The organism is Rhodoferax fermentans (assembly GCF_002017865.1).
Taxonomy (GTDB): Bacteria; Pseudomonadota; Gammaproteobacteria; order Burkholderiales; family Burkholderiaceae_C; genus Rhodoferax; species Rhodoferax fermentans.
The window spans coordinates 2279088-2740460 of the sequence record NZ_MTJN01000002.1; the positions used below are offsets into that span (position 1 = coordinate 2279088).

General features: G+C 59.7%; 422 protein-coding genes, 2 tRNA genes, 1 pseudogene and 2 riboswitches (1 of these 427 cut by a window edge). Of the genes and pseudogenes, 202 read left to right on the forward strand and 223 right to left on the reverse strand.

Translation table 11 applies throughout. The features are described from left to right. Positions 1–262: the 3' end of an efflux RND transporter permease subunit gene (locus RF819_RS10755; RefSeq protein ID WP_078364987.1), read on the forward strand. It extends 2849 nt beyond the left edge of the window; 262 of the gene's 3111 nt are visible here — the last part of the coding sequence; its start codon lies off the left edge, out of view; it ends in the stop codon at positions 260–262. A 106-nt stretch (positions 263–368) separates the two neighbouring features. On the opposite strand, the gene RF819_RS10760 is transcribed toward RF819_RS10755, so the two are convergent. Continuing rightward, the gene (locus RF819_RS10760) at positions 369–3983 is read right to left on the reverse strand and encodes an EAL domain-containing protein (RefSeq protein ID WP_078364988.1); all 3615 of its coding nucleotides are present in this window, start codon (positions 3981–3983) and stop codon (positions 369–371) included. Positions 3984–4145: 162 nt separating this feature from the next. Continuing rightward, positions 4146–6641 (reverse strand): sensor domain-containing protein, encoded by a 2496-nt coding sequence (locus RF819_RS10765; protein ID WP_078364989.1) that lies wholly within the window; start codon positions 6639–6641, stop codon positions 4146–4148. A gap of 341 nt (positions 6642–6982) precedes the next feature. Between RF819_RS10765 and RF819_RS10770 the strand changes: the two genes are divergently transcribed. From RF819_RS10770 to RF819_RS10795, 6 genes are all read left to right on the forward strand, one after another. Beyond that, complete coding sequence (locus RF819_RS10770) at positions 6983–7954, forward strand: HlyD family secretion protein (protein WP_078364990.1); 972 nt, start codon at positions 6983–6985, stop codon at positions 7952–7954. Between the two features lie 6 nt (positions 7955–7960). Then, positions 7961–10774: a ribosome-associated ATPase/putative transporter RbbA gene (gene rbbA, locus RF819_RS10775; RefSeq protein WP_078364991.1), complete on the forward strand. Its 2814-nt coding sequence runs from the start codon at positions 7961–7963 to the stop codon at positions 10772–10774. A gap of 2 nt (positions 10775–10776) precedes the next feature. Continuing rightward, positions 10777–11922: an ABC transporter permease gene (locus RF819_RS10780; protein WP_078366895.1), complete on the forward strand. Its 1146-nt coding sequence runs from the start codon at positions 10777–10779 to the stop codon at positions 11920–11922. A gap of 208 nt (positions 11923–12130) precedes the next feature. Beyond that, positions 12131–13117, forward strand: a complete 987-nt coding sequence (locus tag RF819_RS10785; protein WP_078364992.1) for a sensor domain-containing diguanylate cyclase — start codon at positions 12131–12133, stop codon at positions 13115–13117. Positions 13118–13172: 55 nt separating this feature from the next. Continuing rightward, positions 13173–14486, forward strand: coding sequence for a sensor domain-containing diguanylate cyclase (locus tag RF819_RS10790; RefSeq protein ID WP_078364993.1), 1314 nt, complete (start codon positions 13173–13175; stop codon positions 14484–14486). Positions 14487–14545: 59 nt separating this feature from the next. Next, entirely contained in the window at positions 14546–15835 is a 1290-nt protein-coding gene (locus tag RF819_RS10795; protein WP_078366896.1) for an amidohydrolase family protein, read from the forward strand. A 45-nt stretch (positions 15836–15880) separates the two neighbouring features. Here RF819_RS10795 and RF819_RS10800 read toward each other — a convergent pair whose 3' ends face one another. Further along, positions 15881–17518 carry an NAD-dependent malic enzyme gene (locus tag RF819_RS10800; RefSeq protein WP_143541674.1) on the reverse strand — a complete coding sequence of 546 codons (1638 nt, stop codon included), beginning with the start codon at positions 17516–17518 and terminating at the stop codon, positions 15881–15883. Between the two features lie 140 nt (positions 17519–17658). Beyond that, positions 17659–18174, reverse strand: a complete 516-nt coding sequence (locus RF819_RS10805) for a hemerythrin domain-containing protein (RefSeq protein WP_078364995.1) — start codon at positions 18172–18174, stop codon at positions 17659–17661. A gap of 218 nt (positions 18175–18392) precedes the next feature. Here RF819_RS10805 and RF819_RS10810 point away from each other — a divergent pair, with 218 nt between their 5' ends. The 6 genes from RF819_RS10810 to RF819_RS10835 all read left to right on the forward strand — a co-directional run bounded on the left by RF819_RS10810 (position 18393) and on the right by RF819_RS10835 (position 25556). After that, positions 18393–20234: an FAD-dependent oxidoreductase gene (locus tag RF819_RS10810; RefSeq protein ID WP_078366897.1), complete on the forward strand. Its 1842-nt coding sequence runs from the start codon at positions 18393–18395 to the stop codon at positions 20232–20234. Continuing rightward, entirely contained in the window at positions 20231–22045 is a 1815-nt protein-coding gene (locus tag RF819_RS10815) for a 2-oxoacid:acceptor oxidoreductase subunit alpha (RefSeq protein ID WP_078364996.1), read from the forward strand. Before RF819_RS10810 ends, RF819_RS10815 begins: the two co-directional genes overlap by 4 nt. Beyond that, complete coding sequence (locus RF819_RS10820) at positions 22042–23097, forward strand: 2-oxoacid:ferredoxin oxidoreductase subunit beta (protein ID WP_078364997.1); 1056 nt, start codon at positions 22042–22044, stop codon at positions 23095–23097. Before RF819_RS10815 ends, RF819_RS10820 begins: the two co-directional genes overlap by 4 nt. Before the next feature lie 67 nt (positions 23098–23164). After that, complete coding sequence (locus tag RF819_RS10825) at positions 23165–23608, forward strand: CBS domain-containing protein (RefSeq protein ID WP_078364998.1); 444 nt, start codon at positions 23165–23167, stop codon at positions 23606–23608. Positions 23609–23868: 260 nt separating this feature from the next. Next, positions 23869–24168: a helix-turn-helix domain-containing protein gene (locus tag RF819_RS10830; RefSeq protein WP_244899897.1), complete on the forward strand. Its 300-nt coding sequence runs from the start codon at positions 23869–23871 to the stop codon at positions 24166–24168. Further along, a complete protein-coding gene (locus tag RF819_RS10835; protein ID WP_242473053.1) occupies positions 24165–25556 on the forward strand; it encodes a type II toxin-antitoxin system HipA family toxin in 1392 nt (463 codons plus the stop codon). The genes RF819_RS10830 and RF819_RS10835 overlap by 4 nt, the downstream gene beginning before the upstream one ends. Positions 25557–25947: 391 nt before the next feature. Here RF819_RS10835 and RF819_RS10840 read toward each other — a convergent pair whose 3' ends face one another. Beyond that, positions 25948–28248 carry an AAA family ATPase gene (locus RF819_RS10840; protein ID WP_143541675.1) on the reverse strand — a complete coding sequence of 767 codons (2301 nt, stop codon included), beginning with the start codon at positions 28246–28248 and terminating at the stop codon, positions 25948–25950. Positions 28249–28369: 121 nt separating this feature from the next. Further along, positions 28370–29338 (reverse strand): IS5 family transposase, encoded by a 969-nt coding sequence (locus tag RF819_RS10845; protein ID WP_078366726.1) that lies wholly within the window; start codon positions 29336–29338, stop codon positions 28370–28372. A gap of 612 nt (positions 29339–29950) precedes the next feature. On the opposite strand from RF819_RS10845, the gene RF819_RS10850 reads away from it, so the two are divergent. From RF819_RS10850 to mnmC2, 5 genes are all read left to right on the forward strand, one after another. Then, on the forward strand, positions 29951–30997 hold the full coding sequence (locus RF819_RS10850) for a methionine ABC transporter ATP-binding protein (RefSeq protein ID WP_078365000.1): 1047 nt from the start codon (positions 29951–29953) through the stop codon (positions 30995–30997). Beyond that, positions 30990–31655 carry a methionine ABC transporter permease gene (locus RF819_RS10855; RefSeq protein WP_078365001.1) on the forward strand — a complete coding sequence of 222 codons (666 nt, stop codon included), beginning with the start codon at positions 30990–30992 and terminating at the stop codon, positions 31653–31655. Before RF819_RS10850 ends, RF819_RS10855 begins: the two co-directional genes overlap by 8 nt. 137 nt (positions 31656–31792) lie before the next feature. Further along, a complete protein-coding gene (locus RF819_RS10860; RefSeq protein ID WP_078365002.1) occupies positions 31793–32590 on the forward strand; it encodes a MetQ/NlpA family ABC transporter substrate-binding protein in 798 nt (265 codons plus the stop codon). Between the two features lie 65 nt (positions 32591–32655). After that, entirely contained in the window at positions 32656–33951 is a 1296-nt protein-coding gene (locus tag RF819_RS10865; RefSeq protein WP_078365003.1) for an O-acetylhomoserine aminocarboxypropyltransferase/cysteine synthase family protein, read from the forward strand. Positions 33952–34046: 95 nt separating this feature from the next. Beyond that, a complete protein-coding gene (mnmC2, locus tag RF819_RS10870) occupies positions 34047–34778 on the forward strand; it encodes a tRNA (5-methylaminomethyl-2-thiouridine)(34)-methyltransferase MnmC2 (RefSeq protein WP_078366899.1) in 732 nt (243 codons plus the stop codon). Here the strand turns inward: mnmC2 and ccoG are convergent. Further along, on the reverse strand, positions 34763–36205 hold the full coding sequence (gene ccoG / locus RF819_RS10875; protein WP_078365004.1) for a cytochrome c oxidase accessory protein CcoG: 1443 nt from the start codon (positions 36203–36205) through the stop codon (positions 34763–34765). The genes mnmC2 and ccoG overlap by 16 nt on opposite strands. Before the next feature lie 74 nt (positions 36206–36279). On the opposite strand from ccoG, the gene RF819_RS10880 reads away from it, so the two are divergent. Then, a complete protein-coding gene (locus RF819_RS10880) occupies positions 36280–37698 on the forward strand; it encodes an aminotransferase-like domain-containing protein (RefSeq protein WP_078365005.1) in 1419 nt (472 codons plus the stop codon). Between the two features lie 191 nt (positions 37699–37889). On the opposite strand, the gene RF819_RS10885 is transcribed toward RF819_RS10880, so the two are convergent. Together RF819_RS10885 and RF819_RS10890 are read right to left on the reverse strand one after the other, a co-directional pair. Further along, positions 37890–38402, reverse strand: a complete 513-nt coding sequence (locus tag RF819_RS10885) for a DUF6803 family protein (RefSeq protein ID WP_143541825.1) — start codon at positions 38400–38402, stop codon at positions 37890–37892. Positions 38403–38484: 82 nt separating this feature from the next. Next, entirely contained in the window at positions 38485–38853 is a 369-nt protein-coding gene (locus tag RF819_RS10890) for a hypothetical protein (RefSeq protein WP_078365007.1), read from the reverse strand. 180 nt (positions 38854–39033) lie between these two features. On the opposite strand from RF819_RS10890, the gene RF819_RS10895 reads away from it, so the two are divergent. The 5 genes from RF819_RS10895 (at position 39034) to RF819_RS10915 (ending at position 43774) form a co-directional block, all read left to right on the forward strand. Continuing rightward, a complete protein-coding gene (locus tag RF819_RS10895; RefSeq protein WP_078365008.1) occupies positions 39034–39591 on the forward strand; it encodes an RBBP9/YdeN family alpha/beta hydrolase in 558 nt (185 codons plus the stop codon). Positions 39592–39641: 50 nt separating this feature from the next. Beyond that, a complete protein-coding gene (locus tag RF819_RS10900) occupies positions 39642–40643 on the forward strand; it encodes a sulfate ABC transporter substrate-binding protein (RefSeq protein WP_078365009.1) in 1002 nt (333 codons plus the stop codon). Between the two features lie 108 nt (positions 40644–40751). Next, positions 40752–41633 carry a sulfate ABC transporter permease subunit CysT gene (cysT, locus tag RF819_RS10905; protein WP_078365010.1) on the forward strand — a complete coding sequence of 294 codons (882 nt, stop codon included), beginning with the start codon at positions 40752–40754 and terminating at the stop codon, positions 41631–41633. After that, on the forward strand, positions 41630–42514 hold the full coding sequence (cysW, locus tag RF819_RS10910; protein WP_078365011.1) for a sulfate ABC transporter permease subunit CysW: 885 nt from the start codon (positions 41630–41632) through the stop codon (positions 42512–42514). The genes cysT and cysW overlap by 4 nt, the downstream gene beginning before the upstream one ends. A gap of 141 nt (positions 42515–42655) precedes the next feature. Then, positions 42656–43774 carry a sulfate/molybdate ABC transporter ATP-binding protein gene (locus tag RF819_RS10915; protein WP_078365012.1) on the forward strand — a complete coding sequence of 373 codons (1119 nt, stop codon included), beginning with the start codon at positions 42656–42658 and terminating at the stop codon, positions 43772–43774. Here the strand turns inward: RF819_RS10915 and RF819_RS10920 are convergent. The 7 genes from RF819_RS10920 to RF819_RS10950 all read right to left on the reverse strand — a co-directional run bounded on the left by RF819_RS10920 (position 43771) and on the right by RF819_RS10950 (position 52409). Beyond that, a complete protein-coding gene (locus RF819_RS10920; RefSeq protein WP_078365013.1) occupies positions 43771–44145 on the reverse strand; it encodes a thioredoxin family protein in 375 nt (124 codons plus the stop codon). The genes RF819_RS10915 and RF819_RS10920 overlap by 4 nt on opposite strands. 24 nt (positions 44146–44169) lie before the next feature. Next, positions 44170–46584 carry a putative bifunctional diguanylate cyclase/phosphodiesterase gene (locus RF819_RS10925; RefSeq protein ID WP_078365014.1) on the reverse strand — a complete coding sequence of 805 codons (2415 nt, stop codon included), beginning with the start codon at positions 46582–46584 and terminating at the stop codon, positions 44170–44172. Next, on the reverse strand, positions 46581–47006 hold the full coding sequence (locus tag RF819_RS10930) for a hypothetical protein (protein ID WP_078365015.1): 426 nt from the start codon (positions 47004–47006) through the stop codon (positions 46581–46583). The genes RF819_RS10925 and RF819_RS10930 overlap by 4 nt, the downstream gene beginning before the upstream one ends. Positions 47007–47012: 6 nt before the next feature. Next, positions 47013–48284 carry a hypothetical protein gene (locus RF819_RS10935; RefSeq protein WP_078365016.1) on the reverse strand — a complete coding sequence of 424 codons (1272 nt, stop codon included), beginning with the start codon at positions 48282–48284 and terminating at the stop codon, positions 47013–47015. Between the two features lie 197 nt (positions 48285–48481). Beyond that, the gene (locus RF819_RS10940) at positions 48482–49591 is read right to left on the reverse strand and encodes a 6-phosphofructokinase (RefSeq protein WP_078365017.1); all 1110 of its coding nucleotides are present in this window, start codon (positions 49589–49591) and stop codon (positions 48482–48484) included. Positions 49592–49758: 167 nt separating this feature from the next. Next, positions 49759–50388 carry a response regulator transcription factor gene (locus RF819_RS10945; protein WP_078365018.1) on the reverse strand — a complete coding sequence of 210 codons (630 nt, stop codon included), beginning with the start codon at positions 50386–50388 and terminating at the stop codon, positions 49759–49761. Beyond that, positions 50385–52409: a two-component system sensor histidine kinase NtrB gene (locus RF819_RS10950; protein ID WP_158081263.1), complete on the reverse strand. Its 2025-nt coding sequence runs from the start codon at positions 52407–52409 to the stop codon at positions 50385–50387. Before RF819_RS10950 ends, RF819_RS10945 begins: the two co-directional genes overlap by 4 nt. Positions 52410–52431: 22 nt before the next feature. Between RF819_RS10950 and RF819_RS10955 the strand changes: the two genes are divergently transcribed. The 4 genes from RF819_RS10955 (at position 52432) to RF819_RS10970 (ending at position 56624) form a co-directional block, all read left to right on the forward strand. Further along, entirely contained in the window at positions 52432–53466 is a 1035-nt protein-coding gene (locus RF819_RS10955) for a TRAP transporter substrate-binding protein (protein WP_078365020.1), read from the forward strand. Between the two features lie 118 nt (positions 53467–53584). Beyond that, positions 53585–54580 carry a TRAP transporter substrate-binding protein gene (locus tag RF819_RS10960; protein ID WP_078365021.1) on the forward strand — a complete coding sequence of 332 codons (996 nt, stop codon included), beginning with the start codon at positions 53585–53587 and terminating at the stop codon, positions 54578–54580. Positions 54581–54630: 50 nt separating this feature from the next. Continuing rightward, a complete protein-coding gene (locus tag RF819_RS10965) occupies positions 54631–55344 on the forward strand; it encodes a TRAP transporter small permease (protein WP_078365022.1) in 714 nt (237 codons plus the stop codon). After that, on the forward strand, positions 55341–56624 hold the full coding sequence (locus RF819_RS10970; protein ID WP_078365023.1) for a TRAP transporter large permease: 1284 nt from the start codon (positions 55341–55343) through the stop codon (positions 56622–56624). Before RF819_RS10965 ends, RF819_RS10970 begins: the two co-directional genes overlap by 4 nt. Positions 56625–56730: 106 nt before the next feature. On the opposite strand, the gene RF819_RS10975 is transcribed toward RF819_RS10970, so the two are convergent. The 4 genes from RF819_RS10975 to RF819_RS10990 all read right to left on the reverse strand — a co-directional run bounded on the left by RF819_RS10975 (position 56731) and on the right by RF819_RS10990 (position 59926). Next, positions 56731–57369, reverse strand: a complete 639-nt coding sequence (locus RF819_RS10975) for an MBL fold metallo-hydrolase (protein WP_078365024.1) — start codon at positions 57367–57369, stop codon at positions 56731–56733. Positions 57370–57429: 60 nt separating this feature from the next. Next, positions 57430–58065: a LysE family translocator gene (locus RF819_RS10980; RefSeq protein ID WP_078365025.1), complete on the reverse strand. Its 636-nt coding sequence runs from the start codon at positions 58063–58065 to the stop codon at positions 57430–57432. 100 nt (positions 58066–58165) lie between these two features. Then, on the reverse strand, positions 58166–58987 hold the full coding sequence (locus tag RF819_RS10985) for an AraC family transcriptional regulator (RefSeq protein ID WP_078365026.1): 822 nt from the start codon (positions 58985–58987) through the stop codon (positions 58166–58168). Between the two features lie 6 nt (positions 58988–58993). After that, positions 58994–59926, reverse strand: coding sequence for a LysR family transcriptional regulator (locus RF819_RS10990; RefSeq protein WP_078365027.1), 933 nt, complete (start codon positions 59924–59926; stop codon positions 58994–58996). A 203-nt stretch (positions 59927–60129) separates the two neighbouring features. Here RF819_RS10990 and RF819_RS10995 point away from each other — a divergent pair, with 203 nt between their 5' ends. From RF819_RS10995 to RF819_RS11015, 5 genes are all read left to right on the forward strand, one after another. Further along, positions 60130–60570, forward strand: a complete 441-nt coding sequence (locus tag RF819_RS10995; RefSeq protein ID WP_158081264.1) for a DUF4148 domain-containing protein — start codon at positions 60130–60132, stop codon at positions 60568–60570. Positions 60571–60752: 182 nt separating this feature from the next. Further along, a complete protein-coding gene (locus RF819_RS11000) occupies positions 60753–61364 on the forward strand; it encodes an FMN-dependent NADH-azoreductase (RefSeq protein ID WP_078365029.1) in 612 nt (203 codons plus the stop codon). Positions 61365–61422: 58 nt separating this feature from the next. Then, complete coding sequence (locus RF819_RS11005; RefSeq protein WP_158081265.1) at positions 61423–61950, forward strand: disulfide bond formation protein B; 528 nt, start codon at positions 61423–61425, stop codon at positions 61948–61950. Between the two features lie 136 nt (positions 61951–62086). Continuing rightward, positions 62087–62302 (forward strand): hypothetical protein, encoded by a 216-nt coding sequence (locus RF819_RS21510; protein WP_078365031.1) that lies wholly within the window; start codon positions 62087–62089, stop codon positions 62300–62302. A 165-nt stretch (positions 62303–62467) separates the two neighbouring features. Next, entirely contained in the window at positions 62468–63346 is an 879-nt protein-coding gene (locus tag RF819_RS11015; protein WP_078365032.1) for a tetratricopeptide repeat protein, read from the forward strand. A 15-nt stretch (positions 63347–63361) separates the two neighbouring features. Here the strand turns inward: RF819_RS11015 and RF819_RS11020 are convergent, their stop codons facing one another. Further along, the gene (locus RF819_RS11020; protein WP_078365033.1) at positions 63362–63634 is read right to left on the reverse strand and encodes a hypothetical protein; all 273 of its coding nucleotides are present in this window, start codon (positions 63632–63634) and stop codon (positions 63362–63364) included. Between the two features lie 131 nt (positions 63635–63765). Further along, complete coding sequence (locus RF819_RS11025; protein WP_242472670.1) at positions 63766–64797, reverse strand: LacI family DNA-binding transcriptional regulator; 1032 nt, start codon at positions 64795–64797, stop codon at positions 63766–63768. Positions 64798–64977: 180 nt separating this feature from the next. Here RF819_RS11025 and ptsP point away from each other — a divergent pair, with 180 nt between their 5' ends. The 3 genes from ptsP to RF819_RS11040 are packed head-to-tail and all read left to right on the forward strand — an operon-like array spanning position 64978 to position 70239. Beyond that, positions 64978–67461, forward strand: a complete 2484-nt coding sequence (ptsP, locus tag RF819_RS11030) for a phosphoenolpyruvate--protein phosphotransferase (protein ID WP_078366900.1) — start codon at positions 64978–64980, stop codon at positions 67459–67461. Next, positions 67458–68438 (forward strand): 1-phosphofructokinase, encoded by a 981-nt coding sequence (gene pfkB / locus RF819_RS11035; protein ID WP_200223946.1) that lies wholly within the window; start codon positions 67458–67460, stop codon positions 68436–68438. Before ptsP ends, pfkB begins: the two co-directional genes overlap by 4 nt. Positions 68439–68481: 43 nt before the next feature. Further along, a complete protein-coding gene (locus tag RF819_RS11040) occupies positions 68482–70239 on the forward strand; it encodes a PTS fructose-like transporter subunit IIB (protein ID WP_078365036.1) in 1758 nt (585 codons plus the stop codon). Between the two features lie 83 nt (positions 70240–70322). Here the strand turns inward: RF819_RS11040 and RF819_RS11045 are convergent, their stop codons facing one another. Continuing rightward, the gene (locus RF819_RS11045; protein WP_078365037.1) at positions 70323–70628 is read right to left on the reverse strand and encodes a single stranded DNA-binding domain-containing protein; all 306 of its coding nucleotides are present in this window, start codon (positions 70626–70628) and stop codon (positions 70323–70325) included. A gap of 107 nt (positions 70629–70735) precedes the next feature. On the opposite strand from RF819_RS11045, the gene RF819_RS11050 reads away from it, so the two are divergent. After that, positions 70736–71158, forward strand: a complete 423-nt coding sequence (locus tag RF819_RS11050) for a hotdog fold thioesterase (protein WP_078365038.1) — start codon at positions 70736–70738, stop codon at positions 71156–71158. 119 nt (positions 71159–71277) lie between these two features. On the opposite strand, the gene katG is transcribed toward RF819_RS11050, so the two are convergent. The 4 genes from katG to RF819_RS11070 form a co-directional block, all read right to left on the reverse strand. Continuing rightward, positions 71278–73452: a catalase/peroxidase HPI gene (gene katG, locus RF819_RS11055; protein WP_078365039.1), complete on the reverse strand. Its 2175-nt coding sequence runs from the start codon at positions 73450–73452 to the stop codon at positions 71278–71280. Positions 73453–73582: 130 nt separating this feature from the next. Then, positions 73583–74701, reverse strand: a complete 1119-nt coding sequence (locus tag RF819_RS11060; protein ID WP_078365040.1) for a PQQ-dependent sugar dehydrogenase — start codon at positions 74699–74701, stop codon at positions 73583–73585. Between the two features lie 150 nt (positions 74702–74851). Beyond that, positions 74852–75688, reverse strand: a complete 837-nt coding sequence (locus tag RF819_RS11065) for a GGDEF domain-containing protein (RefSeq protein ID WP_078365041.1) — start codon at positions 75686–75688, stop codon at positions 74852–74854. Positions 75689–75805: 117 nt separating this feature from the next. Next, positions 75806–76687 carry a YihY/virulence factor BrkB family protein gene (locus RF819_RS11070; RefSeq protein WP_338109551.1) on the reverse strand — a complete coding sequence of 294 codons (882 nt, stop codon included), beginning with the start codon at positions 76685–76687 and terminating at the stop codon, positions 75806–75808. 217 nt (positions 76688–76904) lie between these two features. On the opposite strand from RF819_RS11070, the gene RF819_RS11075 reads away from it, so the two are divergent. The 3 genes from RF819_RS11075 to RF819_RS11085 all read left to right on the forward strand — a co-directional run bounded on the left by RF819_RS11075 (position 76905) and on the right by RF819_RS11085 (position 80012). Continuing rightward, entirely contained in the window at positions 76905–78008 is a 1104-nt protein-coding gene (locus tag RF819_RS11075; RefSeq protein ID WP_244899899.1) for an ABC transporter substrate-binding protein, read from the forward strand. A gap of 300 nt (positions 78009–78308) precedes the next feature. Beyond that, the gene (locus RF819_RS11080; RefSeq protein WP_078365042.1) at positions 78309–78764 is read left to right on the forward strand and encodes a plastocyanin/azurin family copper-binding protein; all 456 of its coding nucleotides are present in this window, start codon (positions 78309–78311) and stop codon (positions 78762–78764) included. A 3-nt stretch (positions 78765–78767) separates the two neighbouring features. Further along, a complete protein-coding gene (locus tag RF819_RS11085) occupies positions 78768–80012 on the forward strand; it encodes an MFS transporter (RefSeq protein WP_078365043.1) in 1245 nt (414 codons plus the stop codon). Positions 80013–80045: 33 nt separating this feature from the next. Here RF819_RS11085 and RF819_RS11090 read toward each other — a convergent pair whose 3' ends face one another. The 4 genes from RF819_RS11090 to RF819_RS11110 form a co-directional block, all read right to left on the reverse strand. Continuing rightward, positions 80046–81302, reverse strand: coding sequence for a Zn-dependent hydrolase (locus RF819_RS11090; RefSeq protein ID WP_078365044.1), 1257 nt, complete (start codon positions 81300–81302; stop codon positions 80046–80048). A 756-nt stretch (positions 81303–82058) separates the two neighbouring features. Continuing rightward, positions 82059–83501: a dihydropyrimidinase gene (gene hydA, locus RF819_RS11100; protein ID WP_078365046.1), complete on the reverse strand. Its 1443-nt coding sequence runs from the start codon at positions 83499–83501 to the stop codon at positions 82059–82061. A 101-nt stretch (positions 83502–83602) separates the two neighbouring features. Beyond that, positions 83603–84910 carry an NAD-dependent dihydropyrimidine dehydrogenase subunit PreA gene (gene preA, locus RF819_RS11105; RefSeq protein ID WP_078365047.1) on the reverse strand — a complete coding sequence of 436 codons (1308 nt, stop codon included), beginning with the start codon at positions 84908–84910 and terminating at the stop codon, positions 83603–83605. A 101-nt stretch (positions 84911–85011) separates the two neighbouring features. Beyond that, positions 85012–86367, reverse strand: coding sequence for an NAD(P)-dependent oxidoreductase (locus tag RF819_RS11110; RefSeq protein WP_244899900.1), 1356 nt, complete (start codon positions 86365–86367; stop codon positions 85012–85014). Positions 86368–86534: 167 nt separating this feature from the next. Here RF819_RS11110 and RF819_RS11115 point away from each other — a divergent pair, with 167 nt between their 5' ends. Both RF819_RS11115 and RF819_RS11120 read left to right on the forward strand, forming a co-directional pair. After that, positions 86535–87020 (forward strand): acyl-CoA thioesterase, encoded by a 486-nt coding sequence (locus RF819_RS11115; RefSeq protein ID WP_078365049.1) that lies wholly within the window; start codon positions 86535–86537, stop codon positions 87018–87020. A gap of 182 nt (positions 87021–87202) precedes the next feature. Beyond that, positions 87203–87490: a hypothetical protein gene (locus tag RF819_RS11120; RefSeq protein ID WP_078365050.1), complete on the forward strand. Its 288-nt coding sequence runs from the start codon at positions 87203–87205 to the stop codon at positions 87488–87490. Between the two features lie 8 nt (positions 87491–87498). Here RF819_RS11120 and RF819_RS21315 read toward each other — a convergent pair whose 3' ends face one another. Further along, positions 87499–87666, reverse strand: a complete 168-nt coding sequence (locus RF819_RS21315) for a hypothetical protein (protein ID WP_158081266.1) — start codon at positions 87664–87666, stop codon at positions 87499–87501. A 115-nt stretch (positions 87667–87781) separates the two neighbouring features. Here RF819_RS21315 and gcvA point away from each other — a divergent pair, with 115 nt between their 5' ends. Then, positions 87782–88732 carry a transcriptional regulator GcvA gene (gene gcvA, locus RF819_RS11125; RefSeq protein WP_078365051.1) on the forward strand — a complete coding sequence of 317 codons (951 nt, stop codon included), beginning with the start codon at positions 87782–87784 and terminating at the stop codon, positions 88730–88732. Between the two features lie 12 nt (positions 88733–88744). Here gcvA and RF819_RS11130 read toward each other — a convergent pair whose 3' ends face one another. The 8 genes from RF819_RS11130 to RF819_RS11165 form a co-directional block, all read right to left on the reverse strand. Continuing rightward, the gene (locus RF819_RS11130) at positions 88745–89332 is read right to left on the reverse strand and encodes an HD domain-containing protein (RefSeq protein WP_078365052.1); all 588 of its coding nucleotides are present in this window, start codon (positions 89330–89332) and stop codon (positions 88745–88747) included. A gap of 140 nt (positions 89333–89472) precedes the next feature. Then, positions 89473–90387 carry an SMP-30/gluconolactonase/LRE family protein gene (locus tag RF819_RS11135; protein WP_078365053.1) on the reverse strand — a complete coding sequence of 305 codons (915 nt, stop codon included), beginning with the start codon at positions 90385–90387 and terminating at the stop codon, positions 89473–89475. Between the two features lie 27 nt (positions 90388–90414). Next, the gene (locus tag RF819_RS11140; protein ID WP_078365054.1) at positions 90415–91929 is read right to left on the reverse strand and encodes a tripartite tricarboxylate transporter permease; all 1515 of its coding nucleotides are present in this window, start codon (positions 91927–91929) and stop codon (positions 90415–90417) included. A 27-nt stretch (positions 91930–91956) separates the two neighbouring features. Further along, positions 91957–92478 (reverse strand): tripartite tricarboxylate transporter TctB family protein, encoded by a 522-nt coding sequence (locus RF819_RS11145; protein ID WP_158081267.1) that lies wholly within the window; start codon positions 92476–92478, stop codon positions 91957–91959. Positions 92479–92601: 123 nt separating this feature from the next. Continuing rightward, positions 92602–93570, reverse strand: coding sequence for a tripartite tricarboxylate transporter substrate binding protein (locus RF819_RS11150; protein WP_078365056.1), 969 nt, complete (start codon positions 93568–93570; stop codon positions 92602–92604). A 78-nt stretch (positions 93571–93648) separates the two neighbouring features. Continuing rightward, on the reverse strand, positions 93649–94296 hold the full coding sequence (locus RF819_RS11155) for a 2-dehydro-3-deoxy-6-phosphogalactonate aldolase (RefSeq protein ID WP_078366903.1): 648 nt from the start codon (positions 94294–94296) through the stop codon (positions 93649–93651). 9 nt (positions 94297–94305) lie between these two features. Next, positions 94306–95307: a 2-dehydro-3-deoxygalactonokinase gene (locus RF819_RS11160; RefSeq protein ID WP_078365057.1), complete on the reverse strand. Its 1002-nt coding sequence runs from the start codon at positions 95305–95307 to the stop codon at positions 94306–94308. Further along, complete coding sequence (locus RF819_RS11165) at positions 95304–96125, reverse strand: IclR family transcriptional regulator (RefSeq protein ID WP_078365058.1); 822 nt, start codon at positions 96123–96125, stop codon at positions 95304–95306. The genes RF819_RS11160 and RF819_RS11165 overlap by 4 nt, the downstream gene beginning before the upstream one ends. A gap of 157 nt (positions 96126–96282) precedes the next feature. Here RF819_RS11165 and RF819_RS11170 point away from each other — a divergent pair, with 157 nt between their 5' ends. Beyond that, positions 96283–97059, forward strand: a complete 777-nt coding sequence (locus tag RF819_RS11170) for an SDR family NAD(P)-dependent oxidoreductase (protein ID WP_078365059.1) — start codon at positions 96283–96285, stop codon at positions 97057–97059. A gap of 84 nt (positions 97060–97143) precedes the next feature. Here the strand turns inward: RF819_RS11170 and aroD are convergent, their stop codons facing one another. The 6 genes from aroD to RF819_RS11200 form a co-directional block, all read right to left on the reverse strand. Beyond that, entirely contained in the window at positions 97144–97932 is a 789-nt protein-coding gene (gene aroD / locus RF819_RS11175) for a type I 3-dehydroquinate dehydratase (RefSeq protein ID WP_078365060.1), read from the reverse strand. Between the two features lie 212 nt (positions 97933–98144). Next, positions 98145–98798 carry a TetR/AcrR family transcriptional regulator gene (locus RF819_RS11180; RefSeq protein ID WP_078365061.1) on the reverse strand — a complete coding sequence of 218 codons (654 nt, stop codon included), beginning with the start codon at positions 98796–98798 and terminating at the stop codon, positions 98145–98147. Positions 98799–98862: 64 nt separating this feature from the next. Further along, positions 98863–99879 carry an ABC transporter substrate-binding protein gene (locus RF819_RS11185; protein WP_078365062.1) on the reverse strand — a complete coding sequence of 339 codons (1017 nt, stop codon included), beginning with the start codon at positions 99877–99879 and terminating at the stop codon, positions 98863–98865. 31 nt (positions 99880–99910) lie between these two features. Continuing rightward, positions 99911–100870: an ABC transporter permease gene (locus RF819_RS11190; protein WP_078365063.1), complete on the reverse strand. Its 960-nt coding sequence runs from the start codon at positions 100868–100870 to the stop codon at positions 99911–99913. Next, positions 100867–101763, reverse strand: a complete 897-nt coding sequence (locus tag RF819_RS11195) for an ABC transporter permease (protein ID WP_078365064.1) — start codon at positions 101761–101763, stop codon at positions 100867–100869. Before RF819_RS11195 ends, RF819_RS11190 begins: the two co-directional genes overlap by 4 nt. Next, entirely contained in the window at positions 101756–102583 is an 828-nt protein-coding gene (locus RF819_RS11200; RefSeq protein ID WP_078365065.1) for an ABC transporter ATP-binding protein, read from the reverse strand. The genes RF819_RS11195 and RF819_RS11200 overlap by 8 nt, the downstream gene beginning before the upstream one ends. 213 nt (positions 102584–102796) lie before the next feature. Here RF819_RS11200 and RF819_RS11205 point away from each other — a divergent pair, with 213 nt between their 5' ends. Further along, complete coding sequence (locus RF819_RS11205; protein WP_078366904.1) at positions 102797–103267, forward strand: methyltransferase family protein; 471 nt, start codon at positions 102797–102799, stop codon at positions 103265–103267. Between the two features lie 37 nt (positions 103268–103304). On the opposite strand, the gene RF819_RS21320 is transcribed toward RF819_RS11205, so the two are convergent. From RF819_RS21320 to RF819_RS11250, 10 genes are all read right to left on the reverse strand, one after another. Then, on the reverse strand, positions 103305–103472 hold the full coding sequence (locus RF819_RS21320; protein ID WP_158081268.1) for a hypothetical protein: 168 nt from the start codon (positions 103470–103472) through the stop codon (positions 103305–103307). 13 nt (positions 103473–103485) lie between these two features. Then, positions 103486–105183, reverse strand: coding sequence for a hypothetical protein (locus RF819_RS11210; RefSeq protein ID WP_143541677.1), 1698 nt, complete (start codon positions 105181–105183; stop codon positions 103486–103488). 91 nt (positions 105184–105274) lie between these two features. Continuing rightward, a complete protein-coding gene (locus RF819_RS11215) occupies positions 105275–106846 on the reverse strand; it encodes a DHA2 family efflux MFS transporter permease subunit (protein WP_078365067.1) in 1572 nt (523 codons plus the stop codon). A 28-nt stretch (positions 106847–106874) separates the two neighbouring features. Further along, entirely contained in the window at positions 106875–108110 is a 1236-nt protein-coding gene (locus RF819_RS11220) for an HlyD/EmrA/EmrK family protein (protein WP_078365068.1), read from the reverse strand. Between the two features lie 95 nt (positions 108111–108205). Continuing rightward, the gene (locus RF819_RS11225) at positions 108206–109633 is read right to left on the reverse strand and encodes an efflux transporter outer membrane subunit (protein WP_078365069.1); all 1428 of its coding nucleotides are present in this window, start codon (positions 109631–109633) and stop codon (positions 108206–108208) included. Then, positions 109620–110165 carry a MarR family winged helix-turn-helix transcriptional regulator gene (locus RF819_RS11230; RefSeq protein ID WP_078365070.1) on the reverse strand — a complete coding sequence of 182 codons (546 nt, stop codon included), beginning with the start codon at positions 110163–110165 and terminating at the stop codon, positions 109620–109622. Before RF819_RS11230 ends, RF819_RS11225 begins: the two co-directional genes overlap by 14 nt. A gap of 111 nt (positions 110166–110276) precedes the next feature. Next, on the reverse strand, positions 110277–111410 hold the full coding sequence (locus tag RF819_RS11235; protein WP_078365071.1) for an aminotransferase class V-fold PLP-dependent enzyme: 1134 nt from the start codon (positions 111408–111410) through the stop codon (positions 110277–110279). Positions 111411–111481: 71 nt separating this feature from the next. After that, positions 111482–111787, reverse strand: a complete 306-nt coding sequence (locus RF819_RS11240; RefSeq protein ID WP_078365072.1) for a hypothetical protein — start codon at positions 111785–111787, stop codon at positions 111482–111484. Between the two features lie 38 nt (positions 111788–111825). Next, a complete protein-coding gene (locus RF819_RS11245) occupies positions 111826–114135 on the reverse strand; it encodes a S8 family peptidase (RefSeq protein WP_078365073.1) in 2310 nt (769 codons plus the stop codon). Positions 114136–114206: 71 nt separating this feature from the next. Further along, a riboswitch (cyclic di-GMP riboswitch) is annotated at positions 114207–114299 on the reverse strand. 164 nt (positions 114300–114463) lie between these two features. Continuing rightward, complete coding sequence (locus RF819_RS11250; protein ID WP_078366905.1) at positions 114464–115402, reverse strand: LysR substrate-binding domain-containing protein; 939 nt, start codon at positions 115400–115402, stop codon at positions 114464–114466. Between the two features lie 272 nt (positions 115403–115674). Here RF819_RS11250 and RF819_RS11255 point away from each other — a divergent pair, with 272 nt between their 5' ends. From RF819_RS11255 to RF819_RS11270, 4 genes are all read left to right on the forward strand, one after another. Beyond that, on the forward strand, positions 115675–116868 hold the full coding sequence (locus tag RF819_RS11255; protein WP_078365074.1) for an acyl-CoA dehydrogenase: 1194 nt from the start codon (positions 115675–115677) through the stop codon (positions 116866–116868). Positions 116869–117354: 486 nt separating this feature from the next. Continuing rightward, entirely contained in the window at positions 117355–118620 is a 1266-nt protein-coding gene (locus tag RF819_RS11260) for a CaiB/BaiF CoA transferase family protein (RefSeq protein WP_078365075.1), read from the forward strand. Positions 118621–118648: 28 nt separating this feature from the next. Beyond that, on the forward strand, positions 118649–119149 hold the full coding sequence (locus RF819_RS11265; RefSeq protein WP_078365076.1) for a GNAT family N-acetyltransferase: 501 nt from the start codon (positions 118649–118651) through the stop codon (positions 119147–119149). 130 nt (positions 119150–119279) lie between these two features. After that, entirely contained in the window at positions 119280–120134 is an 855-nt protein-coding gene (locus RF819_RS11270) for a BRO-N domain-containing protein (protein WP_078365077.1), read from the forward strand. A gap of 74 nt (positions 120135–120208) precedes the next feature. Here the strand turns inward: RF819_RS11270 and RF819_RS11275 are convergent, their stop codons facing one another. Continuing rightward, positions 120209–121069, reverse strand: coding sequence for a PAS domain-containing protein (locus RF819_RS11275; protein WP_158081269.1), 861 nt, complete (start codon positions 121067–121069; stop codon positions 120209–120211). A gap of 217 nt (positions 121070–121286) precedes the next feature. Here RF819_RS11275 and RF819_RS11280 point away from each other — a divergent pair, with 217 nt between their 5' ends. From RF819_RS11280 to RF819_RS11290, 3 genes are read left to right on the forward strand one after another with little or no spacing between them, the layout of a single operon-like run. After that, a complete protein-coding gene (locus RF819_RS11280; protein WP_078365079.1) occupies positions 121287–121868 on the forward strand; it encodes a cytochrome b in 582 nt (193 codons plus the stop codon). A gap of 47 nt (positions 121869–121915) precedes the next feature. Continuing rightward, a complete protein-coding gene (locus tag RF819_RS11285) occupies positions 121916–122488 on the forward strand; it encodes a YceI family protein (RefSeq protein WP_078365080.1) in 573 nt (190 codons plus the stop codon). Between the two features lie 44 nt (positions 122489–122532). Then, positions 122533–123108, forward strand: coding sequence for a YceI family protein (locus RF819_RS11290; RefSeq protein WP_078365081.1), 576 nt, complete (start codon positions 122533–122535; stop codon positions 123106–123108). A gap of 99 nt (positions 123109–123207) precedes the next feature. Here the strand turns inward: RF819_RS11290 and hemG are convergent, their stop codons facing one another. The 4 genes from hemG to RF819_RS11310 all read right to left on the reverse strand — a co-directional run bounded on the left by hemG (position 123208) and on the right by RF819_RS11310 (position 127976). Then, the gene (gene hemG / locus RF819_RS11295) at positions 123208–123756 is read right to left on the reverse strand and encodes a menaquinone-dependent protoporphyrinogen IX dehydrogenase (protein ID WP_078365082.1); all 549 of its coding nucleotides are present in this window, start codon (positions 123754–123756) and stop codon (positions 123208–123210) included. A 72-nt stretch (positions 123757–123828) separates the two neighbouring features. Continuing rightward, the gene (gene fusA, locus RF819_RS11300) at positions 123829–125883 is read right to left on the reverse strand and encodes an elongation factor G (RefSeq protein ID WP_078365083.1); all 2055 of its coding nucleotides are present in this window, start codon (positions 125881–125883) and stop codon (positions 123829–123831) included. Positions 125884–125984: 101 nt separating this feature from the next. After that, positions 125985–127337 (reverse strand): HD-GYP domain-containing protein, encoded by a 1353-nt coding sequence (locus RF819_RS11305; RefSeq protein WP_078365084.1) that lies wholly within the window; start codon positions 127335–127337, stop codon positions 125985–125987. 114 nt (positions 127338–127451) lie between these two features. Further along, on the reverse strand, positions 127452–127976 hold the full coding sequence (locus RF819_RS11310) for a flavin reductase family protein (RefSeq protein ID WP_078365085.1): 525 nt from the start codon (positions 127974–127976) through the stop codon (positions 127452–127454). Between the two features lie 84 nt (positions 127977–128060). Here RF819_RS11310 and RF819_RS11315 point away from each other — a divergent pair, with 84 nt between their 5' ends. After that, positions 128061–128921 (forward strand): M14 family zinc carboxypeptidase, encoded by an 861-nt coding sequence (locus RF819_RS11315; RefSeq protein ID WP_078365086.1) that lies wholly within the window; start codon positions 128061–128063, stop codon positions 128919–128921. Between the two features lie 161 nt (positions 128922–129082). Here the strand turns inward: RF819_RS11315 and RF819_RS11320 are convergent, their stop codons facing one another. Further along, positions 129083–130420 (reverse strand): chloride channel protein, encoded by a 1338-nt coding sequence (locus RF819_RS11320; RefSeq protein ID WP_078365087.1) that lies wholly within the window; start codon positions 130418–130420, stop codon positions 129083–129085. Between the two features lie 154 nt (positions 130421–130574). Between RF819_RS11320 and RF819_RS11325 the strand changes: the two genes are divergently transcribed. Together RF819_RS11325 and RF819_RS11330 are read left to right on the forward strand one after the other, a co-directional pair. Then, positions 130575–131327, forward strand: coding sequence for a 4-hydroxy-tetrahydrodipicolinate reductase (locus tag RF819_RS11325; protein WP_078365088.1), 753 nt, complete (start codon positions 130575–130577; stop codon positions 131325–131327). Positions 131328–131411: 84 nt separating this feature from the next. After that, entirely contained in the window at positions 131412–131900 is a 489-nt protein-coding gene (locus tag RF819_RS11330; protein ID WP_078365089.1) for a MarR family winged helix-turn-helix transcriptional regulator, read from the forward strand. Between the two features lie 56 nt (positions 131901–131956). Here the strand turns inward: RF819_RS11330 and RF819_RS11335 are convergent, their stop codons facing one another. From RF819_RS11335 to RF819_RS11405, 16 genes are all read right to left on the reverse strand, one after another. Further along, complete coding sequence (locus RF819_RS11335; RefSeq protein WP_078365090.1) at positions 131957–133930, reverse strand: ATP-binding cassette domain-containing protein; 1974 nt, start codon at positions 133928–133930, stop codon at positions 131957–131959. A gap of 28 nt (positions 133931–133958) precedes the next feature. Then, complete coding sequence (locus tag RF819_RS11340; protein ID WP_078366906.1) at positions 133959–135044, reverse strand: nucleotidyltransferase domain-containing protein; 1086 nt, start codon at positions 135042–135044, stop codon at positions 133959–133961. An 11-nt stretch (positions 135045–135055) separates the two neighbouring features. Beyond that, positions 135056–135919, reverse strand: coding sequence for an HprK-related kinase A (locus RF819_RS11345; protein WP_200223940.1), 864 nt, complete (start codon positions 135917–135919; stop codon positions 135056–135058). A gap of 13 nt (positions 135920–135932) precedes the next feature. Next, positions 135933–136247: a hypothetical protein gene (locus RF819_RS11350; protein ID WP_143541679.1), complete on the reverse strand. Its 315-nt coding sequence runs from the start codon at positions 136245–136247 to the stop codon at positions 135933–135935. Between the two features lie 4 nt (positions 136248–136251). Further along, positions 136252–136884, reverse strand: a complete 633-nt coding sequence (locus tag RF819_RS21015) for a hypothetical protein (RefSeq protein WP_143541680.1) — start codon at positions 136882–136884, stop codon at positions 136252–136254. A 143-nt stretch (positions 136885–137027) separates the two neighbouring features. After that, positions 137028–139802 carry an XrtA/PEP-CTERM system TPR-repeat protein PrsT gene (gene prsT / locus RF819_RS11355; protein ID WP_078365093.1) on the reverse strand — a complete coding sequence of 925 codons (2775 nt, stop codon included), beginning with the start codon at positions 139800–139802 and terminating at the stop codon, positions 137028–137030. Between the two features lie 37 nt (positions 139803–139839). Next, entirely contained in the window at positions 139840–141198 is a 1359-nt protein-coding gene (gene prsR / locus RF819_RS11360; protein ID WP_078365094.1) for a PEP-CTERM-box response regulator transcription factor, read from the reverse strand. Continuing rightward, entirely contained in the window at positions 141195–143303 is a 2109-nt protein-coding gene (gene prsK, locus RF819_RS11365; protein WP_078365095.1) for an XrtA/PEP-CTERM system histidine kinase PrsK, read from the reverse strand. The genes prsR and prsK overlap by 4 nt, the downstream gene beginning before the upstream one ends. A 13-nt stretch (positions 143304–143316) precedes the next feature. Further along, on the reverse strand, positions 143317–144687 hold the full coding sequence (locus RF819_RS11370; protein ID WP_078365096.1) for a TIGR03013 family XrtA/PEP-CTERM system glycosyltransferase: 1371 nt from the start codon (positions 144685–144687) through the stop codon (positions 143317–143319). A gap of 71 nt (positions 144688–144758) precedes the next feature. After that, on the reverse strand, positions 144759–146081 hold the full coding sequence (locus RF819_RS11375; protein ID WP_078365097.1) for a UDP-glucose dehydrogenase family protein: 1323 nt from the start codon (positions 146079–146081) through the stop codon (positions 144759–144761). Positions 146082–146135: 54 nt separating this feature from the next. Further along, positions 146136–148061, reverse strand: coding sequence for a hypothetical protein (locus RF819_RS11380; protein ID WP_143541681.1), 1926 nt, complete (start codon positions 148059–148061; stop codon positions 146136–146138). Between the two features lie 51 nt (positions 148062–148112). Further along, on the reverse strand, positions 148113–149369 hold the full coding sequence (locus RF819_RS11385; protein WP_244899901.1) for a pyridoxal-dependent decarboxylase, exosortase A system-associated: 1257 nt from the start codon (positions 149367–149369) through the stop codon (positions 148113–148115). Then, entirely contained in the window at positions 149366–151000 is a 1635-nt protein-coding gene (locus tag RF819_RS11390) for an acyl-CoA ligase (AMP-forming), exosortase A system-associated (protein WP_078365099.1), read from the reverse strand. Before RF819_RS11390 ends, RF819_RS11385 begins: the two co-directional genes overlap by 4 nt. Positions 151001–151054: 54 nt before the next feature. Beyond that, positions 151055–151912: a hydrolase 1, exosortase A system-associated gene (locus RF819_RS11395; protein WP_242472668.1), complete on the reverse strand. Its 858-nt coding sequence runs from the start codon at positions 151910–151912 to the stop codon at positions 151055–151057. Beyond that, positions 151909–152754 (reverse strand): hydrolase 2, exosortase A system-associated, encoded by an 846-nt coding sequence (locus RF819_RS11400; RefSeq protein ID WP_078365100.1) that lies wholly within the window; start codon positions 152752–152754, stop codon positions 151909–151911. The genes RF819_RS11395 and RF819_RS11400 overlap by 4 nt, the downstream gene beginning before the upstream one ends. A gap of 15 nt (positions 152755–152769) precedes the next feature. After that, the gene (locus RF819_RS11405) at positions 152770–153021 is read right to left on the reverse strand and encodes an acyl carrier protein (RefSeq protein ID WP_078365101.1); all 252 of its coding nucleotides are present in this window, start codon (positions 153019–153021) and stop codon (positions 152770–152772) included. Between the two features lie 116 nt (positions 153022–153137). Between RF819_RS11405 and RF819_RS11410 the strand changes: the two genes are divergently transcribed. Then, positions 153138–154250 (forward strand): GNAT family N-acetyltransferase, encoded by a 1113-nt coding sequence (locus tag RF819_RS11410; protein WP_158081270.1) that lies wholly within the window; start codon positions 153138–153140, stop codon positions 154248–154250. A gap of 9 nt (positions 154251–154259) precedes the next feature. Further along, on the forward strand, positions 154260–155147 hold the full coding sequence (locus tag RF819_RS21910) for a lytic transglycosylase domain-containing protein (protein WP_078365103.1): 888 nt from the start codon (positions 154260–154262) through the stop codon (positions 155145–155147). An 83-nt stretch (positions 155148–155230) separates the two neighbouring features. Here the strand turns inward: RF819_RS21910 and RF819_RS11420 are convergent, their stop codons facing one another. Next, the gene (locus RF819_RS11420; protein ID WP_078365104.1) at positions 155231–156514 is read right to left on the reverse strand and encodes a hypothetical protein; all 1284 of its coding nucleotides are present in this window, start codon (positions 156512–156514) and stop codon (positions 155231–155233) included. Positions 156515–156516: 2 nt separating this feature from the next. Continuing rightward, positions 156517–157302 (reverse strand): outer membrane lipoprotein-sorting protein, encoded by a 786-nt coding sequence (locus RF819_RS11425; RefSeq protein ID WP_078365105.1) that lies wholly within the window; start codon positions 157300–157302, stop codon positions 156517–156519. Between the two features lie 141 nt (positions 157303–157443). On the opposite strand from RF819_RS11425, the gene RF819_RS11430 reads away from it, so the two are divergent. Beyond that, the gene (locus RF819_RS11430; RefSeq protein ID WP_078365106.1) at positions 157444–157899 is read left to right on the forward strand and encodes a low molecular weight protein-tyrosine-phosphatase; all 456 of its coding nucleotides are present in this window, start codon (positions 157444–157446) and stop codon (positions 157897–157899) included. Here RF819_RS11430 and RF819_RS11435 read toward each other — a convergent pair whose 3' ends face one another. Next, positions 157900–158907, reverse strand: a complete 1008-nt coding sequence (locus RF819_RS11435) for an NAD-dependent epimerase (RefSeq protein ID WP_078365107.1) — start codon at positions 158905–158907, stop codon at positions 157900–157902. A gap of 10 nt (positions 158908–158917) precedes the next feature. After that, positions 158918–159259, reverse strand: coding sequence for a PilZ domain-containing protein (locus tag RF819_RS11440; RefSeq protein WP_158081271.1), 342 nt, complete (start codon positions 159257–159259; stop codon positions 158918–158920). 259 nt (positions 159260–159518) lie between these two features. Between RF819_RS11440 and RF819_RS11445 the strand changes: the two genes are divergently transcribed. Continuing rightward, the gene (locus RF819_RS11445) at positions 159519–160817 is read left to right on the forward strand and encodes a GNAT family N-acetyltransferase (protein WP_078365109.1); all 1299 of its coding nucleotides are present in this window, start codon (positions 159519–159521) and stop codon (positions 160815–160817) included. 20 nt (positions 160818–160837) lie between these two features. Here the strand turns inward: RF819_RS11445 and RF819_RS11450 are convergent, their stop codons facing one another. Next, positions 160838–161629: a S1 family peptidase gene (locus tag RF819_RS11450; RefSeq protein WP_078366909.1), complete on the reverse strand. Its 792-nt coding sequence runs from the start codon at positions 161627–161629 to the stop codon at positions 160838–160840. A gap of 112 nt (positions 161630–161741) precedes the next feature. Between RF819_RS11450 and prsT (RF819_RS11455) the strand changes: the two genes are divergently transcribed. Together prsT (RF819_RS11455) and xdp1 are read left to right on the forward strand one after the other, a co-directional pair. Then, positions 161742–164624: an XrtA/PEP-CTERM system TPR-repeat protein PrsT gene (gene prsT, locus RF819_RS11455; protein WP_158081272.1), complete on the forward strand. Its 2883-nt coding sequence runs from the start codon at positions 161742–161744 to the stop codon at positions 164622–164624. Positions 164625–164813: 189 nt separating this feature from the next. Beyond that, complete coding sequence (xdp1, locus tag RF819_RS11460) at positions 164814–165626, forward strand: exosortase-dependent surface protein XDP1 (RefSeq protein ID WP_078365111.1); 813 nt, start codon at positions 164814–164816, stop codon at positions 165624–165626. 103 nt (positions 165627–165729) lie between these two features. Here the strand turns inward: xdp1 and ald are convergent, their stop codons facing one another. Continuing rightward, positions 165730–166842 carry an alanine dehydrogenase gene (gene ald, locus RF819_RS11465; RefSeq protein ID WP_078365112.1) on the reverse strand — a complete coding sequence of 371 codons (1113 nt, stop codon included), beginning with the start codon at positions 166840–166842 and terminating at the stop codon, positions 165730–165732. A 152-nt stretch (positions 166843–166994) separates the two neighbouring features. After that, on the reverse strand, positions 166995–169601 hold the full coding sequence (locus tag RF819_RS11470; RefSeq protein ID WP_078365113.1) for a hypothetical protein: 2607 nt from the start codon (positions 169599–169601) through the stop codon (positions 166995–166997). A 60-nt stretch (positions 169602–169661) separates the two neighbouring features. Between RF819_RS11470 and RF819_RS11475 the strand changes: the two genes are divergently transcribed. Then, the gene (locus RF819_RS11475) at positions 169662–171131 is read left to right on the forward strand and encodes a right-handed parallel beta-helix repeat-containing protein (protein WP_158081273.1); all 1470 of its coding nucleotides are present in this window, start codon (positions 169662–169664) and stop codon (positions 171129–171131) included. Positions 171132–171162: 31 nt separating this feature from the next. Here the strand turns inward: RF819_RS11475 and RF819_RS11480 are convergent, their stop codons facing one another. Beyond that, positions 171163–171927 (reverse strand): FkbM family methyltransferase, encoded by a 765-nt coding sequence (locus RF819_RS11480; protein WP_078365115.1) that lies wholly within the window; start codon positions 171925–171927, stop codon positions 171163–171165. A gap of 186 nt (positions 171928–172113) precedes the next feature. Here RF819_RS11480 and RF819_RS11485 point away from each other — a divergent pair, with 186 nt between their 5' ends. Further along, positions 172114–173100 (forward strand): glycosyltransferase family 2 protein, encoded by a 987-nt coding sequence (locus RF819_RS11485; RefSeq protein ID WP_078366910.1) that lies wholly within the window; start codon positions 172114–172116, stop codon positions 173098–173100. Continuing rightward, entirely contained in the window at positions 173063–174790 is a 1728-nt protein-coding gene (locus tag RF819_RS11490) for an arsenate reductase/protein-tyrosine-phosphatase family protein (protein ID WP_078365116.1), read from the forward strand. Before RF819_RS11485 ends, RF819_RS11490 begins: the two co-directional genes overlap by 38 nt. Before the next feature lie 12 nt (positions 174791–174802). Here the strand turns inward: RF819_RS11490 and RF819_RS11495 are convergent, their stop codons facing one another. The 35 genes from RF819_RS11495 to RF819_RS11645 form a co-directional block, all read right to left on the reverse strand. After that, positions 174803–176278 (reverse strand): oligosaccharide flippase family protein, encoded by a 1476-nt coding sequence (locus RF819_RS11495; RefSeq protein ID WP_078365117.1) that lies wholly within the window; start codon positions 176276–176278, stop codon positions 174803–174805. Positions 176279–176304: 26 nt separating this feature from the next. Then, on the reverse strand, positions 176305–177465 hold the full coding sequence (locus RF819_RS21025) for a hypothetical protein (protein ID WP_143541684.1): 1161 nt from the start codon (positions 177463–177465) through the stop codon (positions 176305–176307). Between the two features lie 40 nt (positions 177466–177505). Beyond that, a complete protein-coding gene (locus RF819_RS11500; protein ID WP_078366911.1) occupies positions 177506–178525 on the reverse strand; it encodes a polysaccharide deacetylase family protein in 1020 nt (339 codons plus the stop codon). Next, complete coding sequence (locus tag RF819_RS11505; protein ID WP_158081274.1) at positions 178506–179801, reverse strand: putative O-glycosylation ligase, exosortase A system-associated; 1296 nt, start codon at positions 179799–179801, stop codon at positions 178506–178508. The genes RF819_RS11500 and RF819_RS11505 overlap by 20 nt, the downstream gene beginning before the upstream one ends. Beyond that, a complete protein-coding gene (locus tag RF819_RS21325) occupies positions 179794–179970 on the reverse strand; it encodes a hypothetical protein (protein WP_158081275.1) in 177 nt (58 codons plus the stop codon). The genes RF819_RS11505 and RF819_RS21325 overlap by 8 nt, the downstream gene beginning before the upstream one ends. Continuing rightward, positions 179963–180427: a hypothetical protein gene (locus RF819_RS11510; protein WP_078365119.1), complete on the reverse strand. Its 465-nt coding sequence runs from the start codon at positions 180425–180427 to the stop codon at positions 179963–179965. Before RF819_RS11510 ends, RF819_RS21325 begins: the two co-directional genes overlap by 8 nt. Before the next feature lie 256 nt (positions 180428–180683). Continuing rightward, the gene (locus tag RF819_RS11515) at positions 180684–182249 is read right to left on the reverse strand and encodes a glycosyltransferase family protein (protein ID WP_078365120.1); all 1566 of its coding nucleotides are present in this window, start codon (positions 182247–182249) and stop codon (positions 180684–180686) included. Further along, the gene (locus tag RF819_RS11520; protein WP_078366912.1) at positions 182246–183193 is read right to left on the reverse strand and encodes a glycosyltransferase family 2 protein; all 948 of its coding nucleotides are present in this window, start codon (positions 183191–183193) and stop codon (positions 182246–182248) included. Before RF819_RS11520 ends, RF819_RS11515 begins: the two co-directional genes overlap by 4 nt. Before the next feature lie 10 nt (positions 183194–183203). Beyond that, entirely contained in the window at positions 183204–183650 is a 447-nt protein-coding gene (locus tag RF819_RS11525; RefSeq protein WP_078365121.1) for a GtrA family protein, read from the reverse strand. Next, positions 183647–184498 carry a glycosyltransferase gene (locus RF819_RS11530; RefSeq protein WP_078365122.1) on the reverse strand — a complete coding sequence of 284 codons (852 nt, stop codon included), beginning with the start codon at positions 184496–184498 and terminating at the stop codon, positions 183647–183649. Before RF819_RS11530 ends, RF819_RS11525 begins: the two co-directional genes overlap by 4 nt. A gap of 167 nt (positions 184499–184665) precedes the next feature. Further along, positions 184666–185841, reverse strand: a complete 1176-nt coding sequence (locus RF819_RS21030) for a hypothetical protein (protein WP_143541685.1) — start codon at positions 185839–185841, stop codon at positions 184666–184668. Between the two features lies 1 nt (position 185842). Next, positions 185843–186595: an SDR family NAD(P)-dependent oxidoreductase gene (locus RF819_RS11535; RefSeq protein ID WP_078365123.1), complete on the reverse strand. Its 753-nt coding sequence runs from the start codon at positions 186593–186595 to the stop codon at positions 185843–185845. Between the two features lies 1 nt (position 186596). Next, complete coding sequence (locus RF819_RS11540; RefSeq protein ID WP_078365124.1) at positions 186597–187892, reverse strand: FAD-binding oxidoreductase; 1296 nt, start codon at positions 187890–187892, stop codon at positions 186597–186599. Continuing rightward, on the reverse strand, positions 187889–188320 hold the full coding sequence (locus tag RF819_RS11545; RefSeq protein WP_078365125.1) for a GtrA family protein: 432 nt from the start codon (positions 188318–188320) through the stop codon (positions 187889–187891). Before RF819_RS11545 ends, RF819_RS11540 begins: the two co-directional genes overlap by 4 nt. Then, entirely contained in the window at positions 188307–189899 is a 1593-nt protein-coding gene (locus tag RF819_RS21035) for a hypothetical protein (protein WP_143541686.1), read from the reverse strand. Before RF819_RS21035 ends, RF819_RS11545 begins: the two co-directional genes overlap by 14 nt. Before the next feature lie 137 nt (positions 189900–190036). Further along, positions 190037–191461, reverse strand: a complete 1425-nt coding sequence (locus tag RF819_RS11550; RefSeq protein ID WP_078365126.1) for a UbiA family prenyltransferase — start codon at positions 191459–191461, stop codon at positions 190037–190039. A 247-nt stretch (positions 191462–191708) separates the two neighbouring features. Continuing rightward, positions 191709–192800 (reverse strand): glycosyltransferase, encoded by a 1092-nt coding sequence (locus RF819_RS11555; protein ID WP_158081276.1) that lies wholly within the window; start codon positions 192798–192800, stop codon positions 191709–191711. 61 nt (positions 192801–192861) lie between these two features. Beyond that, positions 192862–194964, reverse strand: a complete 2103-nt coding sequence (locus tag RF819_RS11560) for an NAD-dependent epimerase/dehydratase family protein (protein ID WP_078365128.1) — start codon at positions 194962–194964, stop codon at positions 192862–192864. Between the two features lie 111 nt (positions 194965–195075). Beyond that, positions 195076–196287: a glycosyltransferase family 4 protein gene (locus RF819_RS11565; RefSeq protein ID WP_078365129.1), complete on the reverse strand. Its 1212-nt coding sequence runs from the start codon at positions 196285–196287 to the stop codon at positions 195076–195078. An 11-nt stretch (positions 196288–196298) separates the two neighbouring features. Continuing rightward, on the reverse strand, positions 196299–197459 hold the full coding sequence (locus tag RF819_RS11570; RefSeq protein ID WP_078365130.1) for a glycosyltransferase family 4 protein: 1161 nt from the start codon (positions 197457–197459) through the stop codon (positions 196299–196301). Between the two features lie 36 nt (positions 197460–197495). After that, a complete protein-coding gene (locus tag RF819_RS11575; RefSeq protein WP_078365131.1) occupies positions 197496–198446 on the reverse strand; it encodes a glycosyltransferase family 2 protein in 951 nt (316 codons plus the stop codon). Further along, complete coding sequence (locus RF819_RS11580) at positions 198436–199257, reverse strand: glycosyltransferase family 25 protein (protein ID WP_158081277.1); 822 nt, start codon at positions 199255–199257, stop codon at positions 198436–198438. Before RF819_RS11580 ends, RF819_RS11575 begins: the two co-directional genes overlap by 11 nt. Positions 199258–199281: 24 nt before the next feature. Beyond that, positions 199282–200751, reverse strand: coding sequence for an oligosaccharide flippase family protein (locus RF819_RS11585; RefSeq protein ID WP_078365133.1), 1470 nt, complete (start codon positions 200749–200751; stop codon positions 199282–199284). Further along, entirely contained in the window at positions 200729–201700 is a 972-nt protein-coding gene (locus RF819_RS11590) for a hypothetical protein (RefSeq protein ID WP_078365134.1), read from the reverse strand. Before RF819_RS11590 ends, RF819_RS11585 begins: the two co-directional genes overlap by 23 nt. A gap of 69 nt (positions 201701–201769) precedes the next feature. Further along, positions 201770–203677, reverse strand: coding sequence for an XrtA/PEP-CTERM system amidotransferase (locus tag RF819_RS11595; protein WP_078365135.1), 1908 nt, complete (start codon positions 203675–203677; stop codon positions 201770–201772). A gap of 8 nt (positions 203678–203685) precedes the next feature. After that, the gene (xrtA, locus tag RF819_RS11600) at positions 203686–205275 is read right to left on the reverse strand and encodes an exosortase A (RefSeq protein ID WP_078365136.1); all 1590 of its coding nucleotides are present in this window, start codon (positions 205273–205275) and stop codon (positions 203686–203688) included. Beyond that, on the reverse strand, positions 205272–206492 hold the full coding sequence (locus RF819_RS11605) for a TIGR03087 family PEP-CTERM/XrtA system glycosyltransferase (protein WP_078365137.1): 1221 nt from the start codon (positions 206490–206492) through the stop codon (positions 205272–205274). The genes xrtA and RF819_RS11605 overlap by 4 nt, the downstream gene beginning before the upstream one ends. 8 nt (positions 206493–206500) lie before the next feature. Then, positions 206501–207541, reverse strand: coding sequence for a FemAB family XrtA/PEP-CTERM system-associated protein (locus tag RF819_RS11610; protein ID WP_078365138.1), 1041 nt, complete (start codon positions 207539–207541; stop codon positions 206501–206503). 7 nt (positions 207542–207548) lie between these two features. After that, a complete protein-coding gene (locus tag RF819_RS11615) occupies positions 207549–208409 on the reverse strand; it encodes an XrtA system polysaccharide deacetylase (protein WP_078365139.1) in 861 nt (286 codons plus the stop codon). A 28-nt stretch (positions 208410–208437) separates the two neighbouring features. After that, positions 208438–209550, reverse strand: a complete 1113-nt coding sequence (locus RF819_RS11620) for an XrtA/PEP-CTERM system-associated ATPase (RefSeq protein ID WP_078365140.1) — start codon at positions 209548–209550, stop codon at positions 208438–208440. 3 nt (positions 209551–209553) lie between these two features. Further along, positions 209554–211080: a TIGR03016 family PEP-CTERM system-associated outer membrane protein gene (locus RF819_RS11625; protein WP_078365141.1), complete on the reverse strand. Its 1527-nt coding sequence runs from the start codon at positions 211078–211080 to the stop codon at positions 209554–209556. Further along, positions 211077–212000, reverse strand: coding sequence for an XrtA-associated tyrosine autokinase (locus RF819_RS11630; protein ID WP_078365142.1), 924 nt, complete (start codon positions 211998–212000; stop codon positions 211077–211079). Before RF819_RS11630 ends, RF819_RS11625 begins: the two co-directional genes overlap by 4 nt. Positions 212001–212007: 7 nt before the next feature. Then, a complete protein-coding gene (locus RF819_RS11635; protein ID WP_078365143.1) occupies positions 212008–213573 on the reverse strand; it encodes an XrtA system polysaccharide chain length determinant in 1566 nt (521 codons plus the stop codon). Between the two features lie 82 nt (positions 213574–213655). Next, entirely contained in the window at positions 213656–214234 is a 579-nt protein-coding gene (locus RF819_RS11640; protein WP_242472672.1) for an XrtA/PEP-CTERM system exopolysaccharide export protein, read from the reverse strand. A 216-nt stretch (positions 214235–214450) separates the two neighbouring features. After that, positions 214451–215344 (reverse strand): ThiF family adenylyltransferase, encoded by an 894-nt coding sequence (locus RF819_RS11645; protein ID WP_078365145.1) that lies wholly within the window; start codon positions 215342–215344, stop codon positions 214451–214453. A gap of 289 nt (positions 215345–215633) precedes the next feature. Here RF819_RS11645 and RF819_RS11650 point away from each other — a divergent pair, with 289 nt between their 5' ends. Both RF819_RS11650 and RF819_RS11655 read left to right on the forward strand, forming a co-directional pair. Then, positions 215634–216434 carry a PEP-CTERM sorting domain-containing protein gene (locus tag RF819_RS11650; protein ID WP_078365146.1) on the forward strand — a complete coding sequence of 267 codons (801 nt, stop codon included), beginning with the start codon at positions 215634–215636 and terminating at the stop codon, positions 216432–216434. 431 nt (positions 216435–216865) lie between these two features. Continuing rightward, positions 216866–217192: a type II toxin-antitoxin system PemK/MazF family toxin gene (locus RF819_RS11655; protein WP_338109550.1), complete on the forward strand. Its 327-nt coding sequence runs from the start codon at positions 216866–216868 to the stop codon at positions 217190–217192. 71 nt (positions 217193–217263) lie between these two features. Here the strand turns inward: RF819_RS11655 and RF819_RS11660 are convergent, their stop codons facing one another. The 4 genes from RF819_RS11660 to aptA all read right to left on the reverse strand — a co-directional run bounded on the left by RF819_RS11660 (position 217264) and on the right by aptA (position 222449). Then, complete coding sequence (locus tag RF819_RS11660) at positions 217264–218670, reverse strand: ABC transporter permease (protein WP_078365148.1); 1407 nt, start codon at positions 218668–218670, stop codon at positions 217264–217266. Then, the gene (locus RF819_RS11665) at positions 218667–219404 is read right to left on the reverse strand and encodes an ABC transporter ATP-binding protein (RefSeq protein WP_078365149.1); all 738 of its coding nucleotides are present in this window, start codon (positions 219402–219404) and stop codon (positions 218667–218669) included. The genes RF819_RS11660 and RF819_RS11665 overlap by 4 nt, the downstream gene beginning before the upstream one ends. A 109-nt stretch (positions 219405–219513) precedes the next feature. Next, entirely contained in the window at positions 219514–221022 is a 1509-nt protein-coding gene (locus RF819_RS11670; protein WP_078365150.1) for a CoA-acylating methylmalonate-semialdehyde dehydrogenase, read from the reverse strand. Positions 221023–221099: 77 nt separating this feature from the next. Further along, positions 221100–222449, reverse strand: coding sequence for an omega-aminotransferase AptA (gene aptA / locus RF819_RS11675; protein ID WP_078365151.1), 1350 nt, complete (start codon positions 222447–222449; stop codon positions 221100–221102). 124 nt (positions 222450–222573) lie between these two features. On the opposite strand from aptA, the gene RF819_RS11680 reads away from it, so the two are divergent. Both RF819_RS11680 and RF819_RS11685 read left to right on the forward strand, forming a co-directional pair. Continuing rightward, positions 222574–223527, forward strand: a complete 954-nt coding sequence (locus RF819_RS11680; RefSeq protein WP_078365152.1) for a LysR family transcriptional regulator — start codon at positions 222574–222576, stop codon at positions 223525–223527. A 91-nt stretch (positions 223528–223618) separates the two neighbouring features. Next, entirely contained in the window at positions 223619–224893 is a 1275-nt protein-coding gene (locus RF819_RS11685) for an anion transporter (protein ID WP_078365153.1), read from the forward strand. 26 nt (positions 224894–224919) lie between these two features. Here the strand turns inward: RF819_RS11685 and RF819_RS11690 are convergent, their stop codons facing one another. Continuing rightward, the gene (locus RF819_RS11690; RefSeq protein ID WP_078366913.1) at positions 224920–225303 is read right to left on the reverse strand and encodes a hypothetical protein; all 384 of its coding nucleotides are present in this window, start codon (positions 225301–225303) and stop codon (positions 224920–224922) included. Between the two features lie 78 nt (positions 225304–225381). Further along, positions 225382–226710, reverse strand: a complete 1329-nt coding sequence (locus tag RF819_RS11695; RefSeq protein ID WP_078365154.1) for a D-amino acid dehydrogenase — start codon at positions 226708–226710, stop codon at positions 225382–225384. A gap of 90 nt (positions 226711–226800) precedes the next feature. Between RF819_RS11695 and RF819_RS11700 the strand changes: the two genes are divergently transcribed. Both RF819_RS11700 and RF819_RS11705 read left to right on the forward strand, forming a co-directional pair. Further along, a complete protein-coding gene (locus RF819_RS11700; protein ID WP_078365155.1) occupies positions 226801–227751 on the forward strand; it encodes a LysR family transcriptional regulator ArgP in 951 nt (316 codons plus the stop codon). A gap of 37 nt (positions 227752–227788) precedes the next feature. Continuing rightward, positions 227789–228406 carry a TetR/AcrR family transcriptional regulator gene (locus RF819_RS11705; protein WP_078365156.1) on the forward strand — a complete coding sequence of 206 codons (618 nt, stop codon included), beginning with the start codon at positions 227789–227791 and terminating at the stop codon, positions 228404–228406. A 54-nt stretch (positions 228407–228460) separates the two neighbouring features. On the opposite strand, the gene RF819_RS11710 is transcribed toward RF819_RS11705, so the two are convergent. Continuing rightward, entirely contained in the window at positions 228461–228880 is a 420-nt protein-coding gene (locus RF819_RS11710; RefSeq protein WP_078365157.1) for a universal stress protein, read from the reverse strand. Positions 228881–229120: 240 nt separating this feature from the next. Between RF819_RS11710 and RF819_RS11715 the strand changes: the two genes are divergently transcribed. Then, positions 229121–231346, forward strand: a complete 2226-nt coding sequence (locus RF819_RS11715; RefSeq protein ID WP_078365158.1) for a sensor domain-containing diguanylate cyclase — start codon at positions 229121–229123, stop codon at positions 231344–231346. Between the two features lie 150 nt (positions 231347–231496). Beyond that, positions 231497–232465 (forward strand): IS5 family transposase, encoded by a 969-nt coding sequence (locus RF819_RS11720; RefSeq protein WP_078366726.1) that lies wholly within the window; start codon positions 231497–231499, stop codon positions 232463–232465. 136 nt (positions 232466–232601) lie between these two features. Here RF819_RS11720 and mgrA read toward each other — a convergent pair whose 3' ends face one another. The 4 genes from mgrA to RF819_RS11740 all read right to left on the reverse strand — a co-directional run bounded on the left by mgrA (position 232602) and on the right by RF819_RS11740 (position 237332). Next, positions 232602–233639, reverse strand: a complete 1038-nt coding sequence (mgrA, locus tag RF819_RS11725) for an L-glyceraldehyde 3-phosphate reductase (protein WP_078365159.1) — start codon at positions 233637–233639, stop codon at positions 232602–232604. A gap of 184 nt (positions 233640–233823) precedes the next feature. Beyond that, a complete protein-coding gene (locus RF819_RS11730) occupies positions 233824–234060 on the reverse strand; it encodes a hypothetical protein (protein ID WP_078366914.1) in 237 nt (78 codons plus the stop codon). A gap of 585 nt (positions 234061–234645) precedes the next feature. Then, a complete protein-coding gene (gene dbpA / locus RF819_RS11735) occupies positions 234646–236037 on the reverse strand; it encodes an ATP-dependent RNA helicase DbpA (RefSeq protein ID WP_078365160.1) in 1392 nt (463 codons plus the stop codon). Between the two features lie 326 nt (positions 236038–236363). Further along, on the reverse strand, positions 236364–237332 hold the full coding sequence (locus tag RF819_RS11740) for an IS5 family transposase (protein WP_078366726.1): 969 nt from the start codon (positions 237330–237332) through the stop codon (positions 236364–236366). Between the two features lie 332 nt (positions 237333–237664). Between RF819_RS11740 and RF819_RS11745 the strand changes: the two genes are divergently transcribed. Next, a complete protein-coding gene (locus RF819_RS11745; RefSeq protein ID WP_078365161.1) occupies positions 237665–239146 on the forward strand; it encodes a M48 family metalloprotease in 1482 nt (493 codons plus the stop codon). Positions 239147–239217: 71 nt separating this feature from the next. Here the strand turns inward: RF819_RS11745 and RF819_RS11750 are convergent, their stop codons facing one another. Continuing rightward, entirely contained in the window at positions 239218–239424 is a 207-nt protein-coding gene (locus RF819_RS11750) for a hypothetical protein (protein WP_078365162.1), read from the reverse strand. A 127-nt stretch (positions 239425–239551) separates the two neighbouring features. Between RF819_RS11750 and RF819_RS11755 the strand changes: the two genes are divergently transcribed. Next, positions 239552–240706 (forward strand): M14 family metallopeptidase, encoded by a 1155-nt coding sequence (locus tag RF819_RS11755; protein WP_078365163.1) that lies wholly within the window; start codon positions 239552–239554, stop codon positions 240704–240706. Between the two features lie 78 nt (positions 240707–240784). On the opposite strand, the gene oppF is transcribed toward RF819_RS11755, so the two are convergent. From oppF to RF819_RS11790, 7 genes are all read right to left on the reverse strand, one after another. Further along, entirely contained in the window at positions 240785–241774 is a 990-nt protein-coding gene (gene oppF, locus RF819_RS11760) for a murein tripeptide/oligopeptide ABC transporter ATP binding protein OppF (protein ID WP_078365164.1), read from the reverse strand. Then, positions 241767–242759 carry an oligopeptide/dipeptide ABC transporter ATP-binding protein gene (locus tag RF819_RS11765; RefSeq protein WP_078365165.1) on the reverse strand — a complete coding sequence of 331 codons (993 nt, stop codon included), beginning with the start codon at positions 242757–242759 and terminating at the stop codon, positions 241767–241769. Before RF819_RS11765 ends, oppF begins: the two co-directional genes overlap by 8 nt. 11 nt (positions 242760–242770) lie before the next feature. Then, positions 242771–243682: an ABC transporter permease subunit gene (locus RF819_RS11770; RefSeq protein ID WP_420853888.1), complete on the reverse strand. Its 912-nt coding sequence runs from the start codon at positions 243680–243682 to the stop codon at positions 242771–242773. Between the two features lie 15 nt (positions 243683–243697). Next, positions 243698–244618: an oligopeptide ABC transporter permease OppB gene (gene oppB / locus RF819_RS11775; protein WP_078365167.1), complete on the reverse strand. Its 921-nt coding sequence runs from the start codon at positions 244616–244618 to the stop codon at positions 243698–243700. A gap of 111 nt (positions 244619–244729) precedes the next feature. Next, positions 244730–246343: a peptide ABC transporter substrate-binding protein gene (locus RF819_RS11780; protein ID WP_078365168.1), complete on the reverse strand. Its 1614-nt coding sequence runs from the start codon at positions 246341–246343 to the stop codon at positions 244730–244732. Positions 246344–246379: 36 nt separating this feature from the next. Further along, positions 246380–247954 carry a glutamate--cysteine ligase gene (gshA, locus tag RF819_RS11785; protein ID WP_078365169.1) on the reverse strand — a complete coding sequence of 525 codons (1575 nt, stop codon included), beginning with the start codon at positions 247952–247954 and terminating at the stop codon, positions 246380–246382. A gap of 262 nt (positions 247955–248216) precedes the next feature. Then, positions 248217–248813, reverse strand: coding sequence for an acetate uptake transporter (locus RF819_RS11790; RefSeq protein ID WP_078366915.1), 597 nt, complete (start codon positions 248811–248813; stop codon positions 248217–248219). Between the two features lie 162 nt (positions 248814–248975). Here RF819_RS11790 and RF819_RS11795 point away from each other — a divergent pair, with 162 nt between their 5' ends. Continuing rightward, on the forward strand, positions 248976–250469 hold the full coding sequence (locus RF819_RS11795; protein WP_078366916.1) for an AMP nucleosidase: 1494 nt from the start codon (positions 248976–248978) through the stop codon (positions 250467–250469). Positions 250470–250530: 61 nt separating this feature from the next. Here the strand turns inward: RF819_RS11795 and purT are convergent, their stop codons facing one another. After that, positions 250531–251757, reverse strand: coding sequence for a formate-dependent phosphoribosylglycinamide formyltransferase (purT, locus tag RF819_RS11800; RefSeq protein ID WP_078365170.1), 1227 nt, complete (start codon positions 251755–251757; stop codon positions 250531–250533). Positions 251758–252027: 270 nt separating this feature from the next. Here purT and RF819_RS21330 point away from each other — a divergent pair, with 270 nt between their 5' ends. The 8 genes from RF819_RS21330 (at position 252028) to RF819_RS11840 (ending at position 258101) form a co-directional block, all read left to right on the forward strand. Then, on the forward strand, positions 252028–252414 hold the full coding sequence (locus RF819_RS21330; protein WP_158081278.1) for a cation transporter: 387 nt from the start codon (positions 252028–252030) through the stop codon (positions 252412–252414). Next, positions 252401–253117, forward strand: a complete 717-nt coding sequence (locus tag RF819_RS11810) for a ferritin-like domain-containing protein (RefSeq protein ID WP_078365172.1) — start codon at positions 252401–252403, stop codon at positions 253115–253117. Before RF819_RS21330 ends, RF819_RS11810 begins: the two co-directional genes overlap by 14 nt. 1 nt (position 253118) lies before the next feature. Beyond that, positions 253119–253367, forward strand: coding sequence for a hypothetical protein (locus RF819_RS11815; protein ID WP_078365173.1), 249 nt, complete (start codon positions 253119–253121; stop codon positions 253365–253367). Then, positions 253364–253675: a hypothetical protein gene (locus RF819_RS11820; protein ID WP_143541688.1), complete on the forward strand. Its 312-nt coding sequence runs from the start codon at positions 253364–253366 to the stop codon at positions 253673–253675. The genes RF819_RS11815 and RF819_RS11820 overlap by 4 nt, the downstream gene beginning before the upstream one ends. Beyond that, complete coding sequence (locus RF819_RS21515) at positions 253656–254054, forward strand: hypothetical protein (protein ID WP_078365175.1); 399 nt, start codon at positions 253656–253658, stop codon at positions 254052–254054. Before RF819_RS11820 ends, RF819_RS21515 begins: the two co-directional genes overlap by 20 nt. Continuing rightward, complete coding sequence (locus RF819_RS11830) at positions 254051–256183, forward strand: heavy metal translocating P-type ATPase (protein ID WP_078365176.1); 2133 nt, start codon at positions 254051–254053, stop codon at positions 256181–256183. Before RF819_RS21515 ends, RF819_RS11830 begins: the two co-directional genes overlap by 4 nt. 143 nt (positions 256184–256326) lie before the next feature. Then, complete coding sequence (locus tag RF819_RS11835) at positions 256327–257250, forward strand: ATP-binding cassette domain-containing protein (RefSeq protein WP_143541689.1); 924 nt, start codon at positions 256327–256329, stop codon at positions 257248–257250. A 29-nt stretch (positions 257251–257279) separates the two neighbouring features. After that, on the forward strand, positions 257280–258101 hold the full coding sequence (locus RF819_RS11840; RefSeq protein WP_143541690.1) for an ABC transporter permease: 822 nt from the start codon (positions 257280–257282) through the stop codon (positions 258099–258101). An 81-nt stretch (positions 258102–258182) separates the two neighbouring features. Here RF819_RS11840 and RF819_RS11845 read toward each other — a convergent pair whose 3' ends face one another. From RF819_RS11845 to RF819_RS11855, 3 genes are all read right to left on the reverse strand, one after another. Continuing rightward, positions 258183–259160 (reverse strand): dipeptidase, encoded by a 978-nt coding sequence (locus RF819_RS11845; protein WP_078365179.1) that lies wholly within the window; start codon positions 259158–259160, stop codon positions 258183–258185. Between the two features lie 113 nt (positions 259161–259273). After that, entirely contained in the window at positions 259274–259681 is a 408-nt protein-coding gene (locus RF819_RS11850) for a flagellar protein FlaG (protein ID WP_078365180.1), read from the reverse strand. Positions 259682–260021: 340 nt separating this feature from the next. Then, positions 260022–261617: a GMC family oxidoreductase gene (locus RF819_RS11855; RefSeq protein ID WP_078365181.1), complete on the reverse strand. Its 1596-nt coding sequence runs from the start codon at positions 261615–261617 to the stop codon at positions 260022–260024. A 166-nt stretch (positions 261618–261783) separates the two neighbouring features. Between RF819_RS11855 and RF819_RS11860 the strand changes: the two genes are divergently transcribed. Further along, the gene (locus RF819_RS11860; protein WP_244899902.1) at positions 261784–262857 is read left to right on the forward strand and encodes a serine/threonine protein kinase; all 1074 of its coding nucleotides are present in this window, start codon (positions 261784–261786) and stop codon (positions 262855–262857) included. Positions 262858–262884: 27 nt separating this feature from the next. On the opposite strand, the gene RF819_RS11865 is transcribed toward RF819_RS11860, so the two are convergent. After that, complete coding sequence (locus tag RF819_RS11865; protein ID WP_078365183.1) at positions 262885–263316, reverse strand: Hsp20/alpha crystallin family protein; 432 nt, start codon at positions 263314–263316, stop codon at positions 262885–262887. Positions 263317–263440: 124 nt separating this feature from the next. Then, entirely contained in the window at positions 263441–263884 is a 444-nt protein-coding gene (locus tag RF819_RS11870; RefSeq protein ID WP_078365184.1) for an FKBP-type peptidyl-prolyl cis-trans isomerase, read from the reverse strand. Between the two features lie 108 nt (positions 263885–263992). Between RF819_RS11870 and RF819_RS11875 the strand changes: the two genes are divergently transcribed. The 14 genes from RF819_RS11875 to RF819_RS11940 all read left to right on the forward strand — a co-directional run bounded on the left by RF819_RS11875 (position 263993) and on the right by RF819_RS11940 (position 276529). After that, a complete protein-coding gene (locus tag RF819_RS11875) occupies positions 263993–265504 on the forward strand; it encodes a bifunctional aminoglycoside phosphotransferase/ATP-binding protein (RefSeq protein ID WP_242473246.1) in 1512 nt (503 codons plus the stop codon). A gap of 115 nt (positions 265505–265619) precedes the next feature. Beyond that, a riboswitch (cobalamin riboswitch) is annotated at positions 265620–265855 on the forward strand. Between the two features lie 228 nt (positions 265856–266083). After that, a complete protein-coding gene (locus RF819_RS11880) occupies positions 266084–266761 on the forward strand; it encodes an energy-coupling factor ABC transporter permease (RefSeq protein ID WP_078365185.1) in 678 nt (225 codons plus the stop codon). Between the two features lie 3 nt (positions 266762–266764). Continuing rightward, positions 266765–267586 (forward strand): precorrin-4 C(11)-methyltransferase, encoded by an 822-nt coding sequence (gene cobM / locus RF819_RS11885; RefSeq protein ID WP_078365186.1) that lies wholly within the window; start codon positions 266765–266767, stop codon positions 267584–267586. After that, positions 267583–268542, forward strand: a complete 960-nt coding sequence (locus RF819_RS11890; RefSeq protein ID WP_078365187.1) for a sirohydrochlorin chelatase — start codon at positions 267583–267585, stop codon at positions 268540–268542. The genes cobM and RF819_RS11890 overlap by 4 nt, the downstream gene beginning before the upstream one ends. Then, entirely contained in the window at positions 268539–269231 is a 693-nt protein-coding gene (locus RF819_RS11895; protein ID WP_078365188.1) for a precorrin-8X methylmutase, read from the forward strand. The genes RF819_RS11890 and RF819_RS11895 overlap by 4 nt, the downstream gene beginning before the upstream one ends. Continuing rightward, positions 269228–270325 (forward strand): cobalt-precorrin-5B (C(1))-methyltransferase, encoded by a 1098-nt coding sequence (locus tag RF819_RS11900; RefSeq protein ID WP_078365189.1) that lies wholly within the window; start codon positions 269228–269230, stop codon positions 270323–270325. Before RF819_RS11895 ends, RF819_RS11900 begins: the two co-directional genes overlap by 4 nt. An 11-nt stretch (positions 270326–270336) precedes the next feature. Then, entirely contained in the window at positions 270337–271659 is a 1323-nt protein-coding gene (gene cbiE, locus RF819_RS11905; protein WP_242473245.1) for a precorrin-6y C5,15-methyltransferase (decarboxylating) subunit CbiE, read from the forward strand. After that, positions 271652–272443, forward strand: coding sequence for a precorrin-2 C(20)-methyltransferase (gene cobI / locus RF819_RS11910; RefSeq protein ID WP_078365191.1), 792 nt, complete (start codon positions 271652–271654; stop codon positions 272441–272443). Before cbiE ends, cobI begins: the two co-directional genes overlap by 8 nt. Continuing rightward, positions 272440–273210 carry a cobalamin biosynthesis central domain-containing protein gene (locus tag RF819_RS11915; protein ID WP_078365192.1) on the forward strand — a complete coding sequence of 257 codons (771 nt, stop codon included), beginning with the start codon at positions 272440–272442 and terminating at the stop codon, positions 273208–273210. The genes cobI and RF819_RS11915 overlap by 4 nt, the downstream gene beginning before the upstream one ends. Continuing rightward, a complete protein-coding gene (locus RF819_RS11920) occupies positions 273207–273632 on the forward strand; it encodes a cobalamin biosynthesis protein (RefSeq protein WP_200224417.1) in 426 nt (141 codons plus the stop codon). Before RF819_RS11915 ends, RF819_RS11920 begins: the two co-directional genes overlap by 4 nt. Beyond that, positions 273613–274626 carry a precorrin-3B C(17)-methyltransferase gene (cobJ, locus tag RF819_RS11925; RefSeq protein ID WP_242473243.1) on the forward strand — a complete coding sequence of 338 codons (1014 nt, stop codon included), beginning with the start codon at positions 273613–273615 and terminating at the stop codon, positions 274624–274626. Before RF819_RS11920 ends, cobJ begins: the two co-directional genes overlap by 20 nt. Next, positions 274623–274970: a (2Fe-2S) ferredoxin domain-containing protein gene (locus tag RF819_RS11930; RefSeq protein ID WP_078365193.1), complete on the forward strand. Its 348-nt coding sequence runs from the start codon at positions 274623–274625 to the stop codon at positions 274968–274970. Before cobJ ends, RF819_RS11930 begins: the two co-directional genes overlap by 4 nt. Further along, the gene (cobA, locus tag RF819_RS11935; protein ID WP_078365194.1) at positions 274963–275718 is read left to right on the forward strand and encodes a uroporphyrinogen-III C-methyltransferase; all 756 of its coding nucleotides are present in this window, start codon (positions 274963–274965) and stop codon (positions 275716–275718) included. The genes RF819_RS11930 and cobA overlap by 8 nt, the downstream gene beginning before the upstream one ends. Positions 275719–275791: 73 nt before the next feature. Continuing rightward, complete coding sequence (locus RF819_RS11940; protein WP_078365195.1) at positions 275792–276529, forward strand: Crp/Fnr family transcriptional regulator; 738 nt, start codon at positions 275792–275794, stop codon at positions 276527–276529. A gap of 155 nt (positions 276530–276684) precedes the next feature. Here RF819_RS11940 and RF819_RS11945 read toward each other — a convergent pair whose 3' ends face one another. From RF819_RS11945 to dapA, 5 genes are read right to left on the reverse strand one after another with little or no spacing between them, the layout of a single operon-like run. Next, positions 276685–277368 (reverse strand): GntR family transcriptional regulator, encoded by a 684-nt coding sequence (locus tag RF819_RS11945; protein ID WP_078365196.1) that lies wholly within the window; start codon positions 277366–277368, stop codon positions 276685–276687. A gap of 50 nt (positions 277369–277418) precedes the next feature. Continuing rightward, positions 277419–278873, reverse strand: a complete 1455-nt coding sequence (hydA, locus tag RF819_RS11950) for a dihydropyrimidinase (RefSeq protein ID WP_078365197.1) — start codon at positions 278871–278873, stop codon at positions 277419–277421. 27 nt (positions 278874–278900) lie between these two features. Next, positions 278901–279626, reverse strand: coding sequence for an amino acid ABC transporter permease (locus RF819_RS11955; protein WP_078365198.1), 726 nt, complete (start codon positions 279624–279626; stop codon positions 278901–278903). Between the two features lie 35 nt (positions 279627–279661). Then, on the reverse strand, positions 279662–280486 hold the full coding sequence (locus tag RF819_RS11960) for an ABC transporter substrate-binding protein (protein WP_078365199.1): 825 nt from the start codon (positions 280484–280486) through the stop codon (positions 279662–279664). Between the two features lie 56 nt (positions 280487–280542). Further along, entirely contained in the window at positions 280543–281436 is an 894-nt protein-coding gene (gene dapA, locus RF819_RS11965) for a 4-hydroxy-tetrahydrodipicolinate synthase (RefSeq protein WP_078365200.1), read from the reverse strand. A gap of 114 nt (positions 281437–281550) precedes the next feature. On the opposite strand from dapA, the gene RF819_RS11970 reads away from it, so the two are divergent. Genes RF819_RS11970 through RF819_RS11980 form a run of 3 tightly spaced genes read left to right on the forward strand, consistent with a single transcriptional unit; the run spans position 281551 to position 286552 of the window. Then, entirely contained in the window at positions 281551–284517 is a 2967-nt protein-coding gene (locus RF819_RS11970; RefSeq protein WP_078365201.1) for an FAD-dependent oxidoreductase, read from the forward strand. Between the two features lie 7 nt (positions 284518–284524). Further along, on the forward strand, positions 284525–285784 hold the full coding sequence (locus tag RF819_RS11975; RefSeq protein ID WP_078365202.1) for a M20/M25/M40 family metallo-hydrolase: 1260 nt from the start codon (positions 284525–284527) through the stop codon (positions 285782–285784). Positions 285785–285817: 33 nt separating this feature from the next. Next, positions 285818–286552 (forward strand): amino acid ABC transporter ATP-binding protein, encoded by a 735-nt coding sequence (locus RF819_RS11980; protein ID WP_078365203.1) that lies wholly within the window; start codon positions 285818–285820, stop codon positions 286550–286552. 114 nt (positions 286553–286666) lie between these two features. Here the strand turns inward: RF819_RS11980 and htpG are convergent, their stop codons facing one another. From htpG to RF819_RS12005, 5 genes are all read right to left on the reverse strand, one after another. Further along, on the reverse strand, positions 286667–288649 hold the full coding sequence (htpG, locus tag RF819_RS11985) for a molecular chaperone HtpG (protein ID WP_078365204.1): 1983 nt from the start codon (positions 288647–288649) through the stop codon (positions 286667–286669). A 255-nt stretch (positions 288650–288904) separates the two neighbouring features. Next, complete coding sequence (locus tag RF819_RS11990) at positions 288905–291106, reverse strand: TRAP transporter permease (protein ID WP_078365205.1); 2202 nt, start codon at positions 291104–291106, stop codon at positions 288905–288907. Positions 291107–291182: 76 nt separating this feature from the next. Continuing rightward, positions 291183–292136 (reverse strand): TAXI family TRAP transporter solute-binding subunit, encoded by a 954-nt coding sequence (locus tag RF819_RS11995; protein ID WP_078365206.1) that lies wholly within the window; start codon positions 292134–292136, stop codon positions 291183–291185. A 133-nt stretch (positions 292137–292269) separates the two neighbouring features. Further along, positions 292270–293169, reverse strand: a complete 900-nt coding sequence (locus RF819_RS12000; RefSeq protein WP_078365207.1) for a D-amino acid aminotransferase — start codon at positions 293167–293169, stop codon at positions 292270–292272. Between the two features lie 35 nt (positions 293170–293204). Further along, positions 293205–294137 carry a DMT family transporter gene (locus RF819_RS12005; protein ID WP_078365208.1) on the reverse strand — a complete coding sequence of 311 codons (933 nt, stop codon included), beginning with the start codon at positions 294135–294137 and terminating at the stop codon, positions 293205–293207. 118 nt (positions 294138–294255) lie between these two features. Between RF819_RS12005 and RF819_RS12010 the strand changes: the two genes are divergently transcribed. From RF819_RS12010 to RF819_RS12030, 5 genes are all read left to right on the forward strand, one after another. Further along, positions 294256–295089 carry an AraC family transcriptional regulator gene (locus RF819_RS12010; RefSeq protein WP_078365209.1) on the forward strand — a complete coding sequence of 278 codons (834 nt, stop codon included), beginning with the start codon at positions 294256–294258 and terminating at the stop codon, positions 295087–295089. A gap of 94 nt (positions 295090–295183) precedes the next feature. After that, the gene (locus tag RF819_RS12015; RefSeq protein WP_078365210.1) at positions 295184–295402 is read left to right on the forward strand and encodes a glycine zipper 2TM domain-containing protein; all 219 of its coding nucleotides are present in this window, start codon (positions 295184–295186) and stop codon (positions 295400–295402) included. Positions 295403–295489: 87 nt separating this feature from the next. Further along, complete coding sequence (locus RF819_RS12020; protein WP_078365211.1) at positions 295490–295963, forward strand: hypothetical protein; 474 nt, start codon at positions 295490–295492, stop codon at positions 295961–295963. Between the two features lie 404 nt (positions 295964–296367). Then, positions 296368–296733, forward strand: coding sequence for a type II toxin-antitoxin system RelE/ParE family toxin (locus RF819_RS12025; protein ID WP_078365212.1), 366 nt, complete (start codon positions 296368–296370; stop codon positions 296731–296733). After that, entirely contained in the window at positions 296726–297052 is a 327-nt protein-coding gene (locus RF819_RS12030; protein WP_078365213.1) for an XRE family transcriptional regulator, read from the forward strand. Before RF819_RS12025 ends, RF819_RS12030 begins: the two co-directional genes overlap by 8 nt. Before the next feature lie 97 nt (positions 297053–297149). Here the strand turns inward: RF819_RS12030 and RF819_RS21050 are convergent, their stop codons facing one another. The 6 genes from RF819_RS21050 to RF819_RS12050 form a co-directional block, all read right to left on the reverse strand. Next, entirely contained in the window at positions 297150–297644 is a 495-nt protein-coding gene (locus RF819_RS21050; protein WP_143541692.1) for a hypothetical protein, read from the reverse strand. Between the two features lie 92 nt (positions 297645–297736). After that, entirely contained in the window at positions 297737–297943 is a 207-nt protein-coding gene (locus RF819_RS21055; protein WP_143541693.1) for a hypothetical protein, read from the reverse strand. Between the two features lie 303 nt (positions 297944–298246). Further along, positions 298247–301720: a DEAD/DEAH box helicase gene (locus RF819_RS12035; protein WP_078365214.1), complete on the reverse strand. Its 3474-nt coding sequence runs from the start codon at positions 301718–301720 to the stop codon at positions 298247–298249. A gap of 59 nt (positions 301721–301779) precedes the next feature. Next, entirely contained in the window at positions 301780–302775 is a 996-nt protein-coding gene (gene lipA / locus RF819_RS12040) for a lipoyl synthase (protein WP_078365215.1), read from the reverse strand. A 57-nt stretch (positions 302776–302832) separates the two neighbouring features. Beyond that, on the reverse strand, positions 302833–303519 hold the full coding sequence (gene lipB / locus RF819_RS12045) for a lipoyl(octanoyl) transferase LipB (protein WP_280522499.1): 687 nt from the start codon (positions 303517–303519) through the stop codon (positions 302833–302835). A 2-nt stretch (positions 303520–303521) separates the two neighbouring features. Then, a complete protein-coding gene (locus RF819_RS12050; protein WP_078365217.1) occupies positions 303522–303818 on the reverse strand; it encodes a YbeD family protein in 297 nt (98 codons plus the stop codon). A 107-nt stretch (positions 303819–303925) separates the two neighbouring features. Here RF819_RS12050 and RF819_RS12055 point away from each other — a divergent pair, with 107 nt between their 5' ends. The 9 genes from RF819_RS12055 to RF819_RS12095 all read left to right on the forward strand — a co-directional run bounded on the left by RF819_RS12055 (position 303926) and on the right by RF819_RS12095 (position 311125). Next, positions 303926–304435 (forward strand): ATP synthase subunit I, encoded by a 510-nt coding sequence (locus RF819_RS12055; protein WP_078365218.1) that lies wholly within the window; start codon positions 303926–303928, stop codon positions 304433–304435. Positions 304436–304449: 14 nt separating this feature from the next. Next, complete coding sequence (atpB, locus tag RF819_RS12060; RefSeq protein ID WP_078365219.1) at positions 304450–305337, forward strand: F0F1 ATP synthase subunit A; 888 nt, start codon at positions 304450–304452, stop codon at positions 305335–305337. A 62-nt stretch (positions 305338–305399) separates the two neighbouring features. Further along, positions 305400–305648 carry a F0F1 ATP synthase subunit C gene (gene atpE, locus RF819_RS12065; RefSeq protein ID WP_078365220.1) on the forward strand — a complete coding sequence of 83 codons (249 nt, stop codon included), beginning with the start codon at positions 305400–305402 and terminating at the stop codon, positions 305646–305648. Between the two features lie 37 nt (positions 305649–305685). After that, on the forward strand, positions 305686–306156 hold the full coding sequence (locus tag RF819_RS12070; protein ID WP_078365221.1) for a F0F1 ATP synthase subunit B: 471 nt from the start codon (positions 305686–305688) through the stop codon (positions 306154–306156). Between the two features lie 9 nt (positions 306157–306165). Further along, positions 306166–306696: a F0F1 ATP synthase subunit delta gene (locus RF819_RS12075; RefSeq protein WP_078365222.1), complete on the forward strand. Its 531-nt coding sequence runs from the start codon at positions 306166–306168 to the stop codon at positions 306694–306696. Between the two features lie 47 nt (positions 306697–306743). Next, entirely contained in the window at positions 306744–308297 is a 1554-nt protein-coding gene (atpA, locus tag RF819_RS12080) for a F0F1 ATP synthase subunit alpha (protein ID WP_078365223.1), read from the forward strand. A gap of 31 nt (positions 308298–308328) precedes the next feature. Continuing rightward, a complete protein-coding gene (gene atpG, locus RF819_RS12085) occupies positions 308329–309225 on the forward strand; it encodes a F0F1 ATP synthase subunit gamma (protein WP_078365224.1) in 897 nt (298 codons plus the stop codon). 43 nt (positions 309226–309268) lie between these two features. Next, positions 309269–310696, forward strand: a complete 1428-nt coding sequence (atpD, locus tag RF819_RS12090; protein WP_078365225.1) for a F0F1 ATP synthase subunit beta — start codon at positions 309269–309271, stop codon at positions 310694–310696. 12 nt (positions 310697–310708) lie between these two features. Then, entirely contained in the window at positions 310709–311125 is a 417-nt protein-coding gene (locus RF819_RS12095; protein ID WP_078365226.1) for a F0F1 ATP synthase subunit epsilon, read from the forward strand. A gap of 56 nt (positions 311126–311181) precedes the next feature. Here RF819_RS12095 and RF819_RS12100 read toward each other — a convergent pair whose 3' ends face one another. From RF819_RS12100 to RF819_RS12110, 3 genes are read right to left on the reverse strand one after another with little or no spacing between them, the layout of a single operon-like run. Continuing rightward, positions 311182–311703: a TPM domain-containing protein gene (locus tag RF819_RS12100; RefSeq protein WP_078365227.1), complete on the reverse strand. Its 522-nt coding sequence runs from the start codon at positions 311701–311703 to the stop codon at positions 311182–311184. Further along, positions 311703–312599 carry a TPM domain-containing protein gene (locus tag RF819_RS12105; protein ID WP_078365228.1) on the reverse strand — a complete coding sequence of 299 codons (897 nt, stop codon included), beginning with the start codon at positions 312597–312599 and terminating at the stop codon, positions 311703–311705. Before RF819_RS12105 ends, RF819_RS12100 begins: the two co-directional genes overlap by 1 nt. Beyond that, the gene (locus RF819_RS12110; protein ID WP_078365229.1) at positions 312596–313189 is read right to left on the reverse strand and encodes a LemA family protein; all 594 of its coding nucleotides are present in this window, start codon (positions 313187–313189) and stop codon (positions 312596–312598) included. The genes RF819_RS12105 and RF819_RS12110 overlap by 4 nt, the downstream gene beginning before the upstream one ends. A gap of 158 nt (positions 313190–313347) precedes the next feature. Here RF819_RS12110 and RF819_RS12115 point away from each other — a divergent pair, with 158 nt between their 5' ends. The 4 genes from RF819_RS12115 to RF819_RS12130 all read left to right on the forward strand — a co-directional run bounded on the left by RF819_RS12115 (position 313348) and on the right by RF819_RS12130 (position 315629). Continuing rightward, complete coding sequence (locus RF819_RS12115; protein WP_078365230.1) at positions 313348–313797, forward strand: YybH family protein; 450 nt, start codon at positions 313348–313350, stop codon at positions 313795–313797. A 38-nt stretch (positions 313798–313835) separates the two neighbouring features. Further along, entirely contained in the window at positions 313836–314822 is a 987-nt protein-coding gene (locus RF819_RS12120; protein ID WP_078365231.1) for a YheT family hydrolase, read from the forward strand. Continuing rightward, positions 314815–315354 (forward strand): DUF2946 family protein, encoded by a 540-nt coding sequence (locus RF819_RS12125; RefSeq protein WP_078365232.1) that lies wholly within the window; start codon positions 314815–314817, stop codon positions 315352–315354. Before RF819_RS12120 ends, RF819_RS12125 begins: the two co-directional genes overlap by 8 nt. 199 nt (positions 315355–315553) lie before the next feature. After that, positions 315554–315629 (forward strand) — tRNA-Arg (locus RF819_RS12130). Positions 315630–315772: 143 nt separating this feature from the next. Here RF819_RS12130 and RF819_RS12135 read toward each other — a convergent pair. After that, positions 315773–316297: a hypothetical protein gene (locus RF819_RS12135; protein ID WP_207160800.1), complete on the reverse strand. Its 525-nt coding sequence runs from the start codon at positions 316295–316297 to the stop codon at positions 315773–315775. 242 nt (positions 316298–316539) lie between these two features. On the opposite strand from RF819_RS12135, the gene RF819_RS12140 reads away from it, so the two are divergent. Further along, complete coding sequence (locus RF819_RS12140) at positions 316540–317121, forward strand: tetratricopeptide repeat protein (RefSeq protein WP_420853887.1); 582 nt, start codon at positions 316540–316542, stop codon at positions 317119–317121. Between the two features lie 57 nt (positions 317122–317178). Beyond that, the gene (locus RF819_RS12145; RefSeq protein WP_078365234.1) at positions 317179–318018 is read left to right on the forward strand and encodes a hypothetical protein; all 840 of its coding nucleotides are present in this window, start codon (positions 317179–317181) and stop codon (positions 318016–318018) included. A gap of 24 nt (positions 318019–318042) precedes the next feature. Here the strand turns inward: RF819_RS12145 and tgt are convergent, their stop codons facing one another. Next, positions 318043–319248: a tRNA guanosine(34) transglycosylase Tgt gene (tgt, locus tag RF819_RS12150; protein WP_078365235.1), complete on the reverse strand. Its 1206-nt coding sequence runs from the start codon at positions 319246–319248 to the stop codon at positions 318043–318045. A 152-nt stretch (positions 319249–319400) separates the two neighbouring features. Here tgt and RF819_RS12155 point away from each other — a divergent pair, with 152 nt between their 5' ends. Next, positions 319401–321635, forward strand: a complete 2235-nt coding sequence (locus tag RF819_RS12155) for an esterase-like activity of phytase family protein (RefSeq protein WP_078365236.1) — start codon at positions 319401–319403, stop codon at positions 321633–321635. Here RF819_RS12155 and queA read toward each other — a convergent pair. Further along, a complete protein-coding gene (gene queA / locus RF819_RS12160; RefSeq protein ID WP_078365237.1) occupies positions 321632–322714 on the reverse strand; it encodes a tRNA preQ1(34) S-adenosylmethionine ribosyltransferase-isomerase QueA in 1083 nt (360 codons plus the stop codon). The two genes, RF819_RS12155 and queA, sit on opposite strands and share 4 nt — an antisense overlap. Positions 322715–322898: 184 nt before the next feature. On the opposite strand from queA, the gene RF819_RS12165 reads away from it, so the two are divergent. Further along, positions 322899–323555: a YiaD family glycine zipper/OmpA-like lipoprotein gene (locus RF819_RS12165; RefSeq protein WP_078365238.1), complete on the forward strand. Its 657-nt coding sequence runs from the start codon at positions 322899–322901 to the stop codon at positions 323553–323555. Between the two features lie 47 nt (positions 323556–323602). On the opposite strand, the gene RF819_RS12170 is transcribed toward RF819_RS12165, so the two are convergent. Further along, positions 323603–324343: a Crp/Fnr family transcriptional regulator gene (locus RF819_RS12170; RefSeq protein WP_078365239.1), complete on the reverse strand. Its 741-nt coding sequence runs from the start codon at positions 324341–324343 to the stop codon at positions 323603–323605. Positions 324344–324500: 157 nt separating this feature from the next. Beyond that, positions 324501–324650, reverse strand: a complete 150-nt coding sequence (locus RF819_RS21425) for a hypothetical protein (protein WP_169906410.1) — start codon at positions 324648–324650, stop codon at positions 324501–324503. Here RF819_RS21425 and RF819_RS12175 point away from each other — a divergent pair. Beyond that, positions 324649–324975, forward strand: coding sequence for a response regulator (locus tag RF819_RS12175; protein ID WP_420853886.1), 327 nt, complete (start codon positions 324649–324651; stop codon positions 324973–324975). The two genes, RF819_RS21425 and RF819_RS12175, sit on opposite strands and share 2 nt — an antisense overlap. Positions 324976–324982: 7 nt before the next feature. Here the strand turns inward: RF819_RS12175 and RF819_RS12180 are convergent, their stop codons facing one another. After that, complete coding sequence (locus RF819_RS12180; RefSeq protein WP_078365241.1) at positions 324983–325621, reverse strand: response regulator; 639 nt, start codon at positions 325619–325621, stop codon at positions 324983–324985. 98 nt (positions 325622–325719) lie between these two features. Between RF819_RS12180 and RF819_RS12185 the strand changes: the two genes are divergently transcribed. The 7 genes from RF819_RS12185 to RF819_RS12215 all read left to right on the forward strand — a co-directional run bounded on the left by RF819_RS12185 (position 325720) and on the right by RF819_RS12215 (position 334045). After that, entirely contained in the window at positions 325720–327144 is a 1425-nt protein-coding gene (locus RF819_RS12185) for a CHASE3 domain-containing protein (protein WP_078365242.1), read from the forward strand. A 248-nt stretch (positions 327145–327392) separates the two neighbouring features. Beyond that, entirely contained in the window at positions 327393–328502 is a 1110-nt protein-coding gene (locus RF819_RS12190) for an acyltransferase family protein (protein WP_078366921.1), read from the forward strand. An 88-nt stretch (positions 328503–328590) separates the two neighbouring features. Next, a complete protein-coding gene (recG, locus tag RF819_RS12195; RefSeq protein ID WP_078365243.1) occupies positions 328591–330726 on the forward strand; it encodes an ATP-dependent DNA helicase RecG in 2136 nt (711 codons plus the stop codon). Between the two features lie 67 nt (positions 330727–330793). Then, on the forward strand, positions 330794–331747 hold the full coding sequence (locus RF819_RS12200; protein WP_078365244.1) for a LysR substrate-binding domain-containing protein: 954 nt from the start codon (positions 330794–330796) through the stop codon (positions 331745–331747). 41 nt (positions 331748–331788) lie between these two features. Then, positions 331789–332691, forward strand: a complete 903-nt coding sequence (locus RF819_RS12205; RefSeq protein ID WP_078366922.1) for a Dyp-type peroxidase — start codon at positions 331789–331791, stop codon at positions 332689–332691. Positions 332692–332701: 10 nt separating this feature from the next. Further along, the gene (gene ubiA / locus RF819_RS12210; protein WP_078365245.1) at positions 332702–333565 is read left to right on the forward strand and encodes a 4-hydroxybenzoate octaprenyltransferase; all 864 of its coding nucleotides are present in this window, start codon (positions 332702–332704) and stop codon (positions 333563–333565) included. 99 nt (positions 333566–333664) lie between these two features. Then, complete coding sequence (locus RF819_RS12215; protein ID WP_078365246.1) at positions 333665–334045, forward strand: diacylglycerol kinase; 381 nt, start codon at positions 333665–333667, stop codon at positions 334043–334045. A 124-nt stretch (positions 334046–334169) separates the two neighbouring features. Here the strand turns inward: RF819_RS12215 and proC are convergent, their stop codons facing one another. After that, entirely contained in the window at positions 334170–334985 is an 816-nt protein-coding gene (proC, locus tag RF819_RS12220; RefSeq protein ID WP_078365247.1) for a pyrroline-5-carboxylate reductase, read from the reverse strand. 727 nt (positions 334986–335712) lie between these two features. Between proC and rplN the strand changes: the two genes are divergently transcribed. From rplN to RF819_RS12385, 33 genes are all read left to right on the forward strand, one after another. Further along, complete coding sequence (gene rplN, locus RF819_RS12225) at positions 335713–336081, forward strand: 50S ribosomal protein L14 (protein ID WP_075585457.1); 369 nt, start codon at positions 335713–335715, stop codon at positions 336079–336081. A gap of 9 nt (positions 336082–336090) precedes the next feature. Continuing rightward, positions 336091–336411, forward strand: coding sequence for a 50S ribosomal protein L24 (rplX, locus tag RF819_RS12230; protein ID WP_078365248.1), 321 nt, complete (start codon positions 336091–336093; stop codon positions 336409–336411). A gap of 2 nt (positions 336412–336413) precedes the next feature. Then, positions 336414–336953 carry a 50S ribosomal protein L5 gene (rplE, locus tag RF819_RS12235; protein WP_078366923.1) on the forward strand — a complete coding sequence of 180 codons (540 nt, stop codon included), beginning with the start codon at positions 336414–336416 and terminating at the stop codon, positions 336951–336953. Positions 336954–336961: 8 nt separating this feature from the next. Further along, on the forward strand, positions 336962–337267 hold the full coding sequence (gene rpsN / locus RF819_RS12240) for a 30S ribosomal protein S14 (RefSeq protein WP_078365249.1): 306 nt from the start codon (positions 336962–336964) through the stop codon (positions 337265–337267). An 18-nt stretch (positions 337268–337285) separates the two neighbouring features. Then, complete coding sequence (gene rpsH / locus RF819_RS12245) at positions 337286–337681, forward strand: 30S ribosomal protein S8 (RefSeq protein WP_078365250.1); 396 nt, start codon at positions 337286–337288, stop codon at positions 337679–337681. Positions 337682–337707: 26 nt separating this feature from the next. Further along, positions 337708–338241 (forward strand): 50S ribosomal protein L6, encoded by a 534-nt coding sequence (rplF, locus tag RF819_RS12250; RefSeq protein WP_078365251.1) that lies wholly within the window; start codon positions 337708–337710, stop codon positions 338239–338241. Positions 338242–338252: 11 nt separating this feature from the next. Next, the gene (gene rplR, locus RF819_RS12255; protein WP_078365252.1) at positions 338253–338618 is read left to right on the forward strand and encodes a 50S ribosomal protein L18; all 366 of its coding nucleotides are present in this window, start codon (positions 338253–338255) and stop codon (positions 338616–338618) included. A 17-nt stretch (positions 338619–338635) separates the two neighbouring features. Further along, positions 338636–339160: a 30S ribosomal protein S5 gene (gene rpsE, locus RF819_RS12260; protein ID WP_078365253.1), complete on the forward strand. Its 525-nt coding sequence runs from the start codon at positions 338636–338638 to the stop codon at positions 339158–339160. A 13-nt stretch (positions 339161–339173) separates the two neighbouring features. Further along, entirely contained in the window at positions 339174–339356 is a 183-nt protein-coding gene (gene rpmD / locus RF819_RS12265; protein WP_078365254.1) for a 50S ribosomal protein L30, read from the forward strand. A 10-nt stretch (positions 339357–339366) separates the two neighbouring features. Beyond that, positions 339367–339798 (forward strand): 50S ribosomal protein L15, encoded by a 432-nt coding sequence (gene rplO / locus RF819_RS12270; RefSeq protein ID WP_078366924.1) that lies wholly within the window; start codon positions 339367–339369, stop codon positions 339796–339798. Between the two features lie 22 nt (positions 339799–339820). Further along, positions 339821–341131 carry a preprotein translocase subunit SecY gene (secY, locus tag RF819_RS12275; RefSeq protein ID WP_078365255.1) on the forward strand — a complete coding sequence of 437 codons (1311 nt, stop codon included), beginning with the start codon at positions 339821–339823 and terminating at the stop codon, positions 341129–341131. Positions 341132–341142: 11 nt separating this feature from the next. Beyond that, positions 341143–341361, forward strand: coding sequence for a translation initiation factor IF-1 (gene infA, locus RF819_RS12280; protein WP_078365256.1), 219 nt, complete (start codon positions 341143–341145; stop codon positions 341359–341361). Positions 341362–341395: 34 nt separating this feature from the next. Further along, entirely contained in the window at positions 341396–341509 is a 114-nt protein-coding gene (gene rpmJ, locus RF819_RS12285) for a 50S ribosomal protein L36 (protein ID WP_012348927.1), read from the forward strand. A gap of 24 nt (positions 341510–341533) precedes the next feature. Continuing rightward, entirely contained in the window at positions 341534–341899 is a 366-nt protein-coding gene (rpsM, locus tag RF819_RS12290) for a 30S ribosomal protein S13 (RefSeq protein ID WP_075585447.1), read from the forward strand. Between the two features lie 19 nt (positions 341900–341918). Further along, positions 341919–342323: a 30S ribosomal protein S11 gene (rpsK, locus tag RF819_RS12295; protein WP_078365257.1), complete on the forward strand. Its 405-nt coding sequence runs from the start codon at positions 341919–341921 to the stop codon at positions 342321–342323. Between the two features lie 77 nt (positions 342324–342400). Next, positions 342401–343024: a 30S ribosomal protein S4 gene (gene rpsD / locus RF819_RS12300; RefSeq protein ID WP_078365258.1), complete on the forward strand. Its 624-nt coding sequence runs from the start codon at positions 342401–342403 to the stop codon at positions 343022–343024. A gap of 102 nt (positions 343025–343126) precedes the next feature. Further along, positions 343127–344116: a DNA-directed RNA polymerase subunit alpha gene (locus tag RF819_RS12305; RefSeq protein ID WP_078365259.1), complete on the forward strand. Its 990-nt coding sequence runs from the start codon at positions 343127–343129 to the stop codon at positions 344114–344116. 61 nt (positions 344117–344177) lie between these two features. Continuing rightward, on the forward strand, positions 344178–344567 hold the full coding sequence (gene rplQ, locus RF819_RS12310; protein WP_078365260.1) for a 50S ribosomal protein L17: 390 nt from the start codon (positions 344178–344180) through the stop codon (positions 344565–344567). Positions 344568–344585: 18 nt separating this feature from the next. Then, positions 344586–344662 (forward strand) — tRNA-Met (locus RF819_RS12315). A 371-nt stretch (positions 344663–345033) separates the two neighbouring features. Further along, entirely contained in the window at positions 345034–345375 is a 342-nt protein-coding gene (locus RF819_RS21520) for a hypothetical protein (protein ID WP_200224413.1), read from the forward strand. Positions 345376–345408: 33 nt separating this feature from the next. Beyond that, positions 345409–345891, forward strand: a complete 483-nt coding sequence (locus tag RF819_RS21525) for a hypothetical protein (RefSeq protein ID WP_200224411.1) — start codon at positions 345409–345411, stop codon at positions 345889–345891. A 336-nt stretch (positions 345892–346227) separates the two neighbouring features. Continuing rightward, positions 346228–352893: a DUF3320 domain-containing protein gene (locus tag RF819_RS12330; protein WP_078365262.1), complete on the forward strand. Its 6666-nt coding sequence runs from the start codon at positions 346228–346230 to the stop codon at positions 352891–352893. 118 nt (positions 352894–353011) lie between these two features. Beyond that, positions 353012–353323 carry an AAA family ATPase gene (locus RF819_RS12335; RefSeq protein ID WP_078365263.1) on the forward strand — a complete coding sequence of 104 codons (312 nt, stop codon included), beginning with the start codon at positions 353012–353014 and terminating at the stop codon, positions 353321–353323. 134 nt (positions 353324–353457) lie between these two features. Then, positions 353458–354837, forward strand: a complete 1380-nt coding sequence (locus tag RF819_RS12340; RefSeq protein WP_078366926.1) for a toll/interleukin-1 receptor domain-containing protein — start codon at positions 353458–353460, stop codon at positions 354835–354837. Then, positions 354834–356390: an argonaute/piwi family protein gene (locus tag RF819_RS12345; protein ID WP_078365264.1), complete on the forward strand. Its 1557-nt coding sequence runs from the start codon at positions 354834–354836 to the stop codon at positions 356388–356390. The genes RF819_RS12340 and RF819_RS12345 overlap by 4 nt, the downstream gene beginning before the upstream one ends. A gap of 55 nt (positions 356391–356445) precedes the next feature. After that, complete coding sequence (locus RF819_RS22030) at positions 356446–356601, forward strand: topoisomerase DNA-binding C4 zinc finger domain-containing protein (protein WP_078365265.1); 156 nt, start codon at positions 356446–356448, stop codon at positions 356599–356601. Between the two features lie 404 nt (positions 356602–357005). Beyond that, the gene (locus RF819_RS12355; RefSeq protein WP_078365266.1) at positions 357006–357251 is read left to right on the forward strand and encodes a hypothetical protein; all 246 of its coding nucleotides are present in this window, start codon (positions 357006–357008) and stop codon (positions 357249–357251) included. Then, positions 357244–358743 (forward strand): Arm DNA-binding domain-containing protein, encoded by a 1500-nt coding sequence (locus RF819_RS12360; RefSeq protein ID WP_078365267.1) that lies wholly within the window; start codon positions 357244–357246, stop codon positions 358741–358743. The genes RF819_RS12355 and RF819_RS12360 overlap by 8 nt, the downstream gene beginning before the upstream one ends. A gap of 161 nt (positions 358744–358904) precedes the next feature. Further along, the gene (locus RF819_RS12365; RefSeq protein WP_078365268.1) at positions 358905–359672 is read left to right on the forward strand and encodes a hypothetical protein; all 768 of its coding nucleotides are present in this window, start codon (positions 358905–358907) and stop codon (positions 359670–359672) included. A gap of 11 nt (positions 359673–359683) precedes the next feature. Continuing rightward, positions 359684–360028, forward strand: coding sequence for a hypothetical protein (locus RF819_RS12370; RefSeq protein ID WP_143541694.1), 345 nt, complete (start codon positions 359684–359686; stop codon positions 360026–360028). 450 nt (positions 360029–360478) lie between these two features. After that, positions 360479–362755: an AAA family ATPase gene (locus RF819_RS12375; RefSeq protein WP_078365270.1), complete on the forward strand. Its 2277-nt coding sequence runs from the start codon at positions 360479–360481 to the stop codon at positions 362753–362755. 69 nt (positions 362756–362824) lie between these two features. Further along, entirely contained in the window at positions 362825–363037 is a 213-nt protein-coding gene (locus RF819_RS12380; RefSeq protein ID WP_143541695.1) for a hypothetical protein, read from the forward strand. Positions 363038–363085: 48 nt separating this feature from the next. After that, positions 363086–363712, forward strand: coding sequence for a flavin reductase family protein (locus RF819_RS12385; RefSeq protein ID WP_242473238.1), 627 nt, complete (start codon positions 363086–363088; stop codon positions 363710–363712). Positions 363713–364162: 450 nt separating this feature from the next. Here RF819_RS12385 and RF819_RS12390 read toward each other — a convergent pair. Then, positions 364163–364327, reverse strand: a pseudogene (locus RF819_RS12390) (transposase domain-containing protein); the annotation flags it as partial. Between RF819_RS12390 and RF819_RS21915 the strand changes: the two are divergent. Both RF819_RS21915 and RF819_RS12395 read left to right on the forward strand, forming a co-directional pair. Continuing rightward, on the forward strand, positions 364281–364481 hold the full coding sequence (locus RF819_RS21915) for a hypothetical protein (protein ID WP_143541696.1): 201 nt from the start codon (positions 364281–364283) through the stop codon (positions 364479–364481). The pseudogene RF819_RS12390 and the gene RF819_RS21915 overlap by 47 nt on opposite strands. A 379-nt stretch (positions 364482–364860) precedes the next feature. Then, positions 364861–366198, forward strand: a complete 1338-nt coding sequence (locus RF819_RS12395) for an FRG domain-containing protein (RefSeq protein ID WP_078365272.1) — start codon at positions 364861–364863, stop codon at positions 366196–366198. Positions 366199–366467: 269 nt separating this feature from the next. Here the strand turns inward: RF819_RS12395 and RF819_RS12400 are convergent, their stop codons facing one another. After that, a complete protein-coding gene (locus tag RF819_RS12400) occupies positions 366468–367091 on the reverse strand; it encodes a tyrosine-type recombinase/integrase (protein WP_078365273.1) in 624 nt (207 codons plus the stop codon). Between the two features lie 891 nt (positions 367092–367982). Here RF819_RS12400 and RF819_RS12405 point away from each other — a divergent pair. The 16 genes from RF819_RS12405 to RF819_RS21335 all read left to right on the forward strand — a co-directional run bounded on the left by RF819_RS12405 (position 367983) and on the right by RF819_RS21335 (position 385611). Then, complete coding sequence (locus tag RF819_RS12405) at positions 367983–369488, forward strand: ABC transporter substrate-binding protein (protein ID WP_242473236.1); 1506 nt, start codon at positions 367983–367985, stop codon at positions 369486–369488. A 9-nt stretch (positions 369489–369497) separates the two neighbouring features. Then, a complete protein-coding gene (locus RF819_RS12410) occupies positions 369498–370445 on the forward strand; it encodes an ABC transporter permease (RefSeq protein ID WP_078365274.1) in 948 nt (315 codons plus the stop codon). After that, positions 370442–371335, forward strand: coding sequence for an ABC transporter permease (locus RF819_RS12415; protein WP_078365275.1), 894 nt, complete (start codon positions 370442–370444; stop codon positions 371333–371335). Before RF819_RS12410 ends, RF819_RS12415 begins: the two co-directional genes overlap by 4 nt. Further along, positions 371335–372327 carry an ABC transporter ATP-binding protein gene (locus tag RF819_RS12420; RefSeq protein ID WP_078365276.1) on the forward strand — a complete coding sequence of 331 codons (993 nt, stop codon included), beginning with the start codon at positions 371335–371337 and terminating at the stop codon, positions 372325–372327. The genes RF819_RS12415 and RF819_RS12420 overlap by 1 nt, the downstream gene beginning before the upstream one ends. After that, positions 372324–373328 (forward strand): ABC transporter ATP-binding protein, encoded by a 1005-nt coding sequence (locus RF819_RS12425; protein ID WP_078365277.1) that lies wholly within the window; start codon positions 372324–372326, stop codon positions 373326–373328. The genes RF819_RS12420 and RF819_RS12425 overlap by 4 nt, the downstream gene beginning before the upstream one ends. Then, positions 373325–374044, forward strand: coding sequence for an aspartate/glutamate racemase family protein (locus RF819_RS12430; protein ID WP_078365278.1), 720 nt, complete (start codon positions 373325–373327; stop codon positions 374042–374044). The genes RF819_RS12425 and RF819_RS12430 overlap by 4 nt, the downstream gene beginning before the upstream one ends. A 63-nt stretch (positions 374045–374107) precedes the next feature. Then, a complete protein-coding gene (locus RF819_RS12435; RefSeq protein WP_078365279.1) occupies positions 374108–375172 on the forward strand; it encodes a TRAP transporter substrate-binding protein in 1065 nt (354 codons plus the stop codon). 16 nt (positions 375173–375188) lie between these two features. Continuing rightward, positions 375189–375818, forward strand: a complete 630-nt coding sequence (locus RF819_RS12440; protein ID WP_078365280.1) for a TRAP transporter small permease subunit — start codon at positions 375189–375191, stop codon at positions 375816–375818. Between the two features lie 9 nt (positions 375819–375827). Beyond that, a complete protein-coding gene (locus tag RF819_RS12445) occupies positions 375828–377138 on the forward strand; it encodes a TRAP transporter large permease (protein WP_078365281.1) in 1311 nt (436 codons plus the stop codon). Between the two features lie 41 nt (positions 377139–377179). Beyond that, positions 377180–378028, forward strand: a complete 849-nt coding sequence (locus RF819_RS12450; RefSeq protein WP_078365282.1) for a MurR/RpiR family transcriptional regulator — start codon at positions 377180–377182, stop codon at positions 378026–378028. Positions 378029–378450: 422 nt separating this feature from the next. Continuing rightward, positions 378451–379746, forward strand: coding sequence for a hypothetical protein (locus tag RF819_RS12455; protein ID WP_078365283.1), 1296 nt, complete (start codon positions 378451–378453; stop codon positions 379744–379746). A 360-nt stretch (positions 379747–380106) separates the two neighbouring features. Then, complete coding sequence (locus RF819_RS12460; protein ID WP_242473234.1) at positions 380107–381867, forward strand: ATP-dependent nuclease; 1761 nt, start codon at positions 380107–380109, stop codon at positions 381865–381867. Beyond that, on the forward strand, positions 381864–383393 hold the full coding sequence (locus tag RF819_RS12465; RefSeq protein WP_078365285.1) for a UvrD-helicase domain-containing protein: 1530 nt from the start codon (positions 381864–381866) through the stop codon (positions 383391–383393). The genes RF819_RS12460 and RF819_RS12465 overlap by 4 nt, the downstream gene beginning before the upstream one ends. Positions 383394–383405: 12 nt before the next feature. After that, positions 383406–384317, forward strand: a complete 912-nt coding sequence (locus RF819_RS12470; protein ID WP_078365286.1) for an AbiJ-NTD4 domain-containing protein — start codon at positions 383406–383408, stop codon at positions 384315–384317. A 95-nt stretch (positions 384318–384412) separates the two neighbouring features. Continuing rightward, the gene (locus RF819_RS12475; protein WP_158081279.1) at positions 384413–385420 is read left to right on the forward strand and encodes a DUF4238 domain-containing protein; all 1008 of its coding nucleotides are present in this window, start codon (positions 384413–384415) and stop codon (positions 385418–385420) included. Between the two features lie 20 nt (positions 385421–385440). Beyond that, complete coding sequence (locus tag RF819_RS21335; protein ID WP_158081280.1) at positions 385441–385611, forward strand: hypothetical protein; 171 nt, start codon at positions 385441–385443, stop codon at positions 385609–385611. A gap of 645 nt (positions 385612–386256) precedes the next feature. Here RF819_RS21335 and RF819_RS12480 read toward each other — a convergent pair. Both RF819_RS12480 and RF819_RS12485 read right to left on the reverse strand, forming a co-directional pair. Further along, complete coding sequence (locus tag RF819_RS12480; RefSeq protein WP_078365288.1) at positions 386257–387573, reverse strand: type II toxin-antitoxin system HipA family toxin; 1317 nt, start codon at positions 387571–387573, stop codon at positions 386257–386259. A gap of 646 nt (positions 387574–388219) precedes the next feature. Continuing rightward, entirely contained in the window at positions 388220–389395 is a 1176-nt protein-coding gene (locus RF819_RS12485; RefSeq protein WP_078365289.1) for a metallophosphoesterase, read from the reverse strand. 436 nt (positions 389396–389831) lie between these two features. On the opposite strand from RF819_RS12485, the gene RF819_RS12490 reads away from it, so the two are divergent. The 5 genes from RF819_RS12490 to RF819_RS21075 all read left to right on the forward strand — a co-directional run bounded on the left by RF819_RS12490 (position 389832) and on the right by RF819_RS21075 (position 396376). After that, positions 389832–390764, forward strand: a complete 933-nt coding sequence (locus RF819_RS12490; protein ID WP_200224409.1) for an NAD-dependent epimerase/dehydratase family protein — start codon at positions 389832–389834, stop codon at positions 390762–390764. After that, positions 390764–393109: a glycosyltransferase gene (locus tag RF819_RS12495; protein WP_078365290.1), complete on the forward strand. Its 2346-nt coding sequence runs from the start codon at positions 390764–390766 to the stop codon at positions 393107–393109. Before RF819_RS12490 ends, RF819_RS12495 begins: the two co-directional genes overlap by 1 nt. Then, positions 393106–394770, forward strand: coding sequence for a methyltransferase (locus tag RF819_RS12500; RefSeq protein WP_200224406.1), 1665 nt, complete (start codon positions 393106–393108; stop codon positions 394768–394770). Before RF819_RS12495 ends, RF819_RS12500 begins: the two co-directional genes overlap by 4 nt. Beyond that, complete coding sequence (locus tag RF819_RS12510) at positions 394767–396080, forward strand: histidine phosphatase family protein (protein ID WP_143541699.1); 1314 nt, start codon at positions 394767–394769, stop codon at positions 396078–396080. The genes RF819_RS12500 and RF819_RS12510 overlap by 4 nt, the downstream gene beginning before the upstream one ends. A 122-nt stretch (positions 396081–396202) precedes the next feature. Continuing rightward, positions 396203–396376 carry a type II toxin-antitoxin system RelE/ParE family toxin gene (locus RF819_RS21075; protein WP_143541700.1) on the forward strand — a complete coding sequence of 58 codons (174 nt, stop codon included), beginning with the start codon at positions 396203–396205 and terminating at the stop codon, positions 396374–396376. Here the strand turns inward: RF819_RS21075 and RF819_RS12515 are convergent. The 5 genes from RF819_RS12515 to RF819_RS12535 all read right to left on the reverse strand — a co-directional run bounded on the left by RF819_RS12515 (position 396365) and on the right by RF819_RS12535 (position 403442). Continuing rightward, on the reverse strand, positions 396365–397054 hold the full coding sequence (locus tag RF819_RS12515) for a hypothetical protein (protein ID WP_143541701.1): 690 nt from the start codon (positions 397052–397054) through the stop codon (positions 396365–396367). The two genes, RF819_RS21075 and RF819_RS12515, sit on opposite strands and share 12 nt — an antisense overlap. A gap of 211 nt (positions 397055–397265) precedes the next feature. Continuing rightward, complete coding sequence (locus RF819_RS21080) at positions 397266–397604, reverse strand: hypothetical protein (protein ID WP_143541702.1); 339 nt, start codon at positions 397602–397604, stop codon at positions 397266–397268. A 111-nt stretch (positions 397605–397715) separates the two neighbouring features. Next, the gene (locus RF819_RS12525) at positions 397716–398684 is read right to left on the reverse strand and encodes an IS5 family transposase (RefSeq protein WP_078366726.1); all 969 of its coding nucleotides are present in this window, start codon (positions 398682–398684) and stop codon (positions 397716–397718) included. A 37-nt stretch (positions 398685–398721) separates the two neighbouring features. Further along, positions 398722–400899: a site-specific integrase gene (locus RF819_RS12530; RefSeq protein WP_078365295.1), complete on the reverse strand. Its 2178-nt coding sequence runs from the start codon at positions 400897–400899 to the stop codon at positions 398722–398724. After that, positions 400896–403442 carry a hypothetical protein gene (locus RF819_RS12535; RefSeq protein ID WP_078365296.1) on the reverse strand — a complete coding sequence of 849 codons (2547 nt, stop codon included), beginning with the start codon at positions 403440–403442 and terminating at the stop codon, positions 400896–400898. The genes RF819_RS12530 and RF819_RS12535 overlap by 4 nt, the downstream gene beginning before the upstream one ends. A 701-nt stretch (positions 403443–404143) precedes the next feature. On the opposite strand from RF819_RS12535, the gene RF819_RS12540 reads away from it, so the two are divergent. Genes RF819_RS12540 through RF819_RS12555 form a run of 4 tightly spaced genes read left to right on the forward strand, consistent with a single transcriptional unit; the run spans position 404144 to position 408211 of the window. Then, positions 404144–404434 (forward strand): hypothetical protein, encoded by a 291-nt coding sequence (locus RF819_RS12540; RefSeq protein ID WP_078365297.1) that lies wholly within the window; start codon positions 404144–404146, stop codon positions 404432–404434. Positions 404435–404454: 20 nt separating this feature from the next. Further along, positions 404455–405309 carry a TRAP transporter TatT component family protein gene (locus RF819_RS12545; RefSeq protein ID WP_242472750.1) on the forward strand — a complete coding sequence of 285 codons (855 nt, stop codon included), beginning with the start codon at positions 404455–404457 and terminating at the stop codon, positions 405307–405309. A gap of 53 nt (positions 405310–405362) precedes the next feature. Next, on the forward strand, positions 405363–406349 hold the full coding sequence (locus RF819_RS12550; RefSeq protein WP_242472760.1) for a TRAP transporter substrate-binding protein: 987 nt from the start codon (positions 405363–405365) through the stop codon (positions 406347–406349). 5 nt (positions 406350–406354) lie between these two features. Then, positions 406355–408211, forward strand: a complete 1857-nt coding sequence (locus tag RF819_RS12555; protein ID WP_078365300.1) for a TRAP transporter large permease — start codon at positions 406355–406357, stop codon at positions 408209–408211. A gap of 154 nt (positions 408212–408365) precedes the next feature. On the opposite strand, the gene RF819_RS12560 is transcribed toward RF819_RS12555, so the two are convergent. From RF819_RS12560 to RF819_RS12570, 3 genes are all read right to left on the reverse strand, one after another. After that, positions 408366–409133: an amino acid ABC transporter ATP-binding protein gene (locus RF819_RS12560; RefSeq protein ID WP_274610600.1), complete on the reverse strand. Its 768-nt coding sequence runs from the start codon at positions 409131–409133 to the stop codon at positions 408366–408368. Then, a complete protein-coding gene (locus RF819_RS12565; RefSeq protein WP_078365302.1) occupies positions 409123–409776 on the reverse strand; it encodes an amino acid ABC transporter permease in 654 nt (217 codons plus the stop codon). The genes RF819_RS12560 and RF819_RS12565 overlap by 11 nt, the downstream gene beginning before the upstream one ends. 104 nt (positions 409777–409880) lie before the next feature. Continuing rightward, positions 409881–410636 (reverse strand): amino acid ABC transporter substrate-binding protein, encoded by a 756-nt coding sequence (locus tag RF819_RS12570; protein WP_420853870.1) that lies wholly within the window; start codon positions 410634–410636, stop codon positions 409881–409883. Positions 410637–410840: 204 nt separating this feature from the next. On the opposite strand from RF819_RS12570, the gene RF819_RS12575 reads away from it, so the two are divergent. Beyond that, on the forward strand, positions 410841–412589 hold the full coding sequence (locus RF819_RS12575; protein ID WP_078365304.1) for a PHA/PHB synthase family protein: 1749 nt from the start codon (positions 410841–410843) through the stop codon (positions 412587–412589). Here the strand turns inward: RF819_RS12575 and RF819_RS12580 are convergent. Continuing rightward, on the reverse strand, positions 412576–413436 hold the full coding sequence (locus RF819_RS12580; protein ID WP_078365305.1) for an alpha/beta fold hydrolase: 861 nt from the start codon (positions 413434–413436) through the stop codon (positions 412576–412578). The two genes, RF819_RS12575 and RF819_RS12580, sit on opposite strands and share 14 nt — an antisense overlap. Before the next feature lie 66 nt (positions 413437–413502). On the opposite strand from RF819_RS12580, the gene RF819_RS12585 reads away from it, so the two are divergent. Further along, positions 413503–414780 (forward strand): Coenzyme F420 hydrogenase/dehydrogenase, beta subunit C-terminal domain, encoded by a 1278-nt coding sequence (locus RF819_RS12585; protein WP_078365306.1) that lies wholly within the window; start codon positions 413503–413505, stop codon positions 414778–414780. Positions 414781–414795: 15 nt separating this feature from the next. On the opposite strand, the gene RF819_RS12590 is transcribed toward RF819_RS12585, so the two are convergent. Further along, complete coding sequence (locus RF819_RS12590) at positions 414796–415686, reverse strand: alpha/beta fold hydrolase (protein WP_078365307.1); 891 nt, start codon at positions 415684–415686, stop codon at positions 414796–414798. Positions 415687–415899: 213 nt separating this feature from the next. Between RF819_RS12590 and RF819_RS12595 the strand changes: the two genes are divergently transcribed. Further along, on the forward strand, positions 415900–416400 hold the full coding sequence (locus RF819_RS12595; protein WP_078365308.1) for a hypothetical protein: 501 nt from the start codon (positions 415900–415902) through the stop codon (positions 416398–416400). A gap of 42 nt (positions 416401–416442) precedes the next feature. Here RF819_RS12595 and RF819_RS12600 read toward each other — a convergent pair whose 3' ends face one another. From RF819_RS12600 to ilvA, 3 genes are all read right to left on the reverse strand, one after another. Further along, entirely contained in the window at positions 416443–418221 is a 1779-nt protein-coding gene (locus RF819_RS12600) for an ABC transporter ATP-binding protein/permease (protein WP_078365309.1), read from the reverse strand. Positions 418222–418285: 64 nt separating this feature from the next. After that, positions 418286–419284, reverse strand: a complete 999-nt coding sequence (locus tag RF819_RS12605; protein ID WP_143541703.1) for a 5'-nucleotidase — start codon at positions 419282–419284, stop codon at positions 418286–418288. Between the two features lie 66 nt (positions 419285–419350). Further along, the gene (gene ilvA / locus RF819_RS12610; RefSeq protein WP_078365310.1) at positions 419351–420982 is read right to left on the reverse strand and encodes a threonine ammonia-lyase, biosynthetic; all 1632 of its coding nucleotides are present in this window, start codon (positions 420980–420982) and stop codon (positions 419351–419353) included. A gap of 114 nt (positions 420983–421096) precedes the next feature. On the opposite strand from ilvA, the gene RF819_RS12615 reads away from it, so the two are divergent. Beyond that, positions 421097–421546 carry an OsmC family protein gene (locus RF819_RS12615; RefSeq protein WP_078365311.1) on the forward strand — a complete coding sequence of 150 codons (450 nt, stop codon included), beginning with the start codon at positions 421097–421099 and terminating at the stop codon, positions 421544–421546. Positions 421547–421564: 18 nt separating this feature from the next. On the opposite strand, the gene coq7 is transcribed toward RF819_RS12615, so the two are convergent. Beyond that, on the reverse strand, positions 421565–422185 hold the full coding sequence (gene coq7, locus RF819_RS12620; protein WP_078365312.1) for a 2-polyprenyl-3-methyl-6-methoxy-1,4-benzoquinone monooxygenase: 621 nt from the start codon (positions 422183–422185) through the stop codon (positions 421565–421567). A gap of 174 nt (positions 422186–422359) precedes the next feature. Further along, positions 422360–423673 (reverse strand): OmpP1/FadL family transporter, encoded by a 1314-nt coding sequence (locus tag RF819_RS12625; RefSeq protein ID WP_078365313.1) that lies wholly within the window; start codon positions 423671–423673, stop codon positions 422360–422362. Positions 423674–424165: 492 nt separating this feature from the next. On the opposite strand from RF819_RS12625, the gene RF819_RS12630 reads away from it, so the two are divergent. Together RF819_RS12630 and RF819_RS12635 are read left to right on the forward strand one after the other, a co-directional pair. Next, complete coding sequence (locus RF819_RS12630) at positions 424166–425203, forward strand: porin (protein ID WP_078365314.1); 1038 nt, start codon at positions 424166–424168, stop codon at positions 425201–425203. 457 nt (positions 425204–425660) lie between these two features. Continuing rightward, positions 425661–426671 (forward strand): porin, encoded by a 1011-nt coding sequence (locus RF819_RS12635; RefSeq protein ID WP_078365315.1) that lies wholly within the window; start codon positions 425661–425663, stop codon positions 426669–426671. 152 nt (positions 426672–426823) lie between these two features. Here RF819_RS12635 and RF819_RS12640 read toward each other — a convergent pair whose 3' ends face one another. The 10 genes from RF819_RS12640 to chvE form a co-directional block, all read right to left on the reverse strand. Continuing rightward, positions 426824–427420, reverse strand: a complete 597-nt coding sequence (locus tag RF819_RS12640; protein ID WP_078365316.1) for a beta-phosphoglucomutase family hydrolase — start codon at positions 427418–427420, stop codon at positions 426824–426826. Positions 427421–427447: 27 nt separating this feature from the next. Further along, positions 427448–428950: an L-arabinose isomerase gene (gene araA, locus RF819_RS12645; protein ID WP_078365317.1), complete on the reverse strand. Its 1503-nt coding sequence runs from the start codon at positions 428948–428950 to the stop codon at positions 427448–427450. A gap of 37 nt (positions 428951–428987) precedes the next feature. Beyond that, complete coding sequence (locus RF819_RS12650) at positions 428988–429683, reverse strand: L-ribulose-5-phosphate 4-epimerase (protein ID WP_078365318.1); 696 nt, start codon at positions 429681–429683, stop codon at positions 428988–428990. Beyond that, complete coding sequence (locus RF819_RS12655) at positions 429680–431347, reverse strand: ribulokinase (RefSeq protein ID WP_078365319.1); 1668 nt, start codon at positions 431345–431347, stop codon at positions 429680–429682. The genes RF819_RS12650 and RF819_RS12655 overlap by 4 nt, the downstream gene beginning before the upstream one ends. A gap of 254 nt (positions 431348–431601) precedes the next feature. Continuing rightward, positions 431602–432762 (reverse strand): galactokinase, encoded by a 1161-nt coding sequence (galK, locus tag RF819_RS12660; protein ID WP_078365320.1) that lies wholly within the window; start codon positions 432760–432762, stop codon positions 431602–431604. Further along, on the reverse strand, positions 432747–433799 hold the full coding sequence (locus tag RF819_RS12665; RefSeq protein WP_200224085.1) for a UDP-glucose--hexose-1-phosphate uridylyltransferase: 1053 nt from the start codon (positions 433797–433799) through the stop codon (positions 432747–432749). Before RF819_RS12665 ends, galK begins: the two co-directional genes overlap by 16 nt. Further along, positions 433792–434973: a Gfo/Idh/MocA family protein gene (locus tag RF819_RS12670; RefSeq protein ID WP_078365321.1), complete on the reverse strand. Its 1182-nt coding sequence runs from the start codon at positions 434971–434973 to the stop codon at positions 433792–433794. The genes RF819_RS12665 and RF819_RS12670 overlap by 8 nt, the downstream gene beginning before the upstream one ends. Positions 434974–434977: 4 nt before the next feature. Further along, the gene (gene mmsB, locus RF819_RS12675) at positions 434978–436174 is read right to left on the reverse strand and encodes a multiple monosaccharide ABC transporter permease (RefSeq protein ID WP_078365322.1); all 1197 of its coding nucleotides are present in this window, start codon (positions 436172–436174) and stop codon (positions 434978–434980) included. Between the two features lies 1 nt (position 436175). Further along, a complete protein-coding gene (gene mmsA, locus RF819_RS12680) occupies positions 436176–437708 on the reverse strand; it encodes a multiple monosaccharide ABC transporter ATP-binding protein (RefSeq protein WP_078365323.1) in 1533 nt (510 codons plus the stop codon). A gap of 68 nt (positions 437709–437776) precedes the next feature. Continuing rightward, positions 437777–438853: a multiple monosaccharide ABC transporter substrate-binding protein gene (chvE, locus tag RF819_RS12685; protein ID WP_143541704.1), complete on the reverse strand. Its 1077-nt coding sequence runs from the start codon at positions 438851–438853 to the stop codon at positions 437777–437779. A 149-nt stretch (positions 438854–439002) separates the two neighbouring features. Between chvE and RF819_RS12690 the strand changes: the two genes are divergently transcribed. Further along, positions 439003–439968 carry a LysR family transcriptional regulator gene (locus RF819_RS12690; protein WP_078365324.1) on the forward strand — a complete coding sequence of 322 codons (966 nt, stop codon included), beginning with the start codon at positions 439003–439005 and terminating at the stop codon, positions 439966–439968. A 2-nt stretch (positions 439969–439970) separates the two neighbouring features. On the opposite strand, the gene RF819_RS12695 is transcribed toward RF819_RS12690, so the two are convergent. Then, positions 439971–440750, reverse strand: coding sequence for an SDR family NAD(P)-dependent oxidoreductase (locus tag RF819_RS12695; protein ID WP_143541705.1), 780 nt, complete (start codon positions 440748–440750; stop codon positions 439971–439973). Between the two features lie 181 nt (positions 440751–440931). On the opposite strand from RF819_RS12695, the gene RF819_RS12700 reads away from it, so the two are divergent. Continuing rightward, entirely contained in the window at positions 440932–441852 is a 921-nt protein-coding gene (locus RF819_RS12700; RefSeq protein WP_078365326.1) for an aldose 1-epimerase, read from the forward strand. Between the two features lie 163 nt (positions 441853–442015). Here RF819_RS12700 and RF819_RS12705 read toward each other — a convergent pair whose 3' ends face one another. The 21 genes from RF819_RS12705 to RF819_RS12805 form a co-directional block, all read right to left on the reverse strand. Continuing rightward, entirely contained in the window at positions 442016–442339 is a 324-nt protein-coding gene (locus RF819_RS12705) for a plasmid stabilization protein (RefSeq protein WP_078365327.1), read from the reverse strand. Positions 442340–442369: 30 nt separating this feature from the next. Beyond that, on the reverse strand, positions 442370–442591 hold the full coding sequence (locus RF819_RS21340; protein WP_078365328.1) for a hypothetical protein: 222 nt from the start codon (positions 442589–442591) through the stop codon (positions 442370–442372). Positions 442592–442939: 348 nt separating this feature from the next. Beyond that, the gene (gene yjfF / locus RF819_RS12715) at positions 442940–443896 is read right to left on the reverse strand and encodes a galactofuranose ABC transporter, permease protein YjfF (protein ID WP_078365329.1); all 957 of its coding nucleotides are present in this window, start codon (positions 443894–443896) and stop codon (positions 442940–442942) included. Next, positions 443893–444960: an ABC transporter permease gene (locus RF819_RS12720; RefSeq protein WP_078365330.1), complete on the reverse strand. Its 1068-nt coding sequence runs from the start codon at positions 444958–444960 to the stop codon at positions 443893–443895. The genes yjfF and RF819_RS12720 overlap by 4 nt, the downstream gene beginning before the upstream one ends. Continuing rightward, positions 444957–446510: a sugar ABC transporter ATP-binding protein gene (locus RF819_RS12725; protein ID WP_078365331.1), complete on the reverse strand. Its 1554-nt coding sequence runs from the start codon at positions 446508–446510 to the stop codon at positions 444957–444959. The genes RF819_RS12720 and RF819_RS12725 overlap by 4 nt, the downstream gene beginning before the upstream one ends. 93 nt (positions 446511–446603) lie before the next feature. Next, positions 446604–447569, reverse strand: coding sequence for an ABC transporter substrate-binding protein (locus RF819_RS12730; protein ID WP_078365332.1), 966 nt, complete (start codon positions 447567–447569; stop codon positions 446604–446606). A 322-nt stretch (positions 447570–447891) separates the two neighbouring features. After that, complete coding sequence (locus RF819_RS12735; protein ID WP_078365333.1) at positions 447892–448875, reverse strand: aldo/keto reductase; 984 nt, start codon at positions 448873–448875, stop codon at positions 447892–447894. 279 nt (positions 448876–449154) lie between these two features. Continuing rightward, positions 449155–449424 carry an RnfH family protein gene (locus tag RF819_RS12740; protein ID WP_078365334.1) on the reverse strand — a complete coding sequence of 90 codons (270 nt, stop codon included), beginning with the start codon at positions 449422–449424 and terminating at the stop codon, positions 449155–449157. Further along, a complete protein-coding gene (locus RF819_RS12745; protein WP_078365335.1) occupies positions 449421–450110 on the reverse strand; it encodes an electron transport complex subunit E in 690 nt (229 codons plus the stop codon). The genes RF819_RS12740 and RF819_RS12745 overlap by 4 nt, the downstream gene beginning before the upstream one ends. Further along, entirely contained in the window at positions 450107–450778 is a 672-nt protein-coding gene (gene rsxG / locus RF819_RS12750) for an electron transport complex subunit RsxG (RefSeq protein WP_078365336.1), read from the reverse strand. The genes RF819_RS12745 and rsxG overlap by 4 nt, the downstream gene beginning before the upstream one ends. Then, positions 450775–451860 carry an RnfABCDGE type electron transport complex subunit D gene (locus RF819_RS12755; RefSeq protein WP_078365337.1) on the reverse strand — a complete coding sequence of 362 codons (1086 nt, stop codon included), beginning with the start codon at positions 451858–451860 and terminating at the stop codon, positions 450775–450777. Before RF819_RS12755 ends, rsxG begins: the two co-directional genes overlap by 4 nt. Beyond that, on the reverse strand, positions 451857–453365 hold the full coding sequence (gene rsxC, locus RF819_RS12760; protein WP_078365338.1) for an electron transport complex subunit RsxC: 1509 nt from the start codon (positions 453363–453365) through the stop codon (positions 451857–451859). Before rsxC ends, RF819_RS12755 begins: the two co-directional genes overlap by 4 nt. Before the next feature lie 15 nt (positions 453366–453380). Then, positions 453381–453962, reverse strand: a complete 582-nt coding sequence (locus RF819_RS12765; protein WP_078365339.1) for an RnfABCDGE type electron transport complex subunit B — start codon at positions 453960–453962, stop codon at positions 453381–453383. Next, the gene (rsxA, locus tag RF819_RS12770) at positions 453962–454543 is read right to left on the reverse strand and encodes an electron transport complex subunit RsxA (RefSeq protein WP_078365340.1); all 582 of its coding nucleotides are present in this window, start codon (positions 454541–454543) and stop codon (positions 453962–453964) included. Before rsxA ends, RF819_RS12765 begins: the two co-directional genes overlap by 1 nt. Further along, positions 454543–455076 (reverse strand): SoxR reducing system RseC family protein, encoded by a 534-nt coding sequence (locus tag RF819_RS12775; RefSeq protein ID WP_078365341.1) that lies wholly within the window; start codon positions 455074–455076, stop codon positions 454543–454545. Before RF819_RS12775 ends, rsxA begins: the two co-directional genes overlap by 1 nt. Further along, positions 455073–456125 carry an FAD:protein FMN transferase gene (locus tag RF819_RS12780; protein WP_200224091.1) on the reverse strand — a complete coding sequence of 351 codons (1053 nt, stop codon included), beginning with the start codon at positions 456123–456125 and terminating at the stop codon, positions 455073–455075. The genes RF819_RS12775 and RF819_RS12780 overlap by 4 nt, the downstream gene beginning before the upstream one ends. Positions 456126–456159: 34 nt before the next feature. Next, positions 456160–456498 carry a nitrogenase stabilizing/protective protein NifW gene (gene nifW / locus RF819_RS12785; protein WP_078365343.1) on the reverse strand — a complete coding sequence of 113 codons (339 nt, stop codon included), beginning with the start codon at positions 456496–456498 and terminating at the stop codon, positions 456160–456162. Between the two features lie 42 nt (positions 456499–456540). Continuing rightward, complete coding sequence (nifV, locus tag RF819_RS12790; protein WP_078365344.1) at positions 456541–457698, reverse strand: homocitrate synthase; 1158 nt, start codon at positions 457696–457698, stop codon at positions 456541–456543. Between the two features lie 305 nt (positions 457699–458003). Further along, positions 458004–458585: an LOG family protein gene (locus RF819_RS12795; protein ID WP_078365345.1), complete on the reverse strand. Its 582-nt coding sequence runs from the start codon at positions 458583–458585 to the stop codon at positions 458004–458006. 66 nt (positions 458586–458651) lie between these two features. Continuing rightward, complete coding sequence (locus tag RF819_RS12800) at positions 458652–458891, reverse strand: Pathogenicity locus (RefSeq protein ID WP_078365346.1); 240 nt, start codon at positions 458889–458891, stop codon at positions 458652–458654. A 12-nt stretch (positions 458892–458903) separates the two neighbouring features. Further along, complete coding sequence (locus RF819_RS12805) at positions 458904–459128, reverse strand: DUF1737 domain-containing protein (RefSeq protein WP_078365347.1); 225 nt, start codon at positions 459126–459128, stop codon at positions 458904–458906. Between the two features lie 196 nt (positions 459129–459324). Here RF819_RS12805 and RF819_RS12810 point away from each other — a divergent pair, with 196 nt between their 5' ends. The 3 genes from RF819_RS12810 (at position 459325) to RF819_RS12820 (ending at position 461335) form a co-directional block, all read left to right on the forward strand. Then, positions 459325–459537 (forward strand): hypothetical protein, encoded by a 213-nt coding sequence (locus tag RF819_RS12810; protein ID WP_078365348.1) that lies wholly within the window; start codon positions 459325–459327, stop codon positions 459535–459537. Between the two features lie 366 nt (positions 459538–459903). Further along, positions 459904–460656: a hypothetical protein gene (locus RF819_RS12815; protein ID WP_078365349.1), complete on the forward strand. Its 753-nt coding sequence runs from the start codon at positions 459904–459906 to the stop codon at positions 460654–460656. Between the two features lie 31 nt (positions 460657–460687). Then, positions 460688–461335, forward strand: coding sequence for an RES family NAD+ phosphorylase (locus RF819_RS12820; RefSeq protein ID WP_158081281.1), 648 nt, complete (start codon positions 460688–460690; stop codon positions 461333–461335). Positions 461336–461373: the final 38 nt, after the last annotated feature.

Genomic DNA, 461373 nt, shown 5'->3' on the forward strand with positions numbered 1-461373 from the left:
CCTGCGGTTCCGCCCGATCATGATGACCACCATGGCCGCGCTGATGGGGGCCTTGCCGATTGCGCTGGGCATTGGCGCCGGGGCCGAGCTGCGCCAGCCGCTGGGTCTGGCGGTGGTCGGTGGGCTGGTGTTTTCGCAGGCCATCACGCTGTTCATCACCCCGGTGATCTACCTGACGCTGGAGCGTTTCAGCGGCCGTGGCCCCGTGCTCACCCCCGAGGTGCCGCCTGAGCAAGACAAGGCGACCAGCGGTACGGCCTGAGTCGATGGCAGGGATTTTTCAAAAAGAATAGCTATTAGCCCTTATTTCAAAAGGGCTAGAAGCATAAAACACTTATAAGCCGTTGGCGCGACGCCGGTGCTGGCGTTCAGGCCAGTTCAGACCAGGCGGCGTCGGCTTGCCACGCTGCTGCCCAGGCCTGCAATTGCGCAGCAGGCATGGGCCGGGCAATGCCATAACCCTGGGCCAGCTCGCAGCCCAGTTGCAGCAGCGCCGTGCCATGCGCCACGGTCTCGACACCTTCGGCAATCACCTGGCGTTTGAAGGCCGCAGCCAGGCCAATCACACCTTGCAAAATGGCCAGGTCATCCGGGTCCTCCAGCATGTCACGCACAAAACTCTGGTCGATCTTGAGGATGTTGACATGCAGGCGTTTGAGGTAAGTGAGGGAGGAGTAGCCGGTGCCAAAGTCGTCCAGCGCAAACATCACACCAAAACGCGCACAGTCTTCGATGACCTGCGAGACCAGCGCCATGTCTGACAACGCACTGGTTTCCAGCACCTCGATCTGCAGATTGGCCGGGTTGACCTTGGGGTGTTTGGCCAGCAGGAACTGCAGGCGTTCCACAAAGTCGCCCTGTTGCAGCTGGCGTGCGCCCACGTTCACGCTGACCTGGCGCAGGTCCAGCCCGCTCTCGTGCCAGCGCTCGATCTGGGTCAAGGTGGTGTCAATCACCCATTCACCCACCGCCACGGCCAGCGGGTGGTCTTCGATCACCGGCAAAAACGCGGCGGGCGCCAACAGGCCTTTCTCTGGGTGTTGCCAGCGGATCAGCGCCTCCACCCCGACGACCTGGCCACGGCGCATGTTGACCTTGGGCTGGTAATACAAGACAAACTCATCCTGTGCCAGCGCCAGACGGATGCGTTCCAGGCTTTCGTGGTGGCCACGAATCGAGGTGTCCTGCGCGGCATCGAAGATGTGGTAGCGGTTTTTGCCTGCCACTTTGGCCTGGTACATGGCCTGGTCGGCCTGGCGCAGTAGCTGGTCCGCATCAATCTCCTGGGTCTGCGGGAAGAAGGTGACACCCAGGCTGGCCGAGGCCTGCAGCAGCAACTCGCCGAGATACACCGGTGCGGCCGCAGCCTCCAGCAAGCGGGTCAACATCGGCACGCAGTTGGTCAGGTTGTCCAGGTCACTGAGCACCGCGACAAACTCGTCACCCCCAATGCGCGCCAGCGTGTCCCCTTCGCGCAGGGCGTCCTTCATGGCTTTGGCCAGCGAGATCAGCAACTGGTCACCGACGCCGTGTCCATGACGGTCATTGATGTTCTTGAAACCGTCCAGGTCCAGGAACACCACCGCCAGCTGTTGCCCGCGCCGCTGGGCCTGCACCATTGCCAACTGCAAGCGGTCAGCCAGCAGCACACGGTTGGGCAGGTTGGTCAAGGCGTCAAAATGGGCGATGTGCTCCAGCTGGCTTTGCTGCAACTTGCGCTCGGTGATGTCGGTGAAGGTCACCACCACCTGCAACAGGGTTTGCTCGGCATCGCGCAGCGGGAAGGCGCTGCACAGCGCCCAATTTGGCGCTGGCTGACCGGCATGGTGCACGCCCACCACATAATTCTTGAGCGACTCCCCCGATGCCAGCACCCGGTTGACCGGGTAGTCCTGCGAGGACATGGGGGTGCCGTCTTCCTGCAGCAGTTGCCAGTCCTGCGCCTGGGCGGACCAGCCCGCTGTCGGATCCTGCGTCAGCCCGAACAGGCTGGCAGCTGTGGCGTTGGCATAGAGGATGGATCGGTCGGGGTGGTGCACCACCACGCCCGAGGACAGGTGGTCCAGCAGGGAGCGGTACCTTTGTTCACTGAGCCGCAGCGCCAGCTCGGCCTGGTAACTCTCGGTGACATCGCTGAAGACCAGCACCACCCCGACGATCACACCCGTGGCGTCACGGATCGGGGCGGCACTGTCGGCAATCTGGTATTCCTGCCCGTCGCGGGCCAGCAGCACGGTGTGGTTGGCCAGGTCCACCACATGGCCCCGTGCCATGACCAGTTGCACCGGGTCGGGCACTGTCAGGCGTGTTTCTGAGTTGACAATGCGGAACACCTCCGCCAGCGGCCGGTGGATGGCGTCGACCAGTGGCCACCCGGTGAGCTGCTCGGCCGTCGGGTTCATGCGGGTGATGCGCCCCGCCGGGTCGGTGGCGATGACAGCGTCCCCAATGGACCGCAAGGTGATGGCGAGGTTCTGTTCACTTTCCTGCAGTGCCTTTTGTGCCTGCACCCGCTCGTGCACGTCGTAGATGATGGAAAACAGCAGCTTGCGTCCCTGTGTTTCGATTGGTGTGGAATGGACCTCCACATCACGTATCTCCCCGGACGCCAGGCGATGTGAAAAAATGAAATAGTTGCGTTTGCCGTTCAAGACACTTTGTCTCTGCTCGGCGACCACTTCCGCAGGCAGGGTGTTGATGACGCTGATGTTCATGCCCACCAGTTGCTGGCCCGCATAACCGTAATAGTCCAGCGCCGCCGCATTGGCGTCCACGATGTCGCCCGAGGATGGCTCAATCAGCAGCATCACCGAGGAGTTTTTTTCAAACAGCTGCCTGAAACGCGCCTCGCTTTGCACCAGGGCTTGTTCGCGCCTGGCCGAGGATTCCAGCAACAGGTTGAAACCACCAATCAGTTCGCCGATTTCGTCAGGGCGATGTACCGGCAGCACCTGCGCTGGCTGGTCACTGAGGTTCTGGTGAAGCAATGATCGGCTGGCCGACAGCATCGGGGCAAGTTGATGTTGCAGCAGTCGGCTGATCAGCCACCAGGTCAGCATACCGGCCAGCGCGGTCAGGACTGCCGCGTTGAGAAACAGCCGCTGCAGCATGTCATCAATCGGTGCAAAAGCCTCTTGGGCAGGCAGGGTGGCCACCACGATCCAGTTGGCCGAGGGAATGGCCTTGGCGGCTGACAACTCCAGCACCCCGCGTGAACTGACGGCCACCCCATAACCCTCAAAACCCTGCATGTAGCGGTCATGCATGGTGTTGAGTGCTGGCGCAGGAGAGGGCTGCATGACCCGGGTTTTGTCCGACGCCGTGATGATCAGCTGGTGTTGCCGGGCGATCAGCAGGTAGCTGCCGGTCTTGCCGTAGCGGGTCTGGGCGATCTGGTCGAGGAAGTTGGGTTGACCCAGGTTGATGGTGCCCACCAGTGCACCGATGGTTTTGCCATCACTGGCCAGAATGGGGGCGGTGATGCTGAAGAGCGGTGCCCCCAGCTTCTTGCCGATGGCGGGTTTGCCAATCACCGTTTTGCCTTCTCGCAGAGGGATGGACACCGATTCCCGGTCCATGTAGCTGGTGCCAATCCGTCCGGCAGAGTGGGGCACATCGGCCACCGCCACCCCATCCAGCCCCGTGACAAAAACACCCCCGTTGAACAGAAGCTGTAGCAGCGGGCGCTGTTGCAACATGGCCTGCAAGTCCGATGGCTTGGCCAGCAGCTTGGGGCTGATGCCTTTGGCAATGGTTTCCAGTGCCTGCTGGCGATTGTTCAGGTGGTCATTGATCTCGCGGGCGATGCCCGACACGGTGGCGAACTGCTGTTCACCCATCACCTCTTGCATATCGGTGCGCAACATCCGGCTGGCATACCAGGCCAGCGACCAGATGCTGACCACAAAGAGCAGCAGCGTGAGCACGGTCACCCGGGTTTTGAGTGAGCGCAACTGAAAAAACTTCAGGCCCATAAGCGGCATGGCCCTCCAAAAAGTGCAGATGCGAGGCAAGCTACCTGATCAGATGCGTCGGCTTTTGGTGGCAGTGGGCGCCGGCCAGACGCGGGTGCTCAAGCAGAGTGGGATGGATGGCCAGTGGCGCAAGCGCCGCGCCGCGCTGGTCACAGCCAGACGTTGGAAAGTTTACTCCGCGTCGTGCCCGTGCAAGCAACTTTTCGCAGGTGACCGGTGGGTGTTTAGGGTCATCAACAGGGCCTCAAACGCAGCCACCGGTACCGGTTTGCCAAACAGATACCCCTGGTACTGACGGCAGCCGTGTTCGGCCAGAAAGGCCAGCTGGGCCTCGGTCTCCACCCCTTCGGCAATCACATCCAGGCCCAGGCTGTTGCCCAGGGCGATGATGGTCTTGACGATGGCCGCGTCGTTGTGATCGGTGAGCAGGTCGCGCACAAAGGACTGGTCGATCTTGAGCTGCGTCAGCGGCAGGCGTTTGAGGTACGCCAGGGAAGAATAGCCCGTGCCGAAATCGTCCAGCGAAAAACGGATGCCCAGGGCCTGCAGCTCCTCCATGCGCTGGACCACCGCGTCGGCATCTTCGATCAGGGTGCTTTCGGTCAGCTCCAGCTTGAGTTTGCTGGCCGGGGCACCGGTGCTGACCAGGAGCTGTTGCACCTGGTCGGTGAAACTGAGCTGGCGAAACTGGCGTGCGCTGACGTTGACCGCCAGACTGAGCTGGGCCAGCTCAGGGTGCTTTGACCAGGTGGCCAGCTGGCGGCAGGCGGTTTCCAGCACCCAGTTGCCCAGCGGCACAATCAGGCCGGTGTCTTCGGCCAGCGCAATAAAACTCGCTGGTGAGACCATGCCTTGGTGCGGGTGACGCCAACGCAGCAGGGTTTCGGCGCCGATGGGCTGGCGCTGCTCGTTCATCTGCACCTGGTAGTGCAGTTCAAACTGGCCCAGCCCCAGGGCTTCATGCAGGTCGGCGTTCATGGCCGAGCGTGCGTTGGCGGCGGCCTGCATCGCTGGGTCAAAAAAACACAAGGTGTTGCGCCCGGCCGCTTTGGCCTGGTACATGGCGGTGTCCACCCGGCGCAGCAACTCCGTGGCCGAGGTCACCACATCACCAAACATGGCCACCCCGATGCTGGCTGAACAGTGGTAAGTGATGACTTCACCCTGAGGGCCGGCCGCCAGATGGAACGGCTGGTTCAACGCATCGCGGATCTTGGTGGCAATGGCGGCGGCCTGCACCGGGCTGGTCAGGGTGCCACCGAGGTCTTCGAGGATCACCACAAACTCGTCCCCACCCAGGCGGGCTGTGCTATCTCCTTGGCGGATGCTGCGGCCCAGGCGGGCCGCCACTTCCACCAGCAGCCCGTCGCCGGTGGTGTGGCCGTGGGTGTCATTGAGCTCCTTGAAGTGGTCCAGGTCGATCATCAACAAGGCACCCATGCGGTGATGCCGGGTGCTGGTGGCCAGCGCATGTTCCAGCCGGTCAAACATCAGCCGCCGGTTGGGCAGCAGGGTCAGCGGGTCAAAAAAGGCCAGCTGGTGGATCCGCTCCTCATGGCGTTTGCGTTCGGTGATGTCCTGGCTGAAGCCAACGATGCCAACAATGTCCCCACCAGTCCGGATCGGTGACAACACCACATGGAAGACCCGTGGCGTGCCATGCAGCAAGGAATGGGATTCGTATTCGACCTCGACCACCTCGCCTGCATAGGCACGACGGCTTTGTTCCTGCCAGATCTTTACTTCCTCCTGATGCCAACCCGACTCTTCCAGCGTTTTCCCCAACTGACTGCCAACAAACTTCACCACCACGGCGTTTTCCATGATGCAGCGCCCGTCCAGGTCGCGTGCCCAGTAGGCCACCGGGGTGTTGTCGACGATGGCACGCAACAGGGACTCACTTTCCTGCAAAGCTTGTTCGGCCACCTTGCGCCGTGTGATGTGTCTGGACAGTGCAATAAATCGCGGCGCTTCATGGCCGATGGACGCTTTCTGCGCCACTGACAGCTCGAACCACTCGGGTCCCCGCTCCAGATCGAGTCTGTATTGGTGGCCGATCGAAAAGCCGTGCTCAAACGCCTCTTGCAAGGCCTGGTAACAGACGTCGGCGGCTGGTGCTGGCAGCACCTCTCGGATCGTGCGCCCAAGCAGTTTCGAGGGACGGACGACCATCCAGTCCTCCCGTGGCACATGGTGGGCGTGGTAGCGGCCGTCCAGGTCCAGCTCAAACATCAGGTCAGGAATGGCCTGCAAGGTGGCGGCAAAACGGTTTTTCAGGGCCTCGAGTTCGTTTTCTTTGCGTTTGCGTTCATCGATGTCGACGGCGATGCCTGCTACCGCGTTGACCTGCCCATCGTCACCAAGCAGGGGTTGTTTGATGCTGAGAAAACAGTGTGCTTCCTCAAACATCCTGCTGTGGATGTAGGCCTCGCTGGTGTTGGCCTGGCCGCTGGTGGCAACCAGGCGATCGATGTCACACAGGCGATCGGCGATATCTGTCGGGAACAGATCATGGTCTCGTTTGCCAAGCACCTCGGACCGTGACAAAGCCAGTGTGGAGCAGGCCATGTCATTGACGTAGATGTAGCGCCCGTCCAGATTCTTGATGTAGATCGGCGTCTGCAGGTGGTCTATGGCGGCCCGAAGTTGTTGGTTCTCATCGCTCATATCTTGCTTTCCGCTGTTGCCCACACAAGTAGGGTCCCTACAAGCTGTTTGCCTGCAGCCACCCGCAGAGCATATGTCAACACCTTGTACCAAGTATGTCAGGCCCGCCAAACGGGCAAGGTACTTCACTTATCGTAGCAGACAACCCTTTTGAAATAAGGGCTATGGCAATATATCACGCTCAACTCTGCCCTGGCAACCTGCGGCACAGTGCTGTCCAATGGGTGCTGGCGCACAGTTCGACCGGGTACTCAGGTCTAGGATCCAAAGCGTTTTTTGTCACCACATTCGCGTCAAGAAGTCCTTGACTATTCACGTTTCGAACCCATCTACAATACACCATGTCCACCAAGTCAAAGATTGTTATCGCGCTGGTGCTGGTGGCTGCCCTGGGCGCTGCCTTTGCCATCTGGCAGATGCGTGCACCCGAGTTGCCGCAAGGGTTGGCGTTTGGCAATGGTCGGCTCGAAGCCACTGAGGTCGATGTCGCCACCAAGGTCGGTGGGCGCCTGGCCAGCCTGGTCCCGCATGAAGGTGACGAGGTAAGCCAGGGCCAGACCGTTGCCACACTCGATGCCGACGATTTGTCAGCCCAATGGCGCGCCGCCCAGGCCCAGGTGCGCCAAGCACAGCAAGCCACCCGTGCCGCGCAGGCCGGTGTGTCCAAGGCCGAGTCCGACATGGCGCTGGCACGCATCACCCTGCAACGTTCGCAAGAACTGGTGCAAAAAGGTTTTGTCAGCGGCGCCACCCTGGACCGTGATCACAACACCCAGCAGGGGGCTATGGCCGGTCTGTCGGCGGCTCGTATGCAGGTGGCCGAGGCCGAGGCCGCCACCCAGGCCGCGATTGCCCGTGGCGAGGGCCTGAGCGCCACCCTCAACGACACGAGTATCAAAGCGCCGATCAGCGCTCGGGTGCTCTACCGCCTGGCCGAACCGGGTGAGGTGCTGGCGGCGGGTTCCAAGCTGCTGACCTTGCTGAACATGTCGGATGTGTCGATGACCATCTTTTTGCCCGCCGCCGAGGCCGGCAAGGTGGTCATTGGCAGCCCGGCGCGCATCCTGCTGGACGCGCTGCCCGACCAGGTGTTGCCCGCGAGTGTGAGCTTTGTGGCGCCGCGTGCTCAGTTCACGCCCAAAGAGGTCGAAACCCGCAGCGAACGTGAAAAGCTGATGTTCCGTGTCAAGGTCAAGGTCGATACCACTTGGCTGGCCCAGCATGGGCAAATCACCAAAGGCGGCATGCCCGGTATGGCCTATGTCCAAACCGACCCCCAAGCACCCTGGCCGAAGAATCTGCAACTTCGGTAGTAGGCTGTGAATACCCCCGCACCCACCAGCAGCGTCGCCAGCTTGCGGGGTGTGACCCAGCGCTACGGCAAGGTGCTGGCGCTCGATCAGATCACGCTGGACTTGCCTGCAGGCTGTATGGTGGGCCTGATCGGCCCTGACGGGGTGGGCAAATCCACCCTGCTGGCGCAGCTGGCCGGTGCGCGCGAAATCCAGACCGGCCAAGTACAGGCGCTGGGTGCCGACATGGCAGACCGCACGCAGCGCAACCTGACCCAGCCGCGCATCGCCTACATGCCCCAAGGCCTGGGCAAAAACCTCTACGCCACGCTGTCGGTGTTCGAGAACGTGGATTTTTTTGGTCGCCTGTTCGGGCAAAACGCGGCAGAGCGTGCCACACGCATCACCGAGCTGCTGGCCAGCACCGGGCTGACACCTTTTCGCGACCGGCCAGCGGCCAAACTTTCGGGCGGCATGAAACAAAAGCTCGGCCTGTGTTGTGCATTGATCCACGACCCCGACCTGCTGATCCTGGACGAACCCACCACCGGCGTGGACCCGCTGTCGCGACGCCAGTTCTGGGAGCTGATCGACAACATTCGCGCTCGCCGCCCCGGCATGAGTGTGGTGGTGGCCACCGCCTACATGGAAGAAGCGGCGGGTTTTGACTGGCTGGTGGCGATGGACGCCGGGCGCGTGCTGGGCACCGGCACCACGGCCGAGCTGCTGGCCAAAACCGGTCAAACCACGCTGGAAGAAGCCTTCATTGCCCTGTTGCCCGCTGAGCAGCGCAAGGCCCACCACACGCTGGTGATGCCACCGCGCCAAGCCAGCAGCGGCCCACCGGCGATTGAGGCCAGCCACCTGACCCAGCGTTTTGGCGACTTCACCGCGGTGAGCGACGTGAGTTTTCGCATCGAAGCGGGCGAGATTTTTGGCTTTTTGGGCTCCAACGGCTGTGGCAAAACCACCACCATGAAGATGCTCACCGGCCTGCTGCCGCCCACCGAGGGGCAGGCCACGTTATTTGGCAAGCTGGTGGATGCGCGGGATCTGGCCACCCGCAAACAGGTCGGTTACATGTCGCAGGCGTTTTCGCTCTATGGCGAACTCACGGTGCGGCAAAACCTGGATTTACACGCGCACCTGTTTCACCTGCCGCCCGAGACCATCGGCCCGCGCCTGGATGCGCTGGTGAAGCGTTTTTCGCTGGAGGCTTATCTGGATGAACCCGCCGCCGGGCTGCCGCTGGGCATCCGCCAGCGCCTGTCTCTGGCGGTGGCGGTGGTGCATGCACCTAAGCTGCTGATCCTGGACGAGCCCACCTCAGGCGTAGACCCAATTGCGCGTGACCAGTTCTGGGAACTGCTGGCCGAGTTATCGCGCGGCCAGGGTGTCACCATTTTTATCTCGACCCACTTCATGAACGAGGCCGAGCGTTGTGACCGCATCTCGCTGATGCACGCCGGGCGTGTGTTGGCCAGCGACACCCCCGAAGCCCTGCGGCAAACACGCGGCGCGGCCACGTTGGAGGACGCTTTTATCAGCTACCTCGAAGAAGCCAGCGGCATCGCGCCTGCCGCTGGGGCATCACAGCCGCCAAACCTCGAACCAACCATTGAGGCACAAAAAGCCGCGTCAGCCCTTATGAATCAAGGGGAGGGTGATACAAAAAACAGAGCGACCGTCACCCCACGTGTCAACCCACCCCACACGGCCTTCAGCCTGCGCCGCCTGTTGGCCTACGCCTACCGCGAGTTTTTGGAGTTACGCCGCGACCCGATCCGCCTGACCTTTGCCCTGCTGGGCTCGGTGTTGCTGATGTTTGTGCTGGGTTACGGCATCTCGCTGGATGTGGAGGGCCTGCGTTTTGCCGTGCTGGACCGCGACCAGTCGCCCGAGAGCCGGGCCTATGTGCAAAACATTGCCGGCTCGCGTTATTTCATCGAGCAGCCCGCCTTGACCAGCGCGGACGACATCGACCAGCGTATGCGCCGTGACGAGTTATCTTTGGCGGTGGAATTGCCAGCGGGTTTTGGGCGTGACCTGCGGCTGGGGCGCCACCCCGAGGTGGGTGTCTGGATCGACGGCGCGATGCCGTTTCGTGGTGAAACCATCCGTGGTTATGTGCAAGGCCTGCACTACCAGTATGTGAGCGAGCTGATCTCTGAGGCCACCGGCACCGTGCCGACGCAGGCCGCCGCGCTGGAGGTGCGTTACCGCTACAACCAGGACTTCAAAAGCATTTTTGCCATGGTGCCTGCGGTGATTCCGCTGCTGCTGATCTTCATCCCGGCGATCCTGATGGCGCTTGGTGTGGTGCGCGAGAAAGAGCTGGGCTCCATCACCAACCTGTATGTCACGCCGGTGACGCGGCTGGAGTTTCTGGTGGGCAAACAACTGCCTTACATCGCCATGTCGATGGTCAGTTTCTTCTTGCTGCTGTTGCAGGCGGTGGTGGTGTTTGGGGTGCCGGTCAAAGGCAGTGTGTTGGCGCTGACCCTGGGCGCGCTGCTGTATGTGACCGCCACCACCGGCATCGGGCTGCTGATCTCGACCTTCACCAAAACCCAGATTGCGGCGCTGTTTGGCACCGCCTTGCTCACCATGTTGCCCACGGTGCAGTTTGCCGGGCTGACCACCCCGGTGAGTTCGCTGGAAGGCTTGGGGTATTGGATCGGGCAGTTCTTCCCGGCCACCTACTTTTTGGTCATTTGCCGGGGTGTGTTCACCAAGGCGCTGGCCTTTGGTGATTTGATGGGTCAGTTTGCGGCGTTGGCGGCGTTCATCCCGGTGCTCACTTTGCTGAGCCTGGTGCTGCTGCGCAAGCAGGAGAAATGAGCATGGCTGCCAATCGCTTTGTCGCCAGCCTGTCCAACATCTACCGTCTGGGCATCAAGGAGTTACGCAGCCTGGTGGCTGACAAGGTATTGCTGGTGCTGATCATCTGGGCGTTTTCAGGCGGCATTTATGTGGCCTCCACCGCCACCTCCACCGAGTTGCACAACGCACCGGTGGCCGTGGTGGACGAGGACCAGTCACCGCTGTCGCGCCGCCTGGTCGACGCGCTTTACCCGCCCTACTTCAAGCTGCCGCAGCAGATGGCGCTCAACCAGATGGATGCGGTGATGGACAAGGGGCTGTATTCCTTCACCCTGATCATCCCGGCCCACTTCCAGAGTGATCTGGTGGCTGGGCGCCAGCCCGAGGTGCAGCTCAACATCGACGCCACCAACATGAGCCAGTCCTTCATCGGGGCCAGTTACATCCAGTCGATAGCCAGCGCCGAGATCACCGAGTTTTTGACCGGCAAACGCGACAGCACGGCGCTGCCGATCCAGCTGGTGACCCGCGTGCGCTTCAACCCGAATCTGAACGGCAAGTGGTTTGGCGGCGTGATGGAGGTGATCAGCAACGTCACCATGCTGACCATCATCCTGGTCGGTGCCGCGCTGATCCGGGAGCGTGAACACGGCACCATCGAACACTTGCTGGTGATGCCGCTGGCCCCTGTTGAAATCATGCTGGCCAAAATCTGGGCCAATGGGCTGGCGGTGTTGCTGGGGGTGATTTTTGCCATGACGGTGGTGCTGCAGCTGGTGCTCAAGATCCCGATTGCCGGGTCGGTGACGCTGTTTGTGGGCGCCGCTGCGTTGTACCTGTTTGCGGCGGCGTCCATCGGCATTTATCTCGGCACGCTGGCGCGTTCGATGCCGCAGCTGGGCTTGTTGATCATCCTGACCATCATCCCGCTACAACTCCTCTCAGGCGGCGTCACCCCGCGTGAAAGCATGCCCGAGCTGGTGCAACACCTGATGCTGGCCGCACCCACCACCTACTTTGTGCGCCTGGCGCAGGCCATTCTGTACCGGGGTGCCGGGCTCGGCGAGGTCTGGTTCGACATGCTCTGTATGCTGGGTGTCGGCAGCGTGTTTTTTGTCGCAGCGCTGCGGCGTTTTCGCAGCTCGGTGACGCAGACACAGGTCTGAAGTTCTCAAAATAGATAGCTGCCCACCCTTGACAGATAAGGGCTGATCAGGTGTTAACGCCATGACCACGAAGGCTGTCCGTCAGGTAGCAAAGGGTCTGCCCCCCATTGCCGTGACGCGTCTGGCTGTTACAGTTTGAGATCCATCTCCGATCACGTGATCTGTTTGCAAACATGAGGCTCAGGGGCATCAATGCACAAGTTGAACCATGGACGACGTTGATCTCAACCGGGACCGGCTGGCCTTGGCGCTGGAAGCCGCCGGACTGGATCTCTGGGAAAACAATTTGCTCACCGGGGAAGTCAGCCGCCGGGCCATGAAAACCATCGCGACCCTCGGTTACCCAGAGGAAGAGCAATGGACCTGTGTCGAGCAGATTTTCCAGCTGATCCACCCGGACGACCGACCTCGCGTGCAGCAGGCGCTGGATGAGCACCTGAGTGGTCGCACGCCCCAGTACCGTGCTGAATTCCGCTTGCGTGCCCAAGACGGCAGCTGGCTCTGGTTTGCCAATTACGGCAAGATCATGAACCGAGACAACCCCAGCCTGGCGCAGCGTTTTGTGGGGGTGACCTTCAACATCGACGACCGCAAGCGCAAGGAAGACGAGCTGGCACAGATCAACCAGCAACTGGCCGAGAAAAATGCCTTGCTGGAGCGGTACAACACCGCGCTGGAACGGCTGGCTGCCACCGACTCCCTGACCGGGCTGGCCAACCGGCGTCGGCTGATGGAGCTGGGGGCCAACGAGTGCAAACGCACGGCGCGGTTTTCACACGACCTGTCGCTGCTGGTGGTGGACATCGATTGTTTCAAGAACATCAACGATGCCTGGGGGCATCAGGTGGGTGACCGGGTGATCTGCGCTGTGGCCGACGCCTGCACCGGCCGCATCCGCACCGGCCTGGACACCGCCGCCCGCGTGGGGGGTGAGGAGTTTGTGGTGTTGCTGCCGCAGACCAAGCTCACCAGTGCCTGCGCGGTGGCCGAATCCCTGCGCCAGACGGTGGCCAACAAACAGGTGCCAACCAACACCGCCGGCACCAGCATCAGCTTCACCGTCAGTGTGGGTGTGGCCACATGGCAGGGCCATGCCATGTCCTTCGACCAGTTGTTCAACAACGCCGACAAAGCACTGTACCGGGCCAAACAGGCGGGCCGCAACAACGTCCAGGTCTGGGACGAAGCTGCCTGAGCCGCCCGCATTTGAGGTGTAATGCTTTACCCAAAACCCATGGAGAGCCTGAACCATGTCTTTGCCTGGACTGATGTGTGCAACGCTGTTCAAACACCTGCCGGACGGCGTTTTTTTGATCGACCCCGAAACCTCCTGTGTTCTGGACTGCAATGAAGTGGCGTTGAAACACGTCGGCATGGAGCGCAGCGAGATCCTCAACCAGTCGGTGCTGAAGTTGCATGTCGAGGTGATGGGCCTGGACCAGTGGGCCAGTCTGGCGCAGGCGGTGCGTGCTGTCGAGCACCTGGTGTTTGTGGTGCATCACCGCCACAAGTCCGGCGCGGAAGTCCCGGTGGAGATCAAGACCAGCCACTTCTGGCAGGACGGGCGCGAGTATTTTTTGTCGATTGCCCGCAACATCAGTACACGCCAGGCCCAGGAGCGCGCCGGGCACCGTGATGAGGCCCAGCTGCGTTATGCGCTCAACGAGGCCCTGGACGGCCTGTGGGACTGGAACCTGCAGACCGATGAGGTGTTTTTCAGCCCGCAGCTGGCGCGTATGCTGGGCTACGGCCCCAGCGAGATGACCCCCCACCGCGACACCTGGAGCGCCAATCTGCACCCCGAGGACGCCTTGTGGGTGCGCAAGGTGTTGCAGGAACACATTGATGGCCAGCGCAGCCGCTACAACGCCGAATACCGGCTGCGCAACCGCAACGGCCACTACATCTGGGTGCATGACCGCGGCCGCGTCTGTGAGCACAACGACGACGGCCAACCGATTCGCATGCTGGGCATGATGCGCAACGTCACCGACCAGAAAACCATGGAGCTCACGCTGCAGGCCATGGCCTCACACGACCCGCTGACCGGGCTGCTCAACCGCCGCGAAGGTGAACAGGTGCTGGACCGGCAGCTGGAGTTATGCCGTCGGCTGGCGGTGCCCATGGGCATGTGTTTTTTCGACCTGGACCACTTCAAACGCATCAACGACGAACACGGCCACGCCCTGGGTGACAAGGTGCTGCAGCGTGTGGCCCAGACCATCAGCCACGAGGTGCGCAGCACCGATGCCCTGTTTCGCTGGGACAGTGACGAGTTTTTGCTGCTGTGTGTCGACACCGCCGAGTCTGATCTGCTGGTGCTGGTTGAAAAGCTGCGCGCCAAAATTGCCGCCACCCATTGGCAGGACCTGGGGCAGCTGCCCGGCATCACCTGCAGCTTTGGTGTGGCGGTGTTTCCCGACCATGCGGACAACGCCGACAACCTGTTTGTGGCCGCCGACTCGGCGCTGTACCGGGCCAAGGCCCAGGGCCGCAACCGGGTGGAGGTGGCGCCCAAAAACACGCCAGCGGCAGCGGCTGCCCAAACATCAGACAACAAATAGGCTACCAGCCCTTTTGATATAAGGGCTGGTAGCTACTTTACTTATAGTGAACCATGCCCATGCTTGACCTGTTGATCCACAACGCCAGCTTGCCCGATGGGCGCCAGCACATGTCGGTGGCTGTGCAAGATGGTCACATTGTCGAGGTGGCCGCTGGCCTGTTGGCCCCGGCGCACCACAGCGTGGACGCCCAGGGCCAGCTGCTGAGCCCACCGTTTGTCGATGCCCACTTCCACATGGACGCCACCCTGAGCTACGGTCTGCCACGGGTCAACCAGAGTGGCACGCTGTTGGAGGGCATCGCGTTATGGGGTGAACTCAAACCGCTGCTCACGCAAGAGGCCCTGATCGAGCGCGCCCTGGCCTACTGCGATTGGGCGGTGGCCAAGGGCTTGCTGGCGATCCGCACCCACGTCGACGTGTGTGACGACCGCCTGCTGGCGGTGGACGCGTTGCTGGCGGTCAAAAAACAGGTTGCTCCGTACATCGACCTGCAGTTGGTGGCCTTCCCGCAAGACGGTGCGCTGCGTGCGCCCGGTGCCCTGGCCAACCTCCAGCGTGCGCTGGACAAAGGTGTGGATGTGGTGGGTGGCATTCCCCACTTTGAGCGCACATATGAGCAGGGCACCCAGAGCGTCAAACTGCTGTGTGAACTGGCTGCCGAGCGTGGCCTGCGGGTCGACATGCACTGCGACGAGTCGGACGACCCGCTCTCGCGCCATGTCGAAACCCTGGCCTTCGAGACCCAGCGCCTGGGCCTGCACGGCCGGGTCACCGGCTCGCACCTGACCTCGATGCACAGCATGGACAACTACTACGTGTCCAAACTGATGGCTTTGATGGCCGAGGCGCAGCTGCACGCGGTGGCCAACCCGCTGATCAACATCACTCTGCAGGGTCGCCACGACAGCTACCCCAAACGCCGAGGGATGACCCGTGTGCCCGAGTTATTGGACGCAGGCATCAACGTCGCGTTTGGCCACGACTGTGTGATGGACCCCTGGTACAGCTTGGGTAGTGGCGACATGCTCGAAGTCGCCCACATGGGCTTGCATGTGGCGCAAATGACCAGCCAGGCCGCGATGCGCCAGTGTTTTGAAGCGGTCACGGTGAATGCGGCACGGGTTCTGGGCCTGGAACACTATGGGCTGGAGGTCGGCTGCCACGCCGATTTTGTGCTGTTACAAGCGCGTGACCCGGTCGAGGCGCTGCGCCTGCGCGCCACGCGGCTGCAGGTGTTCAAACGCGGCAAACTGCTGGCTCAGACGCCGGCCACGGTCGCCCAGCTGCATCTGCCCGGTCGGCCTGGGCAAACCCGCTGGATGCCTGACACCCCCGGTTTCGACTGACACCGGGTCTTGGCTCACCACCCCGGCACTGCCGGGGTGGGTTTCTCAAACGTAAGAGACGTAGCGCGGGTCGTACACGTGGGCTCGCACCAACGCTGGCAGGTCTTCCGGCCGCGACTTGGACGCCAGGCCCTGCTCGAAAATCACCTCGGCCACCGCTACCGCAATCTGCACCGAGACCTCCCGCACACGGGTCAGCGGTGGCAACAGGCTGCCTTGCGCCAGATCCTCTGGCGTGACCGATGCCGCCAGGGTGTGGGCCGCTGCCAGGAACATCTCGTCGGTGATGTGTTTGGCCCCGCAGCTGATGGCGCCCAGGCCCAGGCCCGGAAAGATGTAGGCGTTGTTGCCCTGGCGCGGCACCAGGGTGTTGCCCTGGTAGACCACCGGGTCAAACGGGCTGCCGCAGGCGAACAGGGCGCGCCCCTGGGTGGCGGTGTAGGCCTCCTCGGCGGTGCATTCGGCTTTGGAGGTGGGGTTGGACAGGGCAAACACAATCGGCTGCGGGTTGATCTCGGCCATGGTCTGCAACACCTCGGTGTTGAAGGCGCCACCGACGGCCGCCACCCCAATGATGGCGGTAGGCCGCAGCGCCTGCACCGCCGCCAGGAAACTGTCGACCTCGGCATGCGCGTGGGCATAGGGCTGCTTTTGCGCGGCCAGGCCACTGCGTGACTGCACCACCAGGCCTTTGGAGTCCACCAGCCAGCAGCGCTGGCGTGCCAGCTCGGGCGTCAGGCCTTGCGCCACCATGGCCGCGACCAGCAGGTCCGCAATACCAGTAGCGGCTTCACCGGCACCGAGGAACAGGAAAGTCTCGTCAGCCAGCTGGGTGCCCTTGACCTGCAGCGCCGACAACATGGCCGCCAGCGCCACGGCGGCCGTGCCCTGGATGTCGTCGTTGAAGGTGCAGATCTGGTTGCGGTACTGCTCCAGCAGGCGAAAGGCGTTGTGGTTGGCAAAGTCCTCAAACTGGATGATCACGTTCGGGAAGACCTGGCGCGCGGCATTGATGAACTCGTCGACAAAGTCGTCGTAGATCTCACCGGTCACCCGGTGGCGGCGCAGGCCCACGTAATACGGGTCGGCCAGCAGCTCTTCGTTGTTGGTGCCGACATCAAGCGTGATTGGCAGGCAGATCGCCGGGTCCACACCCGCGCAAGCGGTGTAGAGCGAGAGTTTGCCCACCGGGATGCCCATGCCGTTGGCGCCCAAGTCACCCAGGCCCAGAATGCGTTCACCGTCGGTGACCACAATGATGCTTGCCTTGTGCGGCCAGTTGCGCAGGATCTCGCTGATGCGACCGCGGTCATGGATGCTGATGAACAGGCCCCGATGGCGCTGGAAAATGTGGCCAAAACGCTGGCACGCCAGCCCCACCGTGGGGGTGTAGATCAGCGGCATGATCTCGTCGAGGTTGTCACACACCACGCGGAAGAACAGTCCCTCGTTGCGGTCATGCAGGCCGCTCAGCGCAATGAACTTGTCCAGCGGGTTGGGCAGGCGGCGCATGTTGACCAGAAAGCGGGCGACCTGCTCCTCCTGGGTTTGTACGTGTGGTGGCAGCAGGCCACGCAGGCCCAGCGCATCACGCTCGACCTCGGTGAAGGCGGTGCCTTTGTTGAGCAGGGGGTCTTGCAGCAAGGCCATGCCATGTGCAATGGTGCTGGGGCTGATCTTCATGGGTGACATCCTCGGATAGTTTTGTCGGTGCCATGAAGCACTCATGGCCGGTGCATGGTGTGCCTGCCGCGGCGCGGCAGGCTGATGAATTTGCTACATTAAAAGTAGCTATTAGCCCTTTTTAAATAAGGGCTAGCGTGTTATTTGTTGTACAAGTCCGGTTGTTCGGCCAGGCGTTTCTCACGGGCCGCCAGTTCATCGGCAAACTGGCCTTTGGCTTCCGGGTAGATCAGGGTTTCTTCGAGCACGATGTGGTCGTGCAACAGCGCCAGAAACACCTCGACGTTGTGCTGCAACTCGGCCATGTCGACCCAGTCTTCACCGTTGGCAATGGCGCGCAACATGGGGGCCAGCTCCAGCCAGTTTTGTTCGATCCAGCCGTGGTCCTGTTGCAGCGTGCGTACCGCCTGCACCAGCTCGGCGTTGTCGCTGGCCAGCAGTTTGGGGAAAATATTCTTCTCTTCGTCGGCATGGTGCTGGCGCGCTGTGGCCGAGAAAAAGGCCTCGATCACCCGCACTGGCTCGCGGTACTGTGCCTCGTCCGCACCCGCCTGAATTTGTTCCAGAACACTGGTCAACTGGGCCAGATGTTCGTGGATTTGCTGGTGGCAGTCATCCAGCGCTTGAAAACGATCGGCTTGGGGAACTGGCTTCATCACTCACTCCTGAAAAAGAAATCATCGTTGATTCGGTCAACGCGACTGTAGGTGCAACGACGCTTTGAGTTTCGCTGATTTACCGCCCCATTGTCATTTGATCTAGATCAGGGTCGCTTCAGATTGCCCAACATGGTCTGAGCACAGAAAAAACCTTGGCGTACCATGCGCTCACCTGTGACCGGGGTCCCACCCGCAGACAGGGCAAGGAGACAACTTTGCAAGCCACCAACACCTCCAACCCGGCCTATTTCCACAAGGTCGTGGATTGCCAATGGGCCTGTCCGGCCCACACCCCGGTACCCGAATACATCCGACTGATTGGCCAGGGCCGCTACAGCGACGCCTACATGGTCAACTGGGTGTCCAACGTGTTTCCGGGCATTCTGGGCCGCACCTGTGATCGCCCGTGCGAGCCCGCCTGCCGCCGGGGTCGAGTCGAGGAAAACAACCGCACCCAAGCCGAGCCGGTGGCCATCTGTCGGCTCAAACGGGTAGCCGCCGACCACAAGGACGATGTTTCGGCGCGCATGCCGACCATTGCACCGTTCAACGGCAAACGCATCGCCTGCGTGGGTGCCGGGCCGTCATCACTGACGGTGGCGCGTGATCTGGCGCCGCTGGGTTACGAGGTCACCGTGTTTGACAGCGAAGCCAAGGCCGGTGGTTTCATGCGCTCGCAAATCCCGCGTTTTCGTCTGCCCGAGTCGGTGATTGACGAGGAAACCGGCTACATCCTGAACATGGGCGTGAGGTTTCGTGGCGGGGAACGCGTCAGCTCGATGCGGGCCTTGCTGGCGCAGAACTTTGACGCGGTCTTTGTCGGCTGTGGTGCACCGCGCGGGCGCGAACTTGATGTGCCGGGCCGCCAGGACGCCGCCGCCCATATCCACATCGGCATCGAGTGGCTGGCCAATGTCTCGTTTGGCCACATCACAAGCGTGGGCGAACGCGTGATTGTGCTGGGCGGTGGCAACACCGCGATGGACTGTTGCCGCTCGGCGCGACGCCTGGGTGGCAAGGATGTCAAGGTGGTGGTGCGCAGTGGCTTTGAGGAGATGAAAGCCTCGCCCTGGGAAAAGGAAGATGCGCAACACGAGGGCATCCCGATCCTGAACTACCACGTGCCCAAGTCGGTGGAGCACCTGAATGGCAAGCTGACGGGCATGACCTTTGAGATCGTGCGTGCCGAGTACGACGCCAAAGGTCGGCGCAGCCTGATCCCCACCGGTGAGCCCGATGTGCTGCTGGAATGTGACACCGTGCTGGTGGCCATTGGCCAGGAAAACGCCTTCCCCTGGATCGAGCCCGACTGCGGCATCGCTTTTGACACATGGGGTTTGCCGGTGCTCGGTGAAGGCACCTTTCAGTCGACCCTGCCCAAGGTGTTTTTTGGCGGTGACGCGGCCTATGGCCCCAAGAACATCATCACCGCCGTGGCCCACGGGCACGAGGCAGCGGTGTCGATTGACCGGCTGCTCAACGGCGAGGACGTGACACACCGTCCACCACCCCGAACCCATCTGTTGTCGCAAAAAATGGGCATCCACGAGTGGAGTTACCACAACGATGTGTCCAATGACACACGTTTTGCCGTGCCCTGGGCCAAGGCCGACGTGGCCCTGTCCAGCATCAAACTGGAGGTGGAGCTGGGTTTTGATGCAGCCACCGCCTTCAAGGAAGCCAGCCGCTGCCTGAATTGCGACGTCCAGACGGTGTTCAACCGGGGCACCTGCATCGAGTGCGACGCCTGTATGGACATCTGCCCGATGGACTGCATCAGCTTCACGACCAACGGCGACGAAGCCGAATTACGCACCCGGCTCAAGGCCCCGGCACAACACACCGCTCAGGCGATGTATGTGTCGGCCGAACTCAAGACCGGGCGCATTTTGGTCAAGGACGAAGACGTCTGCCTGCACTGCGGCCTGTGCGCCGAACGTTGTCCTACCGGGGCCTGGGATATGCAGAAGTTTTTGCTCAACACCACCCAAGCGGGGCCGCACTGTCGAGACAGCAAGCCAAAGCCCTCGACCAGCGCCGCCAAGGAAACAGCATGAAACGTATTGAAGCCATCAACGACTTCGTCATCAAGTTTGCCAACGTCAACGGCTCGGGTTCGGCTTCGGCCAACGAGTTGTTTGCCAAGGCGGTGATGCGCATGGGTGTGCCGGTGAGCCCGCGCAACATCTTCCCGAGCAACATCCAGGGCATGCCGACCTGGTACGAGGCCCGCGTCTGTGAAAAGGGTTACCACGGCCGCCGTGGTGGCGTCGACATGATGGTCGCCATGAACCCGCAGACCTGGGACGCCGATGTGGCTGAGGTCGAGACCGGCGGTTACCTGTTTTACGACAGCACCCGCCCCCTGCCCGCCAGCAAATTCCGCGACGATGTCCACACCATTGGCGTGCCGCTGACCGACATCGCCAACGCGGCCTACAGCGAGCCGCGCCAGCGCCAGCTGTTCAAGAACATCATCTACGTGGGTGCCCTCTCGGTGCTGCTGGATGTGGAAGCCCAAGTCTTCGAGACACTTTTTGCCGAACAGTACAAAGGCAAGGAACGCCTGCTCGAATCCAATGTGCAGGCCCTGCACTTGGGTCGCAACTACGTCAAAGAACACCTGCAGGCGCCGCTGGGCATCCGGGTGCAACGCGCTGACAACGTGGGCGACCAGATCTTCACCGACGGCAACAGCGCCGCCGGGCTGGGCCTGGTGTACGGCGGTGCCACCGTGGCCGCCTGGTACCCGATCACACCGTCCACCTCGGTGCCCGAGGCGTTCCAGAAGTACTGCAGCAAGTTCCGGGTCGACCCGGCGACCGGCCAGCACAAATTTGCCATCGTGCAGGCCGAGGACGAGCTGGCCTCGATTGGCATGGTGGTGGGCGCTGGCTGGAACGGCGCACGGGCTTTTACCGCCACCTCGGGCCCCGGTGTGTCGTTGATGACCGAGTTCATTGGCCTGGCCTACTTTGCCGAGATCCCGGTGACCATCATCAACGTACAACGCGGTGGCCCCAGCACCGGCATGCCTACGCGCACCCAGCAGTCCGACCTGCTGAGCTGTGCCTACGCCTCTCATGGCGACACCAAACACGTGTTGTTGTTCCCGCAGGACCCGCACGAGTGTTTCACCCACAGCGCGGCCGCGCTGGACCTGGCCGAGCGCCTGCAAACCCCCATTTTTGTCATGTCCGACCTGGACATTGGCATGAACCAGCGCCTGTGCAAACCCTTCGTCTGGGACGACGCCCAGGCTTATGACCGCGGCAAGATCATGACCGCCGAAGAGCTCGAAGCGGGCAAACCTTTTGGCCGCTACCGCGATGTGGATGGCGACGGCATCCCCTGGCGCACCCTGCCTGGCACCCACCCAAGCAAGGGCGCTTTTTTCACGCGCGGTACCTCACGCAACCCGCAGGCCATGTACTCGGAAGCCGGCCCCGACTACATCTACAACATGGAGCGCCTGCTGCGCAAGTTCATCACGGCGGCCACGCTGGTGCCGCAGCCGGTGTTTCGACCAGCGCAACAGCCCACCCGGTTGGGTGTCATCTACTACGGCTCCACCAGCCCCGCGATGCGCGAAGCGCTGGACGTGCTGGAGCGCAATGGTGTCTACGTGGACGCCATGCGCCTGTGCGCGTTTCCGTTCCCGGACTCGGTCTCCGAGTTCATTGCGGCCCATGACAAGGTGTTTGTGGCCGAACAGAACCGTGACGGCCAGATGCGCACGCTGCTGATCAACGAGCTGGAAATCAACCCGGCCAAGCTGGTCCGGGTGCTGCATTACGACGGCACACCGATCACCGCACGCTTCATCATCCGGACCATCCACGACAGCGTGGCCAAGGAGCTTGTATGACCTTCATCGCCAAACCCAGGCTGCATCACCCCACGCTGCACACCAACCAGGTCGGCTACACCCGGCGTGACTACGAGGGCCGCATCTCGACACTCTGCGCTGGTTGTGGCCACGATTCGATCTCGGCGGCCATCATCCAGGCCTGCTGGGACCTCAACATCGAGCCCCACCGCGTCGCCAAACTCTCGGGCATTGGCTGCAGCTCCAAAACGCCGGACTACTTTCTGGGCGCCTCACACGGCTTCAACACGGTGCATGGGCGCATGCCCAGTGTGCTCACCGGCGCCAACTTGGCCAACCGCGAGTTGTTGTACCTGGGGGTCTCGGGTGACGGTGACTCCGCCTCCATTGGCCTGGGGCAGTTTGCCAATGCCATGCGCCGTGGTGTACGCATGGCCTACATCGTTGAAAACAATGGTGTCTACGGCCTGACCAAGGGCCAGTTCTCGGCCACCGCCGATCGGGGTTCCAAGAGCAAGAAGGGTGTTGTCAACAGCGAAAGCCCGGTGGACCTGGTGGGCATTGCCCTGCAGCTGGGTGCCACCTATGTGGCACGCAGCTTCTCGGGTGATAAGGCGCAGCTGGTGCCGCTGATCAAAGGCGCCATGGAACACGGTGGCGCGGCTTTCATCGACGTCATCAGCCCTTGCGTCACCTTCAACAACCACAGCGGCAGCACCAAGAGTTACGACTATGTTCGCCAGCACAACGAGGCCGTGAGCCGCATTGACTTCATGGAGCCCGGCCAGGAAATCACCACCGACTACCCACCCGGCGCACTGGTGGAGGTGGAACAACACGACGGCAGCCTGCTGCGCCTGCGCAAGTTGCATACCGACTACGACCCCACCGACCGGTACGCCGCCATGAGCTACATGCAGACCCATGCAGCCCTGGGCGAGATCCTGACCGGCCTGCTCTACATTGACCCGCTGGCCACCGATTTACACACCGCCCTCAACACCACGGCCCAGCCTCTCAACACCCTGAACGCGGCCCAGCTCAACCCGGGCCAGAAAGCGCTCGACAAGATCAACGCCGCACTGCGTTAAACATTTACTCCCACATTCCAGCCTCTTCAACATCCCACCCATCCAGCCGTCACAAGGAGCCCTCACCATGCCCGAACGCACTGTTTCCCAATCGATGGCGCAACGCCACGTCATCAGTGTTTTGCCCACGGCCACGGTACATGCGGCGGCCTGCGTGATGATGCGCACCAACAGCAGCAGTGTGCTGGTGATTGACACCAACAAGACCATGCTGGGCATCGTGACTGAACGCGACATGATCAACCGCGTGCTGGCCAAGACCGTCGACCCGAGCCGCACCACCGTGGCCGAGGTCATGACCCGCAGCCCACACTGCGTCAACCCCGAAACCAAGGTGGCCGACGCGGTGCTGATGATGATCGAGCGTGGTTTTAGGCACCTGCCGGTGGTCAGCACCGACAGCCACAAGATCCTGGGTGTGTTCTGCCTGCGCGACGCGCTGCCGCGCGAGGTCCACGCCGCCGTCAACCTGGCTGAGTTCAACGAACAGGTCAACGACGCCCTGGGTTGAGCGCTTGCCTCCCAGAATCTGCCTCATTGCATCAAAGTTGACCAGGCCTTTGGTGGCTGGGCCAAAGCGGACAAGGAGCACTTTGCCGATGGAACACGTTGCCCCTGCTTGATCTGGGTGGCGATGGTTTTGTGGGTTAAATTATGTGTTACACATCATATTTATCAGGAATTTTGTCGATTTATGATGTGAAACACATATTGTGGATTGACTGAATATGCGTTTGAGATCAAACTCTTTGGCATCTAGGACACTTTATGATGCCAAACGCAAACTCATTGCTCACCCTCCAGGATGCAGGTGAACGCTGCCAGCAGCTGCGCAAAGCCGCTGGCAAAACCCAATCTGAAGTCGCCGCCGCTGCCGGGCTGCGGCAGGAAACGCTTTCCCGCTTTGAGCGAGGCCGCGCCAGCGATCTGTCCACCACCAAACTCTTGCGGCTGCTGGAGGTGTTGGGCATGCAGATGTCGTTTGTTCCCGCCACCCGGCGGCCCAACTTGAACGAGTTACTCCAAGAACGCCGTCAGAGCACATCTGCTGTGAACAGTGGCCAAGCATGATCAACAGCGCTGCCCTTAACGCATCACCCATGACCATCGGCCAGGCCGGGCTGAACGTCTTTGTCAACGGCAAACACGTTGCGGTGCTGCAAAGCCCGTCAGGCTTTGAGCACTATCTGACCTACCTCAACGGCACCCGCCCAGAGGATTTTGTGTCGCTGCTCATGCCGGTGCAGTCTCCCAGTTGGGAATGGCCCAGCCTGCACCCCTTCTTTCAGGTGAGCCTGCCCGAGGGCTTTTTGCTGTCCGTCTTAAAAGAGCAACTGGGGCCGCATTTGGGTGCCAGCCCGATGGATCTGCTGTCTGTGGTCGGGCACAACATGATTGGCCGTGTGCAGGTCAGCGCTGGCAATAGCCCCCAGCCACAGTTGGCCGCCAATGAGCTTGACGGCCTTTTGCATGGCAGCGCCTCCCGCGAGGTGTTCATGGGCCTGATGAGCCAATACGCCGCCTCTGGCGTGTCTGGTGTGGTTCCCAAATTTCTGACCCCCGAAACGCAAGCGCTGTTTCGCAAAGGCACGGTTTCTACCGAGCGGCACATCGTCAAAGCCAGCTCGGACAAACAACCGTTCATTGGCCTCAACGAACATCTGTGTATGACAGCCGCCAGAGCCACCGGATTTGCCGTGGCCCAAACGGTGGTCTCAGATGACGGCCAAATCCTGGTGGTGGAGCGCTTTGACATCGACCCCGTCAGCGGCCAGCGGCTGGGGTTTGAAGATTTTTGCAGCCTGCTCGGACTGAACGCGGATCAAAAATACAACGCCACCTGGGAACGCACAGCCCGCCTGGTGCGTGACTTCGTTCCTGCAACGGGCTTGCGCGCGTCCTACGAGCAGTTGGCCGTCACGCTGCTGCTCACCTACGCCCTGGGCAACGCCGATTGCCATACCAAGAACCTGGCGTTTTTGTATGCCGGCTATGACGACGTGCGTGTGGCCCCCATCTACGACATGCTGACGATCCTGGCCTATGACAGCTACGCCGACAACCCGCCGGGCATGTACATCGATGGGCGCAAGAGCTGGGACAACATGAAGCCGGTCTGGCGACTGTTGCAAGTTTTTCTGGGCATCGATCCACCCCGCCAGCGTGAACTCATTGAACGGGTCAGCACGGCGGTGGCATCCATCATTCCTGAGGTCATCCAGCACATGAAGCACACCCCCGGTTTCGACCCGGTGGGCGCACGCATGCTGTGGCACTGGAACGAGGGGCTGAACCGCCTGAATCAGCGCATCAGCATGGCGGTGCCTGACATCAGGGCACTGACCACAGAGACAGGCGTTACAGAACCCACGCCACCGCAAAAGTTTGCAGCGCCCAGGTATGGCGAGTCGCCGTTGTTGGCGACCAAGCGCAGGGCAAAGCCAGTGCGGCCATCTTGACTATGCTGGTTTGTCGCTGCCACTCAATCGCCATATAGCGCGCAAACCCAGTTAGCGTGTTCGGTAAGCGCAGGCACCTACGGGACGATTGTGGGGACCTGGTGATCCCTGAGCTGCAACGCCAGGGGCTGTTTCGCACCGCGTATGAAAGCAAGACGCTGCTTGAGAACCTGGCAGGGCTGGGTTATGAGATTTGATCTTGCGACGTGTATAGAAAAGCGCGGTTTCTATACATATGCACTGTGACGTGTATAAAAATGGCGGGGTTTTTGAACAGTTTTTACCCCGTGAGGCCTTGAAATGCCCCTGATCCACCCGCTTGAACAATTGCTCTGCCTGGGAACTAGTGGAGCGTTGACACTGGCACAAATGCCCTGCACGAGGCGATCCATTAGGCCCTGAGGGCAAGCTCCACCATTTGGTCGTAGTGGCGTTGATCGTCTCGACGGAGCAGTTCAAGTAGGTCGCGCAGAACCGCAGGTGTTTCCAACAAGATGGTGGGATCGTGGTCGGGTTGCGCCACGACGTCCCCGTGCGAGTATGTGTGCAGGAACCTCAGCACACGAGCCTTGGAAGCATCGTCCCCATCAATCTCGCATAGCTTTCCGCGTAAGTCTCCTGAACGGCCCGGGACTCGGTACGCCAAATAGCTTTCTAGCAGGCGACGGGCCATGTTCGGCAATCCGTAGTGTTCCTCCAACCCTTGTCCCTGCTCTAGCCTTGAGGCCTCGTAGATTTTCTTGAAGAGGTAGTGATACTCGGACTCAAACTTGGTCAAGAAGGGATCCATGTTCCCCAGCTTGGCAGCCCGTTGTCCTTCATAGCTGGTTGCATGCAGCATGAAGAAACGTGCGGGAGGCTCCGTCCTCGGTCTCAGTCTCTTCGCAGCTACGTTCAGTGCGTCAAACCAGTCACGCACCTGGCGGAAGAAGCTGAAGTTGTGAGTCAGGATGAACAGCTGCTTGGCGTTCGCTGCTCGGGACTTCAAAAAACCGAAGGCACTAAAGAGAGAGTTGGCGTCCAGGCTGGACACCGGATCGTCGATCACCACGATGCCGTCCGCCAAGTCAAAGTCCGTCCCCTCTAGTGACTTCAAAAAGTAGAGGAACGCGACCGCCGTACGCTCACCATCACTTAGGTTGTTCGCGGGGCGCCCGCCACGCACGACGGTGTAGCCGTTGTGTTCAGGCACGAACTCAAGTTCCTCGCGGCCGAGATAAGCGGCCACCTCACTCGTGAGTTCCTCTGCTGGCAGTGCATGCTGTCGAACCTCCCGCTCAAGCTTCTGGATCTCTTGGCCTAAGCTTGCTGCAGCATCGCGCGCAGCATCATGTGCCGCCGTCGCCTGTTCCACTGCTGCACACCTTTCTCGCCATTGATCCAACACGCCGACCATTCCGTCACGGGCCAGACGGTCGCGCGCTGCCCTCACCTTCGCGTCATGCGAGGTTGTCAACTCGTTGTGCTTCTTGATCTGATCGTTTAGTGCTCCGAGTGCTTTTGTTCCTTCGAAGGACGCAACAAACTGGGCACTTTCCGCAGCAAAGGCGAGCACCCCAAGAATGACGGCGCCGAGACCGCTAGTCCCACTGTTTATGACCTGTTTTAGCAAGCTATCGAGCTCGATGCTCTTGAAGGGCTGCTCGCGCTTACTTTCCAGGGCCGACTTCAGTGCGCTTAACGCGCCGACAAGCGTACTGGCTTGTGTTCGCAACGACTTGAGCGCGTTCAGGTAGTCGGGTTGAAGCGTTTCGTAGAGTGCCTCGCGTGCAGGCGGAGTGAAGGAGTCGTTGAACTTTGATGCGGAATCGATCTCCAGCAGCAATGCGTCAATCGCTCGTTGCTGCTGATCGAACTCATCGTTGAAATGCGCCTCCAGATGCTCCAGTCTGTGCGGCGGGAGCGGTTGATCGCAAAACCTGCAGTTCTCGGTGGCACGGTCTCCCCGATGAAGCCCAAGACCCTGCCCCACCCAAGCGGCCACAGGCTGATCGTCGGCCAAGGACTGGACCACCGCCGAAACGACGGTCTTCCGCAACAGTACCTCGGTCTTGGCTCGAAGCAGCATCAGGTCAGGAAAGCGGACCGTCATTGTTTCAAGTGCAGGAAGCGGCCGGCTATCCTTCATCCTCACCAGCGCCGTGCGCTCCTCATCACTGAGACGGGCCTCCACAAGCTCTGCGCGGGCCAACCGCTCAATCTCAACCTTGAAGGGGCCAGCATTGAAATTGTTGTACGCCCCGCCAGCGGCCATCAGAAGTGTGCGAATGTCCCTGGCCTTCTCCGTAGCAAACGACTCACGAGCGTCGTTGGCGCCTTTCAGCAGCTGTGCTTGCCGAGCTTGCTCCTCGAGTTGCGACACCCGCCGAGCTTCAAGCTCAGCAATCAACCGCTGCTTCTCTGCACTGTCTTCACCGAAATAGTAGACCGGAGGAAACTGTCCAACACCAGTTTCGAACACAGCACGCCCCACGTACTCACGGTTGAACACCCGAACCTTGGGCACGGCAGGATCGTCGACATTCAGACCAAGAACTCGGTTGTCACCGAAGAAATACTCGACAGTGCCTTCCGCAAGCGCCTGCCGTCTCTCCAAGTGCTTCAGGAGCGTGGACAAGGTTGTCTTGCCCGAGCCGTTCCATCCGTAGATAACGTTGTACCGGCCGAAGTCGTTTAGGGCAACGCTGAACAAGTAGAGTCAAAGCAGGCCCCAGCGGTATCGAGAAACCGAAGTTGTCGAAATTGCGACCAGCTGAGCTCGCTTTTGCCCCCTTTGAGGCTGTTTCAGGGGGAATTCACCCCCTATTGCGCCCTCATGGACGCACCTGTGCCATCAGCCTTTGTCGGCAGAGATAGATGTTGGCCAGCGCCAAAGCAGTAAACGCCCGCGTGGCGTTCTTCTGCAACCCACGGTAACGCACCTTGCCAAAGCCCCACAGGCGCTTGACCACAGCAAATACATGCTCCACGCGTGAGCGGATCTTGGATTTGTTGCGGTTCTTGGCGCGAATGCCTTCATCGACCACACCAGAGCGGCGACTGCGCTGGTTGGTGAAGTCTTTGGCCTTGGGTGCTGCACTGCGGATCAGCTCCTTCTGGCTGGCGTAGGCACTGTCGCCATAGACGCGTTGCTCCTTGCCATGCAACAAACTGGGCAGTGGGTGTTTGTCATGCACGTTGGCTGCTGTGACCACCGCATGGTGGGCCAGACCACTTTGGCTGTCCACACCGATGTGCAACTTCATGCCAAAGTACCACTGTTGGCCCTTGCGGGTTTGGTGCATGTCCGGGTCGCGCGCCTTATTCGCATTCTTGGTGGAACTCGGTGCACCAATGATGGTGGCGTCCACAATGGTGCCGGTGTTGAGCTTGAAGCCCTTGCTTTGCAAGACAGCGCCTACTTGGGCAAACAGGGCTTGGCCAAGTTTGTGCTTGTTGAGGAGTTTGCGAAAGTTCAACACCGTGGTGGCGTCCGGCACAGATTCACGCCCCAGGTCAATGCCCACGAAGCGACGCAGGCTCACGCTGTCGTACAGAGCTTCTTCACAGGCCAGGTCTGCCAGGTTGAACCAGTGCTGGATGAAGTGGATGCGCAGCATACGCTCAAGCCCGATGGGGGGACGCCCATTACCGGCCTTGGGGTAAAACGGCTCGATGACTTCGCACAGAGCGGCCCAGGGAACGATGACTTCCATGGTCTTCAAGAACTCATCGCGCCGCGTGGGCTTGCGGTAGGTCTCAAAGCTTTGTTGTTCGGCCATGGCCAGAGTTTGTTGTTTCATCTGCATCTCCTGCTTGGGATGCCACGAACCATGCAAGTCATGGGCCAACTGGGGACTTGATCAGTGTTGCCTTAGGCCTGCAGGCCACGAAAAGTCCCGAAAGATGCGGTAGTTCCGCAGTCGGTGAATGCGCGTCAACAACTGAATGCTCCCTGAAGTTCTCTTGGTCGCTTCCTAGGCGATGTGTTCACGCAGTCCCAGGATGGCCTTGCAGCATAGTGCCCTATCGACCCATCACATTGTCTTCGAATTGCTGTTCACACAAACGCCCAGCGCTGTCGGCACCAGAGGCTCCATCGAACGCCCGGTCAAGGCAGCATCGCCCGTTCGAGTCGCAAGCCGCGAATGACTCAGATCAGCCTTCAGTCGATACATGCCCTCTGAATCCTATGCAACATTTGCAGCCAGCCCATGAAACCCTGCATATACGTTTCCAGCCATAAGGACATGACAAAACAGTCGTTTCGGTTTTGACTGAGTGCCTGCAAAATCGCACCCCCGCATTTTGTAATGCATGCGATCTCCATCGTCAGAAGTCACTCCACAGAACTACACCGCCAAGCGCAGCAGCCAACCCGTATGTTGACGGGCGCTGCGTTGTGGCAAACCCCCATGATTGAACTAGACAACATCCACCTCACCTACCCGGGCCATCCGGCGCCGGTGCACGCCCTGCGCGGTATTGACCTGCGGGTGCCTGCCGGTGAAATTTTTGGCGTGATTGGCCGCAGTGGTGCGGGCAAAAGCTCGCTGATCCGCGTTATCAACCTGCTCAACCGGCCCACCCAGGGCAAGGTGCGGGTGAACGGTGCCGACCTCACCGCCCTGTCCCAAACCGAGTTGCGCAGCGCCCGGCACCAGGTCGGCATGATCTTTCAGCATTTCAACCTGCTCTCCAGCCGAACCGTGTTCGAGAACGTGGCGCTGCCGCTGGAGCTGGTTCATGAGCGCCCGGACGTGATCCAACGCCGGGTCGATGAGCTGCTGGACCTGGTGGGCCTGTACGAGCTGCGCGACCGTTACCCGGCCCAGATCAGCGGTGGCCAGAAACAACGCGTGGGCATTGCCCGTGCGCTGGCCAACAACCCCAAGGTGCTGTTGTGTGACGAAGCCACCTCGGCGCTTGACCCCGAAACCACCCGCTCCATCCTGGCCCTGCTGCGCCAGATCAACCGCGACTTCGGCCTGACCATTGTGCTGATCACGCACCAGATGCAGGTGATCAAACAGGTGGCGGACCGCGTGGCGGTGATTGACGCCGGGGCGATCGTGGAGCAGGGCGCGGTGATGGAGGTGTTCACCAACCCGCAACAGACCATCACCCGCAGCCTGATCGACGAAATCTTGCCGCAGGAGCTGCCTGAGAGCGTGATCGCACGCATACGCCAGTTGATGAGCAGCGAGCCCAGCAACCAGGGGCAGCTGTTGCGCCTGGCGTTTTCGGGCGAGGACGCGACCAAGCCGCTGCTCTCAGACGTGATCCGCCGTTTTGGGCTGGACATCAACATCCTGCACGGCCAGGTCGATGACATTCAGGGCCAGCTGTTTGGCTCACTCGCGGTACACGCACGCGGCGCCAGCGACCAACTCAATGCGGCCATTGCCCACCTGCGCGAAGCCGGTGTGGTGGTGCACAACAAGGAACTGAGCCATGTTTGACACCTTCACCCCCCAACTGTTGGAGCTGTTTGCCACCTCGCTGTGGGAGACCATCATCATGGTCGCCATCTCCGGCGCAGTCGGTGCGGCGCTGGGCCTGCCGCTGGGCATCTTGCTGTACTTGACGCAGCCCCGTGGTGTGCTGGCCAACCCGCTGCTCAACCGGGTGCTCGGCACCACGGTGAACGCGGTGCGCTCCACACCGTTCATCATCTTGCTGGTGGCGATCATCCCGTTCACCCGGCTGCTGACCGGCTCCTCCATTGGCACCATGGCCGCCGTGGTGCCGCTGACGATTGCCGCCGCACCGTTTTTTGCCCGGCTGATCGAAACCGCCTTGCACGAGGTGGACCACGGTCTTGTCGAAGCTGCCCAGTCCATGGGCGCCAGCACCCGGCAGATTGTGCTCAAGGTGCTGCTGCCTGAGGCTTGGCCCGGCATTGTGGCGGCGTTGACCATCACCCTGGTGAGCCTGACCGGTTATTCGGCCATGGCCGGTGCGATTGGCGGCGGTGGCCTGGGTGACCTGGGCATCCGCTACGGTTACCAACGCTTTTTGCCCGAGGTGATGCTGGCCGTGGTGCTGGTGTTGATTGTTTTTGTGCAAGCCGTGCAAAGCCTGGGTGACTGGGCGGTGCGGCGACTCAGCCACAAATAGGTCGCCCCGATGTTGCTCAACCTCTGCTGCAAGAGATATGTTTTTTATAGCTGTTGGCCCTGATTGAATAAGGGCTAGAGGCCAATTTCTCTTAAATACTTAGTCATTCCACTCTTTTCACTTACACAGGACCCATCATGCAAAAACGCACCCTTCTCCAATCTGCCTTCGCCCTGGCTGTTGCCGCCACCCTGAGCAGCCCGCTGCTGGCGCAGGACAAACCGATCAAGGTCGGTGTCACCGCCGGTCCGCACGCCCAGATTTTTGAGCAAGTCAAGAAGATCGCCGAGAAAGACGGCCTCAAGATCCAGATCGTCGAGTTCAGCGACTATGTGCAACCCAATGCCGCCTTGGCTGCGGGTGACCTGGACGCCAACAGCTACCAGCACAAACCCTATCTGGACCAGCAGGTCAAGGACCGCGGCTACAAGCTGGTCAGCGCGGGTTACACCGTCAACTACCCGATTGGCCTGTACTCCAAAAAGGTCAAGAACCTGACCGACCTCAAGCAAGGCGCCAAGTTTGGCATCCCCAATGACCCAACCAATGGCGGGCGCGTGTTGCTGGTGCTGCAAGACAAAGGTCTGATCAAGCTGCGCCCCGAAGCTGGCCTGAAAGCCACACCGCTGGACGTGATTGACAACCCCAAGAAGCTGAAGTTTGTTGAGCTGGATGCCGCCCAACTGGCGCGCTCGCTCGATGACTTGGACGCTGCGGCCATCAACACCAACTTCGCCTTGTCGGCTGGCCTGAATCCAGCCAAGGACGCGATTGCCCAGGAAAGCGCCAAGAGCCCCTATGTCAACATCATTGTGGTGCGTGAGCAAGACAAGGACAAAGCTTGGGTGGCCAAGCTGGTCAAGGCCTACCACTCCGACGAGATTCGCAAGTACATCCAGACCGAATTCAAAGGCGCGGTGCTGGCCGGGTTCTAAGACCTGGCACGTTCTTACAATTTTCAAATAACACCGGCCTTCCCACTCTCACACAAGGAGCTCTTATGTCTGAATCCTGGAAATTTGAAACCAAATCGGTCCACGCGGGTTATTCACCTGACCCCACCACCAAGGCGGTGGCGGTGCCGATTTACCAGACCGCGGCCTACGCTTTTGACAGCGCGCAGCATGGCGCCGACCTGTTTGACCTGAAGGTGCCGGGCAACATCTACACCCGCATCATGAACCCGACCAACGATGTGCTGGAACAGCGCCTGGCCGCGCTCGAAGGTGGTTTGGCCGCGCTGGTGCTGGCGTCCGGCCAGGCGGCGGTGACCTACTCCATCCAGACCATTGCCGAGGCCGGTGACAACATCATTGCCAGCAGCGCCTTGTACGGCGGCACCTACAACCTGTTTGCCCACACCTTGCCACTCTCGGGCATCACCACGCGTTTTGCCGACCCGCGCAACCTGGCCAGTTTCGAGGGCCTGTTTGACGACAAGACCAAGGCGGTGTTCATCGAGTCCATCAGCAACCCGCAAGGTGCGGTGACCGACATCGCCGCCATTGCCGAGATCGCCCACCGCCATGGTGTGCCGCTGATTGTGGACAACACGGTGGCCAGCCCTTACCTGCTGCGCCCGTTTGAACACGGCGCCGACATCGTGGTGCATTCGCTCACCAAGTACCTCGGCGGTCATGGCACCAGCATTGGCGGCGCGATTGTGGACTCGGGCAAGTTCCCGTGGGCTGAGCACAAGGCCCGCTTCAAACGCCTGAACGAGCCCGACGCCAGCTACCACGGTGTGGTCTACACCGAGGCCCTGGGCGCTGCAGCCTACATCGGCCGTGCCCGTGTGGTGCCCTTGCGCAACACCGGTGCCGCGTTGTCGCCGTTCAACGCGTTCCTGATACTGCAAGGCATTGAAACCCTGGCCTTGCGCATGGACCGCATCAACGACAACACGCTCAAGGTGGCGCAGTTCCTCCAAAACCACGCCAAGGTGGCCTGGGTCAGCTACGCCGCGTTGCCCAGCCACCCTGATTACGCCCTGACCCAGAAATACCTGGCTGGCAAGGCCTCTGGCTTGCTGACCTTTGGTGTCAAGTCGGCGCCAGGTGAAGGCCGCAAGGCAGGTGCAGCGTTCCTGGATGCGCTGAACCTGTTCACTCGACTGGTCAACATTGGCGATGCCAAGTCCCTGGCCACCCACCCGGCCTCCACCACGCACCGCCAGTTGTCCCCCGCAGAACTGATCAAGGCCGGTGTGCCCGAAGACGCGGTGCGCCTGTCGGTGGGTATCGAGCACATCGACGACCTGCTGGTCGACCTGCAGTCGGCGCTGGCCGCTGTTTGAGCATCGGCAGGACAGGCCGCAACAGACACAGCAGCCCACTGGCGGGCTGTGCTGGCGCGGCCTGGCCTGCGTAGCGGGTGTGTGGTGTGACAAGCATGTCTGAATCGGTGGATTGGCTGGCAGACGGCTGCCCCTACAGCCACCGTTTTCAGGACAGATACCACTCCTGTACCGGTGGCCTGGTGCAGGCGCAGGGTGTTTTTTTGCGCGGCTGTGGTTTGCCACAGGGCTGGCACGGGCGGGACCACTTCACCGTGCTGGAAACCGGCTTTGGCCTGGGCCAGAACTTTCTGGCCACCTGGGCGGCGTGGTTGGCCGACCCGCAGCGCTGCAAACACCTGCACTTTGTCTCGGTAGAGGCCTACCCGGTGGCGGCTGCCGACTTGGTCCGTGCTGCGCAGGCGGCTGAGGCGGGACTGAGGGATCTGCACACCCCGATTGCGCCGCTGGCTGAAGAGCTTGCCAGTGTCTGGCAGAACCTGTCACCCGGCGTCCATCACTTTGATTTTTCACAAGGCCGGGTGCAGTTGACACTGGCTGTGGGTGATGTGGCCCAGATGTTGCCGCAGCTGGATGGGGTGGCTGACGCGGTGTTTCTTGATGGGTTCAGCCCCAGCATCAACCCGGACATGTGGTCAGCCGCCACCCTGCAGGCGGTGGCTTTGTTGTGTCGGCCTGGAACAACCCTGGCCACTTACACCATCGCCCGGCGCGTGCGTGACGGCTTAAAGACGGCCGGGTTTTCTGTCAAAAAATGCCCGGGTCTGCCGCCCAAGCGGGACCGGCTGGAGGCGGTGTTTATTGGCTCGCCTCACTCCGGCACATAAAACGTGGTTTTCTCGCGCACCTTGACCAGCTCTTCATCTGACCCAAGCTGCGTGACCTCCAGCTGGATCGGCAAGGTCTGTCCGGCCAGGCTGCTCGCGTCGGTGAATGGCAGGCGCACACTCAGGGGCACGGTGCGGGCCTCAACCGGGCCCAATGCCAGCTCCAGCGGTTCACCCAGGGACAAATCGGGGTGACCCAACACAGTCACCCGGTACCGCTGTACTTCTTCGGTGGCGTTCATGACATGCAAGCGGTAGACGTTTTCCACCGCGCCCCCATTCACCACCCGGGCCATCACACCCCGGTCACGCACCACATCCACGCGCATCGGGCTGCGCAGCGCGAGACTGCTCACAAAGGCCAGCACCGCTGCCAACAGCAAAGCCGCGTAAATCAGCACCCGTTTGCGCAACACCCGCTTGCGCAAAGTCGGCTGGTCCCAGCCGTTGGCCAGGCCGTTCTGGGTCGAATAACGGATCAGGCCCTTGGGGTAATTCATCTGCCCCATCACCGCGTCGCACACGTCAATACAGGCGGCGCAGCCAATGCAGTTGCTTTGTAAACCGTCGCGGATGTCGATGCCGGTCGGGCAGACCTGCACACACAGGGTGCAGTCGACGCAGTCGCCCAGGCCCAGCGCCTTGGGGTCGGCGCTGCGCGAACGTGCGCCGCGTGACTCGCCACGTGTTGTGTCGTAGCCGATAACCAGGGTGTCGCGGTCCATCATCGCGCCCTGAAAGCGCGCGTAGGGGCAGGCGTGTTTGCACATCTGCTCACGCAGATAGCCCGCATTGACATAGGTCGCCAGGCCATAAAACCCGACCCAGAACAGCTCCCACGGGGTCCAGGCCAGGGCCAGAGCTGTCGCGCCCAGGGTCTGGATCGGGGTGAAATAGCCCACAAAGGTGAAACCGGTCCACAGGCTGATCAACAGCCAGGCCGCTTGTTTGCCGCCCTTGCGCGCCATCTTTTCAGCTGTCCAGGGCATGGCATCGAGCCGTTTGCGGGCGTGGTGGCTGCCTTCCAGGCGCTGCTCCACCCACAGGAAAATCTCGGTGTAGACCGTTTGCGGGCAGGCAAAACCGCACCAGATGCGCCCGGCCACGGCCGTCACAAAAAACAGCAGCAAGGCAGCCAGCATCAACAACACCGCCAGGTAAATCAGGTCTTGCGGGTACAAGGCCAGGCCAAACAAGTAGAAGCGCTGCTGCCCCAGGTCAAACAACACCGCTTGGCGGTCGTTCCAGGACAACCAGGGCAGGCCGTAAAACACCAGCTGGGTCAGCCACACCGCCGCCCAGCGCCAGGCAGCAAAGCGGCCGGTGACGGCACGTACATAAATCTTGTTTTTGGCATCCATCACAAACAGGCCGCCCTCGGTGGCGCTGTTTGCAATGGGCAGGATGGGAATGGTCTTTCGTGACATACATCAAGGATGCCGCAGACGCATCTGAAATGGTAGATTCAGTTTCTGAGAAAAAAACCATATCAGTTGAGTCCATGAAACGTTACGAACACTATGCCCAGGACATCGCCCGGCTGATCAAGGCCCAGACCTTGCGCCCCGGTGACCGGTTGCCATCGGTTCGCCAGGCCAGTACCAGCCGCCAGATCAGCCCGGCCACGGTGTTTGCCGCCTACTACCTGCTCGAAGCGCAGGGTTTGATCGAGGCGCGCGCGCGTTCTGGCTACTACGTCAAGACACAAGCCCAGCCGCTGCAGGCCGAGCCAAGCACCGCTCCGCCCGGCACTGACGCCACCCCGGTCAACATCAGTGATCTGGTGTTTGAGGTGCTGGAGTCCACCCGCCAGCCCGATGTGGTGCCGCTGGGTTCGGCCTTTCCGAGCCCGGCGCTGTTCCCGCTGGACAAACTCGCGCGTTGCCTGACACCCGCGATGCGCCGACTGGAGCCCGAGCGCATGGTGGAAGACCTGACCCAGGGCAACGAGCGCCTGCGCCGCTTGATTTGCCTGCGTTATGCCAGCCACGGCACCACGCTGGCCATGGACGAGGTGGTGATCACCAACGGTGCGATGGAGGCCCTGAACTTATGCCTGCAGGCCGTGACCCAGCCCGGTGATGTGGTGGCCGTGGAGTCGCCCACGTTCTATTCGGCGTTGCAGGCGCTGGAGCGGCTCAAGTTGCGCGCGGTCGAGGTGGCGACCCACCCGCGCGACGGCATCGATTTGGCCTCGCTGGAGGCGGTGTTGCAGGCCCACCCGGTGAAAGCCTGCTGGTTCATGCCGAACTTCCAGAACCCGCTGGGCAGCCTGATGCCCGAACCCCGCAAACAGGCGCTGGTCCAATTGTTGGCAGAGCACCAGGTGCCGCTGATTGAAGACGACGTTTATGGCGAGCTGTACTTTGGCCTGAACCGCCCACCGCCCGCCAAGGCCTACGACCACCACGGTTTGGTGTTGCACTGCAGTTCGTTCTCCAAATGTCTGGCGCCGGGCTATCGGGTGGGCTGGGTGGCCGCTGGCCGGTTTGCCCGGCAGGTGCAGCGTCTCAAACTGATGACCACGCTGTCGAGTGCGATTCCTTCGCAGCTGGCGATCACAGACTACCTGCAAGGCGGCCAGTTTGAGCGCCACTTGCGCCAACTGCGCCTGAGCCTGGCCCAACAACAGGAGGTCGCCTTGAAGGTGATTGCCGCGCACTTCCCGCCTGGCACCCGAGTCACCCGGCCGCAAGGCGGCTATTTCTTGTGGCTGGAATTGCCACCGCAGGTGGATGCCCTGGTGTTACAGCGCCGGGCGCTGGCCGAACACATCAGCATCGCGCCTGGCCACCTGTTTTCTGCTGACCGGCGGTTTTGCCACTGCCTGCGGCTGAACTACGGCCAGCTCGCCGATGCGCGCTTTGAAGACGCGCTCAAACGGGTTGGCGAGCTGGCGTGTGAGTTGCTGAGCGGTTAAGCAGCAAGCCTGTTCTGCTACAACAGGCATAGCTACTAGCCCAGCATGCAAAAGGGCTGGAAGTCAAAATTATGCATAACGTGCAGGGCGACGCTGGTTCCACCTTGAGCCTCTTCTTGCCTGCCCGGTGTCGCCGCCAGATGGGCAAGGGGGCCAGCACAAGCGCTGACCCCCCTTGTCACCAAGACCGCTCAGTGGTTCATGCCGGGCATGTTGCCCATGTCATGCACTGCGGGTGCCACCTGCTGCATCAGCAGCGACGGATCCAGCATGCCAAAGATCATGGCCACGTGCGCCACCACGAGGAAGATCGCGACAAAGGTGGCGTGTAACTTGAGCTTGCCCTCCTCTGTGCGTCCTTTGCCGATCAGCCCCAGGTCAAGCAAGGCCAGGCCCAGCAGCGGCACGATGCCCGACAGGTAAAACCCCACGGCAATCACGTCTGCCGCACCACGCCAGCCACCCGAGGTGGTCAGCGGGATCACGGCGGTGGCCATCAGGTAGACAAACACGCCACAAAAATACACACCGCCCACAATGCTGGCGCTGCGATTGATTTTGCGCACGCCGCCGTGGAATTGGCGAGAGAAAAGGATGTACAGCTCGGTGATGGCCACGGTTTCGGCCAGGATGACCGGGATGGCCATAAACAGGATCAGGTTCCAGGGCTGGTTTTGCGCCAGCAACTCCATGTAATGCGTCATAGACACGATGAATTCTCCAAATGTGAACGAGTGAAACGACCACCCTGCAGCATGCAAGGAGGTCACAGCAAGAACAGGAGAATCAGACGCGAGGGGGTTTGAGTTCGGGCGCGGCAACTTGGCTGGCCATCGGCGCAGCCGTCCAGTTCGGCAGGGCCATAGCGCTTGAGATCGCCACAACGCTGCTCAGGGGTCTGGCCAAACCCACACACAGGCAGGCACACACCGCACAGCTGGTGCAACTGGAGCAGTTGGAGGTTTCAGTGTTGCAGGGCGCCTGCGTGTCAGCTGAACCAGCCACTGCCTGCAAGTCCGCCACGGGTATCGCAGCCGAGTGGTGTGACGCCGCAGAAACGCTGGGCGAGGACATTGGCTCACACGCCCGAGCTGACGCCGCCACCAGCACAAACAGGGTGACAAAAACAAACAGCAGTCTGGTGCAAAACGACATGCGGGCGGTGTTCAGAAGGAGCGCTCATTGTAGGAGGGCGCTGCCAAAGAGCGGCCGACCAAGCTTTTGATATGTCGGAATCCAGATAAGCAAATAGAAATTAAGTCGTTTGTGTTTGAACCGAGCCCTCTCACAATGCGGCCTTGTTTCGTTCTTAACCTTCATCAAGCACCGCACATCATGGTCCCGATCGTCATCGTCCCTGGCTGGCAAGACTCGCCACCCGGCCACTGGCAAAGCCTCTGGGCAGCGCAGTTGCCGGGTGCGGTGCGGGTGCAGCAGGACGACTGGCACACACCTTCGCGTGAAGCCTGGGTGGCGTCGATCAGCCGCACCATCCTGGCGCAAGACCGACCCGTGGTGGTGGTGGCGCACAGCCTGGGTTGTATCGCCGTCACCCATTTGCCAACTGAGGTGACGGCCCACATCCAGGGCGCCTTGTTGGTGGCCCCGGCCGACCCCGAGCGCCGGGGGGTGCTGGCTGACTTTGCCCCGGTGCCTTACCAGCGCCTGCCTTACAGCAGCATCTTGGTGGCCAGCAACACCGACCCGTTCTGCCCGGTGCGCACCGCTGGTGCTTATGCCCGTGCCTGGGGCAGTGAATTTGTTCGGCTGCAAAATGCCGGCCACATCAACCTGGACGCGGGCTTTGGCCCCTGGCCACTGGGGCTGGCGCTGCTGCAGTCACTGATCATCGAGGCCGACAGCCAGACACCGCCGGTGGCTGTAGCCGCCTGATACCTATCACAAGCCTTTTGATATCACCTCTTTTTCTGCCAAGGACACCCATGAAATTTAAACAAAATATCACTCTAGCCCTTGCGGCCATTGGGCTGACAGCTACAACTTTTGTGTCTGCACAGACCACCTTGTTGAACGCCTCCTACGATGTGGCGCGCGAGTTCTACAAGGACTACAACACCGCTTTTGTCGCCAACTACAAAAAAACCACCGGCAAGGACGTCAAGATTGACCAGTCGCATGGCGGCTCCAGCGCCCAGGCGCGTGCGGTGAATGACGGGCTCGACGCCGATGTGGTCACCATGAACACGACCACCGATGTGGATTTCCTGGCCAGCAGCGGCATCGTGGCCAAGGACTGGGCCAAACGCTTCCCGCACAACGCAGCACCGACCTCGTCAACCATGTTGTTCCTGACGCGCAACGGCAACCCCAAAGGCATCAAGGACTGGAACGACCTGGTCAAACCCGATGTGAAGGTGATTGTGGTCAACCCCAAAACCGGTGGCAACGGCCGCATGGCCTACCTGGCGGCCTGGGGTTATGTGCGCAAGACCGGTGGCACCGATGCACAGGCAGCCGAGTTTGTGGGCAAGTTGTTCAAGAACGTGCCGGTGTTGGCCAAGGGTGGGCGTGATGCGACCACCATCTTTTTGCAACGCAATATCGGTGACGTGTTGATCACGTTTGAATCGGAAGTGGTGTCGGTGGACCGCGAGTTTGGCGCGGGCAAGGTCGATGCCATCCACCCCTCGGTCAGCATCATTGCGGAGAACCCGGTCGCGGTGGTGGAGCGCAGCGTGGCCAAAAAAGGCACGGCTGAGCTGGCCAAGGCCTATCTGACGTACCTGTACTCCGACGAAGCTCAGGAGATTGCCGCCAAACACGGTATTCGCCCGAGCAACCCCAAGATCCTGGCCAAGTACAGCAGCACCTTCAAGCCGATCCAGCTGTTTGCGGTGAGTGATTACTTTGGTTCGTTGACCGAAGCGCAAAAAGTGCACTTCAACGACGGTGGCCAGTTCGACAAGCTTTACACCGTCAAGTAAACCGCCTTTTCTGATCTGTGCCACTGGTCAGTCCGCGCAAAGTGCGGTCTGGCCGGGCCAGCCTGGCTTACATGACGGCGGGCAGGATCAGCATGCACTGGACACCCCATGACCACCGCAACCATACCCATCTCGCCCCAAGCGCTGGCCGGAACGGGCAAGCGCCCGGCCAGACGCGTGCTGCCGGGCTTTAACCTGACGCTGGGCTACACGCTGTTTTACCTGAGCCTGATTGTGCTGATCCCGCTGTCGGCCTTGTTGTTCAAGACCTTCACTCTGACCTGGGCCGAGTTCTGGACCGCAGTGGCCAGCCCGCGCGTGTTGGCCGCCTATCGGCTGACCTTTGGTGCCTCGTTCCTGGCGGCGCTTTTTAATGTGTTTGCCGGGCTGCTGCTGGCATGGGTGCTGGTGCGTTACGACTTTTGGGGCAAAAAGATCATCGACGCGCTGGTGGATCTGCCCTTTGCGTTGCCCACCGCCGTGGCGGGCATCTCGTTGACCGCCCTGCTGGCGGGCAATGGCTGGGTTGGCCAGTATCTGGAGCCACTGGGCATCCAGCTGGCGTTCAACGCCAATGGCGTGGTGATTGCGCTGATTTTCATCAGCCTGCCGTTTGTGGTGCGCACGGTACAGCCGGTGCTCGAAGACGCAGAAAAAGAACTCGAAGAAGCCGCCACCTGCCTCGGTGCCTCACGTTTCCAGACCTTTCGGTATGTGATTTTTCCGGGCATTGCGCCCGCGTTGTTGACCGGTTTTGCCATGGCTTTTGCGCGGGCGGTGGGTGAATACGGCTCGGTGATTTTTATCGCTGGCAACATGCCCATGGTGTCCGAGATCACCCCGCTGATCATCATCGGCAAGCTGGAGCAATACGACTACGCTGGTGCCACCGCTGTGGCTACGGTGATGCTGGGTATCTCCTTTGTGCTGTTGCTGGTCATCAATGGCCTGCAAAGCTGGCAGCGCCGCCGCGCCGGAGGCAAGACATGAGCACACGCACATTGCGCCGCGCGGATGCCGGCACCACCGAGCCCACCTGGGTGCGCTGGTCACTGATCACACTGGCCCTGGCTTTTGTCTTTTTGTTTTTGCTGTTGCCACTGGCGGCGGTGTTCACCGAAGCCTTGCGCAAAGGCCTGCCCGCCGCGCTGGAAGCGCTGCGCGAACCCGACGCCTGGAGCGCGATCCGCCTGACCCTGCTCACTGCCGCCGTGGCGGTGCCGCTGAACCTGGTGTTTGGTGTGGCGGCGGCCTGGGCCGTGGCCAAGTACGAGTTCAAGGGCAAGGCGTTTTTGACCACGCTGATAGACCTGCCGTTCTCGGTCTCACCGGTGGTGGCGGGTTTGATCTATGTGCTGATGTTTGGTGCGCAGGGCTGGATTGGGCCCTGGCTGGCCGAGCACGACATCAAAATTGTGTTTGCCGTACCCGGCATCATTCTGGCCACGGTGTTTGTCACCTTCCCGTTCATCGCGCGTGAGCTGATTCCGCTGATGCAGGCGCAGGGCACCGACGAGGAACAAGCGGCCATTGTTCTGGGCGCCACCGGTTGGCAAACCTTTTGGCACGTGACCCTGCCCAACATCAAGTGGGGCTTGGTCTACGGTGTGATCTTGTGTAACGCTCGCGCCATGGGTGAGTTTGGCGCGGTGTCGGTGGTCTCAGGCCACATTCGCGGCCAGACCAACACGCTGCCTTTGCATGTGGAGATTTTGTACAACGAATACCAGTCTGTGGCTGCTTTTGCGGTAGCGTCCTTGTTGGCATTGCTTGCGCTGCTCACTTTGTTGATCAAGTCGGTGGTTGAGTGGCAGTTTGAACGCGACCAGAAGGCCGCTGCTGACCTGCCGCCTGAGCGGCCCAGCACATGATGCACACCCCAGGCTTCGCGCACTTCGTGTCGCCAGACCACCCCCTTGCAGGGCAACACCTGTGGCCCGGCAGAGCCGACTCCATGGTGTTTCTGGCCTGACAGCAGCTCACACCCACATTGCTTTTTCTAGAGAGTTTCTATGAGCATCGACATCCGCAACGTCAGCAAAGACTTTGGCAACTTTCACGCCCTGCGTGATGTGTCCCTTGAGATCAACTCGGGCGAACTGGTCGCCCTGCTGGGGCCATCCGGTTGCGGCAAGACCACTTTGTTGCGCATCATCGCCGGGCTGGAAACAGCGGACCGGGGCCACATCCTGTTCAACGGCGCTGACACCACCGACAAACATGTGCGCGAGCGCAATGTCGGGTTTGTGTTCCAGCATTACGCGTTATTTCGCCACATGAGTGTGTTTGACAACGTGGCTTTTGGCCTGCGCATGAAGCCCAAGGCGATCCGCCCCTCAGAGGCGGTGATCAAGGACAAGGTGCACGAACTGCTGGGCCTGGTGCAGCTTGACTGGCTGGCTGACCGTTACCCGTCCCAGCTGTCGGGTGGGCAACGCCAGCGGATTGCCCTGGCGCGTGCGCTGGCCGTGGAGCCGCAGGTGCTGCTGCTCGACGAGCCCTTTGGCGCGCTCGATGCCAAGGTGCGCAAGGAATTGCGCCGCTGGTTGCGCCGCTTGCATGACGATTTACATGTGACCAGCATTTTTGTCACCCACGACCAGGAAGAAGCGCTGGAGGTGGCAGACCGGGTGGTTTTGATGAACAGCGGCCAGGTCGAGCAGATCGGCTCGCCACAAGAGGTCTGGGACCACCCGGCCAGCCCGTTTGTGTATGGCTTTTTGGGCGATGTGAACCTGTTCCATGGCCGTGCCCATGAGGGGGAGATGCTGATTGGTGAAGACCAGCAGGGTCTGCGCCTCGTCACCCCCGAACACAGCACGGTGCAAGACAGCAAGGCCTTTGCCTATGTGCGTCCGCACGATCTGGAAGTGCAGCGGTATGTGGCCAGCGCCAATGCGGCACAACCAGTCAGTGGCATCGTCGCCAAATTGACCCGCGCCATGGTGGTTGGGCCCACAGCCCGACTGGAGCTGGTGCCTGCTGATGCCACCGCTGCCGGCAGTGGCGACATCATCGAAGCCCATATCCCGGCCCAGCTCTACCGCGACCAGGGCTTTCAGGAAGGTGACACGGTGTTGTTGACACCGCGCCGGGCACGGGTGTTTGTGGCCGAGGGTGAGGGGATTTAAGGACGCCAGGCCTCGACCCGCGCCACCAGGGCAGCCACAGCCGGGTCGGCCAGTGGGGCGGCAGCCGGGTCTGCCAATGCCGCGCGTACCAGCCGCTCCAGGGTGTGAGCTTGTGGCGTGATCGTGCCAAAAAAGTGGGGCGCAGCACCCCGGCTCAGCAGCAGGGTGGGGAAGTTCTCCACATCCAATGGGTCCAGCACCTCGGACTCGTCTTCGATGTCGAGCCAGAGAAATTGGGTGTGCGGGTGATCCGCCTGCACATTGGCCTGCACCTGGGCGAACGTGCTGCGGTATTGTTCACAGACGTTGCACCAGGCGGCACACAGGCAAACCACCAGCAGCGCATCGGGGTAAGGGGAAGTTGTTGACATCAGTTCAGAATGGTCCAGATCACATCAGGGCTGGGGTGCTGCCAAGAGTGCCGTGACCCGGGTGGCGACCGCGTCAAACTCTTCAGCTGGCACGGGCCGTGAAAAATAATAACCCTGTGCATAGTGGCAGCCCATGCGTTGCAGCGCCGTCAAATGGCTTTGTAACTCCACCCCTTCGGCGACTATATCCAGGCCCAGGCTGCGGCCCATGGCGATGATGGCGCCCACCAGAGTGTGTTCGTTGCTGCCGTCTTGCATGTCACGCACAAAGGACTTGTCGACCTTCAAGGTGTCCACCGGAAACAGTTTGAGGTAAGACAGTGAGGAGTAACCGGTGCCAAAGTCATCCAGGTAGACCTTGAACCCCAGTTCATGCACCGCATTGAGCCAGCCTAGCGACTTCTCGATGTCATGCAGCATCACGCCTTCGGTGATCTCCAGCGCCAGTTTCGAGGGTGAAATGCTGTAGCGCCGCGCCATCTCCTGCAGTTTGGCCGGTGGTAACCCGTCCGGGATCTGCCTGCCGGAGACATTGAGCGACAAGCTGTAGTCCAAGCCCTGGTTTTGCCAGCTGACCAGTTGCTGACAGGCCACGTCCAGCATCATCAGACCCATCTCGACCACCAAGCCGGTTTTTTCGGCCAGCGGGATGAAGCTGTCGGGCATGACCAGGCCACGGGTCGGGTGGCGCCAGCGGATCAGGGCCTCGGCACCACACAGGCGTTGGGTCACCAGATCAATGACCGGCTGGTAAAACAACACGAACTCATGGTTGCGGATGGCACTGCGCAGGTCACGTTCCATGTGCCGGCGTTGTTCTGCGGCTTCGGTCAGCAGCGGGTTGAAGAACACATGGCTGTCGCCGCCCGCCGATTTGGCGCTGTCCATGGCCAGCTCCGCCTGGCGCAGCAGCGATGGCACATCAAAGCCGTCACTCGGGAACAAGGCCACGCCAATGCTGGCATGCAGGCTGATCGGAGAACCATCCACAAAATAGGGCTGGCGGATCGCCTGCACGATGCGGCTGACAATGCGGTCAACGGCTTCACCCTGGGTGATGTGGTTCAAGATGATGCCGAAGTTGTCCGCACTCAGACGGGCCAGGGTGTCGTCACTGTTGACACAGGCCGACAGTCGGCGGGTGGTGGCCTGCAGGATCGCATCACCAGCGGGTAGCCCCATGCCTTCGTTGATGCGCCGGAACTCATCCAGGTTCACCAGCAAGAGCGCAAAACCACCTTGTTTGGACGCCGCATAGTCCTGCACATAGGCGTGCAGCCGGTCTTGCAAACCCTGGCGGTTGGCCAGGCCGGTGAGCAGGTCGGTGATGGCCAGTTGCCTGGCCGAGGCTTCCGACTCCTTGAGGTGGCTGACGTCGTGCATCACACCTTGCAGCAGCTTGTCACCCACGCAGCGCAGCACCATGTTGATCCAGCTGCGCCCACTGCCAGGCATCTGCACCTGCAGGTCCTGGGTCACCGCGGTGTTCTGCCGTAACGCGCTTTGCAGCAGCCCGTCCATCTGGCCCGGGCTCTGCCAGGGCAGCTGTTTGATGTTGAGTGCGGGCAACATCCCGTGTGAAGACTGCTGGCTGATGCCAAACAGCCCCGCAAAAGCCGGATTCCAGGATGACAAGTCCCCGTGATCGTCCATCAGGAACAGGCCCGACTCGGCGTTGTCAAAAATGGTGTGGAACTTCTTCTCGTCGATTTCACCCTGCAAACGCAGTTCACGTTCGGTCGCCAGGGCGCCGGTCAGGCGGTCCGACAAGGCGTTGATGTCCACCACCAGCTGGCCGATTTCGGTGTTGCCATGCCTGGCCGGTATGGCGAGGCGCTCACCTGCCGTGGGGTCCATCCGGTGCAGGCGGTCCGACATGGCCTGTATCGGGCGCACGATGAACAACAGCATCATCAGCACCACCGCAAAGGTCACCATGCCCAGCTGCCAGCTGAGCTGAATCGCCGCAAGCCAAACCTCTTCACTGATACGGGCGTTGATCACCTTGGGATCGGGGGTGAGCACAATCCGGCCGACCAGTTTCTGCTTGTCAAAGGGGGAGTAGATCAGGCGCTTGAGTGAGGGGCCGCTGGTGGCGCCGGTGGACGGCCCACGGCGTTTGTCTGCCAGCAATTCTTCTTCGGTCGAGATGCTGACCGCCAGCACATCGGAGTTGTTCAACAGCCCCTGCGCCAGCTCGTAGGCCAGCGTCTGGTCTTTGACGAAACACGCCACCGCCAGGGTGCTCTCCATGGTGTCAAGCAGCTCGGCCAGACGTGTCTGTGACGCCAGATGGGCACGTTGGCTGGTGGCATGGGCGGTGTAGGCCACGGCAATCAAACCGGCCAGCAGGGATGTGGCGATCACCGCCAAGGTCGAGCGCACCAACAATCCGCGCAGGCGCCAAGCCGCCGTCAGTGCGCGTGGGGGCTGCCTCATCGAGGGAATTCCATCACGATGCGAAAACGCCGGTCGACCTGGCTGCGATCAATGTAGGCAATGCCGCCCGGCTGATCCGCCAACAAGAGCATCACCTCATTGGCGTTGGCTGCCTGCAGCGGAGGTGAGGTTTTGCCGGAGAACAGCAGGCGAGCCCAGTAGGCACTGATCTCATTGGGTTCTTTGTTGACCAGCTTGCGGTAAAACTCGGTACGCAGGGCCGTGTTCTCAGGCTGGTCAATGGGCACGGCTGTGCCACCTGTGGGCAGTCTGCGGTAACGCCCCAGGAAAATATTGACAACATCGTCCTGGCCAAGCCGGGTGATGGTGCTGGCGGTACTCACCACCACCACCGGTTCGGCGCAGCCAACTGCGCCTAGCCCCAACAGCGCCACGAACAAGCTTGCTTGCCAGATTTTCATGGTCGGTCAGAACACAAAATCCAGCGTCAAGCTGAAGACGGTCATGCGGCCATCCCAGTCGGACTCAACATTTTTGAACGGGAAACTGGATGTTGGTTTGCCATGCACCCAGTCCACCTGGGCCTTGAGGGCCAGATTTTTTTGCACGTCCCAGCGACCACCCACGGTGTAGGTGTTCTGGTTGGTGACACTTTTCGCTACCAGCAAGGAGGTCAGCGAATTGACGCCTGGCACTGCGCTGGAGGGCAGTTTTTCCAGATCGGAGAAACTGCGTGACACGCCCAGGTAGGGTGTCACCGAACCCAAGCGGTAGGCTGCCAATGCATAAGCGGCTTTGGTGTCGGCATAGGCTGCACCGTCGTGCTTGATCTGATTCAACATCAGTTGCACGTTCAGGGGGCCCTGGTCATACACCAGCCCAAGCGAGTTGAAGGTCGTCCGGCTATCTGCCATGGCCATTTGCGGCACCAAGGACAGATAGGAGACACCCTGCAGGGGATTGCCAATGGACCGCAACAAGGCGTCGACCGGCATTTCATGGTTGAAGCGCACCTGGACATGGCTCAAGCGAACCTGCCAGGGGCCAACGCTGTAATCCAGGTTTCCCCCCATCAAGGTGGAACCATGCAGGTCCCACAGGATGCTGGGTGCATAAGGCGTTTTTTCAGGCGACTGACCCCAGAAAACTTTGCCCATGAGCAAGCCCGACGCCACCGGCAGGGTGGCACTCATGTCCACACCATCGATGTAGGAGAACACCAGCGAACCGTAAAAATCGGGCGTTGGTCGCACACTGATATTGGAGTAACCCACCAACCGGGAGTCGCCCAGCATGTAGAACTCGGTGCCCAGGCGTCCCGCACGCAGGGAAAGATCGGAGGAAAAATCGTGCCGCAAAAACGCCCAGGTCAGTTCTGGCCGGTAACTGGAGTCGGCGTGGTAGCGGGTCACCGCCTGCACCACAGCTTCGGTACTGGGGCTGAGCTGGACATTGGCCTGCAGGCCCAGAAGGCTGTCGACCTTGCTGGTCCAGCGTGTGCCAGCGCCATTGGGTTGCGACAGATCTCGCACAAACTGGGCGCTGTCGGTGTCCGCGCGGGTGGCACCAAGGGTGCCAAAACCATGCAGGCTGATGCTGGGCCAATCAGGCGCAGCCAGCCCATCCTGCGCCCAGACCCCGCCCGGACAGCTCAGACTCAGAAAGACCGATGCGCTGACGCCAAGCCGTTGCCAAAGTGGCCAAGGCTTGTTTGCGCGATAAGGATGAGCGATGTGCATGCTGATAGACCAACCCCGATGCCGACACCCCTCTACAACAAGGGCAGTGATGGCAAAAAGAGTGTACCAAAATTGAACAAGCATCGGGCCAAGAATTGACCCAGTTGCACACCCTTAATCGGGTCTACTCAACACGCATCTGCACCAGAAAACCCCAATCGGGCCGGGTGCCTCGGGCACCCGTGGTGCGAAAGACCTCAGTCGCCGAAAGCAATGCCGAGGTCACGCCCGGTTTGCAGGGAGTCACAGTCCATCGGCACGTTGCGGATGTGGCCCGCGACTTCTTCCAGCGTCACATAGTCCACACCGTTGACACCGAGGGACACCATCACGCCGGTTTGGCCTGCATCCAGCGCGCGCACAGCAGCGGCACCAAAACGCAGGGCCGCCAACCGGTCAAACGCGGTGGGGCTGCCGCCACGCAACAGGTGACCCAACACCACCACGCGGGTGTCCTTGCCGGTGCTCCTGCCCAAGGCTTCGGCCACACTCTCGCCAACGCCGCCCAGACGCTCAGCGCGACCTGTCTCAGCCGGCGCCAGCAGTTCGCGTTTGCCGTCCTTGGCCAGGGCACCCTCGGCCACCACCACGATGGAGTACAGGTGACCTTCGGCCTCGCGTTTCAGGAGCTTGGCCGTGACCTGGTCCAGGTCAAACGGGATCTCCGGGATCAGGATGGCGTGGGCGTTGCCAGCAATGCCAGCGTGCAGGGCAATCCAGCCGGCGTAACGGCCCATCACCTCGACCACCATCACACGCTGGTGGCTCTCGGCGGTGCTGTGCAGTCGGTCGATACATTCCGTGGCAAAACCCACGGCGGTATCAAAACCGAAGGTGGTGTATGTTTTGTCCAGGTCGTTGTCAATGGTCTTGGGCACACCCACCACCCGCAGGCCCTTGCGGTGCAGCGCATCGGCAATGGTCAGGGAGCCATCCCCACCGATGGACACCAGCGCGTCGATCTCGTGTGTGGCGAAATAGGTCAGCAACTCGTCCGAGCGATCAATCTCGCGCGTTGTGCCGTCGGGCATGTTGACCGGGAAATGCAGTGGGTTGCCCTTGTTGGTGGTGCCCAGAATGGTGCCGCCCAGGTGACCGATACCCCGCACCTTGTCACGGGTCAGGCGGTAGACACCGCCTTCGGGGTAACGCTCGGGGAACATGATGCCGTTGAACCCGTCGCGAATGCCATAACACTGCCAGCCCAGGTTGTCGGCGGCGATCACCACCGATTGAATCACGGCGTTCAGGCCGGGGGCGTCACCGCCGCCTGTGCAGACGGCAATACGTTTGATAGGTTTAGTCATGCGAAGGGTCCTCAGTTAAATTTGATCTTTGGTCCAGTGTCTGAATTGTGCCGTAAGCACTCGGCCATTTGTACCCCGCCAGTTACATTCGTAAAACAACTTGATGTCAATAAAAATAGCTATTCGCCCTTTATTGATAAGGGCTAGAGGGCATTTTTCCACTTTATTCACTGGGAACCCATAGGCTGCAGGCGGCCCAGCTTGTGGGCCAGTTCAATGGCTGAGCTGACCCCCATCTTTTCGAAAATGTTGGCGCGGTGAAACTCCACCGTGCGCGCGGTGATGCCCAGGTGCTCGGCAATGGTCTTGTTGTAGTGGCCGCGAATCAGCTCGTCGAGCACCTCGCGTTCGCGTGGGCTCAAGACCGCCAGCGCCTGGCGCAGGCGTTTGGCTTCGGCATCATCGTCCTGCACCGCGCTGGCGGCCACCAGCGCCTGCGCCACCCGGTCCACCAGTTCGTTGTCCTGGAAGGGTTTTTCCAGAAAGTCCCAGGCGCCGTTCTTGACCGCCGCCACCGCCATGCTGACATCGCCATGGCCGGTCAGAAACAGCACCGGCCAGGGACAACGCAGCAGTTTGAGCTGCTCAAAAGTGGCCAGGCCCGACAAGGGCGCCATGCGCAGGTCCATCAAGACCACCGAGGCCTCCCAGGCACCGGTTCGCTGACGCAACGCGTCGAGAAAAGGCGCCCCACCGTCCCAGGTGGTGGGTGTGTAATCACGCGAGTCAAACAGCCAGGCCAGGCCGTCGCGGACGTCGGGGTCGTCATCAACAATGTGCAATCCAGGTCGTTTCATGGTGTTCCCTCATGCAGTTGCGCCGGCCCTTGGGCCAGCGGCAGGTAGACGGTAAACCGGGCACCGCCCAGCACCGGGTCGCGCCCGACCTCCAGGCGACCGTGGTGGGCCTCGACGATCGAGCGGCAGATCGCCAGCCCCATGCCCATGCCACCTTCCTTGTGGCTGACAAAGGCGTTGAAGATGCTCGACAGCGCCTCGTCGCTGACCCCTGGTCCGGTGTCAGACACCGACAGGGCGGCCAGACCGTGTGCAGGGTCCTGGCGCAAATCGATCCACACCTGGGCCGGGGTGCTGCCGTGGGGCGCCCAGTCCTGCGCGTTGCCCACCAGGTTGTTGACCAGATGCTCCAGCAGCAGTTCGTCGGCCTCCACCCACATCGGCTGCGCTGGCGCCAGCCACTGCGCGGGTGTGCCGTCGCCTTCGCTGCGCGCCGCCAGCACACGGGTCAGACACGCCACCAGATCGAGCCGCTGGCGCACCAGTTCACGGCGCCGGGCAAAGTCATTGACACGCCGGATGATGCCGCCCGCCCGGTCCGCCAGACGCGCCATGCGTTGCACCACCGGCAACAACTCGTTCAGGGTGATCGTGCTGTCGGCCAGGCGGTTGAGCAGGCCATTGGCAAAACTGCTGAGGGCACCCAGCGGCTGGTTGAGCTCGTGTGCGAGCGTCGAGGCTACCTCGCCCACCGCAATCAGCCGGCCCGAGGCCTCCAATTTTTCCTGCTGCTGGGCGGCCATGCGCTGGGCACGTTTGCGCTCGCTGATGTCCAGCACCGAGCTCATCCAGCCGATCTGCTCGCCATCAGCGGTCGTCAGCGGTGATTCGTGGATCAACACATCAATCAGGTGGCCGTCTCGGTGAGCAAACTGCACCTCCACCCCATTGCCCGAGGTACCGCGCGCGATGATGCCCTCGTGCACCTGGACCAAAAAATCATGCTGATCGGGTGGCCAGTATGGGAACGGCATCTTCAGACCCAGCAACTCGTTGGCACTGTAGCCCACCAGGCGTGTGAAAGCCTCGTTGACATACAAGATGTGGCCCTGCAGATCCCAGGCGCGCAAACCGGTGGTGACCGAGTTTTCCATCGCGGTGCGCAGCGCCACCTGGGCCTGCAGCAAGGCCTGCACCTGGCGGCGTTTGACAAAGTCGCGCCGCAGCGCAAACAGGGCCACCAGCATGCCCAGCAAAAACAGCAGGGCCACCAAAAAAAAGACCCTTGGCACGGTGGTGGGCTCGGCCTGGGTGCGATCGACCTGGACAAACAAATCGGTGCCCGGCAGGTTCAGCGCCACACGGTAGCCAGAGCGGCTGGCTGCGGCGTCATCCACGATCAGACGCACCTGGTGGTCTTGCGAAAACCAGGTCGGTATCAGCGCGGCCAAGGCGCGCTCCAGGGACACTGCGGCCAGGTAGTTGCCAACAAACTGGCCGCGGTCAAAAAACGGCACGGCCAGCCACACCACATCGGTGGGAGAACCGTCCGCGCGCAACATCACACCGGCGAAGGCGGCGCGGCGCAACCCTTCGGTGGTGGCCTGCATGGTTTGCTGCGCCTGGGCGTTGGCCGGGTGGGCCACAGCGTCGCTGAACCAGCGCGATGGCCCGCCCGAAGCAGCCACAGACTGGCCAACCGCGATCCAGCCGCGGTCCAGCAACACCCCTGGCTCCAGCGACAACAATCCCCCTTTGGGCACCGCTGGTGGCGTCAGGTTGGCCGCCGGACTGGCCGCCTGGCGTGCCAGCACCAGCAGGTCATCTTCCAGGCGACGAAAGTGGAACTGCACACTTTGCTCCAGCCACTGCGCGTCGGCGGCGCGGCGGCGGGCTGACTCTTCGGCCTCAAAATTGTTCAGGTACAGCAGCAGCGTGACCACCGAGCCCAGCAGCAGCGCCAGCAGCCCGAGCAGCCACCACACCGCCCGGCGGTTGCGCCCAGGCTGGCGCGATACCGACTGCTGTAGCAGGGCAAAGTCCAGGGCATGGTCAGCGGCGGGTGGGGCAGAACGTGGCATGTGCCTGCGCATAATAGCCATCATGCCCACCTTTGCTTACCCCCTTCTTGCCGGGCGCCGCCAATGGCTGGGGGCGCTGGCCACCGGCCTGCTGGCACCGGTGGCGGGTCTGGCCAATACGCGTGCCCCGATCACCTTGCGTTTCTCCCATGTTGTGGCGCAGGACACCCCCAAGGGCCGGGCCGCCAGTCGCTTCAAGGCGCTGGTGGAGGCGCGCTCGGGCGGACGCATCACGGTACAGGTTTTTCCGGACGGCCAGCTCTATGGTGACCATGACGAGATGCAGGCGCTGCAACTCGGGGCGGTGGACATGGTGGCGCCTTCGTTGTCCAAGTTCGGACGCATTGGCCTGCCTGAGTTTGAGTTACTTGATTTGCCTTTCCTGTTTGAAGACCTGTCGGACGTGCGGCGTGTCACCCTGGGTTCGCTGGGCCAGCGCCTGTTCAACGGTCTGAAGCGCCAGGGCCTGGTGGGGCTTGGTTTCTTTGACAACGGCTTCAAACAGATGAGTGCCAACCGGCCCCTGCTGACACCGGCCGACTTTGCTGGCCTGCGCATGCGGGTGCAGGCTTCGCGGGTGATTGCCGACCAGATGCGAGCCCTGGGCGCACGCCCGGTGACATTGGCCTTTAGCGAAACCCGCCGCGCTCTGGCAACAGGTGTGGTGGACGGCACCGAAAACCCGGTCTCCAACTTCTGGACACAGGGCATGCACCAGGTGCAAAGTGACCTGAGCCTGACCAACCACGGCTACCTGGGTTATGCGGTGGTCACCAACCAGCGTTTCTGGGAACATCTGCAGGCCGATGACCGTGAGCTGATTTACCAGGCCCTGCAGGAGGCCTTGGATGACGCACGCCAGATTGCCGACGTCCAGAATGAGGCCGCCCTGGCGGCGCTACGCCAGTCCAACACCACCCGCATCCACAGCTTAAGCCCCAGTCAGCGCGCGCGCTTGCAACAAGCCGTGCAGCCGGTGCACCAGGCCTTGGCGCGGCGCATCGGGCCCGACTGGTTCCAGGCGCTGCAAGACGCGTTGGCGCAGCCCAGCGCCTGAGCGCCAGCAACTTAGGGGTTTTCCCTAGCTGTTGAAGGCCACAGTTGTGGCGCTTGAGTCCAGCCAGTACGCTCTCGGCTGCTCGCAAAAAACCCATCCCTTACAACAGGAGACAAACATGAAACTCAAAGCCATCCTCGCCGCTGCCTTGCTAGCTGTCGGCATGAGCGTCAGCGCCCAGACCATCATCAAGTTCAGCCACGTGGTGGCGGCCGACACGCCCAAGGGCAAAGCCTCGGTTTTCTTCGCCCAGAGAGCGGGTGAGCTGACCAAGGGCAAGGTCAAGGTGGAGGTGTATGCCAACAGCGCTTTGTACAAAGACAAGGAAGAGATGGAAGCGCTGCAAATTGGCTCGGTGCAGATGCTGGCACCGTCGCTGGCCAAATTTGGCCCGCTGGGTGTGAAAGAGTTCGAAGCCTTTGACCTGCCCTTCATTTTTGATGACACGGCTGATCTGCACAAGGTCACCCAAGGGCCCGTGGGCGCAGCGCTGCTGGCCAAGCTGGAACCCCGGGGCATCAAGGGTCTGGCTTACTGGGACAATGGTTTTAAATCGTTCTCGGCCAACACACCCCTGAAGGCCGTGGCCGATTACAAGGGCAAAAAATTCCGCATCCAGTCCTCCAAGGTGCTCGAAGAAGAGATCCGCTCGGTGGGTGGCATCGCCCAGGTGATGGCTTTCTCTGAGGTTTATCAAGCGCTGCAGACCGGCGTGGTGGATGGCACCGAGAACCCGATCTCCAACTTCTACACCCAGAAGATGCATGAGGTGCAAAAACACCTGAGCCTGACCAACCACGGTTACCTGGGCTACGCGGTGATCGTCAACAAGAAGTTCTGGGACGGTCTGCCCGCCGATGTGCGTGGCCAGCTGGAACAAGCCATGAATGAGGCCACGGTCTACGCCAACAAGATTGCCCAAGAAGAAAACGACATGTCTCTGGACGGTGTCAAGAAGAGCGGCAAAACCACCGTGTATGTGCCCACCAAGGAAGAACGCATGGCCCTGAAAAAAGCCATGGCGCCGGTGCACACCAAGATGGCCGATCGTGTTGGCAAGGACACCTTGCAGCAGATCTACCAGGCCACCGGCTTTGACCCCAGCACGCTCTGAGTTGATCTGTTGTTCATCGCGATAAAGACGTTTCTGCCGTGTTTGCTCCCATGAAACTCCTTGATCACCTGGAAGAATGGCTGGTGACTTTCCTGATGGGCGGCGCCACGCTGATCATCTTTGTGGCGGTGCTGCACCGTTATGCTGCGGGCCTGGCCATACCGGGCCTGCAGGACTGGCTGTTGTCGATCAGCATGAGCTGGGCGCAAGAGCTGACCATCATCATGTTTGTCTGGATGGCCAAGTTTGGTGCGGCCTACGGTGTACGCACCGGCATCCACGTCGGTGTGGATGTGCTGATCAACCGGCTGAGCAAGCCCACACGTGGCAAATTTGTCATGTTTGGCCTGTCTGCCGGCGCCTTGTTCACCGCGATTGTGGCGGTGCTGGGCACACGTTTTGTCTGGGAGAACGGCGCCCACTACGACATCTACACCTGGCTCGGGCTGACACTCACCGATGTACCTGAAGGCCCGACCACCCCCGACCTGGAGTGGCCAACCTGGATGGTCTACAGCGCCATCCCGCTGGGCACCAGCCTGATGTGTTTCCGCTTTTTGCAGGTGCTGGTGACCTTTGCCAGAACCGGTGATCTGCCGCACCATGACCACGGCCATGTCGACGGTCTGGAGGCGGACGAACCCATCGCTGTGGATGCCAACCCGTATGCCATGAGTGACAACCTGCACCCGCGTGACCTGCACCACTCGCTGGAAGGCAAATCACACGCCAAAGGCCCGAACCAAGAAGGGCCCAAGCCATGAACGCCGCCATCATTTTTATCCTGCTGCTGGCGCTGATGCTCACCGGCATGCCGATCTCGATCTCGCTCGGCCTCACTGTTCTGACCTTCTTGTTTGGCTTTACCGAGGTGCCGCTGGAGTCGGTGGCGCTCAAGCTGTTCACCGGCATCGAGAAATTCGAGATCATGGCGATCCCGTTTTTCATCCTGGCGGGCAACTTCCTGACCCATGGCGGTGTGGCTCGGCGCATGATCAACTTTGCCTCCAGCATGGTGGGGCACTGGTACGGCGGCCTGGGCTTGTCGGGGGTGGTCGGTTGTGCGCTGTTTGCCGCAGTCTCTGGCTCCAGTCCGGCCACCGTGGTGGCGATTGGCTCGATCCTGCTGCCAGCCATGGTCAAGGCCGGGTTCCCGAAAAGCTTTGGCGCCGGTGTCATCACCACCTCGGGCGCGCTGGGGATCCTGATCCCGCCGTCCATCGTGATGGTGATGTATTCGGTGGCCACCAACACCTCGGTCGGTGCCTTGTTCATGGCCGGCGTGGTGCCCGGGCTGGCGCTGGCGGCTGTGCTGGGCGGCGTGACCTGGTACCGTGCACGCAAGTACAACTATCCACGCCTGGCCAAGGCCAGCTGGGGTGAACGCTGGCGCACCTTCAAGGCTTCGGTCTGGGGCCTGCTGCTGATCGTGATTGTGATGGGTGGCATCTACAGCGGCATGTTCACACCCACAGAGGCAGCGGCCATCAGCGCGGTGTATGCGTTCATCGTGGCGGTGTTCATCTACAAGGACATGGGTCTGAAAGACGTGCCCAAGGTGCTGCTGAACTCGGCCAACATGTCGGCCATGTTGCTCTACATCATCACCAACGCGGTGTTGTTCAGCTTCATCATGACCAACGAAAACATCCCGCAGGCCTTGGCCGACTGGATGCTGGGCAACGGCCTGGGCATGGTCACCTTCTTGCTGGCGGTGAACGTGATCCTGCTGCTGGCTGGCAACTTCATGGAGCCGTCCAGCATCGTGCTGATCTTCGCGCCGATCCTGTTCCCGGTGGCGATGAAGCTGGGCATTGACCCGGTGCACTTTGGCATCATCATGGTGGTGAACATGGAGGTGGGCATGTGCCACCCGCCGGTGGGCCTGAACCTGTACGTGGCCTCGGGCATCACCAAGATGGGCATCACCGAGTTGACCGTGGCGGTGTGGCCGTGGCTGCTGTCCATGCTGGCCTTTCTGGGCCTAGTGACTTACTGGCCCGCGATGTCCACCTGGTTCCCGCGTATGCTGGGCATGATGTAGCGCCGCCTGGCACCCACAAAAAAGCCCGGAACTCCCGGGCTTTTTTGTGCAAAATTGGCCTCTAGCCCTTTATCTAAAAGGGCGAGTAGCTATTTAATACGCAGCATTATTGGTCTGCCACATAAGGGTTCGTGCGACGCTCGCGGCCAAACGTGCTCTCGGGTCCGTGGCCGGGAATGAACACCGTGTCGTCCCCCATCGGCCACAGACGGTTTTTGATGCTGGCGATCAGCGTGGCGTGGTCCCCCTGCGGGAAATCGGTGCGGCCAATCGAGCCCGCAAACAACACGTCGCCGACAAACGCACGTTTGGCCTCGGGTGAGTAAAACACCACATGCCCCGGCGTATGGCCCGGGCAATGCCGCACTTGCAGCGTGCAGTTGCCCACGGTGACGGTGTCGCCATCGTGCAGCCAGCGCGTCGGCGTGAACAGCTGGGCCGGTGGAAATCCAAACATCTGGCTTTGTTTGGGCAGGCCGTCAATCCAGAACTGGTCGCCTTCACCTGGGCCGATGATCGGCAAACCCAGCCGCTGCGCCAACTCACCGGCACCGCCTGCATGGTCGATGTGGGCGTGGGTGAGCCATATCTGGCCCAGCGTCAAGCCCAGGCGCTTGACTTCAGCCAGGATCACATCCAGATCACCACCCGGGTCAATCACCGCAGCCTGTTGTGTCTGGTCACACCAGACCAGGGAACAGTTTTGATCAAAGGCAGTGACGGGGAGGGTGAGGTACTGGAACATGGTTTGCAAGAAGTGGCTGACAACAAAAAAACAGGCGAATGGCCTGAGTATGCATGGAAGTCAGCGGGTCATTGCAACCAGCACCCCCACCGCCAACATAACCAACACCCCACCTGAGACCCGCTCCAGCCACGGCAGGGCTTTGGAAAATTGGCTCAGAACCCTTTTGTTTCCTATGACTGCTGCTACCAAAATGTCCCACAATAACACCACACAAAACATCCACAGTCCGTAGCCGATCTTGACAGCTGGGCTGCTTTGGCTGGCACCCACCACGGTGGCCAGGCTGGCATAAAACAGCGCGTTCTTCGGGTTCAGGATGCCCGACACAAAGCCCATACCCGCGCCGCGCCACCACAGCCGGACCGCTGCAGCCGTTCGCCCGGTGCTGGCTGCCATCTGGCGCAACGGGTTCTGGCCTGCATGGCGGATGAACATCACCCCCATGTACAGCAGGTACAGGCAGCCGCCCAGCTGCAGCAGCATGAAGAGGGTGTTGCCCGGCTGCAGCACAGCCACCCCGGCAAAAGCCAGCACAATGAACACACCGTTGGCCAGCGCGATGCCCAGGCAGACCCCGCTGGCAACCCGCCAACCGGCCGCCATCGCGGTGCGCGCCACCAGAAAGAAGTCCGGCCCGGGCGACAACAAGGCCAGAAAATGGGCAGCGGCAAGCATCACAAACGACGGGATCATGGTCCAACTTCCTCCAGAACAAAAGCCCGGAGTCTGCAGACCGCTGCCGCTGCTGTCTTGAAGAAAATTGCGCCCTTGGGTGTTGTGCGCCACCCCGCCACTAGGCCCGGTAACGACCCGGTGTCACACCCACATGGGCCTTGAACACCCGCTGGAAATGTCCTTGGTCGGCAAAGCCCAGTCGGTAGGCAATGTCCGCCAGCGGCTCACCTGCACGCAAGTGATGGCGGGCCTGGTTGATGCGTTGGTTCAACTGGTAGGCATGGGGGGTCAGGCCGGTGGCTTGGCGAAAGGCGCGGATCAGCTGGTAACGGCTCATGTTGGCCATCTTGGCCAATTCGGTCAACGAGATCAGGGCATCCGCCTCGTGTTGCAAATGTGCCAGAAGAGGCTGCAACTTGTGGCGACTGTCTGGGGCCAGGGACGGCGACAGGGCAGGCTGTCCCTGGCTGGCGCAGTCTCCCAAAAACGCGATCAGGGCGATTTCCTTCTCTGGCGTGCTGGCGTCAGAAAACAAAACAGCATTGAGCTGGCAGAACCGCGCGTAGATACCGGCATCCTGGGTCAGCTGCACCGTCTGCAGTGGAGGCACGCTGGATTCCTGCCACAGGGCCTGCAGCCAGCTGGCCTCCAGATGCAGCATCTGGTAACTCCAGGCTGTGTTGGGCAGGGGGTTGCAAGCATGGACGTGGGCGGCTGGTACCCACACAACGGTGCCAGGCTGGATGACCGATGGTCCGGTGCCTGCGCTGGTGAAACGGCTCGAACCCTGATCCACCGCGCCCACAGAAAAGCTCGGGTGGCTGTGGGCTTTGTAACAGGCACGGCTGTGGCAGGCCCGGCGGCTCTCGGCATATGGCAAGGCCGGGTCACGCCAGAACTCGGCGCTGGCGGGCGAGGTCGTGGCAGGGGAAGGGGCCATCACGGGTCAGCAGGCCTCGCAAGCCAATACCGCGCTGCTGGCTTCCCGGCGGGTGCGCTCGGTCAAAAACTCCAGGAACACACGGGTGCGCTCGGGCAGGAACTGCCGGCTGGGCAGGGCCGCGTAAATGGCCAGGCGGCCAGTGATCCAGGGACGCAGCACCCGGATCAGTTGGCCACTCGACAGGTAGGGGGCAGCCAGGTCCACCGCCACCGAGGTGATGCCCGCACCGTCCAGTACCGCGCGCATCAGGGTGTCGGTGTGGTTGCTCCACAGAACGGGCTGCACGGCCACATCCAGCACCTCGTCCTGAAGCGCCGAGTTGAACAGGCGCCAGGTGTTACTCGGCCGACCCGAGACGGTCAGGCGCAGCACCTCATGCTGGGCCAGGTCTTGCGGGCTCACCGGCACATTCTTGCGCTGGATGTAGGCGGGTGAGGCCACCAGGATGGCCTCAGTGGCGGAAATCTTGCGGGCAACCAGGTCGGCATCAAAGTCTGCCTCGGTCGGCAGCAAGCTGATGTCGTAGTCCTCAATCGGTGGCTCCTTGAACGAGGCCACCTCAATGTTGAGCTGGATCTTCGGATGCAACTGCCTGAAGTCTGCAATCAGTGGCGCAAGCACATGGGTGGCCAACACCGGTGGTGCCAACACCCGCAGAACGCCTTCAGGCTCGTGTGTTTGTGAACTGGCCAGGCTGTCGGCGTCATCAATGTCCTGCAGGATCAGGCGCACCCGCGCCAGATAGGCCTCACCCGCCACGCTGAGTGACAAACGCCGGGTGCTGCGGTGTAACAAACGGGTGCCCAGATGGTCTTCCAGGTCGGCCACCAGGCGCGTCACCACCGCTGGCGAGATATCGAGCGCACGTGAGGCCGCCGCAAAGCCACCTTCGTCGATGACTTTTTGAAAAACCCGCATTGACAGCAATCGGTCCATGGTGCACCTGAATGGCATTTCAAGGGCTTGATTATTTCTTAAATAGCAATGTGTCAGTGACAAATAGGCTATTTTTCTTCTTAAACAGAAACTTTACAGTTCATCCCATCGACGAAACACCTTCAACACCGTGTTTCGAAGAACCCGGACAGACCTCAAAAAATTGTCTGCCGGCATTTTTAAACTCTTTCAGGAAATACATCATGAACCGCAAAACACTCTCTGCTCTGACCCTCTCTTTGGCTGCTTTGGTGGCTGGCAATACCTTCGCTGCCGACGCTTCTGCCCCCAAAACACGTGACCAGGTCCGTGCTGAATTGCTGGAAGCCCAGCGCACCGGCCACATCCTGGCCCAAGGCAATTCGGGCAAGTTGCTCAACGAGTTGTACCCCAGCCAATACCCAGCCAAAGCCGTGACCCAAGGCAAGACCCGCGCCCAAGTGCTGGCCGAGCTGGCACAAGCGCAACGCACGGGTGACATCGTGGCCGGCGGCAACTCCGGCAAGCTGCTCAACGAGTTGTACCCCAGCCAGTACCCGGCCAAGGCTGTGACACCCGGCGTGACCCGTGCCCAAGTGCTGGCCGAGCTGGAACAAGCACAACGCCGTGGCGACGACTTCAGCAAGCTCTACGGCCACAACTAAGGTGACCGTGGCCGATCTGGCCACAGGGCCTGGGGCAACCCAGGCCCATCAAGGGTTCATTGTTTCGAATTTGGAACAGTATTTCCCGAATCAGCTTGTTATAAAAACATATCGCCAAAAATAGAATCAATGAACCCTCAGCACCGTTGTGCTGGGTTTTCCACCCAACCCGAGCTTTCACCATGAAATTACTGCACGTTGACTCCAGCATCCTGGGCACCTATTCCGCCTCCCGCCAGCTCACCGCCGAGGTGGTGGCACAGTGGCTCAAGGGCCATCCCGACACCACGGTGGAATACCTGGATGTGGCCGCCAACCCGATCAACCATTTTGGCGCGGACGCGTTGGCCATCAAGGGGGTTGCTCAGGCTGAGCCGACCGAGGTACAACGTGCCGAGAACGCTTTGTCCGAGAAGCTGGTGAGCCAGTTCCTGGCTGCCGATGTGATTGTGGTGGGCGCACCGTTTTACAACTTCTCCATCCCGACCCAGCTCAAGGCCTGGATTGACCGCCTGGCCCAGCCGGGCCGCACCTTCACCTACACCGACAAGGGCCCGACCGGTCTGGCCACCGGCAAGACGGTGATCGTGGCCTCCACCCGGGGTGGTGCCTATTCCACCAGCGAAGGTGGCCAGGCCATGGAACACCAGGAAAGTTACCTGAAGGTGGTGTTTGGCTTCTTTGGTATCACCGACGTGCGCATCGTGCGCGCCGAAGGTCTGGCCATGGGGGAGGCTGCCAAAGCCGCCGCCATGACTGCGGCTCAAAACGAGATTGCCACCGCCGCCCACTAAACTGTCTGTGTTTATGGTTTGCCGCGCTGGTTGCGGCAGACTCACAGAGGTCCACAACGTGCTCAGAACCCTTCATACCCTGTCTACCCAACGCCGCTCCTGGCTGCTGCTGGCAGCCCTGGCGCTGGTGCTGGATGGCATCGCCCTGTTTTTGCAACATGTGTTGCACGTCGAACCCTGCAACGAGTGCATTTACATCCGTGCTGGTGTGCTGGGCATTGCGCTTGCCGGGGTGATGGGCGCCTTGGCCCCTAGCTATTGGCCGATGCGGCTGCTGGCTTTGACGGCCTGGGTCGGGGCCTTGGGCTGGAGTTTGTCGCGTGTGGTGTTGCTGCTGGACCTGGAGCGCATCGTGGCTGCTGGCGGCGACGCCAGTTGCAAACGTTTCAAGGGCTTTCCGGACTGGCTGCCGCTGGAGCAGTGGTTGCCCAATGTGTTTGAGCCACGCGCCATGTGTGGCACCGTGAGCTGGACTTTTTTGGGCGGGTCGGTCACGTTCTGGATCGGTATCGCTTTGGGTGGTATGGCCTTGCTGGCTGCTGCGGTGGTGGTGGCGCAGGTGTGGCCCAACAAGGGGCGTGTGTAGGCGGGTGGAGCTGGCTTAAGCCAGGACTAAGTTTTCCCTAAGGCGGTCCTAAGTTGGCGTCCGTACAGTTGCTCCCAGTTGGTTGACAGCCAACACAACCGTTACAGACAACCACTGGCCCTCGAAAGGACTCCTCATGAAATCAAGTATTACCGCCCTGTGCATCGCAACCGCCGTTTTGGGCTCTGGCCTGGCATTTGCCGCAACGCCTGCTGCCACCGCTGCACCCGTAGCACCCGCCGCAACCACGGCACCGGCTGATGCAGCCGCACCCGTGACCACCCCCGCCAAGAAAACAGTCAAGAAACACGCCGCCAAGAAAGCCGCTCCCAAGGCTTCTGCTGCGCAGTAAATCAACAACAGCGATGGGCGCAACCCATCTGGCAAGGAGGCCCGCAGTCTGCGGGCCTTTTTTGCTTTGTGGTGTCACACAACGCCCAGCACAACATCTGAATGTCCGCCGGTGAGTTTCCCGGTGGCCTGTATCAATCAGAAAGCTAGCTTCATGCATCCATTTATGTTCAGAGTGCTCGCCAGGCTGGTTCTGGTGGCCTCTCTTTGGGGCGCCGGGTTGGCCATGGCGCAGACCGAGCCGTCGATGAACCAGATTTATGCCACCGCACAGGCCGGCAAACTCGATGCTGCCCAGCTGATGGTGCAGCAGGTGCTGATTGCACATCCCCGCAGTGCCAAGGCCTTTTTTGTCCAGGCAGAGCTGTACGCTCGCCAAGGCCAACTGGACTTGGCACGCGAGTCCTTGGCCACCGCAGACCAGCTGGCTCCCGGCTTACCCTTCGCCAAGTCAGAGTCTGTCCAGGCGCTTCGCACGCAACTGGCAGCCAAACACCAGGCCCCAAGCACGCGAAGCTCTTTGGCGTCTGATGCCGGGCAGCTGGCGGCACAGCCTTCGGCCAGTGCCTGGGTGTTGCCGCTGCTGCTGGCCGCCGCTGTGATGCTTGGCGGCTACCTCATCTTCCGGCGCCGGGTGCCCCAGCCACGCGGGCAAGCACCGGCGGCAGTGGATCCAGGCGGGCTCAAAGCTGCCCAAGCTTGGGGTCTGGGCGGCGGTGTCCCGCCAAGCTCGACTCCATATCCACCATCGGCTTACCCCCAAAGTTACCCGCCTTCAGCTGGAACCGGTTTGGGTGGCCGCATCATGGGTGGTGTGGCGACTGGACTGGCGGTTGGCGCGGGTGTGATGGCGGCCGAGGCCATAGGGCGCCAGGTGATGGGTGATCACAATGCCACCGTGCCCCAGACCCTTCAGCCTGACAACAGCCGATATGAACCCTTGGCAGAAAACGCCGACCTGGGCGGCAATAACTTCGGCATCAGTGACACCGCGTGGGACGATGACGCGGGCGGCGACGTCGGCGGTGGAGACTGGGACAGCTGAGCCCAGCTGCTCAGTTCAGTGTCGCTGCGGTTGGCGGAGCTGCTCCATCAACGCATCTGGCTGGCCACCTTGCGCGAGGTGGCTCTTGTACCAGACCGTCAGAATGCTGGTCACCACCGGCCCGGGGTCCTGGCAGACCTTGTCAAAGTCCAGGCCGTTGATGCCGCAGATCAGCTTGACCAGATCCATGTCCAGGTCAATGGCGTCGTCCGCGCAGCGGCGCAGCTTGAGGTCGGCAAAAGAGTAGCCCTCGGGCAATTTGAGGGTCAGCAGGGCATCTGTTGGCATAGGTAGGCAAAAAGTCAGTGGGTCAAACTGCTATATGGTTAGTAGCTGCTTAGGCAATCCATAAAAGGGCTACAGCCCGAAAAGCATCATAACCCCAATGCGCAGCCAGGTCGCATGGCATGCGCCAGCTGTCAGACCCTGGCTTGGGTTGATCCGCGCACCATCAGCTCGCCACGCAGCACCACCCGGCGCACCGCCCGCTCGGGCATCACCACCCGCTCCAGCAGCAGACGCAGCGCGGTCTGCCCGATTTCATTGGTGGGTTGGCGGATCACGGTGATGTCCGGCGTCACCAGACTGGTCCAAGGCAGGTCGTCAAAACCCGCGATCGCGATGTCCTTGGGCACCTTTACCCCGGCCTCCTTGACCGCCTCGACAATGCCTTGCAACACCAGCCCACTGCTGGCCATCAGTGCGTCGGGCAAGGGCCTGCGTTTGAGCATGCGTTCGGCCACCTCGCGGGCGCGTTCGCTGCGCGGGGTGATCGGTTCAGCCTCGGGGGTGATGCCGGCCTCCGACATGGCGGCCAGGTAACCCTGGTAGCGCTGCGGCCCGGTCGAGCCCACCGAGCCATACAAGAACACAACACGGCGGTAGCCTTGGGTGATCAGGTGCTCGGTCAGGCGGTACGCGGCGTCAAAGTTGTCCAACATGACGGCATCTGCTTCCACATCGCGTTCGCAGCGGTCTACCAGCACCATCGGAAACGGATGATCCTGTGGCCGAAAGTCCGTCAGCAGCGACAAGGTGGGCGAGAGAATGACGCCGCTGACGTTTTCATCACGCATCATCTCCAGGTAAAAGGCTTCTTTTTCGGGGTCTTCGTCGGCATTACACAGCAACACCCGCATGCGGTGCTGGTAGGCCACGTCTTCCACCGCGCGGCTGATTTCGGTGAAGAAAGGGTTGCGAATGTCCGACACGATCAGACCCAGGGTGTCGGTGCGCCCGGAGCGCAGGCGCCTGGCGGCCAGATCGGGGCGGTAACCCAGCGCTTTGACCGCTGCATTGACGCGTTTACGGGTCTCTTCGCTGACGCCGGGCAAACCCGAAATGACCCGGGAGACCGAGGCTGTGGACACCCCAGCCTGCTTTGCCACATCCACGATCTTGACCATCACGCCTCCGAACTTACCATGTAATCGATTCCATTTATTGTGCATCAGAACCAGTTCTGATGCGCCATTTCAAATCCGTAAGACTCCAAATTTAGGGTAAACCCTAGTATTTTTCACCCAAAAAGCGCACAGAAATCCGATGATTTGGTCGACAATGAATATGTAAACGATTACATCATTTTGCAAAAACCACGAAGTACGCCATTGATCTGCAAGGAGACACGGATGGAAACCATGACAACCGCCTGCGTGAAGCTGAACGCCCAGGCCAGCAACAAGACCGAAGCGGTGCGCCTTGCCGGGCAACTGCTGGTGGATGCGGGTTATATCGACCCCGGTTATGTCGACAGCATGCTCAAACGCGAAGAGGTCGCCAACACCTTTCTGGGCTCGGCCGTGGCAATTCCGCACGGCATGGTGGAAGACCGGCATCTGATCCACCACACCGGCGTGGCGGTGGTGCAGTTCCGTGATGGCGTGAGCTGGAAAGACGGTGACAGGGCGCAACTGGTGGTGGCGATTGCCGCCAAATCGGACGAACACATCGTGCTGCTGCGCCGCCTCACACGTCTGATGCAACGGCCACAAAGCATCGAGAGCCTGGTGGCCACCAACGACGCCCAACTGATTGTGGGCACCCTGGCTGACGAACCGGTTCAAGCCGCCAGCCCGGTCGCCGCCGTGCAGGAATGGCCCAACGATGCGCAGTCGGTCTGGACCCTGGACTACCCCAATGGCCTGCATGCTCGCCCGGCCACGCGCTGGGTTGACACCGCCAAACGTTTTGCCTGTGAACTGCGTGTCTACAAAGGCCAGGAATTTGCCGACGCCAAGGCGTTGACCGGCTTGTTGTCCTTGGGCGCAGCACGTGGCGACAGCCTGCGTTTCGCCGCCCGTGGCCCGGACGCCCGGCGCGCGGTCGACGCCTTGCTGGACGTGGTGCATTCCCTGTCCAGCGAAGAGAAGGCCGATGCCGAACGTGCCCGCCGCAACGCGCTGGCAGCACGTCGCAGCGCCCCCGACTGGCTGCCCGGTGGCAGTCCGCAGGCGATTTACGGCATTGGTGCCAGCCCCGGCTTGGCAATTGGTGCCCTGGTGCGCCACGTCAGCCACCAGTTTGATGTGCACGATGTCCCGGGTGATGTGGTGGCCGAAGGTGAAGCCCTGGAGGCCGCGGTGCTGGCCATCAGCCAGGAACTCGAGACCCTGGAGGCCCAGACCCGCAGCCGTCTTGGTGCCACCGAGGCAGCCATTTTTGCGGCGCACCGCGAACTCATCGCCGATGCCGACCTGCTGCGCGATGCGCTGGCCAGCATCCTGCGCGGCCATGGTGCCGCCTGGGCTTGGCAAAACGCCTTGCAGACCCGGGTCGAAAAACTCCAGGGTGTGGCCGATCCGCTGCTCGCCGCCCGGGCGCTGGACCTGCGCGATGTGGGTGAGCGGGTGCTGGCACGTATGCTGGGCATCGAGCGCCAGCGCCTGGTGCTCACGCAACCCAGCATTCTGGTGGCCGAAGACCTGACCCCGTCTGACACCTTGCAGCTCGACATGGCCTTTGTGGTGGGCCTGGCGATCAGCAGCGGTGGCCCGACCTCGCACACCGCGATCCTGGCGCGCACGCTGGGTCTGCCCGCGGTGGTGGCTGCTGGCAGCGCCCTGCTGGCGGCACCGGAAGGTCAGCTCGCGGTGATCGACGGCAGCGTCGGCGCGGTTTACCTGGATGTTTCACAAACCGACCAGGACGCCGCCGCTGCGGTGATCGAACGCCAGCTGGCCGCACGCAACACCTTGCGTGAAAGCCGCTATCTGCCCGCCACCACCAGCGATGGCCACACCATCGAGATCGCCGCCAACGTGGCCAACGCCAAACAGGCCAGCGTCGCCATCGAAGCCGGTGCCGAAGGGGTGGGCCTGATGCGCACCGAGTTCTTGTTCCTGGAGCGCAACAGCGCACCGGACGAAGACGAACAGTACCGTGTTTACCGTGAGATGACCGAAGCCATGGGCGGGCGCACCCTGATCATCCGTGCGCTGGACATCGGTGGTGACAAGAAAGTGGCCTACCTGAACCTGCCGCAGGAAGAAAACCCGTTTCTGGGGGTGCGTGGCGCACGTCTGCTGCTGATCCGCCAGGACCTGCTCTACACCCAGCTGCGCGCTCTTTACCGCGCCGCCGCCCACGGGCCGATCCGCATCATGTTCCCGATGGTGACCCATACCAGCGAGATCGAAGCGCTGCGCGAGCACTGCGAACGCGCCCGCGCCCAGGTCAACGGCCCCGAACTCAAGATCGGCATCATGGTTGAAGTGCCTGCGGTGGCAGTGATGGCCGACAAATTTGCCCCGCTGGTGGACTTCTTCTCGGTCGGTACCAATGACCTGACCCAGTACACCCTGGCGATTGACCGCCAGCATCCCGCATTGGCCGCCCAGGCCGACAGCCTGCACCCTGCCGTGCTGGACCTGATCGCTCGCACCGTGGCCGCTGCCAAAAAACACGGCACCTGGGTCGGTGTCTGTGGCGGCCTGGCCGGTGACCCGCTGGGCGCACGCATCCTGACCGGCCTCGGCGTGGACGAGCTCTCGATGAGTGCCCAGGACATCGCTTCCGTCAAAGCCACCCTGCGCGGTGACTCCTTCAACGCCATGCAACAGCTGGCACAACGTGCGCTGGCCGCAGGCAGCGCCGATGAGGTGCGTGCTTTATGAACCCCTCCATGCACAACAGCCACCCGCGCGTGGTCGCGGTGGCGCTGAACCCGGCGCTGGATCACACCCTGGAAGTCGACCAGCTGCGTCTGGGCGAAGTTAACCGCGCAGTGCGCATGCAGGTCGACGTGGGTGGCAAGGGCATCAATGTCGCCTCGTGCCTGGCTGACTTTGGTGTGGCTACCGCTGTGACCGGCCAGATCGGCCGTGACAATGCCGCCCAGTTCGAGACCCTGTTCCATGCCAAAGGCATTGACAACCGCTTCTTCTACCTCGATGGCCTCACGCGCATCAACACCAAGCTGGTGGACAAACGCAGCGGGGATACCACCGACATCAACATGCCCGGGCCAACACTCGAGCCCGAGGCCATCCAGGCCTTGTTTGAGCGTTTGCTGGCGCGTATTGACGGCATGGTCAGCCCGGGCAGCTGGGTGGTTGCCTCGGGCAGCTTGCCACCCCAGTGGCCGGTAGACACCTACCAGCGCCTGATCACCCATGTCCACAGCCTGGGTGCCCATGTGCTGCTGGATGCCAGTGGCGCTGCCTTCAGCGCAGGCGTGGGCGCTGCGCCCGACATCATCAAGCCCAACCGGACCGAGCTGGCCGAGCTCATCGGGCAAACGCTGACCGACGCCAACTCGGTGGTGGCAGCTGCACGTGAACTGCTGGCCCGGCCCAACGCACCGGGCACGGTGGTGGTGTCCATGGGCGGCGACGGTGCGCTGTTTGTCAACCGCAAAGAGGCTTTGCTGGCGCACCCCATTCCGACCGAGCTGATCAGCACCGTGGGTGCGGGTGACGCCATGGTGGCCGGCATCGTTGCGGCACAGATCGCCGGGCTGGGCTTGTCTGACTGTGCCCGCCTGGCAACCGCGTTTGCGGCAGGCAAGCTGGCGCGGCTCGGGCCCCATCTGCCCGCACCGGACACCGTGCGGGCACTGGCCCAAATGGTCCATATCAGTTCGTTCAGCTGAACCGGCTGACTCCCTTTCCCTCACTGACCCAAGGAAACAAACCATGTCAAAAATAGTCGCAGTGACCGCTTGCCCGACCGGCATCGCTCACACCATCATGGCCGCCGAGGCCCTGCAACAAGCTGCTGACCGCACCGGTCACAGCTTGCGTGTGGAGACACAAGGCTCCGTCGGCACCCGCAACACCCTGAGTGCCGAGGACATCGCCACCGCCGACGCGGTGATCATTGCCGCCGACACCCGTGTCGACACCGCACGTTTTGCGGGCAAATACATGCTCGAAGTCAGCACTGTCGCCGCCATCCGTGATGCTGAGGCGGTGATCCGCCATGCCCTGGGCCAGGTCAACCCAGGCGCACAGACTGCCGCCGCCGCTGCACCCGCACGCGACCCGAGCCTGCCGCAAATTGTGGCCATCACCTCGTGCCCCACTGGCATCGCCCACACCTTCATGGCCGCCGAGGGCCTGGAGAGTGGCGCCAAAGCCAACAACTACAGCATCAAGGTCGAAACCCAGGGCTCGGTCGGTGCGCAAAACACGCTCACCGCCGCTGACGTGGCCAACGCCGAGATTGTGCTGATTGCTGCCGACACCAATGTCGACTTGAGCCGTTTTGCCGGCAAACGCATTTACGAGACCAGCACCAAAGCCGCCATCAAGGACGGTGCCCAGGTGGTGCGCACCGCCATGGTCGAAGCCAAGGCCGCCGCCCCCGCGACGGGTGTGGCCTATGCCGACCAGGTCAAGGCCGCCAAGGCGCAGCAAAGCGCCAGCCGCACTGGTGCCTACAAGCACTTGATGACCGGTGTGTCTTACATGATCCCGTTTGTGGTGGCCGGTGGTCTGTTGATCGCCCTGGGCTTTGCACTCGGTGGCATTTATGTCTACGAAGATGCCAACAAGGGCACACTGGCCTGGACCCTGTTCACGATTGGTGCCAAGAGCGGTTTTGCATTGATGGTGCCGATTTTGGCGGGCTTCATCGCGCACTCGATTGCCGACCGACCCGGTCTGGCACCGGGCATGATTGGCGGCATGATCGCCGCCTCGATTGGTGCCGGTTTTATTGGCGGTATTGCGGCTGGCTTCCTGGCCGGTTACACCGTCAAGTTCCTCAACGACAAGATCCAGCTCGGGCGCAATCTGGACGGCCTCAAACCCGTGCTGATCCTGCCGCTGCTGGGCACTGCCATTGTGGGCTTGCTGATGTATTACGTGGTGGGTGAACCCGTCAGCCTGGTGCTGGCCGCAATCACCGCTTGGCTCAAAGGCCTGCAAGGCTCCAACGCGATCTTCCTTGGCTTGCTGCTGGGTTCGATGATGGCCTTTGACATGGGTGGCCCGGTCAACAAGGCTGCCTACGCTTTTGCCACTGGCCTGATCGCCAGCGAAGTTTATGCGCCGATGGCCGCTGTGATGGCCGCCGGTATGACTCCGCCCTTGGCGCTGGCCTTGGCCACCGTGTTGTTCAAGAACCGTTTCACCGCCGACGAACGTGAAGCCGGCAAAGCCACCGCCGTGCTGGGCATCTCGTTCATCACCGAAGGCGCGATTCCGTTCGCTGCCAAGGACCCGCTGCGCGTGATCCCGGCGCTGATGATTGGCTCGGCCGTGGCTGGTGCCCTGTCGATGGTGATGGGCAGCGAGTTGCGTGTGCCTCACGGTGGCGTGTTTGTGCTGCCAATTCCCAATGCCGTGACCAACCTGGGCGCCTACCTGCTGGCCATCGTGGCCGGTACCGTGGTCAGTGCCCTGGCTTTGGCCGCCCTGAAGAAACCGCTGGCCGCTAACGCCGCTTAAGCACCGCATCCCAAAAACAAGCCCCGCCGCGCTGCAGACCAGCGCGGCGGGGCTTTTTCATGCGTGTGTGACAGGGCAGCGTCTCAGTCGTCAGTCTGGTAAGCGTTCAGCACCCGTTGCGCCACCAGGTCCAGCGCGGGTTTGACGTTGCCTTGTTTGTCGGTCCAGGCCTTGGGCGTCAGGCTGCCAGACAGGGCCACCGAGTCACCATCACGCAACAACAGCAAGTCGCGGCAACACATCGCCTCAAAAGCAATCACGTTAACGATCAGGTGCTCACCATCCCCGGCTTGCGCGCGCACTTTGGCCACCACATAACGACTCTCCCCCTTGCCCAGACGCTGCTCCGGGTCTCCCAACAACTTGCCTGCAATCAAACCGTCAATCATCTGTAGCCACCTCAGAGCGTTCAAAAATGGGGTGGATGGTAGCCCTTGTCAGCCAGGGCCGGACATGACCTATAGTGCCGCTGCCTTTCACCCTCTGCCTCACACCCATGCACCTCTGGCAACAACCCATCTCCGTCGCAGCCATCACCGCCCTGAGCGCCAACACCGCAGTCAGTCACTTGGGCATTGAGTTTCTGGAAGTGGGTGAGGACTTCATCAGCGCCCGGGTGCCGGTCGATGCCCGCACACGCCAGCCGTTTGGGCTGTTGCACGGTGGGGTCAGTGTGGTGCTGGCCGAAACCCTGGGCTCGGTGGCGGCCAACTACGCCTGCCCGGTCGGCCACCAGGCGGTGGGGCTGGACATCAACGCCAACCACCTGCGCGGTGTCAGCAGCGGCTGGGTCACCGGCACAGCACGCCCGGTACACATTGGTCGCAGCACCCAGGTCTGGCAGGTCGAGTTGCGCAACGATGCGGGTGAACTGAGCTGTGTCTCACGCCTGACCATGGCGGTGCTGGCACCCAAATAGCTTTACAAGGATTTTTGGCCTCTAGCCCTTATGGATAAAGGGCTAGCAGCTATTTATTTCGCATCAACCAGAAACAAAGCCAACAGCGCAAGCCGCCTGAGCAGCTTGCGCTGTTTCTTTCAGACCAGATCGAAGCGGTCGGCGTTCATGACCTTGGTCCAGGCGGCCACGAAGTCCTGCACAAACTTGGCTTGGTTGTCGTCCTGCGCGTAGACCTCGGCATAAGCCCGCAAGATCGCGTTGGAGCCAAACACCAGGTCAACCCGGGTGGCGGTCCACTTGGGCTGGCCAGTTTTGCGATCCACGATCTCGTAAGAGTTGCGGCCAGTGGGCTTCCAGCTGTAGGCCATGTCGGTCAGGTTCACAAAGAAGTCGGTGCTGAGCACACCCACACGCTCGGTGAACACCCCGTGTTGGCTGCCGCCATGGTTGGTGCCTAGCACCCGCAGGCCACCAATCAACGCCGTCATCTCGTGCGCGGTCAGCCCCATCAGCTGGCTGCGGTCCAGCAGCAGTTCTTCCGGCTTGACCGTGAAGTGCTGTTTGAGCCAGTTGCGAAAACCGTCATGCACCGGCTCCAGCGGCTCAAAGGATTCCACATCGGTCTGCGCCTGGCTGGCGTCACCCCGACCCGACGCAAACGGCACCGTCACCTCAAAACCCGCCGCCTTGGCGGCCTGCTCGATGCCGGTGTTACCTGCCAGCACAATCACGTCGGCCAGGCTGGCGCCACTCTCAGCCGCAATGCCCTCCAGCACGGCCAGCACCCGGGCCAGGCGCGCTGGCTCGTTGCCTTCCCAGTCCCGTTGCGGTGCCAGGCGGATGCGGGCGCCATTGGCACCACCGCGTTTGTCGGAGCCACGGAAGGTGCGGGCGCTGTCCCAGGCGGTGGCCACCCGGTCGCTGATCGACAGGCCGCTGGCGTTGATCTTGGCCTTGACCGCAGCCACATCGTAGTCAGCACGGCCTGCGGGCACCGGGTCTTGCCAGATCAGGTCTTCAGCGGGCACATCGGGGCCGATGTAGCGGGCCTTGGGGCCCAGGTCGCGGTGCGTCAGCTTGAACCAGGCGCGCGCAAACACGTCTGAGAAATAGGCCTGATCCTGGGCGAAACGTTCTGAGATGACCCGGTAGGCCGGGTCCATCTTGAGCGCCACGTCGGCGTCGGTCATGATCGGGTTCAGGCGGATGCTGGGGTCTTCCACATCCACTGGCCGATCTTCTTCGCGGATGCTGACTGGCTCCCACTGCCAGGCCCCGGCCGGGCTCTTCTTGAGTTCCCAGTCGTGCTTGAGCAGCATCTGGAAGTAGCCGTTGTCCCACTGTGTCGGGTGGGTGGTCCAGGCACCCTCGATGCCGCTGGTCACGGTGTCACGCCCGATGCCACGGCTGGTATGGTTGACCCAGCCCAGGCCTTGTTCATCCACATCCGCACCCTCTGGCGCCGGGCCCAGATTGGCCGCGCTGCCATTGCCGTGCGCCTTGCCTACGGTGTGGCCACCGGCGGTGAGGGCCACGGTTTCCTCATCGTTCATGGCCATGCGCAAAAAGGTGACACGCATGTCTTGGGCGGTCTTGAGCGGGTCAGGGTTGCCGTCAACACCTTCAGGGTTCACATAGATCAGGCCCATCATCACAGCAGCCAATGGGTTTTCCAGATCACGCTCGCCCGAGTAGCGGCTGCCCGTGCTACCACTGGGTGCCAGCCATTCTTTCTCGGCGCCCCAGTAGGTGTCTTGTTCGGGGTGCCAGATGTCTTCGCGACCAAAGGCAAAACCAAAGGTTTTCAGGCCCATCGATTCATAAGCGATGGTGCCCGCCAGCAGGATCAGGTCTGCCCAGCTGAGTTTGTTGCCGTATTTCTTTTTGATCGGCCACAGCAGGCGGCGTGCCTTGTCCAGGTTGCCGTTGTCGGGCCAGGAGTTCAGCGGCGCAAAACGCTGGTTGCCGTGGCCACCGCCGCCCCGGCCATCCGCCGTGCGGTAGGAGCCGGCCGAGTGCCAGGCCATACGGATCATCAAACCACCGTAATGGCCCCAGTCGGCGGGCCACCAGTCCTGGCTGTTGGTCATGAAGGCGTGTAAGTCTTTTTTGACGGCCGCCACGTCGAGTTTTTTGACCTCATCGCGGTAGCTAAAGGCCGGGCCCAGCGGGTTGGTCTTGGTGTCGTGCTGGTGCAGGATGTCCAGGTTCAGCGCATTGGGCCACCAGGCCATGGGGGACTGGCTGCTGGCGGTGTTGCCGCCGTGCATCACCGGGCATTGGCCCGCTGGGTTGGAAGAGGCTGCGGTCATGAGGTGCTCCTTGAATCGGGGTTGATCGGGGTCGTTGCTGTCTGGGGTCAGTGTAGGAAGAACCTGCCTTCAGCGGGATCGTTTTTGCAAATCATCGCGATAGCACGAACCCGCCCGCAGCGGGCCAGGCTCAACGCGGTCTGAGCCGCAGCAACATGCCCTGGGGGCTATCGGTCAGCAGATAGATCAGCCCGTCCGGGCCCTGGCGCACCGCGCGGATGCGTTCATCGAGCTGTTGCAGCAGCTTCTCTTCACGCAGCACTTGGCCGCCCTGCAGCTCCAGCCGGGCCAGGTAGCGGAACTTCAGCGAGCCCACCAGCAAGCTGCCCTGCCAGGTCGTGCCGTACTGTGCGCTGGTGACAAAGGCCAAGCCAGAGGGTGCCATCGATGGTGTCCACTGGTACAAGGGCTGCACCATGCCAGCCTTGGCCTGGATGCCCTGGCCAATCGGGCCGCCCCCGTATTGCTCGCCATAGGTGATGACCGGCCAACCGTAGTTTTGGCCCGGCAACAGGCGGTTGAGTTCATCCCCGCCTTGTGGGCCGTGTTCTGTGGTCCACAAAAGACCGTCCGGACCCCAGGCCGCACCTTGCATGTTGCGGTGGCCCCAGCTCCAGATTTCTGGCATCACCCCGGCACGGCCGCGCAGCGGGTTGTCAGCGGGGACGCTGCCATCTTTGTTCAGACGCACCACCTTGCCCAGGTGGTTGTCCAGGGTCTGGGCGTCCTGCATGTGGTGGTAACGATCACCGAGCGTGAGGAACAACTTGCCGTCCGGGCTTTCCACAATCCGGCAACCAAAATGGGCGCTGCCAGAGAGCTTGGGCTGTTGGCTGAAGATCACCTGGACCTTGTCCAGGCGGCGCTCGTCTTCAGACAGTCTGGCCGAGGCCAATGCGGTGGAGTTGAGTCTGCCGGTGGCGTCGGGCTCGGTGTAGCAGACATAGATGGTGCGGTTGCTGGTGAACTGGCTGTCGGCCAGTACATCCAGCAGCCCACCTTGGCCTGCCGCTTGGATCGGTGGCAGCCCGGTGATGGCGGGGCCCACCTGGCCCTGCAGCGTGACCACCCGCAGGCGCCCAGGTCGTTCAGTGACCAGCAGGCGCTGGGCGTCGATGAAACTCAACCCCCAAGGGTGTTCCAGGCCTTTAACCAGAATGTCTGGCTGTGGCTGCGCCCCGGCTACCTGGGCGTTGACACCCAGTGCGCCAAGGGCACTGCTCAGAATCCACACCAGATACTGTTTCATCGTCACCCATTCGTGTGCTGTTGCAAGCGTCCTGGTCGCCAACTCTGCCTGCGCAAAAGCGGCGCCGCCTAAATTGCATCACATGCTAACCAAGCGCGGCCAGGCATGCCAAACGCCATATCCCCAAGCGGTGTTGGGGCATGGATAGCCTTAACCAGCGAAAGCGTAGCTGGATTTGCTGCGTTTGGCCTTGAACATGGCGTGGTCGGCGCTCTTGAGCAGGGCCTGGGCCGAGTCGCCGTGTTTGGGGTAGATCGCAATGCCGATGCTGGCCTGAACCACCAGGACACCCTGCGCCAGCTGGCAAGGGACTTGGATGGCCTGGATGATTTTTTGCGCCACCCGCAACACGTCGCGCAGGTCGGCAAACTCGGCCAGCAGGTAAACAAACTCGTCACCCCCCAGGCGGCTGACGGTGTCGGCTTGGCGTGTGGTCTCCTTGAGGCGGTCCGCGATGGTCTGCAACACCATATCACCCACATCGTGCCCATACACATCGTTGATCTGTTTGAACTCATTGAGGTCCAAAAACATCACAGCCAGCGCCCGGTCATACCGTTTGGCCTGTGCCAGCCCCAGCGTCAGCCGGTTCTCAAACAGCGAGCGGTTGGGCAAACCCGTGAGCGGGTCGTGCAGAGAGGCGTGGCGTGCGGCTGCTTCGTCCAGAATCACGGCGGCCAGTTGTTCCTCCAGGTCGTAACGTGATTGCCATTCGGTCTCCAGCGCCTCGTTCATCAGCGCCAGCTTGTCGGTGGCGTCTTGCACCTTGCTCTCCAGGATCTCGCTGTGCTGGATGGCGCTGTCAATGTTGGACTGGCGGTTGGGTGCGTCAATCTCCTGCTTGAGCACCAGATTCACTGACGACAGCCCCTCGGCGAACTCCTCCATCAGCGTTTTCACATCCTCGGCATGGCCCATCAACTGGGTGAGCGATTCAAGCTGCTTGGCGGCAGCTGGACGTGGTTTCTGCGGTCGGCGGGAAGACATGGGTGTTGCAGCATTTTGCTGTCTGGTAAAACGACCAAATTGCGCATGCTACCCAGCACCCGCCCGCTTGTTTGTGCGCTGTCACACGCAGCGTTCGCAGATCCAACCGTTGTGGCCTCAAGGGCTGGGCGGCTGTGTGGTGACCGCCCGGCGCGAGCCATAGGCATTGGCATACACCCAGGTGAATTCGGCACCAATCAGGAAAATCTGCGCCGAGTAGTAGACCCACAGCAACACCACCACCAGCGAACCCGCCGCACCAAAGCCCGAGATCACCCCGCTGCGCCCGATGTACAGCCCAATCAAAAACTTGCCAAAGGTGAACAAGGTGGCGGTGAACAGCGCGCCGGTCCAGACGTCTCGCCACTGCACCTGCACCCGTGGCATCACCTTGTAGATCAGCGCAAACATGGCGGCTACCAGCAAAAAGCTGCCCAAAGCATTGACCACCGCCGCCAACACCAGCCAGCCACCGAACACCGGCTGCAACCAGTTGCCCATGACACCCAACACCGCACTGGTCACCAGGGAAACCATCAGCAGGAAACCAATCGCCAAAATCATGCCAAAAGACAGCAGCCGTGCCCGCACCAAGGCCAGCCAGCCACTGCTGGGCTGCTGCGCCGCCACGCGCCAGATGCGGTCCAGCGCGTCCTGCAATTCACCAAACACCGAGGTGGCGCCCACAAACAGCATCAGCAAGCCTAGTACGGTGGCCAGTGAGCCCTCCAGCGGCTTGTCGACACTGGCCAGCAAGTCCTGCACGGCTTTGGCACCGGCATCGCCCATCAAGCTGCTGAGCTGGTGCGCAATTTCACCGCGTGCCGCGTCTTCGCCAAACACCAGGCCCGCCACCGAGATCACGATCAGCAACAAGGGCGCCAGCGAAAACAGGGTGTAGTAGGCCAGCGCCGCGCCCATGCTGAGCGCGTAATCGGCCAGCCACGACTGCGCGGTCTGTGTGAGCAGACGCCAGAAGGCGCGGATATTCCAAGGCACCTCAGGCCACCCGGTGGTTCAAGCCGGGCACCGGGGTGTGGCAGGTTGGCAAACAAGGCATGGGTTTCCCCGGACAACAAAGAGGGCTCCGAGTATTCACTGCGGGGACCGGGTTGGCTGTTCGCCAGCGCACATGAATGCTGTGTGTTTTGCGACTGACATTTGTTGAACTTCCTATACAATGCGAATCATTCTCATTTAATAGAAGGATGGCATTGTGATTTCAGGATGGAAGAAATGGGCGCCCATGTTGCTGGCGTTGGCTTTGGGGACAGCGTCCATGGCACAGGCGGCCACTCAGACGATCAAAGATGTGTTGGGTCGTGAGGTGAAGGTGGACCTGCCAGCCAAGCGTGTTCTTCTTGGTTTCTATTTTGAAGACTACATGGCCATCGGCGGTGAAAAGGCGTTTGACAAAGTGGTTGGTATCTCGCGCGACGCCTGGGAAGGGTGGCGCCCGGCCAACTGGGCTGTGTTCACCGCACACCGTCCGTCCTTGGCCAGTTTGCCCGATGTGGGTGAGGTCGAGGTCCAGACGTTTTCGGTAGAGAAGGTCCTGGCGCTCAAACCCGATGTGGTGGTGCTGGCGGACTGGCAATACAAGGGCTTGGGGCCGGATGTGAAACGCCTTGAAGATGCCGGATTGCCTGTGGTGGTGGTGGACTACAACATGGAGTTGCAAGCCAACCACTACCTGAGTACCGTGTTGTTGGGGAAAATCGCCGGGGAAGACAAACGGGCGCAACAGATTGCCAATGAGTACAAAGCTGCGGTGGATCAGGTGCAGTCGCGTATTGCTGCTGCCAAGCTGCCCAAGCCCCGTCTGTACGTGGAATTTGGCAACAAAGGCCCGGCCGAGTACAGCTTCTCGTATGGCAAAGGCATGTGGGGTGCTTTGAGCACCTTGGCGGGGGGTGACAACATCGCAGCGCCTTTTGTGGAATGGTACGGGCCGATGAATCCCGAAAAGGTGCTGTCCGCCCAGCCGGAGGTGGTGTTCATCGCTGGCACCGAGGCCACCAAAAACCCCTCGTCAATGCTGATCGGGCAGGGTGTGGAGCGTGCGGTGGCGCAACAGCGTTTGCTGGCTTTCACGCAGCGCAGTGGTTGGACCAACCTGCCAGCGGTCAAAAACAAGCGGGTGTACGGTGTTTACCAAGGGGCTTCGCGCACGGTGGCTGACTACGTCATGGTGCAGTTCATGGCCAAGGCGTTGTATCCCAGTCTGTTCAAGGACCTGGACCCCGAAGCCAACTATCTGGACTTTTACCGCCGCTACCTGCCTGTGGTGCCCAAGGGCACTTTCACTGTCGGCATGTAACCCACCCTGGTCGGCACCTGCATGCGCTCAGCGCCAAGCAGCTCATACTGAACATGTGCACCAGCAGACGCCCCACCAGCAGTGGGTAACATTGGTGGTGTTGCATGACCTCAGTCTGGCGGCGCAGTCTGCCGATTGTCTGATTGTTCTGGCCGATGGCCAGTAGCAAGCCTTTGGCGCTCCCAAAGATGTTCTGGATGCAGAACGGACTCGGCGCCTGTACGACCTGCCGGTGGCGATCCACCATGACCACCACCGCAAACCCTATACCCGAACCCTTCGACAAGACGGAACTGTTTGATGACTTTGTTGACTTCCCTTCGTAACTTGGGGCTGGCGATTGGCGCCAGCCTGGCTGTGAGTTGGCACGCGGCAGCGGCCGAGCATGTGGTACGTATGCTCAATGCCAACGACAGTGGCAGCATGTTGTTTGAACCAGCTTTTGTGCGGGCCGAGGTTGGCGATACCGTGCGCTTTGAGCCCACCAATTCGGGGCACTATGTGCGCAGCTTGGCGCTGCCAGCGAGCGCCCGCCCGTTCAGCAGCCCGGAGGATGAGCCGTTCACCCTGAAACTGGATCACGAGGGGCTGTATTTCTACATGTGTCCGCCGCACCTGATGATGGGCATGGTGGGTTTGATACAGGCCGGTGCCCCGGTCAATCGGCAGGCCGTTGCCGAGTCAATGCTGGCCACCAAGGGGCGGATGATGAGCAACAGCCAACGCGTCGATGTCTTGTTACAGCAGGTGAAGTAGCGCATGGCCTTGTCTGCCATGTTGCAAGGCTGGCGTACCCTCAGCCCGGTGGCGCGCCTGCTGGTGGCCAATGGCCTGGCCTTCAACCTGGGCTTTTACATGATGATGCCGTACCTGGCGCAGCACATAGGCGGCACCTTGGGGCTGGCGGGGTGGGCTGCCGGCTTGGTCATGGGCCTGCGGGTCTTCAGTCAGCAAGGCCTGTTTCTGCTGGGTGGCACGTTGGGTGATCGGATTGGCTACCGGCCCGCCATCGTGTGGGGCTGCCTGGTGCGCAGCGTGGGTTTTGGCTTGCTCGGCTGGGCCAGCAGCTTGCCCGTGCTGTTGTTGGCGGCTTTTCTCACCGGATTTGCTGGTGCGTTGTTTACACCCTGTGCTCAAGCCTATCTGGCCAGCGAATGCCGCACCGACACCCAGCGCCAGTACGCCTTTTCCTTGCATAACCTGGCCAGTGAGGCCGGTATGTTGCTAGGGCCTTTGGTGGGCATGGTGCTTACCGAAGTGGATTACCGCGTGACAGGTGCTGTCTCTGGCAGCGTGTTTTTGCTGCTGACCCTTTTGCAGTGGCACATGTTGCCGGCTTCCGTGGTGGTGCCTCAGGCTCAGGCCATGGGCAAGCAGTGGCGCAGCATGCTGCGCCACCGTGCGTTCATGGCTTTCACGTTGCTGGCTGCCGCTTACCAGGTGCTGTTTCATCAGCTTTACCTGGCCATTCCCGCCTATATCCGCAGTGTGCAGCACGATACCGGCTTGCTGGGCAGCGTGTTCACGTTGACGGCTGTGGTGGGTGTCACGCTGCAGCTGCCGGCCACCCGCCTGGTTCAGAGGCATCTGGGCGTTGCGGTGGCCATGGGCGGTGGTTTGGCCCTGATGGGGCTGAGTTATCTGGCTTTGCCTTTGTTGTCGCATGTCCCGGTTGTTGCCGTGCTGCTGCAGGCGTGCTTGCTATCGCTGGGGTCAATCCTGTGTTTTCCCCTGTTCGCCGCGCACATTCCGCGTTTTGCGGACCCCAGTTCCCTGGGCAGTTACTACGGTTTGTATGCCAGCGTTGGGGGCTGTGTCGCGCTGTTGGGCAATGTCGTTGTGGGCGCTCTGTTGGGCAGTGGGGTGGCGTCCCCGCCGTCATTGATCTGGTATGCGCTGGCACTGGTCGGGCTGGCTTGCGGTTGGGGAATCTACCGCCAAGTGACAGGGTCCACGCACCACAAACTTGCAGAAACAGGCACCGCAACGTCAGGGTCAAGATAGGCTGTTCCAAGCAATCAGCTACGGGGACCGGCTTTATGCCACCCCGGCGCGCTCCAGCATCGCGTGCAACAGCACATTGCAGCCTGCCGTGATGTGTTCGGGTGTGGCGGACTCGATCTCGTTGTGGCTGATGCCGTCCTTGCACGGGATGAAGATCATGCCCGTGGGCGCGAGTTGCGACATGTAGACCGCGTCATGCCCGGCGCCAGACACCACTGGCATATTGGAATAGCCCAGCTTGGTTGCCGCCTTGGCCACCGCGCCTTTGCAGTCTTCGTGGAAAGCCTGCGCCGGGTAGCTGGAGACCAGTTCAATCTGCACGCCCAGGCCGGTTTGTTGGCTCATGCTGGCCGCAAAGGCTTTCACCTCATCGGCCATTTGGTCCACCAGCGCGTCGGTGCTGTTGCGCAAGTCGATGGAGAATTTGACCCGTCCGGGAATCACATTGCGGCTGTTCGGGAACACCTGCACCATGCCGACCGTGCCGCGTCCGTGCGGCTGGTGGCGCAAAGCGGTAGCCACCACCTCTTGCATGATCTGCGCGGCGACCTGCATCGCGTCCTTGCGCAGCGCCATTGGGGTCGGTCCCGCGTGCGCTTCCATGCCGGTCACGGTGCAGTCAAACCAGCGGATGCCCAGCACACCCTGCACCACCCCAATCGTCACATCGTTGTCTTCAAGCACCGGGCCTTGTTCGATATGGGTCTCGAAAAACGCGCCAATCGGGTGGTCACCGGGCTCCTGCTCACCGATGTAGCCGATGCGCGCCAGCTCTTCACCGACCGTCTTGCCGTCAATGTCTTTGGCAGCGTAGGCGTGTTCCAGCGTGAAGGTTTTGGAGAACACGCCTGAGCCCATCATCACCGGCACAAAACGCGAACCTTCTTCGTTGGTCCAGAAGCTGACCTCCATCGGCGCTTCGGTCTCGATCCCGTGGTCGTTGAGTGTGCGCATGACTTCCAGGCCAGCGAGCACACCGTAGTTGCCATCGAACTTGCCGCCGGTGGGCTGGGTGTCGATGTGGCTGCCGGTCACGATGGGAGGCAGGGCGTTATTGCGTCCCGGGCGGCACATGAAGCCGTTGCCGATTTTGTCAATGGTGACGGTCAGACCGGCTTCTCTGGCCCATTTTGTGACCAGGTCGCGGCCTTGTTTGTCGAGGTCGGTGAGCGTGAGGCGGCAGACACCGCCTTTGGGGGTGGCGCCGATCTGGGCGAGTTCCATCAGGCTGTCCCAGAGGCGCTGGCCGTTGATGCGCAGGGTGGAGATGTCGGTTTGGGTGGTGGTCATGTCATCTTCCTTGGTGAATGGGTTGTTGTTGAATGCAAGCCATGTGCCTGCATGTTGCGTGGTTTTGCTGGCGCAGGCTGGTCGGCTGGTTGCCGTTGGCCGGGTCTCGCCCCGGCGGGCGAGTTACTTTCTTTTGCTTCGCCAAATGAAAGTAACCAAAGAAAAGGCGAGCCGACGTCCGGGCCGCTGCGCGGTGCCTTGCGCTGCTTGTGTCAGGCGGGGTCTGGCTCGAACTCGCTTCGCTCAAACAATCGCCAGCCCTTTTCCCGCCCGCCCCTGCGCTGCTCAGCCCGGCCTCAACGGCGGCGAGAGTTGCGGCACTTTGCTTCGCTCGTGCCGTGTCGGACAGCCACGGAGTTTGCGCGCTTGGCAATGTGGCGCGTTGCGCCACGAGCCGAGCGGACTGGGCTGCTCTACGCCCTTCTGTTTGTGCCGAGGAGCACAGCTTCAGGGAGATCAGGGAGCGCGATTGTTTGAGCGTAGCGAGTTCGAGCGCGCCCCTCCCAGAAGCGAGCACCGCAGGTTGCCCGAAGCGCAGCGCAGGGACACAAACAGCGGGCTCGCTTTTTCTTTGCTTCCTTTCTTTTGGCGACGCAAAAGAAAGGGAGTGGCCGCCGGGCCACCCCCGGCCAGCGGGTGCAACCCAAGCCCCAAGCACCTCGCCCGCCGGGGCGAAACCCGGCCAACAGGTGCCAGCGGGCGTAGGCGCACCAGCAAGAGCCATGTGAAAAGCGTCCATGCCCGTCGTGCAAAAAGTCAGCGCTTCACCGCCCCAACCGCCATCACATCCGCCCGCAACTTACTCGCCGTGAAATTCGCATTAAACGCTGGCCGTTTGACATACCGCCCCACACCCCGCTCCGCCCGCAAATCACCCTGCACAAACACCAACTTGCCCTGGCTCAGTGTGTGGCTCGGAATGCCGGTCACAGTGCGGCCTTCAAAGATGTTGTAGTCGCCTTTGCTGAACTGGGTTTTGGCGGACAAGGTCTTGGTGCCCGCCGGGTCCCAGACCACGATGTCGGCATCGGCGCCCACACTCACGCTGCCTTTGTTGGGGTACAGGTTGAACAGCTTGGCGGTGTTGGCCGAGGTGACGGCGACAAATTCGCTGGGGGTCAGGCGCCCGGTGTTGACACCTTCGTCCCAGACCACGGCCATACGTTCTTCAACACCGCCGCAGCCGTTGGGGATCTTGGCAAAGTTGTCTTTGCCCGCGGCTTTTTGCGCTGCGCAGAAGGTGCAGTGGTCGGTGGCGGTGGTGTGCAAGCTGCCGCTTTGCAAGCCGCGCCACAGCGCTTCTTGGTGCGCTTTGGGGCGGAACGGAGGGCTCATCACATGGGCAGCAGCGATGGCAAAGTCGGGGTGGCGGTAGACACTGTCGTCCACCGTCAGGTGCCCGGCCAGCACCTCGCCGTAGACGCGCTGACCGCGCGCACGGGCGCGGGCAATCGCCTCGGCTGACTCGATGCAGGACACATGCACCACGTAAATCGGCACGTTGAGCACTTCGGCAATGGCGATGGCGCGGTTGGCGGCTTCACCTTCCACCGTCGGCGGGCGCGACAGCGGGTGGCCTTCGGGGCCGGTGATACCGCGCTTGGCTACCTCTTGTTGCAGCAGGTAGACCAGCTCGCCATTTTCGGCGTGCACGGTGGGCATGGCGCCGAGTTCCAGCGCGCGTTTGAAGCTGTTGACCAGGGTTTCGTCGTCACACATGATGGCGTTTTTGTAGGCCATGAAGTGTTTGAAGCTGTTCACCCCTTCCTGCTGCACCAGGGTGCCCATGTCGCGCTTGACCGACTCGTCCCACCAGGTGATGGCGACGTGAAAGCCGTAGTCGGCTGCTGACTTTTCGGCCCAGCCACGCCAGGTCTGATACGCCTCCATCAGCGGTTGTTGCGGGTTGGGGATGACAAAGTCGATGATGCTGGTGGTGCCGCCCGCCAGGCTGGCAGCGGTGCCAGTGTAGAAGTCGTCCATGGTGGTGGTGCCCATGAACGGCAGCTGCATGTGGGTGTGCGGGTCGATGCCGCCGGGCATCACATACTGGCCCCCGGCGTCCACCACGGTTGCACCGGCGGGTGCCTGCAGATTCGGGCCGACGGCGATGATCTTGCCGTCTTGGGTCAATACATCGGCCTGGAAAGCCTGGTCGGCATTCACCACCGTACCGCCGCGGATCAGGATGTTGCTCATAAATACTCCTTATTCAATAGCTATCAACGCTTTTTACAAAAGGGCTAGAGGTCAATTTGACTTAAAAGACACGGTGTCAGCCAGCGGTAAAGCGGCAAATCTTACGCCGCCACCCGCGCCGGGTTGTTGGGGTGCGTCGTCCAGTCGGCATGGCTCGCTTGCACGGTTTTGCCGGTGCGTAAATCCACTTCGCCGGGTGCCACGGTACGCAGGGTGATGCAGTCGGGCACCGGGCAGACCAGGGTGCACAGGTTGCAGCCCACACATTCGTCCTCTTTCACCTCAAAGTGGCGTTTGCCGTCTTTGGTGCTTGTGATGGCTTGGTGGCTGGTGTCTTCGCAGGCGATGTGGCAGCGGCCACATTCGATGCAGCTGTCCTGGTTGATGACGGCTTTGCTGATGTGGTTGAGGTTGAGGTATTTCCAGTCCGACACGGTCGGGATGGCGCGGCCCCGGAAGTCCTCGATGCTGGTGAAACCCATTTCGTCCATGTAGTTGGACAGACCGTCGATCATCTCCTGCACAATTTTGAAGCCATAGACCATGGCGGCAGTGCAGACCTGCACATTGCCAGCGCCCAGCGCGATGTAGTCCACCGCGTCGCGCCAGGTGCCGATGCCGCCAATGCCCGAGATCGGCAGCCCGGCAGTCTGCGGGTCACGTGCGATCTCGGCCACCATGTTGAGCGCAATCGGTTTGACCGCCGGGCCGCAGTAGCCGCCGTGGGAGCCTTTGCCACCGGTGCTGGGCACCATGGTCAGGCTGTAGGGGTCCACACCCATGATCGAGTTGATGGTGTTGATCAGGCTCACCGCGTCGGCACCGCCGTTTTTGGCAGCGCGTGCGGGCAGGCGGATGTCGGTGATGTTGGGTGTGAGCTTCACAATCACCGGCAGCTTGCAGTACTGCTTGCACCAGTGGGTCACCATCTGGATGTATTCGGGCACCTGGCCCACCGCCGCGCCCATGCCGCGTTCACTCATGCCGTGCGGGCAGCCAAAGTTCAGCTCAATGCCGTCGCAGCCGGTGGCCTCTACGCGTGGCAGGATGGCTCGCCAGGCGTCTTCGTTGCACGGCACCATGATCGACACCACCACCGCACGGTCTGGCCACAGGCGCTTGATTTCGGTGATCTCCTTGAGGTTGAGCGCCAGGTCACGGTCGGTGATCAACTCAATGTTGTTGAAGCCGTTGAGCCGCCTGTCCGCGCTGATCAGCCCGCCGTAACGCGGGCCGTTCACGTTGACCACGGGCGGGCCTTCCTCGCCCAGCGTCTTCCAGACCACGCCGCCCCAACCGGCCTCAAAAGCGCGGTTGACGTTGTAGGCCTTGTCGGTGGGTGGGGCCGAAGCCAGCCAGAACGGGTTCGGGCTGGAGATGCCGATGAAGTGGGTTGCTAAATTGGCCATGGTGTGCTTTCAGATCTTGGTGCTGCAATTTATGTAGTGCACAGTGCTTGTTTCATAAGGGCCGAGGCCACTTTTGATGCTCACTGGCGGGTGGCTTGGTGTCACGCGCTCAAGGCAGCGTGGATCGCCTGCGCCGACAGCTTGCCGTGTTCAACGGCCTCCACCGTCAGGTCCAGCCCACCGGCACGGCAGTCGCCACCGGCCCAGACGCCAGGTAAGTTGGTCAGGCCGTTGGCATCGGTGGCGATGCGACCACCCAACAACTCAAAGTTGGCCTGCGCCAGCAGCGGGTTGCCCAGCGTCTGGCCAATCGCTTTGAGCACCATGTCGGCTTCCAGCACCAGCGTCTCGCCAGTGGCCACCAACTTGCCGTCCTGCATCTTCTGCCGGGCAAAAGACACAGCACCCGCGCAGTGGGCGTCAACGCTGTTGGGCAACACGGCCTCGGGGCTGAGCCAGTGGTGGATCACCACGCCGTTGGTCAGCGCCCATTCCTGCTCGGCCTTGGAGGCGCCCATCGCCTCGGGGCCGCGCCGGTAGACCATGTGCACGTCTTGCGCACCCAGCAGCTTGGCTTGCACGGCGGCGTCCACGGCAGTCATACCACCGCCAATCACCACCACTTGGCGACCAATCGACAGGGTTGCCAAGTCTTCGGTCTGGCGCAGCGTGGCGATGAAATCAACCGCGTCCTGCACGCCGTAGAGCGACTCGCCCGGTACGCCAAGCTGGTGCGTGTTGGGTAAACCCATGCCCAGGAAAAGGGCATCAAAGTCCCGGCGCAGTGCATCGAGTTGGGCCACGCCACTGAGTCGCCAGCTGTGACGCAGCTCGATGCCACCGATGGACAACAGCCACAACACCTCAGCCTGGGCAAAGTTGTTGGTGGTCTTGTAGCTGGCCAGACCGTATTCGTTGAGGCCACCGGGCTTGGGCTTGGCGTCAAACACCACCACGCTGTGGCCCAGCTTGGCCAGCGTGTGGGCGCAGGACAGCCCGGCCGGGCCGGCCCCAACCACTGCGATCTTTTTGCCGGTGGGTGCGGCGCGGGTGAAGATCTGTGGCTGGGCACTCTCCATCAGCGCATCCACTGCATGGCGTTGCAGGCGGCCAATGGCCACCGGTTTGCCCTCTTGCGTGTTGCGCACACAAACGGCTTCACACAGGTTTTCGGTGGGGCAGACGCGGGCACACATGCCACCCAGCGGGTTGGCCTCCAGAATGGCACGCGCCGCACCACGCAGGTTGCTCTCGCCAATGCGTTTGATGAACGAGGGCACATCAATGTGGGTGGGACAGGCCGTGGCGCAGGGCGCGTCATAACAGTACAGGCAGCGCTCGGCCTCCAGCACCGCCTGGGCGCGGGTCAGGCGCGGCGTGGCATCGGCAAAACGCTGGGCGTAGTCGGCGGCTTCGAGCCGACCGGCTTGGATATCAGGGGCAAGGGACAAGGACACGCGATTTACTCCTGTTAAATCTGACCGTTTGGTCAGGTTCAACATTCATGCTAGCAAGCCACATGCCAAAGTGTCTACAGGGATTGGCCCGCAGTCGTCCGGGCGGCTGACGCGGGGTGGGCGATATCATTCACCGCCCTGTTTGCCGACCTCACGAGGAACACCCCATGGATTTACCCCTGCACCAGCTCTCGATGACGGTGCTGATGACGCCCGACACCGCCAACTTTTCGGGCAATGTGCACGGCGGCAACATCCTCAAATTGCTCGACCAGGTGGCCTACGCCTGTGCCAGCCGTTATGCCGGGCGGTATGTGGTCACGCTCAGTGTGGACCAGGTGATGTTTCGCCAACCGATCCATGTGGGGGAGCTGGTCACCTTTTTGTCGTCGGTCAACCACACCGGTTCCTCGTCGATGGAGGTGGGCATCAAGGTGATTGCCGAGAACATCCAGAACCGCTCGGTGCGCCATGTCAACAGCTGCTTTTTCACCATGGTGGCAGTGGATGACGAACGCAAACCGGTGGCCGTGCCGCCTCTGGAGCCCCAGACCCCCGATGAGATCCGTCGCCACGCCGCCGCCCTGGTGCGCAAGGACATGCGCCGCGAGATGGAGAAGCGGTTTACCGCCACCCGCTCGCTGGCCGACTGAGAAAAATAGTATTCAAAATGGCTCCTGGCCCTGATGTAACAAGGGCAGGATGCTCTGGTTTTTAGATGGCTTGTCTGATCGGCTGGATGTGCTGGGGGACTGCAATCAGGGTTCTGGAGGCTGCGTCAGCCTGCCCAAAAGGCATCACAATGTGCTGGTTTCAACACCAGCAAGGACGAACCATGAGCCGTTTTCTCACTCACAGCGCCTCTCTGGGCGCCCTGGTTTTGACCACGGCGCTGGGCCTGGGCCACACCAGCAGTGTGTTGGCCGCCACGGCCGCTGCCAGCCAAACCAGCGCACCTGCACCCAGCCTGCTCGAGCGCACCCAAAAAGCCACCAAGAAGGCTGCCCATACCACCGCTGAGGCCATCAGCGACACCGGCAAGGCGATCGATAAAAAAGTGCCGCGGACCGAGGCTTATAAAAAGAAACATCCCAACGACGTTCCCGGTTCTGCAGCCAAATAGGTGCCTGCTCAAGGCTGGGCGAAGTCACCCCGTGCCGGTGTGTTGTGAAACACCAGACGGCTGATCCGTTGTTTCAAATGGCGCCAGCCCAATGCCAAAATCTCACCCATGGCGTCCGAGCGTTGCTGGTTGGCCAAGCGCACCTGCGCGTAGATGTCGATGTAGTTCTGGGGCATGATGGCAAATCCTTGTGTAACAAAAGCCCCTTGTGGGGGCAAAACGAAGCTTAATGGCTGAGCTGCCCTGCGGCAAACGAGCATTTTTCAGGCAACAGATCAGAAAAACTCATCCATGTCTTACCGCTTGCCCCCGTTGAATGCCTTGCGCGCTTTTGAGGCCGCCGCACGCCATCTGAGTTTCAAGAACGCGGCGCTGGAGTTGTCGGTGACACCCACCGCGATCAGCCACCAGATCAAGCTGCTGGAGGATTTTTTGGGTTACCCACTGTTTCGCCGCCTGACCCGTGCGCTGGAGCTCACGGTCCAGGGGCAGGCCATGTTGCCCAAGGTGCGCGAAGGCCTGGCCTGTTTTGCGGCGGCGGTCGAGAGTGCCCAGGCGCGCGCCAGCAGTGGCAAGCTGGTGGTGGTGTTGCCGCCCTCGGTTGCGACCCGCTGGATGGTGCCACGGCTCAAAGGCTTTGCCCAGGCCGAGCCCCAGCTCAACCTGCAGATCATCCGCTCGCTCAAGGCCATTGACAGTGACCAGGCCCCCGTCTCAGCACCGCTGACGCCGGTAGACCCGCGTGAGGAAGACTCCACCGTGGTGATCCGTTTTGGCACCGGTGTCTACCCGGGCTGCCAGGTGGATCACCTGTTTGGCTCGGAATACATCGCGGTGTGCAGCCCCAAGCTGCTGGCCGCAGGCCCGCCGCTGCGCACCCCCGAGGACATGCGCCACCATGTGCGTCTGCACACCGATGCCATCGCCAGCGACCACGCGAGCCCGGGCTGGGCCGACTGGTTCAAGCTGGCCGGGGTCAAGGACGTGGACAGCAACGCCGGGCCCCATTTCAGCGATTCGGGCCTGGTTTATGTGGCCGCGCTGGACGGGCTCGGCGTGGCGTTGGCGTCCAAGCCGCTGGTGGCCACCGCGCTGGCCCAGGGCCGCTTGGTGGCGCCGTTTGAGCTGGCGGTGGCGCAGAACTATGCCTACTACCTGGTGGTGCCCGAGGCCATCAGCCAGCGCCCTGCGGTGCAGGCCTTTCGGGCCTGGCTGCTCAAAGAGGCGCGGGCGGCCGGGTAATGTGCCGTCTGCTCAGGGCGATGGTGATTGGGTGGCAGCCGCCAGCCTTTGCTGCGTTTGGGCATCCACCAGGCGGCGCAACTGCGCAAACAAGGGGTCTGCCGCAGTGTATTGCTGGCCGTAGCTCAGGTTGAAGGCGTAGTCGAAGTCTGGCGGGTTTTGACCCTGGTTGTGCTGGATCAGGGTTTCCAGCTTGTCCAGGGCTTTCACGGCGCGGGCTTCGGCCGAGGCCGCTTGTTCGTAGTCGTCCCACAGTCCCAGCAACTCGGTTTGAAGCTGTGCCGGCAGCGGGGCCATCAGGTCGATCAGGTCGTGGCGTTCACTCTCAGACTTGTGGCTGCCAGCACCTTGGGCAATGGCCGGCACGTCGCCGTGCAAGGCCTCGCCCAGGTCATGGATGACACACATCTTGAGCACGCGCTCAAAGTCCAGCGGCCCCAGGCTGTCCTGCAGCACCATGGCCAGCAGGCACAGACGCCAGCTGTGTTCTGGCGTGCTCTCTTGCCGACCTGTGGCGGTGTAGGCACAACGCAGCACACTCTTGAGTTGTTCAGCTGCCTGGATAAAGGCCAGACGCCCCTGGAGATCGGCATCACGCATGGCTTGTCCCTCATTTGATAGCATTTAGCCCTTATAAAATAAGGGCCAGAGGCCTATTTTTATCTCATCACCGCGTGGTGTGACCACCCTTGGCGGCCACCATGCAGGTCACCATTGTGACTGTTCAGGCGCAGTGCTGCTCAAGGTGTTGTGTGCTGCAGCCTCGGTTCCACCAGGCCTTGTGCGCCGGGTCGGAACATCAGCAAGCGACCGGCATGAGGGTCGGTCTCCAGGTCTTTCTCACCGCGGCACAGCGAGGTCACCAGCATGGTCTGACCATCGGCGCCACCAAAGGCACACATGGTGGGTTTTTGCATGGGCAGCAAGATCTTGCGGTCGAGTTGGCCCTGCGGGGTGAAACGCATGATGCAGCCCTCGTCCAGACCACACACCCAGTAACAGCCATCCACGTCCACCGCCGCGCCATCCGGTCGACCCACCTCTTGGCGCAGGTCGACAAACGGGCGCTGGTTGCTGGGTAAACCAATGTCGATGTCGTAGTCGAATTGCCACAACATGCGCACATCGCGGTGGGTGTCAGAGCAATACAGGGTTTTGCCGTCCGGGCTGAAGGCCGACCCGTTCGGGATCACAAAGCCGCCAAATTCGGATGCTGTGAGACCGTCCTGGCGGGTGAAACGAAACCAGCGTCCGGCAGGGTCACCGAGCGAGATGTCCATCACCATCGTGGACACCCAGAGCCGACCCTGCCGGTCACAACGCCCGTCGTTGAAACGCATGCCGGGTTTGGGATGGGTGATGGATGTCAGGCGTGTCATGCCAGCGGCCTCGTTGTCACCGAGTTCCAGGTCAAAAATACCGGTCTCGCAACAGACCACCAAACCTCCGTCGGGGCGCAGCACCATGCTGCCGATTTTTTCTGACACCGACCAGTGGCGCACCTCGCCGCTGGCCGGATCCAGGCGAAAGACCTTGCCCGCCTGGTCGATCCACTGCCAGCTGGCTGTGTTGTGGTCCCAGACCGGGCTTTCACCCACGGCGTTGCGCACGCCTGGGCAGATCAGGGCATCAGCGCCCAATGTGTTTAACTTCATCAGAGGGTCCAGTGCAAAGTGGTTTGGTCAGGCCGCGCTGGTGCTGCCCAGACGGGCTGCCTTGCGCTTTTGCTGGAACCGGCGCAGCACCGGGTAGAACATTGACAGCAAGGCGATGACCAGGAAGGTGGCGGTGATCGGGCGGGTGTAGAGGAAGTCGTAGCTGCCATTGGACAGTGACAGGGCGCGGCGGAAGTTGCTCTCGGCCATCGGGCCCATGATCAAGGCCAGAACAATCGGTGATGGCGGGAAGTCCCATTTCTCCATGAAGTAGCCCAGCACACCAGCGGCCAGCATGATGCCGATGTCGAACATGCTGTTGTTGATGGCATAGGTGCCGACCACACACAGCGCCAGGATGGTCGGTGTCAGGATCGACTTGGGCATCTGCAAAATCTTGCCGATGAAGCGCAAGGAGCCCAGCCCCACCAGCAGCATCACCACATAACAGAACAACAGGCCGGCAAACAGCGTGAACACCAGGTCGCTGTGGTCCTTGAACAGCAGCGGGCCGGGTTGCAGGCCCTGCAGTGTCAAGGCACCCAGCATGACGGCGGTGGTGGCATCACCGGGGATGCCCAGGGTCAGCATCGGCAACATGGCGCCACCGGTACAACCATTGGCACCGGATTCGCAGGCTGCCACACCAGCCAATTCACCCTTGCCGAAGTTCTCGGGGTGTTTGCTGAAACGTTTGGCTTCGTTGTAGGCCACAAACGCTGCAATATCGGCACCAGCACCGGGAATGGAGCCGATAAAAATGCCCAGTCCTGAGGAGCGCAAGACGGTCCACAACAAACCTTTGTACACCGACCAGGGCGGGATGATCCGGCCCAGCGCGGCTGCCTTGTTCTTGAGCAAACCACTGGTTTCCATCGACTTGAAGGCCTCTGCGGCGGCAAACAGACCAATCATCACCGGGATGAAGGGCACACTCATCAGCTCCACAAAGCCGCCGGTAAACCGCGGGTAGCCCCCCATGGGGTCCAGCCCCACGGTCGAGATCAGCAAGCCGACAAAACCAGCAATCAGACCCTTGACCAGGGACTTGCCCGAGATGCTGGCAATGATGCTCAGGCCAAAAACTGCCAAAGCAAAGGTCTCGGACGCACTGAATTCGAGGGCCACACCGGCCAGCAGCGGTGCCATGAACACCAGCACAATCACACTCAAAGTCCCACCGATGAACGAGGAAATGGTGGCAGTGCCCAGTGCAATGCCGGCCATGCCTTTTTTGGTCAGCTCGAAACCGTCAATTGCGGTGGCGGCTGCGGCAGGTGTGCCGGGAATCTTCAGCAGGATGGCGGTGATGGAGCCGCCATAAACACCGCCGAAATAGACACCGGAAATCATCAGAAGCCCCGACACCGGGTCCATGCCAAAAGTGAAAGGCAGCAGGATCGCCACCCCCATGGTGGCGGTCAGTCCCGGCATGGCGCCGATCACAATCCCCACGGCAACCCCAATCACCGACAGCAGCAATGCCAGTGGCTGGTGCGCCAGGGCGGCAAAACCGTTCAGAAGCAAATTCAGTTCTTGCATGGCAAGTCTCCAACGAGAAGGTTCTTTTTATTCAAACAGGCTGCCGAGCGGCAAAGGCACGTTCAGACCGACTGAGAAAGTGGCATACAAGGTGGCCGTGATCAGCACCGCCAGCAGCGGATTCCAGAGCTTGTGTCTCATGCCCATCAACCCCATCAGAAAAGACAGATAACAGACGGTGACCACGCCATAACCGAGGTAGGGCATGGCCGCCAGCGCCAGTATTGAGCTGGTGATGCCAACAAAGGCTCGGCCATAGCTGCGAACCTCCTCTTGCACGGCAGGCATCTCGGCTTCTTGGGCAGGGGGCTGTTTGCTCTTGATCAGGTGGCGGCTGATCAAAAGGGCGCACAACACCAGCAGCGCAGCCGCATATATTTGGGGGAAGCGTGCCGCCCCGATGTCGGTGGCCAGGCCGGTGCTTGGGAACTTGTACGAGAAAAAGAGCGAGGCGATGGCCAACAAGGACACCAAGACGCCAATGACGATCTCCATGTTCCAGCCAAACGGTTTCAGGCTGGTCCCAGCAGATGTTTCAGATGAATTCATGGTTTGTCTCCTCAAGAGATGGCCGCACAAGCCCAGCGGGCAGGGCATGGGATGCCCCCCGAAAACATTGTTCAGCCTGGTTTTTGTGTCAGAAGCGCCCGCAGTTGGCGGGCGCTGTCAGCCTTATTTGGAGAGGCCGAGTTTGGTCATCAGCGTCTTGAAGAAGACGTTGTCTTTGTCGATGGCCGCCTTGAAGGCCGGGGCGTCAAGGTAGGCGTAGGTCAGGTTCATCTTGGCCAACTGCTCCTTGAAGGCAGGGTCTTCAGCCGTCTTTTTGGCAGCGGCGCGCAACACGTCTTGCACGTCTTGTGGGGTCTTCTTGGGCACCACAATGCCGCGCCAGGTCTGGATGCTCAGGTCCACGCCTTTTTCTTTCAGCGTGGGCACCTTGTCGAATGCAGCCAGACGCTGGTCAGCCATCACGGCCAGGATCTTGATCTTGCCAGCGGTCACGTGGCTGACCACTTCAGCCGGGCTGACTGTGACGGCTTCAATGTGGTTGCCCAGCAGCGCGGTCACAGCGGGGTTGGCACCGTCATACGGGATGTTGTTGAACTTGGCGCCGGTCTTTTCGGACAAGGCCTCTGCCGCCAGATGCCAGATGGCACCGGTGCCTGAATTGCCGATGCGCACCTTGCCCGGGTTGGCCTTCGCGTAGGTGATGAACTCTTCATAGGTGTTCCAGGGGGCACTCACATTGACCGAAATGGCCGAGGGTTCGGCATTCAGGCGGGCAATCGGGGCAAAGTCATCGGCGCTGAACTGCACCAGGCCCATGTGCGGCAACATGGCAATTTCCACTGTGCCGGTACCCAGTTTGTAGCCATCTGGGCGTGCCATCACGATCTCAGAAAAACCCACCGCACCCCCCCCACCGGTCTTGTTGACCACACCGATGGATTTGGGCAGGTATTTTTTGGCGGTATCGGCAAAGGCGCGGGTCACCAGATCGGTGCCCCCACCGGCCGCAAATGGCACGATCACTTCGATCGGTTTGGTGGGGTACTCGGCGGCCCGAACCGACACACCCAGCAACAGGGTGGAGGCACACATGGCTGTCAACAAACGCGTTATCACTTTTTTCGATTTCATCTTTGCTCCTGGTTTTAAATCTCATGTTGGCGAAAAACGACTCACACTGAAGTCCCCGGCGCGGTGGTCGGAACCTCTTTATGCAGCGTGCTGCGTCTTCCACGCAGCCACAAAGCATTCGGCTTGCCTGGCCAGCTGTGTCAACGGCAGACCAGGCGAATACAGGGCGGAACCCAATCCAAAACCGCTGACACCCACGGCAAGGAAAGGGGCCATGGTGTCTGGCGTGATGCCACCCACCGGAAACAAACGTGTGCCCTTGGGCAAGATGGGCCGCATCGCCTTGACGATGGCGGGTGTGACCAGCTCGGCCGGGAACAGCTTCAAGGCATTGGCACCGGCTTTGAGCGCGGCCAGGGCCTCGGTTGGGGTGACGACGCCGGGCATGCTGATCAGCCCCAGGGCTTTGGCCGCGCGGATCACGCTGGTGTCGGCATGGGGCATGACCACCAGTTCGCCACCGATGTCTTTGAGGCGTGTCACATCCTCCGCCTCGAGCACCGTCCCAGCACCCACCAGCGCATCCTTGGGCAGGCACTGGCGGATGCTGGCAATGCTGGTGAACGGGTCCGGTGAGTTCAGCGGCACTTCGATCAGGCGAAAACCGGCCTGGTACAGGGTCTGGGCCACGGGCTCGGCTTCGGCCGGGGTCAGCCCGCGAAGAATGGCGACCAGGGGTAAATGCTGCAGCGCAGCTTCAAATCGGGTGTGAAGGGTGTTGGTCATCATGTGTTCTCAGTGAAGTGCATCCTGTGGTGGGTGGATCAGCCCAAGCGCCTTGGCAAATTCCCACAAACCGCGTGGCGCCGGGTTGTCGAGGAGGCCGGTCACCGGCACACCCAGGATGGCAAAGGCCTGGGCATAACGCTGGCACAGGCTGGGTTCACCAATCAGCAACAGCGGCCCCTGGGTCTGCCGCTGGGCCGAAGCTTTGGCCAGGCCAGACACCAGCTCGTGGCCAATCAGCAGGCCCGAGAGGTAGTTCTTGAGCACAGGCTGTGGCAAACGCTGGGTCAGCCCCAGGGTGCGGGCGGCAAAAATCTGGTGTGTGAAGTCGCCAGGCTGGCTGTGGCGCGCGGCCTCGACACCTTGCGCAAAGGCAGCCTGGGCGCTGCTGGGCTCCTCGCTGGCTGGCTCGGTCATCAACCGACCCAGTATCGAGTGTTTGACCAGCACCGAGAAAATCTCACCTGTCATGTAGCTGGAAAAATGGGTGATCTGGCCCGCTGTGATCTGCACCCATTTGGAATGGGTGCCGGGCATGACCAGGGTAGCGGCCTCGACCAGCGCCGGGTTGGTTGCCAGGGCACCCGCAATCTGGATTTCCTCACCACGGATCACATCGGGTGGGTTGTCGGCTTCGTCCAGCAACAAGCCGGGGGCAATCACCACATCCACCCCCACACCACTGGGCACCGACACACTGTGTCTGGCCAGTGCACCCACATCCACCGGGCAACGCACATACGGTGCTTCTTTCCAGCCCTGGGCACTGCCTACCATGCCACCGGCCACCACCGGCAGCTGCGGCCAACTGGCCAACCAGTCACCGGCGATGTCGGCAAAGGCTTTTTCGAAACCAGCGGCTCCCGGCAGGGGCAGCGCTTGTAAACCCTGGGCGGTGCTGCGGGTCTGCAGGACCTGGCCGGCGTTTCCGAGCAAAAAGGCACGCAGGCTCGATGTGCCCCAGTCCAGTGCGATGAGTGCAGGCAAGAGCTCGGTGTGCTTGTTACTCATGATTGTTTTTTTCCCAGCCCCAATGTTTCGGAAATCTTCTGCGCCACATCACGCACCATCGGGCCCAGGTCCAGCATGCGTTCTCTGGAGGTGTAGGGCACTGCGCTGGCCACACTCACGGCGGCCACCACCTCACCACTGACGTCGCGGACAGGTGCGCCCACGCAGCGGATGCCAATTTCGTTTTCTTCCAGGTCCATCACCCAGCCCTGCGCCCGGTAGCTCAGCATGTCTTCGTGGAACTGCGGCCACGGGCTCAGCAAGACGGGTTCACCGGCTGCCACCTTCTCGGCCACAGCCTCGTCGTAGAGCGCTTGCCAGGCTTCTGGCGGCAAGCCCAACATGAGTGCCTTGCCGACACCGGTGGAGGCCAGGGGCATGCGGTTGCCGATGCGTGAACGCATTTCCAGGCCCTTGGTGCCAGAGATCTTGTCCAGATAAAACACCCGGTTGCCTTCTTGGGTGCCCAGGTGCACCGTGTCGCCGGTCATGGCCGCCAGCTCTTCCAGGAACGGCCGGGCCAGTGCCCCCAGCGGGCGTTGCTCCTGGGCCTTGGTGCCCAGGTAGATCAACCGAAAACCCAGCGAATAACCGCCGTAGGGCACATGGTGCAGATAACCCTCGGCCACCAGGCTGTTGAGCATGCGGTGGGTGGTGCTGCGTGGTGTGCCCAGATGGGCGGCAATGCCTTTGACGTCCGAGATGCCCTGCGCCACACATTCCAGTAGGGCCAGCCCACGCAACAGGGTCTGTGTGCCGTTGCCCTTTTGGGCGTCTTTGGTGTCGCTTTGCAGCGTTGTTGTGTCTGTGGTGTTCATCTGAACCTCGACTTTGTCTCAACTATTTGGTTGGTTGACCAAATATTAGGATCAAAGTACCATTGTGTCAAATAGTTTTTATCTGTCCACATAGTGAGACATTTAATCGGGAATTTGTCCCATCTGACAGCCACTTTTCATCACAAGGAGAAAAAAATTGTTCAATGACTTGAAAGACAAACGGGTTTTGATCACCGGCTCCAGCGCCGGTATCGGGCTGGCGACCGCGCAGGCTTTTGCGCGGTATGGCGCCAAGATTGGCATCACCGCCCAGGCCATGAGCGAGGGTGTGCCACAAACGCTGGAGGCCTTGCGCCAGCTCGGTGGGGAGGCCGCATTTTTTGAGGGTGACTTGTGCAACACCCAGGCCTGCCAAGACGTGGTGGCGCAGTTTGTGGCCCGATTCGGTGGCATCGATGTGCTCATCAACAACGTCGGGGGTCTGGTGGGCCGCCAGCAGATTACGGACATCGACGACGCCTTTTTTGACCGGGTGTTTGACCTCAACGCCCGCTCGGCCCACATGGTCACCAAGTACGCCATGCCCCACTTGAAAGCCTCGGCGCAGGCCAGTGGCACCACCGCCTCGGTGATTCTGGTGGGCTCGTTTGCCAGCTACATGGGTGGTGGCCCAGGTGCGTCGCTGTACGCGGCCGCCAAAGCCTGGATCCACACCATCCAGAAAAACTGGGTGACGTCTTACACCAAGGATGGTGTGCGCTTCAACGTGGTGGCGCCGGGCACCGTGGACACCGCATTCCACGCCGACAAAAACGACGCGGTGCGTGCCCAGATCAACGCCAGCATCCCGATGGGCCGTTTTGCCACGGCGCAGGAAGTGGCACCCAGCTTCCTGTTCCTGGCCTCACACGCCTGCAGTGGCTACATCACCGGCCAGGTCATCAACGTCAACGGTGGGCAGTACATGCCCTGATGGCTGGCGCCAACCGCAGCTACGGTACTATCTAAACCGTAGCTGTTATCCCTTTGCCAATAAGGGTTAGAGGGCCATTTAGGCCTAAATCTGGGGCTGGCCCATGGCCCGCTCCAGCACCTGCAGCACCGCTGCCAGGTCCTCAATCGGTACCTGGCCGGGGGCCGAGCTGGCGGCGCCCACGGCAAAACTCAGGGCTGAGCCAAACACGCCACCGACCAGGCGGCTGACCGCACCATACGGCCCCATCGACATGCTGATGAGCGGAATCTGCAGCTGCTGGCTGGCGCGGCGGGTCGCGTTCAGCAGGGTCAACACATCGTCCAGGTCACGCGGCATGACCGCCACCTTGGCCACATCGGCGCCGAGTTGTTCGGCCAACAAGAACTTGGCGGCCAGCACCTCGGGCGCCGGGGTTTCAGAGAAGTTGTGGAACGACAGCACCAGCGCCACACCGTTGGCGCGGGCACAGGCCTGCACCTGGGCCACGTGGGCCGGGTCGTTGGCCATTTCGTAGTCGATCAGGTCGATGGCCTGGCTCTCACACACCGCTTGGTACAGGGCAATCACCTGCGGTTCGGTCAGCGCGATCGGTTCACCGCCTTCAAGGGTGGAGCGCCGGGTGAACAGCAGCGGCAGCGGGCCCGCCACCTTTTTGATGGCGCGGGCTGCGGCAATCACGGCCTGGGTGTCTGCCAGCTGTTCAAAAAAATCCACCCGCCACTCGAGCACATCGGGCTGTTTGGGCAGCACCACGGCCAGCTCGGCCATCAGCGCGTCCAGACTGCGTCCGACCAGTGGGGCGCAGATCAGCGGCAGTTTGCCGCCTGCGATGGGTTTGCCACGCAAGGTGATGGGTCGGGGGCTGGGCATGGGGGTGGTCCTCGGATAAATAGCAGGGTCGCAGCGCTTGGGCGCAGGCTGGCACTTTACGTCATCTGGCACGAGGTTTTGGCTGTTGGGCTGTTGATGTGTGGCCCTGGATGGGGATTGGTTGCGGCAAGCTTTCCGCATGGGTGAGCACTAGAGTGCTATAGTAAAAAGAGCTACTTGCCCTTGTTGTCAAAGGGCTAGTGACCAATTTCTTATAAACCACAGCCACGCAGCAGCAGGCTCACCACATGTTCGGTGGCTTGCGACTGGTCATTCGCGGTGAACGTGTCTTGCCCCAGCACCGCGCAGACCTGCACCTCAAAGTCGGCATAGGTCTGGGTGGCGGCCCACAGGGTGAAAAACAAATGGATCGGGTCGACCGGTGCCATCCGGCCACTGCGCACCCACTGGTTAATCACCTCAGCCTTGGCCAGGACCAATGGGCGCAGCTCGGTGGCCAGCAGCTGTTTAACCACTGGTGCGCCGTGCAGGAGTTCATTGGCAAACACGCGTGAGGCGTGGGGCCGCAGCATGGCGAGTGCCATCTTGGCGCGGATGTAGGCCTCGATCGCCGTTCGGGGATCGGCCTCGGGGGTGAAGACTTCGGTGGGCACCAGCCAGTCCTGCAAGGTGTGGGCCAGCACCGCGCGGTACAGATCCTGTTTGGCGCCAAAGTAATAGTGCAGGTTGGCCTTGGGCAAACCGGCCTCGTCGGCAATCGCGGCCATGGTGGCGCCGCCAAAACCGGCACCGGCAAACACCCGCTCTGCTGCGGCCAAAATGCGCGCTTCGTTGGCCTGGCGGATCTGGCCCTTGGCGCTGTCGTCGAGGGTCGGCTGGAGTTGGCTGCGTTGGAGCGGTGTCATGGTCAATCAAAAAAGGGGTCTTACCCTGCCGGATAAGACCCCCAGAAGTGTAAAAGCAGGCGCCTTACTTGGCCGACGCTTCCCACACCACATGGCTGTAGGCGGCTTTGCCCGGGTCTTTCTTGATCACCGGTGAACTGCCCGCAGCCAGCAGCACCTTGACCGTGCGCTCATAGGCGGCGGGCTCCAGGTACCCGATCTTGGCCGTGCCCGCGTTGCTGATCAGCTTGGCCACGTTTTCCATCTGGCGTTGCTGCACTTTTTCAGACGCGCTGCCTGACATGTCGTTGGCAACCACAATCTTGGCGGCCTCGGCCGGGTTCTTGACCGCGTCGTTCCAGCCCTTGAACGTGGCTTTGAGGAACTTGCCCATCTTGGCCACAAAAGCCGGGTCTTTGAGTTTGGCTTCCATCACATACAAGCCGTCTTCGAGCGAGGCCACGCCTTCTTTTTCATAGAAGAAGGTGACCAGATCGCTTTCTTTGACACCCGCGTCCACCACCTGCCAGTACTCGTTGTAGATCATGGTCGAGATACAGGCGGCCTGGTTTTGCAGCAGCGGGTCGACGTTGAAGCCTTGTTTGAGGATCTTGATGTCGGTGCCGGGTTTGTAGCCCAGCTTGGCCATCCAGTTCAGGAACGGGTACTCGTTGCCACCGTACCAGACACCCAGGGTCTTGCCTTTGAAGTCTTTCGGGCTGCTCACACCGCTGGCCTTTTTGCAGGTCAGCATCAGGCCGGACTGGTTGAACACCTGGGCGATGTTGACCAGCGGCACACCGGCTTCGCGTGCGGCCAGGGCGTCAGGCATCCAGTTCACCACCACGTCAGCGCCATTGCCCGCAATCACCTGCACAGGCGAGATATCCGGGCCACCGGGTTTGATCGTCACGTCCAGCCCCTCGGCCTTGTAGTAGCCCTTGCTTTGCGCCACGTAGTAACCGGCAAACTGCGCCTGTGGCAGCCATTTGAGCTGCACGGTGACCTTGTCGGCCGCGCTGGCGCCCATGCTGGCAGTCACGCCACACACGGCCAGTACCGCAGCCATCAGGCCGCTGGAGAACTTGGAAGAACGACTCATGGCAAAAGCTCCTTGGGGTTGAAAAAAAACGTCAGAGTCCGCGCACCGAGGGGTGCCAGAACGCCACCCGGCGCTCACACTGCACCAGCAGTGCATAAACCAGTGAGCCGGTCACCGCCGCCACCACAATGGCGCTCCAGACCAGCGGCATGTTCATGCGCGAGGCCTCGGTCGAAATCCTGAAACCCAGTCCGGCAGTGGGTGAGCCAAAAAACTCGGCCACAATGGCACCGATCAGCGCCAGCGTGGCGTTGACTTTGAGTGCCCCAAAAATGAAAGGCATGCAAGCGGGCAGGCGCAGCGCCAGCAGGGTACGGCCGTAACTGGCGGCATAACTGAACATCAGCTCGCGCTCCAGCTTGCCGGTGGCCTTGAGCCCGGCCAGGGTCGAGACCATCATCGGGAAAAAGGTCATCAGCACCACCACTGCGGCCTTGGACGGCCACTCGAAACCAAACCACATCACCGCAATCGGGGCCACCGCCACCAGCGGCACCGTGCTGGTGAGTGATGCCAGCGGCAGCAGGCCACGCTGCAAAAACGGTAGCCGATCAATCGCTACCGCCACGGCAAAACCCAGGCCTGAGCCCAGTGCCCAGCCAATCAACACCGCCTTGAGCACGGTCTGCACAAAGTCGCCCCACAACACCTCACTGTGTTCACCGAGGGACTGCAGGATCAGGCCCGGCGGTGGCAACAACACACGTGGCACCTCAAACGCCACCACCAGCAGCTGCCAGAAGTAGAGGACCCACAGGCCAAACAGTGCTGCGGTGGCGGTGCCAAGCCAGCGGCTGCCATCCAGGGCGGCCAACAAGCGCACCGACTCCACCGCCAGCGCTGCGATGACCAGACTGGCCAACCAGAACACCGCGTCCGGCGAGCCGCCTTCGGGCAGCTTTCCTTGTGCGGCTGGATGGATGAACAACAAACACGCCCCCGCCAGGCTGCACACCGCAAACACCAGGGCTTTGACCAGCGAGAGTTTCATGTCTGGCCTCCGCGGCGACTCAACACCAGTTTTTCCACACCCGCCACCACCAGTGTCAGCGTCAGGCCCAGCAGCGCCGACATCACGAGTGCCGACCAGATCTGCACCGTGTTGCCATAGTAGGAGCCGGTGAGCAAACGTGCGCCCAGGCCCGCCACCGCACCGGTCGGCAACTCGGCCACCATCGCACCCACCAGTCCGGCGGCAATGCCCACGCGCAGCGCCGGAAACAAAAACGGCAGGGAGGCGGGCAGCCGCAAAAGCAACAGCGCCTGCCACTTGCTGGCTGCGTAGGTGTGCAGCATTTCGGTTTCGATCTTTTGGGGTGAGCGCAGGCCTTGCACCATCGCCACCGTCACCGGGAAAAAGCACAAATACATCGCAATCACCGCCTTCGGCGCCACGCCCGAGAAACCCAGGCTGCCCAGAATCACCAGCACAATCGGCGCAATCGCGAGCACCGGCACACTTTGCGAGGCCACGATCCAGGGCAGCAAGGCGCGGTCCAGCGTGCGTGAATGGACGATCAGCACCGCCAGCACCAGCCCGAGCAGGGTGCCCAGCACAAATCCCCACAAGGTGGACTCAGCCGTCACCGCCACATGAAACAGCAGGTTGCGTGGGGAGTTGATGGGCCAGTCGACCAGGCTGCTCCAGAAATCACGCGCCACCTGGTGCGGTGTCGGCAAGACCGGGCGCTGCATGTCCATCGTGGCCCCCACCAACTGTTGCCAGGTCCAGGGCGTGTCGGTCGGCAGCACCCTCTCAATCGCGCCAGGCGCGTTCATGGCCACCGCAGCGACATACCACAATACCAAAATAAATAGCAGGATGACCAGCACCGGAAAGGCCTTGTGGCCTATTTGGCTCACAAGACCGGCTGGCTTAGACATGGTGTCCGTCAGCCAGGGCTTCGCGCACCTCATGCGCCACCGACACAAATTCTGGTGTGTCGCGCAGGCCCAGATGCCGCTCGTTGGGCAGCGGTGAATCAATCACCTTGACGATGCGCCCAGGGCGCGGTGACATCACCACAATTTTGGTGGACAGGTAGACCGCCTCGGCAATCGAGTGGGTCACAAACACCACGGTGCGGCGTTCGCGCTGCCAGAGCTGCTGCAGCTGCTCATTCAAACGGTCGCGGGTGATTTCGTCGAGCGCGCCAAAAGGCTCGTCCATCATCAGAATCTTCGGCTCAAACGACAGCGCCCGGGCGATGGACACCCGCTGCTGCATGCCGCCGCTGAGTTGCCAAGGGTATTTGTTCTCAAAACCTTTGAGGCCCACACGCTCCAGATGCTCGATGGCGATGACTTTGCTGTCGGCCTTGGAGCGACCCTGGATCTGCAGCGGCAGCGTCACATTGGCCAACACCGTGCGCCACGGAAACAAGGCGGGTGCCTGAAACACATAACCGTAGGCTCGCGCCAGTCGCGCTTCGTGCGGGCTGACACCGTTGACCAGCACCTGCCCGGCGCTGATTGGCTCCAGATCGGCAATCACCCGCATCAGCGTGGTCTTGCCACAGCCCGAGGGGCCAATCAGCGAGACAAACTCCCCTTCACGGATGTCCAGATCGATGTTGTCCAGCGCATGCACCGGTGTGTCGGCAGTGGGGTACACCACGCTGGCCTGCCGAATCGCCACCGCCAGCCGTCCCCCTGCGGGTGGGCTGATCTGGGACAGTGGTGATGAAGCTTGAGGGTGTTTCATGGGCACGGATAAAGGGAGCGTTGCACCAAAAAGCAGCCTTGTTTTCAAGAATCTAACCAGTTGGTCAACTTACGCCAGGGGCAAAGCGAGTTTCGTGCCAGTGAGTTTGGGGTGAAACACCTGGCCCCACATCGGGACAAACGCGCAGGTGAGTTGTATTTGCTGGCGTCCAGCGTGGTCACAATCAGGCTCTGTTCTAAAAAGGGGGCGGACATGTTGCCATTCGGTGTCACGCGGCGGCGTGTGGGGGGTGCGGTGCTGGTGTTGCTGCAGTTCGGCTTGCTGCTCTGGTTGGCGCTGATGGCGGCACCCGCTCTGATGCAGCGTGGTATGACCCTGTCAGGCTGGCTGCTGGTGGGTTTGTCAGGTGGGCTCGGCGGCTGGACCTTGTGGCACAACCGCCTGGGCAACTTCAATGTGCACCCCGAGCCCAAAACCCATGGCCAACTGGTGACCACCGGGCCGTACCGGCTGATCCGCCACCCGATGTACACGACCGTGTTGCTGCTGGCAGCAGCGCTGGCGCTGGTGACAGGCAATGCGTTGGCGTGGCTGGCCTGGGTGGCGCTGTTCGGTGTGTTGTTGACCAAGGCGCGTTTGGAAGAGGACTGGTTGTGCGAGCACCATCCTCTCTACGCCAGCTACCGCCAGCACAACAAGCGTTTTGTGCCCTGGTTGTACTGAGCCGGGATTCGGCCGCCGAGCCCGCTGTCGCCGGTCTTCAGCGCATGCTGCGGTGGTAGCTGCGCAGAATCAGTGCAGAAAGTTTGAGGGGTGCAAAACGCAGCCAGCCCGGCAACCAGTCTGGCGCGCTCAGCGACACCCGTGTGGCCCAGCGGGTGTAGGGCCGCAGCCAGCTGGTTTTTTCAACAAAACGACGTTTATCCACGGTGTGTGCCTATTTAAGCCATGAAAACCATGGCGTGCCAGGTGGTGAACAGCTTCTGCTTTTCTTCATCCGTGATCTTGTGGGCCGCTTGCTGCTCCTCGAGCTGTTGGAGCAAAGGCCGCAAATCCGTCTGTTTGAGACGCAGCTCGGGCGGTGTCACGCGATCTTCGATCAGCTTGGCGAATTCATACTTTTGCACACGCTGGGACCGCGAGGAGGACTGTGTCAGCGTGGCGTCGACCAGTTTATCTTTCTCGTAGGCCAGTTGCACTTGGCTGCTGCTGTTGTCCTCAATCTGGTGGTAGGTGTAGTTTTGGGAGGCGGTCTCATCAGTGAGGTCCGGTGGCTTCGACGAATAAAGCGACTGGTGGTAAGCCGCACTGAGTTCTGCGGTTTGGGTTTGTGTGATGGCCCGGTTGTCGCGGGAGCTGCCTGAGACCGCCGTGGTCTGGTTGATGGCGTAGACAAAGCTGTCCAGCTCCATGGTTTTGCGTGGATTGGAGGCACGCGGTGTGGCACTCAGCTTGGCATCAAAGTCAGCCAAACCCGTCAGCCAGCTTTTGTCGGCCTCGCTCCAGGCCTCGGCATCGGTGCGCGGGTCCACTGGCGCGGCGACCAGCGCTGCACGGGTGGTGTCGCTGAGCTCTTGCGTCCCATAACCGGCGTTCATGGCCACGAATGTGGACTTGAACATGTCCACCAGGTCTGCGCTGGCGTGCCCACGCTGCGCCGCTTGATCAATCTGTTGCAGGTACTGGCGCACCGCGTAGGCTTTTTGTTCACCACTGCCCCACAGCGCGGGCTGGCGCAAATCCGTGCGCATCTTCACATCGCCGTCAGGGCGTCGGAGTTGGATCTCCTGGGTGTTGGCGTCTGCCTTGAAACTGGCCCCCAGCTTTTCATAACGCAGACCGTGTTCGTCGCGGCCATAAATACTGGTTGTCAGTTCCAGCTTGGCGATCACCTTGCTGTCAAACTGGGTCAGCCCGGCCAGATCAACCTGGGTGGCATCCCCTGCAAGACCTTGAATGGCTTTTTCAAACCCGCTGGCCAGGGAGGTCAGAGCCGCCCGTTCTGCCTCGCTGAGTTCACCCTCCACGATCACTTCGACCGAGAGGCCCGTGCCATGGAGACCCTGCTCGCTTTGGTCAACGATGGCCAGGCGGACTTGTGCGCCGGATTGGGTCTGGATGCTCAGTTCCACCCTGGCTGTTGGCGTGCTTTGGAATTCCAGAAGTGAACTCGCCGCCTTGGACTGGATTTTTTCCGCTGAATTCGGTGCACCAACATTCACTACGGATTGCCGGTAGCTGCTGCCATGGCTACCCACCTGCTCCAGCAGCGCGGCACCCAGTCCTTCGAGCCTGGCTGCTGTGGTCAACCGGCCGGCATTGCGCCCCATCAACTGCCCCAGGGCATTGTCCGATGCCTGCTCCCACACCTGCATCTGCCCACCCTTCACATGGATGAGGCCCTGCGGTCCGTAGGTGACCTCGGTGGCGTTCAGGGTGCTTGGCATCTGCGTCACGTGCAGAAAGGGCTCTGCGTCCGCTGCGACTTGATTGGGCGGGTTCACCGACACCAGCGTGCCGGTGGGGGGCGACCAGGTCAGGGCGTTGGCACTTTTGACCACCACCGTGGTCGCCGTCGGGTTGGTGTGGCGCTGGTTGATCCAGGTGGCAGGCAGGGAGGGTGTGGTCTGGGTCAACATCAACGGCTTGTTTTGTAGGCTGTTCTTGACTTATCGGCAGCCTCGCCCCAAGCTGAAGTTGAAAGGGTGTGTTTGCGCCTGCGCCTGGCCTTCAGTGTGCTCCTGCCGCCGCATCGGCGCCACCACCACCGCTGCGCACATGGCGCGTCAGAAACACCAGCGGGATCATTGCCAGAAACACCACGGCCGAGGCAAAAAAGATGTCGTTGGCTGCCAACATATAGGCCTGCTGGTTGGCCAGGCGGTCAATGGTGGCCAGCGCCTGGTCATGGCTCAGGCCCCCCGCAGCCAGCCCCGACAAGGTGCTGTTGGTGGCGCTGCTGCCCAGGTTGACGTATTCGCTGAGCTGCGCGTGGTGCAGCGCGGCGCGGTCCTGCCACAACGTGGTGGCAATCGAGGTGCCAAACGAGCCCGCGGTGATCCGCACAAAGTTCGACAAACCCGAGGCCGCCGGAATGCGATCAGGCGACAGGCCCGAGAGTGTGATGGTCATCAGCGGGATGAAGAAAAACGCCATCGCGATACCCTGGATCAGGGTCGGGACCATGATGGTGCCAAAGTCGGCCTGGGTGTTGAAGTTGGAGCGCATCCACAACACCAGCCCAAACACCATGAAGGCAAAGGCGGCAAAGTGGCGTGGGTCAAACCTGGAGATGTTTTTGCCCACCACCGGCGACAGCAGCAGCGCCGCCAGCCCCACCGGCGCCAGGATCATGCCCGCTGTGGTGGAGGTGTAGCCCATGAACTGCTGCAACCACAGTGGCAGCAACACCACATTGCCAAAAAACAGCCCGTAACCGACCGACAAGGCCAGCACACCGGCCCAGAAGTTCCGCCGCTTGAACAGGGTCAGGTCGACCACCGGGTGCTCCTCGGTCAGCTCCCAGATCAGGAAGGCCAGCAGCCCGACCACCGCCACCACCGCCAGGCCCACAATTTCCTGCGAGTGGAACCAGTCGAGCTCCTGCCCCTTGTCGAGCATGATCTGCAGCGAGCCCACCCAGATCACCAGCAGCGCCAGGCCGACCGAGTCAATCGGCAGTTTTTTGGTCTGCGTCTCACGTTTGTGAAAAATGCTCCAGGTGATGAAGGCTGCGCCAAACCCGACCGGGATGTTGATGAAAAAGATCCACGGCCAGGAGATGTTGTCGGTGATCCAGCCGCCCAGCAGCGGCCCCATCACCGGGGCGATCAGCGTCGTCATTGACCACAGCGCCATCGCCACCCCGGCCAGGGCCGGTGGGTAACTCGAGAGCAACAAGGCCTGCGACAGCGGAATCATCGGCCCGGCCACGAGGCCTTGTAACACCCGAAACAGGATCAGCGTGGTCATGTTGGGCGCCAGGCCACATAACCAGGAGGTCAGCACAAACAACAGCACACTGGTGACAAACAGGCGCACCTGGCCAAAACGCTGCGACAGCCAACCGGTCAGCGGCACCGCAATCGCGTTGGCCACACCAAAACTGGTGATGACCCAGGTGCCCTGGTTCGGGCTCACGCCCAGGTCCCCGGCGATGGCGGGCAGCGACACGTTGGCAATCGAGGTGTCCAGCACGTTCATGAAGGTGGCCGCCGAGAGCGCCAAGGTGCCCCACAGACGGGCGGAGCCGCTCAGCGGCGGTGGGTGCTTGTAAGCGGCAGCGGGCGTAGAGGAAGACATGGGAGATGCCAAAAAAGAAGTGGACGGCTCAGAGCTTGGCCTGGGGCTTGGTGGTGGCCGCGTGGCCCAGGTTGGCTGCAATCACACGCTTCACCAAGTCGTTGGCGGCTTCATCGGTGTAGGTCAGCGCGGCCGTAGGGGTGGCCACACGCGGCACATCGGCCAGGGCCAGGCCATCGGTGTTGCTGATATCCACCTCGGCGGTCATCGACAGACCCACACGCAGAGGGTGCTCTGCCAGCTGTTTGGCATCCAGCGCCATGCGCACCGGCACGCGTTGCACCACCTTGATCCAGTTGCCGGTGGCGTTTTGCGCGGGCAACAGCGAAAACGCGGCACCGGTGCCGGCACCCAGACCACTTACGGTGCCGGTGTAGCTGACCTTTTTGCCGTATTGATCAGCCACCAGCTTGACCGGTTGGCCGATGCGGATGTTGCGCAACTGCACTTCCTTGAAATTGGCCTCAACCCAGACATTGTTCAGCGCAATCACCGACATCAGCGGTGTGCCTGCACCAACACGCTGGCCCAGTTGCACCGTGCGTTTGGCCACGTAGCCATCCACCGGCGACAGCAGCGCGGTGCGCTGGGTGGCCAGAAAGGCCTCGCGCAGGCGGGCTGCGGCCAACTGCACGCTGGGTTGCTGCTCGACGCTGGCGCCTTCGGTCAGCGTCTGGTTGCTGTTGAGTTGTTCACGGGCGGTGACCACACCGGCCTGAGCGGCTGCCAGGGTGCTTTGGGCGCTTTCCAGCTGCTGTTGGGCGTGTTGCAGTTCTTCCTGGGACACCGCGCCGTTGCCGCTGAGCGACTGGCGACGTTTGAGGTCGTCGCTGGCGCGCGCCACATCCACCTTGGCTTTGCTGATGTCGGCCTCACGCAGGGCGATTTGGGCGCTCAGCGTGGTGTTGTTGGCGTACAGCGTGCGCGCCTGGCGCACCGCCTGGGCCAGTGCCGCCTGGGCCTGGTCGAGCGCGACCTTGGCGTCGGCCGGGTCCAGCTGCACCAGCGTTTGCCCGGCTTTGACAAAGTCGGTGTCGTTGGCCAGGATGTTTAACACCGTGCCGCCGATCTGTGGCGTGATCTGGATCACGTCACCTTGCACATAGGCGTTGTCGGTGTCCTCGTAGTGGCTGGCCACCAGGTATTCGTAGGCACCCCAGCCCAGGCCGGCCACGGCGACGACGCCTGCCAGAAGGGTCAGGCCCCGTTTGCGTTGGTTGGCCTTGCTGCTGCTGGCCGCGTAGGTGTTCGGGGTGTCAGTCATGATGGTGATTCCTGTCGATGGCGATCAAATATTTGAAGAAAAGTGGGCTCTAGCCCTTTTATTGATTGGGCTAATAGCTATCTAAAAAGTAGTGTCTAGTTGGGCAGATCGGCACTCGGGCTGAAGCCGCCACCCAGGGCGCGGGCCAGTGCCACCTGGTTTTGCAGCGCGCGGGTGGCCAGCTCGGTCGCCTGGCGGCGCTGCGCCAGCACGGCTGTTTCGGCACTCAAGACCTGCTGGGCGTTGAGCAGACCACTGCGAAAACGTTGTTGCGCGGCGGCATAGGTCTCTTGCGCGGCCTGGGCGGCTTGCGCCTGTTCGGCCTGCTGGCGCGAGATCGCCTGGCGCGAGGCCAGTTGGTCGGCGGCGTCATGCACCGCGTTGATCACTGCGCTGTTGTAACTCTCCACGGCCGCATCGCGGTCAGCGGTCTTGCTGCCGAGGTTGGCGCGCAGGCGGCCACTGTCAAACAGTGGCAGGCTCAGCGCCGGTCCAACGCCCCACTGCTCGCTGCCCGACTTGAACAACTTGTCGAAGCCGATGCTGGAGAACCCGGCAAAGGCGGTGAGGTTGATGTTGGGGTAGAACTGGGCGCGGGCACTGTCCACACTCTTTTCCGCCGCCTGCACCCGCCAGCGGGCGGCGGCCACATCGGCGCGCTGGCCCAACAGGTTGGTGTCGAGCTGGTGGCCAAGTGCTATGGGTTTGATGGCGGACAAGGCTTTGGGTACAAGGGCTAGTGGCTGATTTGGCGTACCAATCAGTGCGGCCAGCGCGTTGCGGGTCAGGGCGATCTGCTCGTCCAGCGTTTCGAGTTGCAGGCGCGCGTCTGGCAGGGCGCCCTGCGCCTGGCGCAGGTCGAGCGGGGTGTCCAGCCCAGCCTTGACGCGGTCTTGCACCAGCTGCAGCGTCTGTTCACGCTGGGCCAGGGTGCGGTTGGCCACGTTGCGTTGTTCCGTCAGACCCACCCAGGCAAAGTAGCTCTGCGCCACCTGGGCAGCCAGCAGCACGCGGGCGGCCTGGGCGTCGGCCTGGGCGGCGCGCTCATTGCCCAATGCGGCTTGCAAGGCGGCGCGGTTTTTGCCAAAGAAGTCGAGTTCCCAGCTGCCTGCCAGCTGGGCGGTGCCGCTGCCACGCTCGGTGCCGGCCAGTGGTGCGGGAATCGCGCCGTTGGCGGTGTAGAGCTGTTGGGTCAGGTTCAGTTGTGCATTGAGCTGGGGTTGGCGTGCGGCGTCGCTGAGCTGGCTGGCGGCTTGGGCCGCAGCGATCCGGGTTTGGGCCAGCTTGAGGCTGGGGTTGGCTTGCAGCGCCTGCGCCACCAGCTGGTCCAAGGTGTCGTCGCCGAAGGCACGCCACCACTGCGCGTCCACCGCAGGTGCCGGGTTGGTGGCCGCGCTGGCCAGCCCAACGTCGGTGGCGCTGCGCAATGTGGACTGGGCCGTGATGCCCGAGAAGTCGGCACAACCCGCCAGGCTGCCCAGCAGCAAGGTGGCGGCCAACAGGTGTTTGTTATTTTTTGTCATGGGGTTCTTTCTCGGCCTGCAAAGTCTGGGCGGTGTCCAGAATGCGGCGCAGGTAACTTTTGAGGGTTTGCCATTCCTCCAGCGAGAAACCGGCCAGGTAATCGTTCTGGATCTTGCTGAGGGTGACGGGGATGTCTTGGGCGGCCGCGATGCCGGCCGGAGTCAGTTCGATGTGGACCACCCGGCGGTCTTCCTGCGAGCGCACCCGCTGGCACAGGCCTTTGATCTCGAGCCGGTCCAACATGCGGGTGGTCGAGCCCGCATCGTGGCCACACTCCCGCGCCAGTTCGGCCACGGTGGTGGCGCAGCCACGGTACAGCTTGAACAGCGGCATCCACTGCGCATTGGTCAGACCGGTGGGTTCGAGTTCGCGCTCCACACCTTCACCCACCAGGTTCAGGATGCGGCCCATCAGGTAGCCCACGCTGTCATTGGGGTCGTAAGACTGTGCGTTGTAAAACGCCACAGCGGGCGCTGGCGGTGCGGCGCTGTCAGGCTGGGGGGAAGAGGTAGGGGCGGGCTTGGAGGTCATGCCCGGAATTATGCTTGCCTAAGCAATGATTGTCAAGTCATCCTTTGTCAAGGCAATCAAGACCCCTTCGCCAAAGGGGTTGTGGCACCCACCGGGTGCCAGCTTGGCTTGTCAGTGGATGCCCATCTGGTCCAGCGCTGCCGCCAGCTGTGCCAGACTGCGCTCGGGCTTGTGCAACTTGTCCAGGCCAAACAGGCCAATGCGGAAGGTTCTGAAGTCGGCGGGTTCGTCACACTGCAGCGGCACACCGGTGGCCGTTTGCAGGCCTTGCGCCAGAAACTTCTTGCTGTTCTGGATGTCCGGGTCGGTGGTGTAACTCACCACCACACCGGGCGCCTTGAAACCTTCGGCTGCCACACTCGGGAAACCACGGCTTTCCAGCAAGGCACGCACTTGGTTGCCCAGCGCGAGTTGTTCGGCGCGCACCTTCTCGAAACCGTAGGCACGGGTTTCCTGCATCACATCACGCAGGCTGATCAGCGCGTCGGTGGGCATCGTGGCGTGGTAGGCGTGGCCACCGTTTTCATAGGCTTCCATCATCTGCAGCCACTTTTTGAGGTCGCAGGCAAAGCTGGTGCTGGTGGTGCCTTCAATGGCCGTGCGGGCGCGCGGGCTCAGCATCACCATGGCACAGCAGGGTGAGCCACTCCAGCCCTTTTGCGGTGCGGTCACCAGCACGTCGATGCCGGTGGCTTCCATGTCGACCCAGATCGTGCCTGAGGCCACGCAGTCCAGCACCATCAGGCCGCCGACCGCGTGCACCGCCTCACTGACCTGGCGCAGGTAATCATCGGGCAGCAACATGCCAGACGAGGTTTCCACATGCGGGGCAAACACCACGTCGGGTTTTTGTGCGTGGATGCTGGCCACCACCTCGTCGACCGGGCAGGGTATCCAGGGTGACTGGCTGTGGTCGCTGGTGCGCCGGGCCTTGAGCACGCTGGACGCAGCCGGGATCTGGCCCATGTCAAAAATTTGCGTCCAGCGGTAGCTGAACCAGCCGTTACGGATCACCAGCACCTTTTTGCCAGTGGCAAATTGCCGCGCCACCGCCTCCATGCCAAAGCTGCCGCTGCCCGGCACGATCACAGCCGACTTGGCGTGGTAGACCTCTTTGAGGATGCTGGAGATGTCACGCATGGCGCCCTGAAAGCGCTGCGACATGTGGTTCAGGGCGCGGTCGGTGTAGACCACCGAGAATTCAAGCAGGCCGTCAGGATCGATGTTGGGCAGAAGACCGGGCATGGGAAAACACTCCAAAAAAGATAGGAAGTGTCAGCTTAGCACGCTGGGCCGGGCCCGCCTTTTCGCCTGTATCAGCCACATCGGGCGGCAAACACCCGGCCTTTCTGCAGGTCCACGTTCAGCCGGTCAGGCCGCACATCCATGGTGCCCGGGTAGCTGTGTTGGTCCTGGCGATAGCGCCGCAGCAGCAACTGGTGCTGTTTGGCAAGCTGCTCGGCATGCGCAAACGATTGGCCAACGATGGTCAGCGCCACCGACTGGCAGGCGCCCTCTTGGGTCGGGTCGCCTGGGTGAAGTATTTGTGGGGCACCAGCCACCCCCTGTGCCGAGGCCGCCAGGCACAGGCAACAGGCGAACAGGCAGGACATCGTTTTCATGCCAGTCAGCCCTGGTGAGGTCGGCGGGTGCTGGGTGATCAGAAGCCGTGCACGTAGCGCACACCCAGGCCAAACTGGGTGGGTGCACTGGCGTCGTGACCGGGTTGTAACTTGACTTGCGCCAGGGCCGTCAGCCGCCCGCCAAGGCGCATGGGGGTGCTGTAGGCCAGTTCCAGGTCGCGCTGGGTGCCTGTGGGGCGCAGGTTGAGCGACTGGGTGGCGTATTGCAGCGAACCGTCTTCTTGACTCTGGGCCACCGCGGTGGTCACCTGCATGCTGCCCGACGTGGTCTTCAAAGGCATGGACAGCGTGAAGCCCAGCTGGTCGCCGTCACGCAGGATGTCCTGCCTGGCCAAGCCCAGGCTCCAGGCCATGGAACTGGAGGCGCTGGCGCCGTCAATCAAAGAGCTGCTGGCGTTCTCATAGGCGGCGGTGCGTCCCAGCGTGGCCATGGCCGAAAAATGGCTTTTGGGGGCAATGGGCACAGAGCCCGCCAGGGTCACAAAACTGGTGCTGGCCCGGGCGCCCAGGCCCAAGGCGCCCGAACCGGTCATGCCCAGCACCGAGTTGTCTTCCTGCAGCCGACCGATGGTCATGATGCCGGTGACATCACCAAAGTTTTTCTGCAACTCCATGGTCGCCAGCGAGCGGGCGATCACCGGTGCAGACAGGTTCAGCAGGGACGAGGCGTTGGCGCTGTTTTGTGACACCATGCCAAAACGCACAATGGTTCCGTTCTTGAGGGTGCTGCCGTAGCCAAAATGGGTGGCCGACTCGGCCAGCTCAAAGTAAGGTGCGCTGAAGCGGCTGCCTTCCCCATTCAGGCTCAAAGGCGCAAAACCGGTGGACTGCAGGCCAAAAAAGCTGGCGGCTGTCCCGCCGGTGCCAAAGCCATACGAAGTACCACGGTCGTTGGAAAAGCTGTAGCTCATTTTTCCCAGCTTGTTGGAAGACGTGGCCTCGGTGTTGCTCCACAAGTTCTGCACCAGGGTGGACTCGGCGTATTCAGCTGAGAACTTGACACCGTTGGCGCTGACGGTGGAGGCGGCTGCCGTGGGTGTGGCGCTGGTCTTGACCGTAGATGAGCTCACGGCGCTGGACAGGTAAACCACAAATGCCCGGTTGAACTTGTCGACCGCCAGGGTCTTGGTTCCTTTTAAACCCGAGGCCAGACCGGCCTTGGAACTGGCCAGAGACGAGCCCGCAAAGTTCACCTTGGCGCCGGTTTTGGTGCCCACGTTGAGGTTGCCGATCGGCTGCAGGGACGCACCCACGTTGACCAGACCCCAACCGTACATGCTGTCGGGTGTTTTGCGGGCCGCACAGACCGCCGCACTCACCGGGTCACTGCACAAGTGGGTGGCTGACTGGAAAATGATCTGGGCGATGTCTGTGGCGGGCAAGAAGTTCCAGTTGCTTTTGATCAAGGCTGCCTGGCCCGCCACGACGGGCGTGGCCATCGAGGTGCCAGACATGTAGGCGTAGCTGTTCTGCGCATAGGGGGTGGAGTAGCTGGACGCCACATTGACGCCAGGTGCAAACACCGTCCAGTTGGCCAGGGTTGGGTCGTAGTTGCTGAACGACGCGCGCCGGTTGTTGGCATCAAGCGCACCCACCGCAATGATCTGCCCCTTGGCCCAGCTGGCTTTGGCAAAAGCCGCAGGCCAACTGCCGCTGGCCCGGCCATCGTTGCCCAGCGCAGCCGTGATCAGGGTGCCCTTGGTCACCGCGTTCTGGATGTTGCTCTGCATGGCTGCAGCACTGGAACCCAGGCTCAGCGACAGGATGGGTGCCTTTTGCACATTGACCACCCAGTCAATGCCTTTGCCAATGGTCACACTGCTGGAGCTGCCGGTGGTGAACACCTTGGCCATCACGAGTTTGGCGCCGGGCGCCACGCCTTCCAGCAAACCGCCGCTGGTGGTGCTGCCCGCGATGATGCCCGAGACGTGGGTGCCATGCCCCATCTGATCGGTCACATCGGTGCCGCCGGTGAAAGCGTTGTAGGTGGCTTGCACCCGACCTCTGAGGGCTGGGTGGCTGACTTGCAGGCCGGAGTCGACCACCCCGACCGTCACCCCTGTGCCATTGCCGGAGGCCAACTGGTTGGCATAGGGTTTGTTGATTTGGTTGAGCCAGCCCTGGTAGGCGCGGGCGGTTCTTTCGGCCGCAGTGGGTGCCGCCTTGACCAGGGTGGCGCCCGAGGTGACCGGTGTGGGTGTGGCCAGTGTCCGCAGCTCGGTGCTGTCCTCTTCAGTCAGCTCCAACGCCAAGGGGTCATCCAGAGCCAGGGCGTTGCCACACAGGGCGGCCATGATGGCAGCAGTGAGGGTGTTGAGTTTGAACATATTGCATCCTTGAAGGTTCAGTTACCAAAAAGCAACGCAATACCAAAGCCAGGCCATGTCGGTGGCCCGGTTCCGGCAACCCCGCTGGCATGGCACTGTGCGATCAGTGCCGAAGCCCGGTGGCTTTGCGTCCCTGACTTTCGTCAGGTTTGCCTGTGTCAGCGTGGCCCTTTCGGGGGTAGCCACAGCTGACAACAAAAAATTGCGATTCCAGGGAAAAGCAACGTGAGTCTATGGCTTGCCACCTGGATTGGCAATAATTTTGATAAAAACCAATGAAAAATAACGGTTAATAATGTTTATTGCCATTTGTAACTGTTTATTGTATTCACAGGTGTGGTGTGGGCTGAGGCGATAGGGGCGTGTTGGCCACCTGCACAGCTTGCAACAACCAGTTCACAAACACCTGCAAGGCCGGTGGCTGCTCGTCATGCTCAGGGCAGACCAGCGCATAACTGCGCCCGCTGGCCAGCGCTTGCGGGCAGGCCACCACCAGTTCACCGTGCGCCAGCTCGTTTTCCACCAGCAGTCTGGGCACCAGCGCCAGACCCATGCCGTGTACCGCTGCCGCAGCGGTCATAGAAAACAGCTCAAAACGGGCGCCCGAGTGCGCCTGGGGCGCGCTCACCCCCTGCGCCTCAAACCACTGCCGCCAGGCATCGGGCCGGGTGCTTTGTTGTAACAGCGGCAGGCTCGCAATCGCTTCGGGCGACAGGCTGCTTGAACCTTGCAGCAGGCTGGGTGCACACACCGGCAGCACCAGTTCGTCGAGTAACTGGATCGCTCGGGTGCCGGCCCATTGGGCAATTTGCTCCGGCGTGCCGGCGTACAGCGCGGCATCAAACGGGGTGTCGGCAAACAGGAAGGGCCGGGTGCGTGTTTCGATGTGGACGGTCAGCTCGGGCTGCAACTGTTGGAGTTGGGGCAAGCGCGGGATCAGCCAGCGGGTGGCAAAGGTCGGCACCGCTGCCAGATGCAGGCTCAGCGCACCACTTTGGCGGCTCATCACATCGAGCGTGTCCTGCTCCAGCGCCTGCAGACGCAGGCTGACCTGGGCCGCATAGTCGCGCCCTCGTTCGGTCAGGCTCACGCCGTGGCGGGTGCGTTTGAACAGCGCCACGCCCACAAAGTCTTCCAGCGCGCTGAGCTGGCGCGAAACCGCCCCCTGGGTCAGCGCCAGCTCTTGGGCGGCGCGGGTGTAACTCTGATGCCGGGCGGCGGCCTCAAAACAGGCCAGGGCTTGGAGGGAGGGGATTTTTCTGCGCATGATGTGTGCAATATACATAAGAGCCATCAAAGCGGGGCGTGAGTCTGTTCATTTGATATAGCGTTCTAACCTTATGAATAGAGGACTTGAGTGCCATTTGTCCGACATGCTTGGGTAAAAACAGAGACTCGTGTCAAGCCCTTATATGAATGAATCACATATCTGGGTGACAACAAATCGTTTGTGATGCGAGGGGCTGCGCGCTACCATGGTCGCCAAGCTCTGTGCTTTGCCTTGTGCACACCCGTTTCACCATCCACCGAAAGACTCCCATGGCCCACGCGACCTTCCATTGGCAAGACCCCTTTTTGCTGGAACAGCAGCTCACCGATGACGAGCGCATGGTCAAGGACGCTGCTGCCGCGTATTGCCAAGACAAGTTGCAGCCGCGCGTGATTGAGGCCTTTCGCCAGGAGCAGACCGACCCGGCCATCTTCCGTGAGATGGGTGAACTGGGCTTGCTGGGGCCAACGATCCCTGAGGCTTATGGTGGCCCGGCGCTGAACTACGTGTCCTACGGCCTGATCGCGCGGGAGGTCGAGCGCGTGGACAGCGGTTACCGCAGCATGATGAGTGTGCAAAGTTCTCTCGTGATGTTGCCAATTTTTGAGTTTGGCCTTGAGGCCACGCGCCAGAAATACCTGCCCAAGCTGGCCACTGGTGAATGGATCGGCTGTTTTGGCCTGACCGAACCCAACCACGGCAGTGACCCGGCCAGCATGCTGAGCCGGGCGGTCAAAGTGCCGGGTGGTTACAAGCTCAGCGGCAACAAGATGTGGATTTCCAACAGCCCGATCGCTGACGTGTTTGTGGTCTGGGCCAAAGAGGTGTCTGAGAGTGGCACGGTGGGGCCAATACGAGGTTTTGTGCTGGAAAAGGGCGCGCCGGGCCTGAGCGCCCCGGCCATCCACGGCAAGGTGGGCCTGCGCGCCAGCATCACCGGTGAGATCGTGATGGACGGTGTGTTCTGCCCTGAAGAAAACGCCTTCCCCGAGGTGCAAGGCCTCAAAGGGCCGTTCACCTGCCTCAACAGCGCACGCTACGGCATCGCCTGGGGTGCTTTGGGTGCGGCGGAAGACTGCTGGCTGCGCTCGCGCCAGTACGTGCTGGACCGCCAGCAGTTTGGCCGCCCGCTGGCCGCCAACCAGCTGATCCAGAAGAAGCTGGCCGACATGCAGACAGAGATCGCACTGGGCCTGCAGGGCTGTCTGCGCCTGGGTCGCATGAAGGATGAGGGCACCGCGGCGGTGGAGATCACCTCGATTTTGAAGCGCAACAGTTGCGGCAAGGCGCTCGACATCGCCCGCCTGGCGCGCGACATGATGGGTGGCAACGGCATCAGCGACGAGTTTGGTGTGGCGCGGCACCTGGTGAATCTGGAGGTGGTCAACACCTACGAAGGCACCCACGACATCCACGCGCTGATTCTGGGGCGGGCGCAGACGGGGATTCAGGCGTTTTGCTGATCTGTTGGGTCTGGTTTGGCTGCCTCGATGACACATGAAGCTGAGGTTGTCATTGCGAAATCCAATCCGCAAACCATGAATTCGGGTCGCAAACGTCGGTGGTGGCAGCGGGTGGGGTACGGAGCCCCGCCTCATACTGTCAAAGGCCCAGAAATCGGCGGGGCCCCATACCCCACCCACTGCAGCACGCACCGTTGGTGGGTCAAGGTTTTAAATGCCGGACCGGTCGCGAACGTGTTTGGGTACGTCAACGTCATGAGTTGGTTTTGGATTTTTCGCTTCGACGACCCTCATCGCACCGCAGGCGATGGGGGCTTGGGACGGGGGCCGATTTCTGGGCCTTTGACAGTATGAGGCCCCCGGCCCAAGACCCCATGGCCCACCAAAACCGCCAGTCTGTCCAACAGCACACAACAAGGTGTAGCCAACTGTAAAAGCAAGCCAGCAAGCGAATCGCTCCCGGACTTCAACCCCAATAGCAAAACCATGACAACCCAAGCCGCCCTCAGCCACCTCAAAGTTTTGGACCTCTCGCGCGTGCTGGCGGGCCCTTGGTGCACGCAGATGCTGGCCGACCTGGGTGCCGACGTCATCAAGGTGGAGCGCCCCGGCGCCGGTGACGACACGCGTCATTGGGGCCCGCCGTTCCTGAAAGATGCCGAAGGCAACGACACGACGGAAGCGACCTACTTCACCGCCTGCAACCGCAACAAACGCGCGATCACCCTGGACATGGCCCAGCCAGAAGGTCAGGCGCTGATCCGGCAGATGGCGGCGCAAAGCGACATCTTGGTCGAGAACTTCAAGGTGGGCGGGCTACAACACTACGGGCTGGACTACGAGAGCCTCAAAACCATCAACCCTCGCCTGATCTACTGCTCGGTCACCGGCTTTGGCCAGACCGGCCCGTATGCCGAGCGTGCCGGTTATGACCTGATGATCCAGGCCATGAGTGGCCTCATGAGCATCACCGGCCACGCCGATGGCGAGCCCGGCGGCGGCCCGATGCGCATGGGTGTGGCGTTAATCGACGTGCTGACCGGCATCTACGCCTGCAGCGCCATCCTGGCCGCCGTCGAGGCGCGCCACACCACGGGTGCGGGCCAGCACATTGACATGGCCTTGCTCGATGTCGGCATGGCGGTGCTGGCCAATCAGGCCGCTGGCTTTTTGAACACAGGTAAGGTGCCGCAACGCCAGGGCAACACCCACCCCAGTCTGGCGCCGTACCAGACCTTTGACACCCTGGATGGCAGCATGTTGCTGGCAATTGGCAACGACGGCCAATTCGCCCGCTTTTGTGAGGCTGCGGGTCAGCCTGAGTGGGCGGCAGACGCACGTTTTCAAACCAACACCCTGCGCGTCAAAAACCGAGAGGCGCTCATTCAACTGATGCTGCCCGTCACCCGCAGCCGCAGCACGGCGGACTGGATCCGATTGCTGGAAGACAAGGCTGTGCCCTGCGGCCCGATCAACAACATCGAACAAGCCTTTGCTGATCCCCAGGTGTTAGCACGTGGTTTAGTGATAAAGCAGCCTCTAGCCCTTATGGAGAAAGGGCAAGAAGCTATTAAAAACGTATCTGACCAAACCACGGTCAATACCGTGGCCAGCCCGCTGCGCCTGTTGGCTACACCACCCGTGCTGCGCCGTGCGCCGCCGCAATTAGGCCAGCACACCGATGAAGTGTTGCTTGAACTGGGGCTGGACGCGACGCAGATAAGTGCCTTGCGTGCTCGCGGCGTGGTTTGAGCTTGCGTTGACAGCCTGTCATATGCCCATGAACCCCATTGCCACCCAAGACCCCCGGTTTTCGCTGCGCTTCGCCACACCCGATGATGCCGGTCTGCTGCTGGACTTCATGCACCAGCTGGGCACTTTTCAGAAGATGCGTGACAAGATCAGCGCAACCGAAGCCGGCCTGCGCCAGCTGTTGAGTCAAGGCAAGGGTGAAGCCATCTTTGGTGAGTACGACGGCAAGGCGGTCGGCTTTGCCTACTTTTGCCAGACCTCATCGGCGTTCATCGGGCAATCCGGCCTGTACATCGACGGCTTTCTGGTGCATGAGTCCATGCGCGGCAAAGGGCTGGGCAAGATCATGATGGCCTTCATGGCCAAGCTGGCGCTGGCGCGTGGCTGCCAGCGGCTGGAATGGGGTTGTCTGGACTGGAACGAACCCAGCATCCAGTTTTACCGCCATCTGGGTGCCCAGAGTGTCGACATCATGACCATTTACCGGTTCGGACCCGAGCAACTCAAAGCCAATGCGGCTTTGTTCTAGCGCCTGCGAGTAGGTGGTTTGTTGCGCTGGAAGGCAGTGTGATTTGAAGCAAAATAACTGTATTTAAATACAGTTATCTGATGTAGTATCCAAACATTGCTCAACTTGAGAGCCATGAAAGGACAGCGCCATGAAAATCCTACCCACCAACTTCGACGGTCAAGCCATCCGCCGTCTGTATGACGAAGACACGGAAACCTGGTGGTTTTCGGTGATTGACGTGGTGCAGGTGTTGACAGATAGCACCTACGCCAATCGGTACTGGTCTGATTTGAAGCGCAAGTTGGCGCAAGAGGCTGGCTCTGAGCAAGCTTACGAAAAAATCGTAAGGTTGAAATTGACGGCACCAGACGGCAAGAAGCGCGAAACCGATTGCGCCACCGCAGAAAGTTTGCTGCGTATCGTCCAATCCATCCCGAGCCCCAAAGCCGAACCCATCAAACTCTGGCTGGCCAAAGTGGGTTATGAGCGCATGCAAGAGATGGCCGACCCGGCCCTGTCGCTCGACCGCGCCCGCCAGACCTGGCAGCAACATGGCCGCAGCGACAAGTGGATTGCCCAGCGCATGACCGGTCAGGAAACCCGCAACAAGCTCACCGACTATTGGAGCGATCACGACATCAAAAAAGGCAGCGAATTTGCCATCCTCACCAACATCATCCACCAGGAATGGGCTGGAGTGAGTGTGGCGCAGCACAAGGACATGAAGGGTTTGAGCAGCCATAACCTGCGCGACCACATGAGCGAGGCTGAGCTGATTTTTACCGCGCTGGCCGAACTGTCGACCCGCCAGATTGCCCAAAGTGTTGAGGCCACGGGTTTGGCAGACAACAAGTCAGCAGCCAAAAAAGGTGGCCGCATCGCCGCCCAAGCGCGCCAGCAGTTGGAAAGCCAAACCGGCCAGTCCGTGGTGACGCCCGCCAACTATCTGCCGCCGACGGCCCCCAGGGTGGTGAAAGCCGTCAAAACCAGCAAAAAGACTTGAAGCACACACGCAAGGAGTACTTCAGTTTTGTCAGCCACCCTCTCCCGCTAAGGCGCCACCCGCAGCGCCAGTGGTCAACCGTCGGTCTTTGACTTGGCCAACTCCAGCGCTTGGCGCAGTTCCGCCTCATGGCGTTTGCGTTCGCTGATGTCCACATAAGCGCCCACCACCCGCACCGGTGCGCCATGGGTGTCGTACTCGGCCACGCGGCCGCGGTCCAGTACCCAGATCACGGTGCCATCTTTGCGAACCATGCGGTGCTCAGAGCGGTAAAACTCTTCATTACCACTGAGCAATTGGCGCAGCCGTTGCCACACCTGCGCCTTGTCGTCTGGGTGCAGCCGGGCTGAAAACGCATCCACATGGCCGGTGAGTTCACCGTGTGCAAAACCCAGGATGCGAAACCACTGCTGGTTGTGCACCACGCGGCCACTGGCCACATGCCAGTCCCAGATGCCTTCACGGGTGGCGGCCAGCACCTCTTGCAGGCGTTGTTCACTCTGCGCCACCTGTTGTTGTGCCCGCACCAGGTCGGTGATGTCGTGGGCAATCACCAGAATCTGCTTGTTGCCCTCGGCATCCTTGAACGGGCGTTTGATCGACTTGAAGTGGCGGATCTCGCCAGTGACCGCATTGCGGCTGTCTTCCAGCACCACCTCGGTCTCACCGCGCGCCATGATCGCCAGCACATTGGCGCGGTAACCGTCGGCCAGCTCTTTGGGCACACCAAAGTCACCGTCGTGTTTGCCCACCATGGCCTCGGGGGTGGTGTTGTACAGGCGCGCCAGCGTGTGGTTACACAGCAAGAAATTGCCTTTGGCGTCCTTGAGCAGGATCACGTCAGGCGTTTCCTCAAACACCGCTTCCAGCAGTGCCAGTCGTTTCTGATCCGTCATGGGCAGGACGGGGTCGGGGGTGTTTTGGGCTTCAGGCATGTGGGTATTCCATGACATCAACATCCCTGAAGAGCCGTTTTTTTAAGTCAAAGCATATCTGGCGTGGTTTCACCCCGCCAGTATCGGTCACTTCGTCTTGCTTAGTCAAAATAAATGAATGCAGCAAACAATTTCGTTGAACTTTTTTGCACTAAGCGACTTCTAAACTGCGATCCAGCGCAGGTCCTGGCCTGCTGACCTTCCTTGGAGAATAGTTTTGACCCGTTCCTCAACGTCTTCTGCCGGCCTGACAGGCCAGCCCCGTTACAGCCCGGTGGCCATCGTCTTGCACTGGCTGCTGGCCTTGGTGATTCTGTCCCTGTTTGGGATGGGCCTGTACATGGCTGACCTGCCGTTTTCACCCACCCGCATGAAACTCTACAACTGGCACAAATGGGCCGGTGTGTGTTTCCTGTTGCTCACGGTCCTGCGTGTGGTGTGGCGTGTCACGCACCGTCCACCCGCGTTGCCACAGACCGTCACGCTGGCCATGCCCGGCTGGCAGATGCAGGCCTACCACGCCACCCACCACCTGATGTATGCCCTGTTTTTGGTGGTGCCTTTGCTGGGCTGGGCGTACAGCTCGGCAGCCGGTTACCCGATTGTGCTGTTTGGTGTGTTGCCGTTGCCCGACTTTGTCGGCCCCGACAAGGCCTTGGCTGAACTGATCAAACCCTTGCACGGCTTGTCGGCCTGGGCGCTGATTGTGCTGGCAGCACTGCACATCGGTGCGGCCCTGAAACACCATTGGCTGGACCGTGATGGCCTGATGTTGCGCATGTTGCCGGGTCGGGGCTGATCCCCGGGTCTGCGCCAACCATTTCCTTCCTTTTTTCTGATCTTCTTATGAACACCAAGACCCTGCTTCCTGTTTTGGCCACCTTGCTGGTGGCCAGTGTTGCTCTGCCAGCGGCGGCCCAGCAAAAACTCTTGCCCGCGCAAAGTGAACTCAGCTTTGTGGCCAAACAAATGGGGGTGCCGGTCAGTGGCCAGTTCAAACGTTTTGATGCCCAGGTCAGTTTTGACGCGGCCAAGCTGGCGGCCAGCAAGGTGGCGTTCACCGTGGACATGGGCAGCGCCACCATGGGCAATGTCGAGGCCGACAGTGCCCTGCCCACGCTGCCCTGGTTCAACACACCGAAGTTCCCCCAGGCCACGTTCACCTCCAGCGCTTTCAAAGCCCTGGGTGCTGGCAAGTACGAGCTGGTCGGCCAACTCAGCATCAAAGGCCAGGTGCGTGAGGTGCTGGTGCCTTTGACCATGACACAAACGGGCGCTCTGACCGTGGCCACCGGTGTGGTGCCGATCAAGCGCCTGGCCTTCAAGATTGGTGAAGGTGATTGGGCCGACACCTCGATGGTGGCCGACGACGTTCAGGTCAAGTTCAAGCTGGCGCTCAGCGGCGTGGGCAAGCTGTAAACATTTTTGTCTCTTTCCCCTCAACCCTTCAGGAGTTTTTACCCATGCGTTTGTCCCTCATCCCCGCCGCTGCTGCCGCTGTTTTGCTCGCCAGCACCGTGTCTGCCCAGGCTGCCAGCTACGCCATTGACCCAACCCACACCTATGTGACGTTTGAGATCGGCCACTTTGGCACCTCGACCAACCGGGGCCGTTTTGACAAGAAGGAAGGCAGCGTGGAGCTGGACCGCGCCGCCAAGACCGGCAAGGTCGAGATCGTGGTGGACACCAGTTCGATCAGCACCGGTTTTGCCATGTTCAACAAACACCTGCAAAGTGCCGAGTTGTTTGATGTGGAAAAATTTCCGACCATGAAGTTTGCCGCCGACAAGTTTGTCTTCAACGGCGACAAGGTGGCTGAAGTCACCGGCACGCTCACGCTGCTGGGCAAAACCAACCCGCTGACCCTCAAAGCCACCAACTTCAATTGTTACGAGAACCCGATGCTCAAGCGTGAAGTCTGTGGTGGTGACTTTGAAGGCACGCTGGACCGCACCCAATACGGCATGAACTATGGCATCGACTGGGGTTTCCCGAAAAACGTGCACCTGGTGGTGCAGGTTGAAGCCGTCAAGCAGTAATCTGCCAAATCAGGCATCAAATCAGCCTGTAGCCCTTATTTAATAAGGGCTGATAGCTATAGAAGACGCAGCATTCAGTAGCTGCTGAGAGCGCAGCGCTCAGGCCTGGGACGGCAGCGGCAAGGCACTCACCTGGTGGGCAAAGGCTTCCACTTGGGCCCAGTCGGTGAACTCAAAAACCTGCGTGGCGTCGGTCGGGCCTTTGGTGATGAGCATGATGAAACGGATCATCTGTTTGTCCACAAACCCCAGCGCCGGGTAATTCAGCCGACCTGCAAACACAGCCGCCAGCTGCGGCTTCCAGCTCAGTTGCCGCAGCAGTTTGACCATGTACGGGTTGGTGTGTGGCTGGTTTTTCTCGGGCTTGCGCGCCACCACGTTGACGCTGAACAAGGCGCTGGCCTTGCGCTCCAGCAGCCGCTGGTGTTTGTTGATGAACTGGGCCACCTGCGGGCGGTGTTTGCCGTAGCGGATGCTGGCTCCAATGACAATGCGCTCGAACGAGGCCAGATCCAGCGATTCGGCCTGGTCCAGCGGCACCAGGCTGACCTGTTGCCCCAGCGCCGTCAAAACAAATTTCATGCGTTCGCAGATATGCCGGGTGTGGCCGTCAACGGTGGAGTAGATGAGAAGGGTGTGGTGTGGCACGGCAGCAAGGTGTGGTGAACAGGTCGGCGCGATCTTAGTGGCTTGCGCCGACCTGTGGCCTGACAAATGTCATCAATCGTCGGTCAGGTTGCCGGGTTTGAAGGCGCTGGCCAGTTTGGCCTGCATGTCTTCATGGACCTGGGCGTAGTGTGAAAAGGCCAGGCTGTACGACCCCTGGCCGCCGGTGAGTGACTTCAATCGGCTCTGGTAGTCACCCAGCTCGGCCAGCGGCATCTGGCCGCTGATGGCCACCGTGCCCATCGGGCGTGGCTGGGTGCCGGTGATGTGGCCGCGTTTGCTGGCCAGGTCACCGGTCAGGTCACCAATGCTGGACTCGGGTGCCACCACTTCGATGCTCACCACCGGCTCCAGCACCACCGGCGAGGCCGCACGCACCGCTTCGAGCGTGGCCTTGCGGGCGGCGGCCACAAAGGCCACCTCCTTGCCGTCCACTGCGTGGGTTTTGCCGTCATACACCGTGACCCGCAGGTCGTGCACCGGGAACCCTGCCACTGCGCCCTCGGCCAGCGCCTGCAACACCCCTTTTTCCACCGCTGCCATGAACACGCCCGGAATCGCGCCGCCCTTGACCACGTCCTCAAACTCGAAACCGGCGCCGCGCGCCAGCGGTGCCACGCGTAACATCACCTCGCCAAACTGACCGGCGCCGCCACTTTGTTTTTTGTGGCGGCAGTGGCCTTCGGCCTGGCCCAGAATGGTTTCGCGGTAAGCGATTTGTGGTTCGCTGGTGCTGAGTTCAAGCTTGAACTGCTGCTGCATGCGCAGCATCTTGGCGCGCAGGTGCATGTCGCCCAGGCCACGGATCACGGTCTCGTTGGTGCCCGGGTGGCGCTCCACGGTGAAGCAGGGGTCTTCCATCTCCAGCTTGTGCAGGATCTCGAACAGCCGTTGCTCGTCGCCTTTGCGCTGGGTCTGCACCGCCAGGCCCTGCATCGGCTGCGGAAAAGCCAGCGGCTGCAGGTGGATGTGGTCCTCGTCGTGGGAGTCGTGCAACACGCTGTCAAAGCTGATCTCGTCGACCTTGGCCACGGCACCGATGTCACCGGGCACCAGGGCCTCCACCTCGACATACTCCTTGCCCTGCAGCTGGTACAGGTGGTTGACCTTGAACGGGCGTTTGCTCGACCCGGCAAACAGCTGGCTGTCCTTGCGCACCGTGCCCTGGTGCACGCGGAACACACAGACCTTGCCGATGAACGGGTCCATCACCACCTTGAACACATGGGCCAGCACATGCAGGCTGGGGTCGGGCTGCGCGGCAAAAGCGGTGGGTTCCGTGCCGGGTTCACCCTTGTAGAAGGGTGGCGGGTTGCCCTCCATTGGGCTTGGTGCCAGCTTGACCAGGGCGTCCAGCAGCTGCGGCACCCCGGCGCCGGTTTTGGCCGAGACAAACAGGATCGGGATCAGGTGCCCGGCGCGCAAGGCTTTCTCAAACGGCGCGTGCAGCTCCTGCGGGCTGGGGTCGGTGCCGTCTTCAAGGTAACGCGCCATCAATTCGTCGTCTTCCTCGATCAGCTGGTCGATCAGCGCACGGTGGGCGGCGGCCACGCTGGCAAAGTCGCTCTCACCATCGTCGTGGCCCAGCAGTTCCACCACCTCCTGCGCATGGTGGGTGGGCAGGTCCAGCAGCAGGCATTGTTTGCCAAAACGTTCGCGGATGTTCTCCACCAGCGCGCCCAGGTCGATGTTGTCGGCATCGATCTTGTTGATCAGGATCATGCGGCACAAGCCGCGCTCTCCGGCCAGGGTGAACATGCGTTCGGTGGTGAGTTCGATGCCGGTCTGGGCGCTGATGACAATCAGCGCGGTGTCGGCCGCGGCCAGTGCGCTGATGGCCTGCCCGGCAAAGTCGGGGTAGCCGGGGGTGTCGAGCAGATGGATGTGGGTGTTGTTGCTGCTCAGGCTGACCAGGGCCGACTGCAGTGAGTGGCCGAGCTGTTTTTCAATCGGGTCAAAGTCACAGACGGTGTTGCCCTTGTCCACCGCGCCCCGGCTGGTGATGGCGCCGGTGGCCGCCAGCAGGCTCTCCACCAGACTTGTTTTACCCACAGACCCGTGACCCACCAGGGCCACGGCACGGATGTTTTCGCTGGATGGGAGGCTCATACAAAACTCGTGAAAGGTTGGAATGAGCCACGAGTTTACGCTGGCGCTTCACTTTTTGACAATTGTTTTAAAAGTTGAGCAAACGTCAAAAAGTACTTGCCTCAAGGCGGAAAAAGTGCCCGGTTTTGCGTGATGACCTGTTGCAGATGGTCAAAGCAGCGCGCATCAATCGCGCTGCCCACGCTGTCGTGCATGATGGCCAGGGTTTGTGCCAACGGCACTGCACCGCGGTAGGGGCGCTTGGCGGTGATGGCGTCAAAAATGTCGGCGGTGGTGATGATGCGGGTCTCCAGCGAGATGTCCTGGGCCATCAGGCCGCGCGGGTAACCCTGGCCGTCCAGACGTTCGTGGTGCGCGGCAGCCACACGTGCGAGTTCGTCAAAAATGCGCACCCGGCTCAGGATGGCCTCGGTGTAGCTGGCATGCCGCTGCACCGCCTGCCACTCTGCCGCATCGAGCTTGCCGGGTTTGTCCAGGATGCTGTTGCTCACCCCCAACTTGCCGACGTCGTGCAACAGCGCACCACGCTTGAGCCAGCGCCGCCGCGCCTCGGGCACCTCCATCGACTCCGCCAGCAATGCGGTGTACAAGGCCACGCGCGCGCTGTGGCCAGCGGTGAACGGGCTCTTGGCATCGACCACCTGGCCAAAGGCCTCGGCGATGTCGTCCAGGTAGTCTTCGGTGATGCTGACCTCATGGCCACCGGGTTCCAGCGCGTACACCGCGCGTTCCACCTGGACTGCCGGGGCCGCCAGCATCTGCCAGAAGCTGTCGGCCTGCGCCACAGCCTCAAAAGCGGCCACTAGCGCTGGGTCAAACCAGCTGCCAGAACGTGCCTTGACTTCGGCCAGGGCCGTGTGGCGGCCTTGGGCGCCGTGGTGTACATCAATCACCTGGGCCAGCAGCGCAATCCGCGCTGGCAACGGGATGGCCTGGCCCACCAACTTGTCAGGGCGGCCACGGCCATCCCAGTGCTCGTCCAGCGCGTGAATGCCTGCCGACACCGCTTCGGGAAAGCGCAGCTGGCGCGCAATATCGGCACCACGGGTGCAGCGGGTCTGGATCAGCTCCTGGGCGATCTCGTCGCCGTGGCTCAGGATGCCACCCAGCGCCTTGAGCCGCTCACGCAGGCCCGCAGCTGGCCCGGTGTGGCGCAGCACAAAACGCAGCACCTGGGGCAGGCTGCCGTCCACCCATTTGAAGTCGCGTTTGAACGACAGGTCGTTGGTGACGTAGAGCTCGCAGATGCGTGCCGCGTTGCTGGAGCAGCCCAGATCCTTGAGCAGCAGGGTGTAGTAGAGCGTCCAGAGGTCGTCGTTGTCCATGCCGATCTTCTGGCCGATGTGCATGCCGATCCAGCAACAGCGCACGCAGTGGCCCTCAGGCTGGCCCTCGGTGATGTCCAGCGCGTGGCTGAGTGCAGCCATGAGTTCGGAGAGCTTCAGGAACTGCATGTGGGGCTCCGGTCAAGCATCGGTCAGGCCGCTGTGCACAGGCACAAGGGTGCCGCAGATTTCAAGAAAAATCGACCTCTAGCCCTGATTTCATAAGGGCCCGTCACTCTGTTATCAATAGTAAAGAGGGTGCTCTGTGTAAAACTTGCCACCGTGGTACAGCAGGGGCGAGGCACCGGCGCGGCAGCTGCAGTGTTCCACTTCACCGACAAAAATCACGTGGTCACCTTCGGCATAACGGCTGCGGTTGAAACACTCAAAACTGGCCACACTGCCACTGATCAGCGGGGCGCCGTTGTGGCCCTCGGTGAACTCCAGGTCGGCAAACCGGTCGGCACTGCGTGAGGCAAAACGCAACGCCAGCGCCTGCTGGTCAGCCGCCAGGATGTTGATGGCGTAGTGGGAACCCTGGGTAAATGCCGCCATCGAACTGGCGGCCTGGGACAGGCTCCACAACACCAGCGGGGGTGTCAGTGAGACTGAGTTGAAGGAGTTGGCGGTCAGCCCGACCAGCGCCCCCGCCGGTGTGCGGGCGGTGACGATGGTCACCCCGGTGGCAAACATGCCCAGGGCGGTGCGAAATTCGGTGCTGGAGAAAGCGGGCGCTTGCGCCTGGGCGCGGTGTGAACTTGAAAACATCGCGCTGAATCTACCCGAAAACGGCGCTCTGGCGCGTTTGGCGGGCTTATCGGCCCATCAAAAAGCTTTCTTAGAATCCCTGGCATGTTGATCCGTCTGAAGCCACACGCCCTGGGTGTTGCGTTTTTAATAGCTGCAAGCCCTTACGCTGCAAGGGCTTGCACCGATTTTTATACCAAAATCCCGAATGTCTCACCGGCCCTGTGCCAGGCCGCCCAGCTGCAGCCCAGCGGCGCACGCAGTGTGCAGGGGCGGCCCATTCTGGTGCGCGATATGGCGTCTTTGGATGCACAGCGGCGGGTGCTGGTGGTGGCCACCATGCATGGTGACGAGTTGTCGGCCGCCTCGGTGGCGCTGCACTGGTTGCAGATGGCGCAGGCAGCACCGGCGCAGACCCACTGGCGCTTTGTCCCGGTGCTCAACCCGGACGGTCTGGCGCGGCGCACACCCTGGCGCATGAACGCCCACGGGGTGGACCTGAACCGCAACTTCCCCACCCCCAACTGGCAGCGTGAGACCAAGGTCTACTGGGAGCAGCGCACCCGCAAGGACCCGCGCCGCTGGCCCGGCCCCAGCCCCTTGAGTGAGCCCGAGGCCAGGTACCTGTTTGACGAGATCGGCCGCTTTGACCCGCAGCTGATCGTCAGCATCCACGCGCCCTATGGGGTGCTGGACTTTGACGGCCCGGTGTTGCCGCCCACGCGTTTGGGGCGCTTGTACCTGGACCAGGTCGGTGTGTTCCCGGGTTCCCTGGGCAACTACAGCGGGGTGCAGCGCGGTATTCCGGTGGTCACGGTGGAGTTGCCCAACGCCTTGCGCACACCCAGCCGCGACGAGATGGCCAAGATGTGGCGTGATCTGCGGCTCTGGATGGACAAAACACTGCCCCTGCCCGAGCCGCAGGACAGTCCCACACTGGCCCAGGTGCCGCCCAGCACACCTTGAATGCACGGGATTGTTGCAAGTCAAGGGTTTACCCTAGTCGCAAAATGAATTTGTGCAAATATACTTTGCAGGTAATTCCGGTGGCAGTCAGCGGAAGTACAGACGAGTTTGGAGCCCTGCGGGGCTCCTTTTTTTTGGGCCAGTTGCCGTGAGGCAGCGGCTCAGGTGGGTGGCTTGTGCTGGGGCAGGCGTTGCAGCTGCAACTGGGCCATGGCCTGGTACAGCGGTGCCGACAGCAGGCGCGACACCCCACTGGCCACCAGCGCGGTGGCCATCAGGCTCAGCACCAGGGCATGGCCGTCCACCATCTCCATAACGATGATGAAGGCGGTCAGCGGCGCCTGGGTGACCGCCGCCAGAAAACCCGCCATGCCCAGTGCGATCAAGGTGGGTGCGTTGGCATAGTGGGTGAGTTGGGCCACGTCGTTGCCCAGAGAGCCGCCAATCGACAAGGCCGGTGCAAAGATGCCACCCGGCACCCCTGACCAGGCGGTGATCCAGGTGGCCAGGAATTTCAGCAAGGTGTAGAGCGGCGTGGTTTCTCCCCCGCCTTCGAGCAGGGCGCGGCTGTGGTGGTAGCCGGTGCCAAAGGTGCTGTCGTGGCTGACCAGGCCGATCACCGCCACCACCAGGCCACAGGCGGCGGCAAATGCCACCGGTGAACGTTGTCGCCAGCGGCTGAACCAGTCGGTCGAGCTGCCACGCACCGACAGCAACAGCACCCGGGCAAACAGCCCACCGGCCAGACCGCAAGCCAGTGCCACCAGCAGGCCTGGCCAAATCAGCGCCAGGCTCAGCTGGTCCACCCGGATCACCCCAAAGTAGGTGGCGTTGCCATAAATGGAGACCGCCATCAAGCCGCTCAGCACAATGGCGGCCAGCAGCAAGCCGGTGTTGCGCTGCTCTGGGCGGCGCGATAACTCCTCAATGGCAAACATGATCCCGCCCAGCGGTGTGTTGAAGGCCGCCGCAATACCCGCAGCGCCACCGGCCATCAGCAGGCCGTTGTGCGACACCGGGGCATTGGCAGGCAGGTAACGCCGCGCGTGGTGCATGACACCTGCGGCAATTTGCACGCTGGGGCCTTCGCGCCCGAGCGACAAACCTCCCAGCAGGCCGCAGCTGGTCAGGGCCATTTTGCTCAAGCTCAGTTTCAGCGACACAAACAGGTGGCGCTGCTCGGGCGCCACAGAGCTGTCCATCGCAGCCATGACTTGCGGTATGCCCGAGCCCGACGCGCCCATGGCATACCGGCGCATCACCCAAACGATGGCGGCGGTGCACAGCGGCGTCCACAACAACGGCGCCCATGCCACCACGCTGTGTAACTGCTCAAAAAGTCCGAAAGCGCGTTCGGTCAGCCAGGTCAGGGCCACCACGGTCAGGCCTGCCAATGCGGCAAAACCAATCACCACCGCGCGTGCGGCCCAGAGTTGCCAGTTGGACAGGTCGTGGCGCAAAGCGTCCAGCAGGGTGGAACTGCGTTCGTCGAGGTTCATCGTTTGGGGGAGTTGGCGTTGCAGTGGGCGCAACGCGGCATACCATCACAGTGCATGGGGGTGATGATACATTGATGCAAATGTAGTTTGTTATATTGGGCCTCGGCGCGTGAATGCTGGCGCCACAACACATAACACTACAGGAGGTGACAGCATGAAAGTTGGTTTGGTGGGTTACGGCAAAGCCGGTCAGGCGGTGGCGCGGGTGTTGCAGGACACCCCCGGTTTTGAATTGGCCTGGGTGGTGCGCAAGTCGGCCGGCGCAGCGGCACAGACCGTGCCCGAGACCAGCATCCCGCTGGTGGGATTGGGTACGTCGGATTGGGCGGCTTGGCTCGATGCCCACCCGGTCGATGCGCTGGTGGATTTCTCTCAGGCCGAGAGCCTGCACGCCTATGGTGAAGCACTTCGCCAGCGCCACATCATGTTGGTGAGCGCGATTTCGGCCTACAGCCCGGCTGACCTGGACTATGCGCGTGATCTGGGGCGCGACACCCGGGTGATGTGCTCCCCCAACATCACCTTGGGCATCAACTTCCTGATTTTGGCGGCCAAGCTGCTGCGACGGATTGCGCCTTTTGCCGATGTTGAGATCCTGGAGCAGCACTTTCGCGACAAGCCCGAAGTCTCGGGTACGGCGCGCAAGATCGCACAAAGCCTGCAGGTGGAGGATGAGCGGATCACCTCGCTGCGCCTGGGCGGCATCATTGGCCACCACGAGGTGATTTTTGGCTTCCCGCACCAGACCGTGCGCCTGATCCACAACTCGATTGAGCGGCGTGCCTTTGGCACCGGTGCCGTGTTCGCGTTGAAGCAGCTCGCCGAGTGCCAGAACGGCTTTTACACCTTTGACGACCTGATGATGCGCCTGGTGCGCCAGGAGCTGCTGCAGTCGACACCCGCCTGAAAATGCCGGCCCGGGTGCAGACGGGTGACTGTAGGGGGTGTTCGGCCACTATCATGGCGCCTGTTTAACCATTTGCCGCTGTTTATGTCACCCTCGGAAGCCTCTCGCGCGAAGTCGGCGCAATCGACCCAGGTGCTGCGCCGTTTCCGCGTTGTGTTCAACGCGGTGCGCACCCATTTCAAACAAGTCGAAAAACAGGTGGGCCTGGGCGGCGCCCAGGTCTGGGCTCTGAGTGTGATCCGCGACCAGCCCGGTGTTGGCCTGGGTGAGTTGGCCCGCAGCATGGATGTGCACCAGTCCACAGCCAGCAATCTGGTCAAAGGCCTGCAGACCAAGGGCTTGATCCGCGCCGACAAAGGCCAGGTCGACAAACGCCAGGTGCAGCTGTATATCTTGCCCCCAGCGCAGGCCTTGCTGGCCAAGTCTCCGGGGCCATTTGAGGGGGTGCTGCCCGATGCTTTGGCCCAGCTGCCTGAACACACCTTGCAACAGCTGGACCATGACCTGGCCGAGCTGATTGCACTTTTGCGGGTGGACGAGTCAGCCGGTGGTATTCCCCTGGCGGACTTGTGAGCTGAGGGTTTGCCGCCGCCAGCTGTAGCGCACGCAGGCCTTTCGCTAGGTTCGGGTCAAGCGGCAGGGTTGCCCAGGTACTCCCAGCGCTCCAGTGCGGTCAGCAGTTCTTCGTCAATCTGGGCGCTGCGCGCGGCGAGTTTCAGGGCACGGGCGTTGTCCACTGCATACAGACTGCCGTCGGCCAGCAAGGCCACTGCTTCGGCCTGCTCGGCTTCGAGCTTGGCAATCAGGTCGGGCAGACCATCGAGTTCGCGCTGTTCCTTGAAGCTGAGCTTGCGCATTTTGGGGGTTATGGCTGCGGCTGCAGGCGCTGGGGCGGGCGCCTCAGGTGGCTTGGCTTGCTGCATTTTTGAGAGCTGTTCGCGCTCATAATGAAAGGGCTTGGGGGCTTTTTGGCCCTTGCTCTTGGCGATCTCGGCAGCACGTTTGCTCTGCACCAGCCAGTCGGTCACACCGCCCTCGTACTCGCGCCACTTGGCGTCGCCTTCATACGCGATGGTGCTGGTGACCACGTTGTCGAGGAAGGTGCGGTCATGGCTGACCAGAAACACCGTGCCGTCGTAGTTTTGCAGCAGGTCTTCGAGTAATTCGAGGGTATCGATGTCCAAGTCGTTGGTCGGCTCGTCCAGCACCAGCACATTGGCGGGCCGGGCAAACAGTCGCGCCAGCAGCAAGCGGTTGCGTTCACCACCACTCAAGGAACGCACGGGTGAGTTGGCACGTGCGGGAGAGAACAGAAAGTCGCCCAGGTAACTCTTGACGTGTTTCTTCTGGTTGCCGATCTCGATCCACTCGGAGCCGGGGCTGATGAAGTCTTCCAGCGTGGCGTCCAGATCCAGCGCATTGCGCATCTGGTCGAAATACGCCACCGAGATGTTGGCGCCCTGGCGCACCGTGCCCCAGGGGCTGTGGCCGGGCTCAGGTGCGGGCGATTTGGCGGGTGCCGGGTCGGCCTGGAGTTCACCCAGAATCAGCTTGAGCAAGGTGGTTTTGCCCGCGCCATTGGGGCCGAGCAGGCCAATCTTGTCACCGCGCAGGATGGTCGCTGAAAAATCATCCACGATCTTGCGCTCACCAAAACTCTTGGACACATGGGTCAGTTCAGCGACCAGCTTGCCGCTGGCGCCGCCGGTGACCACATCCATGTTGACACTGCCCACCGCTTCGCGGCGCGCCTGGTGTTTGGCGCGCAACTCCCCCAGGCGCACGATGCGCGCCTGGGCGCGGGTACGGCGTGCTTCCACCCCTTTGCGGATCCAGATTTCCTCTTGGGCCAGCAGCTTGTCGGCACGTGCGTTGATCACCGCCTCTTGCGCCAGCTGTTCTTCTTTTTGGACCAGGTAAGCCGCGAAATTGCCGGGGTAGGAGAGCAATTTGCCACGGTCCAATTCAACGATACGCGTTGCCACGTTGTCGAGGAAGGAGCGGTCATGGGTGATACAGATGATGCTGCCCTTGAACTCACACAGCAGGCCTTCCAGCCACTCGATGCTGTCCAGATCCAGGTGGTTGGTGGGTTCGTCCAGCAGCAGCACGTCGGGCGCGGCCACCAGCGCCTGCGCCAGGGCGACACGCTTCTTGTTGCCGCCGGAGAGGGTGCGCACAATCGCGTCGGGCGCCAGGTGCAGGCGGTGCAGGGTTTCACCCACACGTTGCTCCCAGTTCCAGCCGTCCAGCGACTCGATCTCGCTTTGCATCGCGTCCAGATCGCCATGGCCCTCGGAATATTCATCAATCAGGGCTCTGACCCTTGCCAGACCTTCGCTGACAGCTTCAAAAATAGTAGCGTCTGCGTCAAGCTGCGGCTCTTGCGCCACATAAGCGATGCGGATGTTGTTTTGTACCTGCGTCGTGCCGTCGTCGGGCTTGTCCAGACCACCCAGGATCTTGAGCATGGACGACTTGCCCGCGCCGTTGCGGCCAATCAGCCCCACGCGCTCCTGCGTTTCAAGGGAAAAATCAGCGTGGTCGAGCAGGGCCACGTGCCCGAATGCCAGCTGGGCGTCTAGAAGTGTGATGAGTGCCATAGGGGCGGGATTATCCGCTGTGGCGCCTTCAGTCTTTCTTGTCAGGAAACCAGGCCAGCCAGATCTTGCGTGATAGGTGTTGAATCAACAGCCAGGGTGGCATGCGCAGCCAATGACCGCGCACATACAGCAGCCACCGGGCGAATGGCGTCCAGCGATCAGACAACGTCGGGTGGGGTGGTCGCAATGCTCTCAGGTACAGCGCGTCCATCAGCAAAAGTAGAGGTGGCGACGGGCGAGCGTGCGGTGCCGCATCCAACTGCGACACGGTAGCAGAAGGTATTGGGGAATCCAGCACCATGCGTGCATAGCGCAACGCGTAAAACAAAGGGCGGGTGAGCTCAAGTTCGATGGCTCGGCCGATGAGTTGCAACCAAAAGTCTGGTGCTGCCGATGATTCGCGCAATAACAGATCAATGTCAACCAGGCCGTGTAACCCTTTCTCGAGATCGCCCTCATGAAAAAGATGGGACGCGCTGTGAAGGACGCGATCCAGCGGTGACAGGACGTGAACCTGGCGATTTGGCGCAATCAGCACGGTGGCTTTCAGCAGCTTGTCCGTGCTTGGATGCAGGCGTGCGGACAACGGCAAGATGGCGTGGTGGACATCAATCGTGGTACCTCGCTTGAAGTGTTGCATCGGTGGCAACTCGTGCATCCACTCGCGGTAGTAGACCTGGTCATAGGCACTTTTCGCATTTGAGACCCAACCGCCCATCATGAGGGCCTTTTCAACTGCGGGCAACGCAGCGCGCGAAACCAGAATATCCACGTCAGAAACCAGGCGCCCCCGCGCCACCGCTGAACGGGCCAGCACATAGGCCGCACCCTTCAGGAGGACAACCGGCACGTCGACGTCCTTCAAAGCATCGGCAATATGGTCAACTTCCCACCGGAGCTCCTGCTGTTGTCTAATCGCCAGATTCAAGGCGGACTGCAAGTGCATTTGCACTTGCGCAGGGATGCTGCCCCAGCAGCCGGTGTCGTGTGCAGCGGCGCTCATGCGGGCCAAAAGATCACCTCGGCGAGCCTGCCTGATTAAGATGTCCCATTGCTCTGGGCGCAACTGACGCAGGCGCTGCGGGCAATACAAGGCATCGATCAGCAGATTCATGTAGGCAGATTTCACTGGGCAGCTGTCAGTGTGTCAAACCAAGCCAACGCCTCATCCAGTTGGCTGTAGGTCAAGCTGTAACAGTCACTTTGGTCCACTAGCCGGGCAAGTGCCTCAAAGCCTTGGCGGCCGTGAACATGCTGGTTAAAACTGTTTTCTGCCAACTGCATCAGACTCCCCGGCTTGGGGTTGACGGCGACCGAGAGCGGAGCAGAAGCTTCGTACTTGGGAAACACCAGCCAGGCGGGCAGGGCGGGCACATCAGCCCGCTGCAGGCTATCGGACGACACCTTCATGTGGGCCACAGTCCCCTTCAATGTGTCATGGGCGACAGGGCCAAACACCGCCTGTGGTGCGCGTTTTCGAATGATGCCAATGGATTCGTTTTTCAGACTGACCGGTCGAGGGGCGGGCTGAATCAGTCCAGTGTTGGGGTCCAGCAGCGCCATCTCGTCTGACAGCAGGCGCCATCCATGCAACATCAAGGCAGCACACAATGTGCTCTTGCCCGAGCCCGGTGGTGCGGGTAGGATCACGGCTCGGCCGCCCCGCTCCAGTACAGCAGAGTGAATGGTAATCAGCGTATGGCAGTACCCTGTCACACACCAGTTCATGCCCCACTCCAGGAACGCAAAGGCCTCACCGGCTGCCAAGGGGGTGAACGGCTGAAAGCCATCCATCTCAAAAACACACAGCGGTTTGAACAGGGTGCGTTTGGGAACAACCGCAACATGAAAATCGGCAAATGTGCTGCTGGCGTCCAGCATCTCATGCTCTGCGTAAAGCTGAAACAAGCCCTCTGCAACGATGGGGCTGTCGCTGCGGATGTGCATCACAAACGGTGGCAGACGTAAACGCACGCCGTCAGAGGCCAAGCGAACGGAGAGTTCAGTTTTGCTGAGTAGTGATAGTCGCTGGGGAATCAAGGCAGATGCACTCTATGATGTCCATGGCCTTGAAATGTAGCAGTAGCTGCTTCATCTGAACCGCTTCCTCCGCACTGGGGGCTTCACCCAGTACATTGAACAGAATCTCATGGGCTGTCAAGGAGCCGCCTGTCAAAAGCTGATTCAAGACCTCGCCGGCGATCGGCGTGAGCTCATGCAACTGAGCATTGGCGTCATCAAAAACAACGCCCCCTTCTGACCAAATTCTTAAACTGAGGTCCTTGGCACGTGGGCAACACCAAGTTGTCATTGGCATCAGCTTACAAGTTGGTTATCGCGAAGGGCGCTCCATAAATTTTATCGAAATAGGCCATGGTGTCGTCCAGTGTCCAATTCAAACCAGCCGCTGGCGTCCATGCACCTTTTCCTGCCCAGATGGTTTTACATTGCTCGGCGGTTATCAATACACTATTTGGATTGTTTTCGTTCGCAACAGCAGTGAGAAAGGATCCTACCAAATGCCTAGCGAGTGATTCAAGGCCACCGCCGCCTGTCGACAGAACTTGTTGAAGCGTTTTTCCAGCGAAATTTGGAAACACTGTTGCATCGAACAGCGCGGATACATAGCCTTGAGCTGTTCCTTGAAAGAGAGACTTATCCTTGTCGTTGTACGGAAATGGGTGGCTGTGGTTTTTCCAATGACCGTGCGAAAAACAGTTGTAGGTGGTATTGACAGTCCGCCCTCGGCTGACTTTCCAGTTTGCAGGCTTTAGCGACGAAAAAGACGACGGTTTGATGCAGGTGTGATCGCCAGCAAGAACGGTATTGCTTTTCATCGCAGCCAGTACAGGTGCCGCTGCCAAGCCAGCACGCAACAACCGCCGACGCGCAATACCAGTCGTTTGAGCTGACTCAACGGTTTGTGGCAAAGATTCAGTTTGTGTTTCGTTCATAAGCTCACCTCGTATTTGCTAGATTAAGCAAATTATGCGCCAACAGTCATACATTGTTGAATTGATTGGGCTTTTAAGCACGAAGCCCGGTAAATTCTCGGTAGTTGTAAACAATGCCGACAGTTAAAAACACCAGTCTCAAATCACAGGCCCTTGATCAACTGCGCCACTTCCTTCTGTCCCCCAAACTTGTCCCCCAGCTTCGCCAGTTCATCCAATTGCACCTTGGCCAAGTCTTTCTTGCCACCTTTGATGTGTATCTTGGCCAGGTTCAGCTTGAATATCGGGTTCTCTGGCTGTAGTGTGACCACCTTGGTTTGCACTTCCAGCGCTTTGGCGTAATCGCCCTTGTCTGACAGCAACTCGGCCAATGTGTCCATCAAGGCGGGCTGGTTGGGCGCCAATGCATTGGCCTTCTCCGCCAAGGCGATAGCACCATCTTTGTTGAGCCGGGCGGTTACCCAGGCCAGGTTGTTAAAGGCTACGGCGTTGTTGGGCTGCAGTTGGGTCACACGGGTGTATAGCTTTTCAGCGCCTGAGTAGTCTTTGCGGCTGATGGCGCCGTCACCCAGGTACAACAGGAAGACAGTGTCTTTAGGCTGGTCTCGTTGCCAAGTTGCGGAAAACTTCTCAGCCTCACTTGTTTTGCCTGCTGCCAACAACACCGAATGCAATTTGACGGCCAGTTCGGCAGAGCTGGCTTGTTTCAGCCCCGTCTGGTAAGCGTTTGCGGCGGCGTCCCAGTTCTTCTGGGAGGCGTTGATATCACCTTCTAGAACATATCCGACCGCATCTTTAGGGCCTTGTTTCTGCATGGTCTTGGCTGTGGTCAAGGCTCCACTGATGTTTTTGCCGTCCATGTCCAGCAAGATACTGCCACGTTGGGCTGCCTGCAAGTCAGGTTTGATATCCAGCGCCTTGCGCAAGCTGGCAGCAGCGGCAGCTTTGTCTTTGTTGGCCATGTGTACATCGGCCAAACGCAGGTAGGGCTGTGGTGACAGGGGTTGCATGCCTGCCAGTTTGTTGAAGCTGGCAATGGACTGGTTGAATTCACCTGCGGCAAGCTGCGTGCGACCCAAAGCGTCCAGCAGTTCAGGGTTGTTGGGCAGCGTGGCGACTGCATCTTGTGCGGCTGACGTCGCCAGTTTCACATCCTTGTTGCGCAAATGGAAGTCAATCAGCAGCAGGCGTGGCGCTGCCTCGGTGGGGTTGGCGGAAACCGCGTTGTTGATCAGCTTGCCGACCTCATCCTTGCTGGCGCCAGTTCTGGCCGCCAGTTCAGCTTGTGCCAGCAGCGCCTGGGCGTTTTTGGGGTCTTTGGCCAGCACAGCGTCAAAACGTGCCTTCGCGTCTTGCGGCTTCTTGTCGGCCAGGTCCAGGCCCGCCAAACTGGCGACAGCCGGAAAGAACATGGGGTCAATCTGCAAAGCCCGCTCAAAACTCTTGCGGGCGCCTGGCAGGTCACGTTTGATCAGCAGAACTCGTCCGCGCAAGTTAGCAGCCAGTGGTTTGTCCGCTTGCTTTTTCTCAAGGGCATCAATGGCTTTGAGCGCCTTGTCGAGTTCCTGGCGGCGTAAATGGGCACTGATCAGTGCCATGTCGGCCGTGATGCCACTGTCGGATGCTGAAATGTTCTGCAACTCACCAAATGCGTTGTCCACCTGGCCGCTGATCATGTGGGTCAGCGCCAGCGAGGTGCGGTTTCTGGCGTTCTTAGGGTCTTGTTGGGTGGCTTTGGTGAAGTATTCCTCGGCCTTTTTCACATCGTTGTTCTGCAGGTACACCTCACCCGCCACCGCATACAGGCCGGGGTCGATGTTGTCGCCGACCAAGCCCGGTTTCAGGGTGTCCAACGCTTTTGTGGCCTGGCCGGATCGCAGATAAGTCATCACCAGCAAGCGGCGAGCCAGTGGTAGGTTGGGGGCAGCTTGTAGCGCCTTACTCAGGTACACCTCGGCTTGCAAGGGCGAATTGAGTTGAAGCTCGATGGCGCCGGCCAGTTGAAGTCCTTGCACATTGTTGGGCGCAGCTTTCAAAACCTGCTGCGTCAACTCGCGTGCGGCCTTCAAGTCCATTTGCTGGTAAGCCAAATTGGCTTCCAGAAACTTGGTTTGGGGTTGGTTGGGGGCGATTTTCTTTAACTGTTCGATCTGGCTGGCTGCGTCTGGCAGATTGTTCTGTTGCAACAACAAGGTGACTGCAGCCGTCTGGCCCGCGAGAAAATCGGGTTTGATCTCGACCGATTTGCGGTAGGCCGCCAAAGCCTCTGCCGGTTGGTTTTTGGCGTAACGCAGCAGATCCCCTTTGAGCTTCCAGGCTTCAAAACTTTGCGGGTTTTTGGAAATGACTTCATCGGCAATGGCCAGTGCGCCATCAAAGTCGCGTTGGCCACCTTTCTGGCGTGCTTGGATCAGCTTGGCAGGCGCGTAGTCAGGAGCAGTTGCCAGAGCCGCATCAAGTGCAGTCTGAGCAGGCTCTGTTTGCCCCTGCGCTGCGTAGGCGCCAGCCAGACTGGTCAGCAGTGAGGCTTGCGCGGTTTTGTCTGCCAAGTTGGTCTTGCCAAATTCATCGGTCAGTTTTTTGGCTTGTCCTTGTGCCAGCATTGCAGTAGCCAGCAATGGTAGGGTTTTGTCTTGGGCAAATTTCAGTGCCAGGGCTTTGCGCAGCTCTGTTTCTGCGCCCGCCACGTCACCACTTTCTAGCAGCGTCTTACCCAGCAAATAACGAGCCTCTGGCATGTCCGGGCTTTTTTGCAGTGCGTTTTTGATCTGGATGACTGCGGCTTTGCTGTCATTTTTCGCCAGATAGTCTTTGGCGGAGCTGATCATGGCCTCGGGCTTGTCGCCACAAGCCACCAACAGCAGAGACACCAGCAGCGCTGGCAGTGCACCACGGATGGGATGTTTTGTGATTTTCATGGCAGACCCCTGGAAGCAAATGGTGTGAACGAAGAACTTATTTCAACCCGAGCCGGTGCATCAAATCGTACAGCGTGGGTCGACTCACACCCAACAACTCCGCGGCTTTGAGCACATTGCCATTCACACGGCCCAACGCCGCCAGAATGGCGGTTTTTTCCGCGTTGTCGCGGATGACGCGTAAGTCCAGTGAGGTGTCCAGCGCGTCACTGGCTGGCTGCAGACCCACATCTTCGCGGGTGATCTGATTGCCATCGGCCATGATGACGGCGCGTTTGATGCAGTTTTCCAGCTCGCGGATGTTGCCAGGCCAAGTGTGTTGCTCGATGGCCTTGACCGCATCTTCACTGAGTGTCAGCGATGCGCGGTTTTGCTCTTGTGCAAATCGGCGGGCAAAGGCGTGTGCCAGTAACGCAGAGTCACCCACGCGGTCACGCAGTGGCGGGATGTTGACCACAATCTCTGCGAGCCGGTAGTACAAGTCCTCGCGGAACCGGTTTTCCTTGGCAAGCGCCATCAGGTCCTGATGGGTGGCGCAAACGATGCGCACATCTACGGCAATCTCCTGTCGACCGCCCACGCGTTCAATGGTGCGTTCTTGCAAAAATCGTAGCAACTTGGCCTGCAATTGAAAGGGCAAATCGCCAATTTCATCCAGCATCAAGGTGCCGCCATTGGCAGTTTCGATCTTGCCCAGCGTGGTTTTGGCAGCTCCGGTGAAAGCGCCTTTCTCATATCCAAAGAGCTCACTCTCCAGCAAATTCTCGGGAATGGCGGCACAGTTGATGGCTACGAACTTCTCACCCCGTCGCGGCGATGCCTGATGTAAGCCGCGCGCCAGCACCTCTTTGCCGGTACCACTTTCACCGAGCAGCATGACAGTGGCGTTGCTGGCGGCGACCTTCTCAATGGTGCGGCAGATACGCATCATCTGCGGGTCACGGGTGGTCAGGCCCGCCAGCGCGTCAGGCTGATGCAGAGCGCGCAGACGTTTGTTTTCAGCCTGCAATTCAAACAAGCGAAAGGCCCGCTCCACCGTCAGGTTCAGCAGTTCGGGCTCGAACGGTTTGGCAAAAAAGTCGTACGCCCCCATGGCTACAGCGCGCAAAGCGTTGGCCTGGTCATTCTGACCTGTCAACACAATGACCTTGATGTCCGGGTCAAACGCCATGATCTGTTCGAGTAGCCTGAAACCCTCCGAGACAGCATCAGCATCAGGTGGCAGGCCCAAGTCCATGGTCACCACCGCAGGCAGGCTCTTGCGTAGCTGTAGCAAGGCCGTTTCGCGGTCACTGGCGGTAACGGTGTCAAAGCGGTCAAGTGACCACTTGATCTGCTTTTGCAGCGCCAGATCGTCTTCAACAATCATCAAGGGGCGAGATTTTTCGGAGGTCATGCGCTTTCCAAGGAATGTAGATCGGAATTTTTCTGGGTCTCAAACAGTGGCAGCAACAGTGTGACGGTGGTGCCTTGGTTGACTTCGCTCTGGACGTCAATCTTGCCACCCAACTCCTGAACATATTGGAAACTTTCGTAAGCACCAATGCCCATGCCGCCCTGTTTGGTGGTTTGAAACGGTTTGAACAGCCGATCACGGATGAAGTCCTGCGTCATGCCTTGGCCAGTATCCTTCACCACAATGCTGGCTTGACCCCCAGCGCGCTCCAGTGTCAGCCAGACATGGCCGCTGGGGTCGGTCGCATCGAAGGCATTTTGCACCACATGGCCGATGATGCGCTCCAGCCGCTCTTCGTGTCCGCGGGTATCGACCGGCTCAAGTGCCAGCACTTCCAGCGTGCGCCCGCGTGCCTGTGCGACCGCTTGCACCCGCGTGACGATGGCACTCAGGTTGACACCAAAAGCCTTGCCCGGTGGAGTAGCGCCTTCTCGCAGTTGCAACATCAGCTGGCGCATGCGGTCCAGCGAGTTCTCTACCGTCAGCAGCATGTCCTGCTGAAACTCGGGGTTGTCACCCAAGCGCTTGGCGTTTTTCATCATGAGCGAGAGTTGTGTCACGATGTTTTTGAGGTCGTGCACCACAAACGCCGACATTTTGTTGAAGGCGTCAAATTTGCGCACTTCCAGCAGCGCTTCCGTTGCCTGCATTTGGGCCAGGTAACTGGCGGCTTGTTTGCTGGCTGTTTTCAACAGGTCATTGACTTCCCAGTTCACATCAAACAAGGTGCGTGCGCTGGCCAGAATCACAAAACCGGTCAGCTCCTCACCCACCATCAGTGGCACCACCAGCCAGGCCTGCGGCAGCTCCTGCAGCCAGACGGGAATTTTCAAACTGCCGTAACGCCTGGATGCCGAGCGGTAATCCTCCAGGTTGATGAGCCTGCCGCCATCGGCTAGATACTGGCACATCGCCGTGTCCATGGGCTCCTTGTCTTCCGTGGGGGCTAAGTTCCAGCGTGCGGTCTGGGTGAAAGCGGCCTCGCCTTGGACGCGCAACCACAACCCGCCAGCCGGGCTTTCCACCATCTCGGCCAGGCCTCGGATTACCTGAGAGCCCAGCTCCTGCGGCGAACTGCTGGCCGACAGGGCGCGGGTGAATTTCAACCATTCTTCGCGATAGTCGTACCGATAACGGAAAAAATGTTTGCCCAGGAACACTTTGAGTTTGGCCCGCATCGTCCCTGATAGCGCCAGCATCATCAGCACAATCAGGGCGAACACCACCAGGCCCAACTGCAGTGCGCGCCCCCATTCGCCGCCAAAGTAGCGCACGTAGTAACCCACGCCAGAGATAAAAATCAGGTAGACGCCAGCGATCAGCAGCGTGGCCGAATGGAACGCGGCCTTGGGGGACAGCTGGATCTTGGCGATCCAGTCGCTGCGCCGGGTGCTTGAGAGCAGCAGCAGCGGCATCATCAGGGCGTGTACACCCGCACGGATGCTCAAGGCGTCTTCGTCCGGGCGGTTGAACAGCACCGCTTGCGAGAACAAGTACAGGTCAAATAAAAAGCTGCCTGCCAGCCCCAGCGACAGCGGCTTGAGATTCCAGCGTGAATCTTCCGTGGCGTTGCGAAAAACCTGCTCCAGCAGCACCAGGGCAAACACCGGCATGGACATGGCGCTGAACAGCATCCAACGTGTGGGCTCACCCACGCTGTCTGCATCCAGTGCCGTTAACACCAGAGACGAAGGGCCAGAAACGGCCAGCAGCACAGCCCAGATGATCAGGTTGTTGCTAGTCGACGCCTTGCCAGCTCGGTTGGTTCTCAACAAGAGCAGCAAAAAAGCGAACCAGGCGGCGTAACGCAACTGGTCGGTCAGGATGGTCAGCAAGGGCAGCAGCGGCGCCTGCGAGTGCATCTGCAGCAAGGTGGACCAGCCCCACAAGGCGCTCAGCAACACCGCCGCCAGCACCGCAAGCTTGGAAGGCTCTCGCAGAGATTTTAGGTAGCCCGATTGCAGCAGGCGCAGCGCAAAGACCGTGTAGCACACCCCTGCCAGCCCACCGCTCCAGGCGGTCAAATCGAGGTTGCCGCTGTTCATGATGGCCGAAGGCCTACTGAGCGCCCTTGCGCATCACCACCACACCAATGGTCTCAAACATCACCACGATGTCCAGCAGCAAGGAGTGGTTCTTGACGTAATACAGGTCGTATTGCAGCTTCTCGGCCGCGTCCTCAACCGAAGAGCCATATTGGTAACGTACCTGAGCCCAGCCTGTGACGCCCGGTTTGACACTGTGACGGATTGCGTAGTACGGGATTTCCTGCGTCAACTTGTCGACAAAGAAGGGGCGCTCCGGGCGCGGGCCGACCATGCTCATGGCGCCGGCCAGCACGCTGAACAATTGTGGTAACTCGTCAATACGCAGCTTGCGAATCACCCGGCCTACGCGTGTCACGCGGTCGTCTTTGGCTGCTGCCCAGCGGGGCTTGCCATCCTTCTCGGCATCGGTGCGCATGCTGCGAAACTTCACCACATTAAAAAGCCGTCCGTTCTGTCCCACACGTTCCTGAAAGTACAGGATCGGGAAACCATCTTCCAGCACGATTAGCAGCGCGGTGATCAACATCACCGGCAAAGCCAGCACTATCAGGATGCTGGCGCAGACGATGTCAAACACCCGTTTGATGAAGGCCCTGAACCAGCCAGTACCAAAACCATCACCAAAAATCAACCAACCGGCTGACAGGGATTCCAGCCGGATCTGACCTAGGGTTCGCTCAAAGTGGGTGGCAATGTCCACCACTTTGACCCCCTGCAGCTTGCAGTCGAGCAACTCACGCAATGGCATGCTGCCACCACGCCGCTCGGACAGGGCCACCACAATCTCATCAACCTGTTGGTCCTTGACGATGTCGGTCAGTGAATTCGACATGGACAGCAAACCCCAGGCAGACACCATCGCTTCCTGTTCGTTTGGACCGGCGTAATAACCAACCAGGTCCACGGTCGGGTCGGACTTGAGCAAGGCGGTGCCCACCAATCGGGCGCGTGAGCCCGTGCCGAATACCAGGACGCGCTGACGCATCAGGTTACGTGGTGTGAAATGCATCACATACACACGCAGCAGCAACATCAGTGCAATCGCGGACAGCAGGGTCATGGCGAAGGATCTGGTATCGAAATAAAGGGTCGCCAAGCCCAGAATCACTGGAGCCATACACAACAAGGCCAGCACCGCGCGTGCGCTTGTTTGTCCCAACGAGCGGTTGTGCACCCGCTGGTAAAAACCCAGACTGGCGTTCAACACCATCATGGCGCCGGTCAGGACCAAAAAGGTCATGGCGGCTTTGGACCCCAGGACGCTGTGCTGTGATTCATGCGCTGTTGAGGTGATCAAGGCAATCAACAGCAAGAGCATCAGATCCAGAGCAATCTGGAACAGGGTTCGTTTGTGAAAATAGTGGTTGAATATTTTGATCATGGAATCCTCTGCAGCATCAACCAGGTCGGCGGTTTGTTGGGCGCGCCGAATGGAGCGCTGACAGCACGTCCCTAGCGCCCAATGGCCAAGTACTCAAACCCGAGACCGCGTACCGTTTTGGGGTCGTAGAGGTTGCGGCCATCAAAAATGATCGGGTTCCTGAGTTTGGCTTTCAGATTGTCAAAGTCTGGGCTGCGAAACTCCTTCCATTCGGTGACGATCACAAGTGCATCCGCATTGTCGAGCGCAGCATTCTGGTTGTCGGCATAACTCAGTCGCAGCTCATTGGGGAAGCAGTGTTTGGCCTCGGCGCTGGCCACCGGGTCGTAGGCCGTCACGGTGGCACCAGCAGCGATCAAGTCCTTGATCACTTCCCGGCTGGTGGCTTCACGCATGTCGTCTGTGTTGGCCTTGAAGGCCAAGCCCCACAACGCAAAGTGTTTGCCCGTCAGATCCGCGCCAAAACGTGCTTTGATCTTGTTGGCCAGCACATGTTTTTGCAGGTCGTTGGCTTCTTCCACCGCGTTAAGAACTTTGAGGTGGATGCCCGCATCCACTGCGGCTGTTTTGATCAATGCCTTGACGTCCTTGGGGAAACACGAGCCGCCGTAACCTGCACCGGCATACAAGAAGTCATAACCAATGCGCGGGTCTGAACCAATGCCCCGGCGCACATGTTCAATGTCGGCTCCGAGCTTTTCAGCCAGGTTGGCCAACTCGTTCATGAAGCTGATGCGGGTGGCCAGCATGGCGTTGGCGGCGTATTTGGTGAGCTCGGCGCTGCGGATGTCCATCAGGATCATTCGATCGTGGTTGCGCTGGAACGGCGCGTACAGGGCGCGCATGTTGTGTGCGGCCTGTTCGTCGTCACACCCGACCACAATCCGATCTGGTTTCATGAAGTCGTCAATGGCAGCGCCTTCTTTGAGGAACTCGGGGTTGGACACCACGCTGAAGGGGGTGCTCACGCCGCGTTTTTGCAGTTCTTCGGTGATGGCGGCGCGCACGGCGTCGGCCGTGCCCACGGGGACGGTGCTTTTGTCGACGACGACTTTGTAGTCGGTCATGTATTTGCCGATGTTGCGTGCCGCAGCGGTGACGTATTTCATGTCGGCCGAGCCGTCTTCGCCTGGCGGGGTGCCCACAGCAATGAATTGGACGGTACCGAAGTGGGCGGCGCGTTCGATGTCGGTGGTGAAGTGCAAGCGCCCTGCGGCGACATTGCGCCGGACCATGTCTTGCAGGCCGGGCTCAAAAATCGGGATGCCGCCCTCTTCCAGAATTTTGATCTTGGCCGGATCCACATCCAGGCACAGCACATCATTGCCCACGTCAGCCAGACAAGTCCCAGACACCAGGCCAACGTAGCCGGTGCCAATCACGGTAATCTTCATGAGCAAACCCTAAACAACATCAATTTTTGAACATTATCACAACAAAAAAACGGTTTAATGCTGCTTATCCAAAGCATCCCCAGGTATCTTTGACGACTCGATCGCTAGAAAAATTAGCAGGAAAAAAAGAAACGCAACCCGTGGCACGTCCATCACACTGCTCACCAGTCCGACCAGCAGAACGGCTACCAGGGACGCTGCCAGGTAAGGTGCTATTGGCTGCAACCTGCCGCGCCCCAGCACCAGCTGCCAAAGCGCATAACCACCAAGCAGCAAACATGCCAAGAGGCCCAGTCCACCACGTTCCACTAGCAGTTCCAGCACCAGGTTGTCCAGATGCCAGGGCACAAAATACGACTGCGCTGCGGGAAACCAGCGCGCCAGGTCGGCAGAGAAATCGCCATTGGTCAGCAGGTTGTGTGGTCTGCTGCCGGTCAAAACGATGTTGTCCACATCGGCCTGAGCACCAGCGTCCACCACCGAGATGGAGAACATCTTGAGCCGTGGTGCGAACCAGTGCCCTGAGCTCACTGGCGGGCCTTGCAGCGCCACGGTGATGGGCTGCCAGGCGAAGGGGTCAACACCCTCTGCCGGTTGAATGAGCAAGAAGGCGGCTTGGCATGCCCGATCGTACAAGAGGTGGCGTTCACATAAAAACAGCTCCATCCGGGTCGTCTGCCTGACCCGCACGGTCAGACGCACCTGGTGAAAATCGGGCTCGGTGAGCGCAACGCGCTGGGTCAGCTCGAAAACGCCGCCCAGTTCTTCCAGGGTTTTGGGGCCATAGAGGGTGACAAACTGTTGCTCGGCTTGCCCGTCCCGGGTTTGCTGTTGATGCCTGGCGTCACCTGGAAACTCTTCAAAAGGCACCTGCGCTGCGTAGTTGGCAGGCAGGCGCCCCAGTCCTTTACCCAGCAGCCAGTCGGTCGGTTGTTTGAGCAGGCCAACGCCGCTTTTCCAGTGCTCCATCCGGCTGGAGAGATCCTGTCCGGCGCTGGCTAGGCGTTCCGACATGAAACTGCCGCCTTCGAGCACACCCACCACTTCCAGGACCAGGGCCAGCATCAGCACCACACTGGCCTTGAGCCGCCAGCCCGGTGCGCCCATCTGTTGGCGCAGACCCTGCCAGGCACTGCGGCCACGGCGAGCCTGGTTTTGCAGCCATAGCAAACCGGCCAGCAACAACAGCGGTGCCAGCACGGCCAGATAAACGCCGCGTGAAAAGGTGGTCAGACAGATGTAGCCACCCCAAAAAGCCAGCATCGCCAGGCTGGCCCACAAGGCGGGTTGACGTGTGGCATACAAAGCCCACACCACAAAGGGCGCGGTCATCGCCAGATAGGTGTCGATGGCGGCACCCCCCACATGCATTTCCCAAAACAAGGCCACCGTGCGGTATGGGCTGGAGAAATCCAGCAGCCCCGGGAAAGCGACGCGCTCCCACAAGGTGGCCGGCACCACCAGTGCCAGGCCGCTGACCACACCGGCTGCCAGCGTTGTTGTGGCCAGGCGTGTTGATTGGGACAACTCACGCCGCAGAAGCGGCAAAAAGAGGGCGGCAAAGCCCAGGCTTTTGAAGATCCGCCAGCTGTTCAGGGCATCGCTGTAGTTGGCAAACCAGTCAAAGGACAGCCCCCCCGCATCGGCCAGGCCACGCCACAGCGAGACCCCACCAGAGACCAGCACCAGCGCCACCAGGCCATCACCGGTGTGCCAGGGCTGCGGTGGCCGGTCCGCTGGCCTGACCCACGCCAGCCGGGCGTAGCCACCGGCCAGGCAGCCGAGCAGCAGGATGTCGAACTCTTCAAACATCAGCCAGCCGGTCCAGGGTGAAAAGTTGAGCAAGGGCAGGCCGGCTGGTACCAGCCACAACCACAGCCGGGGTTGCCAGGCCACCAGGCAGCTTGCCAGGCACAGCAACACCAGAGCCAGCATGGGTGACACCGGGTGATGCCCGGCCAGGGCACCTCCGGCCGTCAAGCAGACACCTGCTAGCAGCCAGCAGAGCAGGCCAGTCAGTCGCATGTGGGTTTACACCAGCACTTCAACACACGGCGGGTGTGTCAGAAACTGGTGCGGGCTGGCGTTGGCGCCATAGGCCCCGGACTGGAACACCACCAGCAGATCTCCCACCTGTGCCTCCGGCAGCGGTACCCGGTCAGCCAGCACATCCAGGGGGGTGCAAGACGGTCCCACCACCGTGGTGACCTGTGTAGCTGGCTGGCCCATCTTGTTGCCGATGGCCACAGGGTAGTTCTTGCGCAGCAGCTGGCCAAAGTTGCCAGTGGCGGCCAGATGCTGATGCAGCCCACCATCGGCCACCAGATACAGCTGGTCGCGAGAGTACTTGCGGTCGACCACCCGTGTCACATAAATCCCGGCCTCGGCCACCAGGTAGCGGCCCAGTTCCAGCACCAGACTGGTCTGTGGCAAGTGGGCCTGGGCAAGTTGCAGCAGGCGCTCCAGCTGCTCTCCAATCGGCTCCAGCTGCAGCGGCTTGTCCCCGGGGAAATACGGCACACCCAGGCCCCCGCCGAGGTTGAGCACCCGCACCTTGTCGGGCGCGTGTTGCGACAGGCGCAGTGCCAAGTCAAACGATTGCTGCAGTGCCTGGCAGATGGCCTCGGTGCTCAGGCTTTGTGAGCCTGGGTAGAGGTGAAAACCCTCAAATGCCAGACCGGCACGGCCCAGGTTGGCCAGCAGGGCAGGGACTTGCTCCACATCCACACCAAAGGGGCGGGGCCCGCCGCCCATCCTCATGCCCGAGCTTTTGAGTTCAAAGTCGGGGTTGATACGCACCGCAGCGCGGGCGGGCAAACCCAGGGTCTGGGACGCTTGGGCCAGCACATCCACCTCGCGGAACGACTCGATGTTCACCAACACCCCGGCCGCCACCGCCTGGCGCAACTCGGCATCGCGTTTGCCGGGGCCGGCAAAACTGATGTCCTTGGGACTGACACCTGCATCCAGCGCCACTTTCATTTCTCCCGCCGAGGCCACATCGAGGCCATCCACCAGACCTGCCATGAAGCCCACCAAGGCGGGCATCGGGTTGGCTTTCATGGCGTAGTGCAGCCTGATTTTGGACGGCAAGGCTTGGCGCAGCTCGGCCACACGCTGGCGTATCTGGGCGCGACCGTAGGCATAAAACGGGGTTTGCCCAACCCGCGCGGCCAAGCGTGACAGGCTGTCACCGCCGGGCATCAACTCACCCTGGCTCACCACAAACTGGGTCATGGGGGCATGCTGGGGCAAAGAGGGGGACGCGTCTTGCATGGTGAGGCTCATGTCTGAGGAGGCTGGAGGGGAGTGGGCTGGCGCGCCAGCCAGTCGCGCTTGATGGCGGTGCGGTCAATCTTGCCATTGGCATTGCGTGGCAGCGGTCCGGCCACCCAGTCGATACCGCTGGGCAGCATATAGGCCGGCATCCGGTTCTTGCATGCCGATATCAGGTCATTTTGGCTTGTAGCCCTTTCAAATAAAGGGCTGGTAGCTATGATTTGAATAGTTTGTCCGAGGCTCATGTGGGGCACACCAAAGGCCACACATTCACCCACCAGCTGGGTGGCGTAGAGAATGTCTTCCACCTCGGTCGGGCTGATACGGTAGCCCGAGGTCTTGATCATCTCGTCGTGCCGACCGACAAAGTACAGGTAACCGTCTGCATCCTGGCGCACCGTGTCACCCGAAAACACCGCCACTTCGGGCAGTTGCAGACCGGCCGGGCGCCCCGGCAGGCCAGCTGGCAGCGGCTTGAAGCGTTCGGAGGTTTTTTCGGCGTCGTTCCAGTAACCCATGGCCACCAGCGCGCCGCGGTGCACCAGTTCCCCGGGCTCATCGGGTGCACACGCGCTGCCGTCGGGGCGCAGCACCAGCACCTCGGCATTGGGGATGGCTTTGCCAATGGAGTTGGGCTTGAGATCCACATCCCCGGGTGGCAGGTAGGTCGAGCGAAAGGCCTCGGTCAGCCCATACATCAGATAGGGCTTGGCCTGTGGCACCCGTTGGCGCAACTGGGTCAACGCTTCGCGTGGCAAATGGCCACCGGTGTTGGCGAAATAACGCAGGTGTTCGCGCGTGGCCTCGGGCCAGTCCAGCGTGAGCAGTTGCAGGTACAGCGGCGGCACTGCCGTCAGGCCGGTCACCTTTTCCTGCGCCATGGCTCGGAGTACATCACGCGGCAACAAATAATTGAGCAGCACCACCCTGGCGCCCACAGAAAACGCGGTGCTGAGCTGGCTGAACCCGGCATCAAACGACAGCGGCAGCGCGGCCAGCAGGGTGTCATCAGGCTGGTTGTCCAGATAGGAGGCCACACTGGTGGCGCCGGCCACCAGGTTGCGGTGCGACAACATCACCCCTTTGGGCAAGCCGGTGCTGCCCGAGGTGTACAAAATGGCGGCCAGGTCGGTGTCGATGACCCGGTGCGCGGGTCGATAGGGGCTGTTGAGGATGTCCTGCCAGGGGGTGACTTGCCAGTGCTGAGGCTCTGCACCCAAGTCCGCAGGGTCGGCTGCGGTTGCACTCAACACCACGTGTTGCAGGTCCGGGCAATCCGACAAGGCCGCTTTGAGGGTTGCGAGCCGCTCGGGTGAGGTTACCAGCAGACGTACCTGACAGTCACGCAGGATGTGGCGCACCTGATCAGCCTTGAGCAGCGGGTTGATCGGCACAAACACCAGTCCGGCCAGCGGCGCCGCAAAACTGGCAAGCACCGTCTCGAACCGTTTTTCCAGGTAAATGCCCACCCGCTCAGACCGTTGCAGGCCGAGGTGCAACAAGCCGTTGGCCAGCGCTGCCATCTGATCAGCCACTTTGGCGTAGGTCCAGTGTTCAGCGCCATAGCTCAGCGCCACAGCATCCGGGCGGCGCTGCGCCGTGTGGATGACAAGTTCGGGTAACAACGTGGCCTGCAACATAAGCAAGCATCTTACAGGCTGGTTGTGACCCAGGCTGTGCGCGTGTACGAGGTTTTAAGCCTGTGTTGGCAGCTGACGCATCCAGTCCAGCACCGCCTGCTCAGCGGCAGCGCGCCACAGGGCTCTGGAGAAGGTGTGGTCGGCTTCGGCCACATCGACACGCTGCAATTGCGGGCGCTGCAGCAGGCCTTTCCAGGCCGGGTCGCTCTGGGCACACTCGACAAACTCCTTGGCGGTGTAGTCGCGTGCGCTCAGCAGCAGCAGCACCGGTCCTGGAAATTGGCGCAAGGCCTGCGCCATGTGGTGTTGAAAAGCGGGTTCTTGCGTGTTTGAGGGCGCTGGCGTACGCAAGGCCTGCAGGCTTTGCCACAAGCCTTTGATCGACGGTCGCCATTCATACTGACCTTGCCAAAAACGTTGCCAGAACGACCACTCCAGCAAGCGACCGGCGTAGTAGTGTTTGATGCGTGTGCGAGCCAGCGTGTTGTCCGAGCGCACCCAAGGGTTGAGCAGGCACAGCCCAGCCACGCGGGCATCTGCGCGTTCCCCGCTGTACAACAAGGCGGCTGACGCACCGTCACACAAGCCCCACAACACCACCCGCTGGACGCTGGGGCACTGCTGTTGCAGCGTGTCCACGGCCACACCGATGTCGTCGTGGATGGCATCGAAGGCTTGGCGCGCACCGCTGCTATCACCCAGACCACGGTGGTCAAACCGCAGCACCGGGAAACCCGCTCCGGCCAGGCAGCGCGCCAACAACACAAATTGCCGGTGGCTGCCCGCGCGGTACTGTGCGCCACCTACTACCATCACCAGACCCAGCGCGCTTGGCTGCTCAGGTTGCGAGATCACCCCCACCAGGGTTTCGCCAGCGCAGGGCATCAGCACAGGCAACTCGGTGGTTTTCAAGAGGCCACTTCCGATGTGGCACAGCCCAGGCTGCGCAAACTTGTGCTCAGCCAGGCGGGGCTGTCTGCGGTTTCCTGTATCTGCCAAAAAACCGAACCAGCCACTACCTCAGCCTGCGCGTGGCAGCCGGAGTTTTGCCAGCGCTGCATTTGTGTGGACAGCGCGGGAGAGATGGTGCCGCTGTCGGCATCACCCAGCTCCAGGCAGACAACCTGTGTGTCAGCGGGCAGGGCCTCCAGATCGGCGCGAGCCAAACCTTGCGCCAGCGCCGCCGACACACGGTAGCCCGCCACCTCCACCGACTCACCCTGCTCCAGCAGATGCACCAGATGTGCGGTGCCCCGGCTGGATTCACCACGCACCACGTCACCGGCCATTTGCAGGCGCAGAAACTGCTGCAGGTGTTGTTTGCCAGACAGCACCGGTTGCCACAACAGCAGCCTGGGTGGCTGGTGGTCTTGTCGACAGGCCTGTGCTGCCAGCAGGCAGCCAGCACGCACGCCCCAAAGCCAGGCCACCCCGGGCCAGCGTTCCAGCATCCAGCGTCGGGCCAAGGCCACATCAGCCACCCAGGTCTCCCAGCTGGCTTCCTCAAAGTGACCGGAACTGTCGCCGCAGCCCATCAGGTCCATCTGCAACACCGCAAAACCAGCACGTGCCATGGCGCGCGCCTGCTTGGCAGCCATGCGCCGTGTGGCGTTCATTTCTTCGGCAAACGGGTGTACGTACACCACATGGCCCCGCACCGGTTGACCACTGGGTGGCGTATGCAGCAGGCAAAAACGCTTGCCGTGTGTTCCGTCCAGAAAAAAAGCTTGAAGGGTCGCGCCAGCTTGTGTCATGGTGCGCGTGTTCGTCTACCCGGCCAGCTTGGCCGCAACAAAATCACTGAGTGAACCCAGGGTGGCGAAAATGGCACTGTCGAGATCGTCATCGTGGATGACAAAACCAAAACGCTCTTCCAGCCCGGTGATGATGCCCAGCACCGCCATCGAGTCGAGTTCGGGCACCGCACCCAGCAGGGGTGTCGGACGCTGCCAGTCTGCGCTGCGCCCTTGCAGGCTCAGCACGTTGTCCAGAATTTTCGCTACCTCAGTCTCTACGGTCACCGTTGCTCCTTGGTCTGTCGCTGTCGGCCGCGACCAGTTTCGCCAAACCTTCCTCACCCGGGAAAGCGCTGGTTATGATAACCAGTGAACGGCCAGCATCGGCCAGAAAGACACGCGTGAGCCCACCCGCCATCCAGATCCTGGACAACTTTGACGATCTGCGTGCTGTGCTGGCACAGCAGGGGGTGCAGCAGGTGCACGAGCAGGCCGATGTGTTTGCCACGCTGGCCTGGTTTGATAACCTGGCTGCCTGCGGGTTGGATGCGGCAGGCCAGGGTTCAGTCAGCTGCCAGCTGTGGTTGCTGGACGGTGGTGCTGCCGGACCGGTGGTGTGCCTGCCGCTGCTGCTGGGCCGACAGCTCACCGGCTTGAGCAACTACTACAGCAGCCTGTACGCGCCCTTGGTCTGGCCTGCTGCGTGTGCCGACGGGCCAGATGCGGAGTCTGAGGCGGCGATCTGGCAGGCCTTTGCCCAGGCCATGCGATCACATCGGGCACGCTGGCCGGTGCTGCGGTTTGACCCGCTGGACCCACAGAGCCGCTTTTTTGCCGGGTTTGAAGGCGCTTTGCGCCAGGCGGGTTACCAGGTGGGTCGCTATTTCTGTTTTGGCAACTGGTACCTGCAGCTTGCCGAGCGGTCGTTCACCGAGTACCAGCAGAGCCTGCCTTCTGCCCTGCGCCACAGCATCACACGTGGTCAGCGTCGGCTGGACAAACAAGGCCCTTGGCGCGTCGACATCCAGCAGCAGCCCGATGGGTTTCTCGAGAGCGCCATTCAAGATTTTGTGGCGGTTTACCAAGCCAGCTGGAAAGGTGCCGAGCCCAATCCCCACTTCATCCCGGCGCTGGCGCGCATGGCGGCGACTCAGGGCTGGCTCAGGCTGGGTGTGTTGCGCTTGAATGCTCAGCCCATTGCCGCGCAGTTATGGCTGGTCAAGGGGGGTAAGGCCTCGATCTTCAAGCTGGCCTATGTCACAGGCTTTGAGCGTTTTTCGGCGGGTTCGGTGCTGACGGCGGCCTTGATGCGGCAAGTGATTGATGTGGACCAGGTCCAAGAGGTCGACTACCTCACCGGCGACGATGCCTACAAACGCGACTGGATGTCCCATCGGCGCGAACGCTGGGGCCTGGTTGCGTTTGACTGGCGTACCCCGGCAGGCCTGTGGGCCGGTTGCCGGCATGCCTTGGGTTTATGGCTCAAAAAGGCGCAGGCCAGACGACAAAGTTAGCATCTGGGTATGTCTCTGACTTCCTCTTCCCGTTTGTCGACTTGGCTGCTGATGGCCTGCGCTCTGGCGGCGCAAGCTGCTTTGGCGCAAGACAGCACACTATCGGCCACCTCGCAGCGCGGCCTGTTTGAGCAGGCGCTGGCTTATGAAAACGGCGAAGGTGTGCGGCGTGATCCGCTGCTGGCGGCCAACCTGTACTGCGAGGCCGCGCGTTTGGGCGACCGCGATGCACAGTACAACCTGGGCTGGATGTACGCCAATGGCCGGGGTGTGCCGCGCGACGATGGCCGGGCGCTGTTTCTGTTTCAGGCAGCGGCCGAGCAAGGCATCGAGACCGCGCGGCGGCTCGCCGACAAACTGGCCGACGTCCAGCCTGAGATGCCCGACTGCATGCGTGAGCCCGAGCCGCTGCCGGTGGATGTTCACTTTGCCAGTTGGACGCCGGTGGACTACGCGCTGATTGCACCACGCACCATCTACAAGCTGGTGCACAAGCTGGCGCCGCGTTTCAAGGTCGAGCCACAGCTGGCCTTGTCCATCATCGCCGCCGAGTCCAACTTCAACCCGCAGGCGGTGTCGGCCAAAAACGCGCAGGGCCTGATGCAGCTCATCCCCGAGACCAGCCAGCGCTTCAACGTCAAAAACGCGTTTGATCCGGCGCAGAACATCCGCGGCGGCCTGACCTACTTGCGCTGGCTGCTGGCGTATTTTGAGGGTGACGTGGCGCTGGTGGCGGCGGCCTACAACGCCGGTGAAGGCACGGTGGACCGTTACAAAGGGGTGCCGCCGTATCTCGAAACGCGCAACTACGTCAAACGCGTGTTGCGCTCTTTTGGTGGCCCGCGCCACCCGTATGACAGCGCGCTGAGTGCGCCGTCATTGGCCCTGAAAAAGTAGCTGGCGCCGAGTTTGTACGAAAAATTGGCCTCCAGCCCTTATATATCAAGGGAAAATTGCTACTTAATGTGTAGCAATCGTTCTCAGAAATAGTGGCGAAACAGCGCCTGGATATAACGGCGCTGGGCCATCGCGCCGAAGTCACTCCTGTCATCCCCGCTGGCCATCATCCACTGCAGGGCAATTTCGGACTTGTCAAAGCGGTAACGTGCCTCCAGCCATGACAGTTTGCTGTGGTCGTCCAGGTTGTAACGCAGCACGGCGGTCAGGTCGAGCCTGTTGATGAAAGCGTCCTGCCAGCTGGCGCGCACAAAGGTCGCCTGGCGCGTGGTCAGGTCAAGCTGCTCTTCAATGAGCGCGCGGTAGCTGGCGTAGTCCAGCATCGAACTGGTGCGCAGGGCGTTCCACACCGCTTTGTCAACGGCGGCGCCGTTGTAGTGGTATTCGCCGGTGATCGACAGTTTGTTGGCTGTGGTGTAGGTCAGGCCGGTGGCCAGCCGGTTGCGAAAGGCCTCGTCCTGCGCCAGCGCAGGCGACAGCGGCAAGGCTTGGGCCAGCAGCGTTTTTTGCCGCCCGCCCGACCATTCCACATGCGCCACCGTGGCGTCGTTGACCAACATGGCTAGGTTCAGACCCATCTGCACCGGCTGGCGCTGGTCGCCGTAGACCACCAACTGTGGGTTGAAGTTGTCGGCCAGCTGGTGGCTCACCGACACCAGCCAGCGGTCTCGGTTGTTGGTCGAGCCGAAGTCGGCGCTCCAGTCGCCATGGTTGGGTTTGTCAGACACCTTGGGCGCCACAATGGCAGTGAGCGCACCACCTTGCCACAGGGTCTGGCCGCGCAGCATGGCGGTGCCCATGCGGTTCTCGCGGATGGCGTTGGGGTCAAACGAGGTGATGGCGCGGTTGGCGCCCTCGCGGAAATAATCGGTCGGGTTGTAACCCATGGCCGCGCCGTAACGCACATTGATGCGGCCCACATCCAGCACCCGGTCATTCTGCGGCTGCCAGCTCAGGTAGGCTTCCTTGAGGCTGTTGAGCGTTTTCTGGCCCAGCGCTTTGCTCTGGTGATTGAGGTCCAGCCGGTCAGACAGCACGGCGCGCAATTCCGGGCTGAGTTTTTTGTCAATCAGCAGGTCTAGCGACAGGCGCTGGGTGTCTTCGGTCCGGTCCGGCTGGCCCCACTGGTGCACCGTGGTGCGCCCGGCGGTGGCTTCGGTAAAGATACGCCAGCTGCTGGCCTCGACCGCCGCACTCTCGCTGGTGGTGTCAGCCAGGTTCAGGGCGTCGTCTTCGGTCAGGTCTGCAGCAAAAACAGGAGCGCACAGGGCAATGGATAAAAGGGCTACAGCCTGTTTTTGATGCATGGTCACTCCGGTTTGAAGTTGGGCAGGTAGTCGCGTTGTAACCAGACCTCGGGCACATCGCGGTAGACAAAGTCCGAGTAGCGCATCACGGTTACCCATTTGGTATCCAGCCCGTCGATGATCACCATCTCGGTCGGGCGCTCCTTGCCCAGTTGCGGCTGGTAGCGCCGGTAATACACGGTCTTGAGCAGGCGCTCACTTTCTGAAAAAAAACGGGCCTTGAGTGGCTGGCTGTTGGTGCTGTCGACCCACAGCTCGATGCGGTTGTAGCTGGCCTCCGGGCTGCTGGCTGTTAAGTCCAGTCGGGTGCTGCGCCGCATCTGGCGGTTGCCGTCGGCAATCTCTTCCTCCAGGCCAATCTTGGCCTGGTAATCCTTGGCCAGGTTCACGGTCACCACGTCGCCGTTGGAGGCTTGCCCCATCAGCCGCTGTTGTGGCGACAGGCGCACGCTCGCGCGGCTGGACGGGTCGTAGAACCAGAAATCGTTGCCGTTCTTGAGCATCAATTTCCCCTCATCCCGGGCCGGTGCCACAAAACGGATCAGGGTGCGGAACTGGCCACTGCGGGCATCCGACTTGGCGTAACTGCCCAGCGTGCTGGTATCGGTCTGTTTGCCGCTGCGGTATTCGATCAGTGTCACCGTCACACCAAAAGGCTTGTCCGGGTTGCGCACCGCGTCGCTGGCCTGCAGCATGGCCTGTGCGTTGGGCTGAGGTGCGCCTTGCGCCAGGGCACAGGCGCTGAGCAGCGCACCCAACAAAAAAAGCGACAGTTGATGCAGTTTCATGCGGTGACTCCGGGGACAGCGGGGTTTCTTGGGGCCAGGTTCGGCCAGCGATGCAGTTTACTCACATGCCAAGTGTTTGTAGCGGCAAAGAAGCGCCAACTTGTGCAGCTTGTTGTCAGGGCATCGATAAAATCGCGCGCCATGACCCACGTCCTTCTGGTGTGTAAAGCCAATGTGTGCCGATCTCCCATGGCCTGCGCGGTGGCCCGGCAACTGGCACAGGCCCAGGGCCGTGGCACCCAATTGCACTTTGACTCGGCCGGTACCCACGCCCACAGTGGCAAACGTCTGGATGCGCGGGCCAAAGATGTGTTGCTCAAACACCGTTACACCCCCCCAAAAAGCCGTTCCCGTGCGCTGACAGCGCAGGACTTTGAACGTTTTGATCTGATCCTGGCCATGGACCAGGACAACCTGTCGGCATTGCAGCGTCAGTGCCCCGTTTCTTTGCGTGGCAAATGCCGCTTGTTGCTGTCGTATGCGCCTGACTTGGGCTTGTCCGAGGTGCCTGACCCGTATTACGGCGATCTGGCCGGTTTTGAGCGTGTGCTCGGCCTGTGTGAGGCGGGTGCTCGCGGGTTGCTGGCCGAACTGTGACTACACGCGGTAATAGTCGCGGTACCAGGCCACAAAACGGTTGATGCCATCCTGCAAAGGCGTGGCAGGCGCAAAACCCACCCAATTGTTCAAGGCATCGGTATTGGCAAAAGTGGCCGCCACATCGCCGGGCTGCATAGGCAGCAGCCGTTTGTCAGCGGTTTTACCCAGGGCTTTTTCGATGCAGCCAATGAACTCTAGCAAGGGCACCGGCGCACTGTTGCCAATGTTGAAGATGCGGTAGGGCGCGTGGCTGCTGGCCGGGTCAGGCTCAGCGCTGTTGTAGGAGGGGTTGGGTGTGGCGATCTGGTCCACGGTGCGCAGCACCCCTTCCACGATGTCGTCGATGTAGGTGAAATCGCGTTGCATCTGCCCGTGGTTGAACACATCGATGCTGCGGCCTTCAAGGATCGCCTGGGTGAACAACATCGGCGCCATGTCGGGGCGCCCCCAGGGGCCATAGACCGTGAAAAAGCGCAGTCCGGTGGTCGGCAGACCGTACAGGTGGCTGTAGGTGTGTGCCATCAGCTCGTTGGCTTTTTTGGTGGCCGCGTACAGGCTGACCGGGTGGTCCACGCTGTCGTGTTCGGAAAACGGCATCTTGGTGTTGCCGCCATAGACGCTGGAGCTGGAGGCATACACCAGATGCGCCACCTGGTTGTGGCGACAGCCTTCCAGAATATTGGCAAAACCGACCAGATTGCTGTCGATGTAGGCCAACGGGTTCTGCAGCGAGTAGCGAACGCCGGCCTGGGCGGCCAGATGCACCACACGGTCAAAAGCCTCTGCCTTGAACAGGGCGGCTATTCCAGCCCGGTCTGCCACATCCATCTGGACAAAGCGGAAGTTGGGCTGGGATGTGAGCTGGCTGAGCCGACTTTCCTTGAGTGATACCGCGTAATAGTCGTTGAGGTTGTCCAGCCCAAGCACCTCATCACCGCGCGCCAGCAGCCGCTGGGCCACCGACATGCCGATAAAACCGGCCGCACCGGTGACCAATATCTTCATATAAAAAGTGTCAATCGTCGACTTGTTCCGCAGGATCTTCTGCGTGGTCAGTATCGGTGAAAAAGGAGCTGGTCAGTTTGACGGCGACCCCGACCGTGCCCGCCTTGTGCTCGACCCGCGTCACCTCGCCCGCACAGACCATTTTCAGAAGCTCACCTTTGACATTCACCTCAACCACAAAACGCACCCGTGAGCCGGGGGTCTGGTCAAGCGTGGTTTCCAGATAAACACCAGTGGCGCTGACATTTCTGGTCAACCCCGCGACGCCGCCGATCTCCACGGGTAACTCGGACAAGACCCTGTCGGCTGTCCTGCGGGAATGACCTGGTGTGGGTGCTTGAGATGTTTGCATGTGCTCCATGTCTCTTGACGATGTGTTTGATCGGGCCAACGATAATGAAAAGCACAAACTGTGCCTATGAAAATGATAGCAGTGTGCTTGTTTTCAAAACAACAAGTTGCGGCAGTTTTGGCAGGTTTTTTGAGCAAATGGACAGGCAGGATGTCAATTAATCCGACAGCCAAAGATCAGAACTCGCGGCTATCATCAGCCGTTGATCTGTGCGTTGCGCTGGATTGTTTTTGGCGGTTTTTGGAAGGGACAAGCAAATATGAGTTTTGGGCGGTCTCTCAATCAGAGTTTGCGCAAACTGTTTGCCTTTTTGCCGCGCCAGACCCGGTTTGCCATCTATCGCTCGTTTGTCGAGTGTGATGCCAGCCCCAGCCCACGCCTGGTGCTGAAAATCGCCGAAACCCGCGACGAGCTGGAGGCCTGTTTCAAACTTCTGCACGACGCCTATGTGGGCAGCGGTTTCATGAAACCCGATCCTTCTGGCATGCGTGTGACGCTGTATCACGCCTTGCCCACCACCACCACGCTGTGCGCCAAATACGATGGCGAGGTGGTTGGCACCTTGTCGCTGATTCGGGAGAGCCTGTTCGGCTTTCCCCTGCAAGCCATTTTTGACCTGAACCAGGTGCGTGAGCGCAAAGGGCAGATTGCCGAGGTCTCTGCGCTGGCGGTGCATCCCAAGTTCCGCAAGACGGGCGGCACCATCCTGTTCCCGTTGATGAAGTTCATGTACAACTACTGCACGACCTTCTTTGACACACGCCATCTGGTGATTGCGGTCAACCCCAACCGCATTGAAATGTACGAGTCATTGCTGTTTTTTGAACGCCTGACCGAAAACTCGGTTGATAACTACGATTTTGCCAACGGCGCCCCCGCAGTCGGTGCCACGCTGGATCTGAGAACCGCCCCGATCCTGTTCAAGCAGGTGTACGGCAAAAAGCCTTTGCGCCGCAACATGCACCACTACTTCATTGAAGCGGTCATGCCCAACATCGTGTTGCCGACACGGCGTTACTTCACCACCAATGACCCGGTCATGACGCCAGCGCTGCTGGACTATTTTTTCAACCAGCGTACCCAGGTATTTGCGCAGTTGGATGAGCACAAAAAGCAGTTGCTGCATGCCATCTACAACCTCGACGCTTTCCAACCGGTGCTGCCCCCTATCGCCCAACCCACCGAGCAGAAAGTACAACGTAGCCACCAGCGTTATTCGGTCAAATGCCCGGGCAGTTTTGATGTCCAGCTCACTTCGGGTGCCCGGGTCTATGAACTGCTGGTGGTGGACCTGTCACTTTATGGTTTCCAGGTGTACTCACAGGTGGCCTTGCCCTTGGGTGAGTGGGGCGAGGCCTTGATCAAACTTGGCACGGCCGAAAAATCCATCACCAAGGCCAAGGCCGTACGTGAACGGGCCAATGGCCTGGCCGGCTTCTACGGTTTCCAACTGGCCGAGCCCGACTTGGCCTGGCGCAAGTTTGTCAACGCCATGCAGTCGGGCAGCACCCATGATGATCTGGACAACGCCACCCGTTTTTTACCCGACGCGGCCTGAGCGGTTCAGCCAGCGCACACTCAGTTGCCGGGATTTCTCTCCAGCAACTCCAGCACATAACGCGACGGCACCGCGTAGCTGATACCCGACGGGTTGCTCAGTGCCGATTCGCGTGTGCCCTTGATCAGCACCATGTTCACCACCCCGAGCACCTCGCCACTGTCCGGGTCGAACAGCGGGCCGCCACTGTTGCCTGGGTAGGCCGTGCCATCAAGCTGGAAGATGTCAAACGGGCTGTTGCTGCGCACACTGCGGATGAGCTTGGGGTTGATCTGGCTGGCTGTGGGGGTAGGCAGCGCAGCTGGCGCAATGGAAGACACCAAAGCCCTGTGTGTCACCGGCGAAAACCCCAGCGCACCCCCAATCGGGAACCCCATGAAAGCCACCGACTGCCCCTCTTGCACCGTGTCCGAGCTGCGGACCTTGAAGGCGGCGCTGGCAGGTCCGTCAAAACGCAGCAAGGCCAGGTCATGCAGTGCATCCACCTCCAGCACTTTGGCCGGGCGGCTTTGCCAGCTGTTGTTGTCGGTGCGCAATTGCACCACCAGACTGGCCTCTGGGTCGGCATCTGCAGGGGGTACCAGAACATGGGCATTGGTGACCAATCGGTTGCCCTGGCTTTGTGAACCCTCAGCCACCACAAAGCCAGTGCCGCGCAGCGCAAAACGTGGGCTGTTGGTGGTTTTGTAGGTGCCTACGATGGCAATGGCGGGCTTGACCCGCGCTACGGTGCTGGCTAAGTCGGCGAAGGCGGTGGTGGAAACCAGGCAGGTGGCGACTGCCAGGCCGACCACAGTGGGTGTTCGGTTCATGCGCTCATTATGCGACCTGTCTCAGCCGGCCACAGCTGAGCTGGAAACTGCTTTCACGTTAATATTGTGCGGCTTTGCCAGACCCAGCGTCACTTACTTTGAGCCAGATGCCATGCCTCACCTCACCACCCAAAAGTTCAGTTTGTCCGCCCATTTGCGCCAGCTGAGTTCGGCCGCATTGGCTTGTGCCGTCCTGTGCTCCAGCCAAACGGTCTGGGCCGCCGACGCCAAAGCTTCCAAATATTACGAAGATGCACTCACCCGTTTTGAAAAGCAGGACACAACCGGCGCCATCATCCAGCTCAAAAACGCCCTGCAGATCGACAAGAACATGTTGCCGGTGCAGATGTTGTTGGGCAAGGCCCTGTTGCAAAACGGTGATGTGGTCGCTGCTGAGGTGGCGTTCAACGAAGCGCTGCGCCTGGGTGTAAACCGTGCTGAGGTGGTTGTGCCGCTGGCGCAAACCTACATGGCGCAGGGCAAGCAGGCGCAGGTGCTGAGTCAGCCGCAGTTTGATGCAGCGGGTTTGCCGCCAGATGTGCAGTTGCAGGTCTGGCTGATTCGGGCCGCAGCCAGTGCCGACACGGGGGACTTGCGCGCTGCCCTCAAAGCGGTGGATGAGGCGCGTGTGCTGGATCCCCGCTCGGCCGAGCCCTGGCTGGCCGAGGTGCCTGTGCGTATTCGCGCCAAACAGTTCAAGGAAGCCGAGGCTGCGGTCGCCCGTGCGCTGGAGCTCGCGCCCAACTCGGCGCAAGCCTGGTACCAGAAAGGTTCGGTGGCCCATGTGTCTGGCAACCTGCCAGCCAGCCTGGCCGCTTACGACCAAGCCCTCAAACTCGACCCCAAACACATCGAGTCGCGTGTGGCCCGGGCCGGGCTCTACCTGGACCTGAACCGCCCGGCTGACACCCAGGCCGACATTGATGCCCTGACGCGTTATGCCCGCGAAGCCAGCCTTGCCCGCAAAGAGCCCGTGCAACCCACCGGCCCCAACGAGCCCAGGGCCTCTTACCTGCAGGCGCTGTTGGCCGAACGCAACCAACAACCCGCAGTGGCACAAAAGGCCCTGAAAGAGATCACCACGCTGCTTGATCCGGTACCGATTGACTTCATTCGCTACCGGCCTCAGTTGCTCATGCTCAATGGCCTGGCGCATTACGGCTTGAATGAGTCCGAAAAAGCGGCCCAGGCGCTGGAGTATTTCCAGAAAGTGCAAGGCAGCACCCCGGTGGCCAAACTGCTGGCACAGATTTACTTGACGCAGTCCAACACCAACCGTGCTATCGATCTGCTGGAGGCTTACCTGCGGAGCAGCCCCAACGACGGCCAGGCTATGACGATGCTGGCCGGGGCTCTGATGTCCAAAGGCCAGAACGCCAAAGCCACGGCCCTGATGCAGCAGGCCTTGCAAACCCAGGACCGTCCTGAATTTCGTTCGGTGCTGGGTTTGAGCCTGATCCGCAGCGGTCAGGCAGGCAGTGGCATGACCGAGTTGGAGACGGCCTTCAAAAAAGACCCGCGCCAGACCCAAGCGGCCACCACCCTGATTGGTCTGTACCTGCGCAACAACCAGGCGGCCAAGGCCGTGACTTTGGCGGACACCTTGGTCAAACAGCAACCCAATAACGCCGGGTTTTACAACTTGCTGGGCATGGCGCGTGGCCAAAGCGGCAAGGTGACCGAGTCCAAAGCCGCGTTCGAGAAAGCCATCGCGCTGGACCCGGCCTTTGTGCAACCCAAGCTGAATCTGGCCCGGGTTGAGATTGCCACCCGGGCGTTTGATGTCGCCGAGACCCGCCTGGAAGCCATTCTGAAAGACAACGAGAAAGACACCGACGCCATGTACGAGATGGCCTTGCTGTCAGACCGGCGCGGCCAGGAAGCGCACGCCCAGCGTTGGCTGGAGAAAGCCACTGACCTGTCGGGCCCCAAAGACACTCGCTGGGCATTGGCGCTGTCAGACTTTCACCTGCAGCGCGGTCGGCCCGGCCCGGCGCTTGATGCCGTTAAAAAGGCTGCCGCCAAAGCCCCTGACGATTTGCCTGTGCTGATGATGTATGCGCGGGCTCAAATTGCCAATGGCGACACCGTGGGTGCCAAAAGCAGTTTGACCTCGGCCACCCGGGTGGCCGCCTATAACCCGGGTCAGCAGGTGGATATTGCACAGCTGCAAATGTCTGTCAGGAACTGGGCTGGGGCCTCTTACAGCCTGGACAAGGCGATATCAACTTCTGCAGACTACCTGCCCGCTTTGGCGTTGTTGAGTGAGTTGGAGCTGATGCAGGGTGGGCCCGCCAAAGCCGAACAACGCGCGCGTGAAATCGTCGCCAAATACCCCAAGCGTGCCGTCGGCCCAGGCCTGCTCGGCGATATTGCCCAGTCGCGCGGACAGGCGCAGCAAGCGCAGGCGTTCTACAAACAGGCCCACCAGCTGGAGCCGTCCACTGGCAGCTTCCTCAAGTTGTTTGGGGCGTTGAGTAGCCAGGACGGTGGCAAACCCGCCTTGCAACTGGCCCAGAGCTGGGTCAAAGCACGACCCAGAGATGCCATCGCTCAAAAAACGCTGGCCAACGCCTATGCTCGTAATGGCCAGTTTGCCGCTGCCAAAAATACGTTTGAGGTTCTGCTGAAGCTGACTCCAGACGACAGCGACGTCATGAACAACCTGGCCAACGTCTTGTTACGCCTGAAAGACCCCAGCGCCATCACCGTGGCTGAACAAGCTGTGGCCAAAGCACCCACCAACTACAACGCCATCGACACCCTGGGCTGGGCATTGTTCCAGGCTGGCCAAACCGATCGCGCCCTGCAACTGCTGCGCGACGCCCGCCTGCGCCAGCCCGCCAGCCCCGAGATTCGTTATCACCTGGCGGCGGTGTTGGCGAAAACCGGACGCAATAACGAGGCGCGCGAGGAATTGGAGGCGGCGTTGAAAGGGGGGGCAAGCTTTGAAGCTGGCGCTGACGCGCGCGCTTTACTGCAGACCCTGAAATGACACCGTGTGCCAGCACACCCTGTCGATATTGTTTACAACATTGACAGGGTTTTCATCGTTGCAAACTGTAACTGATTGAAAATTAAAAGAAAGTTCTTGTTGGCACAGATTTCGCTTATTCGGGATAGCTGCACCCCATTTGAAGGCTTTGCCTACGGTTAGACATCGTAGGTATAAGGAAATAAGATTATGAAAACCGTTGTTCTCAAGAAAATTGTTCAGGCACTGACCTTGGCCTCCGCTGCCGCGTTTGGTTCTTCTGCATTCGCGGGCGCAACCTGGTTGTTTGGTGACAATAACCCGACAAACGAATGCAACGCTACCGAAGCAGCCGGTGGTTGTGCCGCGCAGGCTGGATCCACGGCAGGATCACCCAGCGTCCGCGTGTCCGCCTTTTCGACCACAGGAACATCCGGGACGTTTGCTGCAGCAACTCTGACATCCTGGGATGGCGGTTTGGGCGTCCAGGCCAACGGTGCTGTGAACGACTCGGGGACACCGCAGCATTCCATGGATAACGATGGCTACACAGACATGATTTTGCTGAATTTTGGTAGTGCCAAGATTGATTTGGACAGTGTCAAGATCGGTTGGAACAACGGTGGTGGAGATGCCGACATCAGTGTATTTCGGTACATAGGCACCTCTGCCTCTCCAACGCCAGCTGGTCTCTCAGTCACCAATATGTCTTCCGGGGGCTGGGAGCTGGTCGGCAATTATGCGGATCTGAGCTCGTCTGGTGCGCGGGGCGTGAACAGCACCAACACCTCATCCAGCTGGTGGCTGATCAGTGCTTACAGTGAAGGTTTTGGCTCATCTAAAGAGACCGCAGGTGGTACTTTGGGGTCTGGCAACGACTATTTCAAAGTGTTGTCTGTGGCGGGGAATGTAGTAGCCCCGCCACCACCCAGCAAGATTCCCGAACCCGGTTCCCTGGCTCTGATGGGTATCGCCATGGCAGGTTTTGTTGCTACCCGTCGCCGCAAGTCAAAAGCAATCTGATCATCAAGCCTTGTGGTACAAAAAAAGCACCGCTGATACGGTGCTTTTTTTATGTCTTTTTGGCCTCTAGCCCTTATTTTATAAGGGCTGATAGGTATGCAATTTATAGCATTGTGTCGGCGCTGACGTAGTCATATCCCAGGTCTCGCGCCACGGCTTCGTAGGTGATTTTGCCGTCACACACATTCAAACCAGCCTTGAGATGCGGGTTGTCGCGCAGGGCCTGTTTCCAGCCTTTGTTGGCCAGTGCCACCGCGTGGCTTATGGTGGCGTTGTTCAACGCAAAGGTGCTGGTGCGCGCCACAGCGCCAGGCATGTTGGCCACGCAGTAGTGCACCACATCACCCACCAGGTAGGTTGGCTCGGCATGGGTGGTGGCGTGGCTGGTCTCGAAGCAGCCGCCTTGGTCAATGGCCACATCGACCACCACGGCGCCCGGTTTCATGCGACTGATCATGTCGCGCGTGACCAGCTTGGGTGCGGCCGCACCAGGGATCAGCACACCACCTACCACCAGGTCGGCACCCAGCACAGCGTCTTCCACACTCTGGGCGTTGGAGTACACGGTGTGGATGCGGTTGCCAAACACCAAGTCCAGGGCACGCAGGCGGTCCACATTCTTGTCCAGCACGGTCACTCTGGCACCCACACCGACGGCCATCTGTAATGCATGGGTACCCACCACACCCGCGCCCAAGATCACCACGTGGCCCGCAGGCACGCCCGGTACACCACCCAGCAAAATGCCCATGCCGCCCTTGCTCTTTTCCAGATGTGTGGCACCGGCCTGAATCGCCATGCGTCCTGCCACTTCACTCATGGGCGCCAGCAGCGGCAGGCCACCACCCGGGCCGGTGATGGTTTCGTAAGCGATACACACCGCGCCAGACTTCACCAGTGCAGCGGTCTGCTCGGGGTCGGGCGCCAGATGCAGATAGGTGTACAAAATTTGTCCGGGGCGCAACATCGCGCATTCATCGGGCTGGGGTTCTTTGACCTTGACGATCATGTCGGCCGTGGCAAATACTTCAGCAGCGGTGCTCACCAGCTTGGCACCAGCCGCCTGGTACTGCGCGTCGCTCAGGCTAATGGCGGCGCCGGCGCCGGACTGCACCAGCAGCTGGTGGCCGTGGCTGGAGAGCTCACGTACGCTGGCCGGGGTCAGTCCGACGCGGTATTCATGGTTTTTGATTTCCTTGGGTAGTCCGATCAGCATGGCAGGCTTTCGTGGGTTGGGAAAACACGCAGTGTGTAACAAGCGATTCGGGAGTGGAACCAAGATCAAACTTTGCCGGGTGACATTCGCGGGGCTAATGGTGCGGGGTGAATGCAAGGTGCCATCGGCGGTTTTCAGACGTCCCATTTGCGCTACTGAAATTTTCGGGGCACCTCCGGGCGGCTTAGGGCTATCAGTAGAAATAGGTAAAACAAAAACGCTACCCGGGGCACATCCAGCAGGCTGTCAAACAGACCCACCACACCAAAGCTCAGCACGGCCCCCGCGATGGCTGGGGCCAGCGGATGGTCTTTGGCTGCGCCTACGCTCACCCGCCACAAAACCACGGCGGTCAGCGCTGAAAAGAGCAGCAGGCCCAGCCAGCCTTGATCAAAAATCAAATTCATCCCCAGGTTTTTGATGTGCCAAGGCAGGTGATACCGGTCGCTGGTAAAAAACCAATGCGCCAGACCATCATCGAACCCCGGGTTGGCCAGCAGTTCCACCCCGGTAGTGGTGCGCAGATGCAGGTTGTCCAACTCCACCACGCGGACGTTCGATCGCACTGACACCGAAAACATCAACAGCCGTGGCGCATACCAATCCCCGCGCGACAGCTTGGCAGTGGGCATGGGCAGTTCAAAGTGTTGCCATTCATTGGCCTTGCCCTTGACGTTCAAGCTTGCAGACGGGCAGGCCCAATACTCGGCGTAAAGCAAATGCTTAGGGCAGGCTTCAAAGCCCAGCACCGCATCCTGGTCAGCCCTCACATCCACAGTTAGCACAGCATCCGCCTGGGGTAACCCAATGCGTTGCGAAAACCGCAACGGCGCGCCGCTGGCCAAAGTATGGTGCCCGCCTGACAGCACCAGCACGGCATTGTCAGCCTCCTGCACCACCCGGTAGTCCCCCATACGCATTTCAGGCGGGCCGTCTATCAAATTGCTGGCCGGGTAGCGCCCCAGTCCACGCCCCAACATGAAAGCCTCGTCGCTGTCGCCCAGCATCTTCAAGCCCGCCTGCCAATGCAGAATGCGGCCCCGCAAATCTTGCCTGCCTGTTTCAAAGCGGTTGCCAATGTAGTCACCCCCGCTGAGCACGCCCACCAAGGTCAGCGCCATCAGCATGCAGCCCGCCACTGTGGCCTGCCACACCAGCGTGCCAGGCCACAGTGGTTTCTTGGCGCAGCCAAGGATTGGCAAAATTAATAGCAGCCCACCCAATACCAACGGGGCCCGCAGCAGCTCTGTGCCCTCACCCCAGTTCAGATAGACAAGCCCTGCACCCAGCACCGTCAGCCCATAACATGCCAGCGCCACCACCGCCACCCAGTTGCCTACTCGCGCCCGGCGCCGCTGCCACAGTGCCAGCCCTAGCGCGGCCATCGTCCCGACGAAACCCAGCGCATAGCTCACATAACTGCTTTTGCCAACCACGGCAAAAGCCGCAAGCGCCGCCGCTGCCAGCACCGTGCCCAGCAGCCCCGCCTGCAGCCAGCTTGCCGCGCGCAAGCCTTGTACCAAGCCCCCCAGCGCCAGCAGCGCCAGCATGGTGCCCATTAGTGCCAGTGTGCCGCGATACCCACCCACCGGAAACCACCAAGCGGCAGCCGCTGCATACAGCCCCACCACCACCACCCCATTCCAGATGGCTTTGGCCTGATAAATCGGTGCCCCATGGGCTGGAAACTCTTGTGCAGGCAAGCGCGCCTGCTGGCGCATATGCAGCCACAGCATCACGGCCACGCCCACCGGTAGCGCCATGTAAACCCCGCGCGAAAACGTCGTCAAACTGGCATACACCCCCAAGCCCAGCGCAACCAGGGCACCTGCCACAGCCAACTGCCTGCGTGCCACCAGCAACAGCCATACGGCAAACGGCATGGTCAGGGCCAGAAACCCGTCCAGCGCGGCCCCCCCCACGTGCATCTCCCAAAACAAACCCGTGGTCCGGTAGTCCGTGGCAAAGTTAAGCAGCCCGGTAAACCCCAGACGCTCCCAAATGGTGGTGAGGGCAGCACCGGCTAAGCCCAGTGCCATGCCCACCGCCAGCAGGGCCGTCGCGCTTGCGCCCCCGCTATGCACCACGGCTGTCATTGCGGGCGTGACCAGCAATCCATGACTGCCAACTGCATGGATGCCGGATCGTGGTCCGGCATGACAGTCGGCGCTTGCCGTGCGACCGCGCTCGGCATGCCAGCGCAGGGTTGCACGCCACAGTGGCCACAGCAGCAGGGCCAGCAGCAAGCTCTTGGCCAGGCGCAAGCTGTTCATGGGCTCGTGGTAACCCTGGAACCAGCCAAACACAAAACCGCCCGCATCTGCAAAACCCCGCCCCATAGACCACAGCACTGACAGCACCAGCAGGCTCACCAGCACCCCGCCCAGCAGGCCACTTTTAGTAGCACCCGGCCCTTTATTTGATTGGGCTAGAGGCATAAAAGGCTTGTAAGCCAAGCGCCCATAACCCGCAGCGGCCGCTGTCAGCAGCAACATGTCGAACTCTTCAAAAGTGAGCCAACCCGTCCAGGGAGCCCAGCCTATCAGTGGCAGCGCAGCGGGCACCAGCACCAGCCAGAGCCAGGGCCACCGCACCATGGCTGCCCCCAGCGCCAGCAGCGTGCCAAGCGCCAAAGCACCCCCCAGTGGGTAATGCCATGCCAGCCAAAGCGCTGCCAAGCCCGCCAGCAGGGCAAGGCTGCCATAAGCCAGCCGACTGGCTAACTGGGTGCGCGGGCGGTGCAAAGTGTCCAAGCTCATGCCAACAATGGTAAGAGTGAACGCCCTGCGTCTTGCACCAGTGGTACTATTTTTTGTCTTATGTCACGCACACCACACCCCTATCGGCCTTTGGCCACTGTGTTTACCCTGTTGGCTTGCACGACTGCGTGGGGTGCCAGCCTGTACCCTGCGCCCGAGTACCTGGGTGACATTCGCCGCAATGCCCAGGGCGACATCATTACCGTGCCCCCCCCAGAGCCGAAGGTGCCACCTGCTGCTGCGCCACCCGTTGCTCCACCGCCACCCACGGCAAAGCCAGCTGCTGCACCCCCACCAGTGCAACCCCGCCTGGCCAAGCCCACTGCCAAGCCCAGCCCACCCCAATCAGCCATTGAGCCATTGGCAACTGGGCCAACTGATGCCCGGGTTTTGCGCGTGGGGCCAGCGCAAGCATTCAGCAGCATTGCTGCCGCTGCTGCAAAAGCCAAAGACGGCGACACCGTAGAAATAGACGCGGGCGACTATGTGGGCGATGTTGCCGTCTGGAACCAGAACCGCCTGACACTGCGCGGCATGGGTGGCCCAGTCAAACTTATGGCCGGTGGCAAAAGCGCCCAGGGCAAAGCCATCTGGGTCATTCGGGGCACCGACGTGCTGGTAGAAAACATTCAATTCAGCGGGGCCAAAGTGCGCGACGGCAATGGTGCCGGCATCCGCTTTGAAGCAGGGCGGCTCACCGTCAAGAACTGCACCTTTACCCACAACGAAAACGGCATACTTACCGCCAATGAAGCCCAAGCCGAACTGGTGATAGAAAACAGCGAGTTTGGTTACAACGGCGCGGGCGATGGCTACAGCCACAACCTGTATGTGGGTCATATCAAAAAGTTCACCGTTACCGGCAGCTACTTTCACCACGCCAAAACCGGCCACCTGCTCAAAAGCCGTGCCTCTGAAAACCTCATCTTTTACAACCGGCTAACCGATGAAACGGGTGGCACCGCCAGTTATGAGCTGGACCTGCCCAACGGCGGGCTGGCCTATGTGGTGGGCAACATCGTGCAGCAATCATCCACCACCAGCAACAACTACCTCATCACTTTTGGCGAAGAGGGCTACACCGGGCCACACAACGAGCTTTACCTGAACCACAACACACTGGTAGACGACTCGGCCAACGGCGGTTTCTTTTTGCGCTATGCGCCTGGCTTGCAGCGCCTTTTGGCAGCAAACAATATGCTGGTGGGCGACGGCCCTCTGGACGGTAGCTTGAAAAAGCGCGGGCTTGACCTGGTGCAATCGCTGCTGGCGGACAAACCTGCTTTAGCGCCAAGCGGACCAGCCGCCCAGATTGACATCAGCCACAACGTCAATGCCGATTGGAGCGACTTTATACAGGCCAGCCGGTTTGATTACCGGCCAAAAGGTGGGACTTTTAGTGCCTTCAAGCCACGCAAGCTAGATCCAGTTAACGGTGTCAGTATGCAGTTGAGCCAGATTTTCGCACAGCCAGTTGGTATTCGGCAACTTATCCTGGCCCCACAGTACCCTGGTGCCGTACAGCCTTAGGAACGCAGCCACGGGGCCGCACGCCAGCATTTCAGCCCGGAAAAAAAATAAAGTTGTTCACGTAAGTCCCCACCCTGGAAACATTTTGAATGTTTTCACGGGGCTGATGGATTTGGGTTCGGAAAGACGTGATTGACTGTGGCAAGCCGTTCAACAAGAACATCCCCGCATAACCCCGCTCCATTAAAAAAGCGATAACGTCCTCTGGGGCCTCGAGAGAGTGGCGTTTTTCACTCTCCACAATCAGCACCGGCCTGTCCCGCTCAATCAACTGCGTAGCGCCTCGCAAAACGGCCATCTCGTGCCCCTCGACGTCGATTTTTATGAGCCCCACTGGCTCTGTGATGGCGGTATCGATGCGTACGCGTGAACACTGCACAAGCTCCACCCGCGTGGAGCCCTCAAGTGGATTGCCGGATTCGAGTGTTGACGTGCCATGCATTTGCAATTGGCCCTTGTAGGGTATGCGTAGTTCTGCAGTACCGTCCGTGTCCGAAACAGCTGACTCATGTACCACCACGTTTGATCTCAACTTGGCGCGCAAATCTGCTGCCATCCAGGGAATAGGCTCAAAGCAATGCACCCGCTTACAAAGCTGCGACAAGCGGCCAGCATAAAAACCCTCATTGGCACCCACATCTACAGCCGCTCTTGCCGGGTCCACTAGATGATCCAGCATGAAATACTCGGGTTCAAAATTCTGCCAGCGCTGCATACGCCACAGCCGAATATCGAATGCGCGGCGCGGCCCGCTAATGGCACTTGCCAGATCAAGTAAGCTCGAAACCAAGAACATGATTGACCACTCCTACCTGCTAGGGTTACAGGCGACTATTGCGCAGCACGTTAGCATAGAACGATGGCCAGTTGTCTAACTCGCCTCGGGCAGTGACGTCAATGCTTGGCCACAGCGTAAAGATAGAATGAAATTTCAATAGTAGTGCCAGCATCCTCAAATGCGTCGGGTCGCAAGACCTCCCCCATGCTCATATCCGTCATCGTCCCCACCAGAAACCGGCCGCATCTGCTCAAGCAGGCGCTGGCTGGGATCATGGCGCAAACCTACGCGGACTTTCAGGTTCACGTGGTTGATGATTCATCGGATGAACAAACCCTGCAAGCCTACAAGGCGGTCTGGCAAAGCCTTGACAACCGATTCAAATTACATAGCATTGGTGGCAATGGCTACAAGGGCTTGGGTCCTTCTTTATCCAGAAATTACGGGCTGAAACAAGCCGCCGGCACCGTTGTTGCATTTTGTGATGATGACGACACTTGGGTGGCACCCAACCACCTTGCAGTTATGGCCGAAGAATTTGGCCGTAACAGTCAACTTGATATGTACATTGCCAACCAACGGGCCGTGTCGGCCAGCGGGGCTGTCAATGCCAACTGGTTTACGAGATTGCCTCAAATATTAAACAACAGGCCCAAGACTTCTGAAAACGGCTACGCCGTGTCTGCTGAAGACCTGTGCAACAGCGGCGGTTTTGCTCACCTGAACATGCTGGCGCTCAGGAAGACCATCACCGATCAAATTGGCGGTTTTTGGGAGCGATTGAGTTACGAAGAAGATCGCGATTTTTTTTGGCGAGCGCTAGGCGCAAGCCAGGGCATTTTCTTCAATCCGGCAACGGTTGCGCAGCACAACGTGCCCGACGCGGCGCTGCAAATCAACCAATCAACCCAGCACACGTGGGTGGAGCGTTGGTTAGTGGCTGTGTTGGTGTCGCAACACATCTGCGCGACCGTAGCCAACCCGCAGATCACGCGCCTAGCCATGCAGTATGAGGGTGACCTGTTGCGAAAACTTGCGCTGCACTTTGGGCAAACTGGGCACCCAACAGCGGCATGGCAGTTTGCACTGCGGGCGCTGGCTGCCCGTTTCTCGTTCAAATGGGCGGCTCACACCGCCTTGCTGTTGACAAAGCATGCCCTGCGTGCTGGCCGCCGTGATGCCACGTTATAAAGCACTGGTTATTGGCGACGACACCCGTAGCTTTTTGGCTACAGTGCGTTCGCTGGGCAGGCAGAGTATTGAGGTGCATGCAGCGCCTTATTTCATGGTGGCGCCTGCTCTCCAGTCAAAGTACATCACCGAAGTGCATCGCCTACCGTACTACTTGAACGGTGGCGCTGATTGGTTGCAAGCCATTCAGCAACTGGTGTCAGCTCAGCGGTTTGACATCATCATCCCTTGTGAAGAGCGTAGCCTGCTGCCGCTTTACAAACATCAGCATGAGTTGCCAAGCACCTGCGTATTGGCCATTCCGAACCACCAGGCACTTGACGCATTTTTCGACAAACTGAACACTCGGCAGCTGGCTACCCAACTCGATGTACCGGTAGCCAAAGGCAGGCCGCTTTCAGAACACGACACAACAGAGTCGATATTGGCCGAACTACGGCTGCCAATCGTGGTGAAGCAACGCAAGTCCTATTCATGGCCCGACCTGTACGTCAGAACTAGCGTCAAGTTCATCGAGTCACGCACCCAACTTGATAGCATGCTACCCAGTCTTATCAAGGGCTGCAGCGACTTTTTCTTTGAAGAAATCTTTGCAGGGCGTGGCCTGGGCGTGTCGGTTTTATGCCAGGAGGGTGATGTGTTGCAGGCCTTTGAGCACCACCGCGTGCACGAGTTGAGTGGGAGCAGTTACTACCGTAAGAGTGTGCCGCTCGACCCCCACCGGCTGGCCGCCGTCAAGAGAATGGTCAAGGCGGTAGCCTATACCGGTGTTGCCATGTTCGAGTTCAAACTCGATGAACAAACAGGCACCTGGATTTTGCTGGAGGTTAACGCACGCCCCTGGGGGTCTTTGCCTTTGCCTGTATCACTTGGGGTGGACTTCCCGTACCAACTGTTCACCCTGCTAGTATTGAAAACGACACCGCCTGCCGTTGCTTACCGCCCCAACGTCTATGGGCGGAACTTTTTCCCTGATCTGTGGCAGTTGCGGGCGATCATTGCGGAGCCGCTGGCGGACAAGCCCAGAAAACTGATCACGGTTGCCAAATGGGCAGCGAGTTTTTTCAGACCAGTGATTGGGCGTGAGCATCATGACGTATTCACCTGGGATGACCCCCGCCCCGCATGGCTTGAGCTGAAGCAGTTTGTGCAAGAAAGGCGAAACTCGCCTCCACCGCGAACAGAATCAGTGCTGCAGCGCCTCCGGTTCTTGCAACGCAAGAAGCAGGCTGCCATTCAAATTGCATTTATATGCCAAGGCAATATTTGCCGTAGCCCCTATGCCCAGATAAAGGCTTCAGAGATCTTTTTGCACGATAAAAACAGATTCATATTCTGCTCCGCTGGCATGTTGCCCCGCAATCAAAGAGCCTCACCACCGCATGCAGTGGATGCAGCTGCTAGCAGACTGGTAGATCTGCGAAATCATCGTTCAACCCACGCTAACGAAGATTTAATCAAAAATTCAGATTTATTTATTATTTTTGACAAAAAAAACTATGATAGTTTCCAAGCGAGATACCCCGAAAGGGTAAACGATGTCTTCTTTATATCTGATGCCGTAGAGATCACCCCAAAATTGAAAATAATTGACGATCCTGATGGGTTGAGTATTGAAATCTTTCAAAAAACATATTTAGAGATAGATGGCTTTCTATATCAGATTTTGTCTGAAATTGAAAAAAGTTAAATTCATACCGCACTAATTTAACTTCAATAACACGATCAATCGGTTAGCAACATCCAAAGGTAACAATTTTCGTGCCGCCGCAGGAAATTCATTCAGAATAGGATGACGAGTAAATATCACAGCCCCGATCCATGCAGTAACAACAGACAACCCAACAATAATTAGCTTAACAATATCAGGAGTTGTGTTTGTGAAAAATAGGGCACAAGCACCCGTAACAGGAATACAAAAAAACATAACTTTCAAACTGTGCCAATGCGCGAAAGCAGCAGCCTTCGCAGTATAGCCAAAGTATTTAGACATCAGCAATACTGGAAGTGAAATGGTACAAATGTCAGCAATAGTCAATGCAATTGCAAAGAGCATTACATCGTTGGCATTTAATACAAACACAAAAAACAGGCGGGTGACGATGCTTGTAACGGTCCAAACCGCAGCCAGATATGGGCGGCCGATCGCCATAAAGGCTGGGTAACACAATGCATAGCCTACACTCATAGTCCACTGTGCACATATAAAAATAACGATGGGTGCCGCCTCTACCCAACTGTTACCATATAAAACCCTAATGATCTCTGTACTAAAAAATCCAACAATTAGAAAGAATGGCCATGACAGCACCGTAAGATAGGCTGTAGCCTTGGTAAATATTGGTATCAGATCAACGTTTGCATGATAATTTTTTGCGACAAAGGGTAATGCGTTATAAGTAATTGTTGGACCAACTACTTGGTAAAATAACCCGACCAAACCGCTGGCGCGGCTGTACAACCCTACTGGGTGTGGCCCACCCAATTTTCCCAAGACCAAATCCGGGATGCTGGTGTTAATGCTTATGACTAAATCGCCAAAAAGTGCACCGGTTCCAAATTTGGCAGTACGTCGCCAATTTTTTAATGACGGTATGAGTGGTGTAGTTGGGTCACGCAATGCCAGATAGATGAATATTCCTGCAGTGTTATTTGCAACACTAGCCCAAACCATAGACATATAACTCAAGCCATACATTGCAAGCCCAATAGCAGTAGCTGCATAGACAATCGTGCCAACACCGTTAACTACGGCTTGCTTACCAGCCTCGTGCTCGCGTGCTTGCAGGCAATAAAAATAAGAGGAAAAAGGTAATAGCAGCCAAATGATCGTAGAGACATGCAGTATGTTTTGTATGCCTAGTAAGGAATAAAAAACTGCAATATAACCGCTAGAGAAATAAATGATTGCAGCAAACGACCAAGCACTTAGGATCAACAAGCCGAGCGCAGTTTTTTTCTTTTCTGTAGTCAGGTCTTTCTCTTGCAATAAATATGCGGATATCCCGAAGTCTCGAAAGGCCGAAATAACAGTGACAAAAACTATGGTTATTGAGAATATACCAATCTCTGACGGTGTAAGAATACGTGCAAGTACAAGTGTTACGCCGAACTGGACCAACATATTAAAGTTGGTTGAAAGAAATGTAATAAATACAGAGCGCCTTATTTTAGACATGTTGGCGTCTTATTTTAATTTTTATTTTAAATATCAAGGCAATCGCTCGAATACTTAACGCTCAACTTATCTGGCAATCTACTATTTCTAACTTTCAGCAAGTTCGCACGCCAGTCATGATTAAACTCAACAAATTTGTCGTATTGCAAATTGTTAAAGAAAATCAACATTTCCTCTGCATTCTCAAACAGTCTGCCAATAGGTCCATACTTTTCTTGTATACCTTGAAGCGTATTAGATTTAAGACCAATAATTGGTTTTAAATTTGTAATAGCATCACTGACTGTGCCGCTGGCTATAAAGTCATAGCAACGACTGTAAAGGGGAGAGCAAATTAGATCCACCTCACGCAACCCCGCAAGATAATCTCCACGACTCAATCCACCGGGTGTTGGCTTGCGAAATAATGCTGTTGTATCAATTGGGTGGCCATCTGATTTGGCTTCAATACCGATAGCGTGAAATTCAATATTTGGATTATTGCAACTTAGCGCTATTTTTGAATATATATCAAAGCCTTTATTTCGATTAGCATGCCCCAGAAATCCAATTCTTATTTTTTGGTTAGCCTGTTGGATATCAAAGCACTCGTCGGGGACGACCGGATGCTCAAGGGTGACAATATTTTTCGCTAAGTGCGGAGAAATTTGCGTTATGGATTTTGCCACACCTAGCTCAAGTGCAACAATTTTAATATTATTGGCAACCCTCTTATTTAGCTGGGACACAAAGTCCCCAGCTTTTATTAGCGGGTTTCTGGACCGCCAGATCATGGCATCGCCAAGCTGGGCATGCATCAATAAATGAATAGGTTTTTTTGAAATAGTCGGCCACTTCGCAGCCACTGCGCTATACAACCCAGCATCGACGCCCATCAACGTGACTAACCGTACTTCTTTTCCTTTAATTGTTTCTTTAATTTTGGCAATTATTTTATTGGCACCTAATCTTGCAAACAATGGGTTGTGTCTTGAAGCCCCAAATGGAATAACGGCTGGTTCGATAGCTGTGAAGGTTAATTGGTTTTGATTTGGAAACTTTGATCTCAAATTTGCTACATGACCCGTAACTGCATATAAATGAATTTTATCTGCGGGAAAAGCAGCTAGTAGTATTCTAATATAGCTCTCATTAAATGGTAAATGCATTTTGGCATGACTTAACACATCAAAACAGAAAATGTCCATAGAGTAATTACCTTGTTTTGTTAATGCTTGAAAGTAACCATTATTTTGACTTGAGCAACAGTTGGTGAATTTGCATGGCCGTTAAAAAAACGCCACCCAAATCTTCTTTAAAAAACTGGCAGCACTGTTCGATGGTGTTGAGAAAGCCTCGCAGCTCATTTACTGTGCGTACGTAGGGCGTGTTCCCCGGTACCAGCGACGGACTGTGATAAGTGAGTGTCATGGGTTGGCCGCTATTGCTTATTGTCATCATCAGACGCTTCAGCGCAACCAGGTCGCAGCCCTCTGGGGTCAGCCTGATGCGCTCAAGTAAATGCGTTCGGGCTAGCAGGCCTTTAACGCGCCATGTGGCTGCAAACCGGTGGTCTAACTTGGGGTAGAGCGCCGGGCCAACCCCTTTGAGTGCACCGCAAAACGCTGTGGTCACCGGCAAGGCCAGCATTGGTGCGCGTGGGGCCGCAAACCAAAACGCTGTGTTGGTGCAGTTGGTGTAATCAGGACCGCCGTCCGCATTAAATGCAGTGTATGGCACCACACTGGCATCGACACAGTAGCCTAGGGCCGCAAGGGTGCCCAACGTATGTGGCCCCAGGCCGTAGCGCCCTGCTTTAAAGACCTGAGGCTGGTGTCCAAAATTGTCGTGGATCGCGTTTGTTAGTTGCTTGATCTTTTCAGCCTCCAACTCGGGGAGTAAGTTACCGGCGTACGAGTTGTGGGCATTGACTACTTCTACGTACGGCGGTGACACCCATGGATGCAAGTGTGTACCCACTTCACAGCGCCCTTCGCGCATGATGGCTCGTAAAGCAGAGTAGGCCGCAGGCGTTGTGGCAACGGGCCAATCAACAACGTACGTGGGAACAATACCAAGGCGGTCATATATCGCACGGTGTGCCGTCTCTTGTGCGCCGATGGACTCTGTAGCGGTGCATTGCCTTGAGAATGGTTTTGACCAATCAAACTCTTCCTCAGTGTCCACAATTACACACATCACCGGGGGGTGCCCAGGTGGCAACCGGGCAGGTGTGCGATTTGGCCACTCAAGCACTTTTTGCAGCATGACGTATCTCATGTTGAATCTGCTGCTTGATACATTCCATCAACATGATGACCATGTATGGAAGTTCAAAATATGCGGCACTCAAGAGGGCGCCACCAACTGCATAGGCAATCATCGAAGCGGTAAGAAGGTCTGCGAGGTCGACCGCCCATTTGAATTCTTCCTGATGTTTAGATGCTATCTTTTTTATGTCATTCCTTGTCTTAAATGAATTAAGAAGTGTCAATAAAAATAAAAAGAAACCCAAAAAACCAAGATCGCCCATCACTTGAAAATATATACTGTGAGCTACAAAACTATATGGGTTTGGTGTAACTATAAAACCCATCAACCCTTGTGCATCCCTGAATTTTTCGTACAACGAATGTGCCGCGACTGCATCAAGACCACCACCTAAAAGTGGATTCTCCAACGCAATCGCAGTACTCTTTTTCCACACAGCAACACGGGTCATGAAGGATGAATCTTGATCTGCCTCAGAAATAGTACCCATTCGTTCAGACCATGAATCTGGGGCAACCGTGACGACAAGAAAAGCCAAACTTATCAGGGCCAATGCACCAACAAACTTACGTTGGCTTACCTTTAACATCCACAAGCCCATTGCAACTAAAGCAATCAACCCACCACGTGAACGAGTCGATATAACGGTCAAAATAGTAAGGACCACTGCTACCAGTGCACCTACCCGCACCCAACGGTATGGTATTTGCAAATATGCATAGAACACCAATGGCACGGTCATAGCCATTACCATGGCAAAGTGATTATTGTCACCAAGTTTCGCTGGGCCATAACCAAGATGCCCACCAGCGCTAGCGATAAATTTGAGGCCATTTAGGACTCCATGAAAGGCGGACCCCAAAATAATCATCAGTACAAAAGCGTGAATTCGTGTGCGAGTCGTCAGCAACATCGGCATGATGAGGCAAAATAAAAGAGTTTTCAGTAGGTTTGTGCATAGCTCCCAGTTTCTGGATAAATCTGGATACGCGAAAGTTGCACTCAAAAGCACTTGTAAGCCAAATACTATAAATAAAATAGCAGTGGTATTGGCTGACCATTTTCTGCTGTAAACATCTTTTTTGATTATTAGTAGGAATAACGTCATAACTGCAAATACTTGCACATAAGGTATTGAATTCATAAATCCATATAAATATGAATTTATAGAGATAAGACCTGTCCAACCCCACAATAAATATGAGTTAAATGTACTCCTGAAGCTCAACTGAACCAGGAAAAGCATAAACCCGAAAAACATCAAGTCACGCATGTGGTCCCTTACCCTTGCTGCCTTCGAGTTGTGAAGGACTGGCCTCGGTTTCCTTATAAGAAAAGATAGATAACTTTTTCTCATCCTTACCCTGCTCGCTACGATTGATACGATACAAAAGTAGCACCATGCAGGCAATCGTCAGTCCGAATAGCGCAGCTTCAATCATGCAGCCACTCCAAATTTTGAAGAACGTGGTTATGCGAAGTGGTGAGCATGAGGGCGGCCAGCATTGGGTCACAGCGCACCACAATGCACCGCGAAGGCTGTGCTTCGCGCACGGCCGCCAAGGCTTTGATGAGCCAGGCAATGTTGTCCGTGGACCGCAAACTAAATACTATTTTTATAGCTACAAGCCTTTTACGCATAAGGTCAAGGATGCTTTTTGTTATATATGCGAAGTCGACGGAAACGCCGTTCGATATTAATAAGACTGGGATTAGGGGCAACAGGAAAGATCTTTCTAGGTTAGCACTTAAACAGTAGTTGGAGGTGGTGTCGCGCAGCGGCCCGGCATCAGTCATGATTTGCTTGAGGCATGGCTTTCGTGCCGTGCCCAGCGACAACAGAACAGTGGCACGGTTTGTCGAGACAACGTCCAATATCGCCTGAGTAGGTTCTGACATTGTGGGAGGTGCCAAGTAAAAAGACTTTAGCCTTGGTCATAAAGGTTTCCCAAAAATCCGTTTAACTGTAACGCTTTTAAAAGGCGTTACAGCTCAGCAAGCCGCAAAAGCGCGCTGTGCGCACGACGATATGCGACAGGTTGTGTTGTGGGGCTTGCTTACACTGCTGACATCTGAAGTGTCCTTACATACTTGACCTGCAATTCAGGGCGCTGAATCGTGGTCAACAGGTTTCCATAATGCCAACTACGGCGGACTACTCTGGCGGGCTACCCTTGATCTTTTCAAACAAAATCAACTGTGTGCTCTCTGGTATGCCGACTTGTGAGATGACGCCTCGGTCAACAAAACCATCCGCCAACTGCGCCAACTCCGGGTACCGCACGCGCTTAACCAGCCAAACACGCTTTGCATTGGTTGTAGCAGCAGTTGCGTCCCGGCCAATGACATAAGTGATGCCCCTATCGACAATTTGGTTCGTTTCGGGTTGTAACTTGAGTGCATCTGTTAACTGTGGGCCAAGTTTCTGCACCAAGCGTTGCCAACTGTCGCTGAGCGGGGGTAAAACTCTTAGCGGCGAGCCCCATTCCGGCTTGACAGCGTAGCGCATTACAGCCCAGTAAAGATATGGCTTCGGTATGACCACCACATCACCCGGTTGGGCCAGCGCCACCAATGCCGCTGCAACGGGTTGGTATGGGCTGATGCGTGTAGTCAAATGAGCCATTGCCGGAAAAATTGCAACCGTCATTGGCACCAAAACTGCCACTGTGCTCCACACCCTCAAAGGGCGGCGCAAGCCCTGCCCCCCCCCTGCCAATGCAAGGCAGGCAAAGGGCATCAGCATGGCTGAATAAACAGGCGTCTTGAACATGGGTGCAAAGAACAACCCAACAATTGCCGCTGCGGCATATGGCCCGACCAGCAAAAAAAGCGATACCCAACGTGTACGTGCATGCCAAAGCCCCAACCCAACAGCAAGCACAAACAAAATGGCGCCCAAGGGTTTGCCAGGTGGCCAGTTCATACCCCAGCCGGCGACCATGCCGCCCAGGTGGGTGATAACCGAGCCGTCATCATTATTGCCGCCCGACTCAGCTTGGCCCGCCATGCCCAACCGGAAGACTACCGACACTACCAATGGCAGCAGTAGGATGGCAGCAACCGCCTGGGTGATGAACCAGCGTTTCCATGCTGCTGCGCGGCCGTGTTCTGCATAAACTTGCACCGCCGCCGCTAGCGCGATCCACGCAACAAAATAGATAGCAATAGCGTGGCTGTAACCAAGGGCTAGCTGCACAAAAAGCATGGCAAACCAAGGCCATAGTCGCTTGTCTGTGCCAACCAGCGCACGCTGGTTGAGCCACCAGCTGCCAAGCGCTAGCGCCGGAATCATGGCGTACATCCGCAAATTGACAGCAGCCGAGGCCACCTGCGGTGCCAGCGTAAAAAATGCCACGGCCATCAGCGCTGCCGTTGTGCCAAGCCACTGGTGACCTACCCCAAAAATGACTAGACAGCTTACAAGATGCCAGGCAATGGAATTGAGCAGCAAGCCTTTGTCACTTGAAAAGAACAGTGCCCAAAATTTGAGCTGCAAAAAATGGAATGGCGGGTGCTGGTCTAGCCGTGCAATCTCCACAAAAAAATACGGCAATTGCTCATTCAGGAAGGCGACCTGAAAAATCTCATCCTCCCAAAATCCGTTCCACTGCGAAAAGCTCGTTAACACTGCAGCCAGCCCGACCAGCAATGCTAAAGCAATGAAGAACTGAAGCGGTCGTTGCGCCTTTGATGTTTCTACCGTGGCAATGCCGTTCATATAATTTTCTCAATGAAATAGCGTGGTCTTTGTTTGGTTTCCATGTAGATCTTGGCTACATACTCACCAAGAATACCGATTGACAGTAATTGTATGCCACCTAAAAAATATATTGGTACAACTGATGAGGCCCAACCAGGAATAACAGCTTTTAAAACCAAGGTCCCATAAATAACAAATAAGATCATTGCAAAACTAAAGCCAGACACCAAAAAACCTAATAAAGTAATTAATCTCAACGGGACGATGCTGAAAGAGGTAACTCCTTCAGCCGCAAAAGCTAGCATCTTGCGCAGTGGATACTTTGAAACGCCGGCAAAACGCTCGGCACGGTCATATTTGACAGTGGCTGCCCTGTACCCTATTAACGGAACAATGCCACGTAAAAACATGTTCACTTCGCCGAACTGGCGCAAGGCCTCAACGGCGCGGCGGCCTAGCAGCCGAAAATCAGCATGGTTGTGCACCAGGTCAACGCCCATTTTTTTCATCAGCCCGTAATACATCAAAGCGGTGTTGCGCTTGAAGCCCGTATCTGTCTGGCGCGAATCACGCACGCCGTACACCACTTCTGCACCCCCCAAAAACTCGCGCACCATATTCTCAATGACAGCGATATCGTCTTGCAGATCAGCATCAATGCTGACGATGGCATCGCCCTCAACTGACAACAGGCCAGACAACAACGCATTTTGATGCCCCCGGTTGCCCGACAGTTTGATACCGTGTACTCGCGTATCACCCGCCGCCAACTCCTCAATCAAGGGCCAGGTTTTGTCCTTGCTGCCGTCGTCAACATAATGCACACAACTGCCGTTATTAACGAGACCTAACGCGTGCAACTTGCAAAGCAGCGCTAACAGCCGACGATTCGTTTCAGGTAGAACCTCCTCCTCGTTATAGCAAGGTACAACAATAGCAAGCTTGATCGGGTTCACATGCATTTTTAGACTCCTATTGCTTCTCATGAACCGGCGTGGTGCGCCTGAACACAACATATTTAAGTATGAAATACGAGACTAGCGTAACCGGCACGGTGGCTACTGCTCCCGCTACATAGGGGCTTACTGTAGCCTGCACTAATGCACCGATGATTGAAATATTTAAAAGATAGATAAACAACCAAGCCACTACAAATTTGACAAATGTTACCTTGCTGGCATTCTTAAAAACTACATTGCCTTGCGTAGTGAAGCTGAAGGCTATTCCGAGTAAAAGTGCCATCAAATTGGCTGCTTGGAATTTAAAACCTAAAAATAGAAAGGCGGAGTATACTCCATAACTAAAAAGCGTATTACAAATGCCGACTAATATATATTTTACAAACTGACGATCAAAAAGTTTTAGCATCTTAACGCCTGATAAAGCATGAAACTGTCTCGAAACCGAAACGGTAGTCATGTACTTACGCTATTATTCGACATTCTACGATTTATATTCCAGCTCATGATCAAAATCAGGTATTTAATTGGATATTTAAATATAACAAATAACCACTTCGCAAAGCCACTCGCACTTCTGGCTTGCACGTTTTGTGCCTCCGCGAGAGACACCGTACGGTTTGCAATTGTCAATGAACCAGCATGCCAGCAAAATGCCGCAAGTGTGCGATCTGATTTGACAAAAGCACCCAACCTGCGCAGTTTGAGAAGTATGTCCAGGTCCATGGTGTATTTGAGCAACTCATCCAAACCACCAGCCTTTTGAAACGCAGAAAGTCTGAACAAGCAGGCTTCCTGCTTGATAAGGCCAGGAACGAATTGCAACAATGCAGGTGCATTAGGCGGTGGCTTCCGCGTGAACAATAAACTACCGTTAACGTCAATGTAGTCACAGGAGCCATACACAACAACTGCTGCAGGATTCTGCTCCATTAGCAGACAGGCATCGGCAAGGGCGCCAGGGTGCAACATGTCATCGTCTCCCAGCCATGCTACGTATTTGTGCGTCAACGTTGCTGTGGCGAAACCAGCGTTCACAGCTGCCGAGATGTGACCCGGATGGGTAAGGATCTGCGCTTGAAAATTTTCGCCAATGCGTACAAGATCAGCACTCACAAACTTGGCCACAATAACAATGTCAACATCCACATGGGGTTGCTGGCGGATTGAGGCGAGCGTACGCCGAATTGTGCCAAGCCGTTCACCGAGTGTTGGCACAACCATCAGTACGCGAAAAGGCGCCTGATGCGATTTTTCATCCGTGATGAAAATCAATCTTGGGCTTACTAAAGTATTTCCACTATTCATTGAGTACCCATTTTTTGAAGCGAATAAGGGAAGGTGGTTTTATTGGTGGAATGTAATTTTAATATAAAGTCATAAAGTATAATTAGCTTATGTTCCTGAGTAGTTAAACCATCGGGTAAATTGAAATAATAGGTACCAATTAAAAATTAGCAAATCATCTATGCATCCTAAAATAGGAAGCTTGGCATTTTAATTTGATGTAGCACAAGCCAAAATCTTTCAAGCCAACCAAATGAGATTCGACTGGCATAGCTATTTGGAATCGACCAAGTGGTCAAATACATAAAAATATATAATCTAGATATCGATTTTATTTCAATCTCAAACAAGACTGAATCAGAAAGAATTAGTGTAAAAACAAAAAATATGTATATGTATATCCACCGACCCCAGTCAACCCCGACAAAATATAATGGCAAGAAAAAGGCGAATGCACAACATAAAAAATATAACTTTTGTTTATTGGCCCAATTTGTGAGAAAAACAGGTGCTATTGCTATAGAAAATAACGAAAAGTAAATAAAGATGGATCTCTTACCAAGCTCTACGACCTTTGTCCAGCCATATTGGGCATCAAACCTTAACCACTCGATAGAACCCGTGCAAATAATTTCTTTAAAATTGCGCAGTAAAAGAGATTTACATATGCCTGTTGCTGTTCCTTCATCCCCTGGATAACTAATGGCAAACATGAGCGCCGCGAATGCAGTAGCTGAGAAAATTATAGAATATAAAAGAGCTAATTGCGATTTTATCAAGCCCGCATTTTTGGCACTAAAAAAAATATAGATGAAAAAAGGTAATGCTAATGCTGTTGATTCGTGAGAAAATGTAGAAATTAAAAAAGTTAAATAAGTAAGAATGATTACTTTTTTATTTAAGTTTCTTAGGGCATAATAATAAGACAACAGAGCAAATGCCAGGAAGATAAGTATTTCTTTCCTAAAGCCACTTTTAAAGTCAAGAAATGAGAAAATCAGAAAGGCTGGTGAAAACAAAAACACATACCAGGTCAAGTTTCTTGGGCGCAATAAAAAAATATTAATTATCAAGCGGTATACTGATGTATATATAATAGTTTGTATTGAGAATGTTAGCCATTTTAAACTTACGCCGAAGTTAGAAACTGTATAAAGGATTTGACCTAAAAGACCACGTCGCACTATGCCCGCCTGATAATTAATGAGCCAATCGCCTGTTTTCCATTCATTTCCACCATTAAAGACTTCAATAAAGTAGTACAGAATTATTACAGCTAATATCAACCAGAGCAGCAAGTAATACTTTTTTGTTATCCAGCCGAAGTTGGACAAAAAACGGCGCGCTGGGCTGCCGTTATACATGTTAGATGTCCATTTTGTTAAATATACTGTTTGGCAAGTGGCGGATTATCAACATAATCACCGCCCACTTTCTTGGTACGTAAACGTTCGTCTGCCCGCGGTCGATAGCTTCAACGATTTTTCGCGCAACGTCTTCAGCAGAAGCCATCCTCGGGCCCTTGCCCACAAGGTGTGTTGTCATGGGCGTAGCTGTAGGGCCCGGCCGGATCAGGATCACTTTGATACCTGTATTGGCAAATCGGTGCTGCAACCCCTGCGCATACCGGGTCACCATACCTTTGGCTGCACCATAAACGTAATTTGATTTGCGGCCACGGTCACCAGCCACTGAGCCAATCAGGGCCAGCGTGCCACTATTATTTTGGCTCATGTGCTTGGCAAAGGCCTCAGCAAACAATACCGGGGACACGCCATTAATCTCAAGTGCGTCCCGACAGACTTCCAGGTTATCTTGGCAATCATCCTGCTCTGGCAAAGAGCCATGCGCAATCAAGACTGTGTGGATAACACCACGTGCCGCAATCTCGTCCACGGTATTGCGGATAGCGGTTGGGTCTAGAAAGTCCGAGGTAGTTACCCCAATTTCGGACTGTGGGCTCCGCACTCGGAGGTCAGCGGCAACGCGCTCAACTCGTTGTGTATCACGGCCTACCAGAGTCAAATCAACAGACTTACCCTGCACCCAGAGCCTCGCGCAATGCTCAGCCATAGCCGAAGTGGCACCAATGATGACAATTCGATTTGTATTACTCAATTTAACTCCCCATCAAACGACGAGAGAGACCCGAGCTGATGCCCGAATCCCGATATTTCATGAACTCACTCAGGCGTGGATACCCGGCCTCAAAAAGACTGCGCGGCATCCGGGCATCCTTGGCGGCATAAATCCGGCCGCCGGCTTCGCGCACAATGCCATCAAGGCGGTCAAACAGCATCTGTGTTCGCAAACCCTTCTGGGGGAAGTCCAGCGCAAGGGTGACGCCGGGTCTAGGAAAACTGAGCATCCCAACCGGTTGACGTTCACCAAAGGTCTTTAGAACTGCCAAAAAAGATCCCTCGCTGCAGCGCGCAATTTCACCAAGCATAGCGCGGGTTGCATCCTGCCCAACATCACGTGGCACCACGCACTGGTACTGGTAAAAGCCTTTAGGGCCGTATATTCGATTCCACTCAAGAATGTTGTCCAACGGGTAGAAAAAAGACTCGTAGTGCGCAATGGCTTGACCCGCCCGCCACTTCTTGAGATGGAAGTAAGCCATATTGAATGCCCGTAGCGACAACGGGTTTACTAAGGAGACGGGGGGAATGATGGGCATGGTCCGCTTGCGGCTCTGGGGATCTGGCCGATTGCACACATCGGTTGGATTACCGCGCATGAACAGCCCGCGCCCGCGGGCATCAAGGCAGTCGAGCCAGGAAACTGTGTGTTGCCAGTCGGCTTCTGATTCGTCGGCTAACTGAAAGAACTCGCCCAAGTTGGCGTAGGGCACAGTGTCGGTGGCCAGCCAAGGGCCAGCCACCCGGCAAAGCTGTATTTCCGCTTCGACAATGATGCCAGTCAGACCTAAGCCGCCCACCGTGGCGGCGAACCAGTCAGCGTTATCTTGCGGGCCGCATTCAATGGTCTGGCCGACAGTGCGCAGCAAGCGGATCCGCTGAACGTGATCGCCAAACGACCCCAGCACATGGTGATTTTTGCCATGCACGTCATTGGCGATGGCACCGCCGACTGTGACCAGTTGCGTGCCTGGTGTGACAGGCAGAATCCAGCCCAGTGGAATCACCAGGCGCTGGATTTCCCTTAACAAAACACCCGCCTCGCAAACCAGCCGCCCAGAGCTTTGGTCAAAGGAAATGAAGTGATTCAACCCAGTGGTGTGCCACAAAACGCCGTCTGGATTGAGGCAGACATCACCATAGCTGCGGCCATTTCCATGTGCTATTCCCCGGGGTTTGCTGGTTATCTGGCATGCAATCTTGGCAGGGTCATGCAAGCTGACCACATCATGCGAAGCGGCATCCAGCCGGCCCCAGGCGGACACCGGCCTCATACCGTTTCCTTCAAGAACACATAGCGTTTGTCCAAATGGTATTTGATGATGTTGCCAATCGTCAGGCCAACAGCCCCACCAACATAACGCATGCCGTCGGTCTGAAAAGCAAGGTGAAAACCATACTCGATGCCCCAAAAGAACGCAGTCGTAAACACACCCATGAAGGTGTAAAGCATGAAGACGCGGCCATCATGGGCCAGGTTCTTGGATTCAAAGCCGAAGATATGACGCTTTTCAAGTACGTATTTAACAGGCAGTCCGGCGGCAGTCCCGACCAATACAGAAAGTTGTAGAGCAAACGGCCCCTTGTAAATCCAAATCATCAAGGCTTGACAGCCGATATTGACAACTATGGCAATAAAGGCGAACACGGTATAAAGCAATGCAAGCCGAGCAACGCCTTTCACCACTTTATGGTTCGACATTTAACGATGTGCCCACTGGTAGGGTGGAGGAAAATTGACGCAGCAAGGCTACCGCTTCTTGATGGTTTAAAGCCTGTGTAACGTAAAAGGTGACTTGCCCACTTGCTGCAGTTACGCGCGATGTATTCAAAACAGCAACTCGTCTCCATGCGGTAGGTATTTTGTCTTTGAACCAATCATCATAAATCATGATCAGTGAAACGTTCCGACGTGAGACAAGCGCATCAAGGGCCTGGGAGTCAAGACCACCCGCAAGTTTTAGTCGCCGAACTTCCTCCGACCCAAGTCCCCAAAGATCGAGAACAAAACTTGGATTGTTGTAGCTGACCCAACCCAAATCATTGACTGCAACGGGACGTTTCCAATACTCAGTAGCAAAGCGGTGCATTTGATACTGCTGTTGATAGATATTGCGTGAGGCCACTGGTGTGCGAAGCGTATCAAACGCATAGGGTGCTGCAATCAGAAGTAATGCTACTATGACAGCAAAACGTATTGAAACGTGAAGTAAATATGTGCGACTAAGCACTAATGTCGAAATTACAACTAAGGCATAGACGTAAATTTCATATCGAGAGAACCAACCATATTGGCCGAAAAAAACATGGCCTAGACCAGTGGAAATAGCGAGCCCACCGATAACAACCCAAGTCTGGTTAGATTCTTTCTTCCGCAATTGGTAACATAAGCAACTAATGATCAGGATACCCAGAAGTAATAAGACACCCTGTCTCTCGTTCATAGAGGTCAACCCATTGCGCAAGATAGACCAAGATAACTGAACTAGGCCGCTTTGTCCGTCTAAGTTCGATGCTACGCCCGATTTGAGAAGAACAGAGCTTGGTAGTGCTGGCAACCCAAGTATTTGCGTGAACTGAAACCAACCAAACATGGTCGATAAAATTAGTAATAAAGCGAGGAACCCTGTCCGCCAACGCCCTAAATAAAATAACGCAATCACAGACAGTAATGCCATGGCCAAACCTTCAAAGCGAATTAAAGGCATGACCACAATCGCCAGAATGAGCCAGACTGGCACTTTAAAAGTATTATTGATTATTTTTAAAAATCCAAAAATGATCAGAACGACCGAAAGTATATGCAGTGAATGTTCCATGCCGGTCATTACCAGCCCCCAAGCATTCAAAATTAAGCATACAGCTAAACCAAGGCTAATCGGGAAGATTTTTGTATAAGGGTAAGGACAATCCTGTTTTTTCCATGTCAGAACATACCTTTGAAGAATTTGACCGACAACATAGACTGAGCCAGCCATAGCTACTATGTTAATTACTAGTGGCCCCAACCTGCCAAATCCTAACCTCTCTGAAAGTGCAAGCAGAAATGGGTAAACGATGGATGAGCTTGGTGCCGAAAATTCTCCGCTATTAATGCCATATTCATCTTGCAGAATAGATTCTGCAACTGCCAAATGAATGTATGGATCATCTAATGTATAAATCAAATGACCGTCTGCCAAATAAACTGACCAGGAAATTAAAACTGCAATACCAAGGAGCCATAAAAATAACAATAGGTAAGGGTATTTATTGGGTAATTGAAACTTCTCAAGAGGCATAACATCATTTTTTCACGAGTTTCCAATAATAAATTAATGCGATAATACGGATGCCACGGCGAAATAGAAAGCATATGGCGCTTCCTCAGCTACTGTTTGAAAATGGGCTGCATGCAGTAAGAGTGAAGGCGAAGCTCTCATAGTGCAAACCAGAACACAGCCGTAAACAGAACACCCGTCAAAATGCTATTCCGGTCTTTCATGGCAAACACAACGGGGTCTTCATGCATCCAGCCACGATGAACAATCATCCAGGTGCGGGTAATCCAATAAAGCAAAAGCGGGCAGGCCAACCAGATGACCTGCGGGTGGCTGTATTGCGCAGATGTGTGCTGGTCTTGAATATAAAGCGCCAAAACCATCACCGCCAGGTACCCTGAGGCCGCACCCAGCGAGGCAATCATTTCGAGATCGCCCGAGTTGTAGCCACGGCCCGGGGCTGCCAGTGTCTTGCCTTGTTGGCGCGAGTCGCGAAGCTCGGCGTATCGCTTGACCAATGCCAAGCTTAAAAAAAGGAACATGGAAAAGACCAACATCCAGAAGGTCAAGCTGACGCCAAATGCGAAAGTGCCAGCAATGATGCGCATGGTGTAGAGCATGGCCAATGCAATCACATCAACGGTCATGATACGTTTGAGCACCAGCGAATAAGCAAGCGTCAACCCGTAGTAGCAAGCCAGCGCGGCAGTAAATTGCCAAGGCAACAGCAACGCGGAAATAGCAAACGCAGCCAACAGCAACCCCGGAAACACCAGCAACGCTGTTTTGATGGGTACTGCGCCAGCTGCCAAGGGCCTGAACCGTTTTTTTTGATGTTGGCGGTCATCTTCCAGATCCAGCAGGTCATTGAGCAAATACACGCTGGAGGCGCAGAGGCCGAATGCCAAAAAAGCCATCAGCGCAGCAAGCAGCAAATGAACTTCCCCAGCGCGGTGAGATGCAAACAACGGCACAAGAAGCAAAACATTTTTTGCCCATTGGTGTAGCCGGAGTTGGCGAGCCCAGGCGCGCAGAGGGGAATCTGGCCGACCGATGACTTGGGCCACATTACCGAGCTTGTTTGCTGCCGTTTCGACGCCAAATTCAGGGTCAACAAGGTATGCCTGATGTGCCGACGCCCAGACTTTCAGGTCGTCGTGGGAGTTGCCGATGTAGTCAAAACCATTTTCTCCAAACCTGCTGACAAGGACATCACGTTTGGTGCGGGCAGAGAGGTTGGTGGTTGAGTTGGACGCCAGAACTTCGTCAAACAAGCCCAAATGATTGGCTATGGCAATTGCGTAGGTCTGGTGGCTGGCAGTGGCCAGAATCAGGGTGCGGCCAGCGGCTTTTTCTTGTTCAAGAAAGCTGATCACTTTGGCGTTGTAAGGCAGTGAGGCGGCGTCAATAGACACCGCTGCTGCGATGTTGGCTTTGAGATTTGCTTTACCGCCAAGCAGCCAAACGGCAGGTGCAAGCACCTGAGATGGGTTTTGCCGAATATAGGCAAACGCCGACTCAACCAGCATGTCGGACCGCAACAGCGTTCCGTCAAGATCTACGACCAATGGGCGACTTGACATTGTGGGTATCGTTGATATTGAGTGGTGCAGTTGCAGGAACAACAGCACCAAGTTTCAGCCAGTTAAAAACTCCCCCTCAGCTAATTGGACAACGGCAGCCTGCCAAGTGTTTGTAAGATTTTGAAACACAGTTTAGTGCATGAATTTTGACGTTAGTGACCTCATACCTTGCGATTCAAACCCACCGTGAGACTGCGTTGTACATGCACGTCAAAGAGCCTTGGAACTGCTAAGCGTTGCTGGTAGATCAAATATCAAAAGCTTGCTGCCAATGCCGTTGCATGACAACAAGACTATAAAACTCGTTAGCTCTTTGCTGACCAGCATGAGACCATTGTGGCCAAAGTGCGCGGTGTTGAATAGCGCCCTGCAGTGCGCTGGCAAACGCGCCATCAGTTGGCTCGGCCAGCCCAGCTTGCGCCACTTCCGGAATGATCTGTGCCACATCACCCACCCGTGTGGCCACCACCGGTATGCCGCAGGCCATGGCCTCCAGCATGGCAATGGGCAGTTGCTCGGTGTCTGAAGACAGGGCAAACAGGTCAAATTCAATCAGGCGGCTGATGGGGTCTGGCAGGTAGCCAGCAAATTCCACGTCGGCCGCTACGCCCAGGCTGCTGGCAAGCTGCTGCAAGACAGCCAGCTCTGGGCCGCCACCCACCACAATAAGCCGCGCAGGCTGCGTCGCGCGCACGGCGGCAAAGGCTTTGATGAGCCGGGCAATGTTTTTCTCGGGTCGCAAGCCTGCTACGGTTCCTATAGTTAGTATTCCTTTATTTGTAGGGGCTAGACGGCGTTTCTCCATATAGGCTGGGTCGATGGCAACACCGTTGGGGATGAATTGCACCTGGCTTGCGGGCAGCTTCCACACCTGGGTGGCAATGCGCTCCAGCTGGCGTGAGGCCACCACCACCGGTACCCCGGGCCAGCCCAGTAGCGCGCGGCGCATCCAGACCCGCCGAGGCAGTTGCTGGGTGGCTTCTTCGGGGCCAAAGCCGTCTTCCACGTGCACCTGGGGTACCACTTGCGGCCAGTTGGCTGCAGCCCATTCGATGGCACCCCAGTTGTAAGACAGCAGCAGGTGGGGGAGCTGCGCTTGCAGCACTTGCCTGAAAGCGCCGCGGTTGGCCAGGGTGCCGCCTTTTTTTACCGCAAGGGCCAGTGGCTGCCAGTTAACCTGCGGCCCTAAGCGCGCGCCAGCGTCAAAGCAGTTGTCCATGGCCACCACAATGTGCCGGTATTGCGGGCCAAAGGCGTTGGCCAGTTGCACAAAGCGCGCCTGCGGGCCACCTAGCTTGAAGGTAGAGAAGGCATGGAGCAGGACGCGGGGGGTGGGCATGGCCGGATGATACGGGGGCATGGATCCCGGCTCGTGGGCCGGGATGACAGCCATGTATGGACTAGCTTTCAGCGTGCACGGCAAGTGCCCGGCGGTGGAACTCGGCGGGATCGGCTACGGGGGTCCAGCCTAGGTCGCGCTTGGCATCAGTGCAGTCAAACTGTGCCAGCAACCCGCGTGAGAGCAGATCGCGCCGGTAGGGGCGCTTGAGCTTTTGGCCCGCCACGCGCTTGATGGCCCATTTGCCCATCTCGGTGAGCCACAGGCCGGTGGGGCTGGAGGGCACAAAGTGCAGCGGGCGGCCCAGCACTTTGGCCAGGTCTTGAATGTAGGCGCGGGCACTGGGGCGCACGTCACCGACCAGGTTGTAGGCTTTGCCCACGGCGGCCGGGGCGGTGAGCGCGGCGACGATGGCGCTGGCACAGTCGTCGGCCAGCACCCAGGGCAGCGGGTTGGTGCCGGCGTTCCAGCCCACGCAATATTGGTCGTTGTTGAAGAAGCCCAGGCCGCCATGAAATGGCGATGTGCCGCTGCCCACCACCAGGCCGGGGCGCAGCAGCACCACGGGCAGGCCAGTTTGCTTGTGGATTTGCAGCACGGCGGCGTCTGCCAGCGCCTTGGCGTGGGCGTAGTCGTTGCGGGTGTCGGGGCGGGGGTCTGGCTGGGTGCTGTCGGTGATGACGCTGCTGGCGTCGCCCAAAAACAGACCAGAGATAGAGCCTACGTGCACCAGGCGCTTGATGTGCTGGGCCTGGCAGACTTGGGCCACGTCTTGGGCCGAATCGACCATGGCGGCGCGGATGGCCTCAAAGTTGGCACCACCACCGCCGTGGGCCAGGTTGATGACAAAGTCGGCCCCGGTGACGGCGCGCTCCAGGTCGGCGTGGCGTTTGACATCGCCACGGCAGATGTCAACGCCGGGTTGGTAAAACACGGGCTGCAGGTTGCCCGCGCCGCGGGCCATGGCGCGCACTCGGTAGCCTTGTGCCAGCAGCGCCGCCACGGTGTAGGCACCAATGAAGCCGGTGCCGCCCAGCACGGTCACCAGCGGGCCGCTGGGTGATGCCAAAGGTGTAGCTGCTGGCCCTTTATGTATAAGGGCTTTGAAGCTGTTTGCTACTTGTTCACAGACTTGCACCAGGTGCGCGCCAAATTCCAGATCGATGCGCGGTGTGCGTTGGGCTTGCAGGTCTTGGTAATAGCACTGCAGGCTGCCGCGCATGCCTTGGTAAAAGGCGTCGGAGCGGGGCTTTAGCTTGACCATGGCAAGGGCGTAGTCGCGCAGGTTGTCAAAACCCTGGCTGGCCATCTGTTTGCCCGAGGCGCGGGCCGCCAGCCAGCCGTCAATGGGCTCCATGTAGGCCGTACGCGCGACTGTGTGGAACTGGTTGGCAAAGATGTCGGCAATGGCCACACCGTCGTCACACACCACGGTCATGCGGCAAACGGTGAAGTTGGCCCCCACATGAAAGCGCAGGTGGGCAGGCATGCGCTCACATTGCATGGACACCTGGCAGGCGTTGTGCAGGCCCACGCCGGGTGATATTTCTACCGGTGGCTCGGCCAGCGTGGACAGTTCCGTGACGCGCCCGGCCAGGTCAACGATTTGCGACAGGGGGTGCACGGCCTGCTCAAGCAAGATGTTGAGCGGCTCACGAAACATCCAGTGGCCAAACTGTTTGCCGGTAAGCTGGCGCAGGGGCGCTTCGTAGATGTAGCTGAGGTAGCGCGGGCGACCCAGGCTGCCCGACATCACAGCTTGGCGCAGTTGCACGTAAGCTGGGTTGAAGACCAGGTTTTGGTTGACACCGATGACCGCGCCAGAGGCATGCGCTGCGGCGCGCAGCTGCTCGCACTCTGCCGTGCTGACGCCCACGGGTTTTTCAAGCAGCACCTTTTTGCCAGCCTGCACAAAGGGCATGGCCGTGGCCAAGTGGTAGTCTGGTGGGGTGAGAATGTGCGCGCTAGTAGCGTCTGAGGCTGCGGCCTCTTCGAGCGTGGCGAACACGCTGGTGGCGCCAAATTCCCGGGCAAAGGATTGCGCAGATTTGGTGTTGACGTCAAAGACACCATAGAGTTCTGTGTTGGGTACTTCTTTCAACGCAACGGCATGTGTCCTGGCAATGTTGCCTGTACCAACTAAAACGACCTTCGACTTACTCATTCAGAAGCTCCTAGTGAAACACCGTCAACTGTACCGCCTTGAAAAGGCAAAATTTGCGCTAAATGCACTTCACTGCAGACCAGAGAACACGACGCTTGGCTAAAACCCAAATCAGGAGTTTTGGGCACTAGCCATGTAAGTGTTCTTGCTGTTAACCACACTGTAGAAAAGCCGGAGCTGCCCTTGTGTGGTGGCATCCCAAGAAAAGGTTTCGGCATGGGCACGGGTGGCGAGGCGTTGAGGGTAATTGGCAAACAGCTTGACCCAAGCCTGTGCCAGTCCTTGGCCAGATCGCTCGGGCATCAGCACACCGGCGTCAGGCGTACTGACGACCTCTGGTGTGCCCCAAATATTGGTTGCGATTACCGGCGTGCCGCAAGCCATGGCCTCCAGCAACACATTGGCCCAGCCTTCGCGGCTGGAGCACAGGGCCAGGGCGTCGGCAGCGCTGTACCACCACTTTAAATCGGTCTGCGGTACCACGCCAACAAAACGCACCCGGTTAGCCACGCCCAGTCGCTCGGCTTGCCGCTGTAGCGCGGCACGGTCTGGCCCGCCACCGGCGATCAGGAGCTGAACGTCGGCTGGCAGAAAGGGCAGAGCATCGATGGCGACAAAATGGCCTTTGCGCTCGATCAGATGGCCCACGCTCAGCAGCAGTTTGCTCTGCTCTGGCAGGCCCAGTTTCTGTCGCGCAGCGTCGCGCGCTTCGGGCACAAAGCGTTGCAAGTCGACCCCGTTGCGCAGGGTGTTGAGCTTGCCCGGGTCGGCACCCAGGTCGCGCAGGCTGTCCATCAGGGCTTGACAGACGCCGATGGACGCGCCCGCCGCTGCTGCGGTCTGCAGAATCAGTTTGCGCGGGTAGGGGTGTTGAGGGATCAGGTTGAGGTCAGTGCCGCGGGCGGTGACCACAAACGGTTTGCCGAGTTTTTGGGCAATGATGCCAGCGGCCACGCCGTCAGGGTAGTAGTAATGGGCGTCAATCAGATCAAAGTCAAAGCCTTCGCGCATGAGTTGTCTGGCCAGTGGCAAGGCGGCAGCGGCCAGCGTATGTGGCGCGATGTTCATGCCGACTTTGGGCGGCAACAGGTAGCGCGGGTGGTACACGTCCAGCCCATTGCGTTGTTCAAAGCGGGGCGTGGCCGCAAACAGGCCATATTCGCCAAATTGTGCTCCAGCCCAAGGAAACCAAGGCACAGGTGCTATAACTTTTGCTTCAACCTGTCCGGTTTTTATGAGTTCACGCAAGCGGGTTTCGACAAAAATACCGTGAATTGGCCGTACCGCGCTGGGAAACAGGGTGGACAACAGCAGGATACGCATGGGTGATGGGGTCATGGGGTGTGTACCAGTGCCACCACGCGCCGGGCATTGCCCAGCCAAGTCAGGTCCAGCCGTTCAATCGTGTCATAAGCGCCTTGTGCCAGGCGCGCACGCAGCTCGGTATCAGCGCACAGGCGGGTCAGTGCGGCCTCAAAGCTGCCCGGGGTCTTGTCGTCAAACAGCAAGGCGTTCTGACCGTCGGTCAGAACTTCGAGCAGATTGGGCTCGCGTGGTGCCACCACCGCCTTGGCCAGCACCAGGTATTCCATCAGTTTGAGGGGGGAGGCGTAGGCGGTGACGGCGGGCTGCAAGGCAATATCAAAGGCGGCGACGTGTTCGGGCACGCGGTGTCGGTCGATCACTCCGGTGAAGGTGACACGCTGGTCCACGCCCAGCTGCACCGCCAGCGCTTCAAGCTCAGCCCGTACCGGCCCATCTCCCACCACCAGCAGGTGGCCGTTCTCTGGGGCTTGGGGTGTGGCGAGCCAGCGCACCACACGATCCACACCATGCCAGTCACGCACAAAACCGGTAAACCCGAGCACGATCTGGCCCTGCAGCCCGAGCTGTTGTTTGGCGGCCTGTGGTGTGGGTGCAGTGACAAAATGCGCGCGGTTGATGCCATTGGGGATGACGGTGATGCGCTGGCTCGGCACACCGTAGACTTGTACTTGGCGTGCCAGCACCTGCGTCACGGGCAGCACATGGTCGGCACTGCGCCAGGCGGTGCCTTCCGACCAGCGGGCCAGCGCCAGCAGCGACAGGCCGCCGCTGTGTTGGAGTCGTTCATCCACCAGCGGGGCGTTGACCTCCAGCAGTAGCGGGATGCCCAGCTTGCGTTTGAGCAGGGTGCCCGCCAGCAAAAACAGGTTGTAACGCTCGTAAATGACGTCCGGTTTGAACTCTTGCGCGGCCTGGACCAGCTTGCGGTAGGCCACCAGGGAGTAGGCGAGCTCCAGCAGCTCATAAACAGCGTTGGGCAGGGCCGCCTTGAGGCGGTGCACCCAACCCACTTCTCCTCCCATGGCGCCTTGCTGTGCGGCCTGTCCGCCGATGCTGGGTGCAACTACCCGCACCTCATGCCCAAGGCTGCGCAGGGCGTCAATCATTTCTTCAATGTGAACAGCCTGCCCGTCTTTGGAGGCGGTGCGGTGGTGGTAGAGAATTTTCATAGCCAAAAAGCTGCCAAGACAAGTGTTACACCCATGTTACCTGCGGATGAGGGAGGAGATTGCTGCGCCAGTTGCTGACAACAACCAGTAAACCCACACCTTTGGGTGCCAAAAAGAATGGTGCAGCGCCTGGTCAAATGCGATGTGTGCCTGGCGGCGGCGGCCGGTCCAAAAATGAAGGTAGGCATGGCCGAAACAGATGCCAAACAGACGGTTCTGCAATGCTCTGGCGTCGACGCTGCGTCCGTCGGGTCCGGTGCTGCCCCAGCTTGCCAAGGCATGCTGGAGCACCAGGTATTCGTTGTTCTCGGGGCGTGGCACCTTGGTCAGGCTGCTGTCGTGAATACGATAAAAGGCCACGGTCTGGGCAAGTTGGTCCATCTTGAACTGGCGTGAGGCACGGAGCCAGAAATCGTAGTCTTCACCTGTGGGAAGCCGGGTGTCAAAAACTCCGACCGTGTCAAAGACCGACCTGCGCACCATGGCGGTGATGATATGGACCACGCTGTCGAGCAGCAGGTCGGTGTAGAGCCAGCCTGAGGGGTGGGCCAGGGCCTGGGATGTTGATTCGATCCGTGGGCAAGGCGGCACCTCGAAGCGCTTGTCGGGTGAAGCCGACCACCTTTGGAAACCGCCAAACACAATGCTGATGTCGGGGTGGTCCCGCAGGTAGGCCACCTGCAAGCTCAACTTGCCGGGCAGCCAGAGATCATCGGCATCGATAAAGGCAATCAATTCCCCCTTGGCGTGGGTCAGGCCCAGGTTCCTGGCGCTGCCTGGTCCGGCGTTGTGCTGGCGCAGCACTCGAATGCGTGGGTCTTGCAGGGCGGGATGGTCAGCTGTGCCATCGGTGGATCCATCGTCAATGACCAACAGTTCTAAGTTGGCATAGTCCTGGTTCAGCACACTGTCCACAGCCTGTGCGATATGGGCCAGTGCGTTGTAGGCGGGTAGGATGACGCTGACCAGCGGGTTCTCAAGATGCATCTGTGTGCTCCTTTAACCAACGAGTTCGGACCACCCTGAAGGCCGACTCAAACGGTCTCCATTGGCCCGGATGCGGAAACCTGGTGTGCCGGCATGCCAGCCACTTTTTCAATCCCTTCAACTTCAGCACATCACGTAACGGGTAGTACCACCAATACTTGCGGGCCATGGTCTGCAGCCCCGACCAGTTCAGCGACGACATGGATTGCACGGCACTCAGTTCATTGACAAATGCCAGCATGGGCACCACCGCCATCAATCGGGGGGTGTATGGCAAATGGTGGTAGTGGTCGATGGCACTGCGCGCGGGATACGCACATGCCAACCTTTTCTTGGCACCTTCGAGCGTGATGAGGTAGGCATGGGTGCAAAAAGGCCCAGAGGAGAGCGGGTAACTCAGGTGTGCCTTACTCAGGGGGGCCGGTGTCGCCGCGTTGTAGAAAACAAAACCGGCATCACCCCGGTCGTCGCTGCCCAAAAAACAATAGTCAAACTCCAGATGTTGGCAACCCGTTGCCACAAGGTTTTTCACGCTGGGATGCAAAACCGTGTCATCTTCCAGAACCAGTGCCACTGGCAGCGCCTGTTCAATGATGCGTTCATAGATGTGGATATGCGACAGGTAGCAGCCGAGTTGCCCGGGCGACATGTTCCCCGTTGGGTTGACCTCTTGACGGTACTGGGGGCTGAGCGCATCGCCCCTGATGGCGTCGATCCATTCGAACTGGATGCCCAAATCATCCAGATGCGACTTGAGGGCAGCTCGCCGATCGGAGGCGGTTTTTAAACTGACAACAAAGACGGGAACCACTTGCACGTTGTGTCTCCAGTGGCATCAGGCGCGTTTGCCAGATACCAAAAAATCGTAGACGGTTGATTCCAGCCCCTCTGGCCTGCCTGCGGCAAACCAGGTGAGAAGGGTCCAGCTTGTGTAGGCCAGGGCGCCCAGCGTGATGCTGATCACCAGACTCCAGGCACTGCCAGGCACCCATGGCATCACCAGGCTGACCAGAAGATACATGCTGACAGCACCTAGGGTTGGACGCAGCAGCACCTTGACCATGGCACTGAGTGCAAGCTGGCAATACAAGCTGGCGCACAGTGCCGTGACCATGGCATTGACACCGCTGGCTGCAATACGTGCCCAAACCAAGCCAGGCAGATGGAGTTGCGGCACCAAAACCAGGCTGCACAGCACAAACACAGCAAACTCAGCCCAAACAATGTGGTTTTGCAGGCGTGTGTGTCCTCGCAGCGTCAGCAGGGTTGAGAGGGGTGACGCTGTAAATTGAACGACGCCAGTCAGTGCAAACAGGGCAACAAAGGGAGCCGCTTCCACCCACTGGGCACCTAGCAACAGCACAGTCGCCGGAGTCGCGACCGCCGCAAAACCCAGACCCACCGGCAGGGTGATGGTGTTGACAGCAGACAGGGTCTTGATCACCGCCTGGTTGGTGCGGGCCAGGTCGTCCTGAATGGAGGACAAAACCGGCAAAAACGCCCGCAGCATGGCTGGCCCCAGTTCTCCGGTAGGCAATTGGCCCAGGTCTGCCCCCACGTTGTAGAGACCATATTCACCTGTGGTGCCGATGCGTGCGGCAATCAGTTCGTCGCTTTTACGCAAAAGGAACCCGCCCAACCCGGCCAACATGAGCCATTTGGTCACGGCCCAGATCTCGCCAATCTGGGTCGTGTTCCAGCGGGGGCGGTAGGGATGCATGACGTAGCTCATGATGCAGCCACTGACATATCCGGTCACCACACCAATGACCAGGGCCCGGTAGTCACGCAACAGGAACGCCGCAGCTATGGTGGCGACGACACCGATGGACTTGCAGATCAGGTTGTGGCGGAACTGCAGCGAAAAGTTGAACTCCTTTTGCGCCAGCGTAAAGCCGATGTTGGATGCACTGCTGATGACCATGCAGGCTGCCAGCACCCACATCACCGCTTCAACGCGGGGTTCTTTGAAATACAAGGCGCTGGGATGGGCCACGCCAAGCAGAAGCAGGCCGACGGCACAACCTTCCAACAGGCGCAAGGTCCAGGCTGAATCGATCTCCGCCTGGCTGACCGCCCCTTTGCGCAGCAGCGCGGTAGAGGCTCCAAAGTCCAGCATGGCCTGGATCAGGCCGGCCGCCAGGGTGGCCATGGCCACAATGCCGTAGTCTGAGGGAAGCAACAAACGCGCAACGATCAGGGTACTGACAAAGCCCAGCCCCTTGAGCATCCAGCGGGTGCTTACCGTCCAGAAAGCCCCTGATATCAGGGCCCGCTTGGGGTTAGCTTGTGATTTGGGTGTCATGGTGCCAAACAAGGGCTGGCTCAATGGCGTGACTTGGCATCAAACTGGCAGACTGAAATGCCGCGAGTGCTTGTTTGGCCAGTATGTTTTTGCGTGTTATGCGTTTGAAGTCATCTGGATAGCACATCGCCCATTCAAGCACCAGCTCTCGCGCAGTGGCGGGCAACTTGGCTGGCGAGCACTGGCGTTTGGCCAAGTGGTCGGTAAACGCGGCGTTCTCGAGTTTGCCGCGCACTTGGCGAAAGTGGCGATTGACAGCAGCCCGCACGTCTCGCCAGCGCCACCATTTAGCTTCATCGATTTTCCAGGAAGCGCTTGGGTGGACATGGATGCGGTAGTCTTCCCAGGCGTGCTTGCTCGGGTCCAGCGCAAAACAAAGAAACGCCCCCATCAAACTGTCGGTTCGGTACAAGCCCACCGGCAGGCGAATGTGTTTATCACGCATTTGCCCAATGGTGTGGCCCTTGATGCAGCAGAAGTTGCCGTGGTAGCCGGTGTTGACAATCATGTTTTCCCTCAAAGCCTTGGCCGAGCGACCCATGGTTGGCACGCCCGTGCCTGCCAAAGCCTGGGTGTTGGCGGCCACCGCATGACCCAGCAGGTCCACGGCATCGGGATTGAGCCTGACATAACCGTCGACAAAAAAAGCAATCTCCTCACCAGCCCAGATTTGATGGATGTATTGGTTCCAGGCGTTGGCCTTGTCACCCAGCGGGATGGACCAAACCTGGATGGCGGGGCCACCCTCATCTTTGGCGGCGCTGAGTTGACGCTGAGTCAGTTCTTGCGCCAAAGCGCTGGCCAATGCCTGGTTGCCATTGACCAGGACATGGATCACCGCGCATGAGGCAGCAGACACCTTTGCGGCGTCGAGCGTTTGCCGCAATCGGGACAGGGACTCCCGGCAGGCAAATATGACCACAGTCCATGGGTGCTGGCGGGTGTTCATATACAGGCAAATTACTATAAAGTCAATAGCGTTATGCCCTTTATCTGTAAGGGCTAGATGCCTATTTTTCTACAAAGCCTCCGGTCGCTCTGCTGCCTGCCGCAAAAACGCATCAAACATCAGCAAGGTCCACAGCGGTGCTGAATGGTCGCGCTGGCCGCTCAGGTGCTGGCGGACCATGGTCTGCAGAGTCTCTTGATTGAAGTAGCCGGTGGCTTCCAGTTGTGGGCCCAGCACCGCCTGCTGCAGGCGCTCGCGCAGCGGGCCGCGCAACCATTTGGCCAAGGGCACCGAAAACCCCATCTTGGGTCGGTACAACACATCGTTGGGCAGGCTGGGCTCAAAGGCCTTTTTCAGCAACCATTTGCCTTCTTGTCCCTTGATCTTGAGCTCGCTGGGCAGGGTGGCCAGCCATTCAATGAGCTCGTGGTCCATCAGCGGTTCACGCACTTCAAGCGAGTGCGCCATGCTGGCGCGGTCCACCTTGGTGTTGATGTCACCGACCAGCCAGGTTTTGTAGTCCAAGTACTGCACCAGCGCCAGCGGGTCGGTGGTGTTGGCCTTCGCCGCGTGGTGTTTGAACACCTCCTGCGCCCGGTATCCAGCCAAAATGCGCTTGAACCCTGATGAATAAAGGGATTCACGCTCATCAGAACGTAGCACCGAGACGCTGTGCAAGTAGGCCTGGGTGGAATCCAGCGCCAGCGCCTGGAAGGTGGTTTTGGCGCGGAACATGCGCGGTGCCCAGTCCAGCTTTGGGAACAGGTGACCCAGGGTGCCAAACAGCGGCTGGCGCAGGCCCAGAGGCACCAGGTTGCGGGCACGTTCCTCGGCGGCGTGCAGGCGGTAGCGCCGGTAGCCGCCAAAACTCTCGTCGCCCCCATCGCCGGAAAGCGCCACAGTCACATGTTTACGCGCCAGCTGGCAAACGCGGTAGGTCGGGATGGCGGAGCTGTCGGCAAAGGGTTCGTCGTACAGCCTGGCCAAGGTGTCGATCAGGTCGAAGTCGTCACTTTTGACAATTTCCAGGTGGTGGTCGGTGTGGTAACGCTCGGCCACTTGCTGGGCAAAGGCGGATTCGTTGAACTTGGGGTCGTCAAAACCGATGGCGCAGGTGCGCACGGGGGTACTTGAGACACTGGCCATGGTGGCCACCACCGCGCTGGAGTCGACGCCGCCGGACAGGAAGGCGCCCAGCGGCACCTCGGCCATCAGGCGTAGCCGGATCGATTCGTCGAGCCGCGCGCGCAACTCGTGCACAGCGTCTTCACCACTGATACGGTTGTCGAGTGAGAAGCTCACATCCCAATACGGTTTGGGCTCAGGCAGACCCTGGCCATGGCGCAGGGTGAGCGTGTGCGCCGGAGCCAGTTTGTGGGCACCGGTGTAGATGCAGCGTGGGTCGGCCACATAACCCAGGGCAAAGTACTCCTCCACCGCCAGCGGGTCGATGTTGCGGACAAAGTCTGGATGCGCGGTGATGACCTTCAGCTCGGAGCCAAAAATGAAACTGCCGTCGCTGAGCAGCGCGTAGAACATCGGTTTGACGCCCAGGCGGTCACGTGCTAGGAACAGGGTTTGCTGGTTGCGGTCCCACAGAGCGAAGGCAAACATGCCACGCAGGCGTTGCACACAGGCTTCGCCCCAGGCCTCCCAGGCGTGGATGATCACCTCGGTGTCGCTGCGGGTGCGAAACACGTGGCCCAGCGCCTTCAGTTCGGTGGTCAGCGCCTGGTAGTTGTAGATTTCGCCGTTGAACACTATGGCCACGCTGTGGTCTTCGTTGAACAGCGGTTGTTGCCCGGTGGAGAGGTCGATCACCGACAGGCGCCGGTGACCAAAGGCCAGACCGGGCTCCAGGTGCAGGCCGAGTTCGTCCGGGCCGCGGTGCGCCTGCACGTTGTTGATGCGCTCCATCAGCTTGGGCGCAAAGTCGCGTTTGCTGTGCGTGTCAAAAAGTCCGGCGATGCCACACATAGATTTGCTCAGGGAGTAGAAGGGTTGTGCTGGGCGATGTCTAGCAACTTGATGATGCTTGGGCCATTGGCTTGCACAAAAGCCTGCAGGCGTTGCGCACCTTCGACACTTTGGCCTTTGTCGGTGTAGAGGATCAGAACGGCTGAGTCGTCGCCACGCCCCAGCAGGCGCTGTAACGCGCCATACAGCTTGGCCTGTGCCTGACTGGCGGTCAGCTGGCCGTTGACCCAATAGACTTGCCAGACCACCAGTCGCTCGTCCGCCGGGCTGGCAGATGCAGAGAGTTTCCGCAGTTCCCCCTCGCAAACACTGATCTGTTTGCTATCAAAATTAATGTATCGAGAGCTGCGACTGACTTGCGCCCACTGGGTGTCTTTGGAGGTGACCAGCACGTTCTCTGAGCTGACCAGTTTGCGCTGGTAGTTTTGCTGGCGGTAATAAGCCAAGTAAAGCCCAACACGCTGGTCTCCCTGCACGAAGCTGGTATTGAGACTGGCCGAAGGGTTCTGGAAAGCTGGTTCAAAGATCGCAGGGGTTTGGGTGTCAGCCAGCCAGTCGGGTGCCAGCTGGTTTGGCGCCGAGAGCTGCACCGGTGTGTTCACGTTGTTGTGGTCCAGCGCCCAGCGTGCGGCCAGTGGCCAAGCCAGGATCAGTGCTGCCAACAGCGCAAACAGCTCAAACCGGGGGCGTGTTCCAGCGTTGTCACCTGGCAAAGGTTTGTTGAGGGTGACCGAGTCGATGTCGGCCGCGCTGACACTGGGCTCCGGCTCGGACCAGCGTGCACCGATCCAAAACATCAGCAAAATGACAAAGCCAAAAAACACCCAGCCGTAGATGATGTGGTCGACCCCGGCGGCCAATTTGTTGCCTGACAGGTGGCCCAGCATCACGATCATGTAGGCACGCAACCAGTTGGCCAGCACCGGGACCAGGATCGAGACGATGATGAACAACACCCGGCGTTTCGTGGACTGGTAGTTCAGGTAGGCAAACAGGGTGCCCACGGTGAGTGAGGCAATCAGGTAACGCACGCCGCTGCAGGCTTCCACCACCGACCAATTGCCTGAGGGGATGACAAATTGCAGCCCCTCGCGGTAGACCGGGATGCCGCTCAGGCGCAAGGCCATCACGGTGAAGTCGGCGGTCCATTCCATCAGCTGGGGCATGGCGAATTCGCCAAACGGCACCGCAAAAAACAGGAAAAGCAGCGGGAACAGCAACGAACGTGCTACCGTCAGCCCCAGCAAAGTTGGCACCAGCAGCGCCAACATGGCCACAAACGCCAGTTGTGTCAGCGCATTCACCGCGACAAGGTCACCTAGCAGCCAGCCAAAACCGACCAACACCAGTGCTATCAGGCCCCAGGCGCTGGGCTGAGGCTGCAGATGGGATAGATGTGTGTGGCGACGCCACACCATCCACAGCACCAGTGGCAGCACCAGAAAACCGTGGGTGAAGGTCTCGGAGCGCCACCAGATGTCCACCATGGCACTGGCCGTGTCAAAGTACAGCGCCACCAAAATGACCGCCAGCAAGCCAAACAACAGACTGGCACGGGGCCAGTGGTGTTGGGGCTTGAGTTGCACAGCAGGGGTCATGGATGGGCCTTCGGGTTCAGATAGGTGTCGATTTTGGACAGGTGGGCGGACCAACTGTAATCACTGAGCACCCGCTGTCGCCCGGCAATACCCACACGGGCACAACGCTCAGGTGAGGCCAGCAAAGCACTGATCTGGGAGATGAAGTGCGCCGGGGTGGTGGCGCACAACAATTCAGCCTCAGGCTTGGCCTCGACCGCCTGTGCGCACGAGTCAGATGCCACCACCGGCCGGGCCATGGCCATAGCCTCCAGAATCTTGTTCTGAATGCCCCGCGCCACCCGAAGGGGGGCGACCACTACCGTTGCGTGCTGCAGATAGGGTCGCACATCGGGTACCGTGCCGGTCACCACCACGCCCGGGCCGGCCAGGGCTTGCACAGCGGGTGGTGGGCTGCGCCCGACGATGTAAAAACACAATTGTGGCCACTGTTGCCGCAGGTCGGGCAGCATGTCGGCCACAAACCAGGTCACGGCATCGATGTTGGGCCAGTAGTCCATGGCACCGGTAAACACCAGCGGGATGGGTTTCGGCTGATCAGCTGTGCCAGCAAAAGGCGAAGGGCGATTCGGCTCAGGGGCAAAGAACTCGGCGTCGACCCCGTTGCTGATGGCATCGACGGTGCCAGCGCTTTCAGGCGCCAGCTGCTTGAACAAGTTGGCTTCGTTGTCGGTCACAAAAAACGAGCGTTGGGCACTTTGGGCCACACTGCGCTCGAACGCCTGCAGTCGTTCACCTTCGCGTCGGTACAGCCAGGACAGCGGCCAGCGGTGGTCGGGCGCGTACTGGGTCCACTTGGCCGAATCCACGTCCACAAAGTCCACCAGCATCGGAACTTTGGATGACACCTGGATGTACTGCGCCATGACCGACGAGAAGATGACCACGGCGTTGATGTTGTGTTCAGCCAGTGTTTGTTGCACCCAGCGTTGCAGCCCGGCGTTTTGGTAGTAGTGCTGGCTGAGCGATTGCCCGGTGAGCAAGCCGGCCAGACTGCGCAACTTGGCGTTGCGCGGCTGCAGGCGTGCCACAAACAGGTCCGGGCAGAGTGCGCGCACAGTGTCGAGGTAGGCCTCGTCTGCCGGGTCGTCGATGAAGGTGCCCAAAAACACCCGATGCGACTGGGTCAGGTGTTTGAGCAAATGGTAGGAGCGCACCTTGTCACCCTTGTTGGGGGGGTAGGGCAGGCGGTGCACCAAGTAAAGCAACTTGCCCATAGTGTGTCTCAGGCCAGGTTGCGCACGATGAACGGCCCGAGCCAGTTGGCCAGGCCAATCGGCATCCGCCGCCATGTGCTGATCAGCAGCTTGAATTTGGCATTGGACGGGTTGTTCTGAGGGATGCTGTCGCGTTTGTACAGGCGGTAGGCGTAGTGCAGCTGTGTCGGCTCAAAGCCCCAGTTTTTCTTGAAGGCATAAGGGCCAGTGTCTTTTTTACTGCGGCCGTAGTCAAACACCTTGAGCCCACGCGCGCAGGCGCGGCGCATCAGCTCCCAGTACTTGAAGTCGTTGGCGGCCAGGTCACGTGCGGCTTCATCATCCCCGGCGTAATAGGGCAGGACCTCATCGCGGAAGTAAAAGCTCAGCACACTGCTCAGCGGTTTGCCACTGGGTGAAACCACGGTGAGCACCTCGCAATCCGGGCCAAACACCTGCATGAGTGCCTGGAAGTATTTCTTGGGTAAGGCCGGGGTACCGTGGCGGTGGACGTTGTCGGCAAACAGCGCAAAAAAGCGGTCTACCTTGGGGTCGATTTCGCTGCGCAGCTCGTTCTTGATGCCTTTGCGCACCATGGCGCGTTGTTTGCGCGGTATGGCCAGCATGTTGGCCTCTTCCGTCGGCAGAATTTCTTTGCGGAAGGTCACATACAGCTCTTGCGTCGGCCAATCGGGGTGGCGGTTGTCCACATGGCGCAATTCCAGATGGTCCACGCCCAGGTTCTCGGCGATTTTCTGGGCTTCCTGCTCCAGTGCCGCCGCTGCCTGTTCGTTGCTGGCTGCCACGCCACCGTAGACCGTGAACGGCAAACTGGTCAGCGAGTTGCCAAACAGCCAGCTGTGGATATGGCCCAGTGGCAACACGCCTTCGATCTGTCCGTTGGCGTCCTCGACATACAAGAAATAACTGTCGTGTTTGAACACATCGGTGACGATGGTTTGCCAGCCTGCCCGGTGGAAGAACGTGGCCTGAGGGCAGGCCAACACAAACGCATCCCAGCGCTGGGCGGTGGTGGTGTCGTGGGGTAGAAGACGTTTGACCTGTGCCATGCCGATGTCAGACCGCCAGCGGCAAAGGCGCAATCTGGTTCATAAATACTTGGTCGACCCTGCCCCAGGTGAAGTCGCTCAGCAGGCGGTCCAAGCGCGCCTGGGTTTGCCCGATGTTGACGTAGTGGCGGAACTGTGACTTGCGGTCAATGCCTGCAACGCGGGGTTGGTCTGGGTCGACCTCCCAAGGGTGGAAGTAAAACATGCCTGGCTGTTGGTCACGGGTGTTTACACGTTGGATCAGCCAGCGCGTCACCGGGTAGGGCAGCAGCCTGAAGTAGCCACCGCCGCTGGAGGGGAAGTTGCGGTCGAACAGCCGCACCGTGGTGATCGGGATTTCGGTCAGTCCGGGCCGTACTTCATAGGCAAATCGGGGTGAATCCGGCATGCCGTAATGGTCGTGTGCTATCGGATAGATACTGGAGCTGTAGTGGTAGCCGGCCTCCAGCAGGCTGTCATAGGCCCACAGATTGCCCTTGCCGATGGAAAAGCTCGGTGCCCGGTAACCCAGGATGCGCTGGCCCGACAGGTCTTCGAGCAGTTTCTTGGCGCGGTCAATGTCGTTGAAAAAGTCTTCAGGTGACTGGTCGCTGGCGCGTTGGTGGCCGTAGCCGTGGCTGGCGAGTTCGTGCCCGTTGTCGACAATCTGGCGCACCAGCTGGGGGTAACGTTCGGCAATCCAGCCCAGCGTGAAAAAGGTGGCCTGGGTGTGGTGGCGCGCCAGCAACTCCAGGATGGTGTTGATGTTGCGCTCCACGCGGCATTCGCGGCTGTCCCACTCGGTGCGGGCGATGTAGGGGGCAAACGCCGAGACCTGAAAATAGTCCTCGACATCGATCGTCATCGCGTTGGTCAAACGGGTTGGCATGCGGTGGCCTGTGTAGGAGTGCTCGGGGTCAAGCTTCTTTGTCCGGTGTGGCACCACTGGCGGCCTTGACCAGCCGTTGCAGCATCACCAGGATTTCCAAGTTGATGCGTTCCAGGCGCAAGGCGCTGGCTTCGAGGCGGCGCAACCGAATGTCATATTGCTCGGCATTCAGTGTGGCGATCTGGCCCGAGATAGCTTGGCCTAGGCCAGCTGGAAACTGCAGCTTGGCCAGATCAGCATCTGAGGCGTTGGCCGAGGACAAATCAGAAATAAACGAGTCGGTCCAGCCAGGTCCTTCGGGTGAGGAGATGGGTTTGGACATCGAGACCGACTCGTCGTTGATCTCGCTGACCACCTCGTTGACCTCTTCCGTACCAAAACAATCTTTGCTGGCCAGATAACCCGACAGCAACAGGCGGTCACACACCAGGTTGATGCGCCGTGGGATACCGTTGGTGGCCTTGAAGATGGCTTCAAAGGCCGCAGCGTCAAAGGCGGGTCGTTCGGGTTTGGCCCCGGCACATTTGAGGCGGTGTTCGATGTAACCTTGTGTTTCGGCCAGATCCAGCGGTCCAATATGGCAGGTAGCGGTAACCCGCTGGCGCAGTTGCTGCATGCCTGGGCTTTGCAGAATGGCGCGAAATTCGGGCTGACCAATCAGAAACGTTTGCAGCAGGGCCTGCTGGCCATATTGGAAGTTGGAAAGCATGCGCAGCTCTTCGACAGCACGGTGGGTCAGGTTTTGAGCCTCATCCACAATCAGCAGGCAACGTTGCCCCTGGCTGGCGTGGCTGACAAGAAAAGCCTCCAGCGCCATCAGCAAGTCGGACTTGGAGACATCCTTGACCCGCACACCAAAAGCCGCACCTACCATGCGCAGGGTGTCTTCGGCATCGAGCTGAGTGGTGACCAGGTTGGCTGCCACCACCTTGCCTGCTTCCAGGCTATCCAGCAGGCCGCGTACCACGGTGGTTTTGCCGGCACCAATTTCACCGGTAATGACGATGAAACCTTCATTACGCATGACGCCATACTCAAGGTAAGCCTTGGCACGTCTGTGCTGTTTGCTAGCGTAATAGAAGCGTGGATCGGGGTTGATCTGGAAGGGTTCGCTACTTAATCCGTAATAGGCTGCATACATGGGTCAAAACTGCACATTGAGGTTGCCAGTCACCGCGTTCTCGGTGTAGGGATTGGTGGCGTTGTCAGATACCACCCGGCGCAGGCCCAGTGAAGCTGCTGTTCGTCTGCCAACTTTGCCGGAGAGGTTGACATTGAAAGATTTGAGGGTGGTTTCCTCGGCCGCTGTGCTGCCGGAGGTGTTTTGCCGCGATAACGACATACCCAAGGAATAGTCCGGTGTCAGACGGTGGCTGTAGTTGACGCTGAAGCCGTTTTGGACGACTGTGGCTCCGTTGGACAAGTTGTCCACGACACTGGTGATGGTGTCCAGTCGATTGTTCTCGGTGCGTGTCAGCAAAAAAGTGATAGTGTCACGTACACCCAGCAGGGCCAGAGACAGGTTCTGGCTGCGTTGAACCGAAATTGCCGAGGTCAAAAAGCCACCCACAACAGGGGTGTTGGCACTCAGACCATATGACTGCAACAAGGCGTTGACCCTCTGGGCTCGTTCTGCGGCCGAGAGCCCACTGCCTTCCAACTGGCTGTAGAACAAGTCATAAAGGTTGCCAATGACCCCTACACCATTTTGGTTGGGGGTGGTTGAGACATCTTTACTGTCTGAAAACCGCCAGACGGTCCGGGAGCTGCGATGCTCAAAACTCACGTTGTGGGTGTTGCCAAAAGAACGCTTGCCGGTGAGTGCAGATAACGTGGTTCTCTCCGACGGGAACCAGTTGATCCCCACACTGCTGGTGCTGTAGTTTTGTTTGTCCAAACTGGTGTAATTGTTCGATTCCTGGCCAGCATTGGCGGACAGCTTGACCAGGGGGGTGACCTCGTAAGTCAAACCCAGGCTGTAGGTGTTGGCTTCGGTGGCACGTCCGGTGCTGTAATTGGCTTGCTGGCGTGACAGGTCTGCGGTCCACCCCAAGCTGCGATAAGCTGACGCATTGCTGACCTTGATCACGCTGTCGGTGGTGGCGCTGTTGGACGCGGTTGAGCTGTCACTGGAAGTCACCGATCGGCTAACACGTGCCTCGTAATTGGCGGCATCACCGAGCCGACCCTTGACATAGGGAGATAGTTTGAAATTCTCCACCTCCGTCCGGTTGGCGTTGATGGCCGTGTTGTTGGTGGATTGGGTGCCAAACGCCGAGATGGTTTGTTGCGAGATGTTGCCGCTGAAATCCAAGAATGCCCAGTTATCAATCGCTTCGAAGGTGCCAAAGGTGTTGAGTGCGTTCTGGTTGCGACTGGCCGACGTACCCTGGGCGTAATTCACATGTGTCAGCGCGTAATCAAGATAGGTTTTGAGTCTGGCACCATTGACATTGACATGGATGCCAGGGCTGATTTCGGTGATTTGATCAGACTTGGCGGCCGCACCGCTGAGCGCCACATTGTCCGTCACCGTTTCGTTCACTGTCACGCGTGTCGAGATGGATACCGCTTGCGTGGTCGCTCCGGGCACGGCATCTTGAGCCCAGGCCGCAGTCCCAGACAACAGCAACAATGTCGCAAGAGAGGGCGTGGCGCGCAAGGTGTTCACGCTGCTTGCTCCGCCTGGTTGTCGTGACCATACCCCGCACCATACCCATAGCTGTAGCCATACCCACTCTTGAACAAAGAGCTTGCGCGGTTCAACAGCAGCAGCTTCACGGGGCAGGCATCAATGGTGGCCAGCGCCTGCTTGACCTCGGATTGCAGCGTTTTCCCGGCATGCACCACCGTCACAATCTGCCCCATATGGGTGGCCAGCACCCGTGCTTCGGTGGTGATCAGCAAAGGGGGAGAGTCAAAAATGATGATCCGGTCCGGGTAACGCGCTGCCATGTCTTCCAGCAGATTGACCATGGCATCGCTGGCCAGCAGTTCTGTGGCACGTGGATGGGGTGTTCCACTGGGCAAAATGGTCAATTTCTCGACGTTGGTTTTGAGCAAGACGGACGACATGTCCAGCTTGTCATCCAAGACCAAGTCAAGCAAGCCCGGCCCATCGGGCAAGCCCAGCATGCGCATGACCGACGGGCGAGCCACATCGGCATCCACCAGCATCACGGTGTTGTCCAACTCCGTGGCGATGCTCATGGCCAGATTGATCGAGGTGAAGCTTTTTCCCTCGCCGGGCAAGGCGCTGGTCACCATGATCAGGTTGCCATTGGTTATGACGGAAGCACCTTTGCCCATCGCGTTTTTGATCAAAGGACGTTTGATCACACGGTATTGGTCTGCAATCTCGGAGCGTGCTGAACTGGGGTTGATAAATCCTGCTTTGGTCAGAGCGTCCAAGTCCAAGTCGACCCGCCGCGATGTGGCTACTGGCTCGGGAGGCTTTGGTGTAGCTGCGGGGAGGTCTGCCCCCGCCAGTGGAGGTTTTGGTGTCGCTGCAGTGGATGTGCTTGGCATCTCCACACCCGCTTGCCGCAATTGTTCCAGCCGTCGGGCTGCCTGTTCAATCAAGCTACTCATAGGTCATTCATCCTGCTTGGTTGGACGTCAGGAACAGCGCAGCCATTCCGAGACCGAACACAACTACCAGACCCCCGGTAGCGGCTAAAAATTTCACCAACTCAGACTTTCTCCGCTGTGCACTGCCATCATCGACCTGCAGGGATACCACCCCAAGCAAGGGCAAGCCCAAGGTTTCACTCATGGCGTTCGCATCGTAGAACACAGCTCGGATCTGACCCAGCAGGAAGGTCACACCCAAGCCTGCCGCCAAAGCTGCCAGCAAGGCCAACGGCATCAGTAGCAGACGGTTGGGTGCGACGGGTTTGGGCGACGCACGCGGAGGGTCAATCAGTCGGAAATCAGCCACGCCAGTGGCGTTGTCCAGATCGCCCGACATGGTGGCTGATTCCCGCCGGGATACCAGGTCGTTGTAGTTTTTCTTGTTGATCTCGTAATCGCGATTGAGCTGGGCGAACTCCGCCTCAATTTGTGGCGCGGTCTTCATGGCCTCGCGTGCTTTGGCGTAACGTGCATCGTATTCAGCCACGCGTGCCCTCAAAGACGCAACTAGAACTTCTGAAGTGGCCATGACCCGACTCAGTTCCTGATAAGCCAACGTGTTGTTAGAAGGCGCAGCAGATGGGTTTGCCAACGCGGCTTTGCGCAATTCCTGGATCTCCTTGCGTTTCTGGTCTTCCAGGTCTTTGATCAGACGTCGCGCACCTACCACATCAGGATGTTGTTCGGTGAAGCGTTGTAACAAGGCGTCTAGATTGCGTTTTTGGGCATCAATACGCGAGTCAATCTCAGGTGTAGAAATCGAAGCCGAGGTGTCAGACATCAGGTTCTTGGAGTTGGTCGCGCGTTCAGCGTCCAACTGCTTTTTGGCTGCATCCCGTGCGTTTTCAGCTTCACGCAGTTCCAATCGAGCTTGTCGCAGCTGCTCTGAAATGGCGCCCAACTGACCGGCCATGTCTCGCCCTTCGGTGGTCTGAAGGTCAATGTTGCGTAGTTTGAATTCCTTGAGCCGCGCCTCAGCTTCTTCGAGCTTGGTCACGTAGGTCTTGATTTGTTCTTCGATGAATTTTTTGGCAGTGTCTGAGTCCTGGCGTGAGCTGCCCATGCTGGATTCGACAAAGATCGACACCAAAGACTGCACCACTTTTTTCGCCTTTTCAGGATCCGTGTCCCGATAGGCCAGTGTGTAGATGTTGTCACGGCCCACATTTTTGATTTCCAATGTCTTTGATACCCTATCAATCAGCGCATCCTGCTCGCCTTTGGATGCGTTGCCTAGGTCCAGGTCTGCCATGCGGATCAATTTTTCGACATTGGGGCGAGTGATCAATGTGCGACTGAGCATCATCACTTGCTGCTCCACATTCGGCTGCACAGCTAAGCCCGACATCAAAGGCTTCAGAATGGATTGTGTATCCACATAAATGCGTGCACTGGCTTCATATTTGTCAGGTACTGCCATCACCCCTATGGCACCGACAATGGCGACCAACCAGGCTGCTATCAGGCCGCGCCAGCGGTGTTTCCACATGCCCCGGGCTATGGTTGTTATCTGACTAATCAACTCATCCATAGGGGAAGTTCTTATAAATCAATAGTACATGCAAGACGAAGCCTGTATGGCTCAAGCAGAACCATGCAGGAGAGGCAAAGAATCAGAACCAGCCCTGAGGAATGATTAACACATCACCCGGTTTCATCTCGACATTGGCGGAGATGTCGCCACGCTTGATCAGATCTTTCAGGCGCACTGAGTAGCGCTTGTCACCTTCAGCGGCACGGGTGATTGATGCACCATTGCCGTCGGCAAAATCGGTGAGACCACCCACAGCGATCATCACATCAAGCAATGTCATCTTCTGCTTATAAGGAAGGGCTTGAGGTTTCGCTGCTTCGCCCACCACACGAATCTGCTCGCTGTAGGGGCCTATGAAACCCGTCACGATCACCGTCACCACCGGGTCTCGTACCAATTTACTCAAGGCCTTTTCAACATCACGGGCGATTTCTGTGGATGTCTTGCCCTGCACCACCAGTTCATCCACCAGCGGGGTGGCCAGTTTGCCGTCCGGTCGAACTGGGACCGACATGGACAGCTCTGGGTTGCGCCAGACGATGATGTTGAGGTTGTCCCCTGGGCCTACGATGTAGTTGTAGTCAGGTGTAGCCGCTATGGAGGGTGCAGGCGGGTAATTACCTCCGGTGGCACAACCAACCAGCCAGACTGCGGCCAAGCCAGCGGCGGCGCAGCGCCAAATACGAGTCAAGATCGGTGCGTTGGAAAAATAGCTTTTCAAGATAAATCCCCTGGGTGAGGCCATTGCAAGACGCGGGAAGCAGTGAAGACAAATATTAAAGCAATATAACGCATTATTGATGCAAGTCCGCGTCAGAAAACATATCAGTTGTTGAACTGCTTATCGTCTGATGAATCGTTTCGGAGTAAGGTGTCAGCGCGTTGACTTGCTTCCTTTTAGCACTGGCCTTATGAATTTGAGCAGCAACTGTTGCAGCGGATTGGCATTTCCAAAGGGTCGCCAGGTGTGTTTGAGCTTTTGGTGGTAGGCGTCAAAATGCATGCCCCATGGGGCCGCTTTGATCTCTCCGCGTTTGAGCAGCACTTTGAGCACCGACGTGCCCATCACGCCGGCGCAAAGCTCGCACGCCATGATGGTGGAGGGGCCGCGCTTCTCCGAAAAATTCACAGCCTCGGGCGCCACCAGATAGTCACGGTTGAGCATGGCGGGTGACAAACCGGCGATAAAGCGCGCGTACTGCTCCTGCTGCGCGTGGCCTTCCACCTTGAAATAGTCTTCAAAGCCCATGCCCGTCGGACTGAAGTAGAGAAAAGCGACACCCATGCCTAGCGGCGCTGCTGTCAGGGCCGGAATGCCTTTCTCGCGGCATTTGGCAAATACCATACGTCGCTCGGGCAAGGCAAAGAAATCCAGCCCATCCACATACACATCCACGTCTTTCAGAAAGTCATCCACGTTCTCGGGCGTCACGCCTTGCGGAAACAGCCTCAACTCGGTTTCGGGGTTGATGTCTTGGGCCAACCGGGCCACGGTGTCGATCTTGGGATGCCCCATATACGGCATGAATGCACCTGCCTGGCGGTTCATGTTGTGCACAGCAAAGTCGTCAAAGTCGGCAATGTTGAAGCGGGCCAATCCCAGTCGACTTAATGTCAGCAGGTGGGCGCCACCCACGCCACCTAGGCCGGCGATGGCGACACGACTTTGGCGTAACTTGTCCTGCTCGGCCAGCGTAATCCAGCCGATGTTTCGAGAGAAGGCGCGGTCGTAATTAAAAGTCAAAGTGTGTTCATTGGCAGAACCCATGGCAAACCTCTCTTTTGTGTGTCAGCAAAGCACTGCCCATATTAAAGCCGAAGCAGACTCTAGCTCGAAGGCGCCCTCTTGAACATACCTTCGTCAGTCGTACCCATTGGGAATGGCTTCGGATTTGTTGTCGATTTTTCTTACATTGAAACACGGGCTGGAAAGCGAAGTTTTTGTAACCTATTGATTTATATAGAAAACAGGATTTTGGCACGTTCTGTGCTTTTGTTCCTACGTGGTCAATTTGACCTCGTGGTTTAGTAGATGCAACGTACTTAGGAGTGTCATTATGAAAAAATCTTTGCTTTCGCTGGCTGTGGCCGCAGCGCTTGGCTTGGCAAGTGCGTCTGCATCTGCCGCCCTGATCAATGTAGGGGGGGTGACTTGGGATCCGGACGCTTTTTTTGACTTTAGTGCGACGGATGCAGTTTTCGAAAGCGTCGTTACGAATGTTGGCGATACTTTGATCGGATATGGAAAAATCACATCCATTAATGGCGATACGACTGGGTTTTGCGCTGGCTGTGAATTGACGTACAAAGTCTCCTACACCCTTGCGAGTATCAGTGGGTTAGCTAACGAAAAGTTTACCTTCTCTGGCGGTAACATTGACTTGTACGTTGATGGCAGCCCGGATTGGAGTGCATCCACAAACCCCACTGGTTTGGCTGCAAGTGCCACCGACGGTGCGCTGTTCCTAAGTTTAGTGGGACGCCAAACTTATGATGCTTTCACGGGTAAGTACGGAACATTGCACTCTAGCGCGACCCCGACAGTGGGTGAGACAGGTTCTGGATATGGCTACCTAGATGTCGTGGCGGGTGCGGGTTTGGCGGCCGAAAATTTTGACACCAATGGCAGAATTACTGTGGAGGACAGCATTGGGACGTTCGGTTTGGCCGATATCAAGTTCACCAACACTTTTCAGTTACTTGATAATCCATTCGTCACTGACGGCAAGTTGATGGTCATGAGCAGTGCCAGTACATTTTCAGGTAACACGATTCCTGAGCCGGGCTCCATGGCTTTGATCGGCCTCGGTCTGGCTGGTCTAGGTTTGGCACAACGCCGCCGCAAAGCAGCAAAATAAGTCTGTCAGTGTTCTGACGCGCGCAAAAGAGCCCGCCTTGGCGGGCTCTTTTGCGTTGGGTGTGTGAGAACCGTGTAGTCTGGCAGAGGACCTGAAGTCCGGTGTTTGGTGAAAGTGTTTAGTCTTTTTGTGTGCTATCCCTTATCTTGAAAGGGTGTCTAGCTAGCATATATATTGCAGTCGATCGCGTTAGTTTGTCAAAAGTCGCAACCAATAGGCGCGACTAACACCAGACCGCTGTGGGCCAACCAGCATCCCTTCAGGCGCATGGTCGCCGCAGGCATCTCACTTGAGGTTGCCATCCTCGTCTGCTCCCTTCAATGAAACTATGGCACTTTGCGGACGGCATGGCTTCGAGCAAATGGTGGACCACTCGCACCATCTGTTTTGCCTATTTGACTACCTCGGCAGTCACTTGAAAGGCGATCCGCTTGAAACGACTACTCAAAATTGGGTGCAAGCAGTGGCAAATACCGCGGAATGCAATGAAGCGCGGTGATTTGGTCACCATCGCTTTGCTGGGCGATTACGGTAAACCAAGACCCGTGTCAGTACTTCAGTCTGACCTGTTTGATGAGCACCCCTCAGTTACGATCTTGCCTGTGACGGGGGAGCTGAGGGATGCACCCCTGTTTCGAATCCGGGTGGTGCCAAGTGTGGCGAATGGCTTGCAAAAGACTTCGGACATCATGGTGGACAAAGTGCAAACCGTGCCCCGAGAACCCATTGGTGATGTTTTTGGTCACGTATCTGCGTAGCAGATGCTTGAGGTCAGTCGATCTCTTGCGGTGTTTCTCGGGGTGATTGGTTAGCGAAGCACGACTGATAGTCACACATGCCGCAGTGCATCCACAATTTTCAGGTCAGCCGCCCGGTAAGCCGGCCACCAGGCTGACAGAACCGCAATCATGATCAAGCCGATGGTCGTCCCGACAATCATGCGGGTTTCACCCAGTACGGTGATGGTCAGTGGCAGCGGCTCCACATTGCCTGGCGGCAGCCAGTCCAGTCCAGACAGGTTGACGAGCGCCGCTAACACTAGCGCCAGCATCACACCCAGCACCGCACCGCACATGCCGATCAGCGCTCCTTCCGTTACAAAAAGACCTCTGATTCCAGAGCGGCGTAGGCCAATAGCGCGCAGGGTGCCAATTTCTACTGTGCGTTCCACCACCGCCGTGTTCATGGTATTACTCACTGTGAACAGAACAATGCCACCTATCAGGATGAAAACAAAACCAAAAATGGTGTCAAACATGCGGATGGTCTGCACATAAAACGGGTTCAGGGTCCGAAAGTCGAGCACGGCCAGCGGCTGGTTGGCAGAGAACTTGGCCAGAATGGGCGTTAAGCGTTCCGTGGCGGTCGCAATCTGGTCAGAGTGCCGCAACTGCAGCATGATGGATGTGGCTTTGGGAGGAGATGACCCATACATCAGCTTCTGGATGTGGGGAAACTGCATGATCATGTACACCTCATCCAGCTCTTTGATGCCTTGTTCCTGAGCTTTAATGACTTCAACGGCCGTGACGTTGGGCGCACCACCTGCGTTGACCACCAGCACATCAAGCCGCCTAGGGTTGGGGGCAGGTTTGCCTTGGCCACTCGAGGTGTCAGTGGCGTCTTGCTGGCTAAGTGCGGCAATGTCGTCTGGTACGCCAGCGCTGTCTAGAGTAGCATCACTCTGGGGTTTGGGGCAGCTGTCTATATGGAGTGCTTCACACAATTGCAGCACTCGTGCCACGCCAATGCCCACGATGGCAGCATCTTCAGCGGCGCCCTCCAGCACAAAGGGCGGTTCCTTTTTTTTGACATCAAAGTCGTTCCACTCGTGCATGCGGTTAATGTCCTGAGCGACAAAACCGTTCCCAATGATGGTGCGAGATACGTTGGCAGCGTAATTGCCTGCAATGCCGCCAAACTGCAGGGTGGGGGAGGCCACCAGCACCATGTCGCGCAACACTTCGTCGGTCTGAATGGCTTTGATCAGTTCCTGGTAGTTGTTGATACCGTAGGCACTTGGGTTTCCGTTGCCGTACTGGTAAAAGTCGCGGTGCTGGATCTGCAGGTGCCCGCCCGTGCGCACATGGTGGGTGTGCATCATGTAGTTGATATTTGCACTAAAACCCCCAAACAGCAAAATCGATGTTGACCCAATTGCCATCGCCAGCAAGGTGGCCAGCGACCGGCGGCGGTTGCGCAGCAGGTTGCGCACGGCCAATGACAAGGTCATCATGCTGAGGCCTCCATGCCTTTGCGGCGGATACCACGGATACGGCCATCTTTGAGGAAGATGGTGTCGTCAGCCGCGCTGATGACATCGGAGTCATGCGACGAAAAGATGAAGGAAATCTGGAAACGGTCCACCATGCGTCGCATCAGGCCCAGGATGGCGGCGCCGGTTTCGCTGTCGAGGTTGGCGGTGGGTTCATCCGCGATCACCAGCTTGGGTTTGCGCACCAAGGCACGCGCTATGGCCACACGCTGACGCTGCCCCCCTGAGAGCTGGCCGGGCAGGTGGTGTGCCTTGTCGGCCAGGCCCACAGCTTCAAGCAGTTTGGGCACGCGGTCGGCGCGGGTTTTGGCCGAGGCGCCGGTCAGCAGCAGCGGGTACTCGATGTTTTCGTAAGCACTGAGCACCGGCAGCAGGTTGAAGTTCTGGAAGATGAAGCCAATGTTCTTGGCGCGAAAGTCCGACAGCGCATCGTCAGAGAGTTCCCCAACATTGCAACCGGCCACCATGACCTCGCCCGCATCGGGCTTGTCGATACAACCAAACATGTTAAGCAAGGTGGTTTTGCCACTGCCCGACGGCCCGAGTAACACAGTGAAGCAGGCCGGGCGCACCAGGATGTCAACACCCTTGATCACCGGCACACTCACCGAGTCCATGTGGTAGGTTTTTTCCACCCGGGTCAGCAAGGCCACCGGCCCTTGATACGGTGTGTTGTCTGGCTCTTTGTCGCTCATGTCTTGCCCTGCATCCTTCGGCCGCGTGAGCCAAGCTGTTGAAAGACCGCACCCGAAGGTGCCTGGCGCCAATTATTACCCTAACCAGCGCCAGTCAGGCAAGCAAGATTTAGCGGCTGCTCGGGAAACTGAACACCGTGCCTTCGCGCACACCGGCGCTGGGCCAGCGCTGGGTGATGGTCTTGCGTTTGGTGTAAAAACGCACGGCGTCCGGGCCGTAGGCGTGTAAATCACCAAACAGGCTGCGTTTCCAGCCACCAAACGAGTGGTAGGCCACTGGCACCGGCAGCGGCACATTCACACCGACCATGCCGACCTGGATGTTGTCGGTGAAGTAGCGGGCAGCCTCGCCGTCGCGGGTGAAGATGCAGGTGCCGTTGCCGTATTCGTGGGCGTCGATCAGGTCCATGGCTTCCTGCAGGGTTTTCACACGCACCACACCGAGCACCGGGCCAAAAATTTCTTCCTGGTAAATCGTCATGCCGGGTTTGACATGGTCAAACAGGCAGGGGCCCATAAAGTAACCGGCTGCATGACCCGCCACCTGGACGCCACGGCCATCCACCAACAGTGTGGCGCCTTCTTTCACGCCCTGGTCGACGTACGTCTTCACCTTCTCGAAGTGGGCCTTGGTGACCAGCGGACCCATGTCGCTGCTGGCGTCGGTGCCGGGGCCGACTTTCATCTTGGCGATCTCGGTCTTCAGACCGGCGATCACCGCCTCGGCCGTGTCATCCCCCACAGCCACCACCAGCGGAATCGCCATACAGCGCTCACCACAAGAGCCAAAAGCGGCGCCCATCAGCGCGTTGACCGCGTTGCCAATGTCGGCATCAGGCATCAACACCGCATGGTTCTTGGCGCCGCCCAGGGCCTGCACCCGTTTGCCGTGTTTGCAACCTTCGGCGTAGATGTATTCAGCAATCGGTGTCGAGCCCACAAAACTCACGGCTTTGACACGTGGGTCTTGCAGCAAGGTGTCCACCGCTTCCTTGTCACCGTGAACCACATTGAGCACACCGGGTGGCAGGCCGGCTTGTAACGCCAGCTCGGCCACGCGCAGGGTCGAACTGGGGTCGCGCTCGGAGGGTTTGAGCACAAAAGTGTTGCCGCAGGCCACCGCCATCGGCCACATCCACAGCGGCACCATGGCCGGGAAGTTGAATGGCGTGATGCCAGCGGTGACACCCAGTGCCTGGAACTCGCTCCAGGAGTCAATCGCCGGGCCGACGTTTTTACTGTGTTCACCCTTGAGTAATTCGGGCGCATAAGAGGCGTATTCGACGTTTTCGATGCCGCGTTGCAACTCACCCAACGCGTCGCTCAACACCTTGCCGTGTTCAGCGGTGATCAGGGCGCAAAGTTCGTCGGCGTGTTGCTCCAGCAGTTCTTTGAGCTTGCTCATGACGCGGGCGCGTTTGAGCGGCGGTGTGTTGCGCCAAGCCGGAAAAGCCGCCTGCGCGCTGATGATGGCTCGCTCCACCGTGAGTTTGTCGGCCAGCAACACCTGTTTCTCAACCTGCCCTGTGGCGGGGTTGAACACGTCAGCGCTGCGGCTGCCGCCTGAGACCAACTGGCCGTTGATCAGGTGCTGGATGGTGGGGAGAGTGGTGGTCATGATGTGTCAAAAATAAGAGAAAACAGGCTTTAGCCCTTATCTGATAAGGGCTAGAAGCTATCAGAACTATAACGGCTTCAAGCGGTGGCGTTGAGGCATTCTCCGAGTGCGTTGACCAGGCTGTCGATCTGCTCGGGGGTGCTGATGAACGGCGGAGCGAGCTGGATGGTGTCGCCACCGTAGCGCACGTAAAAGCCCTTCTTGAGCATCGCCATCGCCACCTCATATGGCCGTCTGGCGGGTTCACCCGGCACGGGGCTGATGGTGAAGCCTGCGGCCAGGCCCAGGTTGCGGATGTCGGCCACGTGTTTGGCGCTGCGCAGGCTGTGCACCGCGTTTTCAAAATGGGGTGCCAGCGCCTTCACACGGTCAATCATGTTCTCGCGCACCAGGATGTCCAGGGTGGCCAGGCCCACCGCACAAGGCACTGGGTGTGCCGAGTAGGTGTAACCGTGGGCGAATTCGAGCATGTATTCCGGGCCACCAGCGGCCATGAAGGTGTCGTAGATCTCCTTGCTGGCCATCACCACACCGAGCGGCTGGGCGCCGTTGGTGATCTGTTTGGCAGCATTCAGGATGTCGGGCGTCACGCCAAAGTATTCGGCGCCGGTGTAGGCACCCAGGCGGCCAAAGCCAGTGATCACTTCGTCAAAAATCAGCAGGATGTTGTTGGCGGTGCAGATCTCGCGCAGGCGCTTGAGGTAACCCTTGGGCGGCACCACCACACCGGCCGAGCCCGACATGGGTTCCACGATGACGGCGGCGATGTTGGAGGCGTCATGCAGGGTTATCAGCTTGAGCAGGTCGTCGGCCAGGTCCGCGCCTTGTTCCGGGCAACCCTTGAAAAACGATCCGGGCGCGGGCTGGGTGTGGGGCAGGTGGTCGGCCGCAATGCCCTGGCCAAAGGTCTTGCGGTTGCCGCCAATACCACCGACAGAAATGCCGCCAAAGTTGACACCGTGGTAACCCTTTTCGCGGCCAATCAGCAGGCTCTTGCTGCTCTGGCCCTTGGCGCGCCAGTAGGCACGTGCTAGTTTCAAGGACGTGTCAGCCGACTCGGAGCCGGAGCCGGTGAAAAACGCGTAGTCCAGCCCGTCAGGCGTGAGTTCCTTGAGCTTGTTCGCCAGGGCAAAGGACAGCGGGTGTCCAAACTGGAAGGCAGGCGAATAGTCCAGCGTGGCGAGTTGGTTGCGCGCAGCTTCCACAATTTCGGCGCGGCCATGGCCCAGGCCGGAGCACCACAGGCCCGACAGACCATCGAAAATCTTGCGGCCATCGCTGTCAAAGTAGTAGCAGCCTTCGGCGCGGGTGATCATGCGCGGCGCCGCCTTGAAGTTGCGGTTGGCGGTAAATGGCATCCAGTGCGCGTCGAGCCAGGCGGCGTCCAGTCGCGGTTGAGCCAGAGCTTTGCTATCGGTCAGGTCCATGGTGATTCCTTGTGGTGGTGCGTGTTGTGGTGCCAAGTTGGCGCGGCAACAGGTACAAAGCAAGGATTGTGCGCAGTGCCTTACTCTTATGATTGCTTAACTATCACTGCTTGGTTGCAAATCTATGCAAGTAAATACCCGCGCCGCCCTGGGCCAGTTGAGCGACATGGACATCCGCCTGCTGCGGGTGTTCAAGACCGTGGTCGACTGCGGCGGTTTGGCGGCAGCCGAGCTGGAGCTCAACATCGGTACCAGCACGGTCAGCCGCCACATCAAAGACCTGGAAACCCGCCTGGGCCTGACCCTGTGTCGACGTGGCCGCGCTGGTTTTGCGCTGACACCCGAAGGCGAGCAGATTTATGCCGAAACCCTGCGCCTGCTGGCTGGGGTCGATGCGTTTCGCAGCCGGGTCGATGAGATCCACCAGCGCATGGGCGGTGAGTTGCACCTGGCGGTGTTTGACAAAACTGCCAGCAACCCAGACGCGTTTATTGGTGAGGCGATCAGCTTGTTTCAGGCGCAGGCGCCGGATGTCAGCCTGCACCTGCATGTGGCGCCGCTCAATGTGATCGAGCGCGGTGTGCTCGACGGCCAGTTCCAGGTCGGTGTGGTGCCGGGCCACCGTACCTCGGGCGCGTTGGTCTATGACGAGTTGTTCAGCGAGACCATGTATTTGTACTGTGGCCGTGCCCATCCACTGTTTGCGACGGGTGCGGCGCAGCAGCCGGGCGACTGGGCGGCTTTACACGCACATGCCTTTGCCGGGCTGGGTTACCACTCACCCAACATGGAGCTGGCCCAAAAAGTGCAGCTCACCCGCCAGGCCACCGGCTACGACCAGGAGTCGATTGCCACGCTGATCCTCTCGGGCCGTTACCTGGGCTTTTTGCCCGACCACTACGCCGAGAGTTTTGTGCGCCAGGGGCGGCTGCGTGCGGTTCAGCCAAGCGTGTTCAGCTACCGCTGCAGTTTTTTTGGCATCGTGCGGACCTCACCGCAGGCCGCGCGGGTCACGTTAGCGTTTCAAGCCTGCCTGCACCAGGCGCATGTGGCGGGCCGTGCTACGCTTGCCGCATGATGTTTTATAAGATTTATGCCTCTAGCCCTTATCTAAAAAGGGCGAGTAGCTATCAAAAAAGCGTAGTTTTTGCGCCCCAAGAGGCCACACCATGAGCCCGATCTTGCATGACCTGGAGGGCCTCAACAGCGCCATCGTGGCTATTTTTGTCACGGTCTACTTGGGTATGGTGCTCGGTGGCCTGCCACGGCTGAAGCTCAACCGCTCGGGCATTGCCCTGCTGGGGGCGATTGCGGTGATTGGTATCGGCGCCATCAGCACCGAAGAAGCGGCCCGCGTGGTGGACCTGCCGACCATGCTGCTGCTGTTTTCGTTCATGGTGCTGTCGGCGCAGATGCGCCTGGGTGGTTTTTACACCGCGGTGACGCGCCGTGTGGCGGCTTTGCCGCTGGGGCGTACCGGGCTGATGGGCGCCATCATTGGCGTGTCGGGCGCGTTGTCGGCGATTTTTTCCAACGACATCATTTGCCTGGCGATGACGCCGGTGGTGCTGCAACTGTGCCTTCAGCGCGGTTTGGCGCCAGTGCCGTTTCTGGTCGGGCTGGCCTGTGCCGCCAACATTGGCTCGGCCGCCACCCTGATTGGCAACCCGCAAAACATGCTGATTGGCTCACTCATGCACTTGCACTTTGGTGACTACCTGCGCCAGGCCTTGTTGCCTGTGGGCCTGAGCCTGGGGGTGTTGTGGGCCTGGCTGGTGTGGGTGCCTGCGGCCAACCCCGCGTCACCGGGTGTGGCGCCCAGCCCGGCGCCGAGCCGAGTAGAGGTGGACCTGGACGCCGCCGATGTCTTTGCTTTTGACCGCTGGCAGACTGTCAAGGGCTTGCTGGTGGCCAGTGCCTTGATGTTGGTCTTTCTTTTTACCGACTGGCCGCGTGAGGTGGCCGCGCTGGTGGGCGCCGGGGTGTTGCTGATGAGCCGCCGTTTCCATTCCTCCCACGTGATGGGCTATGTTGATTGGGAATTGCTGGTGTTGTTTGCCGGGCTGTTTGTGGTCAACCACGCTTTCGCCTCGACTGGATTGGCGACTGATGCGGTGGCTGCGCTGGCCGCCCAAGGTGTGCACCTGAGCCACCCGGCGCCACTGTTTGTGGCCGGGGTGGGTTTGTCGAACCTGGTGTCGAACGTGCCTGCGGTGATGCTGTTGTTGCCGCACCTGCAAGGCCAGCAGGCCGGGGTGACGCTGGCGCTGGTTAGCACTTTTGCGGGCAACTTGCTGCTGGTGGGCTCGATAGCCAACCTGATCATGGTGGATCTGGCGCAAAAGGGTGGCGTGGCGATCAACTGGCGCGACCACGCGCGCATCGGCCTGCCGGTGACGCTGCTCACACTGGGGGTGATTGCGCTGACGTTGCGCTTGTCCTGAGTCCTGTGTTGGCGGACGGTGCCGGCTCAGTGGGTGGTGTGGGCGCTGCTGTGCTGCACCCGTTTGCCGTGGGGCAACTCATGCAGCCGGGTGAACATGTCCCGGCAATAACCCTGAATTTTCAGGCACTTGTTGATCTCGTCCACCGGCAGCGGGCCTGACACCACCACGATGTCGTTGGCCTTGTCCAGCGCCCCCGAGGCACGCAGGCGTCGACGGGTGTTGTTGGCCCAGGAGTGGATGCGGTTGGGGCTGCCATGTTCGCGCAGCGCACCGGTGCTGGCCTCAAAGGCAATCGCCACGGTGTCGGATTTCAGGCGCAGGCGGTGTTCCCCTGTGACCCGGCTGGCGGGCGAGCTCAGGTCATACAGGTGGTAGTTGCCTTCTTTGAGTTGGTATTGCAGCGTCATGGAACCTCCGGTCATGACGCGCATTTTGCGCAAGCCTTTGGGTTTCTAAAGCCCAAATAGACTGGGAAAAACCCGCTATCAAGCGGTTTTTCGCGGAAAGCCGTAACAGTTGAAGGCCATCTCAGGCTGCTGACCGCAGATCAGCTCGGCCAGCGCCTTGCCCGAACCCGCGCCATGGGTCCAGCCCAGGGTGCCGTGACCGGCGTTGACCCACAACTTGCCGACCGGCGTTTTGCCGATGTAGGGGATGTTGGTGGGGGTGGCCGGGCGCAGACCAGCCCAATACGACGGGTCGCCACCTTCCTCGGGGGTACGGGTGTCACACACGCCGGGCATGACCTGCTCGATGCGGTTGGACAACATGCGGCAGCGTGCACGCGCCACCGGGGAGTCCAGCGTCAAGTCGTAGTCACCGACCTCGATGGTGCCAGCCACACGCAACTGGTTGCCCAGGCGGCTCATGGCGATTTTCTTGGCGTCGTCGATCATCGACACCTGGGGCGCTTGTTCGGGGCGCAGCAGCTTGAAGGTGGCGCTGTAGCCCTTGCCCGGGTAGATCGGCAAGTCCACCCCCACCGTGCGCAGCAGCGGTGCGCTGTAAGCGCCGCAGGCCACCACCACATGGTCGGCCTTGATCTGGCGCGTCTTTTGCGAGCCTTTTTTGCCTCTAGCCCCTGTGGATACTGGCTTGACGGTTACAGAATCAATAGCGCCGCCGGTGCTGTTGAGGGCCACGATGTCGTGGCTGTACAAAAACTCGGCACCGCGCGCCGCACAGAGCTTGGCCAAGGCCTGGGTGAAGACAAAAGCATCTCCCGATTCGTCGCTGGGGGTGTAGGTGCCGCCGACAATCTGCTCGGCAAATGGGGTCAGTGCTGGCTCAATACGCAGCAGCTCGGCGCGGTCCACCACGCGGCGTGCCACACCGTAGCGGGCCATCAGCGCGGCGGCCTCGCCTGCGCTGTCAAAGGATTTTTGCTCGGTGTAGTAGTGGGCAATGCCTTTTTCCAGGCGTTGGTACTCGATGCCGGTGGTCTGCACCAGATCCTTGAACGCGGCGTGGCTGTAGGCGCCCAGGGAGACGAGTTGCTGCACATTGCGTTCAAAAGCGCGGTCATGGCATTGGCTCAGGAACAGCAGGCTCCAGCGCCATTGTTGCCAGCTCAGACGCGGGCGAAACAGCAGCGGCGCTTCTTTGCTGAGCATCCATTTCAGGGCCTTGATCGGGGTGTCCCGATTGGCCCAGGGCTCGCAATAACTGACCGAGATTTGTGCCGCATTGGCAAAACTGGCCTCCATCGAGGCGTCGGGCTGACGGTCGATGACGGTGACTTGGTGGCCGCGTTCCAGCAGATGCCAGGCGGTGCTGATGCCGATGATGCCGGCGCCGAGGATAGTGATTTTCATGGGCCGAGAGTGTCCGCGAGATCATGGGCCGCTTTTGGCAGGATTAAACTTATCCAGAATTCATTAGCAACCCTTATTCACTAATGCCCCATGAGTACTTTTGATCCTGCCGCCCTGGAATGCCTCGCGGCCATTGTGGAAGAGGGTGGTTTTGAGCGTGCGGCAGTGCGTTTGTCCATCACCCAGTCGGCGGTGTCGCAGCGCCTGCGTTCCCTCGAGGTGCAGGTGGGCACGGTGCTGATTGTGCGCAGCCGCCCGCTCAAAGCCACCCAGGCCGGGCGCCTGCTGCTCAAACACGCGATGCAGATGCGCCTGTTGCGTGCCGATCTGGAGCGTGACCTCAAGGACCTCTCGCCCGGCGCGGCCGGTGCGGCGGGTGAAGACGAGCGTATCTCGATTGCGATCAACGCCGACAGCATTGCCACCTGGACCCTGCCCGCGCTGAGCCCGCTGGCGCACCAGGGTCTGGGTCTGGAGATCATTACCGACGACCAGGATTTCACCTTCGAGTGGTTGCGTGAGGGCCGTGTGCTGGGCTGTGTGACGACCTTGCGCGCGGCCTTGCGCAGCTGCAAGGTGGAGCCACTGGGCACCATGGCCTATGTGGCGGTGGCCGAGCCCGGTTTTGCCGCAGCGCGCTGCCCGCAGGGCCTGAGCCCCCACAATTTCAGTCGCCTGCCTTTCATCGCCTTCAACCGCAAGGACGACCTGCAGGCCGAGTTTGTCGCCAGCGCCTGTGGTCTGCGCCAGGTGTCCTTGAGCCAGATGTATGTGCCCAGCTCCGAGGGCCAGTTGCGTGCGGTGCTGGCGGGCTGGGGTGTCAGTGTCTTGCCCGAGCTCAAGGTGGCCGAGCACCTCAAAAACGGCAGCCTGGTCGACCTGATGCCCGGCCACCGCCTGCCGGTGGCGCTCTACTGGCATTGCTGGAACCTCAACTCGGCGGTGCTTGATGCGCTGACCCATGCCCTCAAAACCGCTGCTGGTGTGGCCTTGAGCCCACCCAAGCCAGAATCTAAACTCATCAGTAGCAAAAAAGTCTGACAGATCAAGATGTGAATTTGGCGGCTAAAATTCAGCCATGAGCGCCATCGACACCCCCAAAACCTCGTTCAAACAACGCATGCTGCAGGTGCGTGAAGACGCCATCGTGCATGCTGTCAACCGCCTGCTGGCCGAAAAAGGCTTTGACGCGATGACGGTGGACGAGGTGGCAGCCCAGGTTGGCATCGCCAAGGCCAGCCTGTACAAACACTTTCCCAGCAAGGAAGACCTGGCCGCGGCAGCGATGGTGCGGGTGATGCAGCGTGCCCAGGACTTCATCAGCAGCTTGCCACCCGAGGCCGACCCGCTCGAGAACCTGCGTGCGGTGGTGCGCTGGGTGCTGCAGGTCAAACTGGCCGGTGACATGCCCACGCTGCCCAGCCAGAACTCCAGCCTGCGCGCCACCTTGATGGCCAACAACGATTACATGGACGGCCTGATGGAGGTCAGCGATCGCCTGGGTGCCTGGATCGAAGCAGCGCAAGCGGCTGGCCAGCTCAGCGCCAAGCTGCCAGCGATCGCGATTTTGTACACCTTCTTCGCACGCGCCTGTGACTCGGTGGTGGAGTTTCTGCAGATGGGTGGGCTGTTCACCGACGAGCAGATCACCGAGCTGGTGCTGAGCACCTGTTTTGAGGGTCTGATTGCCCGCTAGCCCTTATGCATAAAGGGTTTTTTGCTATCGAAGACGGAGTGAATTGAGGCGCTCTCAGCGTACGATCAGCACCGGCACTTTGCAGCTCGCCAGCACCTCGGTGGCGACCGAACCCATCACCAGGTTGAGCAGTGCGCCATGGCCGTGGGAGCCCATCACCACCAGGTCAAACTTGCCTTCGGTGGCGGTTTTGGCGATCAGTTCGCTGGGTCGGCCGGTTTTCCAGACAAACTTCGGTGTGATGCCATGGCGTTGCAGGTATTTGGTGACCGGCGCCATCACCCGCAGGCCCTCTTCTTCATAATATTTGTTCACCAGTTCCTTGCCCAGCGCGGAGCGGGCTTGAGACGGCAAAACCACCTGGGCGGTCACGGCGGTGTAGTCGTTTTTGGGGGAAAACAGCTCGTGGGCGGCCAGGTAGGCCAACATTTTTTTGGTGTAGGGGCTGCCGTCAACGGCCAGCAAAATCTTCATCAAGTGTCTCCTTGAACGGTGAACAACCAGTTTAACCACAGTGTGTGCTTGTTCACCTTGCTGGCAATCCCCCAATCGGGGGATAGCCAGCTCACTCAATACCGGGTAAATTCTGCCGATATGTAACAAAACTCAAGTTCAAGGTTCAGCGTGTGATGTTGTTGACTTCTTTTTGCCACCGGGCTGGGTTCCCTGCGTCGGGGGCTTTCCCGGTGAGGGCAAACCAGGGAAGTAACACGCGTGTTGGTTGATCTGTTCACCCAGTTGCTGGCGCAATTGGGGCAGGCTGAGCGTGCCGGGAGCGGGCACACACATGCCTTGGTCGCGTCACCTCAGCGCTTTCAGGCGCTTTTTGGGCAGGTGACGCAGATGGTCTGGCTCAAAGACCCGCAGGGCCGCTATCTCGCGTGTAACTCCGCCTTTGAGACCTTCTCCGGCGTGCCTGCGGCGCACCTGTGTGGCCGCACGAACGCCGACTTGTTGTCCCCCGAAGACGCGCAGCGTTACCACCAGCTGGACCAGACCTGTCTGGCCGCCACACAACCCGTGGTGGCCGAGTGCTGGGCCAGCGTGGCGGCTGGTTCACGGCGGGCGTTGCTGGAGATCACCAAAGTGGTGTTGTGCAATGCAGATGGGCGTGCCGACGGCATCCTGAGCATGGGCCGGGACATCACGGCGCGCTGGTACCAGACACAGTTTGAGCAATTGCGCAGCCAGATTCTTGAACTGTTGGCCAACGGTGCTGAATTGCCGCACTTGCTGCAGGCGCTGGCGGATGGGCTGCGCGGCTTGCAGCCTGAGCAGGCCTGTCTGGTGGCGCTGGTGACACCTGGCCACGGTTGTGGTCAGACCCTGCAGGTGGTGGCGTCAGCCGGTGTGTCTGACGAGACACTGCGTCTGGTGGATGGCCAGGATGTGGGTCCGGGTCAGGGGGCCTGTGCTGCGGCGGCAGCCAGCGGGCAGCGGGTGGTGATCCCCAACCTCGCGCTGCACCGCACGCTGGCCCCGCAGCTGGGGCAACCGATTGTCCAGGGGGCGTGCTGGGCACAACCGTTTTTGGCCCTGTCGGGCCAGGTTCTGGGGGTGTTGTCGGTGCTGGTGGCCACACCGGCGACACCCGGTGACGAAGACCTGGAGCTGCTGGCGCAATTGGCCCGTCTGGCCGGGCTGGCGGTGGAGCGGCATCAGGTTGCGCAACAGTTGCGTACCAACGAGGCCAGCTTTCGGGCGCTGGCTGAACACACGCCCGAGGCGGTGCTGGTGCATCGGGGTGGCACCATTTTGTATGTGAATCCGGCCGCGCAACGCCTGTTTGGCGCCAAGTCCAGCGCCGACCTGTTGGGTACCTCGACCCAAAAACGTATTGCGCCAGCCTTTTTGGCGCAGCAACTCGCACGCATGCAGGCGATAGAGACGGCCCAGCCGATCGAACCCATGGTGGAGTCGCGCTTTGTCCGTCTCGATGGCAGTGAATTTGATGTGGAGGTGCAGGGCACCGCCATGGTTTATGGCGGTGCGCCCGCCATCCACGTGTCGATCCGCGACATCTCCGAGCGCAAGCGGGCCGAGACCCAGTTGCGGGTGGCGGCCAGTGTGTTCAGCCATGCCATCGAGGGCATCATGATCACCGCACCCGATGGTCGAATCATTGATGTCAATGCGGCGTTCACACGCATCACCGGCTACAGCCGTGACGAGGTACGTGGGCATACACCCAGTATGCTCAATTCAGGTCGCAACACGCCGCTGTTTTACCAACAGCTGTGGCAAGACCTGGTGCAACACGGCAGCTGGTCGGGTGAGTTGTGGAACCGCCGCAAGGATGGTGACATCTACGCCCAGATGCTGCACATCAGCGCGGTGCACGACCAGCGTGGCCAGGTGATCCAGTATGTGGCGCTGTTCTCCGACATCACCGAACGCAAGGCCCATGAACGCCGCCTCGACCAGCTGGCCCATTTTGATGCGCTGACAGGTCTGCCCAACCGTGCCCTGCACGCCGACCGTCTGCAACATGCGATGGCTCAGGCGCAGCGCCGCCAGCAGAAACTGGGTGTGGCGTTCATTGATCTGGACGGTTTCAAGGCGATCAACGACAGCCACGGCCATGACGCTGGTGACCACCTGCTGATCATGCTGGCGCGGCGCATGCGGCTGGCGTTGCGTGAGGTCGACACCTTGTCGCGCCTGGGCGGCGACGAGTTCGCCGCCGTGATTGTGGACCTGGCACAAGAGAGCGACTGCGACCCGCTGCTGCAGCGCCTGCTGCAGGCGGCCAACCAGCCGGTGCTGTATGGCACAGCGGTGCTGCAGGTCTCGGCCAGTGTCGGGGTGGCGTTTTACCCTCAGGCCAAGGAGGTCAGCCCGGAGCAGCTGCTGCGTCAGGCCGACATGGCGATGTACCGTGCCAAACAGTCTGGCAAAAACCAGTTTCAGACCTCTGGGTTTGTGGATTCCCTGTTCTGAATGCGGCCGCGCTGACCGGCTGGGTCAGCCCGTCAGCGCGACCATCACCTGGCGCGGTGCCCCGTCTCGACGTGCTTAGGGCAACACTGATCAAGTCCCCAGTTGGCCCATGACTTGCATGGTTCGTGGCATCCCAAGCAGGAGATGCAGATGAAACAACAAACTCTGGCCATGGCCGAACAACAAAGCTTTGAGACCTACCGCAAGCCCACGCGGCGCGATGAGTTCTTGAAGACCATGGAAGTCATCGTTCCCTGGGCCGCTCTGTGCGAAGTCATCGAGCCGTTTTACCCCAAGGCCGGTAATGGGCGTCCCCCCATCGGGCTTGAGCGTATGCTGCGCATCCACTTCATCCAGCACTGGTTCAACCTGGCAGACCTGGCCTGTGAAGAAGCTCTGTACGACAGCGTGAGCCTGCGTCGCTTCGTGGGCATTGACCTGGGGCGTGAATCTGTGCCGGACGCCACCACGGTGTTGAACTTTCGCAAACTCCTCAACAAGCACAAACTTGGCCAAGCCCTGTTTGCCCAAGTAGGCGCTGTCTTGCAAAGCAAGGGCTTCAAGCTCAACACCGGCACCATTGTGGACGCCACCATCATTGGTGCACCGAGTTCCACCAAGAATGCGAATAAGGCGCGCGACCCGGACATGCACCAAACCCGCAAGGGCCAACAGTGGTACTTTGGCATGAAGTTGCACATCGGTGTGGACAGCCAAAGTGGTCTGGCCCACCATGCGGTGGTCACAGCAGCCAACGTGCATGACAAACACCCACTGCCCAGTTTGTTGCATGGCAAGGAGCAACGCGTCTATGGCGACAGTGCCTACGCCAGCCAGAAGGAGCTGATCCGCAGTGCAGCACCCAAGGCCAAAGACTTCACCAACCAGCGCAGTCGCCGCTCTGGTGTGGTCGATGAAGGCATTCGCGCCAAGAACCGCAACAAATCCAAGATCCGCTCACGCGTGGAGCATGTATTTGCTGTGGTCAAGCGCCTGTGGGGCTTTGGCAAGGTGCGTTACCGTGGGTTGCAGAAGAACGCCACGCGGGCGTTTACTGCTTTGGCGCTGGCCAACATCTATCTCTGCCGACAAAGGCTGATGGCACAGGTGCGTCCATGAGGGCGCAATAGGGGGTGAATTCCCCCTGAAACAGCCTCAAAGGGGGCAAAAGCGAGCTCAGCTGGTCGCAATTTCGACAACTTCGGTTTCTCGATACCGCTGGGGCCTGCTTTGACTCTACTTGTTCAGCGTTGCCTTAGGCGAGCGCCGAGGAGCGCTGCCAAAGGTTGATGCCACCTTCGACCGCCTGCTGGTCGATCGCGGCCAGTTCTTCTGCCGAAAACGACAGGTTTTTCAAGGCGCCCACCAGCTCGGTGATTTGCGCCGGTTTGCTGGCGCCAATCAAAGCCGAGGTGACCTTGCCATCACGCAGCACCCAGGCCGTGGCCATCTGTGCCAGGCTCTGACCACGCGCTTGAGCGATCTCGTTGAGCGCACGCACGTGTTTGAGGTTTTTTTCACTGAGGAAATCGGGCTTGAACGAGCCACCGCCGGGCCGGTTGATGCGCGCGTCTGCCGGCACACCGTTGAGGTATTTGTCGGTCAGCAGCCCCTGCGCCAGTGCGCTGAACGCAATACAACCCATGCCCAACTCGCCCAGGGTATCGAGCAAATCTTCCTCCACCCAGCGGTTGAGCAGGCTGTAGGACGGCTGGTGGATCAGCGCGGACACGCCCATGCTTTTGAGGATCGCGTGGGCTTCGCGTGTTTTGGCGGCTGAATAACTGCTGACACCGACGTACAGCGCCTTGCCCTGTTGCACCGCCGTGGCCAGTGCGCCCATGGTTTCTTCGAGCGGGGTGTTGGGGTCAAAGCGGTGGCTGTAAAAAATGTCGACATAGTCCAACCCCATGCGCTGCAGGCTTTGGTCCAGGCTGGCCAGCACATATTTGCGCGAACCACCGCCCTGGCCGTAAGGGCCGGGCCACATGTCGTAACCGGCCTTGCTCGAGATGATCAGTTCGTCGCGATACGGTTTGAAGTCGCGACGCAGGTGCGCGCCAAAGTTGGTCTCGGCGCTGCCGTAGGGTGGGCCGTAGTTGTTGGCCAGGTCGAAGTGGGTGATGCCCGCGTCAAACGCGGTGTGCAACATGTCGCGTTGGGTCTGCAGTGGCGTGGCGTCGCCAAAGTTGTGCCACAGCCCCAAGGTGATGGCGGGGAGTTTGAGACCACTGTGACCGCAGCGGTGATAAGCCATGCTGTCATAACGGGTGGACGCGGCAAGGTAGCTCATGGAATGCCTCAAATTGATGAATAAAAAACGATTCTAGCCCTTGTTCAATAAGGGCCAGAAGCTATTAATTAAATAGTATTTGAGACAGGCCGGTGGTGATCTGCTGGCGCGCCAACTTGGCCGAAGGTGGCGCTTGAAGGCCCACAAAGCGCGCCGTTGCGGCACGCCGGGAGAGGGTGTGTGCTCAGTTGAGCAGGTAGTCGTCCTGATCGTCCAGGGCTTGTGCGTCGATCATCGCGTCATAGGCGGCGCGGCTGGCCAATGCGGCGGAGGTCAAGGGGATCAGCGGTTTGTCCAGCGGGCGCAGCTTGTGGCGACGCAGGGCGCGCAACTGGGGCGATTGCGCGATGGTCTGCAGCACGCGCTCGGGCTCCATCATCAGGCTGAACGGGTTCAGTGCTTCGGTGGTGGTGGTGGTCATGGGGTGCTCCTGCTTCTGCCAATCACGAATCACGAGATGTGATCCGTTGAAATGGAATGTATCCGTGCCGCTTCAAAACCTAAAGTCGGCGTATGCCGCTGCCGAGTGTCAGAAGTTGTCTGACAGGCTGTCAGCGATGTGAGGGACTAGGTGGGCACCGAAGCATCGGCTTTTGACGGGGTGGATTGCGGCGTGCCAGCTTGATGAATCACAAACGATAGCGGTGTGCGCTGCGCATCAGCCGCTTGGGGCACCCGCCTCATACTGGGGTACCAGAAAACGGAGTTTCGGCGCAGCCAAATCGGCGGTCACCCCAAGCGGCGGCTGCGCCGATACCGTTGACAGGCGAACGGTATTGAAGGGAACCCGAATCCGGTTTGAGCCAATGATTCCGGCAGACCACCACCTTCAGATTGGCCGAAGCGCCAGCGAGGTATGGCCTCTGGGCGGGTGACGATTTGGCTACGCCGAAACTTCGTTTTCTGGTACCCCAGTATGAGGAGCCCGCCCAGAGGTCATGCCTCGCGGGTGGGTCCTGAGGCACTGCCCCCCCAAATGAGGGAACTCAGGATGACAGCCTGCCGTTTACAGCAACCGCACCTTCACACTTTTGCCCTTGACCTTGCCGACATTGAGTTTCTGCATCGCTTCGAGCGCGATGTCACGCTGCACCGCCACAAACGTAGTGAACTCGGTGACATTGATTTTGCCGATCTGCTCGCGGCTGTAACCGGCGTCTGCCGTGAGGGCGCCCAGCACATCACCGGGGCGGATTTTTTCCTTGCGCCCACCCAAAATTTGTAGCGTGATCATGGGTGGCAGCAAGGGCCCGCTGCCTTTGGGCGTGAGTTCGTCGAGTTTGTGCCAGACCGAGGGTTGGTTTTGGTACTGCTCAATCTTGCCCACCGCACCCATCTCGTACATGGCGGCCAGGCTCAGTGCCAGGCCGGTCTCACCCGCGCGGCCGGTGCGGCCGATGCGGTGGACATGGACCTCGGGGTCGGGTGTGATGTCGACGTTGATCACCGCCTCCAACTCCTTGATGTCGATGCCGCGCGAGGCCACGTCGGTGGCCACCAGCACCGAGATGCTGCGGTTGGCAAACTGCGCCAGCACCTGGTCACGCTCGCGCTGCTCCAGATCACCATGCAGTGCCAAAGCGCTCACCCCTTGTTGTTTCAGGTATGCCACCAACTCGTTGCATTGCTGTTTGGTGTTGCAAAACGCCAGTGTGCTGACCGGGCGGAAGTGGTTGAGCAGCTTGACCACCACCTCAAAACGGGTTGGGCGGGTCACCTCATAAAAACGTTGTTCGATCAGGCTCTCTGAGGTGGTGGGCTGCGCCACCGTGATGCGTTCGGGCGAACGCATGAACTGTTTGGCCAGCTTGTCGATGCCTTCCGGGTAGGTGGCCGAAAACAACAGGGTCTGGCGCTCTGGCGGACACTGTTTGGTGACGGTGGCGATGTCCTCGAAAAAGCCCATGTCGAGCATGCGGTCGGCCTCATCCAGCACCAGGGTGTTCAGGGCTTCCAGGCTCAGGTAACCGCGCGCCAGGTGGTCCATCACGCGCCCCGGTGTGCCCACAATGATGTGGGCGCCGTTTTCAAGAGAAGCACGCTGGCCGCGTAAGGCCACACCACCACACAGCGTCACCACCTTGATGTTGTCCATCGCACGCGCCAGGCGACGGATTTCCACGGTGACCTGGTCGGCCAGTTCACGCGTTGGGCACAACACCAGCGACTGCACCGCAAAACGGCGCGGGTTTAGCCGCTCCAGCAGGGCCAGGCCAAAGGCGGCGGTTTTGCCGCTGCCGGTTTGCGCCTGGGCAATCAGGTCCTTGCCAGCCAGGGCGGCGGGCAGGCTGGTCGCCTGGATCGGGGTCATGCTCAGGTAACCCAGCTGCGCCAGGTTATCCAGGGTGGCCGGGTTCAGGGGCAGGGAATTGAACAGGGTGTTGTCGGATGCGGTCATGGGGGGATTATCGGTTCCGGGTGCCCGATTCATGTTGCTCATGCGAAGGTGGTTCGCGCTGCGTGGTAGCCGGTGGGGGCATCCCTCTCATACTGGGGTACCAGAAAACGAAGTTTCGGCGCAGCCAAATCGGGGGCTACTCCCACCGGCTACCACGCCGAAAGCGTTGACAGACGCACTGTGTTGTTAGGGCAACGCTGAACAAGTAGAGTCAAAGCAGGCCCCAGCGGTATCGAGAAACCGAAGTTGTCGAAATTGCGACCAGCTGAGCTCGCTTTTGCCCCCTTTGAGGCTGTTTCAGGGGGAATTCACCCCCTATTGCGCCCTCATGGACGCACCTGTGCCATCAGCCTTTGTCGGCAGAGATAGATGTTGGCCAGCGCCAAAGCAGTAAACGCCCGCGTGGCGTTCTTCTGCAACCCACGGTAACGCACCTTGCCAAAGCCCCACAGGCGCTTGACCACAGCAAATACATGCTCCACGCGTGAGCGGATCTTGGATTTGTTGCGGTTCTTGGCGCGAATGCCTTCATCGACCACACCAGAGCGGCGACTGCGCTGGTTGGTGAAGTCTTTGGCCTTGGGTGCTGCACTGCGGATCAGCTCCTTCTGGCTGGCGTAGGCACTGTCGCCATAGACGCGTTGCTCCTTGCCATGCAACAAACTGGGCAGTGGGTGTTTGTCATGCACGTTGGCTGCTGTGACCACCGCATGGTGGGCCAGACCACTTTGGCTGTCCACACCGATGTGCAACTTCATGCCAAAGTACCACTGTTGGCCCTTGCGGGTTTGGTGCATGTCCGGGTCGCGCGCCTTATTCGCATTCTTGGTGGAACTCGGTGCACCAATGATGGTGGCGTCCACAATGGTGCCGGTGTTGAGCTTGAAGCCCTTGCTTTGCAAGACAGCGCCTACTTGGGCAAACAGGGCTTGGCCAAGTTTGTGCTTGTTGAGGAGTTTGCGAAAGTTCAACACCGTGGTGGCGTCCGGCACAGATTCACGCCCCAGGTCAATGCCCACGAAGCGACGCAGGCTCACGCTGTCGTACAGAGCTTCTTCACAGGCCAGGTCTGCCAGGTTGAACCAGTGCTGGATGAAGTGGATGCGCAGCATACGCTCAAGCCCGATGGGGGGACGCCCATTACCGGCCTTGGGGTAAAACGGCTCGATGACTTCGCACAGAGCGGCCCAGGGAACGATGACTTCCATGGTCTTCAAGAACTCATCGCGCCGCGTGGGCTTGCGGTAGGTCTCAAAGCTTTGTTGTTCGGCCATGGCCAGAGTTTGTTGTTTCATCTGCATCTCCTGCTTGGGATGCCACGAACCATGCAAGTCATGGGCCAACTGGGGACTTGATCAGTGTTGCCTTAGGTCCAGAACCCGGTTTGGCCCGTCCGATTGGACCGCCACTGTCTTGCGCTCTGCCAAAATCGCCAGCCGGGTAGGCCCTTGGGGCGGCTGACGATTTCTGGTACTCCAGTATGAGGAAGTCGCCCCAAGGGCTTGCCCGGCGGGTCGATCCAAGAAGCGCGGCTAGTGACGATGGTTTAACAAACGCATAAAAACACCCGCGATCACCGGAAACCCAGCTTGTGCAAAATGCAAGCCATTCACTTCAGAAGCCCCCCATGCGCAAAACCCTGTTTCCTCTTATCTTGGCCAGTGCCCTGCTCACCGGCTGCGGCAGTGCGGTGCTCAACCCGGTCACCGGCCAGGCCGAGCGCTCGGTGATGAGTGAGCAAGATGAACTGACCGAGGGCGCCAAGGCGCACCAGCAGGTGCTCAAGGAGTACGGCGTGGTCAAAGACGCCAAAGTGCAGGCCTATGTCAACAACTTGGGGCAACGCCTGGCCAAACTGTCGCATCGAGACCACTTGCAGTGGCATTTCACCGTGCTTGACAGCCCCGAGATCAACGCTTTTGCGCTGCCTGGCGGTTATGTCTATGTCACACGCGGCATCATGGCCTATTTACAAACCGAGGCCGAGCTGGCCGGGGTGATGGGTCATGAAATTGGCCACGTCACAGCCCGCCACGGTGCCCAGCGCGCCACGCGCCAGCAGGACGCGGGCCTGGGTGTGCTGGCTGCCACGGTCTTGGGTGCGGTGCTGGAGAGCCAGGGTGTCAGTGGTGCCGGGCGGCTGGCCAGCCAGGTGTCGCAGACGGCCGCGGCGGGGTATGTGGCCTCGTATGGGCGCGAGCAGGAATTACAAGCCGACGGCCTGGGTGCCGAGTACCTGGCGCGCAGCGCCTACGACCCGCGCAACATGGTCCGGGTGATTGGTGTGCTCAAAGACCAGGAGCGTTTTGTGGCGGACCAGGCCCGTGCCGCCGGTCGACCGGCACCGACGGGCAACAGCTGGCTGGCTTCGCACCCGAGCAACGATGCGCGCCTGCAGCAGATCACCCAGCTGGCGACCCAGTACCAGGGCAGTTACAGCGACGAAGGGCGTGACCGTTATTTACAAGTGCTGCGTGGCCTGCCCTTTGGAGAGAGTGCCGAGCAGGGGCTGACACGAGGCGCCAACTTCTACCACCCGGTGCTGGGTTTTGCGCTCACCGCCCCGGCAGGTTGGCAGATCCAGAACGAGGCCGAGCAACTGGCGGTGGTCAACGCCACCGGGGATGCCGCCCTGCTGGTGCAGGTGGTGCCGCCCACGGCTGGCAAAACCCACGAGGAGGTGATCCGCAAGCTGCTGCAGCCCAGCCAGGGCAGGGTAGAGCGTTTGACGCTCAACGGACTGGCGGCCACGCATTTTGTCGGCAGCCGCACCACGACCCAGGGCCAGATCCAGCGGCTGGATGTCACGCTGGTCAGTGGTCCGCAAGACCGGATGTACCTGTTGCGCCCGGCCGGTCAAAGTGCCGCCTTGCGTGCGGCCCAGGGCGCGTTGGCCCAGGCCCAAGGCAGTTTCCGGCCTTTGAGTTCGGCTGAGCGAACCGCTGCCCGCGCCTGGACGATCAAAACCGTGGCTTACCCGCGTGGTGGTTTTGCCGAACTGGCGCGCGTGTCACCGCTGCCCAGCGCAGAGCAGCAGCTGCGCCTGATCAACGGGTTCTATACCGGGGGTGAGCCCAAGGTGGGCCAATTGGTCAAGGTGGTGGAGTAAGCAAGTAGCTATCGCAGAAATAGCTATCAGCCCTTTATCTATAAGGGCTAAAGGCCAATTTGATGGATAACTCAGGCAAACGCGTTGACCAGCGTGCCAATGGCGCCTGTGACGGCCAGCACCGGTGCCACCGCAGGCACAGACTGCAACAGGGTTTGGGCGACCGAGCTGTCGGCGGCCAGTGCTTTTTTGAGCACCAGGGCTGCCGCAACACCGGTGCCGACATTTTGGGCGGCCTGGCTGGCGGCTTGCACCACGGATGAGCTGGTGATGTTCATGAAAAAGTCTCCCACAAGGACAAGGCGGGTGCCTTAACGACTTATCGGCGCAAAACCGCGTCACTTGACTGTTTCTGCCTCGTGTGGAATGTGTCGACTTCTAAAATCAAGCGATTTGAAGGTTTGTATGCATCCGCTCCATATTTCCACCAGTTTTGACGCTGGCGCCATCGAGGTTGTCAGCCTGGTCGACCCGCAGGACATTCAGCTCAAGATCCGCCCCGACAACGCCAGCGACTTCGCCCAGTGGTTTTACTTCTGCCTGCAGGGCGCCGCCGGTGTGCCGGTGCGGCTGAACTTTGTCAACGCAGGCCAAAGCGCCTACCCCAAGGGCTGGACCGATTACCGCGTGGTCGCCAGTTACGACCACCAGAACTGGTTCCGGCTCGACACCCACTTTGACGGCCAGGTGCTGAGCACCAGCTTCACCCCGGCGGGCAACAGCGTCTACCTGGCCTACTTCGAGCCGTATTCGTATGAACGGCATCTGGACCTGATTGGCTCGGCCGCCAACTCCGAACATGTGACGCTGGAGCGCCTGGGCGCCACGGTGGATGGCCGCGACATGACCCTGCTGCAGCTCACCAACGCCCAGAGCCCGGTGCCGCTGGCACAACGCAAAAAGATCTGGCTGATCGCCCGCCAGCACCCCGGCGAGAGCATGGCCGAGTGGTTTGTGGAGGGTTTTCTGGAGCGCCTGCTCGACGAGGCCGACCCGGTGGCCCGCGTGTTGCTGGACCAATGTGTGTTTTACGTGGTGCCCAACATGAACCCGGACGGCGCTGTGCGTGGCAACCTGCGCACCAATGCCGCCGGTGCCAACCTGAACCGTGAGTGGGCCACACCGAGTCTGGAGACGTCACCCGAGGTGTATTGGGTGCGCCAGAAGATGCTGGAAGTCGGTGTGGACCTGAACCTGGACGCCCATGGTGACGAGGCCCTGCCCTACAACTTTGTGGTTGGCACCGAAGACACGCCCGGCTACAGCCCGCGCATCGCTGCGCTTGAAGAGGCTTTCAAGGCCAGCTGGTTAGCCGCCAGCCCGGACTTCCAGATCAAACACGGCTACCCGCGCGGCAAACATGGCGAGGCCAACCTGACGCTGGCCACCAACTGGATCGGCCAGCAGTTTGGCTGCCTGGCCTTCACCATCGAGATGCCGTTCAAGGACAACGCCAACCTGCCCGACCCGCAAGTCGGCTGGAACGGTGAACGCTCCAAACGCCTGGGCGCCAGTGTGTTGCAGCCGGTGCTGGCGGTGTTGAACCAGTTGCGGGCCTGAGTCAGCCTGACATCAATACCAAATTGATAGCTGTTAGCCCTTATCAAATAAGGGCTAACGCCAGATTTAGTTCAAAAGTCAGGCCAGCAGGCAAGCGACCTGCGTGTCCGCGCCGTTGGTGTGCAACTCGGGTATGGTCTCGGCACATGGGGCCTGCGCCTTGGGGCAGCGGGTGCGGAACACACAACCCGAAGGTGGGTTCATCGGTGAGGGCAAGTCCCCCTGCAGCAGCTGAATCACCTTGCCGCGCTCCAGCTCCGGGTCGGGGATCGGGATGGCGGAGAGCAGCGCCTGGGTGTAGGGGTGGCGCGGCTCGTTGTAGAGCGCGTTTTTCTCGGCAAACTCCATGGCACGGCCCAGGTACATCACCATGATGCGGTGGCTGATGTGGCGCACCACCGCCAGGTCGTGCGCAATGAAGATCAGCGCCAGGCCCAGCTCTTTTTGCAACTCCTTGAGCAGGTTGATGATCTGCGCCTGGATCGACACGTCGAGCGCCGACACCGGCTCGTCACAAACAATCAGCTTGGGCGACAAAATCAACGCCCGTGCGATGCCGATGCGCTGGCACTGGCCGCCCGAGAACTCGTGCGGGTAGCGGTTGATCTGCTGCGGTGTCAGGCCGACGCGTCCCATCATGGCGCGCACCTTTTCCATCACCTCGTCCTTGCTCATCTGCGGGTAATGGGTGCGTAAGGGTTCGGCAATGGTCTGCGCCACCGTCATGCGCGGGTCCAGGCTGGCCAGCGGGTCCTGGAAAATCATCTGGATGTCTTTGCGCACCGCCATCCAGGCGCTCGGTGAGGCACCTTGCATCTCCTGACCCATCCAGCGGATTGACCCAGAGTTGGCGGGGTTGAGGTTCAGCAGGGCCCGCGCCAGCGTGGACTTGCCACAGCCGGACTCACCCACCACACCCAGGGTTTCACCGGCATGTAAGTCAAACGAGATGCCGTTGACGGCCTTGAGGCTGCGCGGCGCTGACCACGGCCAGTCTTTCTTGTCCTTGAAGTGGAACGCCACCTTGACGTCGCGTACCGACAGGATCGGGGTTTGTTGTTTATCCATGGGCGAGCTCCCGGCTGACGATGGCGCTATCGCGGTGGCAGGCGCGCAAGTGGTGTGTGGCTCCTGACATGGGCTGCAGAGTAGCCAGCTGGGTCTGGCATTGGGTGTCTGCCAAGCTGCAGCGCGGGCTGAACGGGCAACCCTTGGGCATATGCGCCATGTTGGGCGGCGCGCCGGGAATGGCCAGCAAGGATTCGTCGTCGCGGTCCATACGCGGCACCGCTTTGAGCAGGCCCAGGGTGTAGGGGTGGCTGGCGGTCTTGAACAGCTGCTGGGCGCTGCCTTGTTCCATGACACGCCCGCCATACATCACCACCACCTGGTCACACAGGCCGGCCACCACACCGAGGTCGTGGGTGATCAGCACAATCGCGGTGCCAAAGTCGCGCTGCAGGTCACGCAGCAGGGTCAGCATCTGGGCCTGAACCGTCACGTCCAGCGCGGTGGTGGGCTCATCCGCAATCAGCACCTCGGGTTCACACAACAAGGCCATCGCAATCATCACACGCTGGCGCATGCCGCCCGAGAACTCATGCGGGTACATGTTGATGCGTTTGGCGGCCTCGGGGATACGCACCGCGTCGAGCATGCGCACCGAGGCGGCCTTGGCTGTGGCGCGGTCCTGGCCCTTGTGGAACTGCAGCACCTCGGTCATCTGCCGCTCCACCGTCAGGTAGGGGTTGAGCGAGGTCATCGGGTCCTGAAAAATCATCGCCATGCGGTTGCCGCGGATCTGGTTCAACTCAGACGCGGGCAGGGTCAGCAGGTTCTTGCCCTGGTACAACGCCTGGCCGCTGGCCTGACCATTACGCGCCAGCAAGCCCATCAGGGCCAGCACGGTCTGGCTTTTGCCCGAGCCGCTTTCGCCTACGATGCCGAGAGTCTGGCCCTTGTCGAGCGCAAAGTTGAGGCCATTGACGGCGTAGACGGTGCCGTCCTGGGTGGCAAACTGGACCGCCAGATCGGTCACTTCAAGGAGTTTCATGCAGTGGCCTCTTATCGGTCTTTGGGGTCGAGTGCGTCACGCAGGCCGTCCCCGATGTAGTTGAAACAGTACAACGCGGCCGACAACATCAGCGACGGGAAAATCAGAATCCATGGCGAGATTTCCATGACCTGGGTGCCGTCGTGGATCAGCACACCCCAGCTGGTCATCGGTTCCTGGATACCCAGACCCAGGAAGGACAACACCGACTCGGTCAGGATCACGCCCGGCACGGTGACGGTGGTGTAGATCACCACAATGCCGAGCAAATTTGGCACGATGTGCTGGAAGATGATGCGCCGCGTCGGCACGCCAATGGCGCGCGCCGCTTCCACAAACTCCTTGGAGCGCAAGGAGAGCGTCTGGCCGCGCACCACCCGCGCCATGTCCATCCAGGAAAACACGGTGATGGTGATCACCACCAGGTAAAAGGCCCGCCCGAGCAGGGTCACCATCAGGATGGCGATCAGCAGGTAGGGCACGGCGTACATCATGTCGACCACCCGCATCATCACCGCATCAACCTTGCCACCCAGAAAACCGGCAGTGGCACCCCAGGCAATGCCCAGGCTGACCGAGGTCAGCGTGGCCATCAGCCCGACCATCAGCGAGATGCGCCCACCCACCAGGCAGCGCACCAGCAGGTCACGACCCGATTCGTCGGTGCCGAACCAGTGCATGTTTTTGAGCATCGGGCCCTGGCTCATGGCGTCCCAGTCTGTGCTGTCAAAGGCATTGGGCAGCAACATCGGGCCAAAAATGCAGGCCAAGGTGATCAGGGCCAGCAGCACCAGGCTGAACACCGCAGCGCGGTTGCGCATGAAGCGCACACGGGCGGCGTACCAGAGGCTGTGGCCCTGGATGTCGGCTTCCAGCGCCTGGCTCAGCGTTGCCACCAGGGCATCGTTTTTGTTTTTGAACATCATGGTGTGTGCGGCTCAGTAGCGAATCTTGGGGTCCAGCAGCGCATAGGCCAGGTCCACCAGCAGGTTAAACACCACGGTGACCACGGTGATCAGGACCACCAGGCCCAGCACCAGGGTGTAGTCGCGGTTGCCGGCGCCGTTGACAATGAGTTTGCCCAGGCCGGGCAGTGAAAACACCGACTCGGTTACCACCGCTGCGGTGATGCTGGATATGGCCAGCGGCCCGATCAGCGAGACCACCGGCAGCAACGCCGGTTTCATCGCGTGGCGCAGCACCAGGGTAGACATCGGCAAACCTTTGGCACGGGCGGTGCGGATGAAGTTGCTGCTGAGCACCTCGATCATGCTGCCGCGCATGACGCGCGCGATGGTGGCCACGTTGATGAACACCAGCAGCGCCATCGGCAAGACCATGTAGCGTGGTGCAAAGTTGTCCCAGCCACCCGAGGGGGCCAGCTTGAACCAGATCGCAAACACCAGGATCAAACTGGGCCCGATGACAAAGGAGGGGAACACACTGCCAATGCTGCTGAGCAGCATCGTGAAGTAATCCACCACGCTGTTTTGCTTCAAAGCGGCCAGGGTGCCCAGCGCCACACCCAGAAACAAGGCGATCAACAAGGAGCCGCCGCCAATGGCGGCCGAAATCGGCAGGGCTTTGGCCACCAGGTCGTTGACGCTCCAGTCTTCATACCGGAACGAGGCGCCCAGGTCACCGTGCAACAGGCTGTTGAGGTAGAGCAGGTACTGCTTCCACAAGGGTTCATTCAAATGGTATTTGGCCTGCAAGTTGGCCAAAACCGCCTCGGACAACTTGTGCTCCGAGTCAAACGGCCCACCCGGGGTCAGGTGCAGCAGCAAATAACACAGGGTAATGACCGCCAGCAGCGTCGGAATCGCCGCGAGCAGGCGTCGCAGGGCATAGGTCCACATCAGCCAATCTCCAATAACAAGTTGCCGGTTGGGTGCTTGTGGCATACACCGGCCAGAAAATCGCCGCCAGTTGAGGTGTCAAGCTGGCGGCGGCAGAGGGGAAGCAAGCGTTTAGTGCTTGATGATGTAGAGGTCTTTGGCGCGGTAGCGGTCCAGGCTGTTGGTGGCGGTGTAGCCACCCACATAGGACTTGACCAGGCGCGGCACCGTGTATTGCAGCAGCGGCAGCATCGGGTAGTCGTCCATGATCATTTTGGCGGCCTCGGTCAACAGGGCCTTGCGTTTGGCCGGGTCGGCGCTCTGGTTGCCTTGGTCAATCAGGGCTTCGGCCTTGCGGTTGCAGTTTTTCTGCTGGTTTTGATCGGAATCACACTGCACCAGGGTCAAGAAGGTGGTGGCGTCGTTGTAGTCGGCGATCCAGCCATTGCGGGCGATCTGGTACTCACCGTCGTTGCGCTTTTTGATCAGCACCTTGAACTCCATGGCTTCGAGTTCCACATCCAGCCCGAGTTTGGATTTCCACTCCGAGGCGGCAAAAATCGCCATTTTCTTGTGGTAATCGCTGGTGTTGTACGAGAACTTGAGCTTGGTGCCAGCTGCCACTCCAGCTTCAGCCAGCAGTTTTTTGGCTTCAGCCAAACGTTTGTCCATCGGCCAGCTGGCCCAGTCGTAGCTGGTGACGTCGGCACCGTTGATGCCTTTGACCATCACGCCGTAGGCCGGGACCTGGCCGTCGGCAGTCACGCGTTGGGCCAGGATGTCGCGGTCAATCGCCATCGAGAGTGCTTTGCGCACACGGATGTCTTTGAGCAGCGGGTCGGTGTTGAGGAACGAGTAATAACGCAGCCCCAGCATCGGTGAATTGCGGATCTCTTTGGGGAACTGGGCCTTGTACTTCTCGTAGGTGCCGGGGGGCAACTGGTAGACCATGTCGTTTTCGCCGGACTCAAACAGCTTGACGTCGGCGTTGCCATCTTCCACTGCCAGGTAGGTGTACTTGGTCAACTGCACGTTCTTGGCATCCCAGTAGGTGGGGCTTTTGGTCAGCACAATCTTGCTGTTGACTTCCCAGCTGGCCAGGGTGAAGGCGCCGTTGCCGACGATGTTGGCGGGTTTGGTCCAGTCCTTGCCAAACTTTTCAACCGTGGCCTTGTGTACCGGGCCCAACTGCGTGTTGGTGAGCAGATCGGGCATAAAAGCCACTGGGTACGGGGTCTTGATCTCCAGCGTGTGTTTGTCCAGCGCCTTCACGCCCAGTTCACTGGGGGGCAACTTGCCAGCCACGATGTCCTTGCCATGGAGAAAGAAGATGCCAAAAGAAGAGGCATATTCCGAGGCGGTTTTGGGGTCCACAAAACGGCGCAGCGCATACACAAAGTCGTCGGCAGTGAGGGCGTCGCCGTTGGACCATTTTGCATTCTGGCGCAGCTTGAAGACCCAGGTGGTGGGCTCGGTTTGTTTCCAGCTCTCGGCCACCCCCGGCACAATTTTGCCGGCGCCGTCAGCGGCTGTCAGGCCCTCGAACAGTTCACGGATGACGTTGTTGGCGGGCACACCTTCGGCACGTGCCGGGTCCAGGGTGTCGGGCTCGGAACCGTTGTTGCGCACCATTTCCTGCTTGGCAGCAAGCTGGACTCCTGCCGGGACTGTGGCAGCAAAAGAGGCACCCCAAGTGATCAGCAGGGCGGCCGCCAGGCTGGTTTTGGCAAAACGGAAAGTCATCATGAACAGCTCCTTAACCTTGAAGGTAAAGGGGTGATTTTAGGAGCCTGTTGGGGCGAAATACGCTGCCACAAAGTCCTCGAACGGCATTTCGGTGAGGGCATCCATGGCTGCCTGCTCGACCAGCGAGGTCTGCACACTGGCACGAAAGCGCGCCTCAACCTCCTTGGGCAGCGGGGTGGACTGCAGGTTTTGGGTGTGGGTGCGGGACATCTCGACGGCAAAATTGAAATAACTGCCGTGTTGCCGGGTGGCCTCGACCACCTGGGCTGAGGGGGTCAGTTCCGGCTGGTCAATACGCTGACGCAGGCGTTGCAGGGCCACGGTGTACTGCTGGCCGCCGTAGGTGGTGTCCAGCATCGCTGCAAAGGGCAGCATCTCGTCGAACAGTTCATGCGCCAGCGTTTGCAAGGGCTGCTCGCGGTTGTGCACCAGCAGATGCAGACCCGGCTGGCGGCCACGCGTGACCACACGGTGTTTGTTTTCGTCGTTTTCACCTTGTTCGCGGCTGGTGATCGGCGGGCTGTCGCGGAACAGGCACATCAACAGGAGCGCGTCGGCAAACAGGCTTTGCTCGGGGGTGACACCGATGTCCACAAACGGGTTCAGGTCAAACAGCCGCATCTCCACATACTGCACACCGTAGGTCTGCAGTGCCAGCGCCGGGCGCTCACCTTTGGCGCCGATGCGTTTGGGGCGCATCGGTGCGTAAAACTCGGCTTCCAACTGCAACACGCAGTCGCTGAGTTGCTTCCAACGCTCGCCGTCGCGCACGCCCATCTCGGCGTAGTAGGGGTCGTGGGTGCGGATGGCCGCCTCCAGCCCTTGGGTGTACTCCGTCAGGGAGTTGAAGCCGATCGCGAGTTTGTCCTGGGCGTGGTTCTGGTAACCCAGGTCACTCATGCGCAGGCTGGTGGCGTAAGGGCCGTACAGGGTGCCTGGGCTCAGCTCGGTCAGGTCACTCGGGTGGCCTTGTAAAAACGACTTGCACAGTGCCGGTGAGGCGCCAAACAGGTAGGGAATCAGCCAGCCAAAGCGCAGGAAGTTGCGGATCAGACCGAAGTAGCGGCGGCTGATGAAGTCCTGCAGCGGTTCCTTGGACTGGCAGCAGTCCTGTAATACCGGCCAGAAGGCCTCGGGCAATGACCAGTTGTAGTGGGCGCCGGCAATGGTCTGCATGGCGCGGCCATAACGCAGGCCCAGGCCTTCGCGGTACACCTCTTTAAAACGTGCCGCGTTGGAGGGGCCGTAGTTGGCAATCGCGATATCGGCGTCCTCACCGATCTTGCAGGGCATGGAACCGGCCCACAAAAATTCACCACCGAGCTGCTGGGCGCTGAAGCGGTGGATGTCCTTGAGAAAAGCCAGCGGGTAGGCCGGGTCGGTGGAGGGTGGGGTGATGAATTCGAGCAGCGCCTCGGCGTAGTCGGTGGTGATCCAGGGATGGGTCAGCTTGGCGCCCAGCGCCGCCGGGTGGGGCGTGCGCGCCAGTTGCCCGACGCGATCCACCCGCAGGCACTCACGCTCGTAACCACGCTGGATGCCGCGCAACAGATGGGCTTGGGCGGGTTCGGAAAACTGGCGGACTTGGTTGCAACAGGTGAATTTCAGCATGGGATTCTTGTGTGATCGGCAAAACGGCAGGCAGTATGGCAGTTTTTGCACCGGTTCGGAGCCTGCGCCCAACGCGCGGGTAGGGAGCGCGCTGTCTGGCGTGGTGACTCTGTGTGACAGACATGGGGCCAGATGCCGACCTTGCAACCCTCTCTGAATCCCTTTGCCGCGGGGGGTGGGTAGAACAGCTCTGCCTGTTCATGCTCGGCGGCCAGCACTGTCAGCGCTGGCCTGGCCCCGCAGGGTTTGACAAGGCCTGTGCTTAGGCGCCCAACCAGGGCTTGCCAACCGGCAGCACATCGCGGCCAAACACGTCGGCAAACACAATGTGCGCCATGACGTACCAGGCGCTCAGTGCGGTCAGCATGAGTTCATAAGCGGCCACCACGGTCATTTCGGGGTAGCCAAAGTGCGCCAGATCCAGCAGCACAAAGCCGATCAGCAACAGGGTGAAAACGATGGCCAGGGCGCTGCTGATGCGCATGGCACCCACCCACAGGATGGCAGTGAACAGAGTCCAGCCGACCATGAACCAGCCGATGTCGGTGGTGCTGGCCGGGTAGATGTCGAACTGGTTGCCCAGCAGCATCAGCACCAGCGAGATCCAGAAGGCGCCGTAACCGGTGAAGGCGCAGTAACCAAAGTTGTTGCCGGTTTTCATCTCCTGCAGGCCCGCCACCATCTGCGCCAGACCGCCAAAAATCAGCCCGATCCAGATGACCGGCCCCAGCCCCATCCAACCCAGGTTGTGGAACTGGAGCACCAGGGTGGCCAGACCAAACCCCCCCAGGCCAGCGACGGCTGGATTACCCATTTTTTGTTGTGTGTTGTTGTTGCTGACCAAAATTTGCTCTGACATGCTCTTGTTTCTGTACATTGATAAGATAGTTGACCACCCCAGGAGCCGATGGCCCGCGAAATGGGAGGCGGATTCTATTGACCCAGATCGTCGTCCAGCATGATCTATCGCAGCATTGATGGATTTGTGCAAAAGTTCGACGACACAGCAGCCCCTGTCCTTATGCCTTACCTGCCAGAATTTATTGCCCCTTTGCGATTTACCGACCCAGCCGCCGCGCTGGCCCAGGCGCAGCTGATTTACGACAACAGCATCGGACATTTGCGCCAGGCCATGCAGCGTTATGTGGCGGGTGAGGAGATGCCCGGCCATGTACGTGCCTGTTACCCCTTTGTGCGTGTTCAGACCGAGACCATGGCACGCCAGGGCTCGGGTGCGGCGAAGCGGCTGAGCTACGGTTTTGTGTCTGGGGCCGGTCGTTTTGAGACCACGCTGAGCCGCCCTGATCTGTACGCCAAGTACTACCTGGAACAGTTCACCCTGTTGCTCGACAACCACCAGGTGGAACTCGAGGTGGGCACCAGCACCCAGCCGATTCCGGTGCACTTCTCGTTTGCCGACAACGAACATGTGGAAGGCACGTTGAGTGCCGAGCGCCGTGCCCGCATGCGTGATGTGTTTGACCTGCCCGATCTGGCGGCCATGGACGATGGCATCGCCAACGGCACTTATGAGCCCAACCGTGGTGAGCCGCAACCGCTGTCCCTGTTCACCGCGCCACGGGTCGACTACTCGCTGCAGCGCCTGCGTCACTACACCGGTACCGCGCCCGAGCATTTCCAGAACTTTGTGTTGTTCACCAACTACCAGTTCTATATTGATGAATTCATTGCCCTAGGCCACGCTGCTATGGGGGATGCAGCTAGCGAATATGTAGCGTTTGTCGAACCCGGCAATGTCGTGACCCGCCGAATTGCGGCGGATGGCGTCGCGCCACAGAGCACAGGCACACCGCCGCCACGCTTGCCGCAAATGCCCGCTTACCACCTGGTGCGCGCCGACGGCAGCGGCATCAGCATGGTCAATATCGGAGTGGGCCCGGCCAATGCCAAAACCATCACCGACCACATCGCGGTGTTGCGCCCGCATGCCTGGATCATGCTCGGCCACTGCGCTGGCCTGCGCACCACTCAGCAACTCGGTGACTACGTGCTGGCGCATGGGTATGTGCGTGAGGACCATGTGCTTGACGAAGAACTGCCGCTGTGGGTGCCAATTCCGGCGCTGGCCGAAATCCAGGTGGCGCTGGAATCTGCGGTGTCCGAAGTGACCCGGCTGAAAGGCGCGGCGCTCAAAAGCATCATGCGCACCGGCACCGTGGCCTCGACCGACAACCGCAACTGGGAACTGCTGCCTGACAACGGCCCGCAGCGCCGCTTCAGCCAGAGCCGCGCGGTGGCGCTGGACATGGAGAGCGCCACCATTGCCGCCAATGGTTTCCGCTTTAGGGTGCCTTACGGCACGCTCTTGTGTGTGAGCGACAAACCGCTGCATGGCGAAATCAAACTGCCCGGCATGGCCAACCACTTCTACCGCGAGCGTGTCGACCAACATTTACGCATTGGCATGCGCGCGCTAGAGCTGTTGCGCGAACAGGGTGTGGACCAGCTTCACAGCCGCAAGCTGCGCAGTTTTGCCGAGGTGGCTTTCCAGTAAAAAGTGCTCTCAGCCCTTATTTATAAAGGGCTGAGTGATACTGAAAATATAGCGATATTGTTCACGCCACCCGTGGCTTGACCTTGGACGCCGCCAGCTTGGCGTGGGTGCGTGCCACTTCGACATCGGCATCAAAAGCCAGCGCCACACCCATGCGGCGTTTGGTGAAGCTCTCGGGTTTGCCAAACAGGCGCAGGTCGGTGTTGGGCACCCGCAGGGCTTCGTCCACACCGTCAAACACCACGCCCTGGGCGTCGACGCCACCGTAGATCACCGCGCTGGCGCCGGGACTGCGCAGGGTGGTGTTGACTGGCAGGCCCAGGATCGCGCGGGCATGCAACTCGAATTCACTTTGCACCTGGGTGGTCAATGTCACCAGGCCGGTGTCGTGTGGGCGTGGTGACACTTCGCTGAACCAGACCTGGTCACCTTTGACAAACAGCTCGACCCCGAACAGGCCCAGGCCGGAAGACTGGCCGTCCAGCCCCACGCCCAAATCGTCGGTGACGGCTTTGGCGATCTGCTGTGCTTTGGCCAATGCCAGAGTGCTCATCGGGTGCGGTTGCCAGCTCTCGACATAGTCGCCGTTGACCTGGATGTGGCCCACCGGTTCGCAAAAATGGGTGCCGATCTGGCCGTCGGCACCCTTGGCGCGCACCGTCAGCAAAGTTATCTCGTAGTCAAAGTCGATGAAACCTTCGACGATGACGCGGCCATGGCTGACGCGCCCACCGGCCATGGCGTGGTCCCAGGCTTTGGCCACATCGGCCGGGCCGCTGATCTTGCTCTGGCCCTTGCCGGAGCTGCTCATCACCGGCTTGACGATGCAGGGGTAACCAATGCCCGCGTCGATGGCGGCCTGCAACTCGGCCAGCGAGTCGCAGAATTGGTAGGGGCTAGTTGGCAGGCCCAGGGTTTCGGCGGCCAGGCGGCGGATGCCTTCACGGTCCATCGTCAGGCGGGTGGCTCGGGCGGTGGGGATGACACGCACCGTGCCGGTGGCTTCCAGCACTTCGAGCATCGGTGTGGCAATCGCCTCGATCTCGGGTACCACCAGGTCGGGCTTTTCTTCCTCGATCAGCGCACGCAGCATGGCCGGGTCACTCATGGTGATGGTGCGGCTGTGGTGTGCCACTTGCTGGCCAGGTGCGTTGTCGTAGCGGTCCACCGCGATGGTCTCCACCCCCAGGCGCTGCAGCGCAATCAGCACCTCTTTGCCCAGTTCACCACTGCCCAGCAGCATAACTTTGGTGGCGTGGGGGGATAGCGGGGTGCCGAGGGTGGTCATGGTGCTGCGCCGACAGGCGTCCTGAAAAAGTTGGGATGGGCGTGTGTTGCCGAGCGGGTGCTGCACCGGCTCAGGCTCACAACAAGGGAGGTCTGAGTTTAACTTTGTGCCTTGGCAGACTGGTGTGCCGGTCGGTTGACGTGGATCAAAGGCTCCCCCTCGGTCGGCAGCTAGAGTTGCTGCCAGAACCTTGAATGACACATTCAAGCCACCAGCCAGCCAGCCGCAGCTTCTTTGCGGCAAGCCAGCCAAGGATGATTTCGATGATCCATGACGGCCCAACAACCCACTTCTCTTCGCAGCGCAACGCCCGGGACTGATCCCTGGTCGGTCGTGTCTCTGTTTGCGCCTTACCTGCGCCTGGCGCACCAGATCCCCGGGCGGGTGCGCCTCAAGTTGGATGCGGCGGCGCTGGACGTGCCGCTGCTGCGCGGCCTGGGTGCCCAGGCTTTGCAACAGGCGCTGGCGTCGGTGCGCGGGGTGCAGGATTTTTCGTTCAACCTGCTGGCACGTTCCTGTGTCATCACCTATGACAACGCCACCATTCCGGATGCGGCCTGGCCCGACTTGCTGGCGCAACGGCCATCGGTCTCAGCCCAGACGCTGTTGGCGATCCTGCAAGAAAGTTATGAGGAGTTGCGTTGTGGCCAACACTGACGAAAGCATTCTGCGCAGCCAGCGACTCCAGCCAGCAGCGCCCTGGCCGCTGCTGCACCAGGCCTTGCGCATGGCGCTGTATGACGAGTACGCCGCACGTGCGTATTACGCGGGTGTGGTTCAGGCCTTTGGCCAACAAGCCCCGTTTGCCAACATTCTGAAGTCTGAGGCCCAGCACATTGCGACGCTGGTGCGACTGTGCCAGCGTTACGGTGTGCCTCGCCCGCTGGACCCTTTTCCGGCAGAGACCACCATCTCTGCGTCCTGGCGAGTCAATTTGGAGCGTGGTGTCAGCGGTGAACTGGCCAATATCCGCTTGTATGACTACCTGTTGACCTGGGTGGCCGAGCCAGATGTGCGCCAGGTGTTTCTGCGTGTGCAGGCCGCTTCGCGCGACAAACACCTGCCTGCTTTTCAGCGGGCCCTTGAAAAAGCCGTGGCGCTGGAGAACTGGCATGCCCAACAAGGCGTGGCCCCGAGCCAGGCTTATGTGCGCCATGGCCCGCTGTCGGACGCGCTGGAGCGTGGTCTGGCTTTGCTGGCCAGCCAACACGGCGCTTTTGGCCTGATCGGCACCCTGGTCCGCACCACGCACCCGGCCATGCTGGCAGGTTTGGTGGCGGGTGGCGCGGCGGTGCATCTGCTGCGCCAGAGCCGAGCCGCCCCGGCCGCCCCATCCCATTCACCGACTCAGGAGGACTGATATGTTGCCCTTGCTTCCCTTTGTTGCCGGCATAGTGACCGGCGCTGCTGTGACCAAACTCTGGCGCAGCAAGACCGCCAAGCACACGCCGGACCAGGCGCAGGACAGCTTGCACCAAAGCACGCTGCCGAACCAGCCAGGTCTCGCGTCCCCCTTAGCGCCAGTGTCCGAGCTTGAGCGCCAACCCGCGCGCACCGCCGTGCCCAGAAAACGCCGTGCACCCAAAACCACAGACGAGGTGCGTGGATGAGGGCGCTGTCCTTGCCCCGTGCCGCCCAGCCGACCGCCGAGGCGTTTGTGAAAGGCCTGGTGACCACCGGCGTGCTGGCGAGCATTCAGAAGCGGCCAGGTCGACCGGTGCTGGACAAACTGGTCGTGCGCCGAGCATTGCAAGGTGGCGCCGCCTTGGCAGCGGGAACCGTTGCCGCACAGGCCTGGCAGCGCCAGGACCTTGGCCGGGCTTTGACCGCCATCGCCTTGGGGACCGCCAGCGTGATGGTGTTGGAACAGTGGATGAAAGAAACCAAGGAGAAGCAAGATGGGCAAGAAAAAGCGTAAACAGCAGGCTGGCTGGGGCGAGCCCGGCTATGGGGCCATGCAAGGCATGGACCCGGCCGGTATGGGCATGGGCGGCGGTGCGATGGGGGCCAACGCGGGCGGTGCTTATGGCTCTGCGCAAGCCGGGCCTGGTGTGGGCAACGGCTTGTTGCACAACTTGCAAGGGCTGGTCGGCAACCGGCAAACCGAGCAGTTCTTGATCGGGGCGCTGCTCGGTGCGGCGGCGGTGTATGTGCTCGGTGACGAGGCCATGCGTGCCAAACTGATGAAAACCGCCATGAAACTTTATACCGGTGTGGCGGGTGGTTTCGAGGAAGTCAAAGAGCAAATGGCGGACATCAAGGCCGAGGTGGCCGCGGAGCAGCGCAGCAAGGGATGAACCCGTCAGCCGCCTCCCCCTTTGTGGCCCTGAGGCCGGTCCATCGGCTGGCGGATCGGGTGCGTTTTCGTTTTGACCTGGCGCAGGGAACGTTGTTGGAACCACCGGGCATCACCCGTGCTGTGGAAAACCTGCCAGGTGTGCGCACGGTGCGGCTGGCGTGGCGAGCGCGTTCTTTGACGATCACGTTTGCCCCCGACGAGACCGATGTAGAGCGGCTCACAGCCGCCTTGCGCGACCTGCACCTGCCGCCCCATCTGCCGCAGACCCCGGCGCACCCGGTGCATGGCAAGGCGTGGATGCCGGTGGCCGCCAGTGCCGCCTTGTTGCTGAGCACCAAGCAGCTGTCACCACCGTTGCAACGTGCGACCACACTGACCGCCGCCTTGCCGCTGTATGGCGAGGCGCTGGGTGATGTGTTCAAGGAGGGCATCAACTCGCATGTGCTGGAGGCCTTGGCGGTGGCGATCTCCACTGCCAGCCAGGACTACGTGGCCGCCAACACCACGGTCTTCATGCTGGCCTTGGGCGAGTACCTGGAGAACTCGATTGCCCGGCGCTCCAACGACCTGCTCAAGAACTTGCTGCGTCCGGACACCGGCTGGGTCTGGGTCGAGCAGGACGGGGTGGAGCGTCAGATCGAGGCCTCCGAGGTGACGGTGGGTGCCACGGTGATTGTGGGGGCTGGTGCGGCTATTCCCGTGGATGGCACCGTGCTGGGCGGTGAGGCCATGGTCAATGAGGCTTCGATGACCGGTGAGGCGGTACCTGTGTCACGCCGCCGGGGTGATGTGGTGTTGTCAGGCACCGTGGTTGAGGAAGGGCGGTTGCGCATTTATGCCGAACATGTCGGGCGCAAGACGGCGGCCGCACGCATTGCCGACTATGTCGAGCAGTCCTTGCAAGCCAAAAGCCAAACGCAACTCGGTGCGGCCCGGCTGGCCGACAAGCTGGTGCCGGGCGTGCTGGGCCTGGCCGGTGTGACCTGGTGGCTGACCGGTGACTGGCGCCGTGCCGCCGCCGTGCTGCAGGCCGACTATGCCTGTGCCCTCAAGCTGGCGACCCCGGTGGCCTTCAAGTCGGCGATGTTCCGTGCAGGCCAAAGCGGCATTTTGATCAAGGGTGCTGACGTGCTGGAGCGGCTGGCCGAGGTGGACACCTTTGTGTTTGACAAGACCGGCACCCTCACCACCGGCCATCTGGCGGTGACCGATTCGATCGCTTTTGACCCGCAGTACAGCGCCGAGGACCTGATTGACTTGGCCGCCTCGGTGGAGGAGCATTACTTCCACCCGCTGGCGCTGGCGGTGGTCCAGGCGGCGCGCCAGAACCAGGGCCGCCACTTTGACCACAAAGAAGTGGAATTCATTGCTGCCCACGGCGTGGCCACGGTGATTGAGGGTCAACGGGTAGTGGTGGGCTCGCGCCATTTTGTTGAGGACGACGAGGGTGTGCGCATCAACACCCGCCAGCGCCAACGCATTGAGCGCTTGTTTGCCCAGGGCAAGACCCTGCTCTATATTGGTTTTGGTGGCCGCTTGCTTGGGGTGATTGCCCTCAAGGACCAGTTGCGCGAGGCCAGTGCGGCCACCGTGGCGCGCTTGCGCAGCCTGGGTGTCAAACGTATCGTCATGCTCACAGGCGACCACCCCGATCGCGCCGCCGAGATTGCGGCACAGATCGGCCTGGATGAGTTTCATGCCCAGTTGTTGCCTGAGGACAAGGCGGCACTGGTGGCGCAGATGAAGGCCGACGGTGCCAAACTGGCCTTTGTTGGCGACGGCATCAACGATGCACCGGCGCTGGCGGGCGCGCATGTGGGTTTTGCCATGGCGCAAGGCGCCGACATCGCCCGCCTGAGCTCGGACATCGCCTTGCTGGAGGACGACATCGCGCGGGTAGCCGACGCCAAGCAACTGGCCAACGCCACCCTGCGCCTGATCGGGCGCAATTTCAAGCTCACGGTGGGCCTCAATTCCGCCATCCTGGCCGCCGCGGCAGCGGGCAAGCTCACGCCGGTGGCGGCGTCGGTGGCGCACAACGGCAGCACCATTGGCATCCTGCTCAACGCCCTGCGTGGGGGACAGGCTGCGCTGCCCAGACGGCGGGCACAGTTGTCCCCGCGCTGATGCGCTTTCGGCCGGGCTCTGACCGGCGCTTCGGGCTGCCAACAACGGCCGCTGTGTTGGCTTTTTGCCTTGGACTGTCCGGCCGGGCAGGGTTGATCTGGCGACCTTGTCGCCACGGTTGCCAGCTCGGTCACAATTTGGCCATGAGTGAACCCATCTTTTCAGTACAGGGCCTGGTCAAACGTTACGGCGAGGCCACCGTGGTCAACGACATGTCCTTTGCCATTGCGCCGGGTGAATGCCTGGGCGTGATCGGCCCCAATGGCGCGGGCAAAACCACCACCATCCGGATGTGCCTGGGCCTGACCGTGCCCGACGCGGGCAGTGTCAACGCGTTTGACCTGCAGATGCCGCGCGACGCGCTGGCCATCAAGGCCCAGCTCGGTGTGGTCAGCCAGATGGACACGCTGGACCCTGATTTCAGCTGTGCCGAGAACCTGCTGGTCTACGGCCGCTACTTTGGTTTGAAAGACAAACAGATTCGGGAGCGTATCCCCAGCCTGCTCGAATTTGCCAGCCTGACGGCCAAGGCCAACGCCAAACCCGGTGAGTTGTCGGGCGGCATGAAGCGCCGCCTTAGCCTGGCGCGCGCGCTGGTCAACAACCCGCGCCTGCTGCTGCTGGACGAGCCGACCACTGGGCTGGACCCGCAGGCGCGCCACCTGATGTGGGAGCGCCTGCAGCTGCTGTTGCAGCAGGGCAAGTCGATTTTGCTGACCACCCATTTCATGGACGAGGCCGAGCGCCTGTGCAACCGCCTGCTGGTGGTGGACCACGGCAAAAAAATCGCCGAAGGCGCACCGCGCGACCTGATCCGCCAGCATCTGGAGCCCGATGTAGTCGAGGTGTTTGGCAACGGTGCGCTGGCGCTGGTGGATGCGCCGCTCAAAGCCTATGCGGCGCGGGTTGAGGTCAGTGGTGAAACCGTGTTTTTCTACACCGCCGATGCCAAACCCTTGCTGGCCGCGCTCGCCGCCCACCCGCAGTTGCGCACCCTGCACCGCCCAGCCAATCTGGAGGACTTGTTCCTCAAGCTGACCGGCCGCCAAATCCGTGAGGACGCTTGAATACTATGACAACAAGAGCTACAACCCCAATGGCTATCAGGGCTGAGGGCCAAAAAGCCCCATCGATCTGGCGTGCGCCGGAACTCTCCATGCGCTGGTGGCCGGTGTTTCTGCGCAACCTGCTGGTGTGGCGCAAGCTGGCGATTCCGAGCCTGGTCGGCAACATTGCCGAGCCGCTGATGTGGCTGCTGGCCTTTGGTTACGGCATGGGTGCCTTGATTGGCCAGGTCACGGTCGACGGGGTGCAGGTGCCTTACATCCTGTTCCTCGCGAGCGGCTCAATCTGCATGAGCGCCATGAATGCGGCCAGTTTCGAGGCGCTCTACTCCGCGTTTTCAAGGATGCACGTGCAGAAAACCTGGGACGGGATCATGAACGCGCCGGTCAACCTGGACAACATTGTGCTGGCCGAGATGTTGTGGGCTGCCTTCAAATCGCTGTTCACCGTGACCGCGATCCTGGGGGTGATGCTGGCCTTGGGCATCAGCTACAGCCCGAAACTGGTGCTCGCCTGGCTGGTGCTGGCGGGGGTGGGCATCACCTTCAGTTGTGTGGCGCTGATCTTCAACGCGCTGGCCAAGGGGTATGACTTTTTCACCTACTACTTCACGCTGTTTTTGACGCCGATGATGTTCCTGAGCGGCATCTTTTTCCCGCTGGACCAGTTGCCGCCGCTGGTGCGCGCCGTGTCGCACTGGCTGCCGCTGACCAACGCGGTGGCGCTGGTGCGCCCGCTGTTCATGGACCAGTGGCCCATCGACTGGTTGCGCCCGCTGCTGGTGTTGGTGGGGTTTACCGTGGGCGGCTTCTGGATCGCGCTGGCGCTCACACGCAAGCGCTTTCAGGGTTAAGCGCGGGCTGTCACTTGCTCTTGTTGATATAGCTACTAGCCCTTGATGTGCAAGGGCTAGAGGCCAATTTGATATTGAAATTCAGAGAGGTTTCGCCGCCCAGACCTGGCCCGCCACCCGCAGCATATTGCCGCCCAACACCTGCTTGGCCTCAGCCTCGCTCATGCCCACCGCACACAGGGCTTCGGGCAGCTGCTGCCAGGTGTCGATCGGCGCGTAGTGCATGCCGCTGATGGCCTGACCATAACCGGCGCTTTGGGGCCACCAGTAGCTGGGGTCAAAGTCGCCGGGCGGGGTGTCATTGAGTTCGGGCTGGGAAAACCCATTGTCCAGGCCAATGCCCACATGGTCGATGCCGACCAGGTTGGCCACATAGGCGGCATGCCGCGCCACATCCACGACGCTGGGTTGCTCAACCCCCAGAAAACGTGACACACCTGACACACACACCACCCCACCGGTGGCCGCGCAGGCGCGGATTTGTTCGTCGGTGATGTTGCGGCCATGGTCCACCAGGGCCAGCGGGTTGGCGTGGCTGAAGGCCACCGGCTGACTCGATGCCGCCATGATCTCCAGGCTGCAGTTGCGCCCGGTGTGGGAGCAGTCTATCAGCAGTCCGGCGGCATTCACGGTCTCGACCATCTGGCGCCCAAGCGCGGTGAGGCCGCGTTTCTCGTCGTGACAGCCATCGGCCACGCTGTTGTTGCGGTTGTAGGCAAAGTGGATCTGGCGCACCCCCAGGCGCGCGTAGAGCGCCACCATCTCGGGCTGCTCCAGCAGCGGCATGGCGCCCTCCAGGTCAAAACCGATGGCGATCTGGCCATTTGCCTGGGCGCGGGCGATGTCGGCCAGGTTGTTGACCTGCACATACTTGTCCGGGTGGGCCGCGATGGTGGCGCGGTAACCGGCGATCACCGACATGATCTGAGGCAGCGGGTTCATGTCCATGCCGACGTTGATCGACACATAGTTGAGCCCGTAGCTGCGTAACTGGTTGATCGGTGCAAAACTGGCCTGCGGGTGCAGCGGCAGGCACATGTGGGCGTCCCAACGGGTCATGGTGTTCCAGCGAAGTTGTTGTTGGTTTTGGGCTTGTGTCCACCGCAAGCAAGCCCTGGTTAGTCGGGCTGCTCAAACGCCCGGCGACACGGTGCAGTCAGGGGGGGAGTGTGTCACACCTTGCGGTTCAAGATCAGGCCACGCTGGAACTGGTCCATGGCACGTGTCAGGGCCAAGGCTTCCTCGCTGGGGAACTGGCGGACCACTTCCTGGGTGGCGCGGTCGATGAACTTGACGATGGAGCGACCGCTGGTTTTGTCCACGGAAAACTGTAACTCCGGCGCCAGTGTTTGCACCCGTTGTTTCAAATCCTCGGTGGCCCGTTGGATCTCTTCTTCCGACGCTTTGGGTCTGCTGGCAGATGCCTCGGTTTTGGCCCGGTTGTTGCCTGAGTTGTTGCGCAGGTTGTCTGTTGCAGCCTGGACCGGATGCACTCCAGGCACCGGACTGACGGGTGCACGTGTCACCGCCGCGCCTGCAACTGGGGGTGGGCTGTTGGGGGTTGATGCAATCGGGTTCATGCTGCACTCCTGTTTTCAGTCGCAAGTGTCTGGTCAGAGGCCAGACAACGATGGGCGCTTCACCTGCCATCGGTGATCCGATGGTAGCGATCCGTATATGTATAACGGCTGTTGGATCTGAAACTTGAGTGCCTGTGTTTGTGTGCTCAATAATGCCGTTAGCCCAATCAATAAAAGGGTTAATAGCTATCAAATTTGACAAATTTGATGTGGGGCAGATGTTGGCGCCTGACGTCCGGCATGAACTCGATCACGCGCTGCACCGCCGTCAGACTCCGCGCGTTGTAGATCGAAGCCCGCATACCGCCCTTTGCAAGGTGCTCGGCGGGCATGAGGCCAATCAGGGCAGCTGGTCAGCCCTGATCATATCGGCCGCCTTCTCAGCAATCATCATCACTGGCGCGTTGGTGTTGCCGCTGATGATGCTGGGCATGATGGAAGCGTCCACCACACGCAGGCCCTGCAGCCCATGCACACGCAACTGCGCGTCCACCACGTCCATCTCGGTGTTGCCCATGCGGCAACTGCCGACCGGGTGGTAGATGGTGTCGGCGTAGTCTCGGATCACCCGCTCAATCTGCTCATCGGTCTGCGCGCTGGCGGTGGCTGGCAGCTCCCTGCCTTCAAAGCGGGCCAGGGCGGGTTGTTGCAGGATCTCGCGCATCAGCTTGAAACCGCGCACCAGGCGATCCATGTCGTCGCGGTGGCTCAGAAAGTCGGGGTCCACCAGTGGCAGGGCCAGCGGGTCCTTGCTGGCGAGCCGGATGCTGCCCGCGCTCTTAGGCCGCAGCAGGCACACATGGCAGGAGAAACCATGCCCCCAGCTCAGCGTGCGGCCGTGGTTGATGAGTTTGCCCACCACAAAATGCAGTTGCAGATCGGGCGTGGCCTCTTCTGGCTGGCTCTTGATGAAGCCACCGGCCTCGGCAAAGTTGGTGGTCAACAGGCCGGTGCGGTGTTGGCGCCATTGCAGCATGCCTTGTCCTATCTTGATACCGCCCCCCAGCGACAGGCCAAACAGCTCGGTGTTGTTGTGTACATGCACCACCTGCACGATGTCCGGGTGGTCATGCAGGTGCTGGCCGACGCCGGGCAGTTCGTGCAAGGGCGCGATGCCGGTGTCAACCAGGTGTTGGTGCGGCCCGATGCCCGAGAGCATCAGGATCTGTGGCGACTGGATGGCCCCGGCGCAGAGCAGCACCTCGCGCTGGCAATTGAGCTGTTTGAGCTGGCCGTCCTGCATGAACTGCACACCCACAGCGCGTTTTTTCTCCAGCAGGATACGTGTCACCTGGGCGCCGGTGAACACCTGCACATTGGGGCGCGCCAGGGCCGGTGTCAGATAGGCCTTGGCAGCACTGCATCGTTCACCGCCTTGGTGTGTGACTTGGTACAAACCCACACCTTCCTGGCTGGCCCCATTGAAGTCCGGGTTGATGTGGTGTCCGGCCTGGGCGGCAGCCTGCACAAAACGCAGGCCAAACGGGTTGGGGCTGTGTAAATCCATCACATTGAGCGGGCCGTCTCCACCATGCAGTTCGTCAGCCCCACGTTCGTTGCCCTCAGACTTCTTGAAGTAGGGCAACACATCCTGCCAGGCCCAGCCCGGGTTGCCAAGCGCTGCCCAGCGGTCATAGTCTTGGCGCTGGCCGCGGATGTAACACATGGCGTTGATCGAGCTGGAGCCACCCAGCACCTTGCCGCGCGGCTGGTATCCACGGCGCCCGTTCAGCCCAGGTTGCGGTGTGGTGTTCAGGCCCCAGCCCGCCAGGCTGAACTTGGCCAGCACGCCCAGGCCGGCCGGGCAGTGGATCAGCACGCTGCTGTCTGGTGGACCGGCCTCCAGCAGGGCCACGGTGGTGTTGGGGTCTTCCGACAGGCGTGCGGCCAGCACACACCCTGCCGAGCCGCCGCCGATGATGAGGTAGTCAAACATATGAGGTCTCCCGGCGCAACCAGAGTCTCTTCGCTGTTATTTTGGGCAGGCCGTGGACGCAGGTTAGCGCAAAAGCAACGGGGGGTTTAGAGGTGTTTGCCAAAGCGCACGCAGGGCGGATTCTTTCGGGCATGATAGTGGGCTGAATAATACGGGAGCGGGCATCGTGCAGGAACAAACATCGTCTGACGGACACCCCTATCAAGCTCTGACGCCCGATCTGGTGCAGGATGCACTGGTCAGCATTGGCCTGTATGGGGATGGCCGACAGATGGCCCTGAGCTCCTACGAAAACCGGGTTTACCAGCTGCATCTGGACGATGGCAGCACCGTGGTGGCCAAGTTTTACCGTCCCGGACGCTGGAGCGAGGCGCAGATTCTGGAAGAGCATGCGTTCTCTGCCGAGTTGATGGACGCAGAAATTCCGGTGGTGGGGCCGCTGGTGATTCAGGGGCGCACCTTGCACCACTTTGGCGGGTTTGCCTTCAGTGTGAGCCCAAGCCGGGGTGGGCGCAGCCCCGAGCTCGACGACCCCGATGTGCTGGAGTGGGTAGGCCGCTTCCTGGCGCGTATCCACACTGTGGGCGCGGCCCGGCCCTTTGCCGTGCGCCCGGCGCTCGATCTGCAGAGTTTTGGCCTTGAGCCCCGCGACTGGCTGCTCAGCCACGACAAGGTGCCGCTGGATGTGCAGTCGGCCTGGGAAAAGGCGTCCGCAGACGCACTCAAGTTAATAGCTACCTTCCCTTTGAATATAAGGGCTACAGGCCAAAATGATTCAGAAGATGCGGCTGAGGACGCGCAGCCTAACCACACCCTGCGCAGCCTGCGCTTACATGGCGACTGCCACCCCGGCAACATCCTTTGGACACCGCTGGACGCTCCGGCTGCCAGCTTGCCGGGGCCACATTTTGTCGACCTGGACGACGCCCGCATGGGGCTGGCGGTGCAAGACCTCTGGATGTTGCTCAGCGGCGACCGCCAGCAGCGCACCCGCCAACTCGGTGCGTTGGTGGATGGTTACGAACAGTTTCGCGCCTTTGATCGGCGTGAGCTGGCGCTGATCGAACCCTTGCGCACGCTGCGCCTGATCCACTACAGCGCCTGGCTGGCGCGGCGCTGGGACGACCCGATTTTTGCCATCAACTTCCCCTGGTTCGGCTCCAGCGATTACTGGCAGGGCCAGGTGTTGATGCTGCAGGAGCAGATCGAGGCGATGCAGGAGGAACCGCTGGTGGTGTAGCCAGCACCGCTTAGCGCTGGACTGCGTTTACTCGATGTGAAGTTTTTGCGCCACGTTGGTGGCCAGCTTCTTGGGCAGCGTCAGTGTCAGCACACCGTTGTCAAACTTGGCTTTGGCCTGCGTTTGGTCGATGTCCTGTGGCAGCTGGAAACTGCGTGACACTGCGCCAAAATAGCGTTCACTGCGCAGCACGGTGTCGTTGTCACCGCTGCTGTCCTGCTGTTTCACCTCGGCTTCCAGTGTCACCAGGTTGCCGTCCAGCGAGACGTGGATGTCTTCCTTGGGCACACCCGGGATCTCGGCATGCACGGTGTAGCCATCCTTGTTTTCCTTCACATCCACCTTGATCTGCGCGGCAGACGGCAGCGGGTCGCCGTGCAGGGGTCGGACGTAAAAAGCCGGAGCAAGGTCGCGGAAAAAGTCGTTCAAAAGAAAGCTGCGGTTGGTCAAGGCATTCATGGCATCCTCCTTCAGGTTTGAACTCGGACTGAGCGTCCGGCGTGTGAACACCGGGGCTCATCCGTACTGAAGATGCGGTGCAGCGGGCGACTTTTCAAGCCCTGTGCGGGCGCAGCTGAGGGGCTTATTTGCCCTTGATGGCCAGCAGCTCCACCTCAAACAGCAGTGTGGCGTTGGGTGGGATCACACCACCGGCGCCACGCGTGCCGTAGGCAATGGCGGCAGGGCAGGTGAGTTTGGCCTTGCCGCCGACCTTCATGCGTTGGACACCTTCGGTCCAGCACGGGATGACATTGCCCAGTGGGAATTCAATGGCCTGGTTGCGTTTGTAGGAGCTGTCGAATTCGCGCCCGTCCGGGAACGTGCCGCGGTAGTTGACCTTGACCACGTCGCTGGCCAGCGGGCTGGCCCCGCTGCCGTCCTGGAGCGAGCGGTACACCAGTCCGCTGGTCGTGACAACGGCGCCGCTTTCTTTGGCGGCAGCTTCCAGGGTGGCGTCTGCGGCCCAGGCCACCGACAAGTTGACCAACAGGGCGCAGGCTGCGGTGATGTGTAAAACAGTTTTCATGGATGCGTGTTGTGGGGTAAGAGCAAAGGGCCGCCATTGTCGCCGCCGTCGCGTTCACCTGACCGTGCCTCTGGTATGGGCTGGTGTTGTGGACTTGAGACTGGCATCATGGCTGGCATGCATCCCAAGCTGCCACCGCTGATCCAGGCGCTGCTGGCGCCGCAACGTTACCCGGGCGAGGTGGCGCGGGTGGAGCTGGTCGAAACCCACATCTCCTGGGTGTTGCTGGCGGGTGACTTCGCCTACAAGATCAAGAAACCGGTCAAGCTGGCGTTTCTGGACTTCAGCACCTTGGCGTTGCGCCAGCAGGCCTGCCAAGATGAGTTGCGCCTGAACCGTCGCCTGGCACCCGACATCTACCTGGATGTGGTGAGTCTCAACGCTTCACCGCAAGGCCCGCAGTGGGGCGGCACGGGTGAGGTGCTGGATTTCGCGGTGCGCATGTGTCGCTTTGATCAAACCGGGCGGCTGGATCAGGTGTGTGTGCGTGGGGAACTGCGGCCCGCCCACCTGTCCGATCTGGCGCAGCGCCTGGTGGCTTTTCATGAGGCCGCTGCTTTTGCCGCACCGGACACCCGTTTTGGTGAGCCCGATCAGGTGATGGCGCCGATGCGCGACAACTTCAGTGATCTGGCCCACATGCTCACGGCGCCACCCGACGCGAATGTTCTGACCCGTTTGGCACAACTGCAAACCTGGACCCAGGCGCAATTCACGCGGCTGGCACCGTTGATGCAAGCGCGCAAACTGGGCGGCTGGGTGCGTGAATGCCATGGCGACTTGCACCTGGCCAATCTGGTGTTGATCAACGGGGCTGTGCGCCTGTTTGACTGCCTGGAGTTCAACGAGGACCTGCGTTGGATCGACGTGGTCAGCGACATCGCCTTCACCTACATCGACCTGCTGGAACATGGCCAGCCCGGCTTGGCGAACTGGCTGGTCGACGAGGTGTTCAGCCACAGCGGCGACTACCAGGGCGCGCTGTTGCTGCGGTTTTACGCCGTCTACCGCTGTCTGGTGCGCGCCAAGGTGGCCGCCATCCGGGCCAAGCAGTTACATGCCAACACCTCTGAGGTGCTAGCCGACATCACGCTGGCCGAACGACTGGCGGCGCTGCACCCTGTGCAATTGAGCATCACGCACGGCCTGTCTGGCTGTGGCAAAACGTATTTCACCGACCAGTGGCTGCAAACAAATGGACAAACCCCTACGCTGCGCCTGCGGGCCGATGTGGAGCGCAAACGCCTGTTCAAGTTGGGGCGTTTGGCGCAGTCCAACTCAGGCATCAACGCGGGCATCTATGCGCCCGAGGTTCACGCCCAGGTCTATGCCCATCTGCGCGAGCTGGCGGCGAGTTTGCTGGCTGCGGGTTGGTCGGTGATGGTGGATGCTACCTTCCTCAAACGTGCTGACCGCGATGTGTTTCGCGCCCTGGCGGTTGAGCAAAATGTGCGCTTTGCCATCCTGGCGCCGCAGGCCAGTCCCGAGCAATTGCGCGCACGGATTCTGGCGCGCAACGCCGCTGGCACCGATGCCTCTGAGGCGACGCTGGCCGTGCTAGCCCACCAGCAACACGAGTTGGAGTCCTTGACAGATGATGAGAGAGTCTTTGTGCTCTAGCCCTTGATATAAAAGGGCTGATAGCTATGGTTTAAAGAGTATCTCACGGGCTCGGCAGGTGCTTTTTCCACCAGCACCAACAGGCAAACAGATGTCATGTGTGTGTGAAATCTGTCGTTAGAATCATCCCGTTGGTGCTCGCGGCGTGGTTCACACGACGCAGTTCAACGGGAAGCAGGAGGGTTCAGGCTGACAACAGCCCACCTAACCTGCGCTGCCCCCGCAACGGTAAGTGGACGAATCGTCAAGATTCCGCTTCCATCACGGCCACTGAGTGTTTCAAAGACGCTTGGGAAGGCGATGGAGGTCGCATCCACCAGCCCGGATACCGGCCAACAAGGTGGTGGCACGTTCGCGTGTTGCCGTGATGCTCAAGCACTGTCGGGGACGATGGTGAGAGTTGTTTGCCGGATGTTCCTGCCATGATTTTCCGCTACTGCTGTGCACGCCTAAGTGTCCGCACCCAAGGTGCAACCAGGCTGGGTGTCCTGCGTCCGTGTCAGGAGGTACAGCCCGTTTAGCTGCTGTGTTTTTCGCGTTTGTCTGTTGTTCAATCCGTCGTTTTAAAGGAGTTACTCCATGCACATCGAACCTGGCCTTGTTGAAGGCGCCAAAATTTTCCTCAGCTACGCCACCGCCGCCGGTGCCTTGGCGTATGCCGCCAAACTGGCCGTCAGCACCATCAAACGTGATGGCCTGACCGCTTTGGCACTGCGTTCGGCCATGGCCGTTGCTTTGGTGTTCTGCTTTTTTGAAGTGTTGCCGCACCACCCGGTGGGTGTCTCCGAGGTGCACCTGATTTTGGGCACCACCTTGTTGCTGGTCTTTGGTGTGGCGCCTGCGGCCATTGGCTTGGCCGGTGGCCTGTTGGTGCAAGGTCTGTTTTTTGCACCGTTTGACCTGCCGCAGTACGGCATGAACGTCACCACCCTGCTGGTGCCGCTGTTTGCCACCGCTGCCCTGGCGCGCAAGATCATTCCTGAGAGCACTGCCTATGTGAACATTGGTTATGCCCAGGCCTTCAAGCTGTCGGTGGCTTACCAAGGTGGCATCGTGGTGTGGGTCGGCTTCTGGGCCTTGTATGGCCGGGGTGTGGGTGCTGAGAACCTGGCCAGTGTGGCCAGCTTTGGCGCAGCCTACATGACCATTGTGTTGGCCGAACCCCTGATCGACCTGGGCGTGTTGGCATTGGCCAAGATGATGCACCGCCTGCAAGGCTCGGTCGCTGTCGACAAACGCCTGTACAGCGCGGCCTGATCCATGGTGCAGCCCAAGCCCGGATGCGTCTGGTTTGTGGGGGCCGGTCCTGGTGACCCGGACCTGATCACCGTCAAGGGCCGCGGGCTGATCGAGCGCGCGGGCGCCATTTTGTTCGCTGGCTCCCTGGTCAGCGAAGCTGCTACCCGCTGGGCACCAGCGGATTGCGTCATTGTGGACAGCAAGGACATGACCTTGGAGGAGATGTCGGCCTGGCTGATCACCCAGGCGGCGCGCTGCGAGACCGTGGTGCGCTTGCAAACCGGTGACCCCGGGCTGTATGGCGCCTTGATCGAGCTGGTGCAGCCGCTGGATGCTGCGGGTGTGCCGGTGCAGGTGGTGCCGGGGGTGTCCTCGGCCATGGCCTCTGCGGCAGCGGCAGTCGAGAGCCTGACCCTGCCCGAAGTCACCCAGACCGTGATTCTGACCCGCATGGAAGGGCGCACGCCCATGCCTGAGGGTGAGTCGCTGCAGGAACTGGCGGCGCACCACAGCACCTTGTGCATCTTCTTGAGCATCACCTTGATGGGGCAGGTCACCGCTGCGCTGCGTGCAGCGGGCTGGTCGCCGGATGCGCCGGTAGTGGTGGTCCACAAAGCCAGCTGGCCCGGTGAAGAAAAAATTGTGCGTGGCACGGTTGACACCATCCAGGCCCTGTGCCGCGAGGCGAAGCTGGTCAGCCAGTCGATGATCATCGCCAGCCCGACACTGGGCGCCCGGCATTGGACCACCCTGGCCAAGTCCAAACTCTACGACGCCAGCTTCACCCACCGTTTCCGGCAGGCCAGCGTGCCTGCTTCTCAACTTACCCTGGATACCCCATGACCTCTGACACCATTTTGCTGGTGGGCCACGGCTCACGCGAGGCCTCCGGTAACGACGAAATCCTGGCTTTTGCCCAGCAGTGGCGCCAACGTCAGCCGAGCTGGTCGATCGAGGTCTGTTTTATTGAACTGGCCGACATCACGCTGGCGCAAGGTTTGGCCACCGCCGCCGCCAAGTCGGGCCGGGTGATTGTGGTGCCGCTGATCCTGAATGCGGCAGGCCACGTCAAGATGGATATTCCGCAGGCGATTGACGCAGCGCGTGTCCGGTTTCCACGGGTGCAGTTTTTGTACACCCCCGAGTTGACCGCTTGCGACCTGCTGTTGAAGGTGGTGCTGCGCCGCCTCAAAACCGCGATGAAGTCGCTGGACATGCCCGACCCCACCACCACCGGTGTGGTGCTGCTTGGGCGCGGCTCATCTGACCGCCATGCCAATGGCGAGATGGCCAAAATGGCGCGCTGGGTCATGGAAGAAACCGACCACCCACTGGTGGATGTGGCCTTCACCGGCATCACCTACCCGCGTCTGGAAAAAGTGGTGCAGCGCCAGCACCTGCTGGGCATGACACAAGTTGCGGTGTTGCCGTATTACCTGTTCAACGGCACGCTGATGGAGCGCATCGTGCGCCAGGTGGCCAACCTCAAGACGCAGTACCCCACCGTGCGTTTTGCACTGACCAACTATTTTGGGTTTGAGCCCGAGGTGTTTGAGGTGCTGGAGCAGCGTGTCAACGATGCCCGCCTGGGTCGCCCCGCAGCGATGATGGCCTGTGATGGCTGCAAGTTCCGCGAGTTTGCCGTTGAACATGGCCAAGGCGGTCACCTGCATGACGATGGCACACACCACGGCCATGACCATGCACACCCGCACGAACACGACCATCCTCATGAACATGAACACGGTCACCACCATCCCCATCCCCATCCCCATCCCCATGTCGGAGCCCCGGCATGAGTTTGCCCACGCCCAATGTCATCACCGAACAACTCACCGCCGCTGGCCGCGCCATCGAGCACGATTCGTTTGCGGTGATCGACCGCGAAGCCGGTCCCCACAACTACGCACCTGAACAGTGGCCCGTGGTGCGTCGCATGATCCACGCCAATGCCGACTTTGACTTCAATGGCTTGACCGAATTCCACCCCCAGGCGGTGAGCGCCGGGTTGGCGGCCATTTTTTCGGGCCAGGCTCGTGTGGTGGCCGATGTCGAGATGATTTGTGTGGGTCTGTCTGCCCCGCGCCTGGCGCACTTTGGCATCAGCACCCACCAGTTCATCAGTGATCCTGATGTGATTGAGCTGGCTCAGGCACAGGGCACCACGCGTGCGGTGCAGGCCATGCGCAAGGCGCACAGGCTGGGGCTGCTCGATGGCGCCATCATTGGCATCGGCAACGCCCCCACCGCTTTGATCGAGGTGGTGCGGCTGATCCGCGAAGAGGGTGTCCGCCCGGCCCTGGTGGTTGGCATGCCGGTGGGGTTTGTCTCGGCGGCTGAGTCCAAGGACCTGATGGCCTTGCAGAGTGATGTGCCCTGGGTGGTGATCCGTGGCCGCAAGGGCGGCTCGACCCTGGTGGTGGCGGCCATCCACGCTTTGCTGGGCATGGCGGAGGCCAAGGCCAACAGCAAGGACAGCGCCGCGTGATGGACAAAAGTGTGCCGCGTGGCACACGCACCGGTTTCACCACCGGTGCGTGTTCCGCAGCGGCGGCGCGAGCAGCGGTCATCGGCCTGGTGACCGGTCAGGTGCCTGACAGTGTCGAAAGCCAGTTGCCCAATGGTGACTTGGTGACTTTTGCCGTGCACGATGGTCGTTGTGACGGGGTTTGTGCCCATGCCATGGTGATCAAGGATGCGGGTGACGACCCCGATTGCACCGACAAAGCCCATTTGACGGCCGATGTGTGCTGGCAAGCCGACTCACCCGGCCGGGTGTTGCTGGCCGGTGGTGTCGGGGTGGGCCGGGTGACGATGCCCGGCTTGGGCCTGGAGGTGGGTGGCCCGGCCATCAACCCGGTGCCACGCCGCAACATCGAAGCCAATGTGCGCCAGGCCGCCGGGGCGTTGCTGGATAACGCAGGGCTGGTCGTGACGATTTCGGTGCCACAAGGCCAGGAGATGGCCAAAAAAACCACCAACGCCCGACTGGGCATTCTGGGTGGCATTTCCATTCTGGGCACCACCGGCATCGTCAAGCCGTATTCCACTGCCGCTTACCGCGCCAGCGTGGTGCAGGGCGTGCATGTGGCGGGTACCTTGCCCCAAGGTGTGGTGGTGCTGACCACAGGTGGTCGCACCGAGAAGTTTGTCATGGAACAGCTGCCCCATCTGCCCGAGGCCGCCTTTGTGCAGATGGGCGACTTTCTGCGTTACGCCATGAGCGCGGCGGTGAAAGCCGGTGTGAAGCAGGTGGTGATTGGCGGTATGGTGGGCAAACTCACCAAAATCGCCCAGGGAGAAACCATCACCCATGCCGGGCGTGCCGATGTGGACACCGGGCTGCTGGCCGATCTGGCGGCTGAACTGGGTGTGGCAGCCGAGGTGTGTGCCGACATCCGCGCCGCCAAAACCGCACGTTATGCCGGTGAACGCATGGATGAACTCGGCTTGGGCACGGTGTTCCACACCACTCTGGCGCAACGCGTGGTGCAGACCTTGCGTCTGACCTACCCCGATCAGTTTGATATTCAGGTGCTGGTGTGTGACTTTGATGGGCACAAGATTGCCCAGTACCCATGAACAAGGACGCCATGAAAAATTTGGACAAGTGCCGTGTGTTGGGCGTGCTGGACGATGGCGCGACCAGCCTGAGCCAGGCTGCGCTGACCCATCTGGCACAGGCGCAGTTGGTGATTGGAGGCACACGTACGCTGGAACTGCTGGCCGAGCACATCGCGCCGCAGGCCGAGCAGCGTGACCTGACCGGTGTGATGTCGCAGGTACCGGAATGGATTCGCGCTGCGCTCGATGAAGGCCTGCGCGTGGTGGTGTTGGCCACTGGCGACCCCTTGTGCCATGGCATTGCCGCTTACCTGGCCTCGCGCCTGTGTGTCGAGGTGATCGAGGTGCTTCCCAATGTCTCGACCCTGCAACTGGCCTGCGCCCGACTGTGTCTGCCCTGGCAGGACATGCGTTTTGTCTCGGTGCACAGTCGCGATGCCGGGGAGTGGGTGGCCGGATCACCACCCAGCCATGGGCTGTATGGTTTGCTGCGTGAACTGCGCCAACACGACCGCCTGGCGGTGTTGACCAGCCCGGCCAACTCACCTGATCGCATCGCCCGTTTGCTGGTCACCGAAGGTCTGGACAAGGATTGGGAGATGGCGGTGGCCGAGCGCCTGTGTCAGCCGCAGGAGCGTGTGGTGAGCAGCTTCAGCATCGAAGCCGCCACGCAGATGAGCTTTGCCGAACTCAATGTGGTGCTGCTGTGGCGCAACACGCTGCGTGCGTCGCCGGTGTTGTTTGGCCTGCCGGACGCCAGTTTTGCCCAGCGTCACCCGGAAAAAGGCCTGATCACCAAAAACGAGGTGCGGGCTGTGTCCTTGGCGCGCCTGCAACTGCGTCAGAACAGCGTGGTCTGGGACATTGGTGCGGGCTCGGGCTCGGTCGGGCTGGAGGCGGCCCGCTTGTGCACGCAGGGCCATGTCTACGCGATTGAAAAAAATGCCGACGATTGCGCCAATGTGCTGCAGAACCGCCGCGCTTTGGGCATCAGCAACCACAGCCTGGTCCACGGCAAGGCGCCCGACGGCCTGGCCGACTGGGCCGACCCCGATGCGGTGTTTATCGGTGGTTCGGGCGGCGAGCTGGCCGCACTGATTGGCCTGGTGTTACAACGCCTGCGTCCAGGCGGCTGGCTGGTCATGAACTTTGTGACGCTGGAAAACATGGCCACGGCGGTTGAGGCGGTGAAACAACTCGCAGCCAACTGGGATGTGCTGCAGTTGCAGGCCTCGCGCAGCCAGCCGATTCTGCACATGCACCGCATGGCCGCAGAAAACCCGGTCTGGGTCGTCTGTGCCCAGGCAGGATCTGCCTCGATCACTTCTGAATTTGTAGCAACTCATGTCTAAAAACGGTACTCTTTTTGGTGTTTCCCTGGGCCCCGGCGACCCCGGCCTGATCACACGCCGGGCCTGGGCCTTGTTGGAGCGCCCTGATGCCATCTGGACCTACCCGGTGCGCAGCACGCGCTCGGACAGTTATGCGCTTGACATCGCCCAGCGCGCCGGTTTGCCCTTGCCCACGCAGCATCTGCCGCTGCTGTTCCCGATGACGCACGATGCAGAGAAACTGGCGCGCCATTGGCTCAAGGCAGCAGAAACCGTGCGTGACTTGCTGGCCACCGGCCAGGATGTGTTGTTTCTGGTGGAAGGGGACGCCTCCACTTACGCCAGCTTCAGCTACCTGGCGCGGGTGCTGCGTGAGCTGGACCCCGCCGCGCAGGTGCAAGTTGTGGCGGGCGTGAGCTCGTTCAACGCGGTGTGTGCCACGGTGCAGGTGCCGCTCTCCGAGCAGGACGACACCATTGCCATCGTGCCCGCTGCCTATGGCATCCATGCGGTGGAAAAAATGCTCGACGATTTCGACACCCTGGTGCTGATGAAGGTGAAGCCGCTGCTGGACGAGCTGATCGACTTGCTGGAGCGACGTGGCTTGCTGGCCCACAGCTGCCTGGTGGAAAAAGCGGGGTCCCCGCTGGAGCGGGTGGTGCGGGATGTGGCCAGCCTCAAGGGCACCCAGGTCAACTACCTGTCTTTGCTGCTGGTGAAAAATCCGGGCCGAGAAAAAGGCCCGATGGTGCGTGGTTGTCGCAAAAAGACCAGCGCCGAGCTGGCAGAGGAAGCCGTTGAATGAGTGAACAGATCTCTCCCCTTGTGACCGAGCCGGTGCCGCGTGTGGTGCTGATCGCCATCACCAAACACGGCGCACAACAAGCCGCGCTGCTGGCGCAGCAGTTGCCCGTCGCCCATGTGTGTGTCGCCGACAAGTTTGCCCCGCTGCTGGCCGGTATCAGCAACCCGGTGCAGACCTACAGCGGCCCGTTTCGGGATGAAGTAGCGCAGCTCTTTGCCAACTTTGACCAACTGGTGTTTTTTGTCTCGCTCGGTGCGGTGGTGCGCTTGATTGCGCCCTACCTCAAAAACAAGGACGAAGACCCCGGTGTGATTGTGGTGGACGATGCCGGGCAGTTTGTCATTCCGGTGCTCTCTGGCCATATCGGTGGCGCCAATGCCATGGCCGAACAAGTTGCCGCGTTGCTGGGGGGGACCGCAGTGCTGACCACCGCGTCGGACGTGGGCAAGACCATTCCCGTCGATATTTTGGGGCGCGAACTGGGCTGGCGGGTGGAGTCGCCCAAGATCAACATCACCCGCGTGTCTGCCGCCGTGGTCAACCAGGAGCCGGTGGCGCTGGTGCAAGAGGCGGGCAGCCCCCACTGGTGGACCCGTCCGACACCCTTGCCAGCCAACATCCAGCGATTTTCCCGCTTGGAAGATGTGGATCTGGACCAGTTCAAGGCGGTGTTGTGGATCACCCACGCCGAAGTCACCCCCGCGCGCTGGGAGCAACTGCATGAGCGGTTGGTGGTCTACCGGCCGCCGCAGGGGCAGGGCGCATGAGTGTGGCGACATCGGGCGTCGCGATTGGTCTGGGCTGTGACCGGGGCACCCCCCTGGCCACGGTGCTGCAGGCGCTGTATGACGCGCTGGCGCAGGCTGGTCTGAGCCGTGCCCAGGTGCGGGTGTTGGCCAGTATCGAAGCCAAGTCCGATGAGCTCGCTTTCCTCGAACTGGCCAAGGCAGGCGGCTGGCCGCTGTGTTTTTTCAGCGCGGCCGAACTGGCGGTGGTGCAGGTGCCCAATCCGTCCGAGACCGTCTTGCGATACATGGGCACCCCTTCGGTGTCCGAGGCCGCTGCGTTGCTGGCGGCGGGGGCACAAGCCGATCAGTTGCTGGTCGAAAAATTCAAACACCAAGGCGTTGACGGAAAAAACGCCACCATTTCCATTGCAAGGATGACGCATGACCGAGATTGTTTCTGAAGCTTCTGTGACCTCCCCCCCGCAAGGCAAGATCATGCTGGTGGGCATTGGCCCGGGCAGCTTCGCCCAGATGACCCATCGCGCGGTCGAAGCCATTGCCGAGGCCGATGTGGTGATCGGGTATGTCACCTACATCAAGCTGGTGGCCGATTTGCTCGAGGGCAAAGAGGTCATCCGCAAAGGCATGACCGAGGAGCTGGACCGCGCGGTGCATGCGCTGGAGAGCGCCCAGGCGGGCAAAAAGGTGGCGCTGATCTCCAGCGGCGACGCCGGGGTCTACGGCATGGCCGGCCCGACCTATGAGGTGCTGTTCCAGGCGGGTTGGACACCGGACAGCGGTGTGCCGGTGGAAATTGTGCCGGGCACCTCGGCCATCAATGCCTGTGCCTCGCTGGTGGGGGCGCCGTTGACGCATGACTTCTGCTCGATCTCTCTGTCGGATCTGCTGACACCCTGGCCGGTCATTGCCCGTCGGCTGGAGGCCGCTGCTGCGGCTGACTTTGTGGTGGCGCTGTACAACCCCAAGAGTGGGCGGCGCACCCAGCAGATCGAACAGGCGCAGTACCTGTTTTTGCGGCATCGCTCGCCCCAGACACCGGTGGCGGTGGTCAAGTCGGCCTACCGTCGCCGCCAGGCGATTGTGTTCACCACCCTGGACAAGATGAGTGACTGCGACATCGGCATGCTCAGCACCGTGCTGATCGGCAACAGCAACACCTTTGTGCGCGACGGCCTGATGGTCACCCCACGGGGTTACGCCAACAAATACGACATGCAAGGCGACGGCAGCGCACGTGAGGGCGAAAAGCGGGGTCGCTCCCTGTCTACTGGCCTGCTTGGGTGGATGGCCAATTTACACGCTGACTTTGCTGAAGGCATCAGTCTGACGCAACTGGCACAGCTTCACCATCTGCCCGCAGACTATCTGGAGCTGGTGCTCAGAACCCCGCTCGAAGAAGAAGAGACGCCTGGTGCTGACGAGGCCGAGGCATGACTGAGGTGATCAAACCCAAAATTGGCGAGTACAAACGCCATCTGCTGATTTGCACCGGCCCACGTTGTGCCCAGGACGGCGCGGCGCAGGCCCTGTTTGACAGCCTGGGTGACAAGTTCAAGGCCGCCGGGCTGAACGACGGTGCGTTGCGGGTCAAACGCAGCCGGGTCAGCTGTTTTGCCGCCTGCAAGGGCGGGCCGGTGATGTGTGTGCAGCCGGACGGCACCTGGTACTACAACGTGACACCCGACAACATGGATCGCATCATCGAGCAGCATTTGGTGGCGGGTCAGCCGGTGGCTGATCTGGTGTTTCACCAAGGCCCGGGAGACTGCCATGAGTGAGCAGACCGCGATCCCAGGACAGGGTTTTGTCTACATCGTGGGTGCCGGTCCCGGCCCGGCCGACCTGATGACCTTGCGTGCGCTCAACCGCCTGCAGCGCGCCGAGGTGGTGGTGCATGACCGGCTGATCACACAAGAGGTCCTCGACCAGATTCCGGCCAGCGCTGAGCGCCTCTACGTGGGCAAGGCCCTGGGCAACCATTCGGTGCCACAAGACCAGATCAATGCCTTGCTGGTGCAACATGCCCAGGCCGGGCGACAGGTGGTGCGGCTCAAAGGTGGTGACCCCTTCGTGTTTGGGCGCGGCGGTGAAGAGGTGCAGGCGCTGCAAGCCGCCGGCATCGGCTTTGAGGTGGTGCCGGGTGTGACGGCAGCCAGCGGTTGTTCGATGGCCGCAGGCATCCCGCTGACCCACCGCGACTTGGCTGGTAGCTGTGTGTTTCTGCCCGGCCATCTGGCCGATGAAAGCAGCGGGTATGACTGGTCGGCTCTGGCACGCCCGGGCCAGACCCGGGTGTTCTATATGGGTGTACAGCGCCTGCCGCACATTGCCCAGCAACTGATCTCGCATGGCCTGGCACCTGACACCCCGGCTGCCGTGGTGCGCGACGGCACCCGGACCAGCCAGCGTGTCTGGGCCACCGGGCTGAGTCGGCTGGTGACGCTGGCACCCTCTTATGGCCCTCAGCCGGGGCTGGTGATCATTGGTGAGACGGTACAACTGAGCCCGCACTACAACCAGGTGTGAGGCCGGATGGGTCTGTCGGCCGGTTTCAGGCATGGGGAGTACATTAGGTCCTTCTCGTTTGAGACCCAAGTGCATGACCAAACCCATCCAAATCGCCGCGCCCGATCCCCGACAAAACCAGATCCTGGCGGCCTTGCCCAAAGCTGAATACGAGCGCATCCTGCCTGACCTGGAGCTGGTGGCCATGCCCCTGGGCTGGACCATGTCGGAGTCGGGTGACCATGTGCGATACCTGCACTTTCCGGTCTCGGGCATCGTGTCCTTGATTTATGCGCTTGAAGACGGCTCCTCCAGCGAAATTGCGCTGGTGGGTAACGAAGGTCTGGTGGGTATTTCGATCTATATGGGCGGCGACAGTCTGCCCAGCAGCACCGAGGTGCAAAGCGCCGGCCAAGCCTACCGCCTCAGCCGCAAGCTCATGAAACAAGAGTTTGAGCAAGGTGGTCAGCTGCAACACCTTGCACTGTTGTACACCCAGGCGCTGATTTGCCAGACCTCGCAGATGGCGGTGTGTAACCGGCACCATTCGGTGGAGCAGCAGTTCAGCCGCTGGTTGCTGATGAGTTTTGACCGCTTACACAGCGACAAAATGATGATCACCCAAGAGCAGATTTCGCACCTGCTGGGCGTGCGCCGCGAAAGCGTCACTCAGACCGCAGGCAAGCTGCACAAGGAAGGCTTGATCACCAAGGCGCGTGGCAGCATCAGCATGCTCGATCGCGGCCAACTGGAGGCGCGGGCCTGCGAGTGTTACGCCGCTGTCAAAGAAGAGTGTGAGCGGCTGCTGCCACCACCCAAGACCAGGCATTGATCGGCCATACTGGTCGTCTTGTTTGCTATCTGTTAGATAGCTACTGGCCATTTGTATGAAAGGGCTTCAGTCGATTTTTGTGCTTAAAACGGTGGCCTTGCATGTGCCCGTGAAGGCGGCACACGGCATGCATCAGCTGATGGCGTAGCTGCGGCCTAGCCCATCACCGCGCGTTGTACATCGTTTTGCAGGCTGCGCAGGTGGGCCCGCACCGCACCCCGGGCGCCTTCGACATCCTTGTTGCGCAGCGCCCGGATGATCTCGCGGTGTTCATGGTGGTTTTCCTTCTGGCGGTGCAGGGGGCTGTGCAGACGAAACAGCCGGGCGTCATCTCGCAGTTGCTGGATCAGCAGGGGCATCACGATGTTGCCGCTGGCATGGGCGATGAACATGTGGAAACGGTCGTCAAAATGCCAGTGCTCGGTCTCGGTGTGTTCGCCCAGGTTGAGTGCATCCACCTCGGCATCCAGCCGGTCCAGGTCAGCCTCGTCTATCTTGCCCATGGCCAGGGCGATGGCTTCACACTCCAGCAGTTCGCGGGTGCGCATGGCATCAAAGTACTCCTTGGTGCCGACACTGCGTACCGAGTACGAGCGGGCGTCGCGCCGCACCAGCAGGCCTTCACCCGCCAGTCGCCCCAGCGCCTCGCGCATCGGTGTGCGCGAGATGCCCAACTCTTCAGCAAGTTTGCCTTCGAGCAAGGTGCTGCCGGAAGAGATCTTGCGGTCCAGGATCAGCTCGCGCATGCGGTGATACGCCTGGTCCGACAGGCTGGATGAGCGCACCTCCAGGGAGCCCAGCGGTGGCAAGGTGGTGACAGATTCCAGATCGCTCGACATAGTTATGTTGACCCTTTTTTGCCTGTGGCAGACGTGTCCAGATTATCGCGTCACAGCCATTTCGCCAAAGGGCTGCCAGCCACCGGTTCGCGTGGGCGCAAACAGGGTAAAAACTGGCCTTCCCCGGCCTGTGCGGTGAATACCCCGTCGTGCCAGACGGTGCGCCCGCGTGACAGGGTGTGGGCTGGCCAGCAGCGCAGGCTCCGACCTTCGTAAGGTGTGTAGTCGCAGGCGCTGTGCAACATCTCAGCCTTCAGCTGCCGCTCCTGTCCCGGTGTATACATCTCCCAGATCACCAGGTCAGCATCGCTGCCCACGGCAATCGTGCCCTTTTGCGGGTACAGCCCATAGAGTTTGGCCGGGTTGGTCGAGGTCAGGGCCACAAAACGCTGCAGGTCGATGCGACCGGTGAGCACACCTTCACTCATCAGCAGCGGCAGCCGGGTTTCCACACCGGGGATACCGTTGGGCACCAGGTTGAACGGGGCGGTCGGACCGGCGATTTTTTTGCCCTGTTCACCACCGTAGTTGAACGGTGCATGGTCGGACGAGACGATGGTGAACAAGCCGTTGGCCAGGCCGGTCCAGACCACTTCCTGGTTGCCCTTGTCGCGCGGTGGCGGGCTGCAGATGCAGCGCATGCCGTAGGCGCCGTCGTCGTTCTGGGGCCCCAGGTCTTCCGCACTCAGCAGCAGGTATTGCGGGCAGGTCTCGGCAAAAATCGGCAGGCCCCGGCCACGCGCCCAGTGGATTTGCTCAATCGCCTCTTTGCCCGACACATGCACGATCAGGATCGGGGTGTCGAGCAGTTCCGACAGGGCAATGGCGCGGTGGGTGGCCTCACGCTCCACCACCATCGGGCGCGATTGGCTGTGGTAACCCGGCGCGCTCAAGCCCGCGGCCAGCAGTTGTTCGGTCAACCAGCCGATGCAGTCGCTGTTTTCAGCATGCACCATGGTCATGGCGCCATGTTTGCGCGCGGTGGCCAGCACCTCGATGATCTGGCGGTCACCCAGCTTCATGTCGTCGTAGGTCATGTAGATCTTGACCGAGGTGTAGCCCTCGGCAATCAGGCGCGGCAGCTCGTCCTGGATCAGCTTGGGCGAGGTGTCCGAGACGATCAGGTGGAAGGCGTAGTCAATCACCGCCTTGCCCTTGGCACGTTGGTGGTAGTCATCCACCGCATCCTGCAGGCTGTGGCCGCGTTGCTGTGTGGCAAACGGGATCACGGTGGTGGTGCCACCACAGGCGGCGGAGCGGGTGCCGGTGAAGAAGTCGTCGGAAAACACCGAGCCATCACTGGTGGGTTGGTCCAGGTGCACATGGCCATCGACCCCGCCAGGGGTGACCAGGCGCCCGCAGGCGTCGATCACTTCGGCAGCGCTGGCGCTCAGGGTCTGGGCGATGGCCACAATGCGGCCGTCCCGGATGCCGATGTCGGCGCTGTAGCGGTCGGCGGCGGTGGCAATGTCGGCGTTTCTGATGATCAGGTCAAAGTCTGTCATGGGCAGGGCTCCTGTCGGAAAGAGGTTTCAGCGTTGTTCGATGACTTCAGCCGCCCGGATGCGGGGCTCGCTCTCAGAGGCATTGCCGTAGGCACGGCCATAGTGGCGCTCGATGCGGCGCTGCACAAAGTCCCAGGCCGAGGTGAGCAACAGGTAATACAAAGCGGCCACCAGGAACAGCTCCAGCACCATGAAACGCTCCTGGATCAGCACCTGGGTGCGACGCAGCAGTTCCTCCATGGAAATCACCGAGGTCACTGACGTTGTTTTGAGCAGACCGTTGATGCTGTTGCCCAGGGTTGGCACGATCAGGCGCATCGCCTGCGGAAAAATGATGAAACGCAGGGTCTGCGCACTGGTGAAACCCATGGCGCGGGCCGCGTTGGTCTGGCCCACCGGGATCGACTGGATGCCGCCCCGCACAATCTCGGCCAGGTAGGCAGCCTCGTTCAGAATCAGCCCGATCAGCGCCGACTCGATCACCGAGAATTTCAGGCCCAGCTGGGGCAGGCCGGTGTAGATGATGATCAGCTGCACCATCAACGGTGTGCCACGGAACAGCCAGATGTAGAAATGTGCCGGGGCGTAGAGCCAGCGCCGTTTCGACAGGCGCGCCAGGGCCAGGCCACAGCCCAGCACCAGGCCACCGGCAATGGCCGCCAGCGTCAGCCAGACGGTGGTGAGCACCCCCCCCAGGATGAACGGGTTGAACAGATAGTCGAAAAACCCCGACCAGCTCCAGCCTTGACCCATGACTTGTCTCCTAGAGGGAATGTTTGCAACGTTGCTTAATTGGCCGGACCTTTGACCACCATGGCGCCATCAGCGGACTTCACACCGTAGCTGCTGAACAGCTTCTGGAAGCTGCCATCGGCCCGCATGTCGTTGAGCACCTTGGCCACGCTGTCAGCCAGCGGTTTGTTCTTGAGGGCCAGTGCCACCGGTGTCGGGAACAGGCCGGAGAGCACACGTTCAAAGTCGCCCCGTTTCTGGTATTCGGTCGCGGTAGAGTCGATCGACAGGGCCACTTCCACCTGACCGGCGCGCAGCGACTGGAACGACATCGCAAAGTTGTCAAAGGTGCGAATGTTCATGCCCTTCAGCCCCTTGTCGGTGAGCTGTTTGTCCAGCTCGCGGGTCTTTTTCTCTTCAAACCCACCGAGCTCCACACCAATGGTTTTGCCCGACAGGTCTTCCACCTTGCTGATCTTGCCCGGGTTGCCCTTGGCGGTGGAGATGCTGATGGCCTGGTCTTCGTACACCACCATCTGCATCAGTTTGGCGCGTTCTTCGGTGTAGAAGATGCCAGTGTTGATCATGTCCCAGCGGCCGGCCTGCAGCCCGGGCACCATGGCTGAGAACTCGATACGCACATACTCTGGCTTGAGGCACAGGCGTTTGGCGATCTCTTCACCGAGTTCCACACGCATGCCTTTGAGGGCGCCGTTCTGGTCGACAAACTGCATGGGTGGCAGGGTCGGGTTCACCGACATGGTCAGCACCCCTTTTTTCACCAGGGCCGAGTCCGGCACGGGGTATTTGCAGTCTGCGGCCTGTGCATGGGCGGCGAAGAAGGCGGTGGTGATGGAGACAGCGGCAAGTGCGAATTTCATGGTCAAAATCCTTTGGGAGCGGTTGAAGACAGGAAGGGCAGGGGGAACAAATGGGTTCAGGCAATGGAATTCAACAAACCGAGCTTGTTGAGTTCATGGCGCAGCTCGGCCGCATCTGCGGCAGGCAGCGGCAGGCGTGGAGGACGGGGTGTACCCACCGGCAAACCCATCATGCCTAGCGCATCTTTGGAGGCGGCCACATAACGGTGACCACCAACCCAGCGCACGATCGGCAACATCTTTTTGTACAAGGCCAAGGCTTTGTCCATGTCCTTTTGGTCAGCCACCAGTTCAAACAGCTGGGCTGACATGGCAGGAATCAGGTTGGAACACACCGCCACCCAACCCTGGGCACCCAGCCAGAATGACTCGTAACCCAGAATGCCGGCAAACACCGTCATGCGGTCACCACACAGGTCGATGATGTCGCGCACCCGGGTCACCTCCAGGGTGGACTCCTTGATGTAGCTGCAGTTGTCGATCTGCGACAACCGCGCCACGATGCTGGGGGTCAGGTCGACATTGGCGGTGGCCGGGTTGTTGTAGAGCATGATCGGGATGTCGATGGCTTCACCCACCTTGCGGTAGTGGGTGAACAACTCGTCCTCGGTCGGGCAAGAGTAATAGGGCGGGATGATCATCACCCCGTCCGCACCCATGGATTGGGCTTCCTTGCTGAGGCGCACACAGTCGTCGGTCCATTCCGCGCCGGTACCAATGAGCACTGGCACCCGCTTGTTGGCGGTCTGGATGCAGGTTTCAATCACCAGCTGGCGTTCATCGGGGGTCATCGACAGGAACTCGCCGGTGCTGCCCAGAGGAATCAGGCCATGGATGCCTTGCTCAATCTGCCAATTCACCAGACGCTTCAAAGCCGGGACATCCACATGCAGGCCATCCGCAGTGAAGGGCGTGATCAGGACGGTGTAAGTGCCACGAAAAGAGGTCATAGGTCGCTCGCTCTGTGAAATGAAAAGAAGGTTTGAAGAATTTGTATTCGCAAAGTATACGTGTATTATACGTATACGTTCAAACTTCGATGTAATTCACGACAACTTGCCACCATGACGGCGCGTCTTACTCACCCCCTGATCCAAAGCACCGGTCGCCCGGTGTTTTTCTCCTATGACGGCCAGACGCTGCAGGCGCTGGAAGGGGAAACCATCGCCGCCGCTCTGGCCGCCCATGGCATCCGAAGCTTGCGCCACACCCGTGATGGCCAGCGTCGCGGCCTGTACTGCGGCATGGGCGCCTGCCAAGAATGCTTGGTGACCGTGGATGGCCTGGGCAGTCAACGCGCCTGCCTGACCAAGGTGCAGGACGGTCAGGTGGTGACTGCTGCCTTGGCACCCAACGCACCCGACGGGTTGGCCAGCCAGGCTGCAGCGCGATCCCTCACACCACCACCTCAGAAAGAGCCCAACACGATCCAGATTGAGGTGCTGGTGGTGGGGGCCGGGCCAGCCGGTTTGTCCGCCGCTCTGGCTGCACGCAAAAGTGGTGCCAAGGTCACGGTGCTGGACGAGCGACCTCATACCGGTGGCCAGTTCTACAAGCCGCTGGCGCCGTCCCAGGTCGCGGGGCAAGCGCTCGATAAACAATTTGCAGACGGCTTACGTCTGACCCGCGATGTCTTGGCCGCCGGGGTGGAGATCCAGCAAGGCGCCCAGGTGTGGGCGGCCCTGTCTGCTACCGAGGTAGGGGCGGTCGTGGATGGGCATGCCACGGTGTACCACTGCCAACAGCTGGTCATTGCGGCGGGTGCCTATGAGCGCCCGGTGTCTTTTCCCGGCTGGACCTTGCCGGGTGTGATGACCACTGGCGCCGGGCAAACCCTGGCCCGGGCTTACCGTGTGGCACCGGGGCAACGGGTGGTGATTGCGGGCAACGGGCCGCTCAACCTGCAGCTCGCAGTGGAGTTGGTACGTGGCGGCGCCAAGGTGCTGGCGGTGCTGGAAAGTGCACCACGCCCTAGCCTGCGGCACTGGCGTGAGCTATTGCTCGCTGGTCGAACGGGGGCTGACTTGCTGCTTGATGGTGCACGCGCGTTGGCGACACTGCGCCGCTTTGGTGTGCCGGTGTTGTGGGGTCACACGGTCACCGCCGCACGGGGGCACACCGAGCGCGGGCTGGACACGGTATGCGCCGCTCAGTTGGATGGCCAAGGGCAGTTGGTGCCTGGCAGTGAACGCAATTTTGAGGCAGACGCCCTGTGCGTCGGCTACGGCTTCATTCCCTCCACAGAGCTGCCCCGTATGCTGGGCTGTCAGCACCGGTTTGTGGCACGTCACCTGGGCTACCTGGCCACGGTCACCGATGAAGAAGGCCGCAGCAGCCTGCCAGGTGTCTGGGTGGTGGGCGATGGTGCGGACATGGGTGGCTCGCGGGTGGCCGCAGCGCGCGGTAGTCTGGCAGGTTACGCCGCTGCCCGCCAAATGGGCTACAGCGGCGATGCGCCAGCGCAAATGCGAGAGCAACTGCAGCGCGCCCTGGACTTTCAGCGCGCCTTGTGGGCCATCTACCAGGCGCCCGAGCTGGATCTCTCAAAGGTGCCGGATGACACCCTGCTGTGCCGCTGCGAAAACATCAGCTTCGGTGATGTGCGCGCCCAGATCGCCAACGGGCGCGACACCCTGGCCGCCATCAAACGCAACACCCGCCTGGGCATGGGCCGCTGCCAGGGGCGATACTGCGCTAACGTGGCAGCGCGCTTGCTGCATGAAACCCGTGGTGCCAACACCACGACGGAACAGTACTTTGCACCACGTGCACCCGTGCGCCCTCTGCCCGCTGGCGTACTGGCCTTTGAAAAACCCGAATGGGGTGGCCACCGGCCTGCCATCACGCCAAACCTGGCACGTCCCAGCGAAACCGAAGCGCTGGCACCGCAAAAAGCCGATGTGCTGGTGATTGGTGGCGGTGTGCTGGGCGCCAATCTGGCCTACTTCCTGGCCCAGGCCGGGCAAGACGTGCTGGTGGTCGAGCGAGACGACATCAACCTGCAGGCCTCGGGCGCCAATGCGGGCAGCCTGCATGTGCAGCTGTTGTCTTTTGACTTTGGTGACAAGGCCCAGCAAGGCGGTGGCCCGGCCGCCGCCACCTTGCCGCTGGGGCCGATGTCGGTGCGCCTGTGGCAGCAGATCCAGGACGACTGCGGGGAAGACCTGGAGGTCAAGATCACCGGTGGCCTGATGGTGGCTGACAGCGCCAAAGGCATGGACTTTCTGCAGGCCAAGGTGGCGCTGGAACGCAGCCATGGCATCGAGGCGCATGTGGTGGATGGGGGCGAACTGCGTCGCCTGTCACCCAGCCTGTCACCCAAGCTGCTGGGGGCTGAATGGTGCCCGATGGAGGGCAAGATCAACCCCTTGCGTGCCACCTATGCGGTGGCACGCCGTGCCACTGAGTTTGGCGCCCGGTTTTTACGCAGTTGCAATGTCGAGCGGATCGAGCCCAAAGTTGGTGCCCAGACCGGTTTCACGGTGTACACCTCGCGCGGGGTGATCCACGCGGGTCGTGTGGTCAATGCCAGCGGTGCCTGGTCCAGCGCGGTGGGGAACATGTTGGGTGTCAAGATTCCGGTCAAGGGCGCACCCTTGCAGATGATCGTGACCGAACCGGCGCCGCCCATGGTCAGCCACCTGATTGCCCATGCTGACCGCCACCTCAGCATGAAACAAGCGGCCACCGGTGGCCTGATCATTGGTGGCGGCTGGACCGCCGCCTACAACGAGGCGATGCGGCTGAACCAGTCTGAACGCAGCAGCATCGAGGGCAATCTCTGGGTGGCCAATCAGGTGTTGCCCGCGCTGTCCGGCCTGCATGTGCTGCGTACCTGGGCCGGTATGAATGTCAACATCGACGGCGCGCCGATCCTGGGCGAGGTGCCCGGTGTGCCGGGCTTTTTCAACGCCGTCACGTCCAACGGTTACACCCTGGCGCCGATTGTGGCCAAGCTGGTCACCGAGTTGCTGGTGAAGGGGCGCACCGACTTTGACATCCGCCCTTACAGTCTTTCCCGTTTCCTCTGAACCTTGTATGACAAACCTCGACAAAACCTCTGCCAAAGCTGCGATGCGCAGCTTCATTGAACAACATTTTGACCAGCAGGTGGACGCATTGGCGCGCCTGGTGCAGTGCCCGTCCGACAACCCACCCGGTGACTGCACCCCCCATGCGCTGGTCTCCGCCCAGTGGCTCAGCAGCATGGGTTTTGTGGTTGAACGCCATGAGGTGCCAACAGAGCTGGCGCAGCAGCACGGCATGCACAGTGTCACCAACCTGATCGTGCGTGAAACTTTTGGCAGCGGCGGCCCGGTGATCGCCTTGAACGCCCACGGTGATGTGGTGCCCCCCGGCGAGGGTTGGACCGACAGCCCCTACAGCGGTGTGGTCCGTGATGGCTGGTTGTATGGCCGGGGCGCGGCGGTGTCCAAGTCCGACTTCACCACCTACGCCTATGCCCTGTCTGCGCTGAAGCACCTGGCTCAGGAACAAGGTGTGGCTTTGCAGGGCCAGGTCGAACTGCACTTCACCTACGACGAGGAAACCGGTGGGTTGACCGGCCCGGGTTGGCTGCTCCAGCAAGGCCTGTCGCGCCCCGACTATGTGTTGTCAGCCGCGTTTTCGCACCAGGTGGTGGTGGCCCACAACGGCTGCCTGCACCTGGAAATCACCCTGCGTGGCAAGTCCGCCCACGCAGCCTGGCCCGACACCGGTCATGACGCGATCGAGGCCTGTGTGCCGCTGCTGTCGGCCCTGTACCGCTACAGCGATGGCTTGGCCGAGCATCCGTCTGCCACCCCAGGCATCAGCCACCCGACCCTGGTGGTCGGGCTGATCAAGGGTGGCATCAACACCAATGTGGTGCCTGATACGGTGACCCTGCGGGTGGATCGGCGCATCGTGCCGGAGGAAGTCCCCGAGCAGGTAGAAGCCGAGTTGCGTCGTGTCGTGGCCGAGGCGGTGGTAGCGCTGCCAGGCATCTCGGCCGAGGTCACACAAATCTTGCTGGCGCGCCCGTTCAAGCCGGTGCCGGGCGCCCAGGCTTTGACCGAGCTGGTCTGCCGAGAAGGCAGCGCGGTGCTGGGCACACCGGTGACGCCGGTGGGGGTGCCGCTCTACACCGACGCCCGGCTCTATAGCGAGGCCGGTATCCCGACCGTGATGTATGGCGCAGGCCCCGCCACCTTGCTGGCCGCCAACGGCCACCGGGCGGATGAACGCGTGCCACTGCGAGAACTGCAATTGGCCACCCAGGTGGTGGCCAATGTGTTGCTGGAACTGCTGGCGGCCTGAACACTTCAACCTTCACACTCTGAAAGTGACGACATGATCGATATCAACAATGTGAGCAAGTGGTACGGCAACTTCCAGGTGCTGACCGACTGCAGCACCCAGATTCACAAAGGCGAAGTGGTGGTGGTGTGTGGCCCCTCAGGCTCGGGCAAGTCCACCCTCATCAAATGTGTCAATGCGCTGGAGCCGATCCAGCGCGGCGACATCGTGGTCGACGGCATGTCGGTGACCGACCCCAAGGTCAACCTCAACACCTTGCGCTCCCGCGTGGGCATGGTGTTTCAGCACTTCGAATTGTTCCCGCACCTGACGATCACCGAGAACCTGACCCTGCCACAAACCAAAATCCTCAAGCGGGAAGACGGCGAGGCGCGCTCCAAAGCGGCCAGCCTGCTCGAGCGTGTGGGCCTGGCTGCCCATGCCCACAAATTCCCGGCACAACTCTCAGGCGGCCAACAGCAGCGGGTGGCGATTGCGCGCGCCCTGGCGATGGACCCGATTGCGATGTTGTTTGACGAACCCACCTCGGCACTCGACCCGGAAATGGTCAACGAGGTGCTGGACGTGATGGTGCAGCTGGCGCGCGAGGGCATGACCATGATGTGTGTCACCCACGAGATGGGTTTTGCCCGCAAGGTGGCACACCGCGTGATCTTCATGGACCAGGGCACGATTGTGGAAGACTGTGCCAAGGAAGAGTTTTTTGGCAACCCGCAAGCCCGCAGCGACCGGGCGCAACAGTTCCTGTCCAAGATCCTGCAGCACTGAGCTGGCGTCCAACAAAAAGCCCCGCTAGTCCGAAGACTGCGGGGCTTTTTGCTACATATGAAGTAGCTATCAGCCCTTTTTAAATAAGGGCTGGAGGCCAATTTCTTCTAGAGCTTACACCAGCAAGGCATTGACGCGCTTGACGTAAGCGGCCGGATCTTCGGGCAGGCCACCTTCGGCCAGCAGGGCCTGGTCGAACAGGATGTGGGCCAGGTCGTTGAAATGCACCGAACCGTCGAGTTTTTTCACCAGAGCGTGTTCGGCATTGACTTCGAGCACCGGTTTGACTTCAGGTGCGGTCTGGCCAGCCTGTTTGAGCATGCGCGCCAGCTGGGTGCTCATGCCGTGGTCTTGCACCACCAGGCAGGCCGGGCTGTCGACCAGGCGGGTGGTAACACGCACGTCTTCGGCCTTGTCTTTGAGCGCTTCCTTGAGTTTGGCCAGCAGCGGTTTGAAGGCTTCGGCAGCTTCTTCAGCGGCCTTTTTCTCGGTCTCGTCTTGCAGTTTGCCCAGATCCACCGCGCCTTTGGCCACGCTTTGCAGCGGGGTGCCGTCAAACTCGTGCACATAGTTCAACGCCCACTCGTCCACGCGGTCGGTCATCAACAGCACTTCGATGCCCTTTTTCTTGAACACTTCAAGCTGCGGGCTGTTTTTGGCGGCGGCCAGGGTGTCGGCGGTGATGTAGTAGATGGCTTCCTGGCCTTCTTTCATGCGCGCCTTGTAGTCGGCAAAACTCACGCTGGCGGTGTCAGACGTGGTGCTGGCAAAACGCAGCAATTTAGCGATGCGGTCCTTGTTGCTGTAGTCCTCGCCCAGGCCTTCTTTGAGCACCGCGCCAAATTCTTTGTAGAACTTGGTGTATTTGCCAGCGTTCTTTTCCGCTTCAGCCTTGTCTTCGGCGCTCAACACGTCGGTCACGCCATCAGCAGAGGCTTCCGGTGCCTTGTCGTGTTTCGCCAGGTCTTCAAGCATGCCGAGCACCCGTTTGGTGCAGCCTTCGCGGATGGCCTTGACGTCGCGGCTTTCTTGAAGCAGTTCGCGGCTCACGTTCAGTGGCAGGTCGGAGGAGTCGACCACACCTTTGACAAAACGCAGGTAGGTCGGCAACAGTGCCTCGGCGTCGTCCATGATGAACACACGCTTGACATACAGCTTGACGCCAGCCGACTTGTCGCGGTTGTACAGGTCAAACGGCGCCTTGCCCGGGATGTAGAGCAACTGGGTGTATTCGGTGCTGCCTTCCACGCGGTTGTGGGTGTAGGCCAGAGGTGCTTCCTGGTCGTGGCTGATCTGTTTGTAGAACTCGTTGTACTCGTCGGCCGAGATGTCTTTTTTGGCGCGTGCCCAGATGGCGTTGGCCTTGTTGACGGTTTCCCATTCGCCGGTCTTGACCATGCCACCAGGCTGGCGGCCGCCGTTTTCGTCGGACGGGTTGATCAGCTCGCCGTCTTTCCACTCTTCCTTTTCCATCAGGATGGGCAGGCTGATGTGGTCGGAGTATTTGTTGATGATGCCTTTGAGCTTCCAGGCGCTGGCGTATTCCAGGGCGTCGTCGTTGAGGTGCAGGATCACGCTGGTGCCGCGCTCGGGCCGGGTGATGGTTTCCACCTCGAAGTTGCCGGCGCCACCGCTGATCCAGCGCACGCCTTCTGTTTCTTTCATGCCAGCGCGGCGTGATTCCACGGTGATCTTGTTGGCCACGATGAAACCCGAATAAAAGCCCACGCCAAACTGGCCGATGAGTTGGGAATCGGTCTTCTGGTCACCCGAGAGTTTGGAGACAAAGTCCTTGGTGCCGCTCTTGGCGATGGTGCCCAGGTGATCGATGGCTTCCTGGGCGCTCATGCCGATGCCGTTGTCGGTGATGGTCAGTGTCTTGGCGTCCTTGTCAAACGACACACGCACTTCCAGATTGGGCGCGTTTTCGTACAGGCCGCTGTCGTTGATGGCCTCAAAACGCAGCTTGTCGCAGGCGTCGGAGGCGTTGGAGATCAGCTCGCGCAGGAAAATTTCCTTGTTGGAGTACAACGAGTGGGTCACCAGGTGCAGCAGCTGGGCGACTTCGGCCTGGAAGGAAAGGGTTTGTTTGCTCATAGGTTGTTGATGTTCTCAAAGCATTAAAAAAACCAGCGAGCCGAGGGCGGCTGGTACGCAAGCGAACCGGTATCTGGGGGTCAATCCCGGGAATTCAAGAGGCCAGGTGTGTTGTTTCTCTGGCCCCACAAGGACGAGAGCCGTTCGTCCCGAGTCGGTCCTTGAGTGGGGACCGGCTCAGGGCGAACGGCTCGTCAGACACCGTCAGGTCGCAGTCGCCCTTGGTCCGGGCTGCGGCGGCCTATGGCGTTGGGGCTAGGTGGCCAGTCCGCTGGCCTGTACAACACGCCAGCTTTTGAGCTGACGCAGCAGCACCGGCACCACCATGGCCACGCCAATCGCGGTGGCAGTCAGGCTCGGCGCCACCATCAGCAGCGCGGCGGCAATACACAGCGCCTGTTCCCAGCGTTTCATTTCCACCAGGCAGTATTTGGAAAACGCCATCGCCAGGAAGGTAATGCCCAGCACACAGCCGGTGAAGGTGATCGCAAAGTCGGCCCAGGTGAAGCCCTTGGCCACCAGAATCAACGAGGGTGAGAAGACAAACACAAACGGCACCAGCGCCTTGGCAATGCCCAGGCGGAACGCGGTGTTGCCGGTTTTGAACGGGTCGCTGCCCGCCATACCCGCCGCCGCATACGCTGCCAACGCCACCGGTGGCGTGATGTCGGCCAACACACCGTAATAAAACACAAAGAAGTGCGCCACCAGCGGCTCCACACCCAGCTGCACCAGTGTGGGTGCGGCCACCGTCACCATGATGATGTAGTTGGCGGTGGTCGGGATGCCCGCGCCCATCAGGATACAGACCGCCGCCGTCATCACCAGTGCGGCCAACAGCGTGAGTGACTGGAAGGCAATCAGGTAACTCGGGATGATGTTGCCCAGGCCTGCGGCAATGGCTTGTGCTGCACCGGTGATGATGAAGCTGATCTTGAAGCCCACACCGGTGAGGGTGACCACACCGATGACGATGCCCACGGTGGCCGCTGCGGCACCCACGGCCAGCGCATATTTGGCGCCGGTCTCAAAAGCTTCCACCAGCACACCCGGGGCGATGCGGCCGCGGATCTTGAAGCCGCGCATCATGCCCACGGTGACTGCCACACTCACCGCAAAAATGCCCAGCTTGACCATCTCGTCCAGGTGGGTGAAGGCAATGCTGGTGAGCGCCAGATGCAAGAGCACCATCAAGCTCCAGTTTTTGCCCGTGTTGCCTTGCACCGAGGTGGTCAGGCCCACAATGGCGCAGGAGGTGATGCCCACAAACGCTGCCAGGTACGGTGTGCGCCCGCTCACCAGAATGCTGATCAGCAGGAACAGCGGGATCAAGGTAGGCCAGCGCATCTTCAGGCTCTGGCGCAGTTTGGGCATTTCTTCCTCGGTCAAGCCACGCAGGCCATAGCGTTTGGCCTCAAAGTGCACCTGCATGAACACACCAAAAAAGTGCATAAACGCCGGAATGATGGCGGCGGTGATGATGGTCTGGTAGGGCAGGCCCAAAAATTCGATCATCAAAAACGCGGCAGCACCGAGCACCGGTGGTGTGATCTGGCCACCGGTGGAGGCGGCGGCCTCGACGGCACCGGCGAATTCGCGCTTGTAGCCTACCCGGATCATTGCCGGAATCGTCAAGGACCCGACCGTGACCGCATTGGCCACCGAGGAACCTGACAACATGCCAAACATGGCCGAACCAAACACACTGACCTTGGCCGGGCCACCGGCATAACGCCCGGCAATGCTCGACGCAATGTCCAGAAACAACTGCCCCAGCCCGATGCGGGTGGCCATCACGCCAAACAGCACAAAGTGAAACACATAGGTGGCGACCACACCCACCGCCACACCATAGATGCCTTGGCTGGTCAGGTACTGGTGGTTGATGAACTGGCTCCAGTTCGAGCCCGCATGCTGCAGCAAGCCCGGGAAATGCTGGCCAAACAAGGAATAGAAGGTGAAGCCCAGCGCAATCAGCGGCAGCGGCCAGCCCATGCTGCGCCGTGTGGCTTCGAGCAGTGCCACAAACAAAATGGTGCCAAACACCACGTCGTAGTTGTCCGGGTTGCCGACCCGAAACGCCAGGTCTTCAAAGGTGTAGGGGATGTAGAGCACGGCAATCGCCACCCCGATGGCCAGCAGCCAGTCGTACAGCGGGATGCCGCCGGGTGTGCCCAGGCTGTTGTGCACCTTGCGTTCACCCGCGCTTTTGCTGCCGGCAAACACCAAAAAGATCAGCGCCAGCACAAAGGCCAAGTGCACCCCGCGGTGGGTGGTTTCGCGCAGCAGGCCAAAACCGGCGGTGTAGTAGTGAAAGCAGCTCAGAAGAATCAGCAGCCACTTGATGAGCTGGGTGGCGGGGGGCACCGAGGGGCGAAAGCGCATCTCGGGGTCGAACTTTTCCTCCAGCGCCAGAAGCTGTTTGTCATCGGGCAGGACGGTGGGTATGGCACTCATGGGAAGTTTCTGGTTGGCTAAAAACGACAACGGGCGGAAGTGTTCCGCCCGTCGGGAATCACAACAAGACGGGCGCTTACTTCAGCACACCGGCTTCTTTGTAGAACTTCTCAGCACCAGCGTGGTAGGGAATGCCCACACCTTGCACCGCGTTTTGCAGGGTGATGTATTTGCCTTTCGCATGACCGGCGGCCAGTGTTTTTTGGGCGGCATCGCTGTAGAGTGCTTTGGTGATCTGGTAGACGGTTTCGGTGTCGACCTTGTCACTGGTCACCAGCTGTGCGCCCACAGCCAGGGTCTTGATGGCAGCCACACCCTTGTAAGTTTCGGCCGGGATCGAGTCCACCGCAAAGAAGCTGCTCGATTTGCGCAAGCCGTCAGCCTGTGGGCCGTCGATCGGCAGCAGCTCAATGCCGGCGCCTGCCGAAGCCAGCTCGGCAATCGCACCTGCTGGTGCACCACCGGTGAAGAAGAAGGCATCCAGTGCGCCGTCTTTCATCTTGTCACCAGCCTGGTTGGGCTTGATGTATTCGGGTTTGATGTCGGCCTCTTTGAGGCCATAGGCGGCCAGCACCAGGCGGGCGTTGATCAGGGTGCCGGAGCCGGGTTCGTCCAGCGCCACACGTTTGCCCTTGAGGTCGGCAATGCTCTTGAAGCCAGAGCCCTTCTTGACCACCACATGGATGCTTTCTGGGTACAGGTTGGCAATCATGCGCAGGCCCGCGACCTTGGGTTTGCCTTCAAAAATACCGGTGCCGGTCTGTGCCCAGGTGGCCACATCGGACTGGCTGAAACCGGCTTCCATCGCGCCGCCAGCAATGCCGTTGACGTTGCCGAGTGAGCCGTTGCTGGCTTGGGCGGTGGCAATGATCTTGCCAGGTTGGGACACGGCGTTGGCAATCATGCCACCCACCGGGTAATAGGTGCCAGCGGTGCCGCCGGTACCAATGCGGAAGAACTGCTGAGCGCTGGCGGTGCCAACCAGGGCGGCAGAAGCCAGGACGGCGGCGGCAAGGAATTTCAGTTTCATGCGTGTGAGCTCCTAAAGATTAGAAAACCGCGTCAGGCCGAAAATTCCGCTGGCCCAACGACGTAACAAGTTTACGCTGTGCACAGCCGTTGAAACGGCGTGCACTGCTATAGAACTTGTATTGAAGCAGTTTTTATGCCAGAGACGCTGCCAGCGCGGCTGCCTTGGCCTGCTGGTAGCCCGCAAACAGCCGCGCATAAACCGGCCCGGGCTGGCCATTGCCCACCGGTTGGCCGTCGAGCTGGGTCACTGGCAGCACCTCTTTGGTGGCGGAGGACAGCAACACTTCGTCGGCAGCCAGCACCTCGGCGCGGGTGATGCGACGCAGCTCAAACGGGATACCCTGCTGTGCACAGAGCTCTTCAATCAGCCCGTAACGAATGCCTTCCAACACCAGGTTGTCCTTGGGGGTGCCCAGCAGTTGGCCGTTTTTCACCACCCAGACATTGCAGGCGGCGGCTTCGCTCAGATAGCCGTCGCGGAACATCACCGTTTCAATCGCGCCCACGTCATAACTGATCTGGCGTGCAAACACCGCACCGAGCAGGCTGGTGGCCTTGATGTGCGCCTTCTCCCAGCGGAAGTCGTCGGCAGTGACGCAGGCCACGCCCTGGCTGCGCTGCTCCTCTGTGGCTGGCTTCATCACATTGGTCATGACAAACACCGTGGGCGTGATGTTGTTGGGCATCACATGGTCACGCATGGCCACGCCCCGGGTGATCTGGATGTAGATCAGTTGATCGACTTTTTCGGCACTAGCCCCTATGGATAAAGCGTAGTCAGCTATCAATTTATGGGCAATCTCGGCCCACTCTGCCCGTGTGGACGGGTTCGGGATGCGCAACTCCTTGAGGCTGCGCTCCAGCCGCGCCATGTGCTGCTCAAAGCGGAACAAGGTGCCGCTGTACACCGGCACCACCTCGTAGACACCATCGCCAAAAATGAAGCCCCGGTCCATCACACTGATCTTGGCGTGGGGCAGGGTGGTGAATTCACCGTTGAGGTAACAGGGCAGCGCGGGCAAACTTGTCATGGCAGTGGTGTGGGTTGGAGGAAGGAGTCAGCAGTTTAAGCCCTGCCTGGCAGCCAACTTGGCCACCGGACGACACCACGCAGGCTCACGAGTATCACCCCGGCCATCACCAGCGCCGCACCTGCCACAAAACTGGCTTCCAGCGGCTCGTTCAACAGCCACACACCAAATGCCATGCCAAACAGCGGCGTCATGAACGAGAACACCCCCAGCCGCGTCGCCAGGTAATGCCGCAGTAACCAAAACCAGGCCAGATAGCTGGCAAACGACACAATGACTGAGTGGAACACCAGGCTGGCCCAGACCACCGGTGTGAAGTGGATGCTGGTTTGCCCTGTCGCCAGCGCAGCCAGCATCAGCAACACAAACGCTCCCACCAACTGGTACAGCAGGGTTTGGGAAGCCGATGCTGAGGACAGGCGCGAGCAGCGCACCACCACCGTGGTCGCCGCCCAGGACATGCCGGCCAGCAGCGAGAGGGCATCCCCCAGCAACATGTTGCTGCTCAGGGCCACACCGCTTGGCTGGCTTCGGCCAAAAAAGGTCAGCACAATGCCAGCAAACGCCAAGCTGATGCCCATCCATTGCAGCGCACTCAGCCGCTCGGCGGGCAACCGCAGGTGCAGGCCCAGCGCCGCAAAAATCGGCGCGGTGTACAAAAACACCACCGCGTGGGATGCCGAGGTGTAGCGCAGGCCTTCACCCACCAGCAAAAACTCCAGCGCAAACAAGGCCCCCACCACCAGCCCGGCGGGCAGGGTGCCGTTGGTGAGCGACATGGGTTCCTTGCGCCACCACATCAGCCCCGCCACCAGCAGCGCCGCCACACCCGAGCGCAGGGCAATCTGCATGATCGGCGCAATCTCGTGTGCGGTGGCTTTGAGCACCACCTGCTGCAGGCCCCACAACAGGCACAACAGCAGCATCAGGGACGAGGCGCGTGCATCGAGCGCATGGCGGGTGGTCATCAATCGGTCCAGACAAAAAACGAGGAACTGCATGATAGGTGCGACGGATTTGATGGATATAGTGCCAATCCGACAAGTCATAGCGCCCAGCAGCCAATCCACCAAGCTCACGTCTGCCATGCCACCACCGACCCAGCGCCTGCATCTGCCACCGTTTGCTTACGCCTTGCCTGCGCCGATCTATTTCCGCAGCGCGGTCATGCCAGCGCAAGCCATCTACCCCAAACACCGCCATGCCTGGGGCGAATTTGTGTATGCGTACAGCGGTGTGATGGAGGTCAAGCTGGCCGATCACCACTACCTGGCGCCGCCGCAGTACGGCATCTGGTTGCCGCCCGATGTGGAGCACGTCGGCCTGAACCGCTGCGAGGCCTGTCACTGCTCGCTGTACGTGGCCAGGGAGCTGACCACGGCGCTGCCAGCCACCACCTGCGCCCTCACGGTCAGCCCGCTGGTGCGTGCACTGCTGGACGAGTTGCGCCAGAACCCGCCTGCGTTACCACGCACCCCCGCGCAGGAGCGGCTGCTGCAGGTGTTGGTGGACCAACTCGCGCAGGCACCGGCGGCCGGCAGTTATTTGCCCACCTCGGACGACCCGGTGCTGGCGCCGGTGTTACGCGCGCTGATGGCCCAGCCGGGTGACAACCGCAGCCTGCCTGAGCTGGCCAGCGCTTTTTTCACCACCGAACGCACGCTGCTGCGACGTTTTCAGCGTGAGCTGGGTTTGAGTTTTGCCGAGTGGCGCCAGCGCTTGCGAGTGGTCAGCGCCATGCCGTTGTTACAAGCCGGCCACACCGTGGAATCCATCGCACTGGACCTGGGTTATGGCAGTGCGTCGGCGTTCATTGGCATGTTTCGCAGGCTGATGGGTTTGACGCCTGACGAATACCGCAAGGTCGGCCCCCACACCCCAGCGCGTGGGCGCGCTGCTGCGGGTAAGCCAGCTGTGTAACTTGTGTCCAAATGCAAATGCACGCCCAGGCGCAGATACGCGTTGATACAACTTGGGCTCGGAGCCGGGGTCGTTTGCATGAACATCGGCCCCTATGAAAAATCAACTCAAACTCTTCTCTCTAAGCCTGGTTCTGGCCTCAACCCTGGCCCTGGGTGGCTGTGCCAACCTGTCACACCGTGACCGCAACGTGATCACTGGCGCGGGCATCGGCGCGGTGGCTGGAGCGGTGCTCACCGGCGGCAGTTCCGTCGGTACTGTGGGTGGCGCGGCAGTCGGTGGTGTCATCGGCAATACCATCCGACACAAGTAACGCAGGCGGGCATCACCCGCAACCCGGTTAGCATCCTGGCATCAACGCTGGCTGTGGCCAGCGTTTTCATTTGACAACGGCCTGCCAGTGACTGACTTACCCCTCAAAACCCAAGAACCCCGCCTGTGGCGCAGCGATGGATGGACCGCCCAGGTCATCAAAAACGAAGACGACGACGGCTGGGCCGTGGCCATGACGCCAGACGGCCAGTCCGAACCGGCCCTGGTTGGCCCCTGGACCATGGGGCGCGACAAAAAGAACCCCAAGCCGCTGGACGGCAGCGCCTTCATCACCCTGGTCAAAACCGCCCGCGAATTTGTGCGCCGCAGCGAGCAGCAGTTGCACGCCACACTGCACCAGAGCATCACCGTGGCGCACGACGCCGGGCGCATCACCGTGTGCCTGGACATCACGCCCGATGACGACAACCCGTCAGCGTTGTTGAGTGCCAAAGACGAGTTGGATGAGCTGCTGGCCGAGGTGCGGGTGCCACCTGCGTTCAAACTCAACCGGGCCAGTGCGCTCAAGTGGGTCGAAGCAGGGTTTGCCAAGCCGGTGTAGCGGCCGGGTGCTATTGACTCTGCACACATCACGGGTGTGATCGGTCAGTGAGTGCCGTATTGCAGCCCCTTTCCGTTGGGTACAGAGTTCTAAGCGCCTCATATGAAAATTGGCCTCTAGCCCTTTTGTAATAAGGTCTGATAGCTATTGATTGCGTAGTATTTCTGGCTGTTGGGTTCGCGTGGCGCCAGGCGGGCGGCGGGGTTACCGTTCTCCGGCCCCCTCGCGGGATACGGTGTGGGTTGAGCGCTTGTTGGGGTGTTGCCGCTGAGGGTGGTGCGCCGCCAGCCTCATCACGCGAATGGGTTCTGCGCCCGGCAACCCCACCACCCGCCTTCAACGGTGCTGGCGAGATCTCAAAATATTCCATTGACGGAATAAATTTGATTGACTATAGTCGCCGCATGACATGGGATGTTGAATACACCGACGAGTTTGGTGACTGGTGGGCGAGCCTGACGGAGGACGAACAGGAAGCGCTGGATGCGAGTGTGCGGCTGCTGGAAGCGCGTGGGCCAGGGCTTGGTTACCCGCACAGCAGTGGTATCAACGGCTCCAGGCACAGCCACATGCGGGAACTGCGCACCCAGCAGGGAGGCAAACCGTTGCGCACGCTGTATGCCTTCGACCCACGTCGCTCTGCGATTCTGCTGATCGGGGGTGACAAAACCGGCAAAGAGCGCTGGTACGACACCCACATTCCCATCGCCGACCAGCTCTACGACCAACATCTTGAGCAACTTCGAAAGGAAGGATTGATCAATGGCTAAGAAATTCAGTGAGTTACGTGCCCGCATGACACCCCAGGCGCAAGAGCGCTCTGCCGCCCAGGCTGAACGTTTGCTGGCCGCGATGCCTCTCAACGAACTGCGCCAAGCGCGTGGACTGTCGCAAAAAGTGCTGGCTGACGTGTTACAAGTTCAGCAGCCAGCCATTGCCAAGCTGGAAAAACGAACCGATATGTATCTGTCCACCCTGCGCAGCCACATCGAAGCCATGGGGGGGGAACTGGAAGTGATTGCCCGTTTCCCGGACGGTGCGGTCAAGATCAGCAACTTTGCTGAGCTGGGGCGGTCGTTGGTGGTGTGAGACTGCAAGCATCGACTTTTGATGACGAAGCGCTCTTTGCAAGAGCTGCTGACTCCGTAAAAAGGGATGCAGCGTCTTCTTGTATTTTTTGAGTCGCTCAGGAGCGGGAGAACGCTGGCCCACCTATACGTATCAAGATGACAAGTATCCCAATGACCATGGCGACAAGTGGAAGTGTTCCGTATAAAAAAGCTGGTTCAGCTGCGCTAATCATCACAGCTTGAACTCGTGCGAAAACGGGCAGAACAAGAAAGAAAATGGATACAAATGCGATGTCCGATGTCTTCAAGCGTCGCGATCCAAGTACAAGCCAAGCGCACGCGAGCAAACCCACGAAGACAGCTGCGATGATCGGAAGTGCATCATCAGAAATAGCTGGAAGAGGTGCGCAATCCCAAGGTCTGAACTTTGGTTGCAAGTAGGCGTTGCACTTGAGTTCTGTTACGCCAGAAACCAAGTACTCGCGTGGTACAGCGGCAATCTGCAAAACTGGCACTAACCCAGACAGGAAAAACATGGCACCGGCAGTCCAATTCATGGCCCTAATTGCATAACGTTTGGCAGTTGTTATCGGCTGGGTGTCGGGTGTCATTGATATTCCGGCAGTGTTGCCGTTGTTTCGATGTCAGAGACACAATCCTATTGGCAAAAAAGCGAGGGTGTCCGAATTTTTGTGTAAAAGGGTCAAAAGCTTTTCAAGACCAGACTTGTCATTGGATGTTGATTTTCTTTGACTCCCTTCAAGCTGTTGACATAGCTCTCCTTCGGTTTGGGGAGAGTGTTCAGATGAATTTCTATTCCGCCGGTGAGACGAAGCCCATGGGCCGCGACAAATCCAAAAACTTCCTGAGTAACAGCAGGATTGGTTGCTGAGTACAGGTTCATTTCCACAAATTTCGCATCTCTGCGATAGATGGGGGCGACCCTGTAACAGTCCTGCGAGTTCTTGCTCCCGCTACATACCTGATGGCTCCTGTTCCCTGAACTGGTATTCCCTTTGGAATCCAACAGTGCTCGCCAGCAGGGGATGGATAGGGGTGGCGGCCGATTTCTGGGCCTTTGACAGTATGAGGCCGCCGCCCCTACCCTTCCCCTGCCATCCACTGTTGCAGCCGGAAACAGTGCCCCATCTGCATATAAAATCGGCCTCTAGCCCTTATTCATAAAGGGTAGATGGCTATCAAATTAGAAGAATTACCTCGCCAACGGCTTGAGTAATTCCGCCAGATCACTCTCGCTGAACAGCGGTTCCTTGCGCCCGACCGAGCCGCTGTACATGCTGTCGGCCAGTGAGGCTTTGCGCTCTTGCAGTGCCAGGATGCGTTCCTCAATCGTGCCCTGCGCCACCAGTTTGACCACCCACACACTTTGCGTCTGGCCGATGCGGTGGGCGCGGTCGGTGGCTTGGGCTTCCACCGCCGGGTTCCACCAGGGATCAAAATGGATCACGGTATCTGCTTGCGGCAGGTTCAGGCCGGTGCCGCCGGCTTTGAGGCTGATCAGAAACAGCGGCACCGCGCCGCTGGTGAACTGGCCGATGATCTCGTCGCGCTTCTGGCTTTGACCGGTGAGTTTGACCCACTTTAGGCCGCGTTGTTTGAGCTCGGCCTCGATCAAGGTCAGCATGCTGGTGAACTGCGAGAACAGCAAAATGCGCCGGCCCTCGGCCAGCATCTCGGGCAGCAGTTCCATCAGTTGGTCGAGCTTGGCCGAAGTTTTGACCTTTTTGGCCGCGTCGAGCTTGAGCAAATGTGGGTCGCAGCAAACCTGACGCAATTTCAGCAGGGCGTCCAAGATGGTGATTTGTGACTTGGCCAAACCTTTGGTACTGAGCGCCTCGCGCACGGTTTTTTCCATGCCGAGGCGGATGGTTTCGTACAGGTCGGCTTGTTTGCCTGAGAGCTCGACCCGCATCACGGTTTCCACCTTGGGGGGCAACTCATGCGCCACCAGCGCCTTGGTGCGGCGCAGCATGAACGGCGTGACCCGCGCGCGCAGCTGCTGCAGTGCTTCGGGGTCACCTTGTTTTTCGATCGGGTTGCGAAACAGCTCGGTAAAACGTTTCTGGCTGCCCAGAAACCCCGGCATCAAAAAGTGGAACAGGCTCCACAACTCACCCAGGTTGTTTTCCATCGGTGTGCCAGAGAGGCACAGCCGGTGCCGGGTATTGAGCTCGGCCACGACCTGGGCCGCTTGGGTGGCGGCGTTTTTGATGTTTTGTGCCTCGTCCAGCACCACCAGGTGCCACTGGCCCTGCAACCAACCTTCGCGGTCACGCGGCAGTAGCGAATAGGGGGCGATGACGATGTGGTGGTCATGGGTGCTGCCACTGACCTCGTGGCGGTCCGCGCCATGGATCACCAGGCAACGTAGCTCGGGGCAAAAACGCTCGGCCTCGCGGCGCCAGTTGCCCATCAGGCTCACCGGCGCAATGATCAGCGCGGGTGCGGTCAGGCGGCCCGCGTCTTTTTCGATCTGGATGTGGGCCAGGGTTTGCAATGTTTTGCCCAGGCCCATGTCGTCGGCCAGGATGCCACCCAGGCCGTATTCGCGCAAAAACTGCAACCAGTTCACACCCTGTTGTTGGTAGGGGCGCAGTGTGGCTTGTACGCTGGCCGGTATGGCCACCTGCGGCAACTCAGTGCGGCCGCTCAAGCGTTGTACCAGCTCGCGCAGCTGTTGGGCGCCGTCCCACACCGCGCCTTCGCCGAGTGCGGCGGTGGTGCGCATCGCGTCCAGGCGCGACAGTTTGAGGCTCTCACCCGTGAAGTCGTGGGTGTTGTCGCCCACCAGCTCGAGTAACGCACCGAGCCAGGGTTTGAGGTTGTCGGTGGGCAGGCGGATGAAGCCGCCTTCGGGTTTGGGCAGGTACACAAACGGTGGCAGGTCGGGCAGGCCGGTGGTGGCATCACGCGGGCTCATCGCGGCGGTGCTGATCAGCGTGGGCAGCAGCGGCAGGATGTTGTGGCGCTGGCCGTTGATCTCCATGCCCAAACTCAGGTCAAACCAGGGCGAGGTGGCCTCGTCGTCACCCTGCGCTTGTATGTCCACATCCAGGGCGCTGGCGTGGCTGATCCAGTGGTTCAGGCTCTCGTCGAGCGTGATCTCGAATCCCGCCTCGCGCAGCGGCGCATAGTCGCTGTCGACCAATTGCAGCCAGCGTTGTTGTGATGTGTTGCCGGGAATACCAAACCCACCGTGGCCCTGGCTGGCAAAACCCCAGTCGCGCAGGCGCACGATGGCTTCCAGCTCAGTTTGGGGGTCGCGCTGCAGCATGACGCGGCCTTGCGGGCCGTCCACCAGCACGGTGTTGCCCTGGCCCACCCACCAGCCACGGTAACCGGCGTAGTCAAAACTCAGGTGCATCAGCATCAGGCCGTCGACGCGCACCATGTCTGGCGGTACCGCGTGCAGGTACAGGCAGGCTTTGGGGGTGATGCCCTTGAGAGTGGGCAGTTGCTCCAGCACCGGCGGCGGTGGCACCGGGCCGAGCTGGGCCATCAGCTCGGGCTGGTACTTTTTGAGTGACTCGGCTTTGAGCGGTGGGGTTTTGAGCAGTACTGCAATCTGGCCCAGGCTCATGCCCTGCAGGTCCACCAGACCGCAACGGCCGTTGGCGCTGTCGAGGTACAGCGGCGGGTTGTTCAGGCATAACTTGGCTTGGCCGTCGCCGAGTTTGGCGCGCAAGGCCCAACCGGCGCGGTGGTTGATGCTCTGGCCCACCTCATACCACTCCCAGCTCAGGGTGAGAGGTTCACCCCAAGCCACGGGCGCGCCGGGTTGGCTCGGTGGCACCAACACATACAGGCGGCCGGTGCTGGCGGCTTTCTCCAGGATCTGCACACCGTATTTGCCCTCGGGCGTGATTTTGTTGCGCGCGCTGTAGCTGTAGTAGTACTGGACCGAGCTGCCCGGCATGGCACGCATGAGCTGCAGCACATCGTGGTCAGTGTCGCTGGCCTGGTCGTAGATCGGCTGGCCGCGCTCGGGCTGGAATTTCATCGCCTTGGCGCGTGACCAGCCACCCACCACCTTGGGGTAGGCGGTGACCACCTCCAGGCTCAGTTGTGGGCTGGGGCCTTGCGGGTTGAGGACGGACAGCAGGTACAAAAACTGCTCGGGCCGCTCTGCCGGGGCATCGGAGCGGCTGGGTTTGGGCGGTGTGGGCAGCGCACTGGTGGTATGGCTGGCGGTGCGGGCCAGTTCACCCAACCAGCGGATCAACTGGTTGTCGGACTCCAGTTGCTCGGCCGCGTGTTGGCGTGCCACCTCAGCCTGGCGCTGGGCTTCGCGTTGTTCCGGGGTGCTGGCGGCATCGGCGCTTTCGCTGTTCTCCAGCAGCAGTTTGCCCCGGTAGGCTGCCTTGATCATCAGCGCCACCGCGTGTTTGCACTGGTAACCCACCGGGCAGGTGCAATCGCTGTCCCAACTGCGCAGTTGGCCACCTGTGCCCAGACTGAGCTCCACCTCCACCTCGTAGGGCTCGTGCTGCGTGCCCTGCACCTCACCTTCCAGCAGCCAGTGTTTCTGGACGGGGGTGATGCTCAGGCTTTGCACCTTCTGGTTGCGGTACAGGTCCAGCGCCCGGCCATACACCGCGGCACCCGCACGCTGCGCCAGCGAGGCGAGGTCGAGCCAGAGTCCCTGGGGTGCGCCGGTGTGAGGCATTAAATTGGGCTCTAGCCCTTGTTTATAAAGGGTGATTAGCTATAAAAATTGGTGGCGTCTCAGAGGCTGGCCATCGCGTGCCCGGCCTGCTGGTCGGCATGGTAGCTGGAGCGCACCATGGCGCCCACCGCCGCGTGGCTGAAGCCCATCTCGTACGCTTTGGTTTCGAACATCTTGAACACGTCCGGGTGCACGTAGCGCTTGACCGTCAGGTGGGCGGTTGAGGGCGCGAGGTATTGGCCGATGGTCAGCATGTTGATGCCGTGGTCACGCATGTCCTGCATGGTCTGCAGGATTTCCTCGTCGGTTTCGCCCAGGCCAACCATGATGCCGCTCTTGGTGGGCACGTCAGGGAACAGCGCCTTGAACTTCTTGAGCAGGTTCAGGCTGAACTGGTAGTCCGAGCCGGGGCGGGCCTCGCGGTACAGGCGCGGGATGGTTTCCAGGTTGTGGTTCATCACGTCGGGTGGTGCGGCTTTGAGGATTTCCAGCGCACGGTCGTCGCGGCCCCGGAAGTCGGGCACCAGCACCTCGATCTGGGTGTGTGGTGATTTGGCGCGAATCTGTTCGATGCAGGCCACAAAGTGGCCGGCGCCACCGTCGCGCAGGTCGTCTCGGTCCACGCTGGTGATCACCACGTACTTGAGTTTGAGCTGGGCAATGGTGTTGGCCAGGTTGACCGGTTCGTTCACATCCAGCGGGTCGGGGCGGCCATGACCCACGTCACAAAACGGGCAACGCCGGGTGCATTTGTCACCCATGATCATGAAGGTGGCTGTGCCTTTGCCAAAACACTCACCGATGTTGGGGCAGCTGGCTTCTTCACACACGGTGACGAGTTTGTTGCTGCGCAACACGTCCTTGATTTCGTAGAAGCGGGTGCTGGGGCTGCCGGCCTTGACACGAATCCACTCGGGTTTGCGCAAGATCTCGCCTTGCACCACCTTGACCGGGATGCGCGACAGCTTGGCCGCGGCCTTTTGTTTGGCGGTGGGGTCGTAGTTTTCGGCGGATTGGGCCACGCGCACGGTGGTGTCGTCAGTGGAGGTGCTCATGGTGTTTGTTGGGTGTGTGGTGGCAGGGCGTCGGGTGGTCTGGCCGTTTGCGAGAGCTCAGGGGGCCAGGTAGCGGGCCAGCTGCTGCGCCAGCACGTCTGCCGCCTCTTGCCAGGGGACAAAAACGCCAATTGTAGAAAGGTCAACGGTTTGCAGCGCCTGGTAGCCGCAGGGGTTGATACGCAAGTAGGGTTCGAGGTCCATCGCCACATTGAGTGCCACGCCGTGGTAGGTGCAGTTGTGGCTGACCTTGATGCCCAGGGCGCCGATCTTGCCCAGTCCGGTGAAATCCGGTGTGGCGCTGGCGCCTTTTTTGGGCCGCTGCGGCAATAGCGCGTGGGAGCGTGGGTCGTCCAGGCGCACATAAATGCCAGGCGCGCCCGCCACGCGGTGCCCGGTGACACCAAAGTGCATCAGGGTGCGGATCACCGCCTCTTCGATGCGGTAGACATACTCCTTGACGAAGTAACCCGCACGTTTGAGGTCAAGCAAAGGGTAGGCCACCACCTGCCCCGGGCCGTGGTAAGTCACCTGGCCGCCCCGGTTGGTCTGGATGACGGGGATGTCGTCTGGGTTAAAAATATGTTCCTTTTTGCCTGCCAGCCCTTGTGTATAAACAGGAGGGTGCTCACAAATCCATAACACGTCTGGCGTTGCTGCTGTTCGCTCGGCGGTAAAAGCCTGCATCGCCTCGTAGGTGGGCAGGTAGTCCACACGCCCGAGAAACTGTGCGCTGGGAGCCACGGTCAAAGCACCACCTTGACCATCGGGTGGGTGGAGAGTGTGCGGTACAGCTCGTCGAGCTGCTCGCGGCTGGTAGCGGTGACGGTGATGGTGACACCCAAGTACTTGTCACCCTTGCTGGGGCGCAGCTCGATGGTGCTGGCATCGAAGGCCGGGTCAAAGGAATGGGCAATGTGGGTGATGGCGGCCACCAGGCCGTCGGTCTTGATACCCATCACCTTGATCGGGAACTGGCTGGGGTAGGTGATCAGTGAGGCTTGTTGTGCGTCGGGTGGGGTGGGTTCTGCGGCTTGGGTCATGGGTGTTTAGCGGTTCTGGCTTTTTTGGCTGAGCGGGTTTCTACCTATAATCAAAGGCTTGTCTGACAAAAGTCAAAAGTCAAGCTTGTAAACTAACCGTAATGTAAATGGCGACAATAGCACCTTCGGGAGCACAGGGCTCTGAGTTCGATGATGGGCCCGAAGTTTTTGTTCCATTAACGCCTGAACAGGCGGCGGTTATCCGGGCTGCCAATCCCTCGACCTCACCCTGGTGGGTGGTGGTGGGCCAAATTGTGCTGGGTCTGTTGGCAGTTGGTTTGTCTTTGCTTTGGTTTGATGAAAGAGTTGCCAAATCACTTGCATGTGGTGTGTTGGCGGTGGTGGTTCCTGCGGCCTTGTTTGCGCGTGGGTTGACCAGCCGCTTTGCCAGAGCCAATGTGGGTGCGGCGGTGGTCAGCTTCTTTTTGTGGGAGCTGGTCAAGATAGTTGTGACGCTGGGCATTCTTTTTGCTGCCCATCGTCTGGTGGCAGATTTGAGCTGGCCAGCCATGTTGGTTGGTCTGGTGGTTGCCATCAAGGTGTATTGGTTGGCTTTGGCGTTCAGGCGTCCAGGCAAGCCGGTGCAAGTTTTAACGCCTCATGGCAAAAGTAACTGATTGAAGAGTGACTGATGGCTATTGAAGAACATGCTGCGCAAGGCCCAACGGCTGGTGAGTACATCGGCCACCATTTGACCCACCTGCAGTCCGCGAAACAATCGGGCGTGATTGACATGTCTGTGTTCAACCTGGACTCCATTTTTTGGGCGGTCCTGCTGGGTTGTCTGGGTTTGTTTGTGATGTGGCGGGTGGCCAAGTCGGTGACGGCGGGTGTGCCTGGTCGCATGCAGGCGGCGGTTGAGATTCTGTTGGAAATGGTCGATACCCAGGCCAAGGGCATCATCCACAACGCCGAGTCCCGCAAGTTTGTGGGCCCGTTGGCGCTCACGGTGTTCATGTGGGTGTTCCTGATGAATTCCATGGACTTTTTGCCGGTGGATCTGATTCCCCTGATCTGGGAAATGATTTACGGCGCAGCTGGCCATGATCCGCACCATGCCTACATGCGTGTGGTGCCTACTGCTGACTTGTCTACTACGCTGGCGATGTCTACCTCGGTGTTGCTGGTTTGTCTGTACTACAACATCAAGATCAAGGGGGCTGGTGGCTGGGCGCATGAGTTGGTGACCGCCCCGTTTGGTACCAGCAAGAATCCTTTGTATGCCATTCCGCTGGGTGTGTTGAATCTGGCGATGCAACTGATCGAATTCACTGCCAAGACCGTGTCGCATGGCATGCGGTTGTTTGGCAATATGTATGCGGGCGAGCTGGTGTTCATGCTGATTGCGCTGATGGGTGCGGTTGGTTTTGGCTCGGCCACAGGTATTGTTCTCTGGTTCGGTCATGTGCTGGCAGGCACCGGTTGGGCAATATTCCACATTTTGATCGTGGCGCTGCAAGCGTTCATTTTCATGATGTTGACTTTGGTGTATGTGGGCCAAGCGCACGACCATCACTAAAAAAGTGTCAGTAGTTTTTGTTACCTTTTTTCTTTTCAACTTGAATCCATAGGAGCTCTTAAATGGAAAACGTTCTCGGTTTTGTGGCACTGGCCGCTGGTTTGATCATTGGTCTGGGTGCTATCGGCGCTTGTATCGGTATTGGCATCATGGGTAGCAAATACCTCGAAGCCGCCGCACGCCAACCCGAGCTGATGAACGAACTGCAAACCAAAATGTTCTTGCTGGCTGGTCTGATCGACGCCGCGTTCCTGATTGGTGTGGGTATTGCCATGATGTTTGCCTTCGCCAACCCGTTTGTGCTGAAGTAATCCCTTTCGCCTTTCATTGATCTAGAGAGGTGTTGTTGTGAGTATTAACGCAACATTCTTCGCGCAGATGGTGGTGTTTTTCCTGTTGGTGATGTTCACGATGAAACTCGTGTGGCCACCGATAGCCAAAGCACTGGACGAACGCGCCCAGAAAATCGCAGAAGGCCTGGCTGCTGCCGACAAAGCCAAGGCCGAACTTTCATCTGCCAACCGGCGTGTGGAAGAAGAGTTGGTCAAGTCGCGCACCGAGACAGCGGGTCGTTTGGCGGATGCCGAACGCCGTGCTCTGAGCATCATCGAAGAAGCCAAGGCCAAAGCCGCAGAAGAAGGCAGCAAGATTGTTGCCGCTGCCAAAGCTGAGGCTGAGCAACAGACGGTGAAGGCCCGCGAGGTACTGCGTGAGCAGGTTGCGGCACTGGCTGTCAAAGGTGCAGAGCAGATCTTGCGCAAGGAAGTCAACGCTGGCGTCCATGCTGACTTGCTGAACCGTTTGAAGACCGAGCTTTAAGAGAACAACATGGCTGAACTTGCCACTATTGCACGTCCTTACGCTGAGGCTTTGTTCGCAGCCTGTGGTGCTGAAGCCGACACGGTACTGGGCTGGCTCGATGAGCTGGCCTGTGTTGCCGCAGAGCCGCAGTTGCTGCAGTTTGCAGACAGCCCGAAAGCGACCTCGGACCAGGTGTACGGCGTGATTTCTGGTGTCATGAAGACGGCTTTGGACGTGCATGCACAGAATTTCCTGCGTACGGTGATCGCAAATAACCGGCTGGCTTTTTTGCCTGAAATTGCATCGCAGTTTCGTGTGCTGGCCAATGCCAAAAGCGGGACTAGTGATGCTGTTGTTTACAGTGCTTTCCCGATCGATGGCGCCGCCCTGGCTGAGACAGCCAAGGTGCTTGAGCAGCGGTTTGGGCGCAAGCTCAATCTGACGGTTGAGTTGCAGCCCGATCTGATTGGCGGCATCCGGGTGGTCTTAGGTGACGAAGTTCTTGACACATCGGTCAAGGCGCGTTTGGAACAAATGAAAGTGGCTTTAACGGCTTGAGGCTTTGCCGCAACCGCCAGCCCATTTAATGAAAGAAGGAAAGAGTCATGCAACTCAATCCCGCAGAAATTTCTGAACTGATCAAGAGCCGTATTGAAGGTCTGTCTGCCAGCGCAGATATTCTCAATCAAGGTACGGTGGTGTCCGTGACCGACGGTATCGTCCGTATTCACGGTCTCTCGGATGCCATGCAAGGCGAAATGCTGGAATTCCCGGCCGACGCTGATGGTCAGCCCAGTTATGGCCTGGCGCTGAATCTGGAGCGTGACTCGGTGGGTGCCGTGGTGTTGGGTGCTTACGAGCACATTTCCGAAGGCGACACCGTCAAATGCACGGGCCGTATTCTGGAAGTGCCGGTGGGTCCCGAACTCAAAGGCCGTGTGGTGAATGCTTTGGGCCAGCCGATCGACGGCAAGGGTCCGATCAACGCCAAGATGACCGACGTGATTGAAAAAGTGGCTCCGGGCGTGATTGCCCGTGAATCCGTCAGCCAACCCATGCAGACCGGCCTGAAGTCGATTGACTCCATGGTGCCTGTGGGTCGTGGTCAGCGTGAGTTGATCATTGGTGACCGTCAGACCGGCAAAACCGCCGTGGCGATTGACGCGATCATCAACCAGAAGGGTCAGAACATGACCTGCGTTTATGTCGCGATTGGCCAAAAGGCCTCCAGCGTCAAGAACGTGGTGCGCTCGCTGGAACAAGCTGGCGCCATGGAGTACACCATTGTGGTGGCCGCAACCGCTTCCGAGTCTGCTGCCATGCAGTATGTGGCCGCTTACTCCGGTTGCACCATGGGTGAATACTTCCGTGACCGTGGTGAAGATGCGCTGATCGTTTATGACGATCTGTCCAAACAAGCGGTGGCTTACCGTCAGGTGTCCTTGCTGTTGCGCCGCCCACCAGGCCGTGAAGCTTATCCTGGCGACGTGTTTTACCTCCACAGCCGTCTGCTCGAGCGCGCCGCTCGTGTGAATGCCGACTACGTCGAAGCCTTCACCAAGGGCGCCGTTAAGGGCAAAACCGGTTCTTTGACTGCCTTGCCCATCATTGAAACCCAGGCAGGTGACGTGTCCGCCTTTGTGCCTACCAACGTGATTTCGATCACCGACGGCCAGATCTTCCTGGAAACGTCTTTGTTCAACGCTGGTATCCGTCCTGCGATCAACGCCGGTATTTCGGTGTCCCGCGTGGGTGGTGCTGCACAAACCAAGCTGATCAAGAACTTGTCCGGTGGTATCCGTACCGACTTGGCTCAGTACCGCGAACTGGCTGCGTTTGCCCAGTTTGCCTCTGACCTGGACGAAGCCACCCGCAAGCAGCTGGACCGTGGTGCCCGCGTGACCGAGTTGCTCAAGCAGGCTCAGTACAGCCCGCAGCCCATTTCCATCATGGGTGCCACGTTGTTTGCGGTCAACAAGGGTTTCCTGGATGACATCGCGGTGAACAAGGTGTTGGCGTTCGAACATGGCTTGCATGCTTATCTGAAAGACAAACATGCTGCACTGCTGGCCAAGCTGGAAGCAGACCGCGCCATGGACAAGGATGCTGAGGCTGAACTCAACGCTGCCGTTGCTGCTTTCAAGAAGTCGTTTGCCTGAAGTCCCCTCGCAACTAGACTAGGAGACTGATATGGCAACTGGCAAGGAAATACGCGGCAAGATCAAAAACTTCGAAAGCACGAAGAAGATCACCAAGGCCATGGAGATGATTTCCGTCTCCAAGATGCGTAAAGCGCAGGAACGCATGCGTGCTGCCCGACCCTACACTGAAAAAGTCCGCAACATCGCTGCCCATCTGGGCAGCGCCAACCCGGAGTATGTCCACCCGTTCATGAAGTCCAACAACGCCAAGGCAGTTGGCATGATTGTGGTGACCACCGACAAGGGTTTGTGTGGCGGCCTCAACACCAACGTGTTGCGTGGTGTTACCAACAAGCTGCGCGATGTGCAGAACGCTGGCATGACCACCCAGGCTGTGGCCGTTGGCAACAAGGGCCTGGGTTTTCTCAACCGCATCGGTGCCAAAGTGGTGGCGCATGTCACCCAACTGGGTGACCGGCCGCATTTGGAGCGTTTGATCGGGCCGGTCAAGGTGTTGCTGGATGCGTATGAGAGAGGCGAAGTCAGCGCGGTGTACCTGACCTACACCCGTTTCATCAACACGATGAAGCAGGAAGTGGTCATGGAGCAGCTGCTGCCTTTGTCGGCGGTGCAAATGAGTGAAGAGGCCCGCGTCAGCGAAGCCAAGTCGGGCACCAAGCATGGCTGGGACTACATCTATGAACCCGATGCGCAGACGGTCATTGATGAGTTGATCGTGCGTTACGTGGAAGCGCTGGTGTTCCAGGCGGTTGCCGAAAACATGGCGTCTGAGCACGCCGCCCGCATGGTCGCCATGAAGGCGGCTACCGATAACGCTGGCAATGTGATTGGTGAGTTGAAGCTGGTCTACAACAAGACCCGCCAGGCCGCCATCACCAAAGAGTTGTCAGAAATCGTCTCCGGCGCCGCCGCCATTGCTGCCTGATCAGGCAGTCAAGCAAGATTCAAATTTATTGGAGCAAAACCAAATGGCTCAAGAAACTACCAACACGAACGCAGTTGTGCAAGGCAAGATCGTTCAGTGCATCGGCGCCGTGGTCGACGTGGAATTTCCACGCGCTCACATGCCCAACATTTATGACGCGCTCAAGCTCGAAGGCTCCGCGCTGACACTTGAAGTGCAACAGCAACTGGGTGACGGCATTGTCCGTACCATTGCGCTGGGCTCTTCTGACGGTTTGCGCCGTGGTCTGATGGTGTCCAACACCGGCAAGTCGATTCAAGTGCCTGTGGGCAGCGCCACTTTGGGCCGCATCATGGACGTGCTGGGTAACCCGATCGATGAACGTGGCCCGGTGAACGCCGACCTGCACATGTCGATCCACCGCAAAGCGCCGGTCTACGACGAACTGAGCCCATCCCAAGAACTGTTGGAAACCGGCATCAAGGTGATTGACCTGGTTTGCCCGTTCGCCAAGGGCGGCAAGGTCGGTCTGTTCGGTGGTGCCGGTGTGGGCAAGACCGTGAACATGATGGAACTCATCAACAACATCGCCAAGGCACACAGTGGTCTGTCGGTGTTTGCCGGTGTGGGTGAACGCACCCGTGAAGGCAATGACTTCTACCACGAGATGGCCGACTCCGGCGTGGTGAACCTCGAGAAGCTCGAAGACTCCAAGGTGTCCATGGTCTACGGCCAGATGAATGAGCCCCCGGGCAACCGTCTGCGCGTGGCTTTGACTGGTCTGACCATCGCCGAGTCCTTCCGTGACGAAGGCCGTGACGTGTTGTTCTTTGTGGACAACATCTACCGCTACACACTGGCCGGTACCGAAGTGTCCGCGCTCTTGGGGCGTATGCCTTCCGCTGTGGGTTACCAGCCGACACTGGCCGAAGAAATGGGCCGTTTGCAAGAGCGGATCACCTCGACCAAGGTGGGTTCCATCACGTCCATTCAAGCCGTCTACGTGCCTGCGGATGACTTGACCGACCCGTCGCCAGCCACTACCTTTGCCCACTTGGATTCCACCGTGGTGCTGAGCCGTGACATCGCGTCGCTCGGTATTTACCCCGCTGTGGACCCGCTGGACTCCACCAGCCGCCAGCTCGACCCGAACGTGGTGGGCCTGGACCACTACGAAACCGCCCGTGCGGTGCAAGGGACGCTGCAGCGTTACAAAGAGTTGCGCGACATCATCGCCATCTTGGGCATGGACGAATTGGCGCCTGAAGACAAGCTGACGGTGGCCCGTGCCCGCAAGATCCAGCGTTTCCTGTCCCAACCGTTCCACGTGGCTGAAGTGTTTACCGGTTCACCCGGCAAATACGTGTCGCTGGCGGAAACCATCCGTGGCTTCAAGATGATTGTGGCTGGCGAGTGTGACCACCTGCCGGAACAGGCGTTCTACATGGTCGGTACCATCGACGAAGCGTTTGAAAAAGCCAAGAAGATCTAAGGCGGCTTCACCATGAACACCATCCACGTTGATGTGGTCAGTGCCGAAGAGTCCATCTTCTCGGGTGAAGCACGTTTTGTGGCTTTGCCCGGTGAAGCTGGTGAACTGGGCATTTATCCACGCCACACACCGCTGATCACCCGTGTCAAAGCGGGCTCGGTGCGTATCGAAATGGCTGACGGTTCCGAAGAGTTTGTCTTTGTGGCCGGTGGCATTCTGGAAATCCAGCCTGACTGCGTGACCGTGCTGTCGGACACCGCCATCCGTGGCAAGGACCTGGACGACGAAAAAGCCAACGAAGCCAAACTGGCTGCCGAGGAAGCCGTCAAAAACGCCAGGACAGATCTGGATCTGGCCAAAGCCTCGTCAGAGCTGGCGGTCATGGCTGCCCAGATCAGCGCCTTGCGCAAGTACCGCAACAAGAAATAAGCGGTACCGCTCCCCTAAAAACCCCGCGATGCGGGGTTTTTTTATGGCCGGGCGGTTCAGCGCAGCGTGGGCATGTCGGGCAACTCGTTTGGGTTGTGCGCGTCGGGGGCGAGTGGGAAATGGGCCTGCAACAAGCCCGAGACCGCCGCCACAGTCTGTGTCAGTCCCGTTTCGAACTCACCCCGTTGGAAGTGAGCACGCATGCCGCTCAGCAGATGCTGCCAGGTGGCGGCAGACACTTTGTCATTGAGTCCCCGATCCGCCACGATCTCGATGGCGTGTTCAGCCTGCAACAGATAGATCAGCACCCCGTTGTTGTGCTCGGTGTCCCAGACCCGCAGCTTGCCAAACTGGCTCAGTGCACGCTGGCGGATGATGTGTGGCAAAGGCGCATCGCGCCAGAGGTAACTGAGCGGCAAGCCAGCTTCGACAAAAATCCGGATTTCACCGCTGTGCTGTGTTTCGCTGTGGCGGACCGCTTGCGCCAGCCGTTCCAGCGTGCTAGGTGGCAGTGCACGCCTGGCGGCGCCATCAGCCAGCCAGCGGTGTTTAAAAAGCCGTTTGAGTTGAACCCACATCACCAGTCTCCTGAGGCGCCGCCGCCGCCAAAGTCGCCACCGCCACCTGAACTGAAGCCGCCGCCACCGCCGCTGCCAAAACCGCCTCCGAACCCACCGCCGCCAAAGCTGCCACCCCCGCCGCCAAACCCGCTGCGGCTACCTGTGGACACACCGGACAGGAGGGTGAACACCAGCGCAGCCACAGCAGCCAGTCCGGCGATCAGCAGGCTGCTGGTGAGTATCAAGGCGATGAACCCGGCCACACCACCCGTGGCCACCGAGCCGAGCCGCGTGCCCAGGATGCGTTTGGTGACAGCACCCACCACCGGCACCGCGATGAACATGAAAATGCCCAAATCCATCCAGTTGAAGCCGTCGTCACCCGTCTGCTTGTTTGTCCCCGCCTGGCTGGGCACGGGCAGGGCCTCGCCGGTGACAAGCGCCATGAGTTGGTCGGTCGCCACGTCCAGACCACCCGCGTAATCCCCCTGTTTAAAACGCGGGGTGATGGCCTGGTCAATGATGCGTTTGGCCGCCAGATCGGGAATGGCGCCTTCCAGGGTTTTGGCCACCTCAATGCGTACCCGCCGGTCGTTCAGGGCCACCACCAGCAACACACCGTCACCGATCTCTTTGCGACCGATCTTCCAGCTGTTGCCAACCCGGTTGGCATAACTGGTGATGTCCTCGGGCTGGGTGCTTGGCACCAGCAGCAGCACCAACTGGGTGCCGCGTGCCTGCTCAAAGGCCGTGAGTTTGGTCTCCAGTTGCTCCCGCTGTGGGGCACCCAGGGCGCCGCTTATGTCGACGACATGGCCGGTCAGTGGTGGTACGGCCTGTTGCGCCAGGACGACCCCCAGCGTCAACAGCCAACCCAGCAGACAGGCGGTAAACCCCGCCAAGATGCGTTTCATTTCTTGTTGAAATCAACCACCGGCGGGGTGGCTATCGCCGCCTCGTTCTGCACGGTGAAACCTTCCTTGGGGTGGTAACCAAACACCATGGCGGTCAGGTTGCTCGGGAAACTGCGGGCCAACACGTTGTACTGCTGCACCGCCTGGATGTAGCGGTTGCGTGCCACGGTGACACGGTTCTCTGTGCCCTCCAGTTGCACACGCAGGTCTTTGAAACCTTCGTTGGTCTTGAGGTTGGGGTATTGCTCCGACACGGCCATCAGGCGGCTCAAGGCCGTCCCGAGTTCACCCTGGGCCGCCTGGAATTTTTTGAAGGCCTCTGGATCGTTCAGCGTCTCAGGGGTCACCTGGATCGAGGTGGCTTTGGCGCGGGCTTCGATCACCTTGGTCAGGGTCTCTTGCTCAAACGCGGCTTCACCCTTGACGGTGGCGACAATATTGGGCACCAGGTCGGCGCGGCGCTGGTACTGGTTGAGCACCTCGCTCCAGGCGGACTTGGTCTGTTCGTCCAGACTCTGAAAATCGTTGTAGCCACAACCACCGAGCATCAGCGTGGCAGCAAGCACCAAGAACCAGCGTTTCATAGACATCTCCCAGCGAAAAAAAGACAACGGTAGCACAGGCCTGCCTCGCCACTTCGTGGCGTTGGCGTGGAATTCAAGGCCGGTGTGTGTGTATTTGGCCAGTAGCGTTGACGCAGCGCTGCAAAGCAAAGGCAAAATCAGGCTCCATCTGAACAGGCCCCCACATGTCCAAAGCACCCCCAAAGCCCGCCGCCATCGGTGGCAGCGCAGACGAAACGGAAGCCAGCTTCTACGAGGCGCTGCAAAGCGGCGACATCGAGCGTCTGATGGCCTGCTGGGCCGATGAGGACGATGTCGTCTGCATCCACCCTGGCAGCCCGCGCCTGGTGGGCCTGGGTGCTGTGCGTGCCGCTTTTGAGATGGTGCTCAGCCACGGCGCGGTGCGGATCCAGGTGGAATCCCTGCGCAAGATCGAGTCGATGACCAGCGCGGTGCACAGTGTGCGGGAACGCCTCGACATCCTCACCAGCGAGGGCTCGGTTGAGGCCTTTGCCATTGCCACCAACGTGTATTTCAAGACGACCCAGGGTTGGCGCATGGTGGCCCACCATGTCAGCGCCGGTGGCGCACATGACTCTGAGGACATCTCTGACCCACCCCATGTCCTGCACTAAATTGGCCCCCAGCCCTTATCAATAAAGGACAAGTAGCTATGAACTACATAGCTCCCTGGTGGTTGCCAGGCGGGCAGGCGCAAACCATCTGGCCGGCCCTCCACGCGCGCCGCCAACAGGCCCAGGCTACGGCCAAGACCACAGCTTACCGGCGCGAGCGCTGGACCACACCGGACGCTGACTTCATCGATCTGGATTGGTTGGACACACCGCCAGCGGGCACCTTGCTGGTGATGTTCCATGGCTTGGAGGGGTCGTCCCGCAGCCATTACGCGCTGGCGTTTGCCGAGTATGCGCAGCAACAGGGCTTCAACTATGTGGTGCCACATTTTCGGGGCTGCAGTGGCCAGATCAACCTGGCCCCGCGCGCTTACCACTCGGGCGACTATGAGGAAATCGGCTGGGTGTTGCAGGCCTTGCGGCGCCAGCACCATGGGCGCATCCTGGCGGTGGGTGTGTCGCTGGGCGGCAACGCCTTGTTGCGCTGGGCCGAAGAAGCCGGGCAGAGCGCGGGCCAGGTGGTGGATGCAGTTGCGAGCATCTCCGCGCCGGTAGATCTGGCGGCCAGTGGCCGGGCCATCGGCCGCGGCTGGAACCGGCAGATTTACACCCGCATGTTCCTGGCCAGCATGAAACCCAAGGCGCTGCGCAAGCTGGCCCAGCACCCGGGCCTGTTTGATGCACAGGCGCTGCAGGCGGCCCAGGACTTGTATGCGTTTGACAATGTCTTCACCGCCCCGTTGCACGGCTTCAAAAACACCAACGACTACTGGGCGCGGGCCTCGGCCAAACCACAGTTGGCCAGCATCCAGGTGCCTACCCTGCTGGTGAACGCCCTGAACGACCCGTTTGTGCCCGGCCACAGCCTGCCGCACAGACGCCATGTGGGCCACCACGTGACCTTGTGGCAGCCCCGCCATGGTGGCCATGTGGGTTTTGCCGCAGGCCAACCACCCGGCCATCTGCGCAGCTTGCCCGAGCAGGTGGGCGGCTGGCTGGCACAACACGGAGCTCCCCATGGATGACATCGTCCACCAGGCCATGGCCAAATGGCCCAACGTGCCTGACTGTTACGGCTGGCTGGGGCTGGATACGCGTGGCAACTGGTACCTGCGTGATGACCAGGCACAGGCCGCCGGTACGTTTGCCAGCGGCTTGCCGGGCAGCAAGGGCTCGCTGTTGCAACACGACAAACTGATCGACTTCATCGGCCGCAACTACAGCGCTGACAGCCTGGGCCGCTGGTTTTTCCAGAACGGGCCGCAACGGGTGTTTGTGGAGCTGCAGATGGCGCCGCTGGTCTGGCGGGTGCAGGCCGACTTCTCGGTCAAGGACCACATCGGGCGCGATGCGTCTGTCCAGACGTGCTGGCTCGACGAACAAGGCCATCTGTTTTTGCAGACAGACTCCGGTTTTGGCCTGGTGCACACCCAAGACATGGGATTGGCCGCCGATGCGGTAGACCGTGGCCTGTGGTTGCCCCAGGATGTGCTGAGCCAACAGGTGCCAGAGCGGTTCGGTTTTGTTCTCAGTCCCATGGCTATGCAAAATGTATAGCTGAATGCCCTTTTGAAATAAGGGCTGGAGGCCAAAATGATCTTGAATTCAGGGCAAGGTGATGTGATCCCCCTCAAAAAATGCCGGTTTACCAGGCAGCTGGGGCCGAGGTGATCAGCTCAAACAGAACCGTATCAAAGAGGTCCCTGTGCGGGCCAGGCTCGGAAAGCACCTACAATCCACGGTTCGCGTCAAGCATGCGGCTGTAGCTCAGTGGATAGAGTATTGGCCTCCGAAGCCAAGGGTCGTGGGTTCGATCCCCGCCAGCCGCACCAACTGATCATGTCAGTGTGACATCAAGAAGTCTCTAAAACCGCTCTGGCTCAAGCCACAGCGGTTTTTTTGTCTCTTCTTGTCTCCGGGGTCACAAGCGATCCCATGGCATTTGCGCCGCTTTTGAAGCTTCCTGCAAGCACCGTTAAGACACCAGCCGTTGCCAGCGCCGCTGGACGTGGCGCTTGATCACCCGTCCCAGCCGCCAGAGCCAGCTTGCGCGCACCCGCGCCAGCAGCGCGTTTTTCCAGACCGTCCAGCGCATGAAGGCGCGGGCAAACCAGGGCAGTTGCATCAGTGCGGGTTGGGTCAGGGTGAACAGCCGCGCCACGATGGCGGTGCCCAGTACTTTGGCGCTCAGGATCACCAGCGTGCCCAATACCAGCTTGCCCCGGCTGATCGTCCACAGCGCCAGCAGTTTCACCGGCAGCAGCATCAGCGTGGGCACCAGAAACAGCGCCAGTGCCGCGTAGGGTGGCAGGGCGGCGATGTGCCGCTCCAGCCAGCGCAAGCCCGGTATCCGCCCGACCCAGGCCAGCGCACGCTGCAGCGGCTCCCAACCCCATTCCTCAAACAGGATCAGCAGTGCCAACAGGCCTGCCAATACCGCTTTGAGCAGGCGAAGCGGCAGAGAGATGATGCGGGCGGGCTTGGCAGGTGTTGTGCTCATGACCTCTTTGTACCTGAGAAAATGACTGGCCCAACCATGGGCAAGTGTGTGCCCGAAATGCGTCAGGTTGCGCAGACAGTACCCTGCCGCCGCCGATGGCAGCGCTTTGACAACAGGACAGTTGTCGGTCGGGGCCAACAGTTGGTGTCAAAAGTGGTCGTGTTTGTGCCAATCCTGTGTTGCATGTGTTTGAATATTTGCTGCCCTAGCCAGCCCCATACGTTCGATTGAAGGGAGACTGCTTGATGAAGTTTTTGCTGCTTAGCGTGTTGCTGATGGTTGGTGCCGCCAGCGCACAAACGCCAGAACCGATGATCCGCATTTGTGACAACACCGGATGCTCGGACCGACCGCGCGACAGCGCCACCTTTGACCCCTTGCGCGACGACAACCCGGAAGAAACGCGCCGTCTGGCAGCGCTGACCGACATCGCCAGCAAAGACCCCCGCGCTGCATATGACTTGGCGCTGCGCTACTTTCGAGGTGACGGTGTGCGCCGAGACAGCTATCAGGCGCTGCAGTGGATGCGTGACGCCGGTGAGCGGGGTGTGCCTGCGGCCTGGCTAGCCTTGGGCCGCTTGTATCTGATGGGGCTGGAGGAGATGGGCTCTGACCCGGCTGAGGCTGAAAAATGGCTGTCACTTGCCGCCGAGCGGGGTAATAAAGAAGCCCGCAAATTGCTGTCACAAGCGCGTTCCGCCCAAAAGTCCGAACAGGAGTCGTTCCAGCAACGTGAAGCAGATCGAAAGGCATGGCCTGGCTGGTGGGGCAGCGCTTATACCTACCACTGGTTCTGGTCCCCGAGTGGCTGGTATTACCGCTGAGCCGCCGATAATCCGAAGCGCCCTTTATCCAACTACCTTGAGAGAAAGTCGATCCATATGAACAAGTCCTCGTCCTCCCTGCGTTTGACCGCATTGGCTGCTTTGCTGGCTTTGGCCGGCTGTGTCACACCCGGTGGTACCGTGACCACGGGTGCCGAAGCCTCCTCCAGCACCACTGCCGTCAAAGGCGCAGCAGCTGGCGGCACCAGCGTGGGGGCCGATCCCAGTCTGGAGCGCTGCGATGCGCCGCTGGGCACCTTGGCGGTGGACGATGGTCGCGGCAAGGAATGGTTTGCCAGCTTTGGCGCAGCCACCCAGGTCACCACCATTGAGCCGCTGCTGCGCCTGGCTGTGCAGCAGTCGAACTGCTTTGTGATCACGTCCATTGGCAACAACAAGACTGAGAGCAAGATTTCGTCGATCACCGACAAACAACGCAACTCGGGTGAGTTCCGTGCTGGGTCGAAACAGCAAAAAGGACAGCGCGTGGCGGCTGACTACTACCTGGAGCCAGCCATCATCATCGACAACGACTCCACTGGCAAACTGGCAGGCTCCTTGGGCGGCATGTTGGGTGGTACCTTCGGCGCCATTGCGGGCTCGATGGAAAGCAAGGCTTCGGTGGTGACGATGACGATGTTTGACATCCGCTCGGGTGTGCAGATTGCCATTTCACAAGGCAATGCCACCGCCACCAACTTTGGTGCGGCCCTGGGCGCGTTTGGCGGTGGTGCGGCGGGCGGGCTGAGCGGTTTCTCGCGCACACCGGCTGGCAAGGCCACGGTGGCTGCGTTTGTGGATGCCTACAACAGCATGGTGATCTCGTTGCGCAACTACAAGGCGCAAGAAGTTAAGGGCGGCCTAGGCAAGGGCGGTGTGCTCAAGGTCGGGAAATAAACACAAGCACACACATCCTGAACCTTACACCCCACGCGCCCGGTCTGCCTTGAACTGGGCGCGGAAAGCGCCAAAGGTGCCACTCTCCAGCGATGCGCGGATCTCGGCCATCAGGTTCAGGTAGTAGTGCAGGTTGTGGATGCTCGAGAGCATCGGGCTGAGCATTTCGGCGCAGCGGTCCAGGTGGTGCAGGTAGGCGCGGCTGAAGCCACCGCTCACTGAACCGTCCGGCCGCGTGACGCCTTTGCAGGCGTAACAAGTGCAGGTGGGGTCTAGCGGGCCGTGGTCGGTCTTGTGGCGGGCGTTGCGGATTTTGAGGTCGCCATAACGCGTGAATAACGTGCCGTTGCGGGCGTTGCGCGTGGGCATCACGCAGTCGAACATGTCCACGCCTTGGGCCACACCTTCGACCAGATCTTCCGGTGTGCCAACACCCATCAGGTAGCGCGGTTTGTTGGTCGGCAGGCGGTGTGGACTGTGCGCCATGATGCGCAACATCTCGTCCTTGGGTTCGCCCACACTGACACCACCCACGGCGTAACCGGGGAAGTTCATGGCAACCAGGGCTTCCAGTGACTCCTGGCGCAGGTGCTCGAACATGCCGCCTTGCACAATACCAAACAAGGCGTTGGGGTTCTCCAGCCGGGCAAACTCGTCCTGGCTGCGTTTGGCCCAGCGCAGGCTCATTTCCATGCTGGTGCGGGCCTCGCGCTCGGTGGTGATCTGGCCCTTGGTTTTGGGTTCGACCGACAGATACGGCGTGCATTCGTCAAGCTGCATCACGATGTCGGAGTTCAGCGTGGTCTGGATCTGCATCGACACTTCGGGCGACATGAAGAGTTTGTCGCCGTTGACTGGGCTGGAAAAGTGCACCCCTTGTTCGGTGATTTTGCGCATGGCACCCAGGCTCCAGACCTGAAAACCGCCCGAGTCGGTCAGGATCGGCTTGTTCCAGCGCTCAAAACCGTGCAGGCCGCCAAAACTCTGCATCACGTCTTGCCCCGGGCGCATCCACAGATGAAACGTGTTGCCCAGGATGATTTGTGCGCCCATGTCTTCCAGGCTGGAGGGCATCACACCCTTGACGGTGCCGTAGGTGCCCACCGGCATGAAGATCGGGGTTTGCACCACGCCATGGTTGAGGGTCAGGGTGCCACGGCGCGCGTGGGAGCCCGCGTAGCCAGTGTCAGCGTTGGCGGGGTCGGTATGGAGCAGGTCGAATGTGAGCATGGGGCTATTGTCTTTGATCGTGGCATCGTCGCGTGCCGGGTGCTGTTCAGTCGGGCTGTGTCACCAAATCGTCACGTGATCGACATAGGATTTTCCCTTGCGCAGGTGACAGCAGGCGCTGTGTCACCCGCCTTTTACTTTAGGAATAACCCATGTCACGTTCACGTTCCCCGATCCAGGTCGCCCTGGTGCTGGCTTGCGCACAAGCCCTGATGCCCGTTTGGGCACAACCCGCCGCCACGACGGGTGGCTATTTCAACCGCGTGGCCACTTTCGAGGCCTACCGCAATGTGCCCGAAGGCCGCGCCGTCAGCAAAAAGTCGGTGGCCGAAATTGTGGCCGCCAGTGCCGATGGCCGTTGGCTGGCCTACACCGATGGTGAACAGCAAGGCATTGGTTTTATTGACATCAGCAAGCCGTCTCAGCCCAAACCAGCAGGGTTTGTACCGGTCGATGGTGAGCCGACCTCGGTGGTGTTTGCCCACGGCAAGGTGCTGGCGGTGGTGAGTTCCACCCGCCAGTTTGACCAACCCGAAGGTCACCTGGCGGTGCTGGACTTTGCCAGCCGCAAGCTGGTCGCCCAATGCCCGCTGCGCGGCCAGCCTGATTCGATTGCCCTGGATGCTGGGGCCAAACATGCGGTGATCGTGATCGAGAACGAACGTGATGAAAAGCTCAACAAGGGCGCCATTCCCCAGCTGCCCGGTGGCAACCTCAGCATCGTGCCCTTGGATGCCCAAGGTTTGCCGGATTGCACGCGGCTGCACCCGGTGTCTCTGGCCGGTTTGGCCGAGATTGCGCCGACTGACCCGGAGCCCGAATTTGTCAAGGTCAATCGCCAGGGGGTGGCTGTGGTGTCCTTGCAAGAGAACAACCACCTGGTGCTGGTGGACGTGGCCAAACGGGCGGTGCTCAAACACTTCTCTGCGGGCACGGTGAACCTCAAGGAAGTGGACACCAAACGTGACGGCAACATCCAGCCCACCGGCAGCTTGACCGGTGTGCTGCGTGAACCCGACGCGGTGGCTTGGCTCGATGACAAACGTTTTGTCACCGCCAATGAAGGGGATTACAAGGGTGGTTCGCGCAGCTTTTCCATCTTTAACACCGACAGCACCCTGGCCTGGGACAGTGGCAACTTCCTGGACCATGAGGCGATCCGCCTGGGTCACTATCCAGAAGCACGCTCGGGCGCCAAAGGCAATGAGCCCGAGAGTGTGGAGGTGGGTATGTTTGGCAAGGATCGTCTGATTTTTGTGGGTTCGGAGCGCTCCTCACTGGTCACGGTGTGGCGTGATCGGGGCGCTGGCCAGCCACCGCAGTACCTGCAGGCCTTGCCCGCAGGCAGTGGCCCCGAAGGTCTGTTGGCTATCCCTCAGAGAAACCTGCTGGTGGTGGCCAGTGAAAACGACGGTGCGGCCCGTGCCAGTGTGATGATTTACCAGCGCGGCACCGAACTGCCTGCCTATCCCACGCTGATGTCGAGCGACAGCGCCAGCGGCACACCGATTCCTTGGGGTGCGCTGTCTGGCTTCTCTGCCGATCGCCAGAAAGCGGGACGTTTGTGGGCGGTGACCGACAGCGCTTATGCCACAACACGCATTCTGCAGATCGACGCCAACTTCAGTCCGGCGCTCATCTCCGCCGCGATCAGTGTGACCAAGGACGGCAAACCGGTGGGTTTTGACGGTGAAGGCATCGCGCAGCGTGCCGACGGCGGTTTCTGGATCGCCTCGGAGGGTGACCCTGACAAGAAGTCAGGTCCTCTCAAAGACATGCTGGTCCGGGTGAATACCAAGGGCGAAGTGCAGGAAGAAATCAGCTTGCCCGAGAGCCTGAGCCACCACGCTGTGCGTTTTGGCTTGGAAGGGGTCACTACCACCGGTGAAGGTGCACAGGAGCAGGTGTGGCTGGCGGTACAGCGGGAGTGGAAGGACGACCCCAAGGGGATGGTGAAGATTCTGCGCTACACCCCGGCCACCCAGACCTGGGGTGTGCTGCACTACCCGCTCGACACCACGGCGGTGGCCGGTGGCTGGGTAGGGCTGTCGGAGATCACAGCCGTCGGTAACGACAACTTTGTGGTGATCGAGCGTGACAACCAGTTTGGCGACCAATCCCTCAAAACACTCAAAGCCTTCTCTGTGGCTGGGTTGCAACCTGCTGCGCCAGGGGATGCCAACGTGCCGGTGGTGCACAAGCGCCTGGTGCGTGATCTGGTGCCTGATTTGCAAAAACAACACGGCCATGTGCTCGACAAGGTCGAGAGTTTTGCGGTGGACGTCACCGGCCAGGCGTTTGCCGTGACCGACAACGACGGTGTGGAGGGTGGCGCCAGTGGTGAAACGCAGTTCCTGCGTTTGGGCCAGTTGCCTGGCCTGCGTTAAGGCTGGCGGGTCAGCAGCATGGCGTCGCCATAGCTGAAGAACCGGTACTTTTCCTGGATGGCGTGGGCGTACAGCGCCATGATGTGCTCATAACCCGCAAAGGCGCTCACCAACATCATCAGGCTGGACTTGGGCAGGTGGAAGTTGGTGATCAATGCGTCGACTTGTCTGAACTCAAAGCCTGGGGTGATGAAGATGCGGGTGTCGCCAGTGCTGGTGCCCGATTGCGCCCAGGACTCCAGTGTGCGCACGGTGGTGGTGCCCACGGCCACGATGCGTCCACCACGGGCCCGGCAATCGGCAATCGCCTGCTGGGTGGACGCAGGCACCTCGTACCACTCGCTGTGCATCTGATGTTCGGACAGGTTCTCGGTCTTGACCGGTTGAAACGTGCCGGCGCCCACATGCAGCGTGACCTGGGCGCGTTGCACCCCCAGCGCGTCAATTTGTGCCAACAAAGCCTCGTCAAAATGCAGGGCTGCCGTCGGGGCCGCCACCGCCCCCGGGTTTTTGGCGAACACCGTCTGGTAACGCCGGGCGTCCTCTTCCGAGTCGGTATGGGTGATGTAGGGTGGCAAAGGCACATGGCCATGGCGGCTCATCAGGGTGTAGGGGTCGTCACCCGCATCGTTGGACAGCACAAAGCGAAATAACGCACCCTGTTCATCGGGCCAGCGGCCCAGCAGGGTGGCGCTCAGGTGGTCCGTGCTGCCGGGCGCACTCACCAGGGCCACGGTGGTGCCAACCTCGGGCTTTTTGCTGACGCGCATGTGGGCGGCCACCTGGTTGCCACCCAGCACCCGCTCCACCAGCAGTTCGAGTTTGCCGCCAGTGGGTTTTTCACCAAACAGGCGGGCGTTCATGACCTGGGTGTCGTTGAAGACCATCAGGTCGCCGGGTTGCAGCAACGCCGGCAAATCCCTGAACACGCGGTCTACCGGGCTGGCGCTGCGGCCGTCCAGCAGGCGCGAGCCGCTGCGCTCAGGCGCCGGGTGTTGGGCAATCAGCTCGGGCGGCAGCTGGAAGTCAAAGTCACTGAGGGTGAAGCTGCGCGGGGCGCTTGGGGAGGATGTATTCATGGTGCTTGAGGGGCGGACAGGCCCCGTGCCAAGTGGATCAACCCGCCATTCTCGCAGGCCCGCTGTCACGAGGCTCATCGTTGTCAACGCATCAGAGATTTGCTGGCGCTGTGTGCGCTGGCGCACGGCAAGTTGCCACCTGCCGGTGATATAACTTTTGTTTTAGTACTCACAAGGACTCACCATGACCCCATTCACATCCCCCGCCCGCCTGGCCACCACCGGCCTGTGCGCCTTTGCTTTGCTGGCCAGTGGCTGCGCCAACATGTCTGATACACAACGTGGCACGGCCATTGGTGCCGGTGTGGGGGTGCTGGCAGGCGCCGCTATTGGCGACAGCAGCAAGTCCGCTGCCATTGGTGCTGGTTTGGGCGCCTTGGGTGGATACATCTGGTCGAACCAGATGGCGAAGAAAAAAGCCGCGATGGAGCAGGCCACCGCCGGTACCGGTGTAGCGGTGACTCAAACGGACGACAACCAGCTCAAACTCAACATCCCGAGTGATATCTCGTTTGACACCGGGCGTGCCAACATCAAGTCCAATCTGCAGCCTATCCTGGACCAGTTTGCACAGGGTCTGTCGAGCCAGCCCAACACCGAGATCCGCATCATCGGCCACACCGACAGCACCGGCTCGGATGCCATCAACAACCCGCTGTCGGTCAACCGCGCGGTCAGCGCACGTGAGTACCTGGCTTCGCGTGGTGTGGATGCACGCCGCATCCAGATTGACGGCCGGGGTTCGCGTGAGCCGATTGCGGACAATAACTCCGAGGCGGGCCGCGCCAAAAACCGCCGTATCGAGATCTTCCTGGCCGAACGCGCGACAGCTGCACGTTAAGGACGGTTCTGACAACAGCGCGGGCTGTGGCGGCCCGCGCTGTTGTTTTACGCGGCCAGAGGCAAGGGCAGCGGTGGCATCGTGCTTTGGTATTGTTTCTTGGCTGCGGCATAACACTCGCAAGCCCCACGCTCCAGCCGCTGCCTATCGAGCACCGTGACGTGACCGCGGCGGTAACGGATCACGCCGCTGAGCTGCAGTTTGTGCGCCGCAGTGGTGATGCTTTCGCGCCGCACCCCCAGCAGGTTGGAGAATTGTTCATGGGTCATGGTCAACTCGCGTTGAGACGAGCGGTCCAGCCCAATCAGCAGGCGTCGGCAGAACTTCTGCTCGACCGAATGGAAGTGGTTGCACACGGCCAGTTGTGCCATTTGGGCCACCTGGGCATGGGCGTAACGCAGTAACAAGGGCAAGGCCGGGCCGCCTTGCGACAGCTCTTGTCGCACCGCATGGGCATTCAGCCGGTAGCCGCTTCCGGCGCTTTGTACCACCGCCTCGCTGGCAACGGTGCTGGCGCCCATGAGTGCATCGATGCCAACGACACCATCGTTGCCCAGCGCACCAATTTCGGTGGATGCGCCGTCGCGTGTGATGTACAGCAAGGACACGATGGCCGTGGTCGGAAAGTACACATAAGCTGGGGTGGCGCCAGAGGTGTGCAAGGACTTGTCCAGAGGCAGGTCAACGAACTCGAGTTGGGTACGCCAGCGAGTCCAAACTGACTCGGGCAACGCGGCCAAGAAGTGGTTTTGCCGTGGATCGCCAGTGGGGCGTGAGGTGATCTGCATCGTGCTCTCCTGATGGTTGGTGTCGTTTGGATGATGCCCAGCAACATGTCTGCGGGCTATCAGCCACCACCGCCAAGCTTTGTGGGCCTTGTCCTACACCTTGACTGGTCCAGCCCCCTCTTGCAACGACCCTATTTGCACAAGTTGCGGTCTTGTCCTACAGCGTTTTGGCCAACTTTCCGATATCCTGAGTGTCGAAAACCAGCCCATGGGCGGTTGTTTTGCCAAATGAGAGGTCGTTTTTTGTGAGCTTGCGCATTTTTCTTGTTGAAGACAGTTTGACGATCCGTGTCAGTTTGATGGACATGCTGACGGACCTTGTGGATGCCTGTCTGGTGGGTGTTGCGGAGCAGCAGACCGATGCGATTGAGTGGCTGAGCGAACATCCTGACGGATGGGATGTGGCCATTGTGGACATTTTTCTCAAACGTGGATCAGGTCTGCCCGTGCTCAGGGCCTGCGCCAATCGCTTACCCAAACAACGGGTGCTGGTGTTGTCCAACTACGCCACGGCTGAGATGCGCACGCAGGCTTTGCGTTTGGGGGCGGATCGTGTGTTTGACAAGTCGCAAGACGTCGATGCCTTGATCGATTACTGCCGCCAAGTGGGTCTGGATGTGAAGCTGCCTTGAGTTGCCCTCAATCCAGCAACCCGTTTTTCAGAGCGTAGTAGGTCAGATCACTGTTCGAGGCCAGTCCCATTTTCTCCAGGATGCGGGTGCGGTAGGTGCTGACGGTTTTGGCGCTCAGGAACAAGGACTGGGCGATATCACCCACGGTTTCACCTTTGGCCAGGCGCAACAACACCTGCAGCTCGCGCGCGGACAGTTGCTCGTGCGCTGCAGCGTCGTTTGGCCGGTTCAGTTGGCCTGCCAACAGGTCAGCAATCTGGGGCGTGATGTAGCGGTTGCCACCCGCAATACGACGTACTGCCGCCAAGACGTCTTCGGGTTCGCATTGTTTGTTGAGGTAGCCGCTGATGCCACGGCGTAACAAAGACACGGCGTAGTGCTCCTCGGGGTAACCGCTCAAGATCAGGATGCCCAAGTCGGGCGCGTGGGCTTGGATCCTGGCCAACACGTCCATACCCGATTGTTTAGGCATGGAGATGTCCAGGATCAGGACGTCCAGCTGGTGTTGACGCACCACCTCCAACGCCTGGGCGCCATCACCGGCTTCGGCAACGACCTCGATGTCGGGCTGGTCTGTGAAGAAGCCTCGCAGACCGCTGCGTACCAAGGCATGGTCGTCGATGATGGCAATTTTGATGTTGGGCATGATGCGATGGATCGCTGATTATCATAGCGGCGCAGCTCAAATCCGTAGCGCCCTGCGGTCAAGCGCAATTTGCATCAGGGCTGGCAGTGAGGCGAAAGATGGGTATATACGGAAAGTGGGTCAGCGTGATCGACAAGGTGCGCGAGCGTGACTGGGTGGAGGTTGCCCGCAAATGGCTGTCTAAGCAGCAAGTGATTTTTGGCCTGGCGGTGATGGTGGCGGCCTCGTTGATTGTGGCGAATGAACTCAATTTTGACGCTGCCAGTGAAGCCTCGCGAGGCAGTGTTGTTGTCGCCCAGCGACAGACCAGCATCTACAACTTGCAGCGCCTGTTGCTCAATGCCGAGACCGGGCAACGGGGTTATATGCTTACTGGTGACCCAAGTTATCTGCAGCCCTATACCCAAGCCGTGACCGAGGTCGAGGCGTCGCTCAACAGCTTGCGCGCGCTCGTTGTGTCCAATGCCCAGATGATGGCTGAGTTCGCTGTGTTGTCGCGCGCTATTTCGCGCAAATTGGCAGAGCTGGAACTGACGATCAAACTCCGCCAATCCGGCGCCGAACAAGAAGCCTGGCAAGTCGTGATGGACACCGGTCTGGGGCGGCAGTATATGGATGCTGTGCGTGTGGCGTCGGATGTGCTGTTGAAATCGGCTGCCAAAGATCTGACATTGCAAACCATCAAAGTCCAGCAGAGTTTGCAGGCTTCGCGCCTGAGTGTCATGATCACGGCGCTTTTCTGCTTGCTGGCATTTGGCCTGTATTTGCGCGGCTCGGCCAAGTTGCATGAGGCTTCCCAAAAGCGCGCCCAAGATCTGCAACACGAAAAAGCCAAACTGGAAGGTTTGGTGGCGCTGCGCACCGCTGAGCTGGAGCAGCTGGCCAACCATTTGATCAATGTTCAGGAACGCGAGCGCGAACGTTTGGCTCGGGAATTACATGACGAGCTGGGCTCCTTGCTCACGGCAGCCAAGTTTGATGTGGCACGTGTGAAATCCAGGTTGCCAACCGAGCCACCGGACCTGCACGAGCGATTGAGTCACCTGACCAGCACGCTCAATGCTGGCATCGCCATCAAGCGAAAAATCATCGAAGATTTGCGCCCCTCCTCCCTGTCCAACCTGGGTTTGCCCGCTGCGCTCGAAATATTGGCGCAGGAGTTCAGAGCCAACACGCAGTTGACAGTGGAGACCAGTGTGGATGCGCTTGAGTTGGACGAGGGGCAACAACTGGGGGTGTACCGTCTGGTGCAAGAGGCTTTCACCAACATTGCCAAACACGCCCATGCCACGCGGGTGCAGGTGCTGGTGAAAAACTACTGGAACCATGTTGAGGTGGTGGTGAGCGACGATGGTGTCGGTTTTGACGCCGGACAAACCAAACACGCGAGCCATGGTCTGTCGGGCATGCGCCAGCGCATGCACGCGCTGCAAGGTCGACTGGAACTCAGCTCCGTCCCCGGACAAGGGACCACCATCAAGGCCGTTTTGCCGCTGGGCTTGTCCGCTGCTGCGGATGTGTAGCGCGCTCTGGCGAGGTGAGCAGCGTCGCAAGAGACTCCCCGCCGCTCAAGGCAGAGGCGGTTGGCCACCAAGTAAAATAGACCTTTTTGTGAAGGTGCTTGCCCAGCTCGGGCAGATTGAGGTCAGGGTACGTGCTGCCACTGTGTTGTTGTGGTGCGCGCTCGGTCGGTTCCGAGCTCAGTGTGGTCCAGCTCGACCACGCTGCCCCGGCCTGGCGCGCCCGTCGCAAGCAGCCTCCCATGGATCCCATGCCTTCATCTCTGACCACCGCCTACCCGGCACCCAGCCAGCGTCTGCCCTTGGTGGATGCGTTCAAGGCGGTTGCCTCTCAGCTGATCGTCCTGCATCATCTGGCCTTTTATGGCCCGCTGTCGGATGGCGCCTATCTGTTGGCTCCCGATCTGGTGGCCTGGTTCAGCCAGGACGCCCGTATGGCGGTGCAGGTGTTTCTGGTGATTGCCGGTTTTCTGGCGGCGCGCAGCCTGGCGCCCGAGGCGGTGCTGGTCACCGCCAAGCCTTTGACCCAGCTGTGGCAGCGTTATGTGCGGGTGGCTTTGCCCTACATCGCCGCGCTGCTGGTGGCCATGGCCTGCACCCAACTGGCCGGCCACTGGATGCAGCACGACTCCTTGCCCGACCCGCCCACACTCTGGCAGTTTGTCAGCCATGTCCTGCTGCTGCAGAGTGTGCTAGACATGGATGCACTCTCGGCCGGGGTCTGGTATGTGGCGATTGATTTCCAGCTGTTTGCCTTGCTGCTGCTGCTGCTCTGGGCGGCCCGGCGCTGGCCCGACGCACCGTCCACACGGCGGCGCCGCCTGGCGCGGGCGCTGGTGTGGGGGCTGGGGTTGGCGTCCCTGTTTTACTTCAACCGCGATGCTGGCTGGGACAACTGGGCGCTGTACTTTTTTGGCGCCTACGGTCTGGGGGCTTTGGCGTACTGGTTTTGCCAACTGCCCTCGGGGCGGGCGCGGCGCTGGCGCATGCGGGCGTTGGTGCTGTTGACGCTGCTGGCGCTGGTGTTCGACTTTCGCGCCCGCATTGCGGTGGCGCTCACGGTGGCCGTGGTGCTGGCCTGGTCTTTGCGCAAGGGCTGGCTCTACAGCTGGCCACGCAGCCCGGTGCTGGCCTACCTGGGCAAAATTTCCTACTCGGTGTTTTTGCTGAATTTCCCGGTGGCGCTGGTGGTCAACGCCTGGTTCACACGGTATGGCTCGGACGATGTCTGGGTGCAGACGGCGGGCGTGCTGGTGGCCTGGCTGGCCTGCAACCTGGCGGGGGCGGCTTTTTACCATCTGGTGGAGCAAAAACTCAGTCGGCTGGGGCGACCCAAAACAGCTCGGGTCCTGCCTACCTGAGCCGAGGGCACTGTCTGGCGGCACCGAGCCTGAACGCCGTGGCAAGGTGTTTGACCCTCGTGACCCGAAGCACGGGCAAAATCAGCACATGCCCAAGCCGTCCGTCACCTCTGCCGCCGCGCCGCCGTCCAAGCCGCTGAGTGGCCCGCAGAAAGCCCTGCGCAAGCTGGGGTTGGATCGGCCGATCGACCTGGCACTGCATCTGCCGCTGCGTTACGAGGACGAGACCCGCCTGGTCAAGTTGCGCGATGTGCGTGAGGGGGAGTTGGCCCAAGTCGAAGGCACGGTGCGCCACAGCGAGGTCCGGATCACCGGCAGCCGCCAGCTGCTGGTGACGCTGGACGACGGCACCGGCACCTGCCTGCTGCGGTTTTTCACCTTTTACCCCTCGCAGCAAAAGGCCCTGGCGGTGGGCAACCAGATCCGGGTGCGCGGTGAAATCCGGGGTGGTTTTGCCGGGCTGACGATGATGCACCCGACTTTTAAAGCTGCCGGTGGGCCACTCGCCACCGCGCTGACGCCGGTGTACCCGACGGTGGCCGGTTTGCCCCAGGCCTACCTGCGCCGGGCCGTGGATGCCGGGCTGGCGCGTGCCGAGTTGGTCGACACCATTCCCTCGGTGTATTTGAGCCAAATTGGCCTGCAGCCCAAGTGGAATATGCGCCAATCGCTCTCATTTTTGCACCATCCGACGCCCGACGTGACGCTGGCCGCGCTGCAGGACCACAGCCACCCGGCCTGGCAACGGCTCAAGGCCGAGGAGTTGCTGGCGCAGCAGCTCTCGCAATTGCAGGCCAAACGCGAGCGCGCGGTATTGCGGGCACCCGCGCTGACAACGGACGATGCGCTTGCTGTGTCATCGCTCCCGCAGGGCGAAGACAGCGGCCCCCGCGCGCGCCAGCCGCTGTACGAGCGCCTGCTGGCCACCCTGCCGTTTGCGTTGACCGGCGCCCAGCGCCGCGTCTGCGAAGAAATCACCCACGACCTGCAGCAGACCGTGCCGATGCACCGCCTGTTGCAGGGGGACGTGGGTTCCGGCAAAACCGTGGTGGCGGCATTGGCGGCCGCAGTGTGTATCGACGCCGGTTGGCAGTGTGCGCTGATGGCCCCCACCGAAATTCTGGCGACACAACACTTTGCCAAGCTGGTGGGCTGGCTGCATCCGCTGGGTATCACCGTGGCCTGGCTCACCGGCAGCCAGAAGGCCAAGGAGCGGCGCGAGATGCTGGCGCTGATCGCCAGCGGCCAGGCGCAGCTGGTGGTGGGCACCCACGCGATCATCCAGGACAAGGTGCAATTCCACCGACTGGCGCTGGCCATCATCGACGAACAACATCGTTTTGGTGTGGCCCAGCGCCTGGCCCTGCGTGGCAAGCTGGTTGACGCACTGGAACCTCATCTTTTGATGATGACGGCTACGCCGATTCCGCGCACGCTGGCCATGAGTTATTACGCCGATCTGGACGTGTCTACCATTGACGAGTTACCTCCCGGGCGCACACCGATCATCACCAAAGTGGTCAACGACGCCCGCCGTGACGAGGTGGTGGCACGCATCCGGGGCCAGATTGCCGAGGGGCGGCAGATTTACTGGGTCTGCCCGTTGATCGAAGAGAGCGAGGCTCTGGACCTGCGCAACGCCACCGAGACCCATGCCCAGCTCAGCGCCGCGTTGCCCGGGGTGATGGTGGGCCTGCTGCATTCGCGCATGCCGGTGGCGGAGAAACGTGCGGTGATGAGCCTGTTCACCGGCGGCCAGATGGCAGTGCTGGTCAGCACCACGGTGATCGAGGTCGGCGTGGATGTGCCCAACGCCAGCCTGATGGTGATCGAACACGCCGAGCGTTTTGGCCTGAGCCAATTGCACCAACTGCGTGGCCGGGTTGGGCGTGGCGCGGCGGCCTCGGCCTGTGTGCTGCTGTATTCCACCGGCGATGCACCCCGCCTGAGTGAAACCGCCCGCGAACGGCTGCGTGCCATGGCCGAGAGCAACGACGGCTTCGAGATCGCCCGGCGCGACCTCGAGATCCGTGGCCCGGGTGAGTTCATGGGTGCGCGCCAGTCGGGTGCGGCGCTTTTACGATTTGCCGATGTGGTGGCCGACGCGGGCCTGTTGGCCTGGGCACGCGAGCTGGCGCCTGTGATGCTGGACCAGCACCCAGCACTGGCCCAGCAGCATGTGTTGCGTTGGCTCGGTGGCAAGGCCGAGTTTCTGAAGGCCTGAGTGCGGGCCGCCCTGCCTGTTGATCCAGCCCAAAAGCCAGCGACCATTCTGATAAGACAATAGCCCCATGACCCTGACCGAACTCAAATACATCGTGGCGGTGGCGCGTGAGCGCCACTTTGGCAAAGCCGCCGAGGCCTGTTATGTGTCGCAACCGACCCTGTCGGTGGCGGTGAAGAAGCTCGAAGAAGAACTGGATGTGAAGCTGTTTGAGCGCAGCGCCAACGAAGTGTCGGTCACCGCGCTCGGTGAGGCCATCGTGCGCCAGGCGCAAAGTGTGCTGGAGCAGGCCGCCGCGATCAAGGAGATCGCCAAACGTGGCAAAAACCCGCTGGCCGGGGCGCTGACCCTTGGGGTGATCTACACCATCAGCCCCTATTTGTTGCCTGGGCTGGTGCGCCAGGTGATCGAACACACGCCCGAGATGCCGCTGATGCTGCAGGAGAACTTCACCGTCAAGCTGCTAGAGATGTTGCGCACCGGTGAAATTGACTGCGCCATCCTGGCCGAGCCCTTTCCCGATGCCGGACTGGCGCTGGCGCCGCTGTATGACGAGCCTTTCATGGCGGCGGTGCCGACCCACCACCCGCTGGCCAGCCAGGACTCGGTGACCAGTGAGCAGCTCAAGAGCGAAACCATGCTGCTGCTGGGCGCAGGCCATTGTTTTCGCGACCATGTGCTGGAGGTCTGCCCCGAGTTCGCGCGTTTTTCGGCCAATGCCGAGGGCATCCGCAAAAGTTTTGAGGGCTCCTCGCTGGAAACCATCAAACACATGGTGGCGGCTGGCATGGGAGTCACCCTGGTGCCCCGCTTGAGTGTGCCGAAAGAGGCACTTGAGTCGACCTCCAAGCGCAAACGTGACGAGGAGCCGTTCATCAAATACCTGCCGTTCGAGGGAGACGCGCCCACCCGCCGGGTGGTGCTGGCCTGGCGGCGCAGCTTCACCCGCTACGAGGCGATTGCCGCGCTGCGCAACGCGATTTATGCATGCGAATTGCCCGGTGTGCGCCGTCTTTCCTGAGCTAATAGCTATCAATAGTGAATCAATCTGGAGTGGAGTTCATGGTCGCGTGTCAACCAGCCGTGCTGGCAGAGGTCCCCAAGCTGGGGCGGTATGTGTTTTTTTCGGTGGCGTCGGTGTCGGTCGATCTGGTCCGCAGTGCCCTGACCCGGCTGGCCGCGCTGGCCGACGGCACGCAGGTGCTGGTTGGCCTGGGGCCGGAGCTGGTGCAGTTGCTGGGGGCCGAGGTGCCGGGGTTGCGTGCCTTCACCGCTTTGTCCGGCCCGGGCGTGCTTGTGCCAGCCACGCCCAGCGCCCTGTGTTGCTGGCTGCGTGGTGATGACCTGGGCGACCTGATGCACCTGACCCGGCGCCTGCAGCAGGCGCTGGCGCCGGGTTTGACGCTTGATCAGGTGATCGATGGTTTTCGCCACGGACTGGGGCCACAAGGCCACGGGCTGGATTTGACGGGGTATGAGGACGGCCTGGAAAACCCGGTGGACGATGCGGCACTAGAAGCGGCATTGGTACAGGGCGCTGGGCCAGGGCTCGATGGCAGCAGTTTCATGGTGGTGCAGCAATGGCGGCACAACCTGGATGCCTTTGAGGCGATGAGCCCCGAGCAGCAGGACCACACGGTAGGGCGCCGTCGCAGCGACAGTGAGGAGCTGGATGACGCCCCCGAATCTGCCCACGTCAAACGCACGGCTCAGGAGAGTTTTTCACCCGAGGCCTTTGTGCTGCGCCGCTCGATGCCCTGGGTCCAGGGTGAGCAGGCCGGGCTGGTGTTTGTGGCGTTTGGCCGCTCGTTTGACGCGTTTGAGGCCCAGATGCGGCGCATGGCGGGGCTCGACGATGGTCTGGTGGATGCGATGTTTGCCATTTCACGCCCCGTGACTGGCGCCCATTTCTGGTGCCCGCCGGTGTTGGGTGGCCGTCTGGATTTGCGGCAAGTGGGTTTGTGAGGGGCGCAGCGTGAGTGTCTGGCAGAAGAAATTGGGCTTGTATCTGGATCTGATCCGCTGGAGCCGCCCGGCTGGTTGGCTGTTGCTGCTGTGGCCGACGCTGGCTGCGCTGTGGTTGGCGGCAGGTGGTTTTCCGGGCTGGCATTTGCTGGCCGTGTTTGTGCTGGGCACGGTGCTGATGCGCAGCGCGGGGTGTTGTGTCAACGATGTGGCCGACCGCGAGTTTGACCGCCACGTCAAACGCACCGCACAACGCCCGGTCACCAGCGGGGTGCTCTCGGTGAAAGAGGCGTTGGGCGTGGGAGCGGTGCTGGCGCTGCTGTCGTTTGCGCTGGTGTTGACCACCAACCGCCTCACGGTGCTGCTGTCATTTGCGGCTCTGGCGGTGACGCTGATCTACCCCTTTGCCAAGCGCTGGGTATCGATGCCACAGGCTGTGCTGGGTCTGGCGTTCAGCATGGGCATTCCGATGGCCTTTGCCGCAGTGCAGGGCGAGGTGCCGCCGCTGGCCTGGTGGCTGATGCTGGGCAACCTGTTCTGGGTGTTGGCCTATGACACCGAATATGCCATGGTCGACCGCGACGACGACTTGAAGATTGGCATCAAAACCTCGGCCATCACCCTGGGCCGCCTGGATGTACCGGCGGTGCTGCTGTTTTACCTGCTATTTATAGGAATTTGGCATCTGGCCCTTATGCATAAAGGGCTGGGTGCTATTTATTTGGTGGCAATGGGTGTGGCCCTGGTGCAAGTCGCCTGGCACTACAGCCTGATCCGCCACCGCAGCCGTGAGGGGTGTTTCAAGGCCTTTCGGATCAACCATTGGCTGGGGTTTGCGGTGTTTGCCGGCATTGCGGCTGGCTACGCCGTGTGATGACGCCCCATGCTCCCAACCTCGCCGGGTCTCACCAGGCGGTTCAGGCCCAAGTTGTTGGCCTGATGCAAAACCACATCACAAGCTTTTGGAGTGTCTATGTCAGACAGTGAAAAGAGCCCGTTCAAGGGCAAGACGGGCTTGAGCCGTATCGTGAACGCCGCGACCTATTCCCTCCAAGGGTTGCAAGCCGCCTGGGCCGACGAGGCCGCCTTTCGGCAGGTGTGCCTGTTGGCGCTGGTCGGCTTGGTCGTGATGGCCTGGTTGCCCCTGTCAGCCCATGACCGGGTGCTGATTGTGTTTGCCCATGTGTTCAGCATCGTAGTGGAACTCATCAACTCGGCCATCGAAGCCGCGGTGGATCACACCTCGCTCAAAGTTCACCCGATGGCCAAGCGCGCCAAAGACTTGGGCAGCGCCGCCCAGCTGGTCAGCCTGCTCAACATGGCGGCCATCTGGCTGATTGTGCTGCTGGGGTGAGCTCAGGCGGGGGTGGTGCGACGGCAGCGGAGGTCAATGCCAGCCTCACCAGTCGCTTGTTGTCGCCGAAGCACCTCAGCCGCTAAGGCGCTGAGGTTGCCAGCGGCGGGTGACCCGCCCGGGTTCAGGCAGCGCCAAATTCAGCGCCCAGCTTTTTGGCGCGTTCGCGGGCGGCGTACATGGCATCAATGAACAAGGCGCGCACGTCGTTGTCTTCCATGCTGGAAATGGCTGCAAACGTGGTGCCCCCCTTGGATGTGACACGTTGGCGCAGCACCTGGGGGCTGTCTGCCGAGGTTTGGGCCAGATCGCTGGCACCGGCAAACGTGGCGACTGCCAGGTGCTCGGCCTGTTCCCGGCTCAGCCCCATCTCGGTGCCCGCCATGGTCATGGCTTCCATGAAATAGAACACATAGGCCGGACCGGAACCGGACAGGGCGGTGACCACGTCGAGTTTGTCTTCGGTATCCAGCCAGAGAAACTCACCCGTGCTTGCCATCACCCGTTCCACCTGCGCACGGTCTTCAGCGCTGGCGCCCGCGCGGGCAAACAAGCCGCTGATGCCTTTGCCAATCAGCGCGGGTGTATTGGGCATGGCACGCACCACGCGCTGGGTGCCCAGCCAGGCGGCCATGCTGTCCGTGGGGATGCCCGCAGCCACGCTCAGATGCAAGGCGTTGCCGGTGAAAGGGCCAGCCGCCACGGCGGCGTCCTTGAACGCCTGGGGTTTGATCGCCCACACCACGAGGGAAGCTGTGGCCAGACTCGGGTTGGCCTGAGCCTGGGCGGTGATGCCAAAACTGCTGCTGAGTTGCTGACGTGCCTCCTCTGACGGCTCCACCACGTCGATGTCCTGCGGTGAAACGCCCTGTTTGATCAGACCGCCGATGATGGCGCTGGCCATGTTGCCGCCACCGATAAATGCAATGCGCTCGCTCATAAATATAGGCGGTGACAGGACCGCTGCTTGATTGTGGAAAACAACGAGTCTAATCAATTGGGCTTACACATTTCCTTCGGCGGTGAGGCAGGCAAGAGGCTAAAAAAAGAGGTGTTTTGGGGCTGTCATCCAACGCGAGGCCGGCTGCTTGCACGGTTGGAAACACGATGTCGCCAACGCTGACCTGCTTAGAGTTGGCGCTCTGACGGCTGCAGTGAATGGTCTGGTCGCTGGGGTGGCGTGCTCAGAGCTAACTTGGACGCCTGTCTGGTCTATGCGGTGCGCGGTTGTTGCGCTCTGGTCGAACTTCCGCGCGCGGCAAAACCAACAGGGTAGGGTTGCAGAGGTACCGAAGATAGCGCGCATCGCTGCATTGGGGGGGAAAGCGCAGGTGATCGGTGCGAGGCTTGCTTGTCTCGTGCCGCTGTCTTTGATTTCGACTTGACGGCGCCCAAGGCCTGGGCTGCATGCAGAAATCCGCCGCCCACGTGATGTGGATAGATGTTCTGGCGGGCTGTTCCTACCCCTTTGTTGTAAATCTCAAAAAAGTTTTGACCGGCTTATCTTTTTGATGCATAATACGTGGCTTCGCTTGAAAAAGTATGAAGTGTCTGCCCAAAGCTGACGGTGTGAGTGGTTCACGCCGAGTGCAACGGGCCCAAGACTGACTGGAAAGCGGCTTGCATTGTGCAGGCTCAGGTTTCTGGTGCAAGTTGGGAATAAACAAATGATCCAAACCGAATCTCGACTCGAAGTCGCCGACAACACCGGCGCGAAGTCCGTTCTGTGCATTAAGGTGCTGGGCGGATCCAAGCGTCGCTACGCCAGCGTTGGCGACATTATCAAAGTGAGCATCAAAGAAGCTGCTCCACGTGGGCGCGTCAAGAAGGGCGATGTCTACAGTGCTGTGGTGGTGCGCACTGCCAAGGGTATCCGTCGTAGCGATGGCTCTTTGGTGAAATTTGATGGCAATGCGGCAGTGTTGCTGAATGCCAAGCTGGAGCCTATTGGCACCCGTATCTTTGGGCCGGTGACCCGTGAACTGCGTACTGAAAAGTTCATGAAGATCGTGTCCTTGGCTCCTGAAGTTTTGTAAGGACTCCTCATGAACAAAATTCGCAAAGGCGACGATGTCATCGTGTTGACGGGTCGTGACAAGGGTAAGCGCGGCAAGGTAACGCTGCGCAGTGATGACTCTCACCTGGTGGTTGAGGGTGTCAATGTGGTTAAAAAACATGCTAAGCCCAATCCCATGAAGGGTGAGGCGGGTGGTATTGTTGAAAAGACCATGCCGATTCACCAGTCCAATGTTGCTATTTTTAATGCAGCAACTGGCAAGGCTGATCGGGTTGGTGTCAAGTTGCAGGCTGACGGCAAACATGTTCGTGTTTACAAGTCAAGCGGCGAAGAAATCAAGGTGGCATGAACATGGCTCGTTTGCAAGAACTCTATCGGGAAAAGCTGGCTCCTGAGTTGATGGCCAAATATGGCTACAAGTCGCCAATGGAAGTGCCTCGTCTCACCAAGATCACCTTGAATATGGGTGTCAGTGAAGCGGTTGCTGACAAGAAGGTGATGGATCATGCTGTGGGTGATTTGACCAAGATTGCCGGTCAGAAACCTGTGGTGACGATGTCCAAGAAGGCTATTGCTGGCTTCAAGATTCGTGAAAACCAAGCGATTGGTTGTATGGTGACCCTGCGTGGCGCCCAAATGTACGAGTTCCTGGATCGTTTTGTGACTGTGGCTTTGCCGCGGGTTCGCGATTTCCGTGGTATCTCGGGTCGTTCTTTTGATGGCCGTGGTAACTACAACATCGGCGTGAAAGAGCAAATCATTTTTCCTGAAATTGAGTACGACAAGGTGGATGCCCTGCGAGGTCTCAATATCAGTATCACAACAACGGCCAAAACCGATGATGAGTGCAAGGCGCTGCTCGCAGGTTTCCGTTTCCCCTTCAAGAACTGAGGTGATCTGTGGCTAAGATGGCTTTAATCGAGCGTGAGCTCAAAAGAGACAAACTGGTTGCCAAGTACGCAAAAAAACATGCGGAATTGAAGGCGATATCCAACGATGCTAAGCGCACCGATGAAGAGCGCGCTGCTGCCCGCTTGGGTCTGCAAATGTTGCCCCGTAATGCCAATCCGACTCGTCAGCGTAACCGTTGTGCGATCACTGGTCGCCCACGTGGAACCTTTGCGCAGTTTGGTTTGGCTCGGGCCAAAATTCGTGAAATGGCTTTTGCTGGAGAAATCCCCGGCATGGTCAAGGCCAGCTGGTAAGCGGCAGGAGACATAGATATGAGTATGAGTGATCCTATTGCCGACCTGTTGACGCGCATTCGCAATGCGCAGATGGTTGCCAAGACTTCTGTTCGCGTGCCTTCTTCCAAGGTGAAAGTAGCGATTGCCCAAGTTCTGAAGGACGAAGGGTATATCGACGACTTCAAGATCAATGCGGTTGACGGTAAGCAAGAGCTTGAAATTGCTTTGAAGTATTACGCTGGTCGCCCGGTTATTGAGCGTATTGAGCGTGTCAGTCGCCCTGGTTTGCGTGTCTACCGCGGTAGCGATGCGATTCCACAAGTGCAAAACGGCCTGGGTGTAGCGATTGTCACAACGCCCAAGGGCGTGATGACCGATCGCAAAGCCCGCGCTACCGGTGTCGGTGGTGAAGTGCTTTGCTACGTCGCCTGATGCGTGACATTTAGGAGTAACAGAACATGTCTCGTATTGGAAAAATGCCGGTTGCCATTCCTGCTGGGGTGGAAGTGGTTTTGTCTGAGACGCAAGTGAGCGTCAAGGGTGCAGGTGGTTTGTTGTCTTTGACTCAAAACAGCCTGGTCAAAGTGGTTAGCGAAGGTGGCAAGGTCAGTTTTACGGCTGCCAACGACTCTCGTGAAGCGGATGCCATGTCCGGTACCTATCGCCAGTTGGTTAACAACATGGTGGTTGGTGTCAGCAAGGGTTTTGAGAAGAAATTGACTTTGTTGGGTGTGGGTTACAAGGCGCAAGCTCAAGGTAACAAGCTCAATCTGGTGGTGGGTTATTCACACCCTGTCAACAAAGACATGCCTCAAGGCATTTCTGTGGCCACACCGACACCGACTGAAATCGTGATCAAGGGTGCTGATCGTCAGCGCGTTGGTCAGGTTGCTGCTGAAATTCGTGCCATTCGGCCGCCTGAGCCATACAAGGGCAAGGGCATCCGTTATGCGGATGAAAAAGTCGCAATCAAAGAAACGAAGAAGAAATAAGGAGCCGCACTATGTTGACCAAAAAAGAACAGCGTCTTCGCAGAGCTCGTCAGACCCGAATCAGGATTGCCAACCAGGGTGTGGCTCGCTTGACAGTCAATCGCACCAATTTGCACATTTATGCCAGCGTGATTTCTGGCGATGGCTCCAAAGTTTTGGCGACTGCATCTACGGCCGAAGCCGAAGTGCGCCAGTCTTTGGGTGCATCGGGCAAAGGTGGCAACGTGGCTGCGGCTCAAATCATCGGCAAGCGTGTGGCAGAAAAAGCCAAGGCAGCCGGTATTGAGAAGGTGGCATTTGATCGGGCGGGATTTGCGTACCATGGCCGCGTCAAAGCGCTGGCAGATGCAGCACGTGAAGCTGGCTTGCAGTTCTAAGCAGATCGGAAATTAAGATGGCTAAAGTACAAGCGAAGATGCAGGGTAAGGCTGAGGGTCCTGAGGACGGTTTGCGCGAAAAAATGATCGCGATCAACCGTGTGACCAAAGTTGTCAAGGGTGGTCGTATTCTTGGCTTTGCAGCACTGACTGTTGTTGGCGACGGTGATGGCACCGTTGGTATGGGCAAGGGCAAATCGAAAGAAGTGCCAGCAGCTGTCCAGAAGGCAATGGAAGAAGCCCGGCGCAACATGACGAAAGTCTCGTTGAAGAACGGTTCGATTCATCACAAAGTGATGGGTCAGCACGGTGCCGCGTCTGTGATGATGGCACCTGCGCCTAAGGGTACTGGCATTATTGCTGGTGGTCCTATGCGTGCGGTGTTTGAAGTGGTTGGTATCACTGACATCGTTGCAAAGAGCCACGGTTCTAGCAATCCTTACAACATGGTTCGTGCAACGCTCGACGCCCTGTCGCACGCAACAACACCGTCGGTGGTGGCAGCAAAACGCGGCAAGACCATCGAAGAGCTGTTCGCTTGATTGGAGAATCCAGATGACCACCGAAAAAAAAGTAACAGTTCAACTGGTGCGTAGCCCAATCGGCTGTGCAGCATCCCACCGAGCAACCGTTCGCGGTTTGGGTCTGCGCAAGATGCGTAGCACCAGCGAATTGGTTGATACGCCTGAAGTGCGTGGCATGATTAACAAGATCAGTTATCTGGTCAAGGTGCTCTAAGAGGTTCATGATGGAATTGAATGGCATTAAGCCCGCTGATGGCGCTAAACATTACAAGCGGCGCGTTGGTCGTGGTATCGGGTCCGGCCTGGGTAAAACCGCTGGTCGCGGGCACAAAGGTCAAAAGTCTCGTGCTGGTGGTTACCACAAAGTCGGCTTTGAAGGCGGTCAGATGCCTATGCAACGCCGTTTGCCAAAGCGTGGCTTCAAGTCTGCTTTGCTGAAATTCAACGCCGAAGTTACCTTGTCCGCACTGAACATGCTGGATGCTACCGAAGTGAACTTGGTGGTGCTCAAGCAAGCTGGTTTGGTTGGCGAACTTGCCAAAGTGGTCAAGGTTATCAAAACTGGCGAGTTGACGAAAGCGGTCAAACTGACGGGTATTGGTGCGACTGCTGCGGCAAAAGTTGCTATCGAAGCCGCCGGCGGCTCCTTGGTTTAATTCGTATTCGAGATAACTGCACGTGGCAACGAGTTCGGCATCCTTAGCTAAAACAGATAAGTACGGCGATTTGCGTCGCCGTCTTATATTTTTGTTGCTGGCATTGGTGGTTTACCGTGTCGGCGCACATATTCCTGTGCCTGGCATTGATGCTGCGCAGTTGCAACAGTTCTTCAACGGTCAACAGGGTGGCATCCTGGGCATGTTCAACATGTTCTCGGGTGGCGCTTTGTCCAGGTTCACGATATTCGCGCTGGGTATCATGCCCTATATCTCTGCATCGATCATTATGCAGCTGATGGGATATGTGTTGCCGGCGTTTGAGCAGCTTAAAAAAGAAGGTGAAGCCGGTCGGCGCAAGATCACGCAATATACCCGCTACGGCACACTTGGTTTGGCATTGTTCCAGTCCTTAGGTATTGCCGTTGCCTTGGAAAGTTCCGCGGGCTTGGTGATTTCTCCGGGCTTTGGTTTCCGTGTCACCGCAGTTGTGACATTGACCGCTGGTACCCTATTTTTGATGTGGCTTGGCGAGCAAATCACCGAGCGTGGTTTGGGAAATGGCATATCCATTTTGATTTTTGGCGGGATTGCTGCAGGGTTACCAAACGCCATCGGTGGATTGTTGGAGCTGGTTAGGACTGGCGCGATGAGCATCATCGTGTCCTTGTTCATCATCGTTCTCGTTGCTCTCGTGACTTACTTTGTGGTTTTTGTCGAACGGGGCCAGAGAAAGATTCTTGTGAACTACGCTAGGCGTCAGGTCGGTAACAAGGTATATGGTGGTCAATCTTCCCATTTGCCTTTGAAGCTGAATATGGCTGGTGTTATTCCTCCTATTTTTGCCTCCTCAATTATTTTGTTGCCAGCGACTATTGCGGGTTGGTTCAGTTCAGGTGAGTCAATGCGCTGGCTGAAGGACATTGCGGGTTCTTTGTCTCCAGGTCAGCCTGTGTACGTGATGTTTTATGCGGCAGCGATTATATTTTTCTGCTTTTTCTACACTGCTCTGGTCTTCAACAGCAAAGAAACGGCCGAAAACTTGAAGAAGAGTGGTGCGTTTGTTCCTGGCATTCGTCCTGGTGAGAATACCGCCAAGTACATCGACAAGATTCTGCTGCGCTTGACATTTGTTGGTGCGATCTACATCACACTTGTTTGTTTGTTGCCGGAATTTTTAATTTTGAAGTACAACGTGCCATTCTATTTTGGTGGTACTTCGCTGTTAATTATTGTTGTTGTGACTATGGATTTCATGGCGCAAGTTCAAAATTACTTGATGTCACAGCAATACGAATCTTTATTAAAGAAGGCTAATTTCAAGGCTTCTTGAAATGTTGATTTATGGCAAAAGACGATGTTATTCAAATGCAAGGGGAGATCGTTGAGAATCTTCCAAATGCAACCTTCAGAGTGAAATTGGAAAATGGCCACGTTGTGCTCGGTCATATCTCCGGGAAAATGAGGATGCACTACATCAGGATTTTGCCTGGGGACAAGGTCACGGTTGAATTGACACCCTATGACTTAACCAGGGCAAGGATAGTCTTTAGAGCCAAGTAACAAGTTATTGTTTGGAATTGTTTAGGAGAATGAAATGAAGGTTTCGGCTTCGGTTAAGAAAATTTGCCGTAACTGCAAGATTATTCGGCGCAAAGGTGTTGTTCGCGTGATCTGTACAGATCCTCGCCACAAACAGCGTCAGGGTTAATTGCAAGAGTTATAGAGGAACAAAATGGCACGTATCGCTGGTATTAATATTCCGCCGCAAAAGCACTCTGAAATTGGCTTGACCGCCATCTTCGGAGTTGGTCGGAGTCGCGCACGCAAGATCTGTGAAGCTTGTGGTATTGATTACTCCAAGAAGATCAAAGATCTGACGGATGCAGAACTCGAAAAATTGCGCGATGAGGTCGGCAAGTTTACGATCGAGGGTGATTTGCGCCGTGAAACAACCATGAACATCAAGCGTTTGATGGACATCGGCTGTTACAGGGGCTTTCGCCATCGCCGCGGGCTGCCATTGCGTGGTCAACGTACCCGCACGAATGCGCGTACGCGTAAAGGGCCGCGTAAAGCCGCTGCGTCCCTCAAAAAATGACATTGACTGAAAGATAACTATGGCAAAAGCACCCGCCAATAACGCAGCACAACGTGTCCGCAAGAAAATCCGCAAGAATGTTGCTGATGGTATTGCACACGTCCACGCGTCATTCAACAACACCATCATCACTATCACTGACAGACAAGGCAACTCATTGTCTTGGGCGTCATCCGGTGGTCAGGGTTTTAAAGGCTCACGCAAGTCGACACCATTTGCGGCTCAAGTTGCTTCTGAAGTTGCTGGCAGGGCTGCGATTGAACAGGGCATTAAGAACCTTGATGTCGAAATCAAGGGTCCTGGTCCAGGACGCGAGTCTTCTGTCCGAGCGCTCGCTGCTCTCGGTATCCGTATCAATATGATTGCAGACGTTACACCGGTGCCGCACAACGGTTGCCGTCCTCAAAAACGTCGTCGTATCTAGTTTTTTCAACCAAGCCCACCGCCACGGTTCTGCCGTGGCTCCCGCTTTTTTGCGGTAGCTGATTTAAAGGATTTCAAGTGGCACGTTACTTAGGCCCCAAAGCCAAACTCTCACGCCGTGAAGGCACCGATCTGTTCTTGAAGAGCGCACGTCGCTCCATTGGGGACAAGGCAAAATTTGATTCCAAGCCAGGCCAGCATGGGAGGACTTCCGGCGCTCGTACGTCTGATTTCGGTCTGCAACTGCGCGAAAAGCAAAAAGTCAAACGCATGTATGGTGTGCTGGAGAAGCAGTTCCGTCGTTATTTTGAGGAAGCGGACCGTCGCAAAGGCAACACGGGTTCAAACCTGTTGTTCCTGTTGGAAACCCGCTTGGACAACGTCGTCTATCGCATGGGCTTCGGATCCACACGTGCTGAGGCACGTCAATTGGTCTCCCACAAAGCTGTTCTTGTCAATGGCAAGTCTGTCAACATCCCGTCTTACATGGTGAAGGTTGGTGATGTGTTGTCTATTCGTGAAAAGTCAGCCAAGCAGAACCGTATTGTTGAGGCTTTGCAGTTGGCCCAACAAGTTGGCATGCCCGCGTGGGTTGATGTCAATGCAGACAAGGCACAAGGCGTTTTCAAGGGCATCCCAGACCGTGACCAGTTCGCGGCCGATGTGAATGAATCTTTGATCGTTGAACTGTATTCACGTTAAGCCGAGTCAGTTACAGGTTTGAGATAAAGGCCTATCCCAGGCCTTTGATCGTCTAGTCAGCCTTACCGATGTAACGAGTCGGGGGTATTGAGAGGAAAATTCATGCAAAGTAGTTTGTTAAAGCCAAAAGCAGTTCAAGTTGAGCAACTGTCGGCGCACCGGGCAAAAGTGGTGCTTGAGCCTTTTGAGCGCGGCTACGGCCATACTTTGGGTAATGCGTTGCGTCGGGTGCTGTTGTCCTCTATGCCAGGTTACGCGCCAACCGAAGTGACCATCGCCGGTGTGTTGCACGAATACTCTTCTATCGACGGCGTTCATGAGGATGTTGTCAACATCCTTTTGAATCTGAAGGGTGTGGTCTTCAAGTTGCACAACCGCGATGAGGTGACACTCAGTTTGCGCAAAGACAGTGAAGGGGTTGTCTCAGCTGGAGACATTCAGACGCCCCATGACGTTGAAATCGTCAACCCTGAACATGTGATCGCCAACTTGGCCGCCGGCGGTAAGCTGGATATGCAGATCAAGGTTGAAAAAGGCCGCGGCTATGTTCCTGGCACCTTGCGCCGCCACGGTGATGAGTCTTCCAAGTCCATCGGGCGTATTGTTTTGGACGCGTCCTTCTCCCCGGTTCGTCGCGTGAGTTACACCGTGGAAAGCGCTCGTGTTGAGCAGCGTACCGATCTCGACAAGTTGATTCTCGACATTGAAACCAATGGCGCAATTTCTGCCGAAGATGCCGTGCGTGCGTCAGCAAAAATTCTTGTTGAGCAATTGGCTGTGTTCGCACAGCTGGAAGGTGGCGACATTGATGCCATCGTCTCCCCGTCTTCTCGGGGTAATGCCCAGTTTGACCCGGTGTTGTTGCGCCCGGTTGATGAGTTGGAGTTGACGGTTCGTTCAGCCAACTGCCTCAAAGCAGAGAATATTTACTATATTGGTGATTTGATTCAACGCACTGAAAATGAGTTGTTGAAGACACCGAACTTGGGACGTAAGTCTCTGAATGAAATCAAGGAAGTTTTGGCATCTCGTGGCTTGACCCTGGGAATGAAACTTGAAAGCTGGCCTCCAGCCGCACTTGAAAAGCGTTGATTTAAAACGCCTCGGGCAGTACCTGATACGGCTGCTTGTTAAATAAACTAAGGAAATTACCATGCGTCACGGACTCGGACTTCGTAAACTAAACCGCACCTCTTCACATCGCTTGGCCATGTTGCGCAACATGATGAATTCGCTCATCGAGCATGAAGTCATCAAGACCACGGTGCCTAAGGCCAAAGAACTTCGTCGCGTTGTTGAGCCGATGATCACGCTGGCCAAAGAAGCCACCGTTGCCAATCGTCGCTTGGCTTTTGATCGTTTGCGTGATCGTGACAGCGTTGTTAAGCTCTTCAATGAACTTGGGCCACGCTTCAAGGCGCGTCCAGGCGGTTACACCCGTATCTTGAAGATGGGTTACCGCGTCGGTGACAACGCTCCTATGGCGTTGGTTGAATTGGTTGACCGCCCAGCAGCAATTGAGCCGACTGAAGCCGCAGAATAGGTTATAATATAAAGCTACCGCGCGATGGAGCAGTCTGGTAGCTCGTTGGGCTCATAACCCAAAGGTCGGAGGTTCAAATCCTTCTCGCGCAACCAATCAAATCAAGCACTTAGCTTGTATCAAAAGCCCGCTTTATGCGGGCTTTTTGCTTTGTGCCAAATTCGTGCCCAAGTGGTGCCCGCTCTGTGCCCATGTGTTATTTAGCGTTGACAAGTTGACCATTGGGTTTTTGTCCACGAACAAATTGCATTTTTTCCTGTCGTGCGTGTTTCCCAAGCTGCGCTATTAGATTTGCGACTTGACGATTGCCCGTATCTAGTTAATTTGTAACCGAATTGACGTAGCAAATTTCCGTTGACGACCCAAAGCGGTCTTCGATCAACCCAGATTCATTACCGGATAGCGGACATTAAGATTTGGCCCGCCTGGCGGGTACTATGGATATCTGAATAATAGGGAGCGCGGCATGTACCAACTGCTAATGACCGGCTACATGGGCTGGACCGAGACCCGTGGAACGATGAATCGCACACGTGTGTTTGAATACACCGCCGACACTCTGAAGGAGCGATTCGAGCCGGGTGGCGTGATGGGCACACTTGACGTTGCTGGCGTGCGTGGCATCCCGGCGCTGTTCGCCGGTGAAACCTACGGAGACCAACCACAGTTCGTGCGCCTGGGGTCGATCACGAACGTGACTACCGTCGGCAATGACTACCAAGTCGAGTACGTCTACGACGCGGATGTGCCGCCAATCACGCAAGCTCGCCTGATTCAACTTGCGCCTGAACTCGCCATCGAGGACTAGGAGTTCAGCCGCAACCACTGGGCTATCAAGGACGTGGACCTGTACCGCGTGCTTCTGAAGAGCGGCATCAAGCCACCACCGCGCGAGCCGACCGTGTTCCAACTGGCCCCACCGCCGATTGACGAGCATCTCATCTCTGTGATGATGCCCTTCGCCGCCAACTTCGCGGGTGTCTACACCGCGATACAAGGTGTCGCTGCCGAGCTTGGCATGACCTGCCAGCGTGCCGACGACATCTGGATTCACACACACATCATTCAAGACGTCGTCTCGCTGATCAGCAAGGCCAAGGTGGTTATCTGCGATTTGAGCGGCAGGAATCCCAACGTCTTCTACGAGGCGGGTATCGCGCACGCCATCGGTGCGGAGGTCATCCTAATCAGTCAGCACCAAACTGATGTGCCATTCGACCTCCAACACATCCGCTACATCAATTACCTGCCCAATGCGGAAGGGATCGTTGCGCTAGCAGCCAATCTGAAGCGCCGCCTGCAAACAGTGACCGGACGTTCGTGAGCGGCCTCTCCTGGCCCGGACTTGTCGCGGCTGCCGACCCATAACTGTCTTCGCGTCTGTCGATTTCAACGCCGGTAAGCCGACATCCGCAGATCGGTGCAATCGCAGTCTCAATGACTGATTGCCGGAAACCCAGTTTTTAAAGCGGGCACCGGCCATCGACCAGGTCCCGACATTGGGCGAGTTGCCCATTTCAGTCATTGAGCAAACAATACTCCCTATACCGGTCGTTCAGAACACTCACTCATGCTAACGAGCAACGTATTTGCGGAACAACACCGAGAGTTGTTGTTCCGTTCATTGCGAGTCACAATTGAGCGAAACGGGAGGACATCCATGACAGGGGAGCCAAGTCGATCGGCTGCAGCCGACTCAAATAGGGATGGTGCTGTTCCGAACGAACCGCAACGGATAGTTCGAATACAGATAAGTACCGCCTTAAAACTAAACCTCGCAGCCTTTCAGAACGCGGTGCCCGCGTTGCATGAACTGGTCATTGTCAATGAGACACCGTTTCCGATAAGCGAGTTGACCGTTCATATGGTCTCCGAGCCGCCGTTCCTAAAGCCGCGCGTCTGGAACGTGGAATCGGTGGGCGCGGGCGAGAGCTATCACCTTCGTGACCTAGACGTGCAGCTGGATGGGGCCCTCCTTTCTCGCTTGACGGAAGCTGAATCAGCTTCGCTGCATTTCGAACTGCGCAGTCGCAAGCAATCAGATGAAGTTCTTGCAAGGAACGATTCCGCCGTAGAACTTTTGGCTCGGAATCAATGGGGCGGCATAGGTCATTTGCCAGAAATGGTAGCGGCGTTCGTACAGCCAAACGACCAGGCAATCGACCGGTTGCTCAAAGGTGCCGCCTTGGCATTGCAGACGGGAGGAAAGTCGGGATCGATCGATGGCTACACCCATGGCTCGAAACGGGCATGGGAGCTGGCATCGGGTATCTGGGCCACTGTGCTTCAGCGCAAGCTCAACTACGCGCTACCGCCAGCCAGTTTTGAACACACGGGGCAGAAGGTTCGTAGTCCTTCTCAGGTGCTCGACGGCGGCTTGGCCACATGCCTTGATCTTGCGCTGCTGTTTGCAGCTTGCCTGGAGCAGGCTCACCTCAACCCCTTGCTGGTATTCACCCGTGGTCACGCATTTGTCGGTGTGTGGCTTCGGAACGAAGAGTTTTCTACCTCTGTGGTCGATGACATCACAGCGGTGAGAAAGCGCTTGAAGCTGCAGGAGATGTTGGTCTTCGAAACAACTCTCGCGGCTCAGGGACAAGCTGTAAGTTTCAGCCAGGCCATCGCCAACGCAAACCGTCAGTTGTCAGAAGAGGAGGAAGACAAGTTTGAATTGGTCATCGACGTCAAGCGCGCGCGCATGTCGAGGATCAAGCCGCTGGCTCAGGCGCACGCTGTCGCAGAGGCAGCACCAGTTGAGGTGGAACCAGAGGGAACGATCGGCATTGAAGATGCCCCGGACCTCACCGACGAGACCATCACCGATACGCCGACATCTGAACTCGATCCCAAAGACAGACTGGCCCGGTGGCAACGCAAGCTGCTCGATCTCTCGCTGCGAAACGCACTGCTGAATTTCAAGCCGGGAAAGAAGGCCTTGCTGCTGGACGTGGCTGCCCCCTATCTTGAAGATGCGCTGGCAGAAGGGCAAACCATCAAGCTACTTCCCAGCCCAGCACTAATGCAGGGCCAAGATCCTCGTAGCCAGCAACTACATGAAGCCAGAAGCCTTGAAGACCTTCGCAAGGCGCATGCGGCCGATGCGCTACAACGCCGCGAGGTGTTCATCCGGTTGGAACAACAGGAGCTGGAAAACCGTCTGGTCGATCTGTTCCGTGGCGCCCGCAATGCGATGCAGGAAGGCGGGGCCAACACACTCTTTGTCGCATTGGGATTCTTGACTTGGAGCCGATCCGACAAACCGGACCACCGCGTCAAAGCGCCTTTGATCCTGCTGCCGATCACGCTGAACCGCAAGAGCGCCCGCTCGGGATTCACACTGCAAGAGCATGAAGACGAGGCTCTGTTCAATCCAACGCTAGTCGAGATGCTGCGGCAGGACTTTCAGTTGGAATTGGGCATCGCTGCGGGTGACCTGCCGCGCGACGAGTCTGGCTTGGACATCGCGGGTATTTGGAAGCGCGTTCGCAACGCCATCAAGGACATCCGAGGCTGGGAGGTCAGCGAAGACGTCGTGTTGTCGATGTTCTCCTTTGCGAAGTACCTGATGTGGAAGGACCTTGCCGAACGCACGGACGATCTGCGCAAGTCGCCGGTAGTGGCGCACCTGATCGACACGCCGCGAGAGCCCTATCCCTCCACAACGCCCTTCCCCGATGCACGCAGACTGGACACCGACTACCCGCCCCAGCAGGTATTCAGCCCGCTCCCCGCCGACTCATCCCAGCTGTCTGCTGTGATGGCGGCGGCCAGAGGTAAAGACTTCGTGTTGATCGGTCCGCCCGGCACCGGCAAGAGCCAGACCATCGCCAACCTGATCGCGCAGTGCTTAGCTGAAAACAAGCGTGTGCTCTTCGTGGCCGAGAAGATCGCCGCGCTGGACGTGGTCTTTCGCCGCCTGCGTGAAGTGGGGCTCGGGGAGTTCTGCCTTGAACTGCATTCAAACAAGAGTCGCAAGCTCGACGTATTGAGTCAGCTCCAGAAGTCCTGGGAGTCGAAGGGTGATGTGGACGCTGCCACCTGGGAAGCCAAGGCACGGCATCTGGGACAGGTGCGTGAGCAACTGTCCATCTACGTTGAGCGACTTCACCAACGCCACGGCAATGGTTGGACGATCTACAAAGCCATCGGCTGTGTGGTCGGCGGCGATGCGGTGCCCGACCTGCGATTCAGTTGGGCCTCGCCCCGTGCGCACGACGAGATTGCCCTGACCGCGCTGCGCGATCTTGCGGGCCGCTTGCAGGCCAACGCAGCAGCGGTCGGCCCAGACCAGTTGTTGACTGGCGCCTTGGTGCCCGTGCACGTCACCGATTGGTCCGCGAAGTGGCAGCAGGAGATGGTCAGGTCATCGCAAACACTGCGAACCACCAGTCATGTCTTCCTGAGCGCTGCGCAAGGCCTCGGGCAATTGCTCGGCATGGAATGGCCGACGCTGCACCGGCAGATACGGTCCGCCATCGGTGTGCTCGCCAAGGTCTTGCCGCAGGCGTCGGCCCAGGACTGGAGCTTCTGCGCGCTTCAGGACAGCGACACCGTGTGTGCGGCGTTGAAGGTCGGCAACGACCTGCTCGGTCAACATGCTGTGCTCTCTTCGAAGATGCCCGCCCCGTGGCCAAACGAGCTGCAGACCCGCCTGGCCCAGGCGCTCGACCTGCTCGACAAGCGCCGCCACTTGCACACGGAACTCGGAACGCCATGGCCCCCTGCCGTCAGCGACGAGATCGAGCGGGGGGTGCAGTGGATCGAAGAAATGAGCCAACTGCGCGCAAGTCTCACCGTCAAATACGGTGCCGGCGTGAGCCAGCTCAACGTATCGCAACTGCAGCGTGATTGGGCCAAGGCCGACAAGGCGTTCTGGCCGATGTCGTGGCTGGGCAAGCGCAAAGTGCGTGGCGCTCTGGATGCGGTCATCGAAGGCGCCGGGGAACCCAGCGTCGCCGACGACCTGTCGGCGCTGGTGCGCATCAAGAGCCTGCGCGAAGAAGTCCAGCAACTGAACCCCGGCGCCGCCGCCGAAGGCTTGTGGGCGGGGGTCAAGACCCGAACCGATCACGCCCGTAGTGCCTTGAAGGCCAACGCCGCGCTGCATGCAGCTCGAATGCACAAACCCTTTTCCCTGGACGGTCTGGATGCCGCCACCGAAGGCTATTGCGGCGAACGCTGGACCCGCGAGGCCCAAGGCCTGAAAACCTTGTTAGAACTGGATCGCCGCCTGGCCGAGTGCGCACTATTATCAGAAAGCAGCCACGGACTGTGGAAAGGCCATGACACCGACAGCGCGATGCTCCGGGCCGCACTCGCCTTCGAGCGCGAATGCCTGGGCCTGCAGCAAAGGGGAGCGCTGCAAGCGCCACACCCGGATGTGGCCGAAGGGCGATGCGGACCCGCCTTGCAGCAACTGCACGCGCTTTTGCAAACGCGTGGTGAGGTTGAATCCCGTCTGCTGTCGATGAGCACCTTGGCCTCCGAATGCCCAGGTGTCTGGAATGCACTGGATACCGACCGCGGGGGCATCGAACGCGTGCTGAAGTTCCACGCGTCTCTGAAGGCTGTTTTGTTGGGCCTCGGGCTGGACCACTCTTCGCTTGAGCAGGCGCGGCGAAGCCTGCACCAGGTGCTGAGCACCCGCCGCGCAGAACTCAGTGACACGGCAGTGATCGGCCGGGCCTGTCTCCAGGTGCTGGCGCTGTTGGCAGAGCTCAATGCAGCGACGGACCAGTTTTGCACCACCGCCGCTCAATCAGACGACGTGCGCCGCGCATTTGCCGACCTGGCGCCTGCCGACATAGCCGAAGCTGCAGCGCGGCTGGAGGGAGGTCACCAAGGCCTGCACGCGTGGTGCGCCTGGCGACACGCACAGGTCGACGCACGCGATGCGAATCTGACCACACTGGTGAAAGCCATCGAGGCGGGTGACCTGACCCCAGCGCAGGTGGCCACCGTATTCGAGGTGAACTACGCTCGCTGGTGGCTGGCCGAAGCGGTGGACGAGGATGAGGTGCTCAAGCGTTTTGTGTCCGCCGAGCACGAGCTTCGCATTCAGGAGTTCCGCGCCCTGGATGACGAGTTCACCAAGGTGTCCCGCGAGTGGATACGGGCCAAGCTGTGCGCCAACCTGCCGGCGACCGACAGCATCCAACGCAACAGCGAGTGGGGCATCCTGCGCCACGAGATCACCAAGAAGAAGCAGCACAAGCCGCTGCGCCAACTGCTGCAAGAGATTCCGTCGGTCGTGCTGCGGCTGACCCCGTGCATGCTGATGAGCCCGCTGTCTATCGCTCAGTACCTTTCGGCCGAGGCCAGCAACTTCGACCTGGTGGTGTTCGACGAAGCGTCTCAAATCCCGGTGTGGGACGCCATCGGTGCCATGGCCCGGGGCAAGCAGGTGGTAATGGTGGGCGACCCGAAACAACTTCCACCCACCAACTTCTTCGGCCGCAGCGACAGCACCGACGGTGACGACGACGTCGTGGAAGGCGACCTGGAAAGCATCCTCGACGAGTGTCTGGGTGCCAGCCTGCCCACGCGCAACCTTTCGTGGCACTACCGCTCGCGCCACGAAAGCCTGATTGCATTCAGCAACCACCGCTACTACGGCGGTGGTCTCGTCACCTTCCCATCACCTGTCACCGACGACCGCGCCGTCAGCTTCCACCTGGTGAAGGGGCGCTATGAAAAAGGCGGCGCCCGCATCAACCAACCAGAGGCCCAGGCCCTGGTGGCCGATCTGGTGAGCCGGCTCAAGCGCCCGGGCTTCCGGGAATCGGGCCTGACCATCGGCGTGGTGACCTTCAACTCGGAGCAGCAGGGCCTGATCGAAGATCTGCTGGACGATGAGCGTCGAAAAGACCCCGGCTTGGAACCCTACTTTTCCGAAATGGAGCTCGAACCGGTGTTCGTGAAAAACCTGGAGAGCGTGCAGGGTGACGAGCGCGACATCATGTATTTCTCCATCACCTACGGGCCGGACATGGCCGGTGCTGTGTCAATGAACTTCGGCCCGCTGAACCGCGACGGCGGCGAACGGCGCCTGAACGTGGCCGTGACCCGCGCCCGGCATGAACTGCGGGTGTTCTCCAGCCTGCGCGGCGAACAGATGGACTTGTCTCGCACCAAGGCGAACGGCGTACGCGACCTGAAGCACTTCCTGGAATTTGCAGAACTCGGGCCGCGCGCATTGGCCGAAGCTCACCACGGTAGCCAAGGCGACTTTGAGAGTCCTTTCGAAGCCGGCGTAGCTACGGCACTGGGCCGCAAAGGTTGGCAGGTGCACACCCAGATCGGCGCTTCGTCGTTCCGCGTGGACCTGGGCGTTGTGCACCCGGATTTTGCGGGTCGCTACCTCGCGGGGGTGGAATGCGACGGCGCCACCTACCACCGCTCTGCTACCGCTCGTGACCGGGACAAACTGCGCGAACAGGTCCTGCGCGGCCTGGGCTGGGAGATCGTTCGCATCTGGTCCACCGACTGGTGGGTGAACCCGGGCGGCACACTGGAACGCGTGCATGCAGCGTTGGTCGAGCTGCTCGAAAAGGATCGGGAGCGCCAAGCAGCCGAAGCTGAGTCTCTTCCCGAAGAAGCGGTTCTCACACCGAACGACGACGAAGCAATGCCAAGTCTCCAGGTGATCAGCGAGGCCGACGCTGCCATCACACGTGCGGCAGCAGGACTGTCGCCTCTGGCTGACAGCGCTCATGAGGAGGCGGACGAGCCAATCGAAGCGGTCTACGCTCGGTCGGCATCTACGCCATCAACGGCTGTTCTTGGTGGCGCCAACACGCAAAGCGATCGCCGCTTCCTGGCATCGCAGCCTACCGACGCGGTGCCGCCCGGCGCCATCTCTGCCGATCTGTTCTACGAAACCAGCTACGACACGGTGTTGCAGCCAATGGTGGAGTGGGTCGTGCAACGAGAAGGGCCGTTGCAAGATGCGGTGCTGGCGCGCCGCATCGCGCGGGCACATGGGTTCCAACGCACGGGAGGCCGCATTCAGGAACGGGTGGAGCAGATTGCGCGGCGGCTCTTCAAGACCACAGAGGAGGCAGCTGGCACGTTCTATTGGCCTCGCGAGGTGGAGCCATGCAGAGAGGTGACTTTCCGATGGCCGACGAACGATGACAGCACGCGAGGCGTTGAAGAGATCTGCGAAGCGGAGCTGCTGTCTCTGGCTCGGTTGGTGCTGCAGCGAGGGCACTCCGGGCAAGACGCATTGATAGCTATGGCTCGCGAGCTTGGGTTGCAAAGGCTTCGGGAAGCTAGCAGAGGACGCCTGGAAGCTGTGCAAATGAAAGCTTCGTCGCCCAGCTAACAAGATGCCGACATCTGCTATACCGCAAAACGAATCACCGGGGAAGGTCATCAAATGAAGCTACGGCACCTGCGAGTCCACAACTACCGCTCGATCATTGATGCCGATATCGAGATCCATGATCTATACGATGATCGTTGGCGCCAACAATGCGGGCAAGAGCAATCTGCTGGCGGCATTGCGGGCGTTCTATGAGGAGATCAAATGGTCTTCCGAAGACACACCGAAATTGGGGAAGAGCTCCGACGAGAGCTGGGTTGAACTGGCATTTGTGTTGAACGACGCCGAATGGGCTGGCTTAGCTGAAAAGTACAAGGAGGATGTGGCTGATCAGCACCTCACGGTGCGTCGCTATTTCGGCTCTAAAGAAAAAGATCGCGTCAAATCCACCTGTCAAGTGTTTCGGGCGTCAAGAGATATAGCGGCTTGATGTACCGGCGTTTACTCAGCCCCTAGCTGAAGCGGTCTTCAGTGGCAATTTCCACGTGTTTGTAGGGCAGCCTGTAAGTTATGCTCAAACATCTTTACCTACGAGCAGTGTGTACGCACAACCCTCCTATACCGATGCCCAAAGCGACCGAGCCGAAGAGAACTGCGTTATTTATCTCGCATGCCACGCCGGAGGACAACCACTTTGTGCGATGGCTCGGGGCCAAACTAACAGCGATGGGCTACGAAGTGTGGGCCGATGTGATGTGCCTGCACGGGGGCACCGATTGGGCCTATGAGTTGGAGACTGCGCTAAAGACGCGAGCGTTCAAGGTTCTGCTGGTGTGCACACCGGGTGGTCTTGAAAAGCGAGGCGTCCGCAACGAGATTGAGATGGCGACCAATCTGGCGCGGCAGCTTGAGGACGACTCCTTCATCATTCCACTGCGCCTGGAGACATACGACGCGATATTCCGTATCGCGCACGCCCAGTACATCGACTTCAAGCGTAGCTGGGCGGCCGGCCTTGCAGAACTCACTGAACTCCTGCGTGACCAAGGAGTGCCTCGTGGATCGACGGGACCGCTTGAATCCTGGCTTGAGTCTCACTCTGATGGATCGGATCGACTACTGCAGCGCAGTGAACCGCTTGTCTCCAACTGGCTGCAGGTCGAAGGACAACCCAGGAACATTCGGTACATCGAGTCGCGAGTAGGCGCTTCTCTGGAGCGTTTCCAAAACCGTCTTCTCCACGACTGGCCGGTCGTCCCATTCAGGAGCGGTGTCATCACCTTCGCTCAGCCGGACGAAGCCGGGAACCTGGCTAATGAGCTCCCCGGCAAAGAAGTCGCGGCACTATCAACCGCTGAGTTCCTCACAGGTGGCTGGGAAGAACTGAAGATTGCCCCCCTCGAAGCGAGGCGCATGTACGCAAACCTTGGCAGCCAGGCCTTCGACCGCTTCTGCAGGAAGCGCGGCCTTACGGGACACCTGGGGTCCGGGCAGCGTGTGAGCTGGTTTGGCGACATCAAAACGACGCCCCAGGGACGGGTCAAATTCGAATGGCCTTATCGGCGCGGATCGCGGCAGGTCATCGGGCAGTCTGGAAAGCGCAACGTACACTGGCATTTCGGCGTCAACGCTCAGTTGAGGACATCGCCCATTGCACACTTTCGTCTCTCGGCCCGCCTTGTCTTCAGCGAGAACGGTCTTGACGCCATCGAAGACAAGAAGCGGTCACATTCGCTCAGGCGCTCATTTGCCAAGGGATGGAGAAACGCACGATGGCGCGACATGCTCTGTGCCTACCTCTGGTGGATGGCTGAAGGCAAAGCAAGCATCTGGATGCCAGTAGGTGCGGAAGCCTACATCCAAGTTGCCGTTCCACCGATGCAGTTTGGATGCCCGGTGACGATTACAGAGGGCAAGGAAGCCAACCAAGCGGATGACGATGACGACCCGGATATCCCCGATGACCTTCCGGATGAAGAGCAAAGTGAGGAGCCAGACCAATGATCCACAGTCACCGCCCTCAGATTGTCTACATCGACGAGCCGAAGCTTGAGTTCCGATACGGGCAACAACTGGAGTACGCCCGCGATGGGCTTTACCTCTACGGCCCCGTCGACGCTGAAGCGTTCCCGCGTCAAATCAGATATGGGTTCATCGGCACAAAGGCTGGCCTCGCCCGATTCGAACGATGGGCAACACAAGTCTCGTCGTTCATCAGCACCCCACCTCCTCGCAAAGGAGCCAAGGAGAAGGAACCGCACCACGTACCTTTCCCGGGGTTCTCCGAGGCCTTCAACGCGCTGTGGAGTAATAAGCCAGCCAAGGTCATTGATGACCTCGACGAAGAGGACCTTAAGCGGCAATTACACATCGCCAATCGTCATGAGGCGATCAAATCCGTGGTCGATGCGTACGTCGACCGGCTCGTCGCTGACAAACGCCGCGACGAGGACCCTCCGGCGTTTTGGTATGTGGTAATTCCTGAGTTCATCTATGAACTTGGGCGACCTCAGTCGGTTGTTCCAAGGGCTGAGCGGGTTGAAGGCAGGGTCGCAATTTCCCAGCGAGATGCTCAGAAGTTGAGCAAGCAGCCGAACCTCTTCGGCTTCGACGAAGAAGATGCGCAGGTCTACAAGTACGAGCGCAACTTCAGACGCCAACTCAAGGCTCGCTTGCTCGATGACCACATCGTTACCCAGTTGGTGCGAGAGAGCACGCTAACTCCCGGCGACTTTCTCAAATCAAACGGTGACCTGAAGCGCAGGGTCGAAGATCCAGCCACGATTGCCTGGAAACTTTGCACCGGCTCCTACTACAAGGGTGGCGGGCGCCCATGGCAGATCGCGTCGATGAGGCCAGGCGTTTGCTATGTTGGCCTAGTCTACAAAAAGCAAAACGACACTGAGACGGCACGCTACTCGGTGTGTGCGGCGCAGATGTTCTTGTCAGACGGCGAGGGCGTTGTGTTCCGCGGTGCGCTGGGGCCGTGGTTCCATCCAGACACGAAGCAGTTTCATTTGGATGCGGAGGCCGCCGCCCGCTTGGTTGGGACCGTGCTGGACGAGTACAAGCGTCGACACGGAGGCGAGCCGACCGAATTGTTCATCCACGCCAAGTCGTCGTTCAACGACGATGAATGGGCGGGCTTTCAGGCTGCTTGCGCAGGCACCTCCACCAACGTGGTGGGCATCCAGATTTCGGATGCATGGGACCAGCTCAAACTTTTCCGACAAGGGTCGTATCCGGTGATCCGAGGCACTGCGCTGGTTACGAACAACAAGTCCGGCTATCTCTTCACGTCGGGATTCGTTCCGCGGCTGGGCACCTACATGGGACCGGACACGCCCAATCCACTCCATGTGTGTATTCGCAGAGGCGATGCACCGCTTGAGACGGTGATGCGCGATGTTCTCGCCCTGTCGAAAATCAACTTCAACACCTGTCTGTTCAACGACCGGTCACCGGTAACGATCAGGTTTGCAGACGCCATCGGCGACATTCTTGTAGCTGCGCCGCTGAGCAAGGAGCCGATGCTGCCCTTCAAGTTCTACATCTGAGGAGGTACGTAGCCCGCGGCAATGCTGCTCACTACTCAGCCGTCAGTAGGCTGGCGTGATCAATGCAGACGGGACAGCAAACACCGAGGAGCTTTGCCCTACCTGTGGTGAAGGCTTTTTGGTGCTGAGAAAAGGGCAATACGGCTCGGTCATGGGTTGCACCAACTACCCTGCCTGCAGACATACACGCAACTTAAACCGTAGAACCTAGGAATCGTAAAGCCGATAGAACACTTCTGGGTACCCAACTGTGCTGGTGGTCAGGCCGAATATGCGTGACCAGAAACCAGCAGACTAGTCAGCTCGAAGTCTTCTTGCTCAGGGTTCGACGATCCACTTCAGTTTTTGAAAGATCTTGGCCGAAGTACATTTCGAGAGCAAATCGCAGGACATCCGATCGTGAAGGGATTGTCCCCATCTGTTCTGAAAGCTCAATTCGCTTGCCATCGATCAGCCTGCGAAGAGTTTCTGACATTCGCAAATTTATCTGATTTCGTTCCATAGTACCGCCTTCAAAATATTCTATCAAAGTGATTGATAGACTGCTTGACGAACATCTTGATTGATGTATTATTCGATTGTCTATCAAATGGTTTGGTAGCAATAGGAGTGCATATGAATCAAGAGTACCTAACAACCGATGAACTTTCAGTTCGAATCAAATATGACGTTCGCACCATACGCGAGCGCTTGAAAGACAGCGTTCTTATTGAAGGGGTTCACTACTTCAGACCATTTGGTGGGCGCAAGATTCTCTATAAATGGGAGTCGATTCAGCGTGACATGCAGGTCATGACAACCACAAGCTCTCCCAGAATGGTCGGTATCCCAATGGCAAACGGGAGCGTGCTCCATGCCTAGTATCAGAAGCCGTGCAGATAACGATCTGCTTTTTTTCGACTTCCGTTTTGGTGGATCGCGTTGCAGAGAGCAGACCCTTCTCCCCGACACCCCCACCAACCGCAAGAAGCTGCAAAAGATCCTCGACAAAATCGAAGCCGAGATTGCCGCAGGGACTTTTGTATACGCCAACTACTTCCCTGGCAGTAAGGCGCTTAAACGTTTGGCGAACCAGGTAACCCCCGGTGCTGGTCTGAGCAGGACAGCCCAAGCTGTTGAACAGTCTGCAGTTGTCAAGCCAGAAGCGGCCCTCCCAGTTGGGCCTCTTTTTAAAGACTTCGCCACCCAGTGGTTCGACGAGCGCAGCATCGAATGGCGTCGCAGCCACATCAAGTCACTGCTGTCGACCCTCAACGGTCGACTGATCCCCTACTTCGGAGTAAAGGTGGTCGGCAACATCACCAAGTCTGACGTTCTTGAATTTCGCGCCACACTCGCAAAAGTAAAAGGTCGCGGAACCAAGGAAGGCTTATCACCTAAGCGGATCAATGAAATCATGGGTCTGCTGCGCCAGATCATCAACGAAGCCGCCGACCGATTCGAGTTTACGTCACCGGTGCTCAATATCAAAAAGCTGCGCCAGCGCAAGACCGACGTCGAACCCTTCTCCTTCGCCGATGTCCAGCGCATCCTGGCCACAGTGCGTGCCGACTACAAGAACTACTTCACCACCCGGTTCCTCACCGGCATGCGCACCGGTGAAGTCCATGGTCTCAAATGGAAGTACGTTGACTTTGACCTGAGGATCATCCGGGTGCGGGAAACCTTTGTGCTGGGTGAAGACGAATACACCAAGACCGATGGCAGTCAGCGCGACATCCAGATGAGCCAGCCAGTATTCGAGGCGCTCAAGAGCCAATATGAAGCCACCGGCAAGGTGTCCGAATACGTCTTTTGCAATCTAGTGGGTGAGCCGCTGGACAACAAGAACTTCTCTGACCGGGTCTGGTACCCCCTGCTGCGCCATCTGGGTCTCAAAGAGCGACGTCCCTACCAAATGCGCCACACCGCCGCCACCCTGTGGCTCGCCAGCGGTGAAGCCCCCGAGTGGATCGCCCGCCAGTTGGGCCACACCAGCACCGAGATGCTGTTTCGGGTCTATTCCCGCTACGTGCCCAACCTGACCCGCCAGGACGGCTCCGCCATGGAGCGCCTGCTGGCCAGCCAGTTCTCCCAAGGCGCCCTCATTGAGCAGAAGATGCCCGGCTCCCAGGTGGCGGTCTTTGTCCCGGCAGCCCAGGCAGCACCGATGTCCCAGCCCAAACCACGCGGGCTACCTGGCCGAGCTGCACCCATGCAGGCAGTACCGCCTACCCGTGAACCCAGCCCGGCATCGGCCATGGCATCAGACCAAGCGGCAAATCCGGTGAGCGCACAGCCACCGCCGTTAAGTTGGCAGGACATGGCCAATCACTGGATGGGCGACACCACCATCCAGAGCGCAGCCGGGTAAACCACTGCGGCCAAGGCCAGTCGACCAACCCCAGCCGATCTCAATCGTTCTCGCTCCCCTGATTCAGCATCCCTGAAACAGGGGCAGGGCAGAGCCTTGCCCAAAAACGGCCAGTAGCACCCAACGAACCATTCAAAACCCTATTCGCAAGCAAATTCATCATGAACACAGTCTCTTCCCTGACACCTGCACCACGTCACTTCCAAGCTCAACATCAGCAGCAAACCCTGGCCAAGAAACGTGCCCTGATCTGCAACATTGCCGGCGTGGCGAGCGCCGCTTCCTTGCTGCCAACTTCGCAGCCAGCACCGCGGACACGTGCCGTGGTCGAACTCACCATCGGCAAGGATCCCCAAACCTTGGTGGCAGAAGCCGTGGCCAAGGTCCGTCACCCAGGACTCAACCGTCTTCTGACCAGCTTCGTGCAAGAACCCGAGATCCGCGAAGCGCTGCTGCGCATGGAGGAAGCATCAAGCGAACAAAGTACCTTGATGGCTCGAGGTCAATCAGCACCCCGTTCAAGGGCGCCCTCCTGGCCCATCCAGCGTCTGCGCCGGGCGGGCGAACTGGCGCAGTACCTGAGCGCCTTTGGTCATGAAGAGCGCGAGGTCCTGTATGTGGCCACTCTGCTGCAAGGCTGCCAGCCCATGCTCAACAGCGGCCTGCAAAACACCGCCAGCCAATCCGATGTGCTACGCACCCTGGTGCGCAAAAGCCTGCGTCAACTGGAGGAGGACTACCCTCGTCAGGCCTGGCTGCTACGCCAGAGCATGGGCTGGGGTCTGGAGGATGAAGTCGATGATTTTTACGTTCCCCGCCTTCAACAGGCAGTTACACGGTCGTTGTCGATCTCTGTTGCCGTGCCCGACAGGTCAAAAATTCCAGGTGGCGCATTTGAGTCGACCGATCCGACTGAATTGCGCCATTGAAAGGGCACACCATGATCGACACCTACAACTTCAACCTGACCCCGGCCTGCGCGGTGCTTGGCCCGATCTCGGGCAACGACAACCGCCATCCACAACGCACTGGCGCATGGGGTAAACCCATGTTCGCCAGCCACGCCCATGGATGGCTGGTCATCAACCTCTCCCACGAACTAGAAAAAGCCCTGGGCAGAACCACCCTGCAAAGAACGAAGTCCGCACCGGTGCTGCTCTGCGCCCACTTCGAGACAGAGCAGGCTGTGTACCAGCTTCATGTCGCCACTCGCGTGCAGCTCAGTCTTCTGGAGCAAAGTCTCGAGCAGGTCATCCCATCACGTCAGGGAGCCACCCCATGCTGACGCTATCTGACTTGCATGACGGACATCGCACGCTGACCCTCAGCCTGGTGCTGGGTGGTTTCAAGACGCCAGGTACCCGTCTTTGGTTCATCGTGCCCCCACCAGTCCTTAAGACACTGCAGTGGCCAGTTGGACAGCGACTGCGCAGCAAAGTGTCCCATGCCACCTTGGTCATGACACCAATGCGTCAGCCCAGTGCACTGCGCAAGGCCCTGCCTCGCAAACGCACAGCGGTTGATCAGCTCAGACAGGATCTGGCCTGGCAGGCTTGCCTCAAAGATCTCAGGCGCTCAGCCCAAACCAAAGGGATGGTGAAGCGACAACGGCCAAGGCAGATGTCGATGCCGATCTCTGTCTCTGACTAGGCGATGTCGAACCCACCCATTCACATTCCACATCCCACATTCAATCCATCCAGTTCATTCCCAACGAATACAACAGAACCGATCTATGCATGCTTTTTTTGACGATTACGACGAAGGTGGCCAGTCAACCCTGGAGACCTGGGGCCTGGCCTTTGGCCAGGATGTCAGACAGGCTTATCGATCCCGCCTGGCTCAGTGGATTTTGCTGATCACCACGGGTGCAGGGGGCTTGCCACCCTACAGCGCAGGCGGTTCGCCCGACTGGGTGCGACAAGCCGAGATCACCGGCGTGCCCGAGCTGGCCGATCCGCATGTCAATGCCATGGAGGTCACTGCTGCACTGCAGCGCGCAGCGCAGGCTTTGCCTGCGCAACTGGTGTCCATCGGTGTCTGCCGTCACAAAGCAGTGGTGGATTGGTTGGCCCAGGGCGCGGGTCTCAGTGAGCTCGAGCACAACATCCTGGACCTGGCGCTGGCTTTGAAGTGTTTTGCGCCCTTGGCCCGGGCAATCCAGACTTGGCAAGAACTCGATCATGGGGCCCTAGTGCAGGCTGTGGCCACCTTGTTGCACAGCCAACCCGCAGATGTCGCGCGTGCTTTGAGTCCTGAAGGGCAACTGCATCGCTCAGCATTGGTCACCTTGTATGGAGGGGCCTCATCCCTTGGACACATGCTCAAGGTCCCCAGAAACATCAGCATGCGATTGCCTATGGTGGAGCATCCGAGCCAGATCTACGCGAACATCGTGACCCCGATGCCACCAGCCAGATGCCAACTGGGTGACTTTGCATACATGGCGCAAAGCACGCAATTGGCGCGCAGCTGGCTCCTGGGTGCCCTGCACAGCGCCAAAGCCTTGGGTCAGGCGGGTCATCTGCTGGTCTATGGTGAACCAGGTCTGGGCAAGACCGAATGGGTCAGGGCGCTGGTGGCACAGGTGCTGAGCGCTGAGGTGGCTGCTGCACCAGCGTCAGCTGGGACGATGGACCAGGAGCACCAGCAGGTCTTTGAGCTAGTGGTGCATGATGGTTACGGCTTGCCCATGAGCGGCGTTGAACGTCTGGCCAATCTGCGTCTGGTTCTGCAACTCAAGCGCAGAAGCCCCAACACCGTGCTCATCTTCGATGAAGCCGATGATGTGTTCAAAGGCAGTGATGGCTCGGATGAGCCAGGTAGCGCAGACAGTGCCGCGGTCAGCATGCGCAATCACCGCGCCAGCCTGAACCGGCTGATTGAGGACAGCCCCTTACCGGTCATCTGGATCATGAACCGTCCCGAAGTCTTGGACCCGGCGGTTCTGCGTCGTTTTGATTCGGTCATCAGCTTTGAGCGCATGCCCCGTGCGGTCAAACGTGCGCTGCTGCAGTCTGCCGGTGTGGCCGATGAGCCGCAGGCCAAACTCTGGAGCAAGCTCCCAGGGCTGACACCCGCCCTCATTGATCGCTTGGCCCACCTGAGGCGCAGTGCTGCTGCCGCAGGTCAACCCATGGATGTGGCACTGAGCCAGCACTGGCTGCGCCAGCGCCTGACCAGCGCCCATGATCGTCAGTTGTTGGGGCGTGTCATGGGTCAACATGCCAATGGCCACGCCACAAGCAGCGGGAACACTGAGTTGGACTTGGGTTCCTGGCGGGCAGATCAGGTGCACGCCAGTCAGGATCTGCAAGCGCTGATGGACGGCATCGCGCAATGGGGGCATGCCCGGATCTTGTTGCATGGGCAGCCCGGCACCGGCAAGACCGCCTTTGCCCATGCCCTGGCCGATGGGGTGGATCGACCGTTGCTGATCAAGCGCGCATCGGATCTGCTGGGGGCGTATGTCGGTGAAACCGAGAGGAGCATCCGCAGCGCTTTCGAAGAAGCCGATGATGAGGAGGCGGTGTTGTTCATTGACGAGGTGGACAGCCTGCTGGCCCAACGCAGTCAGGCGGTGCGCACCTGGGAGATCAGTCAGGTCAATGAGTTGCTGGAGCATCTGGGGGATGCGCCAGGTGTGGTCATTCTGGCCACCAACAGGCTCGATGCGCTCGATCCTGCCGTCATTCGGCGCATGGATGTGCGGGTGGAGTTCAAGGCATTGACGGCTGAGCAAGGCCGCTTGAGTTTCAAGCGCCTGTGCGCCCAGCTGCAGTTGCCTTGTACGGGTCAGGCCATCGCCGACATCAACCTGATGACGGGGCTCACACCTGGGGACTTTGCACAGGTGGCACGGCGCTGGAGGTTCTCACCTGAGGTGAAGGCCTGTCCACCAGATCAGGAGGCGCAGTTGCTGGTGGGCTGGTTGCAACAGGAATGCCAGTTCCGGGGACAGGAGGAGCCATCCATTGGGTTTCTGAGCGGTTTGGAGAAGTGGGTGATTTGAGAGTGCTTGCACCTTGCAAGTGACTCATCTTCACCTAATATGTTCAAACCGACAGAGAAAGAGCCCGCCATGTCCCATGTCAGCCTGTTCAACCTCATCGCCACCTTTGGCATCGTGTTTGCCATCGTCTTTGCCATCTGGGTGCATCGGCAAACCCGACAGATCCAGGACACTATCCATCGCATGCGCACAAGACGCCAAGGCTTGCGCCGTGGGCGAAGTACGCAGGGTGCACGTGCGGGGTATGGCGGGCATGGTGGCCGAGGTCTCAGGAAACACTGAGGCACGACTGCCAGTGGCTCTCACTGCATTCAACGAAACAACCCCCACATGGCCATGTCTGATACCTTCCACTTCTATGAACCCCGTCTTGGCCATGGACTGGCCCATGATCCTTTCAACGCGATCGTGGGGCCCCGTCCGATTGGTTGGATTTCCACACGCAGCAAAGCGGGTGTCGACAACCTGGCGCCCTACAGTTTCTTCAACGCTTTCAACTACACACCACCGATCGTCGGGTTTGCCAGTGTGGGCCACAAGGACAGCCTGCGCAATATTGAGGAGACGGGGGAGTTTGTCTGGAACCTGGTGACACGGCCGCTGGCCGAGGCCATGAACCAGACCAGCGCCAATCTGCCGCCTGAGGTCAGTGAGTTCGAGCTGGCGGGGCTGACGCCAGAAGACGCACGTCTGGTGGCGGTGTCACGGGTGAAGGAGAGCCCTGTGTCGTTTGAGTGCAAGCGAACACAGATCCTTCAGCTGCAGACCGCTGCTGGAGACTCGGTACCGACCTGGTTGGTGTTGGGTGAAGTCATTGCGGTACACCTGGATCGCAGACTGCTCAAGGACGGTGTCTATGACACGGCAGCGGCAGAGCATGTGCTCAGAGCCGGTGGGCCTGCGGATTACTTCACCGTGGGGGTGGAGCAGCTGTTTCGGATGACGAGACCGGGGTGAGGGGCGACGATTGGTGCAGTTTGAACGAGAAGGGGCAATGCAATGGAAATTTTGGTCTTGAGCATCGTGGCGGGGCTGGTGGTCTTCGGAGGTCTCTGGATAGCGACCAGGGAGACCAAACCCTCGGGGCGGTCAGAAGCCGAGCTTGCGAAGGAGGATGATTGATTTCTGTCCGACATCAAAAACCACACCCTTGCGGTGTGGCCAACGTGCTTCACCGCTGGCTTATAGAACACCAACGAAGTGGGCGCCACCAACGCATCGTCTGCAGCTCCGCTGGTCGGTCGCTGGTAACGTCGTCACCCACAATTGCGCAAGTCGGCGCAATAGCAGAGTAAATTTTCTGGAAATAGCAGAATAGATTTTCGATTCAATCAGTTGCAAAGGGGAGCAATCCGTAAGCACGCAGCGAACCCATATTGACCACAGCGCGGTGGCTTTGGCAGGCAATCAAGGGGTTGGAACTTGCGCCTGCCAGCGATGTGGCAACAGCTCGTGAATCTGACTGGCGCGCTGAGTCGGCAGGCGGGTCAGCACATCTCTCAAGTAGGCATAAGGATCGTGCCCATTGAGCCTGGCACTCTGGATCAGACTCATCACAGCAGCAGCACGCTTGACCCACCATGTCCACATTCTGGATATGAATGGTGACAGCTACCGGCTGGCAACTTCGCAAAAGCGAGCCAGGAAACGCGGTGCGTTGGCACCGTCAGAACCCAATATCCACGAGGCTGAATCAGCCAAATGGGGTGCCACCAACGAAGACTAATTGGCGTGGACTTGCCTGAGCCAGCGTGCTGCGCTACGCTGGTTCAGGCCAATGGAAGTAAATGCAGCAAACCAAGTCGGGCTCCAAAAGCCCTTTTTAAGCAACCGACTGGCTCCCTTTTACTCCGCCACACTGGTATCTATACAGCCTTTCGATCATATTTGTTGAGCTGAAGTATTCGACAGTGGCTGAGCTGAGGAGCATCGCAGGTGGAGGTCAACTGCCACCCGCCTAATGCTGAATTGGGCCAGGAGCAGTCTTCTGTGAATGTCTGATTACTGGCGACCCGTTCGAATTTACGGTATGAGGCGTAGCAAGTCTGGTAGCATGTTCGGAGGACTGGTGCGCACTGCAGGGCTTATTTCAGACTAAATGCAGAATGTTCAATTTTTTGGTGACGGCTAAGAGCGGCGCATGGGACGAAAAGGTTTACGTCTATGACCGTGGTCGCTTTTTGGAATACACGAGCGACGAGATTGCTGCTAGCTTCAGAGAACTCAATGCCCCGCAAATCGAGGTGTTGAAGGCGATGCCGTGCTTGTTCGCTTACGAAGGTACGGACGAGCCGATGGTCGTCGGGAGACTAAAGGTAGTCAAACTGCGTGATCGGCAGTTGTATATCGAGCCAGAGATTGACCGAGCGATTGCTCCGATTCCATTCGACGCAATCAAGCCGATTCAGCTTACTCTAGACATTCGCGATTGGGAGTTGAGCAGAACGCACTGGGCGATCAAGGATGAGGATCTGCTCGGAACGCTGATCCGGCACGAAGTGATTCAAAACGTGGCCGCGCCGACCAAGGTCGATAAATCCGAACTGCCGCCAACTGCTGACCCGGATTTCACGGCGACGAACGTCGGCGATTTCATTGCAAGAGTTTTGGATTTTGAGCAGGGCGGCAAGGAAGTGTTTTATCGTGGACATTCCAATAGAACCAAGTACCGTCTTGAACCAAACATTTTTCGCAAGGATAAGTTCGGTAATTTCATTCATCGGCATGCTGAAGACCGGATGTATCGAGAGTTGCTTGTCTCGAACTCTGCCGATTTCAGAGACGACGTGTTGACCCTTGATCGCCTTGTGCGAATGCAGCACTACTCGCTGCCTACTAGGCTGCTTGATATCACTTCTAACCCGCTGATCGCCCTTTACTTTGCCTGTAAGAGCACCAGTGCGGAAAACCGTGAAGTGGACGGCGAAGTCATTGCGTTCTCGATGGACCGAAGTCAGATCAAGTATTTTGATTCAGATACGGCGAGCTGCATCGCCAATCTGACGCATCTTCCACCTGAGGCGAAAGATCAAATCGACTTCACCAGTAACAATGTCAAGGAATTTAACAAGCATCCTCAGGTCAAGCGCTTGTTGCACTTTATCAAGGCTGAGAAGCCCTTCTTCGAGGGACGATTGGACCCTCGCGATTTGCGCTCCGTTATTTGCGTCAAAGGCAAGCACACCAATAGCCGCATAGCCTTTCAGTCAGGAGCATTCCTGTTATTTGGGCACGATGCATCGTTGGGAGAAGACGGTAACGATGCAATTTCTGTCAACCGGATTCCGGTCGCAAACAAAGAGCATGTCCTTGAACAGCTCGACAAGATGAACATCAACGACAGCACGGTGTTTCCATATATCGAGAACTCGGCGAAGTACATTGCGAAGAAATTCGCGTTTAAGGAAGTTGTTATAGCGCCACGGGCTTCAGGGAGGACATAGCCCCCGAGCTCGCGCTTGACCGCATTTGTCAACTGGTTTTGCTGCGTTTTGCTCGCACTTTCTGGCTCTGGCACGTCAGTCAGGCTACAGACGGTGGTGAATTTTGATTCGGTTTGACAAGCATTCGAATGTCGGCTGTCAGGCGATTATTTGATTGGTCGCTACGTGAGCAATGGGTGGGCTGCAGGTTCGGGCCAGTTGCTGTCAGTCACCAATGACCGCTGTCCGGCGGTCAAAACTGCCGTGACATCTCACGGCAAAGCTATCCGTTAAATATCGGTCTGCTCGGCCATTTCAAGTGCGTCTTCGACCTCAATTCCCAGATACCTCACGGTGCTCTCAATTTTGGTGTGTCCAAGTAACAACTGAACTGCCCTAAGGTTTTTGGTGCGGCGATAAATCAAGGTCGCCTTGGTTCTTCGCATGGAATGGGTTCCATATTGGGCCGGGTCCAGGCCGATTTCCTTGATCCAACCGTCCAAAATCCTGGCGTACTGTCGCGTGCCAAGGTGTGGTGATTCATGAACACGGCTCGGAAACAGGTAGTCGTCTGGCTTCAGCGACGACTCTTTGATCCAAGCTTCAACAGCTTCACGGGTCGGCTGTGTAATTTCAAACTGGACCGGCAATGACGTCTTTTGTTGCAGGACGATGGCGCGGGTTGAGACGCGATCACCATGGCAAATGTCATTGACGCGCAGTTTCACCAAATCGCAGGCCCTCAGTTTGCTATCCAGTCCCAGATCAAACAATGCCAGCTCTCGCGTCCTGTGGTTTAGCTGTAGACGAATCCTGATGGCCCAGATGTCTTTGAGCTTGAGAGGTGACTTTTGGCCAACAATTTTTCCCTTGTTCCATGGAATTTTTACAGTCGAAGCGATTGCAGTGTCCACAATGCTCTCCTAAAAGTTGAGAGGAGAACAACTGTGGACCGGCTGTGCAAATAGTCAACTCGATCCGCCCCTGGAAATGCCGGACAGCTGACGTTGGCCACAGGCGTGTCGGTGCCTACAACGGTCACAGGAGTGAATGCGATCGTCAGCGCTTGATCAGTGGAAGCCGACGGCCACCAGTACCCACTGCCGGGTAAGCCAATTTCATACGTTTGGGAGTTGGTCAACCGTCGTTCATTGAGGTCGATAGTGCGCTCCCACCTGACACCTCCCGCATAAAGCCTATTTCCAAAAAAAAATCACCTGACATGAGTGGTGTTATGGCCTTCGCTGCCAGTGGTTGCAAAAGGCGCGGGTCACACGCGAAGCAACATCCACAAATGGGTGCGGGTGCCAAAACGTGATCAAACCGCAGCACCTTCACAACTTAGGCAATGTCGTCTGCACTTCAAAGAAAGCGGCTGCGACTGAGCGTCTGTGCGCGGCGTTGGCCATGGCCTATGTCCGTCATCGGGTCAGGACGGAGAACACACCCGTTTTAGTGCACGCCGAGCCGTTATCGCCAGATGTGAGCATCTTTGCGTCTGAGAATGCACCAAATGAAATCATTTTTTCATAGAGCGTGTGGCATGAAACTAGCTTATCTTGTACATCAGTGCCAGTTCGCACTCCATTTCATTCAAACTTTCAAAGGACAGCTGCATGTTCAGTTTCATGACCCGTGACGTCGTTGACTCAGACCACTGTGTAGGCAAATCCCGCCGGAAATCGACACACAGCACATCCACGCGGCCAAAATTAATCAAGTCAACACTGCGCACCCTTGCGGTCAGCGCTTTGCTGAGCATGTTGGTTGGAGCGGTTCAGGCTGCGGGCACTTTGCGCATTGCCATGACATCTTCAGACATCCCGCTGCCCAATGGTCAAACCGACCAGGGTGCCGAGGGCATGCGTTTCATGGGGTATTCGGTCTTTGAAGCCCTGGTGGCCTATGACCTGTCTTCGGCTGACAAACCCACCTCGCTGATCCCGGGCCTGGCAAGCGAATGGAAAGTGGACGGCGCCGACAAGCTGCGCTGGACCTTCAAGCTGCGCCCGGGCGTGAAGTTTCACGACGGCTCGGCCTTTAATGCCGAGGCGGTAGTCTGGAACCTGGACAAGATCCTGAATACCAAGGCCGAGCAGTTCGATGCCAAGCAGGCGGCCCAGGGGCGCGGGCGCATCCCTACGGTGGCCAGCTACAAGGTCATCAACGAGTTGACCGTGGAGATCACCACCAGCGAGGTGAATGCGCTGCTGCCTTACCAGATGGCCTGGATCGTGATGTCCAGCCCGGCACAGTGGCAGGCTGTAGGCAAAAGCTGGGATGCGTTCATCAAGAGCCCGTCAGGCACCGGCCCCTTCAAGCTGGAGAGTTACGTACCCCGCGAGCGGGCCGTGCTGGCGCGCAACGCCGCCTACTGGGACAAGGCCCGTGTGCCCAAGCTGGACAAGATGGTGTTGCTGCCAGTGCCCGACGCTTCAGCCCGTGTCGCTGCCCTGCGCTCGGGCCAGGTGGACTGGATTGAAGCACCTCCGCCCGACGCGATGGACAGCCTCAAGGGCGCGGGCTTTGCCATCACCAGCAACGTCTATCCGCACGTCTGGCCCTGGCACTTCTCGCGCCTGGAGGGCTCACCCTGGAACGACATCCGGGTGCGCAAGGCCGCCAATCTGGCCATCGACCGCGAAGGCATGAAGCAATTGCTGGGCGGCATGATGGTGTCGGCCAAGGGCATGGTGCCGCCCAACAGCCCGTGGTTCGGCAAACCGGCGTTCGAGGTGAAGTACGACGTGGCCGCGGCCAAGGCGCTGATGGCCCAGGCCGGGTACTCGAAGGACAAGCCGTTGAAGGTCAAGTCCATCATCTCGCCGTCTGGCTCGGGTCAGATGCAGCCGCAGTTGATGAACGAACTGATCCAGCAGAACCTGGCTGAAATCGGCATCCACGTCGAGTTCGATGTGCGCGACTGGAACGCCTTGCTGGCCAACTGGCGCGCCGGTGCCAAAGACCCCGGTACCAAGGGCGCCACCACCACCAACAGTTCGTACTTCAGCCAGGACCCGTTCACTGCGTTGATTCGCCATGTGGACAGCGGCCTGATGCCGCCCAAGGGCACCAACTGGGGTTACTACAGCGACCCGGAGATGGACAAGCTGTTTGACGGGGTGCGCACCGAGTTCGACACCAAGTCCCAGCTGGCCCTCATCCAGAAAGCGCACGAGAAGTATGTGAACGACGCGCTATTCCTGTTTGTCGCCCACGACGTGGCGCCACGTGCCATGAGCAAGAAAGTCAAGGGTTTTGTCCCGGCGCAGAACTGGTTCCTGGACTTCTCGACCATTTTCATGGATTGATCGCCACGCATGTGGACCTACCTTGTCAAACGCCTGTTACACGCGTTGCCCATCGCGCTGGCGGTGACCGTGTTGTGTTTTTCCCTGGTGCATCTGGCACCGGGCGATCCCCTCTCGGCGGTGTTGCCGTCCGACGCCTCGCAGGAGGTGGTGGACAGCGTCAAGGCCCAGTACGGGCTGGACCAGCCCCTGCCAACGCAGTACCTGCGCTGGTTGAGTCGGGCATTAAGCGGCGATCTGGGGCAATCCATCAGCAGCGGCCGGGCGGTGAGCGAGGAGATTGGCAAGGCGATTGGCAATTCGCTGCTGCTGGCCGGACTGGCGGCCACGCTGGCGTTTTTGATGGGTGGTTTGCTGGGCATCTTGGCGGGTTACCGGCACGGCACGGCCCTGGACCGGGTCCTGTCGTCGCTGGCCATCGCTGGCGTGTCGGTGCCGCACTATTGGTTGGGCATCGTGCTGGTGGCGATCTTTTCTGCACGGCTGAACTGGCTGCCCGCCATGGGTGCCGGGCCGGACGGCTCTGGCCATTGGACACTGGACCAGTTGCCCTACATCGTGCTGCCGGTCATCACACTCGCGGCCATGCCAGCCGGCATCGTGATGCGGTCGGTGCGGGCCCTGGTGGCCGACACGCTGGGCAAGGAATTCATGGTCGCTCTGGTGGCCAAGGGCATGGGCCAGGGCGCGGTGTTCCAGCATCTGGCCAAGAACATCGCCCCCACCACCCTGGCGGTGATGGGGGTGCAATTGGGCTACCTGATGGCGGGTTCCATCCTGGTGGAGACCGTGTTTTCCTGGCCCGGCACCGGGCTGCTGCTCAACACCGCCATCCTGCAACGTGACATCCCGCTGCTGCAGGGAACCATCTTCGTGCTGGCGCTGTTCTTCGTTGGTCTGAATCTGCTGGTGGACCTGCTGCAACCGCTGCTGGACCCGAGGATGAAACGTCTATGAACGCTGTTTCTTTGGGCAGCTCGGCACCCGTAACAGTACGGCCAGCGATGGCTTCGCAAGGCTACTGGGGCGGTGTGCTGCAGCGCCTGGTAAAGGACAAGGTCTCGCTGGTCTGTGTCGCGGTGCTGGCACTCATCATCCTGGGCGCCCTGTTTGCCCCCTGGCTGGCACCGGGTGATCCGGCGGTCGGCAGTGTGCTCAAACGCCTGAAGCCAGTGGGCACACCCGGGCATCTGCTGGGCACCGACGAACTGGGCCGCGACATGCTGACTCGCCTGATGTACGGCGGTCGGGTGTCGCTGTTGATGGGCATGGCCCCGGTCGGACTGGCCATGCTGATCGGTGGCACGCTGGGCATGGTGGCGGGTTTTGTGGGTGGCAAGATCAACGCGGTGATCATGCGCAGCGTGGACGTGGTGTTTGCTTTCCCGTCGGTGCTGCTGGCGGTGGCGATTGCCGGGGCCCTGGGCGCGGGCATTGGCAACACCTTGCTGGCACTCACCATCGTGCTGATACCGCCGCTGGCGCGGGTAACCGAGAGCGCGACCACCCAGGTTCGCTCCATGGAGTTCATCGAGGCCGCGCGTGCCAGCGGTGCCGGCAGCGCCGTCATCATGCGGGTCCATGTGGTGAGTAATGTGATCGGCCCGGTGCTGGTGTACGCCACCAGCCTGCTGTCGGTCTCCATCATCATGGCTGCGGGCCTGTCCTTCATCGGCCTCGGCGCCCGCCCGCCCACGCCGGAATGGGGCCTGATGCTCAACACGCTGCGCAATGCGATCTATTCCGAGCCGCTGCTGGCCGCCTTGCCTGGGGTGCTGATCTTTGTGGTGTCGCTGGCCTTCAACCTGCTGGCCGACGGCCTGCGCAGCGCGATGGAGGTGAAGTGATGAGCACCTCCACTTATGCGGTGGATGTGGCGGGTCTGCGCAAGCAGTTTTATGTGCGCCAGAAGCGCCTGGGTGCCCGGCCCCAGGTGGTGCACGCGGTGTCTGACATCTCCTTCAAGCTGCAGAGTGGCCAGACGCTGGGCATTGTGGGTGAGTCAGGCTGCGGCAAATCGACGCTGGCACGCCTGCTGATGGGCTTGATTGAGGCCGACGACGGGTCGGTCCTGCTGGCGGGTCAGGTGCTGGGCTCGCGCCCCGAGCAGTTGGCAGCGGTGCGACGCAAGGTGCAGATGGTGTTCCAGGATTCGTTCGCTTCGCTCAACCCGCGGCTCAGTATCGAGGCCTCCTTGATGTTTGGTCCCCAGGTTCACGGCGTGTCGCGGACCGAGGCCCGGCAAACCGCCCACGAATTGTTGGCGCGTGTTGGCCTGGAGCCCGCGCGTTTTGCCGGGCGTTATCCACACGAGGTATCGGGTGGTCAGCGGCAGCGCGTCAACATCGCGCGGGCCTTGGCGTTGAAGCCCGAAATCGTGATTTTTGATGAGGCCGTGTCGGCACTGGACAAGTCGGTCGAGTTGCAGGTGTTGAACCTGCTGCTCGACCTCAAGGCCGAATTCGGGCTGACCTACCTGTTCATTTCGCACGACCTGAACGTGGTGCAGTACATCAGCGACGAAGTGATGGTGATGTACCTGGGCAAGGTGGTGGAAATGGGGCCGGTGGAATCGGTTTACGCACACCCGGCCCACCCCTACACCCGGGCGCTGCTGGCCTCGATGCCCAGCATGGACCCGCGTCAGCGCACCCAGGCGGCACCCATTGTGGGTGACCCACCGAGCCCGATCGACCCGCCCTCGGGCTGCCGCTTTCGCACCCGCTGCCCGCACGCGGTGGCGGCCTGCGCCGAGGGTGAACCGCTGCTGCGAGCGGCGGGGTCCGACGGACACCGGGTAGCCTGTCACTTGACACTGACTGGCGGAGGTGCGTTATGAGTCCCCAACCGCTGGCCTCGGTACGGGACCTGAATGTTCGTTTTCGCAGTCCACGCGGCGAAGTGTGCGCTGTCAATGGGGTCAGCTTTGAGCTGCAGCCGGGCGAGGTGCTCGGCCTGATCGGCGAATCGGGCTGCGGCAAAAGTGTGACCCTGCGCGCCCTCATGCGCCTGCTGCCGGAGCAGCGTACGGTCATGACTGGCGGCATCACCGTGGATGGGCAGGACGTGGCGTCGCTGAAAAACCGCGCCCTCAGCGCCTACCGGGGTGGCACCACCGCCATGGTTTTTCAGGACCCGGGGCTCGCGCTGGACCCGGTCTACACCATCGGCCAGCAGATTGGCGAGGCCATCCAGCGCCATCGCGGCGGCTCCCGGGCCCAGGCGCGCGTCCAGGCGCAGCAGTGGCTGGAACAGGTGAAGGTGCCTTCTGCCCGGGCCCGGCTTGACAATTACCCGCATGAGCTCTCGGGCGGCATGCGCCAGCGCGCCATGATTGCGCTGGCGCTGTCCTGCGGGCCGAAGCTGGTGCTGGCTGATGAGCCCACCACCGCGCTAGACGCCACGGTGCAGATGCAGGTGCTGCTGATCCTGCGCGAGTTGCAGCAGCGCCTGGGTATGGGCGCGGTGTTCGTGACCCACGACCTCGGGGTGGCGGCTGAAATCTGCGACCGCATCGCGGTGATGTATGCCGGTCGCATCGTCGAGATCGGCAGTGCCGAAGAGGTGTTGCTGCACCCGCAACACCCCTACACCCAGGGCCTGCTGGCGGCCACCCTGCACGGTTCCATGCGCGGCACCCGCCGCACCGGCCTGCCGGGTGCACCGCCCGACCTGCTGGCCCTGCCCGCTGGCTGCGCGTTTGCGGCGCGCTGCGCGCATGTCAGCAGCGACTGCGTGAAGGCCGTGCCTGAACTGAGGAGCCAGCCTGGTCTGTCCGCAGCGGCTTGCTGGCGCCTGGGCGCGGTTCAAAACGCCACGGCGGCAGGAGCCGGGGCATGACGCGCCCGGCGCCCGCCCCTCAGCAGATGGCCATGGACAGTGGCCACTCGGTGCGACCCTACCGCATTGCGCTGCTGAACCCGAACACCAGCGCGCGCTCCACCGAGCTGATGATGGCCAGCGCCCTGGAGGCAGCGCCTGCGGGGGTGCACATCGAAGGGCGCACCGTGGCAGCGGGCCAGGACTTCATCGCCGACGCCGCCGCGCTGGCGCTGGCCGCGCAAGCGGTTCTGGAGACCGCACCGGCGCTGGTGGCCGAGGGTTTTGATGCCCTCATCGTGGCGGGCTTTGGCGACCCGGGCGTGGTCGCGCTGCGCCAGCGCCTGGCGCTGCCGGTGACCGGGCTGGGTGAGGCCGGCATTGCCGAGGCCGCCGCAGGTGGCCTGCGCTACGCCATCGTCACCGTCACGCCCGCGCTGCATGACAGCCTGGTGGCCGCCGCCCACGCCGTGGCGCCAGCAGCACAGTTTGCCGGCGTTCGCTACACCCGTGGCGACACAGCTGCGCTGATGGCCAGCCCCGAGCAGCTTCAGCAGGCCTTGTTGCAGGCCTGTCGCGAAGCGGTCGATCAGGACGGTGTGCGCGCCATCGTGATCGGTGGCGGCCCGCTGGCCCATGCCGCGCAGGACATTGCCACGCAGCTACAACTGCGGGTGGTTGATCCGGTGTGTGCCGCGGTGCGACTGGCCTGCGCCCGCGCCGGGCTGAGGGTCTGAACCCACCCCCACCACCGACCCGATTTCTCACCTGTCCCTCAACCCACCCTGGAGCTCTGTGCCATGACCTTTCCGCTTTCCGCCCGCTGGCTCGCCTGTGCGACGACGTTGACCCTGACCACCTTGTGTGCTCCCACCCTCGCCAGTGCCGCTGAGTTCACCCTGCGCGTTGCCGGTAACTCGTCGGCCAATGTGCGCCATTCCGATGGCATTGAAAAACCCTTCTTCCTGGGCCTGCCCAAGGCCACCGGCATTGACATGGACGTGAAGTTCAATCCGATGGACGTGGTGAACGTCAAGCCTGACGACGCGCTGCGTCTGCTGCGCTCGAACATCTTTGACGTGATGTCGGTGCAGATCGGCAGCGTCGCGCGCGACGACCCGTTTTTTGAAGGCATCGACCTGGCTGGCGTCTCCACCAACATGGGCCAGTTGCGCAAAGCGATGGAAGCCTACAAGTCAGCCTTCGATGCGCGCCTGCAGGAGAAATTCAAGGCCAAGGCGCTCACGCTCTGGCCCTTTGGCCCGCAGGTGTTCTTCTGCAACAAGCCCATCAAGTCCATTGCCGACTTCAAGGGCCTGAAGGTGCGCAGCTTCACCCCCAGCATGTCGGCCATGTTGCAGAACCTGGGCGCCACGCCGGTGACGATGTCGTTTTCCGAGGTCTATTCGGCCCTGGGCAATGGGGTGGTTGATTGCGGGGTGACCTCGGCCAACTCGGGCAACTCGGGCAAGTGGCCGGAAGTGACGCAGTATTTCTACCCCCTGGCCGTGGCAGGCTCGGTGCAAGGGCACTTTGTCAACCTCGACTTCTGGCGCAAGCTCAACGCTGACCAGCAAGCCAAGGTCCAGGCCGAGTTCAAGAAGATGGAAGACCAGATGTGGGACTTGGCCGAAGAGGGCACGGCTGACTCCATCGCCTGCAACACCGGCAAGCCGTGCAAGAACGGCACGCCGTTCAAGATGACGCTGGTGCCGGTGACGGCCGACGACGAGGCCAAGGTCAAGGCCGCATCCGCCGCCACCGTGCTGCCGATGTGGAAGGGTGTCTGCAACAAGGTTGACCCGAAGTGCAGCGACACCTGGAATGCCACGGTGGGCAAGGCCCGTGGCATGAGCATCAACTGAGCGCTGGAAGCACGCCATGAATCACCACCACCCCGCCAACCCGATCAGCGAAAAAATCACGCCGGCGGCGCGCTGGGCCACCATCGCCTGTGGCTGGGTGGTGTTTGCCTACGCCGTGGGCCTGACGCTGGAGATCCTGGGCCGCAAGTTCTTCGCCACCTCGTTCAAGGGCATTGATGAACTGGGCGGCTTTGTGCTGGCAATCAGCGCGGCCATTGGCGCCTCGTATGCCATGGCGCAACGCAGTCACACCCGGGTCGATGTGTTTCTGGTGCGCCTGCCCGCCGGTTTGCAGCGCTGGCTCAACACGCTCGCCATGCTGGCCTTTGCCGGGTTCTCCGGTTTTGCGGTCTGGCGTGGTGTGGCGGTGCTGCGTGACACCCTGGAGTTCGGCAGCAGCGCCACCAATCTGGAGCAACCACTGTGGGTGCCGCAGGCGCTTTGGGTCGCCGGGCTGGCCCTGTTGGCCGGGATCTCCCTCGCTTACGCGCTACACGCGGTCTTTCTGCTGGTGACGCGTCGCCCCGAGCTCAATGCCTGGTACGGCCCACACAGTGCGAAAGCAGAGTTGGAGGAAGAGCTGGCCAACATCCACGAGCGCGGGGTCGAGGCCGAGGCGCTACCCGCCGTTTCCCGTTCACACTGAGGCCGCACCATGTCCGATATTTCCCTGCTCGCGGTGGCGCTGGGCTTTCTGCTGCTCATCGGGCTGATGAGTCTGGGCCTGCATGTGGCCTTTGTGATGTTTTTCCTTAGCCTGGTGGGCGCCGTGGCCTACCTCGGGTTGCCGGCCGCACTCGAGTACGGCACCCAGTACTGGAGCGCCAACAACAACTTCGTGCTGGTCTCGGTGCCGCTTTTTATTTTGCTGGGCGAGTTGCTGGTGCGCGGTGGTTTCACCGACAAGATGTACCGATCCCTCTCCGACTGGCTTTCGCCGCTGCCCGGCGGCCTGTTGCATTCCAACATCGGTGCATCGGCGCTGTTCGCGGCGGTGTCGGGCTCCTCGGTGGCCACGGCCGCCACCATCGGCACCGTCGCCTTGCCGGCTTTCAAACAGCGCGGTTACAACCCGCGTCTGGTGCTCGGCACCATCGCGGCCGGTGCCACGCTGGGCATCCTGATTCCGCCGTCAATCAACATGATCATCTACGGCGCCATGACCAACACCTCGGTGGGCAAGCTGTATGCGGCCGGTGTCGTGCCGGGCCTGCTGCTCACCGTGCTGTTCATGGCCGTGATCGCGGTCGCTTGTTTGTGGAAACCCGCCTACGCCGGCACACCCGAACCCACCGCGCCGCTGGGCGACAAGCTGCGCCGCCTGCTGGACCTGGTGCCACCGCTGCTGGTGATTGTGCTGGTGATGGGCAGCATCTATGCCGGTTGGGCCACACCTACTGAATCTGCGGCGCTGGGTGTGGTGGTGTCGGCCTTGCTGTGCGCGGCCTTCGGGCGCCTGACGATCCGCATGTTGCACGAGTGTTTTGTCACGACGCTGTCGATCACGGCGATGATCATGCTGATCGCCGCCGCGGCCTTTTATCTGAACTTTGTTCTGGGCATGCTGGGTGTTCCCGACATGCTGACCAAGTTTGTGGTCGGCCTGCAGGCCAGCCCGGGGCAGATCATCCTGATACTCACGGTGCTGTACCTGATCCTGGGCTGCTTTCTGGATGCGCTGGCGATGGTGGTGGGCACCATCCCGATTGTTTTTCCGATTGTGGTGGCGCTGGGGATCGACCCGGTGTGGTTCGGCATCTTCCTGGTGGTCATGGCCGAGCTGGCCCTGATCACCCCGCCGGTCGGCATGAACCTGTACGTGGTGCAGGGGGTGCGGGGTGAGGGCAACATCATTGACGTGATCTATGGGGTGACCCCGTTCCTCGTCATCATGCTGCTGTTGGTGGCGCTGATCTGGTTTTTCCCCGGCATTGCCATGTGGATGCCAGGTTTGTTGGCCGGCTAGTGCATGTGAAAATGGGCTCTTTCCTACCGGATACCCTTTCCATGCCTGAAGTTTCAGCGACCTCGTTTCTGGCTCGGGTTCGACAGAACCTCGCTGCCTTTCACCCGATGGAGCGCCGACTGGCCGAATTTGTGCTGGATTTTCCGGGTGACCTGGCCAGCTACGCCGCCAATGAACTGGCGTCGCTGGCGGGGGTGTCCAACGCCACGGTCACCCGCTTCATCAAGCGCCTGGGTTACCTGCATTACGAGGATGCCCGGCGCCAGGTGCGCCAGGAGCGCGGCGCCGGCTCACCGCTGTTTCTGGCCAGCCGCAGCACTGGCATGGCAAATCAGTTCAGCGCCAGTTTGGAGCGAAGTCACGACAACCTTCAACGCACCCTGGCCCGACTGAATCCGGCCGACATTGACCACATGGCCCAGTCCCTGCTGCGGGCCCGCAAGATCTGGGTGACCGGTTTTCGCTCCAGTCAGTCGTTCGCTAGCTACTTCCGCTGGCAGATGTTTCAGGTCAAGGAAGACATTGTGCTGGTGCCCAGTGCTGGTGACACGTTGGGTCAATACGCCGCCAGCATCACAGCGGCGGATGTCGTGGTGGTGTTCGCCGTGCGGCGCAGACCGGCAGGACTGGGTGAGGTGATCGAACAAATCATTCGCTCAGGGGCCAAAGTGCTCTACATCTCCGACGAGCAAGTGGCAAGGCAAGCAGGGTTGACGTGGCATGTCTACTGCAGCTGTGATTCCGACCGCCCCCTGGATGACCATGTGGCAGTGATTGGTATCTGTCATCTTTTGGCATCCCGCGTCATCGAACTTGCCGGACCACGCGAGCGGGCCCGGTTGACCGCGATCGAGGCAAGCTACGACGCGCTGCATGAGTTGTTGACTTGATCAGGCAAAAAGCGTTTAGCCGGTCTGGAGGAGGCTTATCGCATGCATTTGATATCGGTAAGGGTCTTAACTGCCACATAAGCAAAAAACTTATATGACCGCTACTGGTCGTCAAGAGTAAGCCGGTTCCCCAATCTGTTTGCCCCAAACTTGAGGTTGGATATTCGCCAAATTGGGCGACCATACTGCTGTCGGTCGTGGGCGCGAACTATGTGCCCATAACGGCCAGCCACCGCTTGCGGAAGCAGCCATTCAAATTCGTGCATGGGAATCAGAAAGCTGACACTCATCTTCACTGTGCCATTTCCGCTGACTGTGCGACTCTTGAGCAGCGGTAGCGGTCCTACGGTAAGCGTGACTTCACGGCTGTTTGGCGTGCCGGCGTTGGTTCGTATAGCGAGTAGCAGAGGTATCCTCTCACCATGAACCTTTCCTTTGCGAACAAGACTTTCATGGGTGGGGAGCCGACCTGGGCGAACGCCTGCGTGGGTGACAACGGGACGCCAGGGGCCATCGACTATGCAAAAGGCTTCGCTTCTGCGGCGAACACCTTGCTTGACAGCGCGATTGCTGATCAGGGCTTAAACCTGCCGGTCGATACCCTGGTTTATCCCGTTTGCTTCACGATGCGTCATGCCATCGAGCTGTTCCTGAAGAAATTCAAGGAGGATTTGGCCGAAATCGGAGCCCTTCGATGCGTTGCGTTGCCAGTTTTCGATCAAGTGGCCTCGCATGACCTGAACCGGATTTGGACCTATGTGAAGACCCACGCGCTAGCGACTGACGAGAGGCTCGTCGCCCATGTAAATCAGTTGGATGAGTACATCACCGACGTTGCAGCCTTGGATGCGACAGGTCAGGTTTTTCGCTATCCGTCTGATGTAGACAACAAGAAGCATCTGACGAGCATCGGCATCATCAACTTCCTTGTTCTGAAGCGCCGGTTCAAGCAACTCCAGCCGTTGCTTGAGGGACTGAATCGAACATTTGTTGACCTGATTGAGGAGTACCGTTGGGGGACCTTCACGGCAAGCTTATCGCGGCTGCAACTACGTAAGCTTGCCTCAGATTTGCCGGCACGTTCGAGGTGGGGCGAGGCCTTCTTTGACCAGGTGAGGGTTGATCTAAAGACAAAGTACAAAGTGAGCAGCAGGGAGCTTTGTCGGGCGATCAAGCTGATTCAGACGCGGCACGAGATGGCCGCCTGCATAGGAGCCCCGGTGCCCATTCCCAGGCTTTCGGTTGCTGCTCTTGAGCGATTTTTCGACAAATGGTGCGCAGCAAATGACCTGCAGCTAGTCATTGACCCGCCACCGCCGCGCTTTGTTTCTCTTACTGACATAGCGGAGGCGCTGCGATATGACGTAAATCGGCAGGACCTAGGCATAGGTCTGGCGGCAGAGATCGACCCTGACGAGTTTGCTGCCATCAATGCACTTTTCTATTTCGAGAGCGAAGCCCCAGTGTCCGAGGCGTTCGAGCGTGTTCTTGCCATCTATCAAAGGGAAGCCGATGGCTACAAGGCTAACCTAGCCGCATACCAGCAGTCGCTGGGGCACATGATGGGGAAGATAAGGGTCTTCGACCGTATCCTCTACTCGTTGGATTTCCTGGGTCAGACCGAGATTTTGGAGGCCATTATCCAGCGGTATGGCCTTGAGCCAGCGCGAAGGAGACTGCTTGAAAAGAGCAACATCATGAAGGCGATTCCCACGTAACGCCTGTCGACGCTGAAGCCGCCTCCAGTGCTCCCCGGATTCCTCGGCTGCTGGTCGTCAGGCCTGCTGCAAACGACAGCAATCGGCCTTGAAGAGTCACAGGCCTGAAGGTTGACCAGTTTTCCGGGCGGCCGACTGTTGAAGACTGAAAGCGGTCTTTTTTTTCTTTTCGCAACGACTGCTGACACCAATACTGCTCATTGAGTTTAGTGCTGCTAAGCTACGTGCGTTTAGCAATTTGTTGTAGTTACGTAATGCCCGTGATCGCAAATCTGTGAGGCTTTCGAAGCTCGCGTTCCATCAAAGAGGTGAGAAAGCGGGTTTCTGGCTATGCGGCTATTCCTCGCAATTGAGAATGACATGGCCAAAACAGCACGAATTTATAAGATAACTATTCAACGCTTCAGGGGCATCCACTCCCTAACATGGCTGCCTGCGAAAGGAATGAACGTCATCCTGGGTGGGGGTGACGTCGGAAAAACGACCATCCTCGAAGCTATTGCACTGCTGCTCTCGCCATCGAACACTGCGGTCATCTCTGAGGCCGATTACTGGGCGCGGGACAGCGCACAGGAATTCGTCATCGAAGCCGTCATGACCCTACCCGATACGACCGGGATCGGCTCGCAGAACACTTTTGCTTGGCCATGGGCGTGGAACGGGCAAGATGCCATAACTCCGTCAGCCAACGGGGAAGAAGACCTTCCCGAGCCCGGCGAGCCGGTGTATCGCGTGCGCGTACGGGGAACCACGGAATTGGAAATCACGTGGGAGGTCATGCAACCCAACGAAGAAATCGACCATTTTTCGACAGCCGTTCGCCGGCGTATCGGCTTGGTCCGAATGAGCGCTGATGAGCGCAACGATCGCGATCTGCGCCTTGTCTATGGCTCAGCGCTGGATCGGTTATTGGCTGATAACGCATTGCGTGCACGTATCGGCAAGGAGGTCGCTGGGCTCAATTTGCACGATTCGCTCAACGACAAGGCTAAGGAGGCGATCGAATCGCTGGATGCGCGCATGGCCGGTGCTGCGCTTCCCTGCGATTTGAAACTCGGTCTCACGACCAGCCAGGGGTTGTCCATCGGCGCGCTCATCGGACTGATGGCGACCAAGAATGGGGTGACGTTGCCCCTGAGCAGTTGGGGTTCTGGCACCAGACGAATGGCTGCGCTCGAAATCGCATCGTCAACAGGCAAGGAAGCAAGCGTTACGCTCATCGATGAGATTGAGCGTGGGCTTGAGCCGTACCGTCTGCGCAAGCTCATCAATATCCTGACCAGCCAACACGGGCAGATTTTTCTCACGACGCATAGCCCTGTCGCCATTTCGTGTGCCGAAGACGCTCACCTTTGGTATCTGGACAGCCTGGGCTCCATCGGTGCGTTGCCTCGGGACAAGATCGGGCCACAGCAGAAACGCGATCCTGAAACGTTCCTGGCGCGTGTGGCCGTTATTGCAGAAGGCCCCACCGAAGTCGGCTTTTTGCAGTACTTATTAGAGAAGGCTTTTAAGGGCAACCCGCTCGATCACGGGGTGCGAGTCTGCGATGGTCAGGGTAACAGTGCGACCTTGGATCTGTTGGAGACGCTCGCGTCTTCCGGTTTGCTGTTTGCCGGCCTGGTTGACGACGAAGGTACCGCGCCAGAGCGGTGGAAGAAACTGAAAGACAAGCTCAAAGGGCGACTGCACCAGTGGCCCAAGGGCTGCACCGAAGATCATGTGATCGGGGCCGTTCCCGAGGCAAATCTTCTCGCACTGCTGAAGGATGCAGAAGGCGAACTAGACGGCTATCGACTTCGGACTTTGGCGGAGCGCCTCGGACTTCAAGACAAGAGCACGGAGGCGATAGATGCGGCGCTGAAAGCCTCTGGAAAAACGTGGCGCGCTTTAATCATTGCAGCAGCTAGCGGCAGCAAGGATGGGGCGCCCGCAGGTCAAGAAAAGGCTTGGAAGAAGCATTCCCAGCAATGGTTCAAGTCCACTGTCGGTGGACAGGAGTTGGCCCAGAAAATGGTCACTCTAGGCGCTTGGACGGAAGTACAGCCGCAGTTGCTTCCGTTGATCAACGCGGTACTTGCAGCCGTGGGTCACCAGGCCTTGCAAGAGCTCGATCTATGAGCGACCAGGCCGTCGCCAAGCTTCTACGCTCAGCTGAGCCGCTGGTAATCATTGAAGCAGCGGCGGGCTGCGGCAAGACATACCAGGGCGCTGCGTACGCGCAGGAGATGGTGGGAGCGCTCGGTGATGGCCGCTTGCTCATCCTGACGCACACCCACGCCGCTTGCTCTGTCTTTGCAGAACGCACTAAGAAGGCCGGGTCACGCGTCGAAATCAAGACCATCGATGCCTTGATTGCGCAGATCGCGCTGGCGTACCACAAGCCACTTGATCTTCCGCGCGATCTGACCTCCTGGGCTTGGCAGGGTGGAGGGCAAGGCTTTGAGATCATGGCGACCAAGGTCGCAGGATTTCTGCGCCATCAGCCAATGGTGGTTCGTGTACTGGCCCAACGCTACCCAGTCATCGTGTGCGATGAACACCAGGACTCCAGTGTCGATCAGCACAGTGTTGTCATGTCCTTGCTGTCCGCTGGAGCAACCGTCCGGATCTTTGGAGATCCCATGCAGCGGATTTACGGGGCCAAGACCGACAAAGCGGCGCGCGAGGATCGTGCCCGCTGGGACGCTTTGAAGACGCAGGGAGTAGGTGAGAAGCTGGTCACCCCTCACCGCTGGCAAACCGGTTGCCCTCTATTGGGGGCTTGGATAATCGAGGCGAGGGAGAGCTTGGAACGCGGAACTCCCATAGACCTGACCGGAGCGCTGCCTCCATCAGTTAGGGTGCTTGTCGGGAACAACACGGCTCAGATGCGAACGGGCTACCAACTGACCAAGGACCACAGGGCACCGATCGACACGGTGCTTAAAAGCAGCCCGCAGTTGATGGTCCTCGCATCGCAGAACGACTTGGTATCGGCACTTCGAGCCTTCTGGTTTCGGACAGTGCCGATCTGGGAAGGGCATACGCGTGATGCGCTAGGGGCGCTCGTGCAGACACTGCGCACCGGTCATGGCGATCCGGAGGCGCTGGCGCAGGGTGTCATCACCTTCATGGGCTGCGTCGCGGCGGGATTCAGCCCATCCAGCCACGGTGAACGACTTTTGCAGGAAGTCCGCACCGGGGCGGCACGCCCCACCACCGGAAAGCCGGCCAACATCCAGGCGGTCGCACGATGCCTGCTGAACAATCCCTCGCACACGGGCGTCTCGGACGCGTTCGCAAAAATTACTGCGCTGGTGAAGGACAACGCTGCGGGCTTCGACACCGTGAAGATCGATCACAGGTCCGAACTGCGAGATGCCGTGCGCATCGGCCAGTTCGCAGATCCGGACGAAGGATTTGCGGAGGTGTCGCGCATGCGTTCCTATTCCCATCCTTCATTACCAAAAAAGGTGCTCAGTAGCATTCACAAGGCGAAGGGCCTGGAGTGCGACCACGCGATGCTGATGGCCTGCGACAAGGCGCAGTTCACATCGACCCTGTACGCCAAGTCCAAGATGTACGTAGCCCTTAGCAGGGCGAGAAAGTCGCTCACCTTGGTGGTTTCGACATCCAATCCCAGTCCCCTGTTCAAGCTCCGTTGAAGGACCGACCCCATGAGCAACTATTTCAGTGATCGGGAGCTTGGGCCGAGGGCCCGTACCGAGCAGACAATGAGTCCAGTGGCATGGGCCGGCATTGCGGTCCTGGTTGAGGCCCTGGCGAGTTCCGGAGCGTTCGGGGCGTCGTTTCCGCAAGTATGTCCCGATGGTCATGCGATCTGTGGCAACGACACGGACATGCTGAAAAGCGCAATCGAAGCGGAGATCGAGGGCCTGTCATGGCCGCTGCAACGCGACAAGGTCGAAGAAGATGATTTCATGCGAACGCGAAAGCCGTGGGCGCCCCCGACCCTTGTGGCGCTCGATTTCATCGAGTTCGTGTGGAGAAACGTTGCGCGGCCGATTCCGGGACGAGTTCACGATTACTACCGCCATCACCATCTGTCTTTCGACAGCGCGGAAGGGCGTTCCGCGTTCGTGACCGATGTGAACCGCATCCTCGCGCGTAACGGGCTGGCCTATGAGATTACCGAAAGCGGCGATGTCCGACGGATCTTGCCAGCCATCATCGGGGACTTGCTCGCAAGAGCCTACTTCCGGACCGGGGACCAACTGCTCAACGTTATGCTGGAAGAGGCGCGCAGGAAATTTTCCGATCCCGATCCACTGATCCGCCGTGAAGCACTGGAGCGACTGTTCGATTCATGGGAGCGCGTCAAGACATTGGCAGACGAAAACAAGGCTAAGTCGGCGAAGTTGGTTCTGGACAGGGCAAGCCCTGAACCGGCATTTCGGCAGCTTCTTGAGAAGGAGGCCTTGGAGCTTCGAGAGATTGGGAACAGCTATCTGTTGCGCCATCACGAGCGAAGCCAAACACCTGTGATCGACACAGATCATGTCGACTACCTGTTTCACAGGCTCTTTTCGTTGGTGGATCTGGTGATCCGCAAGAACGCACCTCGCTAGGAGCCGAGGCTCATGTGCTCGGGTTCAGATCTCATCGAAGCAGGGCAGTCGAAGCAAGTCTCGATAGGCGCATGCTTGGCCCTGGGAGCGGCTCAATGAGCGAGCCTTTGCAGCACTACGTGCCCAAGTTCATGCTGCGGCGGTTCTCCTCTGGTGGGCGTGAATTGGTACATGCGTTCGACAAGCACCAGGACAAGATTTTTGCGTTCTCCACGTCGAAGAAATCTAAAGTGGGTGTCGCGGCGGAGCGAGCCATTTACGATTTTAATTTTCAGGGGGTTCCCCTGACGCTGGAACCCGCACTGAGCAGCCTTGAAACCAAGGCAGCCGAGGTCACTGCGCGGGTCATCGCGGCTCAAGCGCTTCCCCCTGCCTGGCGCGAAGAGAAGGCAATTCTCGCCAGCTTCATGGCGGTGCAGCTCGTACGCACCAAGGCGATGATGGCAACCCTCGACGATCTTTCTAGTCGCATGGAAGGGTTTTTTCGTGCGGAGGGTGCCCCGGAGGAGTTCTTTCAGCCCGACCCTTTGGTCGGCAGCAAGGAGAACGCGCGAAAGGCCCACTACGCGGCATTGATTACCAATGCGTCGAGGGACTGGGCGCCTCTGCTGCTGCAGAAGGTCTGGCATCTGATCAAGACCACCGACGACACGCCTTTTTTCATGGGGGATCATCCGGTCGTTCGGTTCAATGACCCCAATGCGGAAGGCCGCGGAAAACTCGGCTTGGCGTCCATCGGGGTTCAGCTGTACTTCCCGCTGTCTCCAACACTGGCGCTTTCCTTGATGTGCCCTACATATCTAGAAATGATGATCGATGGGATCGAGCGCATTGATCGGCTGCTTGTGGGCAGGCTCGGGGAGCCTAGCTCGCTCAGAGCGCAGCGGAAGGAGATTTCCGGCATCGTGGAGGCGCTTCTGGCAGGCTCCATGACGGAAGTACGCCCCGAGAACGTTGAACACTTCAATTCGCTGCAGGTGCTGGAAGCGGAGCGTTACGTGTTCTCCGTCAAGAGTGATTTCTCCATGGTCAGGGAGATGATCCAGGAAGACGATACCGTTCGTTGGGGAACGAGATTTGTGGAAGGCTCAGGCCACTTCTAACTACCAACATAGGAGCGGGCATGCTCCTCGCGGTTGCTTTACACTGGTACCAAATTTCCGGCTTCGGTGCTGTGTCTACCACGGCGTTGTTCGGAGACTTCCTCAGCGGGTGTCTGGTGTTGTTTGCTTCCTTGTTCATGGTGTTCGAGATCTCTTTGGAGTTCGAGATGCAGCGAAAGGGGAAAAAATGAAGCTAAAACTCAGGCTGAAAAGCAATCGAAAGGGCGCGGGGTTACTGGGGGTATGCGCACTGGACACTGCAGGGAAGTCACGGCTTCGCTTCGGAAGACTTAGGCCCTGAGAGTGCCCCATCCCCCGCCAATTCGAGAAAGCGTCTTTAAGACGCTTTTTCTTTTTTAGGCAGTTGCGTAGCACTTCGTCATTTGTTCGCGAATGTTTGATTAGTGTTTGTCAGCGGACTTGCGGCGCGGAGTACGAGTGACTGCAATCGCTGCACAGGAGCCGACTGTGCCGACCTTCTGATTTTTCGTGGTGGATGACTGCTTATGAGCACTGATTCCCAATGGCAGCACCTGGTCGTCACGAGACGACCACTTTGAAGATGGGCAACCTCGGTAGCGGACATTGGCGGCAAAAACTGCAGACGCGTGAATGTCGGCTATCGGGCATCGATTTGGACAGCCGCTACGACAGCAATGGGTCGGGAACTGCCCGTCACGGCGGAAACCTGAATGACTCTTGCCAGCCTTGAAGAGTCACAGGCCTGAAGGTTGACAAGTTTTCCGGGCGGCCGACTGTTGAATCCAAGCTGCATTTCGGCTGTCCATCGTGCCTGTGTTGCCAAACTGCCCGGCATCACCGAATTGACTATCCCCCTAGTCGTTGTATCCCTGTGCTTTATTGAACTTGCGCAGATGGGCGCGCGTGCCCGCAAAGATGCTCTGGGCCATGGCCATCGGGAAGTCAGGCGGCAGAGCCTGCTCAACCGCCAACAGGGCTGCATCTATGCGCTGCACCATCTCCAGCATGGCCGGCCAGGCATCTTGCACACCGCTGGTCTGGGCCAGTTGTTCCCAGTGTCTGCGCTGCACTTCACTGAGTCGGTAGTGGGCGGTTCTGGAGCGTACTGCCATCGACAACTTGGCTTTCTTGTAGGCGATGTCATAAGGTCCGGTACCTATCAGCGGCCAGGCGGAGATCACGTCATACAGGGGTGTCATGCGGTAGCCTCCACCCGGCAGGTGAAAGAGAGAGTAGTTCTTGGCATGGCCGTCGATGGCGCCCAATAACCAGAACAACAACTGGGCACACAGAAAGGTTCGGCCATCCTGCTGTGCTGACACCGAGCCTTTGAGTACCTCCAGACAGTCCTGCATGCCTGGACCGCCCTTGGCTTCGTACTTGGTGTCACTGCCCACGCCCAAGGCCTGACACAGATCCTCCTGAACCAGACGGGTGATCCAGGGGCCTTCCTGCCATTGCCGGTCAAAGCGTTCCACCACCAGGACACGTCTGTCACCAAAGTCAGCGATCTCACAGTGGGCAACCGGCAGCTTAAGCTGGGCCAGGATTTGGCTGCACAGCCATTCGTTCTCGACCGAGCGACGCAGATCAAGCTGGCGACCGGGGGTGACACCAATGGTGGGTTTGAGGATGTGGGTGGTGGGGGTAGACCCAAGGGGGTGACACCATTGCTGACCGACGCGCAGTAAGGCTGTTTTCTCCTGGGCACCACCGATGGTCAGCCGATAGCCGGTATCGACCAGAGGATCTGGGGTTGAGGCATCACCGAGACTGGCCAGATGTGCCTCAAGCTGGGAGCCGCTGAGTACGTTGTAGCTCAGGTGGCCAACGGGAGCAGGCGTCTCACCGGGGGGCAGGAGTTGGAGCGCACCCACGCAGTCACGGCCAATGGCTTGCAGCATCGCAAAGATATCGGTCTGGGTAAGCTTCAGGCGGGTGCACAGGCGTTGTCGGATGCCCTCACTGTCGGGCAGAAGGTTGTCGAAGTAATTCTTGACCACTGCACCTTCGAGGGGTTTGTCTGCGGTGAGGGGCAAAGACAGGGAGATCGGGCGAGCCTGGGCTTGGGCCAGCCAACTGGGGGCATAGTCAAAGAGGTGGTGTCCATCTCGGCGCACGTGCCAAGTGCCAACCTGTTGGTCGTTGATCCAGGCGACGAGTTCTCTCATGGCTTAAGCATTAGGGTCTGCAGTGCAGTGGGGGACGACAGATTATTGGCTCTGGCTGATATTGGGCAAATATCGGAGATGGGTGATATTTTGCAGGGGGTGTTGATCAGGGTGCTGCGCTTGGCCAAGGCCCCATTGCCGCTGCCCAGTCCTCTGGTTCAGGCAGTGCGTTGGCATTGGGTATCCAGTGTGCGATCTGGTCATGCTGGCATGTTTGGGCTCTTGAACCATCAATCTAATCGTCCTTTCGTCTGTGCTGCGACCATCGTACTGAACACGGCTTGGTATTCAAGAGTCGGGCAAGAGGAAAACGATAATCTTTTTGCAATGATGGGAATGACGCAGAAGCACCGTTTTACAGGACGTCCTGACTGCGACTGGTACGCGGCCCAAATCTGATTCGATTTCATCGAAAACCTAGTGAAGACAGGAATCGAAAAGTCGATCACCATTGAAGCTGGCAGCACCAATGTGTACCTAGGACTGGGTGATGTCGACACATGAGACCGAGAAGGTGCAAGCCTCAGCATGAACTTTCAGGGGCTGAACTCGAGTCCACAGGTGGTTGCTCGCGATGCACGGTGGCATTCACAGTCGGTCGGACGTCATCAACGACTATCAAAACAGGCTAAGCCAGCGATCGTCCTCAAGCGCGAACCAATCGCAGCAAGGTAATCTCAGATGGCGCACCAAAACGCTTGGGTGGTCCCCAGTACCCTGTTCCCCGGCTGGTGTAAACCCAGAGGGACTGCAACCTATGTAGCCCCGCCGTGAATGGCTGTTGCCATCTGACAAAGTGATTCCAAGGCCAGAACTGGCCACCATGTGTGTGACCCGAGAGCTGCAGATCAAAGCCCGCCTGCAGGGCATCAGGCGCACTGCGGGGCTGATGGGCCAGCAACAACTTGAACACGGCGTCCACCGGTGCACCGTTCATCGCCCGAGCAGGGTCACTGCGTTGTGCCTTGTCAAAGTGGTGGGCGCCGAAGTCTGTCACACCAGCCACCACCATCGTGGCCGGCTTAGGGTCCTGTGCATCATGGTGGTGGTGAATCACCACATGATCGTTCATCAGCACTTGGATACCCAAGCCTCTCAATGTATCGATCCAACCATGCACCCCGGAGTAATACTCATGGTTGCCGGTGACGAAGAAGCTGCCGTGTGTGGAAGTCAAATCCACCAGAGGCAACACGTCATCTCGCAGTTCTGCAACACTACCATCGACCAGATCACCGGTGATGGCCACCAGGTCAGCACCCAGGCTATTGACCCTAGTCACGATGCGCTGCAAATACGGACCCTTGATGGTGGGGCCCAGATGAATGTCGCTGATCTGTGCAATCTGAAAACCTTGCAGGGCGTCAGGCAGGTTGGCAATCGGGACATCGACTCTCACTACTGCTGCAGTTCGACGTGCATTGGAGAATCCCCACAACGTCACCAGCAGACCCAACACCGGCACCAACAGCGCCGTGTCAAAGCGAATGCTCGCAAGATCAGCTGTTGCAAGCGTCGCAGGCCAAATCCTTTCGAAGCCCTGCTTTGCCAGCAGAGCGACTTCCCGAAGCGAAGCCAGCACAAACAGGGAAGACCCGAGCCCCATGCAAAGCAGTCCCAACCAGGTCAGACGGGTGGCCAACGTCGGACTGGCAATACGCCGCCCCAGAAACCCCATGGGAAGCAGCAGTGCCGATAGCAGCAGCGCCACCCACAATGCCATGCCCAACAGCGGGTGAACTGCAAGGAGATCGGGTGCTACTGTCCAGCCGACAAAGGCGTGCAGAAGGAAAGAAATCAGAAACAGGACAGAGACGGACATTCGGGAGGACGCATAGGAACTCGTCCATGCGCGGTAGCTGCAATGAAACCAGATGGTGGCGGTTGGGGTTGATTCAAGTCATGGACGACTGTCGCAGAAGGATGGATCACCGCGACAGTAACGACGCTCGATGGATCGGTTTGAAGTTTGTGTCGTGAGGTTGATGCGTTTTTGTGGTCAGACTGGCGCCGCATATGTGCGAGGGCAGGGCGATCCATTTGTTTAAGGACAGGGCCACATTTCTGGATCTTTTGGCGAGTTCATTCAGCCGAGTTTGAGTGCTGAACTGGTGCCTGCTTGTTGGTCGAATGAATCTTGATTTGTTGACTGCAATCAACAGAACATTAAAGAATGCCGTTGGGGCATTCGTCGCAACCAGCAAAACCAGTGAATGGACAATTTCAGACGCGATACTCGTTCAGATTGCAATGAATAGATGTATGCGTCGATGATATTTTCCGAAGAAGAAGTTTCCACAATATTGGTCACAGGATGCAAGGGTCTCATTGGCAAAGCCCTAACCAAAGCACTCAGCAACGCCGGTTATGTTGTACGTGGCATTGATCTGAAGGAAGATGGGGCGAGCAGGGGTGACATTCGCAGTCGCGAAGACGTAGACCGTGCCATTGACGGATGTATTGGTGTTGTTCATCTTGCTGCAGTTTCGCGCGTCATTGATGGTGAACGTGACCCTGTCTCTTGCTGGGCCACCAATGTGGAGGGAACACGAAACGTCCTTCATTCGGCACTTGCAGCACCAAGCTCGCCTTGGGTGATTTATGCAAGTAGCCGTGAAGTCTATGGCAGGCCATCAACTTTGCCTGTGGATGAAGATGCACCACGTTGCCCGCTCAATATCTACGGACGATCAAAGGTGGCAGCAGAGGATTTGACTTCTGCATCTGAATTGCGGACAGCAATACTTCGCTTTTCAAACGTCTATGGATGTACTCGGGATCACGCTGATCGCGTTGTTCCTGCCTTTGCCAGGCAAGCCGCCGAGGGGCGCACGCTACGCGTAGACGGTAGTGACCACACCTTCGATTTCACGCATGTTGAAGATACTGTTCGCGGCATATTGGCGGTGATCAAAAGGCTGGAACGGGGTGAAAGGCTTCCTCCCCTGCACCTTCTGACTGGCACGGCGACCAGTCTTGGGCAACTTGCTTCAATGGCCGTCGAAATAGCCAAAAGCACCTCCAGTATTGTCGAGGCACCTCCCCGAAGTTACGACGTCGAGATGTTCTATGGCGATGCATCGCGCGCAGCGAAGTTACTTGACTGGAGGGCCGAGGTGACTATTGACGCTGGATTGAGTCGTTTGATTCGTGACTTTCAGGCAGAAAGCAGTCTGTTGGAGGTTGTGTGATGCGCATACTCAAGGTCATTCACGGTTACCCGATGCGCTACAACGCCGGATCCGAGGTCTACAGCCAGACACTTTGCCAGGCACTGGCCAATCGACACGAAGTTCATGTCTTCACCCGTGAAGAGAACCCTTTCGCACCGCCTTACGACCTCAAGGCGGACGCCGATCCCGATGACACCAGAGTTCGCTTGCATGTGGTCAATATGGCCAACTTCAAGGATCGGTACCGCCACGAGATGGTGGATCAACGCTTCTTGGAAGTACTTGAAGACGTGCGACCTGATGTCGTTCATATCGGCCACTTGAATCACCTTTCGACTTCACTGATCGCACGAGCAGCAGCGGCCAACGTTCCGATCGTGTTCACGTTGCACGACTACTGGCTGATGTGTCCCCGCGGGCAGTTCATGCAGATGTTTCCCGAGGATCCCACGAACCTCTGGGCAGCCTGTGAAGGGCAGGAAGACCGAAAGTGTGCCCAGCGGTGTTATGCACGCTATTTTTCGGGAGATCCCGAGACCCAGGACCATGATGTTCAAGTGTGGAGCGACTGGGTGAATCGCCGAATGACTCATGTTCGCGAAATGGCTGAACTTGTGGATATGTTCGTTGCGCCGGCACGCTATCTGCGTGACCGGTTTGTCCAGGACTTTGGCCTTCCTGCTGAAAAAGTTAAGTACCTGGACTACGGTTTTGACCTGTCTCGCTTCGTGCAGCGCAAACGTGATCCTTGTCAACCATTCACGTTTGGCTACATTGGGACCCATATCCCCGCCAAAGGCATCCACCACCTCATCCAAGCCTTTGGACAGTTGAGCGGTGCACCCATATTGCGAATATGGGGGCGCCCCAGGGGACAGGAAACGGACGCGCTGCGTGTGTTGGCCGGCAGTCTTCCTGGCGACGCCTGTGATCGCGTCGAGTGGTACCCAGAATATCGGAATCAGGACATCGTCACAGATGTCTTCAACCAAGTGGATGCGATTGTTGTCTCATCTGTCTGGGCCGAGAATTCCCCGCTCGTCATCCATGAGGCCCAGCAATGCAGAGTGCCGGTCGTGACCGCCAACTACGGCGGTATGGGTGAATACGTGCACCATGAGGTCAATGGACTTCTTTTTGAGCATCGCAACCCGGAGGATCTCGCTCGACAAATGCAGCGGCTGGTTGATGACCCAGAACTGGCGGTCAGGCTTGGCAGGCGAGGTTACCCATTCGACGATAACGGCGATATTCCGTCCGTTGAAGATCATGTTGTGCAGATCGAAGCAATCTACGATGACCTTGTTGCTATGCGTGACAGAGAAAGTTTGGTCAAGGCGTCTGCGCCTTGGCGCATTACCTTCGACACAAACCCGGATGACTGCAACCTGAGCTGCATCATGTGTGAAGAACACAGTACCTTCAGTTCATTGCAGAAGCGCAGACGCGCAGAAGGTCGACCCAGACGACGCATGGAAATGGCCATGATCCGACAGGTTGTGGAGGAGACCGCCGGCCGGGGTCTGCGAGAGATCATTCCGTCGACCATGGGCGAGCCACTTCTATTCAAGGACTTTGATCAGATCATTGATCTGTGCCATGAGTTCGGAATCAAACTGAACCTCACCACCAATGGGACCTTCCCTGGTCGCGGGGTTCGGGCTTGGGCCGAGCGGCTCGTGGCAGTCACCTCGGACATCAAGATATCCTGGAATGGTGCAACGGCAGCCACGCATGAAACGATCATGCCCGGTATCAAGTGGGAGCAAGCATTGGCCAATGCGCGCACCTTCATTGCGATTCGCGATGCGCACGCTGCAGCGGGCGGCAATCGGTGCCGGGTAACCTTTCAGCTCACTTTTTTGGAGAGCAATGTAGGTGAGCTGGCAGATATGGTGCGGTTGGCTGTTGGTCTCGGTGTGGACAGGTTAAAGGGACACCACCTCTGGGCGCACTTCAGCGAAATCGAGGATCTTTCCATGCGCCGAAGTCCCGAATCCATTGAGCGATGGAACGAGGCTGTTCGCGAGGCGCACTCGGTGGCCCGCGCCAATCCTCTGCCAAATGGTGAGCTGATTCAGCTTGACAACATCTTCGAATTGGACGCGGCAGCTGTCACTGATTTGGCACCGAGCGGAGTTTGTCCCTTTCTTGGCCAGGAGGCCTGGATCAGTGCACAGGGGCGATTTGATCCATGCTGTGCTCCGGATGCACAACGCCGCACACTCGGGGAATTCGGAAACCTCCATGAGCAGTCATTCACCGACATCTGGAACAGTGAGCCCTATCGGAACTTGACCCAAGGCTACAGCAGCAAGGCCCTTTGCGTCGGCTGCAACATGCGCAGACCGGGAGATCAATGATGGGCTGGCGCGGTTTGACCGTGGCGCCCGAGCGCACGCATCATCTGTTAAACGGCGCACCTGCTTACAGCGCAAGGTTTCTTGAAGTTCTGAAGTTTCATGATCCCGGCCTTGCTCCAGCTGTGGATGCAGCGGGAGCAACACATATCGACCTGTCTGGGCAGCCGGTCTATGCCGACAGGTTTATCCGGACTTTTGGTTTCTATGAGGGGCGGGCGGCAGTTCATTCGCTGGTCGGCTGCTTCCATATCTTGCCCGATGGCTCTGCGCTGTCTTGCCTGCGCTTTGCCTGGTGTGGCAACTTTCAGGAAGCGCGCTGTGCTGTCCGCAATGTCGAGGGACGTTATCTGCATCTGGGTGTGGATGGCCAGCCTGCATACGAGAAGTCCTGGCGCTATGTCGGTGACTACCGGGATGGTGTCGCAGTGGTTCAGCGTGACGACGGTCTGCACAGCCACATCGACAAGTCAGGCAGTCACGTTCACCTGAAATGGTTTGTGGACCTGGACGTTTTTCACAAAGGCTATGCCCGTGCTCGAGATGATGTTGGCTGGATGCATGTTGACGGTGCAGGGCTGGCGCTATACGAGCGTCGCTTTGCCAATGTGGAGCCGTTCTACAACGGGCAGGCCCGCGTCGAGCGGTTCGATGGTGGGCTGGAAGTCATTGACGAGCATGGTGACACCGTTGTCGAACTTCGAGGGGGGCGGCGCAGCGAGTTCGCTGCGCTCTCCGCCGACATGGTGGGTTTCTGGCGAACCGAGGCGATTGCCGCTGCCGTCGAGCTGGGTATTTTCGAGGCTCTGCCGGGAACAACCGCTGACATCGCTGGTCGACTCGGTCTTGATCACGGGCGCCTCAATGCATTGCTGCGTGCGTTGGTCGAACTCTCGCTTGTCGAGAAGCGGGGAACAATCTGGGTGCGCACCGCTCGGGGGGAATACCTTGCCAAGGACAACCCACTGACACTGGCAGATGCAGCTGGTGAGTACGCTGGCCCCTTGCGAAAACTCTGGGGCTCGCTAGCCGTTGCGCTGCGCGACACAGATTGGCGCACACCAGATGTTTTTAGTGACGTCGCAGCCGATCCGTTGCGCGTGCAGTCGCATCACCGGATGCTGCGAAGCTATGCCCGTCATGACTATCCCAGCGTTCCCAAGGCGATGCAGCTGAGGGGAGATGAGCTGGTCATGGATGTCGGGGGCGGCTTGGGAGTGCTCGCTGAGATGCTTCTGGACGAATACCCAAAACTCAGGGTGATCCTTTTGGATCGGACAGAGGTGATTGCTCAGGCACGTGCGAATCCAAATGAGCGGCTGCAATTGCTTTCGGGAGACCTATTTGAGCGTTGGGATGTGAAGGTCGATGTCGTTGTGCTCGCGCGCGTGCTGCACGACTGGGATGACGAACGTGCGGCACGGATTCTTGCCAACGCGCGCAAGGTGCTTCAGGTGGGAGGCCGAGTGTTTGTGGTGGAGATGCTGATCCCGGATGACGGCGCTTTTGGTGGTCTGTGCGACCTGCATCTGCTCACGGCCACAGGTGGTCGTGAGCGCACCGCCAAGGAATTTGAAAACCTGTTCAGACAGGCAGGGTTTGAGCCAACTGCAGTGCAAACGCTGGCGGCACTGCCTTCAATCATCGAGGGAGTCGCTCGGTGACAGCAATTCAATGGGTGATTCCTCCGTCGACACTTCGTTGGCTGGAAGATGTTCCTCACGATCAGCCGGTGGCGATGCTGATCCGACATTCAGTTCGTGACCACCTGCCGTCAGGAGAGGTCGGGTATGAGCTTCCAATCACCGAAGTTGGTCATCAACTTGCCACCGAGCTCGGCGGCCTGCTTGGACAACGCCTTCGCTCGATTCATGCCAGCCCGCTTCTGCGCACGATGCAGACAGGGCGTTGTCTGGGGACGGGAGCAGGTCTGTGCGTGTCCGTGAAATCGGACCGTCTGCTTGGAGATCCCGGCGTCTTTGTGGTTGACGGGCGAGCTGGGGAAACCTGGGGCCGTCTCGGACATGAGGAGGTTATGCGCCAGTTGGTCGAGGGCCGGACCGTCTTGCCAGGATGTGCTGCAGCCGAGCCTGCAGCGCGGTTTCTGGTTCATCATATGTTGTCCCAGGCCAGCGGTGCGCCTGGCATACACGCCTTTGTTACCCATGACTCTCTTGTCACAGCAACGATGGCACACCTACTGGGCAAGCAACTCGGCGTAGATGACTGGCCCTGGTACCTTGAAGCAGCCTTCTTCTGGGAACGTGACGGCGATGTCCACTGTACCTATCGGCATTGGCACGCGATACGACAGGCACCGCTTGTCGAGTTGAGCGAGAACGACGTTGTTGGGTTCGCGAGGAGGGAAGTCGCAGCCACGGTTGGACTTGATTGCCCGGCGCGATTTTTCCTGGCTGGCGGTGCTTTCAAGACATTGTTGACAGGTCGGCCACCACGGGACCTGGATCTCTGGGCTCCAAGCGTACAGGACCGGGTGATGCTCGAGACAGCACTGCGTCAGCGCGGCGCGAAACCGCTGCCGCAGAAGCCCTACACGCAGGGTTTTTGCCTCGGTGACCGGATCGTTGAGCTACCTCTTCATACCGAGCCGGACAATTTGGAGGAGCGGCTGCAGCGATTCGATCTGGGGCTCTCAGCTATTGGCGTCGAGCACTGCCCAGGTGATCAGTGGCGTGCCGTCATTCATCCACTGGCGCATCAATCCGTCAGTGAACGCAGGGTGCTGCTTCTCAAAGAGTTGCACAACTGGAGACACTGTCTGACGTCTCTGGAGCGTCTGCGCCGTTACGCAGCAGAACTTGGCTACGAGGCACCAGCATCGGAGGAAGATCGGATCTGGAACATCTTCCGAAGCCAGTCAGATGACATGCAGGCGGGAATGGTGGAGCGATTCCAGATCAGCGCTCGACATGACCAAGGAGTCGCCGACGACATTGCGCGTCGCCGTCGTTGATCCCGCATGGGTGTCATGAGGGTAGATCTTGTCCGTATGTTCCTGGTCAGTTTTCGATTGGTCGTTCAAACCGCAATGTATCCGGCAGGTGGTGTTGACCAAAAAGTTGAAGTCACTAAAATGTGAGCAGTTGCCCACCCTACTTGCACAAGCAGCAGACTTTGCTTGAATACCGACCTGAGCCCGAAAAGGACAAACCGACTGATGTGGTCCTGCTAGCCATCGGGCCTCATGAAAATTTCTATGAAATGTTGAAGCGGTCTTGGGAACAAAAAAACCTCAAGTTAAGAAAATAGGTCTGGTGTCTGCATGGCGATTGCCTTACGAATGGATGCCAATAGTGACTCCTCGTCTTGCAGGGTGATCAATGAACACTTGTATGACGGCCCCTTGGCCGTCAGCGTAATGCGGATCGAGATCAGCGCCTTCAAATGTAGGCCGAGCAGCATGCAGTAACCAAGCAGCATAAGTCTGTCGTGGACGAGTTGAAACTGTAGCGAGCGTTGCCCCAGATCACGCGCCTGAAAAATGGGCTCAAGATCCTGGCCGTCCTGTAGTACGCAAACCACACCCCCATTGTCCGCATTGATGGAGCTGACCGAGAGGGTTACTTGGTAAGCCCTGCTGGCAGTGAAATCTGGACTGCAGATCCCTGACTGATCGTCAGATACGACATCCACATTGCCCACAGATAAGTTATGCGTGCGGCACAGAAGGTGTCGCAGGCTGTTGATCGCGAGCAGTTGATCCGGCTCTGAACGTATGGCGCTCATCACGATTTCGGCATCCGCTTTTCCTTGGGCAGCTTTGCGCGCCACGGGCTGCAACTTGGCAATTCGCGCGAGGGTGCTCTGCTTGTCCAATTCCGCGCGGCTTTCAAGGTCGTCATTGACGATGGCGCGCTGCTTCTGTTCTACCAATGCCAGGACAACGTCAATCTTACGCAGTTGGTCGGTCGGAACGCCGGTCAACACGGTCTGTCCTCCGTGGGGATTCGTTTGTTTCAAAGTCTTGGCGGCCTGTTCGAGTTGCCAGATGGCTTCTGGGAGAGGGGTTACAAGGCGCGAGTCACTAGTCATGGGAGTAGCTTTGGCAAGAAGATGATGATGTCGGGCGCTGTTGAGCGCTGCTGCGCAGGCTCGTGATCTGGATGTAATGATCAAGGGGCCATGGATGGGGCAGTGCTCAAGTAACATTGCTCAGCCCCTCAGAGATGCTTGCGCGAGCCAGCAAACAAGCCTTAAAAACAGAAGTCAGACGCGTGCCAAGAACACGGTTGTCGACGTCGCGGGTGCCAATTCTGATGGCGGGAATCGCACCGATTTCATTGTTAACCTTGACGACAGCCTGTGGGCCCTTAACAGACAAAAACGAGCGCTCGGCATCACGAAGGTGGCGCTGACCACGATGAATATGAAGCACATAAGAGTTAGGCAGGGCAACGAACAAATTGCTCCAAAATTCCGCCATACGATGATCAGATAGTCCTTTTGCGCTAAGGCAACGCTGAACAAGTAGAGTCAAAGCAGGCCCCAGCGGTATCGAGAAACCGAAGTTGTCGAAATTGCGACCAGCTGAGCTCGCTTTTGCCCCCTTTGAGGCTGTTTCAGGGGGAATTCACCCCCTATTGCGCCCTCATGGACGCACCTGTGCCATCAGCCTTTGTCGGCAGAGATAGATGTTGGCCAGCGCCAAAGCAGTAAACGCCCGCGTGGCGTTCTTCTGCAACCCACGGTAACGCACCTTGCCAAAGCCCCACAGGCGCTTGACCACAGCAAATACATGCTCCACGCGTGAGCGGATCTTGGATTTGTTGCGGTTCTTGGCGCGAATGCCTTCATCGACCACACCAGAGCGGCGACTGCGCTGGTTGGTGAAGTCTTTGGCCTTGGGTGCTGCACTGCGGATCAGCTCCTTCTGGCTGGCGTAGGCACTGTCGCCATAGACGCGTTGCTCCTTGCCATGCAACAAACTGGGCAGTGGGTGTTTGTCATGCACGTTGGCTGCTGTGACCACCGCATGGTGGGCCAGACCACTTTGGCTGTCCACACCGATGTGCAACTTCATGCCAAAGTACCACTGTTGGCCCTTGCGGGTTTGGTGCATGTCCGGGTCGCGCGCCTTATTCGCATTCTTGGTGGAACTCGGTGCACCAATGATGGTGGCGTCCACAATGGTGCCGGTGTTGAGCTTGAAGCCCTTGCTTTGCAAGACAGCGCCTACTTGGGCAAACAGGGCTTGGCCAAGTTTGTGCTTGTTGAGGAGTTTGCGAAAGTTCAACACCGTGGTGGCGTCCGGCACAGATTCACGCCCCAGGTCAATGCCCACGAAGCGACGCAGGCTCACGCTGTCGTACAGAGCTTCTTCACAGGCCAGGTCTGCCAGGTTGAACCAGTGCTGGATGAAGTGGATGCGCAGCATACGCTCAAGCCCGATGGGGGGACGCCCATTACCGGCCTTGGGGTAAAACGGCTCGATGACTTCGCACAGAGCGGCCCAGGGAACGATGACTTCCATGGTCTTCAAGAACTCATCGCGCCGCGTGGGCTTGCGGTAGGTCTCAAAGCTTTGTTGTTCGGCCATGGCCAGAGTTTGTTGTTTCATCTGCATCTCCTGCTTGGGATGCCACGAACCATGCAAGTCATGGGCCAACTGGGGACTTGATCAGTGTTGCCCTAAGTTTGTATACAAATTGATAGGTTGTCAAAAGATCGTGTTCGCTCAGTCCAGCAACCCAATTCAAAATCTCTTGGCCATGTCCAGAAAACAGGACATCAAGATTGCCCTGGCGTCCCCGATCCTGCGCGGCAGCGCGCGCCCGCATCGACACCATCAGGACCAGTTCATCAGGCGGGAGATGGGTGTCCAGATCAGTGGCTCGCGACAATCCGATGCCTGTCCTTTCAATCGTTTGCGGCTTGGACATACCAACGATGCGCGCGGATAGATAGATGAGGTCGTCTATTTGGAGTTGTACGGAGACGGTCTCTTTGCAAGACAGGGGCGACGTGTTGGTTAAGTCCTGATCTGTTGATGGCTCAGCTCCGTCGAAATTGCCAGAGGCCGGTTCGGAGGGGAAAAGCTGATTTGTTTTGACACGCGAGTTCAAATCGTGAGCACTTGCCAGTTGCCAACGTGACCTGAGGCGCTGGATCGAATCGTCTGCAATGCGGGAGAAAACCCATCCCCATTCGCAATTCTCCGCTGATGCACGCTGGCGGAATTTGCGCAGACCTGCCGGAGCAATGTCGAGCTGACTTAGCAGCCCGGGGCGAGGGGTAGTCTTGTTGAGCAAGGCCATCGAACGAATCGAGAAGACCAGGCTCCAGCCGGCCAGGTAGTTGCCCATAGCAGCGCGCAGGTCCCCGTGTCCGGCCACGCTGGCGGCGTAAGCCAGGCGCGTCCAGACGGTTTGCGCGTCACTCCAGGCTGAGCAGGATCGAGGTGAAGCTTGCGCCCCGAGCATCTGTGCGGCCAGTGTCCCCCAGTCTGGCCAGGCCAAGTTCTGCAGAGCACTCGCACGCATAGAGTGTGGCCGGGCTGACGGGTCACCGGTGGCGTGCTTGAGCGATGTGGACAGAAGGTTGATCAGATCGACGTCGCGTTGGCCCGCTTCTGGGGAACCATCGCTGCGAAATAGAAATTCGGCATCAGGGAGGTAGTTAACCAATTCTTGCTTGTAGTCGCTGATCAATTGTTGCAAGGCAGCAGGTGCCTTCAATGTGCGAACCGAGTTGTTGTTCTTGATGTTCTTGTAGCCAACGCGCTTGATGACGAGCATTCCATTTTCTGTCATGCAATCGACGCGCAGATTGGAGATGTCGCTGGACCGAGTGGGGATCAGGAACTGAATACGGGCGCGCATTTCCAGCATCTTGGCGTCAAGTGGTTGATCTGTAAGCCATGTGCCGGCAATCCGGATTGAGCGCTCCAGATCGGCATCGTTGACCAGACATGAGGAGGCTGAACCGCTGGGGAGGTTTTCATCGCCTTCAGCAAGAATGCTGCGGATCGACGGCGGTACCCATTGCTGGCGCTTAATCAGATTGCGGACCAACCGACCGATGGCATCCTTGACACGTTTGTGTAGGGTCGGTGTTTGGGCAGAAGGCGCGTGGTCCAAGCTGTTAGCGGGTGCAGGGTTGATGTGCTCTCCCGTAATGTCGGAGTTCAGTTCATATAGCCAATGCTCCCACTGATCATCAGACCACTCGTATGGGTCGTCGATGTCCACATCATGCAAAGCTCGCGGCCTCTGCGTCAGCACACTCAAGTAAGTATTGATCGAACTGATGTCCAGGCGTCCCTTGACATCTTTCGCGGATTGCTTCAGTTCCTCTACTACCCAGTCCATGATCCAGGCGCCGAACGCTGTTTGAATTTGCACTTCTTGGTGAATCTGGTCGAGGCAGTCAAGCGACCGCTTGTGCAACTCGCCCAGGCGGACGGTTTGTGAGGTATTGGCAGAAATGATCTTGCGCAATCGACTTAGATCCTGCTCCGGTTTTTTGGCGGCACGGATACGGGTGTGCGACTTGTCCGGGCTTGGCGAAGATGCGATTGAGTCGTCCGCTGTCGCACTCAAACGCATCAAAGAAAACTGGCTTAAGGTCGGCGCAGGCACATCAGGATCGGCAACCGCCAGGAGAGAGGGTGGGAACTCCAGGCGCAAAAAAGAACGGGACGTATCGAGCAACGCGGCCTTGCAACCCTCTGTACTGGCCGGCCAATAGCTTGGGTCAATGTCGCGCAGCGTCTTGCCGACCTGTTGCCAGATTTTTTGTTCTGACAGCAGTTCGTCTAGAGCTTTGCTGATCAATTTCGTCGTCGTGGGAAGCAGTGGCAGCCAAGTCGGATGACAAAAATGTGCGCGCTGCCAAAAAGCCCAGCTGATTTGCCATGGCAGTGGATGAGTTTTTCCGGCGCCCTGAGCGCTTCAACACACAGATTTGGGTCCGGTACAAAGTCCATGAACAGCATGTGCAGCACTGCAAGGACCTCAACCGGCGCCTGAATGCTGCCTTGCACAAGTTCATGGCGCACGCGCTGGGTAGACCGCCAGCCAGCAAGGGTCGCCACCGACAGGGGTTCAAGTACAGTTCGCGGATCGGGCACCTTGAATGCTGCGTCTTTCATGGGGCGTTCGCGACCACTGACACGGAACATGACTTCCGGCTCTGACAGATCAGGTGACAAAGTTATGCTGCCAAACAGCCGGTGGCCCGTGTGTTCCATAGCGTTGGCCAGTTTCCTGGCGGCCTCGAGTGGAGGGATGTCAAAGTAGGCACCATTGGTCCGAGTCACATCACGCGTGTGTCCGGTCAGCGTGCGGATCAGCCAGCGGTCGTAAGAATCCTCGTCCAAATGGGTGACCCAAGCGCTGCGACCGAAGTTGTAATCAGAGCCGTCAAAATATTCGTCAATCACCTTGGCGATATCGCCAGTGGTGACGGGTTCCATCTGCTGAAGGCTGCTGTCAACCCACTGGACAAACAGGTAGGCGTCGTGCACTACCCCGGTTGACAGATCGGGCTTGACCATGAGGTGCAAATCAGCAGCCGCGCGAAGCAAATCCCTGACGATTGGCGTTTTGGGAATCAGGCGCGGCTGTTCACGCTCAAGCTCGTCCTTGTCGGAAATTAGGAACGAATCCTTGAGTAGGAACATTGCACCGAAAGTCAGGCGTTCCAGTCTGGTGCCGCGGTGGGCGGTCTGGATCACGAAGCCAGCGCACAGCAGCGTCATGAGCCGATTGATGTCATTGAGTCGTTCTGAATCAGGCAAGGCCGATGCGATCCTGGCTCGTGTTCGATCGATTTCCTGTTCCAAGCGCGACCATCCAGCTTGAAGCTGAGAGGCTTCAAGCACTTTTTGACAGCCTGCGCGTTGGTTCTGTTCGCTGATTATTGTTGGCGCGCTCAGGCCAAGGAAAGCATAGGCCTCGCGCAAGCGCTGCTGCAGAACACGGTAGGTCGGTCCAAAATAATAAAGAGCTGCTGGCGCCGCAACCGTAAAGTGCCCGCTCAGCATGGCTGCCGACATGTCGCTTGCGCAGGTGCGCAGAAAGACAAACGGCATTGACTTTGCAAAACGGCTGGCGTAAGCAGGATGTGCCGAATCGCCGCACGTCCGGAGGAACGCGCGAAACCTGGTGAGATCAAGTGTCGAGTCAAGTGCCGAGCTCATGAGTTCTCCCAGAGTAAATACTGCCGGATGCGTGCTGCGCAGATGGCGCAAACGATTGACGAGTTCTTTTGGCAGCGCAACTGGAATCGGTTCTTCTATGGATGGCTCATCTGCCTGATCTCGCTTGTCACGATAAGCGCTGAAAGCCCAGCACCAAGCGCCGGCGTCGGTGTCCAGCCAAATACTGTGGTCAGGCGCAAAGCGAAGTTTTTCGGCGATGAAGTCGCTGCAGCCAGAGAGCAAACAAACCAATGCAAAAAGAGCATAGGTGGAGCGCTCTCGGTCGCTACTTTTTAGGTGAAGTACCAGTTTCCTGGTGACCAGAGCAAGGTCATCAGGATCAATATAGTCGCGGGTAACAAAACCTAGTTTTTCCGAGAAGTTCGCGTAGTTGCTGCTCGAAAGCCGGGCACCAATGTCAGGGAAGAGTTCCTCTCTTTTCCAGAGTCCATTCTCGTTTTCTTGTTCTGTCGAGGCATCGCCAGCAGTCAGGTCGTATTCGAACGCTTTGTGTTGGCGATCATGATCTTTGTCCGCAGGTGCCTCTGACGAGCGATCTGGCAGACAGTGATATGGACTGCCAATCGAACTACGAAGCACTGATAGGGTTGTTGCAAGAAATTGGGCGTGGACAGCGCGTGGGTCTGTAATCTCGTAAATCTTGGAGATACTGGCGCTATCAAGCACGTCGATTTCAATCAGACTATTCCAGTCGAGGGAACGCCTTCCTTTGCCAGTGCGCGCATTTTTCAGTATGTGTGCACCGTCGATCAGCGCTGGGCTGACGCTTCCATTCATCGAAGCGGCACTGGCAATAGCACGCCCAATCAGAGCGCTTAACTTTTGCTCGAGGTCGCTAGGCGAAATAGATACCCGCCAATTTGAAAGGCGGTTTTGTGGAGTGCTATCCGTTGTCGGTGGCTGGAACCAGCGTGCCGCTTCGGATACTCCATTTGCGGCTTGCTCCCTGTAGTATTTTTTCAGGGTTTCCGCTACTGAATTCCAATGGTCAAGATTCATGTCGCTGTAGCGCCCGGCGGCATGGCTCAGGCAATTGGATACGACTTCGAGCGCGGTTGCGATTCCGCAGAAGTCTTTAGGGACGTGCAAGGCCACCCTCAGTGATTGCAAGGGCGTGGCAAGACGGGGGTCGAGTGACAAGATTTGGGTGGGCATAGTGCATCACATGCTGGTTGCATGTGCCTGAGAAGGTTTCGGATATGTGCCGCGCGTAGCGGCGATCCAGGCGCACTTGCCCGTCCAACCGGGCGCTCCTGAATAGGAGCAACCTAGTGGTGACCGAAGCTGGTCATGAATGTAGGCTGAACTTTGCTCTCAAGAGACCGGCCTGTTCAGCTGCCTGTCACGGAGTCTATCTGAAAAATTCGAACATAACCAATGGTCGCAATGGCAGGGAGATGTATTTGCCGAATCGCTAGTGCGTGACAGAAAATGGTTGTTTAATCGGGGTCAATCGATTTTGGTCACGCTGACTTTTCTCTCTGTTACGAGGCCACTAGACCGAACTAAACCAAACAAGTTACCTGTTTGGTTTGTAGTCTCATAACCCAAAGTTCTCGCGCAACCAATCAAATCAAGCACTTAGCTTGTATCAAAAGCCCGCTTAATGCGGGCTTTTTGTTTTGTGTTGGCGCAGCCTCGTTGATTGCGCATTCGACGCTGAGTTTGTGTCGCTCATCGTATGCGTATGCCAGAGTTGGCCTCTGGAGCTTGGTCTGAACGTCGCTGTGATTCAGCTACGACTTCCGTGATGTCGACGCCCGCGCAGTCTTTGCTGTGTCACGAATTCTTCATGTTGTCTCTGCATACTGGCAAAGGCAGCCTGCCAGAGTCAGCCAACCCGTGGAGAAAGCAGCATGAACCAACACACCGACACCGCATTGGGCGCAGACGATGCATTTTTGCCGCAGGATGCGGACACAGACTTTGAATCGGTGGGCGACCACCACCGCGCAGCAGCACATCATTTTGCCGCTGCGGCACGGCACCACTTAGCAGCGGCCGCGGCCGATGACGAAGGTGACACCGAGACCGCTGATCGACATTCGTTTCTGGCCTACCGCCAACGCCTCAATGGGGTGCAATACGCTGAAATAGCTGTCATGGACAGTGAAAGCGCCGAAGACGTGATTGAGAGCGGGCTCTGAAACCAGCGCTTCGCCTGGGCTTGCTGGCGTTGTTGTTGGCGCTGGCCGCCTGTTCACCACGCCAGCTGATTCTTCAAGAAACCGCCACCGCGCTGGCCACCCAGGGGCAGGCGCCAGAGGATGATTTGGTGCTGGCGCGCGAAGCTAGCGCGTTCTACCTCAAGTTGTCCGAGTCGGTGCTGCATGAAACTCCTGGCCATGTGCCGTTGACGGTGGCTGTGACCTCGGGGTACACGCAATATGCCTATGCCTTTGTGCAGTTTGACGCTGATCGCCTGGATGCCAAAGATGCCCAGGCGGCACAAAAGCTGCGTCAACGCGCGGCCAGGCTGTACCAGCGCGCCCAAGATCACGCGATGGCAACGCTTGAGCTTCATAGCCCCGGTTTAACCAAGGCACTGGCCAATCCAGCACCTGCAATGTGGCCCCGTTTGCCGACTGATCAGGTGGATTTGGCGTACTGGGCGGCCGCGTCTTGGGGGGCGTACATTGCCTTGTCCAAAGACCAGCCCCAGGTGGTCGCCGATTTGCCATTGGCCATGCACCTGGCTCAATTGGCTTATGCCAGAGCCCCCCAAAACAAGCGGGGTTCGCTGGCGAGCCTGATGGGCACGTTTGAGGCGGCTCGGCCCGGTGGCTCTGCACAGCGCGCGGTGGACTATTTTGATGAGGCGATTGGTCTGGATGGTCGCGTCAGCGCGGCGGCTTATGTTGCCAAGGCCGAGGCGATTGCCTTGCCCGCGGGCGATCGGCCAGCGTTTGAGTCTTTGCTGAAGCAGGCCTTGGTCACCAGCGCCACCCACCCCGACTTGTCAAACAGTGTGATGCGCGAGCGAGCGCTTTGGCTACTGGACAACACAGACGATCTTTTTTAAGTGTTTGCATGATGTATTTTTCAAAAATGAGGCGCCAGCTTCTTGGGACCAGCTTGGCCGTTTTGGCCGCTTTGAACAGTTGGCCCGCACACGCTGCCGCCAAGCAGTTGCGCATTGGCACTTTGGCACCCAAAAATTCGCTCTACCACCGTCAGTTGCAAGCCATCGGTGAGACCTGGCGCACAGCCCAGGGGAGTGATGCCAAATACCTGATCTACACGGACGGCAGCCAAGGTGGTGAAGCTGAATTGGCGCGACGCATGCGGATTGGCCAACTGCAGGGGGCCTTGATGTCGGTGGTGGGGCTGCGCGAGATTGAACCCTCCATTGCGGCGTTACAAAACCTGCCCTTGCTTTTCAAAAACTGGGAAGAAGTGGACTATGTGCGCGAGAAGATGCGCGCCGCCATGGAAAAGAAGTTTCTGGACAAAGGTTTTGTGGTGCTGGCTTGGGGCGACTCGGGCTGGGTGCGCTTCTTCTCCAAAGAGCCCGCGTTCAGCCCTGCTGACTACCTCAAGATGAAGTTCTTTGCCTGGGGTGCCGAGTCAGAACAGCAAGAGATCATGAAAAGCCTGGGCTACACGCCGGTGCCTCTGGAAACCAGCGACATTCTCCCGGCGATCCAGACCGGCATGATCTCGGTGGTGCCCTCCACCCCGTACTTTGCTTTGGCCAGTCAGATCTATAACACCGCGCCCAACATGTTGGAGATCAACTGGGCGCCGATTGTGGGTGCTTTGGTGCTCACCCAAAAAGCCTGGGACGACATGAGCCCAGAGGCCCAACAAACGCTGCGCAGCGCGGGTGACAAGGCCGGGCAGATCATGCGCACCCAGGCTCGCCAGGAAGTGGAAGACGCCGTGACCGCGATGAAACAACGGGGTCTGGTGGTCAACAAACCGAAGCCTGAGCAGATGAAAGAGTGGTCCGCCCTGGCCGACAAACTTTACCCGCGCATTCGTGGGCGCATGGTCCCGGCTGACACCTTTGATGAGGTGTTCTTTCACCTCAAAGCCTATCGGGCCAGCCAAGGGCGCTGATTTCGATGAATGTAAACAGCGCCCGCTCGCTGGGTCTGCAACGATTTGACGAGGTGTTGGCTTCATTGGCCCTGATGCTGATGGTGCTGATTCCAATGCTGGAAATGGCGCTGCGCCCAATGATGGGGCGCGGCGTGGACAACGCACCGGTGCTGGTGCAACACCTGGGCCTGGTGATGGCCATGCTGGGCGCGGTGGCTGCAGAGCGCCACGGCCACCTGAGCAGCCTGGGCAATGGTTTGGCTGGCCTGGGCGGCGAGCGCCTGCAGATCGGCATCAAAGTTTTTGCCCAAGGCAGTGCGGCACTGGTGTGTGGGGTGCTGGCGCTGGCAAGTTGGCGCCTGGTGGCCACTGAGATGGAGGTGGCCCATAACCTGGCGTATGGGCTGCCGACCTGGTGGGTGCAGATGCTGATGCCTGTTGGTTTTGCTTTGCTCGGGGCCAAATTAGGCGCCCGCTGTGCGGATGTGCTCTGGCTCAAGGGCGTGTGTGCGGTGTTGTTGCCGGGCCTGGGTTTTTGGCTGGGCAGCAGTTACGAAGGTCTTGAACCACCACTCTGGCCGGCCGTGGTGTGGCTGCTGGCAGCCTTGCTGGGTGGTGCGCCGATTTTTGCCGTGCTGGGTGGGCTGGCGCTGGCCCTGTTCTGGCATGAGGGACAACCGCTGGCCTCGGTGGCGCTGTCGCACTACCAGATCACGGTGAATGCCTCGTTGCCGGCTTTGCCACTGTTCACATTGGCGGGCCTGGTGTTTGCGCGCACCGGTGCGGCGGCGCGTTTGGGCGCGGTGTTCATGGCGCTGTTTGGGGGAGGTGTCACCGGCACGGTGGTGGCTGCAGCGTTGTTGTGCTCATGTTTTACCGCTTTCACTGGTGGCAGTGGTGTCACGATTCTGGCGCTGGGAGGTTTGTTGTTACCACTGCTGCGCAACGCCGGGCTGCCCGAGCAGCGTGGCATCAGCCTGGTCACCAGTGCCAGCGCGCTCGGTGTGCTGCTGGCGCCGTCTGTGCCCTTAATTTTGTACGCCGTGATTGCCCGGGTCCCCATCAACACCATGTTTCTGGCCGGACTGGTACCGGCCTTGGTCATGGTGGCTTGCCTGGTTTTGTTGGGGGGCTACCTGCGCCGCGGCGGCTTGTTGCCCGCCGCAGCCTTGGTGGCAGACACACGGACAAGCGCCCCACACAGCCAACATGCCCCGCGCATCCTGCCCGCGTTGTGGACTGCCAAATGGGAAATTCTGGCGCCCGGTATCGCCATGGGTTCTCTGGTGAGTGGTTTGGCCACCCCGATGGAAAGCGCCGCGCTGACCGCCGCCTACGCGGTGGCCACCCAGACTTTGGCCCATCGGGAGCTGAGCTGGCGCCTGCTGGGACAGGCTTTGAGCGACTGCGCCCAGATCATCGGCGGGGTGATGCTGATCCTGGGCATGGCCCTTGGTCTGACCAACTACCTGGTGGACAGTGGCCTGCCCAACGAGGTGATCGACTGGGTGCAGGCCTTGCTGCCCAACAAGTACCTGTTCTTGCTGGCGCTCAACGTGTTTTTGCTGGCGGCTGGGTCCCTGATGGAGATCTACGCTGCCATCGTGTTTCTGGTGCCGCTGCTGCTGCCGGTGGCGTTGAGTTATGACATTGACCCGGTGCACTTTGGCATCATCTTTTTGGCGAACATGGAAATGGGTTTTCTGGCGCCACCAGCAGGCATGAACCTGTACTTTGCCTCGGCGATGTTTGGCAAACCCCTGCGCTACGTGGCGCGCTCGGTCTTGCCTGCGGTACTGGCGATTTTTCTGGGGACGCTGGTCATCTCCTGGTTGCCGCTGCTGTCCACGGCTTTGCCTGCTTGGCTGAGTCGACCTTAGGCAGACTCACCTTGTGTGGTTGCTGCACTAAAAATAGCTGTTGGTCCTTGTTTTATAAGGGCTAACGCCTGTTTTTGTACTAAGGATTGCCGTGGTGCATTGCTCGACGCCCGTGTTGCGGCGTTTGGGAGAACGTCACACCCGCCAAGTGGTTTTATAGCATCTTTTCCAGAAACGCCCGGGTACGGGGGTGTTCCGGTGCGGCAAACAGTTCTCGCGCTGGGCGCGCTTCGACCACCACACCACCGTCCATAAAAACAACGCGCCCGGCCACCTCGCGGGCAAAGGCCATTTCGTGGGTGACCACAATCATGGTCATGTGTTCCTCGGCCAGCTCGCGCATGGTGCTGAGCACCTCGCCGGTCAGCTCGGGGTCGAGCGCCGAGGTCGGTTCGTCAAACAGCATGATGTCGGGCTCCATCGCCAGCGCGCGGGCAATCGCCACACGCTGCTTTTGCCCACCCGACAAGCGCGACGGGTAGCTGTCGCGTTTGTCGAACAGGCCGACCTTGCGCAGCAGGGCTTCGGCTTTGGGAACAATCTCGTCCTTGAGGACACCCTTGACCGTGAGCGGCGCCTCAATCAGGTTCTGCAGCACCGTCAGGTGCGGGAACAGGTTGAAGTGCTGGAACACCATGCCCATCTTGCGGCAGACCCGGTTGATGTCAGCCGGTGGCACATACTGGCAATGGCCCTGGGCGTTGGTCGTCACCAGCGGCTCGCCCTCGATCTCGATGTGGCCGCGGTGGATGGTTTCCAGGTGGATCAGGCAACGCAGGAAGGTGCTTTTGCCCGAGCCAGAGGGGCCGATGACGGCGATCACCTCGCCCTTGTCGACGTCCAGAGAGACACCCTTGAGCACCTCGACCGCGCCGAAACGCTTGTGCACGTCGCTGGCACGGATCATCGGACTATTCATCATAAACAGCGTATTTCTTTTCCAGGCGCTGGAAACCATAGGTCAGCACCAGGGTCATGATCAGGTAGAAGGCCGCCGCCACCACAAACGGTGAGGTGGTGAAATCGCGCTGCACGATGCCGCGCGCAGCGCGCAGCAAGTCGTTCATGGCCAGCACATAAATCAGCGAGGTGTCTTTCACCAGGGTGATGGTCTCGTTGCTCATCGGCGGCAGGATGCGTTTGAGCACCTGCGGCAGCACAATGCGCCGCATGGTCTGCGGGTAGCTCAAACCCAGCACCTTGGCGCCTTCATACTGGCCGCGGTCAATCGACTGGATGCCGGCGCGGAAAATCTCGGCAAAGTAGGCTGCGTAGTTCAGTACAAAGGCCAGGATCGCGGCCGGAAAGTCGGGCAGGCGCATGCCAATCACCGGGATGAAAGGCAAGGCAAAGTAGATGAACAACATCTGCAGCATCAGCGGCGTGCCGCGCATCAGCCAGATGTAGCCGTTGACCAGGCCACTGAGGATGCCAAAACGGGAAATCCGCAGCAGCGCCAGGCCCAGGCCCAGCGGCACCGCCAGCACCAGGGTGATCAGGAACACCTGGAGTGTGACGGCGCTGCCCTGCAACAGGGGCGGCAAGATGGTGGCGATGTAGTCCATGGATGGGTATCAGAGCACGCAAAAAAATCCGGTCGGCGCAAGTGGCTGCGTGCTAACGCAGCGTACCTGCATGGCGGCCGGATCGGGGCCAGGCCTCGGCAGGCTTATTTTTTGACGATGTCCTTGCCGAACCACTGGGTCGAGATCTTGGCGGCGGTGCCGTCGGCCTTCATGTCGTCCAGGGCCTTGTCGAGTTTGGCGGCCAGCTCGGTGTCGTCCTTGCGGGTGCCCACACCGTAGTCTTCGGTGCCAAAGTTGTCTTCCAGCACACGGTAGTCGCGTGGTTTCTTGGCGGTGTAATAACGGCCCACAATTTCATCGACCACCAGTGCGTCCAGGCGGCCCGCCGACAGGTCCATCAGGGCGGTCACGTTGTCACCAAACTTCTTGAGTTCTTTGAGCGACTTGGCGGTGGCCTCGTCCTTTTGCACCGCGTCGACCGCGCTGCTGCCGTCTTGCACACCCACCACCTTGCCCTTGAGCTGGGCTTTGCTGGTGATGCCTGAAGACTCGGCCACCACCACAATCTGGCGGTTTTCCAGATAGGGTTTGGTGAACAGGATGTTGGCCTTGCGTTCTTCGGTGATCGTCAGGCCGTTCCACAACACGTCGATGCGTTTGCCGTTGAGCTCGGACTCCTTGGCGCTCCAGTCGATGGGTTTGAACGTCACCTCCACCCCGAGGCGTTTACCGGCTTCCTTGGCCAGGTCGATGTCAAAACCGACCAGCTCGTTGCGGTCATCGCGGAAACCCATGGGGGGGAAATTGTCATCCAGGCCAATCACGATGGCCTTGGCAACCACCGGCGCCGGTGCTGCGGCCACGGGCTCTTCCTTCTTGCCACAGCCAACCATCACCATCGCTGCCACCAGACCTGCCACCAGGCTACAAACGCGTTTTGTCATGTTACGTCCAGAGTTGTGAAAAACAGTCAATTATCGGTGCGTTGACAGCCGGAAAAAGAGGTGTAGATTGCTGTTCTTGGTCAGCGGGTCCTGCCTGGCCTGCCACATCGTTCAAGTACACGGATTGTCAAAACGTGAAAGGAAGCGAGGTTGCGCACCATGTCCAATCAAACCAAGCCGGGTCATGTCGAGCCCACGTCCAGCCATCTGACCCCTCTGAACGCCGCCATCCAGACCTTCAGCCAGTCCATCGACCCTTACAGCATCTGGACATCCCAGATCCAGGCCCAGATCGCCTGGTGGCAGTATCCCCAGGCATGCTGGCGGGCCGCTGACGAGTTCGCCGCCGACATGGTGGCGCTGTCGGGGCATACGCTGCGTCGCTCGCTGGGCCTGCCTGCTGATGAGGTGTATGTGCCGAACCCGGCAGACGCCCGTTTTGCCGACCCGATCTGGACCGAATCTGCCGCCTGGGACATTCTGAAAGAGTGGTACCTGACGCTGAGCAGCCGGATGCAAAAGCTCTCGCTCGAAGCACCCGGCCTGTCCGAGCACGAACGCCACCGTGCGGCTTTCTGGCAGCGCAACACCCTCAACATGCTCTCGCCTACCAACTTCTTCTGGCTCAACCCGCAGGCCATGGCGCAATATGCCAAAACGGACGGTGAGAGTGTCCGCCAGGGTTTGAAGAACTTTGCCCGCGATGTGGAGGCCAACAACATCCAGATGGTCGAGCCCGACGCGTTTACCGTGGGCAAGGATCTGGCAACCACCCTCGGCAAGGTGATTTTCCGTAACCGTCTGGTGGAGCTGATCCACTACGCACCGACCACCGACCAGGTGCGGCAGATGCCGATCCTGATCGTCACACCGTGGATCAACAAGTTCTACATCCTGGACCTGACCGAGAAGAAGAGCTTGGTCAAGTACCTGACCGACCAGGGCTTCTCCGTCTTCATTTCGAGCTGGAAAAACCCGACGCCAGAGATGCAAGACGTGCGTTTTGACGACTATCTGCAAGAGGGCGTGAGTGAACTGGTGCGCGTGACCACCGAGTTCTGCAAAGTGCCCCAGATACATCTGGTGGGTTACTGCATTGGTGGCACGCTGGTTGCCACCTACATGGCCTGGGCCCACAAGCGTTTTGCTGCGGCCAAGATGCCGGTGGCGCACTGGACATTGTTCACCAGCCTGACAGACTTTTCGCAACCCGGTGAGATCGGTGTGTTCATCGACGAGGCCTGTCTGGATGGGCTCGACGAGCTGATGGCCAAAAAGGGCTACCTGGATGGCAACGAGATGGCGGCGTCCTTCAGACTGTTGCGCTCCAACAGCCTGATCTGGAACTACTGGGTGCAGAGTTACCTGCTGGGTGAGAAGCTGCCGCCGTTTGACGTCTTGTTCTGGAACGTGGACGCCACGCGTATGCCGCAGGCCATGCATTCCTACTACCTGCGCCAGATGTACCTGCACAACCGCTTGGTCCAGCCCGATGCCCTGACGATTGGTGGTGAGTCGATTGATCTGAGCCGCATCCAGCAGTCGCTTTATGCTGTGACGGCCGAGGAAGACCATATTGCGCCCTGGAGTTCCTGCTACCAGATCCGCAAGGTGATCCACCCGGATGCAGCTGTGCGGTTTGTGCGTTCCACCTCGGGTCACATCCTGGGCATCGTCAACCCGCCGGTGCAGCCCCCCAAACGCGCCTACTGGGTGGCCGAGCCCACGCACACGCAGGACGCCGAGCATTGGCTGGCTGGTGCTGACAAAAAGCCCGGCAGCTGGTGGGACGACTGGACCACTTGGCTGAGCCAGCGCACTGGCGAGAAAGTGCCAGCGTATGCCACTACCAACCGCAAGTTCCCAGCACTGGCCGATGCACCGGGCAGCTACGTCATGGAGAAATAGCTTGGGGTGAAGGGGTGTTGATCAGCGCGCGCAGCTCAGCCACAAAGCGCTCGGGCTGCGCCAGATGCGGGCCGTGGTCCGCACCATCGTAAAAACTCAGTTGGGCACCAGGTGTCTGTGTGGCCACAAACCGCGCGGTTTCTGCCGTGTAGAAGTTGCTGCAGGTGCCACAAGCCAGCAGTGTGGGCACATTGATCTTCGGCAGCACATCGCGGTAGTCGGCAGCCACCAGGCTTTTCCAGATCGCGATGGCGCTGCCTGGGTCAACGGTTTGCAAAGACTCACGCATCAGCCGCCAGCCTGAAGAATTGCGCAGATAACTGGCGCGCGCTTTGTCATTGAGTCCAAAAGCCACCAGGCGCAGCACGGCCTCAATAAAGTCGCGTTCAAGGTCGCTGATGAGCTGCTGCGACCGGTTGGCGTCAAAGTCGCCGTAGATGCCACCGTCCCAGCTTGCGTCGGTCACCAGTTTAGGGGACTGGTCGACGAAGGCCAGGTGGGAAAAACGCGCCGAACCATAGTCGCGCAAACACTGCCACAGTGTCAGCGCCCCCATCGAGTGGCCCACCGCCACCACGCGGTCGATCTTCAAATGGTCCAGCAGGTTGATGACGTCACGGGCCAGCCGCTGCACATCCGGCGCCGGGTTGACCGTCAGCCTATGGTCACCGTGGCCACGTGCGTCCGGGCGCAACACCTGGTATGTATTTGATAGCTGCTCAACCAGTGGCGAGAAGGCCATGTGGCTGGAAGTCCATCCATGCAGCAACAACACCGGTGGCCCTTCACCACGGCGGTGCAGGTGGAGCGTTTCGCCGTCGTCTGCGCTGATGTTGAGGTGCTGCATGGGGCCATTTTGAGCCAAAAACCCTTCGGGCCACAGCTATCATCATGCACCTGGAGTGACCCACTGATGCAGCTGCCTGACCCCTCCCTTGCGCCCCCAACCGTCTGGCGCCCGGTGCTTGGCCCCGCACCGCACCGCGATTTGTGCACCGACTGCGGCATCTCACGCTCCAGCGAGCCCAAACGGTGCGGCCAGGCCTGCCAGTTCATCCACCCCGACTACCCACGCCTGGAGGCCAAGGTCCACGGCCGGGTGCGTGACCCACTCAAAGGGGATGAGTTGTTTTTTGGCGTGCACCAGCGCATGTGGCGCGCCGCGTTGCAGCCAGCGGCCCCCGGTGCACAGTGGACTGGCATCACCACCCGACTGGCGCAACGCCTGCTGGAAACCGGCGCGGTGGACGCGGTATTGACCATGGCCCCAGACCCGAATGACCGCTGGCGCCCTGTGCCGGTGTTGGTGACCCAGGCTGATGGCATGGCCCAGTGCCGTGGCATGCGCATGGGTTACGCGCCCTTGCTGGCGCTGCTGGAGCCTGCTGTGCAACAGGGCTACAAGCGCCTGGCGGTGATTGGTATCCCGTGCCAGGTGTATGCCTTGCGTGCGCTGGAGGCGCAGCTGGGGCTGGAGCGCCTGTATGTGATTGGCACCCCGTGTTCGGACAACACAACGACAGAGCGTTTTCATGAATTTCTGGCGCTGGTGGCGGCCCAGACGAATAACAAGCCCGAAGACATTGTTTACCTGGAGTTCCTGGCCGACTACCACGTGGAGCTGCGTTTTGCCGATGGCCACCAGCGCAAGGTGCCGTTTTTGATGCTGCCGCTCTCCGATTTGCCGCGCGACTTCTTCCCGCTGACCTGCCGTACCTGTGTGGATTACACCAACGCACTGGCCGACATCACCGTGGGCTACATGGGCGGTGAGGGTCAGCAGTGGTTACTGGTGCGCAATGAGCGCGGTGACGAGCTGCTCAAACTGTTGGGTGACGAGGTTAAGCTGACTGCGCCCGGCAGCGCGGGCAAACGCGAAGGCCCGGTCAAAGGCTTTTTAGCTAACACCGAGCGTGCCGCCGGTGGCTTGCCGCTGCGCCGCATGCCGCAGTGGTTGCGCCCGGTGGTGGGCTGGCTGATGCCCAAGGTGGGGCCACGCGGTCTGGAGTTTGCGCGCGCCCGCCTGGAGATGAAGGCGGTTGAGACCGTGATCCACCTGCGCCGCGAAGAACCCCGACGCATCAAGTCGATGGTGCCCGCCCATGTGTGGGCGCTGGTCAAACCTTATGGCTTGTCGCCAACACCTGAAGAAGTCCACGTGGACGCAAGCGCGCCTGGCGCCTCTGTGTAGCGTCGGCTCAAGCCGTCATCCAGGAATGGCCTGCCAGAACGCATCCTGGGCAGCCACATAGGCCCGCAGCAGCTCAAAATAGGGCATGGCCCCGGTTTGCAGCACCTGCACCTGCCAGTTGGGTTGGCTGCTGACGATGTTGAGGTTCTTGTAGTTGGTGAAGTCCCCGCGTGTGCCGTGCACCACCAGGACCGGCAATGTCAGTTGTCCATACACACTGTGGATGTCGGTGCTGAACAGGATGCCACTCAGAAAAGCCAGCGGTGCACATTCCGCCTTGGGCTGGCGGGCGCTGATGCAGTTGTAGGCCCACAGTGTCTCGTCGATCTGCTTGGCGCCCCAGGTGCGCTCCAGGAAATAACGGATGACCGCCGGGCGGGTCAATTGTTTGAACAAAAAGCCGCCCCAGCCCGGGCCACGCAAGAACTTGTCCAGCCCTGGCTTGTAACGGGTTTGCCCCGGAGACTCGCGCAATTCTTCCCCGCCGCGAAAACCGGTCGGGCTCACCAGGGTCAGGCTTCTGAACAAGGACGGGTGTTCAACCGCCGCCCGCGCCAGAAACTCGGAAGAGAGTGACACCGCCACCGCATCCAGGGCGACGCCACCATGGCGTGCCTGGACCCATTGGGCGGCCGCAACGATGGCATCGGTCATCACACGCACCGTGTACGCCTGGTCTTTGCGGTCAGACAAGCCATAACCCGGCAAATCCAGCGCATAAACACTACGACTGCCCCGGTAGTGCTCAAACAAGGGGCGCACCTCGGCGGCTGAGGCCACCGCATTGATGCTGTGGATCAGCAGCAGCGGCGCACCCGAGCCTGCGGCATAGAGCACCACTTTGCTGGGGGTGTGGGGTAGCGTATGGACGGCACCATCCAGGGCGGCGGGCAAGTTTGGGGTCATGTTGGGCGAGCTAAGCGTGAAAATACGGCCATCTTACCCCCGGGTTTCTACGGAGGCACGTGCGCCAGAGCACACGACTTACGGTCTTTTGGCCGAAAAAACCACGAATAAGTTCAAATACACGAGAAATAGACCTAAATTACCCCTTATTTCTGCCGTTAAGAAGACTACGACCGGAGAAAAACCCTCTAACCCTTTGCAGGCTGACAGATCATGAGCCAAGCACCTATTGACCGAATCCAGAGCGTGCGGCCTGTTGCCGCTGAAGCCGCTGCATTGGCAACCGGGCGGGTGGTGCCCGTGGTGCCGGTGAACCCGCCGCAGAAGGTGGAAGCCCCTACCGAGGTGCAGCCCAGTGTGATCAACAAAATCAACACCGGTGACAAGCCCAATGCGGGCGAGGGTGTCTACAGCAGCGTGTCCGACCCGGCGCGGCAAAAACTGGAAGACGCGGTGCCCAAGGACTGGACCATCAAGCGCCCGGCGCCAGAAAAATCGCCGGAACCGCCGCCCGAGCCGCTCTCCAAGGTGCTGCTGGACCAGATCAAGTCACTTTGGCTCGCCAGTGCCAGTGCGGTGCAGGTGCAAGAGCAGGTCAAAAACCAGATTGACCCGACCAAGGCCTCGGCCACCGTGGCCCCAGGTGTGATCTCGTCCGAGGTCTACACCTATTCACCGACCAAGATCAACAAGACCGACAAAACACAGACCTGAGCGCTGGGGCAGGACGCCAACCGACTCGCCCCAAGCCTGCGTTCAAGCTGGCGCCGCTTCAACGCGCAAGCGGTGGCTGGCCACTTCAGCTTCCGGCACTTTCTCCAAAACCCAACGGCTTGTGTGGAATGCCGCCACTGCGGGCTTGTGAGCTATTGAAACAATAGCTCCATGCCCTTGTTGTATTTGGGCTAGAAGCGTTTTGTAGATCAAACTCTCGCTGGCCTCGTCGAGTGCGCTGGTGGCCTCATCGGCAAAAATCCAGCGCGGTTTTTTGAGCAGTACCCGGGCCACGGCCAGGCGTTGTTGTTCTCCACCCGAGAGGGTTTGGCTCCAGGCGCCGACCTCGTCGAGCCGGGTGCTCAGCTCGGGTAACAGCGCGCGGTGCAAGGCGCTGGTCAGCTCGTCATCACTGAACAGGCTGGCTTCTTGTGGGTAGGCCAGTGCCTCGCGCAGCGGGCCGTTCGGGAAATAAGGCCGTTGCGGCAGGAACATGCTGTCTGGCGGGCGGCTCAAGTGGCCGCTGGCAAACGGCCAGATACCCGCCAAGGCCCGAAACAGCGTGGACTTGCCCGCGCCCGATGGCCCGTTGAGCAGAATGCTGTCGCCTGGCTGCGCCTGCAGCTGGGCCTGGTCCAGCAACACGCTGCCGTTGGGCAGTGTCAGGTGCAGATCGGTGCTGCTCAACACTTCTGAATCTGTAGCTACCAGTCCTTGATCAGAAAGGGCTAGAGCCTGAAAAGAGGCTTCAAAACTGGTCAGGCGGTTGGTGGTGGCACGCCACGCCGCCAGGCTGCTGTAGTTGTCCACAAACCAGCTCAACGCGTTTTGCACCTGGCCAAAGGCGCTGGAGATCTGCACCAACTCGCCGAGCTGGATGGCGCCGCTGAAGAAGCGCGGCGCCGCCACCACAAACGGGAAGACCACCGCTGCCTGTCCAAAAAAGCTGGTGAACCAGACCAGCCGCTTTTGCGCCCGGATCAGGTTCAGGTAGTTGCCCAGCACCAAGCCAAAACGGCGCTCGAGTTGGCTGCGCTCGACCGCTTCGCCACGGTCCAGCGCAATCGCCTCGCTGTACTCACGCACGCGCACCATGTGGTGGCGGAAATCGGCCTCGCGGCGCTGCTGCTCAAAGTTCAGCTGGATCTGCGGGCGGCCCAGGTAGTGCGTGATGACACTGCCGACCAGGCAGTACAGCAGCGCCATCCAGACCATGAAACCAGGGATGTCAAAGGTCTGGCCGCCCAGGGTGAAGGCGAAGTTGCCCGACAGCCCCCACAGGATGCCGACAAAACTGGCCAGTGTGACCACTGCATTGAGCAGCCCCATGCTCAGAGCGATGCTGTCATTGGTGAACTGGTTGATGTCGTCCTGAATACGTTGGTCGGGGTTGTCCGGGTTGTGGCCCGTTGTATTGGGCGCAGCGGCAAAACGCAGCAGCTCCATTTTGTAAAAGGCCTGGTTGGACAACCAGCGTGTCAGGTAGTGGTTGGTCATCCAGGCGCGCCAGCGCACCACCAGCAACTGCGTCAGGTAAAACTTGTAGACCGCCAGGATGATGAAAGCAAAGGCCAACCAGGCAAAACGTGTCATCTGCGCCCAGAACACGCTTGCATTTTTCTCTTGCAAGGCGTCGTAAAACACCTTGTACCAGTCGTTGAACAAGACCGCCATGTAGACCAGAGACAGGTTCAGCGCAACGATGGCCACCAGCAGCGCGCGGGCTTTCCACTTCTGGTCGGAGGCAAAGTACGGCCGGGTCAGCGCCCAGGCTTGGGTCGTGAAGGTTTTGAATGCAGCGAGTTTGTCAGCGAGTGTCATGGGGCATTTCCAGCGGTGCAGGCCGCGATGCTACCCGTAGGCTCCCCGCTGGGTGCGCTGTTGGTCAATTGGCCACGCCACTGGCCACATGGCCTGACGGCACATGTTGCGCGGCGGATTCGATGTGGCCGGTCTGGTCGTCAAAGAAAAAGTCAGGCTCAAACTCGCGCAGAAATTCGCCCTTGGCCAGCCCGCCCAGAAACATGGCCTCGTCCACCTCGATGTTCCAGTTCATCAGGGTGCGGATCGCGCGCTCATGCGCCGGGGCGCTGCGTGCGGTCACCAGCGCGGTGCGGATGCGCATCTGTGGGGTGCCAGAGCGCTGCAGGTTTTGTAGCGCAACAAGCAACGGTTTAAAGGGCCCATCGGGCAAAGGTTGTCCAACCTTTTCAGTTTCATGGCGCTGGAAGGCCTGCAGCCCCTGCGCCTGGTAAACACGCTCGGCCTCGTCGCTGAATAACACCGCATCGCCGTCAAAGGCAATCCGCACTTCCGATGGATGGGCGTCACTGGCGTGGACCGAGTTGGGGTAGACCTGGGCTGCCGGCACACCAGCGGCCAGCGCGGCACGCACGTCGCTCAGGTGGGTGCTCAGAAACAGGTTGGCGTGTAAGGGTTTCAGGTAACGCCAGGGTGCCTGGCCACGGGTGAAGCTGCCGCGCTCAATCGTCAAGCCATAGTGCTGGGCCGAACGGAACACCCGCATACCCGAGACCGGGTCGTTGCGTGAGAGGATCACCACCTCGACCGGCTGGATGCCCTCACCCCGGCCCTCTCCCGGCGGGAGAGGGGGTAAAGCAGCGCCCGTGGACAACGGCGGCTGTTCGCTCCCTCTCCTTGTGGGAGAGGGTTGGGGTGAGGGTGGCTGATGGTTGAACGCCAGCAATTTTTTGACCAGAGAAAACGCCACCCCCGGCCTGGCAGGGATGTCGAGCCGTTGTAATTGCAGGTCCATGTAGGCCCGGTCATCACTCTGCTCAAAGACCAGGTTTTCTTCCTCAAAGTCAAACAGCGCGCGGCTGCTGATGGCCACCACCAACTTGCCGTCCAGTGTCATTGGCATGAGAACCCCCTGTCTGAGTTGTGCCAGCCCTGCCACCCTTCGGCAAAGGTGAGGGCCGGTAGGGACTTATTGTTGCAGGAACATCTGGTACGCCGGGTTGCCGGTTTCTTCCACACAGGGGTAACCCAGTGTGCTCAGGAAGGCCGCGAACTCGGCATCATCTGCGGCAGGCACCTGCAGGCCCACCAGAATACGGCCATAGTCCGCACCCTGGTTGCGGTAGTGGAACAGGCTGATGTTCCAGCCCGGGCGCATCTGGCTCAAAAACTTCAGCAGCGCGCCGGGCCGCTCGGGGATCACAAAACGCAGCAGCCGTTCGTTTTGCGCCAGCGCCGAGTGGCCGCCCACCATGTAACGAATGTGCTCTTTGGCCAGTTCGTCATGGGTCAGGTCCAGCGCGGTGAAGTTGTGTTTGCCCAGATGGGCGGTGATCTTGGCCGACTCGCCTTTGCTGGTGGTGGTCAGGCCCACAAACACATGGGCTTTGTTGGCATCGCTGATGCGGTAGTTGAACTCGGTCACATTGCGCGTGGTTTTGGTGCCGCCAAAAGCGGGCAGGTCACCAATCAGCTCACAAAAACGTCGGAAACTGCCGCGCTCTTCGGGGATGGTCACCGCAAACAGGGCTTCACGCTCTTCACCCACTTCGGCGCGTTCAGCGACAAAACGCAGGCGGTCAAAGTTCATGTTGGCGCCACACAGGATGGCCGCGTAGGTTTCACCTTTTGTCTTGTGCTGGGCTACGTACTGCTTGATGGCCGCCACCGCCAGCGCACCGGCCGGCTCGACGATGCTGCGGGTGTCGACAAAAATGTCCTTGATGGCGGCACACACCGCGTCGGTGTCCACGGTGACGAAGTCGTCAACCAGGTTGCTGGCAATGCGGAAGGTTTCTTCACCCACCAGCTTGACCGCCGTGCCGTCAGAGAACAAGCCTACATCGGGCAGCGTTACCCGCTGTTTGGCGGTCACCGACTGGATCATGGCGTCCGAGTCGTTCATTTGCACCCCGATGACCTTGATACGCGGGTCCACCGCCTTGATGTAATTGGCCACACCCGACACCAGCCCGCCGCCGCCAATGGCGACAAACACCGCGTCCAGCCGGGGCCCCGCGATGTGGCTGGATTTTTGGCCCGATTTGGCGGCCTTGTCAGCCACCAGGGTCTGAACCTGGCGCAGCATTTCCATGGCCACCGTGCCTTGGCCAGCAATCACATCGGGGTCGTCAAACGGGTGCACAAAGGTGAGCCCTTCCTTGGCCTGCAGCTCCAGCGAATGTTTGTAGGCATCTGAATAACTCTCGCCAAACAACACCACCTCGCCACCAAAACCACGCACCGCATCCACCTTGACCTGCGGTGTGGTGGTGGGCATGACGATGACCGCACGGGTGCCGAGTTTGCTGGCGCTCAAGGCCACACCTTGGGCGTGGTTGCCTGCGGAGGCGCAGATCACACCTTTGTCGAGTTGCTCCGCTGTCAGGTGCGCCATCTTGTTGTAGGCGCCGCGCAGTTTGAAGCTGCGCACGGGTTGCTGGTCTTCGCGTTTGAGCAACACCGTGTTGTGCAGCCGTCTGCTCAGGTTGCGGGCGGGCTCCAGCGCGGTCTCAATGGCCACGTCGTACACACGGGCGGTGAGGATTTTTTGCAGATAGTCTTGTGGGCTCAGGGACTGTGCGGCAGAAGAGGTGGGCATCGGGCTACACTTTCAAAGTGAATGAGCGCAAAGTTTTACTCCGCGCGGGGTGTTTTTGACTATTGTAGCGGCATGAGTTTTTACTCCGCGCGGAGCACATAGATAGGATCAAACATGGAATGTACAGTCAGCTGGACCGGCGCGTTGAACACCCGCTCCAACATGGGTTTTGTGGCTGAAACCGGCAGCGGCCACACGCTGATGATGGATGGCGCGCCCGATGCCGCCAAACCTGAGAACGGTGGCCAGAACCTGGCCGCGCGCCCGATGGAGCTGCTGCTGGCTGGTACCGGTGGTTGCACCGCTTATGACGTGGTGCTGATCTTGAAACGTGGCCGCCACGAGGTGAGCGGTTGCAGCGTCAAGTTATCTGCCGAGCGCGCGGAGACCGAGCCCAAGGTGTTCACCCGCATCAACATGCACTTCACCGTGACGGGCAAAGGCCTGCCTGCCGCAGCCGTGGAGCGCGCCATTGCCCTGAGTCACGAGAAATACTGCTCAGCCAGCGTGATGCTCGGTAAAACCGCGCAGATCAGCACCAGCTTTGAGGTGCTGGAGGTCTGATTCAGAACTTGGAGCAGCCTAAACCCGGTGCGCAACCGTGGTCATCACTTTGGCGGCGGCTTTCATCAGCCCTTTGACCGGCGCGGGCAGCGTCATGGCGCCCAGTTCCATCGCGTTGTAGGCGTGGCGTGCCTCGTCGTCGATCATCTGCGCGACGATGGCGCGTGAGGCGTGGTCTCCAGCCGGCAGACGGCTCATGTGGCCTTCCAGGTGGGCTTCGACCTGGTTTTCGGTCTCCACCACAAAGCCTAGGCTCACTGCGTCACCGAGCTTGCCAGCGAGCAGTCCCAGGCCAAAGGCACCGGCGTACCACAGCGGATTCAGCAACGAGGTGTGTTCACCCAACTCTTTGAGACGCTGTTCGGTCCACGCCAGATGGTTGGTTTCCTCGGCGCCAGCCTCGATGAAATGGGCGCGTAGGGCTGCATCTTTGGTAGCAAAAGCCTGCGCCGTGTAGAGTGCCTGGGCACAGACCTCGCCGACGTGGTTGACCCGCATCAGCGCGCCGGCCTCTTTCTTCTCCTGCTCTGACAGCTGGGTCACTTCACCCGGCAGAGTGGGGCAGGGCTGCGCCGCAGCATGGGACGCAAACACCGTGCGCAAAGCAGAGTCGGCGGCAATGAGAAAACGGTCAATCATGGTGGCTGTCCAAAGTGGGGATGGGGCGGATTGAGTTGTGGCAAATTGTAGGGTGATGGTCGCTGAATGTGGCCACACACCCTCAATGTGCTTCTTTTCTGTGCACGCGGTTCACCACTTGGCCAAAAAAAAAGCCCCCGAAGGGGCTTTTTTGAGTTGACGCTGCAACGCAGATCAGAAGGCGTGTGAATATTGCACGCCCAAAATCCAGGCGCTGGCGGCGTAGCTGCCGGTGACCCGACCACGGCCAATAGACGGTGATCCTGCAGGAGCCCTCTGATCGTTGTCAATTTTTGAATCCTTGAGGTACAAGTAGGTCACGCCAAAGTCAAACACCGAACCTTTGCTGGGTGTCCATTGGGCACCACCCGAAAGCCAAAGGCGATTGTTGTCCGGTAGCGATACCAGACGGGTTGCGGCCGACTTGACAGGTGTCTGATCGTAGGCAATACCCATCTTCAGCTTGACGTCGCTGCTGTACTGGTAGTTGGCGCCCACGGCCACGCGCCAAGCGTCGCGAAATTCCGTGTCCAACGTCTGTGCCAACGAACCGTCAGATGTCCGAATGATGTCCAGTTTGGGAATGGTGCTCCAGCCTGTCCAGGAAACATCACCCAGCAATTGCCACTTGGTGTTGAGCTGATGGGTCCCACTCAAAATAAACATATCTGGCAACTTCAAGCTGGCTGTTGCGGCTCGATCGCTGCTGGGGACCGGCGTCGCGCCAACGATATTGATATTGCCGGTGAGATCGTAGCTGACTGTGGACCGGTAAGACACACCAATTTTGGTGTCTGGTGAAACGGTAAACAGCGCGCCCACATTCCATCCCCACGAGTCATCTTGAAGATCGAGTTTCAAAGGTGAAGCAGAGAAATTTAACGCCCCACCTCCGCCAACTACTGCCCCCACCTGACGGGTGTAGTCCGCTGTTAGGCGCTGCCAGCTTAAGCCTGCGCCCACCGACACCTTGTCATTCACCCGGTAGGCGATGGATGGATTGATGTTGTAAGTCTTGACGTCAAACATCGTGGCTTGAGCTGCGCCAATCCAGGGGTTGTCGTACTCTGTTTTCATGCCAAACGGGGCACCCATGCCCACCCCCACATACAGATCCTTGTTCAAGGCCCAGGACAGGTAGGCGTTGGGCACAAAGCCCCATCCGCCGCCATCACCACCGTTGCCAGAACCTGGCAGTTTGCTGCCAGGAAAACTGGCACCAATGGTTGACCCTTGGTCTGTGAACTTGAAACTGGTTCCGATGGCCGCCATGCCGCCTGAAAACTCGCGATCCTGTAACTGGGTCATACCCGCCGGGTTGTAAAAAATGGTGCTGGCGTTATCCGCAATCGCCGCTGAGCCCGCATAAGCATTGCCCAGGCCGCTCGCATTTTGTTCAATCAATTGAAAGCCTGAGGCCGACACGTAGTTGGCAAACAGGCCCAGGACCAGTGCCGGGATCAGTTTCATTTGGGATGGAATGGCCATGTTGTTTCCTCTGAATAATGGTTTGTAGAAAGCGTCTCCTAAAACAGCCCAAGCGCTTTTGCAGCCGGATGGGGTGCGGCTGTTCATTTAACCCAAGTGTCAACGCCAGACGGCCTGTGCGATGGTTTGAATAAAAAAGAACGGTCGTGCTGTTTGATCGGATGTTGCACGTATTTGTCGGCCACCATGGGAGGGGTTTTCCCTGCTACATCTGCAAGCTCTGTCAGTCGGGTAGGGTGACATCACTGCGACAAAGTGGCAAAACGCTCAGACGAGCCGCATTGTCTGAGCAGGGAAATCCCCAGTCTGGTGTGTGTTGCTATCACGCTACAAACCACCCCTCTTTACCTGCGAAACAAAAATGAAACATGGCTGTGCTGGTGTTTTTTGCAGAGACAGTGGTCAAATCAAACACGCGATGTTTCATCCGCCCGTTTGAACAAGTTGAACAACAGCGCTCAAACGTTTTGTTAATTTTTTGGAGTTTTACTCATGAAAAAAAGTCTGATTGCTTTGGCAGTTCTCGCTGCTTCCGGCGCCGCTATGGCCCAATCTTCCGTGACTGTTTACGGTATTGCTGACGTTTGGTTTGGCAGTGCCAAGTCAACTGTTGGTGGTGTGAGCGTGCGCGATACGCTTTTGGAAAGCGGCGGTGTGAACAGTTCGCGTTGGGGCATCAAAGGTTCTGAAGACTTGGGCGGTGGTTTGAAAGCCAACTTCGTTTTGGAACAAGGGTTCAATCTGGATGACGGTTCTTCGAAGGACTTGGCTACCAAATTGAATGGCGACGACGCAACCGGTTCGGCTGCATTCTCCCGCCAGTCTTACGTCGGTTTCTCCGGCGGCTTTGGTGAAGTCAAGTTGGGCAAAATGTGGACTGCCTATGATGACGTGAACGGCGCTTCTGATGCCGTGTTTGACTCCAAGCTGTCGCCCATGAACTGGATTTTCGCCAGCACCGGCTACAACTCCAACCCCGGTAACAGCATTTACTACGCAACTCCGACTTTTGGCGGTTTTGCTGGTGCAGTCAGCTACAGCCTGGGCGAAGACAAAACCACGACGCTCAGCGCCTCGTCTATCGCCAGCTACAACCTGACTTACGCTGCAGGCCCCCTGGCTGTGCAATTCGGTTACCAAGTTGAAGACAACAACACTTTTGCCAATGATGCGAAGTTCACCCGTTTGGGCGCAACTTATGACTTCGGCATTGCCAAGCTCTATGCCACCTACGGCAAGGTCACTAATGTTGGTCACGACACGACTTTTGATGCCAAAGAGTACCAAATCGGTGTGGATTACCCTGTGACGTCGGCTCTGACTCTGTCTGCCAGCTATGCCAAATCTGATGATGACCGTTCCAACGGTGCATTTGAAGAATCGCGTAAAGGCTACGGCATTGGCGCTTCTTACACTTTGTCCAAGCGTACCTTCCTGTACGGCGGCTACACCTCCAACAAGTTCACGAACAACGGCACTGCCGACGACAAGTTGAACATCTTGGCTGTGGGCGTGCAACACCGTTTCTAATCTGACGCTGACGCAAGTCAGCTAACGGTTAAAACCATAAACCCCACCCGGGCAACCAGGTGGGGTTTTTTATATCTGGAGAAGTCTGAAGGGGTAATGAAAAAAGATAGCTATCTGTCCTTTATTCATAAGGGCTAACCGCCAATTATTGATGGATTTCAGTGCATGATGAAAACTTACGTGCGCCAGTGTTTTAGCCGCAACCAAAGGTCGTCGAGCTGACGGCTGGCTGACGTCGTCTATGGGCCAATTTCAATTTCATGCACCAGCATGTGCTTTTTGAAGTGTTGCAAGAGCGCAACGATCGCACCAAATTTGAGCGCGTTTTGGGGGAATAAGGAGTCAGCTGTCATGTTCCTCTGTTTCAATAGGCTTTAACTTCCTGAGCAAGGAGGTTGGCCCGGGGTTCTGAGACTTTCTGTCTGGAATCCTCCGTTTAACCTTGGAGAAATCTGAAATGAAAAAATCGTTGATCGCGCTGGCCGTTTTGGCAGCATCTGGCGCTGCTATGGCCCAATCTTCTGTGACTATGTACGGTATCGCTGACGTCTGGTTTGGCACTGTCAAGACCAACAACGGTACTTCCAGCCTGACACAGACCAAATTGGAAAGTGGTGGCGTGAATGGTTCGCGTTGGGGCCTGAAGGGTTCTGAGGACCTGGGTGGTGGTTTGATGGCCAACTTCCAGTTGGAACAAGGTATGAACATGGATGATGGTTCTGGTGCTAGCACCACTGCAACCGCATTCGCTCGCCAATCCTGGGTCGGTTTGTCTGGTGGCTTTGGTGCCGTCAAACTGGGTCGTATGCCCACCCCCTTCGATGATGTGAACGGTGCAGCTAATGCTGTGTTCGACTCCAAATTGTCTGGCGTGAACGATGTTTTCCGCAGCACCGCTTACACCGTTCGTCCGAACAACTCCCTGTACTACCAAGCACCGACATTTGCTGGTTTCAGCGGTGCCATCAGCTACAGCCTGGGTGAAGACAAGACGACTACGACCGATGCTACCTCTACCACCAGCATGAACTTGACCTATGCAGCTGGCCCCTTGGCAGTGCAATTTGCTTATCAAGTTGAAGATATCGTCAACACGGTGGCTTTGAACGCTGACAAGAAGTACACCCGTCTGGGTGCATCTTACGACTTTGGTGTTGCCACTGTTAAAGCTTCTTATGGCAAGGCTGCTAATGTCGCCAACACGGACGGCCAAGACGCCTCTGATTACCAAATCGGTTTGGATTTCCCCGTTTCTTCTGCTTTGACTTTGTCGGGCAATTTCGCCAAGTCTGACGACAACGGCGCTTTGGGTGATGCAGAACGCACTGGTTATGGCCTTGGCGCTAAGTACACACTGTCCAAGCGCACCTTCGTGTACGGTGGTTACCGTCATGCCAAGACCGACAACGTGTCTACGCCTGACACCAAGACCGACGTGTTCGCTGTTGGCGTGCAACACCGCTTCTAATCCGACGCTGGCGTCAGCCAGCTGAGGTTTAGAAACCAAAAAACCCGCCTGGGAAACCCGGCGGGTTTTTTTATGTCTGTGACAAGAGTCGTGGCATGCAGCACCCGGGTCAGACCAATGGCCTGTGCGGGCTGCCAGATGCACCCGCCAGCTCAAAAATAGTCGTTGTAGATGTGGTGGGTCAGGAACACGTCAACGGCGGCCATGCCGGCGCTGGAGGCGGCTTGCAGGCCCAGTTGGGCGTCTTCGAAGACCACACATTGGCCGGGGTCCACACCCAGCAGTTCGGCGCAGCGCAAAAAAGTGTCGGGTGCCGGTTTAGGGTGGTCGACTTGGTCCGCGCCCACCACCGCGTCCAGGTAGGTGTCCATGCCACATTGCTGCAACACCAGCAGCGCCTCGGCGGTGTTGGCACCGGTGCCAATGGCCATAGGTTTTTTGCCGTGGTACTGTTTGACCAGGTCGAACAAGGCCGTTGGTTTGACAAAACGGCGCACGTTGTCACGCACACACTGTTCTTTGAACTCATTCATCTCGTCCAGGCTGGCCGAGACCGTGCAGTCAAACTTCTCGATCAGAAAAACCAACGTCTCCTTGGTCGGAACACCGGCCAAGGAGCGCATCAGCGGTCCGTCAATGGGAATGTGGTACTTGTTGAGTGTGGCTCTCCAGCTGAACTCGTGTAACTGGCCGCTGTCGACCAGTGTGCCATCCATATCAAAAATGAGAGCTACATAATCATCATACATAAGGGCTATAGGCAGAAACTCTGGTCGTCAGAGTCCCTGGTTCAAGTGGTAATAAGCCCCATTGTGACGCAGCTCGGTTTTGATGCCGCGCACCGTGGTGTCGGCTCCGATCACCACCGCTTCGATGCCCGCCATCTCGGCCAGGTCCACCGCCTCGTCGGCGGTGATGCCTTGGGTGTAGGCGCTGTGGTGGGCACCACCAGCATGGATCCAGGCCGCTGCCGCCACCGCCAGGTTCGGGCGGGGTTGCCACAGGGCTTTGGCCACCGGCAAGTTGGGCAACTCTTGTGCCGGGGTCACGGTGTCGACCTCGTTGATGATCATGCGAAAACGCGTGCCCATGTCGATCACCGAGATGTTGATTGCCGGGCCCGCTTTGCCGGTGAACAGCAGGCGTGCGATGTCCTTGCGGCAGCCGATGGTGTGCAAATGCACTTCCAGCTTCGGTTTCGCGGCGGCAATCGACGGGCAGACTTCGAGCATGTGGGCACCCAGCACCTGGCCGACTGCGCCAAAGTTGTAGGTGTAGTCCTCCATGAACGAGGTGCCACCGCTACGGCCCTTGGACATGACCTTGGCGATACGCACCATGGCGGCTGTTTTCCAGTCACCTTCACCGCCGTAGCCAAAACCTTGGCTCATCAGACGTTGGGTCGCCAGGCCGGGCAGGTTGGTGGTGCCGGTCAGGTTTTCAAAACAGTTGGTGAAGGCACCGAAGCCGCCCTCGGTCAGGAACTTGTGCAGGCCCAGCTCCAGGCGGGCTTCGTTTTGCAACATCTCAAACTGGTGGGCATCGGCCAGCAGGGCGGGAGACACTTCGTAGTCTGCTTTGTAGATCTCGATTTGCTGGGCCACTTGCGCATCGGTGATGGTGGCAACCGCTTCCTGCAGGTCGCCCAGGCCAAACGCGTGCACTTCGTAGCCGAACTGGATCTGCGCAGAGACCTTGTCGCCTTCGGTCACCGCCACCTGGCGCATGTTGTCGCCAAAACGCGCGACCTTCAGGTTCTGGCTCTCAAACCAGCCCATGGCCACGCGGCACCAGCTGTCGATGTCGGCCTGCACACGCGGGTCGGCCCAATGGCCCACCACCACCTTGCGGTCTTGGCGCAGGCGGGTGCTGATGTGGCCGAACTCGCGGTCACCGTGGGCACTCTGGTTCAGGTTCATGAAATGCATGTTGATATCGGCAAACGGCAGTTCGGCGTTGAACTGGGTGTGCAGATGCATATAGGGTTTGCGCAGCGCCTTCAGGCCCGCAATCCACATCTTGGCGGGAGAGAAGGTGTGCATCCACAGGATCACGCCGACGCAGTTGAGTGCGCTGTTGGCGGCCTGGCAGACCGCCAGGATGTCGGAGGGGGACACCACCGTGTCTTTGGCCACGACCTTGATCGAGATGGCCTCGGAGGCACTCAGGCTGCTGGCAATGGTCTGGCTGTTCTCAGCCACCTGGGCCAACACACCTGGGCCGTACAAATGTTGTGAGCCGGTGATCAGCCAGACTTCTTTGGTATCGAAAACTTTCATGGAATGCTCCTCAAAAAATAGCTAACAGCCCAGGTATTTACTGGGCTTGACCGTAATAAGCGTTCTTGCCGTGTTTGCGCAAGAAGTGTTTGTCGATGATGGTTTGCTTCAAGGACCTGATGTCCGGGCGCAGGGTCTGGGTCAGGTAGGCCATGTGCGCCACTTCTTCCAAAATTACCGCGTTGTAAACCGCTTTGGCGGCGTCTTTGCCCCAGGTGAAAGGGCCGTGACCAGCGACGATGACCATGGGTGCGTCGTCCGGGCTGCGGCCAGCGAAGCAGTCGGTGATCTGCACACCGGTTTCTTCTTCGTAGTCGCGCGCGATCTGGGCGTCTGTGATCAATGCGGTGCAGGGGATGTCGCCGTAAACAAAATCGGCATGGGTGGTGCCAAAGCAGGGGATAGGCCGCTGGGTCTGCGCCCAGGCCGTGGCAAAGGTGGAGTGGGTGTGAGTCACTCCACCAATGCTGGCAAAGTGCCGGTACAAATAAGTATGGGTGCGGGTGTCGGACGAGGGTTTGAGTTTGCCCTCCACCACGGTGTTGTCGAGGTCCACAATCACCATGTCATCTGGTGTCAGCTCGGCATACGGCACACCGCTGGGTTTGATGGCAATGACCCCTTTGGCGCGATCGATTTCCGACACATTGCCAAAGTTGTAGACCACCAGCTTGCGCCGGTCCAGCTCCATATTGGCCTCATAGGCCGCGCGTTTGAGTTCGGTGTAACTCATGGCTTTCCTTCGTTGACATAGGCGCCCAGGTGTTGGTAGCGCGCATAGAGCTTTTCGTAAGCCTGCGCCGCCTCGGCGTTGGGCATGTAGGTTTTGCAGACAGGGGAGGCCATGACAGCCTGGGCGCTGGCCACATTGGCGTGTGCCCCACCGACGGTGGCGGCAAAAATGGCGGCGCCCAGGGCGCAGCTCTGTTCACTCTCCAACACGTCAATCGGGCAGTTCCAGACGTCGGCGCAGACCTGCATGACAAAGTCCGACTTCTTGGAAATACCACCAATCACCACCACGGCGTTGATCGCAATACCTTCTTCCTTGAAGCGCTCGATGATGGCACGGGCACCAAAGGCGGTGGCTTCCACCAGTGCGCGAAACACCTGCGGTGCCTGGCTGCCCATCTTCAGGCCGGTGAGGGCCATGGCCACAGTCTGGTCGGCATCGGGGGTGCGGCGGCCATTGACCCAATCCAGCGCGGTGATACCGGTTTCTGCGACCGCGAGTTTGGCCGCTTCAACTCCCAGTGCCGCCAAGGTATGGTCTTCAATCTCCTGGATCAGCTGGTGTTTGGTGGCCTCGTCGATCAAGCTGCTGCGCTGCAGCAAGTTGGTTGTGGGCCAGTTGACCAGGTTGCGGAACCAGGCATACAGGTCGCCAAAGGCGGACTGACCCGCCTCCAGCCCCACCAGGCCGGGCATCACCGAGCCGTCCACCTGGCCACAGATGCCGCGCACCGATTTGTCGCCGATGTCGGCGTAGCTGGCCACGGTGATGTCACAGGTGGAGGTGCCCATGATTTTGGTCAATACACCCGGTTTGACGTTGGCCGCCACGGCACCCATGTGGCAATCAAAAGCGCCAAAACCGACCGCTGTGCCCACTGGCAGGCCCAGTTTGTCAGCCCATTCTGCGGTGAGTCGGCCACACAACTGGTCGGCGGTGAAGGTCTCGACCGGCAGCCGGTCACGCAAACCACTCAGCAGCGGGTCAATACCTGCAAAGAAGGCGTCGGGCGGGTAACCTCCCCAGCTGGCATGCCACATCAGTTTGTGCCCGGTGGCGCAGCGCCCCATGCGTAGCTTGTCGGGGTGGGTGGTGCCGGTCAGAACGGCCGATATCCAGTCGCAGTGTTCGACCCACATATAAGCAGCTTTGGCCACCGCCGGGTCAGCGCGCATCACGTGCAAGGCTTTGGCCCAGTACCACTCCGAAGAGTAAATGCCACCCTCAAACTTCAGGTAGTTTTCCGGTGCCTGGTGAGCGGCTGCGGTGATCTGTTGCGCCTCTTTGACGGCGGTGTGGTCTTTCCACAGGACAAACATCGCGTTGGGATTGGTGGCGAACTCAGGCAGCAAGGCCAGTGCCACACCGTCGCGGTTCAAGGCGATCGGGGTCGAGCCGGTGGTGTCAAAACTCAGGCCCACCACCTGCTGGGCAGCACCCGCCGGGGCTTTTTGCCACAGGGCCTGCACGGCTTCGACCAAACTGTCGGTGTAGTCCAGCGGGTGCTGGCGAAACTGGTCTTTGGCGGGCGCGCAAAACAGGCCTTGGCTCCAGCGTGGGTAGTACACCACGGCACTCGCCACTTCTTCGCCGGTTTGCGCATTCACCAACAGCGCCCTGACCGAATCACTGCCGTAATCCAGACCCAATGCATAAGAGCTCATAAAACATCCAGGAATTGAAACAAGCATGAACCGTGAAGGGACACAGACCCGGCCACACAGTGTGCGGGCCAGGGTGTCCGGTCACAGAAAAACAGCTCTTTGGCCTGGGATCAGCGGCATGCGCAACCGGTCAAAGGCCAAAGAGTGAGCGCATGATAGCCATGGGGGGCATATTGATCCAATAGAGATTAGGAGACTATTGATACCAATAAATACATGCCGCAGACCCGCAGGGAGCAGGCCGTTGGATGGGCTCAGCTCAGGGAACCCGCACCTTGTGAGGCCTGGCAGACGTAGACGGTACCCGCTTCGCCAGTGGGTGATCGGTATTGCTCAGCCACGGCTTGGCGGACTGCTTCGACCTGGGTCGATGGCATCAATGCCACCGCGCAACCGCCAAATCCGCCGCCGGTCATGCGGGCGCCACCCACCGGGCCAATGGCGGTCTGCAGGATGTCCACCAACTGATCGACCGCGGGGGCAGTGATTTCGAAGTCGTCACGCATCGAGACATGGGAGGCCGCCATGAGTTGCCCCATCTGTCGTAAATCACCCGCTGCCAAAGCCACGGCGGCGTCGAGCGTGCGCTGGTTTTCGGTGACGATGTGCCGGGCACGGCGCAGCACGATGGCATCCAAATCCCCCGCCTCAGCCTCCAGCCGGGCCAGGTCCAGATCACGCAAGGCCTTGACGCCGTAGTGCTTGGCCGCCGCTTCACACTGCAAGCGCCGGGTGTTGTATTCACTGCCAACCAGCCCGCGGCGCACCCGGGAATGCACAATCATCACCGCCACATCAGCAGGCATCGGCACCGCCTGTGTGGCAAGTGAGCGGCAGTCGATCAGCAGGGCGCTACCGGCTTCCCCGCGTGCTGATACCAGTTGGTCCATGATGCCGCAGTTGCAGCCAACAAACCGGTTTTCGGCGCGTTGGGCAATCAAGGCCATGTCGGTGGGACTGAGCTCGCTGAACCCCTGCAGGGTTTTGAAAGCCTGAGCCACCGCAACCTCCAGCGATGCCGAGGACGACAAGCCAGCACCCTGTGGCACATTGCCAGCGAGTGCCAAATCGGCACCTTGCAGCGGCAAGCCTGTTTCCAGGAGGTACTTGACGACACCTCGTACGTAATTGGGCCAAGCGCCCTCGGCCAAAGGCAGGATGGGCTGGTCAAGGCGGAAGCTGTCGACTTCGGCGCCATAGTCGGCAGCCACCACGCGCACGACGGCGTCGGTGCGCGCACTGGCAGCGATCAGTGTGCCAAAGTTGATGGCGCAGGGCAGAACATAACCGTCGTTGTAGTCGGTGTGTTCACCAATCAGGTTGACCCGCCCGGGGGCTTGCACCCAGTGTTGCGGTGGGCTGCCAAACGCGGCTTCAAAAGCCTCAGTGGCGACGTGTTTCAAAGCTTGGGACATGTGGATGACTCGCGGTAATGCAGGTCGGAGACCGCGCGTAAGCGATCAGCGGCCTGTTCTGGCGTGAGGTCACGCTGCGCTTCGGCCAGCATCTCAAACCCCACCATGAACTTGCGCACACTGGCTGAGCGCAGCAGAGGGGGGTAAAAATGGGCGTGCAACTGCCAACCTTCGGTGCTGCGGCCGTCAAATGGGGCGCCATGCCAGCCCATCGAGTAAGGGAAGGAACACTCGAACAGGTTGTCGTAACGGCTGGTCAGCTTTTTCAGCGCCAGCGCCAGATCGGCCTGCTGCGTCGCGTCAAGCTGGGTGATGCGCTGCACGGCAAAGCGTGGCAGCAGCAAAATCTCAAAAGGCCAGGTGGCCCAGAACGGCACCACCGCCAGCCAGTGCGCCGTCTGGACGACCACACGTTCACCACTGGCCGCCTCACGCTGGGCATAGTCGAGCAGCAGGGGGCGCTGATGTTGGTTGAAGTAGGCCCGTTGGTGCAGGTCTTCCTGATGCACTTCACTGGGGATGTAACTGGTGGCCCAGATCTGACCATGTGGGTGCGGGTTGGAGCAGCCCATCATGGCGCCCTTGTTCTCGAAGATCTGGATGCCTGGGTAGGTTTGAGCCAGCTCTTTGGTCTCGGAGATCCAGGTTTGGATGACCTGGCCAATGGCAGGCAAGGACAACTCCGGCAAGGACAGGCTGTGGTCTGGCGAGAAGCAGATCACCCGGCTGGTACCGCGGGCGCTCTGGATCTGGAACAGATCGTCCGTCGGCGGTGTCGCTTCGGGTGTGTCCGCCATCATGGCCGCAAAATCGTTGGTGAAAACGAAGGTGTGCAGGTAGTCAGGGTTGCGCTCGCCAGTCACCCGCAGGTTGCCGGCACACAAATAACACTGCGGGTCATGGCTGGGTCGTGCACTGCGATCAGGTGATTCCTGCTGGCCTTGCCAGGGGCGTTTGGCTCGGTGTGGCGAGACGAGCACCCATTGGCCGGTCAGGGGGTTGTAACGACGATGGGAATGGTCACTGGGGTCAAACATGGTCAGTTGTACCTTCAACGGCTGTCCAGGTACCTTGTCGCTGGCTGGAGGCCAGCGCGGCGGTCACAAAGCGCAGGCCTTGCAGTCCGTCACTGGCGTTGGGGAAGTGTGTGGACAGCGGGTCCACCGTCTGATGGCAGCGACGCGCGGCGATCGTATCGGCCGCGTCGGTGTACAGGTTGGCGAAGGCTTCGTGAAAACCTTCGGGATGCCCTGCCACGATGCGTGAGGCTCGCGCGGCCAGTGGCAGGGTGCCGGGACCGTTGGGTGTGCGGACCTGTGCTGGCGCATCCAATGGCTTGAAGTGCAGCACTTGCGGGTGTTCTTGCTGCCACTCCAGGCTACCTAAGGCGCCGCTGATACGGATGCGCAAGCCGTTTTCCACACCTGCGGCGGCCTGGGTCACCCAAAAACTGCCGCGGGCGCCGTTGCTCAGACGCAGCATCGCCCCTGCGTAGTCGTGGGTCAGCCGATCCGGCACGATGCTGCCGACCTCCGCTGCCACTTGATCCACTTCCAGCAGGGTCATGAATCGCATCAGGTTGTGGGCATGGGTGCCGATGTCGGCCAGCACCAGTGAGGGGCCACCCCGTACCGGGTCATCTTTCCAGGCGCGTCGGCCTGGTCCCGCCTTGGCGCGACCCCCTTGGACATACTCGACCTGCACCAGCCGGATATCCCCCAACTGACCGTCCTGCACCATGGCCCGGGCCTGGCGCACCATCGGATACCCTGTGTAGTTGTGGGTCAGACAAAACACCAAGCCGGTGTCTTGGACCTTCTGGTGAAGCGCCTCTGCCTCTGCCAGCGTGTTGGTCATGGGTTTGTCGCAAATCACATCCAAGCCGTGGTCCAGCGCCAACATGGCCAGTGCAAAGTGGCTGTCGTTGGGGGTCATGATGGCCACCACCTCGGCACCATCAGCGCGCTGCGCCTCGGACTCGATCAGGGCCTGGCCACTGGGGTAACTGCGCTCTGGTGCCATCCCGAGACCCAGCCCCGCGCTGCGGGCGCGCTCAGGGTCAGAGGACAGGGCGCAGGCGACCAGCTCAAAGCGGTCATCCAGCCGCGCTGCCTGGCGGTGCATGGCTCCGATAAAAGAGCCCGGCCCGCCACCGATCACGGCCAGCCGCAGCCGACGCCCCAACAGTTGCATTACCGTGTTGTCCGCCATCAGGCTACTTCTTCTTGTTGTAGACGTCGACGCACACCGCTGCCAGCAAGACCAGGCCTTTGATGACCTGTTGCCAGTCGATGCCAATGCCCATGATGGACATGCCGTTGTTCATCACACCCATGATGAACGCACCAATTACCGCACCCAATACCTTGCCAACACCACCCGATGCCGATGCGCCACCGATGAAGCACGCAGCAATCACATCCAACTCAAACCCGAGGCCTGCTTTGGGGGTGGCGGTGTTGAGCCGGGCGGCAAAAATCAGACCAGCCAAGGCTGCCAGCACGCCCATGTTGATGAAGGTGTAGAAGGTCAGGCGCTCGGTGTTGATGCCGGACAGGCGGGCGGCTTTTTCGTTGCCACCCAGGGCATAGATGCGCCGCCCCACCGTGGTTTTGGAGGTGACAAAGTCGTAGACCAGCATCAACACCAGCATCACGATCAGCACATTGGGCAAACCACGGTAAGACGACAGCAGGTAGCTGAACGCGGCAATCATGGCTGCAAACGCCAGATTCTTGAACAGGAAAAAGACATAGGGTTCGTTGTCCATGCCGTGTTTGGTGCGTGCCGCCCGGTCTTTCACTTTGGCCAACAACAGGATCAAGGCCATGGCCAAGCCGAGCACCAGCGACAGGACTTTCAGACTCTCGCCACCAAACGGATCGGGAATAAAACCGGTGCTGAGCAACTGGAATTCAGGCGGAAATGGGCCAACCGAAGCACCGCCCAGAACCACCAGTGTGAGGCCCCGAAACACCAGCATGCCTGCCAGCGTCACAATGAACGCCGGAATTTTGTAGAAGGCCACCCAATACCCTTGCGCGGCGCCAATCACGCCACCGAGCACCAGGCAGATCAGGGCGGTCAGCGCAAAATTGAGGTTGTATTCCACCATCAAAACGGCGGCGACAGCACCGACAAAACCGCAGACTGAACCAACAGAGAGGTCAATGTGACCGGCCACAATGACCAGCAACATGCCCAGGGCCATCACGATGATGTAGCTGTTTTGCAGAATCAGGTTGGTCAGATTCAGGGGCTGGAACAGGGTGCCGTTGGTCATCACCTGGAAGAATGCCATGATGGCCACCAACGACATCAGCAGGCCATACTCTCGCAGGTTGTTTTTCAAGAAACCCAAGCCTTGGGAGGCTGCTGCGGGTGGGGTGGCTTTTGAAGAGACGGTCGCCATGTCAATTTGCTCCTGAGGTCACAATAGATCGCATAATTTTTTCCTGAGACGCTTCTGCTGCGGTGAATTCCGCCACAAAAGCGCCCTCGTTCAACACACAGATTCGGTCACACATGCCCAACAACTCGGGCATTTCCGACGAAATCATCAAGACACATTTGCCCTGCTCGGCCAATTGCGCAATGATGGTGTAAATCTCATATTTGGCACCCACATCAATGCCACGCGTGGGCTCATCCAGAATCAGCACCTGCGGGTCTGAAAACAGCCATTTGCTCAGCACCACCTTTTGCTGGTTGCCCCCAGACAGATTGACGGTATTGGCAAACACATTGGGACTGCGGATCTTGAGTTTTTTCCGGTAGTCCTCCGCCACGCTGTATTCCTCACCTTCGTCGATGACCGAGTGTTTGGATACCGCTTCGAGGTTGGCCAGTGTGGTGTTCCAGGCGATGGTTTCTTCCAGCACCAGTCCGTAGCCTTTGCGGTCTTCGGTGACGTAGGCTAGACCAGAGTTGATGGCTTTTTGTACGGTGCTGGTGTCAATCGGCTGGCCGTGCATCAACACCTCACCAGTGATGTTGCGACCGTAGGTGCGGCCAAACACACTCATCGCGAGCTCGGTGCGCCCGGCTCCCATCAGGCCAGCAATGCCGACAATTTCGCCTTTGCGCACATGCAGGTTGACGCCCTTGATGACTTCGCGGTCGGCATGTTCTTCATGGTGGACATGCCAGTTTTTGATCTCAAACACTTTGTCACCGATATGTGGCACGCGTTTGGGGTAACGGTCCGCCATCTCGCGACCTACCATGTGTTTGATCACCAGATCTTCGCTGATCTTGGTGCCTTGGGCGTCCAGTGAGGCCACCGTGGTGCCATCCCGCAAGATGGTGATAGCGTCGGCCACCTTGGACACTTCGTTGAGTTTGTGCGAGATCAGGATGCAGGAAATACCCTGGCGTTTGAGTTCCAGAAGCAGCTCCAGCAGCGCGTCACTGTCGGTCTCGTTCAAGCTCGCTGTGGGTTCGTCCAGGATCAGCAGTTTGACTTCTTTGGACAAAGCCTTGGCGATTTCAACCAGCTGTTGTTTGCCCACGCCGATGTTGGTGATCAAGGTATTGGGCGACTCTTTGAGCCCCACCTTGGCCAACAAGGCCTGTGTTTTGACATAAGCCTGGTTCCAGTCAATGATGCCGTGGCGCGCTGGCTCATTGCCCAGAAAGATGTTTTCAGCAATCGACAGAAGCGGCACCAGTGCCAATTCCTGGTGAATGATGATGATGCCGCGGTGTTCGCTGTCGGCAATGCCGCGGAACTGGCAGTCCTGGTTCTGGAACCGGATGTTGCCTTCGTATTCGCCGTGTGGGTACACCCCACTGAGAACCTTCATGAGTGTTGATTTACCAGCCCCGTTTTCACCCACGATGGCGTGGATCTGGCCAGCTTGGACCGTTAAATTCACATCACTTAATGCACGTACGCCGCGGAACGCCTTGTGGATCCCGCGCATTTCAAGAATCGGATCAGCCATATTGCCTCTGAAAATGAAAAAAGGCCCTGCGCTTGTCTGCACAGGGCCTTCTACCCTAGCCTGGTCAACTACTTGAGTTGTTCTTCTTTGATGTAACCGCTACCGACCAGAATTTCCTTGTAATTGGACTTGTCCACACTCACAGGTTTCAACAGGTAAGACGGGACCACCTTGACCTTGTTGTTGTAGGTCTTGGTGTCGTTGATCTCAACTTTCTTGCCGCTCAGCATGGCATCGACCATACCTGCCGCAACCTTGGCCAACTCACGTGTGTCCTTGAACACGGTGGAGTACTGTTCACCACGGATGATGGACTTGACGGACGGCACTTCAGCATCTTGGCCGCTGACAAAAGGCATGGCCTGACCACCGCTGCCATAACCCACACCTTTGAGGGCAGACAAGATCCCGATGCTGATACCGTCATACGGAGACAAAACAGCATTCAGCTTCACCTTGCCGTAATAGGCGCTCAGCAGGTTTTCCATGCGTGCCTGGGCGGTGGCACCGTCCCAGCGCAGGGTCGAGACCTTGTTCATGCCAGCCTGTTTGCTTTGCACGACCAGCTTGCCTTTGTCGATGTACGGTTGCAGCACGGACATGGCGCCGTCATAGAAGAAGTAGGCGTTGTTGTCGTCAGCTGAACCACCGAACAGCTCGATGTTGAATGGACCCTTGCCTTCTTTCAGGCCCAAGGCTTTTTCCAGCGATTGGGCTTGCAGGACACCCACCTGGAAGTTGTCAAAGGTGGCGTAGTAATCCACGTTTTTGCTGCCCACAATCAGACGGTCATACGACAGGACTTTGATGCCTTTGTCGGCCGCTTTTTGCAAGGCGTTGGACAGAGTGGTGCCGTCAATCGCAGCAATCACCAGCACTTTCACCCCTTTGGTGATCATGTTCTCAATCTGCGCCAACTGGTTCGGGATGTCGTCGTCACCGTATTGCAGGTCAGTCTTGTAACCCTTGGCTTGCAAGGCGGCCACCATGCTGTTGCCGTCGTTGATCCAGCGCGTTGAGCTCTTGGTGGGCATAGCGATACCAACGGTACCCTTGTCCTGGGCTTGTGCAAACGGTGCTGCAACGCCCAGACCCAGTGTCAAAGCGATGGCCAGTGCTTTTAAAGTTGTTCTGCGAGCTTTCAAAATAAGACTCCTGTAGGTGATCGACTATTTGTTGTCATGTCCTCGCCAGACGGCTCGGATGGCTCGGATCATAGGGACAATGCTGGATATATTCCAATATATTTTGTGTTTATTCCGATATCTAAAAGCGGATTGGTAGAAACCCTGATATGACAAATTACACCCATTGGCTCATCCGCGCTCGCCTGAAAACCCGGCAGCTGCTGCTGATCGTGGCGCTGGCCGAAGAAGGCAATATCCACCGTGCCTCACAGGTGCTCAGCATGACCCAGCCGGCCGCCTCCAAACTGCTGAAAGATCTGGAAGATGTGTTGGGGGTGCAGTTGTTTGAACGGCTGCCACGCGGCATGCGCCCGACCTGGTACGGTGAGACCATGATCCGCCATGCCCGGGCCGCGCTGAACAGCCTGAACCAGGCCAACGACGAGTTGCAGGCCGCCAAACATGGCCAGTTTGGGCAAGTTAACCTCGGGGCCATCACCTCGCCGGGCGTGGTGTTGCTGCCACCGACGATTGCCGCCGTGAAGCAAGCCCATCCGCATCTGCGCATCACCATCCAGATTGAGTCGAGCAATGTGCTGCTGGAGCAGCTCTACCGTGGCACGCTGGATGTGATGGTTGGCCGCTTGTCCGAAGAACATGACACCGACGACTTGCGCTACGAGTCGATTGCCGATGAGCCGGTCTGCGCGGTGGCCCGGCCTGGCCACCCGCTGTTTGACACCTCACCGTTGGTGTTTACCGACTTGCTGGCGTATGGCTGGATCGTGCCACCGGTGGGCAGCGTCATGCGCCACAAATTTGACCTGATGTTTCAGGAGCTGGACCTGCAGCAGCTCAGCAACCGGATCGAAACCAGTTCCTTGCTGTTTCTGACCAAAATGATGCAAGACAGTGACATGGTCAGCATCATGGCGACCGATGTGGCGCGCTACTACGCCGACCACGGTTTGCTGCGCATCCTGCCGGTGAATATGCCGTGTGAGCTGGAGCCCTTTGGCTTCATCACCCGGCGCGACAAACCCTTGTCACCGGCCGCACAGGTGCTGTTGTCCGCCTTGAAAACCTCAGCGCAGGCGGTGTATGGCAAGCAGTTCGCGCAGGTGGCTGATTAGTATTAATTCCAGCCCGCGTCCACCTTGAACTCCTGTGCGGTGCACATCGCCGCATCGTCCGAGGCCAGGAACAGCGCCAAACGCGCCACATCCGAGGCCTGGATCATGTCGGGCAGGCATTGGCTTTGGCGGATCGTGTGGATGTCCTTCTCATTGAGCCATTTGGACAGCTGGCGTTCGGTCATGACCCAGCCCGGAGACAGTGTGTTGATGCGGATGCGATCTGCGCCCAGGGTCTCAGCCAAACCCCGGGTCAGCCCATTCATCGACGATTTGGCGACGGCGTAACAGGGGTAGACACCACTTTTTTCCTGCCAGCCCGTGGAGCCCAGGTTGATGATCGAGCCACCGCCCAGGCGGCGCATGCCGGGCACCAAGGCCTGTATGGCAAAAAACGCCGGGCGCTGGTTCACCGCCATGCGCTCGTCCCAGTAGTCGGGTGTGACCGATTCCAGGGTGTGGCGGTCGTCACTGGCGACGTTGTTGACCAGGATGGAAAAGTCGCCCAGCTCCTGCTGGGCTTGGGCCAAGCTCGCTTGCAAGGCCGCCACATCGCTGACATCACAGCGGCGCCACCAGACGCGCCCCCAACCCTGCGCCTCGATGCTGGCTGCGAGTTCGGCACTCTGGTCGTCGGCGATGTCCACAAACGCCACCTGTGCACCTTGTTCGGCAAAGGCGCAAACGATGGCGGCACCAACCGATGTCGCCCCGCCGGTTACAAACACACGTTGCCCTTGCAGACTGGGGTAAACGGCCAAAGCTTTCTTCTTCATCGACATGTCGTTTCCTGTATCAACAGGCAAGTATTGCAATTTCTGTATGTTAGACACTAAATAATTGATCCCAGGTGTGATGGATCAATTGTTAGCATCTTGTATGAAAAGAAAATGAACAGACCCTGTGCCTGACTCGGCCCTGGCGGCTTGGGTTGGGCTGTCCTTTTTGAGATCGTGATCCACCATGCACACCACCGAACACCCCATCCACTGGTTACACCATGCCAAGCAACACCTGGGCTTGCTGCCCACATTGGGGGGCGGTGTTGCGGCCTGGCAGCTGGATCGTGCGCAAGGCCCACTGGACATCTGGCGCCCATGGGCTGGCAGCACCGACCGTTACACCCTGGCCTCCTTTCCACTGGTGCCTTGGTCCAACCGCATCAGTGCAGGCGGTTTTGAGTTTGACGGTGTCCATCACCCGATGGCCCCCAACCGGGCCGGTGAGCCCTATCCGATCCATGGTGACGGCTGGTTGCAAGCCTGGGCGTTGCACCAGCCACAAGACAATATGCTGGAGATGACACTCGAGTCACAGGCGTTTGACGGCAACCCCTACAACTACCGGGCGCTGCAGCGTTTTGTGCTGATCGACGGTGGCATGGACCAGACGCTGACGGTCACCCACACTGGCGCGTCCCCCTTGCCTTATGGTCTGGGCCAACACCCGTTTTTCCCGCGCTCGGCCAGCACCCGACTGACGACCCAGGTGCAAGGGGTCTGGCTCAGCCGACCCGACTGTCTGCCAACCCAACACACCACGCAGTTCCCACCCGGCTGGGACCCACGCGCAGGCATGGATGCCAACGGCTCACTGATCGACAACGCCTACACCGGCTGGTCGGGTGAAGCCCGCATTGATTGGCCAGACCAGCAACTGGCACTCACCATGCGTGAGCCGAGCATCCTGAGCCGGGGGCAAAACGACGGCATGTGCCTGTTGTACCGCTCGTCCATCATCTCTGCGTTCTGTTTTGAGCCGGTCACCCACCCGATTGACGCCTTTCACATGCCAGGTCTGCCGGGATTGAAGGTGTTGCACCAGGGTGAGAGCCTAACGCTGCACCTTGAATGGCGTTTTGCCGAGACCGCGGCAACGGTTTGACGGTGTAGGTAAGGGGGGGAGGCGCCCCCGCCCGCCATCCTGAGTCTTGTGGGCGTGTTTTGATAATGATAGCTATCAGCCCTTTATGGATAAGGGCTTGAAGCTATTTTTATGCCCAAACCCCTAGATCGATCGGGGCAAGCCCCAAGGCATATCGCCAGCCTCAAGACAACGCGGCTTCCAGTTGGGTCTTGTTCATTTTGGAGCGCCCGGCAAGGCCACGTTGGCGCGCCTCGTTGCGAAGCTGCAGCAGCGTACGACCGCCCGGCCCTTTGTGTGAGCGCAGCCCACCGCGCCGATTGGACGACATGTCCTTGATCGACGAGGCGCTGGCCTCGGTGGACTCGCCGTGTTGGGCTCGCTCTTTGTTGACGGTGCGCGCGGCAATTTCTTCAGCCAATGGCTCGCTGCGGCCATGTGCCAGCAAGCTGTCCTTGATGTGGGTGTACTGGCGTTGGCGCTTGGCGCTCCAGGGGTTCTTTGGCATGGGTTCTCCTAGGGTCGTGGCGTGTCGTGGCTAGGCATCTTGTTGTCGTTCCAGCTCGGCGGACTGCGCCGGGTCCTCACGGCCTTCGGGGAAGTCTGGGGCGTCAGGCCCAGGTGTTGTGGTGGTCAACACATCAGGCGCAGGCTCACAGTGCGGCTCAGAGGGGCGAAACATGTCCGCTACGGCGAGACTCAGCGGCCGCTTTGTCGCAGCGTTCTTGGCCTTTGGCAGTTTGGGTTGGGTGGGTGACATACCTGGATTGACGTTGATCCAGTCGACCAAGTCCGTTCGTCAGCGCACTCAAGGCCTTGGTACCCAGCAAAAAGCTGGTGGTCAAGCCTGCGTCAACACCCGCCAGCCTGGGCCACAACAACGCCGCCCCCAAGGCGGGCAATGAGGCGTGGGAGCGTTCAAGGACATCAACACGGCGTAACCATTGTCAAGCGGACGCACCAACAAGCCCGTGCGCCCAAGCTCAGTGCAAGTCACCTACGGGCTGCGTTTTGGCAAACCAACATCCAGCCACCTCTTGGGTTCAATAATCATAGCTGCTCGCCCTTATTGCATAAGGGGATGAGGCGCTTTTGGCGCTTGAACGTGCTATTTTTTCCTGACCTCAAACAGCCGTTGCAGCACACAGAACACCAACAGCAAAGCGCCAATCACGATGCGGGTCCACCAGGAGCTCAGGGAGCCGTCAAACATGATCAGAGTCTGGATCAGGCCCAGCGCAAGCACACCAAACAGGGTGCCGACCACATAACCCACACCCCCGCTGAGCAGCGTGCCACCAATCACCACCGCCGCAATCGCATCCAGCTCCAGGCCAATCGCATGCAGGCCGTAACCCGACAGCATGTAGAAGGTGAACACCACCCCGCCCAGGGCTGAGCAAAAGCCGCTCAAGCTGTAGACCAGCACCGTGGTGCGTGCCACCGGCAAGCCCATCAGCATGGCCGACTGCTCACTGCCACCAATGGCGTAGACGGTGCGGCCAAACTCGGTTGCATGCGCCATAAAAATGGCGGCCAGCAGCACCAGCACCGCCAAAATAGCGCTCAGTGACACCGCCGCATCCGGCCAAAGAGGCACCCGTGTTTGCGCCAGCGCGGTGTAGGTCTCGTCCGTGATGCTGATCGAGTCGATGCTGATCACGTAACACAGGCCACGTGCCAAAAACATACCCGCCAGCGTGACGATAAACGGTTGCAGCCGAAAACGCTGGATCAGCCAGCCCATGAACGCACCCAGACCGGTGCCCATCAGCAAGACCAGCGGAATCGCCAGCCCCAGGTTCCAGTGCTGGTGCTCCACCAGCTCGGCCAGCACCATGGTGCTCAGGGCCACCACCGAACCGACCGACAGGTCAATGCCACCGGTCAGGATGACAAAAGTCATGCCGACCGCCACAATCACCAGAAAAGCGTTGTCGATCAGCAGGTTCAGAAACACCTGGGCCGAGAAAAATCCGTTGTAGGACACCGAGCCAAAGGTGGCCATCGCCACAAACAGGGACACCGTGGCCACCAGGGGCAGGTATTTGGCGTTGAGCTTCATACGGCACCCCCGGTCGCTGCGGGGCGCACCACCCAGCCATGCACCGTTCGCCGGAACTCAGCCGACTGCAACAGCATCACCACAAACACCACCACCGCTTTGACCACCAGGTTGATCTCGGGGGGCACACCAATTGAATAAATGGTCGAGGTCAGCGTCTGGATGATGAGCGCCCCCACCATGGTGCCCGCCAGGTTGAAACGGCCCCCGCTGAGCAGGGTGCCGCCCAGCGTCACCGCCAGAATGGCGTCGAGCTCCATCAGGTTGCCCGCGTTGTTGCCGTCGGCACTCTTGACGTTGGAGCTGATGATCAGCCCGGCAATGCCGGCGGTCAGCCCGCAGAAGGCGTAGACACAAACGGTGATGAGCCGCTCACGCACACCCGCCAGCCGCGCTGCCGCCGGGTTGATACCAATGGCTTGGATGAACATGCCCAGCGCGGTGCGGGTCACCAGCAGATGCACCGCGAGGAAGGTGCCCCCGGCAATGAACAAGGCAAACGGCAGACCCCACAGGAAACCGTTGCCAATGTAGAAGTAAGGCGCGTAATACACGGTGACGATTTGCCCGCCGGTGGCCAGCTGTGCAATACCACGCCCGGCCACCATCAGGATCAGTGTGGCAATGATCGGCTGCAGGCCAATCTTGGCCACCAGCAGCCCGTTCCACAAGCCGCAAAACAGCGCCACCAGCAAGGCACACACAATCGCCAGCGGCATCGGGAAGCGGCTCACATGGGTCGGCACACCGTTGTTGATGACCAGGGTGCCGCCAATCATGAGGGCGGCGACGGAGGCACTGATGGCCACCACCGCACCGACCGAGATGTCGATGCCACGCGTGGCAATCACCAGCGTCATGCCCAGCGCCACCAGCATCAGCGGGGCAGAGCGGTTCAGGATGTCGATCAGGCTGCCGTAGAGGTGGCCGTCACGCCATTGCAGCACCCAGAAACCCTGGTTGAGACTGGCGTTGACCACCAGAATCAGGGCCAGTGTGACCAGCGGCCAGAACAGGGAATGCGACAGCAGGCGCTTGAAGAGGGGTTCAGAAGATGTGCTCATGCGTGCTCCGCAATCAGTGCGTAGACCGCATGGTCGCTGCTGCCAGCGGGCAACTCACCCACCTTGGCGTGGTCGCGCATGACCACAATACGGTCTGCCACCCGCACCACCTCGGACATTTCCGAGGAAATAAACAACACCGCCATCCCCTGTTTGGCCAAGGTCAATATCTCGTTCATGATTTCTTGTTTGGCGGCAATGTCAATGCCGCGAGTGGGTTCGTCCAGAATCAGCAGCTTGGGCTGCGTCGCCAGCCAGCGCGCCAACACGGCTTTTTGCTGGTTGCCGCCAGAGAGCTGGCCAATCGGGGTGTCAACGTCGGAGGTCTTGATGCCCAGCGCCTTGACATAGTGCTGCGCCATCTCGGTCTGGCGGGCGCGGCTGATGAAAGGCCACAAACCTTGGCGGGCCTGCAGTGCCAGCGCAATGTTTTCACGCACCGAGAGTTCGGCGATGATGCCCTCGGCCTTGCGGTCTTCCGGGCACAGGCCCAGGCCGAGCTTGATGGCGGTGGACGGTGAGTCCATGTGCACCGTCTGACCACTGAGCGTGATCTCTCCGGCATCGCTGCGATCCAGCCCGAACAACAGGCGCGCCAGCTCGGTACGGCCGGAGCCCAGCAAGCCACCAATGCCCACCACCTCGCCCGGGCGCACACTCAAATCCATGGGCTTGACACTGCCCGCGCGAGCCAGCCCCCGTGTGGTGAGCCAGTCAGCCGCAGGCGCTGTGCCCGCCTGATCGGCAGGTGTGGCGCCCAGACTGGCGTCCAGCTCGCGCCCGATCATGGCGGCAATCAGTGCCCCCTGTCCGAGCTCGCTGGCCGGGTACTCGCCCACCAGCTCACCGTTGCGCAACACCGTGATGTGGTCACACAACGCGTACATCTGCCCCAGAAAATGGGTGACGAACACAATCGCCATGCCCTGGTCACGCAGCTGGCGCAGCACCACAAACAGGCGCTCCACCTCGTCGTCGTCCAGGCTGGAGGTGGGCTCATCGAGGATCAGCACCTGGGCCGAAATGCTCAGGCCCCGGGCAATTGCCACCATCTGCTGCACCGCCACCGAAAAACTCGACAGCGGCTGGGTCACATCAATGTCCAGATTGAGCCGCTGCAGCAGCGCTTTGGCTTCCTGCTGCATCCGTGCCCAGTCGATCGACCAGCCTTGCAGCGCGCCGTGACGCGGGTAACGTCCGGCAAAAATGTTCTCTGCCACCGACAGGTTGGTGCAGAGGTTGACTTCCTGGTAGACCGTGCTGATGCCCAAGTGCTGCGCGTGCAGCGTGGACGTGGGGCGAATGGGCTGGCCGCGTAAACGAATTTCGCCGCTGTCGGCCGGGTAGACCCCGGTCAGCACCTTGATCAGGGTGGATTTACCAGCGCCGTTTTGCCCCATCAGCGCATGGATCTCACCCGCAAAAAGCCTCAGTTTGACATTCTGTAATGCCTGAACCGCGCCAAACTGTTTGTTGATGCCACTGAGTTCCAGCACCGGCGTGTTTTGGTCCCGGCCCGATGCTGGCTTGGTGATGTCTGTTTTGCTCATCCCGTTCCCTCATGCCAGACAAACCGCCTGAGCGGCTTGTCTACAAACGGATGCGCAGCACCTGCCGCGCACCGCTGTAATCACAACGACCGGTCAGTATTTCCGATTCGGGAACTCTTTGGCCGCCACTTCCATCGGGAAGATGCCTTCCACCGTCACGATGCGACGTGGCAGGGTCTTGCCAGCCATCAGGTCCTTGACCGCTGACATCAGCTGTGGCCCGAGCAAGGGGCTGCATTCCACCGTGACGTCCAGCTTGCCAGCCATCATGGCTTCAAAAGCGCCCTTGACCGCATCCACCGAGATGATGGTGATGTCTTTGGACGGTTTCAGACCGGCTTCTTCAATCGCCTGGATGGCGCCAATGGCCATGTCATCGTTGTGTGCGTAGAGCACATTGATCTTCTTGCCTTCAGCTTTCAGGAAAGCTTCCATGACTTCCTTGCCCTTGGCGCGGGTGAAGTCACCGGTCTGTGAGCGGATGATCTTGATGCGAGGTTCGGCCTTGATGATTTCCTCAAAACCTTTCTTGCGGTCAATGGCAGGGCCCGAACCCACGGTGCCTTGGAGTTCAACCACGTTGATGTCGCCCTTCATGGTTTTGGCTTTTTCCACCAACCAGCGACCGGCTTTGCGGCCTTCTTCGGTGAAGTCAGAGCCCATGAAGGTCACATACAGGGAGGTGTCTTTGGAGTCGACCGAGCGGTCGGTCAAGATGACGGGAATCTTGGCTGCCTTGATTTCCTTGAGCACGGTGTCCCAACCCGATTCCACCACGGGTGCAAAGGCGATCACGTCCACTTTTTGGGCGATGAAGGAGCGCAGGGCCTTGATCTGGTTTTCCTGTTTTTGTTGGGCGTCAGAGAACTTCAGGTCAATGCCTTCTTTGGCCGCTGTTTCCTTGATGGAGTTGGTGTTGGCGGTGCGCCATTCACTTTCCGCACCAATCTGGCTGAAGCCCAGCACAATTTTCTTCTCTGCAAATGCGCTCATGGGGGCCATCACCACAAAGCTGGCTGCTACCAGGGTGGCAAGCAGGGAACGCCGACTATTTTTCATGGTTTCTCCATAACAATTAGATTGAACGGGAAATAGAACTTGAGGCACCGCCCGTACTCGGTGACCCATGCTGTCCCTCATTTTGGGGTTCTCATGGTACGTCCGTGCGGCCTATCTGGGGGGGATATCAAGTGATAGAGATTTGGCCAATACCAATATGTAAATTCGCATTGGGGTAAACCCGCTTGTGGCTGAAGCGTGCAGATGGGCGATGTTTGACGGATGTTGCTGTGAACATCGCGCAGCAGTGAATCGCCCCCTCGCCCAGGGGGTGTGGCCAGGTGAGGGTGGCTCTGGCGCCCTCAGGCGGGTATCTGCCGGTTTACCAGCGCTGGTGCACCAGCGGCTTGGCGTAGTGGCTGTAGATGTCGGCCAGAGCCTGCATGGTGGCTTCCGACAAGGGCGGCAGGTCGGCCGCTGCCATGTTGTCCGCCACCTGGCTGGCGCGTTTGCCACCGGGAATCGCGCAGGTCACCGCCGGGTTCATCTGGATCCAGCGCAAAGCCATCTGGGCCATGCTCTGGCCCTCGGGCACCAGGGGGCGCATCGCCTCGACCGCTTGCAGGCCCACGTTGAAATCCAGCCCCGAGAAAGTTTCGCCCCGGTCAAAGGCCGCACCTTCGCGGTTGAACAGGCGGTGGTCGTCGGCGGCAAAAGTGCTTTGTGCACTCATCTTGCCGCTGAGCAGGCCCGACGACAGGGGTAAGCGCGCCAGAATGCCCACGCCGCGTTTCTGCGTTTGTTCAAACAGCAGTTCGGCTGGGCGCTGGCGAAACAGGTTGTAGATGATCTGCACACTTTGCACGCCGGGGAACTCGATGGCCTTGAGCGCTTCTTCCACCTTCTCGACACTCACGCCGTAGTGGCGCAGCTTGCCTGCCTTCACCAGGTCATCGAGCACGCCAAAAACCTCGGGCATGTAAAACACCTCGGTGGGCGGGCAGTGCAGTTGAAGCAGGTCAATGGCTTCGGTGTTGAGGTTGACCAGGCTGCGCTCAACAAACGCGGTCAGGTTGGCCCGGTTGTAGCCGGAGGCCACATGCGGGTCCAGGCGCCGCCCGGCCTTGGTCGCCACATAAAAGGGCTCGCTGCGTTCACGTCGCAATTGCGCGAGCAGACGCTCGCTACGGCCATCACCGTACACGTCGGCGCTGTCAAAGAAGTTCACCCCCAGGTCCAGCGCAGAGTGCAGCGCGTCCATGGACTCGTCGTCATCCACATCACCCCAGGTGCCACCAATGGCCCAGGCGCCGAAGCTCACAGTCGAGATGTTCCAGCCGGTGCGGCCAAGGGGACGGTATTGCATACAAACTCTCTTTGAAAGGTCTAGAAAATGGCCGCCATCCCGTGGCTGTCAGCTGGCGGGAGGGCTGGGACAGTGGGCTTGTATGTTAGCGCTGGCCGGGGTGCGGGTTGCGCTCGGCGCCGTCACGTGTCCGGCGGCCCTGGTGGACGGGCGCAGGCCAGGTGCCATTGGATTTGGCTGGATTGCTTTTAAATAAATAGCTGTTAGCCCTTTGGATATAAGGGCTAGAGGCCATTTTGGATTAAATCCTGCGGCAGAGTCTGGCCTGCCAACAGGGGCTTACTCGTCGTCCTCAGCATTGCCGCGCAGTGCCGCCGGGTCGGCGGTGATGGGGCGGTAAATTTCCACGCGCTGGCCGGGTTCCAGCCGCGCCTCCAGCGACACGGTCTTGCTGAAAATGCCCACTTTCTGGGTGCTCAGGTCCAGCGATGGAAAGCTGCGGGTGATGCCGCTGAGTTCAATGGCCTCGCGCACGGTGGCGTGTTCGGGCACCTCGATCTCCAGCCAGGTTTGCCGATCCGGCAAGGCGTAGGCGACACTGACCTTCATGATGCGGCGGCCAGGCTGGGTGGTGTTTCTGCTGGCGCGGTTTTGGGCTGTGGTGCCTTTTGGCGTGCGTCCAGTGTGCGTTTGGCGGCAATCATCAGCCCCAGCACAATGAAGCCGCCCGCGGGCAGGATCATCACCAGCGCCCCATCGCCCGGGTACAGGCGCGTCTCCAAAACCCCCATGGCTGGCCCCAACAAGTTGGCTGCACCAGAGAACACCGTGCCACTGCCACCGATCTCACGCAGGGCGCCCATCAGCGTCAGCGCCAGCGTGAAACCCGCGCCCATCGCCAGCCCGTCCAACGCCGACAAAGCCACGCTGTTTCTGCAGGCAAAAGATTCGGCCCGCCCGAGGATCAGGCAGTTCACCACAATCAGCGGAATGAACAAGCCCAGCACCTTGTGCAACTCATGCAACCAGGCGTTCATGGCCAGGTCCACAATCGTCACCAGGGTGGCGATGATCAGCACAAAGGCGGGGATGCGCACCTCCTCGGTGATCAGGCCGCGTAACAACGCCACCAGCGCGTTGGAGGCAATCAGCACCGCCATGGTGGCCACCCCCATGCCCAGCCCCTGGGTGGCGGCCGAGGTCACGGCCAGTGTGGGACACAGCGACAACATCTGGCTGAACACCACATTGTTGCGCCACACGCCGTCAGAGATGATGTCGCGAACTTGACTCATGGTTGGGCCTCCTGAAGCAACTCGTCACGGTGCGCAGCAAACAGCCGCAGCCCGTCGCGCACGCCCTTGACCACCGCGCGTGGGGTGATCGTGGCCCCGGCAAACTGGTCAAACGGGCCACCGTCCTTTTTCACGGCCCATTTCTCTTCGGGCGGGTCGGTCAAAGACTTTCCGGTGAAGCGGGTGATCCAGTCGGTGCGGCTCACTTCAATCTTGTCACCCAGACCGGGCGTTTCTGTGTGGTGCAGCACCCGCACACCCAGCAGTTGGCCGTTTTTGTTTATGCCCAGCAGCAGCCGGATGTCGCCGCTGTACCCGGAGGTGCTGGTCTCAAAGGCAACCCCGGTGATTTGCTTGGCTTGGCGCGCCCGGTACACCAGGACCGGTGCACCATCCACCAGCAACTCCAAGGTGTCGCCCGCCGGGTTGTTGTCGTGGATGCTGGCCGGAATCACCTGCTCCAGCGAGTGGCGCAGGTCTTCCAGGGCGCTTTGTTCAATCGGCGCCTTGGTCAGGCTGTAGGCCACCGTCAGCAACAAGGTGGCGGCCAGCGAGAAGCCTCCCAGCACCACGGCATGTTTGGCCCCGCCAAGCTCCAGGAGCCTGGCCACACGCTCAGACAAAGAGCCCGGGAGAGCCGGTGAAGCGGTGTGATCGGTGGCATTCATAGGGGTATCTTGGGTTTTTTGGTGTCCAGCGACTGGCCCCGCCGACTGCGGCCAAACACGCGCGGGCGAAAGCCCCGGTCAATCAGCGGCACCATCGCATTCATCAGCACCACAGCAAAGGCCACCCCTTCCGGATACGCCCCGAGCGAGCGGATCACCCAGGTCAGGGCACCAATGCCCGCACCAAACAACAGCTGCCCACTGCGTGACACCGGCGAGGTCACGTAGTCAGTGGCGATGAAAAACGCGCCCAGCAAAGTGGCCCCGGACAACAGGTGGATCGGCATCGCGGCAAAGCGGCTTGGGTCCAGCGCGTTGGAGACCAGCGCCAGCGTGGCCAGGGTGCCCAGCATCGCCAGCGGGATATGCCAGGAGATGATGCGCAAGGCCAGCAGCAACAGCCCGCCTGCCAGCAGCAGGCCGGCCGAGGTTTCGCCCATCGACCCTGGTTCACGGCCTATGGCCAACTGCTCCGGGGGCGGCAGCTGTTCGGTGGTTTTGGCCACCGAGATGCCGCGTGAGTGTTCGGTTTTGAGCACACCCAGCGAGGTGGCCGCACTCATGTGCTCCGGCAGTGTGCTGTGGCCCGCCACATAGGTCAGGGCCTGGCTGAAGGAGGGGGCGTTGGCGCTGCCCAAGGGGGCCGGCGCCACCCACACCGTGAGCTGCACTGGGAATGAAATCAATAGCACGATGCGCGCAACCATCGCGGGGTTGAACATGTTTTGGCCCAAACCGCCAAACAGGTGTTTGCCCAGCACAATCGCCACCAGCGCGCCCAGAAACCCGATCCACCACGGTGCCCAGGGCGGCAAACTCAGGGCCAGCAACCAGCCGGTCAGCAGGGCCGAGCCGTCCGCCAGCCGGGCGCGCACCGGCTGGCCCAGCAGCTTCAACATCAGCGCCTCTGCCGCCAAGGCCGTGGCCAGAGTGATCACCAACAGAAAAATGGCAGGCCAGCCAAACAGCCACAAGCCGTAAGCAGTGGCTGGCAGCAGTGCCGCCATCACCCACAGCATGGTGCGGCTGATGCTGTTGACGGTGTGGGTGAAGGGCCCGGCCCGTGTGGCCATGGTGATCATGTGGATTCCTCCAGCTGGCTGGCAGGTGTGTCGACCGGCGCGGCGGCGCTGGCAGCTGCGGCGGCAGCTTTGGCGGCTTTGCGGGCGGCGGCGGCGGCCTTTTTGGCTTCGGCCTCGCGTGCGGCGCGTTCGTTGCGCGCCTGGATCAGGGACCGGATGCGGTCCTGCCGCCTTGAGTCGCGGTCCAGCGCACCCAACTGACCTTTGGCGAAGTTGAAGTAATGCGACAGCGGGATGTGGGAGGGGCAGATGAACGAGCAGGAGCCGCAGCTCACGCAGTCCTGCAGGCCGATGGCTTGTGCCCCTTGCAGGTCGCCCCGGCGCACCAGCTGCGCCATCTCCAGCGGCACCAGGCCGCAGGGGCAGGCTGAGACACAGCTGCCGCAGCGGATGCAGGGCGATTCGGCCCCGTCGTTGACCTCGTCGGCGGTGAGCGCCAGCACACCGCTGGTGCCCTTGACCACCGGCACCTGCACCGAGGGCAGGGGCGCACCCATCATCGGGCCGCCGCCAATGAGTTTGTGTGGCACCGGGTGCAGGCCGCCGCAGAACACCAGCAGGTCCTCCACCAGTGTCCCCAAGGGCACATTGATGTTGGCCGGCTCGCGGATGCCGCGCCCGGACACAGTCACCACCCGGCTGATCAGGGGTTCACCACTGCGCACGGTGCGGGCCACGGCGCGTGCGGTGGCCACGTTGTGCACCACCACACCAATGTCGGCGGTGAGTTTGCGTGAGGGTGTTTCGCGCCCGGTGCAGGCCAGCACCAGGTGGCGCTCGGAGCCCATCGGGAAACGGGTTGGCAGGGCCATCACCTTGATCCAGGGCTCTACCCGGGCTGCCTCGCGGATGGCGGCCAAGGCCTGTGGTTTGTTGCGCTCAATCGCAAACACCACCGACTGCACCTCCAGCGCATAGGCCAGGATACGCACACCGTCGATCACGGCGGCAGCCTCTTCGCGCATCAGTCGGTCATCGCAGGTCAGGTAGGGTTCACATTCGGCACCGTTGATCAGCAGGGTGTCGAGCTGGTAACGACTCTTCAAGTCAAGCTTCACCGCAGACGGGAAAGCCGCACCACCCATGCCCACAATGCCCGCAGCTGCCACCCGGCTGTTGAGTTCAGCGGGTGTCACCCCCAGCGGAAAATCGTCGGTGATGGGTTTGGGCAGTTCGGCCCAGCGGTCTTGCCCGTCGGTGTCAATGACGATGGTCTTTTGCCGCAAACCCGACGGGTGGGGTGCCACATACTCTTCAATGGCAACCACCGTGCCGGAGCTCGAAGCATGCACTGGCGCCGACAAACCCGGTGCCGCCTTGGCAATCAACTGGCCCTTGAGCACGGTGTCACCCACGACCACCACGGGCAGGGCAGGGGCGCCAATGTGTTGCTGCAGCGGCAGGTAGAGCCTGCGCGGCAGCGGCATGGGCACCACCGCTTTTTCGCTGGACAGTTCCTTGTGGTACTGCAGCTTGACTCCGCCACGAACACGAAAAGACCACATGCTGAAACGTCCTCGTTATTCGGTTGTCAAAGGGGTGGCCACAGCCGCTTTGGGCTTGGGTTTGGGCCAATGCCAGGTAGCCAGTGTTGGCAGCACCGGTTTCATCACAATCGCTTGGGTCGGGCACTCGGCCACACACAGGCCGCAGGCGTAGCAGGCCTCGGGCAGCACCGTGTGCATCTGTTTGGCGGCCCCCACAATCGCGTCCGAGCCACACTTGCGGATGCAGCGGGTGCACCCAATACAACGCGCTTCTTCCACCCACGCCACCGTGGGCAAGGCCTCTTCTGAGCCATCCATCACCAGTCGCACACCCAGCAGGTCCGCCACACGTTGTGCGGTGGAGGCGCCACCGGGTGGGCAGGCACTGGGGGCGGCGCGGCCGTCCACCATGGCAGCGGCGGCCTGTTTGCACCCGGCAAAACCACATTGGGCACAGTTGGAGCCTGGCAGCAGCGCGGCCACCGCCTCGGCGCGGTCATCCACCGGTGTTGACAAATAACGTGAGGCCACGCCCAGAATCACGCCCAGAACCGTGCCCAGCACACCGATGGCGCCCACCGCCTGCGCGGCATGGCTGAGTGCGGTCGCGTCCATCAGTGGCCTCCCAGTCCGGCAAAACCCATGAACGCCAGCGACAAGACCCCGGCGGTGATGAAACCAATCGGCGCCCCCTCAAAGGCCTTGGGCACCGAGGCCAGGGCCAGGCGTTCACGCAGCCCGGCAAAAATCACCAGCACCAGACCAAAACCCGAGGCCGCACCAAAGCCGCGCAGCAGGCTGGCGACAAAACCGTGACCGGCCTGGATCGTCAGCAGCGCAATACCCAGCACCGCGCAGTTGGTGGTGATCAGCGGCAGGTAGACACCCAGCGCCTCGTACAGCGGCGGCGAGATGCGCCGGATCACCATCTCGGTGAACTGCACCACCGCCGCAATCACCAGGATGAAGGTCATCGTGCGCAGGAAGGACAGGTCCAGCGGCGCCAGCAGCATCGCCTCGGCCACCCAGACAAAACCGGTCGACAAGGTCAGCACAAAGGTGGTGGCCAGGCCCATGCCGATGGCGGTGTCGATGCGCGAGGACGTGCCCATGAACGGGCACAGGCCCAAAAACTTGGCCAACACCACGTTGTTGACAATGGCAGTGCTCAGCAGCACAAGCAAAAAGTCGTGCATCACAGACCTCGCTGCTCAACCACGGGAATGGCCACCCGGCGCAGGGACTGCGCGCCGGACGATGGGCATGAGGAACCCGATGTACTGCTGGCGCGCCCCAGCACCACCGGCACCAGCGCCTCACGCCAACGCCGCGCCAGCACCCGTGCCGCAGCCACACCCAGCAACAAACCTGCCAGCGCCGCGACCACCGCCACCGTGTCACCTGCCGTTTGCAGGGCACTGGCGGCGACCAGCATCGTCAGCAGCGGCAAGGCATAAGCGGTCAGAGAGGCGCGTGTCAGCGCACGGCGGTCCACCCCCACCAACACCTGGTCACCCAAGGCCAGCAGGGGCTGGCCTGGCCCCAGGTCGCGTGGTACACACCAACTGGCGCCGCGTTTGGCCTTGCCACTGCCACAGGCACTTTGGGTGGCGCAGCTGCCACAGGCTGCTGGCGCCTCGGTGGCCAGCCAGACCTGGTCACCGTCGATACCGACCACGCGGGCCAGGCCCTTGATCAAGGCTTCATCGGGTGGGGTGGGCGTGTTCATGACAGCTCGCTGACCTGGCCAGCGTGGTTGATGCAAATGGCACGGCAACCCGGTTGGGTGCGCAACAGGGCCAGCCGCGCTGACACATCGGTGCTGGGAATCAGCGCCAGCGCGGTGGACAAGGCGTCACCTTGCGTGGCTGTGGGCGCCACCACCGTGACACTTTCATAAGCGGGGGCGGTGCGACCGGTGCGCGCATTGATCAGGTGGGTGTAGAGGCCAGCGTCGTCCAGCCGGGTGCCATAACCACCGGAGGTGGCCACCGCCTGGTCCAGCACCGACAGGGTGTGGATGGCCCGGTTGGGTTCACGCGGGTCAGCCAAACCAATTTGCCAGGCCGAACCATCGGGTTTGGGCGCCACCGCGCGGGGCTCACCCATGTCGACCAGCATGTGGCTGAAGCCGTGGCTGCGTAACACCGTGCTGCAGCGGTCGGTGATGAAGCCTTGCGCCACCCCGTTGAGTGACAGCGCCATGCCGGGTCGGGCCAGCCGAACCTGGGAGCCTGTTATCTGCACACCCTGCCAGCCCACCAGGGCTCGGGCCTGCGCCACCTGGTTTGCGGCCGGTGGCGCGGTGTTGGCGCCGGTCACAAAATGCTCAAAGTACAGGCGCCACAGCGGCTGGATGCTGGGGTCAAACACGCCCTTGGAGGCCGCCGCCATGGCCAGCGCGGTGCCCAGCAGCGAGACAAATTCGGGTGGCGCATCCTTGAGCCGACCGCTGCGGTTGAGCTCGGAGATCAGCGAGTCAGCACGAAACAGGCTGAACATGGCCTCCAGCCGGTTCACCTCGGCCAGCGTGGCTGTCAAGGCCGCCTGGGCACGTGTTGTGTCGCCCCCATGGTGAAGGATCACCGAGGCGGGCGCACCCATGGCCAACCCTTGCCATTGCAGCGGGGCAGCATGGGCGTTTTGTTGAACGCGCCAGGCCACCAGCGGCACAGCCGCAGCCATCAGCATCAGGCGGCGCCGGGTCAGCAGACCCTGACGGGGCGCAGCAACAGCCTGACTGGCAGCCGTGACAGGGTGTGAAGGGCGGTGGGACACGGTGACTCCTTGGGGCTGGTCGGGGTGGTGCGCTTCAGGCCAGGGCGTGGCGCGGCAGCGATGACTTGAGGCTGTCCAGCGACACATGCTGGCGGCCGTTGACGTCCTGGAACACCTTGAACACCTTTTCCTGTGCCGGGGTGGACTTGACAAAGTCGTTGTAGGCCTTGACCAGCTGTTCGCGGTACGCGGTGTACAAGCCCACTTCGTTGCTCTCGGCCAGCAGGTTCTCTTGGCGGATGTACTGGAAGAAACGTTTGAGGATGTGCAGGCGGCTGACGTTGACCACACGCTGCTCAAACGGCACCCCGAAGTAATGCAGGAAGTCCTCGGCCGAGGAGAGGGCTTTGAGCTGTTGAAGAAAGGTTTCCATGGGACGTCCTCCGGTGTGGCTGTGGGTTATTCATGTGGTGGCTCATGCGGCCCGGGCAAAAGCCAGTGGTGTCGGCCGTGCCAAAGACTCCAACAAAAAGCCACGCAACTCGTCCGCTGTGGCTTCCTGCTTGACACGCATGGCATGGTCGCGGATGCGCCCGAGCAGGCGGGCGGTCAGGGCGTCGTCGTCCAGCACCACCCCCATCTGGGCATAAGCCTGGCGCACAGCCTGGGAGCCCGAGTGTTTGCCCAGCACGGTGCGGCGCTGGCGACCTAGCTCCGACGGGTCAAAACTCTCGTAGGTCGAGGCGTTCTTGAGCAGACCGTCGATGTGGATGCCGGACTCGTGGGTGAATACGGCCTCACCCACAATGCTTTTGTTGAACGCCACCTGGCGACCCGAGGCGCGTGCCACCAGGCGCGAGATGGTCACCAGCGCTTGTGTGTCAACGCCGGTGCAAGCGTGGTGCAGGTGGCGCACCCCCATCACCACCTCTTCAAGCGCCGCGTTGCCAGCACGTTCACCCAGGCCGTTGACGGTGGTGTTGGCATGGGTGGCGCCAGCGCGCAGCGCGGCCAGGGTGTTGGCGGTGGCCAGGCCCAGGTCGTTGTGGGCGTGGATTTCGATCTCGATGTCGACCGCGTCGCGCAGGCGGGCGATGGCGTCATGGGTGGTGAACGGGTCGAGCACCCCCAGCGTGTCGGCAAACCGGATGCGGCTGGCACCACAGGCCTGCGCCCGGCGTGCCACCAGCGACAGAAATTGCGGGTCAGCACGTGAGGCATCTTCGGCACCCAGCGACACCGTGCGGCCACTGGCCACCGCCTGGCTGATCACCCGCGTGACTTGTTCAAGCGCCCAGTCGCGTGACTGGTTCAGCTTGTGCTGCAGGTGAATGTCTGACACGGGAATCGACAGATGGATGATCTCCGCATCACAACGCAGGGCGTTGGCCAGATCGGCCTCGGTCAGGCGGCCCCAGACCATCAGCCGCGCGGGTAACTGGAGGGCCGCGATGGCGTTGATGCAGGCGATCTCTTCCTCACCCATGGCGGGTATGCCAACCTCCATCTCGGGCACACCCGCTGCTGAGAGCGCGGTGGCAATCGCACACTTCTCGGCCACCGTGAACGCGACACCGGCGGTTTGTTCGCCGTCGCGCAGGGTGGTGTCGTTGATGATGGGGTTCAGAGGCATGGTGTCGCTTCCTTTGCCTACCTCTTTGCAAGGCTTATGCCATCTGCTTTTGCGCCCTTTTTCAGCTATTTAGCCCGATTGGCGGGCCCGTTTGTCGGTTCTGGGTGGCACTTTCAGGCCAGCTGGCCGACGGTGCTTGTCGGAATTGTGGTGTTTCGCACAGAGCGTGGCTGCGCAGCAACACGCCGTGGTCCGGCGGAGGATGGGCGCCGGATTGCTGCGACTTCCATAGTGACTAGCCCTTGATAAACAAGGGCTAGAAGGTGATTTCATTCGAAAACTGGACCTCAGCCCAACAGATGCGATCAGGTCTGACCCTTCTCCACCCACTTCTGGACGGTGGGCGCCTGGTAGCTGGCAAAACGGTCCAGCAGCGCGTCGGGTGTGGGTTCAACCATCAAGGTGCTGCGGTGTCCTGGCCGGACGAACTGCTCGGCCACCGTGTGGTCCAGAAACGTCGTCAGACCGTCGTAATACCCCGCCACATTGAGCAGGCCGCAGGGTTTGGCATGAAAGCCCAGTTGCGCCCAGGTCCAGACCTCGAAAATTTCTTCCAGCGTGCCGATGCCGCCCGGCAGCGCAATGAAACCGTCGGACAGGTCGGCCATCAGGGTTTTGCGCTCGTGCATGGAGCGGGTGACATGTAACTCGGTCAGCCCGGTGTGCTCGATCTCCTTGCGCTTGAGGGCTTCGGGAATCACGCCCACGGCGCGCCCGCCCAACTGCAGCACCGAGTTGGCGATCAGCCCCATGATGCCCACGCTGGCACCGCCGTAGACCAGACCCAGGTCGCGGTCTACCAAGGCCTTGGCCAGTGCCCGCGCACCGTCTGCATAGGCCTCAAGTCGCCCGGGGTTGGAGCCGCAATAAACGCAAATATTCTTCATGTTGAGATGCTTAAAAAGAAGGATGGTTGTGAACCATCGGTGATGTGTATGTGATTATTCGCAACGTCAGCCTTGGCGTGACTGTGCCAGGGCGATGGCCGCCTGTATCGCAGCCCGCGCCTGCGGGCTGTTTTTCCAGCAGGTGGAGCCAACGATGTCGGCGGCTGTTGAAACGATATCCAGCGCGTTGGCTTTGGCCAGATGCGCCAATGATTCAAAGCCCATTTGCTCCAGCCGGGCGACCACCGTGGGGCCAACCCCTTTCACGGCCAACAAGGCTCTGCGTTCTTCGAGTGGGAAAGGCATGAGGACGACGCTTCAATGTTGTGACAAGGCCTGCTGCACGCTGGGCCAGATGATGGCTTGCGCCACGATCACCTTCTCGCCATTGAAGGTGGCTGCAGGTGAACCATAAAGCTGGTAACCGAGCGCCAGCGCCTCACTGACGCGGCGGCAAAACGTCGCGTCATCGGGGCCGGTGAGCAAGCGATAGGTGGGTAAACCGTCAGGTGGTTGCGTGGGTGTGTGAGGTGTCGGCTTCATGGGGGATCTTGGGGGCTGAAGCGGCAGTTTGCCAGAAAAGCTGTTGCCCAAGGCTGCCGTGATAGGTGCTACCTAGTTCATAGCTTCTTGCCCAGACACAAAAAGGGCTGGGGGTTGAAAACGTTAACAAATCTCGGCCAAAACCATTGCCAGCTTTTTCCCACCCGGCACCCGCCTGACGCTGCCCGAGGGTGGCTTGTCGCTGTGGGTGGAGCTGCCGCAGCAACTGTCGAGCAAACGGGTGTGTGATGCGGCCTTGAAAGAACAGATTCTGGTTAGCCCCGGCCTGATGTTCTCGAACTCGCTGCGCTTTGACGCCTTTCTGCGCATCAGCTGCGGCTGGACGGTGGACAGGGAGGTGGAGCGGGCACTGACGCGGCTGGGGCAGATCGTGACGGAGTTGTTGTGAGTGTTGAGTCGGCCATGGTGGGGAACTGTGCTTGCTAATCGTGGGCCTTGGGCTTTGGATGACCCTAAACTTTTGGAGTCGCCCTGTCCTCCCTGGATCGATTTCTAGAGATTGATTGCATGACTCAACACGAGGCAAACATCGTGTTCTTTTGCGAGACTGCGGAACGGTTTTCGGCGAGGGTGGCCGATTGTTTCGCTAGCCTATTTGGGTGTTTTGGGCAGGTTGGCGGTTTTGAACAAGGCCGCGTCGCCCAAGAAGTCCCCAGGAAACTACGGAAAGGTTTTAGTGACACGGTGCGACAATAAGGAGCATGTAGTATGATCTCTTTTCTCGCACCGTCAACCCCGTTTTCATGGAGCAGTCATGGCTAACTTAAAAGGATCAAGCGCCAGATCGGCAGATGGTTCGTTTGTACCGACTGAACGCACTCGCGTAGAGAACACGGCTCTCTACTCACAGATTGCGAAAGGATATCCGAGGGCACGCTATGCGAAGGTAGGCGATGAGATTAAAGTGCCAGCGCGGATGTCACTGCTGTCGCCTTTGGATAAGGCTAGATTGAAGGCCAGAAACAAGATCGATGCCCACATGCTTACAAAGCTGAAGAAAGACATGGAGGTACTCGGCAGACGTTTGGACGTTCTTCAGAGGCCAGCTGTGGATGATCGCCGGGCGACAAAAGCCTTGATAGAAGAGACCCCAATTCGAGGCCTGGATCAGGTCAAAGACAAACTGAGGCGAAGGGGCGTTGAAGCTGTTCTCTCTGGTACGGAATGGCTCAAGGCCAAAGAAGTGGGGGAACGTGCAGCTCCGCTCGCCGAAAACAAGCATTCGCTGGTCTCACGGTGGCAACAGGCTGGGAAGATCTTTTCGATTGAGCGTGCTGGCGTGAAGTACTACCCCAACTACATTTTTGATGCTTTGGGTAACCCGATCCCAGAGGTAGCGGAAGTGCTCAAGAGTTTTGAGGGATACACACCGATTCGCGTTGCATCCTGGTTTGAATCGACCAGCTCCGCAGCAGGCGGCAAGCGCCCGAGGGAACTGCTCAGCAATGAGCCAAAAAGCGTCATCGAGTTGGCAAAGGCGCACGTGGAGGGTGCTTTGCATGGCTAGTGCTAAGCCCGTCAGCACCTCTATGGCGAGCATGGCTCCACTGCCGTACCCACCTCCGAAAAACTCCTTTCGAGAACACTTAGTTCCTGCTGGCATTTGGTATCGAGTCCACAAATACGACGCAAGTACGGGCTTGTACGGGCCAACCCAATTCAATGACACAAAACGCGGAAATGCACGCTTTAGCCCTTTGGTCGATAGCACCGGCAAAGTCATCCCGACCATCTATGCCGCCAAGACAGTACGCGGGGCCATTGCCGAAATCCTTCTGCACGATGTGCCAACGCCATCTACGAACTATCAGCACGACTGGGAGAAGGATAAATCGGGCAATCACCACCTCTCGCGGATTTCGCTCACGGATTTGAGCCTCGTTAACTTGACCACTCTGGGCTTGCGTGCTGCAGGTCTGACTGTGGCTGAAATTTTTGGCACGGAAAAGCCTGATTACCCACGCACCCGAGAATGGGCGTTGCACATCTGGAAGACGATGCCAAAGGCGCAGGGCTTGCACTGGATGTCCGTGCGAGACAACACGTGTGAGGTTGTGATGTTGTTTGGGGATCGGCTGAAGAGTAACAACATCCAGGATGAAAGGGACTCCAAGCACGTCATTCACTACGAGGCAGAGTTGATGACGTTGCTGGACGATCTGGGTGCATCGTTAGCGGGAGCCTGATGAAAGCCGTCGTCAGGTTATGCGGTTGCGCGCTTTAC

Bases quoted from the DNA above. Each gene is read 5' to 3' on its own strand.
- RF819_RS12110 (WP_078365229.1), bottom strand. From the start codon at position 313,189: ATGTCTATGAAACGCTGGTTCTTGGTGCTTGCTGCCACGCTGATGCTC.
- RF819_RS11250 (WP_078366905.1), bottom strand. From the start codon at position 115,402: ATGCGCAGAAAAATCCCCTCCCTCCAAGCCCTGGCCTGTTTTGAGGCC.
- RF819_RS12540 (WP_078365297.1), top strand. From the start codon at position 404,144: ATGAACCAACACACCGACACCGCATTGGGCGCAGACGATGCATTTTTG.
- RF819_RS12010 (WP_078365209.1), top strand. From the start codon at position 294,256: ATGCCACCACCGACCCAGCGCCTGCATCTGCCACCGTTTGCTTACGCC.
- RF819_RS12625 (WP_078365313.1), bottom strand. From the start codon at position 423,673: ATGGCCATTCCATCCCAAATGAAACTGATCCCGGCACTGGTCCTGGGC.
- rplN (WP_075585457.1), top strand. From the start codon at position 335,713: ATGATCCAAACCGAATCTCGACTCGAAGTCGCCGACAACACCGGCGCG.
- RF819_RS10790 (WP_078364993.1), top strand. From the start codon at position 13,173: ATGTCTTTGCCTGGACTGATGTGTGCAACGCTGTTCAAACACCTGCCG.
- RF819_RS12755 (WP_078365337.1), bottom strand. From the start codon at position 451,860: ATGATCACCATGGCCACACGGGCCGGGCCCTTCACCCACACCGTCAAC.
- RF819_RS21515 (WP_078365175.1), top strand. From the start codon at position 253,656: ATGGGCAAGAAAAAGCGTAAACAGCAGGCTGGCTGGGGCGAGCCCGGC.
- RF819_RS11225 (WP_078365069.1), bottom strand. From the start codon at position 109,633: ATGACAAAAAATAACAAACACCTGTTGGCCGCCACCTTGCTGCTGGGC.
- RF819_RS11620 (WP_078365140.1), bottom strand. From the start codon at position 209,550: ATGTATGCAGCCTATTACGGATTAAGTAGCGAACCCTTCCAGATCAAC.
- yjfF (WP_078365329.1), bottom strand. From the start codon at position 443,896: ATGAAGCTCAACGCCAAATACCTGCCCCTGGTGGCCACGGTGTCCCTG.
- RF819_RS11850 (WP_078365180.1), bottom strand. From the start codon at position 259,681: ATGAACCCGATTGCATCAACCCCCAACAGCCCACCCCCAGTTGCAGGC.
- rpsH (WP_078365250.1), top strand. From the start codon at position 337,286: ATGAGTATGAGTGATCCTATTGCCGACCTGTTGACGCGCATTCGCAAT.
- RF819_RS11440 (WP_158081271.1), bottom strand. From the start codon at position 159,259: ATGCAAACATCTCAAGCACCCACACCAGGTCATTCCCGCAGGACAGCC.
- RF819_RS11515 (WP_078365120.1), bottom strand. From the start codon at position 182,249: ATGAACGGCATTGCCACGGTAGAAACATCAAAGGCGCAACGACCGCTT.
- RF819_RS10760 (WP_078364988.1), bottom strand. From the start codon at position 3,983: ATGCCGCTTATGGGCCTGAAGTTTTTTCAGTTGCGCTCACTCAAAACC.
- RF819_RS21910 (WP_078365103.1), top strand. From the start codon at position 154,260: ATGTCTCTGACTTCCTCTTCCCGTTTGTCGACTTGGCTGCTGATGGCC.
- atpA (WP_078365223.1), top strand. From the start codon at position 306,744: ATGCAACTCAATCCCGCAGAAATTTCTGAACTGATCAAGAGCCGTATT.
- RF819_RS12650 (WP_078365318.1), bottom strand. From the start codon at position 429,683: ATGAGTTACACCGAACTCAAACGCGCGGCCTATGAGGCCAATATGGAG.
- cysT (WP_078365010.1), top strand. From the start codon at position 40,752: ATGACCACCGCAACCATACCCATCTCGCCCCAAGCGCTGGCCGGAACG.
- cysW (WP_078365011.1), top strand. From the start codon at position 41,630: ATGAGCACACGCACATTGCGCCGCGCGGATGCCGGCACCACCGAGCCC.
- RF819_RS10965 (WP_078365022.1), top strand. From the start codon at position 54,631: ATGAAACTCCTTGATCACCTGGAAGAATGGCTGGTGACTTTCCTGATG.
- RF819_RS12305 (WP_078365259.1), top strand. From the start codon at position 343,127: ATGCAAAGTAGTTTGTTAAAGCCAAAAGCAGTTCAAGTTGAGCAACTG.
- RF819_RS12015 (WP_078365210.1), top strand. From the start codon at position 295,184: ATGAAAAATCAACTCAAACTCTTCTCTCTAAGCCTGGTTCTGGCCTCA.
- RF819_RS11920 (WP_200224417.1), top strand. From the start codon at position 273,207: ATGAGTGTGGCGACATCGGGCGTCGCGATTGGTCTGGGCTGTGACCGG.
- RF819_RS11155 (WP_078366903.1), bottom strand. From the start codon at position 94,296: ATGACCAACACCCTTCACACCCGATTTGAAGCTGCGCTGCAGCATTTA.
- RF819_RS12105 (WP_078365228.1), bottom strand. From the start codon at position 312,599: ATGAAACGCATCTTGGCGGGGTTTACCGCCTGTCTGCTGGGTTGGCTG.
- RF819_RS11240 (WP_078365072.1), bottom strand. From the start codon at position 111,787: ATGAAAACGATGTCCTGCCTGTTCGCCTGTTGCCTGTGCCTGGCGGCC.
- RF819_RS12595 (WP_078365308.1), top strand. From the start codon at position 415,900: ATGAGCCAAGCACCTATTGACCGAATCCAGAGCGTGCGGCCTGTTGCC.
- RF819_RS12365 (WP_078365268.1), top strand. From the start codon at position 358,905: ATGAACACAGTCTCTTCCCTGACACCTGCACCACGTCACTTCCAAGCT.
- RF819_RS12025 (WP_078365212.1), top strand. From the start codon at position 296,368: ATGACATGGGATGTTGAATACACCGACGAGTTTGGTGACTGGTGGGCG.
- RF819_RS11880 (WP_078365185.1), top strand. From the start codon at position 266,084: ATGCACATCGAACCTGGCCTTGTTGAAGGCGCCAAAATTTTCCTCAGC.
- RF819_RS11780 (WP_078365168.1), bottom strand. From the start codon at position 246,343: ATGATGACTTTCCGTTTTGCCAAAACCAGCCTGGCGGCCGCCCTGCTG.
- mgrA (WP_078365159.1), bottom strand. From the start codon at position 233,639: ATGAGCTACCTTGCCGCGTCCACCCGTTATGACAGCATGGCTTATCAC.
- RF819_RS12815 (WP_078365349.1), top strand. From the start codon at position 459,904: ATGGCTAACTTAAAAGGATCAAGCGCCAGATCGGCAGATGGTTCGTTT.
- RF819_RS12735 (WP_078365333.1), bottom strand. From the start codon at position 448,875: ATGCAATACCGTCCCCTTGGCCGCACCGGCTGGAACATCTCGACTGTG.
- RF819_RS12470 (WP_078365286.1), top strand. From the start codon at position 383,406: ATGAGCAACTATTTCAGTGATCGGGAGCTTGGGCCGAGGGCCCGTACC.
- hydA (WP_078365046.1), bottom strand. From the start codon at position 83,501: ATGAGCAACATCCTGATCCGCGGCGGTACGGTGGTGAATGCCGACCAG.
- RF819_RS12170 (WP_078365239.1), bottom strand. From the start codon at position 324,343: ATGCAGATCACCTCACGCCCCACTGGCGATCCACGGCAAAACCACTTC.
- RF819_RS12335 (WP_078365263.1), top strand. From the start codon at position 353,012: ATGATCTATACGATGATCGTTGGCGCCAACAATGCGGGCAAGAGCAAT.
- RF819_RS12465 (WP_078365285.1), top strand. From the start codon at position 381,864: ATGAGCGACCAGGCCGTCGCCAAGCTTCTACGCTCAGCTGAGCCGCTG.
- RF819_RS10930 (WP_078365015.1), bottom strand. From the start codon at position 47,006: ATGAAAATCTGGCAAGCAAGCTTGTTCGTGGCGCTGTTGGGGCTAGGC.
- RF819_RS12190 (WP_078366921.1), top strand. From the start codon at position 327,393: ATGCCTTCATCTCTGACCACCGCCTACCCGGCACCCAGCCAGCGTCTG.
- RF819_RS12100 (WP_078365227.1), bottom strand. From the start codon at position 311,703: ATGTGGGTTCAACTCAAACGGCTTTTTAAACACCGCTGGCTGGCTGAT.
- RF819_RS12180 (WP_078365241.1), bottom strand. From the start codon at position 325,621: ATGCCCAACATCAAAATTGCCATCATCGACGACCATGCCTTGGTACGC.
- RF819_RS12360 (WP_078365267.1), top strand. From the start codon at position 357,244: ATGCCTAGTATCAGAAGCCGTGCAGATAACGATCTGCTTTTTTTCGAC.
- RF819_RS10855 (WP_078365001.1), top strand. From the start codon at position 30,990: ATGTTTGACACCTTCACCCCCCAACTGTTGGAGCTGTTTGCCACCTCG.
- RF819_RS11635 (WP_078365143.1), bottom strand. From the start codon at position 213,573: ATGGATGAGTTGATTAGTCAGATAACAACCATAGCCCGGGGCATGTGG.
- infA (WP_078365256.1), top strand. From the start codon at position 341,143: ATGGCAAAAGACGATGTTATTCAAATGCAAGGGGAGATCGTTGAGAAT.
- RF819_RS11420 (WP_078365104.1), bottom strand. From the start codon at position 156,514: ATGCATCAAAAACAGGCTGTAGCCCTTTTATCCATTGCCCTGTGCGCT.
- RF819_RS11390 (WP_078365099.1), bottom strand. From the start codon at position 151,000: ATGTTGCAGGCCACGTTGTTACCCGAACTTGTCATCCACACGGCGCAG.
- RF819_RS11340 (WP_078366906.1), bottom strand. From the start codon at position 135,044: ATGAATCTGCTGATCGATGCCTTGTATTGCCCGCAGCGCCTGCGTCAG.
- RF819_RS21315 (WP_158081266.1), bottom strand. From the start codon at position 87,666: ATGCCCCAGAACTACATCGACATCTACGCGCAGGTGCGCTTGGCCAAC.
- rsxG (WP_078365336.1), bottom strand. From the start codon at position 450,778: ATGAATGCCACCGATCACACCGCTTCACCGGCTCTCCCGGGCTCTTTG.
- gcvA (WP_078365051.1), top strand. From the start codon at position 87,782: ATGTCTTACCGCTTGCCCCCGTTGAATGCCTTGCGCGCTTTTGAGGCC.
- RF819_RS12410 (WP_078365274.1), top strand. From the start codon at position 369,498: ATGTGGACCTACCTTGTCAAACGCCTGTTACACGCGTTGCCCATCGCG.
- RF819_RS12405 (WP_242473236.1), top strand. From the start codon at position 367,983: ATGACATCTTCAGACATCCCGCTGCCCAATGGTCAAACCGACCAGGGT.
- rplE (WP_078366923.1), top strand. From the start codon at position 336,414: ATGGCTCGTTTGCAAGAACTCTATCGGGAAAAGCTGGCTCCTGAGTTG.
- RF819_RS11270 (WP_078365077.1), top strand. From the start codon at position 119,280: ATGAAAATCCTACCCACCAACTTCGACGGTCAAGCCATCCGCCGTCTG.
- xrtA (WP_078365136.1), bottom strand. From the start codon at position 205,275: ATGACCCCTGCTGTGCAACTCAAGCCCCAACACCACTGGCCCCGTGCC.
- RF819_RS12700 (WP_078365326.1), top strand. From the start codon at position 440,932: ATGCACACCACCGAACACCCCATCCACTGGTTACACCATGCCAAGCAA.
- RF819_RS10960 (WP_078365021.1), top strand. From the start codon at position 53,585: ATGAAACTCAAAGCCATCCTCGCCGCTGCCTTGCTAGCTGTCGGCATG.
- RF819_RS11540 (WP_078365124.1), bottom strand. From the start codon at position 187,892: ATGAGGCCGGTGTCCGCCTGGGGCCGGCTGGATGCCGCTTCGCATGAT.
- tgt (WP_078365235.1), bottom strand. From the start codon at position 319,248: ATGCTCACATTCGACCTGCTCCATACCGACCCCGCCAACGCTGACACT.
- RF819_RS11190 (WP_078365063.1), bottom strand. From the start codon at position 100,870: ATGAAACTCTCGCTGGTCAAAGCCCTGGTGTTTGCGGTGTGCAGCCTG.
- aptA (WP_078365151.1), bottom strand. From the start codon at position 222,449: ATGGACCTGACCGATAGCAAAGCTCTGGCTCAACCGCGACTGGACGCC.
- RF819_RS11235 (WP_078365071.1), bottom strand. From the start codon at position 111,410: ATGCCCGGTCTTCTGCCCAACATCGATCCTGACGGCCTGCTTGAATTC.
- rpsK (WP_078365257.1), top strand. From the start codon at position 341,919: ATGGCAAAAGCACCCGCCAATAACGCAGCACAACGTGTCCGCAAGAAA.
- RF819_RS11835 (WP_143541689.1), top strand. From the start codon at position 256,327: ATGAGTGAACCCATCTTTTCAGTACAGGGCCTGGTCAAACGTTACGGC.
- RF819_RS12605 (WP_143541703.1), bottom strand. From the start codon at position 419,284: ATGCCAATGACACTGGACGGCAAGTTGGTGGTGGCCATCAGCAGCCGC.
- RF819_RS10955 (WP_078365020.1), top strand. From the start codon at position 52,432: ATGCCCACCTTTGCTTACCCCCTTCTTGCCGGGCGCCGCCAATGGCTG.
- RF819_RS11430 (WP_078365106.1), top strand. From the start codon at position 157,444: ATGACCCACGTCCTTCTGGTGTGTAAAGCCAATGTGTGCCGATCTCCC.
- RF819_RS21325 (WP_158081275.1), bottom strand. From the start codon at position 179,970: ATGATTGAAGCTGCGCTATTCGGACTGACGATTGCCTGCATGGTGCTA.
- RF819_RS11000 (WP_078365029.1), top strand. From the start codon at position 60,753: ATGAAATTACTGCACGTTGACTCCAGCATCCTGGGCACCTATTCCGCC.
- RF819_RS11840 (WP_143541690.1), top strand. From the start codon at position 257,280: ATGGCTATCAGGGCTGAGGGCCAAAAAGCCCCATCGATCTGGCGTGCG.
- RF819_RS11375 (WP_078365097.1), bottom strand. From the start codon at position 146,081: ATGAAGATTACCGTGATTGGCACCGGCTACGTTGGCCTGGTGTCTGGG.
- RF819_RS12475 (WP_158081279.1), top strand. From the start codon at position 384,413: ATGAGCGAGCCTTTGCAGCACTACGTGCCCAAGTTCATGCTGCGGCGG.
- rplO (WP_078366924.1), top strand. From the start codon at position 339,367: ATGGAATTGAATGGCATTAAGCCCGCTGATGGCGCTAAACATTACAAG.
- RF819_RS12705 (WP_078365327.1), bottom strand. From the start codon at position 442,339: ATGCCAAAGAACCCCTGGAGCGCCAAGCGCCAACGCCAGTACACCCAC.
- RF819_RS11790 (WP_078366915.1), bottom strand. From the start codon at position 248,813: ATGTCAGAGCAAATTTTGGTCAGCAACAACAACACACAACAAAAAATG.
- RF819_RS12055 (WP_078365218.1), top strand. From the start codon at position 303,926: ATGGCGACAATAGCACCTTCGGGAGCACAGGGCTCTGAGTTCGATGAT.
- RF819_RS11630 (WP_078365142.1), bottom strand. From the start codon at position 212,000: ATGAGTAGCTTGATTGAACAGGCAGCCCGACGGCTGGAACAATTGCGG.
- RF819_RS11320 (WP_078365087.1), bottom strand. From the start codon at position 130,420: ATGAACCTCGACGAACGCAGTTCCACCCTGCTGGACGCTTTGCGCCAC.
- RF819_RS11865 (WP_078365183.1), bottom strand. From the start codon at position 263,316: ATGAATGCCTTGACCAACCGCAGCTTTCTTTTGAACGACTTTTTCCGC.
- RF819_RS10865 (WP_078365003.1), top strand. From the start codon at position 32,656: ATGTCTGAATCCTGGAAATTTGAAACCAAATCGGTCCACGCGGGTTAT.
- RF819_RS12805 (WP_078365347.1), bottom strand. From the start codon at position 459,128: ATGAAGCCGACACCTCACACACCCACGCAACCACCTGACGGTTTACCC.
- RF819_RS11550 (WP_078365126.1), bottom strand. From the start codon at position 191,461: ATGTCAAGTCGCCCATTGGTCGTAGATCTTGACGGAACGCTGTTGCGG.
- RF819_RS11435 (WP_078365107.1), bottom strand. From the start codon at position 158,907: ATGAAGATATTGGTCACCGGTGCGGCCGGTTTTATCGGCATGTCGGTG.
- RF819_RS11505 (WP_158081274.1), bottom strand. From the start codon at position 179,801: ATGCGTGACTTGATGTTTTTCGGGTTTATGCTTTTCCTGGTTCAGTTG.
- RF819_RS11255 (WP_078365074.1), top strand. From the start codon at position 115,675: ATGGCCCACGCGACCTTCCATTGGCAAGACCCCTTTTTGCTGGAACAG.
- RF819_RS11755 (WP_078365163.1), top strand. From the start codon at position 239,552: ATGCATCCGCTCCATATTTCCACCAGTTTTGACGCTGGCGCCATCGAG.
- RF819_RS12425 (WP_078365277.1), top strand. From the start codon at position 372,324: ATGAGTCCCCAACCGCTGGCCTCGGTACGGGACCTGAATGTTCGTTTT.
- cobI (WP_078365191.1), top strand. From the start codon at position 271,652: ATGTCTAAAAACGGTACTCTTTTTGGTGTTTCCCTGGGCCCCGGCGAC.
- nifV (WP_078365344.1), bottom strand. From the start codon at position 457,698: ATGCCTCTGAACCCCATCATCAACGACACCACCCTGCGCGACGGCGAA.
- rpmJ (WP_012348927.1), top strand. From the start codon at position 341,396: ATGAAGGTTTCGGCTTCGGTTAAGAAAATTTGCCGTAACTGCAAGATT.
- RF819_RS10845 (WP_078366726.1), bottom strand. From the start codon at position 29,338: ATGAAACAACAAACTCTGGCCATGGCCGAACAACAAAGCTTTGAGACC.
- RF819_RS11585 (WP_078365133.1), bottom strand. From the start codon at position 200,751: ATGACACCCAAATCACAAGCTAACCCCAAGCGGGCCCTGATATCAGGG.
- RF819_RS12200 (WP_078365244.1), top strand. From the start codon at position 330,794: ATGACCCTGACCGAACTCAAATACATCGTGGCGGTGGCGCGTGAGCGC.
- RF819_RS10780 (WP_078366895.1), top strand. From the start codon at position 10,777: ATGGCTGCCAATCGCTTTGTCGCCAGCCTGTCCAACATCTACCGTCTG.
- RF819_RS12695 (WP_143541705.1), bottom strand. From the start codon at position 440,750: ATGTCGATGAAGAAGAAAGCTTTGGCCGTTTACCCCAGTCTGCAAGGG.
- lipA (WP_078365215.1), bottom strand. From the start codon at position 302,775: ATGAGCACCTCCACTGACGACACCACCGTGCGCGTGGCCCAATCCGCC.
- RF819_RS12575 (WP_078365304.1), top strand. From the start codon at position 410,841: ATGTCCAATCAAACCAAGCCGGGTCATGTCGAGCCCACGTCCAGCCAT.
- RF819_RS21425 (WP_169906410.1), bottom strand. From the start codon at position 324,650: ATGTCCATCAAACTGACACGGATCGTCAAACTGTCTTCAACAAGAAAA.
- RF819_RS11875 (WP_242473246.1), top strand. From the start codon at position 263,993: ATGGCTGGCATGCATCCCAAGCTGCCACCGCTGATCCAGGCGCTGCTG.
- RF819_RS11245 (WP_078365073.1), bottom strand. From the start codon at position 114,135: ATGTTCAAACTCAACACCCTCACTGCTGCCATCATGGCCGCCCTGTGT.
- rsxC (WP_078365338.1), bottom strand. From the start codon at position 453,365: ATGTGGTCTTTTCGTGTTCGTGGCGGAGTCAAGCTGCAGTACCACAAG.
- RF819_RS11980 (WP_078365203.1), top strand. From the start codon at position 285,818: ATGATCGATATCAACAATGTGAGCAAGTGGTACGGCAACTTCCAGGTG.
- atpG (WP_078365224.1), top strand. From the start codon at position 308,329: ATGGCAACTGGCAAGGAAATACGCGGCAAGATCAAAAACTTCGAAAGC.
- oppB (WP_078365167.1), bottom strand. From the start codon at position 244,618: ATGTGGACCTATGCCCTGCGACGCCTGCTCGCGGCGATTCCGACGCTG.
- RF819_RS10980 (WP_078365025.1), bottom strand. From the start codon at position 58,065: ATGATCCCGTCGTTTGTGATGCTTGCCGCTGCCCATTTTCTGGCCTTG.
- dapA (WP_078365200.1), bottom strand. From the start codon at position 281,436: ATGACCTCTTTTCGTGGCACTTACACCGTCCTGATCACGCCCTTCACT.
- RF819_RS10920 (WP_078365013.1), bottom strand. From the start codon at position 44,145: ATGTCAACAACTTCCCCTTACCCCGATGCGCTGCTGGTGGTTTGCCTG.
- RF819_RS11090 (WP_078365044.1), bottom strand. From the start codon at position 81,302: ATGACCACCACCCAAACCGACATCTCCACCCTGCGCATCAACGGCCAG.
- RF819_RS11020 (WP_078365033.1), bottom strand. From the start codon at position 63,634: ATGCCAACAGATGCCCTGCTGACCCTCAAATTGCCCGAGGGCTACTCT.
- RF819_RS21025 (WP_143541684.1), bottom strand. From the start codon at position 177,465: ATGGACATTTTCTGTTTTGATGTGTTAAGTCATGCCAAAATGCATTTA.
- RF819_RS12330 (WP_078365262.1), top strand. From the start codon at position 346,228: ATGACAGGGGAGCCAAGTCGATCGGCTGCAGCCGACTCAAATAGGGAT.
- RF819_RS11490 (WP_078365116.1), top strand. From the start codon at position 173,063: ATGCCCTGCGTGCTGGCCGCCGTGATGCCACGTTATAAAGCACTGGTT.
- RF819_RS11385 (WP_244899901.1), bottom strand. From the start codon at position 149,369: ATGAGCCTCACCATGCAAGACGCGTCCCCCTCTTTGCCCCAGCATGCC.
- ccoG (WP_078365004.1), bottom strand. From the start codon at position 36,205: ATGTCACGAAAGACCATTCCCATCCTGCCCATTGCAAACAGCGCCACC.
- RF819_RS12415 (WP_078365275.1), top strand. From the start codon at position 370,442: ATGAACGCTGTTTCTTTGGGCAGCTCGGCACCCGTAACAGTACGGCCA.
- RF819_RS11690 (WP_078366913.1), bottom strand. From the start codon at position 225,303: ATGACGCTGCAATACCAACTCAAAGAAGGCAACTACCACCTGTATGAC.
- proC (WP_078365247.1), bottom strand. From the start codon at position 334,985: ATGAGCGAGCGCATTGCATTTATCGGTGGCGGCAACATGGCCAGCGCC.
- recG (WP_078365243.1), top strand. From the start codon at position 328,591: ATGCCCAAGCCGTCCGTCACCTCTGCCGCCGCGCCGCCGTCCAAGCCG.
- RF819_RS10975 (WP_078365024.1), bottom strand. From the start codon at position 57,369: ATGTTCCAGTACCTCACCCTCCCCGTCACTGCCTTTGATCAAAACTGT.
- RF819_RS11615 (WP_078365139.1), bottom strand. From the start codon at position 208,409: ATGCCAACCCGTTTGACCAACGCGATGACGATCGATGTCGAGGACTAT.
- RF819_RS11665 (WP_078365149.1), bottom strand. From the start codon at position 219,404: ATGAGCGACAAAGAGCCAGACAACACACCGTATCAAGGGCCGGTGGCC.
- RF819_RS12485 (WP_078365289.1), bottom strand. From the start codon at position 389,395: ATGTCCGTCTCTGTCCTGTTTCTGATTTCTTTCCTTCTGCACGCCTTT.
- RF819_RS10830 (WP_244899897.1), top strand. From the start codon at position 23,869: ATGCCAAACGCAAACTCATTGCTCACCCTCCAGGATGCAGGTGAACGC.
- RF819_RS11770 (WP_420853888.1), bottom strand. From the start codon at position 243,682: ATGTTCAAAAACAAAAACGATGCCCTGGTGGCAACGCTGAGCCAGGCG.
- RF819_RS11135 (WP_078365053.1), bottom strand. From the start codon at position 90,387: ATGAAGTTAAACACATTGGGCGCTGATGCCCTGATCTGCCCAGGCGTG.
- RF819_RS11730 (WP_078366914.1), bottom strand. From the start codon at position 234,060: ATGACCACCACCACCACCGAAGCACTGAACCCGTTCAGCCTGATGATG.
- RF819_RS11400 (WP_078365100.1), bottom strand. From the start codon at position 152,754: ATGACACAAGCTGGCGCGACCCTTCAAGCTTTTTTTCTGGACGGAACA.
- RF819_RS12670 (WP_078365321.1), bottom strand. From the start codon at position 434,973: ATGGCGGACAACACGGTAATGCAACTGTTGGGGCGTCGGCTGCGGCTG.
- RF819_RS11650 (WP_078365146.1), top strand. From the start codon at position 215,634: ATGAAAAAATCTTTGCTTTCGCTGGCTGTGGCCGCAGCGCTTGGCTTG.
- RF819_RS11695 (WP_078365154.1), bottom strand. From the start codon at position 226,710: ATGAAAATCACTATCCTCGGCGCCGGCATCATCGGCATCAGCACCGCC.
- RF819_RS11960 (WP_078365199.1), bottom strand. From the start codon at position 280,486: ATGAAATTCGCACTTGCCGCTGTCTCCATCACCACCGCCTTCTTCGCC.
- RF819_RS12145 (WP_078365234.1), top strand. From the start codon at position 317,179: ATGAACAAGTCCTCGTCCTCCCTGCGTTTGACCGCATTGGCTGCTTTG.
- RF819_RS11085 (WP_078365043.1), top strand. From the start codon at position 78,768: ATGGCCTTGTCTGCCATGTTGCAAGGCTGGCGTACCCTCAGCCCGGTG.
- RF819_RS12155 (WP_078365236.1), top strand. From the start codon at position 319,401: ATGTCACGTTCACGTTCCCCGATCCAGGTCGCCCTGGTGCTGGCTTGC.
- RF819_RS11565 (WP_078365129.1), bottom strand. From the start codon at position 196,287: ATGCGTATCCTGCTGTTGTCCACCCTGTTTCCCAGCGCGGTACGGCCA.
- RF819_RS10820 (WP_078364997.1), top strand. From the start codon at position 22,042: ATGACCTTCATCGCCAAACCCAGGCTGCATCACCCCACGCTGCACACC.
- RF819_RS10925 (WP_078365014.1), bottom strand. From the start codon at position 46,584: ATGAGGCAGCCCCCACGCGCACTGACGGCGGCTTGGCGCCTGCGCGGA.
- RF819_RS11305 (WP_078365084.1), bottom strand. From the start codon at position 127,337: ATGCAGTTCCTGAAGCTCTCCGAACTCATGGCTGCACTCAGCCACGCG.
- RF819_RS12730 (WP_078365332.1), bottom strand. From the start codon at position 447,569: ATGAAAAATAGTCGGCGTTCCCTGCTTGCCACCCTGGTAGCAGCCAGC.
- RF819_RS12635 (WP_078365315.1), top strand. From the start codon at position 425,661: ATGAAAAAATCGTTGATCGCGCTGGCCGTTTTGGCAGCATCTGGCGCT.
- RF819_RS11445 (WP_078365109.1), top strand. From the start codon at position 159,519: ATGAGTTTTGGGCGGTCTCTCAATCAGAGTTTGCGCAAACTGTTTGCC.
- RF819_RS12185 (WP_078365242.1), top strand. From the start codon at position 325,720: ATGGGTATATACGGAAAGTGGGTCAGCGTGATCGACAAGGTGCGCGAG.
- RF819_RS11450 (WP_078366909.1), bottom strand. From the start codon at position 161,629: ATGAACCGAACACCCACTGTGGTCGGCCTGGCAGTCGCCACCTGCCTG.
- RF819_RS12165 (WP_078365238.1), top strand. From the start codon at position 322,899: ATGACCCCATTCACATCCCCCGCCCGCCTGGCCACCACCGGCCTGTGC.
- RF819_RS11150 (WP_078365056.1), bottom strand. From the start codon at position 93,570: ATGAAATCGAAAAAAGTGATAACGCGTTTGTTGACAGCCATGTGTGCC.
- RF819_RS12480 (WP_078365288.1), bottom strand. From the start codon at position 387,573: ATGAGAGAACTCGTCGCCTGGATCAACGACCAACAGGTTGGCACTTGG.
- RF819_RS12215 (WP_078365246.1), top strand. From the start codon at position 333,665: ATGTCAGACAGTGAAAAGAGCCCGTTCAAGGGCAAGACGGGCTTGAGC.
- RF819_RS12175 (WP_420853886.1), top strand. From the start codon at position 324,649: ATGCTGACGGACCTTGTGGATGCCTGTCTGGTGGGTGTTGCGGAGCAG.
- RF819_RS11370 (WP_078365096.1), bottom strand. From the start codon at position 144,687: ATGATCAAAATATTCAACCACTATTTTCACAAACGAACCCTGTTCCAG.
- RF819_RS11315 (WP_078365086.1), top strand. From the start codon at position 128,061: ATGTTGATCCGTCTGAAGCCACACGCCCTGGGTGTTGCGTTTTTAATA.
- RF819_RS21050 (WP_143541692.1), bottom strand. From the start codon at position 297,644: ATGACACCCGACACCCAGCCGATAACAACTGCCAAACGTTATGCAATT.
- RF819_RS11525 (WP_078365121.1), bottom strand. From the start codon at position 183,650: ATGACTACCGTTTCGGTTTCGAGACAGTTTCATGCTTTATCAGGCGTT.
- RF819_RS11795 (WP_078366916.1), top strand. From the start codon at position 248,976: ATGCCTTACCTGCCAGAATTTATTGCCCCTTTGCGATTTACCGACCCA.
- RF819_RS10990 (WP_078365027.1), bottom strand. From the start codon at position 59,926: ATGGACCGATTGCTGTCAATGCGGGTTTTTCAAAAAGTCATCGACGAA.
- RF819_RS10945 (WP_078365018.1), bottom strand. From the start codon at position 50,388: ATGAAACGACCTGGATTGCACATTGTTGATGACGACCCCGACGTCCGC.
- RF819_RS12585 (WP_078365306.1), top strand. From the start codon at position 413,503: ATGCAGCTGCCTGACCCCTCCCTTGCGCCCCCAACCGTCTGGCGCCCG.
- RF819_RS11590 (WP_078365134.1), bottom strand. From the start codon at position 201,700: ATGAACACCCGCCAGCACCCATGGACTGTGGTCATATTTGCCTGCCGG.
- RF819_RS12615 (WP_078365311.1), top strand. From the start codon at position 421,097: ATGGAATGTACAGTCAGCTGGACCGGCGCGTTGAACACCCGCTCCAAC.
- RF819_RS11705 (WP_078365156.1), top strand. From the start codon at position 227,789: ATGAGCGCCATCGACACCCCCAAAACCTCGTTCAAACAACGCATGCTG.
- rplR (WP_078365252.1), top strand. From the start codon at position 338,253: ATGTTGACCAAAAAAGAACAGCGTCTTCGCAGAGCTCGTCAGACCCGA.
- RF819_RS11275 (WP_158081269.1), bottom strand. From the start codon at position 121,069: ATGCCTGAAGCCCAAAACACCCCCGACCCCGTCCTGCCCATGACGGAT.
- RF819_RS11890 (WP_078365187.1), top strand. From the start codon at position 267,583: ATGACCTCTGACACCATTTTGCTGGTGGGCCACGGCTCACGCGAGGCC.
- htpG (WP_078365204.1), bottom strand. From the start codon at position 288,649: ATGAGCAAACAAACCCTTTCCTTCCAGGCCGAAGTCGCCCAGCTGCTG.
- RF819_RS10770 (WP_078364990.1), top strand. From the start codon at position 6,983: ATGTCCACCAAGTCAAAGATTGTTATCGCGCTGGTGCTGGTGGCTGCC.
- RF819_RS11660 (WP_078365148.1), bottom strand. From the start codon at position 218,670: ATGATGACCTTGTCATTGGCCGTGCGCAACCTGCTGCGCAACCGCCGC.
- RF819_RS10900 (WP_078365009.1), top strand. From the start codon at position 39,642: ATGAAATTTAAACAAAATATCACTCTAGCCCTTGCGGCCATTGGGCTG.
- RF819_RS11215 (WP_078365067.1), bottom strand. From the start codon at position 106,846: ATGTCTTCCTCTACGCCCGCTGCCGCTTACAAGCACCCACCGCCGCTG.
- RF819_RS11765 (WP_078365165.1), bottom strand. From the start codon at position 242,759: ATGAAACTCCTTGAAGTGACCGATCTGGCGGTCCAGTTTGCCACCCAG.
- RF819_RS10885 (WP_143541825.1), bottom strand. From the start codon at position 38,402: ATGACGCATTACATGGAGTTGCTGGCGCAAAACCAGCCCTGGAACCTG.
- RF819_RS21335 (WP_158081280.1), top strand. From the start codon at position 385,441: ATGCTCCTCGCGGTTGCTTTACACTGGTACCAAATTTCCGGCTTCGGT.
- RF819_RS11555 (WP_158081276.1), bottom strand. From the start codon at position 192,800: ATGCCCACCCCCCGCGTCCTGCTCCATGCCTTCTCTACCTTCAAGCTA.
- RF819_RS12380 (WP_143541695.1), top strand. From the start codon at position 362,825: ATGTCCCATGTCAGCCTGTTCAACCTCATCGCCACCTTTGGCATCGTG.
- RF819_RS12420 (WP_078365276.1), top strand. From the start codon at position 371,335: ATGAGCACCTCCACTTATGCGGTGGATGTGGCGGGTCTGCGCAAGCAG.
- RF819_RS12655 (WP_078365319.1), bottom strand. From the start codon at position 431,347: ATGAGCTCTTATGCATTGGGTCTGGATTACGGCAGTGATTCGGTCAGG.
- xdp1 (WP_078365111.1), top strand. From the start codon at position 164,814: ATGAAAACCGTTGTTCTCAAGAAAATTGTTCAGGCACTGACCTTGGCC.
- nifW (WP_078365343.1), bottom strand. From the start codon at position 456,498: ATGGAAACCTTTCTTCAACAGCTCAAAGCCCTCTCCTCGGCCGAGGAC.
- RF819_RS10765 (WP_078364989.1), bottom strand. From the start codon at position 6,641: ATGAGCGATGAGAACCAACAACTTCGGGCCGCCATAGACCACCTGCAG.
- RF819_RS12430 (WP_078365278.1), top strand. From the start codon at position 373,325: ATGACGCGCCCGGCGCCCGCCCCTCAGCAGATGGCCATGGACAGTGGC.
- rplX (WP_078365248.1), top strand. From the start codon at position 336,091: ATGAACAAAATTCGCAAAGGCGACGATGTCATCGTGTTGACGGGTCGT.
- RF819_RS11260 (WP_078365075.1), top strand. From the start codon at position 117,355: ATGACAACCCAAGCCGCCCTCAGCCACCTCAAAGTTTTGGACCTCTCG.
- RF819_RS10940 (WP_078365017.1), bottom strand. From the start codon at position 49,591: ATGACTAAACCTATCAAACGTATTGCCGTCTGCACAGGCGGCGGTGAC.
- RF819_RS21015 (WP_143541680.1), bottom strand. From the start codon at position 136,884: ATGAACGAAACACAAACTGAATCTTTGCCACAAACCGTTGAGTCAGCT.
- ilvA (WP_078365310.1), bottom strand. From the start codon at position 420,982: ATGCCCACCTCTTCTGCCGCACAGTCCCTGAGCCCACAAGACTATCTG.
- RF819_RS10795 (WP_078366896.1), top strand. From the start codon at position 14,546: ATGCTTGACCTGTTGATCCACAACGCCAGCTTGCCCGATGGGCGCCAG.
- RF819_RS12560 (WP_274610600.1), bottom strand. From the start codon at position 409,133: ATGATGAATAGTCCGATGATCCGTGCCAGCGACGTGCACAAGCGTTTC.
- RF819_RS12765 (WP_078365339.1), bottom strand. From the start codon at position 453,962: ATGGACGCGACCGCACTCAGCCATGCCGCGCAGGCGGTGGGCGCCATC.
- RF819_RS12050 (WP_078365217.1), bottom strand. From the start codon at position 303,818: ATGACCCAAGCCGCAGAACCCACCCCACCCGACGCACAACAAGCCTCA.
- RF819_RS11180 (WP_078365061.1), bottom strand. From the start codon at position 98,798: ATGACACCGCTCCAACGCAGCCAACTCCAGCCGACCCTCGACGACAGC.
- rplQ (WP_078365260.1), top strand. From the start codon at position 344,178: ATGCGTCACGGACTCGGACTTCGTAAACTAAACCGCACCTCTTCACAT.
- RF819_RS10970 (WP_078365023.1), top strand. From the start codon at position 55,341: ATGAACGCCGCCATCATTTTTATCCTGCTGCTGGCGCTGATGCTCACC.
- cobA (WP_078365194.1), top strand. From the start codon at position 274,963: ATGAGTGAGCAGACCGCGATCCCAGGACAGGGTTTTGTCTACATCGTG.
- RF819_RS10985 (WP_078365026.1), bottom strand. From the start codon at position 58,987: ATGGCCCCTTCCCCTGCCACGACCTCGCCCGCCAGCGCCGAGTTCTGG.
- RF819_RS11485 (WP_078366910.1), top strand. From the start codon at position 172,114: ATGCTCATATCCGTCATCGTCCCCACCAGAAACCGGCCGCATCTGCTC.
- RF819_RS11970 (WP_078365201.1), top strand. From the start codon at position 281,551: ATGACGGCGCGTCTTACTCACCCCCTGATCCAAAGCACCGGTCGCCCG.
- RF819_RS11990 (WP_078365205.1), bottom strand. From the start codon at position 291,106: ATGAGTGCCATACCCACCGTCCTGCCCGATGACAAACAGCTTCTGGCG.
- RF819_RS11975 (WP_078365202.1), top strand. From the start codon at position 284,525: ATGACAAACCTCGACAAAACCTCTGCCAAAGCTGCGATGCGCAGCTTC.
- hydA (WP_078365197.1), bottom strand. From the start codon at position 278,873: ATGACAGACTTTGACCTGATCATCAGAAACGCCGACATTGCCACCGCC.
- RF819_RS12490 (WP_200224409.1), top strand. From the start codon at position 389,832: ATGTATGCGTCGATGATATTTTCCGAAGAAGAAGTTTCCACAATATTG.
- RF819_RS11050 (WP_078365038.1), top strand. From the start codon at position 70,736: ATGCACCTCTGGCAACAACCCATCTCCGTCGCAGCCATCACCGCCCTG.
- RF819_RS11230 (WP_078365070.1), bottom strand. From the start codon at position 110,165: ATGACCTCCAAGCCCGCCCCTACCTCTTCCCCCCAGCCTGACAGCGCC.
- RF819_RS11930 (WP_078365193.1), top strand. From the start codon at position 274,623: ATGACTGAGGTGATCAAACCCAAAATTGGCGAGTACAAACGCCATCTG.
- RF819_RS11710 (WP_078365157.1), bottom strand. From the start codon at position 228,880: ATGAAGATTTTGCTGGCCGTTGACGGCAGCCCCTACACCAAAAAAATG.
- cbiE (WP_242473245.1), top strand. From the start codon at position 270,337: ATGAAAAATTTGGACAAGTGCCGTGTGTTGGGCGTGCTGGACGATGGC.
- RF819_RS10935 (WP_078365016.1), bottom strand. From the start codon at position 48,284: ATGCACATCGCTCATCCTTATCGCGCAAACAAGCCTTGGCCACTTTGG.
- mmsA (WP_078365323.1), bottom strand. From the start codon at position 437,708: ATGGCTGATCCGATTCTTGAAATGCGCGGGATCCACAAGGCGTTCCGC.
- mmsB (WP_078365322.1), bottom strand. From the start codon at position 436,174: ATGGCGACCGTCTCTTCAAAAGCCACCCCACCCGCAGCAGCCTCCCAA.
- RF819_RS10825 (WP_078364998.1), top strand. From the start codon at position 23,165: ATGCCCGAACGCACTGTTTCCCAATCGATGGCGCAACGCCACGTCATC.
- rpsM (WP_075585447.1), top strand. From the start codon at position 341,534: ATGGCACGTATCGCTGGTATTAATATTCCGCCGCAAAAGCACTCTGAA.
- prsT (WP_078365093.1), bottom strand. From the start codon at position 139,802: ATGAAAATCACAAAACATCCCATCCGTGGTGCACTGCCAGCGCTGCTG.
- RF819_RS11115 (WP_078365049.1), top strand. From the start codon at position 86,535: ATGGATTTACCCCTGCACCAGCTCTCGATGACGGTGCTGATGACGCCC.
- RF819_RS12435 (WP_078365279.1), top strand. From the start codon at position 374,108: ATGACCTTTCCGCTTTCCGCCCGCTGGCTCGCCTGTGCGACGACGTTG.
- RF819_RS11475 (WP_158081273.1), top strand. From the start codon at position 169,662: ATGTCACGCACACCACACCCCTATCGGCCTTTGGCCACTGTGTTTACC.
- RF819_RS21030 (WP_143541685.1), bottom strand. From the start codon at position 185,841: ATGTATAACGGCAGCCCAGCGCGCCGTTTTTTGTCCAACTTCGGCTGG.
- RF819_RS11530 (WP_078365122.1), bottom strand. From the start codon at position 184,498: ATGAATAGTGGAAATACTTTAGTAAGCCCAAGATTGATTTTCATCACG.
- RF819_RS11520 (WP_078366912.1), bottom strand. From the start codon at position 183,193: ATGCATGTGAACCCGATCAAGCTTGCTATTGTTGTACCTTGCTATAAC.
- RF819_RS11855 (WP_078365181.1), bottom strand. From the start codon at position 261,617: ATGTTTGACTACCTCATCATCGGCGGCGGCTCGGCAGGGTGTGTGCTG.
- fusA (WP_078365083.1), bottom strand. From the start codon at position 125,883: ATGAGCCTCCCATCCAGCGAAAACATCCGTGCCGTGGCCCTGGTGGGT.
- RF819_RS21520 (WP_200224413.1), top strand. From the start codon at position 345,034: ATGTACCAACTGCTAATGACCGGCTACATGGGCTGGACCGAGACCCGT.
- RF819_RS11870 (WP_078365184.1), bottom strand. From the start codon at position 263,884: ATGAAAACTGTTTTACACATCACCGCAGCCTGCGCCCTGTTGGTCAAC.
- RF819_RS12385 (WP_242473238.1), top strand. From the start codon at position 363,086: ATGGCCATGTCTGATACCTTCCACTTCTATGAACCCCGTCTTGGCCAT.
- RF819_RS11045 (WP_078365037.1), bottom strand. From the start codon at position 70,628: ATGATTGACGGTTTGATTGCAGGCAAGTTGTTGGGAGACCCGGAGCAG.
- RF819_RS10995 (WP_158081264.1), top strand. From the start codon at position 60,130: ATGAACCGCAAAACACTCTCTGCTCTGACCCTCTCTTTGGCTGCTTTG.
- RF819_RS11140 (WP_078365054.1), bottom strand. From the start codon at position 91,929: ATGCAAGAACTGAATTTGCTTCTGAACGGTTTTGCCGCCCTGGCGCAC.
- RF819_RS11740 (WP_078366726.1), bottom strand. From the start codon at position 237,332: ATGAAACAACAAACTCTGGCCATGGCCGAACAACAAAGCTTTGAGACC.
- oppF (WP_078365164.1), bottom strand. From the start codon at position 241,774: ATGGATAAACAACAAACCCCGATCCTGTCGGTACGCGACGTCAAGGTG.
- RF819_RS11575 (WP_078365131.1), bottom strand. From the start codon at position 198,446: ATGCATCTTGAGAACCCGCTGGTCAGCGTCATCCTACCCGCCTACAAC.
- RF819_RS10835 (WP_242473053.1), top strand. From the start codon at position 24,165: ATGATCAACAGCGCTGCCCTTAACGCATCACCCATGACCATCGGCCAG.
- RF819_RS11130 (WP_078365052.1), bottom strand. From the start codon at position 89,332: ATGCGTGATGCCGATCTCCAGGGGCGTCTGGCCTTTATCCAGGCAGCT.
- RF819_RS11470 (WP_078365113.1), bottom strand. From the start codon at position 169,601: ATGAGCTTGGACACTTTGCACCGCCCGCGCACCCAGTTAGCCAGTCGG.
- atpD (WP_078365225.1), top strand. From the start codon at position 309,269: ATGGCTCAAGAAACTACCAACACGAACGCAGTTGTGCAAGGCAAGATC.
- RF819_RS21035 (WP_143541686.1), bottom strand. From the start codon at position 189,899: ATGCCTCTTGAGAAGTTTCAATTACCCAATAAATACCCTTACCTATTG.
- RF819_RS11680 (WP_078365152.1), top strand. From the start codon at position 222,574: ATGCAAGTAAATACCCGCGCCGCCCTGGGCCAGTTGAGCGACATGGAC.
- RF819_RS11570 (WP_078365130.1), bottom strand. From the start codon at position 197,459: ATGAAAATTCTCTACCACCACCGCACCGCCTCCAAAGACGGGCAGGCT.
- RF819_RS11480 (WP_078365115.1), bottom strand. From the start codon at position 171,927: ATGTTCTTGGTTTCGAGCTTACTTGATCTGGCAAGTGCCATTAGCGGG.
- RF819_RS11500 (WP_078366911.1), bottom strand. From the start codon at position 178,525: ATGCTGCAAAAAGTGCTTGAGTGGCCAAATCGCACACCTGCCCGGTTG.
- RF819_RS21340 (WP_078365328.1), bottom strand. From the start codon at position 442,591: ATGTCACCCACCCAACCCAAACTGCCAAAGGCCAAGAACGCTGCGACA.
- RF819_RS12135 (WP_207160800.1), bottom strand. From the start codon at position 316,297: ATGAGCACAACACCTGCCAAGCCCGCCCGCATCATCTCTCTGCCGCTT.
- RF819_RS12035 (WP_078365214.1), bottom strand. From the start codon at position 301,720: ATGCCTCACACCGGCGCACCCCAGGGACTCTGGCTCGACCTCGCCTCG.
- RF819_RS12725 (WP_078365331.1), bottom strand. From the start codon at position 446,510: ATGAGCAAAACAGACATCACCAAGCCAGCATCGGGCCGGGACCAAAAC.
- RF819_RS11290 (WP_078365081.1), top strand. From the start codon at position 122,533: ATGCGTTTGTCCCTCATCCCCGCCGCTGCTGCCGCTGTTTTGCTCGCC.
- RF819_RS12820 (WP_158081281.1), top strand. From the start codon at position 460,688: ATGGCTCCACTGCCGTACCCACCTCCGAAAAACTCCTTTCGAGAACAC.
- RF819_RS11335 (WP_078365090.1), bottom strand. From the start codon at position 133,930: ATGGCACTCATCACACTTCTAGACGCCCAGCTGGCATTCGGGCACGTG.
- araA (WP_078365317.1), bottom strand. From the start codon at position 428,950: ATGAAAGTTTTCGATACCAAAGAAGTCTGGCTGATCACCGGCTCACAA.
- katG (WP_078365039.1), bottom strand. From the start codon at position 73,452: ATGACCGCAGCCTCTTCCAACCCAGCGGGCCAATGCCCGGTGATGCAC.
- RF819_RS12630 (WP_078365314.1), top strand. From the start codon at position 424,166: ATGAAAAAAAGTCTGATTGCTTTGGCAGTTCTCGCTGCTTCCGGCGCC.
- RF819_RS12000 (WP_078365207.1), bottom strand. From the start codon at position 293,169: ATGACAAGTTTGCCCGCGCTGCCCTGTTACCTCAACGGTGAATTCACC.
- RF819_RS11595 (WP_078365135.1), bottom strand. From the start codon at position 203,677: ATGTGTGGCATCGCCGGACTTTTTGACACGCACAGCAAACGCGACTTT.
- RF819_RS11065 (WP_078365041.1), bottom strand. From the start codon at position 75,688: ATGTCTTCCCGCCGACCGCAGAAACCACGTCCAGCTGCCGCCAAGCAG.
- prsR (WP_078365094.1), bottom strand. From the start codon at position 141,198: ATGACCTCCGAAAAATCTCGCCCCTTGATGATTGTTGAAGACGATCTG.
- prsK (WP_078365095.1), bottom strand. From the start codon at position 143,303: ATGAACAGCGGCAACCTCGATTTGACCGCCTGGAGCGGTGGGCTGGCA.
- RF819_RS12440 (WP_078365280.1), top strand. From the start codon at position 375,189: ATGAATCACCACCACCCCGCCAACCCGATCAGCGAAAAAATCACGCCG.
- RF819_RS11425 (WP_078365105.1), bottom strand. From the start codon at position 157,302: ATGAAACTGCATCAACTGTCGCTTTTTTTGTTGGGTGCGCTGCTCAGC.
- RF819_RS12075 (WP_078365222.1), top strand. From the start codon at position 306,166: ATGGCTGAACTTGCCACTATTGCACGTCCTTACGCTGAGGCTTTGTTC.
- RF819_RS11330 (WP_078365089.1), top strand. From the start codon at position 131,412: ATGTCACCCTCGGAAGCCTCTCGCGCGAAGTCGGCGCAATCGACCCAG.
- RF819_RS12205 (WP_078366922.1), top strand. From the start codon at position 331,789: ATGGTCGCGTGTCAACCAGCCGTGCTGGCAGAGGTCCCCAAGCTGGGG.
- RF819_RS10785 (WP_078364992.1), top strand. From the start codon at position 12,131: ATGGACGACGTTGATCTCAACCGGGACCGGCTGGCCTTGGCGCTGGAA.
- RF819_RS10950 (WP_158081263.1), bottom strand. From the start codon at position 52,409: ATGCCACGTTCTGCCCCACCCGCCGCTGACCATGCCCTGGACTTTGCC.
- RF819_RS11210 (WP_143541677.1), bottom strand. From the start codon at position 105,183: ATGTTGACCCAGACCACACCCTCCCTGCCTGCCACCTGGATCAACCAG.
- RF819_RS11820 (WP_143541688.1), top strand. From the start codon at position 253,364: ATGAGGGCGCTGTCCTTGCCCCGTGCCGCCCAGCCGACCGCCGAGGCG.
- RF819_RS10880 (WP_078365005.1), top strand. From the start codon at position 36,280: ATGAAACGTTACGAACACTATGCCCAGGACATCGCCCGGCTGATCAAG.
- RF819_RS11060 (WP_078365040.1), bottom strand. From the start codon at position 74,701: ATGAAACAGTATCTGGTGTGGATTCTGAGCAGTGCCCTTGGCGCACTG.
- RF819_RS11325 (WP_078365088.1), top strand. From the start codon at position 130,575: ATGAAAGTTGGTTTGGTGGGTTACGGCAAAGCCGGTCAGGCGGTGGCG.
- RF819_RS12340 (WP_078366926.1), top strand. From the start codon at position 353,458: ATGCCCAAAGCGACCGAGCCGAAGAGAACTGCGTTATTTATCTCGCAT.
- RF819_RS12455 (WP_078365283.1), top strand. From the start codon at position 378,451: ATGAACCTTTCCTTTGCGAACAAGACTTTCATGGGTGGGGAGCCGACC.
- RF819_RS11025 (WP_242472670.1), bottom strand. From the start codon at position 64,797: ATGCACAATAAATGGAATCGATTACATGGTAAGTTCGGAGGCGTGATG.
- RF819_RS12370 (WP_143541694.1), top strand. From the start codon at position 359,684: ATGATCGACACCTACAACTTCAACCTGACCCCGGCCTGCGCGGTGCTT.
- RF819_RS12355 (WP_078365266.1), top strand. From the start codon at position 357,006: ATGAATCAAGAGTACCTAACAACCGATGAACTTTCAGTTCGAATCAAA.
- RF819_RS12005 (WP_078365208.1), bottom strand. From the start codon at position 294,137: ATGACCACCCGCCATGCGCTCGATGCACGCGCCTCGTCCCTGATGCTG.
- RF819_RS10915 (WP_078365012.1), top strand. From the start codon at position 42,656: ATGAGCATCGACATCCGCAACGTCAGCAAAGACTTTGGCAACTTTCAC.
- ald (WP_078365112.1), bottom strand. From the start codon at position 166,842: ATGCTGATCGGACTACCCAAGGAAATCAAAAACCATGAATACCGCGTC.
- RF819_RS11605 (WP_078365137.1), bottom strand. From the start codon at position 206,492: ATGGGCAAGTTGCTTTACTTGGTGCACCGCCTGCCCTACCCCCCCAAC.
- coq7 (WP_078365312.1), bottom strand. From the start codon at position 422,185: ATGATTGACCGTTTTCTCATTGCCGCCGACTCTGCTTTGCGCACGGTG.
- RF819_RS12120 (WP_078365231.1), top strand. From the start codon at position 313,836: ATGAACTACATAGCTCCCTGGTGGTTGCCAGGCGGGCAGGCGCAAACC.
- mnmC2 (WP_078366899.1), top strand. From the start codon at position 34,047: ATGTCTGAATCGGTGGATTGGCTGGCAGACGGCTGCCCCTACAGCCAC.
- RF819_RS12800 (WP_078365346.1), bottom strand. From the start codon at position 458,891: ATGCCTTTCCCACTCGAAGAACGCAGAGCCTTGTTGGCCGTGAAAGGG.
- RF819_RS11160 (WP_078365057.1), bottom strand. From the start codon at position 95,307: ATGAGTAACAAGCACACCGAGCTCTTGCCTGCACTCATCGCACTGGAC.
- RF819_RS11560 (WP_078365128.1), bottom strand. From the start codon at position 194,964: ATGAGTAAGTCGAAGGTCGTTTTAGTTGGTACAGGCAACATTGCCAGG.
- queA (WP_078365237.1), bottom strand. From the start codon at position 322,714: ATGAATACATCCTCCCCAAGCGCCCCGCGCAGCTTCACCCTCAGTGAC.
- RF819_RS11685 (WP_078365153.1), top strand. From the start codon at position 223,619: ATGAGCCCGATCTTGCATGACCTGGAGGGCCTCAACAGCGCCATCGTG.
- RF819_RS12640 (WP_078365316.1), bottom strand. From the start codon at position 427,420: ATGTATGATGATTATGTAGCTCTCATTTTTGATATGGATGGCACACTG.
- RF819_RS11645 (WP_078365145.1), bottom strand. From the start codon at position 215,344: ATGGGTTCTGCCAATGAACACACTTTGACTTTTAATTACGACCGCGCC.
- RF819_RS10890 (WP_078365007.1), bottom strand. From the start codon at position 38,853: ATGTCGTTTTGCACCAGACTGCTGTTTGTTTTTGTCACCCTGTTTGTG.
- RF819_RS11700 (WP_078365155.1), top strand. From the start codon at position 226,801: ATGAGTACTTTTGATCCTGCCGCCCTGGAATGCCTCGCGGCCATTGTG.
- RF819_RS12115 (WP_078365230.1), top strand. From the start codon at position 313,348: ATGTCCAAAGCACCCCCAAAGCCCGCCGCCATCGGTGGCAGCGCAGAC.
- RF819_RS12590 (WP_078365307.1), bottom strand. From the start codon at position 415,686: ATGACCCCAAACTTGCCCGCCGCCCTGGATGGTGCCGTCCATACGCTA.
- RF819_RS11995 (WP_078365206.1), bottom strand. From the start codon at position 292,136: ATGAAACTGAAATTCCTTGCCGCCGCCGTCCTGGCTTCTGCCGCCCTG.
- RF819_RS12500 (WP_200224406.1), top strand. From the start codon at position 393,106: ATGATGGGCTGGCGCGGTTTGACCGTGGCGCCCGAGCGCACGCATCAT.
- rsxA (WP_078365340.1), bottom strand. From the start codon at position 454,543: ATGCACGACTTTTTGCTTGTGCTGCTGAGCACTGCCATTGTCAACAAC.
- RF819_RS11830 (WP_078365176.1), top strand. From the start codon at position 254,051: ATGAACCCGTCAGCCGCCTCCCCCTTTGTGGCCCTGAGGCCGGTCCAT.
- RF819_RS12375 (WP_078365270.1), top strand. From the start codon at position 360,479: ATGCATGCTTTTTTTGACGATTACGACGAAGGTGGCCAGTCAACCCTG.
- RF819_RS12030 (WP_078365213.1), top strand. From the start codon at position 296,726: ATGGCTAAGAAATTCAGTGAGTTACGTGCCCGCATGACACCCCAGGCG.
- RF819_RS11940 (WP_078365195.1), top strand. From the start codon at position 275,792: ATGACCAAACCCATCCAAATCGCCGCGCCCGATCCCCGACAAAACCAG.
- rpmD (WP_078365254.1), top strand. From the start codon at position 339,174: ATGACCACCGAAAAAAAAGTAACAGTTCAACTGGTGCGTAGCCCAATC.
- atpB (WP_078365219.1), top strand. From the start codon at position 304,450: ATGGCTATTGAAGAACATGCTGCGCAAGGCCCAACGGCTGGTGAGTAC.
- RF819_RS11165 (WP_078365058.1), bottom strand. From the start codon at position 96,125: ATGAACACCACAGACACAACAACGCTGCAAAGCGACACCAAAGACGCC.
- RF819_RS11670 (WP_078365150.1), bottom strand. From the start codon at position 221,022: ATGACCACCACTCTCCCCACCATCCAGCACCTGATCAACGGCCAGTTG.
- RF819_RS12095 (WP_078365226.1), top strand. From the start codon at position 310,709: ATGAACACCATCCACGTTGATGTGGTCAGTGCCGAAGAGTCCATCTTC.
- RF819_RS11495 (WP_078365117.1), bottom strand. From the start codon at position 176,278: ATGTCTAAAATAAGGCGCTCTGTATTTATTACATTTCTTTCAACCAAC.
- prsT (WP_158081272.1), top strand. From the start codon at position 161,742: ATGCCTCACCTCACCACCCAAAAGTTCAGTTTGTCCGCCCATTTGCGC.
- RF819_RS12525 (WP_078366726.1), bottom strand. From the start codon at position 398,684: ATGAAACAACAAACTCTGGCCATGGCCGAACAACAAAGCTTTGAGACC.
- RF819_RS12745 (WP_078365335.1), bottom strand. From the start codon at position 450,110: ATGAGTCAAGTTCGCGACATCATCTCTGACGGCGTGTGGCGCAACAAT.
- RF819_RS11510 (WP_078365119.1), bottom strand. From the start codon at position 180,427: ATGTCAGAACCTACTCAGGCGATATTGGACGTTGTCTCGACAAACCGT.
- RF819_RS12775 (WP_078365341.1), bottom strand. From the start codon at position 455,076: ATGAACACGCCCACCCCACCCGATGAAGCCTTGATCAAGGGCCTGGCC.
- RF819_RS11610 (WP_078365138.1), bottom strand. From the start codon at position 207,541: ATGGCACAGGTCAAACGTCTTCTACCCCACGACACCACCACCGCCCAG.
- RF819_RS12565 (WP_078365302.1), bottom strand. From the start codon at position 409,776: ATGGACTACATCGCCACCATCTTGCCGCCCCTGTTGCAGGGCAGCGCC.
- pfkB (WP_200223946.1), top strand. From the start codon at position 67,458: ATGAACCCCTCCATGCACAACAGCCACCCGCGCGTGGTCGCGGTGGCG.
- RF819_RS12555 (WP_078365300.1), top strand. From the start codon at position 406,355: ATGAATGTAAACAGCGCCCGCTCGCTGGGTCTGCAACGATTTGACGAG.
- RF819_RS11815 (WP_078365173.1), top strand. From the start codon at position 253,119: ATGTTGCCCTTGCTTCCCTTTGTTGCCGGCATAGTGACCGGCGCTGCT.
- RF819_RS11895 (WP_078365188.1), top strand. From the start codon at position 268,539: ATGAGTTTGCCCACGCCCAATGTCATCACCGAACAACTCACCGCCGCT.
- RF819_RS11845 (WP_078365179.1), bottom strand. From the start codon at position 259,160: ATGACCCGTTGGGACGCCCACATGTGCCTGCCGCTGCACCCGCAGGCC.
- RF819_RS12740 (WP_078365334.1), bottom strand. From the start codon at position 449,424: ATGAAGGTCAGTGTCGCCTACGCCTTGCCGGATCGGCAAACCTGGCTG.
- RF819_RS11015 (WP_078365032.1), top strand. From the start codon at position 62,468: ATGTTCAGAGTGCTCGCCAGGCTGGTTCTGGTGGCCTCTCTTTGGGGC.
- ptsP (WP_078366900.1), top strand. From the start codon at position 64,978: ATGGAAACCATGACAACCGCCTGCGTGAAGCTGAACGCCCAGGCCAGC.
- cobJ (WP_242473243.1), top strand. From the start codon at position 273,613: ATGACCGAGATTGTTTCTGAAGCTTCTGTGACCTCCCCCCCGCAAGGC.
- RF819_RS11350 (WP_143541679.1), bottom strand. From the start codon at position 136,247: ATGCCAATGACAACTTGGTGTTGCCCACGTGCCAAGGACCTCAGTTTA.
- RF819_RS12450 (WP_078365282.1), top strand. From the start codon at position 377,180: ATGCCTGAAGTTTCAGCGACCTCGTTTCTGGCTCGGGTTCGACAGAAC.
- RF819_RS11265 (WP_078365076.1), top strand. From the start codon at position 118,649: ATGAACCCCATTGCCACCCAAGACCCCCGGTTTTCGCTGCGCTTCGCC.
- RF819_RS11955 (WP_078365198.1), bottom strand. From the start codon at position 279,626: ATGGGTCAAGGCTGGAGCTGGTCGGGGTTTTTCGACTATCTGTTCAAC.
- rplF (WP_078365251.1), top strand. From the start codon at position 337,708: ATGTCTCGTATTGGAAAAATGCCGGTTGCCATTCCTGCTGGGGTGGAA.
- RF819_RS12570 (WP_420853870.1), bottom strand. From the start codon at position 410,636: ATGGTGATGGTTGGCTGTGGCAAGAAGGAAGAGCCCGTGGCCGCAGCA.
- RF819_RS11220 (WP_078365068.1), bottom strand. From the start codon at position 108,110: ATGACTGACACCCCGAACACCTACGCGGCCAGCAGCAGCAAGGCCAAC.
- rpsE (WP_078365253.1), top strand. From the start codon at position 338,636: ATGGCTAAAGTACAAGCGAAGATGCAGGGTAAGGCTGAGGGTCCTGAG.
- RF819_RS11040 (WP_078365036.1), top strand. From the start codon at position 68,482: ATGTCAAAAATAGTCGCAGTGACCGCTTGCCCGACCGGCATCGCTCAC.
- RF819_RS12600 (WP_078365309.1), bottom strand. From the start codon at position 418,221: ATGACACTCGCTGACAAACTCGCTGCATTCAAAACCTTCACGACCCAA.
- RF819_RS21510 (WP_078365031.1), top strand. From the start codon at position 62,087: ATGAAATCAAGTATTACCGCCCTGTGCATCGCAACCGCCGTTTTGGGC.
- gshA (WP_078365169.1), bottom strand. From the start codon at position 247,954: ATGCTGAAATTCACCTGTTGCAACCAAGTCCGCCAGTTTTCCGAACCC.
- RF819_RS12460 (WP_242473234.1), top strand. From the start codon at position 380,107: ATGGCCAAAACAGCACGAATTTATAAGATAACTATTCAACGCTTCAGG.
- RF819_RS21330 (WP_158081278.1), top strand. From the start codon at position 252,028: ATGACGGCCCAACAACCCACTTCTCTTCGCAGCGCAACGCCCGGGACT.
- RF819_RS12125 (WP_078365232.1), top strand. From the start codon at position 314,815: ATGGATGACATCGTCCACCAGGCCATGGCCAAATGGCCCAACGTGCCT.
- RF819_RS11145 (WP_158081267.1), bottom strand. From the start codon at position 92,478: ATGAATTCATCTGAAACATCTGCTGGGACCAGCCTGAAACCGTTTGGC.
- RF819_RS12345 (WP_078365264.1), top strand. From the start codon at position 354,834: ATGATCCACAGTCACCGCCCTCAGATTGTCTACATCGACGAGCCGAAG.
- RF819_RS10860 (WP_078365002.1), top strand. From the start codon at position 31,793: ATGCAAAAACGCACCCTTCTCCAATCTGCCTTCGCCCTGGCTGTTGCC.
- RF819_RS11720 (WP_078366726.1), top strand. From the start codon at position 231,497: ATGAAACAACAAACTCTGGCCATGGCCGAACAACAAAGCTTTGAGACC.
- RF819_RS12445 (WP_078365281.1), top strand. From the start codon at position 375,828: ATGTCCGATATTTCCCTGCTCGCGGTGGCGCTGGGCTTTCTGCTGCTC.
- RF819_RS12535 (WP_078365296.1), bottom strand. From the start codon at position 403,442: ATGCCCACCCAAATCTTGTCACTCGACCCCCGTCTTGCCACGCCCTTG.
- RF819_RS11745 (WP_078365161.1), top strand. From the start codon at position 237,665: ATGCGCAAAACCCTGTTTCCTCTTATCTTGGCCAGTGCCCTGCTCACC.
- RF819_RS12720 (WP_078365330.1), bottom strand. From the start codon at position 444,960: ATGAGCACATCTTCTGAACCCCTCTTCAAGCGCCTGCTGTCGCATTCC.
- RF819_RS10800 (WP_143541674.1), bottom strand. From the start codon at position 17,518: ATGAAGATCAGCCCCAGCACCATTGCACATGGCATGGCCTTGCTGCAA.
- purT (WP_078365170.1), bottom strand. From the start codon at position 251,757: ATGACCACCCTCGGCACCCCGCTATCCCCCCACGCCACCAAAGTTATG.
- RF819_RS10895 (WP_078365008.1), top strand. From the start codon at position 39,034: ATGGTCCCGATCGTCATCGTCCCTGGCTGGCAAGACTCGCCACCCGGC.
- RF819_RS12690 (WP_078365324.1), top strand. From the start codon at position 439,003: ATGACAAATTACACCCATTGGCTCATCCGCGCTCGCCTGAAAACCCGG.
- preA (WP_078365047.1), bottom strand. From the start codon at position 84,910: ATGGCCAATTTAGCAACCCACTTCATCGGCATCTCCAGCCCGAACCCG.
- RF819_RS11195 (WP_078365064.1), bottom strand. From the start codon at position 101,763: ATGTCTAAGCCAGCCGGTCTTGTGAGCCAAATAGGCCACAAGGCCTTT.
- RF819_RS11750 (WP_078365162.1), bottom strand. From the start codon at position 239,424: ATGAACATCACCAGCTCATCCGTGGTGCAAGCCGCCAGCCAGGCCGCC.
- RF819_RS10805 (WP_078364995.1), bottom strand. From the start codon at position 18,174: ATGAAGCCAGTTCCCCAAGCCGATCGTTTTCAAGCGCTGGATGACTGC.
- RF819_RS12580 (WP_078365305.1), bottom strand. From the start codon at position 413,436: ATGCAGCACCTCAACATCAGCGCAGACGACGGCGAAACGCTCCACCTG.
- RF819_RS12395 (WP_078365272.1), top strand. From the start codon at position 364,861: ATGTTCAATTTTTTGGTGACGGCTAAGAGCGGCGCATGGGACGAAAAG.
- RF819_RS11185 (WP_078365062.1), bottom strand. From the start codon at position 99,879: ATGAGTCGTTCTTCCAAGTTCTCCAGCGGCCTGATGGCTGCGGTACTG.
- aroD (WP_078365060.1), bottom strand. From the start codon at position 97,932: ATGCCCAGCCCCCGACCCATCACCTTGCGTGGCAAACCCATCGCAGGC.
- RF819_RS10815 (WP_078364996.1), top strand. From the start codon at position 20,231: ATGAAACGTATTGAAGCCATCAACGACTTCGTCATCAAGTTTGCCAAC.
- RF819_RS11080 (WP_078365042.1), top strand. From the start codon at position 78,309: ATGACTTTGTTGACTTCCCTTCGTAACTTGGGGCTGGCGATTGGCGCC.
- RF819_RS11285 (WP_078365080.1), top strand. From the start codon at position 121,916: ATGAACACCAAGACCCTGCTTCCTGTTTTGGCCACCTTGCTGGTGGCC.
- cobM (WP_078365186.1), top strand. From the start codon at position 266,765: ATGGTGCAGCCCAAGCCCGGATGCGTCTGGTTTGTGGGGGCCGGTCCT.
- RF819_RS11945 (WP_078365196.1), bottom strand. From the start codon at position 277,368: ATGTCGAGCGATCTGGAATCTGTCACCACCTTGCCACCGCTGGGCTCC.
- galK (WP_078365320.1), bottom strand. From the start codon at position 432,762: ATGTCCCAAGCTTTGAAACACGTCGCCACTGAGGCTTTTGAAGCCGCG.
- RF819_RS11545 (WP_078365125.1), bottom strand. From the start codon at position 188,320: ATGTCGAACCATAAAGTGGTGAAAGGCGTTGCTCGGCTTGCATTGCTT.
- RF819_RS11915 (WP_078365192.1), top strand. From the start codon at position 272,440: ATGAGTGAACAGATCTCTCCCCTTGTGACCGAGCCGGTGCCGCGTGTG.
- dbpA (WP_078365160.1), bottom strand. From the start codon at position 236,037: ATGACCGCATCCGACAACACCCTGTTCAATTCCCTGCCCCTGAACCCG.
- RF819_RS11205 (WP_078366904.1), top strand. From the start codon at position 102,797: ATGTTGCCATTCGGTGTCACGCGGCGGCGTGTGGGGGGTGCGGTGCTG.
- RF819_RS12665 (WP_200224085.1), bottom strand. From the start codon at position 433,799: ATGTTTGACCCCAGTGACCATTCCCATCGTCGTTACAACCCCCTGACC.
- RF819_RS12795 (WP_078365345.1), bottom strand. From the start codon at position 458,585: ATGAAGAATATTTGCGTTTATTGCGGCTCCAACCCCGGGCGACTTGAG.
- RF819_RS11120 (WP_078365050.1), top strand. From the start codon at position 87,203: ATGAGCCGTTTTCTCACTCACAGCGCCTCTCTGGGCGCCCTGGTTTTG.
- RF819_RS11310 (WP_078365085.1), bottom strand. From the start codon at position 127,976: ATGTTTTCAAGTTCACACCGCGCCCAGGCGCAAGCGCCCGCTTTCTCC.
- RF819_RS10850 (WP_078365000.1), top strand. From the start codon at position 29,951: ATGATTGAACTAGACAACATCCACCTCACCTACCCGGGCCATCCGGCG.
- RF819_RS11200 (WP_078365065.1), bottom strand. From the start codon at position 102,583: ATGAAACACCCTCAAGCTTCATCACCACTGTCCCAGATCAGCCCACCC.
- atpE (WP_078365220.1), top strand. From the start codon at position 305,400: ATGGAAAACGTTCTCGGTTTTGTGGCACTGGCCGCTGGTTTGATCATT.
- RF819_RS12495 (WP_078365290.1), top strand. From the start codon at position 390,764: ATGCGCATACTCAAGGTCATTCACGGTTACCCGATGCGCTACAACGCC.